Source organism: Fimbriimonadaceae bacterium (assembly GCA_019638775.1).
GTDB lineage: Bacteria > Armatimonadota > Fimbriimonadia > Fimbriimonadales > Fimbriimonadaceae > JAHBTD01.
The window spans coordinates 629,021-1,090,393 of record JAHBTD010000001.1 but is presented as its reverse complement, the minus strand read 5'-3'; the positions used below and the strand labels follow the sequence as shown (position 1 = coordinate 1,090,393).

The 461,373-nt window shown below is 56.1% G+C and carries 430 protein-coding genes, 4 tRNA genes and 2 riboswitches (2 of these 436 only partly in view); of the genes, 216 read left to right on the top strand and 218 right to left on the bottom strand.

The genetic code is table 11. From position 1 onward, the window contains the following. The 4 genes in view from KF784_05105 to KF784_05090 are tightly spaced (at most 38 nt apart) and all read right to left on the bottom strand, a layout consistent with a single transcriptional unit that may run on beyond the window. On the bottom strand, positions 1 to 668 hold the 5' portion of the coding sequence (locus tag KF784_05105) for a M48 family metalloprotease (protein MBX3118422.1). Its footprint begins 613 nt before the window's first position; the window shows 668 of its 1,281 coding nt (coding positions 1-668); it begins with the start codon at positions 666 to 668; its stop codon lies off the left edge, out of view. Between the two features lie 3 nt (positions 669 to 671). Beyond that, a complete protein-coding gene (locus KF784_05100; GenBank protein MBX3118421.1) occupies positions 672 to 1,061 on the bottom strand; it encodes a cupin domain-containing protein in 390 nt (129 codons plus the stop codon). A gap of 38 nt (positions 1,062 to 1,099) precedes the next feature. Next, entirely contained in the window at positions 1,100 to 2,056 is a 957-nt protein-coding gene (locus KF784_05095; GenBank protein ID MBX3118420.1) for an alcohol dehydrogenase catalytic domain-containing protein, read from the bottom strand. Continuing rightward, positions 2,053 to 3,051: an alcohol dehydrogenase catalytic domain-containing protein gene (locus tag KF784_05090; protein ID MBX3118419.1), complete on the bottom strand. Its 999-nt coding sequence runs from the start codon at positions 3,049 to 3,051 to the stop codon at positions 2,053 to 2,055. The genes KF784_05095 and KF784_05090 overlap by 4 nt, the downstream gene beginning before the upstream one ends. A gap of 610 nt (positions 3,052 to 3,661) precedes the next feature. On the opposite strand from KF784_05090, the gene KF784_05085 reads away from it, so the two are divergent. The 3 genes from KF784_05085 to purE all read left to right on the top strand — a co-directional run bounded on the left by KF784_05085 (position 3,662) and on the right by purE (position 5,396). Further along, the gene (locus KF784_05085; GenBank protein MBX3118418.1) at positions 3,662 to 4,108 is read left to right on the top strand and encodes an SRPBCC family protein; all 447 of its coding nucleotides are present in this window, start codon (positions 3,662 to 3,664) and stop codon (positions 4,106 to 4,108) included. 68 nt (positions 4,109 to 4,176) lie between these two features. After that, on the top strand, positions 4,177 to 4,878 hold the full coding sequence (locus KF784_05080) for a prepilin-type N-terminal cleavage/methylation domain-containing protein (GenBank protein ID MBX3118417.1): 702 nt from the start codon (positions 4,177 to 4,179) through the stop codon (positions 4,876 to 4,878). A gap of 32 nt (positions 4,879 to 4,910) precedes the next feature. Next, a complete protein-coding gene (gene purE / locus KF784_05075) occupies positions 4,911 to 5,396 on the top strand; it encodes a 5-(carboxyamino)imidazole ribonucleotide mutase (GenBank protein ID MBX3118416.1) in 486 nt (161 codons plus the stop codon). A 7-nt stretch (positions 5,397 to 5,403) separates the two neighbouring features. Here the strand turns inward: purE and KF784_05070 are convergent, their stop codons facing one another. Further along, positions 5,404 to 5,709, bottom strand: coding sequence for a hypothetical protein (locus tag KF784_05070; GenBank protein MBX3118415.1), 306 nt, complete (start codon positions 5,707 to 5,709; stop codon positions 5,404 to 5,406). On the opposite strand from KF784_05070, the gene KF784_05065 reads away from it, so the two are divergent. From KF784_05065 to KF784_05040, 6 genes are all read left to right on the top strand, one after another. Then, positions 5,687 to 6,730 carry an ABC transporter permease gene (locus KF784_05065; protein MBX3118414.1) on the top strand — a complete coding sequence of 348 codons (1,044 nt, stop codon included), beginning with the start codon at positions 5,687 to 5,689 and terminating at the stop codon, positions 6,728 to 6,730. The two genes, KF784_05070 and KF784_05065, sit on opposite strands and share 23 nt — an antisense overlap. Further along, the gene (locus KF784_05060) at positions 6,727 to 7,755 is read left to right on the top strand and encodes a substrate-binding domain-containing protein (protein ID MBX3118413.1); all 1,029 of its coding nucleotides are present in this window, start codon (positions 6,727 to 6,729) and stop codon (positions 7,753 to 7,755) included. Before KF784_05065 ends, KF784_05060 begins: the two co-directional genes overlap by 4 nt. A gap of 122 nt (positions 7,756 to 7,877) precedes the next feature. Then, positions 7,878 to 9,134, top strand: coding sequence for an alpha-L-fucosidase (locus KF784_05055; GenBank protein ID MBX3118412.1), 1,257 nt, complete (start codon positions 7,878 to 7,880; stop codon positions 9,132 to 9,134). Between the two features lie 213 nt (positions 9,135 to 9,347). Beyond that, complete coding sequence (locus KF784_05050) at positions 9,348 to 9,968, top strand: PEP-CTERM sorting domain-containing protein (protein ID MBX3118411.1); 621 nt, start codon at positions 9,348 to 9,350, stop codon at positions 9,966 to 9,968. A gap of 342 nt (positions 9,969 to 10,310) precedes the next feature. Continuing rightward, complete coding sequence (locus tag KF784_05045) at positions 10,311 to 10,931, top strand: PEP-CTERM sorting domain-containing protein (GenBank protein MBX3118410.1); 621 nt, start codon at positions 10,311 to 10,313, stop codon at positions 10,929 to 10,931. A 331-nt stretch (positions 10,932 to 11,262) separates the two neighbouring features. Beyond that, complete coding sequence (locus KF784_05040; GenBank protein ID MBX3118409.1) at positions 11,263 to 11,889, top strand: PEP-CTERM sorting domain-containing protein; 627 nt, start codon at positions 11,263 to 11,265, stop codon at positions 11,887 to 11,889. Between the two features lie 75 nt (positions 11,890 to 11,964). Here KF784_05040 and KF784_05035 read toward each other — a convergent pair whose 3' ends face one another. The 4 genes from KF784_05035 to lepA all read right to left on the bottom strand — a co-directional run bounded on the left by KF784_05035 (position 11,965) and on the right by lepA (position 17,147). Beyond that, positions 11,965 to 12,759: a prepilin-type N-terminal cleavage/methylation domain-containing protein gene (locus KF784_05035; GenBank protein ID MBX3118408.1), complete on the bottom strand. Its 795-nt coding sequence runs from the start codon at positions 12,757 to 12,759 to the stop codon at positions 11,965 to 11,967. A gap of 17 nt (positions 12,760 to 12,776) precedes the next feature. Then, on the bottom strand, positions 12,777 to 13,679 hold the full coding sequence (locus KF784_05030) for a hypothetical protein (protein ID MBX3118407.1): 903 nt from the start codon (positions 13,677 to 13,679) through the stop codon (positions 12,777 to 12,779). 439 nt (positions 13,680 to 14,118) lie between these two features. Then, entirely contained in the window at positions 14,119 to 15,120 is a 1,002-nt protein-coding gene (locus tag KF784_05025; protein ID MBX3118406.1) for a hypothetical protein, read from the bottom strand. Between the two features lie 230 nt (positions 15,121 to 15,350). Beyond that, on the bottom strand, positions 15,351 to 17,147 hold the full coding sequence (gene lepA, locus KF784_05020) for a translation elongation factor 4 (protein MBX3118405.1): 1,797 nt from the start codon (positions 17,145 to 17,147) through the stop codon (positions 15,351 to 15,353). Positions 17,148 to 17,286: 139 nt separating this feature from the next. Here lepA and KF784_05015 point away from each other — a divergent pair. The 5 genes from KF784_05015 (at position 17,287) to KF784_04995 (ending at position 21,691) form a co-directional block, all read left to right on the top strand. Continuing rightward, a tRNA-Lys gene (locus KF784_05015) sits at positions 17,287 to 17,358 on the top strand. A gap of 136 nt (positions 17,359 to 17,494) precedes the next feature. Next, positions 17,495 to 18,058, top strand: coding sequence for a hypothetical protein (locus tag KF784_05010; GenBank protein MBX3118404.1), 564 nt, complete (start codon positions 17,495 to 17,497; stop codon positions 18,056 to 18,058). After that, on the top strand, positions 18,055 to 18,846 hold the full coding sequence (locus tag KF784_05005) for a P-loop NTPase (GenBank protein MBX3118403.1): 792 nt from the start codon (positions 18,055 to 18,057) through the stop codon (positions 18,844 to 18,846). The genes KF784_05010 and KF784_05005 overlap by 4 nt, the downstream gene beginning before the upstream one ends. A gap of 273 nt (positions 18,847 to 19,119) precedes the next feature. Then, positions 19,120 to 21,144 (top strand): S-layer homology domain-containing protein, encoded by a 2,025-nt coding sequence (locus tag KF784_05000; GenBank protein MBX3118402.1) that lies wholly within the window; start codon positions 19,120 to 19,122, stop codon positions 21,142 to 21,144. Between the two features lie 121 nt (positions 21,145 to 21,265). Further along, positions 21,266 to 21,691, top strand: a complete 426-nt coding sequence (locus KF784_04995) for a hypothetical protein (GenBank protein ID MBX3118401.1) — start codon at positions 21,266 to 21,268, stop codon at positions 21,689 to 21,691. 68 nt (positions 21,692 to 21,759) lie between these two features. On the opposite strand, the gene ndk is transcribed toward KF784_04995, so the two are convergent. Further along, positions 21,760 to 22,173 (bottom strand): nucleoside-diphosphate kinase, encoded by a 414-nt coding sequence (ndk, locus tag KF784_04990; GenBank protein ID MBX3118400.1) that lies wholly within the window; start codon positions 22,171 to 22,173, stop codon positions 21,760 to 21,762. Between the two features lie 150 nt (positions 22,174 to 22,323). Here ndk and KF784_04985 point away from each other — a divergent pair, with 150 nt between their 5' ends. The 4 genes from KF784_04985 to KF784_04970 are packed head-to-tail and all read left to right on the top strand — an operon-like array spanning position 22,324 to position 26,154. Then, positions 22,324 to 23,241: an ABC transporter ATP-binding protein gene (locus tag KF784_04985; protein MBX3118399.1), complete on the top strand. Its 918-nt coding sequence runs from the start codon at positions 22,324 to 22,326 to the stop codon at positions 23,239 to 23,241. Beyond that, positions 23,241 to 24,257, top strand: a complete 1,017-nt coding sequence (locus KF784_04980; GenBank protein ID MBX3118398.1) for an ABC transporter permease subunit — start codon at positions 23,241 to 23,243, stop codon at positions 24,255 to 24,257. The genes KF784_04985 and KF784_04980 overlap by 1 nt, the downstream gene beginning before the upstream one ends. Beyond that, positions 24,254 to 25,171 carry an ABC transporter ATP-binding protein gene (locus KF784_04975; GenBank protein MBX3118397.1) on the top strand — a complete coding sequence of 306 codons (918 nt, stop codon included), beginning with the start codon at positions 24,254 to 24,256 and terminating at the stop codon, positions 25,169 to 25,171. The genes KF784_04980 and KF784_04975 overlap by 4 nt, the downstream gene beginning before the upstream one ends. Beyond that, the gene (locus tag KF784_04970; protein MBX3118396.1) at positions 25,168 to 26,154 is read left to right on the top strand and encodes an ABC transporter permease subunit; all 987 of its coding nucleotides are present in this window, start codon (positions 25,168 to 25,170) and stop codon (positions 26,152 to 26,154) included. Before KF784_04975 ends, KF784_04970 begins: the two co-directional genes overlap by 4 nt. 193 nt (positions 26,155 to 26,347) lie before the next feature. On the opposite strand, the gene KF784_04965 is transcribed toward KF784_04970, so the two are convergent. The 3 genes from KF784_04965 to KF784_04955 form a co-directional block, all read right to left on the bottom strand. Further along, a complete protein-coding gene (locus KF784_04965; protein ID MBX3118395.1) occupies positions 26,348 to 27,301 on the bottom strand; it encodes a polysaccharide biosynthesis/export family protein in 954 nt (317 codons plus the stop codon). A gap of 64 nt (positions 27,302 to 27,365) precedes the next feature. Continuing rightward, positions 27,366 to 28,049 (bottom strand): 16S rRNA (cytidine(1402)-2'-O)-methyltransferase, encoded by a 684-nt coding sequence (gene rsmI, locus KF784_04960; protein ID MBX3118394.1) that lies wholly within the window; start codon positions 28,047 to 28,049, stop codon positions 27,366 to 27,368. A 4-nt stretch (positions 28,050 to 28,053) separates the two neighbouring features. Next, positions 28,054 to 30,321 (bottom strand): peptidylprolyl isomerase, encoded by a 2,268-nt coding sequence (locus KF784_04955; GenBank protein ID MBX3118393.1) that lies wholly within the window; start codon positions 30,319 to 30,321, stop codon positions 28,054 to 28,056. Positions 30,322 to 30,472: 151 nt separating this feature from the next. Here KF784_04955 and lexA point away from each other — a divergent pair, with 151 nt between their 5' ends. Together lexA and KF784_04945 are read left to right on the top strand one after the other, a co-directional pair. Then, entirely contained in the window at positions 30,473 to 31,105 is a 633-nt protein-coding gene (gene lexA / locus KF784_04950) for a transcriptional repressor LexA (GenBank protein ID MBX3118392.1), read from the top strand. A gap of 9 nt (positions 31,106 to 31,114) precedes the next feature. Further along, positions 31,115 to 31,804, top strand: a complete 690-nt coding sequence (locus KF784_04945; GenBank protein ID MBX3118391.1) for a hypothetical protein — start codon at positions 31,115 to 31,117, stop codon at positions 31,802 to 31,804. Positions 31,805 to 31,806: 2 nt separating this feature from the next. Here the strand turns inward: KF784_04945 and KF784_04940 are convergent, their stop codons facing one another. The 10 genes from KF784_04940 to KF784_04895 all read right to left on the bottom strand — a co-directional run bounded on the left by KF784_04940 (position 31,807) and on the right by KF784_04895 (position 42,357). Continuing rightward, a complete protein-coding gene (locus KF784_04940; protein MBX3118390.1) occupies positions 31,807 to 32,604 on the bottom strand; it encodes an ABC transporter ATP-binding protein in 798 nt (265 codons plus the stop codon). Between the two features lie 69 nt (positions 32,605 to 32,673). Then, on the bottom strand, positions 32,674 to 33,132 hold the full coding sequence (locus KF784_04935) for a four helix bundle protein (GenBank protein MBX3118389.1): 459 nt from the start codon (positions 33,130 to 33,132) through the stop codon (positions 32,674 to 32,676). 67 nt (positions 33,133 to 33,199) lie between these two features. After that, positions 33,200 to 34,411 carry an ABC transporter permease gene (locus KF784_04930; GenBank protein ID MBX3118388.1) on the bottom strand — a complete coding sequence of 404 codons (1,212 nt, stop codon included), beginning with the start codon at positions 34,409 to 34,411 and terminating at the stop codon, positions 33,200 to 33,202. Next, complete coding sequence (locus tag KF784_04925; GenBank protein MBX3118387.1) at positions 34,408 to 36,159, bottom strand: efflux RND transporter periplasmic adaptor subunit; 1,752 nt, start codon at positions 36,157 to 36,159, stop codon at positions 34,408 to 34,410. Before KF784_04925 ends, KF784_04930 begins: the two co-directional genes overlap by 4 nt. Before the next feature lie 3 nt (positions 36,160 to 36,162). Further along, entirely contained in the window at positions 36,163 to 37,437 is a 1,275-nt protein-coding gene (locus KF784_04920) for a TolC family protein (GenBank protein MBX3118386.1), read from the bottom strand. A 102-nt stretch (positions 37,438 to 37,539) separates the two neighbouring features. Then, positions 37,540 to 38,286 carry a hypothetical protein gene (locus KF784_04915; protein ID MBX3118385.1) on the bottom strand — a complete coding sequence of 249 codons (747 nt, stop codon included), beginning with the start codon at positions 38,284 to 38,286 and terminating at the stop codon, positions 37,540 to 37,542. After that, complete coding sequence (locus KF784_04910) at positions 38,283 to 38,471, bottom strand: ubiquitin-like protein UBact (protein ID MBX3118384.1); 189 nt, start codon at positions 38,469 to 38,471, stop codon at positions 38,283 to 38,285. The genes KF784_04915 and KF784_04910 overlap by 4 nt, the downstream gene beginning before the upstream one ends. 5 nt (positions 38,472 to 38,476) lie before the next feature. Then, positions 38,477 to 39,997 carry a proteasome accessory factor PafA2 family protein gene (locus tag KF784_04905; GenBank protein ID MBX3118383.1) on the bottom strand — a complete coding sequence of 507 codons (1,521 nt, stop codon included), beginning with the start codon at positions 39,995 to 39,997 and terminating at the stop codon, positions 38,477 to 38,479. Then, entirely contained in the window at positions 39,997 to 41,307 is a 1,311-nt protein-coding gene (locus KF784_04900) for a hypothetical protein (GenBank protein MBX3118382.1), read from the bottom strand. The genes KF784_04905 and KF784_04900 overlap by 1 nt, the downstream gene beginning before the upstream one ends. Before the next feature lie 168 nt (positions 41,308 to 41,475). Next, complete coding sequence (locus tag KF784_04895) at positions 41,476 to 42,357, bottom strand: HDOD domain-containing protein (protein ID MBX3118381.1); 882 nt, start codon at positions 42,355 to 42,357, stop codon at positions 41,476 to 41,478. 95 nt (positions 42,358 to 42,452) lie between these two features. On the opposite strand from KF784_04895, the gene KF784_04890 reads away from it, so the two are divergent. The 5 genes from KF784_04890 (at position 42,453) to KF784_04870 (ending at position 47,665) form a co-directional block, all read left to right on the top strand. Beyond that, the gene (locus tag KF784_04890) at positions 42,453 to 43,001 is read left to right on the top strand and encodes a DUF177 domain-containing protein (GenBank protein MBX3118380.1); all 549 of its coding nucleotides are present in this window, start codon (positions 42,453 to 42,455) and stop codon (positions 42,999 to 43,001) included. Continuing rightward, positions 42,998 to 43,996 (top strand): phosphate acyltransferase PlsX, encoded by a 999-nt coding sequence (gene plsX, locus KF784_04885; GenBank protein ID MBX3118379.1) that lies wholly within the window; start codon positions 42,998 to 43,000, stop codon positions 43,994 to 43,996. The genes KF784_04890 and plsX overlap by 4 nt, the downstream gene beginning before the upstream one ends. A gap of 17 nt (positions 43,997 to 44,013) precedes the next feature. Beyond that, the gene (locus KF784_04880; protein MBX3118378.1) at positions 44,014 to 44,994 is read left to right on the top strand and encodes a ketoacyl-ACP synthase III; all 981 of its coding nucleotides are present in this window, start codon (positions 44,014 to 44,016) and stop codon (positions 44,992 to 44,994) included. Between the two features lie 98 nt (positions 44,995 to 45,092). Further along, positions 45,093 to 47,108 (top strand): methionine--tRNA ligase, encoded by a 2,016-nt coding sequence (metG, locus tag KF784_04875; GenBank protein MBX3118377.1) that lies wholly within the window; start codon positions 45,093 to 45,095, stop codon positions 47,106 to 47,108. Positions 47,109 to 47,350: 242 nt separating this feature from the next. After that, positions 47,351 to 47,665 carry a hypothetical protein gene (locus KF784_04870; protein MBX3118376.1) on the top strand — a complete coding sequence of 105 codons (315 nt, stop codon included), beginning with the start codon at positions 47,351 to 47,353 and terminating at the stop codon, positions 47,663 to 47,665. Between the two features lie 26 nt (positions 47,666 to 47,691). Here the strand turns inward: KF784_04870 and KF784_04865 are convergent, their stop codons facing one another. Next, entirely contained in the window at positions 47,692 to 48,159 is a 468-nt protein-coding gene (locus KF784_04865) for a hypothetical protein (protein ID MBX3118375.1), read from the bottom strand. A 258-nt stretch (positions 48,160 to 48,417) separates the two neighbouring features. Here KF784_04865 and KF784_04860 point away from each other — a divergent pair, with 258 nt between their 5' ends. Both KF784_04860 and KF784_04855 read left to right on the top strand, forming a co-directional pair. After that, positions 48,418 to 51,621, top strand: a complete 3,204-nt coding sequence (locus KF784_04860; protein MBX3118374.1) for a PD40 domain-containing protein — start codon at positions 48,418 to 48,420, stop codon at positions 51,619 to 51,621. A 132-nt stretch (positions 51,622 to 51,753) separates the two neighbouring features. Continuing rightward, positions 51,754 to 52,722 (top strand): prolyl oligopeptidase family serine peptidase, encoded by a 969-nt coding sequence (locus tag KF784_04855; protein MBX3118373.1) that lies wholly within the window; start codon positions 51,754 to 51,756, stop codon positions 52,720 to 52,722. On the opposite strand, the gene KF784_04850 is transcribed toward KF784_04855, so the two are convergent. Together KF784_04850 and KF784_04845 are read right to left on the bottom strand one after the other, a co-directional pair. Beyond that, positions 52,719 to 53,132: a VOC family protein gene (locus KF784_04850; GenBank protein ID MBX3118372.1), complete on the bottom strand. Its 414-nt coding sequence runs from the start codon at positions 53,130 to 53,132 to the stop codon at positions 52,719 to 52,721. The genes KF784_04855 and KF784_04850 overlap by 4 nt on opposite strands. A gap of 88 nt (positions 53,133 to 53,220) precedes the next feature. After that, positions 53,221 to 53,691: a helix-turn-helix transcriptional regulator gene (locus KF784_04845; GenBank protein ID MBX3118371.1), complete on the bottom strand. Its 471-nt coding sequence runs from the start codon at positions 53,689 to 53,691 to the stop codon at positions 53,221 to 53,223. Positions 53,692 to 53,801: 110 nt separating this feature from the next. On the opposite strand from KF784_04845, the gene KF784_04840 reads away from it, so the two are divergent. Next, positions 53,802 to 54,491, top strand: a complete 690-nt coding sequence (locus KF784_04840) for an HD domain-containing protein (protein ID MBX3118370.1) — start codon at positions 53,802 to 53,804, stop codon at positions 54,489 to 54,491. 54 nt (positions 54,492 to 54,545) lie between these two features. On the opposite strand, the gene KF784_04835 is transcribed toward KF784_04840, so the two are convergent. From KF784_04835 to KF784_04790, 10 genes are all read right to left on the bottom strand, one after another. After that, on the bottom strand, positions 54,546 to 55,796 hold the full coding sequence (locus tag KF784_04835) for a Glu/Leu/Phe/Val dehydrogenase (GenBank protein MBX3118369.1): 1,251 nt from the start codon (positions 55,794 to 55,796) through the stop codon (positions 54,546 to 54,548). 16 nt (positions 55,797 to 55,812) lie between these two features. Continuing rightward, on the bottom strand, positions 55,813 to 56,298 hold the full coding sequence (locus tag KF784_04830; protein MBX3118368.1) for a hypothetical protein: 486 nt from the start codon (positions 56,296 to 56,298) through the stop codon (positions 55,813 to 55,815). Beyond that, entirely contained in the window at positions 56,295 to 57,101 is an 807-nt protein-coding gene (locus KF784_04825; protein MBX3118367.1) for a rod shape-determining protein MreC, read from the bottom strand. Before KF784_04825 ends, KF784_04830 begins: the two co-directional genes overlap by 4 nt. Continuing rightward, positions 57,098 to 58,126 (bottom strand): rod shape-determining protein, encoded by a 1,029-nt coding sequence (locus tag KF784_04820; GenBank protein ID MBX3118366.1) that lies wholly within the window; start codon positions 58,124 to 58,126, stop codon positions 57,098 to 57,100. The genes KF784_04825 and KF784_04820 overlap by 4 nt, the downstream gene beginning before the upstream one ends. Positions 58,127 to 58,145: 19 nt before the next feature. Then, positions 58,146 to 58,412 carry a DUF370 domain-containing protein gene (locus tag KF784_04815; GenBank protein MBX3118365.1) on the bottom strand — a complete coding sequence of 89 codons (267 nt, stop codon included), beginning with the start codon at positions 58,410 to 58,412 and terminating at the stop codon, positions 58,146 to 58,148. 99 nt (positions 58,413 to 58,511) lie between these two features. Then, the gene (locus tag KF784_04810; GenBank protein MBX3118364.1) at positions 58,512 to 58,769 is read right to left on the bottom strand and encodes a hypothetical protein; all 258 of its coding nucleotides are present in this window, start codon (positions 58,767 to 58,769) and stop codon (positions 58,512 to 58,514) included. Between the two features lie 91 nt (positions 58,770 to 58,860). Further along, positions 58,861 to 60,393 (bottom strand): bifunctional phosphoribosylaminoimidazolecarboxamide formyltransferase/IMP cyclohydrolase, encoded by a 1,533-nt coding sequence (gene purH, locus KF784_04805; GenBank protein ID MBX3118363.1) that lies wholly within the window; start codon positions 60,391 to 60,393, stop codon positions 58,861 to 58,863. Between the two features lies 1 nt (position 60,394). Further along, positions 60,395 to 61,957 carry a hypothetical protein gene (locus KF784_04800; GenBank protein ID MBX3118362.1) on the bottom strand — a complete coding sequence of 521 codons (1,563 nt, stop codon included), beginning with the start codon at positions 61,955 to 61,957 and terminating at the stop codon, positions 60,395 to 60,397. A 40-nt stretch (positions 61,958 to 61,997) separates the two neighbouring features. Next, positions 61,998 to 62,723 (bottom strand): hypothetical protein, encoded by a 726-nt coding sequence (locus tag KF784_04795; GenBank protein MBX3118361.1) that lies wholly within the window; start codon positions 62,721 to 62,723, stop codon positions 61,998 to 62,000. Between the two features lie 4 nt (positions 62,724 to 62,727). Then, positions 62,728 to 63,204, bottom strand: coding sequence for a GNAT family N-acetyltransferase (locus KF784_04790; protein MBX3118360.1), 477 nt, complete (start codon positions 63,202 to 63,204; stop codon positions 62,728 to 62,730). Positions 63,205 to 63,381: 177 nt separating this feature from the next. Here KF784_04790 and KF784_04785 point away from each other — a divergent pair. After that, positions 63,382 to 63,473 (top strand) — tRNA-Ser (locus KF784_04785). A gap of 71 nt (positions 63,474 to 63,544) precedes the next feature. Next, positions 63,545 to 64,549: a lytic transglycosylase domain-containing protein gene (locus KF784_04780; protein ID MBX3118359.1), complete on the top strand. Its 1,005-nt coding sequence runs from the start codon at positions 63,545 to 63,547 to the stop codon at positions 64,547 to 64,549. 134 nt (positions 64,550 to 64,683) lie between these two features. On the opposite strand, the gene cysS is transcribed toward KF784_04780, so the two are convergent. The 5 genes from cysS to ubiE all read right to left on the bottom strand — a co-directional run bounded on the left by cysS (position 64,684) and on the right by ubiE (position 69,591). Further along, positions 64,684 to 66,180, bottom strand: a complete 1,497-nt coding sequence (gene cysS, locus KF784_04775) for a cysteine--tRNA ligase (protein MBX3118358.1) — start codon at positions 66,178 to 66,180, stop codon at positions 64,684 to 64,686. A gap of 141 nt (positions 66,181 to 66,321) precedes the next feature. Continuing rightward, positions 66,322 to 66,852, bottom strand: coding sequence for a hypothetical protein (locus KF784_04770; protein MBX3118357.1), 531 nt, complete (start codon positions 66,850 to 66,852; stop codon positions 66,322 to 66,324). Positions 66,853 to 67,130: 278 nt separating this feature from the next. Next, the gene (locus KF784_04765; protein ID MBX3118356.1) at positions 67,131 to 67,880 is read right to left on the bottom strand and encodes an HAD-IIA family hydrolase; all 750 of its coding nucleotides are present in this window, start codon (positions 67,878 to 67,880) and stop codon (positions 67,131 to 67,133) included. Continuing rightward, complete coding sequence (locus KF784_04760; protein ID MBX3118355.1) at positions 67,877 to 68,884, bottom strand: polyprenyl synthetase family protein; 1,008 nt, start codon at positions 68,882 to 68,884, stop codon at positions 67,877 to 67,879. Before KF784_04760 ends, KF784_04765 begins: the two co-directional genes overlap by 4 nt. Beyond that, positions 68,881 to 69,591, bottom strand: coding sequence for a bifunctional demethylmenaquinone methyltransferase/2-methoxy-6-polyprenyl-1,4-benzoquinol methylase UbiE (ubiE, locus tag KF784_04755; protein MBX3118354.1), 711 nt, complete (start codon positions 69,589 to 69,591; stop codon positions 68,881 to 68,883). The genes KF784_04760 and ubiE overlap by 4 nt, the downstream gene beginning before the upstream one ends. 191 nt (positions 69,592 to 69,782) lie before the next feature. Between ubiE and KF784_04750 the strand changes: the two genes are divergently transcribed. Further along, positions 69,783 to 70,757 (top strand): hypothetical protein, encoded by a 975-nt coding sequence (locus KF784_04750; GenBank protein ID MBX3118353.1) that lies wholly within the window; start codon positions 69,783 to 69,785, stop codon positions 70,755 to 70,757. Positions 70,758 to 70,800: 43 nt separating this feature from the next. Beyond that, entirely contained in the window at positions 70,801 to 71,277 is a 477-nt protein-coding gene (locus tag KF784_04745; GenBank protein ID MBX3118352.1) for a hypothetical protein, read from the top strand. A gap of 29 nt (positions 71,278 to 71,306) precedes the next feature. Here KF784_04745 and lipB read toward each other — a convergent pair whose 3' ends face one another. Both lipB and KF784_04735 read right to left on the bottom strand, forming a co-directional pair. Next, positions 71,307 to 71,975 carry a lipoyl(octanoyl) transferase LipB gene (gene lipB / locus KF784_04740; protein MBX3118351.1) on the bottom strand — a complete coding sequence of 223 codons (669 nt, stop codon included), beginning with the start codon at positions 71,973 to 71,975 and terminating at the stop codon, positions 71,307 to 71,309. Continuing rightward, positions 71,972 to 73,747, bottom strand: a complete 1,776-nt coding sequence (locus KF784_04735; protein MBX3118350.1) for an adenylate/guanylate cyclase domain-containing protein — start codon at positions 73,745 to 73,747, stop codon at positions 71,972 to 71,974. The genes lipB and KF784_04735 overlap by 4 nt, the downstream gene beginning before the upstream one ends. A gap of 143 nt (positions 73,748 to 73,890) precedes the next feature. On the opposite strand from KF784_04735, the gene tkt reads away from it, so the two are divergent. The 5 genes from tkt (at position 73,891) to aroF (KF784_04710) (ending at position 80,572) form a co-directional block, all read left to right on the top strand. After that, positions 73,891 to 75,885, top strand: a complete 1,995-nt coding sequence (tkt, locus tag KF784_04730) for a transketolase (GenBank protein MBX3118349.1) — start codon at positions 73,891 to 73,893, stop codon at positions 75,883 to 75,885. A gap of 123 nt (positions 75,886 to 76,008) precedes the next feature. Further along, complete coding sequence (locus KF784_04725; GenBank protein ID MBX3118348.1) at positions 76,009 to 77,319, top strand: MFS transporter; 1,311 nt, start codon at positions 76,009 to 76,011, stop codon at positions 77,317 to 77,319. A 156-nt stretch (positions 77,320 to 77,475) separates the two neighbouring features. Then, the gene (locus KF784_04720; protein MBX3118347.1) at positions 77,476 to 78,333 is read left to right on the top strand and encodes an ankyrin repeat domain-containing protein; all 858 of its coding nucleotides are present in this window, start codon (positions 77,476 to 77,478) and stop codon (positions 78,331 to 78,333) included. A gap of 80 nt (positions 78,334 to 78,413) precedes the next feature. Next, complete coding sequence (locus KF784_04715; protein MBX3118346.1) at positions 78,414 to 79,529, top strand: histidinol-phosphate transaminase; 1,116 nt, start codon at positions 78,414 to 78,416, stop codon at positions 79,527 to 79,529. Then, positions 79,526 to 80,572 (top strand): 3-deoxy-7-phosphoheptulonate synthase, encoded by a 1,047-nt coding sequence (gene aroF / locus KF784_04710; protein ID MBX3118345.1) that lies wholly within the window; start codon positions 79,526 to 79,528, stop codon positions 80,570 to 80,572. Before KF784_04715 ends, aroF (KF784_04710) begins: the two co-directional genes overlap by 4 nt. Positions 80,573 to 80,740: 168 nt before the next feature. On the opposite strand, the gene gmk is transcribed toward aroF (KF784_04710), so the two are convergent. Genes gmk through KF784_04695 form a run of 3 tightly spaced genes read right to left on the bottom strand, consistent with a single transcriptional unit; the run spans position 80,741 to position 83,012 of the window. Continuing rightward, a complete protein-coding gene (gene gmk / locus KF784_04705; protein ID MBX3118344.1) occupies positions 80,741 to 81,295 on the bottom strand; it encodes a guanylate kinase in 555 nt (184 codons plus the stop codon). A gap of 15 nt (positions 81,296 to 81,310) precedes the next feature. After that, positions 81,311 to 82,618 (bottom strand): YvcK family protein, encoded by a 1,308-nt coding sequence (locus KF784_04700; protein MBX3118343.1) that lies wholly within the window; start codon positions 82,616 to 82,618, stop codon positions 81,311 to 81,313. Next, on the bottom strand, positions 82,611 to 83,012 hold the full coding sequence (locus KF784_04695) for a phage holin family protein (GenBank protein ID MBX3118342.1): 402 nt from the start codon (positions 83,010 to 83,012) through the stop codon (positions 82,611 to 82,613). The genes KF784_04700 and KF784_04695 overlap by 8 nt, the downstream gene beginning before the upstream one ends. Positions 83,013 to 83,217: 205 nt before the next feature. Between KF784_04695 and mutS the strand changes: the two genes are divergently transcribed. Continuing rightward, positions 83,218 to 86,007 carry a DNA mismatch repair protein MutS gene (mutS, locus tag KF784_04690; protein MBX3118341.1) on the top strand — a complete coding sequence of 930 codons (2,790 nt, stop codon included), beginning with the start codon at positions 83,218 to 83,220 and terminating at the stop codon, positions 86,005 to 86,007. Between the two features lie 110 nt (positions 86,008 to 86,117). Here mutS and KF784_04685 read toward each other — a convergent pair whose 3' ends face one another. The 5 genes from KF784_04685 to KF784_04665 all read right to left on the bottom strand — a co-directional run bounded on the left by KF784_04685 (position 86,118) and on the right by KF784_04665 (position 90,504). Then, positions 86,118 to 87,143 (bottom strand): DUF1611 domain-containing protein, encoded by a 1,026-nt coding sequence (locus KF784_04685; protein MBX3118340.1) that lies wholly within the window; start codon positions 87,141 to 87,143, stop codon positions 86,118 to 86,120. Between the two features lie 148 nt (positions 87,144 to 87,291). Beyond that, positions 87,292 to 87,759: a DM13 domain-containing protein gene (locus tag KF784_04680; protein ID MBX3118339.1), complete on the bottom strand. Its 468-nt coding sequence runs from the start codon at positions 87,757 to 87,759 to the stop codon at positions 87,292 to 87,294. Between the two features lie 175 nt (positions 87,760 to 87,934). After that, on the bottom strand, positions 87,935 to 88,402 hold the full coding sequence (locus tag KF784_04675) for an FHA domain-containing protein (protein ID MBX3118338.1): 468 nt from the start codon (positions 88,400 to 88,402) through the stop codon (positions 87,935 to 87,937). Then, complete coding sequence (locus tag KF784_04670) at positions 88,395 to 89,852, bottom strand: hypothetical protein (GenBank protein MBX3118337.1); 1,458 nt, start codon at positions 89,850 to 89,852, stop codon at positions 88,395 to 88,397. The genes KF784_04675 and KF784_04670 overlap by 8 nt, the downstream gene beginning before the upstream one ends. Positions 89,853 to 89,862: 10 nt before the next feature. Next, positions 89,863 to 90,504, bottom strand: a complete 642-nt coding sequence (locus KF784_04665; GenBank protein ID MBX3118336.1) for a thiamine diphosphokinase — start codon at positions 90,502 to 90,504, stop codon at positions 89,863 to 89,865. Positions 90,505 to 90,751: 247 nt separating this feature from the next. Between KF784_04665 and dnaA the strand changes: the two genes are divergently transcribed. The 3 genes from dnaA (at position 90,752) to KF784_04650 (ending at position 96,949) form a co-directional block, all read left to right on the top strand. Continuing rightward, complete coding sequence (gene dnaA / locus KF784_04660) at positions 90,752 to 92,128, top strand: chromosomal replication initiator protein DnaA (protein MBX3118335.1); 1,377 nt, start codon at positions 90,752 to 90,754, stop codon at positions 92,126 to 92,128. Between the two features lie 97 nt (positions 92,129 to 92,225). Further along, a complete protein-coding gene (locus tag KF784_04655) occupies positions 92,226 to 94,694 on the top strand; it encodes a hypothetical protein (protein ID MBX3118334.1) in 2,469 nt (822 codons plus the stop codon). Between the two features lie 65 nt (positions 94,695 to 94,759). Next, positions 94,760 to 96,949 (top strand): family 20 glycosylhydrolase, encoded by a 2,190-nt coding sequence (locus KF784_04650; GenBank protein MBX3118333.1) that lies wholly within the window; start codon positions 94,760 to 94,762, stop codon positions 96,947 to 96,949. A gap of 90 nt (positions 96,950 to 97,039) precedes the next feature. Here KF784_04650 and KF784_04645 read toward each other — a convergent pair whose 3' ends face one another. The 4 genes from KF784_04645 to KF784_04630 form a co-directional block, all read right to left on the bottom strand. Further along, positions 97,040 to 98,989 carry an MCP four helix bundle domain-containing protein gene (locus tag KF784_04645; protein ID MBX3118332.1) on the bottom strand — a complete coding sequence of 650 codons (1,950 nt, stop codon included), beginning with the start codon at positions 98,987 to 98,989 and terminating at the stop codon, positions 97,040 to 97,042. 418 nt (positions 98,990 to 99,407) lie between these two features. Then, entirely contained in the window at positions 99,408 to 101,156 is a 1,749-nt protein-coding gene (gene tadA, locus KF784_04640; protein ID MBX3118331.1) for a Flp pilus assembly complex ATPase component TadA, read from the bottom strand. Positions 101,157 to 101,260: 104 nt separating this feature from the next. After that, positions 101,261 to 101,923 carry an aquaporin gene (locus KF784_04635; protein ID MBX3118330.1) on the bottom strand — a complete coding sequence of 221 codons (663 nt, stop codon included), beginning with the start codon at positions 101,921 to 101,923 and terminating at the stop codon, positions 101,261 to 101,263. Positions 101,924 to 101,988: 65 nt separating this feature from the next. Continuing rightward, on the bottom strand, positions 101,989 to 103,446 hold the full coding sequence (locus KF784_04630; protein MBX3118329.1) for a hypothetical protein: 1,458 nt from the start codon (positions 103,444 to 103,446) through the stop codon (positions 101,989 to 101,991). 130 nt (positions 103,447 to 103,576) lie between these two features. On the opposite strand from KF784_04630, the gene KF784_04625 reads away from it, so the two are divergent. Beyond that, positions 103,577 to 104,728 carry a PEP-CTERM sorting domain-containing protein gene (locus KF784_04625; GenBank protein MBX3118328.1) on the top strand — a complete coding sequence of 384 codons (1,152 nt, stop codon included), beginning with the start codon at positions 103,577 to 103,579 and terminating at the stop codon, positions 104,726 to 104,728. Positions 104,729 to 104,765: 37 nt separating this feature from the next. After that, positions 104,766 to 106,166 (top strand): hypothetical protein, encoded by a 1,401-nt coding sequence (locus tag KF784_04620; GenBank protein MBX3118327.1) that lies wholly within the window; start codon positions 104,766 to 104,768, stop codon positions 106,164 to 106,166. 3 nt (positions 106,167 to 106,169) lie between these two features. Here the strand turns inward: KF784_04620 and KF784_04615 are convergent, their stop codons facing one another. Together KF784_04615 and KF784_04610 are read right to left on the bottom strand one after the other, a co-directional pair. Beyond that, positions 106,170 to 107,861: a menaquinone biosynthesis decarboxylase gene (locus KF784_04615; protein ID MBX3118326.1), complete on the bottom strand. Its 1,692-nt coding sequence runs from the start codon at positions 107,859 to 107,861 to the stop codon at positions 106,170 to 106,172. 53 nt (positions 107,862 to 107,914) lie between these two features. Then, complete coding sequence (locus tag KF784_04610) at positions 107,915 to 108,580, bottom strand: MgtC/SapB family protein (protein MBX3118325.1); 666 nt, start codon at positions 108,578 to 108,580, stop codon at positions 107,915 to 107,917. A gap of 103 nt (positions 108,581 to 108,683) precedes the next feature. Between KF784_04610 and KF784_04605 the strand changes: the two genes are divergently transcribed. Next, the gene (locus KF784_04605; protein MBX3118324.1) at positions 108,684 to 109,541 is read left to right on the top strand and encodes a hypothetical protein; all 858 of its coding nucleotides are present in this window, start codon (positions 108,684 to 108,686) and stop codon (positions 109,539 to 109,541) included. A 132-nt stretch (positions 109,542 to 109,673) separates the two neighbouring features. On the opposite strand, the gene KF784_04600 is transcribed toward KF784_04605, so the two are convergent. Next, positions 109,674 to 110,183 (bottom strand): hypothetical protein, encoded by a 510-nt coding sequence (locus KF784_04600; protein ID MBX3118323.1) that lies wholly within the window; start codon positions 110,181 to 110,183, stop codon positions 109,674 to 109,676. Between the two features lie 131 nt (positions 110,184 to 110,314). Between KF784_04600 and KF784_04595 the strand changes: the two genes are divergently transcribed. The 4 genes from KF784_04595 to KF784_04580 all read left to right on the top strand — a co-directional run bounded on the left by KF784_04595 (position 110,315) and on the right by KF784_04580 (position 113,709). Further along, positions 110,315 to 110,872 (top strand): isochorismatase family protein, encoded by a 558-nt coding sequence (locus KF784_04595; protein ID MBX3118322.1) that lies wholly within the window; start codon positions 110,315 to 110,317, stop codon positions 110,870 to 110,872. A gap of 47 nt (positions 110,873 to 110,919) precedes the next feature. Further along, a complete protein-coding gene (locus KF784_04590; GenBank protein ID MBX3118321.1) occupies positions 110,920 to 111,741 on the top strand; it encodes a helix-turn-helix domain-containing protein in 822 nt (273 codons plus the stop codon). 62 nt (positions 111,742 to 111,803) lie between these two features. Beyond that, positions 111,804 to 113,177 (top strand): erythromycin esterase family protein, encoded by a 1,374-nt coding sequence (locus tag KF784_04585; protein MBX3118320.1) that lies wholly within the window; start codon positions 111,804 to 111,806, stop codon positions 113,175 to 113,177. Between the two features lie 103 nt (positions 113,178 to 113,280). Further along, positions 113,281 to 113,709: an acyl-CoA thioesterase gene (locus KF784_04580; protein MBX3118319.1), complete on the top strand. Its 429-nt coding sequence runs from the start codon at positions 113,281 to 113,283 to the stop codon at positions 113,707 to 113,709. Positions 113,710 to 113,744: 35 nt separating this feature from the next. Here the strand turns inward: KF784_04580 and KF784_04575 are convergent, their stop codons facing one another. From KF784_04575 to KF784_04565, 3 genes are all read right to left on the bottom strand, one after another. Next, complete coding sequence (locus KF784_04575) at positions 113,745 to 114,917, bottom strand: PLP-dependent transferase (GenBank protein ID MBX3118318.1); 1,173 nt, start codon at positions 114,915 to 114,917, stop codon at positions 113,745 to 113,747. Between the two features lie 214 nt (positions 114,918 to 115,131). After that, entirely contained in the window at positions 115,132 to 116,649 is a 1,518-nt protein-coding gene (locus tag KF784_04570) for a YifB family Mg chelatase-like AAA ATPase (GenBank protein ID MBX3118317.1), read from the bottom strand. 28 nt (positions 116,650 to 116,677) lie between these two features. Further along, a complete protein-coding gene (locus tag KF784_04565; GenBank protein ID MBX3118316.1) occupies positions 116,678 to 117,613 on the bottom strand; it encodes a hypothetical protein in 936 nt (311 codons plus the stop codon). Positions 117,614 to 117,669: 56 nt separating this feature from the next. Here KF784_04565 and KF784_04560 point away from each other — a divergent pair, with 56 nt between their 5' ends. Continuing rightward, positions 117,670 to 118,497, top strand: a complete 828-nt coding sequence (locus KF784_04560; GenBank protein MBX3118315.1) for a hypothetical protein — start codon at positions 117,670 to 117,672, stop codon at positions 118,495 to 118,497. A 31-nt stretch (positions 118,498 to 118,528) separates the two neighbouring features. Beyond that, a complete protein-coding gene (locus KF784_04555; GenBank protein MBX3118314.1) occupies positions 118,529 to 120,178 on the top strand; it encodes a ribonuclease J in 1,650 nt (549 codons plus the stop codon). Positions 120,179 to 120,255: 77 nt separating this feature from the next. Here KF784_04555 and KF784_04550 read toward each other — a convergent pair whose 3' ends face one another. Together KF784_04550 and KF784_04545 are read right to left on the bottom strand one after the other, a co-directional pair. Continuing rightward, complete coding sequence (locus KF784_04550) at positions 120,256 to 120,840, bottom strand: hypothetical protein (GenBank protein MBX3118313.1); 585 nt, start codon at positions 120,838 to 120,840, stop codon at positions 120,256 to 120,258. 2 nt (positions 120,841 to 120,842) lie between these two features. Continuing rightward, positions 120,843 to 121,055 carry a hypothetical protein gene (locus KF784_04545; GenBank protein MBX3118312.1) on the bottom strand — a complete coding sequence of 71 codons (213 nt, stop codon included), beginning with the start codon at positions 121,053 to 121,055 and terminating at the stop codon, positions 120,843 to 120,845. Between the two features lie 88 nt (positions 121,056 to 121,143). Here KF784_04545 and mnmG point away from each other — a divergent pair, with 88 nt between their 5' ends. After that, positions 121,144 to 123,081, top strand: a complete 1,938-nt coding sequence (gene mnmG / locus KF784_04540) for a tRNA uridine-5-carboxymethylaminomethyl(34) synthesis enzyme MnmG (GenBank protein ID MBX3118311.1) — start codon at positions 121,144 to 121,146, stop codon at positions 123,079 to 123,081. A gap of 115 nt (positions 123,082 to 123,196) precedes the next feature. Then, on the top strand, positions 123,197 to 125,191 hold the full coding sequence (locus tag KF784_04535; protein MBX3118310.1) for a hypothetical protein: 1,995 nt from the start codon (positions 123,197 to 123,199) through the stop codon (positions 125,189 to 125,191). Here the strand turns inward: KF784_04535 and KF784_04530 are convergent. The 3 genes from KF784_04530 to KF784_04520 all read right to left on the bottom strand — a co-directional run bounded on the left by KF784_04530 (position 125,185) and on the right by KF784_04520 (position 127,820). After that, a complete protein-coding gene (locus KF784_04530; GenBank protein MBX3118309.1) occupies positions 125,185 to 126,141 on the bottom strand; it encodes a nitronate monooxygenase in 957 nt (318 codons plus the stop codon). The two genes, KF784_04535 and KF784_04530, sit on opposite strands and share 7 nt — an antisense overlap. A 102-nt stretch (positions 126,142 to 126,243) precedes the next feature. Next, on the bottom strand, positions 126,244 to 126,756 hold the full coding sequence (locus KF784_04525) for a hypothetical protein (protein MBX3118308.1): 513 nt from the start codon (positions 126,754 to 126,756) through the stop codon (positions 126,244 to 126,246). Positions 126,757 to 126,905: 149 nt separating this feature from the next. Beyond that, complete coding sequence (locus KF784_04520; protein MBX3118307.1) at positions 126,906 to 127,820, bottom strand: alpha/beta fold hydrolase; 915 nt, start codon at positions 127,818 to 127,820, stop codon at positions 126,906 to 126,908. A gap of 49 nt (positions 127,821 to 127,869) precedes the next feature. On the opposite strand from KF784_04520, the gene KF784_04515 reads away from it, so the two are divergent. Beyond that, the gene (locus KF784_04515) at positions 127,870 to 128,217 is read left to right on the top strand and encodes a hypothetical protein (GenBank protein ID MBX3118306.1); all 348 of its coding nucleotides are present in this window, start codon (positions 127,870 to 127,872) and stop codon (positions 128,215 to 128,217) included. Positions 128,218 to 128,234: 17 nt separating this feature from the next. Here the strand turns inward: KF784_04515 and KF784_04510 are convergent, their stop codons facing one another. The 3 genes from KF784_04510 to KF784_04500 are packed head-to-tail and all read right to left on the bottom strand — an operon-like array spanning position 128,235 to position 131,317. Then, a complete protein-coding gene (locus KF784_04510; GenBank protein ID MBX3118305.1) occupies positions 128,235 to 129,101 on the bottom strand; it encodes a carbohydrate ABC transporter permease in 867 nt (288 codons plus the stop codon). Then, positions 129,094 to 130,449 carry an ABC transporter substrate-binding protein gene (locus tag KF784_04505; protein MBX3118304.1) on the bottom strand — a complete coding sequence of 452 codons (1,356 nt, stop codon included), beginning with the start codon at positions 130,447 to 130,449 and terminating at the stop codon, positions 129,094 to 129,096. Before KF784_04505 ends, KF784_04510 begins: the two co-directional genes overlap by 8 nt. Next, on the bottom strand, positions 130,439 to 131,317 hold the full coding sequence (locus KF784_04500) for a sugar ABC transporter permease (protein MBX3118303.1): 879 nt from the start codon (positions 131,315 to 131,317) through the stop codon (positions 130,439 to 130,441). Before KF784_04500 ends, KF784_04505 begins: the two co-directional genes overlap by 11 nt. A gap of 154 nt (positions 131,318 to 131,471) precedes the next feature. Between KF784_04500 and KF784_04495 the strand changes: the two genes are divergently transcribed. The 3 genes from KF784_04495 to KF784_04485 all read left to right on the top strand — a co-directional run bounded on the left by KF784_04495 (position 131,472) and on the right by KF784_04485 (position 134,124). Further along, complete coding sequence (locus KF784_04495; protein ID MBX3118302.1) at positions 131,472 to 132,248, top strand: PIG-L family deacetylase; 777 nt, start codon at positions 131,472 to 131,474, stop codon at positions 132,246 to 132,248. 52 nt (positions 132,249 to 132,300) lie between these two features. Next, positions 132,301 to 132,678, top strand: coding sequence for a hypothetical protein (locus tag KF784_04490; GenBank protein ID MBX3118301.1), 378 nt, complete (start codon positions 132,301 to 132,303; stop codon positions 132,676 to 132,678). A gap of 156 nt (positions 132,679 to 132,834) precedes the next feature. Beyond that, positions 132,835 to 134,124 carry an adenylosuccinate synthase gene (locus KF784_04485; protein ID MBX3118300.1) on the top strand — a complete coding sequence of 430 codons (1,290 nt, stop codon included), beginning with the start codon at positions 132,835 to 132,837 and terminating at the stop codon, positions 134,122 to 134,124. A gap of 131 nt (positions 134,125 to 134,255) precedes the next feature. Here the strand turns inward: KF784_04485 and KF784_04480 are convergent, their stop codons facing one another. After that, the gene (locus KF784_04480) at positions 134,256 to 134,756 is read right to left on the bottom strand and encodes a hypothetical protein (GenBank protein ID MBX3118299.1); all 501 of its coding nucleotides are present in this window, start codon (positions 134,754 to 134,756) and stop codon (positions 134,256 to 134,258) included. A 129-nt stretch (positions 134,757 to 134,885) separates the two neighbouring features. On the opposite strand from KF784_04480, the gene KF784_04475 reads away from it, so the two are divergent. From KF784_04475 to KF784_04445, 7 genes are all read left to right on the top strand, one after another. Next, positions 134,886 to 136,274, top strand: coding sequence for a type II secretion system F family protein (locus tag KF784_04475; protein MBX3118298.1), 1,389 nt, complete (start codon positions 134,886 to 134,888; stop codon positions 136,272 to 136,274). 100 nt (positions 136,275 to 136,374) lie between these two features. Beyond that, positions 136,375 to 137,679, top strand: a complete 1,305-nt coding sequence (locus KF784_04470) for a type II secretion system F family protein (GenBank protein MBX3118297.1) — start codon at positions 136,375 to 136,377, stop codon at positions 137,677 to 137,679. Positions 137,680 to 137,685: 6 nt separating this feature from the next. Beyond that, a complete protein-coding gene (locus KF784_04465) occupies positions 137,686 to 138,849 on the top strand; it encodes a DnaJ domain-containing protein (protein ID MBX3118296.1) in 1,164 nt (387 codons plus the stop codon). 56 nt (positions 138,850 to 138,905) lie between these two features. Further along, positions 138,906 to 139,184, top strand: a complete 279-nt coding sequence (locus KF784_04460; GenBank protein ID MBX3118295.1) for a hypothetical protein — start codon at positions 138,906 to 138,908, stop codon at positions 139,182 to 139,184. 4 nt (positions 139,185 to 139,188) lie between these two features. After that, positions 139,189 to 139,803 carry an HD domain-containing protein gene (locus KF784_04455; GenBank protein ID MBX3118294.1) on the top strand — a complete coding sequence of 205 codons (615 nt, stop codon included), beginning with the start codon at positions 139,189 to 139,191 and terminating at the stop codon, positions 139,801 to 139,803. 86 nt (positions 139,804 to 139,889) lie between these two features. Continuing rightward, on the top strand, positions 139,890 to 140,489 hold the full coding sequence (locus KF784_04450; protein MBX3118293.1) for a 2TM domain-containing protein: 600 nt from the start codon (positions 139,890 to 139,892) through the stop codon (positions 140,487 to 140,489). A 43-nt stretch (positions 140,490 to 140,532) separates the two neighbouring features. After that, positions 140,533 to 140,928, top strand: a complete 396-nt coding sequence (locus KF784_04445; protein MBX3118292.1) for a hypothetical protein — start codon at positions 140,533 to 140,535, stop codon at positions 140,926 to 140,928. Here the strand turns inward: KF784_04445 and KF784_04440 are convergent. After that, a complete protein-coding gene (locus KF784_04440; GenBank protein MBX3118291.1) occupies positions 140,922 to 141,209 on the bottom strand; it encodes a DUF503 domain-containing protein in 288 nt (95 codons plus the stop codon). The genes KF784_04445 and KF784_04440 overlap by 7 nt on opposite strands. Before the next feature lie 111 nt (positions 141,210 to 141,320). Between KF784_04440 and sdhA the strand changes: the two genes are divergently transcribed. The 6 genes from sdhA to KF784_04410 all read left to right on the top strand — a co-directional run bounded on the left by sdhA (position 141,321) and on the right by KF784_04410 (position 148,028). Then, positions 141,321 to 143,228, top strand: coding sequence for a succinate dehydrogenase flavoprotein subunit (gene sdhA / locus KF784_04435; protein ID MBX3118290.1), 1,908 nt, complete (start codon positions 141,321 to 141,323; stop codon positions 143,226 to 143,228). Positions 143,229 to 143,697: 469 nt separating this feature from the next. Beyond that, positions 143,698 to 144,315 (top strand): PEP-CTERM sorting domain-containing protein, encoded by a 618-nt coding sequence (locus KF784_04430; GenBank protein MBX3118289.1) that lies wholly within the window; start codon positions 143,698 to 143,700, stop codon positions 144,313 to 144,315. 172 nt (positions 144,316 to 144,487) lie between these two features. Next, complete coding sequence (locus KF784_04425; protein MBX3118288.1) at positions 144,488 to 144,928, top strand: OsmC family protein; 441 nt, start codon at positions 144,488 to 144,490, stop codon at positions 144,926 to 144,928. 6 nt (positions 144,929 to 144,934) lie between these two features. Next, on the top strand, positions 144,935 to 146,071 hold the full coding sequence (locus KF784_04420) for an acyl-CoA/acyl-ACP dehydrogenase (protein ID MBX3118287.1): 1,137 nt from the start codon (positions 144,935 to 144,937) through the stop codon (positions 146,069 to 146,071). After that, positions 146,071 to 146,883 (top strand): PhnD/SsuA/transferrin family substrate-binding protein, encoded by an 813-nt coding sequence (locus KF784_04415; GenBank protein MBX3118286.1) that lies wholly within the window; start codon positions 146,071 to 146,073, stop codon positions 146,881 to 146,883. Before KF784_04420 ends, KF784_04415 begins: the two co-directional genes overlap by 1 nt. Then, positions 146,880 to 148,028, top strand: a complete 1,149-nt coding sequence (locus KF784_04410; protein MBX3118285.1) for a cobalamin-independent methionine synthase II family protein — start codon at positions 146,880 to 146,882, stop codon at positions 148,026 to 148,028. Before KF784_04415 ends, KF784_04410 begins: the two co-directional genes overlap by 4 nt. Positions 148,029 to 148,454: 426 nt before the next feature. Here the strand turns inward: KF784_04410 and KF784_04405 are convergent, their stop codons facing one another. The 6 genes from KF784_04405 to KF784_04380 form a co-directional block, all read right to left on the bottom strand. Next, on the bottom strand, positions 148,455 to 149,249 hold the full coding sequence (locus KF784_04405) for an SDR family oxidoreductase (GenBank protein ID MBX3118284.1): 795 nt from the start codon (positions 149,247 to 149,249) through the stop codon (positions 148,455 to 148,457). Between the two features lie 100 nt (positions 149,250 to 149,349). After that, positions 149,350 to 150,114 carry a prepilin-type N-terminal cleavage/methylation domain-containing protein gene (locus KF784_04400; protein ID MBX3118283.1) on the bottom strand — a complete coding sequence of 255 codons (765 nt, stop codon included), beginning with the start codon at positions 150,112 to 150,114 and terminating at the stop codon, positions 149,350 to 149,352. 182 nt (positions 150,115 to 150,296) lie between these two features. Beyond that, positions 150,297 to 150,496, bottom strand: a riboswitch (cobalamin riboswitch). A gap of 172 nt (positions 150,497 to 150,668) precedes the next feature. Further along, positions 150,669 to 151,604, bottom strand: a complete 936-nt coding sequence (locus tag KF784_04395) for an aldo/keto reductase (protein ID MBX3118282.1) — start codon at positions 151,602 to 151,604, stop codon at positions 150,669 to 150,671. A gap of 81 nt (positions 151,605 to 151,685) precedes the next feature. Then, on the bottom strand, positions 151,686 to 152,066 hold the full coding sequence (locus tag KF784_04390) for a GxxExxY protein (protein MBX3118281.1): 381 nt from the start codon (positions 152,064 to 152,066) through the stop codon (positions 151,686 to 151,688). Positions 152,067 to 152,504: 438 nt separating this feature from the next. Next, positions 152,505 to 153,350, bottom strand: coding sequence for a deoxyribonuclease IV (locus tag KF784_04385; GenBank protein ID MBX3118280.1), 846 nt, complete (start codon positions 153,348 to 153,350; stop codon positions 152,505 to 152,507). A gap of 9 nt (positions 153,351 to 153,359) precedes the next feature. Next, positions 153,360 to 154,361: an isoprenylcysteine carboxylmethyltransferase family protein gene (locus tag KF784_04380; protein ID MBX3118279.1), complete on the bottom strand. Its 1,002-nt coding sequence runs from the start codon at positions 154,359 to 154,361 to the stop codon at positions 153,360 to 153,362. A gap of 102 nt (positions 154,362 to 154,463) precedes the next feature. On the opposite strand from KF784_04380, the gene KF784_04375 reads away from it, so the two are divergent. The 6 genes from KF784_04375 (at position 154,464) to KF784_04350 (ending at position 159,069) form a co-directional block, all read left to right on the top strand. Next, a complete protein-coding gene (locus tag KF784_04375) occupies positions 154,464 to 154,619 on the top strand; it encodes a hypothetical protein (protein MBX3118278.1) in 156 nt (51 codons plus the stop codon). A 36-nt stretch (positions 154,620 to 154,655) separates the two neighbouring features. Next, the gene (locus KF784_04370) at positions 154,656 to 155,003 is read left to right on the top strand and encodes a hypothetical protein (protein ID MBX3118277.1); all 348 of its coding nucleotides are present in this window, start codon (positions 154,656 to 154,658) and stop codon (positions 155,001 to 155,003) included. 84 nt (positions 155,004 to 155,087) lie between these two features. Continuing rightward, entirely contained in the window at positions 155,088 to 155,318 is a 231-nt protein-coding gene (locus KF784_04365) for a hypothetical protein (GenBank protein MBX3118276.1), read from the top strand. Between the two features lie 93 nt (positions 155,319 to 155,411). After that, positions 155,412 to 156,272 carry a hypothetical protein gene (locus tag KF784_04360; protein MBX3118275.1) on the top strand — a complete coding sequence of 287 codons (861 nt, stop codon included), beginning with the start codon at positions 155,412 to 155,414 and terminating at the stop codon, positions 156,270 to 156,272. A 259-nt stretch (positions 156,273 to 156,531) separates the two neighbouring features. Then, complete coding sequence (locus KF784_04355; protein ID MBX3118274.1) at positions 156,532 to 157,665, top strand: hypothetical protein; 1,134 nt, start codon at positions 156,532 to 156,534, stop codon at positions 157,663 to 157,665. A gap of 54 nt (positions 157,666 to 157,719) precedes the next feature. Continuing rightward, positions 157,720 to 159,069, top strand: a complete 1,350-nt coding sequence (locus KF784_04350; protein MBX3118273.1) for a phosphomannomutase CpsG — start codon at positions 157,720 to 157,722, stop codon at positions 159,067 to 159,069. A 643-nt stretch (positions 159,070 to 159,712) separates the two neighbouring features. Here KF784_04350 and KF784_04345 read toward each other — a convergent pair. Both KF784_04345 and KF784_04340 read right to left on the bottom strand, forming a co-directional pair. After that, entirely contained in the window at positions 159,713 to 160,312 is a 600-nt protein-coding gene (locus KF784_04345; GenBank protein MBX3118272.1) for a cytochrome P460 family protein, read from the bottom strand. Between the two features lie 73 nt (positions 160,313 to 160,385). After that, positions 160,386 to 161,213, bottom strand: coding sequence for a hypothetical protein (locus KF784_04340; protein MBX3118271.1), 828 nt, complete (start codon positions 161,211 to 161,213; stop codon positions 160,386 to 160,388). A gap of 230 nt (positions 161,214 to 161,443) precedes the next feature. Here KF784_04340 and KF784_04335 point away from each other — a divergent pair, with 230 nt between their 5' ends. Next, positions 161,444 to 162,427, top strand: a complete 984-nt coding sequence (locus KF784_04335) for a Gfo/Idh/MocA family oxidoreductase (GenBank protein ID MBX3118270.1) — start codon at positions 161,444 to 161,446, stop codon at positions 162,425 to 162,427. Positions 162,428 to 163,056: 629 nt separating this feature from the next. On the opposite strand, the gene KF784_04330 is transcribed toward KF784_04335, so the two are convergent. The 3 genes from KF784_04330 to KF784_04320 all read right to left on the bottom strand — a co-directional run bounded on the left by KF784_04330 (position 163,057) and on the right by KF784_04320 (position 167,849). Further along, a complete protein-coding gene (locus KF784_04330; GenBank protein MBX3118269.1) occupies positions 163,057 to 163,755 on the bottom strand; it encodes a hypothetical protein in 699 nt (232 codons plus the stop codon). Positions 163,756 to 163,842: 87 nt separating this feature from the next. Next, positions 163,843 to 167,301, bottom strand: coding sequence for an alanine--tRNA ligase (locus KF784_04325; protein MBX3118268.1), 3,459 nt, complete (start codon positions 167,299 to 167,301; stop codon positions 163,843 to 163,845). A gap of 38 nt (positions 167,302 to 167,339) precedes the next feature. Beyond that, the gene (locus tag KF784_04320; protein ID MBX3118267.1) at positions 167,340 to 167,849 is read right to left on the bottom strand and encodes an N-acetyltransferase; all 510 of its coding nucleotides are present in this window, start codon (positions 167,847 to 167,849) and stop codon (positions 167,340 to 167,342) included. Positions 167,850 to 168,210: 361 nt separating this feature from the next. On the opposite strand from KF784_04320, the gene KF784_04315 reads away from it, so the two are divergent. Both KF784_04315 and KF784_04310 read left to right on the top strand, forming a co-directional pair. Continuing rightward, a complete protein-coding gene (locus KF784_04315; protein ID MBX3118266.1) occupies positions 168,211 to 169,518 on the top strand; it encodes an MFS transporter in 1,308 nt (435 codons plus the stop codon). A gap of 186 nt (positions 169,519 to 169,704) precedes the next feature. Next, the gene (locus KF784_04310; GenBank protein ID MBX3118265.1) at positions 169,705 to 171,147 is read left to right on the top strand and encodes a hypothetical protein; all 1,443 of its coding nucleotides are present in this window, start codon (positions 169,705 to 169,707) and stop codon (positions 171,145 to 171,147) included. Between the two features lie 57 nt (positions 171,148 to 171,204). Here KF784_04310 and KF784_04305 read toward each other — a convergent pair whose 3' ends face one another. Then, positions 171,205 to 172,191 (bottom strand): FAD-dependent oxidoreductase, encoded by a 987-nt coding sequence (locus KF784_04305; protein MBX3118264.1) that lies wholly within the window; start codon positions 172,189 to 172,191, stop codon positions 171,205 to 171,207. A gap of 65 nt (positions 172,192 to 172,256) precedes the next feature. Then, a complete protein-coding gene (locus KF784_04300) occupies positions 172,257 to 172,928 on the bottom strand; it encodes a helix-hairpin-helix domain-containing protein (GenBank protein ID MBX3118263.1) in 672 nt (223 codons plus the stop codon). Between the two features lie 76 nt (positions 172,929 to 173,004). Between KF784_04300 and KF784_04295 the strand changes: the two genes are divergently transcribed. Then, the gene (locus KF784_04295; GenBank protein MBX3118262.1) at positions 173,005 to 173,343 is read left to right on the top strand and encodes a hypothetical protein; all 339 of its coding nucleotides are present in this window, start codon (positions 173,005 to 173,007) and stop codon (positions 173,341 to 173,343) included. On the opposite strand, the gene KF784_04290 is transcribed toward KF784_04295, so the two are convergent. After that, entirely contained in the window at positions 173,340 to 174,095 is a 756-nt protein-coding gene (locus KF784_04290; GenBank protein MBX3118261.1) for a creatininase family protein, read from the bottom strand. The genes KF784_04295 and KF784_04290 overlap by 4 nt on opposite strands. 65 nt (positions 174,096 to 174,160) lie before the next feature. Here KF784_04290 and KF784_04285 point away from each other — a divergent pair, with 65 nt between their 5' ends. Together KF784_04285 and KF784_04280 are read left to right on the top strand one after the other, a co-directional pair. Then, the gene (locus KF784_04285) at positions 174,161 to 175,087 is read left to right on the top strand and encodes a hypothetical protein (GenBank protein MBX3118260.1); all 927 of its coding nucleotides are present in this window, start codon (positions 174,161 to 174,163) and stop codon (positions 175,085 to 175,087) included. Positions 175,088 to 175,261: 174 nt separating this feature from the next. After that, the gene (locus KF784_04280; protein ID MBX3118259.1) at positions 175,262 to 175,777 is read left to right on the top strand and encodes a hypothetical protein; all 516 of its coding nucleotides are present in this window, start codon (positions 175,262 to 175,264) and stop codon (positions 175,775 to 175,777) included. 229 nt (positions 175,778 to 176,006) lie between these two features. Here the strand turns inward: KF784_04280 and KF784_04275 are convergent, their stop codons facing one another. Then, positions 176,007 to 176,951: a carbohydrate kinase family protein gene (locus KF784_04275; GenBank protein ID MBX3118258.1), complete on the bottom strand. Its 945-nt coding sequence runs from the start codon at positions 176,949 to 176,951 to the stop codon at positions 176,007 to 176,009. Positions 176,952 to 176,958: 7 nt separating this feature from the next. On the opposite strand from KF784_04275, the gene KF784_04270 reads away from it, so the two are divergent. Both KF784_04270 and KF784_04265 read left to right on the top strand, forming a co-directional pair. Beyond that, complete coding sequence (locus KF784_04270) at positions 176,959 to 177,333, top strand: hypothetical protein (protein MBX3118257.1); 375 nt, start codon at positions 176,959 to 176,961, stop codon at positions 177,331 to 177,333. Further along, positions 177,330 to 177,917, top strand: a complete 588-nt coding sequence (locus tag KF784_04265; protein MBX3118256.1) for a hypothetical protein — start codon at positions 177,330 to 177,332, stop codon at positions 177,915 to 177,917. The genes KF784_04270 and KF784_04265 overlap by 4 nt, the downstream gene beginning before the upstream one ends. A gap of 50 nt (positions 177,918 to 177,967) precedes the next feature. Here KF784_04265 and KF784_04260 read toward each other — a convergent pair whose 3' ends face one another. From KF784_04260 to KF784_04245, 4 genes are read right to left on the bottom strand one after another with little or no spacing between them, the layout of a single operon-like run. Beyond that, the gene (locus KF784_04260) at positions 177,968 to 182,395 is read right to left on the bottom strand and encodes a M28 family peptidase (protein MBX3118255.1); all 4,428 of its coding nucleotides are present in this window, start codon (positions 182,393 to 182,395) and stop codon (positions 177,968 to 177,970) included. Between the two features lie 60 nt (positions 182,396 to 182,455). Continuing rightward, positions 182,456 to 183,322: a prepilin-type N-terminal cleavage/methylation domain-containing protein gene (locus tag KF784_04255; GenBank protein MBX3118254.1), complete on the bottom strand. Its 867-nt coding sequence runs from the start codon at positions 183,320 to 183,322 to the stop codon at positions 182,456 to 182,458. 25 nt (positions 183,323 to 183,347) lie between these two features. After that, positions 183,348 to 184,091, bottom strand: a complete 744-nt coding sequence (locus KF784_04250) for a hypothetical protein (GenBank protein ID MBX3118253.1) — start codon at positions 184,089 to 184,091, stop codon at positions 183,348 to 183,350. Then, the gene (locus KF784_04245) at positions 184,091 to 185,302 is read right to left on the bottom strand and encodes an alpha/beta hydrolase family protein (protein MBX3118252.1); all 1,212 of its coding nucleotides are present in this window, start codon (positions 185,300 to 185,302) and stop codon (positions 184,091 to 184,093) included. Before KF784_04245 ends, KF784_04250 begins: the two co-directional genes overlap by 1 nt. Between KF784_04245 and KF784_04240 the strand changes: the two genes are divergently transcribed. Beyond that, positions 185,274 to 187,262 carry a hypothetical protein gene (locus tag KF784_04240; protein MBX3118251.1) on the top strand — a complete coding sequence of 663 codons (1,989 nt, stop codon included), beginning with the start codon at positions 185,274 to 185,276 and terminating at the stop codon, positions 187,260 to 187,262. The two genes, KF784_04245 and KF784_04240, sit on opposite strands and share 29 nt — an antisense overlap. Positions 187,263 to 187,616: 354 nt before the next feature. On the opposite strand, the gene KF784_04235 is transcribed toward KF784_04240, so the two are convergent. The 5 genes from KF784_04235 to KF784_04215 all read right to left on the bottom strand — a co-directional run bounded on the left by KF784_04235 (position 187,617) and on the right by KF784_04215 (position 192,376). Next, a complete protein-coding gene (locus KF784_04235; protein MBX3118250.1) occupies positions 187,617 to 188,885 on the bottom strand; it encodes a hypothetical protein in 1,269 nt (422 codons plus the stop codon). Between the two features lie 69 nt (positions 188,886 to 188,954). Next, entirely contained in the window at positions 188,955 to 190,070 is a 1,116-nt protein-coding gene (locus tag KF784_04230; GenBank protein MBX3118249.1) for a S41 family peptidase, read from the bottom strand. Further along, positions 190,067 to 190,699 carry a TetR/AcrR family transcriptional regulator gene (locus tag KF784_04225; protein ID MBX3118248.1) on the bottom strand — a complete coding sequence of 211 codons (633 nt, stop codon included), beginning with the start codon at positions 190,697 to 190,699 and terminating at the stop codon, positions 190,067 to 190,069. Before KF784_04225 ends, KF784_04230 begins: the two co-directional genes overlap by 4 nt. Positions 190,700 to 190,815: 116 nt before the next feature. Next, complete coding sequence (locus tag KF784_04220; protein ID MBX3118247.1) at positions 190,816 to 191,619, bottom strand: prepilin-type N-terminal cleavage/methylation domain-containing protein; 804 nt, start codon at positions 191,617 to 191,619, stop codon at positions 190,816 to 190,818. A gap of 190 nt (positions 191,620 to 191,809) precedes the next feature. Further along, positions 191,810 to 192,376: a helix-turn-helix transcriptional regulator gene (locus KF784_04215; protein ID MBX3118246.1), complete on the bottom strand. Its 567-nt coding sequence runs from the start codon at positions 192,374 to 192,376 to the stop codon at positions 191,810 to 191,812. Positions 192,377 to 192,464: 88 nt separating this feature from the next. On the opposite strand from KF784_04215, the gene KF784_04210 reads away from it, so the two are divergent. After that, on the top strand, positions 192,465 to 192,839 hold the full coding sequence (locus KF784_04210; protein ID MBX3118245.1) for a VOC family protein: 375 nt from the start codon (positions 192,465 to 192,467) through the stop codon (positions 192,837 to 192,839). Positions 192,840 to 192,854: 15 nt separating this feature from the next. On the opposite strand, the gene KF784_04205 is transcribed toward KF784_04210, so the two are convergent. From KF784_04205 to KF784_04175, 7 genes are all read right to left on the bottom strand, one after another. Further along, the gene (locus KF784_04205; protein ID MBX3118244.1) at positions 192,855 to 193,124 is read right to left on the bottom strand and encodes a DUF167 domain-containing protein; all 270 of its coding nucleotides are present in this window, start codon (positions 193,122 to 193,124) and stop codon (positions 192,855 to 192,857) included. Between the two features lie 2 nt (positions 193,125 to 193,126). Next, on the bottom strand, positions 193,127 to 193,639 hold the full coding sequence (locus KF784_04200; GenBank protein MBX3118243.1) for a DivIVA domain-containing protein: 513 nt from the start codon (positions 193,637 to 193,639) through the stop codon (positions 193,127 to 193,129). Positions 193,640 to 193,681: 42 nt separating this feature from the next. After that, complete coding sequence (locus KF784_04195) at positions 193,682 to 194,239, bottom strand: hypothetical protein (protein ID MBX3118242.1); 558 nt, start codon at positions 194,237 to 194,239, stop codon at positions 193,682 to 193,684. After that, the gene (gene gatB, locus KF784_04190) at positions 194,236 to 195,684 is read right to left on the bottom strand and encodes an Asp-tRNA(Asn)/Glu-tRNA(Gln) amidotransferase subunit GatB (GenBank protein ID MBX3118241.1); all 1,449 of its coding nucleotides are present in this window, start codon (positions 195,682 to 195,684) and stop codon (positions 194,236 to 194,238) included. Before gatB ends, KF784_04195 begins: the two co-directional genes overlap by 4 nt. A gap of 40 nt (positions 195,685 to 195,724) precedes the next feature. After that, the gene (locus KF784_04185; protein ID MBX3118240.1) at positions 195,725 to 196,126 is read right to left on the bottom strand and encodes a hypothetical protein; all 402 of its coding nucleotides are present in this window, start codon (positions 196,124 to 196,126) and stop codon (positions 195,725 to 195,727) included. Positions 196,127 to 196,174: 48 nt separating this feature from the next. Further along, positions 196,175 to 197,797, bottom strand: a complete 1,623-nt coding sequence (locus KF784_04180; protein MBX3118239.1) for a S8 family serine peptidase — start codon at positions 197,795 to 197,797, stop codon at positions 196,175 to 196,177. Between the two features lie 140 nt (positions 197,798 to 197,937). Then, positions 197,938 to 199,518: a M20/M25/M40 family metallo-hydrolase gene (locus KF784_04175; protein MBX3118238.1), complete on the bottom strand. Its 1,581-nt coding sequence runs from the start codon at positions 199,516 to 199,518 to the stop codon at positions 197,938 to 197,940. A 384-nt stretch (positions 199,519 to 199,902) separates the two neighbouring features. Between KF784_04175 and KF784_04170 the strand changes: the two genes are divergently transcribed. The 4 genes from KF784_04170 (at position 199,903) to KF784_04155 (ending at position 205,677) form a co-directional block, all read left to right on the top strand. Then, positions 199,903 to 201,522 (top strand): CTP synthase, encoded by a 1,620-nt coding sequence (locus KF784_04170; GenBank protein MBX3118237.1) that lies wholly within the window; start codon positions 199,903 to 199,905, stop codon positions 201,520 to 201,522. Between the two features lie 575 nt (positions 201,523 to 202,097). Next, complete coding sequence (locus KF784_04165; protein MBX3118236.1) at positions 202,098 to 202,373, top strand: MerR family transcriptional regulator; 276 nt, start codon at positions 202,098 to 202,100, stop codon at positions 202,371 to 202,373. A 3-nt stretch (positions 202,374 to 202,376) separates the two neighbouring features. Beyond that, the gene (locus tag KF784_04160) at positions 202,377 to 204,449 is read left to right on the top strand and encodes a tetratricopeptide repeat protein (protein MBX3118235.1); all 2,073 of its coding nucleotides are present in this window, start codon (positions 202,377 to 202,379) and stop codon (positions 204,447 to 204,449) included. A gap of 52 nt (positions 204,450 to 204,501) precedes the next feature. Then, complete coding sequence (locus tag KF784_04155) at positions 204,502 to 205,677, top strand: M28 family metallopeptidase (GenBank protein ID MBX3118234.1); 1,176 nt, start codon at positions 204,502 to 204,504, stop codon at positions 205,675 to 205,677. Positions 205,678 to 205,695: 18 nt separating this feature from the next. Here the strand turns inward: KF784_04155 and KF784_04150 are convergent, their stop codons facing one another. Beyond that, positions 205,696 to 206,808, bottom strand: coding sequence for a TIGR00341 family protein (locus KF784_04150; GenBank protein MBX3118233.1), 1,113 nt, complete (start codon positions 206,806 to 206,808; stop codon positions 205,696 to 205,698). A gap of 279 nt (positions 206,809 to 207,087) precedes the next feature. Between KF784_04150 and KF784_04145 the strand changes: the two genes are divergently transcribed. From KF784_04145 to KF784_04135, 3 genes are all read left to right on the top strand, one after another. Continuing rightward, on the top strand, positions 207,088 to 207,459 hold the full coding sequence (locus KF784_04145; protein MBX3118232.1) for a hypothetical protein: 372 nt from the start codon (positions 207,088 to 207,090) through the stop codon (positions 207,457 to 207,459). Positions 207,460 to 207,528: 69 nt separating this feature from the next. After that, complete coding sequence (locus tag KF784_04140; protein ID MBX3118231.1) at positions 207,529 to 207,804, top strand: hypothetical protein; 276 nt, start codon at positions 207,529 to 207,531, stop codon at positions 207,802 to 207,804. 15 nt (positions 207,805 to 207,819) lie between these two features. Further along, complete coding sequence (locus tag KF784_04135; GenBank protein ID MBX3118230.1) at positions 207,820 to 208,185, top strand: hypothetical protein; 366 nt, start codon at positions 207,820 to 207,822, stop codon at positions 208,183 to 208,185. A gap of 191 nt (positions 208,186 to 208,376) precedes the next feature. Here the strand turns inward: KF784_04135 and KF784_04130 are convergent, their stop codons facing one another. The 5 genes from KF784_04130 to KF784_04110 all read right to left on the bottom strand — a co-directional run bounded on the left by KF784_04130 (position 208,377) and on the right by KF784_04110 (position 213,386). After that, the gene (locus tag KF784_04130) at positions 208,377 to 209,300 is read right to left on the bottom strand and encodes a lactate/malate dehydrogenase family protein (protein ID MBX3118229.1); all 924 of its coding nucleotides are present in this window, start codon (positions 209,298 to 209,300) and stop codon (positions 208,377 to 208,379) included. A 247-nt stretch (positions 209,301 to 209,547) separates the two neighbouring features. Continuing rightward, entirely contained in the window at positions 209,548 to 210,453 is a 906-nt protein-coding gene (locus tag KF784_04125; protein MBX3118228.1) for a helix-turn-helix transcriptional regulator, read from the bottom strand. A 234-nt stretch (positions 210,454 to 210,687) separates the two neighbouring features. Then, positions 210,688 to 211,119, bottom strand: coding sequence for a hypothetical protein (locus KF784_04120; GenBank protein MBX3118227.1), 432 nt, complete (start codon positions 211,117 to 211,119; stop codon positions 210,688 to 210,690). Between the two features lie 23 nt (positions 211,120 to 211,142). Continuing rightward, positions 211,143 to 211,802 (bottom strand): hypothetical protein, encoded by a 660-nt coding sequence (locus KF784_04115; GenBank protein MBX3118226.1) that lies wholly within the window; start codon positions 211,800 to 211,802, stop codon positions 211,143 to 211,145. A 75-nt stretch (positions 211,803 to 211,877) separates the two neighbouring features. Then, the gene (locus tag KF784_04110; GenBank protein MBX3118225.1) at positions 211,878 to 213,386 is read right to left on the bottom strand and encodes an aldehyde dehydrogenase family protein; all 1,509 of its coding nucleotides are present in this window, start codon (positions 213,384 to 213,386) and stop codon (positions 211,878 to 211,880) included. A gap of 295 nt (positions 213,387 to 213,681) precedes the next feature. Between KF784_04110 and KF784_04105 the strand changes: the two genes are divergently transcribed. Both KF784_04105 and KF784_04100 read left to right on the top strand, forming a co-directional pair. After that, positions 213,682 to 214,368: a hypothetical protein gene (locus tag KF784_04105; protein ID MBX3118224.1), complete on the top strand. Its 687-nt coding sequence runs from the start codon at positions 213,682 to 213,684 to the stop codon at positions 214,366 to 214,368. Between the two features lie 75 nt (positions 214,369 to 214,443). Further along, a complete protein-coding gene (locus KF784_04100) occupies positions 214,444 to 214,617 on the top strand; it encodes a hypothetical protein (GenBank protein ID MBX3118223.1) in 174 nt (57 codons plus the stop codon). 81 nt (positions 214,618 to 214,698) lie between these two features. Here the strand turns inward: KF784_04100 and KF784_04095 are convergent, their stop codons facing one another. Next, positions 214,699 to 215,439: an alpha/beta fold hydrolase gene (locus KF784_04095; GenBank protein MBX3118222.1), complete on the bottom strand. Its 741-nt coding sequence runs from the start codon at positions 215,437 to 215,439 to the stop codon at positions 214,699 to 214,701. Positions 215,440 to 215,526: 87 nt separating this feature from the next. Here KF784_04095 and KF784_04090 point away from each other — a divergent pair, with 87 nt between their 5' ends. Further along, positions 215,527 to 216,267 carry a hypothetical protein gene (locus tag KF784_04090; GenBank protein MBX3118221.1) on the top strand — a complete coding sequence of 247 codons (741 nt, stop codon included), beginning with the start codon at positions 215,527 to 215,529 and terminating at the stop codon, positions 216,265 to 216,267. Positions 216,268 to 216,313: 46 nt separating this feature from the next. Here the strand turns inward: KF784_04090 and KF784_04085 are convergent. From KF784_04085 to KF784_04050, 8 genes are all read right to left on the bottom strand, one after another. Further along, a tRNA-Sec gene (locus tag KF784_04085) sits at positions 216,314 to 216,408 on the bottom strand. A gap of 620 nt (positions 216,409 to 217,028) precedes the next feature. Next, positions 217,029 to 217,553 (bottom strand): hypothetical protein, encoded by a 525-nt coding sequence (locus KF784_04080; GenBank protein ID MBX3118220.1) that lies wholly within the window; start codon positions 217,551 to 217,553, stop codon positions 217,029 to 217,031. A 94-nt stretch (positions 217,554 to 217,647) separates the two neighbouring features. After that, positions 217,648 to 218,088 (bottom strand): hypothetical protein, encoded by a 441-nt coding sequence (locus tag KF784_04075; protein ID MBX3118219.1) that lies wholly within the window; start codon positions 218,086 to 218,088, stop codon positions 217,648 to 217,650. Then, entirely contained in the window at positions 218,085 to 218,744 is a 660-nt protein-coding gene (locus KF784_04070) for a response regulator transcription factor (protein MBX3118218.1), read from the bottom strand. The genes KF784_04075 and KF784_04070 overlap by 4 nt, the downstream gene beginning before the upstream one ends. A gap of 30 nt (positions 218,745 to 218,774) precedes the next feature. After that, positions 218,775 to 219,938, bottom strand: coding sequence for a sensor histidine kinase (locus KF784_04065; GenBank protein MBX3118217.1), 1,164 nt, complete (start codon positions 219,936 to 219,938; stop codon positions 218,775 to 218,777). A 711-nt stretch (positions 219,939 to 220,649) separates the two neighbouring features. Next, positions 220,650 to 221,084 carry a biotin/lipoyl-binding protein gene (locus tag KF784_04060; GenBank protein ID MBX3118216.1) on the bottom strand — a complete coding sequence of 145 codons (435 nt, stop codon included), beginning with the start codon at positions 221,082 to 221,084 and terminating at the stop codon, positions 220,650 to 220,652. Continuing rightward, on the bottom strand, positions 221,081 to 221,794 hold the full coding sequence (locus KF784_04055; protein MBX3118215.1) for a gamma-glutamyl-gamma-aminobutyrate hydrolase family protein: 714 nt from the start codon (positions 221,792 to 221,794) through the stop codon (positions 221,081 to 221,083). Before KF784_04055 ends, KF784_04060 begins: the two co-directional genes overlap by 4 nt. After that, complete coding sequence (locus tag KF784_04050) at positions 221,791 to 223,008, bottom strand: 2-oxo acid dehydrogenase subunit E2 (protein ID MBX3118214.1); 1,218 nt, start codon at positions 223,006 to 223,008, stop codon at positions 221,791 to 221,793. Before KF784_04050 ends, KF784_04055 begins: the two co-directional genes overlap by 4 nt. Before the next feature lie 102 nt (positions 223,009 to 223,110). Here KF784_04050 and KF784_04045 point away from each other — a divergent pair, with 102 nt between their 5' ends. Then, positions 223,111 to 226,350 carry a PD40 domain-containing protein gene (locus KF784_04045; GenBank protein MBX3118213.1) on the top strand — a complete coding sequence of 1,080 codons (3,240 nt, stop codon included), beginning with the start codon at positions 223,111 to 223,113 and terminating at the stop codon, positions 226,348 to 226,350. Positions 226,351 to 226,474: 124 nt separating this feature from the next. On the opposite strand, the gene KF784_04040 is transcribed toward KF784_04045, so the two are convergent. Further along, positions 226,475 to 227,083, bottom strand: coding sequence for a hypothetical protein (locus tag KF784_04040; protein ID MBX3118212.1), 609 nt, complete (start codon positions 227,081 to 227,083; stop codon positions 226,475 to 226,477). Positions 227,084 to 227,157: 74 nt separating this feature from the next. Between KF784_04040 and KF784_04035 the strand changes: the two genes are divergently transcribed. The 5 genes from KF784_04035 (at position 227,158) to KF784_04015 (ending at position 231,912) form a co-directional block, all read left to right on the top strand. Continuing rightward, the gene (locus KF784_04035) at positions 227,158 to 227,718 is read left to right on the top strand and encodes a hypothetical protein (protein MBX3118211.1); all 561 of its coding nucleotides are present in this window, start codon (positions 227,158 to 227,160) and stop codon (positions 227,716 to 227,718) included. Positions 227,719 to 227,773: 55 nt separating this feature from the next. After that, positions 227,774 to 228,859 carry a class I fructose-bisphosphate aldolase gene (locus KF784_04030; GenBank protein MBX3118210.1) on the top strand — a complete coding sequence of 362 codons (1,086 nt, stop codon included), beginning with the start codon at positions 227,774 to 227,776 and terminating at the stop codon, positions 228,857 to 228,859. A gap of 257 nt (positions 228,860 to 229,116) precedes the next feature. Next, positions 229,117 to 230,379 (top strand): PDZ domain-containing protein, encoded by a 1,263-nt coding sequence (locus KF784_04025; GenBank protein ID MBX3118209.1) that lies wholly within the window; start codon positions 229,117 to 229,119, stop codon positions 230,377 to 230,379. 138 nt (positions 230,380 to 230,517) lie between these two features. After that, the gene (locus KF784_04020) at positions 230,518 to 231,330 is read left to right on the top strand and encodes a helix-turn-helix transcriptional regulator (GenBank protein ID MBX3118208.1); all 813 of its coding nucleotides are present in this window, start codon (positions 230,518 to 230,520) and stop codon (positions 231,328 to 231,330) included. Positions 231,331 to 231,372: 42 nt separating this feature from the next. Beyond that, positions 231,373 to 231,912, top strand: a complete 540-nt coding sequence (locus KF784_04015; GenBank protein MBX3118207.1) for a hypothetical protein — start codon at positions 231,373 to 231,375, stop codon at positions 231,910 to 231,912. A 122-nt stretch (positions 231,913 to 232,034) separates the two neighbouring features. On the opposite strand, the gene KF784_04010 is transcribed toward KF784_04015, so the two are convergent. Beyond that, positions 232,035 to 232,595 (bottom strand): HDIG domain-containing protein, encoded by a 561-nt coding sequence (locus KF784_04010; protein ID MBX3118206.1) that lies wholly within the window; start codon positions 232,593 to 232,595, stop codon positions 232,035 to 232,037. 84 nt (positions 232,596 to 232,679) lie between these two features. Here KF784_04010 and KF784_04005 point away from each other — a divergent pair, with 84 nt between their 5' ends. The 4 genes from KF784_04005 to KF784_03990 all read left to right on the top strand — a co-directional run bounded on the left by KF784_04005 (position 232,680) and on the right by KF784_03990 (position 237,358). After that, positions 232,680 to 234,506: a tetratricopeptide repeat protein gene (locus KF784_04005; protein ID MBX3118205.1), complete on the top strand. Its 1,827-nt coding sequence runs from the start codon at positions 232,680 to 232,682 to the stop codon at positions 234,504 to 234,506. Between the two features lie 4 nt (positions 234,507 to 234,510). Then, on the top strand, positions 234,511 to 235,209 hold the full coding sequence (locus tag KF784_04000) for a hypothetical protein (GenBank protein MBX3118204.1): 699 nt from the start codon (positions 234,511 to 234,513) through the stop codon (positions 235,207 to 235,209). Further along, positions 235,173 to 236,393: an HTTM domain-containing protein gene (locus KF784_03995; GenBank protein MBX3118203.1), complete on the top strand. Its 1,221-nt coding sequence runs from the start codon at positions 235,173 to 235,175 to the stop codon at positions 236,391 to 236,393. Before KF784_04000 ends, KF784_03995 begins: the two co-directional genes overlap by 37 nt. Before the next feature lie 68 nt (positions 236,394 to 236,461). Then, positions 236,462 to 237,358 (top strand): hypothetical protein, encoded by an 897-nt coding sequence (locus KF784_03990; protein ID MBX3118202.1) that lies wholly within the window; start codon positions 236,462 to 236,464, stop codon positions 237,356 to 237,358. Here the strand turns inward: KF784_03990 and KF784_03985 are convergent. Next, positions 237,355 to 237,804 carry a response regulator gene (locus KF784_03985; GenBank protein ID MBX3118201.1) on the bottom strand — a complete coding sequence of 150 codons (450 nt, stop codon included), beginning with the start codon at positions 237,802 to 237,804 and terminating at the stop codon, positions 237,355 to 237,357. The genes KF784_03990 and KF784_03985 overlap by 4 nt on opposite strands. Positions 237,805 to 238,071: 267 nt before the next feature. Between KF784_03985 and dxs the strand changes: the two genes are divergently transcribed. From dxs to nadA, 4 genes are all read left to right on the top strand, one after another. Continuing rightward, complete coding sequence (gene dxs, locus KF784_03980) at positions 238,072 to 239,967, top strand: 1-deoxy-D-xylulose-5-phosphate synthase (protein MBX3118200.1); 1,896 nt, start codon at positions 238,072 to 238,074, stop codon at positions 239,965 to 239,967. Between the two features lie 362 nt (positions 239,968 to 240,329). Continuing rightward, a complete protein-coding gene (locus KF784_03975; GenBank protein ID MBX3118199.1) occupies positions 240,330 to 241,175 on the top strand; it encodes a prepilin-type N-terminal cleavage/methylation domain-containing protein in 846 nt (281 codons plus the stop codon). Further along, a complete protein-coding gene (locus KF784_03970) occupies positions 241,175 to 241,336 on the top strand; it encodes a hypothetical protein (GenBank protein MBX3118198.1) in 162 nt (53 codons plus the stop codon). Before KF784_03975 ends, KF784_03970 begins: the two co-directional genes overlap by 1 nt. Before the next feature lie 207 nt (positions 241,337 to 241,543). Then, complete coding sequence (nadA, locus tag KF784_03965; GenBank protein MBX3118197.1) at positions 241,544 to 242,644, top strand: quinolinate synthase NadA; 1,101 nt, start codon at positions 241,544 to 241,546, stop codon at positions 242,642 to 242,644. Here nadA and KF784_03960 read toward each other — a convergent pair. Then, positions 242,641 to 243,099, bottom strand: a complete 459-nt coding sequence (locus tag KF784_03960; protein ID MBX3118196.1) for a GAF domain-containing protein — start codon at positions 243,097 to 243,099, stop codon at positions 242,641 to 242,643. The genes nadA and KF784_03960 overlap by 4 nt on opposite strands. A gap of 394 nt (positions 243,100 to 243,493) precedes the next feature. Between KF784_03960 and KF784_03955 the strand changes: the two genes are divergently transcribed. The 6 genes from KF784_03955 (at position 243,494) to KF784_03930 (ending at position 251,709) form a co-directional block, all read left to right on the top strand. After that, positions 243,494 to 244,018, top strand: a complete 525-nt coding sequence (locus tag KF784_03955; GenBank protein MBX3118195.1) for a hypothetical protein — start codon at positions 243,494 to 243,496, stop codon at positions 244,016 to 244,018. Between the two features lies 1 nt (position 244,019). Then, positions 244,020 to 245,495 (top strand): DUF1800 domain-containing protein, encoded by a 1,476-nt coding sequence (locus KF784_03950; GenBank protein MBX3118194.1) that lies wholly within the window; start codon positions 244,020 to 244,022, stop codon positions 245,493 to 245,495. 2 nt (positions 245,496 to 245,497) lie between these two features. Beyond that, the gene (locus KF784_03945) at positions 245,498 to 246,910 is read left to right on the top strand and encodes a DUF1501 domain-containing protein (protein MBX3118193.1); all 1,413 of its coding nucleotides are present in this window, start codon (positions 245,498 to 245,500) and stop codon (positions 246,908 to 246,910) included. 304 nt (positions 246,911 to 247,214) lie between these two features. Beyond that, positions 247,215 to 247,946, top strand: a complete 732-nt coding sequence (locus KF784_03940; protein MBX3118192.1) for a PEP-CTERM sorting domain-containing protein — start codon at positions 247,215 to 247,217, stop codon at positions 247,944 to 247,946. 148 nt (positions 247,947 to 248,094) lie between these two features. Next, complete coding sequence (locus tag KF784_03935; GenBank protein ID MBX3118191.1) at positions 248,095 to 248,787, top strand: nitroreductase; 693 nt, start codon at positions 248,095 to 248,097, stop codon at positions 248,785 to 248,787. A 510-nt stretch (positions 248,788 to 249,297) separates the two neighbouring features. Further along, positions 249,298 to 251,709 (top strand): zinc-dependent metalloprotease, encoded by a 2,412-nt coding sequence (locus tag KF784_03930; protein ID MBX3118190.1) that lies wholly within the window; start codon positions 249,298 to 249,300, stop codon positions 251,707 to 251,709. A gap of 714 nt (positions 251,710 to 252,423) precedes the next feature. Here KF784_03930 and KF784_03925 read toward each other — a convergent pair. The 3 genes from KF784_03925 to KF784_03915 form a co-directional block, all read right to left on the bottom strand. After that, positions 252,424 to 253,308 carry a hypothetical protein gene (locus KF784_03925; GenBank protein ID MBX3118189.1) on the bottom strand — a complete coding sequence of 295 codons (885 nt, stop codon included), beginning with the start codon at positions 253,306 to 253,308 and terminating at the stop codon, positions 252,424 to 252,426. Between the two features lie 220 nt (positions 253,309 to 253,528). Next, entirely contained in the window at positions 253,529 to 254,137 is a 609-nt protein-coding gene (locus KF784_03920) for a VOC family protein (protein MBX3118188.1), read from the bottom strand. Between the two features lie 438 nt (positions 254,138 to 254,575). Then, positions 254,576 to 255,004, bottom strand: a complete 429-nt coding sequence (locus tag KF784_03915; GenBank protein ID MBX3118187.1) for a DoxX family protein — start codon at positions 255,002 to 255,004, stop codon at positions 254,576 to 254,578. A 271-nt stretch (positions 255,005 to 255,275) separates the two neighbouring features. Between KF784_03915 and KF784_03910 the strand changes: the two genes are divergently transcribed. The 4 genes from KF784_03910 (at position 255,276) to KF784_03895 (ending at position 259,506) form a co-directional block, all read left to right on the top strand. Further along, the gene (locus tag KF784_03910) at positions 255,276 to 256,352 is read left to right on the top strand and encodes an exo-alpha-sialidase (GenBank protein ID MBX3118186.1); all 1,077 of its coding nucleotides are present in this window, start codon (positions 255,276 to 255,278) and stop codon (positions 256,350 to 256,352) included. Positions 256,353 to 256,444: 92 nt separating this feature from the next. Further along, positions 256,445 to 257,377: a hypothetical protein gene (locus KF784_03905; GenBank protein MBX3118185.1), complete on the top strand. Its 933-nt coding sequence runs from the start codon at positions 256,445 to 256,447 to the stop codon at positions 257,375 to 257,377. A 15-nt stretch (positions 257,378 to 257,392) separates the two neighbouring features. After that, a complete protein-coding gene (locus KF784_03900; protein ID MBX3118184.1) occupies positions 257,393 to 258,232 on the top strand; it encodes an endonuclease/exonuclease/phosphatase family protein in 840 nt (279 codons plus the stop codon). Between the two features lie 272 nt (positions 258,233 to 258,504). Next, entirely contained in the window at positions 258,505 to 259,506 is a 1,002-nt protein-coding gene (locus tag KF784_03895; protein ID MBX3118183.1) for a phytanoyl-CoA dioxygenase family protein, read from the top strand. Between the two features lie 312 nt (positions 259,507 to 259,818). Here KF784_03895 and prfB read toward each other — a convergent pair whose 3' ends face one another. Further along, positions 259,819 to 260,925 carry a peptide chain release factor 2 gene (gene prfB / locus KF784_03890; protein ID MBX3118182.1) on the bottom strand — a complete coding sequence of 369 codons (1,107 nt, stop codon included), beginning with the start codon at positions 260,923 to 260,925 and terminating at the stop codon, positions 259,819 to 259,821. 222 nt (positions 260,926 to 261,147) lie between these two features. Here prfB and KF784_03885 point away from each other — a divergent pair, with 222 nt between their 5' ends. Then, positions 261,148 to 261,858, top strand: coding sequence for a PEP-CTERM sorting domain-containing protein (locus KF784_03885; GenBank protein ID MBX3118181.1), 711 nt, complete (start codon positions 261,148 to 261,150; stop codon positions 261,856 to 261,858). 12 nt (positions 261,859 to 261,870) lie between these two features. Here KF784_03885 and KF784_03880 read toward each other — a convergent pair whose 3' ends face one another. The 3 genes from KF784_03880 to KF784_03870 all read right to left on the bottom strand — a co-directional run bounded on the left by KF784_03880 (position 261,871) and on the right by KF784_03870 (position 263,116). Next, positions 261,871 to 262,170: a hypothetical protein gene (locus KF784_03880; GenBank protein MBX3118180.1), complete on the bottom strand. Its 300-nt coding sequence runs from the start codon at positions 262,168 to 262,170 to the stop codon at positions 261,871 to 261,873. After that, positions 262,160 to 262,570: a flagellar export chaperone FliS gene (fliS, locus tag KF784_03875; protein MBX3118179.1), complete on the bottom strand. Its 411-nt coding sequence runs from the start codon at positions 262,568 to 262,570 to the stop codon at positions 262,160 to 262,162. Before fliS ends, KF784_03880 begins: the two co-directional genes overlap by 11 nt. A gap of 72 nt (positions 262,571 to 262,642) precedes the next feature. Further along, positions 262,643 to 263,116, bottom strand: coding sequence for a hypothetical protein (locus KF784_03870; protein MBX3118178.1), 474 nt, complete (start codon positions 263,114 to 263,116; stop codon positions 262,643 to 262,645). Between the two features lie 249 nt (positions 263,117 to 263,365). Here KF784_03870 and KF784_03865 point away from each other — a divergent pair, with 249 nt between their 5' ends. Further along, entirely contained in the window at positions 263,366 to 265,312 is a 1,947-nt protein-coding gene (locus KF784_03865) for a hypothetical protein (protein ID MBX3118177.1), read from the top strand. 194 nt (positions 265,313 to 265,506) lie between these two features. On the opposite strand, the gene KF784_03860 is transcribed toward KF784_03865, so the two are convergent. Continuing rightward, entirely contained in the window at positions 265,507 to 265,731 is a 225-nt protein-coding gene (locus KF784_03860) for a hypothetical protein (GenBank protein MBX3118176.1), read from the bottom strand. 140 nt (positions 265,732 to 265,871) lie between these two features. Between KF784_03860 and KF784_03855 the strand changes: the two genes are divergently transcribed. The 10 genes from KF784_03855 to map are packed head-to-tail and all read left to right on the top strand — an operon-like array spanning position 265,872 to position 271,617. Further along, positions 265,872 to 266,057: a type Z 30S ribosomal protein S14 gene (locus KF784_03855; GenBank protein ID MBX3118175.1), complete on the top strand. Its 186-nt coding sequence runs from the start codon at positions 265,872 to 265,874 to the stop codon at positions 266,055 to 266,057. A gap of 19 nt (positions 266,058 to 266,076) precedes the next feature. After that, positions 266,077 to 266,472 (top strand): 30S ribosomal protein S8, encoded by a 396-nt coding sequence (gene rpsH / locus KF784_03850; GenBank protein MBX3118174.1) that lies wholly within the window; start codon positions 266,077 to 266,079, stop codon positions 266,470 to 266,472. A 12-nt stretch (positions 266,473 to 266,484) separates the two neighbouring features. Next, entirely contained in the window at positions 266,485 to 267,051 is a 567-nt protein-coding gene (gene rplF / locus KF784_03845) for a 50S ribosomal protein L6 (GenBank protein MBX3118173.1), read from the top strand. Positions 267,052 to 267,088: 37 nt separating this feature from the next. Further along, complete coding sequence (gene rplR, locus KF784_03840; GenBank protein MBX3118172.1) at positions 267,089 to 267,418, top strand: 50S ribosomal protein L18; 330 nt, start codon at positions 267,089 to 267,091, stop codon at positions 267,416 to 267,418. A gap of 44 nt (positions 267,419 to 267,462) precedes the next feature. Then, entirely contained in the window at positions 267,463 to 267,996 is a 534-nt protein-coding gene (gene rpsE / locus KF784_03835; protein ID MBX3118171.1) for a 30S ribosomal protein S5, read from the top strand. Beyond that, positions 267,983 to 268,432 (top strand): 50S ribosomal protein L30, encoded by a 450-nt coding sequence (gene rpmD / locus KF784_03830; protein MBX3118170.1) that lies wholly within the window; start codon positions 267,983 to 267,985, stop codon positions 268,430 to 268,432. The genes rpsE and rpmD overlap by 14 nt, the downstream gene beginning before the upstream one ends. Positions 268,433 to 268,437: 5 nt before the next feature. Then, complete coding sequence (gene rplO, locus KF784_03825; protein MBX3118169.1) at positions 268,438 to 268,878, top strand: 50S ribosomal protein L15; 441 nt, start codon at positions 268,438 to 268,440, stop codon at positions 268,876 to 268,878. After that, positions 268,875 to 270,215: a preprotein translocase subunit SecY gene (gene secY, locus KF784_03820; protein MBX3118168.1), complete on the top strand. Its 1,341-nt coding sequence runs from the start codon at positions 268,875 to 268,877 to the stop codon at positions 270,213 to 270,215. The genes rplO and secY overlap by 4 nt, the downstream gene beginning before the upstream one ends. Before the next feature lie 8 nt (positions 270,216 to 270,223). Beyond that, positions 270,224 to 270,871 (top strand): adenylate kinase, encoded by a 648-nt coding sequence (locus KF784_03815; protein MBX3118167.1) that lies wholly within the window; start codon positions 270,224 to 270,226, stop codon positions 270,869 to 270,871. Beyond that, positions 270,868 to 271,617 carry a type I methionyl aminopeptidase gene (gene map / locus KF784_03810; protein ID MBX3118166.1) on the top strand — a complete coding sequence of 250 codons (750 nt, stop codon included), beginning with the start codon at positions 270,868 to 270,870 and terminating at the stop codon, positions 271,615 to 271,617. The genes KF784_03815 and map overlap by 4 nt, the downstream gene beginning before the upstream one ends. A gap of 44 nt (positions 271,618 to 271,661) precedes the next feature. Here the strand turns inward: map and KF784_03805 are convergent, their stop codons facing one another. Beyond that, positions 271,662 to 271,994, bottom strand: coding sequence for a hypothetical protein (locus KF784_03805; GenBank protein ID MBX3118165.1), 333 nt, complete (start codon positions 271,992 to 271,994; stop codon positions 271,662 to 271,664). A gap of 204 nt (positions 271,995 to 272,198) precedes the next feature. On the opposite strand from KF784_03805, the gene infA reads away from it, so the two are divergent. From infA to rpsI, 9 genes are all read left to right on the top strand, one after another. Continuing rightward, positions 272,199 to 272,462, top strand: a complete 264-nt coding sequence (gene infA / locus KF784_03800) for a translation initiation factor IF-1 (protein ID MBX3118164.1) — start codon at positions 272,199 to 272,201, stop codon at positions 272,460 to 272,462. A gap of 151 nt (positions 272,463 to 272,613) precedes the next feature. After that, positions 272,614 to 272,727, top strand: coding sequence for a 50S ribosomal protein L36 (gene rpmJ / locus KF784_03795; protein MBX3118163.1), 114 nt, complete (start codon positions 272,614 to 272,616; stop codon positions 272,725 to 272,727). 24 nt (positions 272,728 to 272,751) lie between these two features. Further along, a complete protein-coding gene (rpsM, locus tag KF784_03790) occupies positions 272,752 to 273,129 on the top strand; it encodes a 30S ribosomal protein S13 (protein ID MBX3118162.1) in 378 nt (125 codons plus the stop codon). Positions 273,130 to 273,199: 70 nt separating this feature from the next. After that, the gene (gene rpsK, locus KF784_03785) at positions 273,200 to 273,589 is read left to right on the top strand and encodes a 30S ribosomal protein S11 (GenBank protein MBX3118161.1); all 390 of its coding nucleotides are present in this window, start codon (positions 273,200 to 273,202) and stop codon (positions 273,587 to 273,589) included. A 46-nt stretch (positions 273,590 to 273,635) separates the two neighbouring features. Further along, the gene (locus tag KF784_03780) at positions 273,636 to 274,625 is read left to right on the top strand and encodes a DNA-directed RNA polymerase subunit alpha (protein ID MBX3118160.1); all 990 of its coding nucleotides are present in this window, start codon (positions 273,636 to 273,638) and stop codon (positions 274,623 to 274,625) included. 37 nt (positions 274,626 to 274,662) lie between these two features. After that, on the top strand, positions 274,663 to 275,112 hold the full coding sequence (gene rplQ / locus KF784_03775) for a 50S ribosomal protein L17 (protein ID MBX3118159.1): 450 nt from the start codon (positions 274,663 to 274,665) through the stop codon (positions 275,110 to 275,112). Then, complete coding sequence (truA, locus tag KF784_03770; GenBank protein ID MBX3118158.1) at positions 275,102 to 275,899, top strand: tRNA pseudouridine(38-40) synthase TruA; 798 nt, start codon at positions 275,102 to 275,104, stop codon at positions 275,897 to 275,899. Before rplQ ends, truA begins: the two co-directional genes overlap by 11 nt. Before the next feature lie 71 nt (positions 275,900 to 275,970). Next, on the top strand, positions 275,971 to 276,411 hold the full coding sequence (rplM, locus tag KF784_03765; GenBank protein ID MBX3118157.1) for a 50S ribosomal protein L13: 441 nt from the start codon (positions 275,971 to 275,973) through the stop codon (positions 276,409 to 276,411). Between the two features lie 3 nt (positions 276,412 to 276,414). Then, positions 276,415 to 276,816 (top strand): 30S ribosomal protein S9, encoded by a 402-nt coding sequence (gene rpsI / locus KF784_03760; protein ID MBX3118156.1) that lies wholly within the window; start codon positions 276,415 to 276,417, stop codon positions 276,814 to 276,816. Between the two features lie 729 nt (positions 276,817 to 277,545). Here the strand turns inward: rpsI and KF784_03755 are convergent. The 4 genes from KF784_03755 to KF784_03740 all read right to left on the bottom strand — a co-directional run bounded on the left by KF784_03755 (position 277,546) and on the right by KF784_03740 (position 282,701). Next, positions 277,546 to 279,108: a hypothetical protein gene (locus KF784_03755; protein MBX3118155.1), complete on the bottom strand. Its 1,563-nt coding sequence runs from the start codon at positions 279,106 to 279,108 to the stop codon at positions 277,546 to 277,548. Between the two features lie 72 nt (positions 279,109 to 279,180). Beyond that, entirely contained in the window at positions 279,181 to 280,449 is a 1,269-nt protein-coding gene (locus tag KF784_03750; GenBank protein MBX3118154.1) for a hypothetical protein, read from the bottom strand. A gap of 199 nt (positions 280,450 to 280,648) precedes the next feature. After that, a complete protein-coding gene (locus KF784_03745; protein ID MBX3118153.1) occupies positions 280,649 to 281,389 on the bottom strand; it encodes a hypothetical protein in 741 nt (246 codons plus the stop codon). Between the two features lie 136 nt (positions 281,390 to 281,525). After that, the gene (locus KF784_03740) at positions 281,526 to 282,701 is read right to left on the bottom strand and encodes a saccharopine dehydrogenase NADP-binding domain-containing protein (GenBank protein ID MBX3118152.1); all 1,176 of its coding nucleotides are present in this window, start codon (positions 282,699 to 282,701) and stop codon (positions 281,526 to 281,528) included. Positions 282,702 to 282,811: 110 nt separating this feature from the next. Between KF784_03740 and KF784_03735 the strand changes: the two genes are divergently transcribed. Next, positions 282,812 to 284,647, top strand: a complete 1,836-nt coding sequence (locus KF784_03735; protein ID MBX3118151.1) for a CocE/NonD family hydrolase — start codon at positions 282,812 to 282,814, stop codon at positions 284,645 to 284,647. A gap of 148 nt (positions 284,648 to 284,795) precedes the next feature. On the opposite strand, the gene KF784_03730 is transcribed toward KF784_03735, so the two are convergent. Then, a complete protein-coding gene (locus tag KF784_03730; protein ID MBX3118150.1) occupies positions 284,796 to 285,170 on the bottom strand; it encodes a hypothetical protein in 375 nt (124 codons plus the stop codon). 136 nt (positions 285,171 to 285,306) lie between these two features. On the opposite strand from KF784_03730, the gene KF784_03725 reads away from it, so the two are divergent. After that, a complete protein-coding gene (locus KF784_03725) occupies positions 285,307 to 287,541 on the top strand; it encodes a UvrD-helicase domain-containing protein (protein MBX3118149.1) in 2,235 nt (744 codons plus the stop codon). 253 nt (positions 287,542 to 287,794) lie between these two features. After that, on the top strand, positions 287,795 to 288,289 hold the full coding sequence (locus tag KF784_03720; protein ID MBX3118148.1) for a hypothetical protein: 495 nt from the start codon (positions 287,795 to 287,797) through the stop codon (positions 288,287 to 288,289). 20 nt (positions 288,290 to 288,309) lie between these two features. Here KF784_03720 and KF784_03715 read toward each other — a convergent pair whose 3' ends face one another. From KF784_03715 to KF784_03705, 3 genes are all read right to left on the bottom strand, one after another. Then, positions 288,310 to 289,500: an acetylornithine transaminase gene (locus tag KF784_03715; GenBank protein ID MBX3118147.1), complete on the bottom strand. Its 1,191-nt coding sequence runs from the start codon at positions 289,498 to 289,500 to the stop codon at positions 288,310 to 288,312. 375 nt (positions 289,501 to 289,875) lie between these two features. After that, entirely contained in the window at positions 289,876 to 290,490 is a 615-nt protein-coding gene (locus tag KF784_03710) for a hypothetical protein (GenBank protein ID MBX3118146.1), read from the bottom strand. Next, positions 290,487 to 291,413 (bottom strand): NTP transferase domain-containing protein, encoded by a 927-nt coding sequence (locus tag KF784_03705; GenBank protein MBX3118145.1) that lies wholly within the window; start codon positions 291,411 to 291,413, stop codon positions 290,487 to 290,489. The genes KF784_03710 and KF784_03705 overlap by 4 nt, the downstream gene beginning before the upstream one ends. Before the next feature lie 46 nt (positions 291,414 to 291,459). Between KF784_03705 and KF784_03700 the strand changes: the two genes are divergently transcribed. Then, positions 291,460 to 292,698, top strand: coding sequence for a hypothetical protein (locus KF784_03700; protein ID MBX3118144.1), 1,239 nt, complete (start codon positions 291,460 to 291,462; stop codon positions 292,696 to 292,698). Positions 292,699 to 292,760: 62 nt separating this feature from the next. Here KF784_03700 and KF784_03695 read toward each other — a convergent pair whose 3' ends face one another. From KF784_03695 to KF784_03670, 6 genes are all read right to left on the bottom strand, one after another. Then, positions 292,761 to 293,432 carry a hypothetical protein gene (locus KF784_03695; protein MBX3118143.1) on the bottom strand — a complete coding sequence of 224 codons (672 nt, stop codon included), beginning with the start codon at positions 293,430 to 293,432 and terminating at the stop codon, positions 292,761 to 292,763. A 9-nt stretch (positions 293,433 to 293,441) separates the two neighbouring features. Then, the gene (locus KF784_03690; GenBank protein ID MBX3118142.1) at positions 293,442 to 294,278 is read right to left on the bottom strand and encodes a hypothetical protein; all 837 of its coding nucleotides are present in this window, start codon (positions 294,276 to 294,278) and stop codon (positions 293,442 to 293,444) included. 128 nt (positions 294,279 to 294,406) lie between these two features. Then, positions 294,407 to 295,432: a 3-deoxy-7-phosphoheptulonate synthase gene (gene aroF / locus KF784_03685; GenBank protein ID MBX3118141.1), complete on the bottom strand. Its 1,026-nt coding sequence runs from the start codon at positions 295,430 to 295,432 to the stop codon at positions 294,407 to 294,409. 54 nt (positions 295,433 to 295,486) lie between these two features. Then, positions 295,487 to 297,724: a DEAD/DEAH box helicase gene (locus tag KF784_03680; protein MBX3118140.1), complete on the bottom strand. Its 2,238-nt coding sequence runs from the start codon at positions 297,722 to 297,724 to the stop codon at positions 295,487 to 295,489. A gap of 3 nt (positions 297,725 to 297,727) precedes the next feature. Beyond that, a complete protein-coding gene (gene tatC, locus KF784_03675; protein ID MBX3118139.1) occupies positions 297,728 to 298,558 on the bottom strand; it encodes a twin-arginine translocase subunit TatC in 831 nt (276 codons plus the stop codon). A gap of 13 nt (positions 298,559 to 298,571) precedes the next feature. After that, positions 298,572 to 300,080 (bottom strand): hypothetical protein, encoded by a 1,509-nt coding sequence (locus KF784_03670; GenBank protein ID MBX3118138.1) that lies wholly within the window; start codon positions 300,078 to 300,080, stop codon positions 298,572 to 298,574. A gap of 334 nt (positions 300,081 to 300,414) precedes the next feature. Between KF784_03670 and KF784_03665 the strand changes: the two genes are divergently transcribed. Then, the gene (locus tag KF784_03665; protein ID MBX3118137.1) at positions 300,415 to 301,269 is read left to right on the top strand and encodes an RNA polymerase sigma factor RpoD/SigA; all 855 of its coding nucleotides are present in this window, start codon (positions 300,415 to 300,417) and stop codon (positions 301,267 to 301,269) included. Positions 301,270 to 301,311: 42 nt separating this feature from the next. Next, positions 301,312 to 302,496, top strand: coding sequence for a M50 family metallopeptidase (locus KF784_03660; protein MBX3118136.1), 1,185 nt, complete (start codon positions 301,312 to 301,314; stop codon positions 302,494 to 302,496). Here KF784_03660 and KF784_03655 read toward each other — a convergent pair. Genes KF784_03655 through KF784_03645 form a run of 3 tightly spaced genes read right to left on the bottom strand, consistent with a single transcriptional unit; the run spans position 302,460 to position 306,011 of the window. After that, entirely contained in the window at positions 302,460 to 303,098 is a 639-nt protein-coding gene (locus KF784_03655) for a hypothetical protein (GenBank protein MBX3118135.1), read from the bottom strand. The two genes, KF784_03660 and KF784_03655, sit on opposite strands and share 37 nt — an antisense overlap. 1 nt (position 303,099) lies before the next feature. Beyond that, complete coding sequence (locus KF784_03650; GenBank protein ID MBX3118134.1) at positions 303,100 to 304,917, bottom strand: M3 family oligoendopeptidase; 1,818 nt, start codon at positions 304,915 to 304,917, stop codon at positions 303,100 to 303,102. 17 nt (positions 304,918 to 304,934) lie between these two features. Continuing rightward, positions 304,935 to 306,011, bottom strand: coding sequence for a hypothetical protein (locus KF784_03645; protein MBX3118133.1), 1,077 nt, complete (start codon positions 306,009 to 306,011; stop codon positions 304,935 to 304,937). A gap of 194 nt (positions 306,012 to 306,205) precedes the next feature. On the opposite strand from KF784_03645, the gene KF784_03640 reads away from it, so the two are divergent. Beyond that, on the top strand, positions 306,206 to 306,670 hold the full coding sequence (locus KF784_03640; protein ID MBX3118132.1) for a purine-binding chemotaxis protein CheW: 465 nt from the start codon (positions 306,206 to 306,208) through the stop codon (positions 306,668 to 306,670). Positions 306,671 to 307,065: 395 nt separating this feature from the next. Here the strand turns inward: KF784_03640 and KF784_03635 are convergent, their stop codons facing one another. Continuing rightward, a complete protein-coding gene (locus KF784_03635) occupies positions 307,066 to 307,656 on the bottom strand; it encodes a dTMP kinase (GenBank protein MBX3118131.1) in 591 nt (196 codons plus the stop codon). 65 nt (positions 307,657 to 307,721) lie between these two features. On the opposite strand from KF784_03635, the gene KF784_03630 reads away from it, so the two are divergent. The 4 genes from KF784_03630 (at position 307,722) to KF784_03615 (ending at position 313,324) form a co-directional block, all read left to right on the top strand. Further along, the gene (locus KF784_03630) at positions 307,722 to 309,098 is read left to right on the top strand and encodes a hypothetical protein (GenBank protein ID MBX3118130.1); all 1,377 of its coding nucleotides are present in this window, start codon (positions 307,722 to 307,724) and stop codon (positions 309,096 to 309,098) included. A gap of 69 nt (positions 309,099 to 309,167) precedes the next feature. Continuing rightward, positions 309,168 to 310,502 carry a hypothetical protein gene (locus tag KF784_03625; protein MBX3118129.1) on the top strand — a complete coding sequence of 445 codons (1,335 nt, stop codon included), beginning with the start codon at positions 309,168 to 309,170 and terminating at the stop codon, positions 310,500 to 310,502. 49 nt (positions 310,503 to 310,551) lie between these two features. Further along, entirely contained in the window at positions 310,552 to 311,907 is a 1,356-nt protein-coding gene (locus KF784_03620) for a hypothetical protein (protein ID MBX3118128.1), read from the top strand. Positions 311,908 to 311,986: 79 nt separating this feature from the next. After that, positions 311,987 to 313,324, top strand: coding sequence for a hypothetical protein (locus KF784_03615; GenBank protein MBX3118127.1), 1,338 nt, complete (start codon positions 311,987 to 311,989; stop codon positions 313,322 to 313,324). Here the strand turns inward: KF784_03615 and mntR are convergent. Next, positions 313,321 to 313,719, bottom strand: coding sequence for a manganese-binding transcriptional regulator MntR (mntR, locus tag KF784_03610; protein ID MBX3118126.1), 399 nt, complete (start codon positions 313,717 to 313,719; stop codon positions 313,321 to 313,323). The genes KF784_03615 and mntR overlap by 4 nt on opposite strands. Before the next feature lie 134 nt (positions 313,720 to 313,853). On the opposite strand from mntR, the gene KF784_03605 reads away from it, so the two are divergent. The 4 genes from KF784_03605 (at position 313,854) to KF784_03590 (ending at position 317,698) form a co-directional block, all read left to right on the top strand. Further along, positions 313,854 to 314,732, top strand: a complete 879-nt coding sequence (locus KF784_03605; GenBank protein MBX3118125.1) for an ATP-binding cassette domain-containing protein — start codon at positions 313,854 to 313,856, stop codon at positions 314,730 to 314,732. Continuing rightward, on the top strand, positions 314,722 to 315,597 hold the full coding sequence (locus KF784_03600; protein ID MBX3118124.1) for a permease-like cell division protein FtsX: 876 nt from the start codon (positions 314,722 to 314,724) through the stop codon (positions 315,595 to 315,597). The genes KF784_03605 and KF784_03600 overlap by 11 nt, the downstream gene beginning before the upstream one ends. Continuing rightward, entirely contained in the window at positions 315,594 to 316,760 is a 1,167-nt protein-coding gene (locus KF784_03595) for a peptidoglycan DD-metalloendopeptidase family protein (GenBank protein ID MBX3118123.1), read from the top strand. Before KF784_03600 ends, KF784_03595 begins: the two co-directional genes overlap by 4 nt. A gap of 185 nt (positions 316,761 to 316,945) precedes the next feature. Continuing rightward, positions 316,946 to 317,698 carry a phosphodiester glycosidase family protein gene (locus KF784_03590; protein ID MBX3118122.1) on the top strand — a complete coding sequence of 251 codons (753 nt, stop codon included), beginning with the start codon at positions 316,946 to 316,948 and terminating at the stop codon, positions 317,696 to 317,698. Between the two features lie 195 nt (positions 317,699 to 317,893). Here the strand turns inward: KF784_03590 and KF784_03585 are convergent, their stop codons facing one another. From KF784_03585 to recN, 7 genes are all read right to left on the bottom strand, one after another. Further along, positions 317,894 to 319,330, bottom strand: a complete 1,437-nt coding sequence (locus tag KF784_03585) for a VWA domain-containing protein (protein MBX3118121.1) — start codon at positions 319,328 to 319,330, stop codon at positions 317,894 to 317,896. 13 nt (positions 319,331 to 319,343) lie between these two features. Next, the gene (locus KF784_03580) at positions 319,344 to 320,750 is read right to left on the bottom strand and encodes an FHA domain-containing protein (GenBank protein MBX3118120.1); all 1,407 of its coding nucleotides are present in this window, start codon (positions 320,748 to 320,750) and stop codon (positions 319,344 to 319,346) included. Positions 320,751 to 320,752: 2 nt separating this feature from the next. Next, on the bottom strand, positions 320,753 to 322,015 hold the full coding sequence (locus tag KF784_03575) for an FHA domain-containing protein (GenBank protein MBX3118119.1): 1,263 nt from the start codon (positions 322,013 to 322,015) through the stop codon (positions 320,753 to 320,755). Continuing rightward, a complete protein-coding gene (locus KF784_03570) occupies positions 322,012 to 323,562 on the bottom strand; it encodes an NAD(P)H-hydrate dehydratase (protein MBX3118118.1) in 1,551 nt (516 codons plus the stop codon). The genes KF784_03575 and KF784_03570 overlap by 4 nt, the downstream gene beginning before the upstream one ends. 77 nt (positions 323,563 to 323,639) lie before the next feature. Further along, the gene (locus KF784_03565; protein MBX3118117.1) at positions 323,640 to 324,197 is read right to left on the bottom strand and encodes a SprT-like domain-containing protein; all 558 of its coding nucleotides are present in this window, start codon (positions 324,195 to 324,197) and stop codon (positions 323,640 to 323,642) included. 9 nt (positions 324,198 to 324,206) lie between these two features. Continuing rightward, the gene (locus KF784_03560; GenBank protein MBX3118116.1) at positions 324,207 to 325,199 is read right to left on the bottom strand and encodes a hypothetical protein; all 993 of its coding nucleotides are present in this window, start codon (positions 325,197 to 325,199) and stop codon (positions 324,207 to 324,209) included. 98 nt (positions 325,200 to 325,297) lie between these two features. Beyond that, positions 325,298 to 326,971: a DNA repair protein RecN gene (recN, locus tag KF784_03555; GenBank protein ID MBX3118115.1), complete on the bottom strand. Its 1,674-nt coding sequence runs from the start codon at positions 326,969 to 326,971 to the stop codon at positions 325,298 to 325,300. A gap of 76 nt (positions 326,972 to 327,047) precedes the next feature. On the opposite strand from recN, the gene KF784_03550 reads away from it, so the two are divergent. The 3 genes from KF784_03550 (at position 327,048) to rpmF (ending at position 328,891) form a co-directional block, all read left to right on the top strand. After that, positions 327,048 to 327,953 (top strand): cation transporter, encoded by a 906-nt coding sequence (locus tag KF784_03550; protein ID MBX3118114.1) that lies wholly within the window; start codon positions 327,048 to 327,050, stop codon positions 327,951 to 327,953. A 551-nt stretch (positions 327,954 to 328,504) separates the two neighbouring features. Then, positions 328,505 to 328,672, top strand: coding sequence for a 50S ribosomal protein L33 (rpmG, locus tag KF784_03545; GenBank protein MBX3118113.1), 168 nt, complete (start codon positions 328,505 to 328,507; stop codon positions 328,670 to 328,672). 30 nt (positions 328,673 to 328,702) lie between these two features. After that, a complete protein-coding gene (gene rpmF / locus KF784_03540) occupies positions 328,703 to 328,891 on the top strand; it encodes a 50S ribosomal protein L32 (protein MBX3118112.1) in 189 nt (62 codons plus the stop codon). A 71-nt stretch (positions 328,892 to 328,962) separates the two neighbouring features. Here rpmF and KF784_03535 read toward each other — a convergent pair whose 3' ends face one another. The 14 genes from KF784_03535 to KF784_03470 all read right to left on the bottom strand — a co-directional run bounded on the left by KF784_03535 (position 328,963) and on the right by KF784_03470 (position 345,429). After that, positions 328,963 to 330,180: a DUF4872 domain-containing protein gene (locus KF784_03535; GenBank protein ID MBX3118111.1), complete on the bottom strand. Its 1,218-nt coding sequence runs from the start codon at positions 330,178 to 330,180 to the stop codon at positions 328,963 to 328,965. 154 nt (positions 330,181 to 330,334) lie between these two features. Continuing rightward, positions 330,335 to 330,784, bottom strand: coding sequence for a cytochrome C oxidase subunit IV family protein (locus KF784_03530; GenBank protein ID MBX3118110.1), 450 nt, complete (start codon positions 330,782 to 330,784; stop codon positions 330,335 to 330,337). Positions 330,785 to 330,788: 4 nt separating this feature from the next. Next, a complete protein-coding gene (locus KF784_03525; protein MBX3118109.1) occupies positions 330,789 to 331,493 on the bottom strand; it encodes a cytochrome c oxidase subunit 3 in 705 nt (234 codons plus the stop codon). A gap of 3 nt (positions 331,494 to 331,496) precedes the next feature. Then, positions 331,497 to 333,212, bottom strand: a complete 1,716-nt coding sequence (locus KF784_03520) for a cbb3-type cytochrome c oxidase subunit I (GenBank protein MBX3118108.1) — start codon at positions 333,210 to 333,212, stop codon at positions 331,497 to 331,499. Further along, positions 333,209 to 334,234 carry a cytochrome c oxidase subunit II gene (coxB, locus tag KF784_03515; GenBank protein MBX3118107.1) on the bottom strand — a complete coding sequence of 342 codons (1,026 nt, stop codon included), beginning with the start codon at positions 334,232 to 334,234 and terminating at the stop codon, positions 333,209 to 333,211. Before coxB ends, KF784_03520 begins: the two co-directional genes overlap by 4 nt. A 20-nt stretch (positions 334,235 to 334,254) precedes the next feature. Continuing rightward, positions 334,255 to 335,139, bottom strand: a complete 885-nt coding sequence (locus KF784_03510; GenBank protein MBX3118106.1) for an SCO family protein — start codon at positions 335,137 to 335,139, stop codon at positions 334,255 to 334,257. Between the two features lie 18 nt (positions 335,140 to 335,157). After that, positions 335,158 to 335,571: a hypothetical protein gene (locus KF784_03505; protein MBX3118105.1), complete on the bottom strand. Its 414-nt coding sequence runs from the start codon at positions 335,569 to 335,571 to the stop codon at positions 335,158 to 335,160. Further along, positions 335,564 to 336,772 carry a hypothetical protein gene (locus KF784_03500; protein ID MBX3118104.1) on the bottom strand — a complete coding sequence of 403 codons (1,209 nt, stop codon included), beginning with the start codon at positions 336,770 to 336,772 and terminating at the stop codon, positions 335,564 to 335,566. Before KF784_03500 ends, KF784_03505 begins: the two co-directional genes overlap by 8 nt. A 9-nt stretch (positions 336,773 to 336,781) precedes the next feature. Beyond that, on the bottom strand, positions 336,782 to 337,447 hold the full coding sequence (locus tag KF784_03495; protein MBX3118103.1) for a cytochrome c: 666 nt from the start codon (positions 337,445 to 337,447) through the stop codon (positions 336,782 to 336,784). Beyond that, a complete protein-coding gene (locus KF784_03490; GenBank protein MBX3118102.1) occupies positions 337,440 to 337,991 on the bottom strand; it encodes a DUF3341 domain-containing protein in 552 nt (183 codons plus the stop codon). The genes KF784_03495 and KF784_03490 overlap by 8 nt, the downstream gene beginning before the upstream one ends. Before the next feature lie 34 nt (positions 337,992 to 338,025). After that, on the bottom strand, positions 338,026 to 339,471 hold the full coding sequence (gene nrfD / locus KF784_03485) for a polysulfide reductase NrfD (protein ID MBX3118101.1): 1,446 nt from the start codon (positions 339,469 to 339,471) through the stop codon (positions 338,026 to 338,028). Continuing rightward, on the bottom strand, positions 339,471 to 342,566 hold the full coding sequence (locus tag KF784_03480) for a TAT-variant-translocated molybdopterin oxidoreductase (GenBank protein MBX3118100.1): 3,096 nt from the start codon (positions 342,564 to 342,566) through the stop codon (positions 339,471 to 339,473). Before KF784_03480 ends, nrfD begins: the two co-directional genes overlap by 1 nt. A 16-nt stretch (positions 342,567 to 342,582) precedes the next feature. Continuing rightward, positions 342,583 to 343,464: a cytochrome c3 family protein gene (locus tag KF784_03475; GenBank protein MBX3118099.1), complete on the bottom strand. Its 882-nt coding sequence runs from the start codon at positions 343,462 to 343,464 to the stop codon at positions 342,583 to 342,585. A 135-nt stretch (positions 343,465 to 343,599) separates the two neighbouring features. Then, complete coding sequence (locus KF784_03470) at positions 343,600 to 345,429, bottom strand: heme o synthase (protein MBX3118098.1); 1,830 nt, start codon at positions 345,427 to 345,429, stop codon at positions 343,600 to 343,602. 628 nt (positions 345,430 to 346,057) lie between these two features. Between KF784_03470 and KF784_03465 the strand changes: the two genes are divergently transcribed. Continuing rightward, a complete protein-coding gene (locus KF784_03465; GenBank protein MBX3118097.1) occupies positions 346,058 to 346,396 on the top strand; it encodes a histidine triad nucleotide-binding protein in 339 nt (112 codons plus the stop codon). On the opposite strand, the gene KF784_03460 is transcribed toward KF784_03465, so the two are convergent. From KF784_03460 to KF784_03435, 6 genes are all read right to left on the bottom strand, one after another. Further along, entirely contained in the window at positions 346,393 to 347,064 is a 672-nt protein-coding gene (locus KF784_03460; protein ID MBX3118096.1) for a response regulator transcription factor, read from the bottom strand. The genes KF784_03465 and KF784_03460 overlap by 4 nt on opposite strands. A gap of 95 nt (positions 347,065 to 347,159) precedes the next feature. Next, a complete protein-coding gene (locus KF784_03455) occupies positions 347,160 to 348,281 on the bottom strand; it encodes a hypothetical protein (GenBank protein ID MBX3118095.1) in 1,122 nt (373 codons plus the stop codon). Positions 348,282 to 348,730: 449 nt separating this feature from the next. Then, positions 348,731 to 350,245: a proline--tRNA ligase gene (gene proS, locus KF784_03450; GenBank protein ID MBX3118094.1), complete on the bottom strand. Its 1,515-nt coding sequence runs from the start codon at positions 350,243 to 350,245 to the stop codon at positions 348,731 to 348,733. A 688-nt stretch (positions 350,246 to 350,933) separates the two neighbouring features. Beyond that, a complete protein-coding gene (locus tag KF784_03445; GenBank protein MBX3118093.1) occupies positions 350,934 to 351,803 on the bottom strand; it encodes an ATP phosphoribosyltransferase in 870 nt (289 codons plus the stop codon). 59 nt (positions 351,804 to 351,862) lie between these two features. Continuing rightward, positions 351,863 to 353,890, bottom strand: coding sequence for a hypothetical protein (locus tag KF784_03440; protein ID MBX3118092.1), 2,028 nt, complete (start codon positions 353,888 to 353,890; stop codon positions 351,863 to 351,865). 133 nt (positions 353,891 to 354,023) lie between these two features. Further along, positions 354,024 to 354,311, bottom strand: coding sequence for a hypothetical protein (locus KF784_03435; protein ID MBX3118091.1), 288 nt, complete (start codon positions 354,309 to 354,311; stop codon positions 354,024 to 354,026). Positions 354,312 to 354,375: 64 nt separating this feature from the next. On the opposite strand from KF784_03435, the gene KF784_03430 reads away from it, so the two are divergent. The 10 genes from KF784_03430 (at position 354,376) to KF784_03385 (ending at position 364,371) form a co-directional block, all read left to right on the top strand. Then, positions 354,376 to 355,356: an NAD(P)/FAD-dependent oxidoreductase gene (locus KF784_03430; GenBank protein ID MBX3118090.1), complete on the top strand. Its 981-nt coding sequence runs from the start codon at positions 354,376 to 354,378 to the stop codon at positions 355,354 to 355,356. Between the two features lie 142 nt (positions 355,357 to 355,498). Then, positions 355,499 to 356,296 carry an AraC family transcriptional regulator gene (locus KF784_03425; GenBank protein MBX3118089.1) on the top strand — a complete coding sequence of 266 codons (798 nt, stop codon included), beginning with the start codon at positions 355,499 to 355,501 and terminating at the stop codon, positions 356,294 to 356,296. A gap of 187 nt (positions 356,297 to 356,483) precedes the next feature. Beyond that, positions 356,484 to 356,711 carry a DUF1232 domain-containing protein gene (locus KF784_03420; GenBank protein ID MBX3118088.1) on the top strand — a complete coding sequence of 76 codons (228 nt, stop codon included), beginning with the start codon at positions 356,484 to 356,486 and terminating at the stop codon, positions 356,709 to 356,711. Positions 356,712 to 356,720: 9 nt separating this feature from the next. Further along, positions 356,721 to 357,101 (top strand): fluoride efflux transporter CrcB, encoded by a 381-nt coding sequence (crcB, locus tag KF784_03415; protein MBX3118087.1) that lies wholly within the window; start codon positions 356,721 to 356,723, stop codon positions 357,099 to 357,101. A 108-nt stretch (positions 357,102 to 357,209) separates the two neighbouring features. Then, the gene (rmuC, locus tag KF784_03410; GenBank protein ID MBX3118086.1) at positions 357,210 to 358,688 is read left to right on the top strand and encodes a DNA recombination protein RmuC; all 1,479 of its coding nucleotides are present in this window, start codon (positions 357,210 to 357,212) and stop codon (positions 358,686 to 358,688) included. Positions 358,689 to 358,728: 40 nt separating this feature from the next. Continuing rightward, positions 358,729 to 360,807 carry a glycine--tRNA ligase subunit beta gene (gene glyS, locus KF784_03405; protein ID MBX3118085.1) on the top strand — a complete coding sequence of 693 codons (2,079 nt, stop codon included), beginning with the start codon at positions 358,729 to 358,731 and terminating at the stop codon, positions 360,805 to 360,807. A gap of 1 nt (position 360,808) precedes the next feature. Then, the gene (locus KF784_03400; protein ID MBX3118084.1) at positions 360,809 to 361,903 is read left to right on the top strand and encodes an acyl-CoA/acyl-ACP dehydrogenase; all 1,095 of its coding nucleotides are present in this window, start codon (positions 360,809 to 360,811) and stop codon (positions 361,901 to 361,903) included. Positions 361,904 to 362,006: 103 nt separating this feature from the next. After that, positions 362,007 to 363,410 carry a pyruvate kinase gene (gene pyk, locus KF784_03395; GenBank protein ID MBX3118083.1) on the top strand — a complete coding sequence of 468 codons (1,404 nt, stop codon included), beginning with the start codon at positions 362,007 to 362,009 and terminating at the stop codon, positions 363,408 to 363,410. Further along, positions 363,407 to 363,676 carry a hypothetical protein gene (locus KF784_03390; protein MBX3118082.1) on the top strand — a complete coding sequence of 90 codons (270 nt, stop codon included), beginning with the start codon at positions 363,407 to 363,409 and terminating at the stop codon, positions 363,674 to 363,676. Before pyk ends, KF784_03390 begins: the two co-directional genes overlap by 4 nt. Beyond that, a complete protein-coding gene (locus KF784_03385) occupies positions 363,676 to 364,371 on the top strand; it encodes a hypothetical protein (protein MBX3118081.1) in 696 nt (231 codons plus the stop codon). The genes KF784_03390 and KF784_03385 overlap by 1 nt, the downstream gene beginning before the upstream one ends. A 459-nt stretch (positions 364,372 to 364,830) precedes the next feature. Here KF784_03385 and KF784_03380 read toward each other — a convergent pair whose 3' ends face one another. Then, a complete protein-coding gene (locus tag KF784_03380; GenBank protein ID MBX3118080.1) occupies positions 364,831 to 367,266 on the bottom strand; it encodes a right-handed parallel beta-helix repeat-containing protein in 2,436 nt (811 codons plus the stop codon). A 69-nt stretch (positions 367,267 to 367,335) separates the two neighbouring features. Between KF784_03380 and KF784_03375 the strand changes: the two genes are divergently transcribed. Continuing rightward, positions 367,336 to 368,076, top strand: coding sequence for a 1-acyl-sn-glycerol-3-phosphate acyltransferase (locus KF784_03375; protein MBX3118079.1), 741 nt, complete (start codon positions 367,336 to 367,338; stop codon positions 368,074 to 368,076). Here the strand turns inward: KF784_03375 and KF784_03370 are convergent. The 5 genes from KF784_03370 to KF784_03350 form a co-directional block, all read right to left on the bottom strand. Then, complete coding sequence (locus tag KF784_03370; GenBank protein MBX3118078.1) at positions 367,973 to 368,584, bottom strand: hypothetical protein; 612 nt, start codon at positions 368,582 to 368,584, stop codon at positions 367,973 to 367,975. The genes KF784_03375 and KF784_03370 overlap by 104 nt on opposite strands. Positions 368,585 to 368,593: 9 nt before the next feature. After that, a complete protein-coding gene (locus KF784_03365; GenBank protein ID MBX3118077.1) occupies positions 368,594 to 369,766 on the bottom strand; it encodes a cysteine desulfurase in 1,173 nt (390 codons plus the stop codon). 281 nt (positions 369,767 to 370,047) lie between these two features. After that, positions 370,048 to 370,965, bottom strand: a complete 918-nt coding sequence (locus KF784_03360; protein MBX3118076.1) for a glycosyltransferase — start codon at positions 370,963 to 370,965, stop codon at positions 370,048 to 370,050. Further along, positions 370,965 to 371,834, bottom strand: a complete 870-nt coding sequence (locus KF784_03355) for a hypothetical protein (GenBank protein MBX3118075.1) — start codon at positions 371,832 to 371,834, stop codon at positions 370,965 to 370,967. The genes KF784_03360 and KF784_03355 overlap by 1 nt, the downstream gene beginning before the upstream one ends. 171 nt (positions 371,835 to 372,005) lie before the next feature. Further along, positions 372,006 to 372,725 (bottom strand): hypothetical protein, encoded by a 720-nt coding sequence (locus KF784_03350; protein ID MBX3118074.1) that lies wholly within the window; start codon positions 372,723 to 372,725, stop codon positions 372,006 to 372,008. Positions 372,726 to 373,043: 318 nt separating this feature from the next. Beyond that, a riboswitch (cyclic di-GMP riboswitch) is annotated at positions 373,044 to 373,134 on the top strand. Positions 373,135 to 373,163: 29 nt separating this feature from the next. Here KF784_03350 and KF784_03345 point away from each other — a divergent pair. Then, positions 373,164 to 373,433 (top strand): flagellar biosynthesis anti-sigma factor FlgM, encoded by a 270-nt coding sequence (locus KF784_03345; GenBank protein MBX3118073.1) that lies wholly within the window; start codon positions 373,164 to 373,166, stop codon positions 373,431 to 373,433. A gap of 309 nt (positions 373,434 to 373,742) precedes the next feature. On the opposite strand, the gene KF784_03340 is transcribed toward KF784_03345, so the two are convergent. From KF784_03340 to KF784_03325, 4 genes are all read right to left on the bottom strand, one after another. Next, positions 373,743 to 374,759, bottom strand: a complete 1,017-nt coding sequence (locus KF784_03340) for a carbohydrate ABC transporter permease (GenBank protein ID MBX3118072.1) — start codon at positions 374,757 to 374,759, stop codon at positions 373,743 to 373,745. Next, entirely contained in the window at positions 374,752 to 374,940 is a 189-nt protein-coding gene (locus KF784_03335) for a hypothetical protein (GenBank protein MBX3118071.1), read from the bottom strand. Before KF784_03335 ends, KF784_03340 begins: the two co-directional genes overlap by 8 nt. After that, a complete protein-coding gene (locus KF784_03330) occupies positions 374,930 to 375,808 on the bottom strand; it encodes a sugar ABC transporter permease (protein MBX3118070.1) in 879 nt (292 codons plus the stop codon). The genes KF784_03335 and KF784_03330 overlap by 11 nt, the downstream gene beginning before the upstream one ends. 241 nt (positions 375,809 to 376,049) lie before the next feature. Continuing rightward, the gene (locus KF784_03325) at positions 376,050 to 377,330 is read right to left on the bottom strand and encodes a sugar ABC transporter substrate-binding protein (protein MBX3118069.1); all 1,281 of its coding nucleotides are present in this window, start codon (positions 377,328 to 377,330) and stop codon (positions 376,050 to 376,052) included. Between the two features lie 411 nt (positions 377,331 to 377,741). Between KF784_03325 and msrA the strand changes: the two genes are divergently transcribed. The 3 genes from msrA (at position 377,742) to KF784_03310 (ending at position 379,635) form a co-directional block, all read left to right on the top strand. Beyond that, positions 377,742 to 378,143, top strand: coding sequence for a peptide-methionine (S)-S-oxide reductase MsrA (msrA, locus tag KF784_03320; GenBank protein MBX3118068.1), 402 nt, complete (start codon positions 377,742 to 377,744; stop codon positions 378,141 to 378,143). A gap of 300 nt (positions 378,144 to 378,443) precedes the next feature. Next, positions 378,444 to 378,662 carry a hypothetical protein gene (locus KF784_03315; protein MBX3118067.1) on the top strand — a complete coding sequence of 73 codons (219 nt, stop codon included), beginning with the start codon at positions 378,444 to 378,446 and terminating at the stop codon, positions 378,660 to 378,662. A 238-nt stretch (positions 378,663 to 378,900) separates the two neighbouring features. Further along, positions 378,901 to 379,635 carry a DUF554 domain-containing protein gene (locus tag KF784_03310; protein ID MBX3118066.1) on the top strand — a complete coding sequence of 245 codons (735 nt, stop codon included), beginning with the start codon at positions 378,901 to 378,903 and terminating at the stop codon, positions 379,633 to 379,635. A gap of 583 nt (positions 379,636 to 380,218) precedes the next feature. Here the strand turns inward: KF784_03310 and KF784_03305 are convergent. Beyond that, on the bottom strand, positions 380,219 to 380,743 hold the full coding sequence (locus KF784_03305) for an SRPBCC family protein (protein MBX3118065.1): 525 nt from the start codon (positions 380,741 to 380,743) through the stop codon (positions 380,219 to 380,221). 31 nt (positions 380,744 to 380,774) lie between these two features. Continuing rightward, positions 380,775 to 381,239 (bottom strand): MarR family transcriptional regulator, encoded by a 465-nt coding sequence (locus KF784_03300; protein MBX3118064.1) that lies wholly within the window; start codon positions 381,237 to 381,239, stop codon positions 380,775 to 380,777. A 615-nt stretch (positions 381,240 to 381,854) separates the two neighbouring features. Here KF784_03300 and KF784_03295 point away from each other — a divergent pair. Both KF784_03295 and KF784_03290 read left to right on the top strand, forming a co-directional pair. Then, on the top strand, positions 381,855 to 382,085 hold the full coding sequence (locus tag KF784_03295; protein ID MBX3118063.1) for a hypothetical protein: 231 nt from the start codon (positions 381,855 to 381,857) through the stop codon (positions 382,083 to 382,085). 4 nt (positions 382,086 to 382,089) lie between these two features. Further along, positions 382,090 to 383,259 (top strand): metallophosphoesterase, encoded by a 1,170-nt coding sequence (locus tag KF784_03290; GenBank protein ID MBX3118062.1) that lies wholly within the window; start codon positions 382,090 to 382,092, stop codon positions 383,257 to 383,259. 8 nt (positions 383,260 to 383,267) lie between these two features. On the opposite strand, the gene KF784_03285 is transcribed toward KF784_03290, so the two are convergent. Further along, positions 383,268 to 383,558, bottom strand: a complete 291-nt coding sequence (locus KF784_03285) for a 4a-hydroxytetrahydrobiopterin dehydratase (protein MBX3118061.1) — start codon at positions 383,556 to 383,558, stop codon at positions 383,268 to 383,270. Between the two features lie 114 nt (positions 383,559 to 383,672). Between KF784_03285 and pckA the strand changes: the two genes are divergently transcribed. Beyond that, positions 383,673 to 385,211 (top strand): phosphoenolpyruvate carboxykinase (ATP), encoded by a 1,539-nt coding sequence (gene pckA, locus KF784_03280; protein MBX3118060.1) that lies wholly within the window; start codon positions 383,673 to 383,675, stop codon positions 385,209 to 385,211. 111 nt (positions 385,212 to 385,322) lie between these two features. Here pckA and KF784_03275 read toward each other — a convergent pair whose 3' ends face one another. Further along, on the bottom strand, positions 385,323 to 385,502 hold the full coding sequence (locus KF784_03275) for a hypothetical protein (protein ID MBX3118059.1): 180 nt from the start codon (positions 385,500 to 385,502) through the stop codon (positions 385,323 to 385,325). Beyond that, positions 385,490 to 386,311: a prepilin-type N-terminal cleavage/methylation domain-containing protein gene (locus tag KF784_03270; protein MBX3118058.1), complete on the bottom strand. Its 822-nt coding sequence runs from the start codon at positions 386,309 to 386,311 to the stop codon at positions 385,490 to 385,492. The genes KF784_03275 and KF784_03270 overlap by 13 nt, the downstream gene beginning before the upstream one ends. A 135-nt stretch (positions 386,312 to 386,446) precedes the next feature. On the opposite strand from KF784_03270, the gene KF784_03265 reads away from it, so the two are divergent. Next, positions 386,447 to 387,328 (top strand): tetratricopeptide repeat protein, encoded by an 882-nt coding sequence (locus tag KF784_03265; GenBank protein MBX3118057.1) that lies wholly within the window; start codon positions 386,447 to 386,449, stop codon positions 387,326 to 387,328. A gap of 178 nt (positions 387,329 to 387,506) precedes the next feature. On the opposite strand, the gene KF784_03260 is transcribed toward KF784_03265, so the two are convergent. Together KF784_03260 and KF784_03255 are read right to left on the bottom strand one after the other, a co-directional pair. After that, positions 387,507 to 389,153 carry a DUF4127 family protein gene (locus KF784_03260; protein ID MBX3118056.1) on the bottom strand — a complete coding sequence of 549 codons (1,647 nt, stop codon included), beginning with the start codon at positions 389,151 to 389,153 and terminating at the stop codon, positions 387,507 to 387,509. A gap of 165 nt (positions 389,154 to 389,318) precedes the next feature. After that, a complete protein-coding gene (locus KF784_03255; protein MBX3118055.1) occupies positions 389,319 to 389,780 on the bottom strand; it encodes a hypothetical protein in 462 nt (153 codons plus the stop codon). 304 nt (positions 389,781 to 390,084) lie between these two features. Here KF784_03255 and KF784_03250 point away from each other — a divergent pair, with 304 nt between their 5' ends. Further along, positions 390,085 to 390,975 carry an SPFH domain-containing protein gene (locus tag KF784_03250; protein MBX3118054.1) on the top strand — a complete coding sequence of 297 codons (891 nt, stop codon included), beginning with the start codon at positions 390,085 to 390,087 and terminating at the stop codon, positions 390,973 to 390,975. A gap of 97 nt (positions 390,976 to 391,072) precedes the next feature. Then, entirely contained in the window at positions 391,073 to 391,264 is a 192-nt protein-coding gene (locus KF784_03245) for a PTS ascorbate transporter subunit IIC (protein ID MBX3118053.1), read from the top strand. A gap of 177 nt (positions 391,265 to 391,441) precedes the next feature. On the opposite strand, the gene KF784_03240 is transcribed toward KF784_03245, so the two are convergent. Both KF784_03240 and KF784_03235 read right to left on the bottom strand, forming a co-directional pair. Further along, the gene (locus tag KF784_03240) at positions 391,442 to 392,248 is read right to left on the bottom strand and encodes a hypothetical protein (protein ID MBX3118052.1); all 807 of its coding nucleotides are present in this window, start codon (positions 392,246 to 392,248) and stop codon (positions 391,442 to 391,444) included. Beyond that, entirely contained in the window at positions 392,238 to 393,173 is a 936-nt protein-coding gene (locus KF784_03235; GenBank protein ID MBX3118051.1) for a hypothetical protein, read from the bottom strand. Before KF784_03235 ends, KF784_03240 begins: the two co-directional genes overlap by 11 nt. 457 nt (positions 393,174 to 393,630) lie before the next feature. Between KF784_03235 and KF784_03230 the strand changes: the two genes are divergently transcribed. The 3 genes from KF784_03230 (at position 393,631) to KF784_03220 (ending at position 394,412) form a co-directional block, all read left to right on the top strand. Then, positions 393,631 to 393,876 carry a hypothetical protein gene (locus KF784_03230; GenBank protein ID MBX3118050.1) on the top strand — a complete coding sequence of 82 codons (246 nt, stop codon included), beginning with the start codon at positions 393,631 to 393,633 and terminating at the stop codon, positions 393,874 to 393,876. Between the two features lie 18 nt (positions 393,877 to 393,894). Continuing rightward, positions 393,895 to 394,179 carry a TlpA family protein disulfide reductase gene (locus KF784_03225; GenBank protein ID MBX3118049.1) on the top strand — a complete coding sequence of 95 codons (285 nt, stop codon included), beginning with the start codon at positions 393,895 to 393,897 and terminating at the stop codon, positions 394,177 to 394,179. Between the two features lie 146 nt (positions 394,180 to 394,325). After that, positions 394,326 to 394,412: transfer RNA gene (locus tag KF784_03220), tRNA-Ser, on the top strand. A 122-nt stretch (positions 394,413 to 394,534) separates the two neighbouring features. Here the strand turns inward: KF784_03220 and lnt are convergent. The 8 genes from lnt to KF784_03180 form a co-directional block, all read right to left on the bottom strand. Beyond that, a complete protein-coding gene (gene lnt / locus KF784_03215) occupies positions 394,535 to 396,043 on the bottom strand; it encodes an apolipoprotein N-acyltransferase (GenBank protein MBX3118048.1) in 1,509 nt (502 codons plus the stop codon). Continuing rightward, entirely contained in the window at positions 396,012 to 396,650 is a 639-nt protein-coding gene (locus KF784_03210) for a histidine phosphatase family protein (protein MBX3118047.1), read from the bottom strand. Before KF784_03210 ends, lnt begins: the two co-directional genes overlap by 32 nt. A 7-nt stretch (positions 396,651 to 396,657) precedes the next feature. Further along, positions 396,658 to 397,575: a hypothetical protein gene (locus KF784_03205; protein MBX3118046.1), complete on the bottom strand. Its 918-nt coding sequence runs from the start codon at positions 397,573 to 397,575 to the stop codon at positions 396,658 to 396,660. 407 nt (positions 397,576 to 397,982) lie between these two features. Then, a complete protein-coding gene (locus tag KF784_03200) occupies positions 397,983 to 401,357 on the bottom strand; it encodes a hypothetical protein (GenBank protein MBX3118045.1) in 3,375 nt (1,124 codons plus the stop codon). A 177-nt stretch (positions 401,358 to 401,534) separates the two neighbouring features. Next, positions 401,535 to 402,401 (bottom strand): peptidylprolyl isomerase, encoded by an 867-nt coding sequence (locus KF784_03195; GenBank protein MBX3118044.1) that lies wholly within the window; start codon positions 402,399 to 402,401, stop codon positions 401,535 to 401,537. Further along, positions 402,398 to 403,423: a glycosyltransferase family 4 protein gene (locus tag KF784_03190; protein ID MBX3118043.1), complete on the bottom strand. Its 1,026-nt coding sequence runs from the start codon at positions 403,421 to 403,423 to the stop codon at positions 402,398 to 402,400. Before KF784_03190 ends, KF784_03195 begins: the two co-directional genes overlap by 4 nt. Continuing rightward, complete coding sequence (locus KF784_03185; GenBank protein ID MBX3118042.1) at positions 403,420 to 404,367, bottom strand: MoxR family ATPase; 948 nt, start codon at positions 404,365 to 404,367, stop codon at positions 403,420 to 403,422. Before KF784_03185 ends, KF784_03190 begins: the two co-directional genes overlap by 4 nt. Before the next feature lie 167 nt (positions 404,368 to 404,534). After that, a complete protein-coding gene (locus tag KF784_03180) occupies positions 404,535 to 405,200 on the bottom strand; it encodes a hypothetical protein (GenBank protein MBX3118041.1) in 666 nt (221 codons plus the stop codon). Between the two features lie 139 nt (positions 405,201 to 405,339). Here KF784_03180 and KF784_03175 point away from each other — a divergent pair, with 139 nt between their 5' ends. The 11 genes from KF784_03175 (at position 405,340) to KF784_03125 (ending at position 416,531) form a co-directional block, all read left to right on the top strand. Beyond that, the gene (locus tag KF784_03175) at positions 405,340 to 406,101 is read left to right on the top strand and encodes an ABC transporter ATP-binding protein (protein ID MBX3118040.1); all 762 of its coding nucleotides are present in this window, start codon (positions 405,340 to 405,342) and stop codon (positions 406,099 to 406,101) included. Then, a complete protein-coding gene (locus tag KF784_03170; protein ID MBX3118039.1) occupies positions 406,073 to 407,752 on the top strand; it encodes a hypothetical protein in 1,680 nt (559 codons plus the stop codon). Before KF784_03175 ends, KF784_03170 begins: the two co-directional genes overlap by 29 nt. A 104-nt stretch (positions 407,753 to 407,856) precedes the next feature. Next, the gene (locus KF784_03165; GenBank protein MBX3118038.1) at positions 407,857 to 408,996 is read left to right on the top strand and encodes a hypothetical protein; all 1,140 of its coding nucleotides are present in this window, start codon (positions 407,857 to 407,859) and stop codon (positions 408,994 to 408,996) included. 10 nt (positions 408,997 to 409,006) lie between these two features. Then, the gene (locus KF784_03160) at positions 409,007 to 409,756 is read left to right on the top strand and encodes a hypothetical protein (GenBank protein ID MBX3118037.1); all 750 of its coding nucleotides are present in this window, start codon (positions 409,007 to 409,009) and stop codon (positions 409,754 to 409,756) included. Then, the gene (locus tag KF784_03155) at positions 409,756 to 410,577 is read left to right on the top strand and encodes a hypothetical protein (protein ID MBX3118036.1); all 822 of its coding nucleotides are present in this window, start codon (positions 409,756 to 409,758) and stop codon (positions 410,575 to 410,577) included. Before KF784_03160 ends, KF784_03155 begins: the two co-directional genes overlap by 1 nt. A gap of 13 nt (positions 410,578 to 410,590) precedes the next feature. Continuing rightward, entirely contained in the window at positions 410,591 to 411,202 is a 612-nt protein-coding gene (locus KF784_03150) for a hypothetical protein (protein ID MBX3118035.1), read from the top strand. Between the two features lie 8 nt (positions 411,203 to 411,210). Continuing rightward, positions 411,211 to 411,870, top strand: coding sequence for a hypothetical protein (locus KF784_03145; GenBank protein ID MBX3118034.1), 660 nt, complete (start codon positions 411,211 to 411,213; stop codon positions 411,868 to 411,870). Next, complete coding sequence (locus tag KF784_03140; protein MBX3118033.1) at positions 411,871 to 413,001, top strand: rod shape-determining protein RodA; 1,131 nt, start codon at positions 411,871 to 411,873, stop codon at positions 412,999 to 413,001. Between the two features lie 180 nt (positions 413,002 to 413,181). Continuing rightward, on the top strand, positions 413,182 to 413,784 hold the full coding sequence (locus tag KF784_03135) for a hypothetical protein (protein MBX3118032.1): 603 nt from the start codon (positions 413,182 to 413,184) through the stop codon (positions 413,782 to 413,784). 63 nt (positions 413,785 to 413,847) lie between these two features. Continuing rightward, positions 413,848 to 416,031: a DNA translocase FtsK 4TM domain-containing protein gene (locus KF784_03130; GenBank protein MBX3118031.1), complete on the top strand. Its 2,184-nt coding sequence runs from the start codon at positions 413,848 to 413,850 to the stop codon at positions 416,029 to 416,031. After that, complete coding sequence (locus KF784_03125) at positions 416,028 to 416,531, top strand: hypothetical protein (GenBank protein MBX3118030.1); 504 nt, start codon at positions 416,028 to 416,030, stop codon at positions 416,529 to 416,531. Before KF784_03130 ends, KF784_03125 begins: the two co-directional genes overlap by 4 nt. Before the next feature lie 2 nt (positions 416,532 to 416,533). Here the strand turns inward: KF784_03125 and pheA are convergent, their stop codons facing one another. Next, a complete protein-coding gene (gene pheA / locus KF784_03120) occupies positions 416,534 to 417,619 on the bottom strand; it encodes a prephenate dehydratase (GenBank protein ID MBX3118029.1) in 1,086 nt (361 codons plus the stop codon). A 187-nt stretch (positions 417,620 to 417,806) separates the two neighbouring features. On the opposite strand from pheA, the gene cdaA reads away from it, so the two are divergent. From cdaA to KF784_03090, 6 genes are all read left to right on the top strand, one after another. Further along, positions 417,807 to 418,670: a diadenylate cyclase CdaA gene (gene cdaA / locus KF784_03115; GenBank protein ID MBX3118028.1), complete on the top strand. Its 864-nt coding sequence runs from the start codon at positions 417,807 to 417,809 to the stop codon at positions 418,668 to 418,670. Further along, positions 418,645 to 419,565, top strand: coding sequence for a hypothetical protein (locus KF784_03110; GenBank protein ID MBX3118027.1), 921 nt, complete (start codon positions 418,645 to 418,647; stop codon positions 419,563 to 419,565). Before cdaA ends, KF784_03110 begins: the two co-directional genes overlap by 26 nt. A 14-nt stretch (positions 419,566 to 419,579) precedes the next feature. Next, entirely contained in the window at positions 419,580 to 420,350 is a 771-nt protein-coding gene (locus tag KF784_03105) for a GNAT family N-acetyltransferase (GenBank protein ID MBX3118026.1), read from the top strand. 85 nt (positions 420,351 to 420,435) lie between these two features. Continuing rightward, positions 420,436 to 421,560: a methionine adenosyltransferase gene (metK, locus tag KF784_03100; protein ID MBX3118025.1), complete on the top strand. Its 1,125-nt coding sequence runs from the start codon at positions 420,436 to 420,438 to the stop codon at positions 421,558 to 421,560. A gap of 47 nt (positions 421,561 to 421,607) precedes the next feature. Then, on the top strand, positions 421,608 to 422,939 hold the full coding sequence (locus KF784_03095) for a hypothetical protein (GenBank protein ID MBX3118024.1): 1,332 nt from the start codon (positions 421,608 to 421,610) through the stop codon (positions 422,937 to 422,939). A gap of 119 nt (positions 422,940 to 423,058) precedes the next feature. Then, a complete protein-coding gene (locus KF784_03090; GenBank protein MBX3118023.1) occupies positions 423,059 to 424,438 on the top strand; it encodes a hypothetical protein in 1,380 nt (459 codons plus the stop codon). A 22-nt stretch (positions 424,439 to 424,460) separates the two neighbouring features. Here the strand turns inward: KF784_03090 and KF784_03085 are convergent, their stop codons facing one another. From KF784_03085 to pdxS, 3 genes are all read right to left on the bottom strand, one after another. Next, positions 424,461 to 424,973, bottom strand: coding sequence for a hypothetical protein (locus tag KF784_03085; GenBank protein MBX3118022.1), 513 nt, complete (start codon positions 424,971 to 424,973; stop codon positions 424,461 to 424,463). Positions 424,974 to 424,986: 13 nt separating this feature from the next. Next, positions 424,987 to 425,502, bottom strand: a complete 516-nt coding sequence (locus KF784_03080) for a hypothetical protein (protein ID MBX3118021.1) — start codon at positions 425,500 to 425,502, stop codon at positions 424,987 to 424,989. 174 nt (positions 425,503 to 425,676) lie between these two features. After that, complete coding sequence (pdxS, locus tag KF784_03075; protein MBX3118020.1) at positions 425,677 to 426,585, bottom strand: pyridoxal 5'-phosphate synthase lyase subunit PdxS; 909 nt, start codon at positions 426,583 to 426,585, stop codon at positions 425,677 to 425,679. A gap of 265 nt (positions 426,586 to 426,850) precedes the next feature. Here pdxS and KF784_03070 point away from each other — a divergent pair, with 265 nt between their 5' ends. Both KF784_03070 and rnhC read left to right on the top strand, forming a co-directional pair. After that, positions 426,851 to 427,468 (top strand): hypothetical protein, encoded by a 618-nt coding sequence (locus KF784_03070; protein ID MBX3118019.1) that lies wholly within the window; start codon positions 426,851 to 426,853, stop codon positions 427,466 to 427,468. Between the two features lie 588 nt (positions 427,469 to 428,056). Continuing rightward, positions 428,057 to 428,683 carry a ribonuclease HIII gene (rnhC, locus tag KF784_03065; GenBank protein ID MBX3118018.1) on the top strand — a complete coding sequence of 209 codons (627 nt, stop codon included), beginning with the start codon at positions 428,057 to 428,059 and terminating at the stop codon, positions 428,681 to 428,683. A 512-nt stretch (positions 428,684 to 429,195) separates the two neighbouring features. Here rnhC and KF784_03060 read toward each other — a convergent pair. After that, on the bottom strand, positions 429,196 to 430,035 hold the full coding sequence (locus KF784_03060; protein ID MBX3118017.1) for an HNH endonuclease: 840 nt from the start codon (positions 430,033 to 430,035) through the stop codon (positions 429,196 to 429,198). 5 nt (positions 430,036 to 430,040) lie between these two features. Beyond that, on the bottom strand, positions 430,041 to 430,703 hold the full coding sequence (locus KF784_03055) for a ThuA domain-containing protein (protein MBX3118016.1): 663 nt from the start codon (positions 430,701 to 430,703) through the stop codon (positions 430,041 to 430,043). Between the two features lie 297 nt (positions 430,704 to 431,000). Between KF784_03055 and rpmH the strand changes: the two genes are divergently transcribed. From rpmH to KF784_03035, 4 genes are all read left to right on the top strand, one after another. Next, positions 431,001 to 431,135 carry a 50S ribosomal protein L34 gene (gene rpmH / locus KF784_03050; GenBank protein MBX3118015.1) on the top strand — a complete coding sequence of 45 codons (135 nt, stop codon included), beginning with the start codon at positions 431,001 to 431,003 and terminating at the stop codon, positions 431,133 to 431,135. 325 nt (positions 431,136 to 431,460) lie between these two features. Next, positions 431,461 to 431,670 carry a membrane protein insertion efficiency factor YidD gene (gene yidD, locus KF784_03045; protein ID MBX3118014.1) on the top strand — a complete coding sequence of 70 codons (210 nt, stop codon included), beginning with the start codon at positions 431,461 to 431,463 and terminating at the stop codon, positions 431,668 to 431,670. Between the two features lie 163 nt (positions 431,671 to 431,833). Further along, positions 431,834 to 433,153, top strand: a complete 1,320-nt coding sequence (locus KF784_03040) for a membrane protein insertase YidC (protein ID MBX3118013.1) — start codon at positions 431,834 to 431,836, stop codon at positions 433,151 to 433,153. A gap of 55 nt (positions 433,154 to 433,208) precedes the next feature. Then, entirely contained in the window at positions 433,209 to 434,030 is an 822-nt protein-coding gene (locus KF784_03035) for a KH domain-containing protein (protein ID MBX3118012.1), read from the top strand. 142 nt (positions 434,031 to 434,172) lie between these two features. On the opposite strand, the gene KF784_03030 is transcribed toward KF784_03035, so the two are convergent. Both KF784_03030 and KF784_03025 read right to left on the bottom strand, forming a co-directional pair. Next, positions 434,173 to 436,464, bottom strand: coding sequence for a UvrD-helicase domain-containing protein (locus KF784_03030; GenBank protein MBX3118011.1), 2,292 nt, complete (start codon positions 436,462 to 436,464; stop codon positions 434,173 to 434,175). Then, entirely contained in the window at positions 436,454 to 439,318 is a 2,865-nt protein-coding gene (locus KF784_03025) for a PD-(D/E)XK nuclease family protein (protein ID MBX3118010.1), read from the bottom strand. The genes KF784_03030 and KF784_03025 overlap by 11 nt, the downstream gene beginning before the upstream one ends. A 26-nt stretch (positions 439,319 to 439,344) precedes the next feature. On the opposite strand from KF784_03025, the gene KF784_03020 reads away from it, so the two are divergent. Further along, a complete protein-coding gene (locus KF784_03020; protein MBX3118009.1) occupies positions 439,345 to 439,965 on the top strand; it encodes a hypothetical protein in 621 nt (206 codons plus the stop codon). 27 nt (positions 439,966 to 439,992) lie between these two features. Here the strand turns inward: KF784_03020 and KF784_03015 are convergent, their stop codons facing one another. Further along, positions 439,993 to 441,003, bottom strand: a complete 1,011-nt coding sequence (locus tag KF784_03015) for an NAD-dependent epimerase (protein ID MBX3118008.1) — start codon at positions 441,001 to 441,003, stop codon at positions 439,993 to 439,995. Positions 441,004 to 441,089: 86 nt separating this feature from the next. On the opposite strand from KF784_03015, the gene KF784_03010 reads away from it, so the two are divergent. The 7 genes from KF784_03010 (at position 441,090) to KF784_02980 (ending at position 451,187) form a co-directional block, all read left to right on the top strand. Continuing rightward, the gene (locus KF784_03010) at positions 441,090 to 442,337 is read left to right on the top strand and encodes a glycosyltransferase (protein MBX3118007.1); all 1,248 of its coding nucleotides are present in this window, start codon (positions 441,090 to 441,092) and stop codon (positions 442,335 to 442,337) included. Beyond that, positions 442,334 to 443,599, top strand: a complete 1,266-nt coding sequence (locus KF784_03005) for a glycosyltransferase family 4 protein (GenBank protein ID MBX3118006.1) — start codon at positions 442,334 to 442,336, stop codon at positions 443,597 to 443,599. Before KF784_03010 ends, KF784_03005 begins: the two co-directional genes overlap by 4 nt. Positions 443,600 to 443,676: 77 nt before the next feature. Further along, positions 443,677 to 445,761, top strand: a complete 2,085-nt coding sequence (locus tag KF784_03000; GenBank protein ID MBX3118005.1) for a beta-galactosidase — start codon at positions 443,677 to 443,679, stop codon at positions 445,759 to 445,761. Between the two features lie 211 nt (positions 445,762 to 445,972). Further along, complete coding sequence (locus tag KF784_02995) at positions 445,973 to 447,070, top strand: exosortase/archaeosortase family protein (protein MBX3118004.1); 1,098 nt, start codon at positions 445,973 to 445,975, stop codon at positions 447,068 to 447,070. Continuing rightward, positions 447,058 to 447,717 (top strand): exosortase-associated EpsI family protein, encoded by a 660-nt coding sequence (locus KF784_02990; protein ID MBX3118003.1) that lies wholly within the window; start codon positions 447,058 to 447,060, stop codon positions 447,715 to 447,717. The genes KF784_02995 and KF784_02990 overlap by 13 nt, the downstream gene beginning before the upstream one ends. A gap of 105 nt (positions 447,718 to 447,822) precedes the next feature. Then, positions 447,823 to 449,820 carry a hypothetical protein gene (locus tag KF784_02985; GenBank protein MBX3118002.1) on the top strand — a complete coding sequence of 666 codons (1,998 nt, stop codon included), beginning with the start codon at positions 447,823 to 447,825 and terminating at the stop codon, positions 449,818 to 449,820. A 65-nt stretch (positions 449,821 to 449,885) separates the two neighbouring features. Further along, on the top strand, positions 449,886 to 451,187 hold the full coding sequence (locus tag KF784_02980) for an O-antigen ligase family protein (protein MBX3118001.1): 1,302 nt from the start codon (positions 449,886 to 449,888) through the stop codon (positions 451,185 to 451,187). Position 451,188: 1 nt separating this feature from the next. Here the strand turns inward: KF784_02980 and KF784_02975 are convergent, their stop codons facing one another. The 3 genes from KF784_02975 to KF784_02965 all read right to left on the bottom strand — a co-directional run bounded on the left by KF784_02975 (position 451,189) and on the right by KF784_02965 (position 454,920). After that, a complete protein-coding gene (locus tag KF784_02975; GenBank protein MBX3118000.1) occupies positions 451,189 to 452,628 on the bottom strand; it encodes an oligosaccharide flippase family protein in 1,440 nt (479 codons plus the stop codon). A 46-nt stretch (positions 452,629 to 452,674) separates the two neighbouring features. Continuing rightward, complete coding sequence (locus KF784_02970) at positions 452,675 to 453,616, bottom strand: glycosyltransferase family 2 protein (GenBank protein MBX3117999.1); 942 nt, start codon at positions 453,614 to 453,616, stop codon at positions 452,675 to 452,677. A 74-nt stretch (positions 453,617 to 453,690) separates the two neighbouring features. Further along, a complete protein-coding gene (locus KF784_02965; protein ID MBX3117998.1) occupies positions 453,691 to 454,920 on the bottom strand; it encodes a glycosyltransferase family 4 protein in 1,230 nt (409 codons plus the stop codon). Between the two features lie 101 nt (positions 454,921 to 455,021). Between KF784_02965 and KF784_02960 the strand changes: the two genes are divergently transcribed. Both KF784_02960 and KF784_02955 read left to right on the top strand, forming a co-directional pair. Next, positions 455,022 to 456,332, top strand: coding sequence for a UDP-glucose/GDP-mannose dehydrogenase family protein (locus tag KF784_02960; GenBank protein MBX3117997.1), 1,311 nt, complete (start codon positions 455,022 to 455,024; stop codon positions 456,330 to 456,332). After that, positions 456,325 to 457,260 (top strand): NAD-dependent epimerase/dehydratase family protein, encoded by a 936-nt coding sequence (locus tag KF784_02955; GenBank protein MBX3117996.1) that lies wholly within the window; start codon positions 456,325 to 456,327, stop codon positions 457,258 to 457,260. Before KF784_02960 ends, KF784_02955 begins: the two co-directional genes overlap by 8 nt. On the opposite strand, the gene glmS is transcribed toward KF784_02955, so the two are convergent. From glmS to KF784_02940, 3 genes are all read right to left on the bottom strand, one after another. Continuing rightward, the gene (gene glmS / locus KF784_02950; protein ID MBX3117995.1) at positions 457,247 to 459,130 is read right to left on the bottom strand and encodes a glutamine--fructose-6-phosphate transaminase (isomerizing); all 1,884 of its coding nucleotides are present in this window, start codon (positions 459,128 to 459,130) and stop codon (positions 457,247 to 457,249) included. The two genes, KF784_02955 and glmS, sit on opposite strands and share 14 nt — an antisense overlap. A gap of 187 nt (positions 459,131 to 459,317) precedes the next feature. After that, entirely contained in the window at positions 459,318 to 460,814 is a 1,497-nt protein-coding gene (locus KF784_02945) for a sugar transferase (protein MBX3117994.1), read from the bottom strand. A gap of 185 nt (positions 460,815 to 460,999) precedes the next feature. Then, positions 461,000 to 461,373: the end of a glycosyltransferase family 4 protein gene (locus KF784_02940; protein ID MBX3117993.1), read on the bottom strand. The gene runs 724 nt beyond the window's last position; 374 of the gene's 1,098 nt are visible here — the last part of the coding sequence; its start codon lies beyond the right edge, outside the window — the gene reads right to left on this strand; its stop codon occupies positions 461,000 to 461,002.

Below are 461,373 nucleotides of genomic sequence, written 5' to 3'. Positions count from 1 at the left end.
GTGAGAGCGCCCTGAGTGCCGCCCCGGCCCCCGGAAAGGATGGTGACGAGGATCAGGGGGAGCGTGAGGATATCGAATTTGCTTTGTTCGCGGGAGAGCGTTGCCAGGTGCCGAAAAGCGGCATGAGCGACCTCGTGGCCGATAACGCCGGCGAGTTCATCGTCACTCTCGGCATACTTGATCAGTCCTTCATAGAAGTAGAGGTATCCGCCGGGGATGGAGAAAGCGTTAACCTGGTCACCTTCAACGACCTTGATGGAGTAGTCGAACGGGCTCAGCCGCTGGTCGCCCCAAGTCACGTTCACGAGAGTGGATTGGGCGACCTTGAAAATCGGCTCAGAGACCCGCTTAATGCGAGCGATGTACTCTTCGTTCTTGCTGAGCTTTACCTCCTTTTCGACCTCTTTCGAATACTCTTTGCCAAGCTCCTTGTCGGCGTCGATATCCTTCTGATTGGGGAGTTCTTGCTTCTGGTCTGTGGCTTTTGCCTGACTCCAGGCTGTCGATACCAGATACTCGACGACGGGGGGAAGCTCTGTATCGACTCGCTTAAACGGACGGTCTAGATAAACATACACACCGCTGTAGTTCACCCGTGATTGAGGGATCTGCACACTGGCAGATGGAGAACTGGTTAGGAGTGCAGCAGCGAGGGCGGTTACGATCATTTCTTATCCCTTCGACGTATGGGTCGAGGACTCCGATACGGCTATTGAGTCCTTCGATCCGTCCTCCAACAGCACGGGACGGTCCCTTTCACGATTGACAATACATAAGATACCGAATGGTTCCCTATTTCGATTTCGAAACTGATGGGGTTCGCCACCCGATACGCGAACGACGTCTTGTTCGGTAACTTGAGTCCAATTGTCGCCTAATCGAACCTCACCGATGCCGCGCAAAACGATCACACAATGTTCGTGTTCGTGCTTCTCGAAGCTCGTGTATCCATCGGGGGCGATCTCAAAATACCGGACTTCAAACTGAGCGTCGGCAGCTTCGGAGAGATTTCGCCGTGTGACACCCACCCAGGTGCCAGGCTCGTCTTTGTACGTCTGCACTTCGACACCAGGCCAGCTCCAATTTCGTCCGAAGTGAATCAATCGAAAACCACCATAGCCTTTAAGATTTCTCCGCGCTTCATCGCTTCATATGCCTTTGGCAACTCATCCAGAGAGACGAAATGGCTGACGATCTGTTCTGCTTTGACCTTGCCGTCGGCGATGGCCTGCATGGCAGCCTGAGTATCGTCTGGGCCGCATGAGTAGCTGGTGATGAGCGAATAGTCTTGGAAGTAAAGACGATCCCAGTCTACCGTCGGGGGTGATCCGGGGGGAAATGGCGCAAACAAAACGATTCTCGCCCCGGGGGTTGCCACTTCAAACGCCAAATCCAAAGCTGATTGATTGCCAGGACAGACGAAGATGGTGTCCGCCGGCTCTTTATCCTCTGGCTTGCGCGCATCCAGCCCGAGGCTCTTCGCCCACTCCAACCGGGCCGGATTGATGTCGTACCCGACGGCGTTATGGGCCACTAACATATGGCCCAAACCCATCGCCCCTAGCCCGATCACGGCAACCCTTGAAGACTCCCAGCCCGGAACTCGGGAGAACGCCTTCATCACGCAGGCCACAGGCTCGATCAATGCTGCATCGACAGGGCGGAGTTGATTTGCGATCATCGTATCGTTTAAGTTTTCTTTTGAAACATGAAAATATTCAGCCATTCCCCCCGGTTGGAGCTTGGTCGATTTCCACTGTGGGCAATGAACGTACTGCCCACGCTTACACAGACCGCAGTCCATGCACGGAGCATGATGGTGCGGAAAAACTCGGGCTCCGATGGGGAATCGGGGATCATCGCTCCACTCCACAATCCCCGCAACTTCATGTCCGATCACGTGCGGGATCTTGCGATCCATATACCAACCCATGAGCTCGCCCGAGCAAAGCCCACAGGCTTCCGTCCTGACGATCAGGCCGCCGGGTGTTTTTTCGGGCGTCGGCTCGTCGACGATCTCAAGGCGTCCGTTCCCGACATAGCGCGCGAGCTTCATGGGCGAAAAACGTACTTCAGCCCTATGCCTCGGCTCAGATCGTCGAAAACCATCATCCCTTCGCTCAACTCCCGTTCGCCAGAAAGGAGCGGAGAGAGATCAAACTTCGGATCGGTCAGCCATCGACGAGCTTTGCGGACCGCACCCGTACCGAAGTGGAACGGACTGACGAGGTTAATTTGATCGTAGTGCAACCGTCGTGTCTCAAAACATGCATTCGTACCTGAAGGGCACCCGCCGAATAGCATCAAAGTGCCGCCCCGACGTACGTAATTGATGCTCCTCTCCCACACCTCAACGCTGCCCGTACACTCGATCACGGTGTCAAACCCACGACCCTTAAGAGTGGGAATCTCGTCAAACGGCACCGTCGTCGCGCCAAACTTCTCGCCAACTTCGAGCCTTGTTTTATTCCGCCCAGCAAGCGTCACATTTTCAAATCCGAGATGCCTCAGCACCGCCACGAACATAAGTCCAATCGAACCCGGACCAATGATGAGGATCTCGTCCTCGTTCTGAGGGCTGAGGTTCTCAATCCCCTGAGCCACACACGAAAGCGGCTCCAATAGCGCGGCTTTTTCAAAAGTGAGATCGTGGGGTTTTGGAAAGACGTTTAGTCGAGCAATGCGCTGAGGGATCAGCAGATACTCCGCGTAAGAGCCCAAAACCTTCGTGGACATGATCGTCTCGCAAAGGTTCTCTTGTCCGCGCAAGCACCAGTAGCATGTCTGACAAGGGGCCGAGTGAACACCCATGACGGCATCGCCTTTCGCAAACGGTGCGCCCTCTCCTGCCTCTTCCACAACGCCGCTGTATTCGTGCCCAAAAACGCCGGGCATGGGAATCTGAGGATGACCTCGGGTGAACGCTTTGAGGTCGGTCCCGCAAGTGGTCGCGGCTTGAACGCGGATGAGGAGTTCGCCCGGACCAGGGGTCGGGATGTCGATATGGTTGAGGAGCAAGCGTCCCGGAGCTTCGAGAATGAGCGCGCGCATCTTCGGAGCATTGGAATGGGGGACGTTGGCTTGAGAGTGTTGGCTTGCAGCTTTCAAAACTTGGCCCTTGTAGGTGCCTTCATTTGTACCCGAAATCGGATAATGGCGTTAAGGGCTGAAGGGCAACGCTCGTATGTGGGGAAACGATGAATGATGAACGAGGAGTGATGAATAGGGAGGTCTGGGACTGCAACGGCTCTGTCGTTGCCGTGCACAACACCCGGGAGGGCATCGCTCTGTTGATGCCGTGCAACACCACAATAGGCAGGCAAGGATGCCTGCACCGCAACTGTTTGATTGGGCTTTGCGTCTTTGCGAGAAACAAAACGGAAGCTCACGCAGAGGCGCAGAGTTCGCAGAGACCTCAACCCTACCTCGGCGATTGTTGCGAGCTTTGCGTGAGAGAGGCTATTTCTCACAAGGAAGCCAGGAACCACGAAGTCGCTAAAGGAGGAATACCATGCTTCCGCCCTCCCAAGAGAGGAGGCTACACGAATGTCGAGCAAAGAAGGATTGAGGAATGAAATGAGAATATCAGCCCCATAAGCTCACTAGACCAGATAGCCGATCACTGATTGCTGATCGCTAAAGAAGCGGTACAGTTGCAATCATGCCGACCGTCGAGACCACCGTCTGGATCAACGCCCCGCTGGAGCACGTCTACGAAATCGCCAAGGACAACGCTTCCTTTCCCGAGTTCATGGATGACCTCGTTTCCCTCACCGTTATAGAGCAAGAGGGCAACCGTGTTGTCAGCGAATGGGTCGGGATCATCAAGCAGTTTCGCGTGAAGGTGCGCTGGACTCAGGAAGACATCTGGGACGACGCTGCTCATACATGCACCAGCAAACAGGTCAAGGGTGACTACGATCAGCTCGACGCTTTTTGGGAATTCAAAGAAGAGAACAACGGCACTCGTTTTAACAGCACCGTCAACTACGAATATAACGTGCCGACGCTTGGCATCTTGGTGAAGAAGGTGATCCACGGCATCGTTGTGAAGAATCTGGATAATACGCTCAACGCGATTAAAGACCGAGCAGAGAAGTCCGATTAGCAAAGGCAGGATTAAACTTACTTAAATGAGACAGCTTTGACACTGGCTTTAGGGGAGACTAGGCCATCATGCGACGCCTCACTGGATTCACGCTCATTGAGCTTCTTGTCGTCATCTCGATCATCGCCATCCTTTCTGCGATTCTCTTTCCGGTGTTTGCCCAGGCGAAGCAGTCGGCAAAGAGGACGGGCTGTCTATCCAACCTTCGGCAGATCGCCATCGGCAACGAGATGTACATCAACGACTATGACGATCTCATGCCTTGGGTTCAGGATGCGTGGCTTCAGCTCACCCCGCCGGTGAATTCGGGCGGAAAACGGTATTCGCCGGTCGGCTCTTTCCTTCCGCTCTGGCATCCCTACGTCAAGAACGTCGGCATCTATCACTCCCCGGTCCTGACGACATCCCAGCTGAGCGGATGGAAAAGCCACTTCAACGGTGTGTGGAAGGAGAACGGAATCGACGATCCGACAAGGGGCTTCAGCACATACATCTCCGACCTCCTTGCCGAAACCGACCCCACATCCCCGCGCTTCACTCGCGGCCGTTCTCCGCTCTCCGTCTGCGAGGCCAAGAACGTCGGGGTCAGCGAGCAGGAATGGCTGATGACCCCCTTCTACGAGACAGGCTGGTGGTCTTACTCGCACACGCTCTGGGCAGTGGGAGGAAGCGAGCCCCCGCAGAAGGGATGGAGCGCACACAACGGCGGCCGCAACCAGGTCTTCTTTGACATGCACGCGAAGTGGATCAAAAAGGATATCGCCCCCTAAAGCCCGCGACCTCGTCCCGGTATGATGATGCTATGGTCAACCCACTCGTCGGCATCATCATGGGCAGCAAGAGCGACCTTGAGACGATGCAGGCTGCCGCCGACATGCTGATCGAATTCGGCGTCCCGTTCGAACTCGAAGTCGTCAGCGCCCACCGCACTCCAGAGCGAATGGTCGAATACGCCAAGTCAGCGCGTTCTCGTGGGCTGAAGGTGATTATCGCCGGGGCTGGGGGTGCGGCGCACTTGCCGGGCATGACCGCCTCGCTTACTACTCTGCCGGTGATAGGCGTCCCCATTCACACTAAGGCGCTCGGAGGCGTAGACAGTTTGTACTCCATCGCGCAGATGCCAGCCGGTGTTCCAGTGGCTACAGTTGCAATCGGTGGGGGCAAGAATGCGGGCTTGCTTGCTGTGCAGATTCTGGCGACGGCCGACGAGGCATTAGCAGAGAAGCTACAACAGTATGAGAGCTCGCTCAAAGACCTTGTGCGCAGGATGAACGACGAGATCCGTTAGCGTTGCCTTACTTGATCACTTTGACGAACTTCACGGTCGCCAGAGGAAAGGCCATTAACTGCCCCTCGACGTTGACGAGAATCATGATGTTGTCGACGGCTTGAAGGATGCCATGAACCGTGTGGTCGTTTGAGATGCTGACGACAGCAATGTTCTGGTTGACAAAACGGCGGAGAATGCTCGGTTCCATAGCGTTGATGTAATGTACCGGATTTCGGAGAGGGCGAATCGCCATCTCAAGGGACGTGGACCAAGTGCTAAACTCCGGCACAGGAGTCTTGCCGCATCGCATGAAGCGCACGTTTACCGCCATCGTTGGGTCTCAGCAGTTTGGCATCTGCGTCGTAATTCTTCTTCTGGGCTCCGTCCTCACGAACTTCGCCGGCACTTACACGGATCGTACAAGCGGCGCTGTCGTCAACACCTTCCTCAACGCCAATACGATCTTTCAAGTGCTTACCGATACTTCGGTCTTTGCGATCATGGCGGTGGGGGCGACGATCGTTATCATTTCAGGAGGTATCGATCTCTCGGTTGGGGCGATCTATGCCTTGGCAAGCGTTGTCATGGCGATGGTCTTTAAAGGCTATGCAGACTCCGGTCCGCTCATGATTGGGCTTGGGTTCCTTCTGGCTTGTGGGATCGGTGTGGTTTGCGGGGCGCTGAACGGCATCATGATCTGCGGACTGGGAGTCCATCCGTTCATCATTACGCTTGGTACAATGCTCCTTTTTCGAGGCGTTGCCTTCGTTCTCACCAAAGCCCAAAGCATCCTTCTCCCGACCGAATTCACCGACTTTGCCAAGGCCACCTTCGGCATGGGCAAAGGGCTCTATCCGGTACCGATGCTGATGATGATCGTCATCGCAATCTTGGGCTGGCTGTATCTCACCAAGACTGTGGCGGGGAGGAATATCTACGCCGTCGGCGGTAACTTGATCGCGGCTCAATACAGCGGAATACGCATCAAGCCCGCGCTGATGCAGGTGTACGCGATGAGTGGCCTCACGGCGGGCATCGCCGCTTTCTTAGCGGCCTCGTACTATGGTTCGGCGAGCAGTGGAGATGGAAGCACCTATGAGCTGATCGTCATCGCTTCTGCCGTGGTGGGTGGGGCGAGTTTGCTGGGAGGGAAGGGCAGCGCAATTAGCGCGCTTTTGGGGGCATTGTTGATCACGCTGATGAAACAAAGCGTCATCACCCTGCATCTCGATCAGAATTATCAGAATATCATCGTTGGTTTCGCTATCATTGCAGCAGTGGTCATTGATAGACTCAGTACACGATTTGGGGCTTCGAAGTCATCGAAGTCGCTCGATGGAGGATCAGCATGAGAAAGACACTGGTTTTAGGTTTGACGGTCTTTGCGTTGTTCGCAGGGCTCGGTTGTGGCGATAAGGGCAGCGGCTCCGCAGACAGCCCAACGCCAACTGCTTCGAACGACAAGAAAAGCTACACGATCACGATGATCGCCAAGAGTTCGAGCAATGCGGTGTTTGCGGCATCGCATACAGGCGCGGATGCGGCAGCGAAAGAGCTTTCGGAGAAGCTGGGCGTCGAGATCAAGATCGACTGGCGAACGCCTCCCGATGAGGACGGCCAAGAGCAAGCAAATCGAATTGCTCAAGCCGTCAACGACGGTGCCGACGCCATCCTCATCTCATGCTCCGATGCGGCGAAGGTTACGGGAGCGATCAACGACGCGGTTGATAAGGGCGTGCCGGTGATGACCTTCGATTCCGATGCGCCCGACTCAAAAAGGTTTGCCTTCTATGGTGCGGACAATATGGAGTGCGGAGTGCAGACCATGGCGGAGCTAGCCGCGTTGAACGGTGGCAAGGGCAATGTTGCCATCCTCGCCGGAAACCAGAACGCTCCGAACCTGCAAATCCGCGTCAAAGGTGCACAAGAAGAGGCGAAGAAGTACCCCGGCATCAAGATCGTGGGTGTTTTCTATCACCCCGAGACTGCCCAAGATGCGAGCGCTGCCGTAGTTCGGGCAATGCAGGCAAACCCACAGATCGACGGTTGGGCGATGATCGGCGGCTGGCCTCTGTTTGCGACCTCGTTGCTGAACGACCTCGACCCAAACAAAGTGAAGATCGTGGCGGTGGACTGCCTTCCTGCACAGATGGCCTATATCGAAAAGGGGATTGCCCCCGTTCTCCTGGCGCAGCCGGTTTACAACTGGGGCTACGAAAGTGTGAAGATGATCGTGGACAAGATCGTCGAGAAGAAGGAAGTCAGCGGCGTGTATAAGATGGAACTGGTCAAAGTGACCCAAGCGAACCTGAACGATTGGGGTAAGCAGTTGAGGGATTGGGGCTTTAAGGACGTTGATCCGAAGTATCTGCAGTAGGAAGCTCTCGGCTATCGGCGATCAGCTATCGAATGAGGAGATTGCTGATCGCCGATAGCTGATAGCTGATAGCTGATAGCTGATAGCCCTTTGATTCACGATTGGACTCTGGATAATCGCAAATGATGCAAGACTGGTTCCTCGATGCCAAGCTCGGCATATTCATCCACTGGGGCATTTACGCCGTCAACGGCACCAGCGAAAGCTGGTCTTTCTTCAACAAAGAGACCACATATCCCGAATACATGAGCCAGCTCGACGGCTTCACCGCGTCGAAGTGGGACCCCGATGCTTGGAGCGATCTCTTTGTGCGTTCGGGGGCGAAGTACGCAGTCCTCACCACCAAGCATCACGACGGCGTGGCGCTTTGGGATACGAAGCAGAACGACCTGAGCGTGGTCAAGAAGACCCCCGCCGCGCGCGATCTCATCACGCCCTATGCCGAATCCCTGCGCAAGCACGGGCTCAAGGTCGGCTATTACTTCTCGCATCTGGATTGGTCGCATCCCGACTACGCCTCCCTCACCTCCGGCAACCCAGAAGACAAAGGCAACCCTTTCGCCTACAGCCAAGACGGCGATCATCCTGAGCGTTGGGAGAACTTCCTCAAGTTTCATCGCGGACAGCTAGAGGAGCTTTGCACCCAGTTCGGCCCCATCGACCTGATGTGGTTCGACGGCGACTGGGAGCGCACAGCCGAGCAGTGGCGTATGGCTGAGCTTCGGGAACAGCTTCATCAATGGCAGCCGAACATGATTCTGAACTCGCGCATGCGCGGACACGGAGACTACGCCACGCCCGAGCAGGGGCAGCCGATCATCCCGCCCCCAGGGCCGTGGGAGTTCTGCATGACCATCAACGACAACTGGGGGTATCGCCCGGTCGATACCAATTTCAAAAGCCCGCGCCAGGTCATCCGCATCTTCGCCGAGGTGCTTTCAGGCGGCGGAAACCTCCTCCTCGATATCGCCCCTATGGAGGACGGCACGGTCCCTGACGAGCAGGCGAACGTTTTGGAAGAGTTGGGAGCGTGGATCAAGCGAAACGAAGCCGCAGTTTACGGCACGCGTCCCGGCCTGCCCGCGACCCACTTCTTCGGCCCGACCACCCAATCTGCCGACGGCACCAAGCTCTACCTGATGTTCTATGGCAAGGCAGACGAGTTCATCGCCGTCAAGGGCGTGCGCAACAAGATCCTTGGAGTGAAACACCTGGCTTCGGGACAGCCGCTGGAGTTCAAGCGGCAAGGCGGCGCAGGCTGGCTGGAGACGCCTTCGGTGGCGTATATCGGTGTCCCGGGCGAGCTTTGCGACCCTTACGTTACCGTTATTGAAGTGGCGCTTGATGGTCGGTTGGATGTGTTTACAAAAGAGGGTTAGGGGTCCGTCATTGCCAGCCAAAGCATGGGATAAGCTCCCATTGTATATCCCAGGGCAGGCCAGCGTGAAGCCGTACGCGGAAATGCTCTGAGAAAGGTCATTCAGGTTCAAATGCCCCCGTAATTATGCCAGTTACACAAAAAAGCTAAGGTCTGTATACTGGGGGGACGCAGATTGAATATTCCATTTAATTTGTGAATTTGGAGGATATTGATGATCAAGAAAACTTTGTTGGTAGTTTTTGCGATGGGGGCAACACTGTCCCAAGCATACGTCTTAATTGACAAAACGCCAGATGTCGGTCCGTTTTGGAACCCACTCGGCACAACCCCAATTTACGCGAACAGCTTCATCCACAGTGGAGCTACCGGCGATTCGGCCTCTGTAGGTGGCGCATACATGTTGGCTCAGGGCGCTTCGCCAACCACGTTCCAATTCCTGCTGCTGGCGGATGGTGGAAACGCCCCGACCAGCACGGTCTTGGCTTCGTCAGGCTTTACGTCGACAAGTTCGACGACGCTGACATTGGTAACGGCTGGGCTCTCGGCTAATTCATTGGTCAACGGCACACGGTACTGGCTTGCCCTAAGCACGGTCGGTGGTAGTGGTGGAGACTCCTATCAGATGGGAGCTCACACTCAGAACAGTGTTTATGCCGATAACGGCACATTCTGGTTCTCAAACGCTGGCGACCTGAACAACTGGGATGGCCAAAATCGCACGCCTGAGATGGCGATCTACGTGGAAGCTCGTCCGGTACCGGAGCCTGCAACGATGGCTGTTCTCGGAATTGGCGCACTTGCCCTTCTCCGACGACGAAAGAAGTCAGCTTAACCTAAGTTATCTGACACACGAGTTGACCCCCGCCCCATCCTTGGGTGCGGGGGTCATTTTTTGTCGCTGGATGTCGCTCTCTAGTTGCAGAGCAAAGGTTGAGTTTGGTGGCCGGGCCACTGGGAAGTCGCTGAACCGTACTAAGATTACATAAAGTAGTAAGGGTAACTGTAGTGCGACTTGGAGAAGCAGGGAACCTGCAATACTGCGGTCGCCCATAACGAGCCTTTGGCAGGCCACATTCCCCGTAATTGTGCTAGCTACACTTATGTTGCGGTCGTTTGTATACTGGCGTGGCCTGGTTTGTATATGCGAATCAGGGTAGAAGTTTGGAGGATTCTGATGATCAAAAAAACTTTGTTGGTAGTTTTTGCAATGGGGGCAACCCTTTCTCAGGCCTATGTGGTCATAGACAAAACGCCAGATATCGGTCCGTGGTGGTTCCCATTAGGGGCAACACCAATCTATTCAAACAGCTTCATTCACTCGGGTGCAACCGGTGATGTTGCCACAGTAGCTGGCGCTTATATGCTGGCCCAAGGTGCATCGCCGACGACATTCCAATTCCTTCTACTTGCCGATGGTGGCAACGCTCCGACAAGCACAATCTTGGCTTCGTCGGGCTTCACATCGACAAGTTCGACGACCCTGACACTCGTTACCGCTGGTCTTTCGCCAGCTTCGTTGACGAACGGACAGCGCTACTGGCTTGCTCTTAGCACAGTTGGTGGCAGCGGTGGAGACGCTTACCAGATGGGCGGTCACACCCAGAACAGCATCTATGCCGATAACGGCACTTTCTGGTACTCCAATGCAGGTGACCTGAACAACTGGGACGGCCAAGGCCTGACGCCTGAAATGGCGATCTACCTTGAGGCACGACCGGTTCCGGAGCCTGCGACCATGGCAGTTCTCGGGATGGGCGCTCTTGCCCTTCTCCGACGACGAAAGAAGTCGGCCTAACGATAGGCATCTGACAAACGTAGGAGTCTCCCGCCCCAAACAAGGGTACGGGAGACTTTTTTGCTTCGAGTTGGCTCCTCGACCAACCATCAATCCTATGGCGAGGCTCTTGGATAGAACGGTGCTTTAAGAGGTAGGAAGGGGTAGCTGGAAGCCGTGAGTAGAGTTATTTTGTAGGTCCAAGGGTAAGGACTATCGAGGCACAACATCAGTTTTCTTGGGTGCGATGTTTCCCCGTAATTGTGCGAGCTACACTAATGTTGCTGTCGTTAGTATACTGGCGTGGTCGGGTTCGTATATTCGATTCGGCATGAAGGTTTGGAGGATTCTGATGATCAAGAAAACTTTGTTGGTAGTTTTTGCCTTGGGAGCAACTTTGTCCCAAGCTTACGTGGTGGTGGATAAAGCGCCAAATACAGGCGGCTGGTCGCCCCTTGGACAGCTTCCTTTCACTCGGATTTATGCGAACAGCTTTATTCACTCTGGAGCGACGGGTGATGTGGCTACGGTCGGTGGAGCTTATGTTCAGTCTTCAGGCCAAGACCCCTCGACGTTCCAATTCCTGTTGCTTGCTGACGGTGGAAACGCACCGACGAGCACGGTATTGGCTTCTTCGGCGTTCGTGTCGGACAACTCTGGCGCTATGACCTTAGTGACCTCAGCACTGTCGTCGAACTCGCTCGTCAATGGACAACGCTACTGGCTCGCCTTGAGTGCAGTCGGGGGCAGCGGCGTAGATGCCTACAGTCTGGGGGGCCACACACAGAACAGCGTCTATGCTGATAACGGCACGTTCTGGTTCTCGAATGCGGGCGACCTGAACAACTGGGATGGTCAAGCGTTTACGCCCGAGATCTCCATCTACGTTGAGGCTCAGCCTGTGCCTGAACCCGCGACAATGGCTGTTCTAGGAGTTGGCGCGCTTGCCCTTCTCCGACGGCGAAAGAAATCTGCCTAAGCTAAGGTCTAGGTAGCAAAAACCTCCCGCATCCCAAAAGGATTGCGGGAGGTTTTCTTGTTTGCTTGTGGCCCATCACCGATAGTCATCCCCGTCCCCAGGCAGCCACCACTCCTTCTTTTCAACGAGTTCATGCGCCGGGACGAGCTTTACCGACCCGTCCATCGTCGCCACAAGGTTCTTTCCAAGCGCATCTCCGGGGTCGCTTGGGCGAAACACCGACTGCACCGAGCCGTAAAACCCATCGGTTGTTTGCTTGGCGCTCCATCCAAGACCGCTCTTAATGGGTGTGACTGCCAACGCTGACCCTGGGAACTGTGCATCACAAACCCAATCGCGAGTCTGCGCTAGGAGAACAGTAGTCGATGGGTTCTGAAACACGAACATCGGAACTGGGGTTTGGGTGGCGGGTCTCGTCTCCGTGCCAAGCTGATCGACGATCGCTTCAGAGATTCCCCACGAACTGACGACGCCAAAGTTGCATCCAGAATTCAGCTGAGTCTTAAACGGTTCATTGGGGTCAAAGAACATCGGAGAAAGGTCCTCAGCAAGCGCCATATTGATCATGCCACTCGCTTTAGGATTGCTTCCCAGATAGGAGCTGATCTTCACCATCCAATAGCCACGTCCAGTTGGGTCGGGCAAGCCGATGCTTGTTTTCACATCATGGTAAGGGACATACATTTCGTCGTAGTCGGTCCCATACATCTGAATTCCCATGCTGAGCTGGCGCACATTCGCCGTCGCCGACGCCTTCTTTGCTGCAACCTTTGCCCGCCCAAAGACAGGGAACATCAGCGCTGCTATGATGGCGATGATCGCGATCACCACAAGCAGCTCGATTAGTGTAAAGCCAGTTTTAAGTTTCATGATCTTCTCCCATGCCCTTACAGGCTGCCTTTCTTTGCCAGAACAATAACCGTTGTTCCCACTGAAATCAGAACAGCAGCTCCAATAATCCACGGCAGCGGATTCGATCCCGGTTCTTTCTCCTTGACCTCTTCATTAATCCTCCTGGCCTCTGTGAGCTGATCATCAAGAGTTCCGAGAGAATCGGAATATCGGATTCCCATGGGCTCCCCAAGACGGTTGTCCTGAACGTTCGACTCCGGGCCTAAAAGAGACTCAATCGTGGGAGGAAGATCAGCCTTATCGTTTACCTTGGCCTCGATCAGCTTCCAAACATACTTAATCTCGCCGCGGCTGTCAAAGTGGGTTTCCTCTATGTTCCCAGGAACCCAAACTGAGCCAGCCTGAACATGATTGGACTGAATTGAGGCTGCTCGAACATTGTTGTCTGGGCTTGCCCCCGTAAACTGGGCCAGAGCGGTGTCTCCTTCCTTCTCGACAAGGCTAACTTCTCCCTCCAAGGGATTTCTCTCTCCGGGCCGACCATCAGAACCACCCCATACAATTCCTTTTGCCTTCGCCGTCATTTGCGCCGATACCGGACTCGTTAGCGTGAAGGTGTCGCGCAACAATAGTTTGCCAGGCAACATAGGCATATGCCAATAGCCTAGGGGCACTCCTGAATAGACGTTAAAAGTCGGCTCATCATCCACCCATGCCAAACTGCTGTAAATCGTTTGTCCGTTGGCAAGAACCCGGTGTGACCAACTATCGTCTTTAATACTAACATACAGGGTGTTGCCTGACTTTAGGATTCTCAAGTCGATCTTAGCTTGTTCGTCTTGATGTACCACTATCCCTTCGTAATGCAGGCTCACCCTATCAGGCCATTGGCTTCGGAAAGTGTTTGCCAATGATAGCAGGGATGCTGCAATGAGCATGAATGATAATATGTATCGCATGATTCTACAGGTGCGCCCACAAGTGCGAGCGCACCTTCCTCCTATATTAAGTTACAGCTCCGTCGGTGGAGGAGTTGTAACGCAAGGCTCATCAAGTTGACGCCCTGTCGTGTAATTGATTGTTGTGTTCTGACCCGTATGAACACAACCAGCATCACAGTTATTGTTATTGCCGGGCATCCACAACGGCAAGTTCAGAGCGCCATTTATTACAGCGCACTTCTTGGCATTTCCGGATCCAGGACATCCTCCGTTCTGAGCCAAGCTGGGCTGAGAGCAAGATGGTGTTCCAAACCAGTTGGTTGTACACACACCACCAGGGTAGTAAGTTGCTGTCTTAGCATTTCCACATGGTGTAGTCGCTGCCGCAAGTGCGAGCGAACCGATTAGTGTAAGACTACTAATCCAAGTCAATTTATTAATTTTCATTTTCCTCTCCTGCAAGCCGTAGATTGCTTCTTAGGCTTGCAAATCGTTCAATTGACATGCCGAGGTTAGGGCCGTGAGACAGCATAAACACATTTCCGTCCTCTGTTACACCGAGCAATAACGGAACTGATGTTCGTCCCCAGCGTTGTCCCAATGTCTTCTGACTCGACACCATCGCGAGATCGTCCGCCATGATCTGCGATGCATCAAGTTTGTGATAGTCCTTTTGTTGATTGAGCGCCTGGACTATTTCGTTGTTGGTGGCTTCAAATTTGCCATTGCGAGCGGCGCTCATCGCAATTCCACCCAAAACCAACGACTCCCCCTCTGGATCGAGAACAGGATTGATACCTACACTTACAGAGAAGCCATACCACCGCGCAAGTTGTGGCAAGTCACGAAGCAGTTCACGCGAATATGGGCATTTATAGTCAACAAAAACGACAAGGTGCTTACGTCGTGTGCCCTCCTGCAAAGGGATGGTGGACGCGAACTCATCTGTCTTTGCAACCCCCAAATAGTACAGAACACGCTTTGGTGTTGTGACGGCCACAACCTGCCTGGCACATACGAAAGTAAGGACGCCGATAGTCAATACTGAGAATGCTAGCGCCGCATAGCGATCTTGCTTGGGTGCCGACCTCCAAAAGATACCGATACGATGAAACATCGACTTATGAAGCCCAAAGGCGACTACTGTACCGACAGCCAGACTGCCAGTGATAACCATCATTGGCGTTGGAGGTAAGTCCAGAGCAGACCCAAAACAGCCACAAGAGGTGAAGTCTCCTGACATGATCTTGGCGAAGTGATAGGCAGCAAAACTGCCAAAAAGCCCCGCCATCAACGTGCTGCCTAACTTTCTTGTGCGTGGGATCAGAGCCAGAAGCGGAAACAAAATCTCGAAGACAATGATGCTCACAGCCAAGGTTGGAATGAGCTTTGCAGGTACAAGTTGTGTCTTTTCAAGGTAGCTGTACCAGCCACTCATAGACGCCATTTTAAGAGATGCTGCGAGCCACAGTCCGAAGACTGTAATGAACACTATAAAGAGCCTAAGGTAATTACGTAAACGCATCGCCTCCCCCTTTGGCATAATAACACTAAATTGTCATGCACGCAAGAGGAGATTGTAATTTTTTAATAATCGCGCTGAGAATGTGATATTTCAAGAGTAAACTATTAAAGTTTTAAAAAATAATTGTTAAACGATTCTTGGCGTCATTCTGCGACTTTAAGAACGCTTAGAAAGGCCTCTTGAGGCAGTTCGATGGAGCCTATCTGCTTCATGCGCTTTTTACCTTCTTTCTGCTTCTCCAGAAGCTTGCGCTTACGGGTGATGTCACCACCGTAGCACTTGGCAATCACGTTCTTGCGGAACGGCTTGATCGTATCGGCGGCGATCACTTTTGCCCCAATCGCGGCCTGAACCCTGACCTCATACTGCTGTCTTGGGACAACTTTGCGAAGTTGCTCTACCATGGCGCGGCCTCTCTGGTAAGAGAAACTCTTGTGCACGATGAAGGAGAGCGCATCGACGACATCGCCATTAAGAAGAATGTCGAGCTTGACCAGATCTGCGGTCTGGTACCCACCCAGATCGTAGTCGAACGAAGCATAGCCTCGTGTCGAGGATTTCAGCTTGTCGAAGAAGTCAAGAAGGATTTCACCGAGGGGAAGCGTGTAGTACAGGATGACGCGCTGAGGGGTGGGGTATTCCGTTCGCTTATAGGTCCCTCGTCGCTCTTGGCACAGCGTCATCACCGCCCCGACATACTCATTTGGCACCATGATCGTGGCATTCACGATCGGCTCCTCAATGGTTGCAATCTCATTTGCGTCCGGGATGAGGCTCGGATTGGCAACATGTAGCGACTGCCCGTTTTTCAAGGTGACCAGATAGTCGACACTGGGAGCAGTCAGGATAAGGTCAAGAGCAAATTCACGCTCAAGCCTCTCACGGGCAATCTCCATGTGCAGAAGCCCCAGAAAGCCACAACGGAATCCAAAACCTAGGGCAGCTGACGTTTCTGGCGTAAAGTTCAAGGAAGCATCGTTTAATTTCAGCTTTTCAATGGCGTCGCGGAGGTCTTCGTACTGGTCGCCATCGCTAGGATACAGACCGCAAAACACCATCGACAGCGCTTTCCGGTAGCCCGGCAGAGCTTCCAAGGCAGGGCGGTCTGCGTAGGTCACGGTATCGCCCACCTGAGCGTCCCCAATCGCTTTCATTGCCGCGGTGACAAACCCAACTTCGCCACAATCTAACTGATCGGTCACTTCAAGGGCCGGTCGAAAAACACCCACCGAGTCCACATCGAATACCGACCCGGTGGACATCATTTTAATCCGGTCGCCTTTCTTCACCGTGCCATCCTTAACTCGACAATAGGCAATGGCTCCCTGATAGGAATCGAAGTGCGAGTCGTAGATCAGGGCACGCAGAGCAGACTGGGCATCCCCCGCAGGGGCAGGGATTCTGGCGACTATGGCTTCCAAGATGTCGTCAATCCCGATTCCAGCCTTCGCTGAGCAAGGGATGGCATCACTTGCATCTATAGCAACTGCGCTCTCGATCTCCTCCCTTGCACGGTCCACATCAGCATGGGGCAGATCAATCTTGTTAATGACGGGGACGATTTCCAGGTTCTGGTTCATCGCCATGCCAGCATTCGCGATGGTTTGGGCTTCGACACCCTGGCTGGCATCAACAACCAGCAACGCACCTTCACAAGCGGCGAGTGCGCGTGAAACCTCATAAGTGAAATCGACGTGCCCGGGCGTATCGATTAGGTTCAGTTGATAGGTAAGTCCGTCTTTCGCGGTGTAAAGAAGCTGCACAGCCGCCATCTTGATGGTGATGCCGCGCTCACGCTCAATATCCATCGAGTCCAACATCTGCTCTTTTGCAGTGCCACGTATAGCCCCGCAGCGCTCGATCAGCCGGTCGGCAAGCGTGGACTTGCCGTGGTCGATGTGAGCGATGATGCAGAAGTTACGGATGCGAGACTGGTCCATGGGCAAGCCGACGATGCAGGCTCAATTCTACCGTTCACAGAGCCAAACTCAGTAGCCGGTCCCAACCCGATATTGAAACGAACGGATGATTCAACGGTCCTCACGCTCAGCATGCGTATCAGGTACCATCCGCGAGTCCGCGTCGGTAGCTCAGCGGTAGAGCAACGCCCTTTTAAGGCGTGGGTCCTGGGTTCGAATCCCAGCCGACGCACAGAAATCTCCCTTCTTCCGCCTACTCTTTGGCGATGCATGATGGCCTTTGTTGCCAGGTTCTTGGCAAAAAAGCATGCTGTATTTGGCCCGAAACATAAGGACAAACCAGTCATCTTCCGACGATTGGTAATACCATGTCGAGCAAACTGGAATATCAGCGCATCGGTGAGTTGCTGGTGGCTGATGGATTTTTAACGAAGGGGCAGCTAGAGAAGGCGCTGAAATGGCAGCAGAGGACAAGAGCACGCTTCGGTGAAGTATTAACTGAACTTGGATTTGTCCGTGAAGAGCAAGTCGCTGAGGCAATCGCAAGGCAGTTTCATCACGCCGTTGTCGACCTCAGTTCCGAAGAAGTCAGCCCCGAAGCGGCTAGTTTGATCGACTATGAATTTGCCACGGAACATCAGTGCCTTGCCCTGAATGTTGACGACAGCCGCGTCTTAATGGCGGTTTCCGATCCGCTCGATCTTGAGGCGCTGGATTGGGTGGCAAACAAGACTCGAAAGAAAGTGCAGGCTGTATTGGCAACGCCTACTCAGCTTCGACGCGCCATCCAGGCAATCTATGTGCGTGGGAAGTCCAAGACGGAGCGCGCCCGCAAGACCGGTAAGCGACGCGACTTCGACGCACTCCACGAGATGCTCGACAATCAAGCTCCAACACAAGCGCCAAGCCGAGTCGAAAAGGGGGCAGCATGAGAGTTCTTGCAGTTACAGGGGGCAAGGGCGGAGTCGGAAAGACGACGCTCTCTATCGCGTTAGCAATGGCGTTGGCAGAGAAAGGGAAAAGAGTCGTTCTTTTCGACGCCGATCTTGCACTGGCAAACATCGATGTGATGCTCGGGCTAAAGCCGGAATTCACACTTCAGCACGTGCTCAGCGGCGAGAAGACCGTCCGCGAAACGATTCATGAGGGGCCCGGTGGAATTCGGATGATTTCCGGTGCGGCGGCGGTAGGGTCGCTGATGTCGGCTGGACCCAAGCGCCTCGCCAAATTCTTCACGCAGCTCTTCGCTATCGAGTCGGAAACGGATTATCTGATCTTCGATACCGGCTCAGGCATTGATCGTCGAGTCATGGCTTTTCTTAAAGTTGCCGACGAGGCCTTGGTGGTTTCAACTCCCGATCCGGCCAGCGTGACCGACGCGTACGCCACGGTGAAGATGCTGTCTCGGCAGAAGAAAGGCGTGCGCGCTCATGTGCTTGCAAATGTGGTGGACAACGAGATTGAAGCCCAGCGTAGCTACAAGACGCTCGCCGCCATCACGATGCAGTTCCTAAAGGCCGACCTAAATTACCTCGGTTTCATCCGGCGCGACGACGAGGCTTCACGATGTGTGCGCCAACGTCGTCCATTTATGCTTGCAGCTCCTGACTGCTTGGCTGCCCAAGATATGCGAGAGGTCGCAAAGGCGGTTCTTGAGCTTGAAGGTCTTCCAGTCAGGTCGTTTACCGAGCGTATCGAAGATCAGTACTCGGCAGCGTAACGATTTGTGTGTTCAATCTGAAGGAGGCCGCCAACTTGGCGGCCTCCTTTTTTCTGCTTGCTTCCTTTGACGCATCTCGTCATAATGGGATTTGGACGGGGGATTTTCTCCCTTCAACTGAGAAAGTACGCAGGACGCGAAGGAAGGCTTGGGCGGGCAGGCTTTTTGCAACCTACAGGAAACTCAAGGAAAGTTGTAGGCTACGAATCCTCACTCGCACAGCGGCTTCGTTCGGGTTAGCGCACTCCAAGACACAAGGAGCAGTGTAACCATATGAAACGAACGTTCGTTTACGCGCTCAGCGCCGTGATGGCAGTGGCTTTGGCCGCTCCCGCATCTGCGCAGGACGCATTTCCGGATACCCCGGACAATCACTGGGCATACGAAGCCCTCGCACGACTGAAGAACGCCGGCCTCTTGGTCGGTTACCCGGATGGCCTCTTCCGAGGTGGAAGACCGGCTTCCCGATACGAAATGGCAGTCGCCCTTAACGCCCTCTACATGAAGATGATGGGTGTGACGGACGGCCTTGCCGGACAGATCAAGGCTCTGGAAGAATCAATTAGCCATCGAGGCTTTGCCAGTGCCGCCGAGCTTCGCCAGGTGCGAGACGCTCTGGCTGCAGCACAATCCCAGATCGACGGCATGAAGGCTTGGGGAGACGAAATCGCTAACCTCAAGCGCATGGCAGCAACTTTTGAGAAGGAGCTTGCTTCCATGGGTGTCGACGTCGAAGCCATGAAGAAGGGCTTTGCCGACCTCGAGAAGCGCGTTAAGGCTCTTGAGGATCGCAAGTTCCCGATCGCGGTTTCTGGCGATCTGAACCTGTGGATGGGCAACGGCTACAGCAAGGATGAGCGTGTGGGAATTACAAAAGATGGCCGACCCACGGGCATCAAGAACGGCAACACCGTTGGTGTGGGCCGCGACTTCACCGTTCTGCACGAGATGGGCCTTGAGATTGAAGGCACTAACGAGACCGGACCCAAGTGGGGCGGCACCCTCGTCATCGGCAACACGTTCGGCACGACAGCCAGCTTCACCTCCGCCGGGTTTAACGGCAACAACGCGTTCGACCGAGTCGCCTTCGGCGACATGTCGGGTGTTTTCACGGGCAGCCCGTTTGAAGAGGGTGACACCGATGTGATGTGGCAGACCCTTTGGGTGAAGTACGACACCAGTCTATGGGGGCAGAACTTTAGCGCAACCATGGGTCGGCTCGGACATCAGGTCGGCAGTTACTTTATGAAGCGTCCCGACAACACGCCGTACTTCCGCAGCGAGTATTGGGACAATGGCGACTGGTACTTCGATGGCGCCATTCTGGACTTTAAGCTGGGCAACGCCGACCTTACGGTCTTTGGCGGACGTCAGAGCGACCGGTTCACAACAAGTGGCATCGACATCAACCCGATGGCTGCCGGACGTTCCGGGCACTCTTATCAGGGAGCGGGTGACACTCGACCACGCGGATACGGAAGCAACGGCTTCAACATCTTTGTGGATCAGCACCTCGGCTTTACCGCCGATCTGCCGCTGGGCCAGAACGGCAACCTACAGCTCAACTACCTCATCTTCGACTCGAACAGCACCACATCGCTGATCGGCAGCTCCGACGTCTTCAATCGCGTCGTGGTCTTCGGCGGCGACTTCAACTGGAAGGTCAACGACCGGATGAAGCTCAATGCTGGTTACTCGCAGTCGAACCTGATGGAGAACGGCACAACCCGACTTGACGAGGATAACTCGGCATGGTGGGCAAAGCTGAAGTATGACGGCGGACGCTGGAACGGCTATGTCGGCTACCGAAGCATCGACCCGCAGTTTGCCGCACCGGGCGACTGGGGCCGAGTCGGTATCTGGTGGAACCCCACCGACGTGCAGGGCTTCATGGCTGGGATCGGCTTTGATCTCAGCAGCAGCACCAAGGTGCACTTCGGAGGTCAGTGGTACACAGGTCGCGATGTGATGCTCGCCGACGGTGGCGGTCTTACCCAAGACGATAAGCTTCGGGTTCTGAGCGCTTCGTTGAAGCACAGACTCAGTTCAAGTTGGAACTTGATGCTGGGAGCTGAGTGCGTAGAGTGGGATCTTAACGCCTTCAGCGAGAAGCCTCGTGAGAGCTGGTATCGCTTTGGCCTAAGCCACGACATGGGGAACCACTCGAAGCTGAGCTTCATGTGGGAGATGAGCGACTACAACGGCAAGGGCGTGACCGGATTCAATCCGTTCAGCGGCAGCAGCGATTCCCGAGCCACGGGTGGATTCTTGACGACGCAGATTTCGATCCGCTTCTAAGTCAGGAAAATGCCAACGATCAGTGCAAGAGCCTCTCGGTCTACCGGGGGGCTTTTGTACTACAGATAGGAAACGAAAAATTGGTGGTAGTCGTCGGATAGCGTAGGGAGAAGAATAAGAGATGAAAGTCAACAAGAAACTGAGTTTAATCGTTGCCGGGTCTGTCCTGATGTCGACGTTTGCGTTTTCGCAGCTTGATAAGATTTTGAAGATCGGTGGAGTCATCGCCGTAGTCAACACCTTCGGAAAGGATATCGACAAAGGCATCAACAAGCTTTGGGGCCGCGAGCAAACCAAGAAAGTCAAGACGAAAGTGGTTCCGATTTACAGCGTCGGACTCAACTCGGACCAGGCCATTGGAGCGGCTCAAGTGATGGGCCCGCCCGACAAGGTGGATTCGGTCGTTGCCGTGGCTCAGCCAGAAGCTAAGATTCTTGGGAATCAGCTTCGATTGAAAGCCCTGATCCCCGTTGCCAGCAAGAACTGGAGCAACATCAAGGGCGTCGAGGAAGTCGGCGTCAGCGGGATCGTCGATATCAAGCTGTAAGCAGAAGTCACAGATCAGAAATCAGAAATCGGATATCAGATATCCGATTTCTGATTTCAAACAGTTGCTTACCGAACGGTTCCTTCCTTAAACCAAAGCCCAAGTTCGCGCTCGGCGGCTTCGGCATCGCTGCTGGAGTGGGTGAGGTTGTCGTCGATCGAAAGAGCTAGGTCGCCCCGAATCGTACCGGGAAGCGCGTCCAGCGGGTTTGTTGCCCCCATCATTGAGCGGATAGCCTTCACGGCGTTTGTACCGCTTACAGCCATGGCCACAATCGGGCCGCTTGTCAGATAATCGCAGACATCCTTAAAGAATGGGCGCTCGCGATGCTCGTCGTAGTGCTCTTCAACAGTTGCCCTGTCTGCATTGATGAGCTTCATCGCGGCGATGCTGAGGTTGCGGGCTTCGATCCGTCGAGTGATCTCGCCGATCAGATTTCGCTCTACGCCACCCGGCTTAATCAGTACAAGCGTTGTTTCCATAGTTGAACAAATCCTTTCTCGGCGCACGCAGAGCGGACCGAATATGGAGTGAGGATACCTTGAGGCTATCGGCCCCATTAGGCATGAAAGGGCCCTCTTCTGCCGTCATATGGCCCACCTTGGGAAGAGGTCGTAGTAAAGTAAAACATCGTGAGCGTTGCCTCAATACGAAATCTGACCGTTCGTTATGGACAGTTCACCGCGTTAAGCGACTTCTCTGTCGAGATACCTCCCGGCTGTGTGGGTCTGCTCGGGCCTAACGGGGCGGGGAAGACGACTCTCCTTAAAACGATCCTCGGCTTTGTTGCCTCTGCCGGTGGCGGTGGCTCTGTCCTCGGCTACGACATCGGCTCGCAAGGACGCTTGATTCGGCAGCGGCTTGGGCTGATGCCAGAGCAAGACTGTCATATCCCAGGCATGAGCGCTGTTGGCTTCGTCGCCTACGCGGGCGAGCTTGCCGGTATGCCTGGAGACCAAGCCCTCAGGCGAGCCCACGAGGTCCTGGAGTACTGCGGCCTCGGCGAGGCACGCTATCGCAACGTCGAAACCTATTCGACAGGCATGAAACAGCGCATCAAGCTTGCCCAAGCGCTCGTCCATGGCCCCAAACTCCTCCTTCTCGACGAGCCGACGAATGGACTTGATCCCGCAGGGCGCGAGGATATGTTGGAGTTGGTGCGCTCCATCACCCACGGCAAGGGCATTAATGTGATCGTCTCCAGTCACCTCCTACCGGACATTGAGCGAGTCTGCGACCATGTTGTCGTGGTGGTCCGAGGGCAATTAGTAATGGAGGGCTCAATCCTCGAATTGCAAAAGATTGAAGGGCAGCCGGTCGACGTTGAGCTGCGCGAAGAAAGTGGAGCATGGGTGAATGCGATAGCAATGTTGGGCGGACAGCTTTTGAGTGTTTCGCACCAAACCTACCGCATCCAAGCCCCCGGCACACCCGATGAGATCGCCAAGCTCGTGTTTGAGGCGGCTCGCCAAACGAACACCCAGGTTCGCGGCTTCCGTGTCGCCCAACGCAGCCTTGAGGAGGCGTTCTTGCAGGCGGTGAATGTGTAATGTCCGAGTATCAGATCAGCTCTTCCCCAATTGCCGACCTCACGTATCGCGGGTACGAGGGTGACCTTGAGTCGCCGACCATGCGATGGTGGGTCATCGCGCGCATGACGTTCAGGATGGCGATCAAGAAGAAGTGGATGTGGTTCCTGCTCATCCTTTCGGCAGGCTACTACCTTGCAATGATGACGATCCTGTTCTTCGCCGAGCAGGCCGCCACGTCGCAAGCTCCCGTCACAGGGGCAGCAGGCGCGGCGAATCCGTTTACGCAATTCATCACCCAGATCATCTGGAAGGATCAGTTTGTCCACGGGCTCTCGACAGGTCAAATGTGGTTCCTGATGATCGCTGTGCTCGTCGGGGCGGGCAGTATCGCCAACGACAACCGCGCCAACGCTTTGCTCGTCTATCTGAGCAAACCCTGCGACAAGCGCGACTATCTGCTGGGCAAGTGGTTTGGTGTTTTTCTACTGCTTGTGATGTGTATGGCCGTCCCAAGCGCGGTCTTTTATGGCTACGGGTTTATGAGCTATCGAGACTACGGGTTCCTCAGCGATGTATGGGTTCCGCTGAAGATGGCGGCTTTCGTGATTGTCTCGGCTGCGTTTTATTCCAGCTTGGTCATCGGTATCAGCTCACTCTTTAAGCAGGGACGCATCGCGGGGGCGACGATGGCGGGGCTGTACTTCTTGACGAACTTCTTCACGCAGTTGATGGCCGTGAGTTGGGCGATCACCATCATGCAGCAGAACCGTGGGCGGAACGACGCACAAGCAACCATTACGGGCCCGCTGGAGATCATTGGACGCTTGTACTACGCATCGGTAGACGGCATCAATATCGGCCTTGGCAAAGCCATCCTCGGAACGGATGGAAGCCCCTATTTCGGCTTTCGAAGTCCGGTTCCATCGGTTCCAGCCCCCAATTTGTGGATCATGCTCGGCATTGTGAGCGTGCTCAGTGCGATTTTCCTCCGAATAGCATGGTCGAGGATTCGTGCGGTGGAGGTGGTAGGTTGATCGAGTTTACAGGCGCTTCGCGCTGGTATGGACAGGTGATCGGCATCAACGATGTCAATTGTCAGATCATGCCGGGAATCACCGCTTTGCTCGGGCAAAACGGCGCTGGCAAGACAACGATGATGCGCCTGATCACAGGCCAGCTAAAAACGACGACCGGCTCGGTTTCGGTAAAGGGTCTTGATCCGTATGCGAACCCCGATGTCTTTAAACACCTTGGCTATTGCCCGGACATCGACAACTTCTACGAGCATATGACCGGGTATCAGTTTGTCTTCTTCCTTGCCCGAATGGCTGGATTCGACAACTCGGCAGCAAAGAGCCGGACATTGGAGATGTTGCAAAGGGTGGGGATGCTCGAAGCGTCGGATCGAAAGATTGCGGGTTACAGCAAAGGTATGCGCCAGCGCATTAAGCTCGCCCAGGCTATGCTCCATGACCCCGAGATCATCCTTCTCGACGAGCCACTGAACGGCCTTGACCCGATGGGTCGCCGGCAGTTGATGGATCTCCTTGGTGAATTGGCAAACGAGGGCAAGACGATCATCGTGAGCAGCCACATTCTTTTTGAGGTGGAGCAGATGACGCGAAACGTGTTGCTGCTTCATCGCGGCCGTTTGCTCGCCACCGGAAACATTCGCGTGATACGCGAATTGATCGACAAGTACCCGCAACGGATACGCGTCGATACCTCGGAGCCACGGGCTGTGGCCTCCAAACTTGTCGAACTGCCGTATGTGCTGAATGTACGTTTTGAGCCAAACGGGCGCTCGCTGGAACTTCAGACCAGAGAGCCCGCTCAGTTTTACGATTTCTTGCCGACGCTCGCGCTGGAGCATGGTCTTCCCATCGAAGGCTTTTCCAGCCCCGACAACAACCTTGAAGCGGTTTTCCGATATCTGGTGGAAGCATGATCGAGCTGTATCTGTTCAAGACGACCCTAATCGAGCTCATCCGAGCCAAGCGCCTTGTCGTCTGGCTGTTGGTCATCGCTGCGTTTTTTGCGTTCGGCAAAGTCTTCACGATGGTGCGGGCGGTTGAGGACTCGAGATCAACACGTGTCATAAGAACGCAAACGCCCGCGCAGGACGGCAGCGAGGGGCAGCCAAACACCTCGAATCAAGTCGAGGGCAATCGTGCACAGCCTGATAACGGACGAGCCGTTGATTCGCCGGGTGGCGAAGTTGAGGTCAACGAATCGGAGCCGGAAGTCGACGTGTCCGAACCGCCCGTAGCGCTCACAAAGCAGGAAAAGGAGCGCGATGCCTATGCGACATTGAGCGGCTGGCTCGTGTTTCGTTTGCTTGCCTTGATCGCGGCAATCTTTGCTGCGGTCGTTGTGGCCCAAGAGGTTGAGCAAAAGACCATCGTTTACCTACTGACGAGGCCAGTGCCTCGCCCCAAAATCCTTCTGGCGCGTACAGCGGCTGCCATCGTGGTTACCTTCGTGATCGGGGCTATTGCGGCCCTCGCGGTCAGCGTCTCTGTGATGGGGACGGCAGGGTTTACGAACGACCTTATGCTGCGGGACATCAAGGCGCTCTTCGTCGGGGCGGCAGCGTATGTTTCGCTTTTCGTGCTCATCAGCCTTTGGCTTAACCGCTCCATGCTGATCTGCCTCTTGTTTGCGTTTGGCTGGGAAATGGCGATTCCGAACATGCCGGGCACGATGTACCGATTATCCATCTTTAGCTACCTCACCGCGATCGCTGAAAGACCGTCCTCCGGTGGGCAGTTAAATACGCTTGGGACGGGTCTTTCGGGCGAGCTGTCGAGCAATATCTTGCTCCCTTCGACGGGCTATCTCACGATGGGCTTCTTGATTGTGGCCTGCCTCGGCTTAGGGGCCTGGTGGTTCAAGAACTTCGAGTATGTCCCACGCGAAGATGCGGAGTAGCGGGTAGCTGTGAGCTATGAGTGAGTAGCTAGGAGCTGCGAGCACAGAGTTTGGTGCTGGGAGCAAGGTCCTGAGAGCTGATTCCAGATGCCCGATCTCTGAGTGCTGATCGCAGATCCACTGATCCCAATTGCCGATCACCGACAGCTTGAAGTAGCTCCCCGCTCCTAGCTACTCACTCCAAGCTCTCAAGCTACCGACCAATGAACGGAATGCGGAGACCGAATAGGCCTTCTCTGAGGAAGCGGTCGATGAAGAACGCAGAGTTCACAGCAGCGCCAATCTCATTCAGGTTTGGCGTCTTTGTGCGCGGCACGTAGACGATGTCACCCGGCTCAAGCGCCACATTCTGCGCATAGTCTCCGTTGTTCAAGAATCGAACGAGGTTCGCCTTGATTTCGACATACTGACCGGGGAAGCCCGGTTGCTCACGCAAGACTTTGACGCGGCTCAAGAATGTCTCGCGCTGAATCTCGCCTCTTGCCATCGCAAGCGCATCCATCACGCGCATCGGCTCTTTGTAGGGGAAAGCGCCGGGCGCTTGCACTGTTCCGATGACGTAGATACGATTTCTTGGGTTCTCGGGGACGATAAGTTCGTCGCCGTCCTCAAGCTGATAATTCTGGGAAGTATCGCCACGATAGAGCAGCGAATACAGATCGACGGGGATCTGCTCGACGGAGTTTGAACGTCGCAGCGTCGCCCGTCGCAGGTCGGCTCGATCCAGATCGGGGTTCCCTTGACTGATAAGGGTGGCAATGGTGTCGCCGGGTCGGATCGGCACTCTTCCGGGTCGCTGAACCATTCCGCCGATGGTGGCGTAGAGTTCGCGGAACTTCTCGATGGTGACCGAAACTTTAGGATCGCGGATTCGGAGCTTCTTTTGATACTCCTTTACGAGGTCCTCTTCGAGCTCGGAAGTGGTTCGTCCCTGAGCGCGGAGAATCCCGACAAACGGAGCGCTGATGTTTCCATCGCGTCCAACGGTAACCAGAACATTGATCTGGACTTCGTTATAGACCTGGATGCGGAGGATGTCTTCCGGTTGAAGACGATACGTTCCTTCGGTACCTTGGGCAACGCCAAACACAGCACAGATAAGCATCCATGCCACTACGAAGACTTTCTTGTCCCACCGGGCTCTCATAGCACCAACCGCCCGCAATTCCCTGCAGGTTCCTTTAAGTTTACCACCGAATTCAAAAATATCCCTACTGGCGTCGTTTTCCCTCAATGACGATCGTAAATTCGCCCTTGTTCGGGACTTCTTTCTCCGAGGGCACATTCGGCAATCGTTCGCGATAAACCTGTTGGTGGAGCTTGGTAAGCTCTCGGCATATCGCATATCGCCGCGGCCCAAGGACGTCAAAAGCCGCCTCTAATAGTTTTTCGGCACGAAAGGGCGATTCGAACAGGACAAGAGTCATTGGCGAGTCTGAAAAAGGGGCAAAAACCTCACGAATAGGTCCAGGTTTTCGAGGCAGAAACCCTAAGAATGCGAATCTTTGAGCATAGAACCCGCTCAATGCAAGTGCATCGACAGCAGCGCAAGGGCCGGGTATCGAGTCTACTTCGACGCCTTTTTCGTGACACAAATCGACAAGGTGCGCGCCAGGGTCGCTGATCCCCGGAGTGCCCCCATCGGTGATGAGTCCCCACACCGCTCCTTCGGCAATCTCCTCAGCGTAGCTCTCTACCTTGGCTTCGGCAGTGTGCTCGTTGAGCACCTTGAGGGGTGTCTTGATGCTGAGGTGAGACATCAGCTTGCCGCTGATCCTCGTGTCCTCCACAATGCATGCCTCGACAGAGCGAAGGACCTCAACCGCACGCGGGCTGAGGTCCCCTAAGTTGCCGATGGGCGTCGCGATCAGAATCAGCTTGCCCTTTTCGGCCATGTCTCTACCGGCCTGTTGAGCCTGTTGTTCCGGTTGAAGTCCCCGGAAGTGTTGACGGTCCAAACGGCGACCCCGTTGTTCCGGTCGTCGCGCTCGGTCCAGTTGTCGGCGGCTTGTTTGCTTCGGTAGCGGCTTTCAGGTCAGCCGCTTTCTTCGCTGTCGACCATTTCGCCTGCACCTGCTTTAGTTGGTCAGCCTGGGCCTGAGTGAGCGCACCGAGTTTCACCAACTCTTGAATGCGTCCGTTCAGTTCGCTCCAAGCTGCTTGTCCGGCCTGGGTGTAGTCTGTGTTTTCTTCAGATTCTTTCTTGAGAGAATCGAACAAGCCAACTTTCCATTGATCCTGCAGCTTCTGCAGTTCCGCGGTTTGGGTTGCGTTCAACGCCCCGATCTTGGCAAATCCCTTGATCCGGTCTCCAATCTCCTTCCAAATGCTCTGTCCGCCCAGGCTGTGGTCTTTGTTGTCCTCCGCCTCAAGCTTGATCGCATCGAAAGCTCCTGCCTTCCAGGTGGCCACTGCCTTGTCGATCTTGTCTTTGGACTCCTTATCGAGCCATCCCTTCGATTCAAACTTCTGGACATCCGCCATCAGCTTGTCGTACTGGGTGATCGACTCGGCTCCATAATCTAAGAACCCTTCTGCGCTGTAGGCAAGGTCGCGGGAAACCTCATCGCTCCAACGCTTCAACTCCTCGTTCACCTTCTTGACGTCAGCATCTTCGATGAGACCAGCCGACTTAACCTTGTCGCGAAGACCGGCAATTTGCGTATAGTAGCCTTGAGCGAGCGGTCCGGTCGTGTTATTGGCTTGGGCAGCAAATACGAGCTGCGCGCCAGCTTCCTTGTCCTTCGCCTGCAGATACTCGCGCACCAGCTCAAGCCGTAGCTCAACGTTCTCGACGATGCTCGTCAGTGCATTCATCGCCGCCACATAGTCCGCCTGAATCTCTGGCTTTTCGGCGGGAGTCGCAAGCGCGATCAAGCTCTTTTGGACGGCATAATTGGCAAGAATGCCCCACTTGGGATCGACGGTTGTATCATCAAGGTCGGCGGCTTTTGCAAGCTCGGAAGCCTTGACCAGGAGTTCCTTCTTCTTGACATCGTCGGTGGAGTAGTTGACGTCGATTTGGGCGAGATTCCACATGAACAGTGCCTCAGCGCCCTTGCTCTTCCACTGGATCGCACCACCATCGCGACGCTTGATAATCTCATCCCGAAGTCGGCGGTCGGCCTTGCGCTCAACTTCGACCTTCATCAGTTCAGTTTTGTTTGTTTCAAAGTCGCTGGGGATCGTGGACTTCACACTGATGAGCTTGAAGATTCCGGGGCCTGCCGAAGTTTGCAGGACGCCACTGACTTCGCCCGGCTTGAGCGTTGGGATCGAAGTGAGGGAGGCGTCGTAATCGATGATCGATTGCGTGATGTCCGTTGTGGAGTCGCTCTTGGCTTTATCGGGCCCGGGAGCAGGATCCATCGTGTACTTGTTCATCGCCTCATCGAACGTGATCTTGCCCGCCTTGATGTCGCTCAAGACCTGCTTGGCCTTTTCTAGCGCTTCCTTGGGTGGAACTTCGTCGGGCCGTCCAAACACGATACGCTTAGTGGTGTACGCGTTGAAGCTGCGCCTTAGCTCTTCGTCAGAGACCTTGGTCTCCGCGACGTACCTTGTCTTCATCTTTTCGCTAAAGAACCGCGCAGTTTGGCTCAGCCTTCCTGCTTGCGTTGCCAGCGACTGCTTCACGTTGTCAAGCTGCTCTTCACGGACAGACTGAAGGGTTCGACCGGTAATGCCCTGATACGCCTTGTCGATATCCGCCTGCGATGCGCCGGGCTTAACCAAACTCATGTTTTCGAGCATCTTCACCATGTCGGCAAGCTGCTTCTCGACCTCTTTCTTGGCTTCATCAAAGAGTTGCTCGTCGGTGACGTTCAAACCCATACTGTGGCCAAGATCGACGATGAGAGCACTGCCAACATGAGCGCTGACCATCGAAGCGTACAAAGACACCGTATCGTCCGCACTCAGACCGGTCTCGGCGTTTCTTTGCTGATCGGCCATCGCGTTAAACGAATCGTTAACTGCGATCTCGGAGACCTTGTACTGACCAATCATGGCAAGCGCAGGCGAATTCGCCTCAAGATCACGCGGAGTTGGTTGGTCTTGCCCACGCGTAAAGATCATGGTTAAGATCATCGCGGCGCCCGCGATGATGATGAAAACGGTTCCACACCCGCTCTTTTCGAAGAACTTTCTAGCTGACGTAATCGACACTCTGAATCACCTTAAAACTAAGCGCAAGTATGGCATGAATTGGTTCCCGGACCAAGTGACCGATAGACACCGGCGTTGACAAGGTAGACAAAATTCGTGCATACTGCGTCTACCGGTCCGTAACGGACGTCTATGGCTTTGAGGAGCAAAAATGGCAAAGGGACTTACCAAGCGACAACAAGCGATTCTCGATTTTGTGGTGAATTATGTTCAGGAGGAGGGTTACCCTCCTTCTATCCGTGAGATTGGGGCGCACTTTGGGATCGGTTCCTTACGTGGTGTAACTGTCCACCTAGACGCTTTGTCCAGAAAAGGATTCATCAGCCGGTCTAACACACCGCGCTCGATCAAGCTTATCCACCCCTCCACCCAGCCTCAGACCAACAGAATCGTGATGGTTCCGCTCCTCGGCTCTATTGCCGCAGGATCGCCCATCGAAGCGATGGAGAGCGCCGACGAACAGATTCCCGTGCCCGCCGAGATGGTGCGGAATATCCGAGATGCGTTTCTACTTCGCGTCAAAGGTGATTCGATGACCGGTGATGGCATATTGCCACGCGATCTTGTGCTGATCAAGCCACAGGTGAACGCCAACAATGGCGATCTTATTGCCGCGATGATCGACGGCGAAGCGACAGTGAAGCGCTACTATTCGGACACGAAAGGTGTCCAGCTGTTGCCCAGCAATCCCAATTACGAGCCGATCCTTGTACGATCCGAAAACTCCAAGATTGTCGGGAAGGTCGTCGGGCTAATCCGAGACTACACGGGAATGGCGTTTTGAGTGTGTGTCATGGACGAGGAATATCTCCTTGGTCCCTTCTATGACATTGACGGAACGGAATTCCTCCCGACCGGCTTTGACGAGACTTTTGAGCCGCTTGAACTGGCGATGGGGTCCTATGTGGTCACAAGCAATGATCCCGCGCTGACTTCCAAATCGATAAAGGTCACGAATCGCGATCTGACGGCATACATTCAAGCGGATTGGGAGCGCGTCTTTGGGCCAGAACCCACAAAAGGCTTTGTGATGGCCTACCGGTCCGGAACCTATGCCGCCGGACGCATTGCCGAGGAGATCCTTGTTAGGAAGTTTTTTGAGACTTCTACCCTGTTTGGCGAGCATGTCCAAAATGTGCAACCGGCCATGGATGTCCCTTCGGACCTCTTTCAGCGCGTCTCTGCGGGGGTGCGTTCGGACGATGCCGTTCTTATCACGACTGAACATGAAATCGTTCTTGTCGAGAGCAAAGCCAGCTTCAGTGGTTTTTCTTACCTGTCGAGGAGCGTTCCCAAAGCCATCGCTCAACTGTCGGCAAGTTTACAGGTGAATTTCAATGCTCTCGGAGGTGTTGTTTTGCTGACAAATCTTCAAAACAGACATTGCGTTGTAGGCACATTTCCAAGAGACGATTTCGTGAATCGCCAGACGCATGTAGCCGAGCAATTGCGCGGATTGATTCAATCAGGGATGAAGCAATAATGCTAGGATCCGATTTCAAATGCGGGTTTATTCCCGTTACCGTTCACGCCTCGAGCCATTGCGATCAGTTCGGCTTCTTCTTCCTCGGCAGTGGGAAGGGTCTTGAGCACTTCACGGGCGTCAATCTGCTTCTCAACGACCTCATCGGCAACGATTCTTCCATCCTTAAAGCGAATGATCCGCTTGCAGTGGAGGGCGATATCCGGCTCGTGTGTAACGATCACGACGGTTTTTCCATTGCGGTTGAGGTCCTGAAAGAGCGCCATGATCTCTTCAGACGTGCGCGAGTCGAGGTTTCCGGTTGGCTCGTCGCCAAGGATCAAAACCGGGTCGTTCACGATGGCGCGGGCAATCGCGACGCGCTGCTGCTGTCCACCCGAGAGCTCGTTCGGTTTGTGGTGCATTCGGTCGCCCAAGCCAACCGTCTCGAGAGCCGTCTTGGCGTTGTCGCTTCTGTTCTTGACTCCGGCATACATCAACGGTAGCTCAACGTTCTTGAGAGCCGACGTACGCGGGAGGAGGTTAAAGGTCTGGAAGACGAAGCCAATGTAACGGTTCCTGATTTCGGCAAGCTCGTTGTCGGTGAGTTGGGCTACTGGCGTGTTGTTAAGAAGGTACTGTCCAGCCGTTGGGCGGTCGAGGCAACCAGCCACGTTCATAAACGTGGATTTGCCGCTTCCTGACGGCCCCATGATCGCGACCATGTCGCCTTCATTGATGGTCAGTGAGGCGCCTTTCAGTGCGTGGACGACAACGTCGCCCATCACATAGTCCTTGGTGAGATTGTGAGCTTCAATGATCGGTTTCATGGTGAATCGTGGGTAGTGACTCGTGATTTGTGAGTCGTGACTCCTGAATGGGACTGACAGTTAGTATTCATCAGAGTCTAAGACCAACTCCCTCGAAAGTCCCACAGTGTCCGCGGCGTAAGGGGCCACTCTTTCCCGAACTTGACCAATAGGACCATCGAGACTAGCGATCAGCTTCGTGAGCATTCGACCGATGTGATCGGTTTGCTCTAACAACGGCTCTTTTCGTTCTTGTAGGAGCATCTCAGCCCGTTCGGCGATAAGGATCAAAGTCTCAAGCTCTTTCAAGGAACCTCTTGCGATACGCAGAAAGTGGGCAAATTCAGAGTCGCGGCCTCTTCCCCAACCTTCCGCTATATTTGCAGGCACCGACACGGCAGACCGGCGTATTTGAGATGTCAGGCCGTACTGTTCGATACGCGGAAAGCTTGAGGTCAGGTCGTAGAGTTCTACGGATAGATCGACAGCTAATTGCCAGACTCTAAGTTGTTGGTAGGACTCAATCCGCTCCTTTGCCATCAAACACGTCCCTCGGTTCTGCTCGCAATTTACGACTCACGACTCACAATTCACGACTCACGACCTTCTACTCATGCCTGAGAGCCTCGATAGGCTGGAGTGCGCTTGCGCGCATGGCAGGATAGAGGCCGAAGAAAAGGCCGACCATCGCCGAGAAGACAAAGGCCACGATCACCGACTGCATACTCACAATCGGAGGCACTTTCATCGCTCCTGCCACGAACTTCACGCCGAGCGATCCGAGAAGGATTCCGATGCTGCCACCGACCAAGCACATCACGATGGACTCAAAGAGGAATTGGCTCATGATGGTATGCCTCTTCGCCCCGATGGCTTTGCGCAGGCCGATTTCTCGCGTTCGCTCGGTGACGCTGACCAGCATGATGTTCATGATGCCGATGCCTCCCACAAGGAGTGAGACCGATGCAATGCCGGCAAGGAGATAGCTCAGCAAAGCCGTCTGCTGCTCAATCTGCTCGATCATCTCACCTTGGTTGAAGACTCGGAAAAGCGCCTCACCAGCAGCGTTTTTACGCGTGGCGTACAGGGTGTCCTCGATAGCGCCTTGTGTGTAGACCAGGATATCGCCGTTCTTGACCTGGACAGAGATCATGTCCAGGTAGGTCTTTCCCATGAGCCGTTCTTGAGCCGTTCGCAAGGGGATATAAATCTGATCGTCGGGATTCATGAAGCCCGATCCCCCCTTATAGGAGATCACACCAACGACCTCAAAATTCTGATTCTTAATCTTGATCGTCGCCCCGATGGCGTTCTCTCCACCGAACAGATTGTCGTAAACCATCCAGCCCAGAACTGCTTTGCGCTCCAAGAGGGTGTTGTCCTCAGCTGTGAACCATTTACCCTGATGCAATTTGACAGCATTGCGGATAACCGCCATCTGCGGCTCGACACCGTAAATGCTGGTTTGGGTGCTCTGACTTCCAAACTTGACCCGGTCGTTCGAGCGCACCGCCCCCGAGATCAGCTCAACCGTAGGGACGTTTTTCTTGATGGCGCGCACATCATCGTCGCTCAACCGGCCCGCATTGCCGATGCCAGAGCTTTGCCCACCCCGACGCCAGTCGGGAACGATGGTGATCATGTTCGAGCCCATAACGGCAAGGTTTTCGATCGCCTTGCTCTTGGTGCCCTCGCCAATTCCAATCATCGCGATAACGGACCCGACGCCGATCACAACGCCGAGCATCGTCAGGATAGAGCGCAGCTTGTTCGCGATAATGGCGCGCAGTGCGCTGTTCAAGCTGTCGCCAACGGTCATCGGTTTCCTCCGCCTCCACTGCCGCCCGTGCCTCCGGCGGTTGCCGCGCTGGTGCGTGTTCGATTGCCTCCGGGCCTACTGCCTCCACCGGCCAAGCCTCCGCCCTGCTGGGCCTCGACCATGCGTTCCTGAATCTCACGCAGCTCTCGCAGGTTGATCTCAGCGACAACGACCTCTTCACCCTCTTTCAGGCCTTCAAGAATCTCTACACCGTCGTTGCCGGTATCCCCAACCTTGACTTCCCGTCTTTCCGGCTTGAGCGGGTCTGTGCCCTTGACGCGCACAAAAGTCTTTCCGTCTTCACGGATAAGCGCCTGTCCAGGGATTCTCAAAATGTCCGGCTTGCTGAGCGTGATGAATTCGCAGGTCGCGTTCATGCCAGGCATGATCTCAATCTTGTAGCCGGGCTTGATCTCAACGCGGACCTTGATGGCGGTGATGTTCTGAGCGGTCAATGCCGCAGGGTTCACGCGGACGACTTCACCGTCAAGCGCGACACCCGGGAAAGCTTCCGTGAGGATGCGTACGCGCTGCCCGACCTTTACGGCGGAGATGTCAGCTTCATCAACAGCGCACTCGACAAAGAGCCGAGTTACGTCGCTGATCTGCACGATGCTCGTGCCCTGGGCGAACGTGCTGGTGCCCGGAGGGATGATCGTCCCCTCTTCCAAGTACTTGAGCGTGACAACGCCATCGCGAGGCGCCAAGACCGTTGTACTGTCGAGCTGGACTTTGGTGTTCTCCAGTTGAACTCGGCTTCGAACAGTGCCAGCTTTGGCAGCGCTGAGTTCGCTCGCACGGAGTTTATTGTTTGCGAGCGCGTCCTTGGCCTTCTGAATATTAATTTCAGCCGTTCTGACTGCTGTTTGGGCATCTTGTAGGCTTTTTAAGGCGATTGCGGTTTGGCTTCCGTTCGCCTTTGCCTCATCAAGCGAGGCTCCAGCGCGATCCCTCGCCAACTTGAGCCGGGTAGTTTCAGCTTCGATCTCTTTGTCGAGAGTAAGAAGCCTCTGTTCGGCGACGCTGAAGGTAGATTTTGCCCCTTCATACGTGGACTGCGAGCGCTCTACGACGGCCTTTGCCACATAGCCCAAGCTATAAAGTTCCTTCTGTCGTTCGAGGTCGGCAGTTGCTGCAGCCAAGTCGGCCTTCGCTCGATCATGAGTTCCCCGCACGTCTCGTCGGACTTGGGGGGCTGTGATGTTGATGTACTTGTCGTAATCCGACTTGGCTGAATCGAAAGCAGCTTGCGCAGAAGTGATATTTGCTTTGGTCAGCGTGGGTTGACGGTCTGCCTCAAGCTTGGCCCGGTCGTAGCGAATCTTGGCGGCAACCAATGCGTTCTCAGCATCTTTGACGGCAGTCTGGCTGTTCGCAATCTGAAGGTCGTAGCTGATAGCCGCTTGGTCGGCGCGTGCCTGAGCCGTTTCCACGTCTGCTGTGGCTTGATCGTAGGTGGCTTTGGTGTCGCGCGGGTCGATCTCGGCGATGAGATCCCCCATCTTCACCTTCGAGCCTTCATCAACGGCAAGCCGTACAATCGTGCCGCCGGCTTTGGATTTGACGTCGACCGTCGTGAGAGCAACGAGCTGCCCGGTCGAGCTAATTGAACGGACAAGCTCGGTTCGCTGAACCTTCTCGTATCGATATTCGATTTCGTCGTTGCCGGAGCCGCCCCTTAATAAGAAAAACCAGCCCAGGAAACCCAGGGCTGCAACTCCACCGATCCAATAAATGCCTTTTTTCATCCGCTATGGCAATTCACCTGGCAAAACTTCCCCTATCGCAAGTTTGAGGCGAATCTCCGAAATATAGTAGTCGTAAATCGCTTCGACGTAATTTGACTCAGCTGTCACTAAGCTTGTTTGCGCGGTCAGAACTGTGATCAAAGTCGTTCCTTCCGCACCAAGCGCCTGAGCTTTACTCGCAGCATCAAAGTTCACCTTTGAGGCTTCGAGAGCTTTCTTGGCTGCTTGAACCCTCAGTGTATCTTGCTGCAGTACTTTATACGCTGATTCGATCTCACTGCGCGTCAATCTTTCGGATTGGACGAGCGAACTCTGCTGCGATTGTAGGTTATAACTCGCTTCGTTAACCGCAGATTTTGAACTTCCTGCATCAAATAGAGGAATTGAAACCTGAAATACCAAAGCTTGATTGTCTAAGTTCTCACGTGAGAACTGCTTGGTGTAAGTGGCATCAACACTCCAGATCGCCAAACCGTCGCGCCGTGTTTGGGCAAGGGCGTACTTGGCAGCTTCGATGCTCTCCCTGCGTGCTGCAAGGTCAGGCCGCTGCTTCAACCCTAGTGCAATGACCTCAGAAAGCGGGGGTAGCTGATCAAACTCGGCGGGCTCATCGTAGCTTTGAAGAGCAGGGAGCTCGTCTGCATCGGTCCAGCCTATTGTTGCCTTCAAATCCGACTGACTTGTCGCTGTCCGATTCAGCGCAGAAAGGCGGTTTACCTCGGCGTTGGCGAGATCGGCCTCTGCCTGGAACTTATCTTTCTTGGGCAATTGCTCGTTCTCAATGAGTGCGATAGTTTGTGCAAGGATCTCGCGGGTGCGCACCACTTGTGAGTCGGCAACCCGCAATAGCTCTTGCGCCCGTAGGGCATCGAAGTATTGAGCATGTACACCAAACAGCGTGTCTCGAAGGGTTTGGAGCGCTGAGTATTCACGCGAGCGTTGGCTTCTAAGGCTCGACCGGTAGCTCGTATCCCGCGATCCGCTATCCCAAAGTCGCCATCTTGCGGTGACGCTCGACGTGCTTTCGTCACCTTTTGATAGACCATCGAAGGGGCCGGTGTTCACCTTATTGCGTGACCAGTCGTATCGAAAGTTTGGGGTGAGGGTCGGCCAGAATGCGGCCCATGCCTGCCGAGTGCGCTCTTTGGATGCTGCGGCATCCAGATAAGCTGCCTGAATAGTGCCGTTGCGGTTCTTCGCTAGTTGGATAACCTGCTCAAGCGTGAGAGTATCCCCCCCTTGAGAGAATCCAAGCGTCCCCAGGGCCAGAAAGGCCAAGATGAGCGTACTCCGAAAGGTCCTGTCACAGCGCATAGTGCTTTCAACAATACACCTGAAATTGTATTGACCTATGACCAACGGCGATGAAGTGGGCCAAACCTAGGACCGATTCAGGACTGTTGCCGACGCTTTTTGAAGCTGTTTTTCATCAACCGGACGAATTCCATCGACAGTCAAAGAAAAAGCGGCCGGCAGGATTTTACTAAAGCCACCCGTTGCGGAATCCAGGTCTGCGGCGATATCGAGCATAAGCAGACCGTCGGCAAGCACGTCGTCGAGCGGACGGGTTTCCCAAGGCTTCTTCGTGCGACCCAGAAACTCGAATACACCGCGTATCCTCTCCGAGCCAGAGCCAGCACAGGCATATTGAGCGTTCTGAAATCTTGCTCCGGCGACATCGAAGAAATGCATACTAAACCCACCGGTTTTTGCGTCATAGGCGGCGACGATCGGCAAGAACACACCAACGCCTTCCATCGCTGCGGACAGGTTTCCGGCGAGAGCCCTTGATATCTCCATCAGCTTGCCATCAAGCGACATCTCGCTTAGGACTGTCCGGCGGTAATACTTGAACGAGTGTTTGAGGAACCGGCTTACTTCAACTGACCGCGCAAACGATCCGCTGATGGCAAGGATCGTCGAGTCGTCTAAAGCGATGATTTTCTCGGCATGATCGAACATCACGAGGTTGCCAGCCGTGGCGCGACGGTCGGCGAGCATGAGCACACCGTCTTTGTGCCTCAACGCCAGCACCGTTGTCCCATGCGTCTCTCCAGCATTGGCGGGCATTCGTGAAGTGCTGAACCCAACGAGTTCGGCGAAAGTCTTGTGTTCGGCTTGAATCATTGTCCGGACCGCTGTCTATATTTTTTGGCCTGATCGGGGTCAACCTTGCGGAGGCGCTTGAGAAGCTCATTGTCGCCTCCCGGCTTGCGTATGTCCGGTTTGCCGGGGCCTCCATCGTCGCCAAGCTTGCGCTCGGGTTCGGGGGTGGCGGGCCTTCTAAGGCGGTCGTCGGCTTTGGTAAACATCGTTTCTATCCTCTCAGAGCTTGAATAAAGCTTACTACGTCTAAGCCTTGAAGTCGTTCCCGGCGGTAGGTTCTTGTTGGGTCGAGCTCGATTTCGATAGCCTTGCCATCAACCTCAAAGACAAGCGACCTCCACGATGCCGTCTTCAGATGAGCTTTGTGCTCTTTGACGGCGATGCCCCGTGGAACCGCTCGGCTAGTGTCAAGACGCCCGACAAAGAAGTCCTCCAAGCAGTCTTCAGCATCTCCAAGATCGTCGACTTGGCCCATCTCACGCAACGCAAAGTAAAGCCCTTCGTCCGGGTCGACGTTGTGATACTCAAGGTCGTAAGCCTGAAGGCTATGATCCCGCCAAGTGAGCCCTTCGGATTCGACAATCTGCTCAAGCATGACTTTTTTTGCCGCCCAATCCACTTCCTTCGCAAAAGCGCTGAAATCACTCCTGAGTTTGGATAGCTGCTGCCGCGCCATCGTGATGTCTCGGTATATCTCGGTCTCTGGCGTTTCGGGAATAGAGCTTGGGTGGCGTTGATCAGGGAGAGAAGGCAAGTCAAAGACAGCCTCGGCAGCCGAAAAGTAAGACTCGAAAACTTCGTAAGCCGTCGTCCATGACCCTGAATCCAGCTCAATTTTGAATTCAAAAGTCATATCCCGACTAATCCTTTTGAACGCATCCACCGGGTTCTTAAACTTCCATATTGGCGCTTCACCCACTATCGCAAGCTGTAAAGCCAGTTTCACCAGCCCAAGCTTCATGCTTGAACAATCTGGAGACATGTTCGCATCCCCACTAATCACATGTAGGCGTATCCACTTGTCGGGATCGGCGTGGGGTTCGTCGCGTGTGTTAAAGATCGGCCTTCGGTAGAGCGTCTCAGTGTTAAAAGGCTCCACGAAGAAGTCAGCCCGCTGGCTGATTTGATAGGGAACCCAATCGCCATGTTCGCTGCCGACCTTTCCTGCGCCGGTCAGAATCTGCCTCACCACAAGCATCGGCAGCACAGATTGGTAAATCTTCTCAAAGCCAAGAGACCGCGGCACGAGGAAGCTTTCATGGGTGCCGTACGATGCGCCATGAAAATCGGTGTTATTCTTATACACCTTGACCTCCCGCCCAACCTCCCGTTCAAAAACCTTGGCGGCGCGAAGGACGGTATATTGCCCAGCGTAATCGTGAAGCGCTGTCTCAAAGGATTCAAAGCACTCGGGAGTAGCGTATTCGGGGTGCCCGTGATCGTTATAGAAGCGCGCTCCGTTGGGCAGAATCCGGTCGGATCGGACTTCGTGATCGGACCCACGGCTCTTGCCGGTATCGAACTTGGCGTCTTCGGGGTCATACGCAAGTTGCCCTACCGTAAACCCTCGAAGGTCGGCGCGCGGAGACTCAAAACGGTAATCCCACGAAGCAAAATGCTCGCCCGGATAACTCCGGACGAGCATCATCGCGTCGTCTACCTGACTGTCGGCTCCTCTACCTTTGATCCATAGACCGTACTCGGTCTCGATCCCGGCGAGGATCCGCTCCATTACGGACGAACGACCAAGAACGTGCCGCTTGTACCAAAGGCCGCGGGCAGCGTTCCTGCGTTGAGCGCCCACGATCCGCTTCGGATGTCCGAGCTGCTGCCCGAACCGCCTGCACGGAAGTTCTTGGAAGTAACGTTCAGTTCAACCTCGTTGTCGGGAGCACCGTCGTCAACGTTCTCAATCGGCCATACGTTGATCTTGTTGGTTGCGTAGTTGACCTCACCGAAGTAGAAATCAACGATCTGACCAGCCAAGTTGCGAACGAAGAACATGACCTCTTGCTTATCACCATCTCGATGCTGCGGGAGCATCAGCATGATCACCGGCGCCGGGTTCAAGATAGCCGACTTGCCCAAGTTGTTGGGATCGTGCCACTCACGCCAGGTGCCCTGCTTCGATACGATGCGCTGAGTGTTGGTCAGATCACGCGGGTCGATCTGGCGGAGAGCGTAGGTGCCGTCTGTGTTTAGCGTAACGTTCGGGGGCGAGACAAGGCCCTCAAGCGGAGGATTCAACGGTACGAGAACTTCAAATGGGTTCGTACCGGCAACGATGTTGCCGCTCAGGGCAATGAAGTCACCGCTGAAGTACACGCGTGTTGCTGCCGAGGTGTCGCTCATTTCGGGCTTGTTGGTGACATTGCTGATGTCAAACCCAAAATAGTCGCTGAACGAACCGAGAATAATCCCCTCGTTGAGGTCGTTGTTCAGGTCTTGGAACAACTGATCGTCATAAACGATGTTGTCAAAATTATCAACGTTGAGAATCGCGTCGTCAAGCTGGATCGTGATGCCAGTTCGTCGGCCTGGGAAGGCGCGAAGGAACATCGGATACTGCTCAAACACCACGGGCTGACCTGCAGGGCCAGTCTTTTCGCGGTAGGTGCCGTTAGGATTCTCAATTCGGAGTCGATCAATCTCAAGACTGAACGTCTCAAAGTTTCGACCATTCAACAAGACCGAAAAGCCTGTCATCGGAACGTTAAGCCCGATCTGCTGAGACGAATATCCGTCTAGCTGAATCTGGAGAGCGGGGTTTAACTGTGTCTCGACGATGTCTCGGATGTCGTTGTATGTATTGTCGGAGACTAACAAGTGCCGAAAAACGCCGGTAATTGATCCCGGAGCTCGGCCTTGGCCTGTGTTATAGGTAACGTCGGCACGGCCTGGCACACTCAGCAACGTGGTGTTAACCGCCATTGTTGGTGGAAGGCCACCGCCTCCTCCACCACCGCCGTTACCGCCGCCTCCACCGCCGCAACCGGCGATAGCTAACGACGCAACTACGCATAGGAACGCTAACTTCCTCAAATTCCATTCACCTCTAGCGCAATACCTGAGCCCGGTCAGATGCGTGGCTACAGTATAGCAAGATTGAGTTCATTGTTCTGACGGTTTATAAAACCGCAAACGTTGGCACTTTAGACGATCCGAGGTGGAAAATGCTATATCTGAGCACGATTCTGTTCAGATTTGAACCTACGCGGCCTGATTTGAGATCGCTGAGGAGACTTGTGTAAAGCTTTCAACTTGTGTGCGAATAAGTTCGGCAATTCGGTCAGAATTGTGTTCGCCCACACCAACGCAGCGCAATCCAGTGGGTGCGAGCGCCGGTATCGTGTCGCTCAGTCCTGCGTCGAAGCCCATGGAATGACAGTGACGAACTGCAAGGCTGACGCAAAGCCCGACCGTCCGCTGGCCCGAAGGCTCAGCATCGTGCCAAACCATTCCATCCTGAATGTGAGCGGGCAAGTTACATGCTTCACCGATCACGGTTGCTGTTTCGTCGTGTGAATAGCCGTACGCTTTTTTCTCTGCATCGGCCAGATTTCCGTGAGACTCCTTCACAGCAGAAAGCAATCCTCGATAGCTCTGATTGTGGGTAACTCCCATGAGAATAACGCCAAGATGATGAAACAGACCCGCGCCAAAAGCTTCGATGGGCGGAAACCGGCAGGACCGTTCGGCAAAGATCTCGGAAGCAGTTGCGACCGCGACAGCTTGCTTGAAGACGGCAGATGAATCGAGCCCTGCTATCGGTGATAGAACCCGGATGACTTGGTGATAACAAACCGCAAGTGCGATGGCGGTAGCCTTGACGTCGCCAAGCTGTTCTGACTTTGCGTTGATAGATTCTTCACCGGGCACGAAAACGTCGAGCGCGGCCTTCAGGCTTGGGTGGATGGGATTGTCGGGGGCGATGAGCCGCTCCATGATGGATGCGCGTTGGGGCTCAACTTGAGCAAACATCACCGTGCGCCCGATTAATCCTTCGATCATCGGGTGTTGAGTCAGCTTCTTTGCGGTCAGCCAGACGGCTTGAACGCGTTCATGATCGCTATCAAGGCGTGAACCACTCATGGACACCACTACCTATCGGGTTATTCCGCCCTTTGGGTTACGGGTCTATCAGCATTTACGCAAGAATTCCAACAGGTACACTCGCCCGCACGCCAATGAAACGCGAGCACCTGCTCGATCTGAACGAGGTTCTCCAGCATCCTGGCAAGAAACTCTCGATCGAAATCTCAACCAATTTAGAAAACGATCCGGAGATCGAGCTCATGGAACCCATGCAAGGGTTTCTTGAGGCTGTGAGCACCGGAAACATCCTGTTGCTCACCGGCACATTCACGGCTAAGATCATCGCCGACTGCGCGCGCTGCAGCGGACCGATAGAAGTCCCCGTAGAGTTTGAAGTGGATGAGCAGTTCCCAGTTGTTGGCGTCCCCGCAAGCTATGGCATGAACGACTATGCCCGCGTGGACGAAGAGGAGGAGCCTTACAAGCTCTTCGTCGAGAATTCGCTTGACGTGCAAGCTCTCCTCCGACAAGACCTGATCGTCTCCGCACCCATGCAGCCGCTTTGCCAGTACGGCTGGGATGGTGATTGTCCGCAAGCTGCCAACTCCGGGCTGAAACCCTCGGCCGCCGAAGGCCGTCCCGAATTTAGCAAACTGCAAAGTCTGCTAAAAGGCGACGAGGAGGAAGGTAGCACGAAGTGAGTGCAAGTGGTCCGAGATACATCGCCCTTGATGCGATGGGTGGGGACCATGCCCCAGAGCAGATTGTGCTCGGGGCGATCCAAGCCGCTCCCTTGATGCGGCATCCGATCCTGCTTGTTGGGATTCCCGACCAGATTGAGAAGTTTCTCCCAACCCCCTGTCCGCCAAATATCTCGATTCATCCGGCATCGGAAGTCGTCGAGATGCACGAAAAACCCACGGAGGCCTTGCGCAAGAAGAAAGACTCTTCGATGGCGGTCGGGGCAAACTTGGTGAAGGAAGGGCAAGCGTCGGCCTTTGTTTCTGCGGGAAATACGGGCGCGGCAACGGCATCTTGTCTGCTCTCTTGGCGTCAGATGCATGGCTTTCACCGTCCTGCCATCGCCAGCACGATGCCCTGCCGGAAGGGAGGGTTTCTCCTGCTCGATGCTGGGGCAAGCCCAGATGTCGATCCTGAGCACCTCGTCGAATTTGCCCTCATGGGCCGAGCCTATGCCCAAACGATCATGGGCCGACCGGACCCAAAAGTCCACCTTCTGAACATCGGCGAAGAGGAGGGCAAAGGGAATGCCTTTGCCAAGCAGGCCTACAATTTGCTGCGAAAGCACGAGTGGTTCGCGGGAAACATCGAGGGTAAGGACATGTTCAAGTCCGAGTGCGATGTGGTGGTTTGTGACGCTTTCGTCGGCAATATCGTGCTCAAAACGGCGGAGGGTGTTGGCGAGCTCATCGAAGCGATGATGAAGGACGCTTTGCCCAACAGTCCTCTTGGACGACTTCCTTATCTGCCCCTCAAGGGTATCGTGAAAAAGCTCAGGGCGAAGACCGACTACGCCGAAGTAGGCGGTTCTCCATTGCTCGGTCTGAACGGCGTTTGCATCATCTGCCACGGACGGAGCAGCGCTAAAGCCATAAAGAATGCCCTGTTGCTCGCTCAAAAAGCGGTGGACAATGAACTTGTCGAAACGATGCGCGCAAGCGTGAAGAAGGACTAGGAGAGAAGCAGATGTCTATTCGTGCGGTAATCCGTGGTGTGGGGCATGCGGTGCCCCCCAAGGTCATGACCAATCACGATCTCGAGAAGATCGTGGATACCTCCGACGAATGGATCGTGCAGCGCACCGGAATCAAAGAGCGGCGCATCAGCGAACCTCACGAGACCTCCTCGACGCTTGGCACGACGGCAGCTCTTGAAGCCTTGGAGATGGCGGGTATCGACCCGATGGACATCGACCTGATCGCCTGCGGAACGGTCACCGGCGACATGATCTTTCCCTCCACTTCTTGTCTCATTCAGGAGAACATCGGAGCAAAGAACGCAGGCGCGTACGACATCGGTGCGGCTTGTGCTGGTTTTATCTATTCGCTTGCGACTGTCACCGGGATGATCGAGAGTGGCTCCGTCAAGCGCGCTCTTGTCGTTGGCGTGGATGTTCTAAGTAAGTACGTGGACTGGACAGACCGCTCGACCTGTGTCCTGTTTGGAGACGGTGGTGGAGCCGTGGTTCTCGAAGGTCAGGCGAACACAGACCACGGAGTGATCAAAACTGTGCTTCTCTCCGATGGATCTGGAGCGAAATCGATCACCTATGAAGCAGGTGGATCGCTATATCCGGTCGGCAAAGATTACAGCAAACAGGCCCGTGAGGCCATCTACATGGCGGGAGCAGAGGTTTATCGCTTTGCGGTCCACGCCATGGGCGACGCCTGTTGCCGAGCCTTGCACGAGGCTGGCCTGGAACCGGGAGATATCGATCTTTTTGTTCCCCACCAAGCGAACCTTCGGATTATCGACTCGGCGGCGAGCCGGTTGAATCTCCCTGATGAGAAGGTTTTTGTGAACGTGCACAAATACGGAAACACCAGCGGTGGCTCGATCCCGCTCGGGCTTTACGAGGCGCATCAAGAGGGTCGGCTCAAGTCGGGAATGGTTGTGATGACCGTTGGTTTTGGGGCTGGCTTGGTCTGGGGCGCGAATATTATTCGGTGGTAGTAGGCAGCCACCTATAGGACCTATTTGACCTATAAGTCTTATAGGTTCCTTCAACGCGCCGTGAGACCTGTCTTCCACCCCGGTAAAATTCACCTTCGATGTCGAAAAAGTACTACATCACCACGCCGATCTACTACGTGAACAGCGCCCCCCACATCGGCACCGCGCTGACCACCTTCGTCTGCGACGCCACACGCCGCTACCAGACGATGCGCGGCGAAGACGCATGGTTCGTTACCGGAACTGACGAAAATGCACTCAAGGTGATGGAAGCCGCCGAGAAGTCCGGCAAGCCGACGATGGAGTTCGTCGATGAGGTCAGCGGCAAGTTTGTCGAGTGCTGGAATGACATCAATATCGACTACGACGACTTTATCCGCACGACCGAGCCTCGTCACATCCAGGCTGTCCAGAAGTTCTTCGACACCCTGCGCGAAAACGGTTTCGTCTATCAGGACAAATATGAGGGCTGGTACGACGTCGGCTCCGAAACCTTCGTGCGCGAAGCCGATCTAGTGGACGGCAAGAGCCCAGACGGCAACGAGGTTCGATGGGTAACCGAGGAGAACTGGTTCTTCAAACTCAGCGCGTTTGAGCAGAAGCTCCTTGACCACATCGAGACCAACGAAGACTTCCTGCTCCCCTCGACCCGCCGCAACGAAGTCATCAGCTTTATCAAATCGGGGCTGCGCGATATGTGCATCACCCGCAAGAACCCAGGATGGGGCATCCCCGTGCCGGGCGATCCCGACAAGGTCATCTACGTCTGGTTCGATGCCCTCATCAACTACATCGCCGCAACCGGTTGGCCCAACCCCGGCTGGGAAGACCTGTGGCCTTGCGATGTGCACTGGATGGGCAAAGAGATTTACACCCGCTTCCATGCCACCCTTTGGCCTGCGATGCTCATGGGCGTCGGCTTGCCCCTGCCCAAGCACGTCATCGCCCACGGGTGGTTCACCTTTGGCGGCACAAAGATTAGCAAATCCAAAGGGAACATCATCGCCCCGATGGAGCTTGCCAGCCATCTTGTCGAGCGGTCGGGCTGTGCCAAAGAGGCAGCTGTCGATGGTGTGCGGTACTCGCTGGCAGCGTTCTTGCCCTACGAAGGCGACACGAATTACACGATCGAGGAGGTCGAGGGACGATTTAACTACGACCTTGCCAACGACCTTGGAAACGCCCTAAACCGAAGCCTTTCGATGGCTCATAAGTTTGTCGACGGTGTTGTGCCAGAGGCAGAGATTGATCCTGATGTCATGGAAGCTGTCCAGCTTGCGAAAGAGAATTATGCGGTCGCGATGATGGAGTTTCGCATCGACCGCACTTCGCAGATCGCTCTCGATTTGGTTAGGTTTCTGAATAAATACATTGACTCTTCGGCCCCTTGGGCGCTCGCGAAGAACAACGATCCTCGGCTTGGCACGGTTATCAGGTCCATGCTGTTCTGCTTGCGATCCGCCGAAGCCCTTTTCTGGCCGATCATGCCAACCGTTTCCGGCATGATCGCGGCCCAACTCGGCTGCCAGCCAGACTTTAACTGGGACAACATTGGCAATCCGGACACGCTCCCGGCTGGTACGAAGCTTGAACAGCCGCAGCCCATCTTCCCGCGTATCGACCTCAAAAAGCCGATCGAAGCCAAGCAAAACAGCGATCAGCCATCCGCAAGCGGCGATCAAAAGAAGAAAATGAACAACGAGAAATCAGAAAGCAACGATCAGGAATCGGCAAATCCAAAATCCAAAATCCAAAATCCAAAATCAGAGCCCACCAGCGCCCAAGATGAGCTCATCACCATCGACGACTTCGCCAAGGTCAAGCTTCGCGTTGCCCGCATCCTCGAAGCCGAACCGTTGGAAGGCACCGACAAGTTGCTCAAGCTCCAGGTCGTGATCGGGGAAGAGAAGCGCCAGGTTGTCGCCGGTATCCGCAAGAACTACGACCCGATGGACCTTATCGGCCGCCAAGTCGTTATCGTTTACAACCTCAAACCCGCCAAGCTGCGCGGAACCGAAAGCCAAGGCATGCTCCTGGCAGCCACAGATGAAGAGGGCGGCGCGATCCTCCTCCAACCCGACAAAGAAGCCCCCGAAGGCACGACAGTTCGATAAAGTCGTGAATCGTGATGCGTAAGTCGTGAGTTCCGAAGAACCGGTGGGCTGCGTAATCTTCGACATCCAAAGCTGCAAGTCGCTCCTGAGACTTCGCGCTGTTTCTCAAACGTTGCTCTCTATCACAACCGCCTCACTCGCGACGACTCACCAATCACGCCTCACGACTCCACGATTTGTCCACACCTGACGCTTTCTTTTTCATCCCTCCGTCCCTATCACAAGGAGGAATGGATTCCCCTATGGCAGAACTCGCAGGCAACTTGTGGGAATGGAATCTCGCAAAAGTCGTCGTCGTAGACGTATCCGATGATTATCAATACATGCTCGGACCCATGCCGTCCGAGTTTTATCCGGTTCTACGCGAAATCTGGCTTCCCCGGCATGGATTATCAAATGTTGTGCAATCCGACGACTTAGTCGGCGGCTACCTGTACGACTGGCATGAATGCCTTGACGAATCGCTGGGCGACTGGTACGTGGGTGTTGTGCGCCAGGAGCTAGCGAAGTCGTTGCTCGACGGCTTGATCAGAAAGGATAACTCCTCCTCCATCTAAGAAAAGGCCTGCATTCGCAGGCCTTCCTAATCCTCGATAGCCGGTGAGAATCGCACCATGGCGCGGTTGATCCATCTTCGGATCAGTTGCACGGCGTTGATCCCGGCAAGAACGGACGACCCCAAGGCGATCACAGACACAAAGCCGACCACAACCCATTCGGCGACGGTGTTTGATCCCACAAGGATCCACACGAGCAGGGCTCCGGCAAGGAGCGCAACGGCAAAGGCGAGGCTTGCCCTCGCAGCGAGTTCTTCGTTTGTTCGTACGATAACCGGATTAGATTCTACGATTTCAGCCCAAGAGCGCTTCACATTAGCCGCCAACCAATTCGCATAAGCCTCGGAGCATCCGCCGTGAATAAAGTGATCTGAGAGATCCCCATCGTGACCCTGAATGTGAAGCACAAAGGCCTCAAACGTAAGGGCTTCGATCAGTTGTCCCCCAATCTGCCGGTGTTCATCGATGAACTCATTAGGCGGCATGAGTTGCATAGCATTCGTATGATTGCACTATGTTTGCCCCATATGAGAAGCGATTTGAATAAAAACTCGCGGAACTACCAGTACAGTTTTTAGTTCAAGACTAAACCTTTTAAGCGTCGAAAGTCACATTCGAGAAATTTATCTGTGCATCTGGGAGTTGCTTTCGAACCTACGATGCGTAACGTAGATGGTCCCCAAGCCCGCCAATCCTGAGAGAATTGCGGTGATGGCTTCATAATGGGGACAACGTCTGTTAGGAGGAAGCACTTGATTGTAACCACATGCATTGCGGCAACGCTGCTCGCTGCACAAGGCAACTCGGTTGAGATGCGCTTGATGCGCTATCCCGACGTCCACGGCGACACGGTTGTCTTCGCTTATGGAGGCGACCTTTGGTCGTCGAACGTCGATGGGGGAATGGCGAGGCGTCTTACGTCTCATCCGGCTGAGGAGCTTCGCCCCAAAATCTCGCCCGACGGGAAGTCGGTCGCCTTTACCGCTGCTTACGACGGCAGCCCCGATATATACGTCATGCCCATCGAGGGAGGCGAGCCCAAAAGGCTGACCTACGAGCCAGGCAACGAATATGCGCTTGGATGGACGCCTGATGGCAAGTATGTCTCTTGCGCCAGCGCTTATGGCTCGGCATTTACGGCTCAGCTATGGCTAGTCAGCCCGAATGGCGGCATGCCCAAGCCCACCGCAATCAGCGAGGTCAACCAAGGCACGTGGATGGCGGATGGCACAACATTCGTCTATCATCGCCAACCAGTCAACATGCAGTGGTGGCGCATGTATCGAGGTGGACTTCACGGCTGGATCTCGTTCTACGACACCAAGAACAACAAGTATTGGGAACTGCCCCACGGCAAAGAGAACTCGTGGTTCCCGATGGCTGTCGGCAACTCGGTCTTCTTTATCAGCGACCGGAATCAGCGAACGGTAAACCTATTCCGTTACGACAACGATTCTAAGCGGACAACGCAGATCACAAACTACACGGACGCCGACATTCGTTGGCCTTCGAGCGACGGCAAGTCCATCGTTTTTGAGCGCGACGGGTTCGTATACCGCTATCAGATCGCGGGCGGAAAGATCGACAAGATCGCCCCGCGTGTGATCAGTGACCAAGTGTCGTCCCGACCAAGTCGTCAGAGCGTTGCCAGCAACATCACCGACATCTCGCTTTCTCCGAGTGGAAGCCGCATTGCAGTTTCGGCACGCGGCGAAGTCTTTAGCCTTCCCGCCAAGAATGGCGAGACGCGCAACATGACGGAAACGCCCAACGTTCGCGAAAAGCTCGTGGCGTGGTCGAACGACGGAAAGCAGATTGCTTACTTTAGTGACAAAACCGGCGAGTATCAGCTTTATGTACAACCCCAGATGGGTGGTGAAGCAGTTGCCCTGACCACGGACAAAGCGCTGTGGCCGCTCTCGTTGGACTGGTCGCCAGACGGTCGTTACCTGACCTTCACGACACGCACATACAGCCTTTATATGGTTGATGTTGCCGCGAAGAAGCTGACCCGAGTTGCGGAGAATCAGTTCTCAGGTCCAATCCCTTACGACTGGTCCCCGGATAGCAAGTGGATCGCAATGACCTATGCCGGCGATAATCAGTTCGGACGGGTCGCCCTTTACGAAGTGGCCACCGGTACGACAAAGGATGTAACCGACGGTTCTTTCAGCGATTCGCAGGCCGTGTTCGATACGACAGGCAAGTATCTATTCTTCATATCCGACAGAACGTTCACGCCGAGTTTTGGCACCTTCGAGTACAGCTTGAAGGTTAGTGACTCTTCTCGGATTTACGTCATTCCCCTTGCCAAGGACACGCCCAATCCTCTCACCCCAAGTGTAGATGAGGAGGGTGGCGGGCAGAAGCCTGCTGGCGGACAAGGCGGTCAACCAGGAGGCGGAGCTCCCGCGACTCCTGCCGTCAAGATCGACTGGGACGGCCTTGCTGACCGAGCGATCCCGCTGCCGATCGGCCCCGGGAATTATGGATTGGTTGCTGGACTTGCCGATGGCATTCTCTACGCCGGTGGTGGCTCGTTAAGCATGTTCGACTTCAAGTCGAAGAGCAGCCAGACAGTTCTCACAGGCCCGCTTGGCGCCCTATCGCTAAATGCTTCACGAACCAAGTTCGCATATGCGGGGCAGGGCGGCTTGTTCATCAACGACCTTCGACCGGGCGTCCAAGCCGGTCAGGGCCGTGTGAACACGAGTGGAATGGAAACGATCGTCGATCCTCGGGCCGAGTGGAAGCAGATGTACTGGGAAGCTTGGCGCTGGGAGCGTGATTTCTTCTACGACCCAACGCACGGCGGACAGGACTGGCTCGCGATCGGCAAGCGGTATGAGAAGTACCTGGACTCGGTGCAGAGTCAGGCCGACCTCGGCTATGTACTCGGCCTGCTCATCAGCGAGCTTCAAACCGGACACTCCTATATCCAAGGCTTCGGCTATTCCATCCCGAATCCGGTACCGACCGGGTTGCTGGGCGCAGACTACGAAGTCGTTGGCAACAACATTCGGATCAAGAAGATTCTGCGCGGGCAGAACTTCGACGAATCCACCCGAGCGCCGCTGACCGAACCGGGCGTCGATGTCCGTGAAGGCGATTACATCCTCGCCGTCAACGGCAAGCCGGTGACAGCCGCTGTCAACGTCAACTCGTTCCTTGTTGGCCAAGTGGGCAAAACGGTTGTCCTGACGGTCAACTCCACACCGACGATGGCAGGTGCACGCGAAGAGCGTGTGCGGCCCGTCTCAACCGAGGGGGCCTTGCGATACACCGACTGGGTGGAATCGCGAGCCAAGATGGTTGAGAAGCTGTCGGGCGGACGGATCGGCTATATGCACATTCCGAACACGAGCACCAACGGCGCGATTGGCCTTATCAAGGGCTTCTACAGCCAGGTTCATAAGGAGGCTGTCGTCGTTGACGAGCGCTTCAATGGCGGCGGATTCATCCAGCCTTGGTTCGTCGATACCCTTGCTCGCAAGATTCGTGCGGGCATCCACAGTCGATGGGGCACAAAGGAATGGTCCGATGCCGTGGCGATTGAGGGACCGAAGGCGATGCTGATCAATGGCTATGCCGGTTCGGGCGGAGACTTCTTCCCGTGGATGTTCCGGCAGTCGAAGCTCGGTCCGCTCATCGGGATGCGCACGTGGGGTGGCCTTGTCGGCATCAGCGGCGCGGTGCCGCTCATGGACGGCTCTGGCGTGACCGCGCCCGAGTTTGGCATCTACGACCGCGAAACCAAGACCTGGATCGCGGAAAACAAAGGTGTCGACCCCGACATCATGGTGGATGCAGATCCCTCCATGCTATCGATTGGGCGCGATCCTCAGCTTGAAAAAGCCGTGGAATATCTTCTTGACCAGCTTAAGAAGAATCCCGGCAAGAAGCTGAGCCCGCCTGACTTCAACAAGATTCCACCTCCCGGTGGCGGTCAGAAGTAGGTCGAGTCAAGAGAACAATAAGTAAGGCCCTGGCGAAGCCAGGGCCTCTTCTTCTTTGGTCACCTCGATAGAGACGGAATACTGGTCCCACCCCGGAACTCTCCTTGAGTCCCTTTGCGTCCTATCTTCGTGATGGCTTACCTACGATTTATTTCGTTGTTTCTGATCGCCCTTGCTTTACCAGCCTGCGCACAGAGATATGTCGCCAAGAAAGATCCCACAGAGCTTGGCATCCCCTTTGACCGTTACACGTGCCAAGACAAATTCGACCGAGCCATCACCTTCTATCTCTCAAAGCCCAAAGTGCAGGACAAGAGGCCTCTGATTCTATTTGTACAAGGGTCGGGCGGGCAGTCGGTATGGAGCAGGCGCGACGGAAGAATCAGTGGCGGCCTCCAGAACCTGCTTCTCAGTGCAGCCTCAGACGCAGCCCGTGTGCTGATCGTCGAAAAGCCAGGAATCGAGTTTTGCTATGAGCCCAAGCAGCCCGGCACCGCTGAAGGCTGTCCCAAGGAGTTCCTCGAAGAGCACACATTCGAGCGCTGGGCAGAGGCTAATGCGGCGGCTGTCAAAGCGTGCTTGGCGATGCCGGAAATCGACAAGACGAAGGTGTTGGCGAGTGGGCACTCCGAAGGCGGGATCGTTGCGGCGGGTGTTGCTGCCATCGTTCCTGAGGTCACCCACGCGGCTTCACTCGCGGGTGGTGGGCCGTCCCAACTCTTCGACATGATGCAGATCACGAACGCTGAGATTGCCATGAAGCAGTGGGAAGAGATTCAGAAAGACCCGATGAGCACCGAAAAGTTTGTTTGGGCTCATCCCCATCGCCGCTGGTCCACCTTCCTAGCCACCTCGCCTATTGAGCAATTGCTAAAATCAAAAGCCAAGATTCTGCTTGTCCAGGGCACCAAAGATCGCGCGGTCTGGCCCACGACCATCGACATCGCGGAGGCCGAACTGCTGAGCCACAATCGGGAAGTAAAGGCTGTCCGCCTCGAAAACGCCGATCATGGCTTCGCCCGTCCCGGCATGGAGCCAGCGGACGGGTTTCGCAACGTGTTCAGATTGATGCTGGAGTGGTTCCTGCCAAAGCCGGATTAGTCCTTGTGCTGGGTGAGGCTAAACCAGTTGCCGCTGTCGTCACGAAAAAGCGCTTCGATCCCGTAGAACTCCTCAGTTGGCGGCTTCATAAACTCCACTCCCTTGGCCTTGAGATCCTCATAGGTGGCGTGGATGTCGGAGGTGTTCCACACTCCGGCCCCCATCTTGCCCGCCTCAACCAACTCTCGAAGTTTCGCCGCAGATTCGGCATCGAATGCCGGTCCTGGGGCAATTGCCATGAGAACGATTTCGAGATCGGGCTGACCTGGCGCGGTGACGGTGATCCACCGAAAGTCGTCGCCCATCTTGGCGTCGGTCTTCACGGTAAATCCGAGCTTGTTCGTGTAGAAGTCGAGGGCTCGGTCTTGATCGAGCACAAAGATCGAAACGTGTGAAAGTCTTTGAATCATGGTTCTCTCCCGACCATTCGGAATGCAATGAGTATCGCAAATTGATGCGGCGCTTGGCTTCTCGAATCTTGCGGAATGACAGGAACGCTCAGATCACGGCCTCAGGCCGGGACAGCCCATTCATCGCCCGCACGCATCCAGGGATGCTCTTCAACTCCCACAATCCAGGGAAAGAAAACACACGTCGAAACTCGGTGGGCGGACACCCCATTTTCCGTGCGAAAAGCGTAGAGAACGATCCTAAGCTGCTGTAGCCGACCTCCAAGCAGACCTCGCTCACGGTCAGGTCACGACCCCGCAAAAGAGTCTGGGCATGCTCCAGGCGTAAGCGTGTCAGAAACTCCTGCGGACTCTCCCCAAACGCCCGTGTAAACAGCCTTTGATAGTGATAGGGCGAGAAGAATGCCTGCTCTGCGGCTTTGGCTAGGGTCATCGGTTCTGCAAAGTTCTCAGCCAAAAACTCGCGCGAAAGGAGCATCCGCCGAAACGTCTCCATGTCGAGGAGGTTTCGACGGTATACCAACGGCACGCTCGTATTCAGGCTTTCAAACGGCAACACCACCCCTATTTTAGTACAGCCGAGACTCTTGTCAAGGTGCAGAGCGAGCGCACAGACCTAACGCTCTGAACCCAGAGATGCTTTCAAGTGTTTCACAATAGGACAATTCGATGGAAACTATCATTTCCGGGACCTATCATCCGGTCTCTTACAAAGAGGTTAAGACCCACCCCAAGGTGATCGCACTGATCAACGGCGCCAACGAAGTCATGCGGGCGATGGGCTATACCGAACATGGGCACCGCCATGTGGGGATCGTCGCGGGCATCACGCGCAGCATCATGGTCGAGCTGAATGCACCGTCGCGCGAGGTTGAACTAGCCCAGATCGCCGCGTACCTTCACGATATCGGCAATGTCGTCAATCGTATCGGGCACCCGATGACCGGGGCAAACATTGCCTTCACGATCCTGAATGAAATGAATATGGACCCGGTCGAAGTCGCGCCGATCCTGGGAGCCATCGGCAATCACGAAGAGCTTGCCGGAGTGCCGGTGAATACGATGTCGGCCGCGCTGATCATTGCCGATAAGTCGGACGTCCACTTCAGCCGCGTCCAAAACCCGATCATCGAGTCGTTCGACATTCATGACCGGGTGAACTACGCTGTGCAGAAGAGCCACGTAAACATTGATTCCGAAAAGCTCACCATCGAGCTGGAACTGGAGATCGACACGAGTTACGCCAGCGTGATGGAGTACTTCGAGATCTTCCTCTCACGCATGGTGATGTGCCGGCGAGCGGCCGACACACTGGGCTATCGCTTCCGACTGATGGTCAACGGGACGCTGTTGGAGTAGCTATCAGCTATCTGCGACCCGATCGCCGATAGCTGATAGCCGATAGCCGATAGCTTATGGATAGATTCCGCGCATGACGGTCGCATCGGCGACGCGCTTCACACCAATGATCAGCGCTGCTGTGCGCATGTTCGTCTTGTGACGCATCATCGTGTCGTGCACGTGCGCATAGGATGCCCGCATGATCTTCTCAAGGTTCTTGTTGACGATGTCCTCTTCCCAGAAGAAGTTCTGCAGGTCCTGAACCCACTCGAAGTAGCTCACAACCACACCACCCGAGTTCGCCAAGATGTCCGGAACGACAAGGATGCCCTTGTCGGAAAGGATGTCGTCGGCTTCAGGAGTTGTCGGTCCGTTCGCACCCTCGGCGATGAGCTTGGCTTTGATGCGGTCGGCATTGTCGCCAGATATCTGCGCAGAGATCGCGCTGGGGAATAGCATGTCGCAGGGCAGTTCGAGGAGGTCCTCGTTCGAGACCGCTTCCGCCTCTTTGTACTCCTGAAGTCCGCCATCGCGGCCAGCAAAGCGGCGACAAAGCTCTCCTACGGGAAGACCCTTTGGATTATAGATGCCGCCTCGGGCATCGCTAACACCGACGACAATCGCGCCGCGCTCTTCGGCGATACGGGCGGCGATTGAGCCGACGTTGCCAAATCCCTGGACAACGAGCTTCGCGCCCTGGAAATCCATTCCAATGGTCTTTGCCGCCTCTTCTGCGGCAACGACTACGCCACGTCCGGTGGCTTCGACACGACCTTCGGAGCCGCCTAGTTCGAGTGGCTTACCGGTGACGACGCCTGGGGTGGTGTAGCCCTGGTGCATCGAGAACGTGTCCATGATCCAGGCCATGACCTGTGCATTGGTTCCGATATCGGGGGCGGGAATATCTCCGCGCTCGCTCACGACGATGTTTATTTCGGACGCAAAGCGCCGTGTGAGCTTTTCAAGCTCTCGCTTGGATAGTTTCTTGGTGTCCACCTTGACGGAGCCCTTTGCGCCGCCGTAAGGGATGTTGGCGACCGCGCACTTCCAGGTCATCCACATGGCCAAGGCTGTGGTTTCATCCACATCGACATCGGGGTGGAAGCGAATACCGCCCTTTGACGGCCCACGGCTAATGTTGTGCTGAACTCGGTAGCCCTCAAAACATTCCACTCGCCCATCGTCCATCACTACGGGGAAGTTGACGATGAGTTGCCGCTTCGGGCTCGCCAGCACTCGGTGGAGGCCGTCGTCGAGGTCGAGATATTTGGCGGCGATGGCAAGTTGTTGCCGCGCCATTTCAAAGACGTTGATTTTGCTCATGATTTTCGCGGTCCTGCTACCGATAGACCGGCTTCAGAATTCGTTGTAAGAGAGCGTGCAACGGCAGACAAAGTACGCCATTGTACAGCGCCGAGAGAATTGTAGCCCCCAGGAAGCCAGCGATGCCCGACGGTGGGGCAAAAAACATAAGGACGATCTGAGAAACAAGGGTAACTCCCGCCATTGTTGCGAAAATCGTCGGCGCTTTTGGCGGATATTTAGGATTGCGTGACTTTGCCGCCAAAAAACCGCCCAGCACACGGCTGAAGATGTAATGGGTCAGATTAGCTCCCGCAATCGCCCCGTTCAATGCTCCCGCTACAAATCCAAGATACGCCCCTCCAATCGGTTTGGGAGAGAACAGACACAAGGCCGTAAGTGCTACCAGCAGGAAGTCGGGACTCGCGCCAAAAATCCCCAGCCGAGCGGCTAAAGCCTGCTGCATTGCGGCACATACCCACAGAGTCACCGCTGCGGTCACGATGTACTTGGCAGGGTTCATCGGATGACAAACACCTCATGAACATCTCCGATTTGTACGTTCGGGAAGACGATGCAGCGCTTCGAGCCGTTGTCCTCGTCGTCCTCAATCCGAATGATCCTACCAATAGGAATCCCTCGGGGGATGTGATCCGAGAAGCCGGAAGTCATCACGAGATCGCCAACCTGTAGGGTCGTGGCATAGTCGATGCCATCCAGAATCATAGCGCCCGGGCTGTCGCCTCGCAGGAGTCCTGTCACGGCCGGAGTTCGGTCGATGCGCGCCCCGATCTGAAGGGCGCGTGAAGAGATCAGCAGGGCCTGACTCGTCTTGGCATCTGCGCTTTGCACCACTCCGACGAAGCCAGCCGGAGTCAGGATGGGTAGACCAGCCTTAATGCCAGCCTCCGTCCCCTTGTCCAGAGTGATACGGTTCTCATACGGCGAATATCCGATAATGCGCGTGGGGATCTTGGTTCGGCCCGGGAAAGTGGTGAGCGAGAGGTCTTTGCGCAAACGGTCAATCTCGCGCCGGTAATACTCTGTTTGCTCGTCGTAAATTGCAGCCCTGGCCTCGATCTCTTTGAGTCTTCGGTTCTCAATGGTTAATGAGGAGGCATGCGTGATGCCATAAAAGAAGCTTCCAACGCTGTCGGCGATGCTGGTGAACACTATCGTGCCCGGGCGAACTGCCATTTGCACGCTTGAAGTGAAAAAATCGAGGCCTCCCGCGTTGCGCGCCGAATTCTGGAGGCGACCCAGCAAAACTCCCACCGCGCAAAGCACGATGACGACAATCACATCGCGATAGGGTTTTGGCTTCACAGCTTCGAGGACTTCTCTAGCATACGACGGATCTGCGGGTTTTCGTGCAGCGCTTCCACAACCATTCCTGTTCCAAGCGCGACACAGCTTAAAGGATCGCGAGCGATCAACACGGGCATCCCGGTTTCTTGATTGATAAGACGTTCGATGCCCCTGAGAAGCGCCCCACCTCCCGCAAGTACGATGCCAGTGTTCATCGCGTCGGCGGCAAGTTCGGGCGGCGTGGCTTCGAGGGTGAGTTTGACGGCTTCAACGATCTGATTAAGGGGCTCGGCAATTGCCATCCGCACCTCCTCGCTCGTGATGACCGCGCTCTTAGGCAAGCCTGTGACAAGGTCGCGACCCTTGATCGTGACCTGCATCTCCTGCTCAAGCGGAAACGCGCTGCCAATCTCGAGCTTGACCTGCTCAGAAGTCCGGTCGCCGATAAAGAGGTTGTAGGCTCGGCGCACGTAAGAGCTGATTGCTTCGTCGATCTCATCTCCGGCGATGCGGATCGAACGAGAGTGCACAATGCCCGCAAGTGAGATCACGGCAACCTCGGTGGTACCCCCGCCAATATCGACGATCATCGAGCCAATTGGCTCTTCGACGGGCAATCCCGCTCCAATCGCCGCCGCCATCGGCTCTTCGATGACATAGGCCCGAGTTGCGCCTGCTCGCTCGCTAGCCTGGATAACGGCACGGCGCTCGACTTCGGTGACGCCGCTGGGGATGCCAACCACGACGGTTTGCTGCAATACAAAACGTCGGGAGACCTTGCCGATAAGGTCACGCAGCATCTTCTCGGTCTGATCGTAGTCGGCAATGACACCGTCTTTCAGGGGGCGAATCGCGACGATATTCGCCGGGGTCCGTCCGAGCATCCGCTTGGCCTCTTCGCCAACTGCTAAGACCTCTCCAGTGTCCTTGTTGATAGCAACGACACTGGGCTCGCGGAGAACAATGCCCTGACCTGCCACGTGGACAAGGGTGTTCGCAGTACCCAGATCAATGCCGATGTCACGGGTAAACCGATGGCTGATGCGACGCCAAAGGCCACCATTACTCTTCGTCAAGTGCGGCCTCCCCGGTGCTCAAGCGTTTTGCGAGCGTCTCCTGAGAAATCGCCGAGAGTACAACCGCGTCTCCAGTTGTAAAAATGATCGACTTTGTGCGTCTTCCTTGAGTGGCGTCGATGAGATTGCCCGACTTCCTAAGCGACTGGACAAGCCTTCGCATAGGTGCCGATTCGCTGCTCACGAGGGCAACGATCTTATCGGTAAGCACGTAGTTGTAAAACCCTACGTTAATAACGGGCGGAAGGGGCATCTAATAAAGACTCCGGGTTCGGCGACGGCCAAAGATAGTGTGACCGAAACCGAACCCGATTCTCAATAAAGCTAGGTAACCAGGCCGCTAAAGAGTAATTTAGCCGCCGGAAACGCCCAATGAAGGACGGCTGCGGCCACCAGCTGCACCACCGCCACCTGCCGGAGCGTTAGCCTGCATTCCTGGGGAGCCTGCTCCACCACTGCCGCTGCTGTTTGCGCCGGGAAGTCCGTTCGTATAAACGACGTCTCCTGTCGGATACGCCGGATCGGCGACGTTGACTGGCGTCGGAGCCTGCGGCTTGTCCACTTGTCGCCGCATGGCAAAGAGAATGCCAGAAATGATGAGTGCAAGCACTATCGATACTGCAAATACGATCCAATCTGTCTGCGTTTTCACGGTTGACCCTCTGAGCTTGTAGACGATACCCTATTCCGCGAAGGTTACATCAATGGCGGAAATGTCTCGTACCTGTAAAGACCATTGCGATTCCTAATTCGTTCGCTGCAGCCACCACGTCAGCGTCCTTTTTGCTTCCGCCAGGCTGAATAACGGCGACGATCCCTGCCTTTGCTGCAGTCTCAATGCTGTCGGGAAATGGGAAAAAGGCATCGCTGGCAAGACAAGCCCCCACTGAGCCCTCACCGGCTTGGTCCAACGCTAACCGAACAGATTGTACGCGGTTCATCTGTCCAGCCCCAGTACCCAACAGCCGATCTTTCACGCCAACCACGATCGCGTTCGATTTCACATGCTGTACCACGGCCCAAAGGAAACGCAAAGCCTCCGCTTGTTCGGGCGTCGGCTTCTTGTCGGTCGCAATTTGCCATTCGTTGCCGGGGTCCTCGTCCGTTCCTTGAACGAGCGCTCCGCCGCGAATACTGCGGATAGAGAGGCTGCTCTTTTTTGGCGGCAATGGTGTTTCCAGCAACCGGACATCCTTGCCCCAGCCCGAACGCTCGGCAAAAACCGTACGCGCCTCATCCGTAAAGCCCGTGGCGATCACCACTTCAAGAAAATTGCCCTTCTCCGCCATGGTTTCGGCAGCTTCCAAGTCCACTAAGCCATGAAAAGCCGCAATCCCTCCAAAGGCAGAGATCGGATCGCTCGACCGCGCTGTGCGGTAGCTCTCGGCAAGTGTCGCCCCTTTGGCCGCGCCGCAAGGATTCCCGTGTTTGATAATCGCGCAAGATCCTTCCGGCAAGTCGGCAACAAGCTCCCATGCCGCGTCTCCATCAAGGATGTTGTTGTAGCTAAGCTCTTTGCCCCAAAGTTGATGGGCGCGGGCAATACCGGCATCCCCTAATGGATCGACGTAAAGCGCGGCTGTCTGATGTGGGTTTTCGCCGTAACGCAGCGAAAGAGATCTCCGCATGCCAACCGTAAGAGTGTCGGAAAGCTCCTCCTCGCCAGATGCTCCCGTGAGGTAGCGGGAGATCATTGAGTCGTAAAACGCCGTGTGCCGGAACGCTTTGGCGGCAAGTCTAGTTCTCAAATCGCGCTCTGTACCGTCGGATAAGGAGGAAAGCACAGAATCGTAATCGTTCGGATCGACGACCACGCACACATTCGCATGGTTCTTGGCGGCAGCGCGGATCATCGCTGGGCCGCCGATGTCGATAGATTCGATGGCCTCTTCAAGCGTGTGTGGGTTGGTGACGGTCTTCTCGAACGCGTAAAGGTTGACGCAAACGACCTCAATCGGAGTGATATCCGCTTCAAGCATCGCCGTGCGGTGGCTCTCCTGTCGAACATCACCGAGCAGTCCGCCATGCACCAAAGGATGCAAAGTCTTCACCCGTCCATCCAGCATCTCCGGAAACCCCGTGACCTCCGAAACGTCCGTCACGGCTAAGCCCGCATCGCGCAGCGCCTTCGCTGTGCCGCCCGTGCTCACAAGATCGAAACCGAGGGCAACCAGCCCTTGTGCGAATTCGACGACGCCTGATTTGTCGGTAACCGAAAGCAACGCACGTCGCATCCTAAATGCCGCCTCCGCCCGTGGTTGTTCCCACACCGACTGGGCTTGCCGTTGGTGAGTCAATCGGCTTCACTCTAACGGTGACCTTTTGGGAGACCTTCTTGCCTTGGGCGTCATAGCCCGTGATCGTGAACTCAGTGGTTTTCTCAATAAACACATCTCTTGTGCCAGCGGGACTATCAAGCAAGATCGTGGATTGCCCATCGTTCAGCTCGATCCTTTCGGCTTTAGTGAGCTGCCAAGTCAACATCACGCTGCCAGGGAAGTCAAGCGACTCCTTGTCTGCGGCGAACTTCACAATCGTGGCTTCGCTAGAATCGACCACTGTGACGACGACATCCTTGCGAGTGGTCTTCCCGTCGGCATTCTCGGCGACGATGGTGTAAGTGACCTTGCCAGTAACGTTCGCCTCAACCGTTACGGAGTCCAATTTCGGGTCCAGCACAATGCCATTTGGGGCCAGCGTCGCCCGGACTACCGAGTCGCTGAATTTGTATCGCACCACAAACGTTTCGCCGAAACGGAGGCTCTTTGAACTCACGTCAAACTGCGTGATCTCGGGATCGGGATAGGTCAGAGGAAGGCTGACTTCGTAGCTTCGGTTTCGAACTTCCGATTCCCGTCCGTCTCGAAAAGCGACCGCAGACACAGTCCCCGACTCCGATGCGACAAACGTTTTGCTTCCTTTGGCAGAGCCTGCCTCCTCAAGCATTAACCCATTCAGAGTGATGCGCACGCCCTTGGCGTTAGAGGCTTCCCAAGTCACTGTTACGACGTCGCCTTTAGTTGGGGTGACGGTGCTGAGCATGAGCGAGTCCACGGTTGGTGGCTTCGGCAGTAGAGCAAACCACCCAATAAAGAGGATCAAGGCAAAAACAACTGCAACAAGTGCCGAAGAGGAGAGCAAAGGACGCACTTCGAGGTGAGCCTGCGTCGAACAAACTACCGACGGCACATCGACGCTTCGCGCACTAAAGGACAGAGCATGAAGCCGCGGACTGGCAAACCGGTTACGCGCCGTTGGCGTAACTTTGGCCTGGATGATCTTTGTTTGCCCCGGCCCAATCGTGACGGTTCCCTCTTCAAAGTCCACGACGATCAGGTCATCAATGTCGCTCCCAAAGAGCTGCATCGTGTTCTCGTGGTTGCCGAGGTTGATGAGCGTGAGCTCGTACGACATGCTGTCCGCGCGCCCCGAAAGAGATGCCTTCTTGGGGTCAATCTCCATGCTCATGTGGTGGAACGGCTTGATCTCCAGCACGGCTTGGGCGGTACGCACCTCGCCAGACTCCAAAGACCGGACCTTCACCACAAACGGATAATTGCCCGCCAGACTTTCGCTCACTCGCGGAGGCTTGAAAAAAACCTTCTCGTTGTGAAGATCGTTTCGATCGACCGTGAAGGATGGCACGGGGACGGCTGTCCATTCCGGATCAAGCCCCTCGATTTCCAGTTCGTAGCGATCCTGGGTTTCACTGCGATTCGCGATCTCAATCGAAAACGGAATCGTGGATCCAGGCTCAACGGAAATGAGGTCCGCACCCAGTCGGACGATGAAACTCATAGGGACTGATTTTAGCAGAATTGCCAGGGGTGTTCTGGTTCTATTTAGGCAGCTCGACAAGCGCCGAACTCACGATCCCTTTGCCTGCTTCCCAAATGTATCTGCCGATGTACTTGCCGTGCGATCCACCCTGACAGATAAAAGTATCGCCAACTCTTGCGGGTGACTCCAAGATCGTGTGCGAGTGCCCGCCGAGGATGATATCGATAAGAGGGCACTTCTCGGCAAGCTCTTGATCTTGCCGATACCCGATGTGTGTGAGAGCAATGAGGCAATCCACGCCGCCGCGCATGGTCTGCGCTTGTTGGTCTGCGACGGGGATCGGTGCATCCCAAAGATAAGCGCTGGCAGCGGCAGTGGCCATGCGCTCCGTGACCATTGGAACCATCACGCCGATCACCCCCACTTTAAGGCCGCTGAGTTCAAAGATATGGCTCATTGGCAAGGGGTGTCCGCCGGACTTCTTCCTTAGATTTGCACAAACGAGGGGGTGCCGATGCCCAGTTATTTTCTTCGCAAACGCGCCTTCGAGCACGTGGCTTTCGCGGTTCCCGATCACCCCGATATCGCATCCTGCATCTCCCAAGAAGCCCCAAGCAGGGTCGGGTTTCAGGGGGATTGCGAGATTGCCTGCCTTGATGCAGTCGCCCGAGTCGCAGTAGAGGATTGGGCCATCGGTCTCCAACTTGAGGCTGCGAATGAACTCCGCCTTTGTGGCGTTCAGCGAGCCGTGAAAGTCGTTGGTATGGAGGATCGTCAACTGCATCGAATCACTCCCACGGGTTCTGGACCAGGTACTTCGCACAAAAAGTCCCTGCTTCCTCAAAGCCGCATCTCAAATACAATCGCTTCGCGGGGTTGCCTTCGGCGACCTCCAGCGTAACCTTCGCAAATCCGTTCGCTCGTGCGTAATCCTCAACCGCCTGCAACAGCTTTTCTCCTACCCCCTGCCCGCGACATTCGGCGAGCACGATAAGGTCGTGGACATTGATAAGGCGTTTGGCTGAAAAGGTCGCAAACCCGATAAAGCAGGTGGCCTGCCCAACTGGCTTGTCGCCAGACCAAGCCAGGAAGACAACGCCAGCCGGGTGGGATGCGATCTCATCGGGAAGGCGTTCCAGCACGTCGTCGGGCAAGGACCGTCCCAGCGCATTTGAGTCCTTTGCGTAGGCATTCGTGAGGCCCCGCACGGCCTGCTGGTGCTCGGTTTTTGAGAGATCGGCAATCTCGACCCTGACGTCTTTCACCTATCGAGATTACTTGAGAAGAGGCTCGTAGACCAGCCGTTCGGTTCATATCGGAATAAGGCACGTAGCGGCGGCGAACTGCAGACGGTATCCAGGTGTTGTCTGCCTACCTAAACAGCAGTCGGTCTTTATGCTGTTTATGCCGATAATCTGCTTGGTATAATGTGGAACCTCAGCGGAGAGATGGCTGAGTGGACGAAAGCGCCCGCCTGCTAAGTGGGTAGGTGACGAAAGTCGCCTCTCGGGTTCGAATCCCGATCTCTCCGCCAGTCGATTTCACCCTTGCCGAACGCAATATCGAAGACCAAGCGTCCTGAACTATGGACACGGACAAGCGGATATGAAAGCGGTTATTTGGAGAATGGGCCTGATTCTCAGCGCGGCAGCCGCCGCGATGAGCGCATCTGGACAAACTCTGACCGACTACCTCGCTCAACGAAAAAAGTACGGCATTACTCAGGCTGCCGGAATCCAAGCGCTTGAAGTTTTTGTTGGCAAGCGCGTTATCGAAGTTCAAGGCAAGATCAAAGGCACTTTCTCAATCGACACGAAGCATATGCTTCTGGTCGAGCGCTCAGATGGCCTGAACTTCCAGATTGAAAGCGACTTCTTGCCCGACTGGATCGGCGGTGGAGTGGTTCCGGCAAGGCTTCTTGTTCATGCCCAACGGGTTGCCGAAGGCGGAGAACTGCAAGCCAAGCTGATCTCATTGGCGCCAGAATCCAAAATCGCCGCGCTTGAGGCTGAAGCGGCCAGAAAAGCAGCTGAGGAAAAGGCAAAGCGCGATGCCAAACGCCCACCGCCTAAAAACACACTTTCGCGAGGGGACATCAACAAGTCCGCCGAGAATTGGAATCTTCCCGCCAGCGAAGTTCAACCGATTTACGCAAGCTTCATCAAAGGTCGCAACAAGCGCCTGACCGACGCTCAGGCGAATGAGATCGCACAGGGGATCATTGGGTTCAGCATTCGTTACGGAGTCGACGCTCGACTGATTTTGGCGATGGTGATGGTCGAAAGTTCGTTCAACCCCAACGCAACGAGCAGCGCCGGGGCACAAGGGCTGGGGCAGTTGATGCCAGGCACGGCGAAGAGCCTTGGCATCACCGACCCTTACGACACGCTCCAGAACCTTTACGGGACCGTAAGGACGATTCGCGGACACATCGACCGTCAGGGCAAGAACAGCGAAGACGCCTTTGAAAATCTCGTCCTTGCCTTGGCCGCATACAATGCGGGAAGCGGCGCGGTACGGAAGTATAACGGCGTTCCCCCGTACGCGCAAACTCAGAACTACATCAAGAAAGTAGTAGGGCTGTACTACTCCTTCCTCGGCAAAAAGTGATCCCTCTTTGGGAGTGCGCGAATTTATTCGCGCTTTGAGTGGCGATGGCTCATCGCGTTCGGGAGGACAGCGGCTTGTCGTTGCCGTGCAGCATTTTTCTCACAAAGCCACAAAGCACCAGCAGGTCCCAGAGGCTAAATCCCCGACTTTGCTTTCCAAGTCGTGCCGTCTGGCGTGTCGATCAACTCAATGCCCTGCTCGACAAGTTCATTTCGGATCGCATCAGCCTTCGCGAAATCCTTGTTCTTTTTGGCATCGGCCCGCTCCTGGATTTTCGCTAGAATCGTAGCCTCATCGAGCGCTAGCTTCGGTCCTAAATCGATATCCTCGGCGATCTCCGTTTCGTGCCGGACTATCCCGAGCAGCGCGTTGATCTTATTCAGGAATTCGAGGGCGCTCTTGCCAGAGGCTTTGGATAGGTTATCACGCTCGCGCAGAATCACCTTCGTGCCTTCGTAAGCCTTAGCCAGAGCAACGGAAGTGTTCAGATCATCGCACATTGCATCCAAAGTCTCTTCGTAAAGCTGGTCCAATGCTGTGCTAACTGTATCCGCACCGCCCGAACCCTTCTCAGCCGCTTGGGAGGCAATCTTATCGCACTCCTTAAACCGCTCAATGGCGAGCGTTGCATCCTTGAGGGATTGGAGGGTGAAGTTCAATGGCTTGCCGTACGGGACGCTGATGAGGGCATACCGGAGCGCCAGGGGGTCAGCGCCTTTGTCCTGCACCAAGTCGCGAACGGTGTACCAATTCCCGGTTGATTTAGACATCTTTTCGCCATTGACTTGCAAAAATCGTGTGTGCACCCAATGCTTGCAGAACGGCTTTCCAGTCAGAGCTTCCGATTGAGCGATCTCGCATTCGTGGTGGGGGAACATGTTGTCTTCGCCGCCACTGTGGAGGTCCACGGTGTCGCCCAAATACTCCCGCGCCATCGCCGAGCACTCGATGTGCCAGCCCGGGAAGCCCCAGCCCCAAGGGGAGAACCACTGCATCAGATGGCGGTCGTCCTTCTTCCAAAGCGCGAAGTCGGCAGGGGCGCGCTTGTTGTCGTCCTGCACCACGTCGCGCACAGCCTGCCTCAAATTCTCCTGGGTGTTGCCGCTGAGCTTGCCGTACTCGGGGAAACTCTCCACGCTGTAATAGACTCCCGTGGGAGTCTCATAGGCATGCCCTCGGTCGATCAGTGCCTGTGTGGCAAGGATTTGCTGACGAACGTGCTGGGTGGCTTTCGGGCGGACATCGGGCTCAACCATGTTGAGCCTTTTCCAATCCAATTCGAAAGCCTCGGTGTATCGCTCGGCAAGCTCCCAAACGTTGTTAAAGTCTTCGCCTTCCTTGCTCTTGAGCGCCTTCTCTAGCTTGTCCTCGCCTTGCGCGTCGGCAAAATCGTCATCGGTGAGGTGCCCAACGTCGGTGATATTGTTGACGAAGGTAACTCTCCAGCCGATGGCTTTGGCAGTGCGCACGATCAGGTCGGAGGTGAGAAAGCTGCGGAAGTTGCCTATGTGGGCGTAGGAGTAGACCGTCGGTCCACAGGCATAGAAACGTAAATGATCCGGCTCGACGGTGGCCAAGGCCTTAGTGGTCTTGGACATCGTATCGTAGAGTTTGAATTCACGTTTCTTCATGGTGAGGCTGAATTGTACTTTGAGGCAGGAAAATGGTGGGGGGCCGGCCTTGCGACGTGGCTCTCCATGGGTACCGCACCTACGCGCGTGATCGTGCGGTGCAACGCGTCTGAAAACGTCACTATAGTTTCGTAAGTGACTCTATTTCTTGCCTGCGTCAGCCTTTTTCTTAGCGTCTCCAACGGCATCCTTGACAAGCGATGAGCCGTCCTTCATTTGCTCAGCCACGAGGTCAAGTTGCTTTACGAAGTTCTCCGGGTCATCGGATCGATAGTTCAGGAGCTTCAGGTCCTCCTTGTTCCCGATTATCGTCATGGAGCCGATGTCAAAGATACCCGAGCCACCGCTCGCAGTGACCCAAAAGCGGGCGTTGTCGCCGCTTTCCCAAACGTACATCTGAGCAGTCTTGCCTTCGGCCTTGCGAGTGGGCTCACCGGTCTTAGAGAGAAAGCTTCCGGGCTCTCCATCGGACTTCTTCCTTTTGGTGACAACCAGACCAACAATTTTGCCATCCTTTGATGCAGCCTCAAAGCTCACCTCATTCGCCTCATCCATCCACGCCCAACCTTCAGGCGCAATCATTGCAAAGGACAATGAAGAGTCGAATTCTTTGGCGTCTGTGGGGGCAGGGAATGCCTTTTGTGCAGCTGAAAGGTCGTCTCCTATGCTCACCGTTCCCCCTGGGCCTTCCAGTTCTAGAGGTTTGTGCGCCTCGGCTACGGGTGCAGGTGCGGAACTCAGGGGTTCTGCTTGCTTATTGCAACCGGCCAATGTCGCGAAACACGCCAATGCAAACAAGACTGATAGATAGCTTTTCATGTCCACAATCTACCGCTATACGTTGCCTAAGATCAATCGAATAACACCTGGAAGTCTTAAGCCGAGCATGATGCAAGGAGAGCACGGCCTACTGACTCTGCGAACTTGCATCTCAGCGCGAGGCCTTATTCTCAATCCAACAGCGCCCGCAAGTCCAACGCAGAAGGCACACCCTCAGGTGCATCCATCGTCGCCCCGGTCAGCACCAACAGCGTTTGGCACCCAGCCCGCTCTCCCGCGACGATATCGGTCTCGTAGCGGTCGCCCACGACCAACGCTTGATCCGCTTTCAAGCCTGCATCCTCAAGAATCCGCTCAACCAAATACGGTTCCGGCTTTCCGATCACCAACGGTTCAACTCCCGTGCAAGCTTCAATCGCCGCAACAGTTGCCCCCGCACCCGGTTCAAATCGCCCGCCCTCAAGCGGATAAGTTGCGTCCCGATTCGTGGCGACAAATCGAGCGCCATTGCGAATGAACTGAAGTGCGGTGTTGATCTGCGCATAGGTGAGCGATCGGCAAATACCGGCAAGGACGACATCGCAAGCCCCTGACTCGTCGGTCACAAGCTGAAATCCACCATTCTCCAAAGTTGCTCGGAGCCCGGGTTCGCCAACGACATAAACGCTTCTTGCACCAAGTTCACGCAGCTTCCAAACTGCCCCCATCGCCGTCGAATAGACCTCCTCAATGGCAGCTTCAAAACCTAGATCCCCTAGCTTTTTGGCAATACGGGATGGTTCAAGGCCTGAGTTGTTGGTGAGAAAGCGAATCTGCTTGCCGCGAGTCCGCAAAGCTCGCACAACTTCCACGGAATGAGGCACAGCCTCCTGCCCCCGATAAAGGGTGCCGTCAAGGTCGAAAATGTAGAGGTCGATCATCCCTGTCGGGTGACGATCAGCTCTGCAAGCACCTGGAGCATCGCCGACTCCTCCGATTCGGGCAAATCGCAAAGCGCCTTCTCCGCCAACCGCACTTCATGTCGAGCCGCCTCTTCAGCCTCGGCGAACGCGCCTCGTGTATCCATCCACTGGCAAAGCATGCGGATGTCGTCCTCGGAGCATTCGGTGCCGAACTTTGCTTGGGTTTGCTCAAACTCTGCAGGGCTTAGTTTTGGCAACAGGCAAAGCAGCGGCATCGTCGCGCAGCCCTCTTGAAAATCGGTGGCGACGGCCTTGCCGGTGACCGCATGATCGCCCCGGTAGTCCAGCAGATCGTCAGCTAGTTGGAAAGCCAATCCGATCCGGTAGCCATACTCGCTCAGGGCCTCGCATGTGGGCTTATCAGCTCCCGCCAGCATCGCGCCAACCCGGCAGCAAGTTTGAATAAAGGTCGCCGTCTTCAGGTGGAGGATTTCGTAATGCTTTTCTTTCGTGAGGTCGAAAACACCCCGGACCTCAAGCTCGGCGACTTCGCCCTCGGCCAGGTCAACAACCGACTTGGACACGGTGCGGATGATCTCAATATCCCCGTCTTCGGCAAGGATGGCCATTGCCTTCGAGAGCATCACATCGCCAGAGAGGATCGCCGCAGTATTTCCAAAAACTGCCGCAGCCGTTCGCACGCCCCGACGGGTATCGGCGTGGTCGATCACGTCGTCGTGGATGAGCGTGGCCATATGGATCAGTTCCATACAAGCCCCCAAGAGATGCGCTCGGGCGGGATCGTATTCAAGCCCGGTTGCGGAGGCAGCCAGGGCCACCAATGCTGGCCTTAGCCGCTTTCCTCCTGCCCGCAGGGTATGCGAAGCGACATCTCGGACAAGCTTGACTTGCGAGCCGACCTGTTGCTCAAGGACGTGCTCAACTTCATCCACTTCCCGCGCAACGCGGGCTACCAGCGCCTTGTTAACGCTTGATGCCGAAGAGAAAGCGCCGACGCTCACGCCTTCACCCCCCAGTGCATACAGATGTTGCCAAACATGAAATCCTTATGTTGGACGTCCAAAAAGCCCGCTTCCTCCATGAGCGCCCGCATTTCGTCGCGTTCGACGAATTTTGCTGTGCTCTTGGGCAGGTAAGTATAAGCCTTCGTCTTGCCGAAAATCGACCCTAATCGGGGAAGGATTGTATTCGTGGTCCAAAGCGAAACCTTGCGCACGACAACGTTTTTCGGCTTGGCCATATCCAGGGTGACAAACCTTCCACCAGGTTTGAGCACCCGATAAATCTCTTTCAAGGCAAGCCTAATATCCGGGACATTGCGAAGGCCCCAACCCACCGTGACAGCATCAAAAACCGCACTTGCCACCGGCAATTGCCCCGCATCCCCAAGCGACAGACTGGGGTGATGAAGTTTCTTTTGGGCGACCAAAAGCATCGGCTGGCAGAAGTCCACGCCTGCAACCACTCCTGTTGGCCCAACCGCTTTGGTGAGAGGAAAGAAAAAGTCGCCAGTTCCGCAGCAAACGTCAAGCGCCTTATCGCCAGGATTCAGCTCAAGAACCTTCACGGCAGCGGCGCGCCACTTCCCGTGCCGCCGAAACGACATCATCGAATTCAGCAGATCGTAAGTCGGCGCGATCTCGGCGAACATGCCTTGCACAGCTGTTCGCTTTTCTGTCCCCTCGGTTTGCCAAGGAGCCTTGTCCATGGATGTTGACGCCATATCCTCGTGGGCTTGCTCGATCCCCTAGCCACCTGCTGAGGTTGAGCGTTGGCTCTATTGTACTTAGATCGGTGTACTTCGGCGAATGAACTGGGTGCTTTGTTGGGGAGCTGCGAACCAGGATTACCGGGTTTTGGCGATCAAAAGCCAAAACGAGGCAAAATCGTCATTCATCCATGATTCTTTACTTCGCCACTGGCAAGTTCACGAACACGCTCAAAACGCTCATGAAGCAGTGGCAACCGCACCTGCAGCAAGTCGTTCGCCCGATGAACTACGCCGAGCTATTCGCGCAAAATCGCTTGCCAAAGGCCACTTACATCTTTAGCGACCACGAACGCATGAGTCCAGAGCTGCTCCGAATGGCAGCCGCCTATGCCGAGCAGATGCGCCCGTACGGAAGGATCATGAATGAGCCCGACAAGGTGCTCACCCGGCATGGCCTCCTCAAGAAGCTAAGTGAGCAGGGCAAGAATCGATTTCGCGCCTATCGACTGCATGAGATCACTCCAGAAATCCGTTTTCCTGTGTTTCTGCGAGCCGACAACGATCACAAAGGCCCTCGATCGGGGCTGCTCCAGACTTTCGCCGAAGTGGAAGAATGTGCGGCTTCGCTCATAGCGGAGGGCTTCGAGATTCATCACCTTCTCGTCGTCGAATACATGGCAGAAAAGGGCAAAGATGGGGCATTCCGTCGCTATGGCGCTCACCGAGTTGGGGATCGAATCCTGCCCCAAATCCTAACGTTCGACTCGGAATGGCAGGTGAAAGGTGTTGGGGTTCGAAGCCCTGAAAATGCTCGTGAGGAGCTTGACTACATTCGAGACAACCCCCATGCTCAGGCAGTTTGGGAGTCTTTTCAGGCAGCAAATATCGAATACGGCCGGATGGATTATTCGGTTGTTGATGGGCAAGTCCAGACCTACGAGATCAACACGAACCCTCTCATTATGTGGCGAAAAGGGGACGTGCCGAGACGAGGACGACGGCTCGTGAGCGCTCCCTTCTCCAAACTGTTTGCCGCAGCGCTTCTTCAGCTCGACTCCCATGGAACGGGCGAATTTGAAGTCGATAAGCAACGGATTGCGAAAGCCACCCTTCGGGCATCCTTAGAGTCGGACGCCGAAGCGGCGATGGCAACCAGAGCATAGTTATTCACTTCCCGAAAGGCAATTGTTCGGGTAGTGTCCAGAAATGACGAGCAAGGACCTCATTGTGCGTCTTACCGAAAACTCCTTCAAGGAGCTTTTTCGCACGGCGCGGACAACCCAAGCCGACAAGCTAGATTGGAAGCCTGCCGAAACAGCCCGAAGCACCATGGAGATGTTGCAAGAGTGCGCCCAGTCTCCTATCTGGACGGTCGGGTTGCTGAACGAGCGTAAGATGCCGGACTTTGATCAGGCAATGTTTGAGGAGATGCGCAATGAGCGAGCTCAGTGGACCACGATCGACGCGTGTGAAGCCGAAGCTTTGAACCGGCTTCCCAAACTGCTCGACGCCATTGACCGCTTCCCCGAAGCTGACATGGAGCAAACCATGTTTCTTCCGTTCGGCGGAGGAAGAGCGTTTACGTTCTGGGAGCTGATGATGTTTCCCTACTGGAACGCCGTGTATCACGTCGGACAAATCAACTACATACAGCGGATGTATGGCGACGTCGAGATGCACTAACGCGAATCTCAACTCGTGAAGAACATGCCTCAACTCACGAATTGAGCACGTTCGGATTCGGTGAGCTGAATCCCGAACACAGATTCAAATCCCGCGATAAGATGGGGAAGAACTTCCCCTTGAGTAACCTCACGTCCCAGCTGTTCAGAGATGCTTGTGACTCCGTGCGTCTTGATTCCGCACGGAACGATGTACTCAAAAGGCTTGAGGTCGTTGCTGCAATTCAGGGCGATCCCATGCATCGAAACCCATCGCCGCATCTTAATGCCAATCGCGCAGATCTTCTTCTCATCCACCCAAACCCCGGTGTTTACGTCTGAACGATAGCCCTCAATCCCAAACGGGCGCAGGCTTAAAATCACGGCTTCCTCTAGGTCCCTTAACCACTTGTGTAGGTCTTTACCAAGCTCGGCAACGTTGAAGATCGGATAGCCGACCAACTGGCCCGGGCCATGATAAGTCACATCTCCGCCGCGTTCCGTCTTGTGAAGCGCGATCCCCTTCTCAGTGTAAAACTCCGGCGGATAGAGCAGGTTAACGGGTTGAAAACTCGCTCCAAGGGTAAGCACCGGCGGGTGTTCCACAATCAGCAAGGTGTGCGGCAACTGCTCGGCAAGGACTCGGTCAAGAATGTGACGCTGGAGTTCGGTACAGGCCGCATACTCCATTACCCCGAGATCGACCCAGTTCCCGATCATCCTTGTCCTGTGGGATCGAGCGCAATGTAGGTTTGATAGCCGTCGATCAGCCCCTTCAGTGGGATTAAGACGTCAGGATCAAGCTGGGCAGCAACCGGTTCGGTGACGGCGATACCGCCCACGGGAGCAGTGTTCTGAGCGTGGGCAGCCACGTCAATAACGTTCGTAAACTCGACGTCTTCAATGCTTGCCACAACATCCCCACAGTGAATGCCGACCCGAATTCGGAACGGAGAGTGAAGGCGGCTTTTGGTGCTGTTAAAGGTCGAAATCTCAGCTTGGAGCGTTTGTCCTGCCGTAAATGCCGAGCGCACATCCCGGAAGGAGATGACGGTTCCGTCTCCTGCAGTGTATTGCACCTGGCCGCCGTACCGTTCGCAAACTTTCAAGACGAAGGCTTGATACTCCCTAAACGTCCATTCCACCACGAGCGGGTCCACAGCCGACTTCATCTCTGAGCTTTTGGCAACGTCGACGAACATCACACATACGGTGGTCGTGCGTGGTGCGAGAACACTCTGAATGCGAACGATCTCAGCGAGGAGCGTCGCTGGGTCACGACGGTGAAACCGCCGCTCAAGCGAGGCCCGGGATTCAATCTTAGATCCGCCAAAGGCGATAAACGCGATCAGATATAAAAACGCCGTGCCCAAGTAAAAGTCCGCTGTTTCCAATTGCTTCATGAGGCCGCTATATCCATAGCCAGGGACGGGCAGCAACGCCATGAGCGTACTAAACGCCAGCAGAGCCGTCGTGGCTAGCAGGGCCTGCCAAAAGGCACGTGAGAGAAAAGCGGGAATTGCGGCGGCAATGATTGAGAAGATCAGGACGGCAAACGTGCCGAGTAGGACAAGGGGAGTTGGACTTGTATTGGGGGACGGGAGTCCTCCCATCATCAAACTCTGAAGCAGCACCTGAATACTGCCGCTGATTATGCCAATCCCAATACTCCATAAAAGCCAATGTTCGCGGAACATCGTCGCCCAGCGATCATAACTCCAAGTTCTGACCTCAAACGTCTTTTCGGAAGCCTTTTGCAACTCTTCCTGAAGGTAGAAGAGGCGAGCAAGCAACTCTTGCCGAGTGAGATTCCGCTGACTCTTCTCCTCTTTCTTAACTCGCCATGCGCCACCAAGAACCGAGAAGGCAAGTCCCGCTCCCACATAGAGCATGCAAAGGAACAGCATGACGATTGGGATTACAATCATCATCACGCCCTTTTGACCATTCGCCGGGGAGTTCAGATAGGTGCTCACCATCGTGACGACTGCCGAAATCACCCAGCAGACGACCCCGCCCAAAAGGGCATAGCGCGCCATTCCATGCCTCAGATAGCAGAGCATATGAAGGGCAAAGGTTGGTGTCGCAAAGGCAACAAAGACAAGCCCGCCTGTGAGCTGCAAAGAGCCCTCGGAACCGCTTCCTGCGTTAGTGCCAATGAAGTAGTTCAGTACGGCATGTCCGAGAATCGCCACCAAGGCCGTGATCCAGATGAACTTTAGGGGGTCGGCGGTGAGCCGGCGAAACAAGGCACGAGCCGACTGAACCAGGTCATAAACGGGACGTGCGGCATCCTTATCGTCGTCCGGATCAGCCCGTCTTTTCTGGGCAGAGACCTGGCTAATGACTTGTTCGACAAAATCGGTCGGCAAGTTAAACTCAAGTGCGAGTTCTTGGGGGTTCGAACGGACAAGTTCGGGCCGCTCGCTCAGTCGTTTAGCGAGCGCCTGTGCAGCATCGATGGATACTTCCATAGTTATGCGTGCCGACATTGCCCATCTCCTCGCAGGGATTCTACCGGACTGCACCGGTAGGTTAAGCCCAAAGCTCTAACGTGAGTAATGGCCTTCGGGTTCCGAGTGAGGACCAAGTAAACTCTGCATTCCGGCAGAAAGGGCCGCCGCTGGACACCATCATGAACGCAACGCTGACTTCCCGGGATCAACTCTACGTCTCCTCTCTTCGCTTCCTGTCTGTCGATCAAGTAGAGCAGGCGAACTCCGGTCACCCAGGCTTGCCGCTCGGCGCAGCGCCGATGGCTTATGTCTTATGGAGTCGGTTCTTGCGCTTCAACCCCGCAAACCCAGAATGGATCAATAGAGATCGGTTTGTCCTCTCGGCAGGACATGGCTCTGCACTGAACTACTCGCTTCTCCATATCTTCGGCTACGACCTGCCGCTCGACGAATTGAAAAGATTTCGCCAGCTCGGAAGCAAAACGCCCGGACACCCCGAATACGGTCTTACAACGGGTATCGAAGCGACCACCGGGCCGCTCGGTCAAGGATTTGCCATGGGCGTGGGTATGGCCATTGCTGAGCGCTTCCTAAATGCGCGGTACGGCGATGTAATCGACTATCACATCTATGAGATCGTGAGCGATGGCGATTTGATGGAAGGCGTCGCGGCTGAGGCGGCCTCGCTCGCAGGACATCTCAAGCTCGGAAAGCTGGTCTACCTTTACGACGACAACGACATCTCACTCGACGGACCCTGCAGCCTGAGCTTCTCGGAGGACGTGAAGACACGATTTGAGGGCTACGGCTGGCACGTCCAGCGCGTCGAGGACGGCAACGATCTCGTTGCAATCGAAACCGCCATTGCCAACGCCAAGGCTGAAACCGAGCGTCCCTCCCTGATCCAGGTCAAAACGCACATCGGTTACGGCAGCCCAAAACAGGACAGCGCAAAGGCGCACGGTTCTCCTCTTGGCGCTGAGGCGACTGTTGCGACGAAGGAAAAGCTGGGCTGGCCAACCGAGCCTGCATTCTATGTGCCCGAAGATGTCGCCGCACTCCAAGCCGAGGCGCGAATCAACGGAGCGAGACTGGAGGCGGATTGGCGCGGGGCTTACGACCGTTATTGCGCCGAGGAGCCGACTCTCGCCTCGGAGATCGCAGCGCTCCAGCGCGGAGAGATTCTTGGTGGGTGGGACGCTGCGCTCGACAGCTTGGAATTTGCAGACAAGCCCATCGCTACCCGTGATGCCGGGAAAGCTGCATTGAACGCTGCAGCCAAGGAGATTCCGTTCTTGATCGGCGGCGGAGCAGATCTTGCCAGCTCCACAAAGACGATTATCGACGACAGTGGCAATTTCAGCGCGACCGAGCGTTCGGGCAGAAACCTGTGGTTTGGCGTGCGCGAGCACGCGATGGGGTCGGCAATGAACGGGATCGCCCTTACTGGGTTACCCGTTTTCGGATCGACGTTCCTCGTCTTTAGTGACTACATGCGCGGCGCGATCCGCCTCGCCTCGCTCATGAAAACGAAGAGTCTCTTCGTCTTCACTCACGACAGCGTTTTTGTCGGCGAGGACGGCCCCACCCACGAGCCGATTGAGCACGTGATGTCGCTGCGGCTTATCCCCGGTCTCACCGTTTTCCGGCCCGCCGATGCCTACGAAACGGCACAGGCATGGAAAGAGGCGCTCAAGCTTGAAGGACCCTCGGCGATCGTGCTTACACGTCAGGTTGTCCCCGTGCTTTCTGCCGATAAGGAGACTGTCCAGATGGGGTTTGAGATGGGCGGATACGTCTTGCGTGACGCCGATAACGGCAAGCCCGATGTAACGCTGATCGCCACGGGTTCAGAAGTGAGTCTGGCATTGTCGGCTGCTGAGGTCTTAACATCGGAAGGGAAGCAGGTGCGCGTCGTCTCTATGCCTTCATGGGAGCTGTTCGATAAGCAGCCAGAAGGGTATCAAGAATCGGTGCTTATCCCCGGCTCTAAGCGAGTCTCCCTTGAGGCAGGCGTGGGTACCGGATGGCAAAAGTATGTTGGTGATGGCGGACGAATCGTCAGCATTGATCGCTTTGGAGAATCCGCCCCGGGAGAAGTGGTTTATGCACATCTCGGGTTTACGGTAGAGCGTGTTGTCGCCGAGGCAAACGCACTCCTCGCGTCCGAGTGAGTTGGTAGCCCTCCCGAGGGCAACACCGACTGAACAGAAAGGTACCAATTTCGTGGGTCAAGTAAACTGCCCTGCAACCACGACAGCCCGATCCCGGTTTACAACGGTGGGATAAACGCATCCATGGCAGTACCTGAAGCGGTCGAAAAACGGAAGCCCCTATTACGTCGACCAGCGGTCGCACGTCTGCTTCTCATCGCCCTTCTTGCCGAGATCGGCTACGCCGTTCTTAACCTATCTACGATGCCGGTCTACCTGCAGTTCGACCGCGGGTATTCGGCATCGGTCATCGGCGTGGTATTGGTTGCCTTCGTCCTCACTGAAGCCCTCTTCAAGAGCCCAATGGGGGCTCTTGCCGACAAGATCAGTCGTAAGCGGCTCGTCGTCATCGGCCCGGCCTTAACTGTATTCACGGCTTTGGCGACGTTGATCGTCCCCCACGATGTAGGCGCTTGGGAGACCATTGCTTTGGTTACTTTGCGCGCGTTCGACGGCATCGGGGCGGCGATGCTCTGGCCTGCTGCATTTGCGCTTATGGGCGATACCGTGGAGGATGATGAGCGACAGCAGGGCATGTCGCTGCTGAACTTGTGCTATCTCGGCGGTGTCGCGTTTGCTTTCCCTGTCGGCGGGTTCATGAACGATGTGATCGGCCCGCATCTGTCCACATTCACCGGGGAAAGATCGGCCTCGCTGTGGCTGGCGGCGATCCTCTTTGCCGCCGTCGCGGTTACCGCTTACTTCTTCCTGCCATCAGACACCAAACGCAGGAACGAGGCCAAGGCCGCTGGCGAACATCAAGAAGCCTCCTTCAAGGACCTCCTTCTTTCGATGCGCGACATTCCCCAGTACCTCGCGCTGGCTGTCGTGACGTTTATGGGCGTAGGCTTTCCGATGTCTATCGTTAAGCTCTTTGCCGAGGAGCAGTTTGGAATGTCGGAGTCCTCATTTGGGCTGATGGTCTTGCCAGCGGTCGCTGCGATGGCCCTGTTCAGCGTGCCCATGTCAAAGCTCGGAGAGCGAATCGGACGTGCTCGGGCCGTGCATGTCGGCCTGTTCTTGTGTATGGCTGGCACAACCGTTATCGCGCTAGGTGCCTTTCTCCCATTCATGCGATCGGCTTGGGTGATCGCTATCGGTGGTATGCCTGTCGGTATCGGATTCTTGCTCACGATTCCGGCTTGGTATGCCAGTGTTAGCGACCTTGACCCGAAGAAGCGCGGTGCAAACCTGGGGGCAATCATGACCGCGCAGGGTGTTGGCGCGATCATCGGCCTGCCCCTCGGCGGAGTCTTTTATGACAAGCTCCAGCCCGTTGGCGTCCAACTCGGACTTGGCGAAGCATTTGGGCGCTACTCACCCTTCCTTGGGTGTGCGGTTTGCATCTTTATTGGGTGGTTGCTTTCCGTTCGCGTCCTCAAGTCGCACGTCTAATGGCCTACCCAAAACCTGTATCCGCGAAGCATTCTTGAATGCGTTCAACGAATTCGCTAGGCCCAGGAACGAGCCCCCACCGCCACCTGCGTAGCTCCCTTCGACAGTTGTTCTTTTGCTTGGTATTGCTCGATCACGAAATACGAGGAGAACACAATGATCGGCAAAGTCGGCTACGGATTGAGAAGAACGCTCTCAATCACTTTCGTCACCTTATCGCTGCTTGGAGCCATTGTTTGGGCTGTGCGGCTTCCCGCGTCGAACGAGCTTTTTGCGGCGGTTAAATCACAGTCGGCCCAGCGCGTCCGACAGCTTCTTTCAACTGGAGCGGATCCCAACGTCAAAGACAGCAACGGGATGACCGTATTAAATCTCGCATGCAAGATGGGAAGTTCGGATATCGTCATGGCCCTTCTTGACGCTGGGGCAGACCCAACTTCTGAGAGCGATGAACTCTCACCGTACGCATGGGCAGCGCTGTCGGGAAGCGTCGAGGCGATCACGGCACTATCAAGCTACGCCGAGGTTGCCAAAGTGGATACGGCTACCGAACCCGCGCTGTGCTATGCGTCTTCCCCCGAAGTTGCGCGTGCGCTCGTGCGCGCAGGAGCCTCGGCGGTTGGAGTGTCCAAACGTTTCGGGATGTCTGGGCTTCAGCGAGCCCTCGTTGAGCAGAAGTATAAGGCGGCGACAACGATGATGACGGAGGATCACAGACTCAACAAGCAGAGCTTGATGCGCAGTCCCATTTTGCATCTGCTCTCACGCAGTATCCCGGCGGAGCCTCATCCGGAGCAGTGGGTCGATATCGACGCTTTTGTGAGAGCTGCACTTGGCAAGGGCGTGACGATTGGGCATTGCGACGAGGGAGGGAAGCTGGCATTCGATTACCTGCGAAGTGATGTTCAACGGGCACACTTTAGCCAACTCCTCGGGCTCGACCTGTTTGACTCTGCAGAGCCAACGAGAGTGCGACCGTCCATCTCTGCAACAGTGCGAGAAAGCGACAGATAGTAGGCGATTTCTCTGAGAACGCGACCTGCGTTGGCGGGACGGCTCATCGAATCGGGCCATGAATCGGACAAAATAGGTTCATGGCCCTTCCGATCCGAAAGAACATCCTGGCGATGGCCCCATATTCGCCTGGAAAACCGATCGACGAGGTCCGTCGTGAACTCGGTGTTGAAGAGGTCATCAAGCTCGCGAGCAACGAGAATCCGCTGGGCCCCTCTCCGAAAGCCGTACAGGCGATGGCCCAGGCCTTAACCCAACTTCATCTTTATCCAGATGCGGCCTGTTTTGAACTGAAAAAGGTTCTCTGTGAAAGATTCGGAGTGTCTCCAGAGCAACTTCTGATCGGCAACGGCAGCGACGAACTGATCCGCATGATCGGCTGGGTTTTAATCGACTCGCCCGAAGATGAGATCATCACAGGAGATCCTTCGTTCGTTGTCTACAATCACGTCGCCGAGGAGGCGCCTTGCAAGCTGATCCGAATCCCCGTCGACAGCGGATTGAGGATCGATCTTAAGGCGATGGCGAAAGCCGTCACCGACAACACCAAGATCGTCTTCATCGCCAACCCAAACAACCCCACCGGTACGATGGTGGGAAAGAGCGAAGTAGACGCCTTTCTGAGCGATGTTCCGAGCACCGTTTGCGTTGTGCTCGACGAGGCGTACTTCGAGTTCGCGGCGGGAGAGCCGAACTATCCCAACAGTCTTGAATATCTAAAGAATGGTCATAACAACGTGGTTGGCCTGCGCACCTTCTCGAAGGCATACGGATTGGCTGGTATTCGCTGCGGCTATGGCTGGGCGAGTGCCGAGCTCGCAGATGCGCTCAATCGATGTCGCCCGCCCTTCAATGTCAACAGCCTTGCTCAGGCAGCGGCTATCGCTGCGCTAGAGGACGACGAGCATCTCGTGAAAACACTCGAAAACAATCATCAGGGTGCAACGCGCATGGCAGACGCTTTCCGCAGCGTCGGCGCGACGCCCTACCCAACACATGCCAACTTCATCCTTGCCGACATGCACACGCCCGCTGGCCCTATCTTTCAGGCCATGCTCAAGCAGGGTGTGATCGTTCGATCCGGCGAAGCCCTCGGTCTGCCGACCTTTCTGAGGGTCAGCATCGGATCCGATCATGAAGTGGACGCCTTTATTGAAGCCCTGCACTCTACCGTTCATCGGGAGGTGCGCGCATGATTGTGGTGATGCGCCCGGGGAGTAACCGGGAGGAGATCGATCTTGTTACTTGGCGGCTTGCCGAAATCGGCTATGTCGTAAATCCCATCTTTGGCGAAGAGAAGACGATCCTTGCCGCAGTTGGCGGGAAAGAGCACGCGAAGGTAGACCTCATCGACCAGCTCAAGGCGCTCGACTGTGTCGAAGATGTCTTGTTCATCACCAAGCCTTACAAGCTTGTCTCCAAGGAGTACAAACCGACGCGTTCGGTGGTCGATGTGAACGGCGTTGGCGTTGGTGGCGATGAAGTCGTCATCATGGCTGGCCCATGCACCGTTGAATCGGAAGATCAGGTGATGGAGACGGCGGCAGCGGTGAGCGCAGCCGGAGCCAAAATCTTGCGCGGGGGAGCCTACAAGCCCTCGACTTCGCCCTACAGCTATCAAGGCATGGGAGTGCCGGGGCTTGAGATTCTACGGGCCGCGGCAGATCGTTACGGACTCAAAGTCGTTACCGAGGTCATGGACGTTCGCAAGATCGACATGATCGCCGAGTACGCTGACCTGCTCCAAATCGGCACTCGAAATATGCAGAACTACGATCTGCTACGCGAGCTCGGGCAAGCACGAATTCCAGTTCTGCTCAAGCGCGGCATGAGCGCGAAGATCGAAGAGTGGCTGCTTGCCGCCGAGTACATCGCAAGCAACGGAAACGAAAACATCATCCTTTGCGAGCGTGGCATCCGCACCTTCGAGCCTTCGATGCGCAACACGCTGGACCTGGCGGCGGTGCCGACCGTGAAATCACTCAGCCACTTGCCGATCATTGTCGATCCCTCGCAGGGCACCGGAAAGCGCGATCTGATCGGGCCGATGAGTCTTGCCGCCATCGCATGTGGGGCAGATGGCTTGATTATCGAGGTGCATCCGAACCCGGATCACGCGATCAAGGACGGGTCGCAGAGCGTGACAATTGGGGCATTTGAAAAGATGATGCCGGACTTTGCACGCTTGGCTGAAGCGGTCGGTCGGAGCGTGCAGGCGCCTGTGCCGAGTCAGCGGTGAGCGTTTAGAGGCACCCTCCCTGAGTTCGCTACGCTCACTCTTCCCTCCCTCAGAGGGAGGGAAGTTCTAAGCGAAGCGTGAACAGGGAGGGTGAATGATTTGCGAGGTTGACACTGTGCCCTATAGGACTTATTTGACCTATAAGTCCTATAGGGTGAGCCCCCAGAGCTAAAGCCCCTGCCCCACAATCCCCTCAAGCTCCCCCACACACCGCTCCAGATCGTCGTTCACCACCCGATGCAGATACCGGTCCGCCAGCGCAATCTCCCCCAGCGCGTTCCGCATCCGCTTTTCGATCACGTCCGGGGAGTCTTGCCCCCGACCTTCGATCCGTCTTCGCAACTCAAGCTCGCTGGGAGGCAGGATGAAGACAGAGATTGCATCCGCACGCAGCTCCATCACGGCAAGAGCGCCCTGAACATCGATCTTCAAGATTGCAATCTTGCCTTCGGCAAGCATCGTTTCCATGTCGGTGAGAGGCGTTGCATAGAAGTTACCGTGAACCTCCTTGTGCTCCAAGAATGCTCCGCTTGCTGCAAGCTTGTGGAAGCGCTCCACCGAAACAAAGTGGTAATCGACATCGGGAATCTCACCCGGTCTGGGCTGTCGTGTGGTGTAGGCAACAACCCGCTCAACTCGAGGGTTGGCGTCGCGCCAAGCATTGATTACGGTGTCTTTTCCGACCCCACTGGGGCCGCTAAGGATGACGAGCTTTCCGGGCATAGGCTTGCTTAGACTCTACCGCGTCAGCAGGCTCATCAGCCGCTCTGCAACCCGCATCGGGTCGTGACGGACAAAGTCCGTCTCACTCATAAAGTCTCCGCCGATCGCTTTATATCCCATCGCACGAATCCGGTCCATATCCGCCTCCACGACGAACTGACCCGATTCTCGGTACTTCTCAACGAGGTGAGAGCTTGGCAAAGCCATGTTGACCAGAACATAGTCGAACACTTTGTGATCGGTATTGGCGCGGATAACCGTGACGTGCTCCGCTGCGGTAAAGGCGTCGCTCTCGCCGGGCTGGGTCATGACGTTGCAGATATAGGCTTTTGGGGCGTGAGATTCCATCAGCGCCTCCGCAATCCCGGGGACGAGAAGGTTTGGGATGATACTGGTGTAGACACTTCCCGGGCCGATACAGATCAAATCTGCCGCACGGATCGCTTCCACCGCGCCGGGGTGGGCCACGACGTCTTCGGGGTCCAGATAGATGCGTCGAATCCGCTTCCCGGTCGCCGCGATCTTCGTCTCTCCGCAGAGCTCAGTGCCGTCCTCCATGAGCGCACGAAGTCGTACATGTGAGAGGGTCGAAGGGACGACTCGTCCGCGAATGAGCAAAACGTCGCTTGCTTTCTCAACCGCCTTTTCGAAGTCCCCTTGCGACTGGTCGACGAGCGCGGCGATGAGCAGATTCCCGATGCTGTGCCCGCTGAGCGTTCCGCTATCGCTCTTAAAGCGATGCTGAAAAAGGTCGGTCATCGCCTTTTCTGCATCCGCCAAGGCCACCAAGCAGTTGCGGATATCACCAGGGGGGATCATGCCCTTTTCTCGGGTAAGACGTCCGCTGCTGCCGCCATCGTCGGTCACCGTGACAATGGCCGTGATGTTTGAAGAGTGCTTCTTTAAACCGCGCAAGAGCGTGCTCAGACCGGTGCCGCCCCCGATTGCCACAATCCGGGGTCCTTGTGAAAGATCGCGTCGTCGCTTGTAGACGTCCATGACCTCGCCCTTTTGCCCAGTCACCGTCTCGACGAACTGGATGATCACGCCGCGCAAGCCAAGGTAGATGAGATAGAACCCAAGGAAAAGAAGAATGCCGCCGACGAAGTGCCGAGCCTCCTCCATGTTCTGAGAGCTTACGGCTGTAGAAAGAGATTCGTTGGCCAGCCGCTCCACGGATTCGAGGACGGGCAGGATGATGAGCTTAAAGCTCAGCGCGGAGCCAACCACAAAGCACAGACCGCCCAGCGCGAGGATCAGGAATGCCGTTCGCATCCCCTTCGCGCGGGCTCGGAGTCTTTGCCAGCGGTACCGGTTAATCATCTTTATCTTTGTTCTCTTTCAGCAGGCCGCGCAGGATGCCGCTCACCGCTGAAATCACAATACTTCCGAAGACGGCTGACAAGAACTGTTGCCAAGGCGTTCCCGTAATCGTGAAGCCCATGTCGAGCCGTGAAGTGATCCACAAGATCAGCCCATTGATAACCAGCGAGAATAACCCCAGAGTGAGACAGTTCAATGGTACCGTGAGTAGCTTGAGAATCCTGCCAAGCGTTGCATTGAGGAGCCCTAGGATAGCCACACCCACCAAAAGTTGGGCGGCGTGCCCCCAAGTTTGGATGTCGGCTTTAAGTGTCAGGCCGACCAAGCTCGTGAGCCACGCGGCAACCACAACTCCCACCGCAGTGAGAACCCATTTAAGAAGAAGGTTGGACATTGGTACTTTTGCGCCCTCATCATTGTATCTCGGCGCAGGCAAATTGACGAGCCCTGCACGTGGGTCATACTCCAAGGTGCGAGAAATCGCAAGGCAGGATGCTTTGCCGTGAGTGTACGTCGTAGCAGCCACAGGCTTTAAGTCTCAACCCTGGAATGCAGGCTTAGTGTGCGGCTACATATTCGTTACGTTTGATAGGAAAACCGTGAAAGGCAACACCCCCATGCTCAAACAATACTTCGCCCTCAAGGCGGAGCATCCGGGTGTGCTCATGGCGATCCGTGTGGGGGACTTTTACGAATTCTATGGCGAGGATGCCGAGAAGGCCGCCGCATCGTTGGAGATTACGCTCACTTCGCGCGAGGACGGAGGCGACCGCATGCCGATGGCGGGAGTGCCGTATCATGCCTTTGAAAAGTATCTCGCCAAGGCGCTTTCGCAGGGGATAAAGGTTGCCATCTGCGAGCAGCTGGAAGACCCCAAACAGGCCAAGGGCCTCGTCAAGCGCGGCATCACCCGCATCCTTACGCCTGGAACCTTAGTTGAGGATGCGATGCTCCAATCCGGGCAGAACAACTTCCTTGCCGCGATCTGTTCGCTTGATGGACGAATCGGACTTGCCGTACTCGATCCCAGCACCGGGGAGTTTGCCGTCACGGAAGTTGAAGGGAGCGATCTGGATGACCGGATGGTACAAGAGCTTGCCCGGCTCAAGCCTACCGAGCTTTTGGTCGGCCCCTCGTCGTCGCCATTTGGCGAAATCTCAGCGACAGGCTTGGGCTCTGCGGTGACTGAGGTCCAGCAACCTGCACTGGATCGAGCACGCAGAAGACTGCTTGAGCAGCTCAATGTGGCGCAATTGGATGGCTTCGGCTGCGACGACAAACCGAGCGCTGTGATCGCGGCCTCAATGGTTCTCAGTTACGCCGAGAAGAACGGCCTTCCGCTTGCTCATATCGACTCGCTATCGACGTATTCCGTTGAAAGCTTTATGCGTCTGGACGGCTCCACCCGCCGTTCGCTGGAGATCACCCAAAACCTACAGGACGGTTCCAAGAAGTACACCTTGCTATCGGTTGTTGATGCCGCGCGCACCCCGATGGGATCGCGCCAGATGCGCAGGTGGTTGGAGCAGCCTCTGCTTGACCGCAAGACGATCGAGCTGCGTCATGAAGCGGTGGAGAAGCTGGTCCGGGAGAATCTGATCAGGGGTGATCTTCAAGACGAGATGCGCAAAATCTCCGACATTGAGCGCCTTGTCTCACGATGCGCCACCGGGATGGCGGGACCGCGCGATCTCGTCGGCCTGCGCAACTCCCTCCAAGCATTGCCGTCGCTGGTTGGAAAGCTCGGGCGGCTGTCAAGTGGCAGGTTGTTGGAGTTGTTGGGCTTGGTCTCGGATCATGACGAGCTGAAGCATCTCTTGAATTCGGCCCTACAGGACGAGCCACCGCTAACCATCCGTGACGGAGGCATCATCAAAGAGAGTTACGACATCGAACTGGATAAGCTGCGCGACCTCTCCCGAAACGGGAGGAAGTACATCGCCGACCTCGAACAGGCCGAGCGCGAATCCACTGGAATAAACAATCTGAAAGTTGGATTCAATTCAGTTTTTGGCTATTACTTGGAGATATCGAAGTCGCAGTTGGACAAAGTCCCTGACCACTACATCCGCAAGCAGACCACGGCAAATGCGGAGCGATACATCACCGCTGCGCTGAAGGAGCACGAATCCCTGGTGCTGGGAGCCGACGAAAAGGCGATCGGGCTGGAGACGGATGTTTTTTACAGACTGAGAAACCGTGTAACGGAACATTCTCGGGCGCTGCTCCAAACCGCTAAGACGATCGCCGAAATTGATGTGCTGTGTGCCTTTGCCGAGGTCTCTGCGTACCGGGGCTATGTGCGGCCGGAACTGGTTGACGAGGATGTACTGGAGATCGAGGCAGGGCGACATCCAGTCGTTGAGGCGCAGAATTCGGCGTTTGTGCCGAATGATTTGGAGTTGGGAGATCAGAGATCGGAGACCGGAGAACGGGAGGGTTCAAGCGATCAGCAATCAGCTATCGGGGATCAGAAATCAGAGATCGGAAATCAGAGATCGGAGACCGGAGATCGGGAGGGATTAGGCGATCAGCTATCAGCTATCGGCAATCCTGTAGAGGCCGGAGAGCCAATCAATCAACAATCTGCAATCAACGATCTACAATCCAATGCCCCCAACTCCGCTCCCCAAATCCAAAATCGAATCGTCATCCTCACCGGTCCCAACATGTCGGGAAAGTCCACCTACCTGCGCCAGACCGCGCTCATTGTTCTGCTGGCTCAGGTAGGTTGCTTCGTCCCCGCCAGGAGTTGCCGCCTGGGGATATGCGACCGCATCTTTGCCCGCATCGGCGCGAAGGACGAGCTTGCGCTGGGGCAGAGCACCTTCATGGTCGAGATGATCGAGAGCGCGAACATACTCAACCACGCGACCGAGCGGAGCTTGGTCATTCTCGATGAGGTTGGGCGAGGAACCAGCACCTACGACGGCATGGCGATCGCCTGGGCGATGATCGAACACCTGGCAATGGTTGGGGCAAAAACGCTTTTTGCGACTCACTATCACCAACTGAACGCCCTCGCCGATCAACTTCCCACTGTCTCTAACTACCGTGTGAGCGTGGAGGAGATTGGGGACGACGTGGTCTGGACGCACCGCGTCCTTCCCGGCGGCACCGACCGCAGCTACGGCATCCACGTAGCGAAGATGGCGGGCGTGCCGCATTCGGTGCTGATCCGTTCGCAGGAGCTGTTGGACGAGCTAGAGCAGGGCTCTTCTGCGCCAAAAGTCTCCACCACCAGCCAAAAGCTTCAGCTCACGCTGTTCGACGTGGAACCGCCTCCGGTGATGAAGGAGCTGGACAAAGTGGACGTGAACCGGCTAACCCCCATCGAAGCTCTGCGCTTGATCGACGATTGGAAGCGAAAGTTCGGCGCGAAGAGCTAAGCGCTCGTTACGTCCAGGTCGAACAGCACCCTCCCTGTGTCACGCTTCGCTTTGAACTTCCCTCCCTGGAGGGAGGGACGGTGAGCGATAGCGAACCGAGGGCGGGTGTTCTACCCTAAGGCTTCCAAAAGTCCATCCACCCCAAACCGCACAGGATCAGTCACGTGCAGTCCCGTTTCGTCCTGTGTTCGTTGGATGACCTCCCTCGCAGCGGCTTCGTCCAACCCGAACGTGTTCACGCAGATTCCCGCCGTCTTGGGCCGGGGAAATGTGCCGCAAGCTTCGGCAAGGTCTTCATAAAGGCGCACGTAGTCGCGAAGGGGCGGCACCTTCACCCACGACACGCGATTTAGCATGTCCATGCCGGCGATGTGGCATAGGATGAGGTGGGTGGGCATCGAGCCGCGCAAGAGAGGAAGCGTGGCGGTGCTTCCCGGATGAATCAGCGCGCCTTGACCTTCCACGATGATCAGTTCAGCCTCGGCAACGCACATCACTTCGCGTTCGATGGCTCCTGCGGCATAGTCCACACGCACGGCGTCAAGTGGTACGCCCGAGCCCATGATTGTGATTCCGATCTGGCCGGTGGCGACGAACTCCGCCTTAATACCCCGGCTCAGCGCGGTTCGGTAAATCTCCAGGCCGGCCGTCATCTTGCCGACCGCCATACTTGTGCCGATCATCAGCACGCGCTTGTTTGGGAGTAATCGGGCGCGGCCTTCGTTCACGCCAAGGTCTTTGGGTTCGAGTCGAACATCCCAAACCCACTGCCCGGGTTTGAGATTCGGAAACCTTGGGGCCAGGAGGTCGTGAAGGCCATTGACGATGCTCAGTCCTCCATTGATGGCCTCCTGAATAGCGCTGTTCCAAGCTTGCGGAATCAAGCCTCCTGGTGGGGCAGTTCCCAGCACAAGCACTTCTGCGCCCTTCGAAATGGCTTCTGCCACGCTGCCGACTACCGGACAAGAGCGGGGTATGCGAGTGATGTCTTGCTGATCTCTGCCCGAGAAGCGGGAGTCGATAACGCACGCCACTGGGTTCGGCGAATACCGGAGAATCCCAAAGCCCATCTTGCCGATATCGACATCGAGGGCTCCTTCCATGTATATCGCAAGCGGCTGATGGCGTTGGAGCATCGGTTGTGCCGTGAGGGTACCCAGTTAGCAAGGTTGAGGGATGAAGAATGGGAAGAGAGGCCAATCTCCGTACTCGATGCCTTGAAGAAAGCGATCCAAGCGGCATGACATCGCAGCCTCCTCCCATGCCTCAATCATTCCTAATCCGTCACTTCTGGCTAAGCGTTGCCCCTCCAAACCCAACGCTAAAGCGAGCGCACCAGATGGATACGGCTTTGTACTCGTCGAGGTTCACCGAATCTGGAATGTGATAGTTCTGATCTCCGATATTCCCCTTCAGCTTGCCCAGCTCAACGTAACCGTTTTTCTTGACAGAGTCCTCAGCGCTGTCCGAGCCCTTCACCAAATACACACGGACGTCGGGGCCGTTCGAGGTCGAAAACTCGCTTAAACGAAGGTACTTCTTACCGTCGCTTTCAACAACGCTCGCAATCCCCTTGGTCTCGTGAGCATAGCTCTGAAAGCTCCCTTGCGAGATCGTCTGAACCATCTGCCCAGCAGCAGGGAGACCTTCGTTGACACTTTTGTTCACGAACAGCAGTTCGGGATGAAAGAGATACCAACCGATGGCGAGGACGGGAATAGCGACGAGAAGTGCGATCTTTTTGATGTTCATCTTTGTCTCCAGCGTAGTGCTGGAGGAGAAAAGGGCGGAACGAAGAAAGATGTTCCTAAGGGCCTGGGCCTGTATCTCAGAAGGTAGGCGCACAAAAGCGGCTGGATCGTGCCGCCATAGATAAACATAGAGGCCATCGCTAACGATGGCCTCTATGTTCCAATCGGGTCTGGACTTAACTCAGACGGAAGACAAACCGCGCGTTGCCCAGCGCAAACTCGGTGCCATCCGCCAATTCGGCCTCTTCCACACGCTCAAAGTCGTCGCGTAGAACGAAAGTGCCGTTCGATGAGCCGAGATCGACGATCTTCCAAACATCATCCTCACAAGTGATCTTGGCGTGCTTTCGAGAGACATAAACACCCTCGGGTAGATCGGCAAGATCGACATCGATAGGGCCAACACCCGGATCAAAGCGTCCAATTGTCGAAGGAGGATTAAGCGGAAAAACGCTGTCGGTCTCAATGCCTTGCCGTTTAACGATCAAACGCGCCTGACCTGCAGGGGCAAAATCTTCCTCCTGCTCCGGTGCTTCTGGCGCTTCGACATCGGCTGACGCATCAGCGGTTTCAGGCGTCTCTTCGACGACTGCATCGGTCGGTTCTTCGACCTCTGCTACAGATAGGTTATCGTTCTCAACCATGGTGCTTACCCCGTATTATGGCTAGGGTTTTGCCTAACCCAAGGATAAAAGCTGAAATTGCCAATCCTGGGGCCAGCGTTCCTATGCTGAATGTCTTTCCTAACCAGGTGACGGTTAGAAATGCGTCTCCGGTTCGCAGTCCGTAGATCAACAAGCCCAATGTCGCAAGGGACGAGACGACCATCGAGACAATAATCCAGAGCGGCGAGACATTCAGACTTCTCTTTCCATACGCCGAAAGAGCCGGGATTAAGAGGGCTCCGACGACAATTCCACTCCACAAATACCACAGACTAACCACCGATTCGATGTTCAGCGCAAGCGTAATCGCCAGTCCGGTGGCGATACCAAAGCCAATACGCGTCCAGAGCTTGATATGGGCATCGTCAGCGCCTGGCTTGAACCGAGCAACGATATCGCGCCCAATGCTTGCTCCGCTCACGAGCGTATAGCCGACCATCGCGGAAACGATCGTGCCAAGCATCCCGCAAAGAAAAACGGCGTACAAGCCCGACGGCAGGACGGCTTGACCAAATGAAGGGAAGAGGAGCATCCCGCCAAGAGCGCCTGCCTCAGAAGGCGATTGGTGATTCATGGCGATCGCGTACATGCCAGTGGAGATGGTCAGTAAATCAAAGAGAACCCAAAACCCAACGCTGACCAATACGCCCTTCTTTCCTACTTCTGGACTCTTGCAGCTTGCAACGCGCTGATGAAAACCTGGATCGACCAGCGTCCACGCGCCGATGATGAAGAAACTAACAACTTGAACGATGCCAGCCCCGCCGTCCCATTGAAGGAGATGCCCCTGTTTTGGCGTGTTGCCGATGGCAGCGACTGCCTCTCCTGGAGACATCCGCATCAGGCACCAAATCACGATCACGGCAAACCCGACGTACATCATCAGAAAGGCCAGAACCGATACCCGAGCGTCCGCAAGAAGCCCGCCCTTATAGAGGAACAGCGTGCCGACAACTGCCGCGATGAGGACGGACGCGCCGAGGCTCCACCCGGTCAAGAAGTGGACAAGCGCCCCTAGCATCAGCACATGGGCGGCAGGAACGGCGAGCATCAGGACGAGGGTCGCACCGATGACGGCAACACCCCGCCCGTAGCGTAGCTGGAGCCTTTCAGGGATGCTGATCTGGTCCGCTTCACGCACCTTCTTCGCCAGGAAAAACGCATAGATGAGCCCAAAGACGTAGAAGGGAACCCCGAACATCACCCATGTGCCGATACCGTAGAAACTGACAGATTCGGCGATCCCCAAAATGCCGCCGTACCAGGTGCTCACCAAAGTGGCGACAAAGACCGGAAGAGTGAGCGCGCGCCCAGCGGTGAGATACTGCAGAACCGAATTGTCGCGCAGTTTTGCTGAAAATCCGAGCGCAAGGATCAGCCCGATAAAGGCGAGAACAACCACCCAATCCAGCGTCGCTAACTGTCCCAACCCGCCTCCATCACCATTGGGGAAGCTCCTCTGGGGGAACTTCAAGAAAGACCGCTGCCGCACCGTCGATCAGATGCACATGAACGTGCTCCGTAACTGCGCGGTTGGAGATGCTCGTCGGTCCGAGGGGACTTAGAGGAGATTTCTCAAGGGGCCACTCAACCCCCCTGAAACTGCAGCTTTCCACGGCGGTGAGCGGCAATAAGGACACTTGCCTCCCCACACGGGTCGCAAGATCGACCTCGTCTCCGGCACGCAAGACCCAGCCTATTCCCGTGCGCAAGGCCAGTCGAATCGAAAGCCCCGAGCGAGCGGCGCTGTGCAGCGTGGCGAGCATGTGATCCATTCTATCGCCCTCGACGGCGGCAAGGGTGATCGCGCTGTGTCCTTGGGCTTCCACATATTCGAGCAACTTGTCGCAATCGGTCACCTCTTGACCTGGTAGGTGTATCACTTCTGCAAGGGCTTCGGCGAGCGGTCCGCCTTCGGCGGAGTCCATGTCGCCGATCACGACCGTGGGCTTTATCCCAATCTTGTGAAGGCGGTTGACACCTCCATCGGCGGCGAAAAGGAGGTCTGCGCTGGATGCCCATTTCATGAGCAAGTCATCTGGCATGTCTTGCCCAGCCAGCACTCCCAACGCTTTTGTCATGGAACCATTGTACTTGTCCGCGAGAGCGTTGCACATATCACACATGTGACATGTATTTGGCTAGGTTTTAAGTTCAAAATAACACTCAGCATGACACCTAAAGTCACTATTTAGAGCAGGTCGACCTTTTCTTTCAAAATGATCTCCGAAAGCCCTTTTCACGCCCGCCAATCCTGTGTATAATGCTGTTCCCAGCTCTCGGCAAGAGAGATTTCGGGGCCCTTGATTTTCCTTTAAGTAGGACCTTATGGACCAGTACAATTTGGACGATTCCGATTTACAGATACGGCTGCGCGGCGCATGGGAGCAGGTGCTTCGGCGTTTGTCTGCCGAGATCTCACCGGCTTGGTTTGAGCGCTTTATTAAGCCGCTCAAGGCCGCCGGATTCGAGGAGGGTGTGGTCGTTCTGGCTGCCCCTGGAAGATTCGTCCACGAATGGGTCCGCGAGCGATACCTCGACAAACTGACCGAGATGCTCAGCGATGAACTTGGCGAGCAGATCGCCGTCAACCTGTTGAGCGAGGCCCGTGAAAAATCAGCCTTGCTTGGTAAAGCAGATGACTCCAGCGTGAAGCTGTCCGTTGGGGCGGATCCCTCGTTTCGACCTGCAGAGAAGTTCTGCTTTGAAACGTTCGTGGTTGGCCAAAGCAACCGACTCGCCTTTGCCGGAGCAAAGTCCGTCGCCGACGAGCCCGGTGCCAAGTACAATCCCCTATTCATTTACGGCCCATCTGGGCTTGGCAAAACCCACCTACTCCATGCGATCGCAAGGACGATCTTAGCCAAAGACCCGCGTTACCCGCTGGTTTACATCTCGGCGCAACAGTTTGCCGAGCAGTTCGTCCACGCCCTGCAAACGAACCGAATCGAGCAGTTTCGACGCATGCAGCGCAACGTCGGGATTTGGCTCGTGGATGACATTCAGTTTGTCGCTGGCAAGGACAAAACTCAGGAAGAGGTGTTCCATACGTTCAACTATCTTCACTCGCTGGGTAAACAAATCGTTCTTACATCCGACCGACCGCCACGCGATCTGACACTTATGGACGAGCGACTCCGATCACGCTTTGAATCGGGTCTTGTCGCAGACATCGCGATGCCCGATACCGAAACGCGTTGCGCAATCCTGCTTTCGAAGGCTGAGCAAGAGCGGGTGACCGTGGAGCCGGAAGTGGCGATGTTCCTCGCCGAGAGCGTTCCCGGAAACATCCGAACACTGGAAGGGGCGCTCACCAAACTCGCCGCACTCGCAAGCATCGAGAATCTTCAGATCGACCGTTCGCTCGCCGAAAAGCTGATTGAGGCACACTACCGCGAAAGACCGAACTCCAAGCCCGGATTCACCGAGATCGTCGATTCGGTGAGCAGGCACTTCAAGATCCCCGTCGAAGACATTTGCGGCATCTCGCGAAAGGCTCCCATCGTGCACGCTCGCCATATCGCCGTCTTTCTTACGCGCGAACTGACTCGCGACAGTTGGAAGCATATCGGCACGCTCTTTGGCGACCGCGACCACACGTCGATGATGCACGGATACCAAAAGATCAGCGATATGATCACTCGGGATAAAGAACTGCGCGTCCAGGTGAAGAGCCTGATGCGGAGCTTGTATCCGGATCATTAGGTTGCGTGGCAGTCAGAAATCGGAAACCGGAGATCAGATTTCTGATTTCCGGTCTCTGATCTCAGACATCAACTCATCAAGAAAGCCAGAATAAGCCGTGGACCTCAACCCCGGCCAATGGAACGCCAAGTGGATCGGCCCTGCCGCACATCCGAGCGAAGACCTCGGCGTCTTTGCCTTCCGCCGCACCTTTACCCTCGAAACGAAAACGCCCGATTTTTGGGTGAGGGTCAGCGCCGACAACCGCTACAAGCTCTATGTGAATGGGCAGATGCTGGCATTTGGTCCCCAGCGCGGGGACGAGAAGCATTGGTTCTACGAGACGCTGGACCTGGCTCCTTATCTAGTCGAAGGCTCCAACGAGATCATTGCGCTGGTCTGGAACTTCGGGCGTTGGGCGCCGATGGCCCAGCACACGGTTCGGACGGCGTTTGTGATGGAATCTCTTCGTTCTCCCTCCCCCTTGACGGGGGAGGGATGGGGTGGGGGTGAAAAGGGCCAGAGCGGGGGCGTTGCCTCACCCCCACCCAGTTCACTAACGCTCACTGCCTCCCCCCTCAAGGGGGAGGAGCCTGGTTCTAGGCACCCCGCGTACTTGCAACATGCTTTCATATCCACCCCCGCCGACTGGAAAGTTACACGGCTGGACGGCTGGACCTTCGACATGATGCACTCAGGAATCGGAGAGTTCTATATCGACAACGGTCCGGGGGAAATCATCGACACCAGCTTAACCCCCTCTCCTCGTCTCGACGAAGTCGCGATGGGGAGGGGGGCAGGGGGGTGGGGTACTCCCGCGTCTGAAGAACCGGAGCCCAAACCCGGCGGCTTCATTCCTCCCTACCTAACGAGCTCGCAGCCCCCTCCCTACTTCCCCCCAGAAATCATTCTGAATCCGTGGGATACACTGGAGTGGCGTCCCCCCCACGTCATCAGCCAAGCCGAGGAGCGCGGAACATTGAGCGGAGGCACGCCGTGGATGCTGATTCCGCGCTCGATCCCGCTGATGCGGTATGAGGTCCGGGCCGCTTCTCCGGCTGCGCGATCGGCGATCAACGATCAGAGATCTGACATCTCCCAGCCGACCGATCAATCCAAAATCCAAAATCCAAAATCTAAAATCGATCTGTTTCCCGGCCAACCCCTGATCCTCGACTACGGCGAGCTCCTTTGCGCCTATCCCCGGATCGCGGCAAGAACCCTACAGAAGGGGCAGAAGGCGACGGTGAAGGTCACCTATGCCGAGGCTCCGTGGGTTGTCGGCAAGAACGAAAAGGGCCACCGCGACGAGCTTGAGGGCAAAGAGATTCGGGGCTATCAAGACCGCTTCCTTTTCGATCATGGGGGTGGCGTCGCCGAGCCACTTTGGTGGAGAACCTATCGATACATTCAAATAGAAACCGATATTCCTGTACAGATCGAGGCTATCGACGCCATCGAAACGGGCTACCCGCTTCAAGAGGAATCGAGGTTCACGGCGGACGATCCTTGGGTCGAGAAGATTTGGCGTGTCTCGGTACGCACGGCAGAGCGATGCGCCGGAGAGACCTACTTCGACTGCCCCTACTACGAGCAGCTCCAGTATGTCGGCGACACCCGCATCCAAGCGCTGATCGGCTATTACCTGGGCCGAGACCGGGCGCTCACCCGCAACGCTGTCGAGACGCTCGGCTGGTCGATCATGGAGAATGGGCTGACGCAGTCGCGGTATCCGTCGCGCCAGCCGCAAGTGATCCCGCCGTTCAGCCTATGGTGGGTGATGATGGTATGGGATGCCGTCTTCTACGACCCAGAATTTGCTCACAGTATAGGCGAGGAAGCCCGCGCCGACCTGATCCGCAAGATTGACCGAATCTGTGAGGCGTTCAAGAGCCTGCCTGAAGCGGCTCCCTTCTGGTGCTTTGGCGACTGGGTGCCAGGATGGCGGTGGGGTGTGCCAAGCGGCGGGCTTCACGCGCCGATGCACCAGATTCTTCTGCGGTTAGCGCAGGCTGCCAGGGATTGGCTGCAAGACGGGAGCTTCGGTGATCCCACCTTCCCCAAGATGGAGCAGATCGCTGATGAGCATTCGGAGGCGCTGCGCCGTGTGTTCCAGCTCTTTCACGGCAACGCCCCCTACCCCTGGCCCGCTGAAGCCCTCAAAGCCGCCAACGCCCCCGAATGCACCTACTACTTCCAGTATTACAAGCACCTCGCCATGCAGCCCGACGACTATATGGCGTTGATGGGGCCGTGGAAGGAGATGATTGAAAACGGCCTGACGACCTTTGCCGAGACGCCGGAGCCCACGCGGTCGGACTGCCATGCCTGGTCGGCACATCCGATTCTTGGCTTCTTCCAGCTCGTTGCCGGGGTCACCAGCATTGCACCCGGATGGAAGAGAGCCCGCATCGCGCCCAAGCCAGGGTCGCTCAGACGCTTCGATGCCCAGATCGCCCATCCTGACGGGCTGCTCCGCGTGCGGTACGAGGATGAGAAAGTACTAGTGGAGACGCCAGTTGAGGCTGAATTCTTCTGGCAAGGCATGAAGCATGTGCTGATTCCAGGAACGCACACCATAGGTTAGATCGAGCAATCGATCCCCTAAGATTGACTTCACAGCAGTGCCCTTGTGGCTAGAATGAACTTGCCATGATTGCTTGTCTTGCTGCGCTTACGTTTTCACAGGCCACAGCCGCAAGGGACTTGCCTCTCCTCCCCCAGCCTAAGTCGGTGATCCAAAGACAAGGCGAGGGTTTGATTCTGGCGAAAGATGTCCCACTGAACTTCTCTGACAAGACGCTGGCCCCGTACGTTCAAGCTTTTATGCAAGACAGTACCGACGCGGGCCGATGCTCCTGGAAACTTGTTCAAAACCCAAAAGATGCTGCCTTGACGCTGAAGATCGACCGCACTCTACCGACTGCCTATCGCATCGAGAGCGGTGAGAAGATTGAAATTGTCGGGCGCGATCCACAAGCTCTGGCTTGGGGAATGACCACGCTCCTCCAGATGATTGACGTCAAGACGATGAATCCGAATTCGCAGCAATCCCATGTTCCCTCCGTCACCATCCGCGACACCCCCGACTCCGAATATCGCGGGGTCCTCGTCGATGTCGCCCGCAAGTACCACTCCATCGACACGCTTAAGCAGATCGTGCTGATGTGCCGCTGGTACAAAATCAACTATCTCCAACTTCACCTCACCGACGACCAGGCTTTCACGTTCCCCAGTAAAGCCTTCCCCAAGCTCAATTCAAGCAATCAGCACGGCGGGCCGACGTATTCAGAAGCAGAACTGAAAGAATTGGTGGCCTATGCCGACGCAAGAGGGGTCACCATTATCCCCGAATTCGACATTCCCGGGCACACCGCGGCGATGATACGCACCATGCCCGAACTGTTCAAGATCTTCGGCACAAAGCCTTACGAGCATCATTCCACGCTCAACTTCGCCAATGAAAAGGTGCTGAATGCCGTCGATACGCTGATTGGGGAGATGTGCGAAGTCTTCAAGTCATCGCCCTACTTCCACATCGGCGGCGACGAGGCCGACTATTCCAACGCCCACCAACACGCCGACTTCCAGGCAGCGTTTCTCAAGCATGGGCTATCCGGCAATGCCAGCCACGAGATCTTTCGGCTCTTTCTCACCCAAGCCAACGAGATGGTGAAGAAGCGGGGCAAGAAGATGATCGTGTGGGAGGGGTTCGGTCGCAACAAGAGCAGCAAGTTTCCCATCCCAAAAGACGTCACGATTATGGAGTTCGAGTCGGCCTATTACTTGCCCACCGATCTCCTCGACGATGGCTATACCGTCATCAACGCCGCGTGGACTCCTCTGTATGTCGTGAATAAGCACGTTTGGCCACCCAAGAAAGTTTTTGATTGGGATCTGCGTAAATTCGGGCGACACACCACTTTCTATCCGGCTGCAACTTGGTTTGAAGTGCCCACTTACGAGCGGATCATCGGTGGGCAGGTGTGCGCCTGGGAGCAGCCGGAGTATCTGGTCTTTGACCACCTTAGGAGGGTGGTCCCGGCGATGGCAGAGCGGACGTGGAACCAGAATCCCAAGATCACTTACGAACAGTTCGAAACGAGGCTAACTGAGACGGACAAGGCTCTGCACATATTGGCGGCGGGGCCCGTCTTCAAAGTGTCTGGATTGATGCAAAACGGACCCGACGATTACGATATCGCAAGGTTTGAGGACAGCATCGAGGTCCGTCTCCAAGCTGACTCAAGAAACCTCACCATCCGATATACCACCGACGGCAAAAGACCGACGCCCGACTCTCTGGTCTATAGCAAGCCTATCATGATTGATAAAACAACAACGATCCGCGCCATTTTCACCTCACTCAACGGCAAGAAGCTCGCTGCACTGCGAGAGTCCACCCGTACGTTTTACAAAGACGTCAGCGGAAAACCGAACCTCGCTACCGGAAAGCCGGTGACGGTTTCGGGAGGGACACAGGGCCCCCAGGTTCCCGAGTTTGCAGTGGATAATAACCTCAATCTCGGCTCAAGCTGGTGGGCAAGCCCATCACCCCAGTGGCTCCAGGTCGATCTACAAAAGGTCTACAGCATAGACAAGATCGACGTGTTTCCTTACTGGGATGGGCGGCGATATTACCGCTACACAGTCGAGGTTAGCGCCGACGGCAAAGCCTGGACAAAGGTCGTGGACAAGAGTGAGAACTCCGTTCCCGTGTCGGCTTCAGGAGATGAGCACACGATTAGCCCCGTTTCTGCGCGATACGTCAAGGTGAACATGCTCTCCAACTCCGCCAATGAAGGTGTTCACCTTGTGGAGTTGAGGGTTTGGGGGAGGTGAGATAAGCAGCGGTTAGCCCCGAGCGCAAAAAAGATAGCGAACGGCTGATAAAGCCATTCGCCATCTTTGATTTGCAGGTTCTGGTTGTGCTTATGCTGCAAGGGTGAGCGGATGGCTGTTGTCTCCGTCATCACCGAGTGTGAACTTGGCGACCAGCTCTTGCAGTTCAACAGAAACTGCCATGAGATCGCCAGCCATTCGGCTAACCTCCGAAATCCCAGCCGTCTGCTGCTGAACTGCGGCAGAGGCCTCTTCGGTTGCTGCAGCCATCTCCTCAGCAGATGCGCTCATCTCTTCGGCTCCTGCAGCCGTCTCTTGACTTACGGAAGCCACATTGGTGATCGCGTCACTGACGGTGCGTGCGTTGGTACCCATGCTTGCAACCAAGGTCGCATTCTGCTCTGCCAACTCTCGAACATTCGCGATAACCTCAAGGATTTCCGCAAGAGCATTCTTGGTGGCATCGCTGAATTTTGACCCTTCGGCAACCTCTTCGGCGCTTGTCGCCATCGAGTTAGTAGCACGGTCGACGCCCGCTCGAATCGTAGAGATAAGCGAGGCGATCTCTTTAGTCGATTCGCTGGATCGCTCGGCAAGCTTGCGAACCTCTTCGGCAACGACGGCAAAGCCGCGGCCATGCTCGCCTGCTCTTGCTGCTTCAATAGCGGCATTCAGGGCAAGCAGGTTTGTCTGCTCGGCAATCTCGTCGATAGCTTGGACAATCGCGCCGATCTGAGCCTGCTTTTCACCAAGGTCACGAACCGCTTCCTCAGAGATAGCAACCTGCTTCGAGATGCGATCCATGCTTTCAATTGTCGCTTGAACAGCTTTGCCGCCTTCCATTGCCGTTTCATTGGCACGTGCGGTGGCAGTGGTTTGCTTTTCGCTGCCTTCCTGAACCTGGGCGACAGCGTTATCCAGCTTCTCCATCGCGATGCTTGCGTCGGAAGCGCCGATAGCCAGCTGTTCGCTGCCACGAGCAATCTGTGTGCTCGTTTCAGCGGACTCTGTAGCGCCCGTCACAACCTGCTGTATCGCAAGGCTGATCTCTTCTGATGCCGAGCTCGATTGAGTGGCGATGGCGCTCAGTGACTCGCTGGACTTCGTCACATTTTGAGTCGTTTTCGCAACTTCTGAAACCAGGTTTCGAAGGTTATCCAGCATGCTTGAGAAAGCTTGCCCGAGAACGTCATTGGTCGACTTAGGTTGTACATGAACGGCAAGATTTCCGCTTGCTACTGCTTCCGCAGCTCGTGCAATCTGCGACTGCTGGTCAATCAATTCTCGGAAGTCCGCCGCAAGGTCGCCAAATTCGTCCTTTGTATTGATGGTGATCTCTTGATTGATGTCGCCCACTGCTAAGCCTTTTGCAGCCTTTTGCACCTGAGATAACGCTCCACTGATCGTTCTTGTGATCATTAATCCAGAGGCGAGAGCAACTACGACGACAAAGACGATGAGCCCAATCATCGTTGCTCGAGAAGAAGAGATGGTCTTTGTGGCGATCGCTTTTTCCTTTTCGATCTTGCCAGCAACGTAGACCTCAAACTCCTCCATTGCACTGTCGATCTCGTCAAGGTATTTCCGTCCACTTCGTGACTGGGTTTGCGCCTCGATATCTTTTTCAGCATTCGAAAGTACAAAAACCTTGTCGGCGTTAGCGTAATACACGGGCAAGAGCTCGTGCAGCTTTGCACTGAACTTCTCTCCGTTGGGTGTGTGCAAATACTCTTCAAGCTTGCCCAAAGCCTCTTCAGACTCTTTCTTGAACTTGGCAGCGCTTGCTTGGTGCTTCTCCCTCTCGGTAGCGTTCTCAGACAGAATGTGATTCTTTTCCGCACGAACAAACTTCAGAATGTCGGCGTCAAGGTCTCCAAGCAGTTCCAGAAGAGCAAGCTCCTTTGTAAACTCCACAGACTGCGACCCGAGCTGAGATATGCGCTGCATCGCAATGATCCCCATAACACTCGTCAAGAGGATACATATCCCAAACGCGATAGCCAGCTTTCGACCGATTTTCAAGTTAGAAAACCATTTCATTTTTTAATCTCCCATTCGGGCAGTGATTGGGCTGTTCAACAGCCGTGGTCAGTTCTCTCCACCGTCGTAATCGGGCTTGCTTTCACATGTCAATAATCGCCTGACAGTTCCCCCAATCAAGCCAACACCCCGGTAATCGTACAGTTACGTACTAGCCCACGATTGATAATCGGCATCGCGATTGTAGATGCGTATGTACACTTTTCTTTAACAACCAAGAATTGTGCAAAACAAGGCAAAAAGTGGTTAGTAGAGTTGGCAGGTAGGAGCTTGTAAATTTCGGGAGGCCCAGACGATATCGATAAATCGATCCCCTTTGGTAACAGATAGTCAAAGTTCCGGGGCAAACAGAAAGTAGGCACGAGCTGAGGTTTGAGTGCCTCTGCTTGTGCCCACCTGAGATCGTAAAGTGGCCCCTTTATGCCGCTAACCTAAGGCTCGCGCCCCCGAATTGCGGAGCGCTTCCGAGAACTTCAAAGTTGGCGACGCGCCGAACTTCCTGGATTGAAGTTTTGCCCTGCAGAATGCGACGGACGCCATCTGCCTGCATCTCTTCATAGCCAGCTACGTGCGCGAGCTCGCGCAGGCGGTCTACCGGCACGCGCTCGGCGATGGCAGTGGCGACATCCCCCACGACGGGCATGATCTCATGCAGCGCCATGCGACCTTTGTAGCCTGTACGGCTGCACTTGACGCACGTGCCTGGGCTATAGGCGCTCACATCTTCCTGACCAGAAATCGTACGCAGCAGCTCAAGATCGGCCTCGTTGGTCTCTTCCTTCTTGCAGTGGCTGCACAAACACCGGACCAGGCGTTGGGCGGTGACACCGATCAGCGAAGTGCTGAGAAGATAAGGATCGATGCCCATATCCAGCAATCGCGGGATTGCTCCCGGCGCGTCGTTTGTGTGGAGCGTGCTGAGCACCAAGTGCCCCGTAAGAGAAGCTCGGATCGCGGTTTCGGCGGTCTCTTTGTCGCGAATCTCACCGACAAGGATCACGTCTGGGTCTTGTCGCAGTGCCGAGCGCAGCAGTGACGCAAAGCTCAGTCCAATCTTGTCGTTGACCTGAGCCTGACCAATGCCGTCGATATCGTATTCAACCGGGTCCTCACAAGTGAGGATGTTGTTCGTTCCGGTCTTGATCTCTTGCAGCGCCGAATACAAGGTCGTTGTCTTACCGCTGCCCGTGGGGCCAGTGACAAGGATCATCCCATAAGGTCGTTGAATCATCGAGCGGAAAGTTGCTTCGTTTCTCTGCGAGAAACCGATATCCGCCATATTCTTGAGCGAAACCGACTTATCGAGAACTCGCAAAACGATGCGCGGTCCGTGGTGGTTTGGAATAACGGAAACACGAAGGTCAACCTTCCTCCCATCGATTTCAGCGGCAACGCGTCCATCTTGGGGCATCCGAGTTTCGACGATATCGAGCTCAGCCATGATCTTGATGCGCGTGGCGAGCATTGGCAAGATATCTACCGGCATCTGTCGAACGCGTACAAGCTGCCCATCCACGCGATAGCGAACCTCGACACGATTGGCATACGGCTCAATGTGTACGTCCGACGATCCCATCCGGATCGCATCGCTCAAAATCTGGTTGGCGACCCCAACGACGGGCCGAGAGTCTGCCTGGTCAAGCATCGCCTCTTCAGGGCCGCTGCTCGCTCGTCCAAACTCCTTAATAGCCTGGTCGACAAGGTTATCGATCGACTTTCCGCCACGGGCAGGCAGAGTTTGTAGTGTAATTTGAATTGCGCGCTGAAGACGCTCGCCGTTTGCCAGCACCGGCTCAATGCGCATCTTTGAGAGGTTACGAGCAAGGTCAATCGCTTCTGTATCCATCGGATTTCGCATTGCTACGGTCAGGAGGTCGCCGCGCTTTTGCACGGGCAACATTTGGTAGCGGTCACATGCTTCCGGAGAAAGGACATGCGCAACATCCTTTTGTGGTGGTTGAGTTTCAAAATGCCACGGAGCGACGCCCATTTGGGCGGCAAGAACACGAAGCAACAGATCCTCGGTAATCGCTCCCATCGAAATGAGAATGCTTCCCAGTGGAGCTGAGGTGTCTCTTTGCAGTTCGAGCGCCTCTTCGAGTTGCTTCTTTGTGACCAACCGTTGTCCAGTCAATAATTCGCCAAGCTTTTGCTTTAGTTGAGCCATAACCCTCCGGGCGATCCGACAGGACGGATCAATCCCAAGTAAGTTATCGGGGCTGAACGGAGCCGTTGAAACTGATGAGAGTACGGGGATTTAGAACCGCGGCCCTAAGCCGATGCCGCTTCAGAGGCTGAGGCCTCGGCGCTTCCATGCTGAGCCTTAAAGATCAAAACCCCTAATCCTGCGCCAACGAACGGACCCACCAGATAGAGCCAAAGATTGCTCCAGTTTCCATCACCAAACAGCGCTCCGGAAACGGTTGCGCCGATACCAACTGCGGGATTGAACGCACCGCCAGAAATCGGCCCCCCGACGAACGCCGCCGCCACAATCGTAAAGCCTATGGCAAGTCCGTAATAGGAGTTTCCAGCGGTTGCTTTGGCGGTCGCCACGTTGAGAATCACTGTGACCAACATGCAGGTGAAGAGGATCTCAACCGCCAATGCTTTCGCAGGTGCGAACGCTTCACCAGGAGCGAGAGTCATCGCCGAGCCAAGCAGCCAGTAACCCATGAAAAAGGCAGCAATTGCGCCGAGGATTTGGGCGACGATGTAGGGAACGACGTCCTTCAAGTCCATCTTTCCTCGTAACCAGACAGCCAGTGTCACCGCAGGGTTGTAGTGTGCGCCCGAAACGTGTCCACCCATATAGACCATCACCATGAGTGCGGCGCCGATTGCCAGCGGGGCCAAGTTCCCAGCATTGCCAATGGCCAACGGAATGGCGAGCATAAACAGGAACGATCCGATAAATTCTGTAAAGACCTTCATTTCTCAACCTACGCAATGATCGTTGAAAAGGACGGTGGGGCAGTAACAATCGGCGCGAGTCGTGGTTAATCTTTAACCTGGCCCTTCCTTGCCGCAGGTTCAGATACCGTCCACAGCGCCAGCGCACCAATCACAAGCAACAACCCCGAATGCTCCGCGTTCAGGAATGCCATCGGGGCGAGCGCCGCTGCGACGACCGGGACGATAAAGCTCATGCCGACCGCTCGCACGGCAAGGACCGCGGCGATGAACCCGCCGACCAGCAGCGCCAGGAACATCTGCATGTAGCCGAGCAGCACCGCAGTTGAGGCGAATCCAAGAGTCATGCCCGCCAAACCGAGGAAGAGAGCGCTCAGATTCGCCGATTTGCGCATGCGCCAACCCCACCAAAGCACGAGGATCGGAAGCAAAAGGAGGGCAGCTGGCTGAAACACCAACGCCTTCGTGATAGCCTCTTTGCGGGCTTGAAGGGTGGGGAATGTGAGCTCGATGTTTTGGGTGGTGATGATGTCGGACAAGCTCCACGTGTGCGAGTTGTCGTTCGAGGTTGTGGGGAACAGTCCGCCGCGCTGGAACCGCACTTCGCTGTTCGATTTCAAGTTCAGCGTGAACGCCTCGACGCGCCGCCGTCGTGAGCCGATGTTGTAGACCCACGCCCCGCCCCCCTGACTCTTGTAGGCGACCGTCGCGGTGCGTGTCTCGCCGGGCTGGAGCATGCCCTCCCAAACGTAGTTCTCCATCTCGTCCTGATTACTAACCGGCTCTTCGCCGACCTTGAACGAAAAACTGCTCAACAGACCCGATTGTTGAGGCAAGGGGAAGGTCATGCGGACTTTGGCGACTTCGGAACTTGGGTTTCGAAAAGTGAATTCGGACCGGAAGTCGACGTCATAAACCTTCGAGCTGGTGGATTCGGCATCCCGCATGTGCACGTCGACATTGACGACGGCGTTTTGGATGGGCAGCGGTTGCTCCTCCATCCGCACGACCTCCCGAGTGAAAACCGCATCCTGTCCGCTCTTGCGGAAGGTGTCGCTGAGTTTGAGGATGTTCGTCGAGGACGGGTCTTGCAGGTAAGGCGTGAGCGACTGGATGCCTTCGGAGCCGAGCCGGTCGAGAAATGCGGGTGGGAGGGTAAGTGTTCGGGTGTAGGTCTTCTCCACGAGTCCGGCTGCTGACGGACCGTACTGATAAATCCCGCCGAGGGAGGGGTCGTCTTTAGCCGAGTACTCGGCGTTCTCGGCGATGATGCGCTGGTCGTTGACGATGCCACGGATCGCCACCAGCATGTAGCCTGCTCCGAGTAGCATCAACGCATAGAGCGTCCAGCTTCCGCTCTGCTTTGATGTGTTCAAAAGCCCCTGACGAATGGTTTCGAACCGGTCGCGGTCGGCGATATAAAGGGCGACTCCCGCGACGACAATGGTCACGAAGAAGAGGAGAATGACGATTTGTCGCTCGGCTAAGAAACGGCCGACTTCGGTGAATCCCGACCAAAGGGTTTCCAAAAAACGCTGTAGCATACGCCCTCATGGGTTAGGACGCTTAGTGCACGCTATCGATTCAGGCAAGTATGATGGCGCACCTATGAACTGTTCTAAGCGTATTCATCTCGTATACTTAAAGAGCTTTTTTTTGGCTTATGTGACTGCAATGAGACCCTTTGTCTTACGTTTTGGCTTTGCCCTCACCTCTTTGACTGGCCTTTGTTCCTGTATGCAGGCTCAGCCGCAGTATCGGATCAAAGAGATCGCTCCCCCAGCCGGGTACAGCGCTTTCGCTCCGACGGCTTTGCACTCATCGGGCGCGATGGTCGGATACGTTGATCCGCCTAACTTTCTGGAAGGGGTCTATGCAGATGCGTTCGGAACGCCGACTGCTATCCCCCAGTATGGAAGCGGTTTTAGAGACGTCTCTTTCTTCGACCTGAATGGCTCTGGCCTCGCCCTTGGGTATGCAAACTCCAATACAGGCGGTCCTGCCGCTATGCTTCTGTGGGATAGCGTCAGCGGATACCGAAGAATCCTTCATCCGGGTACGGACAATGTGAGCGTCAAAAGAATCAACGACGCGGGACAGACTGCCGTGATGGCTGAGCTGAGTCCTGGAGTTCTCACTGCGTTTATCTGGGATGCTGTCAACGGATTCCAAACCCTTGCCGATCCAGGGGGAGAGGCGAGCGTGAACGACCTTGCCGAGTCGGGCAGGAGCGTTGGAACGGCAACGATCTCTGGCTCCAGCGTTGGGGTCGTGTGGAATCCAGATCGAACGGTAGCGCATTTGATTCATGCAGCAGGAGGCTATTTGAGTGTCTCTGGCGATGCGCTGAATTCTTCTGGGCATGTGGCTGGCATGACCTTTCTTTCTGGCACTGGCGATGTCGGATACGCCTGGTCTGAGTCGATGGGATTTGTGCCGACGGGCTCGTTCCAGAAGGATGGGCTGGAATGGTACATGGGGGCGCGAAGCGTCTCCGAGTCCGGCGTTGTCCTCGGAGTTCGTGTGACCGCAAGTACTAGCGGCCTTGGGGGTCTTGAAGGGGGTGTAGCGATTTGGACGCATCAGAGTGGGATAGCGCCTATCGAATCTTTGCTGAGCCCTGACTCTGCCCAGGCCCAGCATTACTACCTGTCTGCATCGGCTTCCGACGGCTCCTTCGTAGGCTGGGCGATTCGGAGCGATCAGAGCCAGTTTTACTACCACGCTGCGCCCGTTCCCGAGCCCGCGTCGGCTCTCGCCCTTGCAGTCGGCTTAGCCGCCATTGCTCGCAGGCGCAGAGCGCATCGGCGCGAGAAAGTCGGCTGAGCGCACAAAACTCAAGAGACTGGGGAGAAGTGAACAATTGCAAGAAGAACTGACCCACCCCCCGGAGTATGTGGCTGAATACCACTTGGCTTGGAAGGACGTCAGGGAGTGGCTTCTGATTCTCAGCCTGTTGGTGGGATTGGTCACACTTTCCGTCTGGGATGAATTCAGCGGCCTTTCGACCAGGCTGGTCCGCGCGGATGAGGGCTATGAACTCCTGGGGTCTCATTCGCCACCTTTTGGGGGCAGGGCAACACTCTCCTACAAAGGCAGTCGCTATCACGCAAACTATTCAGGTCTAGCCGCTGCCTTCTTCGTCGGCTACCCGACCAGCCTGCAGAGCGTCAATGGACTCTCTGCATATCTCGAGGACGAATCCGGCAACCATGCTCCCGTAAGTGTGCGCCTGCCGAGTAATAGCGCGTCCCCAGTAACGCACCAAGAGGCGACTGAAGACAGAATTGTGTACTTGGGCGTTTTGCACCATTTCCCTCCGAGCTTTTGTGAATCAAATTTGATACTGAAGGCTAACGGCGCGGAAGTGGGCCGCTGGAGAGTGTCAGGACTTCGCCCGCCACGCAGAGTCATTGCAAAAGATCAGGCTCCCAAGATGCAGGCAGTGGTGCTTGGAAGAACGATCGGCTTGCGCCAAGGCAAATACACGGTCGATCTGTTCTTGTCTGGCGGGCACGATCCTCGCGACCAGTACGAGATCAGATTCGCCTACACAGGAGAGTGGCATCACGGCAACAGTTCTCGGCTTTGGCTTCAGCAGGGAACTCAGCATGATTCGGTCAATATGCTCGGCTTCGGTCAGAGACCAAGCCCTGGCCAACAACTGATGCATGTATACGGCACCGTGACGCGCTATCGAACCTGGGAGGAGACTCTTGAACTGCCGCCGATCCACTGGTTTAGCGATTCAAACCAGCCTGGCTGGAGGATTACTTCGCCCCTCGGTGTTAGGGTGGAGTGCCCTGATAGTTCAGCACGATTCGTAGAATCGCTAAACAACCAGGCACTGGTTACATTTCAGTACAATCTGACTCCAAGCGATGCCGTGACCTTGCTGAATTGTCCGCTCTATCAAGAGTTTCGTAAGCCGATGAAAGTCCTTCTGGCTGGTGCCAGCGCCGAGGACGAAATTGCGTGGTGGAGGATTGATGAGTTGAATATGAGATCTAGGCGAGAACATCCTCACTCCTTCTATGCGAAGATCCCTATGCCGGATCAGCCTTGGCCAGAGCCTGCGACTGGAATCAAAGCAAGGCTGGTCTACCGCGTCGATCTTGAAAACGAACGGTTCGATCTATATGTTCCAACAGAGTGGGCGCAAAGGACTTACGCAGAGGCACAGGAAGCGCATCGCCAATCTTTGGCAGGGCTGAGAGAAGAGCTTGCCGCAAAGAAGCGCGATCAGAATGGCAAGGCAAAGTAGCGGCTACAGCCCCAGTCGACTCCAAAGCCCATCGATCTTTATTTTCACGTCGTCCGACATCTTGATCAGCTTTGGATAGTCCCGACTAAAGCCGTTCTCCCCAGGCCACTTGTGGGTGCAATCGAACCCGATCTTCCCGCCAAATCCTTCTTGCTGGGAGGCGTGGTCGAGCTGGTCGACCGGACCCCGGCTAAGCAAAACATCCCGCCCTGGGTCGCAGTTTGCGCCGATGCGGAAAAGCACCTCTCCTATGTCTTGTACATTACAGTCTTCATCGAAAACATAGACAAATTTAGTAAACGCAAGCCCGCCCAATCCCCAAATCGCGTTCATGATCTTGTACGCGTGGCCGGGATATTTCTTCTTGATCGAGACGAACGCTACGTTGTGGAAACACGCTTCCACGGGAAGGTGCATATCCACGATCTCGGGCACGGTCAGCCGGATCATCGGCAAGAAAATCCGCTCCACCGCCTTGCCCATCCAGCCGTCCTCCATCGGGGGAATGCCCACGATCGTTGCCGGATAGATCGCTTTGCTGCGCATGGTCACGCAGGTCACATGCAGAACCGGGAAATCGGAGGCGAGGGAGTAGTAGCCAGTGTGATCCCCGAACGGCCCTTCCAGCTGCCGCTCGGACGGGTCGACATAGCCCTCGATGACGATCTCACAGTCGGCGGGGACCATGATGTCCACGGTTTTTGCCTTCACCATCTCGACCGCTTGCTTGCGCAAGAACCCGCAGAACACCATCTCGTCGATGCCGGGGGGCAGGGGAGAGATCGCGCCAAAGGCGTAACAGGGATCTCCGCCGATGGCGACGCAAACTTCGATCTTCTTGCCCTTCTCGCCAGCAGCTTCCATATGCCGCATGCCGGTTTTGTGCATCTGCCAATGCATCCCGCAAGTGTTCTTGTCGTGAACCTGAATGCGGTACATGCCGACGTTGCGTTTGCCGGTTTCAGGGTCGTAGGTGAAGACCATCGGCAGGGTGATGAACGGGCCGCCGTCTTCGGGCCAGCAGGTGAGGATCGGAAGCTTGGTGAGGTCGATATCATCCCCCTTCAGCACAACCTCCTGACAGATTCCTCGACTAACTTCTTTCGGCTTGGTCGTGCTGAGAATCTCCTTCATCAGCGGTGCGATCTGGAGGATATCTTTGATCCCTTTTGGCGGGCTGCTCGGCAGTTTCAGAAGCTGTTCGATGCGCTCGGCATGCTCTTCAAAGTCGCTGCAACTCAAAGCCATCGACATCCGTTTCCGCGAGCCCATGGTGTTGATGGCGACGGGCATGTAGGTGCGCAAGTCAGTGTTGGGCCGCAGGATTTTAGATTTTAGGTTTTGGGTTTTGGATTCCTCCCCTCCCTCCATTTTTCCGGAAATGGAGGGAGGGGGTAGGGGGTGGGAGGTCCCCTGATCGCCAATCGCTGATCGCTGATCCCCCACGATATACGCTGGCGAACTCTCCGGATGAATGCTGGGATGCCCCATCACCGCGCTTTTTGGATTCGGCGTGCCCAGCCGGGGCGCTGGCCCGACCACATTCTCAAACAGCAACGCCGGACCAGCGGACTTCATCACCCGATCCGCAACTTCGGTGATCTCCAAATACGGCGACAGCGGCTCCGTAATCCGTTTCAGCTCGCCAGCCGCCTCAAGAGCCTCAAGAAAGTGTTGAAAATCGCGGTACGCCATTCCGGTCAGAGTGTACGCGAATTGGAGATGTGTATTGCTTGGTGAACTAAGGCTTAATCCAACCAATGCGCAGAGCGGACCCCGTTGCACCCAATCGCGGCTGCCAGCAGGGCGTCGTACGGTCCTTGTACGTCAAGTTGCACGATCACTTGCGGTTCCTGGCTCATGATTCGAATCGCCTTCACCGAACCGTTGTCCTTCGTCAACGACTCCATCAGCGCCATCGCCGCTGCCTGCGAATCCAGCTCCACCTGCATCGCTTTGGGGTGAGAATGTGGCACCAGTCTCCTCTCCAGATGATCCACCCAAGAGAGCGTGATCAACGTCATCGCCGCCCCCAAGATCGCGATCAGATAATACGGCCCGCCTGCGCTCACTGCCATACCCACGGCGGCGACGGCCCAGATCGATGCCGCGCTCGTGAGGCCCTTGATCTCTGCGCCCATCCGCAAAATCGTGCCTGCGCCGAGGAAGCCGATGCCGGTAACGACGTTTGCCGCCGTGCGCCCAGTGTCGCCGCCCAAACTCTTTCCAACCTCGCAAAAGAGGGTCACGCCGATGATGATCAGGATGTGCGTGCGAATTCCAGCAGGCCGTCCGTGAAGCTCGCGCTCATAGCCGACGGCTCCGCCGATCACGGCTGCGAGTCCGAGCTTGAGCATCACTTCCAGCGCGAACAGCCAAGATTCAGAAGAGAACACGCCGCGAAAGCTTTCCATGCCAAGAAGGAGGTTCGCGGTCCTTATCAAAAGTCCTTTTCGAGCCAGACAAGATAAGGTCTTCGACCCATGCAGGCTCTGGCCGTCCCTTACAATAGAGTTAATGTCGAATCCGCAACGCCACGAGCCCTCTTCGCTTGACCGCTTCATTTGGTCAAAGGCGACCGCATTCTGGGGCTATTCCGGAGTCAACGGCACCTTTCTCGGGTTCCTCATCCCAGGCGTAATCGTTTCTCTCATTGGCCTTGGGCTCACGCTTGGCGGGATGCTCAGCACCGTCAAAGCGCTCATGATTCCTGGGCTTATCCAACTTACAGTAGGAAGCGTGTTTCTCGGCATCAGCCAGATGATCCGGCGAAGACACCGCAATGTGCCACAACCAGAGGTATCGCTAACTTCGGACGCGAGAGCCCTAATCCAAAGGCTTGCCACGCACATCGGGTGGAACGAGTGGAACTCGCAGCAGCGAAATAACAGCTTCCGAATCGATATCTTTGGCATGAGCTTTGGCGGCCCGCGCACCTCCTCCGACAAGCTCAAACCGTTCACATACGGTCTGCTGGAGCGGTCAGCAGCTTATTACAACCGCATCCAGGGCATGCTCAAAACAAAGGATTCACGTTCGGCAACCCTCCTCCAAAAGCATGAGCCAGCGGTGAAAGCCGCTGCCGACGAAGCCATGATCGTTTCGCTAAACCAAGCGGCGCTAATGGAGAAGTTTCCCGAGAACAGCGAAAACTGCCGCAAGGTGATTGAGGCGCGCATTCGGGACTTGGAAGAGCTTTCAAAGCGGCTGAGCAACCTCGTCCACAGCCAAATGACGGTGACAGAGGCGTTGGCGTCGGGCAGCGTGATGGGGTCCGTTTTGGAGCAGCTCAGGCTGGACGAAGCCGCTCGGCAGGAGCTTGGGCGCGCCGAAGAAGAGCTCGGAGAATCGATCCACCAGCGACTTGGCGAGTGAAGGGAGACTCCTGATCACCGATAGCCGATAGCCGATAGCCGATAGCTGACCGCTGACCGCTGACCGCTGATCAAAAAATCCGCCTGCCCCAAAAGGAGACAGGCGGATTTCTTGTTTAGCTGTTCGATTCCCTTAGAACCGATAGCCGAGCGAGAAGCCGATGCTGTTCGCATGAAGATCGCCACGGATCTTGTCGCTCCAGAAGAACGACGCCTCGGCGAAGATGTTCGGACCCAAGTTCTTGCCAACGCCTACGCGCGCGCCGAACACGGTGTCGGTTCGCGTGAAGTCAGCATTGACGATTCCCGCGCCGACCATCCAGTACATTCCATCTTGTCCGTAGAATCGCTGGTTGATCAGGATCGGCCAATAGCTGCCTTGGTCGCCGTTGAGCGCCTTGGCGATGTAGTCGATCGACAAGAAGGTATCCGAGTTCTTCAGATACTGAGAAGTGAACGTGTAGTCTGCGCCAAGGAGAATGAAATTATCGTTGATGTCTCGCAGATTGTCATTCACTGGGTAGACCAAACCAATGCGGAACGCAAAGTTGTATGGTGTGACGTCGCCCAGCTTTTGAGCGGATGCCGCTGCGCTGGTACCGATTGTTGCCGCTAATGCGGCTAAGAGCATGACTCGTTTCATGGTGACTTGCCTAACCTCCGTATTTCGGACCGAGCTATCCGCCCAAATCCTGTTGAGCACGGTTATTTTACTGAATCAAGACGTGCCAGTCAAACAACCTGGTTCGAATTCGGTCTTAGACATAATGAACTATGCCGACAGGAATCGCAAGTCGGGAGGAGTCATTGCTTCTTCTCGTGGACCTTCAACCCTCGTTTTTAGGGGGGATTGTGGAGTCGGAAAGTGTTCTCAAACGTTGCGAATTCCTCGCCCGAGTGGCCCACGAACTGCATGTTCCGATCTTGGCGACGGAGCAGTACCCAGAAAGGATGGGCGGCACCGACGACCGGTTTATCACTCTCCTTTCGGAGCCACCGTACGCAAAAATGGCGTTTTCATGCTTGGGCTGCGAAAGTGTGCTGGAGTACATCCGCAAGCATGAAAAGGAGCAGATTGTCCTGGTGGGGATCGAGACCCACATCTGCGTCACGCAAACGGCCTTGCCGCTGCTTGAGTTTGGCTATGAAGTTTTTGTTTGCGAAGATGCAGTTTCGTCGAGATCTGACGATAGGCACAACATTGGAATAAACAGAATACGTGACGCCGGAGCCCAAGTCGCCCACACCGAATCCATCGCTTACGAGTGGATGGGGTCGGCCGGACATCCAAACTTCCGTGAGGTTTTGAAGCTTGTGAAGGACTTTGCGTAGGGCGATGATCGCAACTGCCCGACTTGATCTATGCGTATAGCACTCCAGTGGCTGAAGAAAGACAACGTTATCTGATTCGCGGACCGCAAAGCGACCGGCTGTCGTCCTATATCGAAAGATACCGTCCATGTACGTCCGTGCCCGTGCACGACCATAAGACTCCGTATGTCTCGTTCGTCCTCGTAGGCGGCTATGACGAATGGTTTGGGCAGCAGAAGTATGAGTGTCGAGAAGGGACGCTAACCATTCACCCTGCGGGGGATCGTCATTCGAATACGATTTTTGGGATGCCGACGCGCGAGATGTATTTCAGCATTCACCCAAACCTTTATTCTTCGCTGTCTCAGGTGGGGCTCCTCCAAACACGCACCGATACGAGACGCGCGGACCTCAGCCAACTTATGCAAAAGGCGATTCGGGAAGTTGCCGAGCCGGATTCCCTTAGTGTTCTCATTCTGGAGAGTCTGGTTGTCGAGGCCGTCGTAACAGCGCAACGTCTCGCCCGCACCTGTTGCGACGCTCCTCGTTGGCCCGCGCGGGTTGAGGAATACCTTCGAAGCCATCTTCACACGGAGCCATGTCTTGGCGAGGTCGAGCGCGAGTTCGGACGGGATGGGAGCTACCTAGCCCGCATCTTTCGCCAGCACTATGGCGTCACGATGGGCGATTTCGTGCGTTCACTCCGTGTTGAGCAAGCCTTGCGGATGCTGTCTTCTACGGAACAGTCTATTGGCGAGATTTCTGCCGAGCTAGGGTTCAGCGACCAAAGCCATTTCGGCCGGGTGTTTCGAAGGCACACGGGCATGACCCCCCTCGCCTATCGCAAAACTACGTCCAACTCCAGATTCCGCACCCTCGATTTGAACTAGCAGAGTCGAAAACGACATTCACGTTCTATATTTGCGACTGTCCTTCATTCAATGATGGGAGCATGATTCAAATCACCGCGTTCGCCATTCTGGGGACCTTGCTAAACACAGCGCCTGCGCCTCAATCAAACCGCGTCGAATCGCTCATGGCCGCCTCAACAGTGGTGCGCTCTATCGACCCACAAGACGAAGACTACAGCGATCTCATGCCGTTAATCGACAAGATCGGCAACTCCGATATCGTCGTGCTTGGCGAAAACAGCCATAGCGACGGCGCAACGTCGCAGGCGAAGTGCCGGATGATTCGCTTCCTGCATCAGAAGATGGGCTTTGATGTGCTCGTTTGGGAAGCAGGCATGTACGACTGCGAGTATATGAATACCGCTCTTCGCGGCGACATCCCGCTTTATGACGCTAAAGGCATCCTCATGAGGGGCGGATGGGCGACGAGCCAGTACGTACACGATGCTTTCGCCTACGCTCGTTCGACTTGGAAGACCTCAAATCCGCTTGAGATGAGCGGGTTCGACGATGGGCAACGACCTCCAAATGGGGCGGTTTACCTTTCCCGATTCATCAAGGGATTGCTTGATCCCGTGCCCGAGTTGCTGCTTTCGGATCAGGAAAAAGCAAAGCTGGATGAAGTGCTCAAGAGGGTCATTCGCTTTTGGCAACAAAACACACCGACGATTGACGAGCCCGAACGCGTGATGCAGCGGAAGTTCTTACTGGACCTTTTTGACCGGATTGACTCCCATCGAGAGACTCTCGAAAAGGTCCACGGAAAGCGCGATGTCGATCTTGCCCGAGCGGTTCTGAGTTCCTTACTCGTCAGCGAGGAATCCGATTATTGCTGGAGCCAAGCCAGAAAAAACGTACCCGGCGAGTGGCTTACTCGCTGGAATATCCAGCGCGACAAGCAAATGGCGACCAACCTCTCATTTCTCGTGAACGAAAGGTATCGAGGTAGGAAAATGATCATTTGGTGCGCGACAGCCCACCTAGCCCGGGAAACGCGTCTGATCGAATCTTTGAAGTATCCAGGGACTTATCAAACCCCACTTGCCATCGTCCAGGCGGGAGAGTATTTCCATCAACAAGTTGGGCGAAGGCTTTATACCATTGCCTTTACAGCGGGCATTGGCAAAATTGGAAGTAACTTCCCCCATTCAAACCCTCCCAGCATCAATGAAGAGGCTTTGGCCGTGCCCCCAAGTGACAGCCTCGAGGAAATCTGTATGAGAACGAATGAGAAATTCCTCTTTACAGATATGCGCAGCCTACCGAGTTCGCATTGGCTTCGGACAACTGTCCAAGCCCGGCCTCTTGGCTATCTGGACGCCAAGGCGGAGTGGTGGCGGGTCTTCGACGCGTTCTTCTTCATCCGTGAGATGTTTCCGGAGTCTTACTGGCCGAAGGATAAAACCCCAGGTTAACGCCCGTCACTCAGTTTGCTACATGCGGATCGCTGATAGCAGATCACTGATGGCTTCTCTAAACGCCCTAACACCTTTCCCCGAATGATTCCAAAATCAAAACATGCACAGCGTCACCGAGGAGCGCGTCCGCGTTCGCTATGGCGAAACCGACCAGATGGGCCATGCATATTACGCGAACTATTTATACTGGTTCGAACAGGCCAGAGGCGAGTGGTGCCGCGACCGTGGATTCACCTACAAGTCCCTTGAGGACATGGGCTATATGCTGCCCGTGGTCGAGGCGCATGTGCGCTATAAGGGCGAAGTCAAATATGACGACTGGATAACGGTGCGGGTTTGGATCGGTGAGATCAAGCGCGCCGCGATCCAGTTTCAATACGAAGTCCTGAATGAATCGACCGGCAAGGTCGTGACCGAGGGCCACACTTGGCACGTGATGATGGGCTCGGAACGGAAAGCTGTCACCATTCCTTCCGCTATCCGGGAGATGCTTGACCGCGATCCGGCTGGTTATGAGCGGCTGAAGTAGGGGAAAAGTGCGGATAAACCCGCGCACTCCCAAAGTTAGACTGCCGCTGTCTGGCGCAAAGGAATCTTCGCCAGAGCTTGATCCAAATCTTCGATCAAGTCCGCTGGATCTTCAATGCCGATGCTGAGCCGCAGCATCGTCGGAGTGATCCCAATTTTCAGGCGCTCTGCCTCAGACATAACAGCGTGGGACATCAGCGGAGGATATGCCACCAACGACTCCACTCCGCCCAACGATTCGGCAAGGAGGAATACCTTCATTGACTCGGCAACGGTCTTGGCATCGGCGACCGTGCCCTTGATATCAATGCTCAGCATCCCGCCAAACCCGCGCATCTGCTTCTTGGCAATATCGTGGTCTGGGGCAGATTCCAGTCCGGGATAAAACACCTTCGCGATCTTAGGATGCTTCTCCAAATGCTGCGCGATCGCCAAAGCATTGGAACAGTGTTTCTGCATCCTCAACTCAAGCGTCTTGGCCCCGCGAACGGTCAGCCAACAGTCGAACGGACTCGGCTGATTGCCCACGATCTTCACATACTCGTGAACATTGTTCGCGATCACCGGGTCGTTGGTGATGAGACATCCCCCAACGATGTCGCTGTGCCCAGCGATGTACTTCGTCGTGGAGTGGATGACGATATCGACGCCCATATCCAGTCCGTTCTGAAGGTAGGGGGAGGCGAATGTATTGTCCAAAATCGTGACGATCCCAAGCTTCTTCGCTTCAGCAACAATCGCGGCGATATCCGCCACTCGAAGCGTCGGGTTCGTTGGCGTCTCAAAGATCAGCATCTTGGTATTCGGGCTTGCCACCCTAGCGATTGATCCCGGATCGTTTGCGTCGAATTCCGTCGTGGTGATTCCGTACTGCGCCATCTGCTTGTACATCAGTCGGTGCGTTCCGCCGTAGATGTCGCTCGCCATGAGGAAGTTGTCGCCCTGTTTCAGAGTCGAAATTGCGCTTGCAATCGCCGCCATACCGCTGGCAAAACAAGTGCAGTATTTGCCGTTCTCCAAACTGGCGATCAGCTCTTGAAGGATGGAGCGGTTGGGGTTCGCGCAGCGTGTGTAGTCGATGGGTGGGATATCGGACTCGTCGAGGCTGTTCCAGACGAACGTGGACGACTGGTAGATCGGGTTGACGGCGGCTTGGTAGGCCGCGTCGGGGTCTTGGCCGATTCGGATGGCTTTGGTGGCGAAACGCATTCCTAAAGGGTACTGCGTTTTTTATCCTCAGGTCGGCAGAAAGATGGAATGTTAGGCAGGTCGGGCATTGTGCGTTCGGGCATTTGGGCGGATGGACCTGTTGGGTATTGGGTGTTAGGCGTGATGATGGAATCTGAACGTGGTGTAAGTGAGACGCTCACCCAATAGTCATTCATCATTCATCTTTCATCATTCCTACTTCATCGTTCCGAAGCTACGTCCCCCGCTCCCGATACTGCACCGCTTCAGCAAGGAACGTTTTCTCCACACTCTGCGAACCCGCCAAATCCGCTATTGTTCGCGACACCTTAAGCACACGGTCAAACACCCTTGCCGAGAGGTTCATCCGGCTCAAAACCAGCTTCATGAACTCGGTGCATTCGTCGCTCAGCCCGATCATCTCCCGAATCTCTTTCGGGGTCATCTTGGCGTTTGTCCGACCAGGGCCGAGCCGCTTTGTCTGCAACTCTCTCGCCCGTGCCACCCGATCCCGAATCGCTGCACTGCCTTCGCCAGGCAGCATCCCCAGCAGTTCGTCAGGCTTGAGGCGTGGGACATCCACATGCAGGTCGATCCGGTCCATCAACGGCCCGCTGATCCTCCCCGCATAGCGTCCGCATGTCGCGGGTGAAGAGATGCATTTTTCTTCCGGGTATCCCTTAAACCCACAAGGGCAGGGGTTCATCGCTCCAACGAGAATACATTCAGCAGGGAAGGTCATTGTCGCCTGAACGCGGCTAACCGTCACCTCGGAATCCTCCAACGGCTGCCGCAAAGCCTCCAAAACCCCCCGATCAAACTCGGGCATCTCGTCCATAAAAAGAACGCCCTTGTGAGATAGCGTAACTTCTCCCGGCTTCGGCACCTTCCCGCCCCCAACAATCGACGCATAGCTGGCGGAATGGTGGGGCGACCGAAACGGACGCTCAAAAATCAGCCCCTGCTTCCCGCCCTTAGCCCCCGCCGAACTATAAATCCGAGTGACCTCGATACTCTCTTCAATGCTGAGTTGGGGGAGGATTGTTGGCAGCCTGCGTGCAAGCATTGTCTTGCCCGAGCCCGGCGGCCCAACCATCAAAATGTTGTGCCCGCCCGCCGCCACGATCTCCAAAGCCCGAATCGCCTGCTTCTGCCCCTTCACATCCGAGAAGTCGATCCCGTATTCGGGGTTCATGATCTCCGGCGTCATCTGAAAGCGGACCGGCTCAAATTGTGGCGCACCGTTCAGCAAAGAGACCACATCCAGAAGGTTCTCCACGCCGTAAACATCTAAGCCCGGCGCAATAGCTGCCTCATCGGCATTGATCCGAGGCAGGATAAGCCTCTTAAAGCCCTTCTCTGCCGCCATCAGGGCAACGCTCACGGCCCCGTCCACGCTCCGCAGCATCCCGTCAAGCCCCAATTCTCCGATGAAAATCGTCTCTTCAAGCTCAGTCGCAGGGACTTGGTTCATCCCCGCAAGGACGGCAATGGCGATAGGAAGGTCCAGCGATGGCCCCTCTTTGCGGAGGTCACCGGGAGCAAGGTTGCAGACGATAGTCATGTTCGTCCCGAGCAGTTCGCTGTTGCGAATCGCGCTCCGAACGCGGACTTTGCTCTCCTCCACCGCCTTATCCGGCAGGCCGACGAGGATGAATTCGGGGGATTGGGCAGGCGGGCGAAGGTCCACTTCCACCACGATCGGCAGGGCTTCGATGCCCACCAGGGTTGCCGCATTTGCCTGCGCGATCATGCTGAATAGAATTGCATAATCGACAGACTCATTTCTGCGTTTTTGTCGGCTCTTCGTAGCCCAAACGCTTCGGATCGGTTGTGTGATTGCCTCCGAAACTCGTGTTAGGATTCAGAACAAAGCCCGCGCAATTGCCCGACTGTGGATTCCTTATTCGCAAAATCCAGATCTCCTGGGTGTCATCATCAAAGAGCTTGTCGTAATTAAATCCCGAAACCGTTGGGTTTAGCTCAAAACTGATTTTGCGGTTCTGGCCGAACGAGAAGCGTGTGTAATCAGGGAGGTAGGCGCATACCCACTGATCTTCCGCGTACCATTCTTCATCTGGCGCAGGAAACCTTCTCAAGAGGTCTTCAGCTGACTTCACAGTGGGCAGTCGGTGATTCTCATCCATTGATGCCACGAAATCCTTCAAGCAGTATTCGATGTGTATCTTACGCTTGTAATAGGTCATGCTTTGCAACCCCAAATATGGGCGCTCGGGAATCAAGAAGATAATCAAGCCCACCGCCGCGACGACCATCTGTGCCTGAAGCATTCGCAAAAAGATTTTCTTGCTTGAAAACTCAAAGTAGCGCTTAGCCGCAACTTGCCACACTGCGCCCTCAATCAAAGCCGAGAGGACTCCAAACCCAAAGAGTAGGGCAACTGCGTTCATAAGCGGATTCGGATTAAGCTGAGTGCCAACAAAAGCGCTGTGAAGAAAGACCACACAGAAGCACATGGGTAAAGTCGCGCTCACAAAGTTCGCCAAAAGGGAGATCAGGCCCGCTTTGTACAATGGCACCCCTGTTCGAATGCCCATAAACCAAGCCTCAAAGATCACCGCAAAGGCCACATAAGCGAACCAATAGCGGTAGTCGAACATCTGATAGGCAAGGCCCATATCGCCGTTCGCAAACGCGCTTACGGGCAACCCGACAAATACCGCAAACAGAGCCAACTTCCGCGCAACTCTTTGCACATCCACATTGTATAGTCGAATAGAAGGAAGCGATCATTCGCTACATACAACAATTGATGCACACAAGCCGCCGCGCGTTTGTCATTCTTGCCGCTGTTTTGGGAGCCTCAAGCTATGCCGACGATGGCTATATCGCCTACGGCGGTACCGCTCAACTCATGAACGTTGAGCACAGCACCGTCCAGATGGTTCGGGAGACGGTGAAGATCTACTGCGGGCCGAAATATGTCGACGTTAAAGTCACTTTCACGTTCAAGAATCACGGAGAGGCTTGCCGAGTGCCGATGGGCTTCCCGGACTACGGAATGGAGAAGTACTACAACGTGGAGCATCCCGAGTCTGTTGCAGCAAGGAGCGCTTTCCAGTGGTTCAAGACATGGGTTGACGGCGAAGAAGTTGAGGCCTTCCTCATGCGGGACAAGAAAGACGTTGACCTCACTTGGCACGTGAAACACGTCGAATTCAAGAAGGGCCAAACGCGTACGGTGGTTGTTCGCTATCAATACACACCCAGCATCTTCGCGATCTCCCCTCATATGTTCAAACTGACTGAGCACCAAAGCGACTACGTTTATAGACTCGATTACACGCTCCACACCGGCGCGAGCTGGCGAGGCAAGATTGAGGGTTGTGATGTCATGGTGACCTTCGCAAGCTCACATCTGAAGCACGGGGTCAACCTCAAGCCCTGGCCGAAGCTCAAAGAAGGTGCAGAAATCAACTTCACCAGATACGGCAAAGGAGCCATGCTTTACAACACTCGTCAAAAGCCCGCATGGGATGGGAAGGTTCTCCGATGGACGCTGACCAACTTTGAGCCAGACACGAAGGACGACATAAGCCTGCACTATGGCCTACACATCACCGACTGGTCCAAGGAGTAGAACCTTCAAACAGGTACCCTGTTTCCCATAAATGAGCAAAGTTGAAGTGATCGCCCTCGGTGGCGTGGGCGAGATCGGCAAAAACTGCACCGTGATCCGGCAAGACGACGACATTATCGTGGTCGACTGCGGACTTGCATTCCCCAACGAAGAGATGCCCGGCATCGACATCGTCATCCCCGATTTCACGTATCTGATCGAAAACAAAGACAAGATTCGAGGAATCTTCCTCACCCATGCCCACGAAGACCACGTGGGTTCGCTGCCCTACCTGCTGCGCGAGATCAACGTTCCCGTCTACGGCTCTGACTTTACGATGGCGATGATCCATTCGAAGCTGGATGAGAAGGTCGGCCTGAAGGGGCTTATGCTCCGCAACTTTGCCCATGGCGACGTGATCGAGGCCGGTTCGATGAGCGTTGAGCCTATCCGCGTTACCCACTCCATCCCTGAAAATAGCTCCTTTGCGATCCGCACCAAGCACGGGATCATCCTCATGACGGGCGATTTCAAGTTCGACTTCAGCCCCGTCGACGGCAAACTTTCCAATATCACCCGCTTTGGACAGCTTGGCGAGGAGGGCGTTGTCCTCCTTCTGAGCGACAGCACAAACGTGGATCGTCCGGGTTGGGGCCCGTCGGAAAGCATCGTTTCCGAAGGGTTGAGAAAGGTGTTCGAAAAGGCAGAGGGACGAGTTCTTCTCACCACTTTTGCCAGCAATATCCACCGAATGCAGCAGGTCTTCGAGGTCGCCGCAGAAACTGGACGCAAAGTCGCGGCTGTAGGCCGCCGGATGGAGAATAACCTCGACACGTGTTCGAAGTTAGGCTATATCAACATCCCCAAAGGCACCCGCATCAAGCTCGACCAGATTCGCGACTATCCGGCAGATCAACTGGCGATCCTCACAACCGGCAGCCAGGGTGAGCCCCTTTCGGCGCTGGTCCAGATGTCGAAACAAGAGTACGGCAGGCTTCGGATTATGGAGGGTGACACGATCATCTACTCGGCGCGCCCGATCCCCGGAAACGAAGCCGCAATTTGGCGAACGGTGAACCGGCTGTTCCGGCTCGGGGCCAAAGTTGTCTACGACACTTATCCCGCCCCAGTTCACGTCAGCGGGCATGCCTATCAAGAAGAGCTGAAGATGATGATCAACCTGACGCGGCCCTTCTACTTGGCCCCTGTTCACGGTGAGCCCCGGCACCAACACCTCTATTTGCAGATTGCCAAAGACATGGGCCATCCTGAGCATCGGCTGTTCACGATGGTCGATGGCGTGCCTCTGGTCCTTAGCGACAACGACGCTTTCCTTGACGAACGTGTTGCGTGTGGGCGTGTGCTGGTCGATTGCAGCGGAACTCCGGGGGTCAGCGACGATATCCTCCGCGACCGGCATAACCTCTCCCGCGAAGGCTTAATTACAGTCACAATCGCCGTCGATCCTGAAGCTGGAGAAGTCGTGGGCGATCCGCTCGTGCAGGCGAGGGGCTTCCATGGTCCTGAGGGAGCTCTGGATAGCGCGTCCGATCTGGTTTGGGATGCTCTTTCGGCGTTGAACAAGTCCGATTTAAAGAACGTGGACAAGCTGCGACATGACATTGCCGACCTTTTGCGCAAATTTATTCAAAAACAGACCGGGATGCGCCCGCTTATCGTGCCGAATGTGATTGAGGTTTGAAGTAAAGCATGGCGGTGTACTCCCGCTATACCTCTCTGTTAAGCGGCGAGCCATCCACCCCTTACACGGCATCAAAATTATTCTCTAGATTCTTGCAGGACGCGAACAAGTAGATCGGACAACCCTAACTCAGCTGCTGTTCTTTGAAGATAACCCTTGTCAAGTCGGGAAGTCTGTACCGCACAAATGGCAAGAGCATCCTCCCACTGGACTTTTGATCCACCACCTGAAATCCGGTACCAATATAGCTTAGCTAGCAAAGTATCTTCAGGGCTGGCGAAGTACCCCTGAACAGGCGGATCTGTCAGCGGAATTGCAATCTTGATCCGGCGCTCAAACTGCATGTCCAGAAAACTCGATTCCGGAGGAAAAAAGACATCAAACTGGAAGCCGCTCCCTTCGTGAATTAGGTTAAAACAGTCACGCTCTTTGATCGCTCTTTCGAATGCCACTTCATCCACATAATAATCGCCAGAAAAGGCCTGAATGAGCTTCGAGAGTGTATTGGCACGGGCAGCAAAAACCATATCGATGTCGCGAGTCGTACGCCGTAGGCCGTACATGATAGCAGCAAACGAACCCCCCACAAAGTAGTCAATCCCAGCCCCATCAAGCCGTCGAACGACATCGGCAAGTAGCTCACCCGGTGTTGGGAATATCATCTTTAGCGAACCGGATGTCGTTGGTTGGTCACAAATGCTTTGAAATACATTTGCTTGAGTTCCTCTGGTGAGGCCTGCGGATTGCTACGTCGGATGCAATCCCAATTCGCCGCATGAAGATATCGCATCATCTCAAGCGACTCAGCGAGGGCTTGCTCGTAGGACTGTTCTTGGAGAGTCTCCAAAGCCTTCGGTGCAACTTGACGAGGGTGCATGTGTTTGTCCTGCTGTAATTATAGCCGACTCATGTCTATCAGCGGCCCAAGAGTGAGCCAGGTTCGCCGGTACACTTTCCTCTAACGGATGAACAAGTTCGACGTGATTGTGGTGGGGGCAGGACATGCGGGCATCGAGGCGGCTCTAGCCTCAGCGCGCATGGGCCGCAACACAGCATGCGTCACCCTCCGGATCGACCGCATCGGGCACCTACCGTGCAATTGCAGCATCGGTGGTCCAGCAAAGGGGCATATCGCCCGAGAAGTGGACGCTCTGGGCGGGCAGATGGGCATCGCCACTGACCACACCCTAACCCATATTCGTCGAGTCGGGACAGGCAAAGGGCCAGCCGTGCAGACCGTCCGCGCCCACGTTTGCAAGAACGACTATCCGCTTTTTATGCAGGAGGTCCTGAGCAATCAACCCAATCTGACACTGATTGAGGCCATCGCTGAGACTGTGCTCTCGGAGAATGGCAAGGTCACGGGGTTGAGAATCAAGCTTGTTGGGTCGGAAGAGTTCATTGATGTCGAATGCCGCTCTATAGTGCTCACTACAGGTACGTTTTTGAACGGTCTTTGCCATATGGGGGCCGAAAAGACGGTCGCGGCGCGGCATGGCGACCAGGCTGTTTTTGGGCTTTCGGCGTTCTTGAAGGACATCGGCGTGAACCTACGCCGGTTCAAAACGGGGACCACGCCACGAGTGAAGTTCAGCTCGCTGAATGTTGAAGGGTTGGAAGTGATGGAGAGCGAGCCCGAAGCGGGTGCTCTCAGCTTCCTTCACGGCAAACCAAAGCCGAAGCGCACGCTCTTTGGCTGCCACCAAACCCGAACAAATCAAGCAACCCACGATTTCTTGCAAAGCCGACTCCACGAAAGTGCGATGTTTTCGGGGCAGATTGAGGGCGTTGGCCCCCGGTACTGTCCGAGTATCGAAGATAAGATCGTCCGCTTTGCCGACAAGGACAGCCATCCGATTTTCTTGGAGATTGAGGACTGGGATGGGGAGTCGGTCTACGTGCAGGGTTTCTCAACCAGCCTCCCCGCCGAGACTCAGCTTGCCGCCCTGCGTACGATCCCAGGCATGGAGAAGGTCGAGATCATTCGTTATGGCTATGCGGTGGAGTACGACATGGCGGACCCGCTCCAGCTCTATCCGACGCTGATGTCCAAATTGGTCGATGGCCTGTACTTGGCGGGGCAACTCAACGGCACCAGCGGTTATGAAGAAGCGGCTGGGCAGGGCATCGTCGCGGGCATCAATGCCGCAAGGTTTGCGGTCGAAGAGGAGCCAGTCATTTTCGACCGGGGCAATAGCTTTATCGGGGTGATGATCGATGACTTGGTGACCAAGGGTGTGGAAGATCCCTACCGGATGCTCACGGCCCGGGCCGAGCATCGCCTCTTGCTCCGGCACGACAATGCCGACCAGCGGCTCACGCCCATCTCTAAGGAGATTGGCCTGTGTTCCGATGAGCGCTGGACCCGGTTTAACATCAAGCAAGAGTCCATCGAGAAGGGTCTTGAAGCCTTGCAAACCACTTACTTCACGACCAACCGCCACCAAGAACTCATTGAAGAGCGAGGGCATTCCCCTATCACAAACCGCGCCAGCCTGTTTGAACTGATGAAGCGCCCAGGTTTCACGCTTTTGGAAGCGGAAACGATGGCTGAATTGGCGGGCCTTGAAGTCGTTCCAGTCGGCCTTTCCGATCACCCCGATCTCAATCGGGAAGTCCGCGAACAGGTGGAGCTTGCGGCAAAGTACGACGGCTATCTCCAACAGCAACAGAGGGTGGCCGACCAGTCGCAACGCCTGGAATCTCTCAAAATCCCCGCCGCGTTTGATTACCAAAGCCTCAAGGGATTGAGCTTTGAGACTATCGATAAGCTGTCAAGAGTGAAGCCGCTCACCATCGGCCAGGCTTCGCGTGTGCCGGGTGTTCGCCCGAGCGATATCGCACTGCTGATCGGATTCCTGCGAGGTCGATCGGGCAAGAAGCAAGAACCAGTGAGCGCTTAGCTTCACTGTCGGCGCATCTCACAGTTCTTCTTTCTCGTAAATGTGCCAAGTCCCAGGGAACCTGACACGGCTTCCACGCATTTGACGTATAGTTCAATGAACGCGCGGGATATGCATGGGGTGTTGTACCGAACCGCTGGAGAGGATATTAGCCAGGCTCGATGAGATCGCGCCCGGAGTGCCGTTGTTGGCCCTTGGGCAGACCGTCCTTTGGGACGAACCGATGAAAGCGGGGGTGGCTCTCGCCGCTCAAAAGCTGGGTACAGGACGCAAACTCATCGCCGGTGTCCACGACACCGACTACTTCGCCAAGCTCCCTTCGGGTAGCGCCCGGGGACGAGGCAAATTCAAAGCATTCCCTCACAACGACACAAGTACCAAGGGCCTCTGGAGCGCCGCAGCCGAGTTCTCGGCCCTCTTTGGCTCCGAGACGATGGCGACCAAGCAGGACCTCGTCAATGCTGGCCTTCGCCTTAACCGCATTCAAAGTACACGCCCGCAAGCGCTCGACGTTGCCACGGAGGCGTGGGGGTGGCGTGGTGTCGTGTCGCTAGAAGACGACCCGCCCATCGCCGCAGAAGTGCCGTTGAGCGAAGTCTGGCCAGAACTGCAGTCGACGTTCCACTGGGCTATCGATACGACACTCGATTGCCTTTCAGAGAGCGATGGCAAAGTGGCGGAGCGTCAGGCCGACAAGCTCAAGACTCTGTACTGCGACCACGTCGAGAGCGTGCCGAACGGCAGCCTCAGCGATTTTTATGAGAGCATGCTCGGCGATTTGTACGATTTTGCCGCCGGAGAACATGTCGATATCGAATCCACGACAACGCGCAAACTCTTGCAGTTCAACCTCAAAACCTGCGATGCCCCACGGTTTGAACTGCTCGGCAAGTTTCTCGACCCAGAGACGCGCCAGCAGACCGTCGAAGCCTATAACGACGCACTTGCGGGCACCGAAATCTACACACTCGACCGCTTCGGAACCGGCGCAATTCCGTTCGACCTCGTCATCCCCGGCAAGGGCCGCGGCACCATCAGAGTAGGCAACAAAGGCATCGTGATCATGACGCCCAAACCGCAATTCATTAGCCTGCGGCAACCGGTCACGAGTGTCTGCGAACTTGCACAGGTGGTCGAGAAGAAGTTCGGTACCGATTGCACCCTCATTGGCAAGGCCATCACGCTCATCGGATTGCTGGCTCGAGAGTTCGTTTTTGTGTTTCACGAGGGCGCGAGCAGCTATGTGAAGTACACCCGCAAGTTTCACGTAGCCCTGAATGACCGCGGCATTGGCCTGGACTTGAATCCTATCCTCCGCGTCAAGTTCTCAATCTGGGATGCTTTGTCAAACGGCAAGATGTGGTTCCGTTTGCCTCCACCCTTGCAAAAGCCGTTTGGAACGGAGGAACTCTGCGCGCCAAGCTTTGCAGGACGCTGGAAAGAGGTGGGTGCAGAGCAGGACAAACTCCTGGAGACTCTTGGCACGCTACGGCGGCCTGTCGACTTGATCAACTACTTGGACCGACACATGTACGGGTCGTGGAACATCCTCGCCAAGGAGTATGCCGACCTCAACGAAAAGCTTGAGCAATTTGCCGAACGGATTCGGGAGCACAAAGCCGAGCGCGGCAAGCTTTACGAGGCGCAAAAGAAAGTGCGTGACGAGCGGCAGACTGCCGAACAGGCCAAGGGCGATCACTTCCGAGCGCACATCTTCGAGAAAGAACCCACCGCCAAGGCGCTAAAAGAACGTGCCGCCCACGAAAAGCACATTCGCGAGATCGGAGTGAGACAAGCCGAGCTTCGACGAAAGATAGCCGACTCCATCCGAGCCCAAAAAGAGATGAGCGCGCAGCCAGAAGTCATCGGATTGCACGAACGCCGAAGAGGCATTGAACTTGAAGCGGAAATCAAGCGCATGCGCATGGTCACAAACGCGATCATGGCTTCGCGCGGACTGCGCAATGCGGCCCAGAGACCAAGCGCTTGGTGGTTCCCGCTCGCCTCACCAGATGGCAAGTGGTTCAGAGATACGGTAAACACAGCTCAGTGCTATCTCGAACCGCTCAGCACTTACGCCTGCAAAGAAGCAACGCTTCAGACTCAGTGAGCCTGGGTCGATCTCAACATCTCAACTTCTCGCCACAGACTGCCCACCAAGTCGCCCGCTTTGGGCAGGTCATGAATGGCTTTGATGCTGGTGCCCGCATAAAGGCACATCGCCTCGATGTTGCCGGTCGCTCCCTGCTGAGGGGCAACCATGCTGTAGCGAGGGATTTCATAACCAGAAGCCGTAGTCCCCGTAATCTCCCCTTCATGGGGCCGCTCTCCGATAGCGGGTGAGCCGACCGATTCCCATTCTTCTAAAGTGGAGTTGCGGATGACGCGGGAGGCGGAATAGGGCCATCCATCTTCGAAGCAAACGGTCAAGGCGGTCTCTGACTTGTCCACGAGCAGTTGCTTGTATTGGTCGTGGGCTCGCGATTCCTGGGTCGCGACGAATCGAGTCCCAAGCATCGCTCCCGTTGCGCCCAGTTCCAGAACGTTGTGAATCGCCTTCGCATCGCCGATCCCTCCCGCTGCGATGACGGGCGTATCTCCTGCAATCTCAACGACTCTGGGAAGAAGCTCATGAAGGGAGGATGTGGACTGGACGTGCCCTCCGGCTTCGATGCCTTGGCAGATGATGAAATCGGCGCCAATCTTAAGCGCGCGTTGAGCTCCTGACACAGAAACGACCTGCACCCCAAAACCCGCACCGGCATCGCGAACAGCCTGAATGTGCGGTAAAGGGTCGCCCCAAGAAAAGCTGATGTAGGGACATCCCGCTTCCAAAACTGCCGTGAGGGCATCGGGAGGGAAGTGAAGGGCAAAATTGCTAAAAAAGGGACCCTGAGTTCGCTCGCGAACATACCGAACCCACTCGCCAGCGGTTTCCGGCTCCGTCCATGTAAGGCCCATCGCGCCCATGCCACCTGCTTGCGTGATGGCGGTGCAAAGTTCAGGGCCTGCGATTGAAGCCGTCGGTGCCGACCAGATCGGGATCTTAGGAAGTTTCATAGCGCTCGTCGGGGATTCTAGTCTATATCGCTAAGCCGACGAAGCACCCGTGCGAGCGCATCAAAACTTCAATTGTATAGGGTGAAGATTCGGGCGAGAAGCCTACGAAGCTTCCGAGCGAATCACAGCTTGACGTCGAGTGACATAGCTCTCATATGCTGCGATCTTGTCTTGAATCTCCTTGGGGTGAGTTTCAGCATATCGAAGAGCTGCGGCGAGAGCGCCCTTGGAGAGCGAAGGGAATGTCTCGCAAAGATCGCCTACCGAGCCGACCTTTCGGTATTCCAGAATGACTTCCCAAACCGGAACATGGTTGTCGCTCATTCGCGCAGTTCCACTCTCGGCCTCGATTTCGATGTACTGTTCCCAAGTCTTCGTCGAGGAGCGGAGAGATTCGAGCCGCTTTTCAAGTTCGGCAGCGTCGATGTTGAGAATTTCGCAGGCGCGCTCGTGGTCGATTTCACGCCGATCCACGGCCCACAAAACTACGTCTCGAAGGAGATCGGGCTGGGCTTCCCACACAGCAGCGAGCGCCCGCTCAACCCGGGCCGGATCGCTCACGGCTAAGTGGGCAAGTTGTTCTAACTGCCAGGCTTCAAATGCCAGTTTTGTCATGCGTCTTTCCTTGACTGAGCGAAACCGGCAGTGGTTTCTGAACAGGCACGACCCTGTGCCATTTGCATCTCAGATTTTCGCATCTTAGTTGTTTGAACTCCAGTTTGTTGTCTGAGTTTCAACCCCTAGGACGTCTGCGCTGTGGTCGTTCATTCGACTCCGACTCGGTGATTGTGCCGAATCTGGACATCATTGTCAAGTAAAAAGCAACTTAACGAGCTTTCATACAGGGTCGGATGCTCCCATCGACCTTCGGAGTGTCCACATCCCGGAAGCCACACCAACCGACAACGATCTGGTGCCGCCTCCTTGTTTCGAACGGCTTCTCCGGGTAGAGCAAGCGTGTCGCGGTCGCCGTGAAGCAGCAGGAACTCGGCATGGCTGGCGTCTTTTATGGCTTGGGCAACATCGACTTTGAATGGGTTCACGCGAATAAACAGGCTCGGGAGAAACACGGTCGGAGCGAGAAGGGTTTGCAGGAATCTCCCGCCGACGAACCTCCACCAACCCAAGATTGCCGACGGCAAGCGAGAATATGCCGAATCGAGGACGACGATCGACGACAGGTGCGGATACTTGGCTACGGCAAGCGCCGAAGCCACCGCCCCCATGCTGCTGCCGATGAGCACAACCGGCAGATCAGGATGCTTTGACTTTGCGAACTCTACAGCCGAGCGCACATCTTCAACTTCGTAAACGCCACATCCGCACAAGCCTTTTCCGCTGCGCCCATGCCCTCGAAAATCGTAAGTGAGGCATGCACAGCCCTGATTGAAGAGTTGGATGGCCAATGGCGACAGCTCGGAACGGTTCATGATGTAACCGTGCGAGAGGATGACAATCGCTACCGGATTGTCGGGCTCGCTCCACCACCCTTTGAGCGTGATGCCGTCCGAAGTCGTAAAGAAAACATCCTCTTGCGGAACGCCGAGCGATCCCGGCCCAAAATAGACAGGCGTGCGAAAGGGGTGCACGCTGATCCAACTGATTGCGAGAAGCACGAGCAAGTAGAAGCCGAGGATGCCAAGAATCCAAACCATCGTTAATCCGTTATCCTTACGCATCTTATGCGGTCTGGGTGGCGTCAGGTAAGTTTGGTACTACAAAAACGGGATGTTTGCACTCAACTTTTATTCGGACCTCTACGGAGATGTGCTTCAGAACAACCGCAAGACGGTCACGATCCGGCGTGGAGACAAGTCGGACAAGTACCAGGCGGGCATGATCGTGTGGGTCACCGTCGGGCCTCGCTTTGGCCGACGACAGAAGCTGTTCTCGGCGATCTTAGACCGCGTCGAAGTCAAGCGAATCTCTGAGCTCTCCCCTCGCGACATCGAACGCGAGAGCCCTGAACTGCGCTCGCAAGAGGATGTGATTGAGCTTCTTTCGCGCATCTACGGCGATTTCGTCACCCCGAACGATCTGATCACCGTGATATACTTCTCGCGGGTGGACGACTAAGCCTCACCTACGAATCTTTATCCCTTTCCGCCCGTCGTGGCGATGCCCTGGATAAACGTCTTTTGGGCAAAGAAAAAGAGCACGATGATCGGGATCGTGAAGAGAGTCGAGGCTGCCATCAACAACGCCCACATGCCACCGTGCAAGCTCAAGAACTGTTGCAGGCCGTAGGCGAGCGTGTACTTCGAGACATCGCTGATGTAGAGAAGCGGTCCCAGAAAGTCGTTCCAAGTGCCGATGAACTGGAACAGCGCGCAGGTCGCCAACGCCGGCTTGGACAGCGGCAAAATGAGGCGGGTAAAGATCGTCCAATCACTCGCGCCGTCCACTTTGGCAGCCTCCGACATCTCGCTCGGGATGGTCTTAAAAAACTGCGTCAGCAAGAAAATATAGAAAGCCGAGCCGCAAAATGACGGCACGATGAGCGGAAGATAGGTGCCGTACCATCCCAGCGATCGAAAGAGCGCAAACACCGGGATCATGGTCACCTGTCCGGGCAACGCCATCGTCGCAATCATGATCATAAACAGCGCGTTGCGGCCCCAGAAATGAATCTTTGCAAAGCCGTACGCCACCGTTGCGCTTGAGATGACTGCGCCAATCACCGTAAAGAAGCAAAGAATGAGGGTGTTCTTGAGATAACTCAGTAGGGGCACCGTACTCAGCGCCTCGGGGTAATTGTTCCAAGCCACCGGACGGGGCAGCAGCGAGCCAATCGTGAAGGCCGTTCCTGCTTGGTCCCTCATAAAAAGCTGGTCCTCACCTTTGAGCGAAGTCGAAACCATCCAGATCAGCGGCATGAGCGCCGGTATCGCGAGCATGACAAGAGCGAAGTAGACCAACGCCTTTTGACTAATTGGGAGCTTGGGACGGGCTTCACTCATCGTAGCCCAACTCCTTGCGGCGCTTTAGCTCCTCTCGCATATTCGTCTCAAGCATCTCTATCGCAGCTTTGGGCGTCATGTTGCCGCGCTTGACGAAGTCGGATGCACGGCCTGTTTGATCGTTCAAAAACTGCAAGTAGGGCACTTCGGGCATCGTCTTGCAGTTCGGACTGTCGATAATGTCGATGAAGGCTTGGAACTGTGGGTTCTTCTGAAGCCACGCTTGAAAGGTCTTTGTTTCGGTGATTTTTGGCGAATAGGGAAGCCAGCCTCCCCGGTTGTAGCAACTGGCTCCAATCTCACGATTCTCAATCCCGGTCCAGAACTTGATGAACTCCCACGCTCCCTTTTTCTGCTTAGCCGACGTGGGAATGACCATAAAATTCCCGCTCACAACTCCGGCAAGCTCCTTGCCGTTTTTGGGTGGAGGCACAGGAATGATCCGGTAGGGGATGTCCTGCGCATACTTGCGTATCTCCTCAACACGCCATTGCCCATCCAGAGTCACGGCATACGCTCCCGACAAGAAGGGCCACCCGCCAGTATCGGACCCTGTGTTTAATCCCGACGAGAACTTCTGCATCGCGTCAAAGCCGTACTCGCGGAAATAGTTGGCATACCATTGCATCGCAGCCAGGTTCTCAGGAGTGTTGATGAGGAGTTCTCGTGTCTTGAAGTCGTAGAACCCACCGCCAAAACAGTAGGCCGTGAACTGGTAGTAATCGAGGCTCAACCCGAGGCGGGTGATATTGCCGCCCTTGTCTCGCTTGGTGAGCTTGCGTCCCCACCCCTCCAAGCCTTCAAGAGTCGTCGGAAAGTTATCCGGGTCGAGCCCCGCCTCTTCCAAGAAATCCGTGCGCACATACAGCGCGTACATATCCGCCCCGATGGTGATCCCATACAGCTTGCCATCCACCATGCCGCTGTCACGTATCACGGGGTAGCTCTCATCAAGATATCGCTGATATTCTTCCGGCGACATCATTTCAGATAGAGGCGTCAGCAGGTTCTGCTGGGCGAGCGACGGCAGCGCGCCGTTCCAAAACGACATCACATCAGGTGGATCGCCGCCGGTGACAGCGAGGACAAACTTGAAGTCCGCCCCATACGAAGGAACGGAGAGTGGGATGACCTCATACTCCTCCTGGCTCTTGTTGAAGTCGTCGCAGATGGTCTGCACGATCCTTGCCCACTCACCACCCCACCGATGCCAAAACCGCACGACTGTCCGCTCGGGGAATTGCTGCTTCTCGGGGTTCGGCGCAGAAAAGACGTAGACGATAAAGACGAGCGCAAGCGCCACGCCAAACCACCGCACCCAACGCCGCACCAGCGCGTTAGCCGCCATAGTGAACCCACCTCTTTTGAGACTTGAATACAATGGCAGTTAAGGCCACGACGACGACAAAGAGAACCCAGGCCATCGCGCTGGCGTAGCCCATATCCTGATACTTCCAGGCACGATTGAAGAGGTACATCGCATAAAACATCGTGCTGTCTTCAGGTCCGCCACGCGTCATGACGAAGGCCTGAGTGAAGTACTGGAACGACCCAATGATCCCCATCACCAAGTTGAAGAAGATAACCGGCGTCAGCATGGGGAGTGTGATCTTCCTCGTGCGCTGCCACGCATTTGCGCCGTCGATGACCGCTGCTTCATAAAGATGCGTCGGGACATCTTTCAGTCCGGCAAGATAGATGACCATGCTGCCGCCCACTCCCCAGAGCCCCAGCAGAATGAGGCTGTTGAAAGCCCACGGTGTTTGGCTAAGCCACGAGGGGCCTTCGATCCCTATTGCGCGCAGGACGGTGTTGACCAAGCCAATCGTGGGGTTGAGCAGCCACATGAACACAACACTGACCGCTACGGTTGGAACGATAGACGGCAGAAAGAAAATCGCTCGAAAGACGGTCATCCCACGGACGTTGATGTTCAGCAGCAGAGCCAGCGCGACGCCAGCGACAATCCCGAGAGGCACAGCAACTAGCGCGTACTTCACCGTGACCCACAACGACCGCCAAAAGAGATCGTCTTGAGTGAAGAGCTGATTGTAGTTGGCACCGCCAACCCACTTCGGAGAAGAGAGGATGTTGTAGCGGGTGAACGAGAGATAAACGCTCTGCAAGAAAGGCCACAGCGTGAACGCAAGAAAACCGATGACCCAGGGGCTCACAAAGAGCCACCCCGAGAGATTATTTCGCTTCCTTCCGTTCATTGGCTATCTATACTAACCGGACAGACCTAAATCGTGTCGGAAATGTTCGATGCCTGATCTTGCCAATCTTCCGAATGACAGCCCTGACTCCTCGACCCCTAAAGTGAGCCGTTTTGCAAAAGGTGGCGGCTGGAAAGGTGTCGTGAGGAGGTTGATGATCGCTGTCTGGGTGATTGCTGGACTGCTTCTGCTCTTTTACCTGTGGCAACCCAACAGGATCGACCTCGTTCAAAAGCGCCCCAAAGCGCCACTGCCAAGAATGCCAATCGCGGACACTGGCTTGCTCAGCAAGACCTCAAGAGTGCTAGTGATCACCGGTCACCCCGACGATGAGGCGTACTATGTCGGAGGCACTTTGTTTGCCCTGAAAGATGCGAAGGCAAGCGTCAAGCTGATCGCTCTGACCAACGGCGACAAGGGCTACTACTTCTTTAGCGACTCGAAAGCGCTGACGAAGGTGCGCCAAGCCGAACTTCGCGAATCCTGCGAGAAAGTGGGCGCGGAAGTGGACTTTTACAATGAACCGGATGGACGCCTACCCGTCAGCGACGAGATCATCGACAGAGTCGCTGTCGCTATCCAGGCCTATCGCCCAACCCATATCCTCTGCTTCGATCCTGACTACCCTCCTCGCATTAGCCACGGTGACCACCGCGCTGCCGCGGAGATCGCGCGCGATGCAGCAAAGAAGGCGGAGTACAACGGTTGGATGATGCATTTCAGCACGATGGGATCGAACACGGCGGTTGACGTGTCGGTTTTCTGGTCGCAAGCCGAGGAGTTGCTTGCCATCCACAAGAGCCAGTTCTTCGGTGAGAAACTGGAGCGCATTCGCAATACCGTCAGCAATAACGCCCTCAATGCGGGTGAGCAGTGGGGAGTGGCCTATGCAGAGCCGTTCCGAGCGGTGAAGTTGGACATTGGCAAGTAGCAAGTTCGGTGCCTCCCGAGTACGAAGTACACGATACGCGTAGAATGAAACGGTGAAGCCAAGGAATCCCGATAAACCCAAGCTCACAAGGACCGATTACTATTTCTTGATCGGCGGACCGGTGGCGTTTATCGCTTTTGCCATCCTTGGGATTTTGTGGATTCTCGGCCCTCCACCCCGACAAAACCCGATCAAGCTCATCAAAGACGGCGAGGTTCGAGTCGGTATGTCGATCGGTCAGGTTGAGGATGTCCTTGGTAGGCCAAAGGAGATATCGGAGCTACCGGACGGCGGGTTGCGGTACTTGTACGTACGCAATGCGGACACCGCGTTCGTTGCCGACGAGGGGATTGTGGAGTTTAGTCCGACTGGGCAGGTCACTCGGGTGGCGACGGACCAGTTCAACGCCGTCCCGCCTGACCAGAGATAGCCATCAGGCTTTAGCCCCGCTTTCTCTTGATCTTTGCTATAATAAGCAGGTCGAGATAAGGCTCAACGGTTTGAAGTGCCGGCGGATCCTCGAGAAAATCGCGGAACCGCCGGCTCTTTTGTTTGCGCGGCGCCGCACTTTGGAGGAAGCATCAATATGTCCACTCTCGTGATCATTGGCGCCCAGTGGGGCGATGAAGCCAAAGGCAAGCTGGTCGACGTCCTTGGCAGTCAGGCGAATATGGTCGTTCGCTACAGCGGCGGCAACAACGCCGGACACACCGTCATCGTCTCAGGTGAGGAGTTCAAGTTCCACCTCATTCCGGCGGGAATCCTGCACCCGAACGTCACCTGCATTCTTGGCGGCGGCATGGTGATTTGTCCGAAGGCGCTGCTGGAAGAGCTCGACCGTACGCGGGCCGCCCGAGCAGAACTCGGCACCCTTTGGATCAGTCCGGGTGCGCACATCGTGTTCCCTTATCACCGACTGCTGGACCAGCTCGAAGAAGAAGCTCGTGGAGCCAACAAGATCGGCACCACGTCGCGCGGCATCGGTCCATGTTACCAAGACAAAGTTGCACGTTTCGGCATTCGGATGGATGAACTCGTCGATCCGTCAGTCTTCCCGACCCGCTTGAAGGAAGTGCTCAAGGTCAAGAACCGAATGATCGAGTTGCTCGGCGGCACCGCGCTCCCCTATGATGAGCTTCTGAAGGAGTATTCCGGTTATGGCGAGCAGCTGCGGGCGTTCGTAAAGGACACCGACGTCATGGTGCAAGACGCCGTCTACTCGGACAAGAAGGTGATGTTCGAAGGCGCGCAAGGGACGTTCCTTGACCTCGATTCGGGCACGTACCCGTTCGTGACGAGCAGCCATCCGACGGCTGGTGGCGCTTGCTTCGGCACGGGCATCGGTCCACGCTCGATCAACTCCGTATTGGGCGTCTGTAAGGCTTACACCACCCGTGTCGGCTCGGGGCCATTCCCAACCGAACTGCTCGACGACGTCGGCGAATGGATTCGTCAGCACGGAAAAGAATACGGCACCACAACGGGCCGAGGCCGCCGGTGCGGCTGGCTGGATATGGTCTTGCTGAAGCAGAGCGCACGGCTGAACTCCCTCAGCGGCTGGGTGGTCACGCGTATGGATATCCTATCCGGCTTTGAGAAGGTAAAGGTCGCGACGTCGTATTCGGTGGATGGCGAAGAGATTCAGCACGTTCCCCAAAGCGCCGCCAAGTTCGCCCGCTGTGAGCCCGTGTATACGGAAGTGGAGGGGTGGTCGGACAATCTTCGTGTGTGTCGAAAGCTCAGCGATCTACCGGAAACGGCGCAGGCTTATCTGCGGATGATTGAGGAGTATACGGGCGTCCCGGTAGCAATGGTCAGCGTCGGCCCGGACCGGGATGAAACGATCATGGTCCGCCCAGAACTGATCTGGGGTTAATCGTAGAAGATTTCTCTATATCTGCAGATATGGAGGGCAAAGCGCTAATCCTCCAGGCTGCAAGCCTGGAGGCAAAAGAACTCCATTCGTGCGCCCGTATAGACCATTGAAACAGGGATCGGGGCGGCAGATCACGCGCGCAGTTCGAGCCGTTCTCGCGCGCTGGCCAAAAGCAAAATGCACCACTTACGTAGCTGATCTGGGGTCGCAGACAACCAGTCGTAAAGACCGTAGAGAGACCATAAGGCTCCGGTAAGCAACGCTATCGAACCGTATCCTCGATTGTGGATGATCTGATGGATTCCAAACGCCATGATGATGGCTGCTACAAGGATTCTTCGAAGGCCCGAATATCGTCGGTAAAGCGTAAACGCGCCAACCATGAAAGCCCAGGGCAATATCCATGCGAAGAAATCAACGTAATAGCCAAGAATCGGCATCAAGGTCAGGATATTCGTCGTGCTATAACCCGTTGTCTGGTCACTTGGGACAGTAAGGAGATCACGGCTTGTCGATCGCAAAAATAGGCCGATAAGGAAAAAACACACACCGCCGACAATCGCAGCTAAACGGCATTGCCACTCCAGAAACCCAAGAGTGTTTTTCCCACCGTAGAACTCAACGGTCTGCATGTGGGTTATCTTGTTTAGAGGGTCGGTCTCTGGCATATCGGATTGAAACCTTATCTTTGCGAGATTGAAACTTATTCTACAATCCCTTTGCCAACATTCCAACATCCAACTACGTCAGGATAGAAAAGCATGCCGCAGTTTCGCTATCAGGCGACCGATGCCTCCGGGCGGACCGTCGAGGGCCAAATACAGGCCGGTGACGCCGCCGAAGCAACCCGCATGCTCGGCACTCGCGGCTACCAGGTCCGGGCTATCTCCGATATAAACCTGCAACAGCGGGTCCAAACACCGCAACAGCCACCGCAAAGGCCCGTTCAACACGCCGCCCAAAGGATGGCAGGACAAGCCGCGCCGCCCATCGCCCGGACAACGACCGAGACCCCACGCCCCACTTCGCCGCCATCGCTGAACGCCATCCCCCAACGGGCTGCGCCGGTCGAAAGGAGGACGCGCAAAGGCTCCGAGAAGACCAACTTTTTCCTCTTTTCCCAGCTCGCAAGCTTCCTTCGCGCCGGCACAAACCCCGCCGACGCCTTCAGCAACGTCGCCTCCCACTGCACCCGCGCCGACTACCGAGAGGCCTTCACCCGCGCAAGCCAAGCAGCTTCAGAGGGTCGCCCCACAAGCGATGTCTTGGCGGAATACACGGACCTATTTCTGCCTCATATTCCGGGGCTCATGCGGGCGGGCGAGCAGGGCGGCTTCTTGCCCGAAGTGGTCGAGGCCATCAGTAAGCAGAGCAAGGAGTCTTATCAGTACAAGCTGGTCTTCAAGATCCTTCATTGGACGTGGATCAGCTTCTTGGCGGGCATTCCCTTGGGCATCATGATCGTGGATGGTGGCCTCAACACGTGGGATGCCCAGAGCCTAGCTGGGGGCAGGCTTTCCGGTTCGGGTGCGATGATGGATGGGCAAAAGACGGCATTCATCGGGGCTCTTCCCTTGCTTCTCGGGTGTCTGGCCGCGTACCTCATTATCCGAGCGCTTTGGGCGTCCCGGGCAAACCGCAGGCGACGCCATCGATGGCTGCTGAAGATCCCCGTCATTGGCAAGCGGGCAACCCATGAATCCATCGCCGTCTTGTGCTGGATTCTGGGTCTGCTGGGCAAAACCGGGATGGCGCCTAGGTCGAGCCTTGAGATCGCCGCGTCTGCCATGCCCAATCTTGAATTGAGCGAGCAGTTCGGCTCCGTCGCGGGCAACATATCGGAAAGTGTGACGCTTTCGCAGGCTCTCCACGGCAACCGCTCCCTCCCTCCCGAGTTCATTCCGATGGTCGCGACCGGAGAGGTCACCGGCGATGTGGCGACTCAGCTCTTCCAACTCTCTGAGGCTGCCCGGACGGGCCTCAAAGCCGAAGAGAATCAGACGAAGTGGCGCACTGGCTGCTGGATCGCAATCATCATTGCCCTGTTCTCAACGTTCACGGTGTGGCTGGTCTATGGGCGACTGTACGGCGGAATCAGCGACAGCCTGGATAGAGAAGTCAATGAAGCCACCACCGGCGGGGCTCCGTAGGATGGGACTGGATAACTGATTTCCGATCTCTGATTTCCATCAACTGACCGATCATACAAATAGAGCCCGCCGATACGTCGTAAACTTAGGTAAGCCGACTATGCCCGTTTTTGAATATCAAGCCATCGACAAGGAAGGGAAGGCGATTCGAGGAACGCTCTTTAGCGGTTCTGTAAGCCAAGCCTCCGAACAGCTGCTTTCGCGCGGGCTCACCGTTCAGCATCTGGGCGTACCAGCCGGATACGATGATCCCCTTGGTGGACAACCAACAGGGTCGGAAGGCTACGTGCCCTACGAGAACGCCGGACCCACTCAAGCTCCACCCCAGGAGGGCAGCGCCTACACCAACGCCCCCCCAACCGAACCCCGCAGCAACGTCCAAACCAATATCGTCGGACCGCTGTTCAACACCGTCCCCCTCACTCAGCTTCAAATGTTCTTCCGGCAGCTCGCCACCATGCTCAAAGCAGGTGTGGGATTAGCCGCCGCGCTGGACACCTTGGCGGGGCAAACCGTCGATCCTCGTCTGGTTCACGTCATCCGCGAAATGAAGGGCCACGCCGAAGCGGGAAGGCCGATGTCTGCCGGAATGCAGCGCTACCCCGAAATCTTCTCGCCGATGATGGTCAGCCTGATCCGGGTCGGCGAAGAGATGGGCGGATTGGAGGAGCAGTGCGCCAGGACGTCCGAATACATCGAGCGCGAAGTTGAACTCCGCAACCTTCTCAAGCGCGTCACGCTTTATCCAAAGATCGTTGTCGTTGTCTCTATCTTGGTCATCGGCGCGGCCAATACCATCATCAAAATGGCAGGCAAAGAGGGCGGCATCAGCTCCCCGCTCACTACGCTTTCGACATGGTTTGTGATCGGGCCTTTGCTGATCGGGGCTTGGCTTTTTGTGAAGTTTGGACTGCGAAACCCAGCGACAAAGCAAAGCTGGGACGCGATGCTTTTGCGCATTCCTGCGCTGGGTCCAACGCTGCACGGGCTTTGCATGGCAAAGTTTGGGCGGGCGTTTGGGGCGATGTATTCCAGCGGCGTACCGTTGCCCAAGGCCGTGAAGTTGGGAGCGGATTCGTGCGGAAACGAACACATCCGTGCCCGCATCTATCCAGTCGCCAATCAGCTTCAAGAGGGCGCCGGGATTACCGAAACATTCGTCAAAACCGGGGTCTTTTCCCCAATCGTTTTGGACATGGCACGTACCGGTGAACAAACCGGAAACATCGACTTTATGCTGAACAAGATGGCCGAGTTTTACGAGGAGGAAGGCCGGACCAAGTCGATGCAGTTTGGCGTTATCTTTGGCGTTGTTTGCCTAATCTGCGTGGCGATCTACGTGGGCATTGTCGTGATCAAGTTCTACATAGAGATGTATTCGGGCGCGGCAAACGCAATGTCGTAACTTATCATGGCTGGCCGGTTTTATGAAGTCCTCGGACTCACGCACAAAGCGACCCCCGACGAGATTCGGACGGCCTACCGCAAGCTCGTCAAGCGATATCACCCCGACCACTCGCCCGACGCAAACTCTACCGAAATCTTTTTGAAGGTTCAGGAAGCGTATGAAGTCCTGAGCGACCCTGACCGCCGGGCGGAGTACGACCGTCTTCAGGTGGCTCAAGAGCAGCTGCGCAAGCAGCGCAAAGCTGCCGGAAATCAGGGCAGTGCAAAGCCACCGCCCAAATCAAACCAGGAAAGAGCTGCCACCAAAGCAAGCGCCAAAAGCCAGCGAGCGCCCAACGCCCAACGCCAACAGTCGAATGCGCCGCCAAGCCAAGCCCCCTCTCTTGCCGCCGAAGTCACTCGCCTTTCGATGCTCTTTGCCAAGGGCCGACTTGCCGAGGCCGAAACTCTTGCGATGCAGATCATCTCTCGTGATGCACGTGTGCCGCTGCCCTATGCAGTGCTTGGAGACGTTGCTCGGCAAAAAGGCAACTTCGCCGAAGCCAGCAAGATGTACGCCTATGCGGCACAGTTCGACCCCACCAATCCGGTCTACATCCGCAAGCACGAAGAGCTGATGAACCGGGTGTCGTACGAGAAGTACCCAAAAAGCTCCAAGAAGCCGGATGCGGTGTCGCCCGCTCCTTATGTTGGATTTATTCTTGTCTCGGCCAGTTGCGTTTATGTCGCCGTCAGTCGCGAAGTGGCGATCTTGCCTGCTCTCACGCTGATCAACACCTGGACGTTGGGACTGGTCGTGATGCTGTTCATTTCCGGTGTAACCGTTGGGGCCTCCCTCAGCGCAGGGCGGCTGCTCGACCGTTTCGACTCTTTCACAACCAATGCACTCGGGCGGGTTGCCCCATCACTAGCCCTCGCCCCAATCGCACTTGTGAATTTCTGGGCGGCTGTTGCCTTGTATGTGCTGCTCGGTCTTGGTCAAAAATCGTTTGCTTACTCCATTTCGCGGGTGCTTGCGTCGGTTTCGGCAGTCGTGCTGATGGCAACGCTCAGCGCAGTGGTATCGGGCCGGATTGAGCCGATGCAGGTCTTCCTTTGGGGCGGTAACATCGCGTACTTTGGCGCCTTGTGCGGCTGGATGGTCGCGGATTCTCTCAAGAGCGTTTGAGTGTTTGCCCGCCTGGATGGAGCATTACCGCGCCGGTCAACGTTTGTAATTTCAAGATGTCGCCATTCACTGCGCTCGGACTTGTTTTCACTTCCAGCATTTGTGGAGGTGCGTTAGGAGGCTTTGCCGGAGCGTTCATCGGGAAGTACTCCCCTGGCTATTACATCGCTGTGTTCGATGCAAAAAACGACTCCAGCTTCGACCCAGTCGCCGTCGGAATCGGGCGGGGAGTCACCCAAGGCATGATCGGCGGGCTCGTGCTTGGGTTGCTCCTGGTCGGCCTATATTTCTGGCGGGACAGTCGAACCCCGAAGCGGGAATCTGAGTCCTTATAGATAAGTGAGAAATCCCGAACGATCTGACGGACCGCTCACCGAACGTTTTCAGGAAGCGCTCCGTTTTGCTAACGAAGTCCACAGCCGCCAAGTGCGAAAGCACAAAGACGTTCCGTTTATCGCCCACCTCTTAGGCGTGTGCTCGATTGTGATGGAGTACGGCGGCGACGAGGATGAAGCCATCGCTGCACTGCTCCACGACGCTCCCGAAGACCAGGGCGGTCAGCCCATGCTGGACGAGATACGCGCCAAGTTTGGCGATGTCGTCGCCGACATCGTGGAGGAAGCGAGCGAACCGCTCCACCTTGGCAAAGCCTCCTGGCCCACTCGCAAGCAGGCTTACATCGAGGCCATCGCGACGCGTTCGCAAAGTGGATGCTTGGTCACGCTTGCCGACAAGATTCACAACGTGCAGTCGTTGCTGATGGTTTTGGAGTTGGACGGCGATAAGATGTGGCAGGCATTCAGTGCGTCCAAAGACGACAGCATTGGCTTTTACCGTCGGCTTGCCGATGCCTTTGAGGAGCGATGCAAAGAGTTCCCAGAGCTTCGGCTGATGTCCCGCCGATTTCACGGGCTTGTCGAACTCCTTTGCGAAGAAGCCTGCGTTCCCATGTAGCTAGTCAGCCCCTGATCCCGGTCGGGACCCGCAACCGCAAACCGAAATCCGGTGTATCCTTTCATTGACCATGGTGGGGGCTTGTCATGCCGGAAGAACATCTTAAATCCGACGAAGACGTCGATAAAATCTTAAGGATCGCCGTCAAACTGCCGGGCGGAACGGGTACTGCCGACCTGCGATCTCGACTGCAAGCCGCCGCCGACGAAATGGGCATCACGCCCGAACAGCTTGAAGAAGCGGAGAAACGGTACGCGGAGGAGAAGGAGCATCAAGACGCCCTTGAAACGTATGTTCAAGAGCAGCGGTCGGGATTCCTCGCAAACCTCTTCCCTTATCTCATCGCCGTTGCGTTATTCTTCTTCCTCGATTTTCGAAAGGACGGAACCCTAAGCTGGTTTTGGTGGCCCACGCTGGGATGGGGAGTGGGCGTCTTCTTCCATGCCTTGAGTGTTTTCAATCGGAAAAGTCAGTCCTTCCAAAAGGAGTTTGCGCGATGGAAGCGCAGACGCGACCGGCGTCGACGTCGTGAAAGCGATGATGATGATGACGAATTCGGGATCAATGCGCGTCTCAGCGGGGTCCATATCGCTGTCGGAAACAAGATCATAACTCCCAAATTTGAGGTCAGCGATTTACGGAAGTCGGATCGGAAGCGGAAAGACGACGACGATGATGACGATTGACGGCGACTGTTCCGCCGTTTGAGTAACCCTTGGAGGTTGGGGCATGAATACTGGTCGAGAAATCGTACGTTTCATTGCAGTTAGTCTGAGCGGCGTCTGTGCGGTCTTGTATTTAATTGTGCTTGTTGCTCGCCCCCTTGATTTGCTGCTTATGCTAGTCGTGCCCTTGGTCAGTCCGTGGATTCAGATTGCGGCTTGGCTCATTGCAATGTCTGGCGATTCCTTCGAGGACGAGATGGCAACACGTTACGTTTTTGTCTTTAACGTGCTATCGACACTCTTCGGGCTTGGCTTTGCCTTCACCTTGGGGATACATGATGTCCTGTTCGGTATTGCCCTGTCTGTGGGCAAATTCCAGATTCTGTCAACGGCTGTAATCTCGATAGGGATGTTTTTGCGACGCAGGCAAAAGCGTCGGTCTGAAGCTGACACTCAATAGCGCTCAACATCCTTCTGCGACCCCTCCATCTCAACCTCGGGGTTCCCAGCAAAGGCATCTAAGACCTTGCTCAGAATGCTCTCGACCTGCATAGCGCTGCTGCTTACCACCGTCACGCCAACCTCCGCATTCCCCCACAGATCGTTGTCGCCGACTTCGGCAATAGAGACTTGGTAGTCCCGACGAACGCGGTCGATGAGGCTGCGCAGGACGCGCCGCTTGTCCTTGAGCGACCGGCAACCGGGCAGGCGGAGGAAGATTTGGAGGATGCCAACGACCATCAGTTGTATTGTGGACGCTTCCGATCAGTTACGTGGAATTGACCGGTCACTTCGATGACCCGAGGAAACCGTTCTGAACCCGGTATCATATCTCCGCAGGTTCAATTTCTTATGGCAGCGCAACGTCGGGTCGTCGTCGTCGGAGGAGGTCTTGCCGGCCTCATGACCGCAATGAAGCTGGCGGAAGCCGGCGTCAAGGTCCAGCTTTTCAGCATCGTCCCCGTCAAGCGCAGCCACAGCGTCTGCGCCCAAGGCGGCATCAACGGCGCCGTCAACCTGCGCGGAGAGGGCGACTCCCCCTACCTCCACTTCGAAGACACCATCACGGGCGGAGACTTTCTCAACCACCAGCCCCCGGTCATGCGCATGACCGAGCGCGCCCCCGCAATCATCTATCTCCTCGACCGCATGGGCGTCCCTTTCAACCGCACCGACGAGGGAATGCTCAGCTTCCGACGCTTTGGCGGAACGCTGAAGCATCGGACGGCTTATGCCGGAGCCACCACCGGCCAGCAGCTTCTTTATGCGCTAGATGAGCAGGTTCGGCGGTGGGAAGCCAGCCACTTGGTCGAAAAATACGAAGGTTGGGAATTCCTTTCGCTCATCAAAGACAGCGAGGGCCGCTGCCGTGGCATCGTCGCCCAAGACCTGCGCAGCATGGAGATTCAGTCGTTCTCGGCGGACGCGGTCGTGGTTTGCACGGGTGGAAACGGGCTTATCTTCGGACGCAGTACAAACTCCATCATCAACACCGGCTCACCCGTGAGCATCTGCTATCAGCAGGGCGCAGTTTATGGCAATCCGGAGATGGTGCAGATTCACCCAACCGCCATTCCTGGAGAGGACAAGTGCCGCCTGATGTCGGAATCGGTGCGTGGAGAGGGCGGACGACTGTGGACTCCCCGCGACCCGAACGACGCTCGCAAGCCTGCCGACATCCCTGAGCCCGACCGGTGGTACTTCTGCGAAGAGCTCGACCCGGTTTATGGCAACCTCCTCAGCCGCGATCTTGTCAGCTTTATCATCTACTGCGTATGCCGTATGAACCGGGGCATCGGTGGGCGTCAGCAGGTTTATTTGGACATCACCCACCTACACCACAGCAAGGGCGGACCCTACTCCCGCGAGGTCATTAACGACAAGCTTGAGGGCGTGCTCGAGATCTACGAAAAGTTCATGCGTGAGGACCCCATCGAAACTCCCATGCGCATCTACCCGGCGGTTCATTACACCATGGGTGGGCTTTGGGTGGACTTCGAAAAGGGTCACGACACCGCCATCGACATCGACAGCCACCGCAACCAGATGACCAACGTCCCCGGCCTTTATGCTGCGGGCGAGTGCGACTATCAGTATCACGGGGCGAACCGCCTTGGCGCAAACGCACTGCTTTCGTGCCTCTATGGCGGAGAGATCGCCGCCCAAGGGGTGCAGGCCTACTTCAAGTCGATGGAGAAGGGCTACGAAGACCTGGATTCTTCGATTGCAGGGGATGCGCAGAAGTTTGAACAAGATCGATACGACAAGCTCAAAACCAATAACGGAGAAGAGAATCCATACCGGCTCCACGCAGACCTGAGCGAAATCATGTGGAACAAGTGCGGCATCTGGCGAACGCAGCGCGACCTTTTTGCCGCAAAGGATGAGCTCGCCGCCTTGGGCGAGCGAGCCAAGCAGTGCCGCGTTCTCGACGACTCGCCGTGGTCAAACCAAGCCGTTCCGTTCACCCGCGCCATCCAGAACATGATCGAGATGTCGAAGGCGATTGTGGGCGGCGCGATCGTGCGCGACGAGTCGCGCGGAGCCCACTTTAAGATGGACACGCCTGCCCGCGACGATGACAAGTGGCTGACCACAACCAAGGCGACTTGGACACCGAGCGGCCCCGAGTTCGACCTGAACGAAAAGGTGGACGTTAGCTACATCGCCCCCCGCCCCCGCAAGTACCGCATCAATCAGAACATGATTGTCAAAGAGGTCATGGGCGAAGACGCGCTTGTGGGCATTGGGAATCAGTAGACAAGGTTCAAGTTCCCCTTCCCTTGTTTGAGCGCAGCGAAAATGAGGGAGGGGTAGGGGAGGGAGAAAACTTCGCCCTAAACCTTCAAATGCACACCTCTTAACCCTTGAGCGCGACTGCGTTGTTGCATGTTGTCATAGAACTCCTTGGTGTCGATCCCGAATAGGGAGCCTGCGATCAGCAACAGAATAACGAGCATGGCTGTTGGAGCTTACTGAGTTGAGGAGAAACGATAGCTTTGGGTCTCCACTCGCACGCCTCAACCTTCTATTGTCCACGACCATAGATGCTTGACACATTCTGCCAATACATCCCTTACACATTGCAGGGTGAAGTGGAGAAAGATCGCGGATCGCTTGAGGGCTAACCCGCAAACCTGCCTGATTTCCGCTTGCATTCCCAGCATGGCCCCGGACTCAGCAACCCCTGGCACACATCCTGCAACGCCAACAGTTGGTTGGTGTATTCATGAAAGGAAGAGCATTTTTAGTTATCTCATTGTTTGCGGTTGGTGCATCAAGCCATGCCATAACAATGCAGTTCGTTGGGACGAATAAGGGCCAGACCGTCAAGATGTCCGGCTCCGTACAGCCCGGAAGTTGGTTTGCGGGCTCGCTTAAATACAAGATTGACGGAGTGGACACGATCACCCTTTGTGGCGATCTCACCACTCAGCAAACCGGGAACGGCCCTTGGAATGTGACCAAGGCTCTCACCTCTACCCAAGGCCCGAAGTTTACAAAGGCCGGGCAGATGGTGACGCAGTTCTACGGCGACGCCTTGACAAACAACACAAAGGCAGCAGCTCTGCAGCTTGCAATTTGGGAGATCTTGCACGAGACGAGCGGCACGTTTGACCTCACATCTGGTGCGGTTAAACTCGACAGCACAACGAGCAACTATGCCTCGCTAATTGCAAACGCAAACTCTTACGAGACGGCGGCTTCGCCTGCCGGTGATGCCTGGCGATATATCTCTACCGATGGCGGATTTCAAGGCCAGATGAGCCCAGTACCAGAGCCAGCCTCGCTTGCGGCTCTCGGTGTGGGTGCCATCGCATTGCTTCGCCGACGCAAGAAGAAATAGTTTCTTGGCAGTTGCATTACATCGGCTCGGAGTTTCTCCGGGCCGTTTTTTTGACTCAGGTCTTTGCAAGAACAACCACCTCGTGGAGCCTGGTGGGTGTAAACCCAAACGCAGATCACGTAGACTAAAGGGCAATGCGACCCTATATCCCATTATCTCGATGGGGGCCTGCGTGAATCCGCGCTGGTCGGTACGGGTCCGTGCCGCTCGCAATCTCTCGACAGTGTTCGCTGGCAAATCCAGCCTGAATATTCTGTCGCGTGTCTCCACTTCCGGGGTCGAATCCGCCCCCGATCCAATCCAAACGATACTCGGCGCTCTTGCCGCTGATATCAACGGCTGCTTCGAGCGTTCCCTCACCCGTAGGCGGGTGTTGGTGGACGCAATGGAGGCAACCCTCTTTGCCGACCTGCACAGCCCGATGGTCGCGGCCGGTGTAATCGGGGAGGAAGGAAACCCCGCAATCGAAGCCATCGACATCTCATTTTTTGCATCGACAGACGGCGACGACTCCGTCGTGGAGAGCGCATGGGAAGAAGCCTTGCGCTCATCGTCGCTGTTCCAAACCTTCTCAAAAAGCGCAAAGGTGCATGTCACCTTTCGCCATATGTGATTCGCTATGTACCGACTTAACTCTGAAGAACTCGCCATCGTAGATACCGCCCGCAAAGTAGTCAATGAGGTCATTAGACCGAACGCAGAGACTGTAGACAGTCAAAGCCAGTTCCCAGCCGCAGGACTTCAAGCGCTGGGTGATTCCGGGCTGATGGGCCTGACCATATCGAAGGACTTCGGCGGCATGGGCGCAGGGTTGCGGTGTTCCGCTGCCGTTCTGGACGAGGTTGCCCAGGCGTGTGCCTCCACAGCGATGGTCTATCTGATGCATCTCTGTGGCCTGACTGTCTATAGCGCCAAGCCAGAAGTTGCCGGCGATCATCTCCGCGAAGCCGCCAAAGGAAAACACCTGACGACCCTTGCTTGGAGCGAAGCGGGATCACGCAGCCACTTCTGGGCGCCCGTGAGCAGGTCAACCGAAAGCGAAGGGCAGATAACGTTAAACGCGAAGAAATCGTGGGTCACCTCGGCGGGCCATGCCGACGGCTATGTCGCGACGACCGGCACCTACTCCGGTATCGACCTGGTACTCGTCCTTAAATCCGACGACGGATTCAGCGTTGCTGGGCCGTGGGACGCCTTAGGCATGCGGGGAAATGCCAGCGCTCCCATGACGCTGGAGAACTGCAAAGTCCCCACATCAAGACGATTAAGCGAGCCCGACCAGGCCTTTGGCATGATGATGGGCATTGTCTTGCCACAGTTCCAGCTTGGCAACGCGGCTGTCTCGGTCGGCGTGGCTGAGGGCGCTGTGCAGGCTACGGCGAAGCACCTAACCGGCAATAAGTTCGAGCATCTTGGTTCCAAGCTTGCCGACCTTCCGAACCTTCGGGTCCGGCTTGCTCAAATGAGAATCGAAACCGACAAGGCGCGAGCGCTGCTCGCCTCCTCCATCGATGCTGCTGAATCCGGTGCTCCCACTGCGATGCTTCACATTTTGCAGTCGAAAGCGATGGCAGGGGATGCCGCTATGGACGTGACGGACCTGGCGATGAAGGCATGCGGAGGCGCGGCATTCAGCAAGCAACTAGGCATCGAGCGATCCTTTAGGGATGCACGCGCGATGAGTGTCATGGCCCCCACTTCCGACGTCCTTCACGACTTCATAGGCAAAGCGCTTTGCGGAATGGAGTTGTTCTAATGGCAAAAACTGTTTTGGTCGGCGCAGTCGCCTATGACCCGAAGGTCGTCTCCATCTGGGAGATCATCAAAAAGTACTTTGTTGAGAACGGCTGTGATATCGACTACGTGTTCTACAGCAACTACGAACAGCTTGTCACCGCTCTGCTGAACGACCAGATCGACATCGCATGGAATTCACCGCTGGCGTGGGTCGATGCCCAACACCGTTCCGGTTCACAGTGCCGAGCCATTGCCATGCGCGACACCGATCGCGATCGGGTGACGCATATCGTCGTCAAGGCAGACAGCGGCATCAATGCCCTGCAAGACCTTCGGGGCAAGACCCTGGCAACTGGAGCGAAAGATTCTCCGCAAGCTACGCTCATCCCGATTAGACTCATGCAAGACGCTGGCCTGGAACCGGGCCGCGACTTCTTCGTCAAGAGGTTCGACGTTTTGGTCGGCAAGCATGGGGACCATGTTGGCGGTGAGCGTGACGCCTTGCAATGCTTGATGGACGGCAACGCCGATGCTACGTGTGTGCTGGATTTGAACTGGGGACTCTGGTCGTCGGACGGAACGGCTGACCCAGCAAAGTACAAAATCCTCGCCACGACTCCCCCGTTCGACCACTGCGTCTTTACCGTCCGCGACGGCTTCGATTCATCCACCGAATCGGACTGGTTGAAGGTCCTGCATTCGATGAGCTACGACAATCCAGAGCACAAAGAGATGATGGACATGGAGGGGTTGAAGGAGTGGCAAGAGGGGCGAACCACCGGGTTCTGGCAACTTGAAGACGCTGTAACAAGACAAGGGTTCTTCAAATGAGCCTGCCGCTTTTCCCAGTAACGATGGTCGGCTCTTGGCCTCGACGGTCGGAACTGCTCAAAGCCCAAAAGGCGAAGCGAGCAGGGCGAATAACGTCTTCAGAGTTCAACAAGGTTGCCGATGGCGAGGTAGCTCGCCTCCTCAAGCTCCAAGAAGAGATTGGAGTTGATATCGTCACCGATGGCGAGCAGCGTCGAGATAACTTCTACTCCTTCGTTGCGGAAAAGCTGGAAGGCGTGCAGCTCATGTCCCTCGGCGAGATGCTCGACTATGTGGAGGATAAGGCCGGATTTGAGCGGCTTCTCCAAACGCTCGACGTGCCCTCCTATGCCATCAGTAACCCGACGTGCGTCGGCAAGGTCAAGCAAAGAGAGCCGCTCGCACTGAATGAGCTTCGGTTCGTGAAGGAGCATACGGACAAGCCCGTTAAAATCCCGCTGCCCGGCCCCTATATCCTCACTCGGGCGATGTGGGTGCCCGAAGTTGCCTCGAAATATTACGCCTCCAAAGAGGAGCTCGGTGAAGATGTGGTGGAGATATTGAGCCGTGAGGTGGAGGCGCTTGTAAAGGAGGGTGCCGACTTCATTCAGTTCGACGAGCCGATCCTGACGGAGTTGGTATTCACTCAGGGCCAAACCCGGACGTTTATGTGTGCGGCTTTGGCGTCGCGCAAAGACCCCGCCGAAGAACTGGAGTTTGCCGTTTCTCTCATCAATCGTGTCATCAAGGCAGCTGGAAATGTTCGAACCGGTCTTCATATCTGCCGGGGCAATTGGAGCCAAGACGAATCGACCTTACTTCAGGGCAACTACCGCCCGTTGCTGCCCTCACTTGAGCAGATGAATGTGCCTCAATTCGTACTCGAATACGCAACCCCGAGAGCGGGCGACCTCATCGCCATTCCCGGCAAGGAGTTGGGATACGGCGTCGTTAACCCACGCACCGAAGACGTCGAATCGGTCGAGCAGATCGTCTCCCGCGTCGAAGAAGCGCTGAAGGTCATTCCTAAAGAGAAGCTGTTCTTAAATCCCGATTGCGGCTTTGCCACATTCTCGATGCGCCCAGTCAACGAGGACGAAATTGCTGCGAACAAGATGCGGAACATCGTCGCAGCAGCCCAGAACTTGCGCACTAAGTACGCCTAAATCAATCTCCCAGAACCCCCTCCTCGTTAATGTCGAAGACTTAATGAGGAGGGGGCAGGGGGTGGAGACTGACAGGAGATTACAGTTAGCGTCCAAATGACACGTGTAGATACACGCCAGGATTCCTCCCCCTTGAGGGGGGGAGGTCCGAGAGCGTAGCGAACGGGGTGGGGGTGACGTTGACGGGAGTCGGTAAGCTCGGGATGCGGCAAACGCTGTCTTAGCCCCCAAAATGACGCATCTGGAGGCAGTTTACGATTCCTCCCCCTTGAGGGGGGAGGTCCGAGAGCGTAGCGAACGGGGTGAGGGTGACGTAGACAGGAGCCCGTAAGTTCGGGATGCAGCTCATGCCGTCTTAGCCTCCAAAGGATGCATCTGGAGCCAACCCCTCAGCACACTCCACTCAAACAAAGGAAGGCTCGGAAGCTATGCCAATCCCTTCGTCAACCCACCATCCACCAATAGATTCGTTCCCGTAACGTAACCCGCTTGCATCGAGCACAGAAAGACGATCGCCGCCGCAATCTCATCCGCATCGGCAAGTCGCTTCATCGGTACGGCTGCAGCCTGATTCTGCAGGGCCTGATCAACCGTAATCCCCTCTCGTTCAGCGCGAATCTCGGCGAGGTGTGTTTGGCGGTCCGTAAGCGTGTGCCCAGGCAGTACGCCGTTCACAGTGATGTTGTGCTCCGCGTACTCGGTTGCCTGGACTCGGATCAAGCCCATAATTCCAGCTCGCAGAGTGGAGCTAATGGCAAGGAGCTGGCTAGGCTCCTTGGCGACCAAAGAAGTGATATGGACGATCCGCCCAAAACTGCTCGCTTTCATAGTTGGGACCGCAAGACGGCATAGCCGTACGATGTTCATGATTGTGGAATCGAAACCGAGCTGCCATTGTTCGTCTGTAAGCGAATCGACGAGCCCGGCCGGTGGACCGCCGGTATTGGTGACAAGAATGCTCGCTGGCCCAAGCTCGTCAACAGTGAGGCCAAACCAACGCTCAAGGTCGCTGCTTTGGGTCACGTCGGCTTGACAGATATGAACCTTTGCGCCATTTGAGTCTGTGAGGATTCGGGCTTGGGCAGCCCGGAGGCTGGTTTCATCACGCCCGCAGATCGACACGTGGCACCCCTCTTGCGCCAAGAGTTTCGCTGTCGCCCGCCCGATCCCCTTCGATCCCGCCGCGACCATCGCCACCTTGCCAGCAATTCCCAAGTCCATAAGCAGAAGCGTATCTCAAAAAGGAACTCGGTTACTGGACAAGATGGCTTCTGAAGCAGGTGCCTCCGGGCGAGAAGCCCTGAGGCACCCACCGACTCCACTATTCGAGATCGAAGAGCTCGTCGGTAGTAAAGTCTCCATCTTTGTCGATATCACCCACAAGAAACCGCTTGAACACGGCAGCATCGTTGCCATAACCGAACGTGCCGCTGCGATAGGTGGGTGTGAATGTACTCACATGTCCATCGCACCACAGCACGGCCCCACGAGAACTATGTCGACCCTGGAAGGTGGGAAAGTCCGAAGAAGGGGGCTCCAAATAGGTGTTCCCCTCAACAACCGGCGATGAAAACGACCAGTTGTTAACTCTTGCGCTCGTGGCAAAGGCGACAGTGTCAGACACGCTCCCGACCTGCGACATTAAGACGGGTGACGGAACCTCATCCCATGTCGGCGGAGCGTATGACGAAGGGCTTAGATAGCTGTAGTTATAGGCGTATCCCGTGAATCCGATCACCGTGCGCAGGGTGTCCGCGAACGTCGGGTCGCTTTGGATGCCCTTGTTTTTGGTGTAAGGGAAGAGCAGCCCTTCACTCTCCCGGAGTGTCGTCCCGTCGAAGCTGCCCCACCAGTAGTAGGATTTTGCGCTGTCCCAGGTGCGCACCCTCATGCAGACGTCATCGTAGTCGCCTGCATACATCTGCCAGGCAAGGCCGATCTGCTTGAGGTTAGAGACGGATTGTGTTTTCTTTGCCGCCGACTTGGCTTGAGCAAAGACAGGGAAGAGAATAGCCGCCAGGATCGCGATGATCGCAATGACGACGAGAAGCTCAATGAGGGTAAATGCTTTGTTGTGTTTTTTCACCGATACCTCCTTGTGCAGCCGACTTTGGCAATGGGGGTAACGGCTTGCGAAGCTCGCCAATGTGGCAAAGCCTCGCACGCAATGACCCCAGAGCCAAGCAGGCCGTTGGGGGTCATCGACGAGAGAGGAAGGGGTTGGGCGGTGCACGCCCTCTGCCTTGGCCCTATGCTCGTAGGTGACCGATCAGATTTCGATCGCAAAGAGGGCATTCGGGCTAAACTCATTTTCGATTTTGGATTTACGATTTTGGATTTGGGTTCAAATCGTCAATCTGCAATCGTCAATGGAATCATTTCCGTTGCGGCACAGCGCCGGGATCTCACCGGACTTTCCCCGTTTCAACCACTCCACGACAGAGCGGCCTTCGCGATTGAGAGATTATAGCTAGATCAAGAGGCAGTTTGGCAGCACAACGACGTCTGAAAATTGCCGATTGCCGATTGCCGATTGCCGATTGCCGATTGCCGATTGCCGATTGCCGATTGCCGATTGCCGATTGCCGATTGCCGATTGCCGATTGCCGATTGCTGATCGCTGATTGCTGATTGCTTCTGCTACGGCAACCGCTCCATCCTCGCGGCGACGAAGATGCGGTACCAGTCTTCACGGTCGATCTCAATCTCATCCGCGCGCACCATCTCACGTATTCGGTCCGGGTTTGCTGAGCCGACGATCGGGATGATCCCGCTCGGGTGTTTCATCAGCCATGCCAGCGCGATGACGGCCCAGGTCGTCTCGTGCTTTTCGGCGACCGACATCAGCATCTCCATCAGCTTTTCGGCGTGCTGACGGACTTCGGGCGTGTCGTTGTCTCGCACGAAGAATCCTCCTCCGAGCGGGCTCCAGGAGAGCGGAACGATCTTCTTTTGGAGACACTGGTCCAGCGTTCCGTCGTAGATCGGGTCGAGCCTGCGCAGGTGGACTTCGATCTGGTTCACGACGATCGGGAAGGGGAGTCCGGCCTGGAGGGCCGAGACGCTGGACGGATAGAAATTGGAGACGCCGAACCAGCGCACCTTGCCCTGTTCGTGGAGCCTGACGAACGCCTCGCCGATCTCTTCAGGGTTCATGAGCGCGTCGGGGCGGTGGAGCTGATAGAGGTCGATGGTGTCTACTCTCAGCCGCTTGAGCGACTCTTCGCACGACCACAGGATGTGCTCCTTGCTGAAGTCGTATCTGTGGGGTGAGTCGGGGTGGGGGTCGGCGGGCTGGCGGATGCCGCATTTCGTGGCGATGAGAAGACGGTCGCGCAGTCCGGGCTGGGCTTGCAGGACGTCTCCGAACAGCCGCTCACACTCGCCCCGGCAGTAGATGTCGGCGTGGTCGAAAAGGTTGTATCCGGCGTTGATGGCGGCGTTGATGCAGGCGTAGGCGTGGCTGCGGCGGCCTTCGTCGACGTCGGCGGGGTTCCAGGTTCCGGCAATGCGCATGCATCCGTAGGCAAGGCGGGTGACCTGGAGGTCGGACTGTCCGAGCGTAACGCGCTTCATGATGTGAGTCTATCTCAGTGCGAGATTCAACCAGGGACGGGTGCCGCTCCGTCAATAAAGCGACTTGCACGATGATAAAAACTATAGGATCAGCCGTTTGATGCCCTCTTTGATGAGCGCCGTATTGAAATTGATCAAAAGCCCGACCTTTACGCCGCTCAATCGCAGATAAGTCAGGATCTGCTTGATGTGGACGTCGGCGATGGCTTCTATCGACTTGACTTCGACAATGACCAACCCTTCGACAAGAAGATCGGCTCGATACCCATCACCAAGGTGGACTCCTTCGTGGATGATCGGAATCGCCTTTTGGGATTCAAACCGCAATCCTGCCTTGGAAAGCTCGTATTCCAGCAGCGACTGGTAAGCAGATTCAAGCAACCCTGGCCCGTACTGGGAGTGGATTTTGTAGGCAATGTCCACGATCTTGCCGGTCACCTCGTTGAGTCGGGCCTTGTTCATGAACTGTAGTTTCTCACAGAGCGAGGTATTCGATAACGGTTTCTCGCGGAGGTTGCTCAACATTTCTCACAGAGGCACAGAGGACCACAGAGCACACAGATACCTGCGGGGTGTAGAGGCCGTCGGGACTCCTACTGGAGTAGAGGGGTACTGAGTGGTGACGGCAGATTGCTCACAGAACTACAGAGAACAGAGATACCAATTGAAAGCACTGAGGACATGGGGCTGCATGGGCATTGAACGAACGGCCTGTGTAAGTCTATTCAGCGCCCGAAGTACACTTCACCCATTAACAGGAAGCCTCTCTTCCTCAGGTTCCTCGGTTTCAACTCAGCTGATGAGGGCCACAATGCCCCTCCGTGCACTCTGTGGTTCTCTGTGCCTCTGTGAGAAATCTCCGCAAGTCCTTCATTAGCCTCGGACTCCGCGAGAAACTCCCTATTTCCGCAAGCTCATGAGAACTTCCAGGTTCACCTGGTGCATGGCTTCCGCTTCCGGAGTTTCCAGCAGGATCGGCACGTTCTCAAACCTCGGATCATTCACTATCAGCTCAAACGCCTTCGGCCCTATGAACCCCTTCCCGATCGCTTCATGCCGATCCACCTTGCTGCCGAGCGGCTTTTTGGTGTCGTTGCAGTGGATCACCTTAAGGCGGTCCATTCCGACCAGCCGGTCGAATTCGTCGAAGGTCTTGGCGTAGCCCTCTTCGGTGGAGATGTCGTAGCCCGCGACGAAGATATGGCAGGTGTCCAGGCAGACGCACAGCCGGGGATGCCCCTTCATGGCTTCCAGCAGCCAGGCCAGATGTTCAAACTTGTAGTCCAGCGCGCTGCCCTGCCCGGCAGTGGTCTCCATGAGGATGGTCACGTCGTCGGGTGTTTCGTCCAGCACGATCTTTGCTGATTCGGCGACGATGCGCAGGCCCTCCTCTTCGCCCTGACCCATGTGCGAGCCCATGTGCGAAACCGCATAAGGAATACCGTACTGATGGCAGCGGTTCAGCTCAGCCTTGAGCCCGTTAATGCTCTTTTCTTTATTCTCATCGGTCGGGGCGCAGAGGTTGACAAGGTAGCTGTCGTGGCTCACGACGAAGTTGATTCCGGTCTCGGCTTTGGCGGCCTTGAAGTCCTCGACCATCTTGTCGGTGATCTCTTTGGCCTTCCACTGCTGCGGGCTGGAGGTGAAGACTTGGATGGCGGTGCAGCCGATCTCTTTGCCGCGACGAACGGCCATCCCGAGTCCGCCCGAAGTGGGCATGTGCGCGCCAAGAAGCTTTGCTGGCATGGGGATAGTTTAGACGCTCAGAGGCAAATCCTGAGACTCAACCGCCGCTCCATGCCCAATAAAGCCTAACATCCTCCGGCTTCGTCCAATCCACCAACACCGCACTTGTGCCAGATAAGCCCGATATTCGTCCCCAAACGTGGCCTCAAGGTGTGCTTCTTCAAGCCGCCGCACCAGAACCTCCCACCAGACTCCGCCGATGAACGCATAGAGCATGATCAGCGGCGAACCCCAAGCAAGCCCGACCATGATGCCTTGCAGAGTGCCCCCCATCGCCATTGGGTTGCGAATGAAGCGGTAGGGCCCCGACAGGACAAGCTTGCGAGTGCATTCGGAAGGGAGTGGTGTGCCATCCCCGGTATCCGCCATCATTTTTCCAGCCCACAACCCTATCGATCCTCCTAACGTGAACAGAACTGCGGCAACAGCAAATCGCCAGTTATCCGTGATCCAGTGCCGATCCCATCCCAAGGCTCGCTCGCTTAATGCGATGCCCGCCGGGATCAAAAGCAAGAAGATCGTCCACATCCAGAAGGTCTGCTTCAAAGCCCTCGTCCAATACTCCTTCGGAGTCCGCTGTTCTCGGTAAGCAAACTGGAAAGCGCCCCACAAGATGTTGCTCCCCTGAATCCGAATCGCAAACGCCAAGGCAGGGCCGGTAGAAAGGGTCATGGCCACGACACCCCAGTACGCCCGCGAATCAATCACTGCAAGGCCAAGGCTGATCACCCACGCATAGCCTTGCGCCCCGAAATGCACCCAAGCCAAGGCTGGCGCGATGCAGTGGGATCGGACAATCGCCCACACCATAACGGTGGACATAACAAGGGCCGAGAGAATATCCGGCGAAAACAACACCCACAGCCAGCGGTCGGCAAAGTCAGCCCCCAAGAACGGCGTTCGACTCTGTGGATTGGCAAGGAGGAGCCCCCACCACAAGATCGTCGCCAAAGAAGTCGCCGCATAGAAAACGATCGCTTCGATCTTTTCCCGGCGACTGAGCGGGGCCATGCTCTCAGTCTTACCTGAATGGCTCTCAACCACATGGCCTGCCAGGGGAGAACCACGATTTTTCTTATTCAAAGTGACAGTAACTGATTGATAATAAAGTTCGTGAGAACACTCTTGTTGATTGGTGTGATGAGTGCGTTGGCTCTCGGGCAAAAAGCTCCAATGGATACGTCAATCGGTGCCAAGTCGGCAGACGATTATCATCAGTCTGTCTTTGACCCAAAGCAAAAGCTCTATCTCTTTTCCGGCGCCGACTGAGACGGTTCCCACAGGCGCTTGGTCTTAAGCGCCGATTTGCGTTCGATCTTGCAAAACGAAGGCATCATCCACGATGAACTCGCTGATGATGAAATTCCTCAGCGCATTGAGGAGGAGAAGCGCAACTTCCAATCAGGCTCGATCAAGCCCAGAACGAACCTTGGCATCCACCTCGGCATGTCTCAGCAAGAGGTCAAACAGATTCTCGGCAAGCCGCAAAAGGCGTTCTGGAGCAAACGGTTTCTTGCTAAGGAGCTTGTCTACACGCGGCAGACACCGCTCAACGCCGATGGGATGGGCGTCAAGTACTCGAACTACTATCTCTTCCGAGACGACAAACTCTACTACATCGAGCTCTCGGTGGACGCTATCGGCGGTGGGTGATAGGCTGATCGTGATGCTCGCAGGTCTGCGAGCGAAAACCTATCTTCTTGTATCGTAGGTATTCGCGTGTGTTAGGATAGAGGCATGCTGACGACACTAACGCTGGCCGCCCTCATCGGTCAGGCTCAAGCCACCGAGCCGAACGCCCAGAACTACCGATCATTGATCGCCACAATCCAGCCCGACGCCAAAGAGGAGGCGTACAAAGACATCGGCTGGCGAAACCAGTTCTGGCCCGCCGTGCAGGAGGCGAAGAGGCTCGGACGCCCCCTCCTGTTCTGGACCATGAACGGACATCCTCTCGGCTGTACGTGAAATAACGGCGTCCGCGGACGCCAACTGGTCTGGTCAGACCCCGAAATCAAGAAGCTCAGCAAGGAGTTCGTCACCGTCGCCGACGAGGTTTACATGCTCTATCCCGAAGATCCAGGCAACCTCAACCGGGTCAAGGACAACCCAGAGCACGTTTTCTTCAAGAAATATGGCGAGAGCATGCCTCCGGGGGCGTGGAATCATCCCGGCACCAAGCAGGGCATCTACATGATCGGCCCGAACGCCGAATACCTGGAAGGCCGCTTTGCCGCGTCGGGCGATGCGGGCGACATTCGCGCACGTCTGAGCCGCGCCCTGCAAAGGTGGGAGACGCTTCGCAAAGAAAAGAACTACGCCAACAGTCCGGTCCCGACTGTTAAGTCAGCCCTTCCGCCCGGGATCAGAGGCGAACTTATTCTGCGCGTGAATGTACGTGACCTGCCGCGCGGCGCGGGCGATAGGAGCGGGGCCCGGTTCGATGAAGTGACGGGCAATCGAGAGTTCTTCCCCGACTATGTGAAGTGGGCGTGGAACGAGAACTGGATCGGCCTTCCGTCTGCTTCGACGTTTGTCCCTTCCGGGACGGCGTCTGAAGCGGTTTCATCCGACGCAGTGAGCCGGATCGCCCAGGAAGTCTTGGTCGACAACGTGCGCGGACAGGTCCCAACCTGGCAAGCGAGCGAAGTGAAGCAGGCGACGATCACGATGCGCCGACTGAGCCAATCAGGGAGCCTGATGCAGATCGAATACTCGGGTTCGGTGCAGCTCGGGACGGCCCGCCGGGGCTACGACGCCAAGATGTATGGACGCGGGGAATGGGACACGGCGAAGAAGTCGTTTAACAGTCTGGAGCTTGTGTTTACTGGGATGCGGCGTGGCGCGGCCCAGTTCAACCGCAGGGAAAACGATCCTGGCCCCGCACCGATGGGAATAACTTTGGTCTTGCACAGGCCTTGACTGTGAATGCCAGGATAGTGCTGCCGAACGAAACGCTCTGCGGCATCGTTGTCTCCGTCCAAGATTCTGCGAATCAGTCTGCGGTCGCTCAATATCTGCTTCCTCGGAGTTCCAGAGCCCAGAAAGATGTAATCGGTTCATGCAATTGGTGGGTTACATTTTTTGGAATGACGATGGTGGGAAGTTCGCCGAAATCGAACTTGGATTGCGACGTTCTCATCTATAGTTGAAAGAATTGTACGACGCTTAGAGGGACAGAATGATTGGAGTTATTGCAGCGCTCGCTGTCAACCTACTTGGGGCAGCCCCATCCTTTACTGGAAGAGCATTCACCGACACCTTCTCACCTCGCGACAAATTCGCGCTAACGCTGAACACCGTCGCAGTAGCACGAGAAGCCACTCAAGAATGTGTTTGGTACGAAGGGGCTCAAAAGGTTCGGGTGAGTTTCAAGGGGATTGGGGGCGTTCAGGGCCTGGAATCCCTGATGTGGGCAGAGGACTCCCGCATGTGCATTGCTGTCATACAGCAGGTTTCGGCGAATGACACTCGAATGATTTACGCTTTGGTGCCGAGAAAAGGCGAAATACAAATCAGCCCAAGTCCAAGCTCCTTTCTGCCGTCAAAGGCGACCCTCTATGCCCCGCCCATTCCCGATCAAACGAAGACCGACCCCAACCACGTGCAAACTTGGGATGGGGCGCAATGGTTGAGCATGAAATATCCCACCGGCTTCGTACCACTGAATGGGGTGTGGGATCCGATTACCATCATTGGCAGGCGCAACTCAAAGGGCGAGACTGTGGGCTCAATCTCCCACGAGCGGTCCCTTGGGGACGGACAGGTAAGCCTCACAACGTCGGCGATTTTCTGGAATGCAAAGGGCGAGGCGAAGTTCTTGCCGTATCCAAAGGGCTACATTAGCGGCGAGGCAGAGTGGATCGACGAGGGCGGACGGATTGCCGGAGCCGTCTCAAAAGAGCATATGTATCTGTTTCGCGCGATGAGCGAATCCTATTACCGCGTTGCAGAGCCTGCCGAACCGACAGTTTGGACCGCAGGCAAACCGCAAATCTTTCCGTTCGCAAGGACGTCGGGGAACGGAAAGGTGGATTCGCGTGGAGCCTACGCCATGACGTTCGGTCCGAAGGATTGGGTACTTGGCCGTCAGCAAGAATTCCGTACATTCAACGGACACGACAAACTCCAAGACTATGCTTTGCTGTGGACAGACGGCAGAGCCTACGACCTGAATACACTCTGGCCTGGCACCCGAACGTACATCTTAAGCCACATCATCGGGGTCAATGAGAAAGGACAGATTCTTTGCGCGACAGATGACAAGCAGAAGTATAAGCCTGGGCCTTTGGTTTTGCTGACGCCCAAACTCTAAGCGCCCGCTGAAAGCTTCAGTGGGCTAAGTGGCTTTTCGGGTACACAGTCCCCAATGGGCCAATACCTTGCCTGCTTCAAGGCGTATGACGTTCGTGGCATCGTTCCCGACGAGCTCAACCCCGAGCTTGCCTACGCCATCGGACGCGCTTATGCCGACTCCACCGGCGCAAAAACCGTTTGCATCGGCTACGATATCCGGCTCTCTGGGCCCGACCTCTACAAAGCGCTGGCCAAGGGGTTGAACGAAGCGGGCGTGGACGTCGTGCATCTGGGCATGGTCGGCACGGAGATGGTCTACTTTGCCACCGCGTTCTACGGCTACGACGGCGGCATCATGATCACCGCCAGCCACAACCCGCCCCAATACAACGGCCTCAAAATGGTACGGCAAGAGAGCCGTCCGATTAGCTCCGACTCCGGTCTGAACGACATCGAAAAGCGCGCCTTCGACAAGAATTGGGAGAGGACAGGCTCGGGAAAAATCGTCGAGCAGGGCGTCTATCGGGACTTCGTCGCTCACCTTTTGGGCTTGATCGACGTGAACAAACTCAAGCCGCTCAAGCTCTTGCTCGACCCGGGCAACGGCTCGGCGGGCGTGGCTCTGGAAGCGCTCCTGCCGCACTTGCCGCTCAAAGTGGAAAAGCTGCGCTGGGAGCCCGATGGCCACTTCCCCCACGGCGTCCCCAACCCTATCCTTGAAGAGTCGCGGGCGATGGCGGTGGAGCGGATGCAGGCCGAGAAGTTCGACTTTGGGGTGGCGTGGGACGGCGACTACGACCGCTGTTTCTTCCTTGACGAAAACGGTGCGTTCATCGAGGGCTATTACATCGTTGGCGTGCTTACGCAAGCCTTGCTCAGTGTCGATCCCGACCAGACGATCATCTACGATCCACGCCTCACTTGGAACACGCTGGACATCATCAAGCAGTACGGCGGGCGGGGAGTTGTATGCAAATCGGGGCATGCTTTCATCAAGGAAAAGATGCGCGCCGAAGACGCCACCTACGGCGGCGAAATGAGCGCCCACCACTATTTCAAGAGTCACTGGTATTGCGACAGCGGCATGATCCCGCTGCTGCTGATCGCCCAGCTTGTGTCCTCGACCGGGAAGTCGCTTGGTGAGCTGGTCGGGGCGATGATCGCGGCGTATCCTTGCAGCGGAGAGGTGAACACGAAGGTCGACGACGTGCAGTCAACGCTTGCCAAAGTCGAGGCCCATTACGGCCCGCTTGGTGGCACGGTGGATAAGCTTGACGGGCTGTCGGTGGAGTTTCCGCTGTGGCGGTTCAACCTGAGGGGATCGAATACGGAACCGCTGCTCCGGCTGAATGTGGAGACCCGGGGCGACCACGATCTAATGGTCCGGCGAACGCAGGAGATTTTGAATCTGATCGGTGCATAGCCCTCTTGGGAGTGCGCGAATTTATTCGCGCTTTGAATAGCGGCGATTTATCGCCGCCAGTCCAAGAGTGGTCAGTTCTATTGATCGAGGTGTAAGTTTGTTTCGGGGCTGGAGGGACATTGTCCTCAATGTCCAAGGGTCCAAGAATGGTCACTGAGGACAGTGGCCCTCCAATGCGAGCCCACCTCTGGTCAACGCCACACAAAGCAAGGTACCGACCGTGATTTCGAAAGTGGAGGAGCAGAGAGTCGCAACCTCTACGACTCTGTTGCGTAAGACTGACAACGGTGCGACGCCCTCAACTCACGCAGAACTGCCCACTTTGCGGGTCTACAAACCTGCGAAAAGTTCGCTGGCGCGACCACTCGCTAATGACTCACGCGAACCTGATCGACATCTTCATTCACTGGGTCTTCTTTGCGCTTGTCATTCTGAAATACAGAACCTCACGCCACTGCAACGCATGCCATCAAACTTTTAGCACCATCGAATGGCTAAGGTGGCTTTAAAAGGACTCTAACATGCCTCAACCCTCCCCTTAGGGTTGAGGCTAAAAGCAATCAAAATAGCCTTAACCCGAAGGGCTGAGGCATCGTGTCAGGGGGACTGCTTGAGCTTGTGGATTCACCCCCTGCTCGCCTACTCACTTCTTATCAAAATACGTCCGGAAGGTGTAATCGAACTTCGATTGCTCTTGGTGGCAAGACATACAAAGCTCAATCTTCCCCTGACTCGTGAGCTTGGCCATCTTTGGATCGACGGTCGCAAACTCCCAGTCGCCACACTCGGGGTTATAGCCTTTCTCACGCTTTCGCATGACCGTAAAGAGCTCGATCTCCCCTTCCTTGCCGATGCGTTTTTCCTTCACGATGATCGAACCAACCGGGAATGCGGCCCCACTGATGCGTGTGCCGGGCGGCATCTCTAACGTGTTGAACATCGCCTTTTCCCCAATCGAGTTCACAAAGACCTTGATGAACTTTTGGTAATGAGGATCTTGTTCGGCCTTCTTTAGCTCCTCGGGAGTGGGCATTCGGCAGAGAAGATCGATGGCTCGAGCCATCACTTTTGGCTCCTTGTTTGCCACTGTCCACTGCTGATACTCTCGGACAGCAGCCAACAACTCAGGCTCTTTTTGGGCTGATGTCGTGCTCTTGCCTCGTTCCGGCCAACCCCAGCCTGCAATCGTGACAGCAACTATTGCCAGCGCTGCCGGAATCAATGTTTGTGTTTGAATTTTCATCGCAACACTCTCCAATACTCCCACATAGAATTAGGTGTGGTTGGCAAGCGTTTTTGTTCATCGTGGGTGAGAATCAGCCCCCGCCACATCCTCCTCCACAACCCCCACCGCAGCCTCCACCTCCGCAACCGGAGCTTCCGCATCCCGACGCTCCACCGCATCCCGAGTGCCCGCTGTCACTAGAGCTTGAGGAGCAGCCCGAGCCTCCACATCCCGCGTGTCCCGACCGGTTGGGGTCGTTTCGACGGCCCGCCGCGCTCGATTGGAAGACCAAGTTGATGAGCATAACGATGAAGAGGATCACCAAGAATCCTCCCACGAGCAGGAACGCCCCCAAAGGACCACTGAGGGCGTTGCACCCCGCCAGCAAGATCATCCCGCCAACCGAAGCCAGCCCAACACGAACCCCGCGCTTGACTCTGGCTTTCGGGATCACCCAATTATCCCGCACGTTCACACGCTGATAGAAAGGGGCATCTCCAAACCGAATTCTGGCTTCCGGCCAGATGTCGGCGGACGGCTCGCCGAAGAATCCGCGATAGCTCTCAAGGGTCTTTGCGTACCAGTCGTGAAACTTCTCGCCTTCGGCTTTGCCACCCTTGGTCGGTCCGTGGAGCAGCGGCCTCGGCAAGACCTCCTTGCAGAGCCGGTTCCAGTAGGAGTCGGAGTAGGTGAGGTGTAGGTGCCACACCTGGTCCACCTCGTCGGACGGTGTGATCGGGTGTCCGGCCTCCGCCGATAGAAAGAGGAATTTTCTGTATTCGTCGATGGCACGCTGGGTGTAATCCCGGCTCCAGCCGTTCTCTCGGGCGAGCCGTTGGGCGAAAGAGAATTGGACGGGACCTCCGTCGATGTCGAAGGTCTGGATGGATTGATAAAGCTGTGTTTGCTTTTCCGTCATTTTGTCCTCCGCTAGCTGATACAGAGTTCGGGCAGGGTGGGTTGTAGCTGAATGTTAAGACGTGATTAAGATTGTTAAGAAGCATGGAAGGGCAATGCTTCGTTCGTGGCTTTTGAGGAGAGTTTTGGGAGTGCGTGAATTCATTCGCGCTTTGGAGTGCAGCGACTCTCGGCCTTCGTATTCATCGCTCCTACTTCCTCGTTTATCGTTTACAGGGGTAGCATCGACCCATGGAAAAGGTTCGGATCGGATTCATCGGTTGCGGGGGCATCGCCCGATGGCATTTTGACCTCCTGAGCAAAGTGGAAGGCGCAGAGGTGGTCGCCCTCACCGACCCGAACGACGACATGATCCAGCGCGCCAAGCGGGATTTCCCTCACCTAGCCAACGCCCGCGTCTATTGCGATTACGAGCATATGCTCGCCGAGGGCGGGCTCGATGCCACCCATATCAACACGCCTCACACGCAGCACGTCGATCAGATTCTCGATAGCTTCAGCGCCGGACTCCATGTCTTCACCGAGAAGCCGTTTGTCACCAGCGTCGAAGATTGCCACCGGTGCATTCAGGCGCGCGAAACGAGCGGCAAAGTTGGCGGGATCGCCTATCAGCGGCACACGCAACCCGAATTCATCCGCATCAAACGGGAGATCGACAGCGGTCAATACGGCGAAGTGACGATGGTTTCCGCCCTGCTGAGCCAAGAGTGGAAGCGATTCACAACCGGCACTTGGAGGCAAGACCCGGCTCTTTCTGGCGGAGGGATGATGTTGGATTCGGGCAGCCACATGGTGGACATTTTGCTTTGGTGCACGGGCCTGAAAGCCGAGTCGGTGAATGCCTTTATCGACAATCGAGGCACGCCCGTTGACATCGATTCCGCCATCAGCGTCAAATTCACAAACGGCGCGATGGGCACGATCACCATCAATGGCGACGCGCCAAACTGGCACGAAGACATCACCATTTTCTGCGAGCGTGGGGCCTTCTTTGTGCGCGACGGCAAGTTGACTATTCGAGAAAACGACAGCAGCAAACTGACCTGCGAAAACCTTCCCCGGCAGACGGACCAAGACCGGAACTTTGTCGATACGGTGCTCGGGAAGGACACGATTGCCGCCGCATTTGAGTCAGGCCTGAGGGTGATGGAGCTTAGCGAAGCAGCGTACAAGTCATCTGAGCAGGGCGGCGCACCAGTGAAGGTCGGAAGTTAGTCGGGAGGGTAACGGTAAATCGTCGCACTCCAAAACGGCAACGACAGAGCGTTGCCCTCCCACTCTGTGCCTTTGTGGTTCTTTGTGTCTCTGTGAGAACTGCGTTTCTTTGTTTCACGCAGAGCTCGCAAAAAGCGCAGAGATTGGGTTAAGGCCTCTGCGAACTCTGCGTGACTTGGCCTTTTATTCACGCAAAGTCGCAATGCCTGCGCATCAGTTGTGGTGCAGGCATCCTTGCCTGCGCTGTGCGGTGTTGCACGGGTCCGCCCTCCCACTCTGTGCCTCTGTGGTCCTCTGTGTCTCTGTGAGAACTGCGTTTCTTTGTTTCACGCAGAGCTCGCAAAAAGCGCAGAGATGGGGTTGAGTCCTCTGCGAACTCTGCGGACTCGGCACCTCTGCGTGACGTGGCTTTTCTATCTCGCTAACTCGCAAAGCCTGCGCATCAGTTGTGGTGCAGGAATCCTTGCATGCGCGGTGTTGTACGGCAACGACGAAGCGTTGCCCTCCCACTCTGTGCCTTTGTGATTCTTTGTGTCTCTGTGAGAAATAAGTTTCTTTGTTTCACGCAGAGCGTTGCCCTCCCGTGTCCCTTCCCAATTCATCCTTCATCGTTCCTCACTCATCGTTATCTACGTTCCCCTTGCAATATGCAAGATCATAAAGCTATAGGCTGCTTGGGCGAACAGATAAACCCACAGCTGCAACGACAGTGGCATGGCATAGCTGCACAGCCCCACCGGCCCCCAATACGCCCAAATCACCAAGATCAACGGCAAAACCCGGTCGCGGAAAAAGACAAAACTCAGCCGACTCAGCGTCTTTCGCATCTTATAGCCATCGAGCCTCCACTGCTGCAAAGTGATGCTGATTGGCGCAGAGATAAGCGCGCTGAAAATGAGCATATCCACCGCAACCTTGATGACCACGGTGAGCGGGTCCTGCTTATCGCCAAAGAGGATCGCGAGCACATAAAACAGATTCACCACCATCGCGCCGATGAAAGCAAAGAACAGGAAGTTAAAAAGGTGATCGGCAGGCTTGGTCGGCTTGTAATTGCCTCGGTCGGCGAGGAACTTGGCAAGTTCGGGCACAACCGTTCCCGCAAACCCTGACATTGCGGCGGCAAAGAGGGTTCCGCCACGGTCCCGAAGTTGAGATAAGGACCGGCTGAATTCGCGAACTTCGGGGAAGGCGTAGTAGGCAACAACGACAATGATGAGCAGAAACTGGATGAGCAGGATCGGCTTGAAGTGGGCGATGACAGCACGGCGACCGGGTTCGATCGCCTGTCTGAGCGACCAAGGCTGAGTTGCAGAGCTATCGGCCATTGGGGGTTAAGTTCCCGCCCCTTGAGGGGGAGGGAACTGTGAACGTAGTGAACAGAGGGAGGGGTGACAACAAAGCTCAGGCATAAGTTAGCCTCCGACCATGCCAGCCACGACCTTCTGTGCCTCGGCCATCGCCTCCAGAAGCTTCCCAGGGTCGCGGCCTCCAGCAGTCGCAAAGTCCGGCCGGCCGCCTCCGCCCCCGCCAACAATTGCCGCCAAAGCCTTCACCAAGTTGCCCGCGTGAGCGCCCTTCGCCTTCGCCTCTTCGCCAACTTTGCACACAAAAGTGACCTTGCCCTCTGCGCTCAATCCCACCAGCGCGACCCGGTTCGGGTGCCCGTCAATCAGCTTATCCACGATCAAGTTGGCGTCCTTCACGTCGCCATCAGTGAGCGTTTGGCTGGCAAGCTCGACCTCGCCCAGCATCACCGTTTGGCCTTGGCTTGCGTCTGCGGATTGCGTTCGCATTCGCTCCGAGCGTTTGCGCTCTTCGCGGAGTTGGTCGATGCTCTTCTGCACTGCGTTGATCAGATCATGCGGGTTGCTCTTGAGCAGCGTCGCCGCCTCGCGCAGGATAAATTCTTGATGCTTGGCCCAGTCGTAAGCGCCTTCGCCGGTGACGGCTTCAATCCGCCGTACGCCACTTGCTGCGCTTGCTTCGTGCAGTATCTTAAACATGCCGACCTCGGCGGTATTGCGAACGTGGATGCCACCGCAAAGTTCAATACTGTAGCCGGGGACCTCGACCACGCGCACATGGTCGCCGTACTTCTCGCCAAAGAGCGCCATCGCGCCCATCGACCGGGCGATGTCGATTGGCACATCGTTGTGGATGACCACCTCGCTTGCCAGCAAGGCCTTCTCGTTGACCATGCGCTCGACGGTCGAAAGCTCGTCCGGCGTTAGGGCCTTGCCGTGCGTAAAGTCAAACCGCAAACGGTCCGGCCCGACATAGGATCCCGCCTGGGTGACATGCTTTCCGAGAACCTCCCTCAACGCGGCATGGAGCAAATGCGTCGCCGTATGATTGCGAATGATAGCGCGGCGTCGGCTTTCGTCCACCCGTGCCTGTGCGTCCAGCCCAAAAAGCAGCTTCTGCACGCTCGCGTTGATTTCGTCCATGTCCGCGCCAAGGTCGTCCTCGAAATTCACTGGCTCGGTCAGATGAACCCACACGCCATCCTGTTTCGTTACGTCTATGACACGGAATTGATATTTCCCGGCGTCGATGGTGCCTTCATCACTGACTTGTCCACCGGATTCGGCATAGAACGGAGTTTGGTCAAGGGCGATGGCGATCAACATGCTCCCCTCCCCATGCGACGAAGGAGTAGGGGGAGGGGATTGAGGGGTGGGGGTTTCTTCTGAGCCCCCTCCTTCCCTCGACGAAGTCGTGGTGGGGAGGGGGTTGGGGGTGGGGTTATCTGCCCCCTGACCTGCATCACCCTCTCCCGACGCAACAGGGTCCCCTCCCCCTTGACGGGGGAGGGGTTCGGGGTGGGGGTGGTCCCCGGCCTCGCCGCCAGCCCCCTCAACAACCGCAATCGCCCCCACGATCTTCGCCCGCACCGCAGTCTCCTCATACCCCCGAAACACTGTGGGTGTTGCATTGCCGTCGTCGGTCTGAATCAGCACTTGGAATGTGATCTCTACCCCGCCATAAACGGAGTCCATTCCCGACGCCCCGCGCGACCGCTCTTGAGCCTCTTTCAACGCCCGCTCATAGCCTTCGATGTCAACGGAAACGCCCGCTTCTTCGCAAAGCTCTTGAGTGACTTCAAGGGGGAAGCCGTAGGTGTCGTAGAGCTGGAAAGCTGACTCGCCGCGTAGTATTGGAACAGGAGGGGCCATTGCCTCTAACCGCTGGTCAAGGTGACGTTCCTCAAAATATGTCTTGAAGTCTTGAACTGTACTCAACCTACGAACGTAGCTTGTCTCCTTTTCGAGAGACATGTGATCGATCTCAACTTCTTCGCTTCCCGTGGCAATTAAGTAGGTAGCAGGGGAAATCTCAAACTCCTGTGAGCGAGCAACCTCTCGCAGATGTTCAATGAAAACTTCTAACCCCAGATTTAGACTTCGCCTAAACAGCGCCTCCTCACTCTTCAGCGTCTCCACAATCACATCTCGCCGCTCGGTGAGCTGACCGTAGTGATCCCCCATCGCCTCCACAACGCCCTCATAAACCAAGTGAAAGAACGGCTGCTCAAACCCCAACGCCCGCTGACCCTTCAACACCGCCCGACGGATTAGCCGCCGCAGCACATATCCGCGACCCGTGTTGCCGGGGAGAATGCCGTCGGCGATACAGAAACATGCGGTGCGGATGTGGTCACAAATGATCCGGGTAGCGCGGTCTTTGTCCGGGTCGGTGCCGTACCGATAGCCCCCTCCTTGCCCCAGCGAAGCCGTGGTGGGGAAGGGGTTGGGGGTGGGGTAGGAATTCCCCTCCCCATGCGACGAAGGAGTAGGGGGAGGGGATTGAGGGGTGGGGGTTGAGTCCCCTCCCCCTTGAGGGGGGAGGCTGTGAGCGGAGCGAACAGGGTGGGGGTGACGATCATCGCCTGGCTGCAGACTTGCATCACCCTCTCCCGACGCAGCAAGGTCCCCTCCCCCTTGACGGGGGAGGGGTTCGGGGTGGGGGTGGCCCCCCGCTTCACCGCTGCCCCCAATCTCCTCAATCTTCCGAATAATCGGCGCAAAAACGTCCGTGTCGTAAACCGATTTCAACCCGGCAAGCACGGTCGCCGTCCTTTCAAGCCCCATCCCGGTATCCACCGACTTAAACGGCAAGTTCGGCATTCCCGACTTCTCAAAACCGTCTGAAGGCCGCTCCGGATTGCGCAGTTGCCCCTGCCATTCAAACTGGATGAAGACGTCGTTCCAGATCTCCAGCCAGTTCTTCACCTCGTCGTCGTGAAGCCACTGCTCGCGTGAATAATCGCCTGCCGATATGCCGGGAACGGGGACATCGGTAGACGTCCAGTAGAACATCTCCGAGTTCGGACCACACGGTCCGGGAGGCCCTTTGCTGAACGCTCCGGCTGGCCAATAGTTGGTCTCTTCGCCAAGCCGAAAGACGCGCGTTTCCGGGTCGATGCCAACGCTGCTCACATGCTTTGCCCAGCAATCGTAAGCCTCGTCATCCTCTTCAAAAACCGTAAAGCTTAGCCGCTTGGGGTCCAGTCCCAACCACTGCGGCGAAGTCAAAAACTCCCAAGAGTAGGCGATCGCTTCTTCCTTGAAATAGTCGCCAAAGCTGAAGTTGCCCAGCATCTCAAAGAAGGTGAGGTGAGAGAGATTTCCGACCTCTTCAATGTCGCCCGTCCTGACGCATTTTTGGACGTTCGTCAGTCGGCGGCTGGGGGGCTCGGCGACGCCCCGAAAGAACGGCTTGAACTGCACCATGCCCGCGCCGTTGAAGAGCAGCGACTCGTCCAAACGCCCCGTCACGTCGAACGGAATGAGCGAGCCAGAAGGGTACAAAGTGTGGCCCTTCGACTGAAAAAATTCCAGATATTTCCTGCGCAGCTCGGAAGCGGTCATGAGCGCTCATTAGGGTACCCGGCAGGCTGGGTTTGAACTTAGGTTGTGCCTACTTCTATCTCCCCGATCTCCAGCACCCAATAGCCCGTATCCCACCACTTGCCGAACTTATAGCCAACGTTCGGAAACGTCCCGATGTACTTCATCCCGAACGCTTCGTGCAGCCGCACGCTCGCCTCGTTCGGCAGCGTGATCCCCGCGATCACACAGTGAAACGTCCCCGCCTCCCGCAGTGCCCTAAAAAGCTCTTCATAAAGCTGCCGCCCGATCCCCTTCCCCTGATACTCCGCATCCACATAAACTCCGACCGCCACAGCCGGAGCGTAAGCCTCCCGCGCCTTCCAAGGCCCGCCCCGCGCAAACCCCACCACCCGGCCGTCCTCCTCCGCCACAAACCACGGATACCGCCCTTGCCCCACATGATAAGCGTCCAGCGTATCCGATGCGGTAATCGGGGTAATGCCGAAGTGCGCGGGAGAATGGAGGATCGAGTAGTTCTCGATGGCGGTCACAGCCCCGGCGTCACGGTCTTCGAATGGACGGATCATGGTTGAATAATGCACGATTGGGGCGTTGGGGCGTTGGGGCGTTGGGGCGTTGGGGCGTTGGGGCGTTGGGGCGTTCAGGCATTCGGGCGTTGGGCGTGAGGTCTGGGGCAATAGGGTTATAGGTCCTACACGTCGTATCCGTCTTATAAGTCCTCTCCGCAATCCCCGGGCCTAACGCCCCAGGTCCCACGCTCTAGGGCCCAACCTCCGGCTAACATGATGGACAGCATGATTAAGCTATAACCCCCGGGATGAGCCGATCTCCTTCCCGGCTCGACAATCGCAGGCCAAGCCTTAACGCCGTAACTGAATCGGAGGCGTTGAGAGATAGGCAAGCCCGACCCTCTTTCCCGGAGGCCCCATGTTTCGATCCCGCGCATTATCCATACGCCCATTTCGTTTACTGCTGATCGGCCAGCTTGTGTCGTTTTTTGGCGACACGATGTACTATGTCCTGTTCCTCTTCATGGTCAAGAAGATGACGGGCTCGAACACAATGGTCGGCCTTATCGGTGCGGCCGAGTCGTTGCCGTTTCTGATTTTCAGCGCCTATGCAGGTGTGGTTGCCGACAAGTTCGACCGGCGAAAAATCATGCTCATTGCGGACCTCGCGCCGTTTGCAATTCTCGCCATGTTCGCGGTGGTCATCGCAACCATGGGCACTCCGCCCATTTGGCTGCTGTTTGTCGTTGCGCCATGTTTGTCTATCGCCACTGCATTTATGCTCCCGGCCCGAAGCGCAGCGATGCCGCGATTGGTGCCCAAAGAGCATTTGCTGGAGGCGAACGCGATCTTTGCGATGTTCCGAAACATCGTGCCGATGGCGAGCCTGGCTTTGTCAGCGACGGTTCTAAGCGCACTGTGGGGTGTGTCGCAAAAGTGGTTCTTCCTCACTGCGGTGACGGTAAACGGCCTGACGTTCTTGATCTCCACGCTCTACACAAGGCAGTTGCCGACGATCGTGCCTGAAGGCGCCGCCGTCAAGCATCCGCTCGCCGAATTCGTAGAGGGCATCCGCTACCTCAAGAGTCGCAGCGAACTCATGATGCTGCTGTATTTGAGTGTGCTCACAAGCCTCATTTTCGCGCCGTTTATGGTCACCTACGTGGCTGCAAACGACGAATGGTTTGGCGGCAAACCGGGGACTCTTGCCTTCTGCGAGCTGTCCTACTTTGCCGGGATGGTTCTTGGCAGCGCACTGGTGAGCAGGCTGAAACTGGTAAGGGTAGGGATGTCGTTTATCTGGGGCATCGCCGCAATTGGTGTGACGATTGCCGCAATGGCTTTCTCGAAGAACATATACATGTTTGCGTTCTGGAATCTTGCGGCAGGCATCATCATGCCGGTCTTCCAAATTCCCATCAACACCTATTCGCAGCTGACAGTCCCCGACAACTTCCGGGGCCGTGTCAACAGTTGCTTTAGCATGTTGGGGATGGGTGTCATGCCCGTGGGACAGATTCTCGGCGGCGCGATCATCCAAGCGATAGGCCTTGCCGTCACATTCTTGATCATGGGGTTATCGTCTGTTGCCACCGGTCTGTTGGGCTATACATCCAAGCCGTTCAGGACCACGGTTTTGCCCGAAACCGAGTCTATAGGGACGGATCCTGAGTCTGAGAAGTTGGCGTCAACGCCGCTTGAACCAAGTACCGCAGAAGCCTCCTAACACTTTCGCGATACTCCGCAGGATTACCGGGTTTTCCACACCCTGGTAATCCTGCGAGCCGGTATTCCTTCACAAATAGGAAAAACAGAAACGGAAGCCAAGTCAGGATGACCTTGGGGCGAACCGATGGAGGGTGGCCCAGGCAACCACGAACGAAAGTTCGTTACTCAGGGAGGATCAACTTAAATGTCATTTCGCGTGAATACAAACGTGCAGGCTATGAATGCTCTGCGCAACCTTACATCGACCAGTGCAGAATTTTCGAAGTCGATGACGGCCCTATCGACGGGTCTTCGCATTAACTCAGCTGCGGACGATCCCGCCGGCTTGATTATTTCCGAGAACTTCCGAGCTCAGATCTCGGGTATCGACCAGGCAGTCCGAAACAACCAGGACGCGCTCAACTATACAAAGACCGCAGAAGGCGCTCTCGACGAGGTCAACCGACTTCTTCGCGACGCTCGTGGCCTTTCCGTTGCTTCCGGTAACACCGGTACGCTCAGCGCCGACCAGCTCCAGGCAAACCAGAGCCAGCTGAACTCGATCGTCAATTCCATCAACCGAATTGCTTCGACGACTCAGTTTGGTAACAAGAAGTTGCTTGATGGTAGCGCAGGCGTTTCCGCTTCCGTGACCAGCACGGGCAACGTTAGCTCGATGTACTTTAGCGGCCAGTTCAACAGCGCTGCTTTGACGACAAACTCCGTTGTAACGATGACCGTCACGACGAGCGCAAGCCAGGCAACCATCGCTGGCGCAACGATCTATACGGCAACCTCCGATACGGTTGCTGCAGGTCAGCTCTCGATCAACGGCTACACGTTCAACACCACATCTTCGACGACGGTTGGCGACCTGATCAATCAGATCAACAGCGTCTCCGCTCAGACAGGCGTTACCGCCGATCTGACCAGCGGCACAGGCGTTTCGCTCACCTCCACGGAGTACGGCACCCGAGGCAACATCGTCCTTTCGGATGCCAGCGGTATCTTGAATACTGCCGGAACTGCAACCGCTACCGGAACCAACGCTGTCGCAACCGTGTCCATCGACACGAACGGCGCAACAGCTGGTGGTGTCACCACAGTCACCTTCACCGGTGGACGCGGTGGACAGAGCGGTCTCTTCCTTACAGACAACGACGGCAACTCGATCAAGATCACCCCGGGTGCATCGACATCGGCAACTGCCATCGGTTACGCCAGCGTGGGCTCTGCTCAGTTCCAGGTCGGTGGAAACGCCAACCAGACGGCAAACCTCTCGCTCGGCAACTTCTCGGCTTCGCAGCTTGGATCGGGCGCTGTTTCGGGTCTCAACTTGAGCAACCTGGACATCACGACCGCTTCCGGCGCCACCAACGCACTGAGCGTCATCGACGCGGCGATCAACCAGGTTGCCAAGTCGCGAGGCGAAATGGGTTCGTTCCAGCGCAACGTTCTTGAGTCGAACATTCGAGCTCTCGGCGTCGCCAAGGAGAACCTGTCGGCTTCGGAAAGCGCAATCCGCGACGTGGATGTAGCCGCAGAGATGTCGAAGTTCACGAAACTTCAGATTCTGCAGCAGAGCGGTCTGAGCATGCTCGCTCAGGCGAACAGCGCTCCGCAGTCGGTTCTGTCGCTTCTCCGCTAAGTTCCTTAGCGGTTCCGTGAGACGAATAAAGGTCCGGGAGTGGTTGCCCGGACCTTTTTATTTTGCCTGCTCGATAAGAATTTGAGCCGCAAGATATCCCGCCTCATAGGCGTACTCCACACGCCCCCCCATCACTCCGTCGCCCGCGATGAGCAGCCGCGCTGAGGGATGATTCACATTCTCAAACATCGCCGTTATCTCCGGCTGGCTATAGCGCCAACGCCGAACGAGAGCCACCTCCGGCTGATCCCAATCCTGCCCATACAAGCGCTTGATGAACTCAATCGTCGGCTCGACGATCTGCTCGTCGGAGTTCTCGAAATTGATTCGGCTGAATTGTGGGCTCATCTGCGCGACCAAAGACGTACACCCCTTGGGCGCATAATAGGGGCACTTCACAGACTCCAGGCTGAGCCAGGTAAGCGGGTGTCGCTGATCGGGGTCGAGGAGCGCGTGATAGCCCACTTCTGGCAGCACTCTTCGGTATCCGAGGCAGATGCTCAAGCACGACCGGAACGACGTATTCGCCAAAGGGCGACTCTCTCCCGCCGAAGCTAGCAGCTCTCGCACCTGTGGAATAGGGGGCGTGAGAATGACGGCGTCATAGTCCTCCCCTGCCACTCGGTAAACCTTGGTCCCGTTGCGATAAATCGACTCAACCTCGATGCCAAATCGGATATCCAGGTCCTTCGCCAGGAGCTTGGGCAGAGTGATAAGCCCCTTCGCATACGCATACCGAGGGATCGCGTTCTTTTTGGAGTCGCCTGCGATAACTCGCAAGGACGAGTGAGTGAAGATCGGCAACGCGACGCGGACGAGATCTGTGAGGTCAAGCTCCTCAAGCATCGCTCTTTCGATGTGCTTGCCTCGAGGAGCGACCGAGGTCGCCCCAGAATCGAAAAGGTAGCTAGACTCCTCCACGGTGGCGACACGCCCCCCGGGGATATCCGATTTTTCATAAACCACAGACTCAAGGCCGGCCTGCTTAAGGGCGCGTGCCGCGGCTAATCCCGATACCCCCGCGCCAACGATACAGACCTTCATGTGCGAGCCTCTCCCCGCCCATTGCACTCCGTTGCCCAAGCCTGCATAGGTTCATTATGCCAGTCTTAGAGTCGGACATACTTGCGGACCGCTTCCAGCTTCTTTGGCCCGATCCCTTTAACCTTCTCCAGTTCGTCGATCGACTTGAAGGAGCCGTTCGCTTTGCGGTATTCGATGATCTTTGCCGCTGTCACCGGCCCAATACCCGGCAGCGTTTCGAGTTGTGCCGCCGTTGCAGAATTGATGCTGATAGAGTTCGGGGCGGGGAGTTTTGGCTTCTTCGAGCCTTGCCCCCGTGATGCCTTTTGATAGCTTGAGCCAGCGCTCGCGTTTCTTCCCGAGTAGGATTCGGCAACCTTGGATTCATCCGAGGATTGCCTCTTGGGCACATATAGCTGAGTTCCATCAATCAGCGGTGCGGCCTGGTTCAGCGCCTCGATGTCCGCTTCCGGTTTGGATCCACCCGCCTTTGCGATGGCATCAAGCACCCTGTCCGACGCACCAAACTTATAAACTCCCGGCTTGGCGACTTCGCCCGTAACATCCACAACCAACTCAACAGGCACGCTTGGCCCAGGCTGCGTTGCCGCACTAGGCTCCTCCACAGCGATGGGTGTTAGTTTGATCTCTTGCGTGGAACGAATCTGCCTCGCTCCCGCAAACGCCATCGCCCCAAGCGCCAATGCCGAGATCACCACATAACTGAACTTCTGCTGAGTGTTAAGCTGCGAAAACATCGTAACCTCTCTCTTTGCTATTGTACAGTGAGTCTCTTGCTGGGGAGAGGGGAATCTAGTCGAGTAGCCTTGCGATATGGACACCTACCATATCTGGGTAAACCTTGCTCCTGGCGCGAAGGATTTGGAACTGGTCAGGGCTATTCAGACTTACCTTGACCATTTGAAGAATGCAGGAACGGTGAGCGGGTATCGGATACAGCGCCGAAAGTTCGGATTCGGGCCGGAGCTATTGGGTGAGTTCCATGTCCAGATCGACTTCCACAAGCTTGCCGATCTCGACGCCGCCTTTAACATCGCAGCGACTCGCGCGCCCGATGTTGAAGAGCTTCACCGTGCGGTCTACTCGCGCGTCGTGGACTATAAGGCCGGACTCTATCGCGATTTCCCCGATTCCATACGCTACGACGCTTAAGGCGTAAAGTCTTGGACAAGCACGTAGCCATCGGCGATCGTTTCGATCTCTTTGGTTGCGCCCACGATGGCGAGCTCGAACAGCTTGCGCCCCTTTTCTGCCGTGCCAAGCTTGGCGTAGCCGAGCGACCCCTCTTCCGTCATCTCATCAAAGTGGTGGATGACGCCCTGCAGCGACGGGCTCGACTTCAAGCCGTCGTTGCGCAGCTGATCGGGGCGGACGCGATCCGGATGCAGGTGCATGATCAGACTGACCTCTGCTTCGCAGGAGTGCTTGATGTGCTTGAGTGGCCCCTCCATCACCGCCGCACAATCCTCAGGCTTAATAAACCCGAAGTAGCCCGAGTGGCCAAAAGTCATCTCTGGGTGCCGCGCCTTCAAAGTGCGCATCACCATCCCGTTCGGTTCCGTGTTTCCCCCGTGCCCATTGATCACGTAAAACTTGTGGAACCCGTGAGGGATGAGCGACTCCACAACACTCTCAATCGCCCCCATGTACGCTTCAAACGACGCGCTTAACGTCCCCGAGAACTTGAGATGATGCCCCGAAGCGCCCAGCCACAGCGTCGGCGTTAGCAAGACTTTGCTGGGAAGATTGCGTTCAACCGCCTCACCCGCCGAAGTCGCCAAAAGCGAGTCGGTAAACAGGGTCAGATGAGGGCCGTGCTGCTCAAGCGATCCAGTAGGGATCAGAACAACCACGTCGCGTGAGATCGCATCGACCTCTTTCCAAGTCATTTCAGCAAGTTTCATCGGCGTTCGTATGTTTACCCGGGAATGTGAACCCGCCGAACTCGTTGTAGAATATCAACAGGACAATGCCGTATTCGTGGCCTCTGATCGAACATCAGCGCAACATGGGTTGGGACCTCTGTGTTGGGGGCCTGAAGCTTGTTGGGATGCGGCTGATGACGACGGAAGAATCGACCTTGCTGACAGCAAGCATTCGCAGAGCGATCTTTTATATGTTGCTTGGCTTCGTCACCGCCCCAATCTTGCTCATCCTTAGTTCGTCGTGGCAGTTTACAAACGGCAGATTATTGTCGACGGTGAGCTCTTGCACACTTTTCATAGCGAGCTTCGTGGCTGCCTGTCTTGCCTTCAACCAGTTCATATCATTCTCCAACCTAAGGATCATACAAAGGCATGGATACATCTATCAGTTCCAAGGTTGGCTGCCGGATAGGCGACATTGGACCAGTCAGCATCGCAAGATCGCCCGCCTCGCCATGACAATGAGCCAACCGCTCGGTGAGTTTTTTGTCGAGTGCTTTGCCGATGGGCGGATTGTCCGCATTCAAGGCTTGTCCGCGCATGGGCTCTTTCGGAGGTTGAGCATCCGAAGGTTTGCGCCAATTCCACAAGCGGAAGGCGTGCGTGAGCGGTCTCTGACACCAACGGAAAAGTCCGAACTGCAGACTTATCGAAACAATGGACTTGGTTTGATCGCATCTCTCGTGATGCCATTTTTTATCATAGTTTGCGTGACGTTCCCTATGAGAGTTGGATTTAAGCCAGAGGATGTTTATCTGATCACCCTTATGACCCTCGGATTTGGGCTCGCCGCAATTCCTCAGATACGAACATGGCGCCGCCACAGCAGAATGCTTAAAGCCGCTCGCCATGCGCTGAAATCGGGTCGGATCGAATACAACTTCGACGGTCGCAAGGTTTACCTTTCCGAAAGCGATGCGCTTTGGTCGATCGATGGGCAGCCAGCTTACTGGCGTTACGAGCTTCCTTAACACCAGTAGTCGCCGCAGATTCTGGCTTTGCGAACTCCATAAGCCCATTCGTTCACGTCAAGCGGTGCGACTGGCAAAAATAACAGTTCACTGAACAATCACTATAGGCTCGCGGTCCACTCGCTCTGAGGCCGCATGTTTGCGGCTTCGACTTTAACCTTATGGAGGTATGTCATGTTAGCAAAGAAGCTAATGATTGTTTTGTCGGTTGTGCTCGCATCGCTCGCCTTAGCGCAGCACGCGGGAGTTGCCGGCGCGAAAGGAAGAGGAGTTGCCGTGAACAACGATCAACTCCACGGATCGTTCAACTTCGAGGTCCGTAAAGCTATGCGGCGTAATGGGGAGCCGGTTGTCGATGGAAAGTTTGTGTGGGAGGCCCGGATCCCGAGCAATAACACAGCTGTTCGCATCGAAATGCCGGAGTGCCGTGAATTTGCCAAGGACGGAGACACAGCCGCGTTTGGCGGTCCTGCTGTCATGGTGGTTATGCGAAACAACGAGCGACATCGGTTCCACGGACCGCTTGTAGTTCGGGTTGGAGATTTTAAGGCGAAGAACTCTCGCCCGAATTCCGACCGACGCGACAAAATCAGCGTGAGTTTTCGCGCGAATGAGTCTGACGTAACGTATCACTTCGAAGGAGCTGTTCGCGAAGGCGATATCGAAGTTTGGATGCGTCGAGCAGACTAATCCCGTCCAATTGCAAACCCACTGGAGGCGGCCCCAGTGGGACTTCGCTATGAATCCGGGAGCTTTCCGTCCCAAGGTCGTCTTATAGAAGTATGAACCCCTGGATTGTCGGAGGCTTTTTCGCTCTCTACGTCATCTGGCAGCTTTGGCTTGGCCCCAAGCTCGGCGTTCCTACGTGATGGACAGGCTCTTGCTCGGTGGATCCGAAGCACAAAGATAGAGACTGATGTCAGATGTATTGCTCAGCGACATCAGGATGCGCTGAGATGTGGGCTTGCACTTCATCCAAAGTTGGCACGTAGGTCATCGCCCCCAACGCCTGACACTTTAAACTCCCCGCCGCCGCAGCAAAGCTCAAGCACTGAGAGAAGGGCCAGCCTTGGTCCAGCCCAAACAGCATCCCCGCTCTAAACATATCGCCCGCACCGGTGGAGTCCACGACTTTTGGACATGGATATGGGAAAAAGTGCTTGGGAGCCTGTCCGGGGCCACCAGCGACAAAGCCGTTGGAACCATCGGTGAGAATCGCCGCACATCCGTGCCGATCCCCCCACCTCCGAACCCACTCCAAGTTTCCAGCGACATCGCCCCGAACTCCCGCCCAATCGGTACTGCACTGCCAAACATCGGTCGCAGCAAATTCGATGGAGGGGTCTAGAATGTCCATCACATAGAGGTGCATCCCCGCCCCTTTTGCAAGCCGCAGGGCATCGTCGCCCGATTCACGCAAGTTGGAGTCAAGTGTGAACCAGCCTTCCGCTGCGAAAGGCGCGGAGGGGGGATCAAGCGAGTCGGTGATCGTGGCAAAGCCCTTCCCGAACATTGTCCGCTCGCCGTTGGGCGTCACGTAGATGTCGCAAACAGGCGTGGTCGCATCACGTTCTTGCAAGTCCTGCATCGGCAGGCCGCTCTTCCGGACAAGATCGGCAAGTTGTCTTCCATCCGCGTCAAGCCCGAGGGGATTTCCGGCAAGACGCATGTCCGCGTCCCACTGCATCAGCGCATACGCGGTGTTCGCGGCTTCGCCGCCAAGTAAAATGCGCTCCTCAAGAATCTCCACGTAGCCCCCGCTCGGTGGGAGTTGTTTAATCGTGCGCATTTGGTCGATACATATCGTTCCGTAAACGAGAATCAACCCGCCGAATCTACCCGAATGCCGCGAAGCGAGTAACATGCGGACGGTGGTTACCCTGGAAGCAGTTGTGAGCTTCGTGGTCTGGGTGGCGTACGGCTGGACAGTTTGGCGCCGAGGTCCTCAGATTCGAAAGAAGTACGGACAGATTGAGAAAAACAAGCGAATTCTTGCCTCAATCTGGCTGATGATCGGTGGGTTGATCGTGCTGATGTTCGGCATGTACGGCGCATCGCAATTTGCAGGGACTGCCGAAGGGTCGTTAAGTCCGGTGGGTTGGCTGATCGTGGCGGCGGTAGGATGTGTATTCGTCCACGCACAAACGTTGGCGGCCGCCATCATGACAACGTTGATGGAACGTGAAGTAACGTCAGTTGCTCCCCAATCGTCCACAATTCAGGAAAAAGAAGGTTTGGAATCATGAAACGCGTCCTCTTAGCAGTACTCCTTATTGTCTCAATCGTCGCCGCTGCCCCCGCGCAAACGGTCCCCGATGCAACCGCAAAACGCTCCGATGCCATCTTGTCGAGGGCTCGACAGCTCGATTTGTTGAATCACATCTTGCCTTTGGTGATGACCAAGGACCAGATCAAGCAGCTTCTGCCCGCGATTGAAAAATGTCGGGCGAAGGTGAAACAGGTCATCCAGCGTGAGGCCGACAATCTCAAGCTCGTCGAGATTGAGATCGACAGAGCCTACGAGGATGGCGTGAAGAAGGGCGCCGTTCCCTCCAAAGAACTCCTCAACAAACTCAATCGACTGTTCATCGGGTTTGCGATCCTCAGAGATGCCGCTGCCTCAGAAAACGCAGACGACGTATTGGCGGTGATGAAGAGTGCGCTCAACGAAGGCCAGCTCAAAACCGCGTCAAAATCTCTCGACATCAAGGTTTACAATCCCAAGGCTGAGCCCGACAAGATGAGCGACGACGAGAAGATCAAGTACTTCATTCGCGACGTCATCCTCGATCCGCTTGCCTACGATCTCTTGGTTGCCCTAAGTAAGTAGTCTTTGCCGAACGACCCTTGAAGGCTCACGCTCTCAAGGGTCGTTCTTATTTACACGGCGGCAAGTTGGGCATCCACCGACTCTCGACTGGTGCGCCAGGCAAGGAACTGCTTGCGGATATTTGGCAAGAATCGCTTGTTGACGTTGAGCCAGTAGGCGTGTTCGCCGCTTTCGCGCCGAATCGTAAGCACGATTTTGCACACTCCCGGAAGCTCGCTCCGATGCGCGGCAAGGTTAATCTCTTGAGAAACGCCAAGGTCAAACGGGGCAAGCCAAGCGGTCGTATGGGTGCGGCATAAGCAGCCGTCAAGCGCATCTTCTTGTATGGTCGTGCCGCTGGTCACAAACGAACCAATCGTAAACTCCTCATAGGCTTTGAACCAATCGGCAAAGAAGGCGATCAGCGACGGAGCTTCGTCCTCCGAGAGCCTAAAGGGAAGAACAAGTTCCCATTCGTCACCTTCGGGCGGTTCATCGGCAAAGTCATCCTGCAGCGCCGGGGCTGCAATCCGTGCCGCAACCTTTGCCGGATAGATCGTGCTCAGGAGCACGAGAGCCATGACGAGCACGGCAGCCATCACCGCCGAGGATGCGCTGAAATTCAGGTTAAGGCCAGGGAGAATCCCTGTGATGAGGACAAGACGAGAAACACCCTGAGCCAGGAAGTAACCCATCACCGTGCCAAAGACCCCGTAAACCAACGACTCGGCAAAGAATAGTGCGGCGATATGATTGGGGGCCAAGCCAATGGCGCTGAAGATCGAGATGTCGCGTTTGCGCTCATAAACGCTCGCGATCATCGTGTTCAGGATGAACACCGCAGCCAGGAGCATTTGCACGACGACCAAACCAAGGCCCGTGCTCTTCGAGCCTTGCAGGGTGCTAAAGGTCTTGACCGAGAGCCCGTCACCCTCCGGCACCGCCGCATAAACATTCATGCGAATGCGAGGCATCAGCTCATCCAAGGCCTTGCGTGTGTCCTCTGGGTTGTCGAAGTGAACGGCAACCGATCGAATCTGCCCGCCCAGGCTGAGCGCATCTTCCGTTGGGATGATCACACAAACCTCTGGGTCGAGCCTCAAAAAGCTCCTGAACGCGGCATTGATGGACCGAGATTCGGTTTGGAACCTCCGCGTAATCGTGAGGTCCGCAGGCAAAACGCCATCGCCATCCAAGTCGCGAATAGCACGCAGAGCGTCATCTTCGATTACGCCCACGACTTTGAAAGGCATTCCCGCAAAGCGAATCGTATCCGCCCCAGGTCTTAAAGAGCCGACGCCGAGTTTATCCGCCATCGAACGTGTCAAAACGATCACTCCCCGCTCGCCAGGATTGAACCATCTGCCTCCCGGTAGAAGCGCGTCTTGCGGGCGTGTGATCTTGGCTTCGCCCGACTCTAACCCCAGCACAGCCCGTACATCGGTTGTCTTTTCTCCCCGGTAGATCGAGAGTGGCGGGGTCTCGCTAAACTCAGCCCCATAGAAAAACGCCCGGCTCGCCAAAGTCGCCTTACCCTCATACAGATTGTTGAGGATGCGCGTCGTGGTGCGCTGGATCGGGTTCAGCCCGGGATCACGCACGAGGATGCCGGAGTAGGTTGCTTGATTCGGGCTCGCGGTTTCGTAAACTTTGAGGTCCGGGACGATAGACGTAAAGCTAAGGACGATGAAGGTGAGAACCACCAGCGTGAGCGTAGTCAAGATGGTTCGGGCTTTGCGACGACGCATATTGCTAATCCCAAGCGAGAAGGCCGCAAAAGCCACCGTGCCCCGAGAAAGATCAATCTCCTTAACCCCACTCTCAGCCGCCTTGAGCGCCTTGAGCGATGTCTCGAACTTCCCGACGATGAACCCGCCGACAACCAAACTCAGCGTCCCCATGACGAACGCGACAAAGATGACCGCCGGGTTGTAGATGATCTCAAAAGCGGGGTGAATTGAGTAGATCAGCGCAAACGACGCGATAAAGAAGATCGTCGACCACATGATCTGCTTGGTCAGCAGCTTCGCCGCGATCAGAAGCCTTTCTAAGAAGAAACTGAAGGGAAGGAGCAGAAACAGATAAAAAATCACCCCATTGATAACATCCGAATTCGTGCCCTGGATGACGGGATGTGCCCGCAAGGCGTACGCCCAAGCCGTTCGCGAATGCCTCTCGACCGCTGCCCAATCTTTGTCCAGAACGGCTTGGTCGGCAAGCCCCAACTCCTCTTTAGCTTTGGCCTGAAGGTCAAGCACGCTGTCGCTCAAAATCTTGTACTTGGCAAAGTTCTTGATCCTCGATTCATTGAGGCGAATCATATCCCTCGCGGCTTGAAGCGCGGGCAAATGCAGCGTGTCCGCATCTTCGCTTCCAGGCATGCCAAAGCCCGTTCCGGTAGGTTCCGAGTCCGAGCTGTTCGTCAGAGTCATCCGCACTTCGCCCGCCATCGACATGCCGATGAGCTTGTAGCGCATGTTTGGGGGGGCAAAGAGTACAGCAGTGTCCTCAATGTCGTCGGCGAGGAAAAAGTCTTGCTCGGCGATGAATAGGCCGTACATCTTCGGCACGGCCTCCGACCTTGCCTCAAGCGCCATCACAAAAGGAAGGGCTTGAAAGTCCTGCGGGTCGCTCAGATCGTAAATGTCCTGCGAAACGCACGGAAAGGCCACGATGGGAGTGGACTTGTGCGACGACGTCATCATAAACATCGTCGAGTAATAATTCGCCAGAACGCCCTCTGCCGGACCGTAGTCGATATTGCCCGAGTCTGGATCCATCCGAAACGCGGCAATCCTGAGTGGTCTACGATCGCGCACAAACCGCGCGCTCACTGGTGAAACCCCGATGAAGCTGTAGTGCGCCGTCTTGGGTTCGGTGAGTTGAATCATGGGCGCCCGAACCCCCAGCAGCGTTTTGTTCTCGTGCAGCAGAGTCGCCACAGACCCCTCTACCGGCACATCAGGAATAAAACTCTTGCTCGCATCGAAGACGACGACGCGGCCCTCAATCTCTCCAAAGCCACCGACCGTGGTCAGCCGTCGCATTGTCGTTGGCTGAAGGGGGACTCGATAGGGGGATGTCTCAGTCCGGCTAAGCGAGTCCCGACGCAGGTGCGCAAGAAGACACCCGATGCTCCGTGTTTGATCCGCAATCGCACGTACGTTCACCCTATCTAACGTGTCGAGCGGAGTGTCCAGGTAGGGCCGAGGCGTATCGACCGTCGCGAAGGTGAGCGCATTCAGCGTCGCCTGGATCATCGGTTCGCAGCTCATAGCGAACTTGCCAGGGATGTTGTTCTTCCAGGTTCTGTTGTCGCTGTCGTTGACCGCATCGATATACACATCGCGCCCGCTCGCAAGCCCATAGGTCTCAGCGATGCGATTCGCGTGGTCGCGCAAAATGCGCGATAGTGGTCGTATGGTGTCAGTGGTTTCGTTGCGGTAGTTGTAAAACCAGCCACGAGAGAACCCGGCGAGAGATGCTCGGGTAGAGCTCAAGTCGAGTGAGATTGTGAGCAGGGCATCCGGCTTTCCCGCCTGCTGTTGATGTTCCACCCACTCGCGCTCACCTTGGAGGGCAATAAAGTGCGCCGAGGTCACCATAAACGTCATCGGGCGACGTTGCGACCTTTCTTTCGATAGTCTTGCCAACTCCAGCAAAGCCGCCAACCCACTCGCACTATCCGCTCCCGGCGCGAGCCCCGGCACTGCCGACATCGAATCGGCATACGCGCTCAGCAGGATGCGTTCGTCCTTGGCAGCCGGAACCGATCCAGGAAGGTCGGCAAGGAGGTTGTACGTCTCCCGAAGCACCCAGTTCTGCTTGCACGAAAGGCGGACACTCTTGCCGTCTCTTGCAGCCTGCAGCACCGGCGCGATGTCGCGCAGGGGTAGCCAAAATCGGGGGACTCCAAGAGGAACGCTGCTGAAGGTGTCTTCAGCCTGCACACGGTCGGTGTCGCTCGGCTCAATAAAGACAATCGCCTTTGCGCCCAACTTGGCAGCGTTGCGCCACCGAGTACCGGTGTTGAACTCAAGAATGACAATTGACCCCGCGACGTCAAGCCCCTTAAGATCATCGAGCGACCCCATCCCGCCATACACGATCGGTCCCGAAACGTCACAGGTTGAGGTCCGCACGAGGTTGGGCCAGAGTGGATAGGCAGTGACGTTTTCCCCGCCCGTAATGGATAGCGTCCCCACAGCTTCAGGGTCGGGCACGGTGACCGAAAACGGCTGCTTGCGGATGTTGACGAAGCCGAGGCGATTGAAGATGCCTTCGGCATACTCCAAGGCCCTGCGCTCGCCCTCAGAGCCTGCCAATCGGGAAGGCGCTTTCGTAATCTGATCGAGGTGCTTTTGGATCTCGCTTTCGCGAATGTTCTCTCGAATCGCCTTGTAGATAGGGGTGTAGTCGTTCTGAGATGGTGTCTGCGCCGGTCCGGCTGTGAGCAGAGCGCCCAAGCAAGCCAACACCGTGAGCAGACGCTTGGACATGTCTTAAAGATACGCGAAAGCATGCCGCGAATCCTGCATTTGGAGAGATTTGTAAGTGGACTAATTGACGTCCCAGGTGTACTTGCTCGCGTCGTTGATGAAGCCTGCCCACTCCGGCCTCACATCACAGCCTTCAGAAAGTTGTGTGATAGCTACCGACTTTGAACCGCCCATCGCCCGCCCGATATTCATACGCTTGTCGTGCCAAGGCCAAGCCAAGCCGTATCGGAACTTCGAAAGCGGGTCTTGCGGGCTCCAGCCTTTGCGTGGGGTCAAAACCCCGGCCCCGGCAAAGCCGAAAGTATCAATGCGCTGGCCCGACCGCATGGCGTACCGGCACGGCGGGATGACGATATAGCTGCCCCCATCTTCGGGATTCCCTTGTCCGTTTCGCGAATGAACGGAGTCGACAAACAAAAGCGCAGTCGCGGGCTCGGCGATCTCGCTAAACCCACGCGGAACCGAAACCCAGGTGCCGCTCTGCCAAACCACGGGCGCGAAATAAAGGTAGTTGTAACCTTGGTCCACGTGGAGCGAGGCGTTGTAATAGCGCGCATCGGCATCCCCGGGGACGGCATCGGCATCCACCCAGCTCTCCTTCTCATCGCGTGACGCATGGTCCGACGGGCAGAAGAAAGTATTGAAGGAGTGGGTGTACGGCAGCAGAATCTGAACCCAGGTCCGGTCCTTATCTGGGGTGTATGGCCCGGCTGGACTTTGGTTCACAAGCATGAAATGCTCGTCGTAATCCGACAAGTACATCATCACGGCGGCTTGGGTGTTGCGGATGTTGCTCGCGCAGACGGTGCGCTGAGCCGCCATTTTGGCAGCGCGGAAAATGGGCAATAGAATTGCCCCGAGGATCGCGATAATTGCGATCACCACTGCCAGTTCTGGCAGGGTAAATGCTCGATCAGATTTCCGCACCGTTGTTTCTATTATAACAAGAACCTTAACGCCGTTCTAAAACGTATACACTAATTTCGCCACAAGAAGCAAAATCGTTGCCTCGATACCAGGCTGAAAGTGACTTCTCACACTGCAATGTGACCGCTTTTTTGCTTAATTGTGCTTTTTTTCGAATTTCGCGTAGCGTCCTAGCTCCGTAACCCCTTTTTCGCAAATTTGGTGCCACAACAAGGTTGTAAATTCCAATGGACTTTTCCTCATCGGTGAGCATCACAACCCCAACTCGGTCGTGACCGACTCGAATCTCGTAGAGGTCCAGACCCGAGTGCAAGGTCGCTTCAGCCACGCTGCGCGCAATATCTCCGCCTCGTCGCCCGAAGAATTGGTCCGCCATGTAATGGGCAATGCTCGACCGCAGTTCATCCTTCTGCACCAGTTCGATCAAGTCGGGCTGCGTATCCTCCAATCCTTCAACCCACATCGCCTGCAAGGTGTGAACAGAACGGAAACCGCGCTTTGTCAAGGCAACCGCTGTCCCGTTCTGAGCCGCATCGGGACTGACATAAAGGTGGAAAGTTTCCTTCGCCCCCGCATAAAGGGCAAGGTCCTTCGCGCCAAGGTCGTCGCAAAAGTCCACCACCGCGAAATTCCCAACCGGATGATCGTGCCCGCTCACGCAGATCACACAACCCTCCTGTTCAATCTTCTTTGCGCCTGTTGTTGCCAACCCAATCGACAGATAGGTTTTCTTGAGATTGTCGATTGCGGCTACGGCATGTGCATCCATCAGAGTACGATGCTCCAAAACACCCCCGGGCGCACACCTTTGGGATGAATCCCCGCGCCGAGGCTCAGCCCCTTGTCGAGCCGAAATCCGACAAATCCACGCAAACCCCGAGGAGTTGCAATGGCGCTGGCAAAGAATTCCGATTTGCTGTTCGATCTCCACACGTCCAAGCCAACCGCAACCTGAAGGCCGTCTTCGGTGTCGCCAAGAACTCCAATGCGGATAGTTGGGGCGGTCAGTGAACTCGGCGGAGTGTAATCCAAACCGGCAAACTCAGCTTCAAAATACGCCCCGACTGTGTTCTGGACCTTCTTTTGAATGAAGAATCCACCGTAGTGGCCGGTGTCGAGCCAAACCGTTTTGGCTCCGTCGAGCGCGGAGATGAGCTTGTCGGTGGAATCAGGGGGGATAACCGTATCGTACTTGGCACCGATGATCAGAGATGACTGCAGCCCGCGTCCAGCGAGATAGTTCAAAGGTTCAATCGACTGCAGAGCCTTGCGCAAGGATTCCTCGGTGTAACCGTCCTTTCGGAACTGCTCTCTTTGCTTCACCACTCGGGACGATTTCCACAGAATCCCGGCGATGTCAGCGCCCGCAAGCACAAATGCCCCGTGAGTAAGCCGCTTATCAACCCCGCAGGTGATGGTCGCGACCAAGGAGCCGAGCGATGTGCCCGCGATCCCGACCCTCGAACTGTCGAATTCCGGTCGCGTCGCGATCCAGTCGATGGTCCGCCGAACGTCGAGGACGCACTGCGTCATCGTCTCGACCAGCTTTTGCGGGTCCGCTACAATCGCCAGTTCGCCTGAGCGCGAGCCCTTGGGCGTTCGCGCGAGGTGATAGGGCAGCGGCATAAGGACCGATGCAATGCCTCGTCGAGCGAGGTCCTGAGCTTGGTTGCGCTCCGCGCGTTGATCGGTTGCCCCCCAATAATGCAGGATGATAACAACTGGGGTGGCCTGCACAGTTCGAGCAGGCACGAAGACATTCAACGGAATCGCGTTATTCTCTGGGAAAGGACTCTCGACGGCACTAGGCAGCGTCACGGTGTACTCCGACAGCGTGTTCTCCTCTGCGACTTTGGTCCACGCGGAGAAAGTCGTTGCCGGGGGAGGTTGCTTCAAGTCGGGCCCCTGAGCCAAAGTCAAGGAGCTGCCTAAAACAGCGAGGAACGCTAAGATGATTTTCGTCGCCGCTCTTTCAATCATGTTTGTCGGTGCTCAGGTTACCGCGACGCCGGACTCAGAGTTTGAAACCGCATTGGGTACGGCGGGTTTATCGACCAAAACCGCACGCTTCGACCAGAACCTCGCCCAGTTTTATAGACTTGGCGAATTTAGCACAACTATCTATGACGCATGCGACGAAAATCCTTGGCGGATTCCGTTCTTCTCAAAAACGTTCCGAGATGAGATGTCCACCCAGATCGGCTCGGCGGCAGCGGGTCTTCAATCCGGCGCGCACCTCACCGGATTTCCGATTCGACGCTCGCTCCTTGGCAATCCAAACGCCGCAGAAGAGGGAAGCGCAAAGGAAACTGGGGCGCTCAAACGAGTCTTGGATGACCTCGCCGCAAAGGGAGTTGTGAGCGGTCCTGTACCCCGTCTCGATTCGGTCCCTGCGGAGGTTCAAAAGGCTGCCGCTCTGATCCTAAGTGTCATCCCACGCTCGCTGGAGATGCGCAAGGCGGCCTTTCTCAAGCTTGGCGACCTCAATCCACAGTACACACGCTTCGCTCAAAGAGCGCCCAGCGATGAGTTCGGCAGTTCGTTTAACGACAAACTCCAAGCCTATCGCGGTGTAGAAATGGCCTACCTTGCAGCCGGGGCATACGATCTGTTTTTGGCGGTGCAGGCTGCCGGCGTGTATCTCGGAATCGTGCCGGACGGCGCCGAATATGACGTGCAGATCCCAACGGCTTGGGGAGTCATCCGGCTGACCGGCGGGAGCGACACGAAGCACCCCGACCGCCCCACTCTCCTTATCATCGACACGGGCGGCAACGACACATACATAAACTGCCCGGCAAATCAGAGCGCATCGAACTGGGCCAGCGTCGTGCTGGACAGCAAAGGCAACGATCAGTATCTTAGCCACGAAGTTTTAGGAAATATGAACCTCGTTGGATGGGATCAACGAAAGAAAGGCACAAACGAACCCGGTCCCGGCGGCGCGCTTTTTGGCTATGCGGTACTCCTTGATAGCGGTGGAAACGATGTCTATCGAACCCACCGGCCAGGGATAGGTTCAGGGCGGATGGGGATGGCGGCAACGATCGACCTCGATGGCGATGACATTTACGATGCTTACGTGGACAGTGAAGGGTTCGGCAACTTCGGTGCAGGGATTCTAGAGGATGTCCGTGGGAACGACAAGTACTTCGGGTTCAACCAAGTACAGGGTTGCGGGCAAACGGAAGGCTTCGGCTACCTTGCCGACCGCGCCGGTGACGATGCCTATGTGGCGAATGACCAGGTGATCGACTTCGCTTCACCACAGTCCGCAGAGCACAACGTCAGCATGGCTCAAGGCGCAGGCAATGGCCGCCGCGCCGACTACCTCGACGGGCACACACTCGCAGGCGGCGTCGGCATCTTGCTCGACCAGGAGGGCGACGACAAGTACAGCTGTGGGGTCTTCGGACAGGGTGTGGGCTACGGTCGCGGCGTCGGGTTCTTGTGGGATCTCGCCGGGAAAGACAGCTATTACGGACAGTGGTACGTTCAAGGAGCTTCGGCACACTACGCAATTGGAGTCTTGGATGATGAGAAAGGAGACGACTCTTATATCGCGGTCATGAACATGGCGCAAGGTGCAGGGCACGATTTTGCCATCGGTTGTCTATTAGATCGAGCCGGAACGGACACCTATAAAGCGCCTAACCTGAGCCTTGGCTCGGGCAATGCCAACGGCATTGGCATCTTTGTGGAGTTTGGCGGGAACGACAAGTACGACAGTCAAGGCATAACCCTCGGGAAAGCCGCCGAAGCGCCAAAAGGCAGCCTTCGGTCGCGTTGCTTGTGCCTGGGTGTATTCATGGACCTGGGTGGAGAAGACCTCTATCCACCCTCAACCCCCTGGACCGCAAACGCTACCCGCACCGCCAACTGGACTGACAAGGGCTTAACCCCGCAAGAGGGGCAGTTAGGCATATTCTGGGATCGGTGAGCGGTCTTCCCCCTCCTTGTCTGAGCGTAGCGAAGATGGGGAGGGGGTGTAGGGGGTGGGGCTTCTTGAACCCGTTCCCGTGCCAGAGAACTTCTTAGCTTTGATCCCTCCAGAACTGCCGTTCTGGAGCGTACCAACCCTCAGATTTACCCTCCATATCTGCAGATATGTAAGCGTCGATCCCTCCAGAACTGCCGTTTTGGAGGGTGCCAACTCTCAGATTTACCCTCCATATCTGCAGATATGTAAGCGTCGATCCCTCCAGAACTGCCGTTCTGGAGGGTACCAACCTTCGGATTTACCCTCCATATCTGCAGACAGGAAGCGATCAACTCATAGCTTATGCTTAGTGCCTTAGTGAGAAACTCCCCCATCACAAGCCGCATCGATTATCACCCGCGCGTATCGCTCGCTCGCTCCTAGATTGCCCTGCACCAGTTTCGCCGCCGCAGCCCCCATGCTCTCCCGCTTAACCGAATCCTCGAGCAGCTCGTTGATCGCCGCCGCTAACTCTTCGGGCGATCCGCAGGTTTGGGAAGCGCCCGCAGCCTGCGCTGCATCCGCTACCGCACGAAAGTTCTGCATATGTGGTCCGTGAAGAACCGGCTTCCCATGCGCCAACGGCTGCAGGATATTCTGCCCGCCCAGGTTGTCAAAGCCCCCGCCGACAACCACGATGTCCGCCACAGAATAGACCTTGCTCAATTCGCCGTACGTATCCAGCAGCACGTAGGAACCGCCCTCACCCTTTGATCGCAGCGCCACACTCCCAAATGCCGCCTGAACCTGCTCGGCAAGAGCAGGCACCCTCTCCATGTGCCGAGGGGCATGCACGACGGAGACGCGGTCAAGCCCAACGCTGGCAATCGCCTCCAGCACAAACTTCTCCTCCATCTCCCCCCGTGTGGACCCGATGACGAGAACCGGCTTTCCGTCCGGCAGCTTCAGTTCACGCCTCCATTCCGCCGCATTCGCATCCAGTCCTTCCACTGCCTCATCGAATTTGCAGTTGCCCAGCACTTCCACGTTCTGCCCACCAAGAGCCTTAATGCGCTCGGCATCGACTTCGCTCTGCATCAAGCAGTGATCCACATAGCCGAGCAACGGGCGATAGAAAAACGCAATCTTTTGAGATCGTGGGAAACTGCGGTCGCTGATGCGTCCATTGATCAGCAACGTGGAGGCTCTGAAAGCCTTCGCCTGCCACAAGAAGCTCATCCACAACTCCGTCTCCATCACCGCGACGACCGCAGGCTGAACACGCATCATCGCGTTGAACTGAAACCGCATCAGGTCGATAGGGAAGTAGACGAGATGGTCGAACAGACCCTCCGCCTTCTCTCGGGCGGTTTGATGTCCGCTACTGGTGGTCACGCTCAGGATGATTTCATGATCCGGCAGGAGCTTGCGTACTTCGCGAAGGATGGGCAACACGGCAACGACCTCCCCGACCGAAACGGCGTGGATCCAGATTCGCTTGCCATCTTTGCGCGGCCCAAACGAGTACCGGCCAAAGCGCTCACGCCAGTTCGGACTCTCCTTGCGCCGCGAACTGCGCCAAAGCATCCACGGCACCCAGAAGGGGCTCAGAATGAGGAGCAACAGGTTATAGAGAACGGCCATGAACGCGCGTAAAGAGTACCGGCTCGGACGCCATGTCCGAGCCGGTACGGTCTTTTGCAGGGAGTGGGCTTAGCGATCCGGCTCGCTTTCGACCTGTTTGTACATGGTCTCGTAGTCCGCTTTCATCTCTGGATCGGTCTCCTTGAGCATCAGCAGCTTGATCGCCATAAGCTGGGCATGCTTGAGCGCCTTGCTCGGATCAATTTCGACATCGGGCTTTACGCCTGTGCCTTCCCAGTTAGTCTTCGTGTACGGATTGATCGCTCGTCCGCCCGGGATAAAGCAGGAAAAGTGATCACTCAGCCGCGCCACCCCACCGGGGTTGGCCCCGCCCCAAGTCGAGCTTCCAACCGTTGTGCCGCGCTTGAGCTGCTGGAAGTTGTAAGCACACTCTTCCGCGCCAGAACCCGTCCGCTTGCTCGTCAGAATGTAAAGCGGCTTGTTGAGATAACGCGGCCCTGCAACTTTCTTCAGCGTCCAAAACTCAATAGTTTCTCCCTTATTGCCATTGCGGAAGTAGATGCTGTTCAAATGAACCGGCTTCTCGTCAAAGAAGTAGCTGCAAAAGAGCTGTACGCCTCTCGGATCACCACCACCGTTTTGCCGAAGGTCGACGATCATCGCGTCGGTATTGGCTAGGAACCTCATCGCCCCTTCAACCGGACGGGCCATATCCTCTGGTCCCATGAACCCGTTGAAGGCGATGTATCCGATATTCCCCGTTAAGCGCTCGACCTTCGTGAACTCTGCATTCCGAAATCGCACGGAGGCTTCTGCCCGCTTAATCTCCTCAGCCGAAGGTTCCCTTGGGCTTGACCGTGTCGGCAGTACGTTGGGCGAGTATCGAAACCTCAGATGCGCGTCAGTGACCTGCCCCTTGATGATCTCATTGACGTGTGCCGCGAACTGAACGGGATCGGTCTGCGCTTTGTAGTCACTTCCCGCCATCCATTTCCGAAGCTCGGCTTCAATCTTCTTGGCGATGTCGGGCATGACATAGGTTTGGTTCATCTCTCGAATGAGGGTTTCAAGCGTCTGGTTTTTGACTTCGTTGGTCAATTCAAAAGCCTTCGCTTGGGTGGCGCCTCCTTGATAACGGAGCAGGGCGTCAGAGGGGACGTACGATGGCGCGTCCGTCTGCACGCCAGTTATTAAGGCCAAAGCGATAAGTGTCGAAATCATCATGGTTTTTCCTTAGTGTTATGAACAGGTCCGGTGGTGATCCCCTTTAGCAAGAGGTCAATCATCGCGCTAAGCTTCATGCCGATCGCTTCCGGAGTTCCGATTTCGCGAACGGTAAGGCTATACGGCAGAAACGCGTTGGTGGCCAGAAGCATCGACTCGGCGATGCTGTCGGCACGACGCTCGCAATCTTCTGTCGCCCGCGCACCTTCAAGCAGGACACGGGACAACAAGCGCTTCTCCTCTTCGAAGTACTCGGCGCGCCGCGCCATGTACGAGGGTCGCACCACTTCAAAGAGCTCGTTTAGGCTGTGAGCATAGTCCTTGACTTGCTCTATCCTTCCCATCACCCTCCGATAAAGCATCTTCCTAAGCCGAATCGAAGCAGGCTCGTTTGCGTCAGCGATCTCCCTAAGCTCCCGATGAACCTGCTCAACGACTCGCCCAATTGAGGAGAGTCCGACATCCTCTTTGCTTCGAAAGTGGAGGTAGATCGTTCGCTTGCCGATGCCCGCCTCTTTAGCGAGGTCGTCCATCGTCATCTTGCGAAAGCCATACCGGGCCATAAGCCGATCGGTCGCATCGAGGATCACATCCGGTGTGGATGCCCGAGCCGCAGGGAGAACTGCCATGACTCATTAATACACAAATGCACGATATTAGGTTTCAGTGCAACCGAAAGTCACGGATGTTCAAGCAAAAATAGCGGCCTTGGTCCCAAGACCGCTATTCATGTAAGGCCGAAAGATCAGGGATAGATGCTCTTCTGAACCGAGAACATCCTGCGGTTGAGCTGCTGAAAATGGAGCCGCTTGGAGTGCCCGTCACACCACAGCAAGTTCGAGCCGCCTCGGTGGAGCAGATTGAAATGCTTGATATAGGTGTCGGGGTTGATGGGGGCGTGATCAAGCCAATCTGGCCCCTGCAAGAAGTTGCACACTGGGGCAGGGAACTTGTGCTCCCACGCCGCAAGGGTATAGGCCGGTTCCTCCACTTCCGAATCGTTAACACCGGTTGTCACGGCAAAGCCCGCCAGGCTGGTCGTGATGCTCCTCGCTCCAGGACCGTACTCCTGCCCACTTGCCAACGGGTTTGTGACGTAGTACTTGCTTGCATTCGTGGACGAAAAGTAGTTGTAGGCCATCGCCGTTTGCCATTCCGAAGGCATACTCGGGCAGCGCTTGAGCCCGCGACTTTTAATGTAAGGATCAAGCCCACCGGGCCGCTCCGGTCCCGTCGCAGGCTTGTTGACGTCGCCTAAAAACGTGCCCGTTCCGGGGTCGTTGTTGTTGTCGTAGCCGATCCACATCTGTTGCTGGTTGAACTGCGGTCCGGCGTCCGTCTCCGAGGAAGCAGGCACCCAACTGTCGTCCCAGTCGGTCTTGTACATCATGAATGCCATGCCGAACTGCCTCATATTACTGATGCAAACGACTTGCTTGGCGGTCTCCTTCGCTTGAGCAAAGACGGGGAACATAATCGCTGCCAAGATCGCAATGATTGCAATGACGACCAGCAGTTCAATCAAAGTAAATGCCTTACGGCGACGCATTTTCTCACCTCGCGCAGTATCCCTGTCAGAGATCAAAAGACCTCGGATACATTGTTTTTGCGCACCCTCACTTGCACAGCCTTCCCATGCTTTCAAGGCACATGCTCCAATTTGGAAGCGGACTTAGTTTAACCGCAACTCGTCAAAACTCCAAATTGGTGACTGTAACCGCACGACGGCATGATCTCGGTTACCCGTTGTTTGTTTTGAGCAATTCCACAAAGTGTTGCAGTGATTCTTGCCACGATTCGCCGATTGGGGTAGGCCGATATTCGATGCGCAAGGGTGTAACGGAGATGACCGCTTTCTCGATCCAGCCCACGCCCTCAAGGTTCGCCAAAGACTGCGAGAGCGCTCGCGGAGTGATGGAGGGCAGCGACGCTTTAACCTCTTTGTGCCTCCGCGCACCCGAAAGAACGCTGTAAAGAGCGGGAAGAGACCACTTGTCAAAGGCCACATCCTGAGCCATCTGCTCTCGCGCAAGTTCAACCACACGGGCACAAGCTGCTCCAAAAACCTCCCCCTGAGGCGTCAGCAGATACTCGGGACGCCAAGGATGCCCGTAGCCTGGATTCTTGACAACCCATCCCCGTTCAATCAGATAACTCAGCGTTTGCTTCGTCGCTCCCTCGCTCGCACCCGTTCGGTAGACTAGCGTGACCAGCTTGGCGCCCTCAGACCCCCACAACTCCGCAATGATGCCTATCGCGTGACGGTGATGGGTAAGAGCGAGAAGAAGTTCGGGGTTCTGCATCATTTGACGAAAGGACTTGACAATATAAATATATTTGATATATTTTATTATGTCAATGCTTGTGGGTCTCCCACCGGCAGGAGGTGGTTCAGTGAACGATTTAGGTTATCTCGGAAAGTTAGTTTGTTCGTTAGAAGTCAAGGATTACAAGGCCTCGGCGGCCTGGTATCGCGATGTGCTTGGATTTGAGGTCTCCTGGGAGAACGAAGAGATGGGGATGTGCTTCATCAAAACCCCGGTCGAAGGGGTTCACCTCGACATCTCGCAGGTCGAAGAGCCACAAACACGAGGCGGAGCCACGCTTGTCTGGTCCGTCAAGGATATTGGCTCGGCGAGGCAGCTGCTTGAGGAGAGAAGCGTTGCATTCGACGGACCAACGCGTGAATTCGGCGGGATGGTCAAGCTTGCAACCTTCTTCGATCCTGATGGAAATCGGCTGATGCTTTATGAGTCAGCGGGAGCCTAACCTGCTTTCGTGGATTTATAGCTTCGCTATTGCTTCCGCGTGGCTTAGTCCTTGCAGGCGCACTCGCTTATTCCTTGCCGTGTGCCCCCGAACGAGGGTGACACTGCTCTTAGAGATCTTTAACTGCTTGGCAAGAACATCGATCACTGCCTCATTGGCCTGACCGTCGGTAGGAGCCGCAGTAACCCAAACCTTAAGCGTTACGCCATCCGGAGACTCCACCTTGTTCCGACTGCTGCGAGGAATGACCTTAACGTCGAACTCGCAGAAGACTTCATCAGGCATCGTTACTCGCCAGAGGCAGACGCGGAGCCTTGGTCAAGCTGTGCCTCAGTGAGAACAATCTCCTCAGAGCCGTGGACAATCGCATGGGTGGGAGTAGGTGTTTGCTCGGCAAGGACCGTCGAAAGCTGATCTTCCAAGAGCGTACGGAATTTGCTCAAGTACCGCTTCTTCTCAAGCTGCAATTTCTCGATGCCCCACCGAAGGTCCAAAAGCCTCGCCTCGTGCTGCTCCTCAATCTCGGCAGCGTGTCGTCGCGTCTCCTCAAGAATCCGCTCCGACTCTTGTCGAGCCTCGACCAATGCGTCATCATATTCGCGCTGTGCGCGAATCACGGCATCCTTCAAAGTTTGCTCCTGAGACTTAAACCCCGCGAGCTCACCCTCCAGAGCGCGCACCCGATCAGCAAGGGCTCCAATTTGGGATTCGTAATCCTTGATAAGGGTTTCCACGGCATCGCGGCGGTAGCCACGAAAGGCACGCGGCAAGGAGTTTGCGCTTGATAGATCGGAATTCATGATAGGCCCCAGCGCCTCCCCCGACCCTATTTTACTGTTTTCTCACTTTCCGTCTTTGATTTTGTTTTCCACTTTGCGCAGATTGGCCTTGGCAGCCTCATCGCTGGGATTGATTTTGAGATAGGCCTGCCATACGCGTTTAGCGTCGGTGAGCCTACCAAGTCGATCGTAGGAGTGGGCAAGAATCCGGTAAGTGTTTGCGTGAGGCGTCGGGCTGCGCTTGATCGACTTCTCCAGGAGAGGAGGAACCTTGGCATACGCCTTCTTCATGAAGTAAAAGTTCGCTTCCGGGTAGGTGGCGTTAGGATCAGTCGGGTTCTGATTACGGAATCTGACGTAGACGGCAAGGGCTTCTGTCTGCTGCTCGGTGCTTTCAAGCAGCCATCCCAAATTCGTGGCGATATCCTCATCCTTGGGGAAGAGCAGGTTGAGCATCCTCAGCGATTGGATGCATTTCGGGAAATCACCATCCTTAAACCACTTGTCGTTCTGGTTGGACATGCGATTGGCAGCCGTATCCCAAATCTCTTCGACACGGTTTTGCGCGGCCACCGGTAGAGCGACCACGATGAACAGTACTGCCAGACACAAACGATTCATTGCTTATCCAACGCTTCCCGAACGATCTCCTGAACAAGGTCGGGCTTGGCCTGACCCTGGCTCATTTTCATCACCTGCCCCACAAAGAACCCGATGACGTTTGTTTGTCCTGCTTTGTATTTTTCGACAGGTCCCTGGTTTTCCGATAGGACTTTTGCGCAAAGAGCCTCAATCACACCTCGATCGGTGATCATCGACTTGCCGCTCGCCCTCAAAATCTCAGTCGGCATCTTGCCCGACTCAAACACCTCGGCAAACATCTCTTTTGCCATTTTGCCGCTGATCTCGCCTGCCGCGATCAGCTTTGTAAGGTCTACAAGATGCGCTGGACTTACCTTGCTTTGACGTGGCGACAGGCCCGTTTCGTTGAGGAGTTTTGCAAAATCCGAACGCATCCAGTTAGACACGGTCTTCGCTTCGCCCCCAGCCTGAACGCAGTCTTCAAAGTAGGCCGCCCAAGCCTTATCGGCAACAAGTTCAGCCGCCTCTTTAGCTTCAAAGCCGTAATCGCGCTGATAGCGCAATTGCTTTGTTAAGGGCAGTTCCGGGATCGACTTGCGCAGAGACTCGATGTACTCCTCGTCAAACTTCATCGGCACAAGGTCAGGATCCGGGAAGTAACGATAATCGTTCTCCTGCTCCTTGACGCGCATAAGATAGCTCGCCTCTTTAGCTTCGTTCCATCCCCGGGTCTCTTGCTTGATCGCCTCTCCTGCCTCAAGCAAAGCCGTTTGCCGCTTAACTTCGTACTGAACGCCAAGCTGCATCGCACGAAAGCTGCCAAGGTTCTTCAGTTCGGTCTTCGTGCCGTAAGTCTCCGAGTCAGCCTTTCGCACCGAAATGTTGGGTTCGCATCGCAGCGAGCCCTCCTCCATCTTTCCATCGCAAACATCAAGGTAAAGCAGCAGTTGCCGAAGCTGGACAAGATACTCTTTAGCTTCATCACTGGACGAAACGTCGGGCGGGAAGTCCGTCACAACCTCCATCAAAGGAACCCCCGAGCGGTTGAAATCCACGCCGCTGCCCCCAGTCGGCAAGTGCAGCAGCTTTCCGGTGTCCTCCTCAAGGTGGACGCGCCGAATCCGTATCTTCTTGGTGCCCCCATCAGGAGTGGGAATCTCAAGGTAGCCGTAATAACCAAGAGGGTTGGTCTCACCATACTGGCTGATCTGATAGCCCTTGGACAGGTCGGGATAGAAGTAGTTCTTTCTATGGAAGAACGAATCCATCGCGATCTTGCAGTTCAGGGCTAACGCCGTTCGCAGCACCTTCTCAATGGCAGCCTTATTTGGGACCGGGAGCGCCCCAGGCAGACCGAGGCATACCGGACAAGTCCGTGTGTTAGGCTCGCCGCCAAACGCCACCGGACAGCGGCAAAACATCTTAGACTCGGTATTGAGCTCAGCGTGAACTTCAATGCCCACGCTCGGAATCCAGGTCTGCATTGGGCTCAGTTTACCGGTGGAGAGCCGCCCGCGACAGCATTTATCCCGCGGCTTGAATAACCGCCCAGATAGCGAAGCCAATCAGAATCAAAAGCAGCAATCCTGTGCCGCCAATAATCCCAACCCAGGCATGAGCGGCGCCAGGCAGGCCGGGGTTCTCCTTAATGTTTTTGAGGCCCTTGACGCCAAGGACGATCGCGGTTGGTGCCAAGAAGATCGTGAAGCATGGCACAAGCGCAAAAACGGCGCAGTAGTAGGCTGCCAGCGCATTCGCATTTTTGGTTGGAATGAGTGTCTGCATCCCATCGTTTGGGCCACGCTGATATTGGCCTTGTCCGTGGATCGGTGCTTGTTCGGGTGGACGGCTCCAATCGGTGCCACCATGGCTCTGTACGGGCGGGGCTTGTTGTCCCGATTCTTCCGGCTTATGTTCGTCGGACATTTCGTATCTCTAATTCGGCCCGAAAAGGCCTTCTTCCTGCTTGTAAAACTAATGAGTGCGAACAAAAGCTTTGAGTTGGAGGCGATCAACCGAGTAGACCATCTGCTTCACGTATCGGGCAGGGCCTACCGCCCGTAACAGCACACGAACTTTGTTTGTGGTTGGGTTGATATACCGTCCATACGGGCGGCTCAAAATCGCTTCCGTATCCTTGACGGTCTGTGAGATCGGCAGGGTTTTCACAAGTTCATAGCCACTCGTTTGCCAATTCCAAACGTAGACGAATTGCGTCGTTCGCGGTGGTCCAGCGGTGGCGAATGTGACGCTCAAGGAGTTCACGTCGTCGGGATCGTCCGGCACCGAAAACTCGCCCTGTAGAGCCGCAACCAGTCCGAGTGAAGGAAACGGCGCGCCAAACACAAAGTACATAGAGCCATCCGTGGTGCGCAAACTTCCGATATTCCCCCCACCGAAGTTGCCCGTGAACACGCTTGCCGTTTCTACGTCGAAGTCGATCTCATCAATTTGTGTGACAGCATCGAGCGCGGCAAGCGCATTGACACGTCCAAAGTTCACCCACGTTCCAACGTTGTCACACGATTGCTCAAGGTAACTCCTGATCTCGACACTCGTCGCCGACAGCCCTGCCCGACTCCACACCAGCCCAGCAATGCCGCTCACAATGGGAGCGGAGTAGGATGTGCCGCTATGGGTGGCATAGCCGCCCCCAAACTCCGTGCTGTAAACGTCAAGACCGGGGGCCGCAACATCCACCCAAGTTCCAAAGTTGCTGAATTCCGCACGTTCATCGTTTTCGTCGGTGGCACCAACCGAAATCACATTCGGAAATGCAGCAGGATACAGGGGAAGGCTGGTATTGCTGTTGCCCGCCGAGCCCACAACAACCGCGTTCTTGACTGTCGTCGCATAATCAATGGCGTCCTTCATCGTCAAACTCGGGATCGATCCACCAAAGCTCAAATTGATAACGTTTGCCCCGTTGTCGGCCGCCCACGCAATCCCCTCTGCCGCCGACGAGTTCGGCACTCCAAAGTTTCCGCCAACGCGAACGGGAAGGATGCGGCAGTTGAATCCGGTCCCAGAGATTCCGACACCGTTATCCGTTGCGGCTGCTGCCAAACCGGCGACAAAAGTGCCGTGCCCCAGTTCGTCGCTCGGGTCGCTATCGTGATCGAATGTGTCTGTTCCAGCCAAAAGCTTCGGTGCGAGGTCCTCGTGATTCAGTTGCACGCCGGAATCGCAGATCGCCACCGTCACACCGATAGAGCCAAAGCTGACGTCCCACGCCTGCGGACTGCGCACATTTTGATGATGGTATTGGAGCGCAAATCCCGGGTCGTTCGGAATGTAGCTGTAGTCGTTGATATAGTTGGGCTCAGCGTAAACAACCGCGGCCTTCAATTTTCGAAGCTCATGGAGCGCCTGCGTAGGCGTCATGCTTGGCGCAAGCGTCATTCGGGTGACGCCAAGTCTGGAGATCACACTTGCCGACTGGACCCTATAACGAGCGCTAAACGCAGTCTGAACAAGCGAAGTGCCAGGCTTGAACTTCACCAACACCTCGCCCGGCATATACCGCGCACCCGGCGATTGGGCCTGAGCACAAGCCGAGAATGCCAGCGTGATGAGATAAACAAGCCTCCGCAACATCAGTACTCCCAAGTTCATTGTAATGGCGATCTTGCTCGAACATAGAGAAAGAATCGATTTCCAGCCAGATTGTTCGAGACAAAAGTCAAAGAGCGGTGCGAAGAACATTCGCGCCGCTCTTTTGTCGATGATCTCCGGCCTTATCCGCCGAGGCCAAACGCTCGAAGAATCGCCCGTGTGATCGTCTCGATCATGTAAGCGACGTAGTCGTCGTCGTGGTCATGTCCGTCGGGCTGACTGTCGATATGGAACTCGCGGCTGGTGATGTAGTTTCTCCAACCACCCATCGGGGGTTCCATGTTGGCAAGCATCTCCTTGATGGTGCCTTCGCCGCCGCGCTGAGGAATACGAGCCAACAGCTCGGGTGCGTTTGCCAGGTAGTACGACACCGCCGCATGGTTTGTCGAGGACTGCGCCAGATACTCCGCAACCGAATACTCGGGTCGGTCGTTCTGTGTGTGCCACACGAATCCGTAGTCGGCCTTGCCTGCTTCCATCGTGAAGAACCCAGGAACGCCATACGGGATGAACGACGCGTGGTCAGAGGAACCGCCGCGTGGGAAGTTCGCAACGACGTTGAGCCTCATCGGCATATCAGGGAAGGCCTTTTGCACAGGCGCAATGGCTTCGGAAAGCATCTTCTCATGCTCGGCTAAGCAGGAGTATCCGCCCTGATAGTTGGTGCCACCGTCGTCGTTGAGAACGGCAGAGACCTTCGTCATCGTGTCCTTGTGCTTCTCAGCATAAGCGCGCGATCCTAGCAGACCCTGCTCTTCACCCGTCCACAGAATGAAGCGAATCGTTCGCTTCGGCTTTGCCCCGACGGCATTCAGGATTCGGGCGGCTTCCAGCGTGACGGTGGTGCCTGTTCCGTTGTCATTAGCGCCCATCGAGCCCGGGCCGTCCCAGCTGTCTAGGTGCCCACAGATGATCACCACTTCGTCGGGCTTCTCGGTTCCAGGAATCTCGGCGATGACGTTGTACATCTTCGTCGGGCCCTTGATGAAACGGTTCTCCATGTCGAATTCAAGCTCGACGTTCGTGTTGAACACAAGGTAGCCCGTGATCCGATCATAGTCCGACTTTCGAATGCCGATGCGTCGCTCGGTCGGCAGGTTGTCCCAGTCCAAGCCAACAAAGCGTCCACTCGTATGAACCCGCTCATCAGCCGCTCCATACACCCGTCCGTGAATGCCCGCGTTATCAATCTTGGTCTTCAGGTCATTGCCCGCTCCGGCTTGCGGCGCGCGCATGCCCCATCGGCTTCGCGAAACAACCCAAGCGCCCTTGAGCTGATCCTTCACCTTCTCAAACTCTTCCTCGGTCTGGGGCTCCATCACGGCCTTTCCACGCAGGGGGCCGTCGGTTCCCGGCGACCATGAAGGTGTCGTAAAGACCATTTCGGCCTCGTAAGGAGCGACCATCTTCGCCGATTGTCGTTTGCCACGTTGGAACGAAACCGCCATCTCGCCCCATTGCTCCAGATGAACGTTTTCGCAGCCGAACTTCTTAAACTGCTCTGCTGCCCATTCGCATGCTTTTTGAGCGCTGATCGAACCGGTAAGGCGTGAACCGATCTTCTTTGTGAGATGGTTCAAGTGAACCATAGACTGGTTTCGATTCTTCCCCTCGTTGATAATCCTGTCGATTGTCGGGTCGCTCGATTGGCTGAATCCAATGGCTGCGCAAGCCATCGCCACGAGTATAAGTGAACGTTTCATGGTTTATTGTTCTCCAAAATTGCTGGGATTCCTGTTCCATGAAAATACCCTTCTTATCGCGCGACTTGGCTGTTCGTTCGAGAGAAACTGCATGAAGGATCCAACAAGGGCTTTGGATTAAGGCAGATTCGGTGTGCCTCAATTCCTGCAAAAAGACCGCCTTCATCGCCCCCCACTGGCGTATAATTCTCAGTTAGTCCCCCAGTGAACTCGCGAAACGAGCGACTTGTGCCGGGCTATCTGCGTCTGAGGAAAAGAGTCGTTCGAATGGCTGGGTGGGATCAAGCCGTTCCACGCATTCCCGTTGATGCTGCAAGGGGTTTCTGTTTGTAAATTCTGGGTGGGGAACGCCATGCGCCGAGAAGACGTGGCAAAGGTTAGAGCATGACGAAATACATCTTCGTGACAGGCGGTGTGGTGAGTTCCATCGGAAAAGGGATTGCCACAGCAAGTCTTGGGCGACTGCTGCGTAATCGCGGCTACACGGTCGCGCCCCTCAAGCTCGATCCCTATATCAACGTCGATGCTGGAACGATGAACCCCTACCAGCACGGCGAAGTTTTTGTCACAGAAGACGGCGCCGAGACCGATCTCGACCTCGGTCACTACGAGCGCTTTATCGATGTGAACTGCTCGTCAGGCTCCTCGATCACCACAGGCAAGGTTTATCTCTCGGTCATCCAAGCCGAACGCAGAGGCGACTATCTCGGCGGCACCGTTCAAGTGATCCCCCACGTCACGAACGCCATTAAAAAAGGCATCGTCGATATCGGCAAGCAGCAAGAAGCCGACATCGTCATCGCCGAGATCGGCGGCACCGTTGGTGACATCGAATCTCTTCCGTTTATGGAAGCCATTCGACAGATGCGCAAGGACGTCGGCCCCGAGAACACGATGTACGTCCATGTGACGCTCATCCCAACAGTTGGACCTTGGGACGAAATCAAAACCAAGCCAACGCAGCACAGCGTTATCAAAATGCGCGAGATCGGCCTCTCCCCAGATGTCCTGATCTGCCGAAGCGAAGTCCCGCTCCCCCAAGACGTCAAAGAGAAGATCAGCCTCTTCTGCGATGTTCAGGAGCGAGCTGTGATCGAATCGCTCAATGTCGAGACGATTTATGAAGTCCCGCTCCGATACGATGCGATGGGACTTGGTGATTTTGTAGTGGAGCGCCTTGGCCTGGAGCCCCGCCCGAGCAATCTGGCGGAGTGGTCCAGCCTGGTGGACACACTCAAAAACCCCAAGTCGACCTGCCGCATTGCGATGGTAGGAAAGTACACCAGCAACGGCGACGCTTATAAGTCGATTGGCGAAGCCTTGATCCACGCGGGCATACCGAATCATGCGCGGGTCGATATCGAGTGGATCGAAAGCGACTCCTTGGAAGATGGTCGACCGCCAGAAGATTTTCTGCAAGGCATGGATGGACTCATCGTTGGCCCCGGCTTCGGTGGTCGCGGCATCGAAGGAAAAATCAGCGCGATCCAATACGCACGCGAGACCGGCTTGCCGTTCTTCGGCATCTGTCTTGGAATGCAAATGGCGGTCATCGAATATGCACGAAACGTGTGCGGGCTCGAAGGCGCGAACTCCGAAGAGATGTTCGAGAACCCACCCTTCCCGGTCATCCACATCTTGCCCGAGCAGAAAAACATTTCTGACAAGGGCGCGACCATGCGTCTCGGCTCATGGCCCTGCAACCTGGTGAACGGGACGCTTGCTCACAAGCTCTACGGCTCCACACGAATCGAAGAGCGCCACCGCCATCGCTACGAAGTTAATAACGACTTCCGTGAGAAGCTCGCTGAAGCGGGGATGGTGATCTCCGGCGTGTCGCCCGATTATCGTCTCGTCGAAATGATTGAGGTGCCCGGGCATCCGTTCTTTGTGGGTACCCAAGCTCACCCAGAGTTTAAGAGCCGCCCCAATCGCCCACACCCTCTGTTCCGAGGACTGGTCGAAGCAGCTATCCGGCATAAGAGCCGGGTCAGTGTGCAGTAGGAACGATCAACGCGGTTCAACCAGCCATCGTCCATCGATCTCCGATCTCTGATCGCCGATAGCTGATAGCCGATAGCCGATAGCTGACCGCTGATCGCCAAATAGAGAAACCCCCGCTCTGCCGCGCGGGGGTTCTCAGGGGGGATATAACAGAGGCTCTCCTTAGATTCAGCCGCCAAGGCGCCGTCTGTGCAGTCTCGAAGATGTTGTTGCTATGCGTTCTCTTCAAGCCCCGTGCCATTTGACGGTATGTACAACAAGTCCGCCTTTCTAAGCGTGAGAATCCAGTAGTTGTGCGAGGCCAGAGGGCAACACCACGCACGGGCTTTGCGTCTTACCGCCTTTGCGAGAAACTAAGAGAGCCAACAACTCACACCAAAGCAGAGGCAACCCCAGCAACACCAACGCTCAGGCTTCGCGTCTTTGCGAGAAACGAGAAACGACAAGCTGTTTGGGCTTAGAAAAGCCTTCTAAAACCCAATTTCCTACCTATACCCTGCAAAATTGCCAGGAACCTGCCGAACCATTACAGTGGACCCTTCCCAGGTCCCTCATTAAGGAGAAGCACCCCAAGGATGCCGGCTGAACGAAAGACAAATCGTACCGAACGCGCTGTAAGTATCAGCGTGGCGAGTGAGATTACGGGAGTCGAAGTACACACTTTGCGCTATTGGGAGAGTGAATTCCTCCCTTTCCTGGAACCCATTCGCACTGACGGTGGCCAACGCCGGTACCGCCCTGAAGACATTCAGACGGTCTTTCTCATCAAGAAATTGTTGAGAGACGACATGTTCAGCATTGCGGGCGCAAAGCGGCACTTGGCAAGACTGGCCCGATCCCAGGCGGCCTAAGCCATGAAAACGGAAACGCTCGTTCAAGAGATACGCGAACTCATCCGCAACCAAAATATGCTGGCGGCGCAGGAACTGCTGCTGCAAGCATTGAACGAGTACCCCGATCTGCCCGATCTTCATATCCTGCAAGGGATGCTCCATTGCTATACGCAAAAGGAGAACGAGGCTGTTGACTGTCTAGAGAATGGCGCAGACTCTGCCCTGGCCCCCGAACTCGCAAAGCTTCTTTCCGACTACTATCACTGCCGCCGACTGATGGTCTCCAAGCTTGGAGCAAGCGACAAAGGCGCAGACAAGATCGAAGCCCGCATACGAAAATTTGCCCCTGCAAAGCCCACAGGCGTGGGCATCAAGCTCAGCGCCTGCCTCATTGTCAAGAACGAAGAGAACCACCTGGAACGCTGCTTAAAGAGCATCGAAGGCCACGTCGATGAGATCGTCGTAGTGGACACTGGCTCAACCGATCGTACCGTTGAGATTGCCGAATCGTTCGGTGCAAAGATCGGACACTTCGAGTGGTGCGACGACTTCTCAGCTGCCAGAAACGAAAGTCTCAAACTGGCTACAGGAGACTGGGCGCTCTGGATCGACGCCGACGAAGAGGTAGACCCCAAGAGCTGGAAAACGATTTCAGAAGCGCTGACAAGGCCCCAATTCGGCGGCTACTTCATCGAGATCGTCAACTTTATCCGCGATAATTCTGAAGCCGACCGATTTACACACTGTCCCGTTCGCCTGTTCCGCCTCGTGGATGGAATCAAGTTTACAGGTCGAATTCACGAGCAAGTTACACCCGCGCTCGACGAACTCGGACTGCCCAACGCACGGCTCGAAAACGCACGGATGAACCACTACGGCTATGTCCCTTCCATGATGGAGGAGCGAAACAAAGCCGAGCGAACGATCCGGATGCTTGAGCAAGAAGTTCGCGAAAGCCCGAACGATGCGTTCCATTGGTTTAACCTCGCCAACGCCTATCACGTTGGACAGAAGCACGAAAACGCCGTCCAAGCCGCCAAGATGAGCCTGCGGTTCATGCACCCCGGCAACGGATTCATCGGCCTCGTGTATCAGCTTTACGCCGGGTCGCTCACCGCGCTCGGCCGCCCAGAAGAGGCCCTCGCCGTCTGTCAGGAGGCCAAACAGGCCGGACAGTTCAGCATCATCAACGCCTTCGAGGAGGCCCACGCCCTTTATCGGCTCGAAAGATTTGAGGGAGCCCTATCGGCTGTCAACGCATGTATGGCGATGCCCTGGGAAGCAGGCTCGACCGGCGATTACGGCATCGTAACTTACAAGAGCCACCTGCTAAAGGGCAAAATCCTTGGCGGCATGGGGCGATACGAAGAGGCGCTGGACTGGATAGGGCAGGCCCTGTCTGTCGATCCCGGCTTTGCCATCGCCATCTACCAGAAGGGATGGACGCTGGAGCGGCTGGGCCGCTACGAAGAGGCCGTTCAGGTTCTAAAGTCGCTCGAATGCGACGCTTTCTGGGCCGTCCCTGCAATGAGCATTATCGGGCAGTGCCTGCATGAGCTCGGTCGATCGGACGATGCGGCCAAATACTTTGAGTCGGCCTGGAGAATCGATCCCGCAAATGTCAGCCTGTGGGTCAGTTGGGTGAAGATTTGCGAGGCAAGCGGCGACGCTCAGAGCATGATTCGAGCCTACGAGGCCTATTCGAAGCACCACGATCCAAACACCGATGTCCTCATCAATTGGGGACGAGCTTTGGCCGCAACAGGGGACAACGAAAAGGCGATGCATTGCTTCACCGAAGCAATCAAGCGCGACCCCGCAAATCCAAACTCATACTTCAATTTCGGCGATTTCCTTTACTCAGTTGGCCAGTACGCCGATGCGGCACAGATTTATGAAAACGGCCTTCGGATCGACTCTGGAAACGCGCAAGCATGGTTTGTGATGGGCAACTGCTTGGCCCAGCTTAACCTTTTGGCCGCCGCTCAATCCTCTTACCATCAGGCTCTATCCTTGCAGCCTGGACATAGCCAAGCAGAGCACAATCTAAGGATTGTGAGCGGTGCTTCCGGTCTTGCCGAAACGGCAGCCTAACTCGCTTTTCGTCTAACATTTGTGCGTACAATCATCGCAAGGAAGACTTGCAATGTTGTTACCGGTACTTGCTCTCATGCTGTTAGACACACCCGCCGATATCCAGTCGATGACCGCCCAGGTTGAGGCAAATCGCCTCAAAGCCACGGTCGAAAAGCTGGCCTCTTATCCCAACCGCAACACCAACTCCGACACGCTCACACAAGCTGTCGAATGGCTAGCCGACGAGTATCGGAAGATCCCCGGACTGCAGGTCGAGATCATGAAGTATCCGGTGAAGCAAGGGCGCAGGATTGTCGCCGACAAGGAGGTTGTGCAGGTCATCGCCACCCTCCCCGGCAAAACCGACCGCCGGATCATCGTCGGTGGACATATCGACACCATCAACGTCTCCCCCGGAACCGACCCCCTCACCGAGCGTTCGCCTGGTGCAAACGACGACGCCAGCGGCGTCGCCCTGGCGCTTGAACTCGCAAGGATCATGAGCGGGCAAAAGTGGGAGCAGACGCTATGCTTTGTGGCTTGGAGTGGCGAAGAGCAGGGCCTCTTCGGTTCGGGAGCGATGGCCAAGCGAGCGAAGGACGAAAACTGGAAAATCGACGCCGTATTCAGCAACGACACGGTTGGCTCGTCAGGGAATCTCTCTGGGCAGAAGAACGACAAGGAGATTCGCGTTTTCAGCGAAGAGACCGCATCTGGTGCGGAGGTTCGCCATAACAGTCGCGAACTCGCCCGCTTTATCGAGTGGGCGACCCGAGGGAAAGTGAAAGACTTTGGCGTCAAACTCGTCTTTCGAAAAGACCGCTTTGGAAGGGGTGGCGATCACACGCCCTTCAACCAGCAGGGATTTAACGCGGTGCGCTTCATCGAGGTGCACGAAGAGTACGCTTGGCAGCACACCGTCGAAGATCTTCCGAAGCACATGGACTTTAACTATCTGGCGAACGTTGTCCGACTGAACCTCGTAGGCATGGCGACACTCGCAATCGCTGCAGAACCGCCAACAAATGTGCGAATCGACATGCGCCAAGGTCACGACACGACCGTCAACTGGAGGGGAGCGCCGGACACAAAGTACGTCGTTTACTGGCGAGAGACGACATCGCCGGTCTGGCAGGGTTCTTTCGATGCGGGCTCCGCGTCAACCTACACCGTGAAAGGGATCAACAAAGACGATCATGTGTTTGCGGTCGGAGCAGTTGGGGGCATCCCCGTCGAAGCTCGTTAAACGCGTTCGGGACGCCGCCTAGGGAGGCGAAATCGGTCCGATCACCGGATTGTCGATACTGGTAGTCGGGCTTGTTACAGGTTGCGTTGGCTCTGGTTCTTCGGTAGCCGGTGGTGTGATCTCGTGCAGATAGCCCTCGCTGGTCGTTTCTTTGATGAGGACGGCTCGAACATGGAGCTCAATCTTTTGGTCACTGAGTTTTGCAAGCCGGTCTTGCATAGACTTCACGGTTGCAGGATCAAACGAGTACGGAGATCGTATAACGGCAGTAATCGTCGTGATATCTGCATGAGAAGCGATCCGTAGTTCAGCAAGGTAGACACCCGGAAGCTCATCAAGGGACCGATTAAGCTCATCTCGAATCTCAGCTTGATAGCGCTGAGCCGCGATCGTGTTGACGAAGTTGACAGAAAGCACAACAAAAAGAATCAAAAGGAAGACACCGCTCACACCATTCCTGACCAGATAGGATTGGCGATTCTCACGCTTGGATGTGATCTGGTGGAGCCCATGCAGCCACATCACCGCCGAAGACGCAACCTGAATCGCGACAAGGTTCGTCAGAAAAAGCACGAAGCCGCCCACGGCTAAACGAGTATCCCCCCGAGCGAGACAGATGCCGCAGGTAGCGAGAGGCGGGACGAGCGCGGTTGAGATAGCCACCCCCACCAGCCCAACGCTCAACCGAGGCGAGACGGTTGCGTAAGCCCCCGCCGCACCGCCAGCAAGCGCGATGACAAGATCAAGAACATTCGGCTTGGTGCGCGAAAGGATCTCGGCGGTCAAAGGCAGGGCTTGATGAATCGTCCCAATGAGGATAGAAATAGACAGAACAACGGCAACGCCCACAGCCTCGGCAGCCAAGGCTCGGCGCAAAAGTTTGTTGTTGCCATCCACAAGCGCAAGCGCAAGCCCAGTGATCGGCCCAAGCAGCGTGGCGATAATCATCGCTCCGATAACAACTGCGGAACTGCCCGCAAGAAGTCCGTAGGATGCGACAACCGCTGCAAGCGCGTTCATCGTAATGAAAGGAACGGTCGTCGCGGCGTTGCGAGTGATGTCCAGACGAAGCAGTGTATGCGGGCCGAGACCCGATTCCCCTTTGCTCTCTGTCACGGCCCCGTTTGCCAAAGTAATCTATTGTGCCTCATCACAGAGTCAAGCTGGAGTCCCGGTGAACCTGCCAGGGTGGCGAAAATGTGGTATAATTGAATTAGTCAAATCCGACGCACGTCGGAGCGGGGGACCCACTCAATAGGGGTGAATCCGATCTAATCGGAAGAGTACTTTCGGCTCTAATCCGCCAGCTAACCTCGCAGACACATCGAAAGAGATAGGCTCGAAGCACAGTCGCTTGAGGCTTTCTCACCGACCGACAAATTGGAGAGGTGACCATTGAATATCGATTCAATGAGCAATCGGCTGTTTGTGGCTGACCTTATCAAGCGTGTTCGCTCTATCAGGGGCGAGCCCGTCAGCAACAAGGAAAAACTGGAGAAACTCGACGCCATAGCACGCGGCATCGATTGGGAATACACCGCTTGCATGAGCAAGTTAGAACAAGCAGAGCAGCTTGGCCGTGGAAAGCGTACAAGAGCCCTCCAGAAGTACAAAGAAGTCCTCAAACGGAGCATGCAGTTCGTCACGACGACCGCAAAGCGGATCGCCGGGAAGAACGCAGGACATGTGGGTTTCAATTATGAACCCAGCTATTTGGCTCATCCCAGATGGGATAAGCAAGGAGAACCTCCCTCCAATGCCGGAGGCGTCGATTCGGCGTGAGAACTCTTTTGTTCTTTGTCTGTAACGAAGTTGTTGCAGACCCGGCGTAGAAATATAGGAGAATACTAAGTGAACCCGATCCAAACATTCGAAACAACACTCGTCAAAATCTGGACATCCGAAGAATCCGGCGTTGAGAAGGCCAAGCGTCTTCACGGCGTAGGATTCGCGATTCAGCGGTACGTTCGCCGCGTTCGCGATCAGGCGAAGACAGAAGAGAATCAAGACCTCTTCAAGACTCGAGCCCGAGAACGAGCGCTCAACTACCTGGAATCACTCGCATCGGAATGCAGATTCTTGGCCTTTGTTTGTTCGGATGCAAAAGCAGCAACCGCAAAAAACTAACTAAGGAAGTGCAGCATGAGCGAAAACATGGAGCAGTGGCGTCACATTGATGGCGGCGGAGCACTCATCGAAAAAGAGTACATCCGTATCAAACTGCAGCATGGCAATCCCGCCGAAGTCGGCGTAAATGGATGTGCCATCGAAGACGTAATTGAAGTCCTCATTCAGAAGATTTTGGACTTCCAGGGCCGCAAGTTGTCCTGTGAAGAGAACAAAGTTGCTCTCTTCCACCTCAGCGAGGCTCAGGAAGCGCTCGTGTTGCGTCGAAGACTGCGCGCCGAACAAGGCGTGATAGGAACGAATAAACAGCACTCGAGCATGCCTTCTGAAAACAAGGGCGAGCCAGGCGAAACTTTGACCTTCCCGAAGTTCTCGTCGTGATGATGGAGCGGTGAGGCGCAAACCAAGCGCTGTCGCCACTTCCCGGAATGCGAAAAGCTCCCAAGTTGAAATCAACTTGGGAGCTTTTTTGGGTGATCAGAGATCGGAGATCAGAAATCGGAAATCGGAGATAAGCGTTCAGAGATCGGCTCCCCGCTCCTCACCACTCACTATTCACTACTCACGACTCACTACGCTATCTGTGCCCGCGTCTCTTTCAGCCTCTCCATCGACTTGTGCAGACCTTCTCGCTCTTCCGCCGTAACGGTCGGCTCAAGGATCTCAATCACGCCCGCACGACCAACCCGCGTGGGAAGAGAAAGGCAGGTGTCGCTGATGCCCAGCTTTCCGGTCTGCCAAGCGGATACCGGAAGTGCCTCTTTGGAATCCTTGGCAATGGCATGAACCACTTCGGCGATGGAAACGCCGACGGCGCGGCCCGCGCCACCCTTCAAGCGAATCACTTCCGCCCCCGACTTCTTCGTGAAGTCGAAAATCTCGTCGCCAAGCGCCGGAGTAAAGCCGGGAATATTTGCAAACGGAACGCCCTTGATGTTCGCCGTCGACCAAATCGGGACCATCGAGTCGCCATGCTCGCCGAGGATAAGAGCATCCACGTCCAGCGCACCCACCTTCAAGCGGTCGGCGATGAGGCTGCGGAATCGGCAAGTATCAAGCACGGTGCCCAGACCAAGAACCTGGTTCACGGGAAGGATCTCGCTCTCCACGGTGAGCTGCGTCAAAATGTCGACCGGGTTGGAGACGACGATGATCGTCGCACCCGCGTTCAGCTTGACCTTTTTGAGCTCGTCGAGGATGCCTCGAAACAATCCAACGTTGCGGTTGATCAGCTCCAAGCGCGACTCGTCGGGCTTGCGGCGCAAACCGGCGGTGATGACCACACAGTCGCTGCCGTCGACGACTTCATAGCCGCCGCTGGTAAACGTCTGGTTGGACGTCAGGGCCGAACCGTGGCGCAGGTCCAGGGCCTCACCGGCGGCCATGTCCTGATTCATGTCCATCAGGGCGATCTCGGTCACGATCCCGCCAAGTTGCAAAACAAAAGCCGCATCCGATCCGACGCGGCCCCCTCCTCCGATGATACTGACTTTCATTTCTGGTGAATTCCTTGTAGGCGCTGTGCCTTCTTAGCCTAATTATGGCACTCGGGCAGTGGGCGGGATGGGGCCCGATTTGGGCTGCGCCGTGACAAACGATCCAAGAAACATGAGCCGCCCTGCCGCGATTCGATGCTGGCCACACATAGAACCACGGCAAAAAGCCAAGAGCCGAGATCGGCTCCCCGCTCCTCACCACTCACTATTCACTACTCACTACTCACTACTCACTACTCACTACTCACTACAAACCGCCACTCCGTTCCCAGTTCAAAGGATCGCCGTAGTCATTCGTGACCACTCCAAGCTTGTTCAGCGCGGCAAGCGCCAACACCCGCCGTGCTGCCGAGAACGTCAGGATGTGCGCGATGATCCCGCCGAAGGTGAACGCCTGTGGCGGATCGCACAGCCCGTCCACAAACTCGGTGTCATACAGACGCTCTCTTTCGATCCGTTCTAGTAACGTAAGCAATCCCTGTCCCGACTTGCGATGCCGCTCCTTCAAGCCTGCAAGCGTTGTGTCGCGCCCCTCCTGAATGCAGCTTTCCCCATTCACAGCAGCAAGCCAAACCTCCTGTGTGAAGATGATCCAGTCGAGCGTACTCCGCACATCGGGGTGCGGGTCGTTGAAGACGACCGGCTGGGGAAGGTCAATCGTCGGTTGATCAAGTTGCTCGTCAGATAAAGTTCCGGCAAGCTGGATAAGGCGATCCACGTGCCATACGTGGTGCCTCATCATGCGTTCAGTGATATTCATGTTCATTCTCTCCTTTCTTCGGATGATCAGTCCGTAAGGGTGGAAGTGAATCCCCGCCGTGCTGGGCAGCGCCCACGCAGGCAAATCCGCGGTTCGGTGTTCGCTCGGCGAAACCCCGAACTCAGCTCGAAACGCACGAGAAAAGCCTTCCAGCGAGTCATAACCCGCTTCGATGGCGATCTCACTTACGCTGAGCTTGCTCGTTCGCAACTGCCATGCCGCCCGCTCCAAAAGCAGCCGTTTGCGGATGCTCTGCACCGGCTCGCCCAACTCTTCACTCAAAGAGCGCGAGTAGTGCGATCGGCTGTAGGCGGCCTGCTCGGCCAGCTCCCTCACTTTCGGGGCGCGGTCGAGAATCCACTGCAGCAATTGGTCTAGGTTCTGTACTTCCATCGGACTGTCGAAAGAGAGTGTGCGATGACGGTCTGATGAAAAGTTTGACGGATTGTGCGGAGGTTGTGGGGGCTGATCAGATTTCCCCTCCCTCGTCAACTCCGAAGGATTGATGAGGGAGGGGATTAAGGGGAGGGAGACCGAACGACTCTGTCCACCTACAGTCCGATCCTCATCACGACCAGTGGCACGAGGAAGGGCTCTGATCCCTCCACAACGGAGGGTACAAACGCATCATTCCAACTCAAGGATGAGCTTCGTGCCTGCATAAAAGCCCTCCCCGTCAGCCTGAATCAGCCCTTTTGATCGCTTCATGAGGAAATGCCAAAGTGGAGCGATACGATCCAGAGTCTCGTTGCTATCCTTGCCACCGAATAGAACCTGAACGGCAAGAATCCCTGCGCAGTTCTTTAGACACTTCTCGACTCTTCGACGTTTGAAAAACGAACCTTCGAGCGACTCCAAAAACTCTTCAATCTCTTCCTCAAAGACTTCATCACCCGGACAAGAGATTTCCAAGACCGCGATCTCGCACTCACCAAAGCTCAGGACAAACGGCTCCTCGGTGGTGAGGGAGTACTCCTTATTGACCGTAGTAAATGCTGCCTGAATTTCACTAAGCGCAGGCAGCGAAGATTCCGAAAAGAAGCGCATGTAGTACGCCATGCGGTGATTATGGGAGCAGAAGTTCAGTCTTCCCAACTTGCCAGAATGATCTTTGCCTCTGTCGAAACCTTGGTGACCTCACCTTTCCGGTTGTCGATTCTTGCAAGTTCTTCCACACGATCCCGGTGGGCATTCAGATGGTAGGAAAGCTGGATAGCAGCAATGCGCATTTCAGGATGTTCGTGATTCAGACCGAACTCTGCAGCATGAATCATCTTAGTGACAATCTCCTCATCCAGCCGATATTTATCTCCCCAACTGCGCTTGGTAGCAATGTTCGCGAGACCATGAACAGCCGAGTGCTTAGTTTCGACGCTCGCCTTAGGATCATCAAGCAAGGCAAGAAACGTTTCTGCGTCTTGCTTGGACTCAGTCCCCCAACGGCACAGCCCCACGATCGCCCAATCGCCTAGCGAAGGATGTCCCTTATGATTCTTCAGAACATCGTGCAGAAACGCCCGAGCCTTCTTTCCACCCACACAACCGATCTTTTCCAGGCAATAGGTGCGCATGTCTGGACGACCTTCGGTGCCATCCATAAGCTCGTAGATTCGAATGAGGAGTGGGATGACTGGACGGTACTGAAGCTGCCCCAGAAGGTTCACCAAAGTCCACAGTTCGTTGCTATCCCGACGAACCATCTCCAAAAGCCATCGGTCATTGCGGGACAGTCTTTTGTTCACACAACCATTGTATTACTCTTCACCCCCAACCCCCTCCTCATGAAGTCTCGGACGTTGACAAGGAGGGGGCTTTAATTACACCTCAAACTTAATCCCCTGCGCCAGCGCAGGCTTCTCCCGACCGTAGAACGTCGTGCTGGTTTGCCGTCGCATATACGCCTTCCACGCATCCGAGCCCGACTCTCGCCCGCCGCCGGTCTCTTTTTCCCCGCCAAACGCCCCGCCGATCTCGGCTCCACTCGTACCGATATTCACATTCGCAATGCCGCAATCGCTGTTGCGTTTGAAGTATTCGGCGTCGCGGACGTCCGTCGTCATGATCGCCGAACTAAGCCCCTGCGGAACAGCGTTATGAATCTCAAGCGCCTCCTCAAGCGTGTCGTAAGGGATCACATAAGCGATCGGCGCGAAGGTCTCGGCAAAGACCGCTTCCGACTGCTTCTCCAGCCGCACCAGCGCGGGATGCACGTAGTAGCCGTTCGGGAATTTGTCGCTCAAGACCCGCTCTCCGCCCACAACCTCCATCGCCTCATTCTGGATTCGCGCAAGGGCGGACTGCATCCCGTCAAAAGCCATTTTGTCGATGAGCGGCCCCACCAGCGTTCCGGCTTCAAGTGGATTCCCAACCTTGGTCGATCCGATCTGCAGATAGGCGTCTTTGAGCGTGCTAAAAACCTTGTCAATCAGGCTTCGGTGGACGATCACGCGCCGTGTGCTGGTGCAGCGCTGGCCCGCCGTGCCGACGGAACCGAATAGGATCGACGGAATCGCAACGTTCAGGTCTGCCGATGGTGTGACGATGATCGCGTTATTGCCGCCAAGCTCCAGCAGCGAACGGCCAAACCGCGCCGCAACCTTCGGCCCGACGATGCTGCCCATTCGGGTCGATCCGGTCGCGCTGATGAGCGGCACTCGGTGGTCATCCACCATTTGCGCGCCCTGCTCGGCAACGCCAAGAATGACTTGGCTCAAGGCGTCTGGAGCCCCTTCAAAACCGCGACAAACCTCGTCGAACAGGCTTTGGCAGGCAAGAGCCGTGAGGGGAGTTTTCTCGCTGGGCTTCCAAAGGCAGGAGTCGCCGCAGACCAGCGCCAAGCTTGCATTCCACGACCACACCGCGACGGGGAAGTTGAACGCGCTGATGATCCCGACCGGCCCGAGCGGGAGCCAATTCTCGTGCATCGCATGGTTTTTGCGCTCGCTTTGAATGGTAAGGCCGTAAAGCTGGCGGCTGAGCCCAACGGCAAAGTCGCAGATGTCGATCATCTCCTGGACTTCGCCCCGGCCCTCCTCAAGGAGCTTTCCACACTCCATCGTGACCAGAACAGCCAAATCCTCTTTATGTGCTCTTAGCTTCTCGCCAAGCCGCCGCACCAGTTCGCCCCGATGCGGAGCCGGAACCTCGCGCCAAGCCTTGAACGCTTCCACGCTCTTGGCGATCTTGGCGTCCACCTCGGCCTTAGTGTCCAGCTTCAGTCTGGCAAGCTCCGCGCCGTCGATGGGAGAAGTGACGGTCAGGTCGGAGCCGGAAAAGGCGGAAAGGTTGGGGATGAGGCGGTTCAGTAAGTCTTGGTGTGCAGACATGCTCATAGGTGTACCTGGGGAGAGGCCTTGAGCGTTAGGCGTTCTGGCGTTTCGGGAGAGTGCAGATCACACTCCCCTCCCCATGGACGAAGTCTTAGGGGGAGGGGATAAAGGGGTGGGGTTGTCCAACTGGCCCGACTCACCATTGACCCCCATTCCAACGAAAACGCTCAACCTCATTATCTATACAAAAAAGTCATGTATGGATTGAGATCGTTAGCATCGTTAAATGCACTCCAGTCCCGCTCCGACACAATTCTCCCCGGTGTCCGCCAACTTCGGCGGTGAAAAGCAAATGAGGAAAACAACTATTTTCGGCGCAATCATTGCGGCGCTATTTGTGGGCGGGCTTTCCGCCAAGTCCCAAGCCGACGTCCGGCGCTTCGCCTTTACATACTCGTGGTACACGACTCCTCAAGGCATGAAGGAGTTGGAGATTTGGTACACGCAAACCGGGAGCGGCGGCAGATGGAAGGGCCGCGCCGAACTGGAATATGGTGTGACCGACCGATATACGATCGCGCCGTATCTTCTTTTTGAGAGGGCGGACGGTAAAACCGAGGTGAAGGGCTGGAAGCTCGAAAACCGATATCGATTCGGCGAAGCCGAGATCGGCAAGATCATGCCCGCCGCTTACTTCGAAGTGACAAAGGAGAAGGGCGAGCCTTATGAGCTTGAGGGCAAGCTGATCCTTTCTTACCATCCGAACGCAGATGTTATTGTCTCGGCAAACCTGATCGCTGAGCGTGCGATGGCCAAAAGGAAGCCGGTGGAATGGGGTTATAGCCTGGGCGCGGCCTTTACTGCCGAGCGAAACCATTGGTTTGGGGGCGAAGCATTCGGCAGCTTCACCGACAAAGAGAACTGGATCGGCCCGACCGTGGGTTACGATTTTGGCCCTTCTCGCTTCGTGGCGACTTACGGAGTCGGCACAGACAAACAGGGCAACCGCCTTCGATTAGTGATGACCTGGCAGCTTTGAGCGCTTTTTGGGAGTGCTCGAATTTATTCGAGCTTTCACAGCGGCGACTTTCGCAGGGAGGGCATCACTCCGTTGATGCCGTTTTTGGGAGTGCTCGAATATATTCGGGCTTTCACAACTGTGACCGACGTCGGGCAGAGAAGGCAACGCTTCGTCGTTGCCGTTCAACAAGACAACTGTGCAGGCAAGGACGCCTACATCACAACCGACTGGACACGCATTGTGTCTTTGCGCCTTTGCGAGAAATAAAGTGCAAGCTCCCGCAGAGGCGCAGAGTTCGCAGAGACCTCAGCCCAAACTCTGCGAGCTTTGCGTGAAAGGAACGCCCTTTCACTGCGACTTCGCCGGGACGCCCTTCTTCTTCAACCACGCCACCGCATCCCCCGCAACCTCGGCACCCCGCCTACCCAAGAGCGGCCCCACATGCGACATCCCAGCATAGCTCCTCGCATCTGCCTTCGCCCACTTCGCCACCGCCCGGCTCATTGCCGGAGGAATGTCCGAATCCTTCTCCCCGATCATCACGAGCACCGGACACCTCGGCTTCTTACAAGGAACCCCCTCCGACAGCGACGTCATCACCGCACCCGACTCGTTCCGCCATCGGGGCCAAGCGTAGTCAATCATCTCCTCCGTGCTGTCGGGCATAGCGTCCGCCGAGTCTTGCCGCGGGCCGCCCTCCCACTCCACAATTGCCGGAAAACTTCTTGGCTTGCGGGCTGGGCCAACCCCCGCCGGAGCCACCCCGTTGATGAGGATGACCGCCGCAGGCTTGACCGTCTCTGCGGCCTTCAGCGCTAGCGGACCGCCCATGCTCGCGCCAATCAGCACCACCGGACCCTTGGCGTCCTTGGACCAAGTCTCCACTTGCCGAACGTAATCATCAAAGGTCGTCTTCGCATAGCCGCCTTTCACAGGGACAAGGTCAGGACTCACCACCCGATACCCGGCCTTCTCAAAAACCGGCTTCCACTGAATGTATTCCCAGCCGCCCCCGCCTGCACCGTGGATCATCACCGCGGTGGGCGTTGGCGCACCAAGGACGAGAGAAAGGGCCATCTCAAGCAGCATGAACTCTATTGTGGTTTGTCCTTGGGGTCACTCGCCGCCGCAGGCAGTTCGCCCCGAATCTTAGGCCCCCACCGCTATAATGAGACCGTGCGTGAGAACGACATTTTCAGCGAATCCGAGGTGACAAAAATCGTCCAGCGAGCGGTCGAGATGCAAGAAGCGGGCGACAGCGCGGGCTACTCCCCAGGAGTCACCAAAGATGAGCTTTTAAAGGTTGCCAAGGAGATTGGCGTCTCGCCGATCTACCTGGAACAGGCGATCTCGGAGGCACAGCGCAAGTCCGAAACAAGCGAGAAACGGTGGCGATTCGGCACAGACATCGACTGGGTCGTCAAAGGCGAAATCGACCCTCAAAACTTTGACATCGTGGCTTCCAAACTCCCGAAACCTGGGGCAAACCCCCTGCCAACCCAGGTCGGAAAAACCCTCTCCGCCAAGGTGTCCTCCGTGACTTCGGTGACCAACATCTCGGTCTCGTCAAGAAATGGCCGAACGCGGATCAAGGTCTCTTCCGTGCCGTCCTTAGCGGCGGTCTACGCCTTTACCACCGCATTCACGACCGGAGTTTTCGGATCGATCATGGTCGCCCAAGGGCAGCTTGCCGGTGTCGGAGTTGGGATTCTCGCGGCTGGAGCCGCCGCCTGTATCGGCTGGCTTGCCGGAGGGCTAAAAGCCAATCGTCGCGAAGCGCACAGGATAGCAAGCGACCTAGAGTCGGCGGTAAAAGACAGCGTGGTCGTCGAGCCCAACGTGCAAACTGCCGCGTCGGTCCAATCGCGCATCTCAGAGCCTGTAGAGACAACCGATGTCATCCACGAAAAGTCTTAGAAGGCAGTTGTGTCGCGCATAGGCTTGCCCAATTCAAGAGGAGCTTTGGCGGGAGCGTGTAAGAATCGAACTCACCCGGCGCCCAAAGACGCCACAAACGGTTTTGAAGACCGCGGGGCACACCAGCACCCATTCGCTCCCGGCTGGTTTTACCCCACAAACAAATCCAGAGCCAGAATGTGGAGCCGCGCCCCTGCCAGTGCCGTCGTGGTGTCACCCTCCCAAAACCCTCTGTGTCTCTGTGATACTCCGTGCGCTCTGAGAGAAATCCCTTTTCATGTCTCCGCCCTCCATAGGGTGGAGACTACGCTGAGTGTTGCTTGGCAACGACGGAGCGTCGCCCTCCCAAACTCTCTGTGCTTCTGTGGTGCTCCGTGCGCTCTGTGAGAAATCCGCTTTCATGTCTCCGCCCTCCTTAGGGTGGAGACTATGCTGAGTGTTGTCCGGCAACGACAGAGCGTTGCCCTCCCCTACACCCGCGCTCGTCAAAAATCTTCTTTGAGCCTTTGTGGTTCTTGGTGCCTTCGTGAGAAGTGGCTATCCTTGATTCACGCAAAGCAAGCAAAAGACGCAAAGATTGGGTTGAGGTCTCTGCGAACTCTGCGCCTCTGCGTGACTTTCCTTTTCTCGCAAAGTCGCCAAGTCGCAAAGCCTGTCCAACCGGTTGTGGTGCAGGCATCACTGCCTGCGCAGTCGTATGGCTGCACGGCAACGACGGAGCGTTGCTCTCCCACACCATCTACGCCTCTGTGAGAAATCTACTAAGCCGCAAACCCCTTAAAGTCTTTGCGCAGGACAGATAGCCCAAGCCGCAACATCTCAAACTCATCACTCAAACGCTTAAACGTCGGCGCTTCGGCATCGTACGGCTTATGGTCAAAAGAACTCACCACATCATAGCTAAACCGACCCAGGGAGACGGCCTCAACAACCTTGTTCTCACCGAGCAAGCCGTGGATTTTGTCCAACGATTCCGGGAACAAACCGGACCAGAAAAGCAAGAAGTCCCCCATGTGCTTGTGAACCTGCCGTTCACGGTCGAAGGAGTTTGCATTAAGGCGAACATCGCCCTCAGCCAGCATTTCCGCAAGCGATTCAAGGCGTCGCCCAGCGGCGTCTTTGATGGCAAAGATATCGTCGCGGTGGAGAAAGTTCGCCAACATATGCGCGACATAGTTCTCAAGGTCTTCCGTAACGGTCACGCCCAGCTTTTCGTGCATCGACGTGTGAACCGCATCGCGGAAGAACTCAGTTAGTAATTCATGGTCGTGGTGCTCATGGTTCATTTCCAACCTCCAAAGCCACGGTCGGATACTGCATTTGTCGGTATAGACGGCCCAACTTATGAAGGGGTTCCTGTCGGAATTGCTGAAAAGCTAGCTAATTCGCTGGTGCCTTGGGTTTGCGTTTCCAGGCCATCTTATTGCCACCTTCCACGGTAATGACAACTTCATCCTCATTCTTCCACTCGATTTTGCCCCCGAATGGCGTAGGGTTGGGATTGCGCTCTTCCAGCGCCCCAGCGACGGTCCGCCGACCTGTAATCGCCGTAAGAATGAGCGAATCTTCGGTGAGCTCGTAAGTGCCCTCCATCTCCAGCATATCGTCAGGAGCCGACTTGAACACAAGCTTCTCATCGTAGGTTCCATCGGGACGCAAGACGAAGTTGCGTGTGCGCTCGGGATGGCTCGTTTCAACCCACTCTCCCACGATATCCCCTTTGGCAGCGGTTGGCGTGGACTTACTGGCCTTGGTGGCCGAGCCACAGCCCACAAAAAGGGTCAGCAGAGCAATGGCAAACAAAAAGGTCAGGATTCTCATGATTTTCCAAGTCCGTGTTTAGTGGCAATCAACGCAGCCTCTGTGCGGTCATTGGCCTGCAGCTTGCGAAGGATGCTGCCAACGTGGTTTTTCACCGTGCGCTCGCTCAAAAAGAGAGCATCGGCAATCTCCTTGTTACGCCTCCCCATAGCAATCAGTTCCAGCACTTCAACCTCGCGTCGGCTTAGCGCCTGAAAGATCTCTCGCTGCTTCTCTGGCTTGTCGACGACTCGCCTAAATTCGGCAAGGACTCTCGGCGCGAGCGTCGGATAAATTAAACCCTCTCCCGTGGCTGCCCCGCGCACAGCTTCGGCGATCTGCGGCAGGCTGGCGTCTTTGAGCACATAACTGACCGCCCCCGCTTTGATCGCAGAAAACAGACTGTCGTCATCGCTCAAGTGCGTCAGCACAACGATGGCGGCCTTGCACCCGCTCTCGATCAGATTCCGAGTAGCTTCGATTCCCGACTGTCCAGGGAGCTGGAGGTCCATCAAAACCACGTCCGGCTTGATCGCGTCAACCATCTTTTCCGCGTCCAATCCGTTCGACACCGAAGCGAGAACCTCAATGTCCGGCTCTTGCCCCAAGAGCTGAACCAAGGTGGTGCGCAAAAGCGGTTCGTCTTCGACAACCACGACGCGAATCTTTTCGGGCATGCTCGTATTATAGGGCCTGATCTGCGCCGGTCAGGCCAGAGGGACCTGTACCTGCACGCAAGTTCCCTTGCCCAGAGCCGTTTCGATCTTCAAACTTCCCCCAACCGCCTCGGCACGTTCACGCATCGTTTGCAGCCCGATACCCTTATCGCCAGTCGCGATCTTGGGGTCATATCCCACGCCATCATCCCGAATCTCGATGCCCACTGAACTGCCCGTTGCCCGCACCTTAACCTCGATTCGATGGGCTTGAGCGTACTTGGCCGCATTATTCAGCGCCTCCTGAACAATCCGCAAAGCGGCGTGCTCAGTCGGCGCGGGCATAGACGGCAGCTCGGCAGGCGTGTCCAGGTCTACAGGGATGTCCAACCGCTGAGCCGAGAGGGAGCATAAATAGCGCAACGCCTCAACCAAACCCTGTCCGAGCAGCGGCGTCCGCATCCGTCGAACCATCATCCGCAATTCGTCAGAGGCCTGCCGTGCAACCTCCTGTTGCTCAATGGCGATCTCTGCCGCCTTGGCCGGGTCCTTGCTCAGCCAACTGCGGGCGAACTCCAGACGCATCGATATCGCCCCCAAATACTGCTGCAGCCCGTCGTGCATCTCCACCGACATCTCGTTGCGGTATTGCGATACAGCCAGCTCCTGCCGCCCCTTGGCGATCTCCCGAACCAGGCGCGTAAAAAGGGAAGCCATCAAGATCAGGAAGAAGAGCCGAAACGCAAAGTAGACATGCTGAAAGTCGCTGAACCCCACCGCTCCGCCACAAAAGACGGCGCTCAGAACGGCAACCGTCAAAGCCCACCGCAGATCAAGCGTGGCAGCAGCCTGGAGGATCGGCAGGATGTACAGAACGACGATCCAACTGTCCGGCTCGGTGTAGGCAATCACGCTGGCTGCCGTGATGAACCCGGCATCGATCACCGGCCAGATATAGAGCCAGCCTCGCCAACTGACTTTTCGATAGCTCAAATACGTGCGCAGACAAAGTGTGATAAAGACGATGATGTAGAAGTGCCGCATCGCCGCGATCTCGACAACGTCGCGGGTTCTCCCAAACGTATGCGGCCACAGCACCCACAACGCGCCAAACGGAACGCACAGCCAATAGTGAACCAGCAGCAACCGTTCCAGCCGACTGCCGGGCTGGAAAGGGGAGTAGTGCTCAAGCAGAGTCGCTGTTTGTGACCGCATCCTTCCAAATAGCGTAGCGCATATTTGCCATTCGCCATTCCGGAGAAGCGCATGCTCTGGCTCATCGGAGTGAACAGGGAGGGTGAACCGATTCTCAAAATCGGCTCAAAAGTCCAAGGGATAGCTGACTGACGCAAGACCTCCCGGCATCGTAAATGCGCCTCGTCAGCCTGATGCCCGAAAATATCTAACTAGGCATCAAAAAAAGACCGAAGCGCATGGCTTCGGTTAAGAGGAGCCGACCAAGTTCTTTATCATTGTAAATGCGACCAAACAAACTATAGAAAAAAACGGTAACGCAAGGAAGGAAAGCAAGATAAGGCCAAAGGCAAAATCACCGGACTGATTTCCAAACAGCGTTCTCGTCAAGGATTCGCTACTTTTCGATATGAAAAGCAAGGGATAAATTGCCAAGAAGGTTGCAATATTTATCGCCGAAAAATGAAACAAAGCTGATAAAAACCTCAATAATTGTGAGTAGTCTCGCAACACGCTATTGATAAGCACAAAGAATCCTACGAAAAGTATTGCAGTGCAATACAGCGATACATCAATTTCATATTCCCTGCTTACATAGAGCCAAAGATAGAGCTGTATACAAAAAGTCACAACATCTAAGGGTACGAACACTTTGCTCCTTAATACGGTCATTGATATTCCATTTGATGCATAGTAAGATGCTTACGGGCGCAACAGCAGGCGGACAGTAAATTATGAAGGCACTTCGACTTTGACCAGAAGCTGGCCCTCGACGACCTGTTCCCCCGCTCCAACGGGAGCTTCAGACACGGTGCCGTCAAAAGCCGCCGTGAACGTCTGTTGCGTCTTCATCGCCTCAAGCACGACCAGTTTGTCCCCTTTCACCACGCTCTGCCCTGCCTGAACGAAGACCTCGACGATGAGCCCAGGCATCGGTGCATGTGTCTCTCCGTTGCCAGCGCTCTTCAGCGCACGGCTTCGCGTGGCTTTCTCGACCTTGTACTGGCGGCCCTTATAAGACACGTATGTCGTATCGCCAACCGTCGAAGCGAGCGCTGAAAATGTGCCTTCGGGTGTCTTGACGAGCAATCGGTCAGTGGCTTGAGAGACGGTCATGTTCGCGCCTTCGGCAAGCTCCATCTCCACTTCGTTGACAATCCTCTTCATGCCGACCCCTTGCCTGTCTTATAAGCCATAGCCGCTTCCACAAAAGCGCGGAACAGATGCTTCGTCTCCGCATCGTCTGGGGTTCGCTCAGGGTGCCATTGCACCGCGATCAGCCAAGGCCGATCTGTGGCTTCAAACGCCTCAATCGTTCCATCTTCGTGACAGCCCGAAACGGCAAGACCCTCGCCAAGTCTGCCAACGGCTTGATGGTGGTAGCTCTTGCCCTTCGGGGTCGTTGTGCCGACAGCTTGAGCCGTCTTGGAGCCCACCTTCAAAGAGATCGTTTCAAGCGTCCCACCCGAGTGATTTTCGTGATGGACGACGTCGGGCAAGTGCTGTATCAGCGTCCCGCCCCGAACGACATTCAGGAATTGACATCCATAGCAGATCCCGAGCACTGGCATCTCCGAAGGGACGGCCTCCCAAAGCGCGGCTTCGGCGTCATATCGCTTCGGGTCTTGGAGCACAACCTTAGGGTGGTTCTCCTCGCCAAACCGACTGGCGTTCATATCGTCACCACCGGGGATCATCCAACCGTCGATGATTTGCGCGACCTCGTTCATGTCCGCCATCGGGGGAATCACAAAAGGGACACCGCCCGCCTCGGCGATCATCTCTGGATAGTTCCAGTTCTGCTTAAAGTCGCCGTGAGTGCGAGCGTCTTCGGGTTTGTACCGGCAATCGACAGTGATTCCGATGATGGGCTTCATGGTCCAGGCACGACCGACAAGGCCGTTTCGACATTCGTCTTGATCGCTTGCAGGTACTCCGCCGCACCAACGCCGTTAATGACACGATGGTCAAAGGTGAGCGCGAGGTTCACGGTTCGCTTCATCGAGATCGTATCGACCGAATCGTTGTCGAGACCGTTATAGACTTCGCCAAGGAAGAGCGTTCCTACCGATGGCGGAACGACCACCGGCACCGCATCGCGCAAGCCGTAGTGCTGCATGTTCGTAAGGCTGATGGTCACCGACTCGTTGGCTTGGTCCTGACCTTCGCGGGCCAGTTTGATAACGCGTCGGCACTCTTCGCCAAAGGTTCGGAAGTCCATCTTGTCGGCTTCCTGCACCACTGCCAGCACCAGTTCATCACCAGGGAGCGCCACCGCAATGCCGATATTGACGTGCTGATAGGTGCGCAGTACATCGTTGCCGATCAGGGTTGATCGGAACGACGGAAACTTCTTGGTGGCCTGAGCAACCGCGTAGGCGAACATCGTAAAGGCAGAGGGCTGGAACTCGTCTCCCGAGGACTTATAAATCGCCCGAACTCGCTCAATCGACTCCCATACAGCCGCAACGCTGATGGTGCCAGGAACGACAAGCTGAGTTCCCCGAACGAGACGTGAAGCCAAAAGCCGCTGTGCAGGGGCCACGGCCTCCTCGACAAACTTTCCACCGACCCCCGACGCCACCGGTGTGACCGCGCCCGAATCATCTCCACCTTCCAAGAACGCATCGATATCGCTGGGCATAAGCTTGCCCGACCGCGATGAGATCGTTCCCAGAACGTCATCGGAAATCCCTTTCTCCTTCGCGTAAGCACGAGTGCGCGGCGGGATCATCGCGTTTCGCGCTCCTGCTGCGGTCGCCGGTTCGGCGGTCGCCGCTGCGGAATCGGCAGTAGCGGCAACGGCTTCGTCAGCCGGGCCACCGTGGACTTCCATCTCACGCGTGCCTTCGGCAACTTCCATCTTGGCAACGGGCGCCCCAATAGGAAGAATCGAATCCACTTCGGCTGTCCAGCCGATCAGCGTTCCTTCGTAGGGCGACTCGACGTCCATGACGGCCTTGTCGGTCTCCATTTGGTAAATCGGCTCGTCACGTTTGATCTGCTCGCCAGGTTGCTTGAGAACAGCCACGAGTCGGGCTTCTTGCAAGCCCTCTCCCATTTGAGGAATGCGCACGGAAATGATCGGCATAGATTTCTGACCCTTTTTCGCGTCGTCGCGAACGTTGCAATAGTTTGACACATTGGACTTACCAAGGCGTACTATCGGCACTGCTTGGAGTACGCTCGCGATATGCGCTCAGGAATGTTGAAACGCACCGCCGCAATCGCTTTTTCGTGCCTATTTGTCGCCACGGCATTCGCCCAAATCGAACCTCGCCGAATGGTTCGTATGCCCGACATCCAAGGCGACAGGGTCACCTTCTGTGCCGAAGGTGATATCTGGCTGGGAACGCTCTCCTCGGGAGAGGCCCATCGCATCACCATTCACGAAGGGAATGAGATCTTCCCGAAGTTCTCGCCCGACGGCAAGTGGATCGCCTTCACCGGACAGTACGACGGCAACACCGAAGTGTACGTAATGCCCATCGACGGCGGTGCGCCACGGCGTGTAACATACGATCCCACCGGCGCAACGATGGTTTCTTGGACCCCCGACGGCAAGAGCATCGTCTATCGCTCCTCGCATCTCATGCCGATCCGGGGTCAGCGGCTGTTCAAAGTCCCCGTAAGCGGGGGCTTTCCGACACCACTGCCCATGGAATATGCCGCCCAGGCCTCCTTCGCGCCCGACGGCAACCGGTTCGCCTATTGCCTCAACAATCTCGACAATCACCGATGGAAGCGCTACAAAGGCGGTCTTGCAAACGACATCTATATCGGCGATCTCCAGCGCAACACATTTCAAAGAGTCACCACCGACGCCATCAACGAGCAGTATCCGGTTTGGCTCGGGAGTTCGATTTACTACGTTTCGGAGAAGGACGGCTCGGCGAATCTCTACAAGCTCGATCCCGCCACAGCGCGTTCTCAAAAGCTGACCAGCCACACCGGTCTTGATGTGAAGTTTCCTTCGTCGTCGGACGGAAAGCGGATCATCTACCAATTCGGCGATGATCTCTTTGTTTACGACCCGGCAACAAACGCAAACACAAAAGTCAAGCTTAAACTCAGCACCGACCGCATCCACGTCCGCCCCCACAGCGTCGCCGGTTCAATTCAAGGCTTCAGCATCGGCCCGACCGGAAAACGACTCGTCATTGCGGGAAGGAGCCAGCTCTTTAGCGTCCCCGCCGAAGAGGGCGAGATTCGCACGATAGCCCCACTGATCGGCACGGCAAGCCAAGAGCCGGAATGGTCACCGGACGGCAAGTGGATCGCGTTCATCTCCGACCGCGATGGAGATTGGAATATCTGGGCAACCCCCGGCGATGGCTCCGGCGAACCCAAACAGATCACGAAGTACAAGGGCATGATGCCCTCGAACATCATCTGGTCAAGAGATTCAAAGTCGATAGCCTTCACCACCCTCGATCAAAAGCTGATGTCGGTCGATATCGAAAGCCTCGCCCTCACCCAAATCGCCCAAAGCGAATACGGCATCGCCGGATACAGCTTCTCGCCAGACAGCAAATGGATAGCCTTCGGGATGGGCGAGCGAAACAACCAGAGTGCGATCTTCCTTTACAACTTTGAAACCAAGCAGACAACCCGAATCACCAACGCCCCAACCACCGACACCTCCCCAACCTGGGGCCCCGAAGGCAAGTATCTCTACTTCGTCGGCGCACGAAACATCGCAGGCGAATGGGACGCAAAAGACTTCCAGATGAACTATCAGAACACCGACAAGCTGTTCTTGGTCACGCTCGCAAAGTCCACCCCCTCCCCATTCGCCGTCAAGAGCGATGAAGAGCCGCCGATCGGTGGGAAAAAGGCCGACGAAGACGAAGAGGAAGGAGATGAGCAGGCCGCTCCCGCAGATTCAAATGCCGTAAAGATCGACCTTGACGGCATCCAAAAGCGCCTGATCGAACTCCCCATCGAACCCGGCTCCTTCAATCAGGTCGCGGGGGTTCGCGGGGGAGTGCTCTACATCAAAGAAGGAACCCTGATGTACTTCGAACTCGCCGACAAAGACGAATCGGAGTTCTCTCAAGGGGTCCGGGCCTACGACCTCTCGACCAACGGACGCAAAATCGCCATCCTTCACAGCCCCACAAACATCCAAATCGGCAACTTCGGCATGCCCGTCAGTCCCGCCCAAGGCCGCGTCGACCTAGCCGGGTGGCGAGTCCAAGTCGAGCCGGAAATGGAGTGGAAGCAGATTCTGCATTCGGCATGGCGTCAGCAGCGAGACACCTTCTACGACCCCAAAATGCACGGCCAAGACTGGGAAGCCATCCGAAAACGGTACGAAGCGCTTCTTCCCGCTGTTGGAGCCCGCTTCGAGCTCAACGAGATCATCGGCGAGATGATCGCTGAGATGAACGTCTCTCACGAGTTTGTTGGCGGCGGCTATTCGCGCCCACGAGGGCAGCAGTCATCGCCCATTGCCGCGATTGGGGCCGACTTCGATTGGAACATCGTGGACAAAGCCTACAAATTCACCGCGATCTTTGAGGGTGATGGCTACGACCCCGAGACGCGTTCGCCCCTGATGGAGCCCGGACTAAATGTCAACGTCGGCGATTACCTCTTGGCGATCAACGGCAATGAGCTAAGCCGAGACATCGATCCGAACATGTACCTTCTTGAGCAAGCGGGCAAAGTCATCACCCTCACCGTGAACTCCGCGCCCACAATGGAGGGGGCAAGGACCATCCGCATCAAAGCCCTTCGCAGCGACTCGGCTCAACGCGACGCGCATTGGGTGAACAAAAACCGCGAGTACACGATCCGAAACGGAGGCGAAAACTTCGCCTACATCCATCTCCCCGACATGGGCAACGGTGGCGTCGATGAGTTCGTCAAGCAGTTCTTCGCGAATCTCGACAAGGACGCCCTCATCGTCGACGTTCGCCACAACTCAGGCGGAATCACCTCGATGATGATCATCGAAAAGCTGCGACGCGCCATCGTGGAATACGACCAAAGCCGCTATGGTGCGCTCAACGCCTTTCACCCCGGATACTTCGCCGGACGGGTGGCTGTGCTCTGCAATCAGGGCACCAGCTCCGATGGCGAGTATTTCTGCACGATGTTCGATTGGCTGAAGATGGGCCAAATCGTCGGCTCCAAAACCTGGGGCGGCTACGCAGCCGTTGGAGGGTTCTCAACCATCGACGGCGGCAGCGTCAGCACTGTCCAAGCCGGATCGTTCACACCCGACGGCAAATGGCTGCCCGACGGCACTGGCTTCATCCCCAAGAACTACGTGATGGACGACACCGCTTCGTTCTTGGCAGGCCGCGACCCTCAAATCGACAAGGCGATCGAGATCCTCAAAGCAGACTTGTTGAAGAATCCGATCGAGCGAGTGAAACGGCAAGACCCACCCAGCGATGCGAAGAAGCACGACCCCCCGAAGTAGCTGGCAGCTAGTAGCTGGGAGCTGGGCGTAATTAGCTAGGAGCTAGGAGTGAGCAGCTATGAGTAAGAAAGATCGGCTCATAGCTCCCCGCTCCCAGCTACTTACTCATAGCTCCTAGCTACTCTCACCCCCTCATCACCAACCAAGTGATGAGGGTGCCAATGGCTGTCCCCGCAAGCAACGGCCCCACAACAAGCCCAAACCGACTCGCGAAGGAGGTTTTGCCCGGTTCGGGAACGTTCAAGCGAACTTGGGAGATGTCAAACCCCTGCGTCGTCCCCCAACCGTCGTTCGCATAAACCTTCATAAGGTTCTTGTCGTAGCTGGTCACCGTGCACGTCCACCAACCCCAGTTCGCCCAATCACACTCCACCTTTTCACCGGGAAGCAGGCTAAAGGGGCGAAGTTCAGAAATCGGCAGCCTGCACTCCCCACCGCTCACAAACTCGACCTTGGCAACGCTCTCTTCTAAGCTCAGGAGCTTTGCAGCATAAAAGCGACCGTTCTTCGACTTGGCGAAGACATGCTCTCCAGGCTCTAACGTCGAACCGTAAAGAGAGAACCTTTCGCGAAGGGCCTGCTCCAAAGTCGGGCGCGAGATTCCCGCTTCCTCGGCTGCGTGAACCCACTGCTCAAGCTCATTGGTCCACTCGATCTTGGCCTCCTCCTGCCGCCGAATCTCTTCAGCCCGCGCCAAGACCTCCTGCATCTGCTCCGACGTTAAGCGTTCCACCTAACCTATTTTACGCACATGGGTTGCATTCGGCCCTTGAAGTCCCCAAAGCAAGAGGTACCCTTTGTGCCGTTGTGAAGTGGCTTATCGCAATCCTTTTTGTGGGTTCTTTGCTGGTCGGATGTCAGGGCAAGACGACCGTGGAAAAACACACCAGCAGCGGGACATCCGAAGTTACCGATACGCCCATGACTCCCGAGGCAAAGCTGCAAGAGCAGCTTCGATCAGCCGCGTTCCAGCTTAATGCGGCCTCGGAGTCGATTGCGGAAGCCTTGGCAAAGGCAACGGATGCCGAGTCGAAGTCCTCCGGCGCGGTCAAGGAAGGACTTGCCGAGGTTCTCGATTTCATCGACAGCGCGGGCGCGCAGATTTCCGACTTCGCAACGGACCCCCCACCCGTTGAGGAGATCAAAGCCAAGCTCGCGGAGTATGAAGCAATAAGGACGAAAGCGATCCAGGCGATTAACGACTCGATCCACAACCTCGAAGACGCCCAAGGAATTGCGTCCGGGTTCGAAGAGGAGAACCCCAACTACGCCGGAAAGGGACTGTCTGACCTCATCGGTGTGGCAGTTGCCGACCTCAAAGGCGCGCTCGAAGCCCTAGGCGGAAAGCTCGATTCCACCGAAGAATAGACGAATTCCCAAGCTTGCCCAAAGAATCCGCCAAAATATAGTACAGAGATCACCCATGGCTAGCGTTGCAATGACTGGATACGACCGCTTGGTCGAACTGCTCGGCTCAGATGCCGATTCCCTGCTGAATCACCGATGTGCGACTGTAGACAAGTCACGTCTGCACTTGCCCGGCCCCGATTTTGTGGATCGGATTTTCAAAGAAACGGACCGCAACAACCGCGTGATGCGCAGCCTTGAGGCGATGTACGAGCACGGACGCCTTGGTGGCACCGGCTACTTGAGCATCCTTCCCGTAGACCAGGGCATCGAGCACAGCGGAGGAGCGAGCTTTGCCAAGAATCCCGACTATTTCGACCCCGAGAACATCGTCAAGCTCGCGATTGAAGGCGGGTGCAACGCCGTGGCTTCGACCTTTGCCGTGCTCGGAATGACCGCCCGCAAATACGCCCACAAGATTCCTTACATCGTCAAGATCAACCACAACGAGCTGTTGACCTATCCAAACAAGGCCGACCAGATCATGTTCGGCACCATCGACCAGGCATACGACATGGGCGCGGTCGCCGTCGGCGCGACGGTCTACTTCGGCAGCGATGAATCCGGGCGACAGATCGTCGAAGTCGCCGAGGCCTTCGCTCACGCCCACGAGCTTGGCATGGCGACAATCCTCTGGTGCTATCTCCGCAACAACGCATTCAAGAAGGACAAGGATTACCACCTTTCCGCCGATCTCACCGGTCAAGCCAACCACCTCGGCGTCACCATTGGGGCCGACATTATCAAGCAAAAGATGCCCGAGTGCAACGGCGGCTATCTGGCCTTGAACTCGGGCGACAGCAGCTACGGCAAGATGGACAAGCGAATCTATACGGAGCTTTCTTCCGATCACCCGATCGACCTCACCCGCTATCAGGTCGCGAACTGCTTCATGGGACGCGCCGGGCTCATCAATTCCGGTGGAGCTTCGGGCGACAACGACCTCTCCGATGCGGTCAAAACGGCAGTTATCAACAAGCGCGCAGGCGGTATGGGATTAATCTCCGGGCGAAAGGCATTCCAGAAGCCGCTTGATGAAGGCGTGGCTTTGCTAAACGCCATCCAGGATGTCTACCTCGAAGACAAGATCACAGTGGCCTAATCAACTGCGCCAGCACAAGAACATCAACGAGGCCCTATAGGACAAATCCGTCCTATAGGGCCAACTCATTCAAGACTTACTGGGTTGTGATCGTGCGCCCACCGTGCAACAAAAACGCGAAAAAGCACATCCGGTGAACATCTTCACCAGGAATGCGTACTATCCTTTCAGAACCATATAGTGCGCTGTACTGCAGTCGGCGCAGGTGGGAGCATATCGCTATGGACGTCCGCAGAACTCCTTTTTGGAATCGGCTTTTGCCGTTATTTATCATTTGTGCCGCAGCCCTTGCCCAGGCCCAACAATCACCGCCAACCACTCCACCGGCTCAGCAGGAGAATAATCCTGCGGTAACCGCCGAACAGAAAGCGGAGATTTTGAAATCGGTCCAGGAGACCATGGAGCGACGTATGTTCGCGTCTGGCTTCGATGCCACCAAGTGGCCGGAGTTCATGTCAAAGCACAAAGAGGCCGTCGACAATGCCGAAACCGCAAACGCCTTTGCATCGGCGCTCAACCGGGCCTTCCGCGAATTCGGATTTAGCCATATCCGCCTCCTCTCACCCAGAGCCGCGACGGCTCGTGATAACGGCCCCCGAGCCATCGGCGTTGGGTTGCAAACCCAGGTCGAAGAAGGCAAGGGCCTCAAGATCACAAGCGTCATCAACAAGGCTCCTGCCGAAGAGGCTGGACTGAAGGTCGGCGAGATCATCATCGAAATTGAAGGCAAACCCGCGACCAGCAACGCCGATCTGGCCGGACCCGAAGGCACAACCGTCAAGCTTAAAGTACAGGCCGCCGACGGGGCCACTCGCAATGTAGAAGTTCAGCGAAAGACATACTCGACCGCCCGCCCCGAAACGCTGAAGTGGGTCGATGGCGACACGGCTGTGATCCGCATTTGGACGTTCAGCAACGGCTACGACCGCAAAAACATCGACGAACTTATGAAGGAAGCCGCCAAGGCGAAGAATCTGATCGTTGATCTCCGCTCGAACGGAGGCGGAGCCGTCAACAACATGAACCACTTCCTCAGCTTGCTCATGGAGCCAGAGACAGTTGTGGGCACCTTCGTCAACAAAACGATGGCGAACGACTTCAAAGAGAAGACCGGCGGCGACCCCGCCGACGTGGTCGCCATCGCAAAATGGTCGGACCGTCAATCCAAAACGCGCAAAGGAGCAATCGACTCCTTTAAGGGCAACCTCGCCGTTCTGATCAACCGTGGATCGGCAAGCGCCTCCGAGATCGTCGCTGCGGCTCTCAAGGAGCAGCGCTCTGCGGTGATCGTGGGTTCGCGTTCGGCAGGTGCGGTGCTCGCTTCCGTCTTCGGAAGATTGCCGCACGGTTTCCAAATGCAGTATCCGGTGACGGACTACATCACCGCGATGGGAACACGCCTCGAAGGAAATCCCATTCAACCCGACGCCGAAGCCGCCGGAGGGGGCCAAGATGGCTCCGATCCTGGAGTGGACAAGGCCATAGAACTGCTCAAAGCAAAAGGCAAGAGCGGCAACTAAACCATAGCTCTTCATAAACACATCCGGCTACTCACGATCTGCGGATCAGAGTAGCCGGTTTCTTTTTGCCCATCGGCCCGCCGACATCGGATCGAAATCACACGGGAATCATCGCTGCCCGAGAGATACAATGATTCCATGCTTGCTCAAGGGTTACCGATGCACTATCACGAGATCGCGCCGGTAGGTGGACTTAGTGGAAGCGTCGCCAGTTTCTGGGAGTTCACCGCAGGCGCGGACCTTCCCCAGGGTTACATGCATGTCATCCCCGTGGATGGCTGCGTCTCCATCGCTTACATCCCCCGAAACCCACGGTTTCAGGGTTGCGCCATTGTCGGCCCTCGGCTCACCAGTTTGCGCGTCCCCATATGTGCCGGAGATCGGTTCTGGGGAGTGCGGCTCTTGCCCGGTGCAGCCCGGTCGATTGTCGGAGTCTCGGGAAGAGAACTCTTTGAGCGTCACCTGCCGCTTCGTGAAGTCGCGGCTGCTCTTGATCAGGAGCTTTATCCCGCCTTCGTCAATGCCAAAGATTTCGAGCAGATACCGAGCGTGACCGGCAAGATTCTGGAAGCCCATCTGAAGTCTCATCGACCGCCAGATCGAAACGTCGCTCGCGGCATCAGTGAGATTTTGCGGTCGCACGGGCAGTCAAAAATCGCCGATATCTGCGCGATCGTGGGGTTTAGCGAAAGGCAGTTCCTTCGCCTTTTTCGCACCGAAGTAGGATTGAGTCCAAAGCAATTTGCACGGATTTGCCGACTCCGCGCCGCCGCCATTGACGCTGTTGACGGCGTATCGCCAAGCTGGGGGCAGATCGCAAACGAGCATGGATATGCTGATCAGTCGCATCTCGTCCGCGAGTTCACGAACTTCTTTGGCCTCACCCCCACCGAGTTTGAGAAGCACTGCATCGAGCACATCTCCCACGGCGACATCCGTCGTGATGTCTGATTTGTCCAAGACGCTATTTCACAGAGTCTGTAAACTGCAAGCATGACAAAGATCGTATGCCTTTTTGCAGTCGCTTGTGCGCTTGCACTCTCGTTATCAGCTCCTGCTCAGCAGAATGCAGATGCTGGGCGGCCTTATGCCGAAGCCATGAAGAAGCTGAGCTTCCTCTTTGGCGAATGGGAAGGAACGGGCTGGGTCCAGATGGGGCAGGAGCGCTCGACCTATACCGTGAAAGAAAGTGTTCACCCCCGAGCGGGGGGTACGGTCGTCTCGTTCCAAGGAATCGGCAAAGACACGAAGACCGGGATCGTTGGACACGACGCCTATGGAGTCATGTCCTACGACCTCGAGAAGAAAGCCTACACCATCCGCTCCTACGTGATGAACGGCCAATCGGGGGTCTTCCCGGCGACAATTGGAGACAAGTCGATCGTCTGGGAGATCAAAACTGACGACCGACACATCAAGTACAGCATCTCTCTCGATGAGAAGGGGCAATGGGTTGAAATAGGTGAAGTGAAGCTTGACGGCAACCTTTGGTACAAATTCATGGAGATGACTTTGAAGAAGGTCAGCGGCTAACCACAAATGACATCAAAATGATATCTCTTTGATATCATTTTGATGTCATTTGTCACGTACCTCTTTGTGCGCATTTCCGAACGCAAAACAAAGAGGGGCGGTCGTCCAAAAAGCGCCTTTGCTCACACCCCAGAAAGCCCAAGTTCTTGCGCGCTCCCTTGCAAAAACTCGATGAGATTGGCGATGTGGGTGTCCAACTCCATACCGATCAGTTCGGCCCCGGCATAGACTTCGTCACGGTGGACACCTGCCGCAAAGGACTTCTCTTTGAGCTTCTTGTTCACGCTTTTGACTTCAACATCGGCTACATTTTTGCTCGGGCGAACGAACGTGACGGCGGCGATAAATCCGCTCAGTTCGTCGCACGCATACAGATACTTCTCCATCACGGAGTCACGAGAGATGCCCAGTGCGTCGTTGTGCGAGCCAATCGCGCGAATGACTTCGGGGTCCCACCCCTCCTGCTCCATCAGCCTCATCCCCCAAGCAGGATGGTCGTCGGGGTGCTTCTCGTAGTCAAAGTCATGTAGGAGGCCGGTGATCCACCACTTGTCTGCATCTTCGCCAAGACGACGGGCATAGCCCTCCATACAGACCGCGACACCGAGGCAATGCCTGCGTAGGGATGGGCTGTCGGTGTGGGCCTCAAGGAGTGCACGGGCGTCTTCGCGGGTGTTCGGCATGGCAAAAGTGTACTCGTGCAGGGCATTCGAGCCGCTTTTGCAGACCCATGAAAATCGGCCTCTCGCAGGTACACTCTGCCTAATATGTCGAAGGTCGCAACGCTTCCTTTCAATGCTGCCGAGGGCACTAAGCCCGCGCTCGGACGCCAGTTCTCAAATTTCGCCGGCGAAACCGTGCGGATGGCGACGGGCGCCGATATCAACCCCGTCAGCTTTCTCACCCAGATTGAGGAGGGCGAGGGCGGTCGGGCCGCATTTGTGAACATCGCCGACTCTTTGCTAGAGCGAGACTGGATCAACCAACTGTTCGAGCAGTCGGGCGTTGACATCGCGATGGACGGCTTGCTGCAACAGGACGGCGAAAAGTTTAACCTTACGATCCGATTCCATTCGAAGGAGCAGGAAGAGCCGATTTACAGCGAAACGGACACCTTCCTGAAGCCGGGCGTTTTCACCGTTCTGCAAAAGCTGGTTGACAACTTGGCCAAGTACGCTGAGGTCGATCTTCCTGACGACCAGAAGAACCTGGATTTTGGTACCGACGATCCCGAGGCTTTCCTTAAATTCCTTGAGGGCTACGATTCGGTTACCTACATCAACCAAACTCAGGGGCGCGTCGCCCAAGAGTTCTCCCCCGAACCAGCGATTCAAGCTCTTTTGGAGAGCGTCAAGATCGACAAGGAGTTCTTGGGGCCGTACGAGACCCTGGTGCAGCTTTGCCGCCTGTGTGCGCAGTATCGACTCGGGTCGTTCGAGTCGATTGAAGCTCCTTTGGTGGAGCTCAGCACCATCGCCCCGGACGATTTTCGCGCCTACTTTGCCCTCGGTGAGCTTTACCAGTCGGTCAATGACCTTGCCAAGGCTGCCGATTTCTTCGAGAAGGCGATCAAGATCGAGGCAAACGAGCCATCCCTGTATGTCCGACTCGGTATGACCCAGATGGCGCTGGGAATGCCCGTGAATGCAGAGCGACAATTCCGCAAGGCCATCGAGCTTGAAGGCCCGGACAAGCCGTCGATCGACTATCTCGCCCAGGTTCTGCAGCAGACAAACCGTGCCCACGAGGTCCCGGCACTTTGGAAGGAGCAGGTCGACAACAACCCCGATGACGGACAGGCTCGGATCAAGTACGCGATCTCGCTCTTTAACGACAACAAGGAGGAAGAGGGCATCCGCGCTTTCGAAACCGCGCTGGAAGTGATCGAGGACAATGTCATCGTCAAGAGATACTACGCTCCCGTCCTTGCCCAGAAGCAAGATTACGACCGGGCGATGGACTTTTATGAGGACTGTTTGGATGCCGCTCCGACGGACGTTCCGCTGTTGCTTGAATATGCCCAGACGCTGCAGGCCGCTGGCAGAGAGTTTGAGGTTCCAAAAATCCTTCGCGACGTTCTTGGCGCGAATCCCGATCCGAACACACGAGCGCAAACGCTCGGATGGCTCATCGAACTTGAGCAGCCACGCCGAACCGAGATCGTCGATCAAGCTCGCACCAAGATGGAGCAGGGCAACTTCGAAGACGCACTTAAAGACCTGCGGCCGTTGAAGAACTGGCTCGCCGATTATTGGAAGATGTGGGCGCTCATGAGCTCTGCTTACAATGCGCTGGGCGAGTTTGCCGATGCCGAAGATTCGGCAAGACGCCTTCTGGAGCTCTTCCCTGGATGCGAACCTGCTTACGGCGAACTTTCCGCCTCGATGCACGGTCAAGGCAAGCATGAAGAGGCTTACAACTTCCTGCGCTGGGCCGCCCAGAACATGCCGCAATCGCTTGGTGTGCACGTGAACCTTGCGCTGGCCGCATTCCGATCAGGACGTGCGGACGAAGCCCGTCAAATGGCAAATCAGATTCGCGAAGCAGTTGGACCCAACAAGGAATTGGAAGAGGTCCTTAGCGAAATAGGCTAGCAAGATGCCCGCGCAAAAACGGAACGCGCATATCCTGGTGAAGCTCTTTGTGGCGTTTCACGTCCTTGCTATCGTGATATGGTCGTTGCCGAATCCCCCGCAATCGGTTGCGGAGGGCATCGTCGAGCCTCAGGGAACGATGAAGCTCCTGCAATGGAACTACCAGACGTTCAAGGTCCGCGTTCCCCCGAACGAAGAGAAGCCCGATATGTGGCTGCAGCAGCTCAAGTATCACAGCCCGATTGCGTATTACAACCTAAGCCTGGGGGTTTGGCAGTATTGGGACATGTTTGCTCCCGACCCTGCATCCGTGGACATGTGGGGCGACGCCGACATCCACTATAAGGACGGGACGGTTAAGCGCTGGCGATATCCCCGAATGTACGAACTCCCCATTCCAGAGAAGTACGTCAAGGAGCGGTATCGAAAATTCTTCGAGCGGGCTGGCGATTCGAAGTTCAGCCACTACATCGCGCCGATCTTCGCGCAGCGCGCCGCCTATCTAAGTTGGAACGACCCCGACAACCCACCGGTGAAGGTTGTGCTGTACGTTCACACCATGGTGTTGCCGGGCATTGGCAAGCCGCTGCCGGAAGAGTACGGCGAGTTTAGATTCTATGAGTGGAACGTCGATCAGGCGAGACTAAAAGAGATGAAGGAGGACGGATGGACCGCAAAAAGCCGCCTTCTGTCTCGAAGGTAAAGCCCGGCGAGGCCGAGCCGGGGCTGATCGAGTATCTCGGCTCAATGCCACGCCTGCTGGATCGATGGATGTTTGGGCATGCCTCTCCGGTAACGATGGGCGTGATGCGGCTTACTCTTGGGTTTCTTGCCCTTGCGAATCTGCTGCTCATCCTTCCCGGCTTTGAAGATTGGTTTACCGAGAGGGGCTACGTGCCGCAAGAGGTGGCCCGGACCTATGCGGGCGAGATCTGGCGGCTGAATCTGCTGGGGAACGTTTATGACGGGCGCATAACCCTTGCCTTTTATCTGCTCATCACCCTATCAGCCTTTCTGACGATGATCGGGTTGTGGTCTCGTGTGAGCAGCGCCGTACTCGCCATCGGCATGATCACGCTGCACCATCGCAATATGGTCGTGCTTCACGGTGGAGATGTCATCTTGCGAATGGCCTTGATCTACATCGCGTTCGCACCTTCGGGCGCGGCTTGTTCGGTGGATCGGCTTCTTAAGCTTTGGAAAGGGAAGGCGCCTCCAATCCCGGTAGACGTTTCGATGTGGCCTCAGCGCCTTATGCAGATTCAGATCGCTGTGGTGTATTACACGACCGTTTGGTCGAAGTGGATGGGCTTTCACTGGAAAGACGGAACGGCCGCCTACTACCCGATGCACTTGAACGAGTTTCATCGTTTTTGGTTGCCGGACTTTATGCGAGAGAACCCGACCATCGTCATGATCTCAACCTACGGGACTCTGGCAACGGAGTTGGCTATGGCAACGATCGTGTTCTACAAGCCACTCCGCAAATACGCCCTGCTCGCCGGGGTGGGCATGCACCTTTTCATCGAATACTCCATGAATATTCCGCTGTTTGCCTTCATCATGATTGCGACCTATCTCAGCTTCTTTGAGGGGCAGGAGATGAGCGGCTGGGCTAAATCTGTTGGCGAGAGGTTCAAGAAACTGCGTGTTCGGGTCTTTGCCCCGTCTGATCGCAAACTGAAGCCGGGGCCTGCGTTGGCGCTTCAGGCTATGGATCCATTCAATTTTGTCGATTATCTTCCAGATGGGGAAGCGAATGACTGGAAGGCGGAAGGTAAAACTACAAGCGGTGCGAAAAGCGCCATGATTCGATCTATCGGAGCCTGGCCGCTCGTCGTACTGCCGGGACTTTGGCGGAGGCTATTAAATAAGTCTTTAGAATAGGCAATCTTTTTGAATATAACTTCCTTTTTTGTATATTTTTGCGCTATCATCGCGCAGGAGCATTTAGCGTGAGGCCTTGGCAGTTTCGTAAGCCGAAAAACCCTGGATTTGGAATAAACCGCAACTTCTATCTGTCTGTCCTAGCCTCACGGGCAACCTTGCCATCAATCTTGGAGGTCGTGAATCCGAAGGGCGACAACGCGGCTATTCAGGGATTCGGAGCCCCCCTTGCTGCCGACGCGACCAAAGAGGACCTCTCCAAGCCACTTGTCAGAGGGGCGTACGCTGTCGCTTCGCCCGATCGCAAGACGGTTTTGCGGATGTTGGTTGTGCATCGAGACGAGGCGGGTTACGACCCGGAGGTGCTCCTGCGCAGCTCAATGGCGGATCAACTTTCCCCCGAGTTGACCGCGAGAATTCGCGGCGCTTGGCACCTTATTCAGCTTACGTTCGAGTCTCATGACGCGATGGTTTACCCGGCGCTCGACTTCTTGCAGAAGCTTGCCAAGAAGCTTGCCGAGTTAGCCGACGGAGCAATCGCCGACCCCGTTTCTCAAAGGTATTTGCTGCCTGAGGAGCTCGTCAGTCCGCGCTCCCACGGAGAGCCGTTCGTCGCAGCCGATCATATCGCCGTGAGGTTTTTTGCGGCTGAGGATAAGCTGTCGGCATTTACTCTGGGGATGCAGAAATTCGCCCTTCCCGAGCTTGAGATAACCGACCTGAATGCAGGCTCAAAGCAGTTGGCAGAGGCTTTCCTTTTGCACTTGTCTAGAGAGGTGCTGTTGGGGCGGACGCTCAACCTTGGCGATAGGGTGGGTGGGAAGCAAACGGATTTTGAAGTCGCTACCGGTGGGTTGGATCGGGCGCGGTGGGAGGGCATCCCCTGCTTGGAGTTGATCCCGGCGAGGGGCAAATCCTCGATTGAGACACTAACGCTCGCGTGCAGCGAGCTTGGAATCCCTTAGATCGCGTCTTTGACGGGTTGAATGTTCATGTTGAACCAGTACTGCTCGACGAAGCGTACGGTCTCCACAAAGTCGTCAAACGATACCGGCTTGATGATGTAGCTGTTTGCTCCCAGGCGATAGCTGGAAACCACATCGATCTCTTCGGATGAAGAGGAGAGAACGATCACCGGGATCGAGGCGGTGTAAGGGTTCTTGCGGAAGATTTGGATGAACTCCAGCCCGTTCACTTTCGGGAGTTTTAGGTCCACCAAGACCGCCGTTGGGATGACCTTGGGCTTCACCATCTTTGGATCATCCTGTCCAAACAGCATTTGGATGGCTTGTTCGCCATCGCGGGCAACCGACACATGGAGTTTCGACTCGGTGATGGCTAGGGCGCGCACAAGCAGGCGCTCATCATCCGCATTGTCCTCGACTAAAAGTAGTGTCTTGGATTCAGTCATGATCGTTTACCGTATCAAAAGATAAGACTACTGCTTACGGCGCTAGCGAATGAAATCATATCGATGGCGATCATTGCCGAGCACACGTACTCTCCCCAAAGGCTCCGTTCATGTTACATCGCCTTGAGCCCAGACTGCAACGAAGTCAACACAGATTTAGCAAAAGCTTGAGCATATGGGGCTCTGTTTCCGCGTTATAGGGCTTGTCGGGCCGTTGGCACTGTTTCTTTTCCGACTTCGTTAGTACACTGAAGGGGAGAATTTCTCATGGCTGTCGATATCACCCAATACCCGCTGCTTTCCAAGATCGTCACTCCTGCCGATCTGAAACACCTTTCCGACGATGAGTTGGAGCAGGTGTCGCGCGAGGTGCGACAAGCCATTCTCGACAACGTCAGCAAGACGGGAGGGCACTTCAGCTCGAATCTCGGGACCGTAGAGCTCACGGTCGCGCTGTATGCTTCGCTGAACATGCCTCCCGACAAGGTTGTGTGGGACACCGGACACCAGGCTTACCCCCATAAACTGCTCACGGGACGTCTTTCTCAGTTCGACACACTTCGCAAGCACAAGGGCATCTCTGGGTTCCTGAGGCGGGAGGAGCACGAGATGGACTTCTTTGGCGCGGGCCATGCGGGAACGGCGATCTCAGCGGCGCTTGGCTTTGCGGCTGCCAGGGACCAGCAGGCGGGGACGGGCAAAGTGGTCGCAGTTACCGGCGACGCGTCGATCTGCTCGGGAATGAGCTGGGAAGCGTTGAATCATGCTGGCGAGCTGAATACTGATCTCATCGTCGTTTTGAACGACAACCGCATGTCGATTGCTCCGAATGTTGGGGCGCTTACCTCCTATTTCACACGGCTGCGCTCACGCCCGTTCATCCAGAGCCTTGCGCAAAGGGCAAAGCGAATTGTCGAGAAAATCCCTGGTCCTGCACCGCGAATTGCGGCGGGACTTCGGCACGGAATCACGCACTATTTTGCTCCTGAAGAGACCGGAACGATTTTTGAGGAGATCGGATTTGAATACATCGGTCCGGTGGATGGGCACGACTTCCGAACGCTGTTGGAGATCTTCCGCAACCTTCGCGATGTGAAGGGGCCGGTTTTTGTGCATGCGATTACGGTGAAGGGCAAGGGTTATCAAGTTGCCGAAGATGACGCTCGCAAGTGGCACGGAGTCGTGCCGTTTGATTTGGAGTCGTGCGAGATGGCGAAGTCGGCGGGGCCAATCTCCTTTACTCAGGCTTTTGGAGATGCGGCGGTGGAGTGTGCCGAGGCCGATGATCGGGTGGTGGCCATCACTGCGGCGATGCCCGACGGCACCGGGCTGAACGGTTACAGCAAGAAATTCCCGACGCGTTATTACGACACTGGAATTGCCGAACAGCATGCGGTCACGTTCGCGGCGGGATTGGCGGCAGGGGGCATGAAGCCGTTCTGCGCCATCTATTCGACCTTCTTGCAGCGCGGATTTGATCAGGTGTTGCACGACGTTTGTATTCAGAACTTGCCAGTGCGGTTCTTTATGGATCGGGCTGGTTTGGTGGGTGACGACGGTCCGACGCATCACGGAGCTTTTGACATCAGCTATCTGAGGTTTATCCCGAACATCGTGCTGATGGCTCCCCGAGACACGACCGAGCTGCGCGAGATGACGCACTTTATGCGCACGTTCGACAGCGGTCCGATTGCCGTTCGGTACCCGCGCGGAGCGGGCGATGATCGCCTGCCAGAAGGGCGTTCTGCGATCCAAATGGGCAAGGCGGAGGTAATTCGGGAGGGTTCGGATGTGACGCTCGTCGCGGTTGGATCGATGGTCAGCGTTGCTTATGAGGCGGCGAGTCTCCTTTCGCAGCAGGGCATCGACGCGGAGGTGATCAACGCTCGATTTATCAAGCCCCTCGACATTCAAACGATTGGGAATAGCATCAAGAAGACAGGCTCCTGGGTCTCGATCGAGGAGAACGTTCAAGCTGGTGGGTTTGGCGAGGCGGTGTTGGCAGCGGTAAACGAGGCAGGTTTACAGAAGGCTCAGTACCGGCTGATGGCTCTTCCCGACCGATTCGTCGAGCACGGTTCCCAGCCCATCATCAGAGCTGAATGCGGCCTGGCAGCCGATGATATTGTCTCGGTTGTCACGGCGGTTGTGCCTCGCGTATAAGGCATCTCGACCGGGATAAAGGCCAGGATGTGCACGACATTCGTGCAAACAAGCCCATTTTTTGAGCGCCAGGACAAATGACTTCGATGTTTCCACGACACTCATTTTCTTCAAAAAATGTTTCGTAATATCACGGCAAGTTAACTGGGGGAGAGGGTTACTCTAGTTCGTTGATCATAAGTTATTCAAAAAAGTAGAAATTGTCCCAAACATTGCATTTCAATAGTCTATTTTGACGCTGACAAAGGCTTGTTCGAGTGTTGCCACAATTTGGGGTTCCTCCCAAAACAGGCTTAGATATAAGCGAGCACACCAGTAGAAGTGTGTACCAGGCGTGAGTGAATTGCCACGCCGGAGGAATCATGCTAAAAAAAGCATTTACATTAATTGAACTCCTAGTCGTGATCGCAATTATCGCGATCCTCGCAGCAATACTATTCCCTGTGTTTGCCCAAGCCAAAGATTCTGCAAAGGATACTGCGGCCTTAAGCAACGTAAAACAAATCGGTCTCGCCGGTCTGATGTACTCGGCGGACTACGACGATTATCTACCGCTCTCAGCTACCTCCAATACAGGCGGCTGGAACGTGTGGACAGGTCTTATTCAGCCCTATACCAAGAACTGGCAAGTGGCATGGCACCCGAAGATGAACCCGCCCAGCGGGCCGCGTGAATATTGGCAGAGGCTCCAAGCATGGGGCGGTCTGCAGCGCGCCGCTGCCGTCAATGGCCCAAGCACGACAAACTTCACCTGGACGAACGCGACCTTCACGGGCAACGTTCCGGTTCAGTTTGACGGCATCCTTGGCGCTGGCGTCGAAACCCCTGGTGGTTGGTACGCCTCGCGAAGCGCTCCTTCGCTCAGCCAAACACAGATCGAGAACGTCTCCGACGTGATCCTTTTCTGTGAGGCCAACCAGTGGGATCTGTGGTGGGGTATTTACGATCAGAGCTTTAAGCTCGGATTCTGTGCCTCATGGGGTCCCGATTGGGACGCTTCGCCCAAGCAGACGATCTTTGGACCGCACGCACGAAAGCGATCCAAGGTCCCTCAGACGGGTTGTCGATATCCCGATGGTCTGACGATCTACGCCGCGACCGACGGTTCGGCAAAGGCGAAAGACTATCGCGGTCAGATTCTGGGCCGTCGACAACTCTCGAACGGAACGTGGATCCACCCGCTGATGTGGCCAGGGAGCTGGAACTGATGAAGAAACTTATGCTGATTGGGGCCGCTCTCGCGGCGATCATGACGGTTGCCGGATGCGGTACGCCTGAGACGGATGCCGGTAAGGAGCCCGATCCCGGGACAAAAACCTCGGACACTCCGAACTTGCCGGATCAGCCAGCGGCTGCGCCGAACGAGTAAGACTCCGTGCAGCATAGGAGTGGGCCGCTTCTTCGGGAGCGGCCCGTTCTTTTGCCTTTGGACCCGCGTCTATCTTCAAGAGAGACGCGGGTCGTATAATAAGGATAAGAGCGGTTACAACAACCCCGTCCGCAAGGACTGTAACCGTCTGGAGTGCGCGAAGCCTTTCTTCATGGGCATCGCGTCCAGAAACGACAGGAGAAGAAAATGCATCAGGCGCCCCTGCCTATCGAGTATCAAGACCTCGATCCCATCGTTTGCGCTGAGCGCATCCGCGCCGCTAAGGCCGCACTTGGTCAGAAGCTGGTCATTCTGGGACACCATTACCAGCGCGACGAAATAATCGAACACGCCGACTTTCGCGGCGACAGCTACAAGCTTTGCAAGGACGCCCAAAAGCGGCCCGAAGCTGAATTCATCGTCTTTTGCGGCGTTCACTTCATGGCCGAAAGCGCCAACATCCTGACCGACAAGCGTGTGATCCTGCCGAACATGGCGGCGGGCTGTTCGATGGCGGATATGGCGAATATCTTTCAGGTGAAGAACTGCTGGAAGCAGCTCGAAGAGGCGTTGCAGCCCACGGTCGAGCTGGAGAAGACCGTCCAGCCGATCACTTACATCAACTCTGCAGCGAATCTAAAGGGATTCGTAGGCGAGAAGGGTGGGACGGTTTGCACCTCCACTAACGCCCCTGTCGCCGTGAAGTGGGCGCTTGACCAAGCCGAGAAGGTGCTTTTCTTCCCCGACCAGCATTTGGGGCGAAACACGGGCGTGAAGCTCGGCTATGACCCCGACGCTGACATGGTGGTTTGGGACCCGTTCAAGCCGTTCGGGGGAAACACTCCGGAAGCCCTGCGACAGGCCAAGTTTCTGCTTTGGAAGGGCCATTGCTCGGTCCATAGCCGCTTTACGGTCGCGCAGATTGAGGAAGCCCGCCGCTCACACCCGGATGTCCGTGTTGTGGTCCACCCGGAATGCCCAATCGACGTCGTGCGCGCATCCGACGAAAACGGCAGCACCGAGTACATCATCAAGACAGTCGAGAAGTCGCCTGCAGGTTCGGTTTGGGCGGTGGGGACGGAGATTAACCTCGTCTCTCGGCTTGCAAAAGAGAACCCGGACAAGACAGTCTTCTGCCTTGATCCGCAAATCTGCCCATGCTCGACCATGTACCGTATCCATCCTTCGTTCCTGCTGTGGACGTTGGAGGAGTTGGTGAAGGGGAATGTCGTGAACGAGGTGATCGTGCCGGAGAAGACGCGGCAGTTTGCAAGGTTGGCGCTGGATCGGATGCTGGCGCTGTCTTAAGCTTCTTCCCAACGCTCGGCGAGGATAGAGGCGATCTCCTCAAGCATCTTTTCGTCGGATTCGTCAAATGCGCCGACCTCGTGTCCGTCGATGTCGATCTGTCCGAGGATTTCGCCGGTCGGCGTGTAGATCAGAACGACCAGTTCCGACCTCGTACTCACGGAGCACGATAGATAGTTCGTCAGCTCGCGAACGTCGGCAATGACCTGATTGGCCCGCTCGGCAACGGCGGTTCCGCACACACCGCGTCCGACCGGGATACGCGTGTGATCGGTTTCTGCTCCGACATATTCATCCAGGACCAGCGTGTCGCCTTCCAGGCGGTAAATGCCCGACCAGTTGTAAGTGGGAAGTTGGTCAAGCTGCTGCATGGCAAACTTGCGGAGGGCAGAGCCGGTGAGGGAGGAGGCTTTGACGGCATCGACGATTGCCTTGGCCTGGTCGGGAGAAATCATCAACGGAACTTTACTCCGAAATCTCCCAACTCCTTGGGGGGAGGGGGACCAAGAGAGAATCTGATGAATAGCGCGACTTGCGGTGAGCGGAAATCAAGGGCAGTCAGGCTTGGTCGGCTGACTGAGTAATCCAATCACCCCCAACACGTTCGCTGCGCTTACGGACCTTTCCACCTTCGCGTTGCTCAGTCGGAGCCACACTCAAGGGGGAGGAAGTTCCGTAACCCAAGGCCGAAGCGAATTCCCTTTCCCTTGATGCGAGAGGGACCTTCGCCTCTAAATGTCCCAAATCTGCAGGGACCTTGGCCCGGTACGCCTTGGCGTTTTGGAGAAGGTGCACGACAATGCCCCTACTTCCGAGCGACGATGCTCGGGAGGAAGGAAGGAAAGTCAAATGCTTATCATCGGCGATGTGCTCGCAGTCGTAGCTTCGATTATCTTCATCTGCGCCTCAATCTGGGCAACGATCATGGCTTCATGCTTGCTGTTTTCAAACAAAGTCAAGCACGCTCAAACCTCTTTTGAAACCAAGCCGGGCGTGGTCTTCGGCGTGGGCTTCGGGACGGTCCTGTTCATCTCAGTCCTTGTGACGATGCTATGGGTTGTGCCGCTAACCCGAGTCTTCTCCTTTACACTCTTTATGGTCGCGCTCAGCGTTGCGCTGATGGGGGCCGGTGGCTTGGCGAAGGTGTTGGGCAACCGTATCAGCCCGCTCGACCCGGATGTCAGCTCATTCAAGAACATGGCCAGAGGTGGTGGCCTCATGGTTGCGTTGTCCTTGGTGCCGCTCGTTGGCTGGTTCTTCTTCACCCCGCTCATGATCATCATGTCGCTCGGTGCGGGAACGATGTCTCTCTTTAGCAGACTGCAGCCTCAGCCGCTTGGCGATGCGCAGCCGAACTTTGACGTGAGGTCTTAGCGTGAAGCTGTCTCGCCGAGAAGCCCTCAAGCTGGGCTTGGCGTCGGCGGCTGCGGCAAGCGTGGCAGGCTGTTCGCGGATGCCACAGGTGGCAAAGCAGCAGCTTCCCGACAAGATCGAGTTTCCTACAGAGAAGCCGAACGAGACGCTTCGGCTCGTCAACCGAGTCGCATTCGGGGCAACCCCCGGCGAACTCGATCGAGTCGCAAAGATCGGGAAACAGGCTTACATCGACGAGCAGCTTAGGGCTGAAGAGTCGGAGCCGATTGCGCTTACGTTTGCGTTGAGGCGGCTTGACGTGACCCAGATCGACGCCTCGGAGCTTCGCGATCTTCCCCAAGAGGAGATTATTCGGCAGCTTCAGCAGGCCGCCATTCTTCGGGCGGTTTACAACCCAAACCAGCTCATGGAGCGAATGGTCGACTTTTGGACGAACCACTTCAATGTGTATGCACGCAAGGAAAACACTGCGTATCGGGTCTATACCGACCAGATGCAGGTGATCCGAAAGCATGCGCTTGGGAAGTTCAGAGACATCATCGAAGCCTCGACCAAGAGCCCTGCAATGCTGGTGTACCTGGACAACCAGGTGAACACCAACCGTGGCCCGAACGAGAACTATGCGCGGGAGCTGATGGAGCTGCACACGCTGGGCGTTCATGGAGGCTATACACAGGAGGACGTCAAAGAGGTCGCGCGGTGCTACACCGGCTGGCAGATCGAGAATCGCTTCCTGTATCCTCGCGGCAAGTTCCGCTTTAACACCGGCGTTCACGACAAGGGGTCAAAGAGGGTTCTTGGCAAGACCATTCCAGCGAATGGTGGAGACAAAGATGTCGAGCGCGTCCTGAATATCTTGGTGGCGCATCCGTCGTGTGCGAAGTTCATCTCCTATAAGCTATGCCGATATTTCTTGGGCGACGCGGGGTCCGCGCTTGAGGACCAGGTGGCGGCGGAGTTTACACGCACCGATGGCGACATCAAAGCGATGGTGACGATGATTTTGAACTCCGATCTGCTGCTGTCGGGTCCCCCGATCATGAAGCGTCCGTTCGATTTCCTCATTTCTTCGTTGCGCACTTTTGCGACGGATACCGATGGCAACACGGGCATTCAGGGGCATCTCGACAAGATCGGGCAGCCGCTTTACCAGTGGCCCATGCCGGATGGATATCCGGACAAAACCGATGCTTGGACAAGCTCGCTCTTGGCGCGCTGGAACTACTCTCTGGCGCTCACAGCGGGGGCGATTCCCGGCACGAAGGCGAATCTTGAAGATTTGGTGGAGCGTATGCAGGACTCTACGAACGAGGGATTTGTGAAGCTCACCCACGGTCACATCGATCCGGTGGGGGCGTCGGGAAGGCTGCTCAGCGAGCTAAGGCGACGGGAGAATCTTCCGATCGAGACGGGGCAGAGCATTCTGCATGAGACGGCGGCGCTTTGTATTGCAGCGCCCGGATTCCAGTGGAGATGACCATGAAGAATCAACAAGAACAATGGTGGAGTTGTGATGGGAAGGGCGTGGCTGGACTGGAAAGCGGCACGGAGGTTTCGCCGATGGATAACTCCGATCACGGGCGGGACGCCCGTGAGACGCATGGGCGAGACGCCCATGCCACTTCAGATACCGCTTCTGGAATCTCACGCCGAGCTATGCTCTACGGTGCGGCTCTAAGCACGATCTCCTGGCTTGCTGGACAAAACTCCGCCCTCGCCCAACTTAGCGTGAATCCCAATCGCGGTGTGCGGGGCGACACCTTGGTGGTCATCTTCTTGCGTGGCGGCATGGACGGCCTCAACGTCGTCGTGCCCTACCGCGAAGACGAATACTTCAAGGCCCGCCCTTCGCTCAAGTTGGCAGCGCCAAACTCTGGACCAAACGCTGACCGCGTTCTGGACCTCGATGGCAATTTTGGATTCAATCCCGCCCTTGCGCCGTGGCTACCGCTCTATAAAGACGGCAAGCTGGCGGTGCTGCATGCGGTCGGTTCGCAAGATCAAACCCGGTCGCACTTTGAGGCAATGACGGCGATGGAGAAGGGTCTTGCCCGCGCCGGCACAGGGGCGGCAAGCGGATGGCTGGCTCGGTTTTTGAATGAGAGCAAGCCTGCCGAAAGCTCCCCGCTTCGGGCGGTGGCGTTCAGCCCGACCATGCCCGACTCTTTGCGCGGAGCGACCAGCGCGATTGCCTTAACCTCGCTCGAAGAGTTTCGCCTGGCGACGGATCGGGCTCGGGCAGAGGCATTCGGCTCCAGCCTGAAACGGATGTACGACGTGGATAACGACGCTGTCACCCAAGCCGGTAAGGAGACGCTCGACGTTTTGGAAACGCTGAACCGGCTCGATCTGAAGAGCTATAAAAGCTCCGGCGGCGCGGCGTATCCTACCAGCGACCTTGGCAACGGCCTCAAACAGGTGGCGATGCTGCTCAAAGCCGAGGTTGGTCTGGAGGTTGCTGCACTGGATAAGGGCGGTTGGGATACCCACGTGGCCCAGGGCGCCTCTTCGGGCTGGATGACTTTGCTGCTTGACGATTTGGCGAAGTCGGTCCGCGCGTTTGTGGATGATATGGGGCCGACCATGAACCGGGTCACCGTCGTCGTTATGACCGAGTTTGGACGGCGGGTTGAAGAGAACGCCGGTTACGGAACGGATCACGGTCGAGGCAGCGCTATGTTCGTCTTCGGGGGCAATGTCGATGGCGGAAAAGTCCATGTCGATTGGCCGAGCCTTGCCACCGATAAGCTTGAGGGGCCTGGGGACCTGCGGGTGACGACGGACTATCGGTCGGTGCTGTCGGAGTTGTTGGCTAAGCGGATGGCAACGAGCGACTCAAGTGGGATATTCCCTGGGTTCACGCCCAATCCGGTTGGGGTGTTTAGGGCGTGATGATCGTCTGAAGTCGGTGACCAGCAACCCTGTTGCACGCTGTGCGTCTGCGACTGACTTCTTAGTCTGGCTATCCTGTTAGCATAAATTGTGAACATTGGTGAGCCCAACTGCTTGGGAGATTTCTGAACAATAGGTTCAAAACGAAGAGTTTGGAGTTCAGGCCATCCAGTATATTTGCTTGTTTTTATTTACAATAAGTGTTTCGTATTGCATAGTTTGGCCTCGCTGATATACTGGTAGTTGACGAAGCAAGCACGGTGTTCTTTGTAGCCTGTAGCTGTAGGCATAGTTTGGAGGAGAAATGAAGATTTACGGAGTTTTGGCGCTGACAGCGCTAACTGGGTCCGCTTTTGCAGTCGATATTGTTGCGGCGAACTTTTATGCAAACACGCCGTTCGCACCTGCGAATGGGCTCAACACGGTCATTCGCGATTCTGGAGCTCCACGTACGGCTCAGATTCTGATCAATCAGAATCAGCTTGGTGGTTTACTTCCCGGAGATCGGATCACTGGTATGGCGTTCCGGCTTTATAACGGCGCTGTGTCCACCTATACGGGGGCGACCTGGACGAGTTATGACATTCGTTTGGGCGAGAGTGTGGCTCCCAGCCTTGCAACGGCAACGTTCGCCACAAATTTTGTGGGCGGATCGACGCTCGTTCAGACAGGTGGGCTGACGATGACGGGCTTCACTTCTGGAGCTTCCGGTGCAGTTCCCAACGCTTGGCAGGACACGATTAATTTCGGAACCCCGCACATCTATACAGGCGGGCACTTGCTGGTCGAAATTCGACACACCGGCAGTAACATCATCAATCCTGCGAATACATTTGCAGAGGCCGTTGCGACGACGGGTGTTGGCTACGGAACCGATTATCGCTCGTTTACCGCAGCTGGCGATACCGCAACTGTTGGCGCGCAAGCAGCCTTCACGATGACGAAGCTTGTTTACACTCCGGTACCAGAGCCCGCTACGATGGCGGTTCTTGGTCTTGGTGTAGTTGCTTTGATGCGACGTCGACGCAAAGCTTAACTGTACGTTCCAAACCACAATGAGAGAGCCGCTCGACTTTCGAGCGGCTTTCTTGTGTCTGTATCTGTGCGATTCATCAGATTTGGCGAGCAATCCTCACAGACTAACGGTTACGCTCAATCCTCGGGGAGTACCTTAGCGGAGTCCTATGGATTACACGAATCACACATTCGATGCTGAACGAGCCGCGCTGTCGCAAGGCAGTCAGGGTGGGGGCGCTCCCGGGGGAGCGCCCGAGCTTTTGCAGGGTTTGCTTTGGGGGATTGCCCACAGGCGCAGTCTGGGTCTATCTCGCTTTAAGCCGGACGATGTGAACCCCAAGCTTATTGAGCTTATGCTTGAAGCTGCCAACTGGGCTCCAAGCCACCGCGACACCGAACCTTGGCGATTCTGTGTGTTCACGGGCGAAGGTCGAGGCGCTCTTGCCGATGCCTTCGAGCAGGCGTATCGTTACGACATTCAGGAGTCGGGGGAAGAGTTTCGAGAGGATCACCTCAAGGCACACCGGGACCGTGCCTTTGCCGCTCCGGTTTGGATTGCGATAGCGGTTGACCCACCGCATGAGCCGGACGGAACCCCGGTCACGAGCGAAGAGGAGGAGGTGATGGCGGTTTCCTGCGCCGTTCATAATTTGCACCTCGTTGCCAGCGCTGCGGGTCTTGCCGGGATGTGGCACTCCAAAGGGTCGTCCATTCATCCAGCCGTTGGAAAGGCGCTAGGCTGGGAGGCTCCTGCCCGGCTCCTTGGAATGTTTCACTGCGGCTGGCCGAAGGTGGATTGGCCTGCTGGAGAGCGCAAGCCTATAGCCGAAAAAGTGCGATGGTTTGACGGTCGGGAATAGGGGGGAGTTAGAAATCGGAGATCGGATATCTGAGATCGGCGGTCGGATCACGGATCACGGATTACGTGTTTCGCATGCTGACGCAATCGCTGTTTATTGTTTCACGCGAAGTTCGCAGAGAACGCAGAGTTTGAGTTGAGGTCTCGGCGAACTCTGCGAGAACTTCTACTTTTCTCGCAAAGTCGCCAAGGCGCAAAGCCTGCTCAAATAGTTGTGGTGCAGGTATTCCTGCCTACGCTGACCTTGTGTCGCGCGGCAACAACGGAGTGTTGCCCTCCCAGGGAAGCTATCGGCTATCAGCTATCTACCTTTGCCTGCCTTCCCGCTCTCCCCTATTCCTCATTCCTCATTCATCATTCATCATTCCTAAATCATCGTTTTGGGATCAACTTGTGTGCCCTCCCGATCCCTCTGCGTCTCTGTGGTGCGCCGTGCGCTCTGTGAGAAATCCCTCTTGTTGGTGACGGCGGCAAATTGGCCCTATGATCCGCTCATGATGTATAACAAGACATGCCCCTGTCACTGATTCTCGCTGCATCCATGGGCCTGCTTCAAGCCCAAGCGCTTCCAAGTACCGCCGACGCGGTCAAGGGACTTGAGAAGCGGACCGGTCTTATCGAGAACTATATCGACAAGAACACGGGCAAGCTCTATCTCAAGCTTCCCGCCCCCAAGTCACCCGATGGCCTGGTGGGCGAGTATCTCTACGCCGAGGGGATGACCACCGGCATGGGGTCGAACGATATCTCGCTCGACCGTGGAGAGGGTGGCGATGAGTTCATCATCCGGATTCGGATTCGGGGAGCAAAGGCGATCGTTGAAGCGGTGAATACGACCTTCCGAGCCAGCAATCCCGACGAAGCCGAACGGCAAGCGGCGGCGGCTTCGTTTCCGACTTCGGTGATGTGGTCGGGCAATCTCACCGGGCGCGATGCCGACGGGACGACTGTCGTCGATTTCACGGACTTCCTCGTTCGCGATGCACACGGCAGCGCTCAGGTGTTGTCGGGCTACTCACTGGATATGGGCAAGAGCTTTCTGATGCCAGAGAGCTGCTTCTCCTTCCCGAAGAACTTGGAGTTCGATGCGCAGTTGACTTTCACGGGCCAAGGCAGCCGAGCGGTGGGGGAGACAACCCCCAACCCCAAGCATGTAAGCCTTGTCCAGCATCACTCTTTAGTGGAACTGCCCGACACGGACGGCTTTAAGCCCCGATTTTATGACCCCCGAATGGGCTACTTTGGGATCACCTACTACGACTTTTCGGCGCCCTTGGACAAACCCTTGTTAAAGCGCTTGATTGCACGGCATCGGCTGGAAAAAGTGAACCCAGGCGCTGCACCCTCACCCGTGAAGAAGCCGGTCGTTTACTACCTGGATCGGGGGACGCCAGAACCGATCCGTTCGGCATTGATCGAGGGAGCAAGCTGGTGGGCGAAGGCTTTTGAAGAGGCGGGTTATCTGGATGCTTTCAAGGTGGAGATCATGCCCGCCGACATGCACCCGCTGGATATCCGCTACAACGTGATCCAATGGATCCACCGCTCTACCCGGGGATATTCGGTGGGCGGGAGCTTTACCGATCCTCGTACCGGGGAGATTCTGAAGGGGGCGGTGCGTTTGGATTCTTCGCGTGGGCGTCAGGACATGAAGATCTTCGAGGGGCTTATGGGCACCGACAAGCCAGACGAGCTTTCGAAGATCGCGCTCATGCGGATTCGGCAGTTATCGGCCCATGAGGTTGGACACACGCTCGGTCTGCGCCACAATTTCGCCGCCAGCACTTACGGCGGACGGGCTTCGGTGATGGACTATCCCGCGCCGCTGATCGTGCCGAAGGAAGACGGCTCGCTCGACCTGAGCAACGCTTATGGCGTGGGGGTTGGGGATTGGGACAAGTTCGCGATCAAGCTTGGCTATGCCGACTTCGGCCCAGGCGTTGACGAAGTGCAGGCCATCCGTGCCGAGCTTCAAAAAACACCGTTGCTTTATCTCACCGACGACGATGCGCCGGGTTCGGGTGGAGCCGATTGGAGGGCGACCCGGTTTGACAACGGCAACGACCCGGTCGCCGACCTTTTGAGCAGCCTTGCCGTGCGCAAAATCGGGCTTGACCGGTTTGACCAGCGCAACCTCCGAGATGGGGAACCGAGGTCGGAGCTTGAAGAGGTACTTGGACCGGTTTACTTCTACCATCGGTACTCGCTGGATGCGGCTCTGAAGGTGATCGGCGGTGTGATGTATACGCACACCGTCAAAGATGGCGGGTTGAACCCGCCGATGCGGGTGATCGGCGCGGAGAATCAGCGCGAGGCTTTGCAGGCTGTCTTTAAGTGCATTGATCCAGCGAACCTGGACCTGCCGCACAGCCTTTTTAACATTCTGAATCCGCGCGCCCCCGGCTATGGCGATAGTCGCGAGAAGTTCAAATCGAACACGACGTACGTTTTTGATGCTCTGGGAGCGGCGAATACGGCTGCGGACATGGTGCTTGCTGAGCTCCTTTCCCCTATCCGAGCGGTGCGTATGGTCGAGTTGAGGACGCGGGAAGGAGTCGGTCCGATGTCCTTGGATGAGATGTTGCAAAAGACGACCGACTTTGTCTTTGGCCTGAACTACACGGAGCCTCGAACGATGGAGATTTCGCGCGGCATTCAGGCGGTTTACTTGGAGCGGCTACTGGACCTTGCCGATGCCAACGTGCCGCGCAATGTGCGGTCGAGGGTGATGATTGCGCTTGGTGAGGTGAAGGCAAAGCTGACTCAAATGGCCAAGACGAAATCGGGATTCGATAAGCAAATGGCTCAGGATATGCTTGCCGATATCGAGCGGTTTTTGACGCGGCCGGCAGAGTCGGCAAGGCGCATTCCCAAACCGCTTGCACCTCTGCCGGGAAGTCCGATCGGGTGCTGTGGCGGATGATCTGATTTTGGATTTTAGGTTTTGGATTTTGGATTTGAGGGAGCGGTATGCCTCTTCCGATGAATGAAAAATCTGGGAGAGGGTGTTGCGCAGGGCAAGGGAAGTCATTTCTCACAGAGCGCACGGAGAACCACAGAGACACAGAGGGAATGGGATGACAACACTCTGTTGTTGCCGCGTGATACTTTGCGCCTTGGCGTCTTTGCGAGAAAGAAACGAGTGGTCGATCATCAGCTAAGGGATTTCTCACAGAGCGCACGGAGCACCACAGAGGCACAGAGGGTGCGAGAGAGCACAAGCTGATTTCCTAAGCGATGATTTAGGGATGACGAGTGATGAATAGGGGAAAGCAGGAAGGCAAGCAGAGGTAGATAGCTGATCGCTGATATCCGATAGCTTCCCTGGGAGGGCAAGGCTAGATATCCCTCCGCCGCTTGCGGTGGAGGGTCTAACGCTGATAGCTGATAGCCGATAGCCGACTGCTACTCTGGGAGGGCAACGCTCCGTCGTCGCCGAAGAGTCCTACGCAGAGGCGCAAAGTTCGAAGAGATACGATGAATAGGCTTTGCGCCTTGGCGTCTTTGCGAGAAAGAGAATTTGGCTTCACGCAGAGGTGCAGAGTTCGCAGAGACCTCTGCTCAAACTCGGCGTGCGTTGCGGGTTCTGCCAGAGACATAAGAGCGGTCAGGGCTGCCGATTAACGACGGCCGACATCTACCCCGAACGTGGCCCGATGTATTTCGTCGCAATCACAATGTCATCGAACCACACCGACTGCTTGTCTTTCCAGTACGCCTTCGTCGGGTCGCCGGGGTCGTAGCCGTAGTGCTCCAGCCAGAAGCAGTTGACTTTTACATCGTTGCGGGTGCGCCAGCGGATGCCGGTGAACTCGCCGATTAGCTTTCCATCCACCCACATTGCCTGTTTGCCATCGGCCTTTTCGGGCGCAGAGTTTGCCTGGATCATGAACTCCCAGCATTGCCACTTGTCCAACGGTGGGATCACTCTTTTTGAGCTGGCTGGCTCTCCCTTTCCTGGTCCGGGAGGGAAGAAGGCGTTGCCCCAATACTTGTTCATCTTGGGGTCGATGTCCATGTCGGGATAGTAGGTGTAGAGGTTGACCTCCCCTGGTGGTGGGTTCTTTCCCCACGCGAACCAAGGCTCCATGCCGGTGGAGAAATAGGAGCCGTCCGGCTTAAGGCCCGCCTTGCCAAACGCCTTCCATTTGTTCTCTGGCGGGTTGGCGAGAAGCATCACGAAGTGGTGGGCGTACTGATAATCCTTCGCGAACTTCACGTAGAAGCGGGCATAAACGATGTCGGCGCCCGGCATAAACCACTTCACCAGATGCGCGCCGGTGTCCTTGCCGCGCGTCATCGGCATCTCGATGCACTTCTTGCCGCCGTTCGGTGCGTGTTCGGTGATTACGGGGGAACCCTTTCTGTCCTCCCAGATCGTGATGTCGTTCTTCTCGAAGTCCTCGGCAAAGAGGACGGCGGGGTCTTTGGCGATGCCTTGGTCGGCCGGGTACTTGGCGGCAAGACCGGTCTGCTGCGGTTGGTTTTGAGAGAGGCAGAGCAATGCGAAAAGAGTGAGCATTTTGTTTATCGTACACGGGATTTCTTGCTCAGGCGCAATGAAGCTGAGCACTTGCGCATTTTGCGAGACTCAAGGGAGGGATTTCTCACAGAGTGCACTAAGTACCACAGAGGCACGGAGGGGTTGGGGGCAACACAGGCCTCAGCTTTTCTCCGCTTTCGTTTGCGGGTCGAGGAAACAGAAGTGTGGTTGGTGCCCCTGATCTGCCAGGAATCGTGGATCAATCAGGAGCGATCTCGCTTAGCAAATTGTCCACGTTCAACGGTTCGCTGACCATCGCCAGATGACCCTCGGGGGTCTTGGGCCAAAGCTCCGTCGGCCTATCCCAGTAAAGCTCGACGCCGTTGCCGTCTGGATCGCGTACGTAGAGAGCTTCGCTCACGCCGTGATCGCTCGCCCCGTCGAGTTCAATTCCTGCCTCGACCAGCCGCCGCAGGGCATCGGCGAGGGCGGCACGGCTCGGATAGAGGATAGCCAGGTGATACAGGCCGGTGGTCCCGGGGGCGGGCGGCGACCCGCCCTTGCTCTCCCACGTGTTGAGGCCGATGTGATGGTGGTAGCCGCCTGCCGACACGAATGCCGCGCCGCGCCCGTAACGTTGGGTGAGCTCAAAGCACAGCACACCAACGTAGAATGCCAGCGCACGGTCAAGGTCGGCGACCTTGAGGTGGACGTGTCCGATTCGGACACCGGGGTCGATGGGTTTATTGGGTTTGATGTCGTTCATGTTCGTGGTTTGGTTTTCGTAAAAATCTCCAGCAGCTACCTGCAAGCCAAACTTTTCGCCTTTGTGAGACTTTTCGGCAACGACGGAGCGTTGCCCTCCCATAGTAGCTGTCGGCTATCAGGTATCAGCTATCGGCGTTGGACCCTCCACCGCGAGCGGCGGAGGGATGTCAAGCCTTGCCCTCCCGGAGTAGCAGTCAGCTGTCAGCTACAGGCGGTCGGTTGGACCCTCCACCGCAAGCGGCGGAGGGATGTCAAGCCTTGCCCTCCCGGAGTAGCAGTCGGCTATCGGCTATCGGCTATCAGCTGTCAGCTATCGGCTGTCAGCTACAGGCGGTCGGTTGGACCCTCCACCGCAAGCGGCGGAGGGATGTAAAGCCATGCTGTCCCAGAGTAGCTGTCGGCTATCAGCTATCAGCTGTCAGCTACAGGCGTTCGGTTGAACCCTCCACCGCAAGTGTCCTGTGCCATGACATAGTTTCCACTTTGTGCCAACACATCCTTTCCAGTGTAGGAGCTGGTGAACCCAGCCCGCTTGGCTTTAGCTCAGAAACTTCTGTACCTTTTGCGGCAGGACATTTGTAAACGCATACCGACCTGGGCCTGCGATCAGAATGGTCAAGGACATGCCGATCAGCGCCAGGTTGTACTCATATCCGCCCGGCATGAAGAAGCCGTTGGCAAAGTGAACCTTTTGGATCGCGCCAATCATAATCACGGTTAGGGCTGCGGATGAAAAGCGGGACAAAAATCCAACGATCAGCCCGAGGCCGCCGAAGAGTTCGCCGATGGTCACCAAATAGCCGACCGGGCCCATGCCCTTTACGACCGCTTCGATGCCGGGGCCGTCGAAAGCGCCAAACTTCTGCGCGCCGTGAATCGCGAAAATAACGCCAAGGAAAAGGCGGAGGACGAGTAGAGCCACATCGACTGATGTTCGATCTCGATTGTGTTGTGTTGAGTTTTCCATTTGAGTCTCCTTTCGAGTGCTACGTAGGAGTGAACACTCAACTGTAAAAAATAGTTCCAAATGCAAATATAAGACGTTAAATAACTGCTCTGCGCTAGGACTTTCCTGCCGGGCTAAGTCCAGCTCTTATTCTTGAATACGCCTTTTTGGAGGTGAGGAGGGGGTTGATGGATATGAAGGAGACCTGTTCTGAGCGATCGCGACTCGATACTTATTCGCATTGCGACGCTAAGGCTGGCCCCAAGCGACTCAATTCGGGCATGCTATACCTATGCTTGCTCTGCTCTTCTGTTCGACGGTCGCACACGTTTTTGCCGAGCCGGTTGTCAGCGTCACTCCAGCCGGATTTGAGCGCGCGCGTGAGCCCCAAATTGCCATTGACGTTGACCGCCGCATCTATATCGCCTTCGGAATGGCGAACACACTGTATCTATCGACCTCTGACGACGGGGGCAAGAGCTACGGCGAACCCACGAAGATCGGCGAAGCGGGAAAACTCTCGCTGGGTATGCGGCGTGGGCCGCGGATTACCGTCCACAAAGGCGTTGTCACGGTTTCGGCGATCTATGGGCCAGTGGGGCGTGGGCAAGACGGCGACCTTGTGGCTTGGAAGTCGGCAGATAAGGGCAAGACCTGGAGCGGTCCGGCAAGAGTAAACGACGTCGAGAGCGCGGCAAGGGAAGGTTTGCATGCGATGGCAGTCGCTCCCGACGGCACCGTGTCCTGCACTTGGCTCGACATGCGGGCAAAAGGCACGACGCTGTACATGTCGAGCTCCAAGGACGGAGGCGCAACATGGTCGAAGAACTCGCTGGTCTATGCGTCGCCGTCGGGGACTATTTGCGAGTGTTGTCATCCGTCGATGACTTTCGATATGAAAGGGCGGCTTTACGTGATGTTTCGCAATCTGATCGACGGGGCGCGGGATATGTATTTGATGTCCAGCGGCGATCTTGGAAAAACCTTCTCCCCGGCCAAAAAGTTAGGCCAGGAGACATGGATATTGAACGCCTGCCCGATGGATGGCGGCTCGCTTGCAGTGGGCGATGCCGGGCAAGTGGTCACGACGTGGCGCACAGAAAGCACGGTCTATGCGATGGCAGGTACCGAGTCCAAAGAGCGGGCACTGGGCACAGGGCAGCAGCCCTGGGCAGTGTATGGCAAACAGGGTCCTTACCTGCTGTGGATGAAAGGCCGTGGGATTGCGATGACGAACCCGGCAGGTGAGGCCGTTGATCTCACCGTTCGAGGTTTATCGCCGGTTGCGTCGTCGAGCCCTGACCGGGGTTTGGTGATCGCGGCGTGGAGCGACGAGGGTATTCGCGCCTTGCGGGTTGAGGCTCCGTAAGAAACGAAGCTTACGCCAAGGGCATTGCGATCGTTTAGGCTCGCGGTAAGGGCTTGAACCAAGTTCTTGCCGCATATAATGCAAACACGAGAATGAACATCCAGGCCTGGTATGCCCGACCCTTCGTCGCCGAGATCACCGAGATTTTCGGGTACCCAAAACCGCCTGATGTCGTTACCGAAGAGCAAGTAGACGGTTGTCAAAGAAAGCTCGAAATCCTGTCGAGCAAGCCTTGGCATGAGATTGAAAGGAGTGACTACTGGTACTGCCTGATGGACTGGGCTCACGCCCCGCTACAGAGGGAACTCTTCGACTACCTCTGCCCAGGAATCCTCATCCATTGGCGTGATTTCACTTTCAATGCAGAAAGCTGGCCAGCAGGGGAAATCGACATTTACCGTGCGATGTATCGAGGTGAAGTGCTCTGGAGAATGATGGACCAGAATCGCCGAGAAGCAGTATTGGACTGGATGCATGATGGGTTTATCGAAGGCGTGGATAACTGGTCAGGCAAGCTTGAGTGGACGCAGCATGGCGGTCGCGATACCTGTCATTTCTTTCTTTGGACCTTTCACGCCTTGGGGCAATGCTCATTGATCACGGCTCGGATTTGGGAAACTCTGTCAAACGTCAAGACATCAGGACGTGCTCAGTTCTGGATTGTGCTTGCCACAGGAATTGCATATCCGATCAATTCAGCGCCATTTGTAGTTCACACATCTTCGAACCGCATCGGCACCGGCGTAGTTCTTAACCAGTCAGAATCGGAAATCCATGATGCAGGTCTGATCGCTGAGAACGTTGATTACTTGCAGGAGCGGCTCACCCTTGATTTCCTCGCGGAGAGGCTTAAAGATAGTCTTGCAACAGACCTCTATGCATTCGAGAAAGAGATCGTTCATCAAATCATGTCTCAGTTGAGTATGGGCCGCGGCTATGCTCAAGCCAAGCTGGATTGGTATCTGAGTACGTTGAGGAAACCTTATCTGGACGACCTTGAAGGGTTTCCCGGAGACGCACTCTGACGTATCCTTTATGCCATGTCCCTGATCGCCGCCGTCGCTCTGCTAAGCTCAATCATCGTGCAGGAACCCGCCGCCCCGCTCTCCGTCATGTCGTTCAACATCCGCTACGGCACAGCCAACGACGGAGACAACCATTGGAAGCTGCGAAAACCCGCCACGATCTCCGCCCTGCAAAAGCGGCGGCCCGAGCTCATCGGCATGCAGGAAGTCCTCGACTTCCAGATCGGCGAGCTGCTAGAGGGCATGAGCGGATACCAGTCCGTCGGCGTGGGCCGCGACGACGGCAAGAGCAAGGGAGAATTCTCCGCGATCCTCTTCGACGCCTCCCGTCTCAAAGTCCTCCGATCCGACACCTTCTGGCTCTCAGATACGCCCAACGTTGTGGCTTCCAAGGGTTGGGGGAACAACGTCGTGCGCATCTGCACCTGGGCATTCTTCAAAGACCTCGGGACGGGCCGATACTTCTACCTCTACAACCTGCACCTCGACCATGAATCCCAGCCAAGCCGGGAGAAGAGCGTCGCCCTGCTCCTCCAGCGCATCGCCGAACGCGGCACTGCCGATCCTGTGCTCATCTCCGGCGACTTCAACGCTGGCGAGGACAACACTGCGATCCGCGCCCTGAAAGAGGCGGGTTGGCGCGACTCTTTCCGCGTCCTGCATCCAGAGGCGAATGAGGTGGGCACGTTTAGCGGATTCAAAAGCTACGGAAAGGACAAGATCGACTACTTGTTTGTCGATGCGAAGACCAAGGTTTTGTCTGCTGAAATTGTGAAGGACAAGGTGGACGGACGCTGGATTTCCGACCACGCGCCGGTAGTTGCAACGGTGGAGATAGTTAACGATGAACGATGAGTGATGAGTGAGGAAGGATGAAGGATGAACGATGAACGATGATTGGGAATGGTGAAGGATGCGGCAGGGCGAAGTTCCGTCTCTATATTTCACGCAAAGGCGCAGAGTTCGCAGAGACATTCACCTTTTTTCACGCTAAGACGCAGAGTTCGCAGGGGCATTCACCCCAAACTCTGCGTGACTCATCTGAGAACTTCGTGCTGGGGTGAAACATTCCGAAGAAAATCAACCCAGGAACGCCGAGCATCGTGGAAAATGTCACTTAGATCGCCATGGAAACGCTCAACCGCATTCCGGGATACGACCGCTATATCCTCACAGTCGAGGAGTACACAGCCTTTCGCCGCGACGGCTTTCTGATCGCGCGCGGTGTCGTACCCCCCAGCGACATCCAAGAGCTGGTTGCCCACACCGAAGACCTGATGTACGGGCGTGTCACCGTTCCCGGCCTTGAGCCCCCACCCCCTGGCGCAACCCCGGCAGAGATCGAGAAGCGGCTTTTGCGCATTCATATGCTCCACCGCGAACTCCCCCTCCATGAGCGGGTGCTCCTGCATCCGCGCGTGCTCGACATCGTGGAGTCGCTGATCGGGCCGGACGTGAGCGCCATGCAGACGATGCTGTTTATCAAAGCTCCCGGGGCCGACGGTCAGGGCTGGCATCAGGACACCTACTACATTCCGACCTTCCCGGACACACTGATCGGGGCGTGGATCGCGCTCGACCGCGCCGACATCGAGAACGGCTGCATGTGGATGGCGCGGGGAAGCCAGACCGAGCCGGTCTATCCACCGGCGCACGGCTATGGCTACGGCGATTTCAACCTCAAGGAGATTCATCAGGTATCGGCGGTAGGAGGGCACAGCAACACCGACGATGATCCCGGCAACTCGCTCTGGCCCATCGCCAACAAGTACCGCGAGAACGACTGGGTGCCCGTGATTCTGGAGCCGGGAGACGTGGCGTTTTTCGGCGGGCATATTCTGCATCGCTCTCTGAGCAACAAGACGACCGACCGCTTCCGGCGCGCCTTTGTCAGCCACTACAGCAACGCCCGAAGCTACAACACCTGGGACGAGGGCAACCACAAGCACATCCTGGCGAGAGGCAACACGTCGCTCCCCTACGCCAAGCCGAAGTTCGGGACGCCTTGCGCCGCGCTCAAGCCAGAGCCGTCAGTATCGGATCGGGGAGCGACGCCAACGATGATGATGGCGACGAAAGACGGGACGATGGAAGCGCAGGAGCCAGCGCTTGAGCCGCATGAGGATTGAAATCGGCTATCGGCTGTCGGCTGTCAGCAATCGGCTATCAGCTATCGGCAATCGGCTATCAGCTATCAGCTATCAGCTATCGGCGATCGGCAATCGGCTATCGGCTGTCACGCGAGCTTCTCTGGGAGGGCAACGCTCGTCGTTGCCGAGAAGTCTCACGCAGAGGCGCAGAGTTCGCAGAGCCTCAACACAAGGCTGCGATTAGACCCCCCACCGCAAGCGGTTGGAGGGATGAAAATCAGTGATCAGCTATCGGCTATCGGTTATCAGCTATCGGCAATCAGCAATCGGCGATCTGTAATTTCGAATTGTTTAATCGACATACGCGTCTTCTGTTGGTTTTTGCCGCAGATAAGCCTCGATGAAGCCGTCGATATCCCCGTCAAGGACGCCGATAACGTTGCCCGTCTCCTCTGCTGTCCGATGATCTTTCACCATCGTGTACGGCTGCATGACATAGCTTCGGATCTGCCGCCCCCATTCCGCCGGACCGATGACTCCCTTGATCGCTCGCGCTTGATCTTCGGTTTTGGCGGTTTCAAGCTCTTTGAGCCTTGCCGCAAGAACGGTCATCGCGGAGGCTCGATTCTTATGCTGAGATCGCTCGTTTTGGCACTGGACCACAATCCCGGTGGGGATGTGGGTGAGGCGCACAGCCGACTCGGTTTTGTTCACGTGCTGACCGCCTGCGCCGCCTGCGCGGAGGGTCTCGACCTTGAGGTCGTCGGGGTTGATATCGACTTCGGTTTCTTCAAACTCGGGCATGACTTCGACGCGGCAAAACGAGGTGTGGCGTCGTGAGTTTGCGTCGAAAGGTGAAATTCGCACGAGCCGATGTACCCCGTTTTCACTCTTGAGATAGCCGTAGGCAAAGTCGCCCTTGATCTGGAAAGTGACATTGCGGATGCCGGCAACATCGCCCTCTGTCTGGCTGAGGACTTCAAGCGCAAAACCCCTTCGCTCGGCCCAGCGAGTGTAGATCCGGAAGAGCATGGAGGCCCAGTCGCAGGCTTCGGTTCCGCCTGCTCCGGCGCTAATTTCGAGAAGCGCGTTTCGGTCGTCGTGCTCGCCGCTCAAGAGCGTTTTGAGTTCAAACGCATCGACGTCCTTCAAGAATTGGAGCGCCATTTGGTCCGTCTCTTTCTCAAGTTCGGGACTGGCTTCCATCTGCAGGAGTTCGTACATCTCCTGGATATCCAATTGGGTTTTGGTAAGTGCTAAGAAAGGCTGGAGGATGCCCTTCAAGCGCGACAGCTTTTGCAGCTCCTTGTTCGCGGATGCGGGATCGTTCCAGTAATCGGGTTGAGCAGATTTTTCTTCTAGCTCGTGTATGAGTTGCTGAAGCATCGGTACGTCAAAGATGACCTCCGATAGCGTCCAGCCGCCCCTTGGCTTCGGACAGCGCTTGATGCTGTTCAATAGTCAGCATGCCGGGAAGGTACCTGACGCAGACCCAAGCGCGTGATAGAAAGTCTGGATTTGAGCACAACGGCTGCGGCATTTTGAACCTTGAATGGGCCAACTGTAAGTTCAAACATCATCCCTGCCAGAACTGCCAGATTTTGTGTGCAAGCATCCCAAAGGAGCAAATGTTGTTGTTCAATTCATGGGGGAGTTCGTGGCAATTGAAGGAGGCCACCCATGTATTGGAAAGGTTGGACTATCTTATTTTTGGCAGGCTTTGCGGGCACTGTTCATGCGGTGTCGATCACTGGGCTGTACGGCACCGGCGTCAATAACAATGGCACGGCACTTGGAGATACCGCTACTGATGGGCACTATACACTTGTCGATTCGCCGGTGAACGGCGCGGCTCGCACACCCCTAACGGGCTATTTCCCGCTCAACGGACCTTATTGGTTACCCGATCAAGGCACGAGCCGGTGGATTGCGCCAGGGTCCACGATCAACGGAGATGCCCCAGCTGGGCTTTATGTCTATCGTACCAAGTTCATGATTGAAGGTCTTGGCTCGGGCGGCGGCCCTTTGAACAACGGGCCAAACCCAGAAACTTTGGATGGATATCGCTTCCGTCTGTGGGGTCGGTGGGCGTCCGACGACATCGGCATTGGGGTTTATCTCAACGGCAGCTACATTGGCGGAACGAATGAAGCCGAGCGTCCTTGGGCGACTTGGGCAAGCTTCGACACCGGCTTTACCGGTCAGATGTTCAAGGCGGGTGAGAACACGCTCGAATTCCGCGTTCAGAATGCCGTGTTTGCCGGGAGGAACCCTACCGGGATTCAAGCCCAGGTCCACGGAGCGTTTCAGGCGGTGCCGGAGCCAGCAAGCCTCTCGGCAATTGCGGCAGGCGGATTATTGCTTCTTCGACGTCGAAAGAGATCGAAGTAGCGTGTATTCGGGTTAGGCCGCGCGAGCGTAAGTTTCTGCGGCCACTCGGTGCTGGCGCGAAAGTGTCACTTCCGAGGTGATCTCTCCACGCCAATCTTGGAGGGTCAGCAGCGCCTCGGTTTCAGCGTCCTGAACACGGGCGAGAATGTGCCGTGCCTTTGGATCGAGGTTTAGCTTTTCGAGCTTGTCGAGAACTTCGGCACGAGCTTGGACCAAGCCCCGCAGTGTCTCGGCATCGGGAGAGGTTTGCGCCAGCTCCAGCGTGATGAGCAAGAGCTTCTGAGCCAGATCAGCCGAGTGGCTAAGCGGCAAGCTGCGCCTCCGCTGGTCCGTCAAGATGCTGGCTGCTTTCGAGAGCAACCCAACTTTCGCGCAAATCGCTCAGGACCTTGATCGAGCGGTCGATCGGCACGGGATCGTCGTTGATGTTTGCCGTGATCAGTTCGTTTGTGACGTAGCCGTACAGCGAGAAAAGGTTCTTGGCGATCTCTCCACCCTTCTCCATGTCCAGAGAAGCCATCAGCTCAAGAACGATTCGTTGAGCCTTTTGCAGACTGTCGTTCTGCTTTTCGAGATTCCGCTCCTTCATATGGTGCTTTCCAGCTTCCATAAAGCGAAGGGCGCCATCGTAGAGCATTACGATGAGCTGAAGGGGCGACGCCCCATTGACTGCGTTCTTTTTGTATTCTAAAGCCGACTTGTTATATGCCAACGGTCCACTCCTCACCTAGAGACACTTTGGATTGTCGGAGCAACTTTCAAAATCTCAAGAGGATTCCCAGGTTTATGGGCGATCTTTTGAATCGATTGTGAGTTCATCGCGCGGAATCAGCAGAAAAATGACGGTGACCGTGATGAGGACCCAGCCCAGTGGAATCATCCATAGAAACGCGTCGGGGTACTCGGGCTGGGGCGCTTGCGGTACGCCTCGAAACATGAGCGCTTGCCGAAGACGTAGGTAAAAGAACACGCCTGAGGCCATCGATCCACCCAGAAATCCGGCTGCCCCCGGTAGGCCAAACTTCCGTGTGACAATGCCTCCTACGATCAAGGCGGGCAGCATCCCCGCCAACGCACCCAGGAATAGTGCATTCATTGTATAGATGTCCAGGAAAACGATATGCGGCCATATCGTGAGGATGTATGTGCCGATCGATGCCCCGACGAAACCCGTGCAGCCAAAGAGCATGATCGTATCCATGTCTCGTGGCTTATTGGCGCGTTTATTTTTCTTGTCAGGCGTGCTTTGATCGCTCATTTGGATGTCCCTTAGCACTTTACTTATTTACGAAAGACTTGACTAAGACCTCGTTCACCGCTGGGTACGAGTTGCAAGTTTTGCCAAAAAACCTCTATTTTTCGGAGCGATATGAATTTTTTTGATGCTTTCCGCTCAATTTAGCCTCAAAATTTTGGTAAATACCGTCACAATTACCAGGGAGGCTCGAAGATGCATGTCCTTTTGGGGACCTACATCTATGGGCCACCATGCGAGGAGGAACACTTGATGCGCAAAGGACTTTGCCTAATTGCTTCCGCAGCCGTCGCCGCCCTGATTTTCACAGGGTGTGGTGGCAGCAGCGGCAGTTCCGCCCCGGCAGTTTTCCCTGTGACCCGCTTAGTTGTGGGCTTTGTTTACGTAGAGGGGACAGCTGGTTCGGGAACTGGAGATAGCGTTATTATTTCACCGAGTAGCGTGCCGCCGGCTGGCTACTTCGTCCCGGATGCCACCGGTTCGGTTACGCTTGCTGTAGCCGACGGTACGATCACTCGATCGCCTGACTCAGAGACATTCTTCATGTCGGACGGCAACGTGATCGCCGCAACCGTGACGCAAAACGTCGCACCGTACCAGATGACCATTTCAGCCACCGGACTTCAACGCAACGGCGTTGCACGATCGTTCGGATCGGCTCAGATTCAGTCGCTCGGTACGACCGTAGATAACGGTACGACGCTTGCTCTCGACCTGAACGACCCTGGCACATATACGCCTGGTCCGACAGCTTCGATTCGACTTTGGCTTCGCAACCGTGGTGGCAATCCCGGCACTTCGGCTGCACCGTTCCACGATCCTGAGACCGCAACTGGCGGCGACTGGATCGGCGGCAACACATACGACACGACCGTGGCTTTCTTCGACGAGGAAGGTACGGCGAAGAGTGGCATTACGCCCACCGTCGTGACCGACGACAACACGCGACTAACGTACGCAGCGAATAAGCTCACGGCAGTTGCGGCACAAACATCGGCGACCGTCGTTGTAACCGTTTCGGAAGCTCCCGGAGCTCCCGTTTCGCTCAGCTACGACGCCGATTACACTCAGGGCACCGTAACCTCCATCGCCCTTCAGCTCGTTGGTTCGCCAACGCTGCTTTGGGAAGAGTCGGGCGGTTCTGTAAACGGTTCCTTGCTGAGTGCAAACGTTATGAACCAATATGGCGCTCCGATGGCTGGACTTCCGGTCGATTGGCGCGCGGTTGAGGTTGAAGAAAGCAACACGCTAACCCATCCGGCAGTCTGGAATACGACGTCTGTAGGAAGCGTTTTCTCTGGTGTAGATCCGGCAACAAATGCTGGAGGCGACGCTGGGGCCGTTCTTCAAACTCCGAACCCAGTTGACGGTGCACTCGCTGGAGGCGATAAGGCTCCCAAGGGAGTGAACCGAGTCGCTGCCTTTATCGGCGCAGTTGTCTCGAACACCCAAGACATCACCATCGTCCGACCGCTTGAAAGCGTCACGATCGTAGGCCCGGCGCGAATCGACGTTGGCACGACGACTCCGTCCAACATTCTCGACCCGCAGAATATCCGCATCACGAACGGCGTAGACGTCGACAACGACAACGTTGCGACGCCGACAGGCCCGTTTGTATGGGATGTTGTGAACGTCGACAATAGCGGCAACAACATCGGCGACAACGGCGACTTGACTACGCAATCAACTTCCGCATCGGCGATCAGCGGCTCGGCAACGGGCTCCTCGATCCAGCTTGCGGCAGGCACAGTTGCAGGACAAGTTACGGTTCAGGTGACGGACGCAGGCGGTAACCCGCTTCCGACGGCATCGAACATGCTGACCATCGAGGTCTTTGGTAAGCCCTCGAAACTCATCTATCGTGCAAACGATGTGAGCGGTGCGCAGATCGTGAACGGCGCTGGTGCATTTGCAGGAAACAACGGTGATATTTTCAACTTCACCACGCGATTCCTCGATAGCGCAGGCCATGAGATCCCGACTGGTGAGCTTAGCTTGTCCAACAAGCTTGGTTCGACCGACTCGCTCTCGGGCGCGAACATTACGTTCCCGTCGCTTCCATCCAGAACATTCTCGCTCACGCTTGGATCGGCTGATGGAACAACGACGATCACGTTCAGCGGTAGCTGGATCGGCCTATTCGGCGGCTCCGGCGCGTTCAACATCAACCGCACAACCAACCTCGACGTACCGTAGCCATACGGTAGGTTGAGAGACGAAGAGGCCCGAAGGCATTGCCTTCGGGCCTCTTGCTATTAGGCGGGCTATCGGCTATCGGCGATCAGCTATCTTCACACTTGATTGCAGATTGCAGATTGCAGATTGCAGATTGCAGATTGCAGATTGCAGATTGCAGATTGCAGATTGCATTTTGAACGCAAAGTGACGGATCATTCTTTCGCTGACCGCTGACCGCTGACCGCTGACCGCTGACCGCTGACCGCTGACCGCTGACCGCTGACCGCTGACCGCTGACCGCTGACCGCTGACCGCTGACCGCTGACCGCTGACCGCTGACCGCTGACCGCTGACCGCTGACCGCTGACCGCTGACCGCTGACCGCTGACCGCTGACCGCTGATCGCTGATCGCTGATCGCTGATCGCTGACCGCCATCTCGGTCCTAGCCCAATTGACGCAGGTTCGGATTCGGGGTATCCTTCGCATCCTGCGTGGACTCTGTCTTTCGCAGACACAAATCAGCCACAGGCAAGGCGTCTCCACGAGACGTACCTACCTGGGAACGGCGGGTGAATATGGCAAAACAATGTTTAAGAGAAAAGCAACGTCGTAAGCCGAAGTATAAGGCTCGCGCTTACAACCGCTGCAGCATCTGTGGCCGTGCACACGGCTACTTCCGATTCTTCGGTACGTGCCGAATTTGTCTACGCGAGTTGGCTCACAAGGGCCTTCTCCCCGGCGTGAAGAAGTCCAGCTGGTAAGGCTGACGGAGGTTATGAGATGCACAGCGATCCTATCGCCGACCTGTTGACACGCATTCGCAATGGCGCGCAGTCGCGCCTGCAATCGGTTGACATTCCTCACAGCAAGATCAAGGTGGAGATCGTCAAGATCCTTGCCGCAGAGGGCTATGTCGGTAATTTCGAAGTCGTGACCGAAACGAAGTTCCCAACGATTCGGGTTCACATGAAATACAACAGCAAGCGCCAATCGGTGATCAGTCACATCAGCCGCGTCAGTAAGCCGGGTCTCCGCGTTTACAAGCCGGTCGATGAGATGAAGCCGGTTCGCAGCGGCCTCGCCACTCGGATTATCTCGACCAGCCAAGGCGTGATGACCGACCGCGAAGCCCGAAAGCGACATATTGGCGGCGAGATTCTTTGCGAGGTTTGGTAAGGAGGTCACATCATGTCGAGAATTGGAAGACTACCGATATCGATTCCCGCGGGCGTGACGGTTACCATCAGCCCCGAGAATGTCGTTAGCGTGAAGGGCCCGAAGGGTGAACTTTCTCAGGCGCTTTACAGCGAACTTAAGATTGAACAAGCAGATTCAGTGATTACGGTCGAAAGGCCGACCAACGACCGTATCCAGCGCTCGCAGCACGGGCTTGCACGCACCTTGATCTTTAACATGATTGAGGGCGTGACGAAGGGCCACTCGAAGACGCTTGATATCGTCGGCGTTGGCTACCGTGCGCAGATGGAAGGGCGTGGACTGCTCCTCAATATGGGCTATTCGCACCCGGTGCGGATTGCGCCGGTTGACGGTGTGACCTTTGAGGTTCTGCGCGACGAGAAAGCGCGTACGGAGAAGATCACGGTCACCGGCACCGACAAGGCACTTGTCGGTCAGTTGGCGGCAGACATCCGCAAGGTCCGCAAGCCCGATCCCTACAAGGGTAAAGGAATTCGTTACTCAGGCGAGGTTGTTCGCCTCAAGGCCGGTAAGCGCGCTTCGGCGGGCAAGAAATAAGGAGAGTTGAGACGTGGCTAAACGAAGTAGAAACGATATGCGCGTCGCTCGGCATGCTCGCATCCGTAAACGCGTTACGGGTACCGCCGAGCGGCCGAGGCTCGCCATTTATAAGAGCCTGAAACACATTTCGGCACAGATTATCGACGACAGCAAGGGCGTGACGCTCGCATCGGCTAGCACATACGAAAAGAATGTGAAAGGCGCGGGCAACCTTGATGGCGCAAAGCTGGTCGGCGAACTGGTCGGAAAGCGTGCCAAAGAGAAGGGCATCAAGTCCGTGGTTTTTGATCGTGGCGGTCTTCAGTACACCGGAGCGATTGCGAACCTTGCCGATAGCGCCCGAGAGGCCGGGCTGGAGTTTTAATTATGAGAATGATGTCCCGACTCAGTGGCAAGCGCCAAAGCTCGATGCAGGGCGATGGGCCGCAGCTTGATGTGCGCGTCATTCGCACGAACAAAGTTTTCAAGACCCACAAGGGCGGTAAGACCGCTTCTTGGTCCATCTTGGTCGTTGTTGGCGACAACAAAGGCAAGGTCGGCGTCGGTCTTGGCAAAGCCCGGGGAATTCCGGATGCCATCCGAAAGGCTGAAGAAGCCGCGAAGAAGGCGATGGTTGCTATCCCCATGATTCGTGAGACCATCCCTCACGAGATCAGAGCCACCTCAGGCTCCTCGCAGGTTATCCTGCGCCCGGCATCGCCCGGTACGGGAGTCAAAGCAGGCGGCGCGGTTCGAGCTTGTCTCGAAGCCGCTGGCATTCACAACGTTCTCTCCAAGATTCTTGGAAGCCGCAACGCCATCAACGTCGCCTACGCGACGATGGAGGCTCTGCAGGCTCTCTCGGTTCCCGAGAAGAACGCGGATGCTCGCGGTCTCGATGTCAACGAGCTGGTTCCGTGGCTGAAGCAAGCCAGAAAGGAGGAAGCCGATGCTGCGCATTAAGCTTGTGAAAAGCCTGATCGGGCAAACGCCGCGCAACCGTGCGACGGTCGCTGCTCTTGGGCTGAAGAAGATGAATCGAACGGTGGACAAGGAAGATTCCCCGTCCATTCGCGGCATGATCCACCACGTCAAGCACATGCTGGATGTCCAAGTGGTTGAAGGGCAGCCTCCGGCAAAGCGCGCCAACAAAACTGGCAGCAAGGCGGAAGCTCCGAAGAAGGCTGCTCCCGCCAAGAAGGCAGCGGCTCCAAAGGCAGAGGCTCCTGCAGCCGAAGCCCCCGCAGCCAAATCCGCCGTGGCCGAAGCTCCCGCCAAGGAAGCCAAGCCGAAGGCAGCGAAGCCAGCCGCAAAGCCGGCAGCCAAGGCAAAGACAGATTCAGCAGACGCTTCCGATAAGCCGAAGCGCACGACCAAAGCCAAGAAAACCGAGGACTAAGCATCATGGGTTTGCACGATTTACGACCGAATACAGGAAGCACGAAGCGTAAGCGACGCGTCGCGCGTGGTATCGGCAGCGGCATGGGCAAAACCGCGACTCGCGGTACGAAGGGGCAAAAGGCAAGACGCCAAATCCACCCGAATTTTGAAGGTGGACAAACCCCAATCCAGCGCCGATTGCCGGTCAAGAAAGGCTTCCGCAATATCAACCACAAAGAGTTTGCAATCGTCAACTTGGACGACCTGGAAAGGCTGTTCAAGTCAGGCGACGACGTAACCACGGAAAAGCTGCTCCAGAGCGGCATTATTCCGGGACTTAAGGACGGAGTGAAGATCCTCGCGTTCGGTAGCCTGACGAAGAAGCTCAAGGTCTCTGCGCACAAGTTTAGCGCCAAGGCCAAAGAAGCGATCGAAAAGGCTGGCGGAGAGGCGAACATTCTGTGAATAGCGGAGTTTTTGGAGGCGGTGGTGATAAAGCGTTATCGTTGCCGTTATGGGAAACGTTACGACTGGCGTGGGCAGACCCTGAGCTGCGCCAGCGAATTATCTTTGTGCTAGGCATCTTCTGTGTCTACGTCATCGGAATTAACGTTTCTGTTCCTATCCCCGGTGAGTCGCCCCAAGACGCGCTCGATAAGCTGATGAAGATTCAGTTCTTCCAGCTTCTCGACTCTTTTGGTGGCGGTGCGCTTAAGAGACTTTCCATCTTTGCGTTAGGCTTAAACCCCTACATCACTTCGTCGATTATCATGCAGATTCTGACCACGGCGTTCCCGGCGTGGAAAAAGGAGATGCAAGAGGGCGGCGAATACGCTCGAAAGCAGCAGAACCGAAGAACTCGGCTTTTCACGCTCATCCTTTGTGTTGCGCAAAGCATGGGTCTGATCGGGCTCATGAGGAGTGAGATTCAGATGTCACTCTTTGTGCAGATCACACTAGTTGTCTTCTGGACTGCGGGTGCGATGTTCGTGCTGTGGCTGGGTGAGCAGATTAGCGAAAAGGGCATCGGCAACGGTGTGTCGCTAATGATCTTTGCGGGCATTATCGTATCTATGCCGAGCACGGCGGGTGCGATCTGGACGCAGTATCAAAGCCAGATCATTCAGCTGTGGCAGATTCTGCTTTTGGTTGTCATCTTCGTAGCTGTAACGTGGGTGATCGTTCTGTTTACCATCGCTCAGCGCCGAATACCTATACAACATATGCGTAGGCAAGTTGGGACGAAGGCGATTGGCGGTCAGACCAGCTATTTGCCGATCCCGCTGAACATTGGTGGCGTCATCCCAATTATCTTTGCGATGTCCATTGCGTTCATGCCTTCGCAGTTCGGCATGTTCTTCCCGCGCACATCGCCAATCGGTGAGTTTCTCGAAAAGGCCACGCCGTATCTCGTGCCTTCACTCCAGACCGGATTGAAAGGCTTTACGGGTTGTCTCTTCTTCGTAGCGTTGATCTTCTTCTTCCAGTACTTCTGGGCGGCGATTCAGTTCAATGTGGAAGACATGAGCAACAACTTGAAGCGAGCGGGTTCGTTTATTCCGGGTGTGCGTCCAGGTAAGCAAACGCGTGACTTCCTTGACGGGGTCATTTCGCGCATCGCTATCGTTGGCGCAATCTTCTTAGCCTCTGTTGCTCTTACCCAGTACCTGGCTACCGACATCACCGGTATTCAGCGTTCGGGTTATTTCTTTGGCACTTCGATCCTGATCGTCGTCAGCGTTGCGCTGGAAACGATGAGACAGATTGAAGCGAACCTCTTGATGAAGCAATACGGAACGTAGGATATCGAGTGAGACTCATCTTAATCGGCCCTCCGGGCGTCGGGAAAGGCACTCAGGCCGCACTCCTTGAAAAGGAGTACGGCCTGAAAACTTTGTCTTCAGGACTGATTTTCCGAAGCGAGATTGAGGCGGAAACCGACCTTGGGCGACTCGCCCAAAGCTACATCGACCGTGGTGAGCTCGTCCCCAACGGCATAACCATCGAGATGATGTCGAAGCGCATCCGCTCCGAAGATTGCCGCAAACACGGATTCCTGCTGGACGGCTTTCCCAGAACGGTCCGTCAGGCCGAGGCTCTCGAAACGATCCTTGACGAGATGGAGCAGCCGATCGACAAAGTTGTCTCCATCATCGCGCCCGAAGACCTTATCGTCCACCGTCTGAGCGGGCGGATGGGCTGCACCAAATGCGGCGAAATCTATCATCGCGATACCAAACCGCCCAAGCGCGAAGGCCTTTGCGATAAGTGCAACAGTCCTCTGTTTGTGCGGTCTGACGATCAGCCGGAAACGATTCGGGAAAGGCTGAAGGTTTTTTACGAAAGCACCGAGCCCGTTATCCAGTTCTACCGCGAGCGCGGGCTGCTCGAAGAAGTGGACGGAACCAAGTCTCCCGAAGGCGTCTTCCAAGCCATCGTTGAGGGGATTAGCCGGTGATCTACTTAAAGAAAGGATTTGAGATTGCGAAGATGCGCGCCGCAGGCCGCATCGTCGCCAAGACCATTCGCGAACTTTCGGAAGCGATCGTGCCGGGGAAGACAACCCCGCGCCAGCTGGATGAGCTTGCGGGCAAAATCGTTGCTGCCGAGGGTGGCGTTTGTGCCTTCAACGGCTATCGTGGATATCCGGCAAATGCGTGTATCTCGGTGAATCAGGTTGTCATCCACGGAATCCCGAACGACGTTCCCCTTCAGGAGGGTGACATCGTCGATCTCGATCTTGGCGTTACGCTGGACGGCTGGAATGCCGATGGCGCATGGACGTATCCGGTGGGCAATATCGACCCGGATATGCAGAAGCTTTTGAACGTCACGAAAGAGAGCCTTTATCAGGGGATCGCCAAAGCGAAGGTCGGCAACAAGATCGGGGACATCTCGGCGGCGATTGAGAAGTACGTGAACCAGTATCGGTACGGTATCGTCCGCGATCTTGTCGGGCATGGTATCGGACGCACCATTCACGAAGAACCGAGTGTGCCGAATTTTGGCAAGGCTGGGCGTGGACCGGTGATCAAAGAGGGCATGACCTTCTGCATCGAGCCGATGGTGAATAAGGGGACTTGGAAAGTAAGGACCCTTTCTGACGGCTGGACTATTGTCACTGCCGACAACTCCTGGTCCGCTCACTTCGAGCATACCGTTGCCGTTACCAAAGACGGTCCTGAAATCCTAACCGTCGAGTAGGGAAGACATTCTCTCGTAGGGCGCAACCCTTTTATGGGGGAGGGTCACCACCGCAAAGTTCGGGGTAGGGGGTTTGGCCCCTTTGTTTGATCCGGCAAAAAGATCAAGATGATCGCTCCAACGATGCTGAACAGCCCCAGCAAACAGTGCCGGGCCGGATAGCCTTTGCTGGCTACGTAATACGCGAGTCCATTGAACCATGCCACAGCGGCGAAGTAGCAGATCACCGATGCGTTGACGGCGAGGACCGGGCTTTGACCGTAATATGCCAGCGGAGCCATGATCAGGCCGCCAACAATAGCGAGCGACAGGGCGATTATGATCGCGATATTGGACTTGCGCTGCAGGTGCAATCGGTCTTGGAGTGCGTAATCCATTTTCAAGCAAATCAACAGCACCCGATGTGCCAGAGATATCGATTTCGAATTTGACCGTACAAAATGCAGGGCCTATGGTGAGGCCAGCGAGACCAAGTAAACTATCACCTACACAAGGTTTTGCCGAGTTCGAGGGGCTATAATCGTCTCTTCGATAGGGACCAAATCGTCCTCATCGAACTCACAGGGAGAAACCGGAGATTTATGGGCCGAAGACAGTTTCAGTACAGAAAGCGAAAAGAGACCTCAGAGAAAGAACAAGGAATTGAGGTTGACGGTACGGTTCTTGAGAACCTGCCGAACGCTAAGTTTAGGGTGAAACTCGACGAAGGCGATATCGAACTGCTCTGCCACATCAGCGGCAAAATGAGGATGCACTACATTCGCATTTTGCCGGGCGATCGTGTGAAGGTGGAGCTTTCGCCCTACGATCTGACCATGGGTCGGATCGTTTACCGCTTCAAATAGGCTCAATCTCCAGGAATCAGATAGGGCGGGTAGCTCTTGAGGCTCACCCGTAGGTATAATTTGCCCTTGCGTCTAAGGAGAAATACAAGACGCCGGGCAGGCGCTATTAAAGCTCCTTACCTTGTAGACGGACCAATAGGACGATTTGGCGATGAAAGTTCGAGCCAGCGTAAAAAAAATTTGCGACAAATGCAAAATCATCAAACGCAAGGGCGTAGTGCGCGTGTTGTGCATCAACCCGAAGCACAAACAGCGACAGGGCTAAGAGGACCAGGAGAAACCGAGAAGAATGGCACGTATAGCAGGTGTTGACCTTCCCCGCGAGAAAGCGATCGAATACGCTTTGCCGCTGATTTACGGCATTGGCAAGCACAATGCAAGCGAAGTGATTGCGAAGGCCGGGCTAGACCCGCGAAAGAAAGTGAAAGACCTCGATGAGGCCGACATCACCCATCTTCGCGAAATCATTGACCGGGAATATGTCGTTGAGGGAGACCTTCGACGCGAAGTCAACTCGAACATCCGCCGTTTGATCGATATCAACAGCTATCGCGGCCTGCGTCATCGACGCGGACTTCCCACTCGCGGACAGAGAACGCGCAGCAATGCACGTACGCGAAAAGGAAAGGCGAAGACCGTTGCCGGAAAGAAGAAGGCGAAGAAGTAACAATTTTCAGACCCCGTATCCCCTTTTGGGAATCGGGGTCTAACCTTGAAAGAGCAGCCTAAAGGAAGCCATGGCAAGAAAGATCGTAAAGGGAAAGGCTAAAGAAAGAAAGAACGTGCCGGTGGGCGTCGTCCACATCCAGGCATCGTTCAACAACACCATCGTAACGATTACGGACCCCCAGGGCAACGTGATCGCCGCGTCGAGCGCTGGCTCGTGCAACTTTAAGGGCAGCCGAAAGAGCACGCCGTTTGCCGCCTCTGTTGCTGCGGAGAACGCAGTGCGCAAGGCGATGGACCACGGCCTCCGAAAGGTGGAAGTGAAGGTCTGCGGTCCGGGGTCTGGACGAGAGACCGCGATCCGCTCGCTGGCCGCTCAAGGGCTTGAGGTTTCGTCGATTATGGACGTCACCCGGGTTCCCCACAACGGATGCCGCCCGCCGAAGCGACGACGAGTCTGACGATTATTTGATTTATTGGCTATTGGACAGATAGAAGCAAAAAGTTATGCCGCACATTTCCACTCTCGATTTGAATCTCGATTACGGGAAGTTTGTCTTTGAGCCGCTTGAGCGCGGTTATGGACAGACTATCGGCAACGCGCTGCGCCGCGTTCTGCTGAGTTCCATCCAAGGAGCCGCAATCTGCGCCGTCAAGATCGACAAGGTGTTCCACGAGTTCGCCCCGATCCCCGGCGTGAAAGAGGACACGACCCAGCTTCTGCTTAACCTGAAGGACATCGCTATCCGCATCGACGAAGAGGATGGCCCCCCCGCAGAAGACAAGGTGCTGAAGATCGAGGTTAAGGGCCCTGGCCGAGTTACCGGAGCCGACATCGTCTGCCCCGAAGGCGTCGAAGTCGTGAACCCCGACGCTTACATCGCAACGATTAGCGAGAAGGGCGCAACCTTGACCATGGAGATGTATGTTGGATGGGGCGTCGGCTACACGCTTCCCGACAAGCAAGAGCGATTTAAGGGCATGATCGGAATCATTCCGACCGGCGCCCAATTCACCCCCATGCGCAAGGTGAACTACACGGTCGAACAGACTCGTGTTGGAATGCGTACCGACTTTGAGCGATTGGTGCTCGATGTCTGGACCACGGGAGCGATCTCGCCAAACGATGCCGTTTCCCAGGCCGCCCACATTCTCGACAAGTATTTCCGACTCTTCTTTGACCTCGGGAATGCTGGTTTTGAATCGGCAGAGCTTGAGCCGGATGAGGTTTCGCCCGAGCTTTCGAACATCCCTGAGATGCGCATCGAGGAGTTGGACTTCTCGCAGCGCACCTTCAACTGTCTTCGCCGCGCTGGCCTGTTGACGCTCCGAGCGTTGGCAACCGCGACCGAGGCAGACCTTACCAGCATCCGAGGATTCGGTAAGAAGTCGCTGTTCGAGGTTCGCGATAAGCTTGCCGAGCATGGAATCGAGCTGAAGGCGCCTAAGGGTGGCATCCGCGCGATTGACCTGCTGGACGACGACGACGATTTCTAAGACTGAACGACGATTGATTTGATTGGAGATTTGATAGATGCGACACTTAGTTGACCGTAGAAAACTAGGCTTGCCGAGCGACCAACGCCGTGCCCTTTTGAACAACCTTGCACGTCAATTCGTGCGACACGGCTATGTTCATACAACCTTTGGGCGAGCGAAGGAGCTTCAGCGCATCGTCGAGAAGCTGATCACAACCGGCAAGACGGATACGCTGACGGCCCGACGCGAGGCTCGAAAGATCCTTGTCGGACACTCTTCTTCCAGCGCCAAGCCCGTGAAGGCTCTGGCTGGCAAGACAGCGATGGAAAAGACAACGATCCTGCGCAACATGAGCTTGCTCAACGGCGAAGACTTGGTCAAGTATCTTTTCGACGAAATCGGTCCGCGCTATAAGAATCGCAACGGTGGCTGCACCCGGCTGACAAAGACCGGCCTGCGCCGAGGCGATGGAGCGCTCACCGCGGTTTTGGAGCTTGTCGACTAAAAGAATTAAGCTCGTCGTTGCATACGACGGCACCGATTTCTGCGGCTGGGCCGCACAGGCTGGATTGGTAACAGTCCAGAGTACATTGACAGAAGCCGTTCGCCAGGTCTCGGGCGAGGATTGCGAGATTATAGGAGCTAGCAGAACCGATAGCGGTGCTCACGCCATTGGTCAGGTCTGCCATTTCGACAGCGCGGTGAACTTACCGCCTGAGAACTGGACCCGAGTCCTGAACCACCGGCTACCCGCGACGGTCGTCGTAAAGTCTTCTGTATCCGTAAGCGATACGTTCCACAGTCGATTTTGTGCGAACGACCGCACTTACAAATACAGAATCAACTCCGGCGAACGCGATCCTTTTTTAGAGCGGATTAGCCATCGGGCGCTTCCTGGCCTAAGAATTGATCGAATGCAGGAAGCGGCAAAGCTGTTGGTTGGAAGACAAGACTTTCGGGCGTTCACCGCGAACTTGGACGATTGGGTCGATAATACGATCCGCGTGATTCGAAGCGTCGCCGTGAAGGACCGCGCCGGACGAATCTCCATCGACATCGTTGGAACGGCGTTCATGCGTGGACAGATGCGCAGAATGAGCGGAGCCCTTCTTGAGGTTGGACTCGGCAAACGTGACGTTGAAAGTGTTGGAAGGCTCCTTGATCCCAAGACGAGAGACCAGGAAGTGTTGCCAGAAGTATTGCCCGCGAAGGGGCTGATGCTGATGCGGGTGCGCTATGGACGCCACCCAAAGGACTGTCGCAACAAGGAAGATGATGGCTTCGAAGAGTAGTTTTCGAGCGAAAGCTCAGAGTTTGCTGCACGAAAGTGCAGCGAGGCAAAAGGAAAGTTAGGTTAACAGAAATGAATCGGACAACACCCGTACGGGTAGGTGAAATAGAGCGTCAGTGGTTTGTCGTCGATGCGACGGATGTACCGCTGGGCCGCCTCGCTGCGCAAGTCGCCCAGGTATTGAGAGGCAAGCACAAGCCGAACTTTGCCTACAACCAGGATTGCGGCGATTTCGTCGTCATCATCAATGCGGCAAAGGTCAAGCTGACCGGCCGTAAGGGCGAAGAGATCATTTATTGGCACACAGGCTGGCCGGGCGGTATCAAGAACGTCGCTCGCGGCAAGATGCTCGAAACCAATCCGGTTAAGCTCGTCGAAAAGGTTGTGTGGGGAATGACTTCCAAGACCAAGCTCGGCGACAAGATCTTTAGCAAGCTGAAAGTTTATGCCGGCGCAGAGCACCCGCATACCGCACAAAACCCAAAGCCCCTGAATATTTCGAAGGATAAGTAAAGCATGTCGAAGAAGCAAGCAGACACATATTACGGCACGGGCCGACGCAAGGCAGCCATTGCACGAGTTTGGCTAAAGCCGGGCGAAGGCAACATCACCGTTAACGGACGTTCGTACGGCGATTACCTTGGCCGCCCCGTACTTGAGATTTTGGTTCGAAGCCCGTTCACGGCCCTTGAGCTTGAAGGCCGATACGATGTGGTTGCCACAACGAAGGGTGGCGGCATCAGCGGACAAGCTGGCGCGCTCCGGCTTGGCATCTCCCGTGCGCTTGTGGAGATGGATTCAGCTTTGCGAAAGCCCTTGCGCGGTGAAGGATTTTTGACGCGCGATGCGCGTGTGAAAGAGCGTAAGAAGTACGGTCGCAAGAAAGCACGACGCGGCTTCCAGTTCGTTAAGCGTTAAACTTCGGAAGAGCATCGCAAAGTCGGTGCCGGTATTCAGGGAAACGCCCGTTCCGACTTTCGGAACGGGCGTTTTTGGCTGTTTTGCGCTTTCACTTGGCTCACGGGGAGGGCATCGCTCCGTCGATGCCGTTGGTTTTTGCTCATGGGTCATACCACTCAAACTCATTCAGCTCACCTTGATAAGGCCAATCTTCCGCGTGTTCGACGAGCCCATGTCTCACAGGATTGCTCTTGACGTACTCCCATTTCGCCCCATAACTTTCATTTGAGCGTAATTGGCGATCCCAGCTATCAAGCTGCCAGATGGGCTGTTCTTCCGGTCGTGGCCATTCGCAACTGACAAGGGTCTTCCAATATTTAATCCAATTGACAAGCGAGCGACTTGGCCACTCGCTCGGGGAGCAGAAGAAGTGAATGTGGTCAGGGAGGATGACATACCGACCGATAAGCCAATGCGACGCCCGTTGCCAACTATCAATGATAAGTGCGACAGCGGGATCGTTTGCAAGTATCGGCTTGCGTTGATGAGTGCAAACGGTGACAAAGAGAATTGTCGAACGATTGTGGAGAGGTCTATTGGGTAAGTGAATCGGTCGCTTACGATCAGGTAAGTCACTATCCATAACTGAGTTTTTTGGCATTGATGGAGCCGTTCCCTCCCATATTTACGGAACCGACGGAGCGGCTCCCTCCCGAATTTGCGGAACCGACGGAGCGGTTCCCTCCCCTAATTCTGAATATTGATCTTCCGCGCCGTGCGGCTAATTTGCTCGCCAGCGTTGTTATAAACCACTAACTCCACACTCGCCGGACCGTTTGGGAAATCAGCCGTGTCGATAGTCCACTGATAAGGCCCGGGCATGGAGCTTCTGGCAATCTCCTCCCCGTTCACAACCCATGCGACGTCAGGCTTGTTGATGTAGGTTTTCACCCACGCGCTCAGGCTTAGCCTTCCGGCAACACGCTGTCCCTCGGCGATCGGAACGATCTCCTCTTTTGCCTGCTCGCCAAACTGCTTGATGAAGTACGGCGAAGAAACCATTTGCCGATAGCGCTCCGCAACCCTGCCGTCGTCCAGCAAAGAGTAGTTGTTTCTTTGGCGGCCTTCCATCGCATGCTTAATCGCGTTCATGCTTAGCCAGCAGACCGCCTTCACACGCGGATAGAGGCGGGGCAACGAAGCATAGAACTGCCCGATCTTAGCCTGCGCAAGCTCTGACCGCCAGGTCATGTCCAGGCTCGACTGGTGCGAGGCGGCATATTCGCAGATCATGATCGGGTGCTTGGGTGAGTAGCGCTCGTACACGTATTTGACGCTGTCTGCCGGATTGCGATGATCCCCCTTTTTGTCTGGGTTATTGTTGAAATACATCACCGAGTACACGTTCAATCCAACCCAGTCCACCCACTCATCACCGGGGAAATACTCGTCGATCCGGTTCTGCGGCATCTCGAACACGCACCAGACCATCGCGACATTCGGGGCCTCCTCGCGCATGACCTTGGTGACCAGCTTCCATTTCTCGATGTAAAGCTCCGGGTCGCCGTGATAGGGCGTCCAATCACCATTCATCTCGCTGGCAAAGCGCAGAAAGATGGGAACGCCAGAAGCCTTCGCCGCCCGCGCCCAGCCCCGCAGGTATTCGTCGTCTTTCACATCTTTCAGGTGCTTGGGCTCGAACGCGATCTGTGCCGCCGCGCCGTTCTTCTTGAGGTGCGTCGTCCATTTGGCAGGGAACTGCCTGCCGTAGCCCTGGTACATGAAATAGACGCTGTGGTCGGTTCCAACCCTTTCGCTAAACTCCTTTACACTGCGCCGGAAGATGCCGTACTCGTCGGGAAATGCGCTTTTGATCTTGTCCTCGTGATCGACGAAAGCGCCGATGTACGCCCCATAGAGCGGCTCGAACTTCGCGGCGGTGTAGGTTTTGGCGACGGAGTTAAGTTCGGGGAGACGGCTGTAATAGACTTCCGTGTCGGTTTCGTAGGTGTCGGCAAGGCGCTCCATCACCACTGCGGCGTTACGGTCGCCCTTGGCGCGGAAAATCTCCGAAGCGTTCATATAGGCGATGGGCGCCTGCTCATACTGTTCGGCAAGGACGTAGGCATCGCCAAGCTGTCGCCAGGCAAAGGCGGACGGGTCAGCTTCGACAACCCTCTCGAAGTGTTGGACTCTTTCGACAACGCTCGGTGGAATGTAGGTGCGGTTGCGCCACTTCGCGTAGCCGTAGCGGCCCATGACTCCAATGGCAAACAGTCCAACAAGAAACCAAATGATGCCCTTTCTCATATCCAACCCTTAGCAAGTCTAACGCTTTAAAGGGAAGAAAGGGTTCGGACGCAAGCTCCTTTGTACTGGAGTTTAGCAACGGTGCGAAGAGGCGATTATGTATCTCACCTTCTTCCCGACGGTATGGATGAAGACAGTATATGCGGGCTTTCCCTTCAGGCGTAGCTTTTTTTGAACCTCAGCCGGGTCGATATCGACTCCCCTTGCCTTGACCACGGGTGTCCCGCTCCCCAGCCTCTCCAACTCCTGTTTGACGAGCTTCAGGTCGGGCAGCGGCTCCGCCACTACTTCCCAACCGCGCAGCCACGGAGATTCAATCACCGCTTCGCCGGTGAGGTAGCCGTTTGTTTCAGATAGCCCCCGGAGCCCGTGCATCTCACAAAGTGTGTTCAGGCAGTGGGCGCGGATGGCGGCGGGGTCGGCTTCGTACAGATGGGTCGAGGGTGTGTCAACGGTTGGCGGTGGGAGGGGGTCGGCAGATAGGCGCTCGCCAGATTCGAGGTGGACGGCGAATCGGGTTGGGTTTGCCACCCCTCCTGCGTTCTCTTCGTTCACGCTTCCTCCCCCTCGAGGGGAGGAAATCTCGTCCGGGGTTTGCAGCCCCCCTCCCCTTGAGGGGGAGGGTCGGTAAGCATCGCGAACCGAGGAGGGGCGGGTCAAAGACCCCAACTCACGTCCCAGCCAAACCAACGCTTCACGGCACTCGCCACCAAACGACACAAACTCCAACACTCCGCCAAACGACTCCAGAAAATCATCACGCAACATCGGAGAAAGCTTTATCAGCCCGAGTTTGAGGCCGGCCATCTTCTCAGCGAGCACGACAGGATTCGGGGCAAAGTCATCTGGGTCAATGCTGCGACGGCCACCTACGCGCCGGGCGGGATCGGCCATTGCATAGTCGAAGGCCCACTCCCCCTCCAAACAAGAGGACTCCCGAATCTCCGCGTCCAACCCATAAACCGATACGTTGTGCCGGGCATAGGTCGTGCGCTCAGGGTCGGTCTCGTAGCCCACTGATGGCCCACGCTGAGCCAAGGCGATTAGGTCTCCGCCGATGCCGCAGGTGAGGTCCGCGACCAGCGACCCGTCAGGAAAGGCCGATGCGTGGTACCGCGCCACCACCTCACCGGTGCTCTGCTCCAGGGCCTCGCGGGTGAAGAGCATCTCCTCCGCCCGCTCAAACTTGACCTTGGCCCGTTTGCGCAGATCCCACTGGGTGAACGCCCATCGTGCCGCGTCAGCCGATGTGGATTTGCCTACCCGTTCGATGTTCGAGGCCGACGCATCCATCCCCCGCGCGAGCTCAAGAGCTTCCCAAAATTCAGGCAGGACGGTCACGGCAGTAGTTTAGCGGATGCAGGATTCATTGACCCGAACAGCGAAGCACAAAAGAGCCCTCTGCATGGCTTGCAGAGGGTTCCTAGCCATTTCAGGCTGTGATAACCTAGCTCGCGGAGATGGTGAGCTTCACGCCGCGCTGCTGAATCTCTTCAACATACTTAGTCCCCGGCACGTAGCAGCAACGTAAGGACTGCGGTCACTTCGATCCCTTGACTTGATTGAGAAAGAAGTCAGCAATTTTCTTTTGTTTCTCATTCGTGACCTTGGCTTTAAATGATCCGTAATACTTGATCACTTTGGACTTCATTTCCTCATCTCTTGTCTTCATCCACCGCTTATAATAAAAATATCCGACAGACGCCAAAGAGCTAGTTGAATCTGGTTCTATGTCCTCAATAACTTGAACCAGATTCTTTCCTATTTTCCAGTCACTTTCATTTATCTGTGGTTGCAAAATTCTGAGAAATGCTTTGATGACTGGGAGATCTTTATCATCCTTTTTGAGCATTCGTTCTGCTAACTGTCGCATTTCCTGGTGAGGGAAATCGACGTTGATAATGTACAGCAGCCTTACTCTCGAATATTCGTAACTCTTAGGCGAAGCAATCTTGCGAAATCTTTCAAAAGCGTCAGAAGTTGTAGTAAGAGTTAGAAAGAAATCATAATCCTGATTGGCAAGGGTCAACGCTGAACATGCCCATCGATAAACGTCTATAGCCTTAGACGTAGATCGGCTGGCAACTTTGCTTTGTGCCTCAACATATGCCTTTAACACTTTAGTGTCTGACTTCATCTTTGAAATCAGAAGCCTTGCCTCTTGGTAAGGCTTCTCATCTGCAGTCCACTTCTCATCAAACCATGCCCCATCACCATAGGATTGTGCGGCGGAAATCGCCACCGCACAAATCGTTATTAGGAACGCTACATGCTTTTTCAATCCGCGCCACCTCAACCAGCTCCGAATTGTAACCCAACCTGTCGTTACATATCGTAACCGGAAGGATTGTACAGCTTGACAAAGATTTGGTTAATTATTCATCCCGGTCGTAATGATCCAAGCGTGCGGCAACCGTTCAAATTTCGGAGATGGTGAGCTTCACGCCGCGCTGCTGAATCTCTTCAACATACTTCGTCCCCGGCACGGCAAGCTCGTAGTGGATCGCTCCCTCCGGCACGTTGCCCTTGGCGATCTCGTGCGCATAAATCGCTGCTGAGAACCCGGTCAGGCGCTCCATCGACGTGAACCCGGTGACTTCGTCCTCCTTGTCGAGGATGTCGATCTGGATCGTCTTGGGCTTGCCGTCCTTCGTGCCCACACCCAGAGCACGAACCGCGCAGAAGTCCTTGTCCACAAACTTGTCCAACTCTGGACCGAAAACCGCATTGAAGACATCTTTTGGCACGATCTTAGTTCCCTTAACCTCAATCGCCTCTTCGTTCCAAAAACCGAAGTCCTTAAAGATCTTCATCAGGAAGCAGTGCCCGGGGAAGCGGATGGTCTTGTAGACGTAGTTCTTAACTTTGCCCTTAAAGGTGTAGGGGGCGGTGCTGGTGCCGCCGGAGGTGTTGAACGCCTCCATCTTGCCCTTTCCGTCCAGCCCAAGGCCGTCGATGTGAATCTCCTCAAGGTCTTCGAGGGTATCCACAAGAACGATCTGGTCGTCCTTCAGGCAGACCGCTTGATAGTCGTACTCCGTGACGAGGCCCTCCATGTTAAAGGTGAGTTTGTAGTTAAACGGGGGCTTGGGATTTTGGGGGAGAACGCCGCAATACAGCTTCACGCTGTCCACAGTGTCCATATTCTCGATGATGTAGCAGGCGAGGCTGTTGACCAGTCCAGGAGCGAGACCGCAGTCGGGAATCAGGCTCACTCCGGCGGCCTTCGCATCCGGGTCCATTTTCAACGTCTCCATCGTAACGTCGGTATTGCCGCCAAGGTCCACCATGTTCGTCTTTGTCGCGATCGCAACCTTGGCAATGTGCGGGTGCATCCAATAGGGGACGCAGCTGCAGAGCACATCTACCGGAGAGAGGAACCTTGCCAGAGCGTCCGCATCAAGCGCCGAGACCTGTACGGGCTCACAAATCGCTGAACCGATCAGTTCATTCACGCGGCGGGCGCTCTTTTTGGCCTGGTCGAGGCTCATGTCGCCCAAGAAGATTTTTGAAGGGTTGGCAAATTTGGCGAGGTCGTATGCAAGCGCGGTGCCTTGCATGCCCGCGCCCAAGACGGCGTAGGTTTTGCTCATAAAAGGGATTCTCCAAATGGCTCCGTCGCCAAAAGGAAACGGCCAGAAGTTGCACGGATTTTACCTGTCGGCGGGATGCAAACGGGGGCTGGATAGCGTACTCTTGACCAATGGCACTTGGTTTCATGCTTGCCCTTGCTGTGCTCGCTCCGGCAACGGCGTCTTCGACCCCTGTTCAGGAAGGTCCGTATAAGAAGTACGAGTTCAATATCCCGATGCGCGACGGGGTGAAACTCTACACCGCTGTGTATGTGCCGACCGCCAAACCCGGCAAGCACCCGATGCTCATCGAACGCACGCCATATAGCGCCGGACCCTATGGCGCGGGAAGAATCCCGAGAGGATTTGGCGGCTCCAGCAAGTTCAGAGACGCCGGATACATCTTTGTAAACCAAGACGTCCGTGGACGATTTATGTCGGAAGGCAAATGGGAAGAGATACGCCCGCAAAACCCAAACAAAAAGGGCCCGAAAGATATCGACGAGAGCACAGACGCCTACGACACGGTGGACTTCCTGATTAAAAATGTCCCCGACAACAACGGTCGCGTCGGCTTTTGGGGAGTTTCTTACCCCGGCTTTTACGCAGCCGTTGCGGCGATCGACACCCATCCGGCGGTCAAAGCGGTGTCTCCCCAAGCCCCGGTCAGCGAGTGGTTCTTGGGTGATGACGTCCATCACAACGGCGCGTTCTTCCTTCAAGACAACTTTGACTTCTACTTTGGATTCGGCTACGATAAGCCCGGTCCGGCCCAGAGCCATCCCGACATTGAGCCGATGGGTCCGCGCCCGGATGCTTACAAGTTCTTTTTGGAACTGGGCAGCGCCATCAATGCCGACACCAAATACTACAAAGGCCGCATTCCGTTCTGGCTGGACATCTGCAACCACGACGCGATGGACGACTTCTGGAAGGCCCGCTCCATGCCCCCGCAGCTCAAGAACGTCAAGTGCGCGATGCTGACGGTTGGGGGATGGTTCGACGCAGAAGACGGCTATGGAGCTTTTGATACCTATCGCCACGCCGAAAAGCAGAATCCAGGCATTGACAACTGGATTGTGGTGGGGCCGTGGAGCCACGGCGCTTGGGGCGGAGCCGGAAACCGACTGGGGAAGCTCACCTTTGGGACGGCAAGCCAGCTTGGCGAGTATTTCCGCGAGGAGATTGAGTTTCCGTTCTTCGACGCTTATCTGCGGGGTGACGGCAAGCTGAAACGCCCAGAAGCTGAAATGTTCGAGACGGGCAACAATCAGTGGCGCAAGTTTGATGTGTGGCCCCCGAAAGAGGCCAAACCGTACACGCTGTACTTGAACGCAGACAAAAAGCTCAGCGACAAGCAGGATACGTTCATCAAAGGCGTAGCCTTTGATCAGTACCTGAGCGATCCTGACAATCCGGTGCCTTACGCGCCCGGAACGATTCGCCGCCGTCCGAGTACCTATATGGTGGAGGACCAGCGCTATCTCGAGGGCCGCAGCGACGTGCTGACCTATCAGACCGAAGTGCTGGACAAGGATATCACCATCGCCGGGCCGGTCGTCGCCGATCTGTTTGCCTCAACGACGGGCACTGACGCCGACTTTATCGTCAAAGTGATCGACGTTTATCCCGCCGATGCGCCTGAGCCGCTCGCCAACGCCCAGATTCAGATTCGGGCCGAGGTGATGCGGACTAAGTTCCGCAACTCCTTCTCGAAGCCCGAGCCGATGACCCCCAACATGGTCGAGCGGGTGACTTACAAGATGGTGGACGTCTTGCACACGTTTAAGAAAGACCATCGGATCATGATTCAGGTGCAGTCAAGCTGGTTCCCGCTCGTGGATCGCAACCCGAACAAGTTCTGCAACATCTACAAGGCCAAGCCGGAAGATTATCAGAAGGCGACGATCAAGCTGTTCCGTACGCTGGACAAGTCGTCGGCAGTGAAGTTCAGCGTGTTGCCTTAGGGGGCGTTGGCAAGTGGTTGGCAGGTAGTCGGCAGGTAGTCGGCAAGTGGTCGGCAGGTTGTCGGCAAGTGGTCGGCAAGTGGTCGGCATGTGATCGGCAAGTGGCTTCTAAGCCTACATGCTATAAAGCATCTGCCAATCCCCAAAGCTAACTCGGCTCAAACAGCGCGCAGATCGCCCCGAACGGGTCTTGGATTAGGCAGTACTTGCCATAACCCTCAGCGTCCTTGGGCCCTTCAATCACCTGCCCGCCTAGCCGCTTAACCGTGCCCGCCGCGAAGTTCACATCGTCAACAACCAAATACGGCACCCACATCGCCTTTTGCGCAGCGATAACCGGGCTGTGGATGATGCCCGCCACCGCCTCTTCGCTGCCCTTCGGGAAGACGTTGTAGTCCATCTTTCCCTCAACGTCAAGGCCCTCGGTTTGCCATCCCACAACTTGAGAATAGAAGTTTTGAGCAGCAATGCTGCCGTTGACGTGAAACTCGATCCAGCCGATTTTGCCCTGGTTTTCCGACATGGGTAGAGATTAGCGCATCCACGCATCGTTGGGTTCGCCGTCGCTCTCGCAGGAAGAGAGCCAACCGCCCCGTTTCCCCAAAACAGTGGATAATCGTCCACCAAATCCGACTCAAAGCCATCATAATGAAGGGACGATGTCCTCTGCGACCTCCGAAATCCTCCTCAACCCCGAACAAAAGCAGGCTGTCGAACACCCTGATGGCCCGGTGCTTGTCTTTGCCGGCGCTGGTTCGGGCAAGACGCGAGTGATTACGGCTCGCATCGCATGGCAGATCCAAAAGGGCGTGCGGCCCTCGCGCATCCTCGCTGTCACTTTTACCAACAAGGCGTCCCGGGAGATGCGCGAGCGCATCCAAAAAATCGTCGGCCCCGTCGCCGAAGAGCTATGGATGGGCACGTTCCACTCCATCTGCACCCGACTTCTTCGCATTGAGGGCACGGCAATAGGCATCGAGCGCAACTTCGTCATCTACGACACCGACGATCAGCTCAGCCTTATCAAAGACATTTTCAAGAAGCGAAATATTGACGAAAAGAGCATCCAGCCCCGAGCGATCCTCCACGAGATCAGCTCGGCAAAGGAGAAGATGCTAACACCCGAGAAGTTTTCCGCCCAGGCCGCGGGCTATATCGAGCGTGTCGCTGCCGAAATTTACGGTTCGTACAACGCGCTGCTCAAGAAGGCAAACGCGCTCGACTTCGACGATCTGATCTTTATGGCGGTCCGTCTGCTGGAGCAGCGCCCCGAGGTCCGTGAGAAGTACCAAGAGCGGTTTTTGCAGATCTTGGTGGACGAGTATCAGGACGTCAACCTCTCCCAATACAAGCTCATCCAATACCTTGCCGGGAAGCATCGGAATGTCATGGTCGTGGGCGATGACGACCAGTCGATCTACGGCTGGCGCGGGGCCGATGTATCCCTGATCCACCGTTTTGCAACCGACTTCGAAGGAGCCGAGACCATCAAGCTGCAGCAGAATTATCGCTGCACCAAGACGATCCTCGAATGCGCCAACGAGGTGATCTCTCGCAACCGCAGCCGCGCGCAAAAGCGCCTCTGGACGGAGAATGCCGACGGTGCGCCGGTTTCGGTCACCCAAGTTGGGACAGAGCACGATGAGGCGATGCTGGTGGCTGAGACTATCCTGGCGGAGGTGCGCACGGGGCGCAGGAAGTACGGCGAATACGCCGTTCTCTACCGCACGAACGCGCAGAGCCGCGTGATTGAAGAGGCTTTTCTGACGCTGAGGATCCCCCACATCCTCGTCGGAGGGCAGCGGTTCTACGAGCGCAAAGAGATCAAGGACATGGTCGCTTATCTGCGTCTGACCCTCAACACAGCTGACGATGTGGCGCTTCGCCGAATCATCAACACACCTCCCCGAGGCATCGGGCCGGGATCGGTGACCCAAGCCGAGGAGTGGGCGGCAGCGCGTCAGGCCACGGTTTGGGAAGCGGTCAGCAACCCGGAATTTTTTGCGACCCTACAAAAGAAGGCAGCGAGTTCGATTCAAACTTTTGTCCGCAGCATCCTTGACGCCCAGCAATTGGCGGAGCAAGGGCCCGTAACGCCCGTTCTGAAGCACTTGATGAACGCTTCGGGCTATATTGACGCCCTCAAGGCCGAACACTCTCAGGAGGCTCTGGGGCGGCTGGACAACCTTCAGGAGTTCTTGAACGTAACCGCCGAGTACGATGCCTCGTCCGAAGCTCCCTCTCTGTCTGGATTCCTGGAGAGCGTGGCTCTGGTCGCTGATATCGATGCGCTGCAAGAGGCGGGGAACTCGGTCACGCTGATGACGCTGCACTCAGCGAAGGGTCTGGAATTCCCCGTTGTGTTCTTACTTGGGTTGGAAGAGGGTGTATTCCCCCACAGCCGTTCGATCAATACCGACAGCGGGCTCGAAGAGGAGCGGCGGCTTTGCTACGTGGGCATGACGCGGGCGCAGTTTGAACTGCATATGCTGTACGCACATCGGCGTTCGCTCTATGGGCAGCCCCAGTTCAACCGGCCCTCGCGGTTCCTGGAGGACATCCCCCAAGAGGCAACGACGTCATTGGTCGGCGCAGGCCCACGCTACAACCAGGAGTATCGCGAGATTCGGCAGGAGCGAAGCGGCGAATATACGGTTATCGACCGCCCGCGAAATGCGCCCACTCCCCCCACAGACGGCAGACGGCAGCTCCGGGGCCCGGACTGGAAGCCGCCGTTTGAGGTTGGGAGCCGCGTGCGTCACGGCAAGTTTGGCGTGGGTGTCGTGGTGGCTTGCGGACCGTTGAAAGACGATTGCGAAGTCACCGTCGCCTTCCCGGGCGTCATTGGAGTGAAGAAACTCGTCCAGAGTTTAGCGAAGCTGGAAAAGGCGTAGAGGGATTTTGGATTTTAGATTTTGGATTTTGGATTGGCGACGGTTGATGCGACGGCAATGCGAAGTTTCCGCATTCAGGCCGAGGATCGGCCTCGGCTTGACTTTCTTTGCTCCTCGGCAAAGACGCGAACACGTGCGTTTGACCTCTCCACCCAGAGAATCCAAAATCCAAAATCCAAAATCCAAAATTGCATTTCCTCTCCTTCTGCTTTTCCTCCTCATAGGCTGCAACCGCAGCGGATCGTCTGACCTTATGCCCCTCGAAGTGGGCTCCGAGTGGAAATACAACGTAAGCGGAAAATTCGCCAAGTATGTGGAGCCTTTGCGGATCAACAAAGAGGTGGGCGTTGCGGGCACGCAAGGCGTTGAGCTTACGGGACCGCTCGGCAGCAGCAGCATGGCGTGGAAAAACGGCGTGCTGTACGCAGACCGTCTTGCCGGGACCTCGTATTCGCCCCCGCTTCCCCTCCTTGCCGCAGACAGCCGCACTATCGATTGGAAAGGAACGGCATCTTGGCCGATGTCGGGGTCGGTAAAGGTTGAAGCCAGGCTCACCCACGAAGCCCAAAAACTCAAACTGGATGCCAGGGAGTATGAAACCACGAGGTCGAGGCTTCAGCTCGTGCTCGACGGCAAGAGGTCGATGGAGGTCACCACCTGGTTTGCCCCGGGAACAGGAATAGTTCGCCAAGAGCAGCGCACGGGCGGAGAACTCGATATCCGGATCGACTACCTCAGCGGGCCATAACTGCCCGTCAGAGCCCCGACCTAACCCATCTCGCTGAGAACGCCTTTCAACACGGCGACCGCCTCGTCAACCTGAGCTTTGGTGAGGATAAGCGGAGGCACAAAGCGCAAGCGCTCCTCGCCAGTAGCGTTGATGATCAGCCCCTTCTCCAAGCATCGGCGAACGACCTCTCGGGCTATGGGCCGGTCAAAGAGAACGCCGACCATTAAGCCAACTCCTCTTACCTCAAGGATTCGGCTGTCTATCCCCTGCAAAGACGACACCAGATAAGCGCCGACCTCGCTGGCGTTCTGCCGCAGACCTTCCTTTTCAATCGTCTCAATCACCGCAAGTCCAGCCGCCGCCATTAAGGGATTGCCGCCAAAGGTTGAGCCGTGCATGCCCTGACTCAGAATCTCTGCTGCCTTGCCCCGCGCCAAGCAGGCCCCGATCGGCATCCCCGAGCCCAGCCCCTTAGCGAGCGCCATGGTGTCGGGCATCGCGCCAAGCTGCTGGAAGTAGAACCACGTACCCGTGCGCCCCATGCCGCACTGAACCTCGTCGGCAAGCAGAAGGGCGTCGTGCGCGTCGCAGAGCCGTCGTGCTTCTTGGAAGAATGCGGGCGTCATCGGGTTGATGCCGCCCTCGCCCTGAACGGGCTCCATCACGATTGCGGCAGTTTTCGCTGAAAATGCGGATTGCATGCCAGCCACATCGTTTGGCTCGATAAATTTGATGTTGGGAAGCAACGGACGAAACGGCGCTTGATACTTCTCATTTGCCGTGATCGAAAGCACCCCGCAGGTTCGTCCGTGGAACGACGAACGCAGCGCAATGATCTCGTAATCGCCACTGGGACACTTCTTTAAACCGTGAGCTTTGCCGATCTTCAGGCCGGTCTCATTTGCCGTAGCCCCACAAACGGCAAAAAAAGTTCGCTCCATGCCGCTGATCTCCGAGAGCTTCGCTGCAAGCTTGGCAACCGGGGGCGTCAGCATCAAATTCGACGTGTGCATCAGGGTCTTGGCTTGACTGGTAATGGCCTCAACCAAAGCCGGGTGACAGTGTCCGAGAGCGCAAACCGCTATCCCGGCAAGCATATCGAGATACCTTTTTCCACCTTCATCCCAAACGTAGCAACCCTCTCCCCGAACAAAAACTCCGGGATATCGGCGGTAGGTTTGGATAATGTGCTGACTATCTAAAGATGCAAAATCAACGGTCGTTTCCATGCTCGTTGAACTCAATCTACACCAAGACGGTGGAAAAACCTTCAAGTTTAGGTCTTGCAACGCAACGAAAGACCGCTTATAATCGTTCTCACTCATGAGCCCGCAAACAAAAAGCGGGAGTTCGGGGTATAACCTGACGAGCCTGATTCAACAGTCAGGTTCAGCTCAAATTCGGAGGTGTAAGTTTATGAAGAAGATTTTTGCGATTCTGTTCGCCGTTTGTGCACTTAGTGTTGTCCTGACCGGTTGCAGTGGTGGAGACGCCGCCGCAGATGGTGGCACCACGCCGCCCGCAGATGCTAAGACTGAGTAGCCAAGAACGGCTTCAGTATCGAAATACGGCCCGATGGAGTTCACTCCGTCGGGCCACGTTCTTTATGAGGGGTCTTCGTTGGAGAATAGCGGCACGGCCTGCTTAAGCTGCTCTGTCATCTCGGCAAGCTGTTTTTGGGCTGCGATGCGCTGATCGTCGATATCCCTAAAGCTTGGATTCTTCTCGCGCAGCTCTTTTCTCGCCTCGTCGGCATCCTTTGCCGCGACCTCACCCGAAGTCTGCGCTTGCTTCAAAACTTCATCCGAGCGGGCTTGTAGGGTCTTCAGCATCTGCGTTGCGTCGATCCGTGCCATCTGCTTGGCAAGGTTGTTTGCCCACTTTCGTTGTGGCGAGTCCGGTTCAAACGCTTTTTCGATGCCCGTTTTCACCTTGCCCATTGCCTCTTTAGAGGCCGTGAGAACTGTGTCCGGTGTCGTCGCGCCAAACTCCATCGCCTGACGGTAAAGATCTTCTGCGGCCTTTGCCATGTTCTCTTTCGCGCCGGCGACCGCCTTGTCGATAGCATCCGTGGCGGCATCTTCAGCGCTCTTCTTCACGCTGGCCGCTGCCTCGTCAAGCTTTTGCTGCGCTTGCTGCTTGGCAGATTCGGCGGAGCAACCCCCAACAAAAAGGGCCAGTCCCGCTGCAATCAGCCACAAAGATCGTGTTCTCATCATTTCACACCGTACAGAATCTGATTCTCGATATCTTCACCCGATTCAACGGTCCCACCAAGGATAGAGTGCCGGATCGCCCCCTGCACCCGAACCTTTGCCCCAGGCAGCACCACGGAATCTTCAATCGCGTCGCACTCAACCGTCGCGGCTGCCCCAATCACGACAGAACTGCCGACATGACCCTTGACTGAAGCGCTTGGGGCCAATAGATGTCCGCCGTCAATAAGAAAAGCGCTGACCTCCAAGAACGAGTCCAGCGTCCCCGAATCGTACCAAACGCCCTCGTACACGCCAGCAAGCACGGTTTCGCCACGGTCGATCAACATTTGGATGGCGTCGGTGATCTCATACTCGCCACGCCCGCTCGGTTGAAGTTCAGGTAAGACCTCCCAAATCTGCGGACCGAAGAAGTAAAGCCCAGCCATGGCGAGGTTAGATTCGGGGTGCTTTGGCTTTTCGACGAGCTTCACGATCCGGTCACCTTCGGTGTTGGCGACGCCAAAGCGTGAAGGGTCCTCCACCGGTTTGACGATATTGAGGTTCGCGCAGCCGGACTCAGCAAAGCGCTTTGCATGCTTTTGGAAGCCCTCGCTGTAAATCGCATCGCCGAGATACATCACGAACGACTCTTCTCCGACGAAGTCCTTGGCAAAGCCGAGGGCGTGGGCGAGGCCCTTAGGCTCCAGTTGCCGCACGTACGAGAGCGAGAGTCCAAATTGCTCACCACTCCCGAGCGCCTCCTTCATCGTCTCCTCATTCTCCCCGACGACCATGCAGACCTCGTGGATGCCCAACTCCTTCAGCCGGTCAAAGGCATATTCCAACGTCATGCGGTTCGCAAGAGGCAGAATCGGCTTAGGGATGTGGTGAGTGACGGGAAAAAGACGCGATCCCTTTCCGGCGGCGAGGATGACTCCTTTCATGCTGGCGCAAGGATAGCACAAGCCCGTGTGCTACCATGTTATCGTCATGACTCTCGCCAGGGAAGGCTTCGGGACATGGGTCTTATGGGGCTGTTTGATAGCCCTTCTGTCCGGCTGTTCGCAGCCGAAGCCTCCCCCGTTTCCGACCTACTTTGAGCCGGAGCCCGCTTATATTCCGGTGAGCGGATCGGGCAACGCTTTCGACGTTTATGCTCTTGCCGCCCTCAAAGCGGAAAGCGTCGGGGGCGACTACCTCACCCGTGTTAGCTTTACGCCCGGGATGAAGGCCTCGATCATCGAGAAGCTTGCCGAACCCATGAACAGCATCGCCAAGACGTCGGTGCCAAATTTTGAGTTCGAGTTCAGAGCGATAAAGCCTCTTCAGCCCCCCAGCTATCAGCGGGGTTGGCTTCTCATCGGTCGCGCGATGGCTTGGCGGGTAGAAACGGCGGTCCGAAACGAAGAGTTTGCCGAGGCGGTGAACTGGACGCTGGCGGCAACTCGGTTTGGGTTCGATCTCACCGGGGGCGGAGCCACCGACGCATCGCTTGGGTTGGGCATCGTAGATCAAGCCAGAGTTGCGATCTTGCCGGGGCTTGCCCTTATGCCCCCTGCGGAGCTTGAGCGTCTTTCCACCGGTCTTTCCGATGCTCTGGCGCGTCGGCCTAAGGCCGAGCAGGTAGTTGCCCACGAGTACAAGAATATGCTTGCGGCAGTTCAATTTGTACAGGATGCCTTCCGCGCCAAGGAGTACGACAAACTGCGGGACAGGTTCGGGCTCGACGTTCGCGATGCGGTGGAGTACCTCCAGAGGCTTTCCGGCAAAAGCGCGGGCGAACGCGCTCGCTACTTCGACGATTTCAAGGCGCTTGCCGACACCATGCGCGACCGATACGCCGAGATGGCGAACCTAAGCGCGCGTCAGCGCGCAAACCTTCCTGAATTCGATCTCACAAAGCAGGGCGCCTCTTGGCGCTTTGCCAAACAGTTCTTTACCGCGCCGGATTCCTTCTTCCGGATGCGTGATGCGTCCATCGCTCGAACCAGGCTGCTCGCCATCGAGTCACGGCTGCGGGCCCTGCTCAAGACAAAGCAGCCCTTGCCGCCAAATCTCGACGTCTTTGGAAGCGATGTGAAGATTGACCCGTACACTGGCGTTCCATTCGCCTACCGCACCGAGGGCGAGGAGTATCGCCTTTACAGCGTGGGGCCGAATTTTATCGACGATCTGGGGGAGACAAATCTCTCCTTCAATGAGCCTGACCTGACCCTCGAAAAAAGATAAGCCCCACCTCTTGGGCGGGGCTGATGGGGGTGATGGAAGGATTCATGAAGAGGAAGCTGCTCTCAACCCCCGATGACCGCGACGCGGTTCTGGTTCTGGGCCGTGACGGGCTCTGCGCGCTCGATCAAGATGCTCAAGTTGTTTGTGAGTTTATAGCTCAGCTTGGTCGCTTCGCAGATCGTATCCAGCGCATATTTAAGCGAGGTGTTGATCAGGAAGGCGTCCATCTTATAGGCGGGCACGTCGGCTGAGACCTCAAGGGTTACGCCAGTCTGCTTCGAGATATCGGCGATGATGGCGCGAAGATCGGTCTTTTGGAAGCGTGTTGTCAGCAGTTTATTGAGGACGTTGACGTTGAGCGTGCCCTTGGGCGCGGCTGTTTGTACTGGCTGCTGGGGGGTCGGCTCTTGCTTCGGTTGGGCCTTGGCCTTCACCTTGTTGACGTAGAAAATGCCGTTCTGGATATCGTAATCGAGGTTCGACAGCTTGCAAACGATCTGCAGCGCCTCTTCGAATTCGATATCTTTCAGGTTGAGATACAAAGCAAAGTGTGTGTTGGGTTCGAGAACATAGTTCTTGCCCGACTGCGTGAACAGGTCGTGCAGAACGCCACGAACGTCCGATCCCTTCGAAGAGATCGAGATGTTCTTGTTTTCAACCTTTACGGGCGTTTCGTCGGCGATCGCGGTGAACGCAAGCGCGGAAATGGCGAGCAGTGCGAGAATTTTCTTCATGGTGTCTCCTTACTTAATCGGGTTGCCATCCTTGTCGTAAACGCGGATGCCAGATGACGAGGGTTTTCGCTGAGGAATACGTTTTTGTGTCTTTCGCGCCGGCGTGGGCGTGGCTGTTGTGGGCTTTGCTGCGGCGGGTTCTACAGTCTTCGGCGGAGCCTCGGTTGTAGGCGGCTCGGTTGCGGGCTGCTCGGGCAGGGTCTGTGTTGCCAGGGCTGCGGAAGCGGCATTCGCAATGCTGTCTGTGACGCTGCTGACGGTGTTGCCGAGAATCTCGGGCTCGACGGTCGTGCCGGTGGTGTCCTCTTCCGGAGCGGCGACGGGGGGAGGTGTCTGATCAAGTGCTGCCGAAGAGCTTGATGCGACCACTCGATCTCCAAAGAGCCGTGTCGGGTCCTTCATCACATAGCTCATCGCCACAAGCACTGCCGCAAGCGCTAACGAATACATCAGCGGCTTGCCAAAGAACTTCTTCTTGTCGAAGGCTTCTCGTTTCGTGCTAACCTGCTTCTCTTGCTCCTCGTGAGCCTGGGCGATACGGTCGATCAGCTTCTGTGAAAGTGTTTGCCGAGAGGGCTTGGGCTGGCGGGTGACCTCAGATACCTTAACCTCAGCCTCTTCTTCATCCTCCAAGACCTCAACTACGGCCTTTGCGGCGGGCGCACCTTGGAGCCGGAGCATGGCCTGGAGCATCGACTTCTTCTGGTTGACGATCTCCTGACAGTTCGGGCATTCCGCGATGTGTTTCTCTAATTCGGTCACAACCGCAGTTGGGAAGCTGTCTCCTGAGAGATAGCGTGAAATTTGGCCCTGTGCGATCTGACACTCGATGTTTTGAACCGGCATAGTTGACAATCCACTTGAGGTTTTTGGGGCTGACAAAGAGTCGTCCCAATAGGATTGTCGGCGCGGGTTTGCGGTTCTTTAGGTGTTTTTGACAGTATTTTTTTGGCGAGGCAAACGGACGGTCCTGTCTACTGCGGCCTCGCCACCTGCGCCTGCAGGGTCTTCAACTCGCCCATCATATCGGTGTACTGCTTGGGCGGCAGAGCCTGCGAACCATCGCTCAACGCCTTGGTCGGGTCCGGGTGCATCTCCACCATGACCCCGTCCGCTCCGACGATGAGCGCGGCCTTGGCCATCGCTGAAACAAAGCGAGCCACACCGGTGCCGTGAGACGGATCGACGATGACCGGCAGGTGTGAGTGCTCCTTTAGCACCAAAACTGCCGCAAGATCGAGCGTATTGCGGGTGTAGCTGCGATCCAGTGGGATGATGCCGCGCTCGCAGAGGATCACGTTCGGGTTGCCCTGATTCAAAACGTACTCGGCCGCAAGCAGGAATTCGTCGATAATGGCAGCTGGTCCACGCTTCAAGAAGATCGGCTTGCCGCTCTTCCCAGCCTCGATGAGGAGAGGGAAGTTCTGCATGGATCGAGCCCCAATTTGAAGCACATCGACATGTTCGGCGACCATCCCGACGAGGTCTGCGCTCATGACTTCGGTGATCGTTTTCAGCCCCGTCTCTTTGCCGACCTGCTGCATGATTTGCAGCCCCTCTTTTGCAAGCCCTTGAAAGGCATACGGCGAGGTTCGGGGTTTGAATGCGCCACCCCGTAGGAATGTGGCTCCGCTCTCCTTGACAATCTTCGCCGAATCGAGCAGTTGGTCGTAGGATTCGATGGAGCAGGGTCCCGCCATCACCGTGAAGGCCCCGGATCCAATCTTCTCCCCGCCAACATCCACAACAGTTGAGGTTCGCTGCCACTCTCGCGAGGCAAGTTTGTACGGTCGGCTAACCTGGGTGACCTTGCTGACGCCGGAAAGCCCAGACAGGGCGCTCTCCAGCATGTCTCGAATCTCTTGGGGGATTGCGCTGGGGATGCCGATCGCCACACGGTCACCGGGCAGGACTAGCGCCTCCAGGTCGTAGCTTTCAATACTGGAAACGACGGCCTGTATCTGCTCCTCTGTGGCGCCAAACTGCATCAACACGATCATGGTAGGTTCAAAGGATACCTACCGGCATATTGAGCTACCGGGCCTTACCAGGGGCTATCGACTGTCCAGCGCACGTTCCAACCATTCCAGCGCCCCCAGTTTAGAAAGAACGTCGTTGCCATCGGGACATCTCGGGAGCAATAGGCAGCGTGGGCAGCCGCCCGTGCAGGAGCAACTGAGCAACAAATCTTTTGCTGATTCTATCCATTCCGTTACGCTTTCGTAAAGTATTTCCGTGAGCCCAATCCCCCCTGGGGCTCGGTCATATATATAGAGCACAGATCCCTCATGCTCGGGCAGTTCCACAAACCAAACACTGCCGATGTCTTGTGGCGAACAGCCGGCGATAAGGGGTGCAGTTGCAAGCAGAGCGTGCTCGAACCCATGAAGGGAAGCAACCTCATCCTCTGCCGGGAACTTGGCTTCAAATCGAACAGCAAGAGTCTGATAGTCGATCGAGGGAAGATCCAAAGGCTCGGTGTCGGAGGTTTTTGAGCCATCTAAGGACCGTCTTTGATATTCATCGACGTGCTCGTGAATCTGAACGGAGCATAACCCGACCTCGAATAGTCCTTGTGCCCGCCGATCTATCTCGATCAACTCGTTCGAGGAGCCTCGAAGCAGGGCTGTGGTGTAGTGGGCAACGTCCTGCGTCTCCACTTTGACCTCTTTCGAGATGAGATCAAGCTCATTAACCACATAGGTTTGGCCTCGGTGTAGGTAAACAGCGCCCGGAAATCCCGATTGCAGTACGCGCCAATACTCCATCGTGCCCAGTTCGCCATCCTTCGTGACGATCTTAAACACATCCCCACCGGCGGATCGGATGTTGACCTTGGGTGCCGGGGCGTCAAACTCGGGATAGAAGTATCGACCCGCCGAAAACGTGAGTTCCCCCCCAGCTTCAAGGTCCGCCACAACTTGCCCAGCCGTCATCCCAAACGCATCAATCTCCTCCGGCCCAAGCGCCCGTTCGTAAGCCGCGCACTTGATTTGCTGGCTTAGGATTGCTGGATTGCCTGGGTTTAAGGGGGAGCCGCCAAAGTTTGTTCGCAAGAAACGTTCCGGGTCCGACACGATAAGAAAATCCAGCGGGTTATCCGCCGCGAGCATCACGGCAAGACCAGGTCGTTTCCCTCGCCCGGATCGCCCAGCCTGCTGCCAATATGACGCGATTGAGCCAGGGTAGCCGTTCATCAGCACAACGTCGAGCCCACCAATGTCGATGCCTAGCTCCAGAGCATTGGTGCTTGCGATTCCAAGGAGGTCTCCCGACCGAAACCTCTTCTCGATTTCCCGGCGCTCTTTGGGCGTGTAGCCTCCTCGATAGCTGTCGATCTTGTTGCCTTGCCCCTCGCCAGAGAGTTCAAGTTGCGTTGCCGCATACTTCTGTACGAGTTCGCTCGCTGTTCTGCTTTGGTTAAAGGCGAGTGATCGGCACCCGGACTGGGTTAGGTTCGCCAGCAACGACCCAGTGAGCTGATTTTGCGATGCTGGGCGTGTGCTTGCGTCAAGCCGCCTCCATGCAAATGCGTAGGTTCGTTCGGGCTTTGGTGCGCCGTCTTCAAGCACAATCATCGCCTCCCTAGAGGTAAGCAGTCGAAAGTGCTCTTGGGGGTTTGCGGTTGTAGCGGTGGCGGCGATGATTGTGGGTTTGGCGTTGTGCCAAGCGCAGAGCCGCAGCAGCCGCCGAATAATCCCTCCGACATGCGAGCCGAAAACTCCGGTGTAGGTGTGCATCTCATCCAGCACGATGTAGCGAAGGTTGCGAAGAAAGGGCGTCCAAAGTTCGTGCGATGGCAGGATGCCGAGATGGAGCATGTCGGGGTTAGAGATCACGATGTGCGCGCTCTTGCGGATCGTCGAACGTTGGCTCTTCGGCGTGTCGCCGTCATAGGTCGACAATCGCACGGGTTCGGTGCCGATCACGTTCTGGAAAGAGGCCAATTGATCCTGTGAGAGCGCTTTGGTTGGGTAGAGAATAAGCGCACGGGCGTTGGGCTCGCTGTAGCAAGCGTTGAGGATGGGGGCCAGGAAGGCCAAAGTCTTGCCGCTGCTCGTACCGGTTGCTAACACCGTGTTGATCCCCATGAGCGCGTGGTCAATGGCTTCGGCCTGGTGGCTATAGAGCTTGTCGAACCCCAACTCTGCCAGTCTTTCCGACAGCCGAGGGTGCAGCTTGCCCTGAAGCTCGGCGAATCGCCCCGGCATCGCGGGCATGGTGAACTGGTTGAGGTCCAGCGAAAACTCTTCAGCGAATTGGTGCAGGATATTGAGCGGATGCGGCTTCATCGCCTAATCCAGATCGTTCAATTCGGGATCGCCTTCACCCTTATCGCGCATTGTCAGCTTCACGAAGAAGATGCTGAGCATCAGCAGGATCGTCAGCGGCACCGCCATCATCAGCATGGTAAAGGCGTCGTTGCTCGGCGTGAGGATGGCAGAGGCGAAGAAGACGAAAACCGCACCGTGCCGCCAATAATGCTGAAGTGTCTCAGGCGTGACAAGCCCGATTTTTGCCGCCAAATACACGACCAAGGGAAGCTGAAAACCGATCCCAAAAGCCAGAATCAGCTTGAGCGTGAAGAAGACCATCGTCCCCGGCTCTTGGAAAAGTGAAGTGCCTGGGAATTCCTCAAGATAACTCAGAAACCATGCGAACGTTTGGGGAAGGATCAGCCAGCAGAAGAATGCACCCAGAAAGAATAGGAAAACGCTAATCGGGGCAAGTCTCTTGATCGGCTTCTGCTCTTTCTCTCTCAGCCCTGGCGAAACAAACCCCCAAATCTCAAGTATCAGGTAGGGCAGGGCGATGCCGATGGCGATCATGAAGGAGAGCTTAAATTTGAGCATGAACGGAGCCGTCATCGTGGAGAACGGTTCCGCGTAGACAAAGTCGGGGTGAGTTTTCTTGTAGATTTCGACAACGTCACCGATGACGTTATTTAGCAGGTCATAAAGCGGCTTTTCCAGGTACCAGCCGATAATCCAGAGGACGGTGATGACGATGACCACGCGTACAATTCGAGACCGTATCTCCTCAAAATGGTCGCCCAAAGACATACGAAACTCTTCCGGATCACCGGAAGAGTTTCGTCGCTGATTACGCTTGAGCTTGACGGGCATGTCGCCCAGTAGTTTACTTTTCTAAAGTAAGGATTTGTTGCTGACGGATGCGCATGTACTGGATTCCGCCGCCGCCACCGCTGCCCGAGTTGCCAGCGCCAGGAGCCGCATTTCCGCCGCGACCTTGTCCACCAGTTCCGGGAGGGCCACCTTCGTTGCCGGTTGCGCTACCCTGTCGGAAGAAGTTGCCAAACAGAACGTAGCCGTAGTTGCCGTTGGGAAGGATAATCCGATCATCGGCTGGGGCTGCGCCTCCGCTACCCGGAGCGCCAGGACCGCGTCCACCGCCGCCGGATGTGCCGAGGCCAGGACCGCGTCCACCACCGGTACCGGGAGCCGCTCCACCACCGCCACCGCCCGAAGGCGCTTGCATGCGGATATCCTGTTGCTGGTCGCGTGTGATCTTGACGGGGATACCGAGATCAAGAGCAAACCAAATGGTCTCTTCCATCTGTACGCCTGTGTTGCCAAGGCCGACCCCACCGTCGCTGCCGCCGGTGTTCTGTCGAGCGCCCGCGTTCAGCCGGAGGCTGTTGCGGTACTTCGCACATGGGTGCCCGGCTTCCCATTCAACGCCGAGGAGCTCGCCACGGCATGGAATCTTTTGGACCAGCGAAGTGGTTTCCGCAAGCTTTTCGAGGTCGAGGTTGCCAGCTTGGAACCAGGAGCTCCAAGTGCTCCACGTCGCATCGCTGCCGGGCTTGACCCTCTTGTTGGGAAGAGTAGGCAGTGGAAACGTTGCGAACAAATCGGTTCGCATCGATTCGCGAAGACCACCCTCAACGCCTGCATAGACAGGTACGGAGCCAAATTTCTCAACGCCCTTGCGGTCGAGCCGCATATAAAGCGGGTGCATTTCGTAGTCTTCGAATCTCTTACCCTCGGGGTCCGACTGAGTTTTCAGGAAAGCGTAGCGTTTGTTCTTCTCTGGCAACGCCTGCATTCGCACCAAGCCGTCTCCATTCCCGTAAGCGTTGTCGATTGCATAAAGCATGCGGACGTGGGAAGCTTCGATGGGAAGTTCGGCGGCGCGTCCACCAAGCTTGGCCTGAGCTTCGCTGATAGTCACAATCGCCGTTCGATCCTCGACTGTATACGTGTACTGTTTTCCTGCCTGGAACTTGTAGTGCAGGTCCAGCCCCTCTTCAGGGATCGGAATAGAGGCCACGTTGACCACTTCAATCTCAATTGAAGTTCGGTCGGTAATCCTCGAACTGTTCGCTGCATCTCGGTACAGCACTAACTCGAGCTTGGTCTTGCCATCGGGAATCTTGCGAGCCTTCGTATCGAGCAGGTACTCGTAAAAGTCACCCTTAGCTTCCAAAATCGTCCCTTCAATGAACTTGCCGTTCAAGAACACCCCAACGTAGGAATTGTCGGGAATGCTGTTCTTCGGGATCTGCACCCGAACGGTTTCGCGCACCTTGGCGCCCTCGACCGGCCTTACGATCGTAAAGGGCGCTTGGGCTAGTGCAGAGCCCGCTAAAACGGTTGCCAAAATTATCCAGGTCCAGCGCTTCATGCGTAATACCCCCCGGGCGCGACGACGCACCTCGGTTCAGACATTATGACGTGTTATAGCCTCAAGGTTGTTACAAATGCGCGCCATATCGCTGGAAATCTTCCAGAATCGTCGATAGGTCGGTGCAACCTCAAGCCCTTCTCAACGTATTTTCATCAGTACGCGGGGTGCTTCGCGCGAATTGCTAAGAACGGCTGACCTGTTTCGCACGTCTAAAAGGTCACGAAAGCAAACTTTTCGCCGCAGGCACGATTCTTGCTGCCACTGACAGGGATGCGGCGGCATAAGCCAAGCTGGGGGCCGTACTTAACGACGAAGATGAGTGGCGCAATTTATGTCAAGGGATTTTGAGCAAATCGATTCCGAAGACAGCATACCGAGCTATCTAAATAGGCTCACGAAGGAACCGCTGTTGACTCCTGAAGAGGAGCTTTACCTGACGCGGGCCGTACAGGCTGGCGATCAGGGAGCGCGGCAACGCCTGATCGAAGCCAATATGCGCTTGGTCATCAACATCGCCAAGTCGTATCGCAGCCGCGCCGTACCGCTCGAAGACCTCATTCAAGAAGGCGCCATCGGGTTGATGCAGGCCGCCGAGAGGTTCGACCCGAACAAAGGTTTCCGGTTCTCTACTTACGCAACCCACTGGATTCGACAGGCTATCGGTAGAGCCATCGACAACAAGAGCAAAGCCATCCGGCTTCCTGCTCACGTGTCCCAATCTTTGAGGAAGGTGGAGCGCGAACGCATCCGACTCGTTCGCGAGCTTGGAAAGGACCCGACCACGGAGCAACTCGCCTCCGCCATCGGTGTCTCCGCCAAGAAACTGACGACCTTGATCCAATCCTCACAAGAGATGCTCAGCCTCGACATGCAAGTGGGCGACAGTTCGGGCACCACCCTTGGCGGACTCATTCGCGACCCGAAGTCGGGCGACCCCGAACAAAACATCGTCGATGGTGAACTGATGAACGAATTGACGCGCATTCTGGCTGAGCTCAATGAGCGCGAGCAGAAAGTGATGCGCATGAGGTTCCGGCTGGATGGAAATGCCGATGCCGCGCTTCAAGAGGAGATCGCCAAAGAGATGAAACTCTCCCGCGAGCGCATCCGGCAGATTGAGGTTCAAGCCATCAAAAAGCTGCGGCTCCTCGCTCAGCGTCGTCGGTTAAAGGAAATGCTGGGCTAAAGCTCGAATTCGCTCCTTCAGAAAGCGGATTGTGCATTGCCGATGAAGCCGAAGAAATCTTCAACTCTCAGAACTTTGCTCTGGATCGACGCGGCATTCGCCGGGTTCTTCGCGCTCATGCTGCTGTTGGTCTCTGGCAAGGTACTTTTCAGCCTGCTGGCGTTCCTCATCATTCTGCCAATCCTTCCTATCGCTCTTGCGCTCGTGTATTTTCCGATCTTTATCCATGAATATGGTCACTTTTGGGCGGCAAGACGGCAGGGGTTTACGGTGGCAGTCTTTGCATTTGGACCCTTTGAGTGGACACTGCAGACAGGAGGCTGGAAGGAGCGCACTGCCGATGATCAACGACGTCTTGGAGGGTATGTCTTTGCCTATCCCGACGACGAAGTGAGAGTCCTTGAGCGTTTCCGGGCGATGATTTGGGGCGGGCCGATTGCCAATCTTGTTCTTGCTTTGGTGTCTTTTGGCCTGTGGCTCTATCTCAACGCGTCTTTTGGCTATCAGACTTGGGCATTTCCCGTATTTCTCGTTCTGCATTGGTTCTGGATTAGCGGTCTGTTGTTGGGGCTGGTGAGTTTAATCCCTTACCAATCCAGAGGCTTCTTGACAGATGGAGCGCACCTCCTCAGTCTGTCCAAAGGAGGAGATGAAGCCCGTCGAACAGTCGCAATCGTGATCATCATGGGTTGTGTTATGAAAGGGATGCTTGCCAAAGACTGGCCAGCCCATCTTGCGCCTTTGCTGCTTGTGCCAGAAGACGATACGCGAATGCATTCTCAGGGCTTGTATCTGGCGTCCTTTTTGGCTGATGCACAAGAGGATTTTGAACTTGCACGAGAACAACGCGAGCGAGCCTTGGCAATCGCGGAAGGGATGAAGGATCGCCTTCCTATCTTGGAGGCCGGGATTCGCACCGACCTTGCCTACTTGGTTCTTTCCAGGTTCGACGAACTTGAAAACGCGAAGTCTTTGATGACCGATCTCCCCGATCCTCTCACGAGCGTCCGCGGCTGGGTGACGCGGTCTGAGGCGTTGATCGCATTAAAGTCAGGCGATCCAGTTCGAGCCATTGAACTCGCCGAGACAGCCAAGTCGGAGCTGCTGTCTGAGAAAAGGATGGCTGACACGCCTTCCTATCAGAAAGGGCTCAAATCCTTAGAAGAGATGATTGAGCAGGCTCGGACCGCTCAGGAACCCGCCGCTTCAAACCTCACGCCCGAATAATCCGCACGTACGGGCAAGCCCTTCTCATCAACCCACGACACTCCGTCCGTTGACTTCAGTTCGTGGCATTTCACCTGCTTGCCGTTGATCGTGAGCGTCTTCGGGCCGACATAGGTTGTTCGCGCGATCTGCCACTCCAGCTTGTCCATATTGAAACGATAAGCTTCTACCGTTGTCCCTGCCTTTGGCTTATCTCGCAAGAACCAAAACTCGGCAAGTTGCCCGCGTGGTGCGGCTTTCGCAAGCGTCAGTTGTTTGGTCTCTCGCTTTCCGCCTTCGTCGATCACGACGTTCGCGCCCTCTTCATCGAAGGTAACCACGACCCGACGGCTCACGCGGGGGTTCTCTCCGGTGACTTCTTGGAACGAACGGATCGGCTCGCCCTTGGCGGTGTAGGTGCTCTCCTGCCGGATTTTCACCTTGGTCTGCCCATTCACCAACTCCAGCGAAAGCTGTACAAGCTTGGTTCCATCGGCATTGAGCCGTTGCGTAACGTTCGCCGTCCCGATAGTCTTGGTGCCTTGCAGGACGTTGAGCTTAGCCTGGGCTCCCGCCAGACCACAGACAAGAAACACGGCATAGGCAAACAAGAATCTCTTCATCTTAGGCTCCCCGACGAGCGCTCCACAACGCTTCGTACTCGCCAACAAGCTTCTCGATGGCGGCAAAGCCACCCTGCCAGAACGCCTCGGAGTTCAGATCAACCCCCACAATCGCCATCAGCTCTTGGGGAGTCTTCGATCCTCCAAGCCTCAGCACGCTCATGTACTTCTCGGCAAACTCAGGTCCTTCGCGCTTGGACATCTCATACAGCGACAGGGTCAATAGCTCGCCAAACGAATAGGCATAAACATAAAACGGGGCGTGGAAGAAGTGAGAAACATAAATCCACCAACGCTTATGCTGCTCGCCCAGCTTTACGGATTTGCCAAACATCCCTTGAAGCTGCTCTTGCCAAATCTCACCGAACCGTTCGGACGTCAGTTCGCCCTTGTCTCGTCGCTCGTTGTGGCATCGTTGCTCGAAGCCAAACATCGCCGCTTGCCGGAACGCCGAGGCGAAAATGCCCTCGATCTTCTCGCCATAAAGCGCGAGTTTGTCCTTTTCGGAGGCGGTCCTTACGATGTCTTCGAAGACCAGCATCTCGCCAAAGATCGAAGCTAGCTCAGCCATCGGCAGCGTGCCGTGCGAGTTAAAGTAGGTTTGCCCGCTCGAAAGAGAGGCATGAGCTCCGTGTCCAAGCTCATGGGCAAGCGTCATCACGTCGTTCGCCTTGTTCAGATAGGTCATGAGCATGACCGGGTGAGTATCGGGTGTGTTGAAGCTGCAGAACGCGCCGCCGCTTTTACCCTTGCGGGGCTCGGCGTCAATCCAACCCCTTACAAAGAACTCGTCCGCTTTACGCCCGAGCTCGGGATGGAACCCCGAAAACGCCTTCACCACCATCGACCGCGCGTCGTCCCAAGCGACTTGTCCAGACGCCTCGAATAGCGGGGCATAGCGATCGATATGGGTGAGTTCGGGCAGGCCGAGAATCTCTCGCTTGACCTCATAGAATCGCTCAACCAAGTTCGTGTGCTCGGCGCATAGCCGCACAACCAGGTCCACAGTCGATTTCTCAAGCTCGTTGGAAAGGTGGCGGGTGTGCTCGGGATAAGGGTGCTTGCGCAGCTTATCGCCGATTCGGTGATCCAGCAGCAGCGTGTTATAGATAAAGGTGACCGTCTTCTCTAACTCTCTCAGCCCCTCAGAAAGGGAATCCGCAGCAGCCTGACGGACTGCTCGGTCCGCATCGCGCAGAAGGTCCACTACTTCCGATTGCGTCAGCTCCTCGGTCTTATTCGTGTTGGGGTCGGTATATCGAAAGACGTGATTCGAGTTGAGCTCTTCGTGCAGCCGAACCCAAGCCCGACAACCCGAATTTGCCGTCTCCTCAAGAATGATCTCTTCGGGCTCGCTGAGGCGGTAGGGGCTAAGCGAGCGGACCACTTGAAGATAATGCCGATAGCCAGCCAAACGCGAATCATCCACCAGTCGATCAAGCGCTTCTTGAGGGGCCGCTTGAAGCTCCAACTCAAAGAACATCAGCTTGACGTTGAGCTCCGAAGCTCTTTCGGTCTGATCTTGCAGGAAAGCGCCAAGCTCTGGGTCGCTGGTGTCGGCGGCAAACAAGAGGTTCGCGTAAAGAATCGGCTTTACTGCGTCCTGGCTGAGCGTTTCAAGATTGGTGATTGCGGATAGCAGGGTCTCAGCATCCAGGGTGGGCGAGTTGATCTTGCCGCGATACTGCTCGGCAAAGGCATCGGCCCGGCGGTGCGCTTCCAGCCAAGATTCTTCGATTTCGGGATCGTCGGGTGAATCAAAGAAGGCGGTCAGGTCCCACCGCACGGCGGGAGGGGTCAACTCTTGCGTGGCGCTCATAACCCTATTATGCCGGTCTATTTGAGCGCTTTGGCAGAGGCGATGATGTCGTTTGTATATTGGCTAGGCTGATCGCGGTCAAACCCGTACCACAAACGATTGAGCAGGCCCTGCTTATCGATGAGGAAAAAGGTTGGGCTACCCGGAAGGCGTAGCTCCTGTTGAGCCGCTGGCGTCGCCGCATAAAACTTGGGAAACTTTGCAACGTACTCTTGCGCGTTTGCTTTCGTGCCCTGCACCATCAAAACCGTCTGTACTCCGCTCTTGGCAATGCTCGCGCTGATGGTTGCCAACTCCTTCATTGCCGCCTTGGAAGGCTCACAATTCGGGCGGACGAATACGGCAAGAAAGGGCTTGCCTTTCATACTGCTCAACGCGGCGCCGTTTGCCACATTGCGCCAGTCCTTCGCGGGGAAGGGGGATCCCATTTCGAGCGCGTACTCGGGGGTCTGAACTCGGTCTGGCGAATACCCTTTCGGAGGGTTGACGTTGAAGGTGGAGCTAGCGTTGCCCAGCCGATAGTTTGAGAAGCTGATGGTCCAAACCTTATGTCCGTCGTCATCGTCAAGATCGGTCTTCAAAGACGTGAGCTTTCCGTTCTGATCGACGTAGGCCAGGATTTGAGCCGTGCCCGATTGAGTTGAGAACTGGGCCGATAGTGGCGTCAGGACGGAACTCCCCTGAACCACCTTTTGGCCTGCTTTGAACTTCGTCCCGGTTGGGGCCAGATGCCGCAAATCTCCCGTGATGAAAACGGAGGGGAACGCATAGGTCGGCGTCATGCTGATCTCCCCGCGAGGCAGCAAGGGGCCGTAATCTCGATACTCCTGATATTGCTTCTCGAAGTGATCCACCTCGATTCTTCGAGGTCCGTTCACACCAAATTCGTAGCTATGCTGCCCCCAATCGACTCTGAGGTTGAGCTTGTCGGGCTTCGAAAGCGAAAACTGCCCTCTGCCGACCGGCGCGTAGTTTTCAAGCTGGACCTGAATATCCACCGCCATTGTTGGGTTCCGCTGAACAAGCGCGGCGAACCTATCAAGCGCGGCCTTGGCGTCGTCGACAGCTACGAGAAGAAGAGTGGCGATCAGCATGGTGCGGCTCCGATGACTATTATGCCGACGTTCGGCCGCCGGTAAGTTTGCTTGAAGGGATTACGTCTGGAAAATGTGCGAGGTTCCGCCCTTTCACGCTGTGGAAATCAGTACCCGAGGGACAAACCATCCTTGGCTCTGCGGTTCAAGCAGGCTTCGTTTGGCCTTCTGCAGAGAGGAATGAGAGGGTATTCATGGCTGAAAACAAATATGTGATCTTTCGTTTAGATACTGAGCGCTACGGTATTCCCATCGAGGCCGTCGAGCGTATCTTGCCGACCCAACCGGTCACCAAGCTTCCAAAAACACCCAAGATGTTCGTCGGGATTTTTGAGCTTCGAGGGAGCACCATCCCCACGATTGACGCACGGCTCCGATTTGAAATGTCCGAAAGCGACAACGCAAGAAACTTCGTCGTTGTCCTCACCGAACTTGGGCGATGCGCCATGCGCGTCGATGAAGTTGTCGGCATCATCACGTTCGACGAGACCGAGATCGACGACAGTCCTCACCTCACCGAGTCCCGAGGCGACGACTTCATTCAGGCTATCGGCAAAAAGGGTGACCAGATTACCGTTCTGCTTGAAGCCAACAACATTGTTCCGAAAGCACTGCGCGCCACTGTTGCCGCGCAGAACAAAGAAGCAGTAGCGGCCTAAATCGCGAATGTGTCCAGAAGATGCCCTGCCCGACAATGGAGTCGGGTGGGGCGTTTTCGTTTTAGATTTTAGATTTTGGATTTTGGATTTGGGATTTGGGATTTGGGATTTGGGGCTGTGATCCTTGTCACTTTCCCTCTGTGTGAGCTTGCGAAGATGAGGCAGGGGTGCAGGGGAGGGCTATGGCAGTAAAGGGTAAGGAGGCAAGGATTGTGAACAGAACCCGACACCATGGGAGCAAAAGTGCTCGCCGCTTTTTGACTCCCAACACCTAGCTGCACGTTCCTAGCGGCAAAGACCCACTCGCCCAACTCCTCTCCCTTGAGGGAGAGGACCTGTGAGCAAAGCGAACAGTGGTGAGGGTGACCACTCCTCCCCCTCCCACTGTTAGCTATTCACTCAAAGCTCATCGCCCCAAAAACATCCGCAAAAACCTCTTCCTTCGACTTGGACGCATCCACAATCCGCCACCGCGCAGGTTCTTCCCTTGCCAACTCCAAAAACCCCTGCCGGACCTTTTTGTGGAACTCGAGCGGCTCCGCATCCAAGCGGTCCTTGCCCTGTACCCGCGCAAGTCCGACCTCGGGATCGAGGTCGAACAGCAGCGTCAGGTCGGGCTTGAGCCCGCCAGTGGCAAACTCGTTCAGCTCTCTCAACAGGGCTCGGTCGAGTCCCCGCGCTACCCCTTGATAAACCACGGTTGAATCTGAGTAACGGTCACACAGCACGGTCTTCCCGGCTTCGAGTGCAGGTCGAATAAGGCTCTCGGTGTGCTGGGCGCGGTCGGCGAGGAAGAGGAAGAGCTCGGTCCGAGCGTCCATGGCTTCTCCGTGGAGGATGAGCTGGCGGATCGGCGGCCCCAGTGGACCGTCACCCGGTTCGCGGGTGGTGACGACTTGTCGCCCTTGTGCCCTGAGCTTTTCTGCCACCAGCGCAAGGATGGTGGATTTCCCGGCCCCTTCCGGTCCCTCGAATGTGACGAACACGGTGGAAAGGATACTCCGAACCCAGCGCTGAACGCGGAGCACGCATCATCCGTCCTGTCCATCAAGTGACCAAAAGGAAGAAGTTCTGGGTGTTTGGAGTTGGTGGCCTCATCGCAGTGCTTGTGGTGGTGCCCGGGGGCGTGCAATACCGCTCCTCCATCCCTTTCCTAAACGCCGCATCCAAACTTCCCGCCCTCTCACAAAAGGCACAAGATATCGGCTTGCCCACGACCGAAGCAGAACTGTTTGCCCAACGCCCCGTCACCGACGGCGACAATCTGTGGAAGGACTCAGACACGCTCAGGGCCCTCTGTCTATCCTACAAAAAGGCCGCCCAACCGCCCCATAGACTCTGGTCATTCCGTTTGACTCAGGCAGACGAGAGCGAAATCCAGCGCATTAAGCACGAAATGGCGAGCGTCGAGCCGATCATCAAGGAGCTTCAAAGGCTTGTCGAAAAGCCGAAGCTGTGCTTTGCTACGCAACTGACTCATGTTGACTACAGCGCGAACAACGCTATCTATAGCGAAGGCGTCGCCATAGTCTGCTCTGCCGCCGCTGCTGAGGCCAAGCTGGGAAGAATTCCACGAGCCCTGAAGCTGCTCGAACTTGCCTCGCGTTTGTCCGCAAAGTCCATTGACGAACCGGGAGACTCGGGGAGACGACTCCATTTTCATGCATACGGGAAGGTGTTTGAAGCTGTAATGAATTCGCTCGACGAGCTAACGAGCAAGCCGGAATATCGCAAGGAGCTCGACCGCATTCTCGCCGAAGAGTACAAGCCGGGAGATGCCGCATGGTGGTTCAAGACAGACCTGGTCCTGACATGGCCTGAGTTCAAGAAGATTTCGGCCTCCATTTCAAGCCGACGAAGCCACATTTTCGAGAATCCTGCTCAGGGGATCGACTTTGCACTGCACGATCCAGTGCCGCTTACAGTGTCTCCGGAAACTGCCCAAAGAGCCTGCCAAGCCCACCTCCTCGCTGGATTTCTCACAGGCGTACGCAAGCATCAAGAGACCGGGCAGACAAGTGACCTCTACTCGGCGTCGCTGAACTATTGGAATGCAGGGCTCGCGCGCAATGACGCCTCCTTTTTTCGCTTTGAGAACTTCGTCACATACATGAAAAACGGCGAAAGCAGCGCCCTTGCGGTCGAAACTCGTCGCAATCTGATTCTTGCTTTGCTCCAAATTGTCGACTATAAACGCAAACACGGACACCTGCCCGTGTCCTTGGAGGATGCTGGAGCGAACTTGATGGACCCGATGTCGGGCAAGCCGTTGCAATACCGAAGAGAAAATGGACGCGCAATCGTTTACGGCTACGGCTTTGACCTCAAGGATGATAGCGGTATAGCCACGCAATCCGTAGATATGGTCATGTCCTACCCGGCACGCTTCCCACGAATACTGGAGATCACATCTCGGGGTCAGTTTTAGCAGCGATCCTTCTCCCCACGTCGTAACCCTTTCCATCGCGTTACCGTCCTTCACATTGTGAAGAGAGCGTTGAAGTTGCTACTTTTGACTGCTGTAGGTTCGGCGGGGCTCGCATGCCTGGTCTTTTTCGCGCTCACCATTTACATCAACCGTCCCTTCAACGCAGCGGCCGATAACCTCTCCAAACTCCGCAAGGAAGCTGTTGCGGCGGGACTGCCAACGACCATAACTCAGCAACACGCCGATAACCCGGTTCCTAATGAGGCCAACGCAGCCAATGAGATGATCCATGCTCTAGTGCTGCTGGACAAGATCGAGCCTCGGATCGTCGAGAATTCAAAAAACTGGACAGCAACCTTTGAGCATGGCACTGTCGAGGATCGCAAGCAGGTTCTAACGGAAGCAAAGCAGACTCAGCCTTGCATCAACGCCCTTTACATTGCTGCGCAAAAGCCGTTGGTGCGTTTCGAACGGGATTGGGAACTGCCGTCAAAGATTTCGGTTTCGGAGTATTCCAAAATCAAGTCCGCTGTCTCACTCCTCACCGCTAGCGCCTTTTTGGATGCCCAACAAGGCGACATTGAGCATGCAATCCAAAATATTGAAGCGGCTTACCGAATCTCCAATCAGCTTGCTGGCGAGGCGCCGCTCACAGCGCTGATGACTCGTGAACGCTGCCTGCGAATCTCAGACTTCGGCGTTAACTTCATTCTCGACAAAGTGGGCAAGGACCCATCGGTGTTAGAACGACTCTCCAAAATCGTCGCCGCAGGACACCCGCCCATTGACGTATTCTGGTCGGCCAAAACCGAGTTTGTTTTCGGATACATGTTTCTAAATGAGACCGCCAGAACGACCGTGAGCTGGAATCAAGCATTTGAAGACATCGGTTTGGGCAGCGCTGACCGTGGGATTCCATCGCTTTCCTCAAAACGTGCGGTAAGCGATGGCTTCGAAGCGCGTTTCCTTGAAGGTTATCTTTCGGCCAAAGCCGCTTACGACAAATCGAAGAGTTACCTTGCCTTCTGCGCCGAGCTAGACCGGCAACGGGTTATGGCAACTTCCAACAAGGATCCAAGCTACATCTTCCTTTCGCTCGTCACGCCGCATTGGAACTACACAATCAACGTCCTTAATGAAGGACAGTGTTTCCATGATCTTCTCGTTGCATCCATCGAAGTGGCAAAGTTCAAACAACGCACGGGCAGACTCCCCAAGAACCTCGAAGAAGTTGGCGTATTCACTCCGGACATTTATGGATCGGGGCCCCTGTTTTACCGGATTGAGGGCACACGGGCTGTCGTCTATAGCCTGGGCAAGAACGGAATTGATGACGGTTCGCCTTTGGGCGAGTCGTCCGACGATTTGCGAATGGCGTATCCGCCATATATCCCAAAGCGATAGGCGACGAGAGAGAATCGGTTCGATCGACAATTTGACGTAGAGTAATGCTGTGAAGAGAGCGCCGAAGCTGTTGGGGTTGATGGTGGGCGGGGCCGCACTGGTCGCTTTCGTGTTCTACTTCGGCGTCCGGCAACGCGCTGTCGGACCCTACCAAGCTGCCGCAAACGAACTTGCCACACTCGAAAAGGAAGCTGCAAGCCTCGGACTGCCCTTCACCGAAGAGCAACTTTATCAACTGAAACCGCTGGCAGAGACTGACAACGCGGCGGATAAATTCATGAAAGCTCGGTTAGTGTTCCGAGAGCTACGCGACCAACACTTTGCGATCTACAACGATTCCTGGCCCTCGCGCCTAACCTATGGAAACGAATTGGACAAACAAGCGGTCGTCAAGGAGATCAAACAGTTCGAACCCCTCTTTGCTGCCTACTCCCAAGCAACGCAGAGGCCTTGGTTGAGGCTGAAGCGAGACTGGGAAAAGCCCGGAACTTTCAACTACGAACTCCCAATGGTTACCGATACCGTCAGGTTTTGCTCTGACCGTGCGGTGGCGCTTGCGCTTCTTGGCCGAAGCGCTGAAGCTATAGAAAGCCTTCGCGTTGCCTACTCCTTGACACGGGCTTTGGCCTATGATTTGGGCGTGATGGGCATGTTCACACAACTCAATGCCTATACAATCGTGGATAAGTCAGCATGTGCACTCGCGACCACGTTCTTCAACCAGTCGGATATGTTGGAACGGCTACGCGAAACCGTCGAATGGGGGCGAATCGCCGTTGATCCGGAGTGGACGCTTGCGGGAGAGTTTTTTGTCAGCTACATGCAATATCGAGCCACTGCGCGACGTTCTGCCGAGATCGACCAGATGCCGGGCAGTCTCTCGGTTGAAGGCGTCTTTGGCCCGGAGGACCGAGAGGCTCCAGCAAGCGTGTCTGAATCGCTTTTGCAAGGTGCCCTCCAAGCACGGCACGTAAGCGCATTCAACTCGGGCGTGAAGCGATTCAAGGAAACAAAGAACCTTAACGAATTCGGCGCGGCTTACAGACAATCGACCGCAGTAGGGGTAAAGCAAACGGATAGAACCTACAGTCTCGCCCAGGAGAATAGCGAATTCTATGACCTCCTAGGCGATGCAGTTATGCAATGCAAAGCTCGACTGAACGTGCTTCTCGCCACGATAGAAGTCGCCAAATTCAAACATCGCACAGGCCGACTTCCTAAAGACCTCGTCGAGGCGGGGATAAGCCTCGGCGACCCATTCGGCAGTGGTCCTCTTTCTTACCGGTTAGACGACAGCACGGCGATGATCTACAGCCTTGGACGAAACCGAATCGACGATAACGGCAGTAGCGTCAGCAACTCAGACATCGTGATGAAATTCCCCACCGTTATCAAACGCCAGTGATAAAAGAAAACAAAGTCGTCTTCTTTAGCCAATCGTGCTAATGTGAAATCGTTGCTTACTGAAGCAGCTAGGTGGTTTTATGCACCAGCGAAAGCGCATCGCGGTCTTTATTGTTTTGGGCGGATTCATCCTTGGGGGCGCCTATTTCGGCGTCCGATACAAAGAGGCAAAGCCCTATTTGGACAGACAGTCCACCCTTGAAGAAAAGCTTGCCAAGGCGGAGTCGCTTGGTGTGCCCCTCACCATGACGGCGCTCAAAGAGCGCTGGCCTGTCAAGCCTGAAGAGAATGCGGGCTTGCTCCTGCACAAGGCCATCCAGAGCATCGACGACGTGCCCAAGGACGTGCGCAAATCCCCCGCCGAGTTTCAGATCGTTCTCGACAAAAGGGAGCAGAGCAACCCCGAATTCCGCAAACAGTTCGCAACGCTTGACATCGCCCTGAACGAAGCCGTTCAAGCATCCTCCCGCCCCAAACTCGACTTTGGCCGCGATTGGGATTTGGGCTTCAAAGTAGACCTTGGCGACCTTGGCGATACCAAGCAGCTCGTGCGGTATCTCGGCGTTCGTGCTCAGCTTCGAGCGCTCGACGGCGATATTTCCGGCAGTTTGGAGGACTTTAAGGCGTGCTATCGGATCACGGGTCTGCTGGGGCAGGACCCCACCACGCTCGCCGTCACCACTCAGCTCACCACGATGGCGATTGTGGATGTTGCCGTCCAGAAGGCCTTGCCGCAGTTCGTCAAGACCGCTCCTGCGATGGTGGCGTTGCGCGATATCGTGGCAAGCGAACGTGCGACGCTGGATTGGTCGCGAGCACTCATCGGCGAGGCTTATCTTGGTATCGCCAGCATCCGCGCGGTGAACGATTGGAAGGATTACGCCTACCTCTATTCCGGCGATGCTGGACCCACCAATCCGTTCATGCAGATTCCAAAGTGGATCGCCAAAGACACGGTCAAGAACGCTTTCCTCTCGGAATACCTCACGGGACTCAACCAAGCTTTTGTTGCCGGGGGCAATCCTTGGCAACTCGCTTCGACCGTAACAGCGGTTGAGAGCTTAGCCCTGGATCGCTCGAACGGGAAACATCCCACAACCGCGATTCGCAGCATCCTCCTCCCGACCTTTCCCGTCGCCGACCATTCGTTCGACCGGACAAAGGCCGTTGGGCACTGCCTCAATGTCTTGCTCGACGTCTTTGTGTACCGCGCGCAAAAAGGCCGCTTCCCGACAAGCTTGGCGGAGGCGGGCATCAAGGATCTGGACCCGTACGAAAAAGGCAAGCTCGTCTATTCGGCAAGGCCCGACCGCGTCATGGTCTATAGCTTCGGCAAAGATGGGGTCGATGACGGCGCGGTGGGAAGAACCGGCGAAGGCGGAGGGTCTAAAGATATCGTCGTTTGGGCGCACCTTTAGCGACTCTTCATAAAGGCCCGCATCGCCGCCAATGTCTCCGCGCTCACGTGGTGCTCAATGCCTTCCGTGTCGGCTTCGGCAACGTCTGCCGGCACGCCGAGCGCTGTCAAAAAAGCCAAGACCAACTTATGCCGCTCGCGTGAAGAATCGGCGAGGGCCTTCCCCTTGTCGGTCAAAAAGATGCTCCGGTACGGTTCCGAAACCACCAGCCCTTCGCGCTTGAGCCGCTGAATCGACTTCGAAACGGTGACGTGGGAGATCCCGAGCCGGTCAGCAAGGTCGACAGCCCGGGCCTCGCCAGTCTCTTGGATGAGGCTGTCGATCAGTTCGCAATAGTCTTCCGCAATCTCGGTGCTGTGGTCTTCACGAGTGCGCTGATACCGGTTCTGTGTCATGGAGGCCAGTCCCACGCTGAACCACTATTATGGCCCCTTCAAGATCGGGCCGAAGGGCCGAAAAGTGAGTTTCCAGGTACGATCAAGCATCCCAGACCGTATGGGATTTAGGGGTAGGGACCTGTTCACAGACTATGTCGATCGCCTTTAAGAACGTCGAAGTGCAGTTCTCGGAGCTCGTGTTTGGGCTTCGGGGCGTCAACATCACGATTCAAGACGGCGAGTTTGTCTTTCTGGTGGGAAAAACCGGCGCCGGGAAGAGCACGATCCTCAAACTCATCACCCGCGAGACTCGCGAAACCAAGGGGCAAGTCCTCTTCCATGGGCGCGATCTGCGGCAGGTCAGCGAGTGGGATATCCCCGCGCTCCGACGTCAAATGGGGATTGTTCCCCAAGACTTTGCCCTCCTTCCGCGCAAGCGCGTTTGGGAGAACGTCGCTTACGCAATGCGCGCAATCGGGGCCACCAAGCGTGAGGTCCGTCGCCGAGTGCCGGATATTCTGGAGATGGTGAACATAGGCCACCGGGCCGACGCCTTTCCCCACGAGCTTTCCGGCGGTGAGCAGCAGCGCGTTGCCATCGGGCGAGCTTTGATCAATAACCCCAAACTTCTCATCGCCGACGAGCCCACAGGTAACCTCGATCCTGCCCACAGTTGGGAGATCATGGAGTTGTTGGTACAGCTCAATCTTCGCGGAACCACCGTCATCGTCGCAACCCACGACATGATGGTTGTCGAGAAGATGGACATGCGAATCGTTACGATGGACCACGGCAAAGTGATAAACGACATCCCGCGTGGCTCCTCGCAGCAACTTTTGGCCGTCGTGCCGCCCGCCGAGCCTGCCGAGGCCACCCCCAAGACACCGCGCGAACCCGCTCGCCTCCCCGAAGAAGGCGCTCAATCCGAACTGTTTAACGGGCATTCGACAGCCGTGGTCGTTGGCGACCCCGAGCCTCCGGTGGAAGCTGCTCCTCAAACCGAAGCCGAGGAGGAAAGCAGTGCTGGATAGAATCGCATTCCTGATCGGAGAAGCCGCCATGGCCCTGCGCCGAAACGGTTGGATGACGTTTGCTGCCGTTTCGACCGTCGCGGTATCGCTCTTTCTGGTGGGCGGTTTAGGCTACGGCTATATCAAGATCGACGAATACGCCAAGCGCATCGGGGGCACATTCGAGATTCGGGCGTACCTACAAGACGGCGTCGAGAAGGAAGCCATCTCCGCCACTGCCCAAAAGCTCCGCAAGATGCCAGGGGTCAAGTCGGTTACTTGGGTGCCCCGAGACCACGCTTGGGAGAAGATGCAGAAGGAGCTTGGCACGGCCTACAAGGATATCGAGAACCCCCTGCCCGACTCCTACAAGGTCATCCTCAGCGATGTCTCCCAAGGGCCAGCCGTCGCAGCCGAATTGAACAAGGTGAAAGAGCTCCAAGATGTCGCCTACGACGAAAACGTTCAAGGATTCCTAACCAATATCCAAACCGCCATCAAATGGCTCGGATTTACCCTCGTCGCGTTGATGGTCCTGACTGCCGGAGTCCTCATTTTTAACGCGATCCGGCTCACCATCGTGGCAAGGCGGAGAGAGATCCGCATCATGCAGCTTGTCGGTGCGCCCTACTTGATGGTGCGGATTCCTTTCTTGATCGAGGGCGCGGTCCAAGGACTTGTGGGAGGATTAATCGGTACCCTTATACTCATGCCCTGCCATGATCTCATCGCCGCAAGGGTCTCCGAAATCCAGTTCGGTGAAGCCGCTTCGTTCCCCTTTGCAACCATGGCAACGGTGCTCATGGTCTGCGGTGGACTGTACGGGCTGATCTGTTCTGCCTTGGCTGTGGCGGGCCCGATGAAGCTTGAAAGAGGTGCGGCATGAAACGGTTGACCCTCCTCTTCACCGTTTTTGCCCTCGTTGGCGTTCTCCTCGCCATTGCCGCGGCCCAACAAAAGCCTACACCAACAAAAAGTACGCCCAGCGCATCCGAAGGCGAACTCAAGAACGATCTCAACCGGCTGGAGAACAAACGCACCGAAGCAAGCCGTGAGCTCAACCGAACGCGCAAAGCCGTCCGGGCGGTTCGTGGAGACATCAACCAGATCGATAATCGCCTGGGCAAGCTTGAGGACGACCTTTCCTACACCGTCAACTCTCTGAACAAGGGGATTTCTGAGCAGGCACGACTGAAAAAGGAGCTTGAGCAAGCCACCGTCGAACTGGGCAACACCAAAGAGAAGCTCCGGTCAAGGCTGAAGTGGATGTATATGCACGGCGATGCCGCCGCCGTATCCGTACTCGCCAAAGCTAAAAACTTCGGCGACTTTGCCTCGCGCAGCTACACGATCAAACGCATCGCCGCCGCCGACCGCCGACTGTTTGAAGACTACAAAGACCTTCAGGCCAGCATCACCAAGAAGAAGCAGCGCCAAGACCAGTTGGTCGTCGAAGTCCGCGATCTCAAGAGTCGACAAGAGAGCCAACAGGTCGATCTTAAGTCGGCGAGGAACGACAAGGCGTACGTGCTTGGGGAGCTGCGCGACAAGCAGCAAGACCTCGAAAAGCTGGTTCGGCAGCTTGATGCCGAAGCCGCTTCAATCACCGCTCAGATCAACGCTTACAACAACTCCTCAGGACGCACCAATAACCTTCAACCGTTCAAAGGCAAGTTCTCCAGCCCCGTCGCCGGACGTGTGACGAGCGGCTATGGGATGAGGCATCACCCCATCCTAAAGCGTAATCGTCTTCATGCCGGGATCGACTACGGCGCAAAGAGTGGCACCCCCATCAAAGCCGCCGCCGACGGCGTTGTCATCACCTCTCAATACTCAAACGGCTACGGAAACATGGTCGTCATCGACCACGGCGGCAACATCTCGACCCTCTATGGACACTGCTCGAAGGTGTATGTGAAAGCTGGCCAGAAGGTCTCTCGCGGAGAGAAGATCGCGGCAGTAGGCTCAACCGGACTTGCCACCGGTCCCCACCTCCATTTCGAGGTTCGGGTGAACGGAAAGCCCGTGAATCCGGCAGGCTGGCTGTAGATTCGGTAGAATTTACAGAACCCCCGACGCGGATAAAACGTCAGACCTGTCACAAATACGGATACAGAATCCGTAGAAGCCCCTGAGGATTAACTTAGGCTTGGCAGTTCCGCATATTCTTCGGTAGAGCACGCGGAAGCTCCCGATTTCTCGACGCATCTGCCTCGGCGGACTAGGACAGCCCAATGATCGCATTATTGACCGCATGTGTACTCGCAACCCCGGCCCCGCCGGTGGCCTCCCCGATCGCCTATGAGAAGGTGAAGATCGGCAAGGCGACGTACCATGTCGTCACAGCAAACCTAAAGTCGGGCCGAGTTGCAGCAGAAACGGTCCACTGGCCCAAGTTGACCTCGGTGTGGAATCTCATCTCGAAGTCAAAGCCCAGCGCAGCGATCACAGGCACTTTCTTCGCTTACGATTCCCAAAGGCCCGTCGCCGATGTCCTCGTGGATGGCGAACTGCTCTCGATGGGTTCTTTAGGGACGGCAATCGCCGTCGATTGGTACGGAAAGGTCACCATCTTCGATATCCCGAAGTCGCAAAAAGTTGACTGGGGTCTCTATCGGTACGGACTTCGCGGGACTGTAAGAGTCGTGACCAACGGCAAGGTGCAACCCAATCCCCAAGCTCAAAAGTTCAAAGACAAACGTCTCTGGGGCAAGGCTGCGCGCACCGGTATCGGCGTGACGACTGCGGGCAAGCTGCTTCTGATCGCCACAACCAACCAGGTTTCATTGACCGAACTCGGTCAAGCCATGACATCGCGTAAGGTCAAAAACGGGATCAGCCTTGATGGTGGCGGCTCCACATGCCTCTACTTCAAGGGCAACCTTGTGGTGCCGACCAGCCGCCCGCTCAACAATATGTTCTTGGTCCGCGAAGTCTCTGAAGGCTTCGATTACGGCGACTTCGGCGGCGGAACTGCGAGGCAGTAGGGATCGGTGATTGTGGATTGTGGATTGTAGATTGGTGATTGTGGATTGTAGATTGCCGAAAGCCGCTGGCTGATTGCTGATCGCTGATAGCTGATAGCCGATAGCCGATAGCCGATAGCTGATTGCTGATAGCCGATAGCTGATAGCCGATAGCCGATAGCCGATCACCGATCTCCGATCTCCGATCTCCGATCCCTAATTACTCTTCTTGCCCTGATCCAGGTTCAACATCGTCCCAATCAGCGTCTTCTCGGCTCCGCCGGTATCGCCCGACTGGATTGCCCTAAGCGCCATCGTAACCTCTTGAGCTTCGGCAGTACGGCCCTCGTTGAGCAAGAGCATCTGCGTCTTTTGCAGCTCGGAAACCGCGCCCATCGCCGTAATCTGCCCGGTCTTCAAGCCCATGATCGTCTTTTCAACGACGCGCGATGCGGCCTGAATGTCCGCCGCTTGACGCACTCGCGCATGCACCGGAGCGCCATAGCGAGCCGCGTCAGCCGTGAACTCCATGACGAGATCAATGTCGATGGTTTCCGTCCGTCCGGTAAGGCAGTCGTCATAGGTCAGCTTTCCGCCCGCCGCGCGATAGTGCCCAAGTGGGTGGTTTGGAAACTCCAGGTCGATGACTTGCTGCATGGTCGTCCCACGCTCAATATCCACCATCTGCAAGGAATAGTCCCTGTCGCCAGCGCCGACGGGCTGCGGCTGCGTCGAGCGCATCTTCACCCATCTCGCGAGCTTGAAGTCGAGTTTGAGGTTGCGCGCAACCACCGTCATCAGCTTTTCAAGCTCCGTGCGGAAGATCTCAGGGATCAGTTCCGGTCTCGGGATGTAGTAATAGTTTCCGCCTGCCTTCTTCGCCATCGAGGCAATCAACTCTTCGTTGTAGTCCGGTCCAAACCCAAGGAACGTAACCGTTACGCCCCGATTCTTGATCTCAGCAGCATGGGAAACCAGCGATTGAAAATCCTTAATCCCGGCGGTCGGGTCACCGTCCGTGAGGACGACCAAGCGCGTTGCCCGACCAGGGTCTTGAACCTGAAGCACTTGCTGCACGGCAAGGGCAAGGCCATCGTAAAGGTTGGTGGTGTTTCCGGCCTGCAGGCGCGAAATTCCCTCTTTGACGGGCTGCTTTTGGGTCACGCGCTGCGGAGGCATCAGCACATCCACTGTCTCCTCAAAGGTGACAATGCTGAGGATATCGTCCGGCCCCAAGAGGTCGACGACAAAGTTACACGCCTGCTTGACGTACTCCAGCGGCGTCCCCTCCATCGAGCCCGAACGGTCGATGACGAGGCAAAGGTTCATCGGTGTTCGTGCGCCTGAGGAGTAACCGAGCGCTTGCCCAGGATCGCCGGGTGTAATGAACTCGACCAAAAACTGCTCGCGCGCCGGTCCGTTTGCCATGGTGGCGGTGCGGCTTGGCGTTACTGTAACCGTCAGCGCCTTTTGTCCAGGCGCAAGTCCACCGACGGTGCTGCCCATCGCAGCGGTACGGTTGGGGTCAAACGCCGTGGGTGCAGCGCCAATCGCCGTCTTGTTCGGGTCGAACGACGGCATGGCTTGCGTCTTCATCGGGTCGCCGTAGCTGGGCACGGAGCCAATAACGGTTTTGTTCGGATCGGAGTTCATGGATGGGTTTGCCTCATTCAAGTCGGAAGGTGGTAACACCTATTCTGACGGTATCGCCAGGTCGGATCGTTGCTTGCTGTTGAATACGTTGATCGTTGACGAACGTTCCGTTCGTACTGCCAAGATCGGTGACAACGACCCCATTTGGCGTAAACGAAAAGGTCGCATGCTTGCGTGATGCCATGGTGTCGAAGCTCAGTCCGATGCCTGCGGCTTCTCTGCCTGCTTCAATCATCTGCCCAATGGGGAAGCGATTTCCCAGCAGCGGTCCCGAGATCGCCACAAGGGTCGGCGTCATGGGTTGCCCGGGGGCCACTTGGGTTGCGTTTTGCGGGCCTGGCTGCATCATGGTCGGTTGGCTCGTGGGTTGGTTGCCAAAGATCGACCCCGGCTGCCCCACGGGTTGTGGCATTGGTGCAGGTTGCTGCCCATGTGCCGGATTGTAGGCGGCCTGTGATCGGTACTGCTCAGAAGCTCGCTGAGGAGCCGAACCCGCCCGAAGCTGAAAAATGAGCACGTTTTGCCCAACTTGGATTTGGGCTCCGTCGAAGAGCGGGGCTTGGGTGACCTTTTGACCGTTCAAGAAAGTCCCCAACGGAGTCCCCGAATCCATCAAAATGTAGTTGTCGCCGACCTTGGCGATGCAGGCGTGGAGCGGTCCGATGTTTGAGTCGCCAAAAAGCGGCACATGTGCGCCCTCACTGCGCCCGATATAGGTGCGCTGAGCGTCCACCACCCACTCTTTCCCCTCATTGCGCCCAAGGTTCAGCCGTAGCCAAGCCGTTCTCACCACCCGGTCGAGAACGCCCATAAAGAGCCCGATAAACAAGGGCATCAGAATGGAGTAAAGCGCACGTGGGACGATGCCCGTCTCGGTTGTCCGCTGCGTGACGCCATCGACGACCCTTTCGGTGCCGCCTTTAATCTGCACGATGAAGTCGCCAAGGAGAAGCGCCAAAGGATCAAACAGAATTCCCGCGATTGCGCCCCCGATAAGCCCACCAAGAACGCCAACGACAATGCGTCTACCCGTCGCTCCCGCAAGCCCAACTCCCGCGCCGATGCACGCGCCAAGCAGACTCAGGGCCACCGCGCGGGTTAGCATGCGTACGACAAACTGGTCGGGTGTGGTGGCGTAGACGGCCCCTGCAATGCTGTGCCCAAGCACCGCTGCTACTGCTCCGCAAAGCGCACCCAGGAGGCCCATGCGAATAAGGTGCGTTTTGCTGCCTTGAGCCCAGCCATTGGTCGCTCCCAGGGCAAAGCCCACGAGAACGCCGAGAGTAAGCATCAGCCAGCGTTCATTCTGAGCCCACGCCCCCTTATCTGCTGCAGACGCAGGGAACTGGGGCTCCCAAATCATCCACGCGATGAGGCCGCCGACTGCCGCTATGAACGCCTTAAAGAAGATCTGCCTCATGGCTATACTTCGAATCGGAAACGTACCGAGCCAAACTGCACAGAGTCACCCGGTTTTAGTTCAACTTCGTCATGAAGTTGGACGCCGTTCACAAACGTGCCGTTCGTACTTCCCGTGTCCTTCACCGTGATGCGCTGTCCGCTACATGTAATCTCGGCATGATTCCGAGATACCGTAGATTCACCGGCAAGAAGCACCGCGTGGGCTCCCTCACGCCCGACGGTGAACTCTCCATCGGTGATCGTGAAAAGCTGTCCGTTTTCACCCACAAGCCTAGGGTCGAAGATCGGCGCTCCGCCCTGAACGATGGGCGATCCCGCTGTTGAAGAGGAAGCAGAGGTCGGGGGGAGGGGGGCTCCCAGACTCGGGTCGCCATCGTCAAGCACGATCTTTTGCGGTGGTGGCGGAACAAGCGGAGTCGGCGCTTGCACCTGGGCGGCTGGGTCCATGCTCGGATCGCCACCTTTTGGAGTCGAGACACCAAGCTGGTCAAGCTTGCTTTGAACAAGCGTCGGGTTGTTCTTGAACCACTTCAGGACAAAGAAGATAGCTACCACTGCCCCTGCAAGCACCATCAGATAGATAACGAGTTTGCCGATGGGGCTGCTGGTGTCCTTGCCCTCGTCCGGCTTTTCTCCACCGCCTCCGGTCTTCGCGCCACCTGTCGCATCAGGCTTGATTGTGGTGACGGGATCGCTAATGGAGACCACCAGGGTCACTTCCGGCTTTGACCGTTTCAGAGCAATGTCAAACGATTGCTTGAGCGGGTCCATCGTTTTATCGCCCGACTTGTAAGTGACAGCAGCTTTCAAGGTCCCCGGCATAAGCCCATAAACAACGATCTGCCCATTGCTCCCAGAATCCAAAATCTGGTCGATACCCCTTGCGCCGTCTGCAATCTTCACCGATGCCGATTCCACCCGTTCCCCCTTGTGTTCGATGCGAATCGTTACAAGGCCAAGAAGCGTGAAGTCTTCCGGCTTGATCTCCCACTTCGAGCCAAGTTCGGTTAGCTTCTTCGCGGCGATGTTGTTGGTCTCTTCGTCAAGGACCCAAAGCTTCGTCTCAGGCCCAGTCGAAGAGGCCTTCATCTCAAACTCAGTACCGCTAAAGCTCAACGAATCGGTCGGTTCGCCAGTGGGTGGCGTCTCACTCACCCAAACCATCCGATGCCCAGGAGTAGGCATCGTGAGCTTGATCGTGGTTTGAGCGAAGGCGCAAACAGAAAGGCCAAACAGCACTGTCAGGATTACGGGGAGTCTCACGTTGATGTAATGGTAGCACGGGCTTTGGGCAAAGCGTCTGCGACTTCTGACGCCGTGTAGCCAATTGCCCCGATCTGTCTCGCGCATAAATCGCCCGCAAGCCCGTGCCAATACATGCCGCACACCGCTGCCTCGTAGCTCGATAACCCTTGCGCGAGCAGGGTAGCGATCACTCCGCTCAGAACATCGCCCATGCCCGCAACCGCCATTCCTGGATTGCCTGTGGTGTTGACAAATGTGGGCTCATCCCCCTCCGCAACTAAGCTGTAAGCCCCCTTCAGAAGCACGGTTTTCTCAAACTGCTTAGCAGCCTGCCTCACAAACGCAAAGCGTGCAGCCTGTATCTCAGTAGCCGACACCGACATCATGCGGCCCATCTCTCCAGGGTGCGGCGTCAGGACACAGGGAGCTTTGGGCAGTTTGACGCCCACGCTCACCGCATTGAGCGCGTCGGCATCGATTACAGACGGAACCTCCCAATATTTCCAAAGATCGCTTTGGAAGAGCCGAACCGTCTGGGTCATCGAAAGCCCAGGCCCGAAGACCGCGCTGTCGTACTTCCGAGTCTCGTCCATCACAACCGAAACCGCCTCCGGCGAGACCGCGCCGCGCATTTCAGGCAAGGGGAGAAGGATCGCTTCGGGGAGGTGCTTAGCTACCGACTCGCAGACCGATGACATCGCCGCGACCGTGACTAAACCCGCGCCCGCGCGATAAGCCGCCGTCGCGGCAAGCGTTGCTGCCCCCGGCATGCGCGGGCTGCCAGCAACAATCAGGACAGATCCATTCGCACCCTTGTGGCTGTTTCTGCCTCGCGATGGAAGTCTCTCACCGACCCATTGCCGCTCGACAGTTCGTGAACTTCTGGGTTCATGAAGAAGCGCAGGCGGAAATCCAATGTCTGCGACATCCCAAATACCGCTCTCCTCGGCCCCAACGTTCTGAAAGAGAAACGGCTTTGGGGTTCCAAAAGTCACCGTCCGCTTCGCGCGAACGTTCACTCCAAGACTCTGGCCCGTATCGCAATCGATGCCCGAAGGGATGTCCACCGAAAGCACAGGCACACCCGATTCGTTGATCGCGAAAATCGCATCAAGCAGAATCCCCTCGATGTTGCCTCTCGCACCTGTGCCTAGGAGTGCGTCCACGATCAGGCTTGCTTCCCTGAGCTTGAGAAGATGGGGGCGATAAATAGGGTCATCGACGAAGATGGGTTGGACTCCAATCTCAATTGCCGTATCGCATTGCTCGTGTGCATCTTTGCTGAGTTCTTTCTGACTGGCAGCCACAAGGCAGACAACCTCGAAATCCGCTCCGTATGCCAGACGAGCAGCGACAAGTCCATCGCCACCGTTGTTGCCCTTGCCGCAAACGAAAACGATCTTGCTTCTTGGCGGCACCATCTCCCGCAATGCTTCAAAGACGGCTTGCCCTGCTCGTTCCATCAGCGTTTGTACAGGAATGCCAAACTCATCCCGCGCTCGTCGATCAAGCTCGCGGGATTCTTCGGCGTTGCAAATCCACGGACAGATAGGATGTTCGCCCATCGCACTTATGCTGACACATGGCGACACCGGCTTCAACTCGGCACAAAGGGGAGCAGACGATGACAAGGAGCCAGCGACTACTGGTCTTCCATCTTCTCGGCCCACGCAAACTTGACAACCCCACCGCATTTGGCGTGCAGGTACTTCCGACGCCCCGGCAGCTTTCGCTTGCGCACAATCGTAATGCCGCACTTGCCGCAAACATAGCCCACGCGCTGACGGCTTTGATTTCGCTTTGCCGGATACCGATGGTAGATTTCGGGCGCTTCCCCCAAGTCAGACATGGCCTGTCGCCACGCCTTGCCATGCCCAGTGGCGCGTCGTCCGTGCCGTGCGACGGCAAGAAGATGCGCGTATTCGTGCTTCAGGGTGCGCTCGACCTTCTCCAGCGAATCAAGCAGGATGGAGCTGAGACTAATCTTTCCTTCAGAGGTGTGGGCAAGGCCGGCGGTCACCCGCAGCTTCTTCCAAGCAACGGTGGGTCGATAGCCCATTGGAAACTCAGCGCAAAGACGGTCGAGCAGATAGACCGCATACTCTTCGATGCCTTCCGGCTCTTCACGCGAGTCAAGATCGAGGGATAACTGGGCGCTCTTTTCCGGAGCCTTCACCAATCGACTCAAGAGTTTGCGCACGGGCATTGTTTAAAATCCGATTTTGCCGAGCATCCCGCCACCAACGTCGGACGTGATGCTGAACCACTTTGCTGTATCGTATTTGCTGCAGATGTCGCCGAGCTTGCGGTCAGAACTCCGGGCCGGTCGCCCAATCCTCGAGTCGCTCGTGCCCTGCAGCTTCATCAGCGTTCGCAAAGCTCCCTGTCGATCCGACTCGGCGTTTTCAACAGACTTCACGATTTCGAGGATCATTGCCCCCGTCTCCCTCAAAACCTTGTCGTAATCGTTTCTCAGCGACACACACTCGGCAGGCGGCGACACAGCCAAGAATTCGTCATTCAAGCGGTTCCACTTGCGTCGATTCCCCTCAAAGGTGTTCACGGCTTGCTTCGCGGTATCGATGTTCTCCTGAGTCGTAACGCCTTCATCGGTGTCATCCAAAAGCCGCTGAAGATCAGCCATCGAGCCACCCAACTGCAGCTCGGTCATCTGCATCATCGCCGCTGCCAACTGATCCCGAGTCATGTCGGTGCGCTTCTGTTCGATGCGCTCAAGGTGCTCTAACCAACGCCGGATGTCATCGGGCATCAGCTTGCGGTCATCGGTAGAGGGAAGAACCGGCCCTCCGGGAGTGCCATCTGCCCGCATGAGTGGACTGGACCCGTTTGCTCCTTCGGCGCGCAGCGCAGAACCGTCGAGGCTGCTGCCCTCCGCGCCTAAAGCGGAGGAATCGATGGAAGACCCCGATGCCTGCAAAGTGCTGAGGTTTGCATGGGAGCCCTGCGCGCTCAGTGTTTCGAGGTCCTGTTTCTGGCTCGATTGGCGCAAAATGCCCGAAGCGTTCAGCGCAAAAGCCATCACTGCAACGACGAGCACACCCACGATAATGCCCGCTGTTCCGGCCCATCGTTTGGGCTGGCCGGAATGCGCTGGCATCGGCATGGGCATCGCTTGCGTGTGGACACCAGGAGCGGGCTGGAACTGCTTGGTAGGCTGGGCAATCACGGTGCCACAGTGCATACAAAAGGCAGCTTGTCCTGGAACGGCTTTGCCGCAGCTCGGGCAATTCATAGTGTTTCTAACGCTTTTCAGCGCTCTCCCATTCTATTATTGGCGATTTATCCGCGGGCTTGTTCCATCAGCATCTCTTTTGCGTGGATAATCGCCGATTCGCTAATCGTCTCTCCGCCGATCATGCGGGCAATCTCCTCCACCCGCTCTTGCTCGCTGAGCGCGACGACCCGCGTTGCAACCCGACCGCGCTCTTCGAGCTTCTCAATTCGAAGCTGTGAGCTCGCCCGGCTTGCGATCTGCGGCACGTGGCTAATCACAACTACTTGATAGTGAGTCGAAAGGGCCTCCAGCTTGCGGGCAACCACCGCTGCCGCCCTCCCCCCAAGGCCAGAATCCACCTCGTCGAAGATGAGCGTGGGCACTCCAGCTTTCCCCGCCAACACCGTCTTTAAGGCAAGCATCACCCGCGACATTTCGCCGCCGCTGGCGATCTTTGATAAGGGGCGTAACGGCTCGCCCAAGTTCGCCGAGAAGGTGTATTCGACCGCGTCTGCCCCGGTTGCATCCGGCTCTTTCGCCTCGATCTTCACTTCAAACTTCGCTTTCTCCATCGCGAGATCGTGCAACTCCGTCGCGACGAGCGAGGCGAAGGTCTTCGCTTTCTCCTTGCGTACCCTTGTCAATTCGTCGCAGGCCTTCGTAAGCTCAGCCTTCGCCCCGGATAAGGACTCTGTCAACTCCACCTCGGAGGACTCGTCCCCTTCCAATAGCTGCAACTCCCGACTCGCCGAATCCAGAAACTCTAGCACCAACTCCTCGTCGTCGCCATATTTCTTGAGAATCCGCTTGATCGTGTCGATGCGGGCGGCAGTGTTTTCAAGGACTTCGGGATCGGATTCCAGCGCCTCGGCATAGGCTCGAAGGTCGTGCATGCCATCCTCCAGCAAATAGAGAGCGCTGCGAATCGGCTCGATGCGAACCTCCAAATCGGGATCGAAAGTGGCAGCCTCCTCAAGCTCACGCACAGACACGCGCAGCCGGTCCAAAGCATTCCCTTCGTCTTCGGCAAGCGATTGCAGCCCCCCTCGGCAGGCCGCTGTGAGCTTTTCGACATGCTTCAGGCGTCCAAGGAGGGATTCCATCTCAGCGAGCTCTCCTGGGCGAATCTGGGCTTGTTCGATCTCCTCAACCTGAAACCGCAGCATATCGACGCGCTGCTCACGTTCGCGCTGCCCCGTGCGCAACGCCCGCAACCGACTCTCAAACTCTTGTACCCGCGTATGCCGCTCACGAATCGTGGATTGAAGACCAACAGCTTGCTCCCCAATCCACGCATCCAAAAACTCCAGATGCCTTTCCGGGTGAAGGAGACTTTGATGGTCGTGCTGTCCGTGCAGGTCCACCAAAAGCTGCCCGATCTGCTTGAGCATGGAGACGGGGATCGTGCGTCCGGCGATGCGGCACTGCGAGCGCCCCTCCGCATAAAGCTCCCGCTGAACGAACAGGCCGCCGTCTTCAAGTTCGATCCCCAACTCTCGCAACCGTTCGACAATGAAGGGACGGTGGGTGAGATCGAAGACCACCGAAACCATCGCCCGAGACGCCCCCGCCCGAACCAGCTCGGCATCGGCCCTCGCTCCAAGCGCAAGCTCGATGGCATCCACGAGCAGCGATTTGCCTGCGCCAGTTTCACCGGTAAGCACGGTAAAGCCTGAGCCGAACGACAGAGTCGCCCGCTCAATGATTGCGATGTTCTCGACGCTAAGTTCGGTGATCATGGACGTTGGAGTCTTGAAGTTAGGACGCGGCTTTCCTCCCTACGGATTCTATCTGTGCGGGTGTCAGAATAACCGTATGCAGCGGGAAAGCGTCCGAACGGCTCAGCGCGCAGCGATGCTTTCCGTGCTCGCGACCACGATTGTCGTGATCGTCAAGGTCCTCGCCGCGATCCTCAGCGGCTCGATCTCCGTCCTTGCCGAGGCTCTGCAGTCGTCCGTTGACATCTTGATGGCGGTGATCACGCTGGTCGCCATCCGCTATGCGGCGCTTCCGCCCGATCCAAGCCATCCCTACGGACACGGCAAAGCCGAATTCCTCTCCAGTGCATTCCAGATGCTCATCATCTTGGGTTCGGGGATCTTTATTCTGTGGGCATCTGTGCAAAGGCTGATGCATCCCGAGCAGATTAAGTGGGGCTGGGGCGCAGTCGCCATGGGCTACACAATCGTGTCCAATACGCTTGTTGCAATCTATCTGAAGCGGCTCGGGCGAAAGCAGCAGTCGCAGGCCCTACTCGCCGAGGCGACCCATCTCCGAGCCGACACCATTGCATCCGCCGGCGTGCTCGTAGGAGTTCTCCTTGTTGGACTCACGGGATATGCCGTCCTCGACCCTGTAGTCGCGATCCTTTTCACCATCGCGACGATGGCGATTGCCCTGTATCAACTGAAATCTATACTGCACCCGCTCATGGACGGCGCCCTGCCGGAATCGGAAATCGTCGAACTGAAGCGCGTTTTGCTGGAACACCCCGAGGCCAAAGGATTCCACAACCTGCGCACCAGGCTCGTCGGTGCCGTCCGATACGTTGACCTCCACGTCATGCTCGACGACAACCTCCCCTTTGTCCGAGCTCACGAACTCGCCGAAGAGCTTGAAGACGAGATGCGGGCTGTGTTGGGCGGGGCAGTGGTGACCATCCACTACGAGCCGTATGAATCGGAAATTGCCCACCGTGCCCGAGAGCATGTGGAGGAGTGAGGAGGCAACTCCTCCTCCCAAGGCCGAAGGGAATCCCCTCTCCCTTGATGGGAGAGGGACAGGGGAGAGGGTGACGAAAAGCACGGACCTGCAGAGAACAGCAATCCGGCGCCCCCGGGCTCCTCACATCACGTCACAGCCTCTGAAAGAAGGAATCCCCTCTCCCTTGATGGGAGAGGGGCAGGGGGAGAGGGTGACGAAAAGCACGGACCTGCAGCGAACTGAAGCCAAGGGCAATCAGGCTTGGCGGACAGACAGCTCTATACCAATCACCCTCACCCCGTTCGCTTCGCTTACGGACCTTTCCGCCTTCGCCTTGCTCAGTCGGAGCCACCGTCAAGGGGGAGGATGCTCCTCGCCCCCTCGACTTAGACCAAGCGCGTGGCACAGGCTCTCGCTCCCACCTGAGACCTCCCCCAATCCAAAATCCAAAATCTAAAATCGTAAATCCAAAAATCCAGCCCCTCCTCCTAGGCCCCTTGAATTTACTTCGGCGAACCTTCCATAATTGACGGGCCGAAAAGTCGGTTTTAACCCAAGAGGGGATTCCCATGGCAAAGAAGGGCGAAGCTCGAGAAATCATACGGTTGGTCTGTACAGAAGACGGTAAGAACTATTACACGACCACCAAGAATAAGCGGAACACGACGGAGCGATTGGAACTCAACAAGTACAATCCCAGACTCCGCAAGATGACCCTGCACCGCGAAAAGAAGTAAGCCAGGGAGCAAGAACAAAAGAGGTTTATCATGCCGAATCCAAAACGCCGACACAGCCACCAGCGAACAGCCCTGCGCCGAACGCACTACACCACGGAGATGCCCGAAATCGCCGTGAACAAGCAGTCCAGCGGAGAATCGCACTATCGATATCACTTCGCAACTCCGGACGGTTACTACAAGGGCCGACGCCTGCCCGGTTTCAAGGACCGCCACTAAACAACAAGTTTCAAAACAAAGAAAGCCCTCGAATATCTGTTCGAGGGCTTTCCTTTTTTTGGGTGTTGAGCTTAGCGCATCGCCTCCATCAAGGCCTGAACCGCCGTCCTTTCAACCCCCGCCACCTCTCCAAGGGCATCCGCAATTTCAGCCCTGTGCCGCCGAACCTCACTCTCGTCGAGTGGAAAATCCGCCTTGATCGCCGCACGTATGTCCTCCAGCTCAGCTTCGAGCTCACGAACTTTCGCTAACTGCCGATGCCCCTCTTCAAACCAAAGCCGACTTCGCTCCAGATGCAGACGACGCGCTTGGGCAAATGCAGGGATCGTATCGGGAAGCATCTTGTCGGCGAGGCGTCTCCATGCCCCCGCCGACAGCCGAAACAAGCCCGCAACCTCCTTCAACGCATCGCGATTGAGAATGACCGACGCCTCCTCCAGGAAGTCCGCGTAAACGTCACGCTCGGCTCCGTCGCCCGACCCTGCGCACGTGATCCACGTCCACAATCCTGGCTGGATGTGACTCCCGGCCAAAGCGTGAAAGTGTCCATAGCCGTTGCCAAAGTAACGCTCCCAGCTCTGCTTGTTCCGTTGGTTCGTCAGCAACTCTCCCCAAAACGCAAAGCCCAAGAATCCAAAGCGATCCTTTGCCCCCTTCGGCGGGTCCTCGGTAAAGAGGCTGATGGTCTGCCGGATGCCCGCCTCAACCGCGCTTGGGAGAAGATCCCAGGCAGGCGCATCAAATCGAAACACCTTGTTCTTCAAATCCTTGATTCTTGATCGCGCAGAGGTTAGTTCAGAAACAGGCACGGGCCAAGGGTGCAGCGAACGATCAACGACCCATGCCATCTCGCCTTCGATCTTGGTAACAAGCATCGGCATGGGCGACCAGTTGTTGGGGTCATGCTCCACCGAATGGTGCTTCATCGAATGCGTATCGGCAATGACCATCGGCACGTACCCATCGTCGATCGCCTTTTGCAGGTTGAGCAATCCCTTCTCAGGATCGACCGTACCAACCACTTCATGCCGCCAACCCAGGCGTTCATAGATCGTCTGAAGAGGATCGAACGTGTTGCGAGTGAGCAAGACAGCAAACGGCAAATAGCCCGGATAAGCAAACGTGAAGTATCCAAAATTCGCCCCTCCGCTCACGCCCATCAATAGCGCTTCGCTTGGAGGTTGGTTTGTGTGCGGAGCCTTCGTGCCCTGGGCGAGCAGAAGGTTGGCAAGCGTCCCGGTTTCCCAGTGACGCCCAGGATAGATCATCGTGGAGTTAGTCGTCGGCATTCACAGAACCTCATCAGTCGCCTACGAGTATAAGGCAGGGAAGTGGAGCACGGCAAAAACAGAGACATGACATGCACTTTTCCGGCAGATCGCGACCCTCAAATAAAAGAATGCCCGCCAAAAAGCGGGCATTCTTAGATGATTCAACGCGACCTTACGGCTGACGCGGCGAGTGCTGCAACTGCTGATGCGGGACAGTCGCACCCGATTCGGGCCTTGCCGGAAGGATCACTTGTGTCGGGTAGCTAACCTCGTGTTTCTCCCAACCCGGCACGGGCTCCCATGCGCGCGTGGCATAGTCGCAGAAGGTGAAGCCGATAAATCCAACCCAGGCAAACCCCAGCAGCGCGTAGAAGCGAACTAGCTTGCTGCTGTACTTCACGCCCATAAAGAACGCAATGACAAGCGTAGCCTTGCCCACAGCAATGCCCATCGCAATGATGTTGTTGAGGAACGTCAACTCTTGCGATTGAGGCAGCTTAGCCGCAAATAGCGCCCAACCAATGGTCGCCGCCATCCCAATGACCAACAGCACGAACACCTTCAAGTAGGTGGACGGCGGTGTGATATGGTGCGAGTGCGAGTCGTGTGTATCTTGGCTCATGATCTTATTGCGGCATCAGATAGAACAGCGGGTACAGGAAAATCCATACCAGGTCAACGAAGTGCCAGTAGAGCCCCACCATTTCGGTAGGGATGTAAGTTTCGACTAAATGATGGTCCTTGATGACAAGGAGCATCAACACAGCGATGCAGATAATGCCGATGACAACGTGGATGCCGTGCAGGCCCGTCATCGCAAAGTAAAGCGAGAAGAACAACTCGGCGACGCGGTCAGGCACATTTGCTGCCGCCCCATGCACCGTGTTCGCCCAGTCAAACGATGCTCCGGGCACGTGGTGGTGCTGGAATTTGGGTACCCACTCAATCGTCTTGATGACCAAGAAGCCAAAAGCGCAGGCCATCGTGATCCCAAGGAACATCAGTTGCTTGGCCTTATTCTTTATTTGAGCGTTGTAAACGCTCATTGCCATCGTAAACGAGCTGAAGAGCAGCACCATCGTATTCGCGCCGCCCCATTCCCAACTCAGCTCTTCATGCACCAAGAACCAATCCGCTTGATATTGCCACCGATACAAGGCGTACACAAAGAACAGCGGACCGAAGAACATAACCTCTGTGACCAGAAAGCTCCACATGCCAACGATGTAGCTCTCGTTCTGCTGGTCCATGTCCTCGAACTGATGGTACACACCGTCCTTGTGGCCGTGCGAGTCGATATCATGTTCGTCGTGCGAAGCGGGTAATGCCATGCTTTACGATCCTCCCTTGAGTTCGGCTTCCTCTCTCGCCTTGGCCCGTTTCAGCTCCTCTGCCCAGAAGTCTGTGTCATCGTCCGCCTCAGCGTCGTAGTTATAAGCTTCCTCGGTCACAATCGGAATCTTATCAAAGTTGAAAGTATCGGGTGGCGAAGCGGCAGCCTCCCACTCCAAGCCCTTGGCTCCCCAAGGATTCGGCCCAGACTTCATTCCGTATTTGAGCGACCAGGTTAGATACAGCGCAGGTAGAAGGTAGCCGATAGCCAAGATCGACGCGCCCAAAGTCGACATCTGGTGATACACCTGAAACTCGGGCTGCAGGTAATAGTTGTGATATCGGCGCGGCATTCCCATATAGCCCATAACGAATTGCGGCAAGAACGTAAAGTTGAAGCCCACAAAGACAAGCAGCGCGCCCGCCTTGCCCCAGCCTTCTGGGTACAGTTTCCCGGTCATCTTGGGCCACCAGAAGTGCAAGCCGCCCATAAAGGCCGTAATCGCACCGCCGACCATGACGTAGTGGAAGTGCGCCACAACGAAGTAGGTGTCGGTCAGGTGGATGTCCGCCGCCAGGGCCGCCAGATAAAGACCGGTCAAGCCGCCGATGACGAACAAGCCCATGAAGCTGTAGGCATACAGCATCGGAGTGGTGAAACGCACCGACCCCTTATAGATCGTCGCCGCCCAGTTAAAGATCTTGATCGCCGAAGGCACCGCAACCACAAAGCTGATGATCGAGAAGACAATCCCCTGATACATCGACTGTCCAGAAACGAACAGGTGGTGCCCCCATACCAAGAAGCCAAGGAATGCGATCGCCAAGGACGAGAACGCAATCGGCTGATAGCCAAAGATACGCCTACGTGTGAAGCACGCGATGATCTCGTTGATGACGCCCATTCCGGGCAGAATCATGATATAGACAGCCGGGTGGCTATAAAACCAGAACAGGTGCTGGAAGAGAACGGGGTCTCCACCAAGTTCTGGACTGAATACACCCAACTTCAAAACGCGCTCGGCAAACACCAGCAAAAGCGTAATCGCAATAACCGGTGTCGCGAGAATCATCAGCAAGCTGGTGGCGTAGTGCGCCCAGATAAACAGCGGCAGCCGGAACCAGGTCATGCCTGGGGCACGCATCTTGTGGATGGTGACGATAAAGTTAAGCCCGGTAAAGATCGACGAGAACCCGGCGAAGAAGGCTCCAAAGATCGCCAGCGTCACCTGTGAGTTCGAATAAAGACTGGAATAAGGAGTGTAGAACGTCCAGCCCGTATCCACGCCGCCAAAAAGAAGCGCCATCAGCGCGCAAAGGCCGCCCGCCACGTACATGTACCAACTCAACAAGTTGAGCCGTGGAAAGGCAAGGTCCCTCGCGCCCACCATCATCGGCACCAGGAAGTTTCCGAGCGTCGCTGGAATCGACGGAACAAGGAAGAAGAAGATCATCACGATGCCGTGAAGACTAAAAACCTTGTTGTAGGTGTCGTTTTCCATCATCACGCCGCGAGGCGACATGAGTTCGATGCGAATCAGAGATGCGGCGAATCCGCCAATAACGAAGAAGATCGAAATCGAAATGAGATACAGAACCGCGATCCTTTTATGGTCCGTGGTCAGTAGCCATGATGCGATCGTATGGCCGTTGTTCAGATAGTTCTTCTGTTCGACGGGTCCTTGGGCACTTCCGCCCCCTACAGCCGTTGCGCTCATGGTCGATCCCCTTTAGCATTGGTCGTGGTTCGCGAATCTGTGGTAGCGGTATTCGTCGACTGCGAACTCGTGCCGACGACGCCTAATGACTGAATGTATGCGTAGAGGTCCAGAATCTGCTCCTCGGAAAGCTGGCCCTTGTATTCCGGCATCGTCTTGTCCGGATACCCTGCCGTGAGCTTATGATAGGGTTCTAAAATCGATTCACGAATGTACTCGCGGTCGGCGACGACCACGCTGCCATCCGTCATTTGCCGCTTCTGCCCCACCAGACCATACAGCGATGGGCCCTGGTCAATATCTCGCTCGACATGGCAGGTTTCACAGCGGAACTGCTCAAAGAGCGCCTTGCCGCGCTCGGCAGGCATCTTCGTCACCTTCTCGACCGTTTGTCCGCCCGTCTCAACCCAGGCTTGCCAATCCTTCTGGCTCAAAACCGTGACATAACCGCCCATCTCCGAGTGCTGCGTGCCGCAGTATTCGGTACAGAACAGAGCGTACGTTCCCGGTTTTGTGGGTGTAAACCAGATCATCGTGTACCGACCTGGCAAGACGTCGTGCTTGGCGCGGAAGGCTGGGATGAAGAAGCTGTGGATGACGTCCTGAGAGATCATCGTCATGCGAACCGGGACGCCAACCGGCACGTGAAGCTGGTTGTTCTCACGAATGCCGCTCTTCGCGTGCTGAATGTGCCACATCCACTGCTTGCCAACGACATAAACGTCCATTGCATTCTTCGGGGGGATGCGCGTTTGAACGTAAAGCTCGGTGGCCCAGAAGAACATGACAAGGCCGAGCACAAGCGGAATAACCGACCATGTGATCTCAAGTGCAACGTGAGTGTCGATCGGGTTCTTCCGATTGACCTTATTGCCTTGGCGGAACCGAACCGAAAACACGAGCATCATCGCACCGACGATAATCGTGAACAGCACGGTGAGCACGGTCAGTGCGATAAACAGAATGTCGTACTGGACCGCAAATTCCGATGCTGCTTCCGGTTTATAAGCAAAATTCCACATAAATGACTGTCTCCGCGCCCCTAGCTCTCCGAGTCTGGCGCGCCTCCTTGCTCAGGGACATTCTCAACATAAAGCGGTTGTCGTTTGTGCTTCTTCGACATGATGATGATCGATCCGAACAGAACCAGCAAAGTCGCCATCCCCATAACTTTCATCACGCGCTCGACGACGATCGTGGTCTTTCCTGTTCTTGGGTCGTGCTGGAGGCATCCCCAAAGAATCAACTCCGGTTCGGGCTCGGAAATGATCTCCTTGGCTGCCTTATCCAGATTTGCCATGACAAATCTTTGGGGGTAGGTCACACCCGAGATATAGCTTGAAACCCGGCCCTTGGGGGTAATGAACACCAACGTCGCCGGGTGGGTGATCAGATTAAGCTGCTCGTTGTAGTGGAAGGTATAGCCCACCGAATCCGTGACTTTCTGAATGTCTTCCAACTTGCCTGTAAGGAAGTGAACGCCAGCTTCGGCGCCCTCCCCGTGCTTAAACTTTTTGAGCCACTCTGCCTTCTTGGCCTTGGCAAGCTCTGGAGTCTCCTTCGGGTGAATGCTGATGGCGACGAGCTCATAATCCTTGCCTGGGATGCGATACTTCATCGCCCCGAGGCCCTTCACCGCGCCCTCTTTGATGAGCATGCAGCTGCCGTTGCACTGATAGAACATCAGCATCAAGATAACGGGTCGCTCGCCGAAGTATTCGCTCAGTTTGACGGTCTTCCCATCCTCATTCATAAAGGGCGTGTCCAGAGGAACGCTCTCTCCCACCTTCTCAACCAATGCGATCCTGTTCTGGGGATTGAGGTCTTCGACGGATTGCGCGCAGCCCATAAAGGCTGCCCCCGTAACAGCGAAAACCGCTGCCCCTCGAATCCAATTTATCCCTACGAACTGATCTGTGTTAAACATGGTCTCTTCTCTGTTGGGCTAGTTGCTGTTCTCCTTCGCGGGTGGGTTGATGCCCTTTTCGACCGTGAGCTCCATTGCCCGGTCGATGGGTATCCATGTCTGTTTGGTCACGACGTCCTGCCCAAACGATTCCAATCGTTTCTTGGCGTCGCGCCGCATGTTTGTGATATCAAGCTTTGCCTGCTCGCTCGACTGCAGAACAGGATTAGGGTCTCGCGGAGGCGTCATCGTGTGCTCGGCTCGGTACGATTTGCCCGGGGCCGTCTTTGTCAGCGTCCACTGAATGCCCACCGAAATCACCACCATCACGGTCGCAAAGATCGAATACCACCGGTAGATCTTCCAAACCGTCTTCCAGTTGGCATCGCGATGGTCATAGCCCAGCTCGGGCCGCGTTTCGGCATTTATAGCTTCGGGATCGACATCATGCATGAGCGTAAGCCTCCTTCAGTCTCGGGTCGTGGGTTGGCAGTAGGTTGCCCTTGAGGAGCATTGTGCTGAACACAAGCGTCCACAGCGCTCCAAACGCCGCCAGCGCCACAATGTCGCCAATCTGCACTCCAAAATCGGGCCGGAAGAACGGAATGGCGATCCAGTAAACGTCGACAAATCTTACGAGCAGAACCCAAAGTGCGATATTCCTGAGGATGTTCGGGTTGGCTTTTGACTTCGGTGACATCAGGCTGATAAACGGGAACAGGAACTGTCCCAAGATAAGAAACACTCCAATGCTCTGCCAGACCGGCCTGGTTCTGGTCACGTAGAACGTCGTGAGCTCGGGCAGGTTACCGGCCCAAATAATCACGAACTGGCTAAACGAAGTGTAAGCCCACAGAAGACTGAACACGAAGAGCATGTTGCCCAGGTCCTTGCTCAGACCCTTGTTCATCACTTCCGAATACGGCTCCTTCTTCGCGTTCGACATCACGATCACGTTGCACAAAGCAAGCGCGGTGAGTACGGAGCCGACGATGAACCAAGCAGGCATCATCGTCGAGAACCAGTGAGCGTCAATCGACATCACCCAGTCGGTAAAGGCGACGGTGCCTGTCAAGAAGAAAAGAACAAGACAGGGCGCGGAGATGTTCGTCCGTGCCTGAGCCATCTTGTTCGCCTTGGCCGCATCTTGCTCGCCATCCTGCGCGTGAGAAGACTTTCGCAGGTAGTACGCCAGCCCCATCCAGATCGCAAAACAGACAATGGTTCGCGTCATCCACGGCTGTTGGGTCATCTGCATCACAAACGGAAGTTCCGACCGGTACTGCAAGACGTGATCCCCAGCAACCTTCGCCGGATCGGCCCAAGGATAAAACACTTTTGTACTCAGGGCGATGGGAATCCAGCCCACCAGCATCGCGGCAAAGGCCGCCGGGCTTCCGCCCGCCTCAACCAGTCGCAAAACGCTCAGGCCCCAAGCCCCACGAATGGTGTGATGCAGTAAGGTGACGCCAAGACAACCGAGGGTCAAGCAGGTGAAGAACAGCCACCCAAAGAAGTAGCTGTGCATGAACGACTTGTCCGACAGCGCCATCGACGCGGCGATCCCTCCGCCGATCACGAAGAGCAAAGCCGCTGCGGTGGCCGCTTTCTTTGCGCCTATCGCGTTTGCGTGGTTTTGACTGCTAATGATCATGCTCATCCCTTAACCCAGACTTGGCCTCTGCCGAGTGTTGATCTCCCTGTTCGATTCTTCAATCTTGGCCTTGTCATCCTTGTTCAAGTCGTTTTCGTTGGCGTTCTGGCTCATCTGCAGCGCGCGAATGTAAGCCGCAATGGCCCATCGGTCGTCGGGCTCCACCCTCGGAGCCTGCGAGAACATCACGCCGTAACCTTTGGTCATCACTTCGTAAAAATGTCCAATCGGTATTTCGCGAAGTCGATCGGAGTGGTACGTCGCGACCGTTCGGCGCAGAGACAGACCGCGCTTGGCGATCATCCCCTGCCCGTCTCCAAGCTCTCCGTGACAGTGCTGACAAGCAACCATAAATCGCTCTTGTCCTCGCTCAAGAATCTTCGCGAGGTCGGTTTTGGTGCTCAAACGTTCACCGTTGATGGTGAGGAACTCGGGAAGATTTGCTCGGAGCTTGCCGTTGGCATCGCGCCCATCGCCCATCTCGTTCTCTGTCTTCAACTTCCCTCGGGGGACCGTGCCAGCCACCGTCGGACGGTCAGACTGCCCGTCGGTAAAGAAATCGCTTTGCGTCTGCGGCATGGTCTTGGGCTGCCGCCACATATCGGTATGACAGCCTGCCAGAACCAACCCAGCGCCCGTGAGCGCGAGGACATTCCACAAAACCTTTTTAGCCATTGAGAACCTCCGAGACCTCTTTTGCGCCGAGACCCTTCAAGAAAGCCTCCGTCTCATCGCGGTCGTACTTCTCATCCTCAACCTCCACGCAAAGGAAGAATTTGCTTCGCGAGGCAAACTCAAAGTTCTTTGCATTGAAGATTGGGTGATGGGGGCGGGGAAGGCCGTTCAGGCCAAGCATGCCAATCACGGCCGCGAACGATGCGAACAAAACCATGCACTCAAACGTGATCGGGATGAACGCGGGCCAGCTTTGGAGCGGCTTTCCACCCACGTTGTGAGCGTACGCATAAACCGAAACCCAATACTGCAGACCATAGCCCGCCGCCACGCCCATAGCGCCGCCAAGGAAGATGATCCACTTCACGCGGTGATCCTCTTTGTCGATAACGTCGGCAAGCCCGTGAACTGGAAACGGCGTGTAAGCCTCGATCTTCTTAAAGCCTGCCTCTTTGGTCTTGACGGCAGCTTCCAGAATCTCGTCCGGTCCGTCAAACTCGGCGATCATTCCGTGAACGGGGTTCTTAGGCGCTTCTACATGCATGGCTGCATAACCTCCACGAGTTTGAATCCTAATCTCATTCTCCACCTCCGGCGGGCTGAGGAGCCATCGGGCCGTGCCCATGATCCTTGCCCTTTCCGTGCCCGTGTCCGTTGTCGTTGTGGAGCAGCTTGTGGAGAAGGTCCTTCATTTCGAAGATGTTGATCGCCGGGATGAACCGCACGAACAGCAGCATCATAAAGATGAAGAAGCCGATGGTGCCGCCAAACATCATGAAGTCCCAGAACGTGGGGTAGTAGTTGCCCCAGGCCGACGGCATATAGTCGCGCGTCAGCGACATCGGGATGATGACAAATCGCTCCAGCCACATACCGATCGTGACCGCGCCAGAGATCGCCAGCAGAGCCGGAATGCTCTTGCGCACCTTGGGAATCCATAGCGGCAAGATACAAACGCAGTTGCAGACCCACAGAGCGTAGTAAAGGAACGCATACGGTCCGTGCAGTCGGAAGTGCATCAGCTGCAGCTCGAACTTCGCGCCGCTGTAATACGCGTAATACACCTCGCAGAAGTAGCCGTAACACACGATCAAGCCGGTGGCGAGCATAATCTTCGCCATCCAGTCGAAGTGCTTCATCGTGATCAGGTGCTCCAGGCTGTACCACTTTCGAGTGGGCACCGCAAGCAGGATAACCATCGCGAATCCGGCAAACACCGCGCCAGCGACGAAGTAGGGCGGGAACAGGGTGACGTTCCAGCCGGGGACGATAGACTGCGCAAAGTCGAGGGACACGATAGAGTGAACCGACAGAACCAGCGGAGTCGAAAGTCCAGCAAGAATCAGATAAGCCGTTTCGTATCGTTGCCAGTGGCGGGAAGAGCCTCGCCAACCCATCGCAAGCAGCCCCCAAATCTTCCTCACGAACATCTTTTTCGTCTTGTCTCGAAGCGTCGCAAAGTCGGGGATCAGGCCGATGAACCAGAAAAGGGCAGATACGGTGATATAGGTGGAAACCGCAAAGACGTCCCACACCAACGGACTGCGGAACTGAGGCCACAAGCCCATCCAGTTAGGATAGGGGAACAGCCAGTAGGCAACCCACGGACGACCCGTGTGCAGGAGTGGATACATTCCCGCGCACATGACGGCAAAGAGGGTCATCGCCTCGGCAAAACGGTTAATGGAGTTACGCCACTGCTGCCTCAGCAGAAGAAGAATCGCCGAAATCAGCGTTCCCGCGTGGCCGATACCAATCCACCAGACAAAGTTAATGATATCGAACGCCCAGCCAACCGGCTGGTTGTTGCCCCAGATACCAATACCCATGTAAACCAGGTAAGCAACGGCGAGAACGAGCGCGTTCACGCCACCAAAGGCCATCAGAAAGGCCATGTACCAGACTTTTTTGTGGCGCTGCTGGTCAAGGACGACAGAGTCGATCGAGTCTTCAATCGAAGCGTACGTCTGATGGCCGGTTATCAGCTTTTCAAACTGTTCCTGGTCTTGCAATGCCTTTGCCATTAGTGGCCTTCCTCCTTGGGCATCATGGCCATCTCGGCCTCATGCAGTGCGCGGTTTACGTTTCTGACGCGTCCGAGATAGCTCGTTCGCGGTCGGGTATTCACTTCTTTCAAGAGCACGTAGTTGCGGCCATCCGCTCGTGTCTTAGAAACTGCCGAATTCGGGTTGGACATGTCGCCGAAGGTGATCGCATGAGTCGGACAGGCTTGCTGACACGCGGTCAAAATCTCGCCGTCTTCAATCTTGCGACCTTGCTTCTTCGCATCGATCCTTGCTGCATTGATGCGCTGCACGCAGTAGGTGCATTTCTCCATCACACCGCGTCCGCGCACGGTCACGTCAGGGTTGTTCAGCAGCTTGAGCGAAGGCGCATTCTGTCGTCGTGCCTTCGGACGCTCTTTCTGATCTTCCATGTCGTGCATGTCGTAGCTTGGATAATCCTCGCGGTCTCCAAAGTTCAGATAGTTGAACCGGCGCACCTTGTAGGGGCAGTTGTTCGAGCAGTACCGAGTTCCAACGCAGCGGTTATAAACCATCTGGTTAAGGCCCTCTTTGCTGTGAGTGGTCGCCGCGACCGGACAGACCGGCTCGCACGGCGCGTTCTCACACTGCATACATGGCACCGGCTGAAACACCACCTGCCCAGGGTGGTCGTCCGGGCCAGTGTAGTACCGGTCCACACGAATCCAGTGCATCTCACGTCCGCGCTGAACTTGAATCTTGCCGACGGTTGGGATGTTGTTTTCGGTCTGGCAAGCGATCGTACACACTCCACAACCGATGCAGAGGTTCAGGTCGATCGTCATCGCCCACTTGTAACCGTCGTACTCAAACTCCTTGTCATTGTAGAGCGTGGGTTCGCCAAAGTCGTGGTGATGCTCGGGAGTCAGGGCCGGATTGGTCTTCAGTTCCGCAACCGTTCCCGACCGCACCAGGTCTCCACCCTCCATCTGGTTGTGCATTTGGATGGTGCAGAGCGCGTCCGTTCCGCCCACCCGGCGGAGCTTCTTGGGCGGGCGCTCAATCTGCAAGATGCTCATCGCCGCCGTCGTGCGGTAGCGCCCCGCATTAAATCCGACGCTCTCGGCGATACGTCCCCAGTTGTGCCCATATCCCAGATGGGCGGTCACAACCCCGTTCGGATGTCCGGGCAGAACCCAGACAAGACCTTTTGTAGCGTTGCCGTTCGCCGTCAGGCTGATCTCATCGTTCGATTCGAGACCCCAATCGGCGGCGGTCTTAGCCGACATGTAAAACGCGTTGTCCCAACACAGCGATGTCATCGGGATCGGCAGTTCCATCGCCCAGCCCGAGTTCGCAAATTCACCACCGTGGATGGTAGGGTCGGGAAGCACCAGCAGTTCGGGGTTGTTGCTCGGCGCTGTCCTTGGCCATGCGCTCGCGCTGCCCGCAAGACTGACGCTAACCTGTGGGCTTGAAGAGCCCTTCAAGAGGCCAACTTCCAGCACTCTTTCAAACTCGTGCTCGGCATTGCCTGCCGGAAGCCACGACTTCCACGTCTCGCGCATCACATCGCGAACCTTGCGCGGGTCACCCATCAAACTCAGCAAAAGCTCAGTCGCCGATTTGCCCTCATAAAGAGGTGCGATCAGCGGCTGAATGCTCGTCAAGGTGCCATCAAAGGAGCGTGCGTCGCCCCATTCTTCCAAGAAGTGAGTCGAAGGCAGGAACCAGCGTCCGCCGCCCGTGCTTCCTTCAGGAGTGAGGGCGTTCGCAGTTTCGTCCGCATAAAGTCCAAGGTAAGAAACCTTGTGAACCTTCCGCATCGCCGAAGCAAAGTCGATATCCGTCGGGGCTGTGTAAGCCGGATTGCCGCCAAGGATGATCAGATGATCAACCTTCTGTGCGGCGATTCGATCCACGAGCGCCTTAATCGACGCGGTGTGGTTCTCGGGTCGAACTTCGGGCGAGGCGATATAGCGTACGGTGGTGCCAACGCTGCCGAGCGTGGCATTGATGGCATGGGCGAGCGCGTGGACAACCGGCGGCTGATGGTCGCCAGCGATCACCAAACCGCGTGAACCAGCAGCTTGAAGGTCAGCAACTGCAGAATCCAAAAAGACGCCGTCGATCGGTGTCTTTGCCCCGGCGACGTCGACTCCCAGTCTTGAGGCGATGGCAAACGCCACGCTTTCCACCTGGCTTGGCTTGACACCCACAAAGTGATCGGCAGCGGCTCCCGTCATAGACGGGGTGCTCTCCACCGCATACATCCGGTTCAGGTTGTCTGGAGATGGGCTGACCTGTCTTCGTGTGGCAAAGTCTCGGGCATATCGAACGTTGCCTGGCCCAGTGGCAAAGAAGTCAGCGTCGAGCGAGAAGACGACATCGGCGTTCTTGAAGTCATAAACCGCTTCGTAATAACCACCAAACGCCATCTTTGAGCCTTCGCGAACGTTGTCTCGGCTGGTGGATTCGTATTGGTGCCAAGTTGTATTTGGGTAGGCGCTGACGAATTTTTGGATGACCGCCGCGAGTGTCGGCGAGGTCACCGTTCCCGTAAGGATGGCAACGCCCGCATCTCGCTTTTGCTCAAGGCTGGTGCGAACGTCGGCAAAATACGAATCCCACGAACTCGGCAGAGGCCCTTCCTGAACGACCTGCTGTCGGTCGGGGTCGTACATCGTCCAAATCGCCATCTGACCGAGAACGTCGGTCGATCCCAAACTCGCCGGATGGTCTCCGTTTCCGTCGAGCTTGACCGGTCGTCCCGACCGGCTCGTCGCCCAAAGCGGCTTCGCAAAGCCGTTGAGCGTCATCGCCGTGGCGTAAGAAAGCGGCTTCCCAGGAACTTGATCCTCGGGCGCGACCACGCGAGGAACGATCTTGTCCTCAGGGAGATGGCGGCATCCGGCGAGGGAGGCCATCACCATCGTCGCTCCCATCAGCTTGATAAACGACCGACGGTCCACTTCGAGCATGCTCTGACGCTCGGGGAACTCGTCGTCTGCCCATCGCCGAAACTCGGGAGTCTCCGCAACCTGATCAAGATTGCGCCAGAACTCTTTACCCTTCGAGCCCTGGAGACGCTTCCTGATCTCCTCTAAATTGAACCCTTCCTTCCTGTTGTCCATGCTCAATCCTTTGCGCCTAACGGTGGCAGATGTAGCAGTCCCTGAGCTGCTCGTTCTCGACCTTGTACTTCTTGACAAGTTCACGCCCCTCTTTAAGGTCGTCGCTCGAAAGTGAGTGCGTTAAGCCCTTGGTGAGGTCGTATCCTCGCGGCGTAAGCCGGTCCCCTCTTTGGTACATGTGATAAAGCTCAAAAACCTGTTGTCGGGGAGACATCTGAATGTCCTTCTTATAAGTCTCCACAGCGGCCTGATACTTGGCAACTTCCTTCGGATACTCCTCCATCGCTGCATCGAACTCCTTAGCGCTGTGAAATTTGCTCCTGTCCGGCTTCATTGGCTCGTGAGGATGCGCCAACATCTGCTCCGGCTTGAGCAGATACTTCTCTGGCTCGGTGTGACAGGTCAAACACCAGTCCATCGAGAACGCCTGTGCCTTCGATGTCATCGTCATCTCTTGAACCGCGCCGTGGCACTGGTTACAACTGATGCCCCGCTCAATATGAATCGAGTGGTTGAAGTAAACGAACTCAGGAACTTTGTTGACCTTGTTCCAAACCAACGGCGTCCCATCTTCGTAACTCTTTCGCACAGGCTCCAGCAGCGGCGAGTTCGTCCAAATCTGAGAGTGGCAGCTCATACACGTCTCTGTGGTGGGGACGCTGGCGACGGCAGACTTCTCGACGGCAACGTGGCAGTACCGACAGTCGATGCCCAACTCAAACACGTGGTGCTTGTGGCTAAACGGCACCGGCTGGTTAAGCGCAACGCCTGCCTTGGTGTTCGCGGGCGACCGCGTGATCGTTGACCCCGCGTAAAGCAAGATGATCGGCGCCGTCGCGCCAAGCATCAAGCTAAGCTTTGCCATCACATTCGAGCTTTCTTTAAAGATCTGAGCCATATCTGGAGCCCCTAAACTTCGTCCTCTGTCATTGCAGAAAAGCCGGACCAAAGGACCGACTTTTCTACCACGCCATCGGCGCATCTATTCATCAAATCCGTCATCTCGCCGTCAAATCGCACAAACACTACCCGATCACCAGCCTCCAATGCGGTCAATCGCCAATGTCAAAAATAGCGCGAACAGGTATGTCATAGAAAACTTATACAAACTGAGAGCCTGTGGACGCTCGGTTGTTTTGAACAATCCGATGCACTTCACAAAGAGTCCCACGTTGAGCAGGACGGCGACGCCCACGTAAAGGAGGCCGACGTTTTTCATGAACATGGGCAGAATGCTGATTATCGCGGTCAGCACCGCATACATCATGATCTGAATGACCGTGACACGCTCCCCTCGAACCACGGGCAACATGGGCACACCCGCCTTTGCGTAATCGTCCTTGATCATGAGAGCCAGCGCCCAGAAGTGTACCGGCGTCCAGACAAAAATCAGAGCAAAAAGAATCCACGCAAATGCCGAAAGATCGTTTGTGACTGCTGCCCACCCAACCATCGGGGGGAACGAGCCCGCCGCGCCGCCGATCACGATGTTGTGCCAGGTTCGGCGCTTGAGCATCAGCGTGTAAACGATCACATAGAAGACAAGCCCCGCCAGCGCCATGATCGCGCAAAGCAGGTTGGCACCCAGCCACAGCAGAACAAATGACAGTGCCGCCAACCCAAAGCCAAACATCAGCGCATTCGTCGCAGGGATCGCGCTGGTAACCGTCGGACGCTTGCTTGTGCGCTTCATCGTCCGGTCGATGTCACGGTCGATGACCATGTTAATCGCGTTCGCCGCACCGGCTGCCATATAGCCGCCGATGGCGACGATGCTAAAGAGGGTCACGCCCGGCCACCCGCCTGCCGCCATGATCATCGCGGTCAAGGTCGTAAAGAGGAGAAGGCTGATGACTCGGGGCTTAGTGAGGGCAACATAAGCCTTCACGAGGTCCATGCCATGCAGCTCTGGGGCCTGCTCCTGATCCTCTGTGAACTCCTCTGTATGCTGAACGTTGCTCGCCAGTGCCGACATGCTCAGATAAAGGAAGGCGAGCCACATCAGATCGGCACCGAGAAGGTGAAGCAGCTGCATCACGAGCGGAGCCTGCAACAGGAGATTGACCACTCCAATCGCCATCTGTACGATGACCAATCCGACGACCCACTTCGAGCCACGCGTTACGTGTTCGCTGGGTCGGAATTTCACGAGCAACCCTGCCAACAGAATCATATACAGAGCCACAGAGGTCGCAATCAGCGGGTGAAGCGGACGAAGGCTGACCAGAAAGTGTACGCCCGGTGTGAAATCTTGCTTGATGCCGTTAAGCAGCCCGTCGCTCGGGAAAAGCGTGTCGCCGAGGGCGCTCATCGCGCCGCTCACGCCAAGCACAAACATGCCAAGGATTGCCGCACCAATCGCCCAGCCAATCGCTCCCTGACCCTTGAACTTGGGTGTTGCATGTCCGCTTGCCCAGAAGACTACTGCAGCGATACACCCAATGAAAACGAGCGTGTTCAGAAGGTGAACCGACAGCCAAAACACCCTCATCGCAGACGTGTCGTGTACGACATAACCCTTCATCACCAACTCTCGACCAATAAGAGCTTCGAGAATGAGGAAGAAAAGCGTTGCCGCGGAAGCCTTGCGAACGATGTGGCCTTTCGGGAAGCCGACGATTGCCCATGCCATCATTCCAAGCACGAGCAAGCCAGAAATCATCGTGGAGACACGGTGACCATACTCAAGGAAGGTCGCCGCGTCGTGGAAAATCGGGATGACCGCGCCATCGCAATTGGGCCAGTTCTGTCCACACCCGTCGCCCGATCCCGTCGCACGAACGGCAACACCCCAAGCGATCACGAAAAGGTTGTAGATGAGAACGCCAAAAGCGTACTTGGCGAAGTTAGAGGCGGTCTTCATTTCGCCTCCGAAGGGGAATTTGCTCTGTCGGAATGGGATAGCGAACGATGCAGCTCACCTGCTGCAATGACGGTACCCAGTGGGAGGATGCCGCAACAGCTCCGATGAGGTTCGTCCGATTCGCTTCTTCGTTCTTGATTCACGAGGGTCCCAACGAGCAAAAAAGATCAGTGAGGCGAAGTTGTGTGTTTGAAACACATAAAATCTGGCTACCCTCACCGTTCGTCAAGCAGGAGCCTCAGCATTGAGGGACGCATATCCTCGTTGCCATTCCGCTTGCCTTCAACTTATGTACCCGATCATTTGGACTCTTTGCTGGTGTTAGGCCAATGACAAAAAAATATGGATTGAAAAGCCGCCTTTGGTCTTGGTAAACGCTCGCGGTCTGGAAAACCAGGCTGGAGGCTACACTCGGGATAATCCCCTCTCCCTTGATGGGAGAGGGGCAGGGGAGAGGGTGACGATTACCCCGGCACCAGCTCAAGGGCAGACCGAGGCACAGGAATCCCCTATCTCAGCAGGTTGAGCCATCCAATCTCCCCCTCCTTTGGTTCGTCCCCCATCAAGGGGGAGGAGACCCCCGGTCCAGCGCAGCAGGACATCCCCAACTAAACACAGAATACAGAGCTTGCCTATGCCAACTCTGTTTACAAAAATTATCGAAAGAGAGATTCCCGCCGAGATCGTCTATGAAGACGATCACTGCGTCGCCTTTAAGGACATCAGTCCGCAGGCTCCCGTCCACGTCCTCATCGTGCCCCGACAAGAGATCGCCGGGGTGGCGTCCGTCCCCAATTCCGGCGATCATCAGCACCTCATCAACGCCGCACGAAAAATCGCCGAGAAGTTCGGCCTTGACGACGGCTATCGTCTGGTGATCAATCAGGGCATCGACGCTGGTCAGACCGTGGACCATCTGCACATGCACCTGCTAGGCGGACGGAAGTTCGATTGGCCGCCGGGCTAGCCCACAAACTTATAACCCACACCGCGAACAGTCATGAGTCGCGTGGCGTTATCCGGGTCCGGCTCAATCCGCGTTCTGAGCCAGCGCACGTGAACATCCACCGTCCTCGGACTCACAAATGCATCTTTGCCCCACACCCGATCGAGCAGCGTTTCCCTGCTGAAAACCTGCCCGGCGTTCTTGACCAAGAAGTGAAGCAGAGCAAACTCCTTCGGAGAAAGGCTTTGCGGTTTGCCGTCGATAAGCGTCTCGTGGCTCGCTGGGTCGATGCGCAGATTTCCGCTCTCCACAACCTCAATCGGCTTATCGCCCGAGGCGCGGCGAAGCACAGCTTTCACCCTTGCCGTAAGCTCGCTAAGGTTGAACGGTTTGATGACGTAATCGTCCGCCCCCATCTCCAAACCGCGAACGCGGTCAGTCTCCTCGGCTCGTGCCGAAAGGAAGATGATCGGGGTCGTCGACTCCCGTCGTACGGCTTTGCAGAGGTCGTAGCCTGATCTCTGTGGGAGCATGATGTCCAGAATAATCAAGTCGGGCTTTGCGCGCCGAAAGAGGCGCATTCCGTCCTCAGCCGACTCTGCCGTAAAGGTAGAGAACCCCTCCTTCCGAAGCTTATTCTCTACCGTTTCCAGCAACGTCTGTTCGTCGTCGACGATTAAAACTTTCATGCATTCACCTAAGATTCAACTCTCTAACACGGGCGCGAGACGGTCGTTGCGATCTAACAACGCTCTCAACTCACACCACCGTGCCGAGAGCGTCCTTAGGTCGCGATGATTTCGACATTGGCGCGAGGCACCGTTACCTCTTCGCCACCATCCAACATGGCCTTCAACACGCGGACCTCCGCGCCCGAATCCACCACCACGAGCGTTGGCGGCAGTTCGGTCACCTTCCCGATCTGCCCGAAGTACGGCTCGCGAATCACTCGGATCGGCGTGCCCATCGTGAGCTCTCCTGCCCCCGAATCCGACTGCGGAGCGCCAGTAAGGTCGGGCATCGGAACGATGATCTCGGGGCGGATAACGCCCGCACGAATCTGCGTCGCGCCGTTGATGCTCGCCTGCTTTCCTTCCAGCGACCGAAGAAGATCGAAGGTTCGCTGCGCCATCGCAAGGTAGCCGAACCCTTCGGTAACCATGATCGAAACGCCGACCTCCTCTTGCCCCGTGATCGCAACTCCAATGTCGTATCCCAGGAAGGAGATCAAATCTCGGTCACGGATGCCACCAGCAACAAGGCCCTGCGCACCTACCTGCACCGCTTTCTGAATGGCGTCAAGCGTGATGCCCGAACCACCGATGAGGATCTTGCCCTTGTCCGATTCGTGGATGTTGTCGGCGTGAAGCGGTTGATCGTGCCCAGCAACCGCAACTCGAATCTCGCCCGATCTCTCGACGCCGACACCGAAGATGCCCTGCACCATCGCTCCGCGAGTCTCGACGATCGCGCCTTCTTCAGGAAGGATTTCGACGATCTTGCCTTTGATGTAAGCATCGATATCGACAGGAATGCCCGGCTCCCGTACGAGCGCGTTGCCCGTCACTTCTGAAATCGCCTCAATCGTTCCGCCGTAGTCGGCAAGAACCGTGGACTTGAAGAACCCAAAGAGCCCTTTTGTCTCGGCAACGACCTGGCCCTTCTCAACCGCGTCGCCCTCCGAAAACCGGAAGAACTGTCGGATGTCTCTCGCTTCGATGCCGAGCTTTTCCGAAAGCTTGATGGTCTGTAGTACGCCGGGCAGGACGGCACGGGCAACGACGGTATCCGGTTCCACGGCGTCGCCGACGTTAATCAGCACTTCGCCTTTGATCGGCAATCGTCGCAGGCGTCGGACGACAATGTCTCCGCTAACCGTAAGTCCGGGTGTGTATGCGCTTCCCAAGTCTGTATATCTCCTCAGTTGAACCTGCGCCGAGACGCAGAAACCGTCTGCGGAGTTTACTCCCTCAGTTAAGAGTCCTGCCTTGAGAGTGTGGACGATTGTTAAGAGTCCGGTGGTTAAGCCCGTGTTAAGGTTGCGGCGCCTATTGGTGTGCGGGGCAAAAGAGCGTGTTGCTTTGGTTCGACCTAGTCTTTCGCTGGAGGGTCACTGTCCTCAGTGACCGCTCTTGGACATTGAGGACAATGTCCCTCCAACCTCTTTATGGAGGGTCACAGTCCACAGTGACTGCTGTTGGACATTGAGGACAATGTCCCTCCAACCTCAAAGGGCAAGCTTTTTGAGGTAGCGAACTCTCCTTTGTGGTTCTTAGTGTTTTTGTGAGAAATCCCAGCATAAATCGGACTGCGCCGACCACTTGCCAACAACTTGCCAACCACCTGCCAACGCTCCTAGTACGCCTTCGCAAACACAACCCGCTGTTCGCTCGGCTTACCCGTCAACACACACTTCCCAGGCTGAGCATCCGCCGGATCGAGCGGCTCGAACGGAATACACCGGATCGTCGCCTTTGTCTTCGCCGCGATCAGTTCTGCCGTTTCATTGGTGCCGTCCCAATGCGCCATGACCAGCCCCGGGCCGCCTTCGCCTTCGAACGCCTTCTCAAACTCTTCCCACGTATCCACGCGGTGCGTGTTTTCGTTACGGAATGCGAGAGCTTTGTCGAACAGACTTTGCTGAATGGAATCCAGCAGCTTCGGGATCTCCCCTACGACCTGATCCAAGGTCAGCGTCATCTTCTCGCCCGTATCTCGGCGGGAGAGGATCACGGAGTTCTGCTCAAGGTCACGCGGCCCGACTTCCACCCGGATCGTCGCACCTTTCAGCTCCCAATCGTTGTACTTAAAGCCCGGCGACTCCTTCTCGCGCTTGTCGACTTTAACGCGGATCGGCATCTCCTTCCAGCGCATGCCTTTCAGTTCAGCCGCAAGCTTATCGCTCACTCCGTAGGTGAGTTCACGAGTCTCTTCGTCGCGTCCCATCGGCACGAAAACGACCTGTGTTGCCGCAAGCCGGGGCGGCGGGACAAAGCCCTTGTCGTCGGAGTGCGCCATGATGAGCGTCCCGATCAACCGCGTAGAAACGCCCCATGACGTCGCATAAACGTGGTCGATCTTGCCTTCGGCGTTGGTGAACGTCACGTCGAAAGCCTTGGCGAAGTTCTGCCCTAGGTTGTGTGAAGTCCCCGCTTGAATGACGCGAAGGTCTTGCGTTAAAGCCTCGATACAGTAGGTGTGCAAAGCCCCGGCAAACTTCTCGTTGTCCGACTTCTTCCCAACCAAAACCGGCACCGCCATGAACTCCTCGGCAAAGCGCTGATACACGCGCACCATCTGCATGGTCTCGGCTTCGGCCTCCTCAAGGGTCGCGTGGGCGGTGTGCCCCTCCTGCCAAAGAAACTCAGCCGTGCGTAGGAACAAACGCGTTCGCATCTCCCAGCGCATGACGTTGCACCACTGGTTGATGAGAATCGGCAGGTCGCGGTAGCTCTGAATCCAACTTTTGTATTGGTTCCAAATCACCGTTTCCGAGGTCGGGCGGATGACCAACTCCTCTTCCAGTTTGGCGTCGGGGTCTACAACCACGCCCGAGCCGTCCGCCGCGTTCATAAGTCGGTGATGCGTCACCACCGCGCACTCTTTCGCAAAGCCATCAACGTGCTCGGCCTCTTTGCTCAAGAAAGATTTAGGGATCAGCAGAGGGAAGTAAGCGTTTTCGTGTCCGGTCTCCTTGAACATATCGTCAAGGCCGCGCTGCATGAGTTCCCAAACGGCGTAACCGTTCGGGCGAATGACCATGCATCCGCGGACGCCGGAGTGTTCGGCGAGTTGAGCTCGCTCAACCAGCTCGTTGTACCATCTGCTGTAGTCTTCTGAGCGAGACGTGATCCCTTTGTTGCTGCTCATGATAAGCCTGAATTTTGGCACAGTCAGGTTCAAGGCATCGGGACGTAAATGGTTGAGAGAATGCTTCAACCGTCCTTACGGCTGGGTTGATTCTTAACTCCCACCGAGTTCTTAGCCTCAATCCTTCGGGAGGACTGACGCATGGAAGGCATGGAGTTGACGTTGGTGTTTGGCAACGGTCCCTTCCCCCTGCATTTAGGGGGAAGAGATTAAGGGATGGGGGTTGCTTGCAAATGCTGCGGCCTGATGGACGATCACCGACCGGGGTTGTGGTTCGTTTTATGCCTCAATCCTTCTTAGGGTTGAGGCTAAACTGGCGCGCTCATGCAGCCTCAACCCTTTGGGAGGACTGAGGCATGGAAGGCATGGAAGGCATGGAGTTGACCCTGGTGTTTGGCAACGGTCCCTTCCCCCTGCATTTAGGGGAAGGGATTAAGGGATGGGGGTTGCTTGCAAATGCTGCGGCCTGATGGACGATCACCGACTGGGCTTGTGGTTCGTTTTATGCCTCAATCCTTCTTAGGGTTGAGGCTAAACTGGCGCGCTCATGCAGCCTCAACCCTTTGGGAGGACTGAGGCATACAAATGGTGTTTTCTCCCTCCCCTTAGTCCCCTCCCTCACGAAGGCTTCGCCGTTCGCAAGGAAGGGGATTTCCTCAATCCAAAATCCGAAATCTAAAATCCAAAATCAGTAGATCACTTTATTCAGCGGATACTCCACCAGGCCCGTCGCCCCGGCGCGTTTGAGGGCCGGGATGAGCTCGCGGACCTCTTTCTCGCTTAGGATCACTTCTGCAGCGAACCATTGCGCATCGGCCAGTGGCGAAAGGGTTGGGTTTTGGATTGCAGGAAGCAGCCCCAAAACTTCATCCTTCTTCTCCACCGGAATGTTCATTTTGAGCCCAACCAGTCGGCTGGCGTTCATCGCCCCGGTGAGGAGAATCGCCATCGACTCCAGCTTGGTGCGCTTCCAATCGTCGGCCCAGGCATGCTTTCCCGCCACGAACCGAGTGGTTGACGTCAACAGCGTCTCGATGATGCGGAGGTTATGGGCCCGGAGGGAGGAGCCGGTTTCGGTGTTGACCACAATCGCATCGACGAGTTGAGGGACTTTGACTTCGCACGCCCCCCAGCTAAACTCGATGTCGGCGGTGATGCCGCGATCCTTGAATGCCCGCTCGGCAAGGCGGACATATTCGGTGGCGATCCGCTTTCCTGCAAGGTGTTCCAGCTTCTCGAAATGGCTCTCTTGATGGACGGCTAGAACGATCCTGATGGGGTTGTCGGTGAGTTTGGAATAGCGCAGTTCGCAGATCTCATGGACGTCCGCGCCGCAGTCGGTGATCCAGTCATGCCCGGTTAGGCCAGCGTCGATCACACCATCCTCGACGTAGGTCGGGATTTCTTGGGGACGGAGCAAGACGGGTTCGATTTCGGGATCATCTACGACCGGTTGATAGGATCGTGAAGATGTCCGAAACCGGAAGCCCGCGCGCTCGAACAGCGCAAAGGTCGCCTCTTGCAGGCTGCCTTTTGGGATACCGAGTTTGAGAACCATAGGCCCAGGAGTGTACTGGGATGGGGTTTTGGGCGTTGGGTCTGTGAAGGGGCGAAGGGCTATCCTCCCTCAGCCGCCTTCACCTTTTCTTTGAACACCTGTGGGAGGCCGTCGTAGGTTGTGGGATTTGTGCGCAGGTCAACTCTGAAGTCGACGAGCGGATGATAGTTGGCTTTGATTCCACCGCCGCAATCCACGATCATGGTCGCGTTCGTCCATTCCCCGAGCCAATACGAATCCTCTTTTCGGATATTCCCACCCGTTTGACGAAGGGCACCGGCAAGTTGAGCCGCCGTGAGCTGTTGAGCCCATGCCGCGTAATTGTCTCGCTGAGGCGTTGCCACATGGACGATCTCATCGTTTACGGCAGTCCCTCGCAGGACCATCCCAGAGACGATCCCGTTCGGTGCGACAACGGACGGCAGCGAGGACAGGGCGGGATGAACGGTCTCGCCAGAACGATCGTTCGGCTGAAACACATTGTAAACATTGCCATCGTAAACCAGATGTTTCATGGACTGGCGAGCCGTGGGTGAAAGCTGATCGACTGGAATCGGCACACCTGCAATGAAGGCTTCGCGCTGGCTGTAGCTCAGTTCGGCATAAACTCTCACCGCAGGCCAGTTCATAAACTGCAAGATACGTTCGCAGCGTGGCAGGAGGATGCTCGCGTAGTAGAAACCCATGGGGTCCCACTCTCCGATGCTTCCGTTCGTCTTCACGTAGTCTGCGATCACATTCAAGCGGACCATGCCTGTTTCGACAAGGGACCGAGCTAGTTTGGCGAGAGCCAAACGATCGGTGTGCTCGATTGCGGTCTGCTGTGGCCTCTCTGGGCGGATGGTGAGCCAGTCGCCATCCTCCTGAAACTCTAGGTGCAGAGCATTCTTGGCATAGGAGGTCCAGAGCTCCAAGTCGATGCGATCCTTCTGCACGGCCCTTTCATAGGGGATGAGGAGATCGTCTGGCAGACGGGCCACAAGATGCTTTTTGCGGCGTTTCGCCCAGGCATGAGCGATCTCCCCCGCGACAAATCCAAGCGGTTCATCGACTTCCGGCTGCAGCAGTCGCTTTCTCCACTCGTCGTTGAGGGGCATCCGGTCGGGGCCGTAGCTAAGATCGCGCATTCTCAGGAACTCGTAGGCTGCGGAGCTGAGCCGGTAGGGCTCCTTCTCGCCGGGCGTTTCGGTCCGTGTCCCGGTCAGCGCCGCCTCGAACCAAGGAGCTGTCTGCTGGACTCCCGCCACGGCAACCGTCTTTCCATCCGGGCCGGTGATGTAAATCTGGGTGTTGACATAGTTCGCCAGCGTGCAGATCACAACCGCAGCATCGAAGGGACCCGCGCTGCCGAAGTCGGTACCGAATCGGGGATCGCCGCCAAAACTGCTTCCACGGTTAGGCCGCTCGGGAGCTTTTGCCATGGCATCTGCCCAAATAGCGTGCTCTTTGGAAAAATCATCCAACGCCTTTCTTGCTTGTGAAGGGAAGGCGTTCTGAATCTGCGTTGGACGCGTGGAGAAGACAACGTTTTCACCGAGCTTGGCCTGGCAAACCTTCGTCAGATCGACCATCGAAAGGAGCTTCATGGCAAGCCGGTTTGCAGGAGCCTTGTCGTAGAGCTTTTTGTACTCTTGGAACATCAAGAACGGCTCGTCGGCTTTTTGCGCCTTCGCGTCGAGCTTGGCAAGATCGTCTTCGACCGCGAAAGCCTGCTTAAGCGTAAACTCCGGCTGCTTCTCGAACTCCTTGATCCGTACGCCTATGGTGTTGTCCCAAAACTTGCGACGCGAAGCCATCTCCGCGCTCTCCATGTCCCGCTTGCGCTGAGTGTCGCGGGTGAGGAGCCAGCGGTCGCTCTGCTTCTCCCAATTCCCGTAAACAGCGTTGGCGATGCGGTTCATCAGGTCGCTTAGTTCCACACCCTGAGCATCAACGGACATGATCTCACTGGCGAGTGGCAAGCTCACGGTGAGGGTTTCACCGGACTTTTCGCTCATCGCCGCGACAACGGATTTGAGTGGAGCGGCGCTGATGGTTAGATCAATCTTCGCGGGTTGACTGAATAGAATCGCAATCGCAATCAACATAGCCATTCACCTGTCCCTGATATTGTATTTCACAGGTTTGAAATTGGTGGGGAGTTTGCGAGGATTAGCTTGAATGTTGAGCGGTTAGGGGATCATGCGGACCCGTTACCCTGGCGTTCCACTCAGCCGAAGACTACTCGTCTATTGAGTGACCGAACTCCGCTGCAAGCCCTTCTATCGCATCGCTCATCCAATCGGCTTTGCGGTTGGCGGCTATCTTGAGCCAAAGCCGTCCCGTTTTGGGCCACCATGTCGCTTCGAGGGTTCCGGCTGTTCCGGGTTTCTTGAAGTGCCAGTGTGTACAGCCGGGATACGACTTTAAGGACCCCTTTTGCGAGAGGAGTCCCAGCCGCTCGGCGCAAGCGTCCACCCTTGATTCGACGGTTGATTGGAGTCCGGGGCTGAGGTCGATTTCGGTCATGCTCGGGCCCATTATGAACCGCGCTTAAGCGAGTATTCTCCTAGTTGTTCTTCCGCACACAGCCATGGATCGCGTCGATATCACTATCATCGGAGGGGGCCCTTGCGGCCTCTTTGCGTCGTTCTATGCGGGGATGCGCGGGATGTCCGTTCGTATTATCGACAGCCTTCCCGAGCTTGGCGGACAGCTAGTTGCCCTCTATCCCGAGAAGTACGTTTTTGATATGCCGGGGTTTCCGAAGGTCTTTGCGAGGGATTTGGCGCGGGAGATGGTCATTCAGGGGACGCAGTTCAACCCGGAGGTGGTCTTGGGTGAGACGGCGCTGACCCTTGAAGAGGAGCCGGAGGGCTATACGATCTCGACCGAAAAGGGGCGGTATCCGACCCGAACCGTCATCATCTCAGCGGGCATTGGCGCGTTTTCACCGACGAAGATCGGGGTGGCGCGTGAGGATGAGCTGGAACACAAGGGCATCTATTACGGAGTTAAAGAGAAGGCGATCTTTGAGGGCAAGCGGATTGCGATCGTTGGTGGCGGGGACAGCGCTTTTGATTGGTGTCTGAACCTTGAGCCCATCGCCAAGGAGATTCACCTGGTCCACCGTAGAGATCAGTTTCGGGCTCACGAAGATACGGTTGAGCACGTGAAGAAGAGTTCGGTGCAGATGAAGCTTTGGAGCGTGGTGAAGGAGTTGCACGGTGAGGACTGCCTTTGCGGTGTGACTCTGGAGAACACGCAGACGAAGGAGACCGAGCGGCTTGATGTGGATGCAGTTATTGTTAACATCGGGTTTAAATCGAGCCTTGGCCCCATAAAAGACTGGGGTTTGGAGATTGACAAGAACCAAATTGTTGCAAATCCCGTCAGTTATGAGACGAACAAAGTTGGTGTCTTTGCTGTGGGGGATGTTTGCGGTTTCGACGGTAAACTCAAGCTCATTGCAACAGGCGTCGGAGAGGCCGTGACCGCGGTGTGTGTAGCGAAAACTCGGCTTGATCCTGAGGCAAAACTTTTTCCGGGACATAGTTCTGACAGAGATTTGTGAACTTTGTTCAAAAAGATTCGTTAGGCATTATTTGAGGCTATTTGAAATCAAGTTGCCCAAATTAGACCTAACATTCGGTCTGTTGGTGCAGTTCGGCAACTTAGCCTGAATGCACTTCGTAACGTTGAGGGTGGTACGTGTAATGGAATTCTATGGGCGTCAGATAAGGGCCAATACGTTGGATGGCATGCGTGTGATTGAGTTGGTCTATCCAGCATCACTCATGATGCCGATGCATGTCCATGACAATCCGTATATCACCTTTATCCTTGCGGGAAGCTGCGTTGAGCACCTTGACAACGGTTCTCGCGAGCTGAACACACGAACCCTCGCCTTTACGCCTGCGGGCATGCCTCACGCCGACCAGATTGGACCGGAAGAGATGCACAGCATCAATATCGAGTTCTTTGGCGAGCGAGGCCGACACCTGACCGAAACCACACGGGTTCTTGAAGTTCCCCATACCATCGAGGCTGGGCCAGCGATCCAGCTTGCCGAGCGGCTTTATGCTGAGATTCGACGGAACGATGCGGTCGCGACGTTAGCTATCGAGTCGGTTGTGCTTGATATCCTCACCGAAGCTGCAAGACTTGGCAACCCAACCGAGCGCGATATCCCCAAGTGGATTCTTACAGCGAAGTCTTTTATCGAATCGAACTACAGCAAGGGCTTGAAGGTACGAGAGATCGCCGATCTGGTTGGCGTTCACCCGATCCACCTCACCCGCATGTTCCAGCGCCACTTCGACTGCTCGATTGCCGAGTACGTTCGTGAGCTAAGGCTTGCCGCAGCGGTGCGGTTGGTGCGGGACACAGAGTTGCCGCTTTCGCAGATCGCGGTGCAGACCGGATTTGCCGATCAGAGCCACCTGACGCGGACGTTCCAAACATCGATGGGAATGACCCCGGCACGATTCCGACGCAATCGGTTTGCGCTTTAGGGAAATTGCTGGTTTGGTTCACGGCAACGACGGAGCGTTGCCCTCCCGTTTGTTGAGATTTAACGGCAACGACGGAGCGTTGCCCTCCCGACTGCTGAGATTTAACGGCAACGACAGAGCGTTGCCCTCCCTTCACCAGAGTCCCTATCCCTGCAACCCAGGCTTTCGGGATGTGGTCATAAGGGATATGAGTCAAATTCCTTCAAGCCGTTATCCTTGGATGCGCATAGCCGCGCTGTTTGTCGGCGGATTGGCTTACGGCGTGTCTCCGGTTGACCTCATTCCTGACCTTATTCCTGTGCTTGGCCTCGCCGACGACGTGGCATTATGGGCGACGATTTTGGCCTACGCGCTGATCCTTCGACAAAAGACGAAGATGGCGAAGCGGAAGGAAATCACCGCCCCCGTGCGGTAACTTCTGTTCGTGCCTTCGTGGTCGGATAGTCTCGTTGTTTTCTTGGGCGCTGGAGTCGGCGCGCTTGGCCGGTTTTGGATTAGCTTCGCCTTTGCATCCAAATCGACTATCCCTGGATTCCCTTGGGCGACGTTTATCGTCAATGTTGTCGGCTCAATCCTGATCGGCGTTTTGATGGGGGTTATGTTCCGGCAAGAGATGTCCGGATCGTGGCGTGTGTTTTTGGGCGTCGGAGTGTTGGGCGGCTTTACAACTTTTTCCACATTCTCCTGGGAGGCATTCCAACTTGTAGACCAGGGTCGGGGGTTGATGGCGCTGCTTTATGTGTTGGGAAGCGTGGCGTTTGGGATTCTGGGATGCTGGTTGGCATGGTCACTGGCGCGGGGATGAGTTTTCCACGGAAGCCGAATCCAGGTAGAGATACGTCTACAGAAGGGATATAATTGGGGGAGATCAGCGATCAGCTATCGCCGATAGCCGATAGCTTACAAATACTTTATGGAAAATCTTTGGGTTCTTGTCGCGGGAGTGGTGGGCTTGGTTGGCGGATACTTTATCGCCAGAGCGATCTTGCGTGCTCAGCAGTCGGGATCTTCCGAACTGTTGCAGGCAAAGACCCAAGAGGCAGAGGAGATCCGCAAGCAGCTTTCGGAGGTCCAGTCGGATCGTGCGAAGTTCGAAGAGCGGGCCGGGCGGGTGGGCGCTCTGGAATCTGAGCGCTCGGAGCTCACCGCTAAGATCGCTCAGTTGAGTACGCACGTCGCGACGCTTGAATCGGAGAAGAAAAACCTCGAAGAGACGAAGAAGTTCCTTGAGGAGGCTGAGAAGGAGCTCAAGGAGGCTTTCCTTGCCGCATCGACTACTGCGCTCGAGAAGAATAACGCACGCTTCTTAGAGTTAGCGAATGAGCGCTTTAATGCCCTGAAGAAGGAGTCGGCTGGGGACCTGGAGCAGCGAAAGCAGGCCATTGATCAATTGGTCAAACCGATCAACGAGGCCTTAGCGGGCTATCAGAAAAAGATTGAGGAGATTGAGAAGTCCAGGATCGACTCAACGGCGACGGTCACCGAGCAGATTCGCGCACTGGGCGATCTTCAAAAGGGTCTTCACAACCAAACTCAGAACCTTGTGCAGGCTTTGCGCAACCCTGCGACTCGCGGACGTTGGGGCGAGATGCACCTGAAGAACGTCGTACGGATGGCGGGCCTGATCGAGTACTGCGACTTCACGGAGCAGGTTTCCGTGACTACCGAAGATGTCCGCCAGCGTCCTGACCTGATCGTGCGCCTGCCGAACAACCAGCAGATCGTCGTCGATGCCAAGGCGCCGACCTCGACCTATTTGGATGCGATGGAGATGGAGGAGGAGGGCGCGCGGGCCGAGCGGCTCAAGCACCACGCCGTCTTGATTCGTCAGCACGTGCAGAAGCTTTCGAGCAAGTCATATTGGCAAGCGTTCGAGTCGGCCGAGTTTGTGGTTTTGTTCTTGCCGTTGGAGTCGGAGTACAGTTCGGCGCTCCACCAAGACCCAGAGTTGATCGAGTTTGGTGCGAAGAACAACGTGATTATTGCAACGCCGACAACCTTGATTGCCCTTCTCAAGGCGGTGGCTTACGGTTGGCGACAAGAGCAGCTTGCGCAGAGCGCCAAAGAGGTCAGCGAGCTTGGCAAGAGCCTCTATGAGAGCATTCGCACAATGGCGGGGAATTTCCAGCGTGTGGGGCGGAATTTGGATACAGCGGTGAAGTCGTACAACGATACGGTTGGGTCGTTGGAAGCGCGGGTGCTTCCTCGCGCACGGCGGTTCCACGAAACCAAGGTTGCGGTTGGCGAGGAGGTCGCCCAGTTGGAGCCGGTTGTCGGCAACGTTCGCAATTTGGCGTCGGCGGATTGGCCTGCCTTGCTGCCCGCGACAGAAGACGTGCCACTCAAAGCTCTGGTTTCTGATGAGCCTGTGGAAGAAACTATTGAGTCCTAAGCTCATTTGAACCTGGGGCATCCCGGTAAACTGTGGGCCTATGCCCGATCTGCTCCTTGAGCTTGGTGTTGAAGAACTGCCCGCGACCTTCGTCAAGAAGGCTTACACCGACCTTGCCCAAAACATCGAGACAAGGCTCACCGAGGCGAACATCCCTTTTACTCAAGGCAATCCTCCGATTGGAACGCCGCGACGGCTCATCGTGCATTTTTCCGACGTTGCCGACCGGCAGCCCGACCAGGTGAAGGAGCAGCGCGGTCCTGCGCTTGCGGCGGCTTTTGATGCGGACGGCAACCCCAGTAAGGCGATGGAGGGGTTTTGTCGGGGCCAGGGGGTCGATCCCGGTCAGGCAGAGAAGCGCGACGGCTACGTTTGGGTGACGAAGACGATCCCTGGGCGTCCGACCCTCGAAGTGCTTTCTGAGGTTTTGCCTGCGTCAATTCGAGGGCTGAACTTCGATAAGTCGATGCGGTGGGGCGCCTCTAAGATGCGCTTTGCCCGTCCCATTCGGTGGATTCTGGCCTCGTTTGGTGGCAGCGTCGTTCCTTTTGACGTGGAGGGCGTCCAGGCGGGGTTGGAGAGCCGAGGGCATCGCTTCTATAGCCCGGATGCGTTCGGAGCGAAGAGCTACGAAGAGTTGGTGAACGGGTTGCTTTCACGCAAAGTTGAGCCCGATCCAGCAGAGCGCGAAAAGACCATTCGTGAAGTGGCGACCATTAGCGCGAGCGGAACCGCAGAGATGCCGGATGCGCTTGTTGCCGAGAACGTCTTTCTAACGGAGTGGCCCACACCGATCGAGGGCAGCTTCAAGACTTCCTACATGGATTTACCGGTATCAGTGCTCGTGACAGCGATGGCGAAGCACGAGAAGATGTTTCCGATCCGTGACAGTAACGGAAAGCTGACGAACAAGTTCATTTTCATCCGGAATTCGGGGGAAGATGAGACGGTTAGGGCTGGGACCGAATGGGTGCTGAACGCTCGATTCAACGATGCCAAATTCTTCTTCGATGAGGACAAGAAGCACTCGATCTCTGCTTTTCTCGACAAGTGCGAAGGGATTGTGTTCCAGGAAAAGTTAGGCTCGGTTCGGCAACGGGCTGACCGGCTTGCCAAGCTGGCGTCTTTGGTGGCGCAGGAGTCGGGTGGGCCGGAGGAAGAGATTGAGTTTGCGGCAACGGCAGGTCTGTATGCCAAGGCCGACCTCTCAACGGGTCTTGTCAGCGAGTTGGCTTCATTGCAGGGCGTGGTGGGCGGCGAGTATATGCGGCGGGAGGGCTTCCCGGATGCCGCATGTCATGCAGTGGCGAGCCACTATGATTTGGGCAAGAATCCGAACCCGCCGAACTGCGCAGGCTCGCGGACGGCGGTTCGCCTGCAGATGGCGGACCAGCTCGACAAGCTAGCGGGCTACCTCGGGTTGGGTTTGATTCCCACGAGTTCGAGCGATCCGTTTGGGCTCCGTCGAGCGGTGACGCTGTTGATCGAGGCGGCGTGGATGATGCCGGGGATGACGTCGGACTATCAAGATTTGCTCACCAAGGCATCGGAGATTTATCGGGGGCAGGGACACGAGTTGGACCTGTCTAAAACCCTAACTGCGGCGAAAGAGCTTTTCGTGGCGCGGTACGTCAATCTGTTCCCGGATGCCGAGAAGGATCACTTGGATGCGGCGATTCAGGCGGACGACCCGAGTCGCGCCTTTAATCCTGAGGCGGTGAAATTTGGGCTTGAGTGCGTCAAGCTGATCGCTGACGATATTCCGCTTATCCAGACGGCGACGCGTCCGATCAATATTGTGAGTGCGGCAGAACAGAAGGGGATCGGATTTGAAAAGCTGGCCCCTTTGCAATCGCTCGACCGGACTGCTTTGGACTCGGCTGAGGGTTTGAGCTTGGCGTTGGCGCTGGACGAAGCGAATGCCGCCGACAAATCTACGCCTGGAAAGATGGTTGCTGCCCTGCGAAAGCTTCAGGGGCCGATCAACGCATTCTTTGATTCGACGATGGTGATGGTTGAGGATGAGAAGGTGCGAACGGCACGACTGACACTTCTTCAGGCCGCGCGAATTCAGCTTTTGCAGGCTTGCGACTTCACGAAGATTGTGGTGGAGGGTTGAATTGACTCCCCAAGAAGTGTTGCACGAAGCAGAAACCTATCTTCGAGAAGAGGTCGGGCCGAGTGCGGCGGATATCGACCTTGATCCTGAGGCCCTGCGCAAAGCCCTCAGGGGTCTTTGCGACAAGAATTTGATGGCGCTCAAGCGTCCGATGGAGTTTGGCGGGCCTGCGCTGCCCGAGAAAGAGTTTAGAGAGTTTCAAGAGGCAAGTGCGCGCTATTCGGGCTCGCTCTCCTTCTTGATGACCCAACATCAGAGCGCGGTATCGCTCATCGCCAAATGCGACAACGACGGTTTGAAGGCCGAGTACCTTCCGCGCATGGCGGGCGGTGAACGGTTGCTCGGCATTGGGATCAGCCAGTTGCGAAGGGCAGGAGATCCGATGATCACGGCTGAGAGGGTCGAAGGCGGCTATGTTATCAACGGGTCGGTGCCTTGGATCACGGGCTGGAGCTTCTATCCTGAATACATCGTTGGCGCAACGCTGCCCGACGGTAAGGCGGTTTACGGGATTGCCCCATTGGAGACGATAGCGCAGGCTCCCCCAAATGCCGGCACGACGACGCTCTCCGAACCGATGCGGCTGTGTGCGATGGAGTCGGCGCAGACGGTGGGCGCGACGCTAAGGGATTGGTTTATCCCCGATTCTTTGATCCTGTTCATCAAGCCATCGGAGTGGGCTCGCCGCAACGACATGATCAACATCGTCCTGCAGGGTCATTATGCGATTGGGTGCGCGCGGGCGGGGCTTGACGTTTTGGAGCGCAACGCCGAGAAGAAACCACTTCCGTTCTTGCCAGTGACTTACAGCGCGCTGCTTGAGGAGTTTGGGGCTTGCAGGGCCGCGATGGGCAAGGCTCAGGAGAGTGGGCTTGATGTGGTGACCGATGAGAAGCTGCGCATTAGGGCCTGGGCGATTGAGCTTGCCGTGCGCTGCGCCCATGCGGCGATCGTGTCTTCCAGCGGAGCGGCAAACATCATCACTCACCCCGCTCAACGGATTTATCGGGAGGCGCTGGTCTATAGCGTGAGTGCGCAAACGACCGACATCATGGAGGCGACGCTGAGCCGGTTGACGCGAGATTCATCGGGTTAGGGGCGTAAAGGGGAGTTTGAACGTCTTTAGTGTTTGATACGCGCCCTCCGTTAGCGAGTGTGAGCATGAGCCTTTGGGCAATGCGTCTGGAGGCAAAGGAACTATGAAACGACGCACAAAGATTGTCTGCACACTCGGGCCCGCCGTGGATACGCGCGAAAAGATCAAGGAGCTGATCGACGCGGGGATGAACGTTGCCCGGCTTAACTGCAGCCACGGCGACTGGGAGAGCAAGGCGGCGGCTGTCGCTTGGATTCGGGAGCTCTCGCCCGACCTTGGTCCGGTGGCGATCCTGGCTGACCTGCAGGGGCCCAAGTTTAGGATCGGTGAGCTGAAGGGCGGCGTGGTGGACTTGAAGGCTGGTGAGAGCGTCACGGTTGGAGAGAAGGATGGGGTGCTCATTCCAATTCGTCAGCCGGAGATCGTTCGAGTTTTGGCGACGGGCGACCGGATTTTGATGGGCGACGGAGAGATTGAGCTTCGATTGGGCGCCAAGCATGAGGGGTATTGGGATGCGAAAGTCGTCAATGGAGGCCCCCTCAAGAGCAAAAAAGGCTTGACGGTTGTGGGGAGGGTCTTCGACACCCCAGCTCTGACGGATCGAGACCGCCAGGACGTTTACGAAGCCTGTCGGTTGGGGGTGGATTTCATCGCGCTGAGCTATGTGAAGACAGCAGCTGATATGCGCGAACTTCGGCGGCTCACCGACACCTACGACAAGGACATCCGGCTGTGTGCGAAGATTGAAACCAAAGAAGCGCTGCGCAACATCGAAGAGATCTTGAAGACGAGCGATGTCATCATGGTCGCGCGGGGCGACCTTGGCCTACAGATGGACCTTGAACAGGTGCCGATGGCGCAGAAAAAGATCATCCGCAAATGCAATGAAGCGGGCAAGCCGGTGATCACGGCCACGCAGATGCTTGAGAGCATGATGACGGTGGCGCGGCCAACGCGGGCGGAGGCCTCCGACGTTGCGAACGCAATTTTGGACGGTACGGACGCGATCATGCTTAGCGGCGAGACGGCTTCCGGCGCGTATCCGATTGAAGCGGTCAAGACGATGGCAAAGATCGCGTGTGAAGCAGAGGATATGCTCGACCACGAGGCGCTTTTGAACAAGCCGGTGAAGCGCAATGAACTGGAGTCGACGGAGGCTGTGGCGCACTCCACGGCGAGGCTGGCGAGCCTGATTGGGGCGAAGGCGATTTTGACGACCACCACAAGCGGGCAGACGACACGTTTGGTGAGCAAATTCCGGCCGGACATGCCGATCTTGTGTGCGACTTGGGACAATAAAACTCAGCTTCAGATGGCGGTGGTGTGGGGCGTTGAGGCCATTCATATCGGCCTGCCCAGCACGACAGACGAAATCGTTGAGCGGGCGATGGACGGATTTCTTCGACACAAACGTCTAAAGGTTGGGGACTCGGTGATCGTAACGGCGGGCGTACCGGCAGGAGCCCCTGGGAATACGAACCTGATCCTGCATCAATTTGTGAAATGAAAAAGCAAAGAATCGTTTGGGAGATGGTGTTTGTTGGGGTTGCGGTTGCCGTGGGCATTGCGCTGAGCGCTCGAACGTGGGACACGTACAATCAGCAGCGCGTCAAGGCCGACAAGAAGGTTTCTGAGATGAAGAAGGCCGAACAAGACCGTGAGGCCCTCCTGAGGCAGAAGGGGCAGTATGAGAGCCCGTCTGGGCGCGAACAGCTTGCCCGAGAGCAAGGCTACACCAAAGCTGGCGAAAAGCCGCTCGAAGGTGGACGTTAATGCTGGTTGCAGCTATTGCCGTTGCCATTCTTGGCCTGCCAACCCCGGCTCAGGATACGCTTCCTTTGACCAAAGGCGAGACGTGGGTCTCGACGGTGACCGAGGAGTTTTTGGATTCGGAGACCGGAGAACTAGAGCAGTCCTTCACCTATCGTGTCGAGAAGAAAGTCCTTGAGCGGTTGAAGGGTTCATTCGCTATCGAATCGAAGCGGACGATGACGGGCAACAAGATCGGTGAGGTTGACGTTCCAATGCCGCCGGGGCTTGAGCCGTTAATTGAGCAATATACGGTGGACCCTTATGGACTTCGGACAAAGCTCGTGGAGGGTGGGCGGCAGCAGCAGGAACAGAGGCTGAATCAATTGGTGGATTTCCTGTGTCCCGATCGGTTTGGGCCGAACGCGAGCAGCGCTTTTAAGCGCACGATCGAGGAGGCTGATACGCCGAAGGTGACGCGGTTGGAGTTTTCGGCGGGCGTTTGGGACAAAGAGAAGAAGACTTTTAGGTGCGCTGTGGCGATGAGCGATTCGGGGTGGGCTAAAGGGATTGAGGCAAAGGGCGAGGCAGTTTTCCCGGAGGATTCTTGTATTCCGAATTCGATCACGATGAGCGCGAAGGGTGTGGAGATGCCGGGGGGTTCGGGGGATACCTATACTCTGCGGGTGAAGTTGGTGAGGGTAGTAAGTAGTGAGTAGTGGGTAGTGAGTAGTGGGTAGTGAGTAGTGGGTAGTGGGTAGTGAGTAGTGGGTAGTGAGTAGCGGGGAGCTGGGTGATCTCTTTCTGAGGTTCGATAGACCCTCCACCGCAAGCGGTTGGAGGGATGAATTGAGTCGTGAGTAGCGGGGGGCTGGGTGTGAATAGTCGGGAGTGAGGCGTACGCGAGAGACGCAGGCAAGGCTCTTGACCAAATCTTTTTGAAGATGGCTGTACCCTCCACCGCAAGCGGTTGGAGGGATGAGAATCTATACTTCTTTCCTCGTTGTCCACGTCGAGACAAGCAGGGGTACTGTAGCCGGGCAATTATAAAAAGTACCCTCCATAACTGCAGTTATGGAGGGATCAGATCGCGGCAACGACAGAGCGTTGCCCTCCCAGCAGGGTTAGTTATGGAGGGATCGCATACGGCAACGACAGAGCGTTGCCCTCCCTGCAGGTCAGGCCTTTTTTACACGGAGTTGCAGCGTTGAGTAGCCGTCGATTTCGAAATGTTCGATGCGGATTTTGTGCTTGCCGCCGAGCTTGACTTTGATCGGATACGCCGTTGGACCTTGCCAATGCCATTCGTCAAGCAAAAGCTTGCCGTCAAGCCACACACGAACGCCGTCATCGGCAGTGACATCAAGGATGTAGTTGCCCGGATCGATGGTTAAGGTGCCTTCGGCGAGGGTTCCGTAGTTGTTTGCAGGGAGTCCCGGCATCCCGTCAACGATCTTGAGCTCGGTCATCTTCTCTTGTTTGACGGGCGGGCCGTCGAACAGCTTGTGGAAGGCGTCGAGCTTGGTGCGCGGGTCCGAGTTTGCATCCCACGCCACGAACTTAACGTTCCAATCGATGGGGGCGAGGAACTGCGACCATCCGAATTTGAAGGGCTTTCCGGCGGGGGTGACGACTCCGCGGTAGTCGGTGACGGCGCTTTTGCCGACGTAGATGATGCCGAGTTCGCGGTCGTTGGACGAGGCAAGGCTCGGCTGAATCTCGATGGTTGCGGGGAGCGTGTACCAAGTTTCGCCGTTTGTCTGCCTTAGCGACTTGCTGTTCACCTGTACCAGACCGAGTCCTTTTTTGACCGATAGGCGAAACTCCCCTTCAGGCCCGGTGACTTCGAAGACTTTGTTGCCCTCGATGGTCTTTCCGACCGGCCACAAAATCGGGCGCTTGAAGTCGTAGGGGCCCCATTCGTCCACCATCATGTACCGGCGTCCACGCGGATGGCCTGCTGGTAGAAACGCGTTGAGGCCGCCGTCCATCGGTTTGACGGCGTACTTTTGGACTTCGGCTTCGGCAAGTTTCGTGCGGTCCGGGCCGAGATAGTCGCGGACGGGCTTGGGCAGGACCGTGGACACACCAAACGGGTTCCAGAGCTTCCAAAGCTTGTCAAGAAGATCGTCTCTTTGCTTTTCGATGGAGCGGGTTCCGAGGGGGGCGCTGGGGGTGTCGGTAAACGAGTTGCCGCCTCGCGTCATGATCTCAGCCGAGATGGGCCTGCCGATCTGCATCCACTGGTTGTCGACGTTCTGGATGCCGTCCTTATAGGTCGGAAGCGTGCCGCGAAGAGTGTTCTTTTCAATCTCAATACCGGACTGGGTTCCTCGGTAGTTAAAGGCGGTCTTGTAGCCGTCGAACATGTTCTCGCGGATGCCGATGTCTGAGCCAGAACCAAGATCGACGGCGATGCCGGTGACGTCGCGGAATACGTTGGCGAAGACCTCTGATCCCACGTTGCGCGTGTCTTTGTTCTTGGGGTAGCCCCACTTTGGATCGGGCGGGTTGTCGTTTTGCCACAGATACAGCGCGTTGTTGTCGGTGTCGAAGTAGTTGTAGGCAATGCGGTTCTTTTGCCCGTGCTCGATGGCGATGGACTCGCCATTCATCCCAAAGACATTTCCAAGGATCGCAGTGTCGTAGCTATAACCACCCCAGACCCCGTGCCAGCAGTCCACCAAAAAGTTGTTGACGAAGACGTTTCGGCTGAACGTGGCCTCAATCGCGTTTGCGGGGGAGTGGCTGAAATCGTTGCCATAGAGCAGATTGTCGTTGCAGCCGCCTTGCCCCGTATCCATCGTGTGCTGACCAGCCCAAAGGAAGAAGCCATCGCCGCCGTGGGTTGCTGAGTTAAAGGCGAAAGTGTTTCGATGGCATTGCTCGAAGATGATGATGCCCGTGGAGTCTTGTCCTCGGTTGTAGACGCCGTGGGAGTATCCGCGAACGCACCAGTCGATCTTGTTGTGCATGATGCGGTTGTCAGAGCTGCGGTAGAGGCCGACACCGACGCCACTGTTGAAGGAGAAATCGCTGTTCCAGACGAGCCCTTTGGTTGAGTTCGTCATCATCAGGCCGCATTGACCGCCGTTGACGCGGGCTCGCTTGACTTCAAATCCGGTGCAGCCTTTGAGGTAGATCGCCGCGCCGTATTTGAGCCACTCGTCCGTTTCGTTGTGGTGGTAACTCATCCAGTCGGCGGTGTCTTCGGCTTCGAGTGTGCTCTTCAGGTGCTGTTTCCAGTTGTAGCTGACATCGCAGTCGAAGAGGTTGAGACCCTCCACACCATCGGCGATGAGGCCGATCTTATAACCCCGAACGTTCAAATTTCTGATCGTGATGTTCTTGCCTTCAATGCGGATGCCTGTTCCCTTTCGCTGATCGGGCTCGGTGGTTTCGGGTGTGCCCCGCAGCGTGGCTCCGTTGAAGTCGACGGTGATGCCTTCGCCTTTGATGGTGATCACGCCGGTTTTGCCGCTCTCGTCGCCCCATGGACGCAGGAACTCAGCCCGATTGACTTTGCATGACTGGGTGATGGTCAGTCCCGGTGTGAGGTTGATGTTTTGCATCGGAGCATAAGCAAGCGTGGCGGCGAGAATCAGGGAAGTCATCTCCCTTATTTTACGTTCTTGAGGTCCTTGAATGATTGTTTTGCTCCCGGCAGATATAATGAGTTCCCGATGCGCGCCCTCAAAACAAGCTGGTATTGGTTTGTCCGGAACCTGGTGCGGATCGGTTTTTTTGTATTCACGGGCGGGTTTACGGTTCGGTACAAGGAGCGCGTGCCCAAGAAGGGGGCGGTGATTGTAGCTCCCAATCACGTCAGTTATCTCGACCCGCCAGCGGTGGCTTGCGCCATTCCCCGAATGCTGAGCTTTATGGCCAAGGCCGAGCTGTTTAAGTCGAAGGCGTTTGGCTGGCTGATCTCCTCCCTTGGGTCCTTCCCTGTTAAGCGGGGGGCGGGGGATCGGGAGGCGATTCGGCTTGCCCTGCAGATCCTTGAGATGGAGAAGGCGATCATCATGTTTCCCGAGGGGACACGGGGATTTGGGGAGTATTTGGGGCCGTTCAACAAGGGCGTAAGCCTGCTTGCCCGGAAGACGGGGGCGTGGGTTCAGCCGGTAGGGATTTGTGGCACGTTCAAGCGTTGGCCGAAGGGCAGCAAGAAGATGCGCTTTGGACGGGTGAAGGTTCTTTTTGGTGAGCCTATGCGATACGCCGACATCCCGGCAGACTCGGAAAAAGAGCGCGAAGAGAAGTTTTTAGCTGAGCTTGAGCGGCGGATTTTGGAGCTTTGCCACGAGGGTGGCTACGACGTCAGAAGCGCTTCGTCCAACCCAGCGACCAAAGCACCTGCTGATCTCGATGCATCCACCGAACCGACAACCCCCGATGCGGGCGCAGCTCCAGACCGTTCGTGACTCCGCTCTTGTTGAATTCGGTGATCAGGTGGAAGAACTCGGTGATCGGCACATCGGCTCCGGCGAAAAGCCCGTTTCTTGATCCGCCGGCGTAGCCGATTGTGAATTCCAACGGCACGTTCTGGTTTAGCTCGCCCTCTAGCCCGACGTACTTGGTTGCGGCGATGTAATAGTATCGCCCTTCGCGGGTTTCGTTGAGCGCGTCGCGAACGCCAACGCTGATCCCGGGGCCAAAGTCGGTGATGGGCGTGAGGTAGTTGTAGCTGAAATCTACCGAATTGACCTTATTGCGTCCATTGAATTGCTCGTAAGTGAGCTCAAGATCGAAGATGTTGGTGATGCCGAGTCCGAGCCAGCCTCGGTTGGTATCGTGCGATCCACCGTCGAACATGTACTCCACGCGAGCGGTGCCAAAGGGGATTTTTTTGCCGACCGGGAGGAAGAAGAGCCGGTCTGCGCTGGCCCACGAAGCCACGACGATGAGGGCCAAAACGCTTGCAAACTTCACGAAGGTAAGTTACCTGATCGGGCTTGATTTGGTTCCCCGGACCTGGGAAGCGGCCTCGACGACTCTGGCAGCGGCTTCCTTTGCATCCTCGACGGTTGTGTGGATCCCGAAGGTGAATCGGAGCCCTTTGCTGGCCTCTTGTTCGGTGTATCCGCAGGCGAGGAGGACGTGGCTTGGCTCCAGACTCCCCGACGAACAGGCAGCTCCACTGCTCGCGCTGATTCCCATACGATCGAGGCGGATGAGCATGGATTCGGCGCTGATGCCCGGGAAGCGGAGGTGAATGTGTCCGGGAAGGATGGGGGTGGCTTGTCTGGGGTCTACGGTCAGGCGCACACCAGCGGAGGGTTCTGCCATGAGGACGGCGAGAAATGTGTCGCGGGTTTGGCGTTTGCGCAGGCGGCCTTCGTCGTTGGGAAGAACCTGTTTGACGGCTTCGGCAAAGCCGACGATGTTGCCGACGTTTTCAGTTCCTGCTCGCATCTCCCGCTCTTGCCCGCCACCGTAGAGGATCGGTTTGACCTTGGTTCCTGCGCGGATGTAGATCGCGCCGACTCCCTTGGGTCCGTAGAGCTTGTGAGCGGCGAAGGTGAGAAGATCGATGGGGAACGTTTTGACGTTTATGGGGAGGACACCGTAGGTTTGGACGGCGTCCACCATCATCAGGCTGCCGTTTGCTTTTACGGAGCTGCCGATCTCGGCGATGTCGTTGATGGTGCCGAGCTCGTTGTTGGCGTGCATGACGCAGACCATGAGCACATTGTCACTGAGCTTTTCCTTTACTGCATCAGGCTTTGTTTCTGCCTCGGATGTGACCGGGATAAGCTCAACTTTGTAGCCGAGTTTTTCGAGAAGGGGTTGAAGGTGAAGAACGCAATGGTGCTCGGCGGCGCTGACAAGGATGCGGTTTCTTTTTGGATCGTCGTTTGCGAGGGCAGCCCCAACGATGGCGAGGTTGGCGGCCTCAGTTCCGGAAGATGTGAAGAGGACCTCGGCGAAGAGAGAGCCGATGGAGTCACTGAGGATTTCCCGGGCGGCGTCGATGGCCTCTTTGGCTTTGCGGCCCTCGGCGTGGAGGCTGCTGGGATTGCCGAACTCGACGTTTAGCCACGGCAGCATGGCTTCCCGGACTTCGGGGAGCATGGGGGTAGTCGCGGCGTGGTCGAGGTAAATGCGGCGCATTTGGTGTTAGTGAACCCTAACGGCTGATTTTGTTTCTGGGAATGGTGCAAAGACGCTAAGCCTGGCCTCTTTGCTTTCGTTCTGCCATAGATAGGGGTGTACGTGGGGACTTTCTTTGTTTCACGCAGAGCTCGCAAAGAGCACAGAGTTTAAGTTGGAGGCTCTGCGAGCTCTGCGCCTTTGCGAGAAATATAAAAACAACCTTCGGATTTGCCGCCAACCTCGTCAAGAACCCAACGTCGCTACCAGGCTTTGCGAGAAACAAAAGCAAGTCTCGAGAACTAAAGCAGCTTTCGAAACACCGATCTGGGCAGGAATGTCGCCAACCATCGAAGGTGGCTTTTGTACCGTCTTGGGGCCAGTCTGATGCTGGCGGCATAGGCTTCGCGGCCGCCTTTTGGGTCACCGTTGAGCGTGCGCACCGTGCCGAGACAAGCCTCGTTGTGAGCCTTGGCGTTGGTAATGGCGTCAGGCAGATAGCCGTGGCCTTCGAGGATCGGATACTTGGTCTGCATCCACTCCCGCAGCATCTGATCGTCCTTCCAAATTCGATCCAGTTTGTGGCTGGCGTTGCCTCCGTGGACGCGATAGAAAGTCAGCTGGTCCTGCACGCACCCAACCTCGTACTTCTCGGCGATGCGTAGCCACATCTCCCAATCGCCCGACCCAAAATACGCCTCGTTGAACCCGCCCAGCTTGTCGAAGCACTCCTTGCGGATGAGGGCCGCGCTAGCGATAATTTTGTTGGCATAGAGGAGGGGGATGAGGATGTCTCCGGTCTCGGTCTTGGGGAACTCAAAGCCGAGTGGCGAGCCTTCCATCTTGTTGCCGTTGCCGTCGATGAACCAGCCATCCGTGTGGACAAGGCCCACCTTTGGATGCTTTTCGAACAATTCAAGCTGGCTTTCGAGCTTGGTGGGCGCCCAGAGGTCGTCGTCGTTGAGGATGGCGATGAACTCTCCGGTGCACTCCTTTAGCGCTCGATTGAGCGACCCGTACGTGCCCAAATTTTGCTCGTTCAGGATGACCTTGGCTTTGTCTTCGATGGTCTTGAGCCAGTCGCGAGTGCCATCGGTAGAACCGTCGTCAATGGCGATGACCTCCCAATCTGTGTAGGTCTGATTGCAGATTCCTTCCCAGGCAGCGGGCAGAAACTTGATGTGGTTATAGCAGGTCAGGATGACCGAAACACGCGGCATTATCGCGGTCTTACCTCAATCCTGAAATCAGAGATGTCCAGTCTGGGGTCGGCGACATCACCCACGGGCTCGCCCGTGATGAGGTCGAGCGGGCGATAGGTTCGCGAAGTGCGGAGATCGACGTTGAGAAAATCGTTGATGCCAGATGGCGAGGTGCTGTTGCCGAGGGCGTCCCAAGCTTTGCCGCCGCCGTTTCCTTGAGGCACGTTGTCCATGGTGAGGATGTTGACTTGCAGCGTTTGATAGGCCTCGGCGATGGGGATGGTGTCGGCGATCTGGCTCATGTCGATATCGAAGTGGAAAGTACGGTCCCCGGGCTGGACATCTTCAAAGTTAACCGGTGTGCCAATGGGGATGAAGTTGAGGAGGTCGGTGTCTTCGAACCGAAAAATCTGGAATCGTGGGCTTTGGCTGGGGTCCCAGCGGATGAAGTACCGGGCATTTCCGGCAACAAATCCGTTGCCCCACGGCGGCGAGATGACTGGGATCGGACCCTGCGATGGTGGATTGACCTGGTCGGACGGGTTGAGGGCGAAGATATAGACGAAGTTTTGATTGATGGCTTGGTCCATCGTGATCGTGAAGGTGACGCGGGTCGTTTGGTCACCGCTTGGATTGCTGGGGAACTTGGCGCAGCCTGTTGTGGCAAAGATGAGGATTGCGGCAATAGCGGCCCAGCTTGGATTTTGGATTTTGGATTTTCGATTTTGGATTAGGTTCTCGCAAGTGCGCAGAGGAGCAAAGGGCTGGGCCGGGTCTGAGTTGGTTTGTTTCTCGCAGAGGCGCGGAGAACGCAGAGCCTGATCCTCCTGTTCTCGGTCGTGCAACGTGGAGACGATTGCCTTTTTCTCGCCAAGGCGCAAAGACACAAAGGGTTGCAGTTCAATACTGGGAACCCGCTTGGCTGCCCGAACGAAGCGGCACCAACACGCGTGGCCGATCCGTGATCCGTGATCTGTAAGCCGTGATCCTTGCTTCGCGATCCGTAATCCAAAATCCAAAATCCAAAATCCAAAATCCAAATCGGCTCTCCTGCTTTTTCAGACTACGCTTTCCGACCAGTAAAGGATCCTTCCGCAGCCTTCACACATTGCCATTCTGCCTTCTCTTGCGCTCTCGATCAGCTTCTCGGCAAGGTGCATCCCGCAAGTGCTGCAAAACCCGCCTTTGTTCACTCTTGTCATGGCGACACCATCGGCTTTTTGACGTATGTTGTCGTAACGCGATAGCATCGCCGGAGGGATACCTTTGGCGGCGTCTGGCCTCTTGGCCATATTCTGCTTGAACAGCTCTTCGATCTGACCTTTGTAGGCCATCACCTTGGTTTGGTGCTCTTTGAGCTCGGCCCGCTTTGCGGCGATCTCTTTCTCCATCTCGGCAACAGCAGCTTTAGCGGGCGGGACCAAATCCCACAGCTCCATCACCCGCCCATCGAACTCTTCGCGCTGCTTTTTTAGCATCGCCACATCCTTTTGGAAGGCTTCGACTTCGCGGGAGCTAACGATTTTGCCGCCGTAGAGATCGGCTTCGATCTTCTTGATCTTGTCGCTGATGCTTTTTTGTTTGAGTTCGAGGTCGGACTGCTCGCCGTGGAGCTCGTGGTATGTCTTCTCCGTTTCCGCTTTTTTGGCTTCGAGAGCCTTAATCTCTGCCATCAACTTTTTGCCGGGGTCGAGAGCGGCGGCTTTGGCTCGGAGTTCGGCGATGGTGGAGTCGACTTCGTGGAGTTTCCAAAGCTTAAAGAGGTCATCGGCGGGCATGGCTTATTATGGCGATTCTTGAGCCCTTGCCATGCGGCAAGGCTATGAGGTGGAGCGTGGGTGTGGAAAGGGGTCTCCGCGGGCGATGAATTGTCATGCCTCAACCCTCCCAAAGCGTTGAGGCTAAACCCGGGATGTTGGAAGTTGTCTCCACCCCCGACTCCCTCCTCATTAAGCCTTTGGCATTAACGAGGAGGGAGACTCTCTATACATCCAACCCAATGCCCACAAAAATCCAAAATCCAAAAACTCTCCCCTCTCCCTCTAAAGATTTCTCAGAAACGACCTTAATGAGGAACAAGAGGTTAACCGCCTCGATCAGAAAAACGGCAAGACGGGGGTGACCCCGATCACGCAAAGCCAACGGATCTCGCACCGTAAACAAGCGCGAGATGGCCGGGTTGCCTGTTCGGAGGCAGGAAGTCTTTGGAGGTTTCCATGCAAATTTCGAACGAAGAAGTAAAGAGAATAATGGGTCGCGGAGTCATCAGCGACATCGAAGACCTGGCGCACGGCATCGACGACCCGGAATATCCGATCGAACCAGAAATGGTCGAGGCCGTCACGAAGCTGGTCGTTGAAATGCCAGACCGAGAAGATCGAGTTGCAGAACTCAAGGCGAAGATCGAGTCCGGTCAATACAACCCAACAGGCGACGAAATCGCCGACGCGATGATTCGAAGAAACATCGCCGATCAGGTTCGGTAATCAAATTCAAAGCTCCCCGCGCTCAGTTGAGCGTGGGGAGCTTTTTTTGCTTCTGGGCTCGGCAATAGTTGTAAAGATCGTAAAGGGTAAGGATTGTAAGGGGGAGTATGAGGACCGAAATCTGCAATCAGAACTCCGCATCCTATGTCAAAGCTCCCTGCTACTAGCTATTGCCGATCACAGACCTGGATATCCCCGCATGTGTAGAGGGACGTCCTCCTCCCCCTTGACGGGGGAGGACCGAGGTGGGGGTGACGCCTCGCTTCTCCATAAGAGCAGCTCCCTCCTCAACCCAAATCTGATCTCCAATCACTTCACACTCCCCATCACAACGCCCTTTGTAAAGAACCGCTGAGTGAAGAGGAAAACCAGCAGCATCGGGATCAGCACAACCACCGCTGCCGTCATCTGCAACGGCCAATTGCTGTTTCCATAGCTCGTCTTAAACACGCTCAGCCCAACCTCCAGCGTCCGCATCTCCATCGAATTCGTCACCAGCAAAGGCCAGAAGAAGTCGGTCCAAACCGCAAAGAAAGTGAACGCCCCACCCGTCGCCAAGGCCGCCTTGCTCAGCGGCAAAATCACCTTCCAATAGATGCGAAACTCCCCCGCTCCGTCGATCCTCGCGGCTTCGTCAAGCTCCATCGGAATCTGCATAAAGAACTGCCGGAACAAAAAAACGTTGAAAGCGCTGCTCACGCCCGGGACGATCAGCGCTGCATAAGTGTCCAGCCACCCAAAGCCCCGCATCATCAGATAGACCGGAATCTGCACCACCGGCCCGCCGAACATCATGCTAAACAGGAACGCCATAAAAAGGCTGTCCCGACCCTTAAACTTGAGCCTGGAAAAGGCATACGCCGCCATGCTACAAACGAGCAACTGCCCAAGCACAACGCTAACGGAGACAAACACTGAGTTCCAAAAGAACCGCAGCACCGGGATGTCCTCCATCGTGACGATCTTCGCGTAGTTCTCCCAATGCGCATTCTCGGGAATCACCTCATAAAGACTCGGGATAGGTGTGTTGCTTTCACGCAGCGAGATCAAGATCATCCAAACAAACGGCGCGATAAGAAAGACGCCAAGCGCGAGCAGCCAGACGATGTTGAATCCCATCCGAACCGACTTTGCCGCGTCGGGATTCACTGGCTCCACAATCGAAGGCACAAGGATGCTCGAAGTCAGCAATATCGCAATGCAGGCCAGAATGAGCTTTGCAAAGGGCTCGACCGGTACAAAAGCGATCGGCAACAAGAGCGCGACGAGGACTCCCAAAAAGAGCCAAATGCGTCGCCACCCACGGTCAACTTGATCTTCACGCATTGCGACCTCCCCTCGGGGTCATCGTGACCGCTATAAAACCAAGAATAACTCCCGCAAAGATTGCTACGAATGCCAATACGGTTGCCTCTACGAAAACGACCTGCCACCAGCCATAGACTTCCAGAGCAAAGCCGACCAGTACGAGCGTAATACCAACGAGTTTGATTTGACTATCCCGCACTATAGCCCTCCATCTGCCGCTTCATCAACCGGTACTGAAACACCGACACCGCCAAGATCGCAATCAGCAGCAAGAACGACTTCGACGACGCCAGCCCAATGTGAAACTTCTGCCAAGCATCGGTGTAGATGTGGTAGCCGATCACATCGGTCGAACCCTCCGGCCCGCCCTTGGTCATCATATATACCGGCGTGAAAATCTGCATCGCCGAGATCGTGCTGGTGATCACCACAAACATCGTGGTCGGGGCCAGCATCGGCAGCGTGATCGACCAAAACTCGCGCAGCTTGTTCGCACCATCAAGCTGAGCCGCCTCATAAAGCGATTGTGGGATCCCCACCAACCCCGCCAAAAACAGCACCATCCGCGGTCCCAGCCCGGTCCAGATCGACATGAAAACCAGTGCCCACATCGCTGTTGCCACGTTGTTCAAAAGGTTGATCTCGTTCTTGATCCCGATGGCGTTGAGGGTGCCGGAAATCAGTCCGTTGGTAGGCAGATAGATGTAAATCCACATCATCGCGATAGCAACGCCCGAACAGATCGAAGGGATGTAATAGATCGTGCGAAAGATCGTCATTCCGCGCATCTTCTGGTTCACCAGAATCGCAACCAGCAGCGCTACCAAAAGCCCAACCGGAACGCTCACCAGCGTATACCGCAGCGAGTTCCACATCGCATTCCAGAACGGCGGATCGGTTACTGCGTCCACGTAATTCTGCATCCCCACAAACGGTTTCTCTTCCTTCAGAATGTGCCACTTGAAGAAGCTGAGATACAGCGCGTAAAGGATCGGAATCAACGCAAACACCAGCAGATGAACAAAAGCCGGTGCCACAAACAGGTAGCCGATTCGGGAACGCTTCACTGCGGCCCCCTCCCTCTCCCTCGATGGGAGAGGAGCAGGTCCTTAGATCCCGATTTATCCGGGGCAGAGGGTGACGACAGTCGCCGAGAGAGGGAACCTCCCTCTCCCTTGATGGGAGAGGGGTAGGGGAGAGGGTGACAACTGCCGATGCCTCCGCCCAAACGGAAGGCCGGGCTATAGGCCCTTCGTTGACGACGCTGACTGAGCCGTCCAATCACCCCCTCCTTTGATTCCTCCCCCATCATTTCCTCGCAAAATCCTTATCGATCTTCTTCGCCGCCATGGTCAACGCCTGCTGTGGATCGCGCCCTTGCTTCAGAACGCTGTCCATCAACTGCACCCCCATCGTTTCCACGTAATCATAACCCTCGACTTTCGCACCCCACGGCACCCGCCCACTCGGCACAATCCGCAAGAACGACTCCTCCAGTTCCCCTTGCGCATGCTCTTCCGCAATATCCTTCCGTGCACAGATCGCAATCCCCGTCGAGTTATAAGCCTTCTGATACCGATAGCTGGTCAAAAACTTGATCAGCCGCCAAGCTTCCTCTGGATGCTTGCAGTTCTTGCTCATCGCCAGACCAGCTTCATAGATCACAGTCACCGACTGGTCATGGACCTTGCGCGGCAACTCCACAACCCCCAAATCCTCCACCCTAATCTTTGAGCCTGGAGCTTTATAGCCCACGATCGCCCAATGCCCAACAATCGTCATCGCTGCGTTGCCTTGGGCAAAGAGATCAACACCCATCGACTCGGCTTGGCTGAGCGTTGGGGCTGACTTGTCGACGTTGATGATGTCGCGGAGAAAGCTAACGGCTTCGGCGTTCTGTGGACTGTCCAGGTAGCCAGAGGCTCTCGTGCCATCGGGGGAAAGAACGTCTCCACCGTTATTCCAAAGCCACATGATCCAACCGGGCATCCAATTGGCGAAGACAAATCCGTACTGATCCTCTCCCCGGGTCAGCGACTTTGCCGTCGCCCGAAACTCGTCCCACGTCCAACCCGGCTTCGGATAGGGCACGCCCGCATCGCGGAACATCTTCTTGTTGTAGTAGAGCACCATCGGGGTGAAGTCGATCGGGACCGCAAAGAGCTTATCGCCCCGCCGTGCAATGTCCACAACGTTCGGAAAATAATCGTCCAAGTTGAAGTCCTTTTCGGCCTCCATCAACGGGCTGAGGTCCTTGAGAACCCCGTTGTTCATGAACACGGCAGCGCTGCTGGCATCCAAAGTCATGATGTCCGGCTCCGCCCCCGCCACAAAGCTTAGAAGCATCTTGGGAACGTATTCGCCCGCAACCCGCTCAACCACAACGTCGGTATCGGGGTTTTCCTTTTCAAACTGATCGTAAAGCGCCTTGATCGTCCGCTCATATTCGTTGTCGTCTTGCACGCCGCCCCAATTCGAGATGCGAATAACAACCTTGTTGCCCGCCTCCGCACGCTTGCACGACAGGCAGATGAACAAAACGCCAGCGACGAGCGCAATCGTGCATATCTGGGAGATGAGGCGTTTCATGAGTCCGATAAATCTCTGAGTGTTCACTTCGTATCTTGGCGTCCTTGCGAGAATCAATGAATCACCTGTGCGTTCACTTGGCGCCTTTGCGAGAAACAATCATTCACCTTTGCATTCACTTCGCGGCTTTGCGCTTTTGCAAGAGACAATCATTCACTCTTGCTATATTGCGAGAAACCACCTTCCCCTGGGAGCCCGCTCCCCGATTATGCCCCTGTGCACAGGCAATAAGGAACCGTTCAAGTCGGTTTGTGCGATTCGTCTAGGGTCCCGCAAGAACGCTAGGCCCTGGAATCCAAATGCGATTTCAATACTTCTTTGACTGTAGACATGAACACAATAAACTCAAGATTGGAATACACGATCTTCGGCGCCGGTTGATTTTGGGGCGTAGAAGACGCCTTCCGTCAGTTGGACGGAGTGGTTGAAGCCGAGAGTGGGTATGCCGGAGGGCACACCCCTGACCCTACCTACAGAACGGTCTGCGATGGCGGCACCGGTCATGCCGAGGTCGTACGTGTGCAGTTTGATCCAAGCATGGTCACTTATGAGACCCTGCTCAAGCAGTTCTTTTCGATCCACGACGCATCGTTCAGCCGGGGTGCAAGTTCGCAATACCGAAGCATTATTCTCACGACGACCGATGAGCAAGCGCAGCAGGCTCAGGCATATCTGGACTCGATCAACGCAACGCGCAATGCAAATCGTCAGATCGCAACGCAGCTCTCGCCCGCTGGCGAGTTCTACCGAGCCGAAGAGTATCACCAGCGATACTACGAAAAGATGGGCGTCTCTTCCTGCCGAATCAAGTGACCCCGCATCTCTCTCCCCGAAACAAGGACTCCCCTCTTCCTTGACGGGAGGCATAGGGCTCACGCTCATTCCTTCGCCGCGTGAATCCCCTCTCACTTGATGGGAAAGGGGGAGGTGAGAGGGTGACAATGACCGCAGCTTTTCCCCAAGCGGAACGTCGGTCGTGAGGCCCTTCGTTGACGAGGCAGGTTGAGCTGTCCAATCACCCCCTCCTTTGCTTCCTCCCGCATCAAGGGAAAAAAACCCTCACTCCAACGCCGCGCACATCCCCTCTCCCTTGATGGGAGAGGGGAGAGGGTGATGACAACCGCTTCCTTGGCCTTAGCCGCCCGCGACTTGGAATATACGGCTGGAGGGTCACTGTCCTCAGTGACCGTCTTCCATGCCTCCACTCTCCCAAAGGGTGGAGGCTACACCTCAACCACGGTACGAACTCGGGAGAATCCCTCTCCCTTGATGGGAGAGGGGCTAGGGGAGAGGGTGACGACAACCGCTTCCTTGACCGTAGCCCACACCTAGCAAATTACAGCGCCGCTGGAGGGTCACTGTCCTCAGTGACCATCGTCCATGCCTCCACCCTCCCAAAGGGTGGAGGCTACACCTCAACCGCGGCACGAACTCCGGAAAATCCCCTCTCCTTTGATGGAAGAGGGGCAAGGGAGAGTCTGACGAAAACAAGGCTCCGCAAGTGCCCAGAGCAGGTTCTGCGTCTAACCAATCACCCCCACCATCCCTAAACCGTCCATAATCATCAGCCATGCGCGGAACGCTTCTGAACACAGCCACAGTTGCCGGTGGAGGCGTGCTGGGCATGACCGTCGGACTGTACATCCCAACGGAGTACAAAACCATCGCCATCACCGCGCTCGGCCTCGTTACGGTCGGAATAGGGCTCAAACAGTTTCTGGAAACCAAGAACATCATCGTCGTGGCCATTTCACTCGTCATTGGCGGCTGCCTTGGACTGCTGCTTGGCATCCACCACGGGATCGAACTGTTTTCAGACTGGGCAAAGACGAACTTTGCAGGCGGTGGAACGCAGCACTTCCAAGAAGCCCTCATTACAACCTCCGTGCTCTTCTGCGTGGGCCCCATGACGCTGCTGGGCTGCATGCAAGACGCACTCGAAAAGAAGATCGACCTGCTCGCCATCAAGTCCACCCTCGATGGCATCGTTGCCTTCTTTTTTGCCGTATCGCTTGGGAAGGATGGGATAGCGATGGTCGTTGTCGCCGGGATCGTCCTTATTTTCCAGGGCATCCTCACCCTCCTCGCCCGCCAACTCAAACCGCTCGCCGAGAACGCCGAAATGCTGATCGAGACGTCGGCAACCGGCGGTCTCATGCTGGTGGCGATCGGCTTCGGCTTGCTCGATATGAAGAGAGTCGAAACGGCTTCATACCTCCCCGCCTTGGCAATCACACCGCTCATCATCTGGCAGATTCAAAAGCGAAGAAAGCGAACGGCTCCGCCAGAACCGGATTCAGTGTAATCCAGACCCTTCCCCGGCTCTTCGAGATAGCCCCTCTCCCTTGATGGGAGAGGGGTCAGGGGAGAGGGTGAGGATGACCGCAGCTTTTCCCCAAGCGGAACGTCGGTCGTGAGGCCCTTCGTTGACGAGGCAGGTTGAGCTGTCCAATCACCCCCTCCTTTGATTCCTCCCCCATCAAGGGGGAGGAAACCCTCACTCCAACACCGCGCATATCCCCTCTCCCTTGATGGGAGAGGGGCCAGGGGAGAGGGTGACGAAAATCGCTACTACCGGCCTTAGCCCACGTCCCACAAACTACAGCACCTCTGGAGGGTCACTGTCCTCAGTGACCGTCTTCCATGCCTCCACCCTCCCAAAGAGTGGAGGCTACACCACTGACCACGGCACAAACTCGGGGAAATCCCCTCTCCCTTGATGGGAGAGGGGTGGGGGTGAGGGTGACGACAATCACTACTTCCGGCCTTAGCCCACGCCCCACAAACTGCGCGCTGCTGGAGGGTCACTGTCTTCAGTGACCATGACCCCATGCCTCCACCCTCCCAAAGGGTGGAGGCCACTCAACGGGCCGCGTCACAGAGGCCCCCTACTTCTTCCTCAGAACCTCAATCCTTGGCTCCTCCCCAAACTTCTTCGCCAAGCCCGTCATATACTCCCGCATTGTCGCCGACGGATCATAGAACAAGCTCATAAATCGAATCAACGGGTTGGCAACCTCGCCATGCTCCGTGATCTTCAGCTTGCAACCCGACCCCTCATCCTCAAGCTCATACTCCCACCGCCCCTGAAACATCAGCTTCGGATCGGCGATGGTGCGAACCATCCGGCTTGGGGCGTCAAAAACGTCGGTGCGCAAGACGAGGTCCATATCGCTCACAGACTCTTTCCACACAGGCTTCCCGTCTTGATCCGGCAGCCGCTCGTTCTTCTTGAGATCGGTGCGCCAATCCTGATGCTCAAAATCGCTGATCGTTTCCCAGACCTCCGATCGTGGCTTGTCCAAGGTGATTTGGCTGATCGTCGTGTGCGACTTGGGCATAAACGAGCCAATGATCGCCAAAAGTGCGACCAGGCCAACTAGCCCCAAAACGCAATACAAAAGAATCATCATCGGTTTCTTCCTCCGCTTCACGGTGTTGCTCCTAAGTGTCGTCTTTGGAGCCGTATCCATAACCGATTTGCCCTGCTGCCTCAGCGAGAAGTCGTAACCCTTCCACGCCCTCTCTCCTCTGATCCGGGGTCAAACGCTCAAGCATAAGCGCCACCCGCTCGGGATCAAGCACATTTTGCGATGCAATGATCGCCACGCCCTCAGGCGTCAGCCGCAGCTCAACTTTTCGACGGTCGTCCTGAGCTTGAACTCTCTGGACAAACCCCTTCTTCACTAACCGGTCCACATGAATGCTCATCGTCGACGGTGTCACCCCCATGTGAGAGGCCAACCAATTCAAGTTGGTCGCGTCCTCTTCATCGAGGTGTCCCAAGATCATCTCTTGCTGGTGCGTGAGTCCTTTCCTGGTTTCAGGGTCGGGCTCGTGCCGCGTGTGACAGCCGAAATAGATGAGCGGATACAACTCCAAAACCAGCTCGACGAGTTCGTCTTGCATGGATAGTTTGATTATATCAAATTATTGGTGAATATCAAACAAAATATTATTGTTTTGATTCCTGCGCTTTCCCAACGCTAATAGCGTCTTTCGGCCTTAGCCACCCCGCGATCTGGAATACACGGCTGGAGGGTCACTGTCCTCAGTGACCGTATTCCATGCCTCCACCCTCCCAAAGGATGGAGGCTACACCTCAAACTACGGTACGAACTGGGGACCCCCCTCTCCCTTGATGGGAGAGGGGCAGGGGGTGAGGGTGACGACAACCGCTTCTTTCGGCTTTAGCCGCACCGCGATCTGGAAAACACGGCTGGAGAGTCACTGTCCTCAGTGACCGTGACCCCATGCTTCCACCCTCCCAAAGGCTGGAGGCTACAGCTCGCGCCACTACACGAACTCGGGAAAATCCCCTCTCCCTTGATGGGAGAGAGGGGTAGGGGAGAGGGTGACGTAGATCGCCAACTTTCGGATTGGCAGACAGCAACCTATCCCCGCCCCCACCGGCCTGAGGACACTCCCCTCCAACCAAGGCTGAGCCCATCCCCCCATTGCACTTATCTGACGAACTTGCCCGCCAGCCTTGCCGCACCCCAACCGAAGTGCTATCGTAAGCCCATGAGGAACACGCTGAAGAGCTTCATCGCCGGTCTCGTCGTTGGGTTTCTCCTATTCTCTGCCGCAATCCCACTTCTGGGTTGGCTCGGGATCAAAGAGTTCCGAATCGACAAAACCCCGTTTTGGGGTGGGTTCACCGGTGGATTTGGCGCAGGGTTTGGCATTATCGTCGGCCTTCTCGCCATCAACTGGGTGATCGGCAGGATCGACAAAGCCGCGTCCGGCATGTAAGCTCATGGAAACCCTTAAGCTCATGAGTTACGGATTTGGCTTGGCCTGTGGTCTTGCTTGGGCGCTCATCATCACGCTCGTCTGGACGGCCGTCGCCGGACCGATTCAGGAGTACCTCACCGAAAGATTTCTCGACCCACGCCGCAAATCCCACGAAACACCCCTAGGCGCTTCCGGCCCGCCAACAACAGGAAGCCTGTCCGTTCTCGTCTCCGACCTCCACCTCGACTTCTGGGATTACTCCGGCTTTGGCGACCAAAAGCTCCCCCAATTCCAAGCATTCCTCAAGCACGTCGCCGCCAACCCCCGGGTGAAGCGTTTCTACTTAAACGGCGACCTGATGGACCTCCCCACCCACCCCAACCATTTCCCCGCCGAGAACGCCCCGATCCAACTGGATTCTCAAGGAAACGTATCCTTCTTCTTAAAGGACAGTCGAATTGTCCCCGGCAGCCTCCAGCCCGAATTCGATCAAGTTCTATCCGAAATTGGGGCGCTCAGCCGCACGATGGTGGGCCGTGGCGACTACCCTTGCATCTTCCTCACCGGCAACCACGACATAGGCATCAACGGCCTCCGATTCGCACGCAAAGATCAATCATTCTGGCCCGCCCAGATCGCATGGGGGCCAAGCGTCATCTACCGCGCCACCGACCGATCAGCGGTCTACATCGAACACGGACACCTCGTCGATCCATTCCTTTGGCTTTACCTGCGGTACGCCCTCCTTGACCTCACCAGAGTGGGCATCCAATCCGTCATGCAGAGAGGTGGACGCACCGGCATGGGCAAGAAAACCGACACCCGAAAGATGGAGATGTTTGAGATGGTTGCCGCCGGAGTCTACGACGAAAAGCTGTACGGATGGCCCTCCACCGAACGCGAAAAATCCCCCCAATATCGCGATAAGCCGATCGAATGGCTCGCCCGACACCGATATCGACACGCCGCCAGACGCCGATTCCGCGAACTCGGAGGCAGCAAAGGAACCGTGAAAGTGGTGACGTTCGGGCACACCCACATCCCCGATTGCTACCGATTCCCCGGAGGGCTCACCTACCTAAACTCAGGGGATTGGTCGATTGATACGCCCCACTGCTGCTTCAGCCTTATCGACGACGATGGAAACATCCACGGCCCCTATCAATGGCCGTTCGACAAAGACAAGATTTAGCTGGCGGCTCAAGCGAGGTCGATTCTCTTGGCAAGCTCAAAATCGTAGGGAGAGATGCCGCTCACATCATGAGTGTTCATCGACACTCGAACCTTGCACCAAGTGATCAAAATGTCCGGGTGGTGGTTCAACTCCTCCGCAAGCTCCCCGACCTTTACGGCAAAAGCTGGCCCCTCCGGATATTTCGAAAACGAGTACGTTTTCACGATCTGGCTGCCATCGTAAGCCCATCCATCAAGCGAAAGGAGACCTTGCTGAATCTGCTCATCGGCGAGTTTTTTGTATTCAAGTGGGAACATGACCTTCTCCTTAACCCTACCCGACCCATTTGTGTCCAAAAGGTAAACTGCACACAAGATTTCAAGCAGGACAGCGTTTTGTCGTCCTCGAATCTTAACCCGAGGATCATCTTCATGACAGTGTCGTCACCGCTTTCGCTATCCGGCCCTTTGAACCTTGACCAGGCTTCCGAACTTTTTACGAACCTCAGCTCTGCTGTTCTCGTCGAACACGCCGTAAGACAGGGCGATAAGCTTGCCGACAACGGCGCTCTCGTAGCCTATACCGGCAAATATACGGGAAGAACACCCAAGGACAAGTTCACCGTCCGGGATGCAGAGAGCGAAGGCAACGTCTGGTGGGACAACAACGCCGCGATGGAGCCCGAGACGTTCAAAAAGCTCCTCGCCAAGGCAAACGAATACGTCAAGGGCAAGAAGCTCTACGTCGTCGATACCTTTGGCGGAGCCGACCCCGAGCACCGCATCAAAGCCCGGTTCATCGTCCAGCGACCCTATCACGCCCTCTTCATCAAGACCCTCCTCATCCGCCCCGAACTCACAGAGCTTGCGACGTATGTCCCCGATTGGACCGTCATCGACCTCTGCGAGCTCAAAGCCGATCCCGCTGTCGATGGCACCCGAAGCGAAGCCGTGATCGCGCTCAACTTTGCCGAAAAGACAGTTCTCATCATGGGCACCCACTACGCGGGTGAGATGAAGAAGTCGGTCTTTACCATCCTCAACTATCTGCTCCCCCTGAAGGGCGTCCTGAGCATGCACTGCTCCGCAAACATCGGTGAGAAGGGCGACACCGCACTTTTCTTCGGCCTGAGCGGAACCGGAAAGACGACTCTCTCCGCCGACCCAACCCGACGCCTCATCGGTGACGACGAGCACGGCTGGGATGAGAAGGGAGTGTTTAACTTTGAAGGCGGATGCTACGCCAAGTGCATCAAGCTAAGCAAGCAAGGCGAACCCCAAATCTGGGACGCGATCCGATTCGGCTCCGTCCTCGAAAACGTAGTCCTCAACAGCCGAAACGAACCGGATTACGACGACGGCTCGCTCACCGAAAACACACGATGCGCCTACCCGGTCGAGTACATCGAAGGTGCCGTGATCCCCAGCATCGGCGGACATCCCGAAAATATCTGCTTCCTCACCTGCGACGCCTTCGGAGTGCTGCCCCCCATCTCACGGCTCAACCCCGAGCAGGCGATGTATCACTTTTTGAATGGCTACACGGCAAAGGTCGCCGGCACAGAAGCCGACGTTACCGAGCCGCAGGTCACCTTCTCCACATGCTTCGGCGCACCTTTCTTGCCGTTGCCACCCGCCCGCTACGCAAAGCTCCTTGGAGAAAAGATCGCCAAGCACAACGTACGCGTCTGGCTGATTAACACGGGCTGGAGCGGTGGACCCTATGGAGTCGGCAACCGGATGAAGCTCTCCTATACGCGAGCCATGATCCACGCTGCGTTCAGCGGAGTGCTCGACAACGTGGAGTACGCGACCGATCCGGTATTCGGACTGTCCGTCCCCACCACCTGCCCCAACGTGCCGGATGAGGTTCTGCTCCCCCGCAGCACGTGGGAAGACAAGGAAGCTTACGACGCCAAGGCAACAGAGCTTCGCGCAATGTTCGAGAACAACTACAAGAAGTTCTCGTAGCGTTTCTTGCATGCTGAGGGCAGACTTACCAACGCCTCAACCCTTGTGCCAAAAAAACTAAGTGAAAGCCAGCCTCGCAATCCTCGCAAGGCTGGCTTTTCTCATACTGGGCTACCGAGGGCGGCTCGCTCTGGCTTCCCTTTGCTCGGCAGAATAGGCATCTTTTCGCTGCTCGCTCTCCTGCTGAGGTGTCATATTGCGGGCATTCTGCCCCTCCGCATCGTCAGCCTTGGTGCACCCCCCAAGCAGGAGGATGCCGCCGAACAGCGCCAACAGAGCTACTCTGCCCACGGACGTCCCCAGAATGACCACAGGTTCTTGTCATCCATCCGCTGGCAGTACTGCGCATAGGTTGTTGCTTCCGATTGCGAAGGATTGTCTGCGTAATAGCCGACGAACTTTTCTCGACCGTATTTACCGGCGTGTCCATCCGCAAAGGCTCCCGTGAACCGGTTGCCCCACTGCCGGCGAGAATCCCAAATCACCTGATACCAACTCCACCCAGTCGCATAGCGATCAATCGTCGGCCAACTTGCATCGATGCCATAAAAGCGCATCCACGCGTAATCGAGGTTTGCATATCGAGTGACGGCAACGGCCAGCCTCGCCGCCGAGTCGTCAAAAGAAGTCAAGGAACGGTAGCCCGTCGTCGTCCAAGAGATGTTGTTGCAACTGTCACCGCTGAACCGCCGAGAATAGCCGTCGGTGTTGAGTGAGAAGTTGGTGATCCATTCCCAGCGGTAGGTGTAGCCAGGGAAGAATGGATCGGGGAACAAGTCCCCTTTAGGCTCGTTCATGAGCTTGTCGAAGAAGATGCCGCGGTTCTTCACGTAAGGGTAGATTCGTCCGACCCAGGTGTTGCCATTAAGGTAAGCGTCAGGTTGAGTCGGCGTTCCGTAGCCATACTCGGGAACGGCAATATCGTCGTAATCCACAGAGTACATCGGCAAACCGAGGGCAACCTGTTTGAGACCCGAAATCGAGGCCGTCTTCTTGGCAGAAGCCTTGGCTTGCGCAAAAACGGGGAACAGGATGGCGGCAAGAATGGCAATGATCGCGATCACCACAAGAAGTTCAATCAGTGTAAAAGCTTTTCGCATGGGTACCTCCAACTGCAGATTGGCAGTCGACTGTTAACCCTGCAAGGGGTTTAACTCATCGTTGACATCACCTTCACCGACTCCTAACAATCGAGTCTTGAAGGACATGGGCGAGAAATGTCGAATAATAGAGGCATGTCAGTTGCGAACCTTCCCGACCTCGATTCTTTATGGACCTTCGAGAATCCGAAGGCCAGCGAACAGCGCTTCCGAGACCTAATCGCTGAGTTTGAGCCCGGTATGGATGAACCCAGCGTCTCCGACTTTGTTCTTGAAGCCAAAACACAGTTGGCCCGCTCCATCGGACTTCAGCGCCGGTACGACGAAGCCCACAAGGTCCTCGACGAAGTCGAGCCTCACGCCACCGAAGATAGGCCAAGACTGCGCGTCCGCTACCTGCTTGAGCGCGGAAGGGTCTTCAATTCATCAGGCAAAAAGCAGGAGAGCCACAGCATCTTCATGCACGCGTGGGGACTCGCCTCTTCGGTGTCAGGGATTGATGGGCTTGCTGTAGATGCTGCCCACATGCTCGGAATTGTCGAGCCGGGAGACAAAGGGCTGGAGTGGAACGAACGCGCCCTGGAGCTCGCCAGTAAATCGCCAGACCCCAAAGCTCAAAAGTGGATGGCGAGCCTCTACAACAACATCGGCTGGACCTACTTCGAGCGCGAAGAGTACGGGTTGGCGCTGGACAGCTTCCACAAAGCCGTCCCGCTCCGGCGAGAAGAGGGTAACGCCATGAAGCTTCGTCACGCCAGATATGCGGTGGCAAAAACGTTGCGATTCCTTGGCGACTACACGACCGCCCTTCAAATGGCTCGCGACTTGGCGGCGGAAGATGAAACCGACGGCTACGCCCACGAAGAGATCGGCGAAAACATGGTCGCTCTTGGCATGTCCGGCGCATCCAAACCGCACTTCAAGGCAGCGTATAAGATCCTCTCGCAAGACGAATATATTTTCTATAACGAATTCGAGAGGCTAACGCACCTCAAACAGCAAGCTGCGATTGAGTGATCGAAGCGTCGTGCGAGTAAGAGGTAAGGATTGTAAGGCATAAGGGTTGTAAGGTTAGATTCCCAACGTCTGCCAAAACTCTGTGTTCTCTGTGAACTCGGCGTGAAACTCCGGAAGAGCATTGATCGCTGATAGCTGATAGCCGATAGCTGATCGCTGATCGCTGATCGCCGCCCCCTCACCCGCCAAGCTTCTCCGTCTCCATCCGAAACTCCAGCCGCACCTCGTACGCCCTGGGCCACGGCAGAAAAATCTTCATATCGCTCAGGCCCTTGAACACGTACTGACTGTCCCCCGCAAAGAAAGTTTTGCCCGCAAACTGCTCGGTATAGACGCGCTGCAACTCCTTCGCCATGCTCACTCGCACCAGCGCATCCACCTGCTCAAACTCCTCTCCAAAAGTCTCTTCTCGACTGGCCTTCGGCAAACTGTCGATCAGCGAATAGGCGTTAGGTCGGATGTACTTGTGATAGATGAAGTCGTTCACATAACGATGAAGCAAGAACTCCCTCTGCGCAACTTCGCGCTGAAGAGGATCTACCTGGAGTCGCCGAGCCAGCAAATAGATGTTCGCCGCCGGGATGGAGGTTCCCATCGTGTTGCCCGCCGTGTTCCAACCGGCATAGCTCAACAGTTTGACCATTCGCCCGTTCTTCCAGATCGTGTCAAACAGCCGCATGTCGGCGGTGCCGTCGTGCCCAAGGTTGATGTCGGCGACCGCAACCGGGAAGCTTTGGTCGATCTCCTCATCGAGAGCTTTCAAGAACGCCTGGAAGCGGTCAGGCCGAGGATCGGGGGTGTTCACATAAAGCGTGTAATCGTATGAGCCGTTCGTGAGCATCGGACGTGCTCCGCTCGCAAAAAGCTGGTCGCGCAGAGAGGTCTCAACGTTTTTGGATTCGTAGTTGGCGACCTTTTTCTTTCCTGCTTCATCGCTGTAGACGATGCGCACTCGGGGCACCCACCCCTCGATTTTGAGAAGGGCACGGCTAAGAAGGATATTGGAGTGCTGGTCAATACCCTCGCACTGATACACGAGCCCTCCGATCTGCAAGCGGTTGACTTCTGCTTTCAAGGTTTGCTGCTCGGGGATGTGCGGGCCAAACGGTTGGGCATCGTCCTGCCCAAAGATGAGATAGTCGTAAATCCCCGCCTTCGAATGCTGAAGCAGAAGCTTCGAGATCGTCATGTTTCGCGCGCGTGTGCGCTCATATCGGTCGATCTCAAGGGGAGGAATCTTGGTCGAGAGAGCATCAAGCCGCTGCTTGATCGCCTTGTCCTTCGTCCGAACCCAGCGCTCCTTCAACTCGGCATAGCGCCCGAGGTTGAGGCGCCAACTCGCGTTGGCTCGGGTAGAGGTCGGAAAGAGCCGCATGATCGCCGCGAAAGCGTAAAGCCGGAGTTCGGGATGCTTTCTTTTGAGGTCAACAAGCCGCTTCAACCGCCCTTGCGCCACATCAAGTGAGGTGTCGTCAACACGGCTTTGAATCAGTCCGCCATAGGCCATCATGTCAACGCTGATCACAATCGCGTCGACGGTCTTAAAGTCTTGCTGTTCTAGCCAGTCCAAGATGAGATCGGGCTTCCCCGGCTCGGTATAGCGGCCAAGAAGATTGTAGGGCGGCAGCTGAACCTCCACGCTCGCCATCCTCCCGATCATCTGAGAGAATTGGCCTGCCGCCGGACGGCTATCAAGCGGAACAAGGAGGATTCTCTGAGCGTGGGCGACTGTCGTTATGCACGCCAAAATGGCGATTGCCCATGCCCTCATCACAGTTGAGAAAGATACCCGGTAGCGGCCCTCGCTATTCCGCAGTTTTGGCATTTCAGCGCTATCTCAAATGCTGAAGGACACACATTCGCCAGATGACACACAACAAATTGAGACGGCATCGGGCAGTTGGATCAGATTTTTCGATTTTGGATTTTGGATTTTGGATTTTGGATTGCCGATGCTGATTTCTGATTTCTGATAGCTGATCGCCGCCTGCTAGAAATCCGACAAGTCCATTCCTCTTCGTTGAGCTTCGTCAGCCAACCAACTGAGCCGCAGCTTATAGATCGGCCACTTTTTCGTGAATGCAGGGTCGTACAACCGCTCCGAAAGCAGGATGAAAGCGTTCATCAGATGGTTGTCGTCCATCTCCTCAATCGGAATCTCGGTGCCTCCCTGAGGTCGCCACATCCTGCCCGATCGGTATTTGGGATCGCACTTCGTTCGACTTGCGCGCCAAGGCTTCTCTTCAACGGGCTTTTGTTTTGAGCTTGGTCTGTGCTCAAGGTAGCCCGTGGCAAGTTCAACCGCAGTGAAGCGGTACTTCTCAGAAAGCGCATTCAACCTCTCTTGCGCACTCGCGGCTTCGTTGGGAGTGCAGCCCCGTGCGACCGTCATTTGGGTCAGAGCAACGGCGGTATTGAGCTTCCTTTGGCGGTCCTGAAGGAGGTCAGCCATGGGAGCAATTATAGCCAAGACGGTAGAGAAATGTATAGGTGTTTGCAGGGGCCGTAAGGATTGTAAGGAGTAAGGGTTGTAAGGGGCATTAGCTATCGGCTATCGGCTATCAGCGATCAGAAATCAGCAATTGGCAATCGGCATCGGCAATCCAAAATCCAAAATCCAAAATCCGAAATCAGCGATCGGCATCGGCAATCCAAAATCCAAAATTCGTACCTCTTTCCCTGTATAGGACTATCATATCATTTTGATATGAAAATCATATCATTATGCTATCATTATGATGTCGGGAGACAAATCCATGACTAGAGAAAAAAACATTCGTGCCCTATCGGGCTGGCTTATGCTAATTGTCACCTTGGCGGTATGGGCAGGGTTCGGATATTCGATGTACGCATTGATCTCGTCATCGACTGAACAAGGCGGGCCGGGGAACACAACGGGCCAATACATCATGATGTTTGGGACCATATTAGTGGGCATCTTCCTGATGCCAGGCTTCTTCGTGATTCAGCCAAACACGAGCAAGGTCTTGACGCTTTTTGGAAAGTACGTCGGCACCGTACGCGACGATGGATTCCACTGGGCGAACCCGTTTTACAGCAAGATCACGCTTTCGCTGAGGGCGCAAACGCTTAATGGAGATCGCTTAAAAGTCAACGACCTGGTGGGCAACCCGGTCGAGATTGCGACGATCGTGGTCTGGCAAGTGGAAGACACGTTTAAGGCGTGCTTTGAGGTGGAGAACTATGCGCAATATGTGGCGCTGCAGACTGAGACCGCTTTGCGGCATTCGGCGTCGAGCTACCCATACGATTCCGAGGACGATCAGATTTCGCTTATGCGAAACGGAGAGGAGGTCTCTGCCCACCTCAAAGACGAGGTTCAGGACAAGCTCAACCGAGCTGGTGTGAAGGTGCTTGAAGCACGGCTGTCGCACCTGGCTTATGCTCCGGAGATTGCGGGCGTGATGCTGCGCAAGCAGCAGGCAGCGGCGATCATTGCGGCTCGCCAGCGGATTGTCGATGGCGCGGTGGGCATGGTCGAGATGGCGCTTGCTCATCTTGCCGAGCGCAACGTTATCGATCTCGACAACGAGCGCAAAGCGGCGATGGTGAGCAACCTGATGGTCGTTTTGTGCAGCGAGTCGGCAGCGCAGCCGGTTCTGAATACGGGGTCGCTGTATACGTAGTGAGAGATCGGAAATCTGAAATCGGAGATCAGTATCTTTCTCGTCTCCGGTTTCTCCCTTCTTAGCTCCGGCCTCCGATCTCTGATCTCTAAAAACCATGTCCGAAAAGAAAATCCTCCAGCTCAGGCTCGATAAAAAGCTCTTCGATGAGCTTCAGCGTCTCGCTGAAGCGGACTTTCGCAGTGTCAACGGGGAGATTGAATTCGCTCTGGATGAATTTATTCGCAAGCGAAGGTTTGAGTTTAAGGTGCGGCAGATATCGGATGATGAGGATGAGGACGAAGAGTAGGGCTTGCGCCGATTGAATGTCCGAATTTTGGATTTTGGATTGGTGGTTGGATGGGGAGTTTCTTGAACTGAACCAGCATGCTTTTCCCCGACTGCGTCGGGGGTGACCCTCACCCCCTGCCCCCTCTCCCTCGCTCCTTCGTCGCAGGGCGAGGGGGTGTTGGAGGCTATCGAAGGATTATGCGCCGCCGGATTTGGATGCGGGGGCAGTCTTCTCGCCGTTGGCAGGGGGCTTGGTGTCGGTGCCAGTAGAGGGCGCTGCGCCACCTGACGGGGCCGCTCCACCACCGCTACCAGGACGTCTTCGGCCCATAGATCCATCGGGAGAGCCGGTTGCGCCGCCGCTGGGGGCCGTCGATCCTGTTGTGCTCTCGGGTGTTCCACCACCGGGGCGACTTCTGCCCGTGGCACCATCGGGGGCTGGACCACCAGCAGCGGCTCCGGTTTGGTCATCGCCTCCAGGCCGTCCGCCACCTGCGCCGGGGGCGCCACCGTCAGCATTGCCCGCGCCACCGTCTTGCTGTTGCTGTTCGCGCTGTCTTCGACGCTCTTCGGCGCGCTTTTGTCGTTCTTCGCGCTGAGTTTTACGCTCTTCGGCTCCAGCCCAGTAGTCTTTGTATTGCAGGACATACCTTGGGGCCTCGGCGGTCTCGGGGGCTTCGGGCCAGTTTCGGCGCATGGTCTCGATGCGGTCCTCGGCAAGGTTGAAGTCTTGTTTATAGCAAGCTGTTTTTACGAGTTCGAGCATGTATTCCGGCTTGTCGGAATGCAAGTCCGCGAGCTTGGTGTAGACCTCGTCCAGACGAGCGAGATACGCGGGCGGATATTGATCGACCTCTTGGTAGGTCCCAAGGTTAATCTCAGCCTTTTCGAGTTCGGCTTGCAGAACCTTGTCTTTGGCAGCGGGCGACAAGAAGGTCACATAGGCGCCGATTGCCACAACGGCGGCGAGGATGGCCAGCGGAATAATGGGCTTATTTTTCATAGAAGTTCACCGGTACGATATTTGATCGTAAATTACCCTGTTTGATGCGGATAAACCCCGGCCCTTGCTTGTCCGGCACGATCACTTCGAGTTTGCCGTCTACCAAGGTCGCGGGCATTCTTACGGTTCTATCGACGGCGACGAACTCGACGATGTCACGCCAGTCGAATCCTTTGCCGGTGAGTTGAACCGTCTCTCCCCATTTCATCACGTCTGCGTTTTCGAAGTCAAGGTGAGGCGCTTCCTTGTCATAAGCGTCGGCGACGAAGAATGGCGAGTTCTTGAGGATGAGGATTTCGTGGGGGAGGAGTCCGGTGCTTGGGTAGTCCCAGTGAGCGCGCATCACGGATTTGCCTTCGTAATTGTCGGGGTGGTGCAAGCCAAAGGCGTGGCCGAGTTCGTGAGCGGTGGTGCCGATAGGAGTGCCGCCTTCGACCTCCCAGGTTGCAAATCCTGAGTGGACGGCGGCTTCTTCACGCACGCCTGAGATGGGTTCGAGCACCCAGTCGCCGAAGATGCCCATGCCCTGCCAGTCCTTCACCAAATTTGCTTGGGCGATCCCGCCGCCGCCTTGGGCGAAGACCCAAGAGACCTGCTTTTGTGGCCAGCCTCCAAGAGTTTGCTCCAGTGCGGGCCACCAATTGGGCATCTCGTTGAGAAGCTTTTTGTCGTTGGTGTCGGGGCGTGGATTGCCGCGCATTTGGGCGTATGTCTGCTTTGATTGAATGATCTTGAGGGGGGCCATTTTGAAGGTAACGCCAGCTTGCTTCTTGTACCAAGCCTGAACCTCTTTCGTGCATTTGTCAATGGCCTTGACGTACTCCTCGTGCCTTGGCTGGTCGGCGGGATAGATGTAGTAGGGCTGGACGATGAATTCGGGGTTTTGTGGGCTGATGATGGTGGCGGCGAGGAGGAGGGCAAGCATGGGGTTAGTTTACGATAAGTTGGGAGGCTGATCCTTCGGCTTGTGCCCTTGCATGGTGGGGGTGGGCTTAGTTTTGCGTAATGGGGATTGGACCTGAATTAGTAGCTGATTGTATTTCCCATGGCTTGCCGGTACTCGTCACCCTCTCCCCGTTCGCTGCGCTCACGGCCTCCCCCATCAAGGGGGAGGGTCTAAGATTTTGGATTTTGGAATTTGGATTGCCGATTGCTGGGGAGACGATGAGTGACGAAGATAAGTGATGAGTACATGAGGAGAGGCAACCTTGGATTGTAGATTGTAGATTGTGGATTGGAGATTGTAGATTGTAGATCGCTGATCGCTGATCGCTGATCGCTGATCGCCGATTGCCGATCGCTGATTGCCGATTGCTGATTGCTGATTGCTGATCGCCGATTGCAGTTCGCCATTTCTCCGATTGCCCTATAATGAATCTGTTATGGGACGCAAAATCGCAATCCTGATTTGTGGTGTATTCGCGTTCGCATCGGTCTTGATCGCTCAATCTTCTGACGACTTCAAACGTGAACGAGGCGGAAAGACGGACGAGGTTAAGAATGGATGGGAAGGCAAAGCGCCACCAAAACTCAACATCAAGGAATGGATGAACGCGACCGAGAAAGCTCCCACATGGGAGAGCCTTAAGGGCAAGGTCATCGTTCTGGACTTCTGGGCTCATTGGTGAGGCCCATGCAAGGCGTCCATGCCGCACCTGAAGGAGCTGCATGCACGTTACAAGGACCAAGGTTTGGTCCTTATTGGAGTCCACTCCGACAAAGACACCGCCAAGGGCAGAGTCGTTGCTGAGGAGAATAAACTTCCTTTCTTGATCGCCTTTGACGAGCCCGGCGAGCTTATGAAAGCCTTCGGGTGCGACTCTTACCCTGATTACGTGGTGATCGACCGCAAGGGAATCGTTCGCGTTGTCGACTTGGCCAATGCCGAGGTTGACCGAGCGATCGAACTGCTCCTCAAAGAGAAAGCTTAGCGAGTCTTTGAGCACTTGATGAAAAGGCGCGGTGGATAGAGCTTGGGTTGATGCCCAGATGCTTCTTCCGCCGCGCTTCTTTTTGTGGTCTTGAAGGGAGTCGGAGGGTCTACTGCGGAGGGACTGCTTACGGTACAATCGCCGCCGGAGAGATGGCAGAGCGGTTTAATGCGGCGGTCTTGAAAACCGTTGGGTGAATAGCCCCGGGGGTTCGAATCCCTCTCTCTCCGCCAGAAGGATTGTCAGGGTTGTAAGGATTGTAAGGGTTGTAAAGATCGTAAAGGGTCAGCTATCGGCTATCGGCTATCGGCTATCGGCTATCAGCTATCAGCGATCAGCAATCGGCAATCGGCTATCAGAAATCAGACTTAGGTTCAGATTCAGATACTGATTTTCCAAGCAGCATTCTGCTGAGCCATCTACCGCCGAGAAGCCACCCGGCGAAGCAGATGAATGCGAGCCAAGGGAAGAGGCGCACGAGGGGGAAGCGCGTTGTCTTTTCGGGGACTTTCACGTCGATTTTGAGGGCTGCGAGTTTGCCAAGAGGCGCGTCGGCTATGATCTCCCCGCGTTGATCCACCCCTATCGAATAACCGAGGCCACAGGCACGAACGACGGGCAGGCCGGTTTCGATGGCGCGGAAGATGGACGCGCTCATTAGCTGTTCGGGGGCGGACGTTCCGAAGTACCAATCGTCAATGCACATCACCGCGAGGACCTGGGCGCCGTCATCGGCCTGAGCTTGGGCAACGTCGTGGAACTGCCCTTCGAAGCACAATAGCGCGCCGACTTTTAGGCCGTTGACAGTTACGGCTTTCACTTTTTTGCCGGGGACAATGTCGCCGTCGGGAAGTTTGAAAACGGTAGCGATTCCGGGGAAGATCGCCCTTCCTGGAACGTACTCGCCAAAGGGGACAAGACGCGTCTTGTCGGCATAGCTCCACGTTCCGTCATAAGCGAACGCAGCCTGGTGTGCGGGGTTGGTGCCGCGCTTGCCGCCAAAAATGAGGGGCATGTCGCGGGGGACTTCGAAAGATGTTTCGGGCGGGATCCCGTCGCCGCCGAGCACTAGCCCTTCGGGGAGGATGAGCAGCTTTGATCCTTGAGCTTTGGCCTCCTCAGCCAAGACAGGAACGATGGAGGCGAAGGCAGAGTCTTGGCCGTCTTGGGAGGTGAACGCCATGTTGACGCCCGGTTGCCCGGCGGTGAACGTGGTTACCGTGCCTTCTTGGGGCATGTTTGCGCGGATGATGCTTGCGGCGAATAGCAAAATGAAGACTGCGTACCAGCTTCTTAGGCGGGTGAAATGCGTTCCGAGGAAGATCTTGGTCACAAGGACATTGGCGATCATGACCCATGCGCTGACGGCGTAAACGGTGCCGAAATAGGCGAGCTGGACGAGGTTGGGGGAGTCGTACAGGGGGGTTGCGAGCATGCTCCAAGGGAAGGCCAGACCGGGGATGTAGGAACGGGCGACTTCCCAACCCGTCCAGATTAGGGGCAGCAGCCAAAGCTGCTTGCTTTGGATTGCCGACCAAAGAACTCTACCGAGGACGGCGTGATAGAGGCCGTAAACGATGCACGCAAGGATGTATGGAATGATGCTGAGCGCGACGCTGCCGGTCCAATCGACTGCCAGTTTTGGGATGAAGTAAAGCTGGCTGAGCCCAACGAGGAAGCCGAAAAGAAATCCCGAGCGGCCTGCGTATCGGGCGTCCTCTTTGGTGAGGCTGTAGAGCCAGGGGACGACAGCGATGAACACGAAGACCTTGAGGTGGACGGGAGGGAAGGCGAGAAACAGCAGGGCCGCGCTCGCGACGGTTGGAGCCCATTTACCGATGCGTGCCTTCAAGGTTTCCTTCAATGGAACGCTTCTCCTGCAGGTGAGACGTGTCGTTGAACCGGATCAGCACATAGTGACCGTCGGGGTGTCTTTCAAGCTCGGTGACGGCTGTGTTTCCAAACCGGAAAGCCCTTGCGGTGGAGCCGGAACCTTTGATGATCTGGGCGAGGAAAATCGCGAGGGCACCGCCGTGTGTAACGACCGCTAAAGGTTCCTTTTCGCACTCATGCTGCTCGATGAACGAGCCAAGCCTGTTCCAAACGTCGTGCATGGATTCGCCGCCGGGGGGGCGATGGTCGAACGGGTCGCCGCCTTGCGCCTCGAACTCTTGTCGGCGAGCAAGGATGTCTTCGAACGGCAGTCCTTCCCATTCTCCGAAGCCTCGTTCGCGGAGGCGAGCGTCTTGGATGAGGGGTGCGCCGGTGGCTTTTGCGACCTGCTCAGCGGTCTGGAGACAGCGCTTGAGATCGCTTGAGAGAATTCGGGCGATGCGAACGCCGTCGAAGGCGTTTTGAAGGAGTTCGGCTTGGGTTTGGCCCTCGGCGTCGAGCTCGATGTCGGTGTGTCCCTGGGCGCGCCCTTGCGCATTCCACTCGGTTTGGGCGTGTCTTACCAGGTACAGGCGCATGGGGCGGTTATACCTCCCAGGGCTTGGCTTCCCCTAGTTCGCGTCCCTCAAGATCGACCTTCAGCCCACCGAGCTTGAGCAGTCGCACGGGTGTGCCGGGTTCGGCGGTGGCGCGGATACGGGCGATTTCGGCCTTGAAATCGAGCTTTTCGATCATTCCGAATCCGAACTCTGCACCGGAGTCGTCGGCGAAGGTGCAGACGAGGTTTTCGTAGCTGGATGTGTTGACGACGTGGGCTTTGCTGCAGTGGGTGATGTCGAGGGCTCGGGCGATCTGTCCGTCGTTTGGGTATTCGTCGGTGATGACGAGCAGGGAAGTGCCGCAAACCTCGATGCGGTGGGCGTTGTCGAGGGAGAGCTTTCCGTATTGGGCGCGGTCCAGCTCTGTTCCTGAACCCAGGCGAGCCCCTTCGATGGCGATATCGCGCATGCGGAGTTGGTGCGGTTCGCAGTCTTCGAGCAGCTTGAGCCAGCGGGCTTTGCGCTGGGCGTGGCGGACCATCGGGGGGTAACCCTTGGGGGCGGGGATGACTTCGGGGCCGACGGGCCACCCTCGTGTGTCGATGGCGAGGTCGTCGGTGATGAGAACGTGTTTGGGTTGGAGGATTTGGGCGATTTGGAGTGTGAGTTGGCGCAGCAGTGGGCTGGGGCGGTAGGGGAAGAGTTGGATCGTGAGGTCTTCGGGGGTGTCTTGAAGCAGTTCGTTGAGGGAAACGAGCAGGCTGTTTGGGGAGCGAAGGGCGCTCAGGCCGCCGAAGAATCGCCATTTGACGACCTTTTCGCCGGTGAACAGCGTGAGTCTTGCGGGGAGTCCAAAATCGGTGTCGGCGGGATCGAGGCAGAGAACGTTTGGGGACGGGGCAGCGTCAACGATCCACTGTCGCCAAGAAACATTTGGAGAACCGACAAGCAACGTTCGGGGCATGTCGCGAGAAGCTTACTTGAAGCAAGGAAGAGGAGAGAAGAGTGGGAGGGGACTTCCTTATCCCGACCTCCGTTTCCACCAGTCCGTGGTGACTCCTACGCTTAGACTTTACCACAGCTTAGGCCCGAACCCAGGACCTGCCCGGCAGAATTGTGGATAAAACGGGACGGGAGTCGAACGAAATCCGCTCGATTCCCGTCGCGCGGGGATTGTAGATTGTAGATTGTAGATTGTAGATTGTGGATTGTGGATTGTGGATTGGAGATTGGAATGGCTCTCGGGCTGTTCACTGCGTTCACAATCTCATCCATCCTTGCGTAGTTATGTGGTGCTGACCTCAAGGGAGAGGCGGATTCCTCCCCTTGAGGTCGGCTGCTTAACTTCAGATTTTTTTGAGATTCGCTCGGTTACTTTTTCAGCCCCCAGCGGACCCAGTCGACACTGAGACGCCAGACGGGGGTTGAACGGATGGCGGTGCTGACCACGATCCTGACCTCCATTCGGTTCGTCGGGCTGATGTATCGGCCTGGGTTGGGCACGTTCAGCGTCACGAGCGTATCGTTGAGGGTTGTTGTGCTTCCACCCACCTTGACATAGCTGTTGGACACATAGTCGAACATCATGATGCTGTACGGGAGTCCTTGAGCGCCCGCCTTGATCTCAAGCTCAAACTTGAGTTCTGTCGGGTTCGTCGTCGGGGCTTGGGTGGCGAAGTAGAACTGAGACGACTTCGATACGTTGGTCGAATCGCCTGCGTAGTAGTCGTTGTCTGACGCGGCGACGCTGCTTACGCCACCCGTGACGTTCGTCAGGTTCAGCGTAGAGACCTGGTCGGGCGCGCCGTAGTACCACTCGGGGAGAACTTGCAGGTTGCCGGAGGCTTGCGAGGCGTGATAGCTCGCGGTGACGGATGCGTTCGTAACCGCACCGACGGGGGTTGTATTGGCGGTGAACGTCGCGGAGACGGAGCCCTCGGGAACAGTTACCGTTGCTGGTACCGTGACGGCTCCCGAGCCGCTGGTAAGCGAGACGACCGCGCCGCCGAATGGGGCTTGGCTTGTAAGCGTCACAGTTCCGATGGAGCTGTTTCCGCCCAGGACAGAGCTTGGCGAGAAGGTGACTGTGCTCACGGTGGCATTTCCGCCAACGAGAAGGCGATACATGCCGCGTCCGTAGGTTGCCGCAGTGAGGTATCCGGTTTGCTTTTGGATGCTCAACTCGCTGACGATCACGGGGGGCATGCCGTTGCCGAGCGAGATGTCGGTCCAGGTTGCTCCCGCGTTGGTGGTTCGGAACACGCCGATATCGGTGCCGACGTACCATGTCATCTGGGGATCGTCAGGATCGCGGACGATGGTATTTAGGGAAACGTCGGGAAGGCCGGTGGCTCCAGAGCCGCTGACACTGGTGAAGATCGGGACAGCGACCGTTGTGTTTGTGCAACGCCACAGGTGAGCAGCACCCGAGCCGGAGAGCCCGACTATGATGTCGTTCTTGTTGGTGGGGTTGACGCTTACCGAGGTGATCGTGCGATTTGGCAGGCCAGAGCCAGCGGGGTTGATCTGCGTCCAGTTGGTACCCCAGTTCGTGCTCTTGAACATCGCTCCGTTGCGGGTTCCGGCATAGAGCGTGTTGCTATCGCCGGGGGCGACTTCAAACCCTTCGAAGATGGAACCAAAGTTGAAGTTGCTGATGGCAACTGTCCAAGCGCTGGTTGTTGAATCGTATCGGTTGAAGAAGTTGGTGTTGATGTAGAGATAACGCGGATTGTTCGCGTCGAGATAGAGCCTGCCGATGAACGGTTTGGACTGTCCGGTCAAGGTCGGCGTGATGGTCGATCTTGAGGACCAAGCGTTGTTGGTTCGGTAGATCCCGTGATACTGCCAGCTGATGTATTGGTTAAGCGGATTGCTTTGGTTGATGACCGTGCCCGCGCCGTCGCCCGCTCCGGGGTTGCTCCAGCTTGAGAGGTTGCCTCTGGAGTGTGGCGTTGCGTTGTCTTGGGTTCCACCGGCGATGTGATCGGGGTCGGTAGGGTGGGTCGCGATGGAGTAGAACTGGGTGATGCCAAGGTTGGCGCTCATGAACGTCCACGTAATGGTGTCGGCGGCTGAGTTGAAGACGGCTTTGTAGATGCCGCCGTCGTTGCCGACCATCATTTCGTTGGGATTATTCGGGTTCACGGCCCAGCAATGTTGATCGTTGTGCGTGATTGCGGTGCTGGTGTAGGTGGCGGTCCAGTTGGAGCCACCCATGTTTCGCCAGGTTGCGCCGCCATCTTTGGACTGTACGATGTCGATGAGGCCGATGTAGATCACATCGGTGGCCCCGTTCGAGGAGGTGTTGATGTGGTAGTCGTACCAAGCCTGGCTCCAGTTGTAGTTGCTTGAGCCGTTGGGGAATCCGGCGCTGACGTCGGTCCAGGATGCGCCGTCGGTTGTGCTCTTGAATACCTTTCTGTTCGTCGTGTCCAGAAGATAGAGGGTTCCGGCAGTGACCTTGGATGCGGCGATGGCGGGTCGGTTGCTGGGGCTGACGATGGGATCGGTCATGGAGGTCCAAGACGCGCCGCTGTTCGTCGATTTCCAAACTGTTGGGGCGTTGGGGCGAGTTGCGTACCATGTACGCGAACCGCCCGAGGAGATTCCGTAGCTAACGCTGGAGTAATCGCCGGAGGCGACGATGGTCCAGGTTGCACCGGCGTTCGTTGAGCGGAAAATTCCGTTGGTTGCCGATGCGATCACGTTGTTGGGATTGTCGGGATCGAATGTAATTGAGCTGAACCGCCCCGTGCCTGACGTTCCTGAGCCCACTTGGGTCCATGTGGCTCCACGGTTTGTGGATCGCATGACGCCAAAACCGGGCCAATCGAAGCCGAAATAGTCGCCCGTTCCGACAAGAAGGAGGTTTGGATCGGCGGGGCTAACGGCTATCGCGCCGACGGATTGCCACGGCCAGTTATTCGAGAGGGCTTCCCAGGTCGATCCGTTGTTTTCAGTTCGCCAGACGCCGCCGAGGGGGGCTCCAATGTAGATCGTGGGGTTGGCTCCACCTGTGGGCGGGGGAGCATAGCAGATCGAATTGACGCGGCCATTGCAGGGGCCGTTGCCGTAGTATTGGCGGTAGGGGACGGCAAGGTTGGTCGGGCCGATGAACTCCCAGCCTATCGACTGGGGTGTGTACATTTTCGGGTCGGTCGCCTCCAAGCGTTCCATCCGCTCGCTGATGGCGCTTTGCAGGCCGGTCCAATCGACGCGCTTGAAGGGATAGGCGCGGATCTGCATGTGCTGCAGATACCCTTGAAGGAAGTCGAGGGCGGCGTCTTCTTCTGTCTCTTCGCCAGATTCTTCCTCTTCGTCGGGCCGTCCGGTGGCGTGCTTGTATTCCGAATAAGCCTGCTTAAATCCATCGACGATCGCTTCGATGCGTGTGACATCGCCTTCGCGGAGGATGTTGCCGGGCATTTTTGGCGCAAGGGCGCTTACTCGGGCGACGCTGGGCCGTTTTTCGAGACGCGTAATTGCGTCGGCAAGAGGCATGTTCGAATACAGACGAATGTGATAGACGCCCGCCGAAGCTTTGTGGCTGACTGAGCCGATGCCCTCGGCGAGCATTCGCGCCACGTCGTCGGACTGGCGTCCGTTTTTAAGCTCGACGCGGACGTCGAGCGGAACTTGGGGGTGCCGATTCGCCGCAAACGAGCAGCAAAACAGGCTGAACAGAATTACAAACAACGAAAGACGAAACAGGCTCTTACGCCCGCAAGGATAGGCAGTACCCATCATTCCTCCTGGTCCACACACGTTTTGGGTGAGTTCGGGGTCCATCCCACCGGCCCGATCCCCCCGAGCGGTTTCAAACCGCTCTTCAATCTGACGCTATGATAATGGATCGACGTTCGGTTGGGAAGTACCCGTGCGTGGAAACCGGTATTTCTTAGAAGATTTGACTAAATTTCGTCAATAAAGGCCGGTTCCTGAACCCAGCATTCTCTCGATCTTCGTATCCTTTCGGATCTGCTCAAGGATCGTCGCGCGGGCTTCGCTTCGATGTTGGTTTTTGAGGTCCTCAAGCTCTGCTCCAGTGGCGTCTTTGCCTCGTCGATCAAGACGGAAAATTTGGATGCCGTTCTGAGTTTGAGCGGGCCGGGTGTAGTCGCCAGCTTTGATATTGATGAGGTCTTCTTGGACGGGCTTTGGAAAGACGCCCATCATCCGCCAGCCAAGCCTTCCGTTTGCGGTGAGCGCTTCTGGCTCATTGGCGTATCGCTTGAGCACGTCCTCCCACTTTGAGCCGTTCTTGAGGAGATCGTAGGCTTCTTGAGCCTTCTTGATCGCCTCGGCAAGATCGCTGGCGGCCTCGGACTTTGGGCGCACGATGATGGTGGATATTTCGACGTAGCGATTGGGGTCGAAGCTCTTGAGCACGATCTTGTCGAGTAGGAGTTCGGCATGGAGTCGGAGATAGAGGCGGGATCGGGGGAAGCCTTGTTCGCGAATGTATGCCTCAAGGTCTTGCCCAGGTTGAAGGTTGGCTTTGACAGATTCGAGTTGCTTTGCGAGTGAGGACTCGATCTCTTCTTGACTTACGGTCACCTGGAGCTTTTCGGCCTGAATTTTGATCAGACGCAGCTGGATCACATCTTCGAGAACTTCGTTTGCGCGCCAGTCCCAGAGTAACGGCATGAGTTCGCCAGCGGTGATGTCTTTTCCATCGACGCGGGCGACAACTTTGGTGGGTTCGGGGAGGCTGGGTTGATACTTGGCGGGAAGTTGACCGCCTGCTTGGGAGAAGGCGATCCAGATGCAAAGGGTAAGTAAGTTCATTCTGAGTTCACTCTGAGGATAGTTCTATACAGTTCGACGACTTGATTGGCACACTGTTCGAGGCTGTAGCGGTCCATCGCACGAATTCGGCCTGCTCGCCCGACCGATTCGAGGGTGAGTGGCATCTCCAGCAGGTCTACGATAGTCCGGCTGAGTTCGTCGTCGCTCTCGAAATAAAAGCCAGAAATCTCGCGATCAAAGAGTTCGATAAGTCCTTGTCGGTTTCGGGCCAGAACGGGCACCCCGAGGCTCATCGCTTCGAGCGCGCTCATGCTGAATCCGGCTTTGAGGCTGGCGGCAATCACTACATCGGACGCGCGGTAAAGGGTTGCGGGGTCGTCGATGACGCCAAGAAAGCGGATTTGCTGGTTCCTGGTCGTGATCTTGGCTTCCCGCTCGAAGTTTTCTCGCTCGGGACCGTCGCCTGCGATGAGGAGGGTTGTGTCGGGTTTGGTCGCCCAGACCTCCTCCATCGCGGCGATGACGCTGCTGAGGCCGCAGTCGAGGATATGGCGGGTGGCGACGCCGATGACGGGGGTGTCCGCCTCGATATCGAATGCCTTTTTGCTGGTGGTTTTGTCGGCGGGGCTTTCGATTGGGACGGCAATGCCGGGGCGTATGGTGGTGAGGTCAATGGCGATGGCTTCGTCGAGGACGCGGAAGACGGCTCGTGAGCTGCAGATGCCGGCTTGGGAATCGTTTAGACGGCTGATGAGTTGGCGGTGGGTGGTTTTGGGGAGATCGTAGGCGGTGTATAGCCATGCTTCTTTGTGGGCGAAGGCGGCGCTGCAGGCCCAAGCCGCGCGGTATCCGAATGCGTGGACAAGGTCGTAGGGCTCGGCGAGGGCTTTGAGGCGTTCGCTAACGGCCTTGTCTGGCTTCCTTCCCGTTTCGTTTGGAATCCAATCCGTCGCTTCTTCAAGGTGGACTTCGTGGCCTTGACGTCGCAGTTCTTCCGCCAGGCTGGTTGCATGGGAGTGGATGCCCCCGAGCGTCTGCCGTTTGAGAAGGAGCAGCTTCATCGCGGAACGACTTGGACGTCGATCAAGGTCGTGAGTACGCGGTCAACGGTCAGACCCTCGATTTCGGCTTCGGGACGCAAGATCACGCGGTGTCTGAGGATTGGGAGCGCGAGTTCTTTGACGTCGTCTGGGATCACGAAATCGCGCCCTCGGAGGGCGGCCATTGCTTTGCTGCAGTTGACGAGAGCGATGCCAGCGCGGGGCGAAGCGCCGACGAGGATGTCGTTGGAGTTTCGCGTGGCCTTGACGAGCTGTTGGATGTAGCTGAAAACCTTGTCTTCGATGGTGATTTCCTGAACGGCTTTTTGCATCGCTACGAGCTCATCCCCGGTGACGACGGCTTGAATGCCAGCGTCTTCGAGGTTTTGGGGCCGGAAGCCAGCGTTATGCTTGCGCAGGACATCAATCTCAACTTCGTCGGGCGGGTAAGAGACAAGCACCTTGAGCAGGAATCGGTCTTGCTGGGCTTCGGGGAGCGGGTAGGTGCCTTCGAATTCGATGGGGTTTTGGGTGGCGAAAACGAGGAATGGGGGCGGAAGTTGGAGCGGTTCCCCGTCGATGGTGACTCTCCGCTCTTCCATCGCTTCGAGGAGTGCGGCCTGAGTTTTGGGTGGGGTTCGATTGATTTCGTCTGCGAGGAGAACGTTGACGAAGATCGGTCCCGTTCGGAGGACGAACTCACCCTCTTTGGGATTAAAGATTCGAGTTCCCAGAACGTCGCTGGGCATGAGGTCGGGGGTGAATTGGATGCGTCCGTATTCGAGGTTGAGGGTCTTCGCTAAAACTCTGACGAGCAGGGTTTTGGCCACGCCGGGGACGCCCTCGATCAGCACGTGCCCGTTCGCGAGAATCGCGACGAGGGTGTGCTCGATCACATGCTCTTGACCAACGATCGCCTTGGCAACTTCCTGTTTAATTCGACCGCCAAAATCTGCAACGCTCATACTTTTTCAACCTTAGATATTGCGTTGCAGGGTACCCCACCATGTGTGGACGTTCGCTTATTGCTTAAAGAATATCGAGGGGTTCTGGGAGTGGCGTGTTGCGGTGGCTTTGCGAGCGCGGTTAACTCTGGTGGCTGAGTCAACCGCGCGTCTATTCTGCGAGTGGCTTATTTGGAGATTTTGAATTCGGGACCAGTTAGCTCATCCCACTTTTTCTTTTGTTCGGGGGTCATCAGCTTTTTGATGTCGTCGAGCGCTTTGATGCGCAACTGATCCAGCTTTTTCTCGTCTTCGGGGCCGAGGATGACACGGAAGCCGCCGTCGACTTGCTCGTGCTGAGCGTTTTCGTTGATGGCGCGCATTCCTTGGTTGTAGGTCTCCATGATGGAGTCGAGCTTCTTCTTTTGATCGGCTGAGAAGTCCATCGCCTTTGCGATGTTTTCACGGGAGAATGCGCGGACCGCGCTGATTTGAAGTTCGATCTGATCGAATCTCTTGAGCTGATCGGGCGTGAGGATGGCGGATAGCTTTTTTCTTAGCTCGACGTCGAGCCGAGTGATCAGATCGTTGACTGCTTTTTGGGCTTCCTCTTGGCTCGACACTCCGCCAGAGAAGATGGACTGAATCTCCTCGTGGACGTCTTCTTGATGTGTCTTGAGGGCGGCGGCGATCTTGGTTTGCTGTCCGGGTTCAAGGGCAAGGTCACTGGCGACGTCTTTGCGTGTGAGGGCTTGATAGTTCACGGCGTTGCCACCGATGGTCAATTGAATCTGGGCTTGGCAAGCGGTGACGGCCAAAACGGTGGCGAGGGTGATGAATAGCTTCTTTAGCATTCGCGTGTTCTCCTACGAAAGTTTACGTATCATGCGTTCATACACTTGATTTTGTTGTGGAAGTTCCCGGTTTTGGTCACCCTGTGCCAAGGCCGTGCCGGTTCGATGCCGCGTAAGGTACAACCTTGGCGAGGCATCAATGCTTGAAGTGACCGGGCTCGTCAAAGAGTACAAGAATCTGCGAGCCGTCGACGACCTAACTTTCACCATTCAGCCAGGGGAGATTGTGGGTCTGCTCGGGCCGAATGGAGCGGGCAAGACCACCGCGCTTCGCTGCATTGCGGGGATTCTCCGCCCGAATGCCGGGGCCATCCGCATCAATGGTTACGATCTTGAGCAGGATCAGGCGAAGGCCAAACAGGCGCTGGCGTTTGTTCCGGAGATGCCTTCTCTGTATGAATTGCTCACGGTTGAGGAGCATCTGCGGTTTGTGGCGATGTGCTTCAATTCGCTGGACAAGTTTGAGCAGAACGGAGATATGCTGCTTGAGCGATACGTCCTGCTTGAGAAGAAAAAGGAGCTTGTTGCCACGCTTTCCAAGGGGATGCGTCAGAAGCTGGCGATTGCCTGTGCGTTCATTCGCGACGCGAGTGTTTTACTTTTTGACGAGCCGATTATCGGGATTGACCCGGCGGGTGTTGCCGAGGTGAAGGCGGAGTTGAATCGGGCGCGAGCAGCGGGCTGTTCGATCTTGGTTTCGACGCACTTGCTGGATACGGCAGAGCGCTTTTGCGACCGTGTGATTATCGTGTCGCGGGGCAGGATGCTGGTTCAGGGGACTCTGGAAGAGTTACGGCGCACGCCAGGCATGGAGAAGATGTCGCTCGAAGATATTTTCCTCAAACTCACGATGGAAGGAGTGCCGGCATCGCATGAAGCCCCTGCTGTTTTTGAGCTATAAGTCGTTCCTGAATGGGCTTATTCGGGCTTTCAGTTCGCCGAGGCGGATCATCGGCGCCTTGTTTTTCTTAAGTTATTACTTCTTCTGGTTTATCCGTCCGACGATGGGTCGCCCCATGCCAAGTTCCCTTGGGGGCAGGATTAATGGAGTCCTGGAGTTTCCTCCGCTTCAGATCATTGACGCGCTGGTTTTTGGCATCTTTGCGCTGCTGACGATGTTTTTGATGATGGGCACAGCAACGCAGACCAAGGGGTTTCAGGCAGCGGATGTCGATATTCTGTTTCCGACGCCTATCCACCCGCGAATCGTCTTGGTGTTTCGGATGGCGCGGGATTACTTCTTGACGCTGTTTCTGCCTTTTCTCATTCTGCTCTTGGGCTTTCAGCCGGTGCGGATGGGTTGGGAAGCGCTCTTTCGGAATATGCCAAATCCGGAGTATTCGGGGATGGCGATTCGGCTTATCTTTTTGAGTTGGATTTTGCTTTCGATGGTGTGGATCTCGATCAACTACGCGCTGAGTCTTGCGATCAATCGGAGCGATACGCAGAGCGATAGGAACCGAAAGATTTTGGGTTGGAGTGTTGGCATCCTTGTTGTGGTGGCTTTTGCTCACATCGGATGGGAGGTTCGGCAGAGTCAGTCCTCGCAAGAGTTGCTGTCGATTGCGGGTTCGCCTGTGTTGAGGACGATCTTCTTCACAGCGAGTCTGGCGACAAGGATGACGATGGCGGCTTTTCAGGCGAACATTTGGAACGGTTTGGCGGGCTTTGGAGGGCTTCTCACCCTGATTGTGGTGGCTTTCGGCTACGCGTTCCAAAACGCTGGATGGATGTATGACCAAGCGGCGGTTCGAGGCTTTAAGTCGAACACGATGCGCGACCTGCAGAGGAAGGGTGACTCCTTTGCAATGCTTGCCGAACATGCACGTTCGGGCAAGGTGAAGGCGGGGCGGGCTCGCTGGATGTTTCGCCTGCGCTGGCAAGGGGCGATGGCTATCGTCTGGAAGGAGATCATTCTTCAGGTTCGAGGCTTGCTAGGGTTGTGGATCGGCATGGGCCTGCTTGGCCTGTTTATCTGTCTGCTGCCGGTTTTCTTGCCAAGCCAGGAGATGGCGCAGGCGATCTTCTACTTTGTGATGCAGGCTTCGGCGGCGTTTATGGCGACCACGGCTTTGGCGCAGACTGGGTTTATCGAAGTTCTTCGACGTGTCGATCTCCAAAAGCCTTTGCCCTTCAAGCCTCAGGCGACGGTGGCTTATGAGGTGCTTTCTAAGGCGTTGTTGGGCTCGCTGGTTTGTCTGCTCTCGGGAGTGGTGGCGCTGATTATTCAGCCAAGTTTTTGGTCGGCGGTATTGGGTGGCTTGCTGCTGATGCCCTGCTTTACCTATCTTCTCAGCTCGACGATGTTCTTGGTGATCATGCTGTTTCCAGATGTGGACGATGCGAGCCAGCGTCAGTTTCGGGGGATGATGATGATGATCGGGACGGGGATTCTGTCGTTGCCGGGAGTTGTCGTTTTCGGCGGCCTGTGGGCATTGGGAGTTCCGATTTGGATTGCGGGGGCTGTAGCGGGGGGCGCTTGCGTTGGGATAGGCCTTCTTGCATCCTGGGTTGCGGGTGGCTTGTACGCGAGCTTCAACCCAAGCGAATAGGCAGTGGGCGGTAAAATCTACGCGCCCATTGCGAGGTTGTGGCGTCGCCCGAACTTATCGACGGTTTGCGTTGTTGAGTCCGGCAAGGAGCAATCATCCATTCCATGAAAGGAAAAAAGAAGATAAGACCGGCAACGAAGATCGCCATTGGATTTGTCGTTATCGTCGTCGCCCTGTTCTTTGGTTATCGCAGCTACAACGTCTGGCGCGTATCGGGTCTGTCCTTTGAGCCGATTGCGCCCGCGCGGGTGAACCTGGTTGGAGTCGACACGGGTGTGGGCTACCACATCGTGGTGGCGAACAACATGGCGCAGCTTGTGCGTGGGGCAAACCCCGGCATGAAGCACGACACGGATTACAACGCGGAAAGCTCTGCTCAAGATGCGGAAAAAAAGCGCGTTCCGATGCGTGAGCTGTTGGAGTCGCTGCAGGGCAACGAAAAGTCGCTGAGCCGCTTTGTGATGGTGATGAACGACCTCAACGAAGGTGAGTTGCCACCGCAGCCCGCGATTTGGAAAGCCGAGGACATTCGCAAAGCCCTCGATGGGGACGCTGAGCTGATCGCCAAGCTGCAGCATGACCTTAACGTTAAGCTCGATGGAACTCCCATGGACACGATGACCGTGAAGGCGGTTGAAGAGGGGATCGTGATCGATGCACCGGTTGTGGTGAACGTTCAGGTTGGCAACACCAAGAAGGCGATTACGGCCCGCATCCTCCAATCGTACACGCCCACGTTTATTCAGAACGTTCAGCGAAGGTATCAGGGCAAGAACTACACGGTTGACCAGATCGTCGGCTACTACAGCGCGATGGCAAAGGACATCCTTGAGGCAAGGACACCCAAGGAGAACGTTCGAGGGTCGCTTGAGGCGAACATCTCGGAGGCGAGATCGAAGGCGCTTGCCGAGAGGCCAGAGCTTATTCTGTCGAGTGCAAACGTCATCATCAATGAAAAGTTGATCAGCGATGCACGGATGACAGAACGCAAACTTTCGGATGGCAGAACGGTCTATGACATTGACCTGGACCTGACAGAAGAGGGTCGGATGCGGCTGTGGCAATATTCGCTGAACCGCGTTGGGGCACAATTATTGTTTATATGGGACGGGAACGCTATCGCCGCGCCTGCCGTACAGCACGAGTTGTCACAAACAACTGTGACCGTGAAAGGTGTGGGAGACTATAGACTGGCGAAGGCGACTGTCGATACTTTGAAGAATTTAGAAAAAGGTGGAAGCTAAGTTGATGCGAATGCGATATGTAAAAGAACTCGCCCTTGGGGCGCTGACCCTCTCCGTTTTGAGCGGGTGTGGAAGCGGAAGCACCGGTTATGTTCCTCAGCAGGCTAAGGAGCCGCCGAAAGCTACCGTGGAGGCGGGCAAGGAAACGAACCTCTATCCGATGACGGAGGGGAATCAGTGGACTTACAGCGTCGAGCAGCGCGCTCAGAATGCGCAGGGACAGCAGCTCAACGGCGACTTTGAGATTACTTTCAAGGTCGTAAAGGTTGAAGAGACACCCAATGGAAAGGTGGGGACTGTCGAACTGTCGAAGGACGGCAACGTCACCGATCGCCAGAAGTGGCTCGTCAACGATAAGGGGATGTATCAACTCTCGGCGAGCACGAGCACAAAAGAGGGGGTTTTGACGGAAGTAATGTTCAGCCCCATGCAGACTTCCATCAAGTTCCCGGTTAAGGTGGGAGAGAAGTATAAGTGGGAAGGGACGGCGACCACGATGCTCAACGAGGTTGGCAAAGTGACGGCGGAGTCTGAAGTGCTTGAAACTCAGATCGTGGACACCGATCAGGGCAAGCGATTCTCGACAATTCCCATCGTTACGTCGGGCACTTTCGCTGGAAAGAACAGCAAAGGTACTTATGGAGCGACCAGCTGGTACTCGCCAAACGTCGGACTTGTCCGCTATCGTCAGGAAGTTCTTGCCGCGAATCAGATCGCAGGAGTGCTAACCTTCCGTTTGAAAGCGTATGTAGTGAAGTGATGGCTGTGAAAAAGTATTGGATTTTGGCTGCTCTGGGCGCACTGGCTCTGGGCGGCTGTCAAGCAAGCAACGACTCTCTGTATCCGGTGGCAAAGAAGGGCGACGATGTGCCGGTCGTCTCCAAGCCTGCCGCCGTCGTTGAGAAGATCGAGCCGGTGTTGACGCTTTCGGGCGAACTCGCAAAGATCCCACCTGCGCTTCAATCGGACGCGATGTACTACTACAGCCTGACTTACGACAGGCCGTTGACGGTCAAGTACACGACGAGCATTGTGCGTGGCAAGGGCAGTGAACCCGAGTTGAAAGAGGGTGAGGGGACCATCGCGGTTCGGCTTCTTGCGATTGAGGAGAACGAGGTTCGGTTTGCGGTTGATCGCAGCAGCGCGCTGGCAGCTTTGCTCGGCACGGGCGAAGAGCTTGTCCTGAACAAGAACGGCGTGCTGACCTCGACGTTCAACGGCAAAAAGCTTGAGAAGCCGGTTGTGGAGATGCCCGCGAGTCTGGCCGCAGGATCGACGTGGGATACGGGTCTGACCGCCGACATGGACGCGCAAGGGACTATTACGGTCAAGATGAAGAATCGTGTGGTCGGCAATGAGAAAGTGAGCACGCCGATGGGCGAGTTTGATGCTTTGAAGGTTGAATCGGAGGGAACTGCGTCGAGAAAAGAGAAAGAATCGGGCAAAGTTGTGACGAGTTCGACCAAGCTAACGCAATGGATGGTCAAGGGAGTCGGTATTGTCAAACTCACTTTGACATCAAAAGATTCGGACGGAAACGAACAGGTGACGAACTTAGAGCTTGCAAAACCGTCCAATTAAGGAGGTTCACCACATGATTGCATTGCTCGCCGCTAGTTTGACATTCGCACAGGCCGCCGTTGCGGATTACTTTCCGACCCAGCCAGGGACAAAGTGGACTTACGAAACCACGCTTGACAGCATGAAGCTGAAAGCCATCAGCGTGGATGAAGTCTTGCCGCACATTGAGATTGACGGCAAGTTGGCGATCCCGTTTACCACCAGCGACAATGCCGGTCCGCTTGAGAAGCGTTTTTATCGGATCGAGGGCGATACCGTGTATATTGTCGCCTACAACCAAAAAGAGCCTCTGGTGACCCCGCATCCGATTCTCAAGGTGGACACAAAGAAAGTCCAATGGGAGTTTTCGGGGGGGACAATCTATCGCGGCGATCTGATTCCGCTTACTATGAAAGGGCAATCCACGCCGAAAGGAAAGCGCAAGATCCTCGACGAACAGAGAGAGTGCATCGAATTGGTGTTGGAAGCGGAGATGGAAGTGATTCCTGGACGATTCCAGAGGGTCAAGCAGACCATGATTTATGCGAAAGGGCTGGGGTTGGTGGAGATGGAGACTCAAGATACTGTCGATAGAAACACAATTAAGTCCAAGATGAAACTTATTAAGTTTGAGGCTCCGAAGTAACAAGCACTGTGGGACGCAATTCGGCCAGACCCATCGGAATTATCGCCATCGTCGTGGCACTTGTTGTCGGCGGCGTATTTCTTGCGCCCAAACTGTTTGGCCCGCGAGCCCCGCAGGGTCCTCCGATTACGATTGAGATCGCGAAGGTCAGCCCGGCCCTACAGGATCGGCAGGATGCTCAACTCGTTCTTTCGGGTTTGGAGCTGCCCGTCACCCTGAATGTGGAGACCGAAGGCGAAATGGTGAAGATTCGGTCGGAGGCGTTTGGCGAGGCTTTGGAGACGGAGATTTACCGCGTCACGGGCAAGGAGATCGAGATGACCTCCGCCATTGGTGAAACTTACGATCCCCCGGTGTTGTTGCTTCAATCGGAGATGAACGAGGGCGACACTTGGCAGTGGGAAGGCAAGATCAGTTCTGGGGCGGCGCCTTATGAGGCTCGCGCTGAGTTGAATGTTTCGCTCGACAAGCTCAATATTCCAGGGGTTGATGACAACGCCGTTTATGTGCGGATGAACTTGTTTATTGACGGTGTGGGTCCGAAGCCAGCGAAGAGAGAGCTTGGCTTTTGGTTCGTGAATGGCAAAGGTTTGCTCAAGAGGGAATTCGGAGGCGCTTCTTCACGTATGCCGCAATCGCCGGATACGGGAGAAGTGGAGGGCCTTTAATTGCCCTCCAGCCCGGCAGTAGCCGGACGGACCGTCTCTGCCACTAAAAGCCGATGGTCGGGTTATGATCTTTGGCTGCTCGTCGCTTCCGGTCTGCTTATCCTGATCGGCTTGATGTCGCTTTTTTCGAAGGATCGGGCAGCGGGGACAAACTATTTCAGCAGTCAGGTCTTTCGTATTGGGCTTGGCCTTGTGCCATTTTTTGCACTCTTGCTGGTGCCTCCCAAGTGGCTCTCCCGGTATGCGAACAGCATTTACGTTGTGAACATCGTGCTGTTGGTGATGGTGCTTGCCATCGGCAAGGAGGGGTTAGGGGCGCAGCGCTGGATTCGGTTTGGTCCGATTGAACTGCAGCCGAGCGAGGTTGCAAAGCTTTTTGTCACGATTTCCCTGTCGGCGTATTATGCGGCTCGGGTCCACGCCGTCGACAAATTCTCGACGTTTCTGCTTTCTTTGCTGCATGTTTCGCTTCCGATGGCGCTGATCTTTATGCAGCCCCACCTAGGGGCCACGCTTGCTGTGATTACGATTTGGCTGGGGATCTCGCTTTGTGCGGGGGTGCCGGTGAAGTACATCGTGATTGTGATTGCGGCGATGGGCGCTCTGCTGACGACGGCGATCCTTGTGCCGGGGATTCTCAACGAGTATCAGCGCGGGCGTGTGTTTGCGATGTTCAACCCTGACGAAAAGGGGAACAAATATCAGCCGATGAAGGCTCGTGTGGCTATCGGCAGCGGTGGCGTTTTTGGCACAGGGTTTTTGAAGGGCGAGCATAAGGAGAAGGACTTTGTTCCGGAGCAACAGACCGACTATGTGCTGACGATTCCGGCAGAGGAGGGGGGGCTGTTTGGGGCGACACTGCTGCTTGCGACCTTCGGGTTCTTTTTCTATCGGGTCTGGCTGGTGATGTTTCACGCATCCGAGCCGTTTTTGCGGATGATGGCGGCGGGTGTCTTCTCGTTCTTGGCCTTTCACATGGCGGTCAATATGGGGATGGTGCTTGAACTGCTGCCGGTTGTGGGGCTTTGGCTGCCGTTTTTGAGCTATGGCGGGTCGGCGATGTGGCTTTGTATGTCCAGCGTGGCCCTCTTGTTAAACATTCGGCGACAGGAATCGGAAAAGTCTTTCTGAGCGCTGAGCTTGATTCACCCTCGTCTCAGTTCGCTACGCTCACTGTTCCTCCCCCTCAAGGGGGAGGCGCTTTAGGTGATCCGATTGCGTAGGGTCTTTCTGTCTGATTTGGTGGTGTGGAGAATATTCGACATCGGGAATTGGAAAAGTCGTTTTAGAATGGTCTGTGGGTGAAGACTCATGGAAGATGCGGTTGTAAACGAGCCTAGACGTCCTCGGTCGGTCAAGACTTGGATTTGGGTTGTGACCTTCTTTGTGGCGCTGTTTTCTTTTGCCGGATATCACATTGTGGGTACGGCAATGAAGGCTCCAGCGATCACTTTGGACGGGGGGAAGACCCGTACTTTTGAGTATCAATATGGCGGCTACACGGTCACAACCAGATCAGAAATCGTCCCCGATAATGACGTTCGGGGGGATATGGAGAAGGAGATGGCGCGGCTCGGCATCCCGCTTATGTCGGGTCTTGAGTGGCCCAAGCGTGAGGAGGTCTATGTTGTTCGCTGCCGCTACATAGATGGCGGCTGGAGGTATGACGCAGACTTTGAAACGGATATCCCGGTTTCGGATGTGCTCGCGTTTTACACGAAGGCATTGCCGGGCGGTATCTCGACTCCAGGGCCTATGGGTGACACCACGTGGAGATTTGCCGATGGAACGGAGCTTCGCATGTATGAGTCGGGTGTCATGGCTTCGGGCACCAGAAGGTACATCCGAATGGCGATAGAACGACCTTCGTACGCGCTGCCAAAGTCAAATCTGGCCTCTACGGCACGACCATAGAACCAACCCAAGCTATAATGAAAGTCCGCGCTATGGATGGCGTAGGGAAAATTCAGGATGAAGGTGAGCACACGTCCCGTGAACAAGGGCAAACGATCTTCCACGTCAACCCCTTCGCATAAGACGGGGGATATTGTTGGAATCGTATGCATCGCTCTCGCGCTGATTGCGGGAGTTTCGCTCGTTCTTTCCGATTCCGGCATCGTTGGCCAAGCACTGAGCAACTTTCTGCGTCTGCTTTTTGGGCAGGGCTCTTGGGTTGTTTGTGTTTGCCTATTCTTGCTGGGGGCTGGTTCGATCGCGGGCAAGCGACGCATTTCGATCAATCAGCTTGGGATGGGCCTGACGTTGGTTTTCTTGGCGATTCTCGGGGCGATTGCCCAGCCGTTGGGAAGCGACTTCTTCGATCCCTCGGTTGTGACGTCTTCGGGTGGATATGTCGGCGCGATTATGGGGTGGGCATCGTTCTCGCTGCTGGGCGCGGGCAAGCTGATCGGCTTGGTGGCTTTGGGGCTTATTGGGTTTGTCTTGGCGGCGAACACATCGATTCGGGCGATGCTGGAGACGGCTCATTCGAAGGCCAAATCGTTGGCACCTAAGCGCACGGCAACGGTTGCGAAGAAGGCCGTGACACGGGCGGTGGTACAGGAGCGAACCGTTGAGCGTTCGCGACCGCAAGCCGACGACGTTCAAGAGGAGCCAAGACGCAAGCCAACTCCGATTTTCCACGAGACCGAACAGCGCGAACTTGAATTTGCGGAGGTCGAACATGCGACTCCGAAGGAGGGCTACAAGCTTCCCCCTCTTACACTTCTGGCGAATCCTCCCGCACGGCAAAAGCGCACACCGCAGGAGATGCAGGAGAATATCGAGACGCTGGAATCGACCCTTGAAGAGTTTGGGATTGACGCCAACGTGGTTGAAGTCGCGACCGGCCCGACGTTGACGCGCTATGAGATTCAGCTTGGCCCGGGCATCAAGGTCAGCCGAATTGGGGCTCTCGGCGACAACATCGCGATGAATCTTTCGGCGGCCCAGGTTCGCGTGGAGGCTCCGATTCCGGGGAAGAACGCGGTTGGTGTGGAAGTGCCGAATGCGCACCGGTATGCCGTTTCTTTGCGTGAGCTTTGCGAGTCTCAGGAGTTTCGGGATCATCCTTCGCGGCTTTGCATCGCGTTGGGCCAGGACGTTGCCGGTCGGAACATGTACGCCGACCTTGCCAAGATGCCGCACATCTTGATTGGAGGCGCGACCAACTCAGGCAAGTCGATTGGGTTGGCAACGGTGATCATGTCCCTGCTCATGCGCAACACCCCCAAGGATGTCCGCTTTGTGATGATCGATCCGAAGCGGGTTGAGCTTTCGCTCTTTAACGACGTGCCGCACTTGATGTGTCCGGTGATCAAAGATGTGAAGGAGGCGGCTCCGGTCTTGCGGGCGCTTTGCCGAGAGATGGATCGTCGATACGACATCTTGAGCGAGGCGGGTGTGCGCAATATCGACGGCTGGAACGAGAAGGCGAGTTTCCAGGAGAAGATGTCTTACATCGTCGTGGTGATCGACGAGCTTGCCGACCTTATGATCGCGGCGCGGGCAGAAGTGGAGACGGCGATTGTGCGGTTGGCGCAGCTTGCACGGGCAGTTGGAATCCATTTAGTGATCGCTACACAAAGACCCTCGGTTGACGTTATTACGGGCTTAATTAAGGCCAATATCCCGTCGCGACTGGCGTTTGCTGTCTCGTCGCAGGTGGACTCACGGACGATCTTGGATGAGGGTGGCGCAGAGCGATTGATCGGCAGGGGCGACATGCTGTTCTCGCCGATCGATGCCAACAAACCCACCCGAATTCAGGGCTGCTACGTAACGGAGAAAGAGATTGAGGGCGTTGGGAAGTTCTGGAAAGAACAGGAGCGGCCTCAGTATCAGATCAACCCGGTCGAACTGGCTCGGCAAGAGGCTGATGCAGGCCGAGGCGAGCGCGGTGGCTCTGGCGATGATGAGATCGACGCCCTGTGGCGCGAATCGGTGCTTTGGGTTGTTGAGCGCGGGCAGGCTTCGACATCGATGCTGCAACGAAGGTTTTCGATTGGTTTTCAGCGGGCTTCCCGGTTGCTGGACATGATGGAGGAGCGGGGGATTGTGGGCCCGAGGGACGGGCCACGCCCGCGCGACGTATTGGTGAACATCATGGAAGCGGAAGAGATGGTCGGTGGGGGCTCGAATTACGACGGTGAGGGATCGTGAGCGAAGAGATTGTGACGACTCCCTTTGTGATGAGTCGTAAGTTTTTGTTGCGTCACAGTTTGCGGGCTTATCGAAGGTGGTTTATGGGCACTGTAACGCTAAGCTTGGCGCTGGTTGGGATTAGCCTGACGATGCCCAATGAATCTGCGAGCCGGGCCTTTACGGGGCTTCTCGCTATTTATGCGGCGGCTATCGGTTTGGCGCTGTGGCTTCGTCTGATGCTGACTTACGCAAGGCGGCCTGCGCCGTGGATGGACCAGTCGTTTACCTACACCATCACTCCTGCTTCGATCAATCAGCGCAGTGAAGACGGCAGCGTTAAGGGCAAGTTCAAGTTTGAAGCCATCTCTGCTTATGCTGTGACCGAAGATGCGGTCAACGTTTATCTGACACGGACGCAGTTTTTTGTGATCCCGATTGCATGCTTTCCTGCGGAACGGAGCCATGAAATCCTAGTGGAATGGCTCGATGCAAAAAGGGTTCGTCGAAAGAAGATTTGAACCTATTCGGCGGCGGGATAGCTGCCGAGTACGGTTGTCTCAAGCGTGATTCCTGCCTTTAGCGCTTCAATCACTTTTTGTAGTCCGGGGTCTTGTTGGTGGCCTTCGCAGTCGATGAAGAACATGTATTCGAAGGAGGCCCTTTGTGCGGGGCGTGATTCGATCATCTGTAGGTTCACTTCGTGGGCGACGAATACGCCGAGGGCGCGGTAAAGCTCGCCGGGCTTGTTGCGAAGGTTGAACATCATTGACGTTTTGTCTCGGCCTGTCTTTGCCGGTTCGTTGAAGCCGATGATGAGAAAGCGAGTTCGGTTTTGCGGGTTGTCCTCGATGTGCTCGACGAGGATGGGCAAACCGTACATCTCTGCGGCTACGTGGTTTCCGATGGCGGCTCCTTCGGGGTCCTTTTGGGCCTTGATGACTGCGGTGGCGGTTGGGACAACTTCAAGAACTTCCACTCCTGGGAGATTCGTACGGAGCCAGCTGCGGCACTGCCCCGATGGCTGCGGGCCCGAGTACACCCGCTTCACCTCTTTGAGGGTTGGTGCGACGCTGAGGAGGTGGTGGTGAACAGGTGTGAACATCTCGGCGCAGATACGGACGTTGGTTTGGGGGAACATGTCGAGCGTTTCGGGCACGACACCGGCGACAGAGTTCTCGACGGGGACGACACCGTAGTTTGCCTGTCCGTGTTCGACAGCCATGAACACGTCGTGGATGGATTCGACGGGATGGTAGTTTGAACTGACGCCGAAGGCCTGCATCGCCGCGACGTGGGAGAAGGTTCCTTCTGGCCCCCAGTAGGCGATGCCGAGCGGCTTCTCGGCGGCACGGGCGGCGCTGATGATCTCGCGGAAGATTCCAACGAGTTGGGGATGGGTCAGCGGGCCAGGATTGATGCGCTTTAGCTCTTCGTAGATTTGGCGTTCACGTTCGGGATTGAAGAAGGGCTGCGAGTCACGTCCTTTGACGAGTCCAATCTCGATGGCGCATTCGGCACGGCGACTTAGAAGGCGAACGAGATCGGCGTCGATGACGTCTATCTCGGTACGGATTTGTTGGATCGATCTTTGCAATGGGTCTGACATGGCCTTTTCATCGTTTCTCAGAAGCGTTCGGAAACGCAGGGAAAGACGCCATCGTCCCCACAATTGAGAGCGCTTTGATTTTATTCTAAAAAGCCGAAGGCCTTTCGGACACACTGAACCTGTCAGAGCGTTAAAATAGGCAGAGGCACCAACTCGAGGCACTTTTTTGCAAGATATTTTCCGTCCGTTGACGTCATTGAGGGAATTTTCGACCGAAACGCTGGTGAGCGTTATCGATATCCTCGTCGTCGCGATGCTCGTTTATAAGATCCTTTCGATGATTCGGGGAACGCGAGCGTGGCGGGTTGTAATGGGGATCGTCGGTTTCTTGTTGCTGCTGTTTGTGAGCAAAGCGCTGGGCCTCAACTCTCTGCACTGGATCTTGGAAAAGGCGACGTTGATGGCGCCGGTGGCTTTGGCGATTCTGCTTTTGCCCGAGCTTCGGCAGGCTTTGGAGGGGATGGGCAAGTTTGGACTGTTCTCTCAGCGGATTGAGCGGATTGTCGGGTTTGAGGGTGTGGATTCTCCCTTGCGAGCGCAGACCATCGAGGAGTTGGTTGCGGCGTGTGCCGAGCTTGCCGACTCACGTACGGGGGCATTGATCGTCATCGAGCGTGGAGCAGAGCTTGACGACATCATCGCCAACGGAGTCAAGCTGGGCTCGTCGATTTCGGCGGCGTTGCTGGGTTCGATCTTTTATGGCGCGAACCCCTTGCATGACGGTGCGGTGGTCATACGTGGCGACCGGATCGTTGCGGCAGCTTGTCGTCTGCCCCTTAGCGACCGAAAGCTCAGTCCGAATCTTCACATGCGGCACCGCGCGGCGGTGGGGGCATCGGACCACCACGACTGTATCGTCATCGTTGTGAGTGAAGAGCGGGGAACGATCAGCCTTGTTCGTGAAGGACAGCTTTCGACGGTGAGTGTGCAGGAGCTTCGGGATCGTCTAAACCACTTGCTTCGAGACGACGAAGAGAAATCGACATCGCGCAAAGAACGCCATCAGAGGCGTAAGGAGAAGACCCGTGATCAAAGTGTCACTGTCCCATAACTTCGGTCTTAAGGTCGTTTCCCTCATCGCTGGCGTGGTGGTGTTCCTGTTTGTCAACAGCCTTGACGTACCCAAGGATACGAATACTCGTCAGGTGCCGCTCGTGGTTACAGGCTTGCCACCTGACCTGGAGGTCGTGAGCAAGCCGGATACGATCAACGTGACGATCAGAGCCCCGTTTGAGGTGATGGAGCGGTTGAACTTGAACAACCTCAAGCTTCGCGCTTATGTTGACCTGGAGAGCGCCGAACCGGGCGACAAGGAGTACAACGTCGGCCTCATTCGCCCCACAGAGATTAAGGACTTGGACTGGCAGTGGGATCGCACTGCGCCGGTGGTGATTGAGCGGATTATTGAACAGCCCCGTGCGGTCAGTGTGATTTGGCCGGACGGTTACGACACGAATGGAGCAAAGGCTCACGCCGAGATGGTGACCATTCGCGGTCCGTCAAGCGAGATTCAAAAGATTGCAGGGATTCGGGTGATTCTCAAGCCGAACGATGTTATCGCGGGTGGTTCGTTTACGCTCCCTGTGGAGATTGTGGACGCGACGGGCAAGGTGCTTCCAAGGGTGGAGGCAAGGCCGCACAACATTACGGTGACGGTTTCGGCGGGGCAAGGGCTTCCGAAACGGGACATTTTGATCTCTCCTAACTTTACGGGGCAGCCCAAGTTTGGCTACACGGTGCAGTCGATCACGATTGAGCCTGCGTCCGTGGTGGTTCAGGGGGATCGGAAGGACATCATCGACATTTCGACGATCTCGACCGATCCGATCCGGCTTGATGGTCTTTCCAAAACCACCGAGATTCGCACAAAATTGGTGCTGCCGGATGGCATACGTCTCTCCGTCGAAAACAACGTCATGGTGCGCATTCGGATCGGGCGTTCGTAAAGCTACTTAGAACAATGAGATCGATTCGAACCATACGAAAAGACGAAGCGGAATCTTTCCTGAAACTGCTCTGCCTCGTGTTTGAGTTGGACTATTCGCGGGCGCAGGCCGTTTTCTTTAAGGAACCACTTTTCGATCTCAACCGCAAATGGGCGCTATTTGAGGGTGGGAAGATGCGGTCCATTTTGACCACGGTCCCGCTTGAGTTTGGGTGGGGCAAGGCGATTGGGATTGCGGGAGTGGCTACCGATGTCAATCTGCGCGGCAAGGGGTATGCACTTGATCTGCTCAAACATGTCGTGAAGACCTCCAACGACCGGGGAGAAACGGCGGCTTACCTTTTTGCGAAGCAGGCCAATCTCTATGAGCGAGCCGGGTTTCAGGTGATCGACCGGGTTATCAAGGCTCCCTTGGCGGGGATGGGCGAGAACGAAGACTTGATCTGCACTTACGACGATGTAGGGATTTATTACAATCGTTGGGCGCAGGGACATCCGGCAAGATTGAGGCGGCCTGAGAAGCGGTGGGAGTATTGGCGGTGGAACTTCCGATTGTGCGCGGAAGCGGGACAGGGATATGTTTGCCAAGAGGGCAATGTGGTGCGTGAAGCGGTGGATGCTGGCGCGCCGGAATCGTGGCCGATCTCGGCGGGTTCGCACTGGTATGGTCTGCGCTCGATGGCGGACCATCTGGGCATCGACCGGAGCCAAGAGGAGGAGGACCTTTTGTTTATGGGTTGGCGCTCTCCACAGACTCCTCAGATGTTCTTGACGGACCAGTTTTGAGGCCTTCGCGATTGAAGCGGCTTTGAACTAGGGCCGAACTGCTCTGGCGGAGTGCGACTGAGCGGGTACCCTTTGTGCCTGAACTATGAAGATTTTTACTTCTGAGAGCGTCAGCGCGGGGCACCCAGACAAGCTGGCAGACCAGATTTCGGACGCTCTTCTTGACGCTTTCCTTGAGCAGGACAAAAACTCTCGCGTTGCGGTTGAAACGCTTCTGACCCGAGGCGTTGCAGTCGTTGCGGGCGAGGTGCGGACTGAGGGCTATGTCGACGTCACCAAGGTCGTGCGGGACACGATTACGAGCGCCGGCTACACGCACACCGATTTTGGTTTTGACGGCAACACCTGTGGCGTTTTGGTTGCGATTCAAGAGCAATCGAGCGACATTGCGATGGGTGTGGACACGGGCGGAGCCGGTGACCAGGGGATGATGTTTGGGATGGCGACGAGGGAGACGCCCGAACTGATGCCACTGCCGATCTCTATCGCTCACGCGCTTACCCGGCGGTCGGTTGAGGTGAGGACCATCCTCGACAGCAAGGTGCTCCGACCGGATGCGAAGAGTCAGGTGTCGGTAGAGTACAACGAGGACGGCAGCCCCAACCGAATCAACACGATCGTCTTCTCGCAGCAGCACTCGCCGGACGTCTGTCAGGACCAGGTGCAGGACATCGTTCACAACGAGATCGTCCGCCCGGTTTTGGACAATTATAAGGATTACGTCAAGGGCGATATCATTTACCACATCAACCCGACGGGGCAGTTCATCATTGGCGGACCTCAGGGCGACACGGGTGTGACGGGCAGAAAGATCATCGTGGACACGTATGGTGGCATGTGCGCCCATGGCGGCGGCGCATTCAGCGGCAAGGACCCGACGAAGGTGGACAGGTCGGCGACCTATATGGCACGGTTCCTTGCAAAGCAGATCGTTGCGGCGGGGCTTGCGGACCGGTGCGTTGTGCAGTTGGCTTATGCCATCGGGGTTCCCCAGCCGGTTGCGATCAACGTGGATACTTTTGGTACGGAGACTATTTCGGAGAGCGAGATTGCCGAGCGCATTCGTGCGAACTATGATCTCTCGCCGAAGGGGATTGTCGACGAGCTTGATCTGCGCAACACGAAGTACTTGCCTACCGCGAAGAACGGGCACTTCGGGCACGCCGACTTTCCTTGGGAGTCGACGAAGACAGCCGACCGCTTGAAGTAGTTGAAACGAGCTAGGCTAAGCTGCCGTAAGGATGGCGAGGCTGGCGCATGACGACGAAGACTAAGATTTGGCTCGTAGCCGGTGCATCCATTTTGGGTGTGACCGGCTATGTTGCTTATCAGATCATCCCATTGGGGCTTTGGGGTGAGTTTCACAACAAGGCAGACGTCGCCGTGAAGGTGGCAAGGATGCACGAATTGCCGCTCACACAGGATGAGCTTATGGCTTCTCTGACGGTGCCTTCGGGAGAGAATGCAGCCGCAGACTTTCTCCTTGCGGAGGCTGAGGCGACGAAGATATGGTCCCCCGAAATGGAACGGGTGTATCTCTTAGTCAAGGGTACGCCTGAGGAGCGCGTGCGGACAAAGCAGATTCTCCAGGGGCTTGAGCCTGCTTTTGAGCATTTGCGTGAAGGGGCGAAGAAGAAAGGGCTGGTTTGGGAGCAAGACTGGGATGCCAAAAATGCTCTTTCAGGTTGGCCTGGCCGCACGACGCAAAGGGTCGCAGGGATGCTGGCGTATTCCACTATCTTGTCGGCCGAGGCTGGGCGATTCGATCAGGCCATAGCAGACCTGAAGTGTGTGCAGGCAGTTGCCAACCTGCTGGCGCAAGATGGCTCTGCACAAGCTTTCAGCTCTGCACAGGGCTTGCACCAGTCTGTATGGAGAAGGAGCGGTGATCTGTTGGCTTTCATACGCAATGATGCCGCCCTCATGGCTAGGGTTGAGCAGGATCTGCTTTCGGAAGAGCCTAAGTATGACCTTCATCGATTTATGCAGACGGAATGCTATCTGGGCATCGTTGAAGCAAGAAATGGGCACCTTTGGCTAAGTCGAGATATGGAGCGCGCTGAAGGGAAAGCTGCCAAGTCGATCTTGTATTCCGATTTACAACGACACGGCATTCCGAAGTCAAAGTCTGGTCAGGCCGCCTTTGCCACTACCATTTATTTTTGGGCAGACATCGCTGAACGCTTCAAGGAAGTTGAGCCGGACTTGCCGACTTTCTATGAAGCCGTACAGAAGCAGTCGGGAGAGTATCGCAACAAGAGCGGTTTGTATTCTGGATTGGGAACCGTGAGGTTGCAGATTTTCGACAGATCAGCTACGTATGCGATTCAGAGTCAGGCGACAAGACTATGCCACCTTGCGCTTTATCGCGTGATGCAGAGCAAGAAGGAAACTGGGAAGCTTCCCAAAACTTTGAGTGAGGTCAATGCAGAGTTTGTTGACCCGTTCGCCAAGAAACCGCTCCGATATATACAAAAGGATGGAGCGGTCATGGTGTACAGTGTCGGGTCAGACTTGGTGGATCATGGCGGGGTTATATCTACGCCTAACAGCCGAGTCGAAGATATCGTTGCCTATTGTCCGCTGTGACAGCGGCGAACTTTGACGATTACTTGCAGTAGTCACACAGATAGCCTCGCGGATGCGTTCGCGGGGCTTTTTTGTTGTGCTGTTTCCTTTGGCGAAGTAAGCCGGTGTATGCTCGCAGAATGACAAAGGCGCGGATCGGGTGCTTGGTTGCGGGAGTGGCTCTTTTCGGGATTGGGGCGTGGGGTGTTTACTCTGCGGCGAAGGGGCTTATCGTTGGCGAAGGGTCCGATGTGAACGAGGCTATCGCCGATGCTCGGAAGGTGGGCTTGCCCCTTACACAAGAGGAGCTTGTATCGACCTTAAAGATTCGCGAGGCCGACAATGCGGTACCGCTGTTTAGAAGCGCGGCGGTGGCTCTTGAGAAAGTTACACCGCCAATGACGAGCACAGATTTTCGCAAGAATACGCGAGGGAATGCGCAAGAGAAGGCGGCAGCGAAGGCTTACATTAAGCGAGCGGCGTCCGCGCTCGATCTGCTTAGAAAAGCCTCTGAGAGAACGGGCCTTGATTGGGGGCGCGATTGGGATCAGGGGGTCATGCTCGAGTTTCCTGAATACCGCTCCATCAAAGACCTCCTTTGGATGCTCAGTGTGAGCGCTCAGTATTCGGCCGAGCAGGGGGATTTTGGTAAAGCTGTCGACGACCTTGTGGCCTGCCGGAAGGTGTCGATGCTTTTGGCGAGTGACCACACAATGATTGGTGTTCTTGTGGGGATTGCACTCGATGCGATCACGCTCAGCGGGGTGAACAAAGTCATCAACCTTTCTGCCCGCAACCCTGCGATTCTCTCACGGATTGAGAAGGAGGTTCTCGGGAAGAAGCTTGCTTTCCAGTTTGAAGAGGTGTTCCGCAACGAATGCTATATGACCGTCGCGATTGTGAGAAATCTTGACCTCTATGGTGGATTTAAGGCGCTGACGGACACTGAGAAGAACCCCGGCAATAACTGGCGATCTCCACAAGTGCCGGTTGACAAACTTCGGCGGGATGGTTTGCCGCCGGGCCTCATTGACCGGGTGCATTTATCACGTGTGTTGGAGTATTGGGCCAAAGCGATGGCGATTCTACGAGCGAACCCCGACGATCTCGTCAAAGTTTTCAAGGACATAGACGCGCTTACCAAGAAGTTCGAGGCCGAGAAGAGCACGAGCGCCAAAGTGGCGATGTTTCTTATTCCCGACACGAGTCGGTTTGGGTTTGCGACTACGCGGGCAGAGGCGAATCGCCTCAGCCATCTCGGTCTTTGCAAAGTTGTCGCCTACAAGGCGGCGCACGGACGCTTCCCTCAGACGCTCAAGGAGGCGGGGGTTACTTTTAAAGATCCGTTTGGCGGAGGGGAGATGCGGTACAAGGTGCGCGGAGCGGAGGTTCTGGTTTACAGTGTAGGCGAGGACCTTGCCGATGATAACGGCGCACCGGACAGCGGAGCCGAGGACGGGACTGGCATGCGCAAGGGCGATGTGGCGGCGTTCTACCCGCCTCGGCCGCCGAAACAATGACGATGTGTTCACTCGGGCAGTGTTAGTCGTCGTATAGATCAATAACGCCTTGCGCGTAGATCATGTAGCCGCCAATGACGATCTGCAGGACCGTAAAGACCAAGTTGAGGATGATCCACCAGGTCCAGACGGCGAAGAGAGCGGGATTGATGAACGTGAGGATGCCAAGGACAATGTTGATCCAAGCGATGGTCTTGACGGCTCTTTGAGCGACTTTTACCTTTACTAGGAGCAGGAAGCCTACGACCAGGGTCGCGGCTGCCAATCCAACAAAAAGGAACATCCCAGCAAACATCTTTGTACTCCCGATATTTGGGAAACCCATGATGTTGAGGGTGTAGCGGATACCGTCGAGCATCCAAAAGGCAGCCCCCAGCATGTGAATAGCCATCACCTTTTTGGGGACGCCAAGCTTGCTTCGGGCATGTGGATTTGTGGTTGCGGCTTTGTTGCTGATGACGACCTTTGCGCCGCAGAACTGGCAGACTTCCGACCAGTCAGGAATCGACTTTTGACATTGGGGGCAGGCAGCCATAAAACTCCTTGACTTAGTAGCTTGCCCGATCCGTCTCGCCAATAAGCCAGATCATCAGTGCGCTCGTTATGACCTGGAGTGCATTCAGGATGAGGATGATTGATCCGTACATGCCGTTCACTGCCATAAGCATAAGACCTGCCCAGCCTCCCAGAAGCCCGGAGAGAATATTTAGGAAGCAAACGAAGTTTACGATTCCTCGAATGAACTCAAGTCTAATGATGAGGCCTAGCCCACAGATCACGCTGATGCCGCCAGCAATGATGCCGAACGGATCGACGGCCTCTACCTTTTCTGACCCAAACTGGATGACATGGAAGGAAGTAAGGATGTCGAACGTGCCTTCAACAAGCCAATAAATACAGACGGTGTAGTAAAGCGCCCATATCCACTTGGGTATCGCGCCAAGGTTCGTGCGACGTTCCTTTTCAACCTTAGGCCGGGGAACGTTGGTTAAGGGCGACCCGCAGAACTGGCATGATTGAGCCCAATCGGGAAGCGAGTTCTTGCACTGCGGACACGTGATCATCGAATCGCATTATAAACGCTTTTTGGCATAAGTGTAGTGCAAATATTTAGCAGGTTGTTTTGCCCGACTGTTGTAACAATTGTGGGGCTTAAGCAGGAGGTAGCTTTGACAGCCTTCGTGGCAAAGGGCTACTTAAGACGCAGCCCTGCTTGCCTTTGAGAATGCTCTAGCCGCTTACCAGCCGCGACCGGCGATCAGCTCTTTCTCGTCAAGCGAGCTGATGTTGATGCCGACCATCGGTTCGCCGAGGTTTCGGCTAATTTCGGCGAGCTTTTTGGCGTCCTTGTAGAACAGCACTGACTCGACGATGGCGCGGGCTCGGCGAGCGGGGTCTCCGGACTTGAAGATGCCGCTGCCGACAAAGACTGTTTCTGCTCCGAGCTTCATCATGAGCGCGGCGTCGGCGGGGGTGGCGAGGCCACCGGCGGAGAAGTTGGGGACGGGGAGTTTGCCGGTTTCGTGGACGTGCTGGACAAGTTCAAGCGGGGCTTGAAGCTCTTTTGCCAGCAGATAAAGCTCGTCTTCGCGGGCGTTTTGGACTTTGCGAATCTCCGACATGATCGTGCGCATGTGGCGAACGGCTTCAACGACGTCGCCGGTGCCGGCTTCGCCTTTGGTGCGGATCATCGCCGCGCCTTCGCCGCAGCGGCGGAGGGCCTCTCCGAGGTTTCTTGCTCCGCAAACGAAGGGGACGGTGAATGCGTGCTTGTCGACGTGGTGCTCCTCGTCGGCGGGGGTGAGGACTTCGGATTCGTCGACGAAATCGACCTCAAGGGCTTGGAGGATTTCGGCTTCGACGAAGTGTCCGATCCGGCATTTGGCCATGACTGGGATGGAGACGCATCCTTTGATTTCGAGGATCATCTCGGGGTCGCTCATGCGGGCCACACCGCCGTCACGGCGGATATCGGCAGGGACTCTTTCGAGCGCCATGACCGCGACAGCCCCGGCATCTTCGGCGATCTTTGCCTGATCGGCGTTGGTGACGTCCATGATAACGCCGCCTTTTAGCATCTCGGCAAGCCCGACCTTTTCTCTCCAGGTCTTCGCTTTCGGGGTCAACTGGCCATTCGCATTCGACATGATTGATTGAATTATACAGCCGTTTTGAACCTGGCATTCGGGCTCTGTGGGACCTGGCAAGCGGCGCTTGAAACATCGAAAGATTGTTTGAGGGAGGGGTGGCAGAGCCTTAGATTCGGAGCAGGGCGTGAATAGGATTGAAACAAAAGATGGGGGGTGGGCTTAGCGTTGGACTTGCAGTTGAGGGGCGGGAGCAATAAAAATTACTTGTGACTGTCCCAAAAATAGAAACATTTCTCTGAGATATCGCGTAAAGTAAGTCGTTATGAAATCGGTCTCCTGCTTTATCGCCGGTGTTGTTTTGACCCTTGCCACCACGAGCTATTTTGGCCAGGATGCGCCTGCCCAGGCTGCTCCGCCGGACAACGAAGAGCTGGCGACAATGTACAAAGAGGATCAGGCGGACCGATCACCCAAGGACGGCAAGTTGGATTGGGATGTGGTGGCAACTCGGGACAAAGCTCGGCTTGCTCGTGTGAGGGAGATGTACAAAGAGGGTGTGTTTGTGACGGGGAACGACTTCTATCATGCGGCGATGATTTTGCAGCACGCTCCACGCCAGAACGACTATCTGCTGGCGCACGAGCTTTGCGTGTTGGCGATCAGCAAGGGGAACAAGAAGGCGATTTGGCTTGCGGCGGCTTCGGAGGATCGCTACCTTGATCATGGGAAGCTGCCGCAAAGGTTTGCGACGCAGTACACGAGCGCCGATGGCAGCAAGTTTACGCTTGCCACGGTCGATGAGGAGGTTGCTGACTGGCATCGGAAGATGATGAATTGCCCGACTCTGGCTGAGGCGAAGAAGCGGGAGGATGAGATTAATAAGATGTACGGTGGTGGGGATGATAAGAAGGGTTCCACCGGCGGTGGTGGTGGGCAGTAGGGGGAGTGGTCGGCGATCAACTATCAGCGATCAGCTATCGGCTATCGGCCATCTTCTCCGACTTCGTCGGAGCTGACCCTGGTTCCCGGTTCGCAGGGAGAGGGCAACCGGATTTGTTTCTCGCAAAGGCGCAAAGGTGGACTGGCGATCAGCAATCAGCTATCGGCGATCTTCTCCGACTTCGTCGGAGCTGACCCTCTCCCCCTGCCCCCTCTCCCTCGCTTCGCAGGGCGAGGAGGTTCTGGGACCTCCCCACCCTAACCCTCCCCTCCATTTCGACTTCGTCAAGATGGAGGGGAGGGAATACATTTCTCCACCTCTGCCACCCTCACCAATCCTTCCATTTCGACTTCGTCAAGATGGAGGGGAGGGAATGCTTTCTCCGCCCTGCCACTCTCCCGTCAAGTGAGAGAGCGTCTGAGAACTAATTTACTAGGGGAGGGAATGCTTTCTCCGCCTTGCCACTCTCCCGTCAAGTGAGAGAGCGTCTGAGAACTAATTTACTAGGGGATTTCTGCGACGCCAACGACGCAGCGTTGCCCTCTCGCATGCCACGACTGCCTTTGCACCGGTACACTTCGCACCGGCATGGACGACGGGCATATCGGGGTTGATGAGAGCGGAAAGGGCGACTATTTTGGGCCGCTGGTGATTGCTGCCTGTTACGTTGGACCGGAGCATCTTGCCGAGCTTGATGGCGTGAAAGATTCTAAGAAGATCACGGACCCCGTGATTCTCAAACTTGCCGACACGATCAAGCGCACGTGCCCTTATGCGGTGGTGGCAATCGGTCCGGCAAAGTACAACGAGCTGTATGAGCGGATCCAGAATTTGAATCGGCTTTTGAGTTGGGGGCATGCTCAGGCGATCGAAAACGTTCTTGCCAAGCAGCCCGCCGAGTTGGCGATTTCTGATCGATTTGGCGATTCTTCCTATATCAAGTCGCTTTTGGCGAAGAAGGGGCTGAAGGTGCAACTGGAGTCGGTGGTCCGGGCAGAGTCGGATATTGCGGTTGCGGCGGCTTCAATTTTGGCCCGGGCGGAGTTTCTGCATCGGATGAGGCGGCTTGCCCAGGATTTTGGCACGGACATCCCCAAGGGGGCGTCGCAAGGTGTGATTGAGGCGGGGAAGCGGTTTGTGGCGAAGCACGGTCGGGATGCGCTGGGGAATGTGGCGAAGCTGCACTTTAAGACGACGCAGAGTGTTTTGGGGTGAGGATGGCGATCAGCTGGCGATCGGCTATCGGCGATCAGCTATCAGCTATCAGCGATCGGCTATCTTCTCCGACTTCGTCGGAATTGACCCTGACTCCGGTTCGCAGGGTGAGGGGAGACGGATTAATTTCTCGCAAAGGCGCAAAGTTGGGATGGCGATCAGCTATCGGCTATCGGCGATCTTCTCCGACTTCGTCGGCGCTGACCCTCTCCCCCTGCCCCCTCTCTCTCGCTTCGCAGGGCGAGGGGGTTCTGGGACCTCCCCACCCTAACCCTCCCCTCCATTTCGACTTCGTCAAGATGGAAGGGGGTATGCTTTTCTCCCACCCCTGCCACCCTCACCAATCCTTTCATTTCGACTTCGTCAAGATGGAGGGGAGGGAATGCTTTCTCCCACCCCTGCCCCTCCCTCATCAATCCTTCGGAGTTGACGAGGGAGGGGTTTTCTCATCAGTCCATGCTGCACTTTAAGACGACGCAGAGCGTTTTGGGGTGAGGGACTCAGTCAGGTGTCTAAGCATCTGACAATGAGTGCTCCTTAGCCGTGATTTTTTCTACTAACTTTGAATTGTATTCAGTGGCATCTTGACCGTAATGACAGCGCCTGTGACAGTTCGGACAAACTGCCGCTACTCCGTCTGGAACATCTGGTCCTCCATCAGCAAGGTTGCTAAGATGGTGTACTTCAAGGAAGGGATAGCCCTGTACGCTTGTGAATGGAGCAGGTTGGTTGCAGGCCTCACAGATGCCTGCAGCTCTTTCAAGTGCATATTGCCTTATGGCATTCTCTCTTTGAAAATAAGTCTGCATGCTTTGTCCAGTCTTGATGACTATGTTGGAGGACTCGTATGCAAGCTTGCGGAGCTCTCTCACAGTCATGTTCTGGGCAAGTTCGTCTTGCTTCTGAAGGGGTTCATCTATTGGCAGCAACTGAAATAGGATAGCCATCCTTGGCTTACCGTTCTTGTCGGGAATCTCTTCAATCGTGTTGCCCACGCAGATCATTTGCCCTAAGAACTGCCAATAGCCACCCTTGCGCTGATAGCGCTCGAACATGAGCAAGGCTCGCATTTCTCTTGCATGATCTCGGATGGACCTGTTCTCACTGTTCCATCGCATATCGCCTTCTGCCCCTTTCCCTGAGAAGTGGTAGGTGCCATCTTGGTCAAAGCGATCCCCGTAAAACTGATTCCCTGGCTCATGTGTGTGAAAAAGCAAAATAGCAGGCTCAATCTTTGACGGAACAATGCCAGTGTTTGGATTTCCTCCAAATCTTTTATGCAGGGAAGCTCTTTTGTAAATGCCTCCGACACTAAGTGGTCCCGATCGTGGGACGTCCAAAAAGCTTGCCATCTTCTCTATTTTGCGGCCCAGAGGAAGCCGCGACGCATGAGTTCGCGGGGGACTTCCGCTTCGAGGGTGTCGCAATGGTGTCCGAGAGCGTTGTAGAAGACTTTGCCTTCGCCGTACCACTTGGTCCAAACCTGGGGCATTTTGCATTTGTTTTTGACGTGGGGGCCGTCCACTCCCGGCAGAGGGAATTCCGTGTAAGCCAGCACGTTCACGCCGGGATCGACGTGGAGGTAGTACTGCTCGGAGACGACCTCGAAATCGGGCAGGCCGTCGGTGATTTCGTGGGGGTTGCTGCGGTCGATCTTCATCTCGTAGCGGACGCCATCGTTGCCGGGGTGGGCGACCCATTGTCCCCCAGTGAGAAATTGCCATTCGGTGGATTCACGGAAGGCGTCGCACATGCCGCCGTGGCATCCCGCCATACCGACGCCGTGGTCGCCGACGGCCTTGAGCACGGGCTGGACCTGCTCCCAGCTGATCTTCGACATGGTGACGATGGGGACGATCAGGCTCAGACGGTTGAGCTTTTCTTCGTCGAGGAAGGAGTCGAGCGTGGTCGAAACTTCGACCTCGAAACCCTCGTCCTTGAGGATCCCCTCAAAAAAATGAGCCACTTTTTCCGGCTCGTGTCCATCCCATCCGCCCCAAACGATCAGCGCCTTTTTCATCAGTGGGGGAGGATACCTTGGGGGGCGTTGGCAAGTGGTTGGCAAGTAGTTGGCAAGTTGTCGGCAGGTGGTTGGCAAGTGGTCGGCAGGTTGTCGGCAATTGGTTGGCAGGTGGTTGGCAAGTTGTCGGCAGGTAGTCGGCAATTGGTTGGCAGGTGGTTGGCAAGTTGTCGGCAAGTGGTCGGCAGGTAGTCGGCAAGTGGTTGGCAACGGACGAATCAAGTCCCGGCCCTAATGCACGTTCTTGCAAAGCGCGGTATAATCCCCTCTCGCAACTGCTATAGGTTTGGACCAGCCATGAAGCGCACATATCAACCCAACAACCGACACCGAAAGAAGACTCACGGCTTCCGAATCCGGATGAAGACGCACGACGGACAGAACCTTCTGCGTCGACGACGCTTGAAGGGTCGCGCCAAGATCGCCCACTAAGAAGAGGGGGAACCATCCTTCGCGGACTGACCAAGCACCGGTTCGATCAGATTTTTGAGAGCGGCAAACGCGTTTCTGGACGCTTTTGCCGCTTCATTGCGTTAGAAGGTGGGGGTCGTATTGGCGTTGCGACCGTGAAGGTGATCGGGAGCAAGCCACGGCGGAATTCAGTCAAGCGTAAAGTAAAGGAAGCACTGAGGGCCAATCAAGACGCGCTCAGGCCGGGGATCGACTTGATTGTCATCGGACTGGCGGCTGCTGACAAGGCCTCGCTGACTGAGGTGAGCGAGGAGATCGCAGGACTTTTGGTCCAATTGAATCGACGATGGGACGAAGTATCGGAGTCTTCTTAATTCGGCTTTATCAGCGCACGACCAAGTGGGTCCCGCCAACCTGCCGATACACCCCCTCGTGCTCTCAATACACCCTTGAAGCGGTTGAAAAATACGGGCTGTTTAAGGGGAGTTGGCTGGGTCTAAAGCGTATTTGTCGGTGTCATCCGTTTCGCCCAGGGGGCCACGACCCGGTACCATAGGAGAGTTGTCGGGTCCATATGAAGGGCAACGCCGATTTGGCGGGACACGTAACTGAATACCGATGGACCAACCGTCCGAACCGAACTGACCTGCGGACGGCAAAGCTAGCAAGGCGATACGATGAGTAAACCAGCTCCGCGTTCTAATTTTATACAAACCCTCTTGATTGCAGGCCTGATCTTCTTGGGCTTCCAAATGTTCATGAACCGGGAGCCGCAAGATACGCGGACTTCTGCCAAGATTCTCGAATCCATACGGTCTGAGAACTCAAAGATCAATGACCATTCAATCAACACGGAGTTAACCAAGCTCAATGCCGCCCTCTCTGAGGATGAGAAGAAGGCCGCCAACGAGAAGGACCCGGCGGCGCGGCGAATCCTTGAGGACACGATCCTTCGAAAGCGGGTTGAGGGGCAGTTGCTTGCGGCGGATGCGGCTTATAAAGCGGGTATTCAGCGCAACGATTTCAACCGTCTGAACACGGCTTATATCACCTTGCGCGGAACGCACAAGCAGTATTTGGGCAAGCCGATCTGGAAGGACCAGCAGTTTGAGATTCCTGCGACGCTCACCGGAAGCTTTCCGGCAAAGACCGTCACGGGCGAATCGTTTTACAACGAACTTGTCAATGAACTGACCAAGAGGTCTCAGAAAGACCTCGTTTGGGGTCTGGTCCCCGGTTATCAGCTCATCGACTATCTTGTGAATCTTACGGGCGCGGTGGCAGGTTTTAGCTATGCGTTCGCGGCGCTTTTGCTTGCGTTTGTTGTTCGTGCGCTCGTGTTTCCGTTGACTCAGAAGCAGTATCGCTGGGGCCGGCAAATGGCGCAGCTTCAGCCTTTGATGAAGGAGCTGAAGGCGCAGTATACGGACAAGAAGACTGGGCAGATCAAGGATATGCAGGAGTTCAACCAGCGGAGCATGGCGATGTACAAAGAGTACGGCCTGAATCCGATGGCGGGCTGTCTGCCGATGCTCATCCAGATGCCTTTCTTCTTGATGGTCTATCAGTGCATGGTTCACTACCGCTTTGAGTTCCAGAAGGGTACGTTCCTTTGGATCAATCCGGGCAATGCGGGCAGCACGTGGATCGCTCCGAACCTTGGTGAGACGGACTACCTTCTGATCGTCATCTACATGATTTCGATGGTCACCACGACGTTGATGACTCCGGTGTCGGACCCGTCCAACGCCAAGCAGCAGAAGATGATCGGCGTCGGTGTGGCTGTTTTGTTCTCGATCATGATGTTCTTTTATCCCCTTCCGTCGGCTTTTGTGCTGTACTGGGTATTCACGAACATTTTTGCAACGGCCCAGATGGTTTGGGTGTACCGTCAGCCGGTCGAGCCGCTTGTGAAGGTCAACGCTCCTGGTGGCGGTGTCTTTCCAACAGACCCAACCCCTAATGGAACGCCCAAGAACGGTCAGTCGGTCAAGACCGGCGTTCCGGTTCGGCACAAGCCCAAGTCGAAGAAGAAATAACCGGTCGAACTTGGACATAGAACGCAACAAAGAGTAAAGTTTCGGGAAGCAAATTATGGAATCGATTGAAGTCACCGCGGCAACGCTGGATGCAGCAACTGAACAAGCCGCAAAAGAACTCGGCGTGAAAGTCTCGGACCTGAAAGTGACCGTGCTCGAACAGAGCAAGGGCCTCTTTGGGAAGGGAACCGTCAAAATCAAGGCAGAATCTTCGGCGAGCGGCAAACCGGCCAAGGCAACCCGAGGCAAGAAGGCCGCAGCGAAGGAGGAAGCGCCTGCTCCCGAACCTGAAGAGGTTGTGGAGGAGAAGCCTGCTGCTAAGCCTGCACGAGGGCGAAAGGCTGCCCCGGCGAAGGAGGCGGCTGCTTCGGCAGAGCCTGCTACGGAGGAAGCCCCCGAGGAGAGGCCTGAAGTTGTCGCCACGGACGCAGATGCCAAGAAGATTCTCAAGCTTCTTTCTGGGATTCTCGATGGCGCGGACCTGCGTGTGACGCTTTCGGTGAAGGGCGTGACTGGGCGCTATGTTAACCTTGAGGTTGACGGTCCGGACACCGGGCACCTTGTGGGCAAGCACGGGGAAGTTCTCAACGCGCTTCAATACCTCGCCAACATCATCACCGCTCAGCAGTTGCAGAACGGCGTGCGTGTGACGGTTGACGGTGGGAACTACCGACAGCGACGAGAAGCCTCCCTGATTCAGCTTGCCGAGCGGATCGCAACAGAAGTGCGCAAGCGCAACGAAGAGGCCCTGCTGGATGCCCTGCCCGCCTTTGAGCGCAGGATCATCCACAAAGCGCTTTCGACGATGGAGGGCATCGTCACTTACAGCGAGGGCGAAGAGCCGAACCGTCGGGTAGTTATTGCTCCGGGGGAGTGAGAAGGGCGTAAGGATTGTAAGGATTGTAAGGGGTAAGGGTCGTAAAGGCCGTTAGGGATGAGCAGAGACGCTGCCCTTGCCTTCTCAATCCTTACCTTGTTTTTCTTTACAATCTATACCCCTTACGACCCTTACCTTCTCTCTACTCCTTTCTCACCCTTGCCCCGGACAGCGGTTCTCCGCTGAACCCAAGCAGCTCCGCAACTTTGCCGCCGTAACTGGTGGAGCGCAGGTCGGGGTGTAAGACCACGCAGAGTTTCTTTTTCGCGCGGGTCATCGCCACATAGAGCACCCTTAGCTTCTCCTCTTGCTCTTGGTCTTTGCGCCGCTCGCTGAGCCACTGGTGGTACACAGACGCCTTTTTCGTGAACTTAGAAGTGAGCATTCCGAGGCCACGATCGATCTCCAACTCCGACATGTTGCGGCGCATTGCTCGGTGCATGTCTGGGAGGACGACGATGGGAAATTCGAGCCCTTTTGATTTGTGTACCGTCATGATCGTCACGGCGTTTGCGTCCTCGTCGATCGCGGGGGCATCGCCTTCGCGATGCCGAATCTCCTGAATCTCTCGAATACGTTTGGCGTAATCGCCCGCGTTGAGCTCGGGATGGGCGGCAGCAAGTCGGAGAAGTTTGCGGACGTTGGCAAGGAGTTGGGAGGCGTTGCTGCGTTTGGCGAGGTTGGGGAGGTATGGGGAGTTGGCGAAGACTTTGCTTAGAACTTCCCACGCGGCAAGACGGTCGGCGTAGGCGGTTAAGGGCTTCCACCACGCCAAGAACTCGGCGATTCTTTCGGCATCCTCGCTCGACTGAGCTTCAAAGCTATGCAACTTATCTACGAGGGGAGTTTCTTGGGAGAGCAGCACGATGGAGTCGAGTGATAATCCGACAATCGGGCTGCGGAGGGTCGCGAGGAGGGCAAAGTTGTCTTGGGGGTCGGCGAGGCTGCACAGCACGTTCGCCAAATCTCGGACTTCCATGCGTGTGTAGAACATCTCTGACCCCCCGGCGATGCGAGCGGGGACGCCTGAGTCGATCAGCTTGGGAAGCAGTTCGGCGGCGTAGGAGTGGGCTTGGACGAGAACAGCGATCTCTTTGGGTTCGGCCCCCTCGCTGATTAGCTCGGCGATCCATCTTGCGGTGAGAGAGTGATCCTTGACGCGCTCGACCCAAAACTCCACACCGGAGAAATCGGGGGGTTCCTCGTCGAGGATGGAATCGACCGCCGGGCTCATCGCCAGATAGTCGGCCTGCCAAATCTGCCCGAAAAGATGGTCGACGAAGGCGAGAATGCCATGGTCGGAACGGTAGTTTTTGGAGAGCAGCTTTGTCGAGGATCGAGCAGACTTCTCCAAGAATAGGCGCACATCGGCCTGCCGGAAGCTATATATCGACTGCTGGGCATCGCCCACCATCATTTCGGTCTCGATTCCCAGCGCCCCAATCAGAGCGTACTGGAGCGGACTAAGGTCTTGCGCCTCATCCACCATCACCACCCGATATTGCCGACGCACCCGTTCGGCAACGGGGCCGCCCTCGGCGAGGAGGGCTACTGCTTTGGTCTCTAAGGACGTGAAGTCGAGCGCCTGCCTTCGAGCCATCTCCTCTTCAAGCGCCCGCCAAGCCCAGGCCGTCATAACGAGAATTCCGCAGACGTGCTCCAGACAGAGCCTGTCCGTTTCGTCCTGCCCGTCGGCGTCTAACCCGCGTAGATATTGGGGCATCCGCACCTTTGCTGCTTTGTGGGCGGCTTTGAGGGCATTGCCGAAGTCGGTGTCGGGGCTGTACGCTTCACGCACCTCGGGGGGCAGGTCTTCGAGCATACGCTCGCGTAGGGCACGCTCAAGGGCTTCGGGGGATGCTCCGAGCTCTTCGAGCCGGGCCACACCCCAACCTGTACCGCGCAACGCCAGGAGAGCCTCGCGAAGCACACCTTCGAGCTGGGAGTTGGGGGCAGACTCGCCGTATCGCCGCTTGCCTGCGAGGTACTGAATCAGTTGGAGGCTCAGGGGATTGTCGCCGTGCCGTTTGATCGCTTCCCAGATCGACTGCTGGACGATCCGCTGGGATTCGGTTTCGTCGAGGATGTCGAAATCGGGATCGAGCCCGGCATCGACGGAGCATTCGCGTAGCAGTCGTTCGCAGAAGCCGTGAATGGTTTGGATCGGTCCGGTTTCGGCGAGTTGGGCGGCGTCGAGGAGGTTGGATTGGCGAAGGGCGTCTACGATGCGTCGCTTCATCTCGGCAGCGGCCTTGCGCGTGAACGTGATGGTGAGAATTTGGCCCGGATCGAAACCATCTTCGACGACATGCCGCAGGTATCTCGCGACTAGGACGCGAGTCTTGCCCGCGCCGGCGGCAGCCCGCACGACGAAAGCGCTCTCTGAGGCTTCGACAACGCCAAGCTGTTCGGGTGAGAGTTCGCTATGACTCATCTAGGGCCACCTCCTCCTCGGCAAGTGCGAGCTGTTCGCCAAAGAGTTGGGAGCTTCGGCAGAGCTCGCCGAAGGCGCAGACTTTGCAATGATCTCCGGCGCATGGCATCACTGAGCCTCTATTCATGCCGTCGAGCGAGCGGGCAAGCAGCTCCTTCACTTCTTCGAAGAACTCCTTGCGATTGTCGATGGGGATGACTCTGAGCCCGGCATTCAGATCGGAAGGGATGTTGACATCGACCGGGCGCGGACACAGATAGAGCACCCTCCCGCCAGACGCCCCGTCAATCTGTGCCCCCACGAACGGGTGCCCGCCTGCGGTCATCGAGAGTAAGAGGAGACCAAGTTCGAGTCGGAAGGGGGCTTCGAGCTTCTCCAACTTATCGACGATGAGGCCACGGTTGGCTCCGTAGCGCAGGGCGATCCGGTAGTCGCCAAATTTGCCGATGCCGCTGACGTTGCCTCTGAGCTTCACGGCTTGCCCAGGAATGGGAAGGACATCGGGGAGCATGGGATCGCCAAACACTACGTTGGTTTGCAGGGAATCAGGAGTCAGCGGCCAGAGTTCTCTGGCTCGGAACTCACGCTCGATCCATTCGGGGATCATCCGCTTTCCAGTGGCGAGGGCGAGCTGGAGCTCCTCCCACGTCATCCGGCTGGAGAGCTTTTGGATTTCGAGATCGAGGGCGAGCGAAAGGGCGTCACGGGCTGCCGCTTCATTTGGGGTGAGCATCAGTCTTGCTTCGTGAGGGAGATGTCCAAGGCGGGCGTCCCCGTCGTCGGTTGGCTTGGCGATCCGAAGCCGTCGGTCGAAGGCGAACTGGAAGGAGCAAACGATGGATTCCCTCAGCTCGGAGAGGGTGTAGGCGGTGTCAGGCTCGGCCAGCACCATTTGGATGGCTTTTTCTTCCGTTAGCGCGGGTAGGGCGGGGGGTTGTCGCTCGCCGAGGAGGGCTTGTTGGAGAATCTGGTCAGCAACGGCAATGCACTCCTCGCCAGGAGGAGTGAAGAGGTTTCTTGGGAAGTCGGTCTGGGTGAGCGCCTGTCCAGCTACCCGTCGGACCTCTTCGAGATAGAACGCGGGGACGTTGTCCTTCTCCTCGTCGGTTTGTGGGTAGAGGAAGATCGCTCGCTGAGTGGGGATGGCGCAAAGGCGGAGGAAGTCTTCTCGCTCTCGGCGGGCGATGGCGTGGGAGTCGTCGAGCCCCTGCTCTGCCGGGAGCAGGGCATTGATCTGGGAGCGCTCGAAGTCGGAGAGGATAGGGTCTTCAGATCGGCGTTTGGGGAAGATGCCTTCGAGCATTCCGAGAATGATGAGGGTTTGGCATTCGCCTATCGACGAGGCGTCCTGGGTGATGCGGACTCCGGGGTTGGAGGGTTGGACGTGGACGACAGCAGTTGTCCATAACCGCTCGATGAACTGCACGAATTCCGGCCCGGTCATGCTGGCGGCGAACAGACCCGTTTCGCCGTCGAGCGCCCGAATCTGGAGTTCGCGCTTCAGGGATTCGGCGGCGGCAGCAAGCATCGCGGAGTCGCGTTCGCGGGTGGCTTCCTGGTTTTTGGTGGGGCTGACAATCTGTTCATCGCCGAGTCTTGCCAGCAGCCGTCGGATCAAGTCATCGACGGGATGGGCATCACGCGGATAGATCTCTTTGCCGAATTCGAGACTCCACTTGAGCCAACGCCCCGCGTTGGTTTCGGTGGGGGGAGCTTCCTCCCACTGCGGGACTTCGATGAGCTTGGCGAGCTCTTCGCGATCGCTAACCGTGAGCCCGGAGTACGTGGACTTCGCTACTCGGAGGAGATGCGGCGATGCACCGTGTTCGAGTGCGCGGAGGAGTTCGAGAACATAGGCGGCGATGCCAGTTTCGATCAACGCAGACTGCTGAGATAGGGCGACGGGGAGCTTGAGCCGGTTTGCGGCTGAGGCGACGAGCGGGCGGTAGTCGCGCAGTTGACGTGCATAGATGGCGATTGCGCTGGGGGGCTTGTCCTCGGCGAGCTCTTCGAGCGCCATGCGGACCGCCCATTCTGTCTCGGCGAGCGGATCGGCGGCGCTGGCGATTTGGATGCGAAGGTCGAGCTTCTCGGGCGTTGTGCTTTGAAAGAGGTGGCTTGCCAGGCTATTGACGGTTCCCCGGAATTCGGGCTCGACCTCGAAGGTTGAGGCGAACCGCTGAGCTCCCGCTGTAAGTTGGTTACGGCCGGGTAGGGCTTCAAGGACAACGGTTACTGAGGGGGCGACATTGGCGAGCCTGCGGATCAGTGCGGCGAGGCTGGGCTTGTAATCGCTCCCTGCCCAAAGCCAAATGTCTGGCTGCTCGCCAATGGATTTCAGGGACAGCACTCGGGAGAGCCGCTTCTCGACGGTTTCCAAGCCGAGCGCATGGAGCTTGTCATCGACGGTTTGCTGCAACTGCCCGACGGCGTAGAGTTTGTCGGCAAGATACTGGGGGAGTTGTGCGGCAAATTTGTTCATCTCCTCGGGGGTTAGCCGGGCCGATTCGAGTTCGGTGAGGACGCGGACTGCGCGACGGTGGAAGCCTGGGTATTGGGCTGAAGCGGCTAGACGGGAGTCGTCGGAGAACTCCTCACATGCGGAGGCGACGAGCGCTTGGACGAGTGCGTCGTCGGCGAGGGGAAAGACCCTTGCTTTGGCGTCGGCGAGGATAAGGCCGAGGAGTTCGGCAAGCCCAAGACGCTCGTCGTTTTCTCTCTCGGGTGTTGGTGGGAACCATTGCCCGTCCAGCGCAATGACGCGCCCGTGGGGGGCATCCCACTCACGCAGCGCTGCCCCAAGGTTCGACGCTGTTGGCGTCAGGGCTAGCCATCGCACCTGGGCTCTGCTCATGGGCCTCAACAGTGTATCATGCCGTTGTGGCTCAGAGGGTTTGGACGACACAGCGCAAGTTCATGGGAAACTTTCTACCGGCGCTGTTTAGCCTGCCGTTTGGCGTGCTTGGCTTTTTTGCTATGTTTCGGCAGGGCCAGTTGATTGGCTCTGGATTGCTTTGGTTTGCGCTTTGGCCCCTGTCGGCGATTGTGCTTGTCAACTTTTTGGGGCTTTTTCAAAATGGGCAGATGAGGCAGTTGCTCGCCAAGCGACTTTCCGCTCCGCTTGCCGAACCGAAAACGGCATCTTGGTTTGTGGGGTTTGCCCGACCTGCGTTTAAAGACCTGCTTGACCCTCATGAGGATGTCGGTTTTTTAGTTTTGCGGGATGACCGTATTGAGTTTTTGGGGGAGAGCATTCAGGTCGAAATCCAGAAAAGGCAGATTCACAAGATTTCGTTTCGCCCCAATGTTCACACCATCATTGGGCTGGGCGGGTGGCTTTCGGTGGATGGGACAGTCGATGGGACGAGAGTTCGGCTGCTTGTGGAGCCGCGCGAGAAGAAGACTCTGCTTGGAAACCTCCTGCTCAACCGCCGCATTCGGAAGAAGCTGAGAGCATGGCATTCGCCTTCGGCGGAGGGCGATGACAATCCAGAACAGTAGGCTCCTAGCGGCGCAAAGTGAAGTCCGTTACTTTGAGTAGAACTGGCGGTACCAAGCCACGAACTTTGGAATGCCGACCTCGATGGGAGTCGATGGTTCGAACCCGACATCCCATTGCAAGCCCGAGATGTCGGCGGCGGTGGCGGGGACATCCCCCGGCTGCATGGGCAGCATGTTCATTTCGGCTTTTCTGCCAAGGGCGGTTTCAAGAACCTGGATGAACTTTAGGAGCTCGGTGGGCCGGTTGTTGCCGATGTTGTAGATTCGGTAGGGGGCCTTTCCGCTTCCGGGGTCTGGGTTTGATGAATCCCATTCGGGGTTGGGCTCGGCGGGTTTGCGCATCACGCGGACGACGCCTTCGGCGATGTCGTCGATGAAGGTGAAGTCGCGCTGCATTTTTCCGTTGTTGTAGACGTCGATGGGCTTGCCTTCGAGGATGGCTTTTGTGAAGAGGAAGGCGGCCATGTCTGGCCTGCCCCACGGGCCATAGACCGTGAAGAACCGCAGTCCGGTGGTGGGGAGGGCGAAGAGATGGCTGTAGGTGTGGGCCATCAGCTCGTTGCTCTTCTTAGTGGCGGCGTAGAGGCTGATGGGGTGATCCACGTTGTCGTGGACAGAGAAGGGGTATTTGGTGTTTGCACCGTAGACCGAACTGCTCGACGCATAGACGAGGTGTTTTACTTCGTGCTGTCGGCAAGCCTCCAACAAGTTCACGAACCCGACGAGGTTAGATTGAGCGTAGGCGTGGGGGTTCTGGAGAGAGTAGCGGACTCCGGCTTGGGCGGCAAGATTGATGACGGCTTCGATTTTGTGATCGCGGATGAGACTGTCCAACAGGCCGGGGTCTTCTAGGCCACCGCGAACGCTGATGAAATTCTCCGATCCTTCGAGGATGGCACTGCGGGCTTCCTTGAGCGTGGGGTCGTAGTAGTCGTTGAAGTTATCGAGGCCGACGACACGGCAGCCCTCGTGGAGCAGGCGTTTGGCGACGTGGAAGCCGATAAATCCGGCGGAACCGGTGACGAGGATGTTCTGCATGATTTATGCCCGGCTTCATTATGGGTGATCGGATGGGGGCATTGCGGCACTGCAGATCGTCCGTGATTCAAGTATCATCGTGCCGGATGGGTGCCGCCTCACAGCTTGCAAAACTGACGAACGTGGTCATTGCCGCAGACTATGCCTACGTCGCCGGTGGGGCGGAGAAAGTGGCGATCCAGTCGGCGGTTGGGCTTGCCGACTCGGGCTTAAGGGTGGTCTTCCTGGCGGCGATTGGCCCTGTGTGTGAGGAGCTTCGTGCTCACCCAGGCATTACGGTTCATTGCCTAAATCAGTCGAAGGTGGGGGACTCGTCGTCGAAGGTCAAGGCGACGATGGCGATGATCAAAAATCCGGCTGCGTCGTCGATGATGCGCTCGATTCTCGATGGCCTTAGCCCCCAGGAGACGGTCGTTCACTTTCATTCGTTTATGGGTGGACTCAGCGCTTCGCCAGTGCTCGCGGCTCGCGATGGTGGGTTCAAGGTGTTCTATACGGTCCACGACTATGGGTTGGCCTGTCCGCAGCAGTCGTTTTTCGATCACGACAAAATGGGGATATGCCAGTTGAAACCGCTGTCTTTGGCATGCTGCACGCGGCCTTGCACGGGTCGGGGGTTGGCGTTTAAGGGAGCGGTGACTCTACGCGCGATGGCGAATCGCCGTCGGCACGTTGCGGATGCGTTTAGCGCCTACGCCTTTGTGTCTGACTTTTCGGGAGACATTATCCGGCCGTATCTTGCGAAGCGTCCGATGCGGTGGGTGCCTAATCCGATCGATGTGCAAGATCGAGGGGTCCGGGAATTACAGCCTGATGCGCCTTATTTGTTTGTTGGGCGATTGACGATGGAGAAGGACCCACGAACTTTCCTTGAGGCTTGTCGGTTCGTGGGGGTTGGGGCTAGGGTTGTGGGGGATGGGCCGCTCAAGGAATCATTGGTTCGTGAGTTTCCTAAGGCTGAATTTATGCCTTGGATGTCTTCGGCTGAAGTCACGGAGACGATGCGCCGGTCGCGGGCGCTTGTGTTTCCTTCGATTTGGTATGAGGCGAGCCCGCTGGTGTCGTATGAAGCGGCGGCGAACGGATTGCCGGTGATTTCGGCGGACGCGAATGCTTCGCGAGAAACGGTGGAAACCCTGGGCTGTGGGCTGGTGTTTCGGGCGGGCGATGCCGAGGATTTGGCTTCGAAATTGCGGGTGTTTGAGGATGATGCGGTTTGTGAGGGATATGGAAAGCAGGGTTACGAGACGTATTGGAAGCAGCCGATGACATTGACGGCTCACGTGGATGCGCTGCTGGTTTACTATCGCGACGTAATGGGGGGCACGGCTTGAGCAAGCCCTTGAGGATTGCCATTCTCACCCAGCTCTATCCGCCTGACCCGGCGGGTGGTTTGGAGGAGAATGCGAAGAAACTTGCGCAAGAGTTTGCTTTGCGAGGGCATGAGGTGGCGGTCTTCACGGCTCAGACGGGGGCGGAGATTCCTGAATGGACGCCGCGGACGCCAAAGATTTTTCGAGTTTTGAAGCCGATAGATATCGTCACTCCGGCGGATACGGGCGATAAGAAAAGAATTCTCTTTAAGGTGCTTCAAGAACGAAAGACGATTCTTGACAACATTGCGGCCGTTCGGGCGGTTTTGACTGCTCAATCGTTCGATGTCGTTTATTGCTTTGGCGTGAGCCTGATTGGGCCGGGGACGACGCTTGGATTTTCTGAGAGCGGGATTCCGGTGTTTTGGCATCAGGGGGGGCCTTACTTGCAGGCTCGGTTTTTGCCTCCGGCGGACGAGTCGAAGTTGATGAGGCTTCGGCGCAGGCTGCTTCGGTTTGAGGAGAAGAGCGATTTTCGGCATTTGTGCTTTGTCAGTCGTTTTTTGATGGGGCTTTGCGAGGAGTCGGGCTTTGTTGAGAAGTTTGGAGCGGGCACGAAGACGATGGAGGTCATCCCGCGCGGGATCGAATTCCCTTTGCGAAAGGACACAGATCGCAAACGGGCGGAGGTTTTTCGTTTTGTTTCGGCGGGTCGGATCATTCCCGACAAGGGATATCACAACATCGTCGAAGCTCTTGCCAAGACCTTTGCGGCGCATCCGGAGTTTGATTGGGAGTTATGGATGGTGGGCGAGCCAGATGCCGCCGATATGCGGGATGCTTCGGAGGCCTCCTACATGGACAAGCTGCAGCGCATCGCCGATGAAGGCGGAATTGCCGACAGAGTCAAGTTTGTGGGGCGCAGGACGAGGGATGAGCTTCTTGACATTGTGACGGGGGCGCATTGCTTTATCAGCGCATCGGTTTGTGGGGAGCCTTTCGCCAATACGATCATTGAGACACTGGGATGTGGGACTCCATTGATCGTGAGCGATGACGGATCGTCGCAGGAGGTCGTGACGCACATGTCTTCGGCGTGGGTCTATCCGCGACACGATGTGGATGCCCTGACGCATGCAATATTGGCGACCTTGCAGGATTACACAGCAGCGCTTGGGCGGGCAGACGAAGCGTTGCGGGTGATCGAAAGCCGGTTTACGATGTCGGCAATTGTCGATAGGACTGAAGGTGTACTTCACTCTGTCGTAAATTGCGGAGATTAGGTTCCCCAGGTAATGCTCGGGGGAAGACAGGCAGTTGTACTGGGGGTCTGTTTTTGCCGGTGTGGAATCGGTCAAACATGCGTGCAAAGACTCTTTGCTTATTACTGCCCTTCTTGGTGACGAGCGCATTCGCGATGGACGTCAGTCCTCTCGTCACTCAGTCGGCAGATCAATTTTCCCTTGGGCTACCAAACAGTTCCGTTTCCAGCGCGGGAGCAGCCGTGAATCATGTGCTTCGCGATGGCAACCTGAACGCCGACGTTCAGATGACCGGCATTTGGGCGCGATATGGACGACTCTTTTCTGCGGCTCAGGACTGGACTCAGTACTCGCACATCGCGGTGACGGTGAAAAACAATGGCGTAAGCACCGCACGGATGCGCTTTGAGTACTCGAACTCGGCTGACTTTACGGTGAACTCGGCTAAGGCAGGTCATCGCTTTGAATTGTCGCCTGGTCAAACCCAAACGGTGGTTATGGAGCTGAAAGCGGGTCCGAACTTGACCCACAACATGCTCAGTCTGCCGAGCCCGCTGACCTCGCCTCACATTCGCCTGTGGTCGGACAAGGATGTTTCGCGAACTCAGATTTACTCGTGGAGCCTGTATCTTGCTGAGAATACGACGGCGAACGTCACGATTTCCGATGCGATGCTCTTTAAGGTTTCGCAGACGTACACGAACATCTTTGATGAATTTGGGCAGCGTGCGCAGGGGGATTGGAATGGCAAGGTTTATGGCACGGGCGATCTGTTGACGCAGAAGTCAACGGAGGATACCGATTTGGCTCTCAATCCTGGCGGCGATCCGCTGGCGGTTCCGGGCAACCTGCCGACGTTCTCGGCTACGGGCAAATGGCGAGTGGAGAAGCTTCCCTCGGGCAAGTGGTACTTTGTTCAGCCCAACGGCAAGCTGTTCTGGAGCTACGGAATCACGACGGTTGACTACTCGGAAGCTACACCGATCGCGGGCCGTGAGACGATGTTTAGCGTTCTGCCTTCGCAGTCCGGCTCGGCTTTGGAGCACTACTCGCAGATGCAACTGAAGTCTGGACAGGTTGTTTCGGGCTTCAACTTCCGCTCGCAGAATTTGGCGGCGAAGTATGGCCCCTCTTGGAAGACGACTTTTGTATCGCGTTCGGACGCTCGAATCCGTTCGTGGGGCTTCAATACGATTTCGGCTTGGTCGAACGACAGTCTGATGCAGACGACGGCGACTCCGTATATCTTGCACCTACAAACCAATGGATTCGGCACGAGGCTGGATACGCGGTTCTACGCTTGGCGCAAGCTGCCCGATCCCTTCGACACGACGTTCCAAACTTGGATGCAGAACGATTTTGCGGCGAAGGTGAACCTGCACAAGAATCGCAGCAACCTTTTGGGCATCACCGTCGATGGCGAGCAATCCTGGCGCGGCAACTCGATGGATGCTGAATCTCGCTACCAGATCGCCGAGGGCGCGATCAATGCGCCGATGTCACAGCCAGCAAAGCAGCGCTTTATGGCGATTCTGCAGACGAAGTATCGAACCATCTCTCGCTTCAATGCGGCTTGGGGAACGAACTTTGCGTCTTGGAATCAGCTTCAGGCATCGAACTCGGTACCGAACATGCCGTACTCACGACGCTCGGCTCTGACGGACATCTCGGCTTTCATCACGCAGTATTCGGCAGCGTACTACTCGAAGGTTCGGGCGGCTCTTCAGGCGCTGGGTTACACCGGTCTGTATCTTGGGTCGCGGGACAACTTCTATACGCCGGAGGCGATCAGTGGGGCGAACGCTTACCTTGACGCTTTCACGGTGAACTACTACGAGCGATCCGAGCTTGCCGACTTCTCGTTTGCTGGATTTAAGCGTCCGGTGGTGTTGGCGGAGTTTAACTACGGTACATGCAGCGATGGCAACTGGTGGGGAATCGTCCCGGCGATGGACCAGACGGACCGAGGCGAGCTTTTCAAGGCTTATATCGCGAAGGCAGCAGCCTCTCCGATGGTTGTGGGCGCACACTGGTTCCAATACTACGACGAGCATGCTTCGGGCAGATTTGACGGAGAGAACTACAACACGGGCTTCCTGTCGATCACGGACACACCGTACCAAGAGATGGTGACGGCGAGTCGAGTGAATCGGCAAGCGATCTATACCGTACGCGGCCAATGACGGCACGCTTGAAACATCCTGAAGTGGGGCCGCAATCGCGGCCCCACTTTTCTTTGTGTTCTTACGTTCGGGATGGGGAACGGGTTTGCAGCGTGAGGCGTTGTAGAGGATTGTTCGGGCAGCGTCAAGATGCGTGGGGCCAATCGTTCGATTGGTATGATGATTGCAGTTACCGATCTTTACATGGTTTTACGAATGGAGGCACTGATCAATGGGTGAGCAGTCTGCCGTGGACACAGTCGCGGATGAGATGGCCGTTAAGTCGGCAAATGTTGTGGTGGGCACGAAGGCTCGGCATGAGCAGTTTGGCGTCGGCTCCATCACGGAGTTGCCGACCGAGCAGGATGCCAACACCTATCTTGTCAACTTTGGCGGGGATGTTGGGATTCAACGCGTAGCGGAGAGCGAACTCAAGCTTGAAGCTGATGGCGCGGCGGATGAAGATGCGAAGATGGACTACGCCGAACTGGCGCGGAAGATCAGCCAATCGCCCGCGTTTGTTCCTGGCGTTTTGCTTGCGCTCGGCATTGGGGTGATGTTCTTCACCGTCATTCGGCGGCTGTATGGGCTTTGGACCAGTGAGGACGGCTACTATTCGCACGGCTTTTTGGTTCCGCTGATCTCGGGCTACGTCGTTTATCGATGGTGGCCGAAGCTAAAGACGATCCCGGTGAAGCCTTTCTATCCGGCTGCGGTGCTCTTGGTTGCTCTTGTGGCGGGCACTTTGGTTGCCAATTCGCTGACGATTATCGGCTTGCTGTCGCTGTTGCTGCTGCTCACGCTGGTGTGCAGCGTTTGGATGTTGGCGGGCTTTCGGTGGGCATTGTGGCTTTCGCCGCCTATTTTGTATTTGGCGTTTGGTTTGCCGCTGCTTTCTTCGATTATCACGAACTATACAAACCCGCTGCAGCTCGCTTCAACTTCGGTGGCGATTCAGCTTTTGAAGGTGTTTGGCCTGAATACTTTCCAGGTTCCTAACGAACCGACGACGGTATGGCTCGATAACTTCATGCTGGACATCGCAGTGCCGTGTTCGGGCTTGAAACTCGTTTTGGCGCTCATGGCGTTTACCGCGTTCTTTGTCATGATCGCTCGATTGAAGTGGTGGGCGAACCTGGTGATGGTCGCGATGATTTTGCCGTTGGCGGTGTTTATCAACGGCTTGAGAATTTCCTTGATTGGCGTTGTCGGCAACGCTTATGGATCGAAGGCGGGAATGCAGTTCCACGATTACAGCGGCTATATCACGCTGATCGTTTGCTTCCTGATCCTGTTCCAACTTGCAAGAGGTTTAGGATGGAAAAACTAAGAAAAAGCGCAGTTTGGCTAGGTGTGAGCTTTGTTATCGTTGGCTTGGCGATTCAGCTTGCTCCGAAGGCCGCGGCTACTCCGGGTCATACGGAGAGTTGGATGGAGTCGAGCCTTCCGAAACAGATTGGCAAGTTCACGATGGTGTACAGCGATGGAGGCACAGAACAGACCTATAAGATGCCTGAGTCGACGTACAACGAGCTCGTTCCGTACGGCATTGTTTGCCGGGTGTATCGAGCGGGCGAGGATGTGATCGATGTTGTTGTGATTTCGAGCAACAAGAAGGAGTCTTTCCACGACCCGAAGGTGTGCTTTACAGCCCAGGGTTGGACTTTTGGGACGTTGAACGAAGAGCCGATTAAGACCAGCAAGGGCGACATTCGGGCGACGGTTGCGTCGATGAGCAATCAGGACGGCCGAACGAGTCAGACGATCTTTTTCTACAAGGACGCCGACAACTATTATGCGGCTCCACAGGGCATGACCTTTAACATGCTCAAGCGTCGATTGTTGTTTAAACCCAACTCCGACGGCGTGTTTTACAGGTTCATCGGAGTGTCCCCCTCGGTTACAAAAGAGAAGCTTCAGGCATTTATTTCCGACTATTTAGCTGAGAGCGAACGAACGAGCGACGGAAAGCTTTAAACCAGAAGCCTTGTCGAGAGTTCGTCGAACTCGCACCAAGGTATGATTGTGAAGCGTCTATAGGTTCAATAGGCACCGTTAGACTACGTGTACGAGGATGGATCGATGATCAGATCTTATTTATGGAAGGTTGTGCTGGGTGTGATGATCGGCGCAGGCTTAGCGCTTGGCGCCTCCTTTATCGCCCCAAAGAAATACGAAGGGTTCGTTCAGATTCTGATCGACCAGAAGCAGCTCTCGCCCGCGATGGCGATGAGTGCGCCTGATCAGTCGATTGTCGACTTGACCGAGTTTAGCCGCCCGCGTAGCCTTACCACTCAGGTTCAGCAGCTCACGGGTTATGATGTTTTGCGCGAGGCTTCTGAGAAGATTACGCAAGACTTGAACATTCCTTCGGACGAACAGGAAGAGCTGCAGCCTATCAATATGCGCGAGAACGTCTTCGTTGATGCTGAGCTAGGTTCTGACGTCGTTAGCTTGCGCGTTCGGATGTCTTCGCCAGCCAAGGCGCGCGCTTTTGCGGCGGCGATGTATACGGAGTACGAGCGTCGTAACGGCGTGAATGCCCGAACTTTGGCGGACCGTGCTTTGGGAACCATCCGAGAGTCGATGGCTGGTCTTAAAGCGCAGATGGATGCTCTTGACCAGAAGATGAAGCAGATTCGTCAGGAGAGTGGAATTACCGACCCTGGCAGCCAGTTTGCGGCGGATTATGCTTCTATCACACGCGCTCGGGAGACGCGAGATATGGCTGCGATTGAGCTTGCCACTGCTCGCGGTCGCTTAGAGATTCTGCAGCAAGAGCTGAAGAAAATTCCGCCACGGATTGGGGCGAGTGAGACGACGAGCATGAACGGCAACATTCTCGATCTTGAGAACAAGATTGCCACGACCAAAGCCGAGCGAGATCGACTGCTTGAGCGCTATTACCCGGACCACGATTTGGTGAAGCAGGCGGATGCGACGATCAAGGCGTTTGAGGACGGCTTGAAGACGATGCGGCAGAATCTGAACTCGTCTTCGACCTCAACCGTGAACCCGAACTATCAGGCGCAGCAGGGCGCGATCAACGAGTCATTGGCGGCGGTCACCGCGATTGAGCGACGCTATGACGAAGCGGCGCAGAAGTTTGACGAGCTGTCACTGGTGATCGACAAGTATCCCGAGGTGACGCTTGCGCAGAACGATATTCAGCGTCAGGTTTCATCGCTGGAGCGACTGTTCCTGCAGTTTAACGAGCAGTATCGAACGCTTGAGCTCTCTAAGCTTGGTCGTGTTACACCGACGACGGTTGTGACCCCCGCGACAGCGCTGCCAGAGCCTGTTAGCCCGAAGCCTTTGCAGAATTCGGTTATCGGCGGTTTGGTCGGTCTGTTGATCGCAGGTTTGATCTGTGCCCGTCGTGAGGCTACTCGAATGCCGATCCGGTCGCTGGCGCAGCTCAACGCTTTGTCTTCGCACGTTGCCTATCGAACCGTTCCCAGACTTGGAGTTCCGTTCCGGGGTCTTGGAAAGGCACCGCACGAGTCTTACGAGACAATGGTGCTGAACTGTCTGCGGTCGGATTCACGGCCTTATCGTGTGGCGGTCTTTGGAATTGTGCGCGATAGCGGCGCATCGACGGCTGCGTTGAACTATGCCCAGTCTGTTTTGCGACGAGGTCTGAAGCCGTTGATCGTGATGGCGGACGCTCGTTCGACGATCAAGCGTCTTGGGAAGCAGTTGCCGGAGCCGGGACAGGTATCGGAACTGACCGATGGACTGCGTGTTCTCAATGCGGTTGAGATGAACCTCGTTGAGGCTCAAGGCACCGAGCTTGACATCGCAGCGGCGGTGAAGAGCCACGAAGCGGACGTGACGGTCTTTGATCTGGATTACACCTTGAGAAGCGCCGACTATGCGATTCTTTCGCAGGTTATCGATGAAGCGATCGTGCTCGTGCGAGCGGATCGTGTTCGTTCGGTGGACTTTGCGACGGTGCAGCAGGCGTTGAAGGATGCAGGATGCAAGCAGGTAACGGTTGTTCTGACCTTCGCTTCGAGCGATGCGACGACGCTGGACCGAATCGAAGTCATCGATGAGAGTAAGGCATTGCCCCAATGATAGCGTCGAGCGCACGTCAAGGCTTCACTGAAAGATTTAATCCAGCAGCCTTGTCTCGCGGCAAGATGCTTGCGCATCTTATCGGCTTCTCGTTCTGGTGGTACCTGGTTATCGACTTGCTCGCTGACCGGTTCCCCCTGCCTTATGTGCGGCTGAACGAGCTTCCGATTATTGCGGTCATGTTCTTCCTGTTGTTAGACAGGCCATCACACAGAAAGCGTTATCGAATCGGGCTATGGGAGATCACGTTCATTGCCTTTGCGGCGTTCTACGGGGTAGGGCTTATCTATGCCGAGCTGTTCATGGTCCGTGCCAGTGGAGTCATCAACTATGGCGACTGGATGCGCACCTTTTTGACGCCGTTGCTTTTCTATATCGTCATCATCGAGTGCAATAACCGCGAGCATTTCAGCATGAAAGTGCTGATTTATTGGCTGGTGGGGACGATTGCGTTTATTGCAATGCTGGGTTTGCTGCAAGCGGGCAACGTGGCGGGCTTTAGGAATTGGTTCCGGGGCTTTTATCAGTGGGATAAGATCGACGCCAAGCTTGTTGGCCCCTCTGCCGAGTATCAGGCCAGGGGGATTAGTGCGCACGCAAACGGTCACGCCGAGATCTTGTCGATGGGTTTGGCGACGGTCGCCTTTCTTTTCTCGCTTAAGGTGAAAAAGTGGGTGGTTGTCGGGTACTCGGGCTTGGTGGCGCTGTCGCTCTTCTTCACCTATTCACGGGGCGGAATTTTGGCGATGACGCTGATCATCGTCGGTATTTGCGCTTTCTACATCGTTCGTCGGAAGTGGGTGATCAGTGGCGTGATCGGTGGGTGTTTCCTGGGGGCGATGATCGCGTTTTTGGCGATGGTGTATGCCTTTGACATCAAGCGCTACAAGGAGCCTTTGGAGGGCCGGTCGATCGCGCGTGCGAACATGTCGATTTCGAGTTGGTATGACCGTATTGACACGAACAACCGTATGGCGGAGATGTTCCGCAGGTTCCCGGTTTTTGGCGCTTCGCCAGCGGGTGCGGGTCTGAACCGTCAGGGCGTTTTAAGCTACAACTACTACAACGCTGAGGGCGTGACGGGCACGGCCTATTATCAGATGCCTGCTTACTTTGGGTTTGGGGGGCTTGTCTTTGTTTTTATCATTCTGTTGCTGCCCTTTACGCCGTTGATCGTGAAGTTTCCACGTGACGACATAGCCATAGGGGCTATCGTTGTTGGCTGTGCGCTGGTGGTTTTTTGCGCCAGTGAAAACATTCTAACGAGCCCGTTCTCGATGGTTGTAGCGAACGTCATTATGGGAGTCCATATTGCGGTCAACCAGCACCGTGGCGAGTCGTTGTTGGCTGGGCATCAGTCGTTCTAAGCTACATCTCGGCCCATACGCCTTTTATCCCTTTTAGGGAGAAGCAAGCCCAGGGGTTTTTCTTCGTTTGAAGGCCAACTAGGATCACTTGGACGATGCCCACGAACGCGACGCCCAAGACAAGCTTGATGGGCAGGGGGGCGTTCAGCCAGAGGATGGGGACGGACAGAATGACCGCGCCAACGGAGCATGCGATTGCTGAGCCAACGCTTGCGAGGGCCTTTGCGGTGGGGCGGAAGACGAACAACGATACGATCGTTTGCGCTCCATAGCCAGCAACCGCTCCGAGAGTTAGCCAGAACGTTGCGGAGATGAGCGATCTGGTACTCCACGTCAGCCAAATGCCCGTGATGGCGACAACGTATGGCAAAAACCAGCAGAGCGTGTTTAGGCTGGCGCGGTGGATGGCTACGCAGGCTGTGCCGCCGATGGTGCCGAATGAGCGGACGCCGAGATAGATCGCCAGCATAGTGAGGATTGGGACGGCATCTTCGAACTTGGTGGAGTAAAGCGAGATCACGAACGGTTTGCTGTAGATGGCGAGAAATGCGTACAGCGGGACCATCGAGAATGCGACGGCGCGGTAGGAGCGGCAGAGGATAGATGCAAGCCGTACTTTGTCGTCTTGGGTGCGGGTGAAGGCCACAAACAGGGTGCGGCTGAGGGGCCAACTTACGAGTTCGAGCGGGCGGGTGGAGATGTTGTACATCGTTCCGTAGAGTCCCAACGCCTTTTCGCCAAAGACCTTTCCAATGAAGGTGTTGTCGACGGTTGTGTAGATCGTGTATTGGATGTTGTTGGCGAGGAGATGCGTCGATTTGGCGAGAATCGACCAGGAGTCCTGCAGCTTACCGCCGGAGATTTTGGGCTTGGCGAGGTACCAGAAAAAGGCAAGAAGGAGCGCGCCCCGGATGATCGATTGGGTGAGAAGGGCCTCGAATCCATAGCCCTGGAAGATCATGATGATGCAGACGGAATAGCCGATGATGGAGGCGACAAGCTCGGCAAACCCGGCGTCTCGAAATCTGGCCTGCTGCTGGAGGATGGCGTTGGGGATGATGGTTAGGCCGCCGATCATCAGCCCGATGCTTCCGAAGATGAGGGTCATGCGCAAGCTGTCGGAGCCGAAGTAAACAGCGGCTTTGTCGCGCAGGAGGAAGACGACAAGTGCGAGGATCGCGCTGATGGAGATGCTTGTCCAGAAATAGCTGGCGACGCTGCCGAGCTTGTGTTCGCGGTCGGCGATTAGGGTTGAGCCAAGCCCGGCGTCGCGAAAAACGTCGATGACGGTGACAATGGACGCGTAGAGTGCGAAGATGCCCATTTCGGCGGGGCCGAGATGTCGGGCGATGAGGATGCCGATGACCGGAAACGCCAGTCGGTTGATCGCGTTGAACATGAAGTTCCACGCGAAGCCGGTGGTGAATTCGGATTTGTTCATCTTTCTAACGTCTCCGGAAGCTCACCCTTGTGTTGGCATCTTGAGATCATGACTGTCGAGAGCGCTTGAGCAACCGACGTCGGAAGATGTTGTTGTAAACCTTTCGCATGATCCCGGCCAAGAGGAATACAGCGGCAGAGGGGCGGCTAAGGATGAACCGAAAAAGGCTTTTGTATCCGGCGAACCCTTTCTGCTCGTTCAGTATGGGCAGGATAGCGGTTGAGACGGTGTGCCGGAATAGGCCGATTGAGCAGTTAAGGCGAGTTTTGAACGATTTGCCGACGTAGACCTGGGCTTTGCGGATGACGGTCATGCCGTTGTCGAACATGACAACGGGATCGCGGGACATGGATCGGGGGAGCTGCCGGTAATCCGATCTGCGCACGGGGTCGAATCGGTGTTCGAACTTTTGACAGATTCGGTTTTGTTGATCCCAGTCCTCACATGCTCTGAGGAGCGGGTCGTAAAATCCGCATTCGACGAAGGCACGCTTACGCACGAGTAGGCCGCAGTTTGGCGATAGGGCGGCCCAGACCGTTGTTTGGGCGTTGACGACGTAGTCGGGTGGAGCGAGCTGATCGGCTTCGGCGTAGGGTTCGAGGTCAGGGTCGGTGAAACGGTAGGCTCCGGCGACGATCCCGACACGGTCAGAGTCGAACAGCTTGACGCGCTCGGAGATCAGGTTCAAGTCCATCCGGTCGTCGGCGTCGAGGAAGCACATGATGTCCCCTCGGGAGAGCATGATTCCGGCGTTTCTGGATGCGGAAAGACCGGCATTGACCTGATTGATGAGGACGACCCCTTGCTCCTTGTACTTTTCGGCGACTTGGGAGGTGTCGTCGGAGGAGCCGTCGTTGACGACGATGACTTCGATGTTCGGATAATCCTGGTTTAGGGCGCACTCGATGGAAGTGGGGAGGTATTGAGCGTGGTTGTAGCACGGGATGATGACCGTCACCAGGGGCAGAGTTGGGTCATTGATTCTCATATGCGCCCCCTTCGGTTGATGCGTTTGGGATAGGTGAGTCCTTTTGGTGCGCGTGTGTTGAATCCCATGGTGAGTTAACTGGAGGTGCGCTTGGTGGCGAGCACCGATTCGTAGACTTCTATCAGGCGTTGCAGGTGCTTGTCCATCGTGGGCGGGTCGGCCCAGAACCAATCGTACCCACTCCTGCCGTCCTGTTTGGCTCGGTCGATATCTTCATAATCTCGCAACTTCTGGGCCAAATCCTCGGCGTCTCCAGCCTTAAAGAGAACGCCTCCTCCGCTTACCTTGGTAGCTTCGGAGGCGGCGGTTACGTCCGAGCAGATGATGGGGATGCCGTTTGCGAGGGCTTCATAGGCCGCCATGCCTTGGGTTTCGAGGAGCAAAGAGGGGAAGATCAGTCCGCGTGAATGACGGAGCTTGTTTTGGACTTCGTCGGCGCTGAGCCAGCCCAGTACCTCTGCCTCGGGATGGTCTGTGCGGAGAGTATCGAGGAGGGGACCGTCGCCGATGAAGGCTATCTTTATGCCCGCGAGCTTGGCGGCTTTGGCGGCGGTGATCGGGTCCTTGCCGGAGTTTAGGACACCAATGTAGAGGTAGGGGTTTTCGCTCTTGATTTCGGCGGGTTCGGATTTGATGACGTCGATTGGGTTGGGGATGACGGCTTTTAAGCCGACGCCTTCGACATAGGGGGAAAGCACCCGCTTGCTGAATTCGCTGACGAATAGAACGGCGTCCAACCCTTTCGGCATCTTGCCGCGCCCTTGTTGGATGGCGTGTTTGTAGAGGATGGCGGCCTTTTTGATCCTTCCCGAATCGTTGCACTTGGCGGTAATGCACGAGAGGGACATGCCTTTTCGGGTGCAGATGGTGGATGTTGGGACATCGAGGAAGCCGCCATAGGGGCAGCCGAGGCTGTAGTCGTGGCTTGTGAAAATGGTGGGGAATCTGAGGTCGATTGCTTTGCGGACTACGGCGGGGGTGAGTGCGTCGCGTATTTGGTGGGCGTGTACGATGGTTTCGTGGGGGTTGCAGGCTGCAAGCGCCTCGCCGAAGGCTTCGGCAGCTTCGGGGTTCCAGGTTCCAGCTTTTAAGGCAGCCTTACCGCTTAGGGAGTTGAACTTGGGGATTTCGAGGCAGGTGACTTTGATGCGTTGGTGGTTGAGAAGAGTTTGTTCGATGGGAGCGACGGCGCTAAAGACGTGGATATCGTGTCCAGCGTCGGCGAGGGCTACCGCCGAGGAGAGAGCGACCTTGGCCGCGCCCCCGTTGATATGCGCATAGTCGCTGACGATGACTATTCTCATCCGTACCCTCGATTATGGAGTCCCAAGAGATAGGGACGGGGTAGGTCCTGGATTCGGCTTTGCTCCGCAGTCCTTTGCGGCGCGGGGGTACATTCAAAGCCATGCGCATTGCCGTGGTGGGGACTGGGTACGTCGGGTTGGTCACAGGGGTTGTTCTTGCCGACCTTGGCAACGATGTGATTTGCGTCGATAACGACCTAGAAAAACTCTCTAAACTTCGACAGGCTATTTCGCCGATTTATGAGCCTGGAATTGAGGAGATTCTTCGTCGGACTATTAACGAAGAAAAGCTGACGTTTACCGACTCGATCTCTGAGGCGACGAAGGCGAGTGAGGTCGTGTTTATTGCGGTTGGTACTCCGGCGTTGCCGGACGGCAATCCAGACATGTCCACGGTCAAGTTGGTTGCAGGGGAGATCGGCAGGGCGATAAACCGCTATACGATCGTCGTCAATAAGTCGACTGTTCCGGTGGGAAGCGGCGACATGGTCGAGCAGATTATTTTGCAGCAGGGCGCAGCGAAAGAGTTGTTCGACGTTGTGAGCAATCCTGAGTTCTTGCGTGAAGGTTCGGCGATTCATGACACGCTGCATCCTGACCGAGTTGTGATTGGGACCAAGCATCCTGAAGCAGCGAAGAAGCTTCAGGAGCTTTACGCGCCGCTGGATGCGCCGTTTGTGGTGACCGATTTGAACACGGCGGAGCTGATCAAGTACGCGAGCAATTCGTTTCTGGCGATGAAGATTAGCTTTATCAACGCGATGAGCCGGATTTGCGAGCTTGCCGACGCGAACGTGGGCGATATCGCTAAGGGGATGGGGCTCGATACTCGTATTGGCAATCAGTTCTTGCAGGCAGGCTTGGGTTGGGGAGGGAGCTGTTTCCCGAAGGACGTTTTGGGGCTAATCAAGTCGGGCGAGGCGCTGGGTTACGATTTTGGGCTTTTGCGTGAGGTGTGGGAAGTCAATGAGGATCAGACCTTCCATTTCATCGGTCGGCTTGAGCAGGCTCTTGGGGGCTTTGAGGGCAAAACGGTCTGCCTTTGGGGGCTAGCGTTTAAGCCCAATACCGACGATATTCGCGATGCGAAGTCTTTGGTGATGATTGACCGAATCACCAAGGCGGGCGGGACGGTGCGGGCTTACGATCCGGTGGCGATGGATAACGTGAAGGAGGTCTGCCCCGACATCGTTTATACAGGTGGCGCGTATGAGGCGGCGGAGGGGGCGGATGCGATTGTCTTGGTCACCGAGTGGAATGAATTTAAGCAGCTTGATTTGAAGCGTGTGAGGCAGTCTATGCGGGGTGATCTGTTGTTCGATGGGCGGCGGATCTATTCCCGAGCGACGGTGGAGGGGGCGGGCTTGCGGTTCTTCGCGGTCGGCATCTCCGAGAAGGGCTCTCGTGGCTGATAAGGGTCGGGTGCTGGTTCTTGGCGGGGCCGGGTTTATCGGCGGCCATCTTGCCGAGAGCTTGGTGAGCGCGGGCTACCGGGTGCGGGTGCTGGACGACTTGTCGTCGGGACGCAAGGAGAACCTGGCGCAGGTTGCCAGCGACATTGAGTGGATTGGTGGCTCGATCCTGGATCGAGAACTGATGAGTCAGGCGGTGAGTGGCTGCAAAGGGGTTTTTCATCTGGCGGCGGCCGTGAGTGTGCAGCGGTCGTTTTTGGAGCCCTATGACATTCATGACGTGAACGCGACGGGGACGCTGAATGTTGTGGAGGCCTGCGCTGAACACGGTGCAAAGTTGATCTTTTCCTCGACAGCGGCGGTTTATGGGGAGGATGTGGAGCAACCCGTTCGTGAGGGGGCTACCTTGGCGCCGATTTCGCCTTATGGGGCGCAGAAGCTCTATGGTGAGGGGTTGATTCGGAGTTACGTTCGGGCGAAGGGCCTGAGCGCGGTGTCTCTTCGGTACTTCAATGTTTACGGGCCTCGGCAAGATCCCAGCAGCCCTTACTCGGGTGTCATCAGCATCTTTGTGCGCAAGGTCTTGGTGGGCAAGCCGCTCACCATTTATGGCGACGGTGGACAGACGCGCGACTTTGTCAATGTTCGGGATATTGCGCGGGCGAATATGCTTGCTTTTGAAGGCAAGAGCGGGGATGGAGAGAGCATTAACATTGGGACGGGCGACAGCGTGACCCTGCTTGAGCTTGCCGATACGATTTTTCACGTCACGGGCAAACGCAGTGAGGTTTTGCATGAGCCGGGGCGTCAGGGCGACATCCGGCACTCCTGCTCTGACCCCTCGCTTGCACGTGAGCGGATCGGCTTTACGAGTTCGATCCGGCTTGAGGAGGGGCTAAGCGACCTCTTCAATTCTATTCAACGGTAACCGATTTGGCGAGATTCCTCGGTTGGTCGATCTCGCATCCCCTTAAGCGCGCCACGTGATAGGCGAGCAGTTGGAGAGGGATGATGGTGAGCAGCGAGTTGAGGAAGTCGAAGTTGGTATCTGGGACACGCAGGACGTGCTCGGCGTTTTTGGGAATGATGGTATCGCCTTCGGTGGTGATGGCAACGATGGTTCCCGAGCGGGCGTGAAACTCCTTAATGCTGCTGGTTGTCTTTTCGCGAAGGGCGGGGTCGGTTGCTCCGAAGACGCCTACCACTTGGGGTTCGACGAGGGCAAGTGGTCCGTGCTTCATCTCGCCTGCGGGGCACTCTTGGGTGGGCACGTAGGCGATCTCCTTCATCTTGAGGGCAGCTTCGAGGGAAAGATAGGCGTCTGCGCCGCGTCCGAGGAAAAAGAACAGCTTGGTGTCTTGGATTTTCTCGGCGATTTGGATGACCTCGTCCTCCAGCTTGAGTACCTCTTCCGCCAAGGTGGGGAGATTGCGAAGCATCTGGGCACAGTCGGCAACTCTCACGCCAGGCATCTCTTGAAGTTGGGCGATGTAGAGGCTGAGCATGGTCAGGACCAGCACTTGGGCGGTGTAGGCCTTGGTGCTGGCGACGGAGATTTCTGGCCCGGCTTGGGTGAATATGGTGCGGTCGCATTCTCGGGCGATGCTGGAGCCCATGACGTTGACGATGCCGAGGGTTCTGATGCGGCGCTGCTTACAGAGCCGAAGGGCGGCGAGGCTGTCGGCGGTTTCTCCGGATTGGCTGATGAAGACGGCGAGCGATTTCGGGGAGAGGACGGGGTCGCCGTATCGGAATTCGCTGGAATAGAAGACGTCGGTTGGGAGTCTGAGGAGCTTCTCAAACATGTGCTTGCCCATCAGTCCTGCGTTGTAGGCTGTGCCGCAGGCGATGATGTTGATGCGGTCGATCTCGTTCCAGACATGCTCGGAAAAGACGCTTTCGAAGCGGATGTGGCTGCTGTCGTCTATGCGACCGGCGAGGCATTGGCGGATGACGTTGGGCTGCTCGTGAATCTCTTTGAGCATAAAGTGCTCGTAACCACCCTTTTCTGCGGCTTCGATATCCCAGTCGATGTGCATGGCCTCGACGCGTAATTCTTTGCCGTCGAAGTCGAGAATACGAATTAATGAGGGTGTAATGACCGCTATACGCTCATCTTCGAGGATGGCGACTTTGCGGGTGTAAGGGAGGAGCGCTGGGATGTCGCTGGCGAGCATGTTTTCGCCGTCGCCGAATCCGAGGACGATTGGGCTGGCGTTGCGGGCGGCGACGATTTTGTCGGGCTCGGCCTTGGATATGACGACGAGGGCATAGGCTCCTCGGAGGCGTTTAACGGCGTTTCTTACGGCGTCTTCCAACACCTTCGTCTTGGCGTACTCTTGACCGATGACGTGGGCGGCGATTTCAGTGTCCGTCTCGGACTTGAAGGTGTGGCCTTCAATGACCAGCTCCTCACGAAGTTCGAGATAGTTCTCGATGATGCCGTTGTGGATGATGGAGATCTGCTCGAATTGGTCGAAGTGGGGGTGGGCGTTCTCGTCGTTGGGGGCGCCGTGGGTGGCCCATCGCGAGTGGGCTATAGCCATGTGGGTGTCGGGGACTCCGTTCTCCATGAGCTTGCCCAGCTCTTTGAGTTTTCCGGCGCGCTTGAGAACGGAGATTGAGCCTTTGTCGAGGTAAGCGATTCCGGCGCTATCGTAGCCGCGATACTCGAGCCTTTTCAACTGGTCGAAAACGATGTCGATGGCCTGTTTTGGTCCTGTGTATCCGGCGATCCCGCACATATGGATATTGTACTCGTGGGGGGTGGAGGGGGAGGGGGCGTTCGGGGGAGCCATGAAACGATGAACGATGAACGATGAATGATGAGGGATGAGTGGAGCAGGGAGGGGTGGCGCTATATGAGCTTGTGCGGACTCAGATTTAGAACCTTCCATAACAGCAGTTATGGAGGGATCGGAGCGTGGCGACGGCGGAGCGGTGGCTTCCCGGTCAGAACTCATTCCAGCCGATGTTAGCCTCGCCTTAGTAGGCGCCGCGGCCGGAGATCATTGCGGGAATGGTGCGGATGAGGATGTCGATGTCCAGCCAGATCGTGTAGTTGCGGATGTAGTACATGTCCAGCTTCACGCGGTCGTCGTAAGTGAGGTCGCTTCGACCGCTGACTTGCCAGAGTCCCGTCATGCCGGGTTTGACGGTGAGCAGGCTGTGCTCCCATTCGCCGAACTTTTCGAGCTCGGGGTAGGTGAGCATACGTGGTCCGACCAGGCTCATTTCGCCGCGCAGGACATTGAGGAGTTGGGGTAGCTCGTCGAGGCTGTATTTGCGGATGAACATCCCGATCTTGGTGATTCGGGGGTCGTCTTTCAGCTTGCCGTAGTCCTTCAGTTCGAGCTTCTGTTCTTCGGTAAGGATGTCGTTTCCGTTCATCACCATCGTGCGGAACTTGAATGCGTCGAATTCTTGGCGTCCGAGCCCGACGACTCGTCGTCGGTACATGGCAGGTCCCTTTGAACCGAGCTTGATGAGGAGCATCAGCAGCAAGAAGAGGGGCAACAGGATGAGAAGTAGGAGGGCGCTGCAAAGGCGGTCGAGGGTGCTCTTGAAGATTCGGTGGATGCCGCTGATGCGAGCTTTGTTGAGGGCGATGAGGGGGACAAAACCATCCTCGCGGATGCGGATGCCGGTGGTGAATACCTCGAAGAATCCGGGTGTCATCTGGAGTTCGGTGTCGTTGAGGATTCGCATCGTGTCGCGGTCGGCGGCGAGGCACTCTTTGAATTGGGCAGGGTCGGCGATGACCACAGAGTCGATCCGTTGGGTTTCGACGACATGCCGGAGGTCGTGAGCCCTTCCGAGAAGTGGTGCGCCGGGCATGGGTTCGGATGGGCTGGAGGCAACCTCGTCGAGGAAGCCGACAATTCTTGCGCCAGCGGCTTTTGCCTGGGCTAGCTGAGTGCCGATGGCGATTCCTTCGCGATTCGCGCCGACGATGAGGACCCTTTCGACGAAAACTCCTCGCTTTCGGAGAAGATAGACGACGCGTCGGACAACAAATCTGCCGATCATCGACGCGAAGGTGAGCCAAGCCCAAAAGAGAAGTGGTTGATTGCCGGAGAGGGCAAAGGTTGGGACGAGTCCACCGGCGAAGACGAGCGCAAGTGTGCCGAGCGAGGATGCTAGGAACGACCTTTCGTATTCGTTTGAGCCGGAAAGCACGTTTGCGGGAAGGTACAGGCCAAGCGTGAGGCGAACGAGCAGCAGTCCACCGACTACGCCACACGCGCTGAAGGTGTCGGTGAGCGGGTGTGAGGTGGCAGAAGAGGTGGATTCGAGGAGAGCAGGCCAGAGCACGAAGAAGAACGCGGAGAGGGTTGCTACCGCGTCTGCGGCGACGAGTAACGCCACGAGCAACCGCCTTTCGCGGGTTTTTGCGTTGCGACGGTCGGCGATCTCCTTCACGTCAATTGTAGCGGTGTGATCCCACCGCAACTGCTCTTGCGTTCCTACCCTTTCACTCATTTCTGGTCCGATATACAGGCGATCCACTCCCCAATGTGGAAGTAACTTATGCCGCCCGCAATTCTCATACCGAATCGCCTATTGCCGATTCGATGCCGCCCAATGGCTTCCTTGAATTGTGCCGTGCGAGACACCCTTAAAGCAAGCTGGCCTACCCTTCGGTCTGTACCAGGATTAAGCTAGGTTTAACGTTTTGGACAATTCAGGAGTTCTCTGACGTGAGACTCGGTTTGGGCAACGGTTTGTTCGATGGGGAATTTGCGTATCTGCTCAAGGCCCACTTCTCGAAGATTTGATGAACGGGCTTTGTCGTTGAGGAGATCGGCGATGCTTTTGGCAAGATGCTCCACGCTGTGTGGATCGAAGTATTGAACCGCCGATCCACAGACCTCTCGTGCTGCCGGGATGTCGGAGGAAAGGGCCGGAGTGTTGAAGAGCATCGATTCCAGCGGGCCGTATCCGAAGCCTTCGTAGAGCGATGGGAAGACGCAGAGTTCGGCGTGAGAGTAGAGGTTGTGAAGGGTGTTCGTTGAGACGTAGCCGAGCATCTTGACGCGAT

Coding starts and splice junctions, on each gene's coding strand:
- rpmJ (MBX3118163.1), top strand. CDS start 272,614: ATGAAAGTTCGAGCCAGCGTAAAAAAAATTTGCGACAAATGCAAAATC.
- KF784_04460 (MBX3118295.1), top strand. CDS start 138,906: ATGTCGCCATTCACTGCGCTCGGACTTGTTTTCACTTCCAGCATTTGT.
- KF784_04525 (MBX3118308.1), bottom strand. CDS start 126,756: ATGACAAAACTGGCATTTGAAGCCTGGCAGTTAGAACAACTTGCCCAC.
- KF784_04135 (MBX3118230.1), top strand. CDS start 207,820: ATGAGCGAAAACATGGAGCAGTGGCGTCACATTGATGGCGGCGGAGCA.
- KF784_03870 (MBX3118178.1), bottom strand. CDS start 263,116: ATGAGCGATCAAAGCACGCCTGACAAGAAAAATAAACGCGCCAATAAG.
- KF784_03010 (MBX3118007.1), top strand. CDS start 441,090: ATGGGTGCCGCCTCACAGCTTGCAAAACTGACGAACGTGGTCATTGCC.
- KF784_04245 (MBX3118252.1), bottom strand. CDS start 185,302: ATGATTGAAAGAGCGGCGACGAAAATCATCTTAGCGTTCCTCGCTGTT.
- KF784_04330 (MBX3118269.1), bottom strand. CDS start 163,755: ATGGCCGATAGCTCTGCAACTCAGCCTTGGTCGCTCAGACAGGCGATC.
- rsmI (MBX3118394.1), bottom strand. CDS start 28,049: ATGGCCGAAAAGGGCAAGCTGATTCTGATCGCGACGCCCATCGGCAAC.
- pdxS (MBX3118020.1), bottom strand. CDS start 426,585: ATGTCGAATGCGAATGGCCAGTTGACCCCGAAAGCGAAGACCTGGAGA.
- KF784_04735 (MBX3118350.1), bottom strand. CDS start 73,747: ATGTCGGCACGCATAACTATGGAAGTATCCATCGATGCTGCACAGGCG.
- KF784_04075 (MBX3118219.1), bottom strand. CDS start 218,088: ATGAGAATCCTGACCTTTTTGTTTGCCATTGCTCTGCTGACCCTTTTT.
- KF784_04240 (MBX3118251.1), top strand. CDS start 185,274: ATGATTTTCGTCGCCGCTCTTTCAATCATGTTTGTCGGTGCTCAGGTT.
- KF784_03525 (MBX3118109.1), bottom strand. CDS start 331,493: ATGGCATTACCCGCTTCGCACGACGAACATGATATCGACTCGCACGGC.
- KF784_03350 (MBX3118074.1), bottom strand. CDS start 372,725: ATGCCCGCCGATGACCTCTTTAAGCTTTGGAAACTCCACGAAGTCGAC.
- KF784_04750 (MBX3118353.1), top strand. CDS start 69,783: ATGATTCTTTACTTCGCCACTGGCAAGTTCACGAACACGCTCAAAACG.
- KF784_03590 (MBX3118122.1), top strand. CDS start 316,946: ATGATCGCATTATTGACCGCATGTGTACTCGCAACCCCGGCCCCGCCG.
- KF784_05035 (MBX3118408.1), bottom strand. CDS start 12,759: ATGAAACTTAAAACTGGCTTTACACTAATCGAGCTGCTTGTGGTGATC.
- KF784_03735 (MBX3118151.1), top strand. CDS start 282,812: ATGGCACTTGGTTTCATGCTTGCCCTTGCTGTGCTCGCTCCGGCAACG.
- KF784_03915 (MBX3118187.1), bottom strand. CDS start 255,004: ATGGAAAACTCAACACAACACAATCGAGATCGAACATCAGTCGATGTG.
- KF784_05055 (MBX3118412.1), top strand. CDS start 7,878: ATGATGCAAGACTGGTTCCTCGATGCCAAGCTCGGCATATTCATCCAC.
- KF784_04405 (MBX3118284.1), bottom strand. CDS start 149,249: ATGGACTTGGGAATTGCTGGCAAGGTGGCGATGGTCGCGGCGGGATCG.
- KF784_03975 (MBX3118199.1), top strand. CDS start 240,330: ATGCTAAAAAAAGCATTTACATTAATTGAACTCCTAGTCGTGATCGCA.
- KF784_03945 (MBX3118193.1), top strand. CDS start 245,498: ATGAAGAATCAACAAGAACAATGGTGGAGTTGTGATGGGAAGGGCGTG.
- KF784_04050 (MBX3118214.1), bottom strand. CDS start 223,008: ATGCCGATCATTTCCGTGCGCATTCCTCAAATGGGAGAGGGCTTGCAA.
- KF784_04470 (MBX3118297.1), top strand. CDS start 136,375: ATGCCCGTTTTTGAATATCAAGCCATCGACAAGGAAGGGAAGGCGATT.
- KF784_04725 (MBX3118348.1), top strand. CDS start 76,009: ATGGCAGTACCTGAAGCGGTCGAAAAACGGAAGCCCCTATTACGTCGA.
- KF784_04305 (MBX3118264.1), bottom strand. CDS start 172,191: ATGAAGGTCTGTATCGTTGGCGCGGGGGTATCGGGATTAGCCGCGGCA.
- KF784_04410 (MBX3118285.1), top strand. CDS start 146,880: ATGAGCCTGCCGCTTTTCCCAGTAACGATGGTCGGCTCTTGGCCTCGA.
- yidD (MBX3118014.1), top strand. CDS start 431,461: ATGGGACGAAGTATCGGAGTCTTCTTAATTCGGCTTTATCAGCGCACG.
- KF784_03380 (MBX3118080.1), bottom strand. CDS start 367,266: ATGACTTCCCTGATTCTCGCCGCCACGCTTGCTTATGCTCCGATGCAA.
- rpsI (MBX3118156.1), top strand. CDS start 276,415: ATGTCGAAGAAGCAAGCAGACACATATTACGGCACGGGCCGACGCAAG.
- KF784_03185 (MBX3118042.1), bottom strand. CDS start 404,367: ATGAGCGTTGCAGATTTTGGCGGTCGAATTAAACAGGAAGTTGCCAAG.
- nrfD (MBX3118101.1), bottom strand. CDS start 339,471: ATGGCAAAGGCATTGCAAGACCAGGAACAGTTTGAAAAGCTGATAACC.
- pyk (MBX3118083.1), top strand. CDS start 362,007: ATGAAACGACGCACAAAGATTGTCTGCACACTCGGGCCCGCCGTGGAT.
- KF784_03240 (MBX3118052.1), bottom strand. CDS start 392,248: ATGAAAAATAAGCCCATTATTCCGCTGGCCATCCTCGCCGCCGTTGTG.
- KF784_03160 (MBX3118037.1), top strand. CDS start 409,007: ATGCGATATGTAAAAGAACTCGCCCTTGGGGCGCTGACCCTCTCCGTT.
- KF784_04250 (MBX3118253.1), bottom strand. CDS start 184,091: ATGGATGCACATGCCGTAGCCGCAATCGACAATCTCAAGAAAACCTAT.
- KF784_02970 (MBX3117999.1), bottom strand. CDS start 453,616: ATGAGAATCAATGACCCAACTCTGCCCCTGGTGACGGTCATCATCCCG.
- KF784_03730 (MBX3118150.1), bottom strand. CDS start 285,170: ATGTCGGAAAACCAGGGCAAAATCGGCTGGATCGAGTTTCACGTCAAC.
- KF784_04175 (MBX3118238.1), bottom strand. CDS start 199,518: ATGAAACGTTCACTTATACTCGTGGCGATGGCTTGCGCAGCCATTGGA.
- KF784_03325 (MBX3118069.1), bottom strand. CDS start 377,330: ATGAAACGCCTCATCTCCCAGATATGCACGATTGCGCTCGTCGCTGGC.
- KF784_04890 (MBX3118380.1), top strand. CDS start 42,453: ATGAAACGCGAGCACCTGCTCGATCTGAACGAGGTTCTCCAGCATCCT.
- KF784_03895 (MBX3118183.1), top strand. CDS start 258,505: ATGGAAACGCTCAACCGCATTCCGGGATACGACCGCTATATCCTCACA.
- KF784_03855 (MBX3118175.1), top strand. CDS start 265,872: ATGGCAAAACAATGTTTAAGAGAAAAGCAACGTCGTAAGCCGAAGTAT.
- metK (MBX3118025.1), top strand. CDS start 420,436: ATGAAGATTTTTACTTCTGAGAGCGTCAGCGCGGGGCACCCAGACAAG.
- KF784_04630 (MBX3118329.1), bottom strand. CDS start 103,446: ATGCTACAGCGTTTTTTGGAAACCCTTTGGTCGGGATTCACCGAAGTC.
- KF784_02965 (MBX3117998.1), bottom strand. CDS start 454,920: ATGAGAATAGTCATCGTCAGCGACTATGCGCATATCAACGGGGGCGCG.
- KF784_04070 (MBX3118218.1), bottom strand. CDS start 218,744: ATGCCCGAAAAGATTCGCGTCGTGGTTGTCGAAGACGAACCGCTTTTG.
- rpmF (MBX3118112.1), top strand. CDS start 328,703: ATGCCGAATCCAAAACGCCGACACAGCCACCAGCGAACAGCCCTGCGC.
- KF784_03510 (MBX3118106.1), bottom strand. CDS start 335,139: ATGTTTAACACAGATCAGTTCGTAGGGATAAATTGGATTCGAGGGGCA.
- KF784_04495 (MBX3118302.1), top strand. CDS start 131,472: ATGATCGCTGTCTGGGTGATTGCTGGACTGCTTCTGCTCTTTTACCTG.
- KF784_02975 (MBX3118000.1), bottom strand. CDS start 452,628: ATGAACAAATCCGAATTCACCACCGGCTTCGCGTGGAACTTCATGTTC.
- pckA (MBX3118060.1), top strand. CDS start 383,673: ATGACAGTGTCGTCACCGCTTTCGCTATCCGGCCCTTTGAACCTTGAC.
- KF784_04830 (MBX3118368.1), bottom strand. CDS start 56,298: ATGAACCCTGCCAAGTACATCGTGACCGCAGCGGTGACTCTGTGGGTA.
- KF784_04935 (MBX3118389.1), bottom strand. CDS start 33,132: ATGGCAAAGGAGCGGATTGAGTCCTACCAACAACTTAGAGTCTGGCAA.
- KF784_03360 (MBX3118076.1), bottom strand. CDS start 370,965: ATGCCGCGTGTTTCGGTCATCCTGACCTGCTATAACCACATCAAGTTT.
- KF784_03715 (MBX3118147.1), bottom strand. CDS start 289,500: ATGGAAACGACCGTTGATTTTGCATCTTTAGATAGTCAGCACATTATC.
- KF784_03490 (MBX3118102.1), bottom strand. CDS start 337,991: ATGCATGTAGAAGCGCCTAAGAACCCCGTTCACGGAATGATCGCCGAG.
- KF784_04365 (MBX3118276.1), top strand. CDS start 155,088: ATGCTGACGACACTAACGCTGGCCGCCCTCATCGGTCAGGCTCAAGCC.
- KF784_04360 (MBX3118275.1), top strand. CDS start 155,412: ATGCTCTATCCCGAAGATCCAGGCAACCTCAACCGGGTCAAGGACAAC.
- KF784_03295 (MBX3118063.1), top strand. CDS start 381,855: ATGAGGAACACGCTGAAGAGCTTCATCGCCGGTCTCGTCGTTGGGTTT.
- KF784_04100 (MBX3118223.1), top strand. CDS start 214,444: ATGCCGTTTTTGGGAGTGCTCGAATATATTCGGGCTTTCACAACTGTG.
- KF784_03225 (MBX3118049.1), top strand. CDS start 393,895: ATGCCGCACCTGAAGGAGCTGCATGCACGTTACAAGGACCAAGGTTTG.
- KF784_04030 (MBX3118210.1), top strand. CDS start 227,774: ATGGCTAGCGTTGCAATGACTGGATACGACCGCTTGGTCGAACTGCTC.
- KF784_03740 (MBX3118152.1), bottom strand. CDS start 282,701: ATGAGCAAAACCTACGCCGTCTTGGGCGCGGGCATGCAAGGCACCGCG.
- KF784_03680 (MBX3118140.1), bottom strand. CDS start 297,724: ATGAAGCCGCATCCGCTCAATATCCTGCACCAATTCGCTGAAGAGTTT.
- KF784_04700 (MBX3118343.1), bottom strand. CDS start 82,618: ATGATTAACCGGTACCGCTGGCAAAGACTCCGAGCCCGCGCGAAGGGG.
- aroF (MBX3118345.1), top strand. CDS start 79,526: ATGATTGTGGTGATGCGCCCGGGGAGTAACCGGGAGGAGATCGATCTT.
- KF784_03605 (MBX3118125.1), top strand. CDS start 313,854: ATGTCGATCGCCTTTAAGAACGTCGAAGTGCAGTTCTCGGAGCTCGTG.
- KF784_03930 (MBX3118190.1), top strand. CDS start 249,298: ATGCCCCTGTCACTGATTCTCGCTGCATCCATGGGCCTGCTTCAAGCC.
- KF784_03245 (MBX3118053.1), top strand. CDS start 391,073: ATGTCCGAAAAGAAAATCCTCCAGCTCAGGCTCGATAAAAAGCTCTTC.
- KF784_03270 (MBX3118058.1), bottom strand. CDS start 386,311: ATGCGAAAAGCTTTTACACTGATTGAACTTCTTGTGGTGATCGCGATC.
- KF784_04285 (MBX3118260.1), top strand. CDS start 174,161: ATGCCGTATTCGTGGCCTCTGATCGAACATCAGCGCAACATGGGTTGG.
- KF784_03670 (MBX3118138.1), bottom strand. CDS start 300,080: ATGAAGCGCTGGACCTGGATAATTTTGGCAACCGTTTTAGCGGGCTCT.
- KF784_04815 (MBX3118365.1), bottom strand. CDS start 58,412: ATGCCCCTTCCGCCCGTTATTAACGTAGGGTTTTACAACTACGTGCTT.
- KF784_04530 (MBX3118309.1), bottom strand. CDS start 126,141: ATGAAACTTCCTAAGATCCCGATCTGGTCGGCACCGACGGCTTCAATC.
- ubiE (MBX3118354.1), bottom strand. CDS start 69,591: ATGGACAAGGCTCCTTGGCAAACCGAGGGGACAGAAAAGCGAACAGCT.
- rplO (MBX3118169.1), top strand. CDS start 268,438: ATGGGTTTGCACGATTTACGACCGAATACAGGAAGCACGAAGCGTAAG.
- KF784_05090 (MBX3118419.1), bottom strand. CDS start 3,051: ATGCGCGCGCTCATTCTCGAAGCTCCGGGACGCTTGCTCCTCAACCAT.
- rpsH (MBX3118174.1), top strand. CDS start 266,077: ATGCACAGCGATCCTATCGCCGACCTGTTGACACGCATTCGCAATGGC.
- KF784_03315 (MBX3118067.1), top strand. CDS start 378,444: ATGACAACCGCTTCCTTGGCCTTAGCCGCCCGCGACTTGGAATATACG.
- KF784_03340 (MBX3118072.1), bottom strand. CDS start 374,759: ATGCGTGAAGATCAAGTTGACCGTGGGTGGCGACGCATTTGGCTCTTT.
- infA (MBX3118164.1), top strand. CDS start 272,199: ATGGGCCGAAGACAGTTTCAGTACAGAAAGCGAAAAGAGACCTCAGAG.
- KF784_03205 (MBX3118046.1), bottom strand. CDS start 397,575: ATGCCCCGAACGTTGCTTGTCGGTTCTCCAAATGTTTCTTGGCGACAG.
- KF784_04195 (MBX3118242.1), bottom strand. CDS start 194,239: ATGAATCGTTTGTGTCTGGCAGTACTGTTCATCGTGGTCGCTCTACCG.
- rpmG (MBX3118113.1), top strand. CDS start 328,505: ATGGCAAAGAAGGGCGAAGCTCGAGAAATCATACGGTTGGTCTGTACA.
- rplM (MBX3118157.1), top strand. CDS start 275,971: ATGAATCGGACAACACCCGTACGGGTAGGTGAAATAGAGCGTCAGTGG.
- KF784_03310 (MBX3118066.1), top strand. CDS start 378,901: ATGCGCGGAACGCTTCTGAACACAGCCACAGTTGCCGGTGGAGGCGTG.
- KF784_04485 (MBX3118300.1), top strand. CDS start 132,835: ATGTCCACTCTCGTGATCATTGGCGCCCAGTGGGGCGATGAAGCCAAA.
- KF784_04595 (MBX3118322.1), top strand. CDS start 110,315: ATGCCGACAGGAATCGCAAGTCGGGAGGAGTCATTGCTTCTTCTCGTG.
- KF784_04745 (MBX3118352.1), top strand. CDS start 70,801: ATGACGAGCAAGGACCTCATTGTGCGTCTTACCGAAAACTCCTTCAAG.
- KF784_03285 (MBX3118061.1), bottom strand. CDS start 383,558: ATGTTCCCACTTGAATACAAAAAACTCGCCGATGAGCAGATTCAGCAA.
- KF784_04855 (MBX3118373.1), top strand. CDS start 51,754: ATGGCTTACCTACGATTTATTTCGTTGTTTCTGATCGCCCTTGCTTTA.
- KF784_03420 (MBX3118088.1), top strand. CDS start 356,484: ATGAGTCAAATTCCTTCAAGCCGTTATCCTTGGATGCGCATAGCCGCG.
- KF784_03105 (MBX3118026.1), top strand. CDS start 419,580: ATGAGATCGATTCGAACCATACGAAAAGACGAAGCGGAATCTTTCCTG.
- KF784_03995 (MBX3118203.1), top strand. CDS start 235,173: ATGGACCGCAAAAAGCCGCCTTCTGTCTCGAAGGTAAAGCCCGGCGAG.
- rpsE (MBX3118171.1), top strand. CDS start 267,463: ATGCAGGGCGATGGGCCGCAGCTTGATGTGCGCGTCATTCGCACGAAC.
- KF784_04995 (MBX3118401.1), top strand. CDS start 21,266: ATGAAAGTCAACAAGAAACTGAGTTTAATCGTTGCCGGGTCTGTCCTG.
- KF784_04915 (MBX3118385.1), bottom strand. CDS start 38,286: ATGATTCAAGCCGAACACAAGACTTTCGCCGAACTCGTTGGGTTCAGC.
- KF784_04310 (MBX3118265.1), top strand. CDS start 169,705: ATGTCATTTCGCGTGAATACAAACGTGCAGGCTATGAATGCTCTGCGC.
- KF784_04870 (MBX3118376.1), top strand. CDS start 47,351: ATGGCAGAACTCGCAGGCAACTTGTGGGAATGGAATCTCGCAAAAGTC.
- KF784_04980 (MBX3118398.1), top strand. CDS start 23,241: ATGTCCGAGTATCAGATCAGCTCTTCCCCAATTGCCGACCTCACGTAT.
- KF784_03695 (MBX3118143.1), bottom strand. CDS start 293,432: ATGAAGAAAATTCTCGCACTGCTCGCCATTTCCGCGCTTGCGTTCACC.
- KF784_04160 (MBX3118235.1), top strand. CDS start 202,377: ATGAAAACGGAAACGCTCGTTCAAGAGATACGCGAACTCATCCGCAAC.
- lepA (MBX3118405.1), bottom strand. CDS start 17,147: ATGGACCAGTCTCGCATCCGTAACTTCTGCATCATCGCTCACATCGAC.
- KF784_04945 (MBX3118391.1), top strand. CDS start 31,115: ATGGACGAGGAATATCTCCTTGGTCCCTTCTATGACATTGACGGAACG.
- KF784_04415 (MBX3118286.1), top strand. CDS start 146,071: ATGGCAAAAACTGTTTTGGTCGGCGCAGTCGCCTATGACCCGAAGGTC.
- KF784_04680 (MBX3118339.1), bottom strand. CDS start 87,759: ATGAACATCAAAAAGATCGCACTTCTCGTCGCTATTCCCGTCCTCGCC.
- KF784_03900 (MBX3118184.1), top strand. CDS start 257,393: ATGTCCCTGATCGCCGCCGTCGCTCTGCTAAGCTCAATCATCGTGCAG.
- KF784_03155 (MBX3118036.1), top strand. CDS start 409,756: ATGGCTGTGAAAAAGTATTGGATTTTGGCTGCTCTGGGCGCACTGGCT.
- KF784_03755 (MBX3118155.1), bottom strand. CDS start 279,108: ATGAGAAAGGGCATCATTTGGTTTCTTGTTGGACTGTTTGCCATTGGA.
- KF784_03500 (MBX3118104.1), bottom strand. CDS start 336,772: ATGATCATTAGCAGTCAAAACCACGCAAACGCGATAGGCGCAAAGAAA.
- KF784_04230 (MBX3118249.1), bottom strand. CDS start 190,070: ATGATGATTTCGACACTTATCGCTTTGGCCTTAATAACTGGCGTGCAG.
- KF784_04520 (MBX3118307.1), bottom strand. CDS start 127,820: ATGCGTAAGGATAACGGATTAACGATGGTTTGGATTCTTGGCATCCTC.
- KF784_04445 (MBX3118292.1), top strand. CDS start 140,533: ATGAATACTGGTCGAGAAATCGTACGTTTCATTGCAGTTAGTCTGAGC.
- KF784_04280 (MBX3118259.1), top strand. CDS start 175,262: ATGTTAGCAAAGAAGCTAATGATTGTTTTGTCGGTTGTGCTCGCATCG.
- KF784_03430 (MBX3118090.1), top strand. CDS start 354,376: ATGGATCGCGTCGATATCACTATCATCGGAGGGGGCCCTTGCGGCCTC.
- KF784_04275 (MBX3118258.1), bottom strand. CDS start 176,951: ATGTTACTCGCTTCGCGGCATTCGGGTAGATTCGGCGGGTTGATTCTC.
- rpsK (MBX3118161.1), top strand. CDS start 273,200: ATGGCAAGAAAGATCGTAAAGGGAAAGGCTAAAGAAAGAAAGAACGTG.
- KF784_03135 (MBX3118032.1), top strand. CDS start 413,182: ATGGAAGATGCGGTTGTAAACGAGCCTAGACGTCCTCGGTCGGTCAAG.
- KF784_03710 (MBX3118146.1), bottom strand. CDS start 290,490: ATGATGAGAACACGATCTTTGTGGCTGATTGCAGCGGGACTGGCCCTT.
- KF784_04355 (MBX3118274.1), top strand. CDS start 156,532: ATGATTGGAGTTATTGCAGCGCTCGCTGTCAACCTACTTGGGGCAGCC.
- KF784_05085 (MBX3118418.1), top strand. CDS start 3,662: ATGCCGACCGTCGAGACCACCGTCTGGATCAACGCCCCGCTGGAGCAC.
- KF784_05050 (MBX3118411.1), top strand. CDS start 9,348: ATGATCAAGAAAACTTTGTTGGTAGTTTTTGCGATGGGGGCAACACTG.
- KF784_04600 (MBX3118323.1), bottom strand. CDS start 110,183: ATGAAACGAGTCATGCTCTTAGCCGCATTAGCGGCAACAATCGGTACC.
- KF784_04575 (MBX3118318.1), bottom strand. CDS start 114,917: ATGCGTTTCGCCACCAAAGCCATCCGAATCGGCCAAGACCCCGACGCG.
- tkt (MBX3118349.1), top strand. CDS start 73,891: ATGAACGCAACGCTGACTTCCCGGGATCAACTCTACGTCTCCTCTCTT.
- KF784_03200 (MBX3118045.1), bottom strand. CDS start 401,357: ATGGGTACTGCCTATCCTTGCGGGCGTAAGAGCCTGTTTCGTCTTTCG.
- KF784_03090 (MBX3118023.1), top strand. CDS start 423,059: ATGACAAAGGCGCGGATCGGGTGCTTGGTTGCGGGAGTGGCTCTTTTC.
- metG (MBX3118377.1), top strand. CDS start 45,093: ATGTCGAAAAAGTACTACATCACCACGCCGATCTACTACGTGAACAGC.
- KF784_04130 (MBX3118229.1), bottom strand. CDS start 209,300: ATGAAAGTCAGTATCATCGGAGGAGGGGGCCGCGTCGGATCGGATGCG.
- KF784_03180 (MBX3118041.1), bottom strand. CDS start 405,200: ATGCTAAAGAAGCTATTCATCACCCTCGCCACCGTTTTGGCCGTCACC.
- KF784_02985 (MBX3118002.1), top strand. CDS start 447,823: ATGATCAGATCTTATTTATGGAAGGTTGTGCTGGGTGTGATGATCGGC.
- KF784_03460 (MBX3118096.1), bottom strand. CDS start 347,064: ATGAAAGTTTTAATCGTCGACGACGAACAGACGTTGCTGGAAACGGTA.
- KF784_04835 (MBX3118369.1), bottom strand. CDS start 55,796: ATGAGCAAAATCAACGTCTTTGAAATGGCGCGGCAACAACTTGCCATC.
- KF784_03230 (MBX3118050.1), top strand. CDS start 393,631: ATGGGACGCAAAATCGCAATCCTGATTTGTGGTGTATTCGCGTTCGCA.
- KF784_04430 (MBX3118289.1), top strand. CDS start 143,698: ATGAAAGGAAGAGCATTTTTAGTTATCTCATTGTTTGCGGTTGGTGCA.
- KF784_03470 (MBX3118098.1), bottom strand. CDS start 345,429: ATGAAGACCGCCTCTAACTTCGCCAAGTACGCTTTTGGCGTTCTCATC.
- KF784_03060 (MBX3118017.1), bottom strand. CDS start 430,035: ATGGCAAGCTTTTTGGACGTCCCACGATCGGGACCACTTAGTGTCGGA.
- KF784_04615 (MBX3118326.1), bottom strand. CDS start 107,861: ATGGCGTACCGCGATTTTCAACACTTTCTTGAGGCTCTTGAGGCGGCT.
- KF784_03375 (MBX3118079.1), top strand. CDS start 367,336: ATGCGCGCCCTCAAAACAAGCTGGTATTGGTTTGTCCGGAACCTGGTG.
- KF784_04715 (MBX3118346.1), top strand. CDS start 78,414: ATGGCCCTTCCGATCCGAAAGAACATCCTGGCGATGGCCCCATATTCG.
- KF784_04060 (MBX3118216.1), bottom strand. CDS start 221,084: ATGAAGAGGATTGTCAACGAAGTGGAGATGGAGCTTGCCGAAGGCGCG.
- KF784_03940 (MBX3118192.1), top strand. CDS start 247,215: ATGAAGATTTACGGAGTTTTGGCGCTGACAGCGCTAACTGGGTCCGCT.
- KF784_04200 (MBX3118243.1), bottom strand. CDS start 193,639: ATGAATTCCGATCTATCAAGCGCAAACTCCTTGCCGCGTGCCTTTCGT.
- KF784_04510 (MBX3118305.1), bottom strand. CDS start 129,101: ATGAGTGAAGCCCGTCCCAAGCTCCCAATTAGTCAAAAGGCGTTGGTC.
- KF784_03190 (MBX3118043.1), bottom strand. CDS start 403,423: ATGAAGCTGCTCCTTCTCAAACGGCAGACGCTCGGGGGCATCCACTCC.
- KF784_03195 (MBX3118044.1), bottom strand. CDS start 402,401: ATGAACTTACTTACCCTTTGCATCTGGATCGCCTTCTCCCAAGCAGGC.
- KF784_03505 (MBX3118105.1), bottom strand. CDS start 335,571: ATGCATGATGTCGATCCCGAAGCTATAAATGCCGAAACGCGGCCCGAG.
- KF784_04650 (MBX3118333.1), top strand. CDS start 94,760: ATGATTGCTTGTCTTGCTGCGCTTACGTTTTCACAGGCCACAGCCGCA.
- KF784_03865 (MBX3118177.1), top strand. CDS start 263,366: ATGCGCAAAGGACTTTGCCTAATTGCTTCCGCAGCCGTCGCCGCCCTG.
- KF784_03290 (MBX3118062.1), top strand. CDS start 382,090: ATGGAAACCCTTAAGCTCATGAGTTACGGATTTGGCTTGGCCTGTGGT.
- KF784_03640 (MBX3118132.1), top strand. CDS start 306,206: ATGGCTGAAAACAAATATGTGATCTTTCGTTTAGATACTGAGCGCTAC.
- KF784_04645 (MBX3118332.1), bottom strand. CDS start 98,989: ATGAAATGGTTTTCTAACTTGAAAATCGGTCGAAAGCTGGCTATCGCG.
- KF784_05065 (MBX3118414.1), top strand. CDS start 5,687: ATGAAGCGCACGTTTACCGCCATCGTTGGGTCTCAGCAGTTTGGCATC.
- KF784_03645 (MBX3118133.1), bottom strand. CDS start 306,011: ATGCTGATCGCCACTCTTCTTCTCGTAGCTGTCGACGACGCCAAGGCC.
- KF784_04205 (MBX3118244.1), bottom strand. CDS start 193,124: ATGCCTGATGAAGTCTTCTGCGAGTTCGACGTTAAGGTCATTCCTCGC.
- KF784_03170 (MBX3118039.1), top strand. CDS start 406,073: ATGAAGCCCCTGCTGTTTTTGAGCTATAAGTCGTTCCTGAATGGGCTT.
- KF784_04840 (MBX3118370.1), top strand. CDS start 53,802: ATGGAAACTATCATTTCCGGGACCTATCATCCGGTCTCTTACAAAGAG.
- tatC (MBX3118139.1), bottom strand. CDS start 298,558: ATGCCCGTCAAGCTCAAGCGTAATCAGCGACGAAACTCTTCCGGTGAT.
- KF784_03035 (MBX3118012.1), top strand. CDS start 433,209: ATGGAATCGATTGAAGTCACCGCGGCAACGCTGGATGCAGCAACTGAA.
- KF784_03345 (MBX3118073.1), top strand. CDS start 373,164: ATGCAAATTTCGAACGAAGAAGTAAAGAGAATAATGGGTCGCGGAGTC.
- rpmH (MBX3118015.1), top strand. CDS start 431,001: ATGAAGCGCACATATCAACCCAACAACCGACACCGAAAGAAGACTCAC.
- KF784_04390 (MBX3118281.1), bottom strand. CDS start 152,066: ATGAACAAGGCCCGACTCAACGAGGTGACCGGCAAGATCGTGGACATT.
- KF784_04295 (MBX3118262.1), top strand. CDS start 173,005: ATGGACACCTACCATATCTGGGTAAACCTTGCTCCTGGCGCGAAGGAT.
- KF784_04625 (MBX3118328.1), top strand. CDS start 103,577: ATGAGACCCTTTGTCTTACGTTTTGGCTTTGCCCTCACCTCTTTGACT.
- KF784_04045 (MBX3118213.1), top strand. CDS start 223,111: ATGCGCTCAGGAATGTTGAAACGCACCGCCGCAATCGCTTTTTCGTGC.
- KF784_04765 (MBX3118356.1), bottom strand. CDS start 67,880: ATGATCGACCTCTACATTTTCGACCTTGACGGCACCCTTTATCGGGGG.
- KF784_03905 (MBX3118185.1), top strand. CDS start 256,445: ATGAACATCCAGGCCTGGTATGCCCGACCCTTCGTCGCCGAGATCACC.
- KF784_04215 (MBX3118246.1), bottom strand. CDS start 192,376: ATGATGCAGAACCCCGAACTTCTTCTCGCTCTTACCCATCACCGTCAC.
- KF784_03255 (MBX3118055.1), bottom strand. CDS start 389,780: ATGGCTGACCTCCTTCAGGACCGCCAAAGGAAGCTCAATACCGCCGTT.
- KF784_03150 (MBX3118035.1), top strand. CDS start 410,591: ATGATTGCATTGCTCGCCGCTAGTTTGACATTCGCACAGGCCGCCGTT.
- KF784_03655 (MBX3118135.1), bottom strand. CDS start 303,098: ATGAAGAGATTCTTGTTTGCCTATGCCGTGTTTCTTGTCTGTGGTCTG.
- KF784_04665 (MBX3118336.1), bottom strand. CDS start 90,504: ATGACAAAAGCGTTGGGAGTGCTGGCTGGGCAAGACATGCCAGATGAC.
- KF784_04895 (MBX3118381.1), bottom strand. CDS start 42,357: ATGAGTGGTTCACGCCTTGATAGCGATCATGAACGCGTTCAAGCCGTC.
- KF784_04635 (MBX3118330.1), bottom strand. CDS start 101,923: ATGAAGGTCTTTACAGAATTTATCGGATCGTTCCTGTTTATGCTCGCC.
- KF784_04545 (MBX3118312.1), bottom strand. CDS start 121,055: ATGCACCCTCGTCAAGTTGCACCGAAGGCTTTGGAGACTCTCCAAGAA.
- KF784_04440 (MBX3118291.1), bottom strand. CDS start 141,209: ATGGTCGTTGGCATCCTCCAAATCTTCCTCCGCCTGCCCGGTTGCCGG.
- rpmD (MBX3118170.1), top strand. CDS start 267,983: ATGCTGCGCATTAAGCTTGTGAAAAGCCTGATCGGGCAAACGCCGCGC.
- KF784_04515 (MBX3118306.1), top strand. CDS start 127,870: ATGTTTGCACTCAACTTTTATTCGGACCTCTACGGAGATGTGCTTCAG.
- tadA (MBX3118331.1), bottom strand. CDS start 101,156: ATGGCTCAACTAAAGCAAAAGCTTGGCGAATTATTGACTGGACAACGG.
- sdhA (MBX3118290.1), top strand. CDS start 141,321: ATGGCAGCGCAACGTCGGGTCGTCGTCGTCGGAGGAGGTCTTGCCGGC.
- KF784_03535 (MBX3118111.1), bottom strand. CDS start 330,180: ATGCCGACGACTAACTCCACGATGATCTATCCTGGGCGTCACTGGGAA.
- KF784_03260 (MBX3118056.1), bottom strand. CDS start 389,153: ATGCCAAAACTGCGGAATAGCGAGGGCCGCTACCGGGTATCTTTCTCA.
- KF784_04800 (MBX3118362.1), bottom strand. CDS start 61,957: ATGAGTTTCATCGTCCGACTGGGTGCGGACCTCATTTCCGTTGAGCCT.
- KF784_04335 (MBX3118270.1), top strand. CDS start 161,444: ATGGAAAAGGTTCGGATCGGATTCATCGGTTGCGGGGGCATCGCCCGA.
- purH (MBX3118363.1), bottom strand. CDS start 60,393: ATGCGACGTGCGTTGCTTTCGGTTACCGACAAATCAGGCGTCGTCGAA.
- KF784_04905 (MBX3118383.1), bottom strand. CDS start 39,997: ATGGAGCGGATCCTCGCCGGGATCGAGACCGAGTACGGTCTATGGATC.
- KF784_03660 (MBX3118136.1), top strand. CDS start 301,312: ATGAAGCCGAAGAAATCTTCAACTCTCAGAACTTTGCTCTGGATCGAC.
- KF784_03885 (MBX3118181.1), top strand. CDS start 261,148: ATGTATTGGAAAGGTTGGACTATCTTATTTTTGGCAGGCTTTGCGGGC.
- dxs (MBX3118200.1), top strand. CDS start 238,072: ATGGCTGTCGATATCACCCAATACCCGCTGCTTTCCAAGATCGTCACT.
- KF784_04930 (MBX3118388.1), bottom strand. CDS start 34,411: ATGACCGTTGGCGACAGCTTGAACAGCGCACTGCGCGCCATTATCGCG.
- KF784_04610 (MBX3118325.1), bottom strand. CDS start 108,580: ATGGAAAGCTTTCGCGGCGTGTTCTCTTCTGAATCTTGGCTGTTCGCG.
- rpsM (MBX3118162.1), top strand. CDS start 272,752: ATGGCACGTATAGCAGGTGTTGACCTTCCCCGCGAGAAAGCGATCGAA.
- gmk (MBX3118344.1), bottom strand. CDS start 81,295: ATGCCCGGAAAGCTCGTCATCCTTAGCGGCCCCAGTGGGGTCGGAAAA.
- KF784_05025 (MBX3118406.1), bottom strand. CDS start 15,120: ATGAGTGGCTGGTACAGCTACCTTGAAAAGACACAACTTGTACCTGCA.
- mntR (MBX3118126.1), bottom strand. CDS start 313,719: ATGACACAGAACCGGTATCAGCGCACTCGTGAAGACCACAGCACCGAG.
- KF784_03365 (MBX3118077.1), bottom strand. CDS start 369,766: ATGCGCCGCATTTACCTCGACCACGCCGCGACTACCCCCATGCTCCCC.
- KF784_04475 (MBX3118298.1), top strand. CDS start 134,886: ATGCCGCAGTTTCGCTATCAGGCGACCGATGCCTCCGGGCGGACCGTC.
- KF784_04695 (MBX3118342.1), bottom strand. CDS start 83,012: ATGTCCAACCTTCTTCTTAAATGGGTTCTCACTGCGGTGGGAGTTGTG.
- KF784_04325 (MBX3118268.1), bottom strand. CDS start 167,301: ATGACCGCTTCCGAGCTGCGCAGGAAATATCTGGAATTTTTTCAGTCG.
- KF784_04380 (MBX3118279.1), bottom strand. CDS start 154,361: ATGGCCCCGCTCAGTCGCCGGGAAAAGATCGAAGCGATCGTTTTCTAT.
- mnmG (MBX3118311.1), top strand. CDS start 121,144: ATGAACAAGTTCGACGTGATTGTGGTGGGGGCAGGACATGCGGGCATC.
- KF784_04555 (MBX3118314.1), top strand. CDS start 118,529: ATGAGCAAAGTTGAAGTGATCGCCCTCGGTGGCGTGGGCGAGATCGGC.
- KF784_03265 (MBX3118057.1), top strand. CDS start 386,447: ATGTCAGTTGCGAACCTTCCCGACCTCGATTCTTTATGGACCTTCGAG.
- KF784_04550 (MBX3118313.1), bottom strand. CDS start 120,840: ATGATATTCCCAACACCGGGTGAGCTACTTGCCGATGTCGTTCGACGG.
- dnaA (MBX3118335.1), top strand. CDS start 90,752: ATGGACCAGTACAATTTGGACGATTCCGATTTACAGATACGGCTGCGC.
- KF784_05045 (MBX3118410.1), top strand. CDS start 10,311: ATGATCAAAAAAACTTTGTTGGTAGTTTTTGCAATGGGGGCAACCCTT.
- KF784_05080 (MBX3118417.1), top strand. CDS start 4,177: ATGCGACGCCTCACTGGATTCACGCTCATTGAGCTTCTTGTCGTCATC.
- KF784_03210 (MBX3118047.1), bottom strand. CDS start 396,650: ATGCGCCTGTACCTGGTAAGACACGCCCAAACCGAGTGGAATGCGCAA.
- KF784_04095 (MBX3118222.1), bottom strand. CDS start 215,439: ATGCTGCTTGAGATGGCCCTTTCTCTCGTCCTTGGTGCGCCAACGCCC.
- KF784_03725 (MBX3118149.1), top strand. CDS start 285,307: ATGTCCTCTGCGACCTCCGAAATCCTCCTCAACCCCGAACAAAAGCAG.
- KF784_04560 (MBX3118315.1), top strand. CDS start 117,670: ATGCACACAAGCCGCCGCGCGTTTGTCATTCTTGCCGCTGTTTTGGGA.
- recN (MBX3118115.1), bottom strand. CDS start 326,971: ATGATCACCGAACTTAGCGTCGAGAACATCGCAATCATTGAGCGGGCG.
- KF784_04170 (MBX3118237.1), top strand. CDS start 199,903: ATGACGAAATACATCTTCGTGACAGGCGGTGTGGTGAGTTCCATCGGA.
- KF784_04395 (MBX3118282.1), bottom strand. CDS start 151,604: ATGAAGCGCGTTACGCTCGGACAGTCCGACCTCCAGGTCACCCGCCTT.
- KF784_03580 (MBX3118120.1), bottom strand. CDS start 320,750: ATGAGGCAGATCTTCTTTAAGGCGTTCATAGCGGCAGTCGGCGGCCTC.
- KF784_04260 (MBX3118255.1), bottom strand. CDS start 182,395: ATGTCCAAGCGTCTGCTCACGGTGTTGGCTTGCTTGGGCGCTCTGCTC.
- KF784_04265 (MBX3118256.1), top strand. CDS start 177,330: ATGAAACGCGTCCTCTTAGCAGTACTCCTTATTGTCTCAATCGTCGCC.
- KF784_04005 (MBX3118205.1), top strand. CDS start 232,680: ATGTCGAAGGTCGCAACGCTTCCTTTCAATGCTGCCGAGGGCACTAAG.
- KF784_04320 (MBX3118267.1), bottom strand. CDS start 167,849: ATGATCCGTCCATTCGAAGACCGTGACGCCGGGGCTGTGACCGCCATC.
- KF784_03970 (MBX3118198.1), top strand. CDS start 241,175: ATGAAGAAACTTATGCTGATTGGGGCCGCTCTCGCGGCGATCATGACG.
- KF784_04420 (MBX3118287.1), top strand. CDS start 144,935: ATGTACCGACTTAACTCTGAAGAACTCGCCATCGTAGATACCGCCCGC.
- KF784_05010 (MBX3118404.1), top strand. CDS start 17,495: ATGTCGAGCAAACTGGAATATCAGCGCATCGGTGAGTTGCTGGTGGCT.
- KF784_03925 (MBX3118189.1), bottom strand. CDS start 253,308: ATGCTCACTCTTTTCGCATTGCTCTGCCTCTCTCAAAACCAACCGCAG.
- KF784_04925 (MBX3118387.1), bottom strand. CDS start 36,159: ATGAAAAAAGGCATTTATTGGATCGGTGGAGTTGCAGCCCTGGGTTTC.
- KF784_03960 (MBX3118196.1), bottom strand. CDS start 243,099: ATGATTTCTCCCGACCAGGCCAAGGCAATCGTCGATGCCGTCAAAGCC.
- cysS (MBX3118358.1), bottom strand. CDS start 66,180: ATGAAGAAACGTGAATTCAAACTCTACGATACGATGTCCAAGACCACT.
- KF784_03495 (MBX3118103.1), bottom strand. CDS start 337,447: ATGGCTAAAAAGGTTTTGTGGAATGTCCTCGCGCTCACGGGCGCTGGG.
- KF784_04235 (MBX3118250.1), bottom strand. CDS start 188,885: ATGGCCGTTCTCTATAACCTGTTGCTCCTCATTCTGAGCCCCTTCTGG.
- KF784_03425 (MBX3118089.1), top strand. CDS start 355,499: ATGGAATTCTATGGGCGTCAGATAAGGGCCAATACGTTGGATGGCATG.
- KF784_02990 (MBX3118003.1), top strand. CDS start 447,058: ATGGAAAAACTAAGAAAAAGCGCAGTTTGGCTAGGTGTGAGCTTTGTT.
- KF784_03095 (MBX3118024.1), top strand. CDS start 421,608: ATGACGACGAAGACTAAGATTTGGCTCGTAGCCGGTGCATCCATTTTG.
- KF784_02960 (MBX3117997.1), top strand. CDS start 455,022: ATGCGCATTGCCGTGGTGGGGACTGGGTACGTCGGGTTGGTCACAGGG.
- KF784_04865 (MBX3118375.1), bottom strand. CDS start 48,159: ATGCAACTCATGCCGCCTAATGAGTTCATCGATGAACACCGGCAGATT.
- KF784_03480 (MBX3118100.1), bottom strand. CDS start 342,566: ATGGACAACAGGAAGGAAGGGTTCAATTTAGAGGAGATCAGGAAGCGT.
- KF784_05040 (MBX3118409.1), top strand. CDS start 11,263: ATGATCAAGAAAACTTTGTTGGTAGTTTTTGCCTTGGGAGCAACTTTG.
- KF784_03520 (MBX3118108.1), bottom strand. CDS start 333,212: ATGAGCGCAACGGCTGTAGGGGGCGGAAGTGCCCAAGGACCCGTCGAA.
- rnhC (MBX3118018.1), top strand. CDS start 428,057: ATGGACGACGGGCATATCGGGGTTGATGAGAGCGGAAAGGGCGACTAT.
- rplR (MBX3118172.1), top strand. CDS start 267,089: ATGCGCGTCGCTCGGCATGCTCGCATCCGTAAACGCGTTACGGGTACC.
- KF784_03300 (MBX3118064.1), bottom strand. CDS start 381,239: ATGCAAGACGAACTCGTCGAGCTGGTTTTGGAGTTGTATCCGCTCATC.
- KF784_04105 (MBX3118224.1), top strand. CDS start 213,682: ATGAGGAAAACAACTATTTTCGGCGCAATCATTGCGGCGCTATTTGTG.
- KF784_04350 (MBX3118273.1), top strand. CDS start 157,720: ATGGGCCAATACCTTGCCTGCTTCAAGGCGTATGACGTTCGTGGCATC.
- KF784_03935 (MBX3118191.1), top strand. CDS start 248,095: ATGGATTACACGAATCACACATTCGATGCTGAACGAGCCGCGCTGTCG.
- KF784_04180 (MBX3118239.1), bottom strand. CDS start 197,797: ATGTTGCGGAGGCTTGTTTATCTCATCACGCTGGCATTCTCGGCTTGT.
- KF784_04000 (MBX3118204.1), top strand. CDS start 234,511: ATGCCCGCGCAAAAACGGAACGCGCATATCCTGGTGAAGCTCTTTGTG.
- KF784_03595 (MBX3118123.1), top strand. CDS start 315,594: ATGAAACGGTTGACCCTCCTCTTCACCGTTTTTGCCCTCGTTGGCGTT.
- glyS (MBX3118085.1), top strand. CDS start 358,729: ATGCCCGATCTGCTCCTTGAGCTTGGTGTTGAAGAACTGCCCGCGACC.
- KF784_03700 (MBX3118144.1), top strand. CDS start 291,460: ATGACTCTCGCCAGGGAAGGCTTCGGGACATGGGTCTTATGGGGCTGT.
- KF784_04450 (MBX3118293.1), top strand. CDS start 139,890: ATGCCGGAAGAACATCTTAAATCCGACGAAGACGTCGATAAAATCTTA.
- KF784_04145 (MBX3118232.1), top strand. CDS start 207,088: ATGAGCAATCGGCTGTTTGTGGCTGACCTTATCAAGCGTGTTCGCTCT.
- KF784_04580 (MBX3118319.1), top strand. CDS start 113,281: ATGCACAGCGTCACCGAGGAGCGCGTCCGCGTTCGCTATGGCGAAACC.
- KF784_03085 (MBX3118022.1), bottom strand. CDS start 424,973: ATGGCTGCCTGCCCCCAATGTCAAAAGTCGATTCCTGACTGGTCGGAA.
- rplQ (MBX3118159.1), top strand. CDS start 274,663: ATGCGACACTTAGTTGACCGTAGAAAACTAGGCTTGCCGAGCGACCAA.
- KF784_03615 (MBX3118127.1), top strand. CDS start 311,987: ATGCACCAGCGAAAGCGCATCGCGGTCTTTATTGTTTTGGGCGGATTC.
- pheA (MBX3118029.1), bottom strand. CDS start 417,619: ATGTCAGACCCATTGCAAAGATCGATCCAACAAATCCGTACCGAGATA.
- KF784_03435 (MBX3118091.1), bottom strand. CDS start 354,311: ATGACCGAAATCGACCTCAGCCCCGGACTCCAATCAACCGTCGAATCA.
- KF784_03650 (MBX3118134.1), bottom strand. CDS start 304,917: ATGAGCGCCACGCAAGAGTTGACCCCTCCCGCCGTGCGGTGGGACCTG.
- KF784_04290 (MBX3118261.1), bottom strand. CDS start 174,095: ATGAAACTTGCTGAAATGACTTGGAAAGAGGTCGATGCGATCTCACGC.
- KF784_03985 (MBX3118201.1), bottom strand. CDS start 237,804: ATGACTGAATCCAAGACACTACTTTTAGTCGAGGACAATGCGGATGAT.
- lexA (MBX3118392.1), top strand. CDS start 30,473: ATGGCAAAGGGACTTACCAAGCGACAACAAGCGATTCTCGATTTTGTG.
- proS (MBX3118094.1), bottom strand. CDS start 350,245: ATGAGCAGCAACAAAGGGATCACGTCTCGCTCAGAAGACTACAGCAGA.
- KF784_04480 (MBX3118299.1), bottom strand. CDS start 134,756: ATGCAGACCGTTGAGTTCTACGGTGGGAAAAACACTCTTGGGTTTCTG.
- KF784_03910 (MBX3118186.1), top strand. CDS start 255,276: ATGCTTGCTCTGCTCTTCTGTTCGACGGTCGCACACGTTTTTGCCGAG.
- KF784_03550 (MBX3118114.1), top strand. CDS start 327,048: ATGCAGCGGGAAAGCGTCCGAACGGCTCAGCGCGCAGCGATGCTTTCC.
- KF784_04110 (MBX3118225.1), bottom strand. CDS start 213,386: ATGTCTGCACACCAAGACTTACTGAACCGCCTCATCCCCAACCTTTCC.
- KF784_03690 (MBX3118142.1), bottom strand. CDS start 294,278: ATGCCGGTTCAAAACATCGAGTGTCAGATCGCACAGGGCCAAATTTCA.
- KF784_04720 (MBX3118347.1), top strand. CDS start 77,476: ATGATCGGCAAAGTCGGCTACGGATTGAGAAGAACGCTCTCAATCACT.
- KF784_03445 (MBX3118093.1), bottom strand. CDS start 351,803: ATGGTTCTCAAACTCGGTATCCCAAAAGGCAGCCTGCAAGAGGCGACC.
- KF784_04220 (MBX3118247.1), bottom strand. CDS start 191,619: ATGCGTCGCCGTAAGGCATTTACTTTGATTGAACTGCTGGTCGTCATT.
- KF784_03305 (MBX3118065.1), bottom strand. CDS start 380,743: ATGATGATTCTTTTGTATTGCGTTTTGGGGCTAGTTGGCCTGGTCGCA.
- KF784_04795 (MBX3118361.1), bottom strand. CDS start 62,723: ATGCAGTTGACGATCCTCCATACCAACGACTTTCACGGCTCGCTGAAC.
- KF784_04385 (MBX3118280.1), bottom strand. CDS start 153,350: ATGCCAGCAAAGCTTCTTGGCGCGCACATGCCCACTTCGGGCGGACTC.
- KF784_04505 (MBX3118304.1), bottom strand. CDS start 130,449: ATGGCGGCTAACGCGCTGGTGCGGCGTTGGGTGCGGTGGTTTGGCGTG.
- KF784_05060 (MBX3118413.1), top strand. CDS start 6,727: ATGAGAAAGACACTGGTTTTAGGTTTGACGGTCTTTGCGTTGTTCGCA.
- KF784_03530 (MBX3118110.1), bottom strand. CDS start 330,784: ATGAGCCAAGATACACACGACTCGCACTCGCACCATATCACACCGCCG.
- KF784_03720 (MBX3118148.1), top strand. CDS start 287,795: ATGCCCCTCGAAGTGGGCTCCGAGTGGAAATACAACGTAAGCGGAAAA.
- KF784_03080 (MBX3118021.1), bottom strand. CDS start 425,502: ATGATCACGTGTCCGCAGTGCAAGAACTCGCTTCCCGATTGGGCTCAA.
- KF784_04970 (MBX3118396.1), top strand. CDS start 25,168: ATGATCGAGCTGTATCTGTTCAAGACGACCCTAATCGAGCTCATCCGA.
- ndk (MBX3118400.1), bottom strand. CDS start 22,173: ATGGAAACAACGCTTGTACTGATTAAGCCGGGTGGCGTAGAGCGAAAT.
- KF784_03780 (MBX3118160.1), top strand. CDS start 273,636: ATGCCGCACATTTCCACTCTCGATTTGAATCTCGATTACGGGAAGTTT.
- KF784_05030 (MBX3118407.1), bottom strand. CDS start 13,679: ATGCTCATTGCAGCATCCCTGCTATCATTGGCAAACACTTTCCGAAGC.
- KF784_04685 (MBX3118340.1), bottom strand. CDS start 87,143: ATGCTCCAACGCCATCAGCCGCTTGCGATATACATGGAAGGAGCCCTC.
- KF784_03250 (MBX3118054.1), top strand. CDS start 390,085: ATGACTAGAGAAAAAAACATTCGTGCCCTATCGGGCTGGCTTATGCTA.
- KF784_04850 (MBX3118372.1), bottom strand. CDS start 53,132: ATGATTCAAAGACTTTCACACGTTTCGATCTTTGTGCTCGATCAAGAC.
- KF784_03070 (MBX3118019.1), top strand. CDS start 426,851: ATGAAATCGGTCTCCTGCTTTATCGCCGGTGTTGTTTTGACCCTTGCC.
- KF784_05095 (MBX3118420.1), bottom strand. CDS start 2,056: ATGAAGCTCGCGCGCTATGTCGGGAACGGACGCCTTGAGATCGTCGAC.
- KF784_03805 (MBX3118165.1), bottom strand. CDS start 271,994: ATGGATTACGCACTCCAAGACCGATTGCACCTGCAGCGCAAGTCCAAT.
- KF784_04065 (MBX3118217.1), bottom strand. CDS start 219,938: ATGCGGTCACAAACAGCGACTCTGCTTGAGCACTACTCCCCTTTCCAG.
- KF784_04020 (MBX3118208.1), top strand. CDS start 230,518: ATGCTTGCTCAAGGGTTACCGATGCACTATCACGAGATCGCGCCGGTA.
- KF784_02995 (MBX3118004.1), top strand. CDS start 445,973: ATGGGTGAGCAGTCTGCCGTGGACACAGTCGCGGATGAGATGGCCGTT.
- KF784_03560 (MBX3118116.1), bottom strand. CDS start 325,199: ATGCACTGTGGCACCGTGATTGCCCAGCCTACCAAGCAGTTCCAGCCC.
- KF784_03015 (MBX3118008.1), bottom strand. CDS start 441,003: ATGCAGAACATCCTCGTCACCGGTTCCGCCGGATTTATCGGCTTCCAC.
- KF784_05070 (MBX3118415.1), bottom strand. CDS start 5,709: ATGGCGGTAAACGTGCGCTTCATGCGATGCGGCAAGACTCCTGTGCCG.
- KF784_04300 (MBX3118263.1), bottom strand. CDS start 172,928: ATGTTTTCGCAGCTTAACACTCAGCAGAAGTTCAGTTATGTGGTGATC.
- KF784_04965 (MBX3118395.1), bottom strand. CDS start 27,301: ATGAGAGCCCGGTGGGACAAGAAAGTCTTCGTAGTGGCATGGATGCTT.
- purE (MBX3118416.1), top strand. CDS start 4,911: ATGGTCAACCCACTCGTCGGCATCATCATGGGCAGCAAGAGCGACCTT.
- KF784_04155 (MBX3118234.1), top strand. CDS start 204,502: ATGTTGTTACCGGTACTTGCTCTCATGCTGTTAGACACACCCGCCGAT.
- KF784_03175 (MBX3118040.1), top strand. CDS start 405,340: ATGCTTGAAGTGACCGGGCTCGTCAAAGAGTACAAGAATCTGCGAGCC.
- KF784_04585 (MBX3118320.1), top strand. CDS start 111,804: ATGATTCAAATCACCGCGTTCGCCATTCTGGGGACCTTGCTAAACACA.
- KF784_04605 (MBX3118324.1), top strand. CDS start 108,684: ATGTCGAATCCGCAACGCCACGAGCCCTCTTCGCTTGACCGCTTCATT.
- KF784_03055 (MBX3118016.1), bottom strand. CDS start 430,703: ATGAAAAAGGCGCTGATCGTTTGGGGCGGATGGGATGGACACGAGCCG.
- KF784_04080 (MBX3118220.1), bottom strand. CDS start 217,553: ATGAACCATGAGCACCACGACCATGAATTACTAACTGAGTTCTTCCGC.
- glmS (MBX3117995.1), bottom strand. CDS start 459,130: ATGGCTCCCCCGAACGCCCCCTCCCCCTCCACCCCCCACGAGTACAAT.
- KF784_05000 (MBX3118402.1), top strand. CDS start 19,120: ATGAAACGAACGTTCGTTTACGCGCTCAGCGCCGTGATGGCAGTGGCT.
- KF784_03585 (MBX3118121.1), bottom strand. CDS start 319,330: ATGAACTCCGATCCGAACAAAACCGTTATTGGCTCCGTGCCCAGCTAC.
- KF784_04185 (MBX3118240.1), bottom strand. CDS start 196,126: ATGTCCGACGAACATAAGCCGGAAGAATCGGGACAACAAGCCCCGCCC.
- gatB (MBX3118241.1), bottom strand. CDS start 195,684: ATGCAGACCTGGATTCCGAGCGTGGGCATTGAAGTTCACGCTGAGCTC.
- KF784_04225 (MBX3118248.1), bottom strand. CDS start 190,699: ATGGCAGTTCTCCCTGCGGCTCGGGCATCCACACCGGATGTGATCCTC.
- rmuC (MBX3118086.1), top strand. CDS start 357,210: ATGGAAAATCTTTGGGTTCTTGTCGCGGGAGTGGTGGGCTTGGTTGGC.
- KF784_03570 (MBX3118118.1), bottom strand. CDS start 323,562: ATGGGCGAACATCCTATCTGTCCGTGGATTTGCAACGCCGAAGAATCC.
- KF784_04345 (MBX3118272.1), bottom strand. CDS start 160,312: ATGAAAATTCAAACACAAACATTGATTCCGGCAGCGCTGGCAATAGTT.
- KF784_02945 (MBX3117994.1), bottom strand. CDS start 460,814: ATGAGTGAAAGGGTAGGAACGCAAGAGCAGTTGCGGTGGGATCACACC.
- nadA (MBX3118197.1), top strand. CDS start 241,544: ATGCATCAGGCGCCCCTGCCTATCGAGTATCAAGACCTCGATCCCATC.
- KF784_03235 (MBX3118051.1), bottom strand. CDS start 393,173: ATGCTTGCCCTCCTCCTCGCCGCCACCATCATCAGCCCACAAAACCCC.
- KF784_03390 (MBX3118082.1), top strand. CDS start 363,407: ATGAAAAAGCAAAGAATCGTTTGGGAGATGGTGTTTGTTGGGGTTGCG.
- KF784_04340 (MBX3118271.1), bottom strand. CDS start 161,213: ATGACGGAAAAGCAAACACAGCTTTATCAATCCATCCAGACCTTCGAC.
- KF784_03920 (MBX3118188.1), bottom strand. CDS start 254,137: ATGGGAGGGCAACGCTCCGTCGTTGCCGAAAAGTCTCACAAAGGCGAA.
- KF784_04910 (MBX3118384.1), bottom strand. CDS start 38,471: ATGTTTACCAAAGCCGACGACCGCCTTAGAAGGCCCGCCACCCCCGAA.
- KF784_03165 (MBX3118038.1), top strand. CDS start 407,857: ATGAAAGGAAAAAAGAAGATAAGACCGGCAACGAAGATCGCCATTGGA.
- KF784_03955 (MBX3118195.1), top strand. CDS start 243,494: ATGCTTATCATCGGCGATGTGCTCGCAGTCGTAGCTTCGATTATCTTC.
- KF784_04315 (MBX3118266.1), top strand. CDS start 168,211: ATGTTTCGATCCCGCGCATTATCCATACGCCCATTTCGTTTACTGCTG.
- KF784_04675 (MBX3118338.1), bottom strand. CDS start 88,402: ATGGTTGAGAACGATAACCTATCTGTAGCAGAGGTCGAAGAACCGACC.
- KF784_03705 (MBX3118145.1), bottom strand. CDS start 291,413: ATGAAAGGAGTCATCCTCGCCGCCGGAAAGGGATCGCGTCTTTTTCCC.
- KF784_04500 (MBX3118303.1), bottom strand. CDS start 131,317: ATGAACGGAAGGAAGCGAAATAATCTCTCGGGGTGGCTCTTTGTGAGC.
- KF784_03385 (MBX3118081.1), top strand. CDS start 363,676: ATGCTGGTTGCAGCTATTGCCGTTGCCATTCTTGGCCTGCCAACCCCG.
- KF784_04780 (MBX3118359.1), top strand. CDS start 63,545: ATGAAAGCGGTTATTTGGAGAATGGGCCTGATTCTCAGCGCGGCAGCC.
- KF784_03440 (MBX3118092.1), bottom strand. CDS start 353,890: ATGTTGATTGCGATTGCGATTCTATTCAGTCAACCCGCGAAGATTGAT.
- coxB (MBX3118107.1), bottom strand. CDS start 334,234: ATGTGGAATTTTGCTTATAAACCGGAAGCAGCATCGGAATTTGCGGTC.
- KF784_02980 (MBX3118001.1), top strand. CDS start 449,886: ATGCTTGCGCATCTTATCGGCTTCTCGTTCTGGTGGTACCTGGTTATC.
- lipB (MBX3118351.1), bottom strand. CDS start 71,975: ATGATCGGGAACTGGGTCGATCTCGGGGTAATGGAGTATGCGGCCTGT.
- aroF (MBX3118141.1), bottom strand. CDS start 295,432: ATGATCGTGTTGATGCAGTTTGGCGCCACAGAGGAGCAGATACAGGCC.
- KF784_04055 (MBX3118215.1), bottom strand. CDS start 221,794: ATGAAGCCCATCATCGGAATCACTGTCGATTGCCGGTACAAACCCGAA.
- KF784_04165 (MBX3118236.1), top strand. CDS start 202,098: ATGCCGGCTGAACGAAAGACAAATCGTACCGAACGCGCTGTAAGTATC.
- KF784_04010 (MBX3118206.1), bottom strand. CDS start 232,595: ATGCCGAACACCCGCGAAGACGCCCGTGCACTCCTTGAGGCCCACACC.
- KF784_03665 (MBX3118137.1), top strand. CDS start 300,415: ATGTCAAGGGATTTTGAGCAAATCGATTCCGAAGACAGCATACCGAGC.
- rplF (MBX3118173.1), top strand. CDS start 266,485: ATGTCGAGAATTGGAAGACTACCGATATCGATTCCCGCGGGCGTGACG.
- KF784_05005 (MBX3118403.1), top strand. CDS start 18,055: ATGAGAGTTCTTGCAGTTACAGGGGGCAAGGGCGGAGTCGGAAAGACG.
- KF784_03025 (MBX3118010.1), bottom strand. CDS start 439,318: ATGAGCAGAGCCCAGGTGCGATGGCTAGCCCTGACGCCAACAGCGTCG.
- KF784_03860 (MBX3118176.1), bottom strand. CDS start 265,731: ATGGCGGTCAGCGATCAGCGATCAGCGATCAGCGATCAGCGGTCAGCG.
- KF784_03000 (MBX3118005.1), top strand. CDS start 443,677: ATGCGTGCAAAGACTCTTTGCTTATTACTGCCCTTCTTGGTGACGAGC.
- KF784_04125 (MBX3118228.1), bottom strand. CDS start 210,453: ATGGAAGTACAGAACCTAGACCAATTGCTGCAGTGGATTCTCGACCGC.
- KF784_03030 (MBX3118011.1), bottom strand. CDS start 436,464: ATGAGTCATAGCGAACTCTCACCCGAACAGCTTGGCGTTGTCGAAGCC.
- KF784_04015 (MBX3118207.1), top strand. CDS start 231,373: ATGACAAAGATCGTATGCCTTTTTGCAGTCGCTTGTGCGCTTGCACTC.
- KF784_03475 (MBX3118099.1), bottom strand. CDS start 343,464: ATGGCTCAGATCTTTAAAGAAAGCTCGAATGTGATGGCAAAGCTTAGC.
- KF784_04570 (MBX3118317.1), bottom strand. CDS start 116,649: ATGATCGCGCAGGCAAATGCGGCAACCCTGGTGGGCATCGAAGCCCTG.
- KF784_04535 (MBX3118310.1), top strand. CDS start 123,197: ATGGGGTGTTGTACCGAACCGCTGGAGAGGATATTAGCCAGGCTCGAT.
- KF784_04465 (MBX3118296.1), top strand. CDS start 137,686: ATGGCTGGCCGGTTTTATGAAGTCCTCGGACTCACGCACAAAGCGACC.
- KF784_04120 (MBX3118227.1), bottom strand. CDS start 211,119: ATGGCGTACTACATGCGCTTCTTTTCGGAATCTTCGCTGCCTGCGCTT.